We start from the raw sequence: 461,373 nt of genomic DNA, 5'->3' as shown, positions 1-461,373 counted from the left end.
GCTGTGCCTGCTCGGGCCGCGGATGCGCAACCGGCGGATCATCGACGACTGCTTCGCCGCCGACGGGGCCGTGCCGTCCCCGGCGGTCGAGTCCGACAGCGTGGCCGGCCTGTACGCCCATCTGCCCGGCGGCCGCTGGTCCAGCGTGATCTCGCACGCCTGGCTGCACATGTTCGGCGTTCCGCCGGGCATGCGCGTGGTCCCGCTGGCGGGCCCGGCGCACGGCCCCCGGGTGGGCCTCGTGGTGGCGCGCAGCGAGCCCCAGTCGGTGCTCGCCGAGGCGCTGGTGAAGGTCGCCCGCCAGGCGCGGCTGCGGGACGCGCTCGACGGTCTGCTGACCGCCCACCTGGACGGCCACGACTGATAGCCGCGGCCTATGAGCGCATCGCCAGGTTCGCTTTGACCTGCGCGGTCGTCCCGAGGATCGTCGATGGAAGACCATCCGCAACGGATTTGAGGAGCCGCCGCCATGGCCAAGGTGCTCTGCGTCCTTTACGACGACCCGACCGACGGATACCCGAAGAGCTACGCCCGCGACGACGTCCCCGTCATCGACCACTACCCGGGCGGCCAGACCACCCCCACCCCCGAGGGGATCGACTTCACCCCCGGCCACCTCCTCGGCAGTGTCTCCGGCGAACTCGGCCTGCGCACCTTCCTGGAGAAGGCCGGCCACACCCTCGTCGTCACCTCCGACAAGGACGGCGCGGGCTCCGTCTTCGACCGGGAGCTGGTCGACGCGGACGTGGTGATCTCGCAGCCGTTCTGGCCCGCGTACCTCACCGCGGAGCGGATCGCCGCCGCCAGGAACCTCAAGCTGGCGGTCACCGCCGGCATCGGCTCCGACCACGTCGACCTCGACGCCGCGATCGCCCACGGAGTGACGGTCACCGAGGTGACGTACTCCAACAGCATCAGCGTCGCCGAGCACGTGGTGATGATGATCCTCGGCCTCGTCCGCAACTACCTCCCCTCGCACCAGGTGGTGCTCGACGGCGGCTGGAACATCGCCGACTGCGTGCGCCGCAGCTACGACCTGGAGGGCATGCACGTCGGGACCGTCGCCGCCGGCCGGATCGGGCTCGCGGTGCTGCGCCGCCTCGCGCCCTTCGACGTGGTGCTGCACTACACCGACCGCACCCGGCTGCCGGAGTCCGTCGAGCGTGAGCTGAACCTGACGTTCCACGAGAGCGCGGCCGCCATGGTCCCGCACTGCGACGTCGTCACCATCAACGCGCCGCTGCACCCGGAGACCGAGGGCCTGTTCGGCGACGAGCTGCTGGGCACGATGAAGCGCGGCGCGTACCTCATCAACACCGCGCGCGCCAAGATCGCCGACCGGGACGCCGTCGACCGGGCGCTGCGCAGCGGGCAGTTGGCCGGGTACGCGGGCGACGTCTGGTTCCCGCAGCCCGCCCCCGCCGACCACCCCTGGCGCACCATGCCGCACCAGGGGATGACCCCGCACATCTCCGGCTCCAGCCTCTCCGCGCAGGCCCGTTACGCGGCCGGCACCCGGGAGATCCTGGAGTCCTGGCTGGCCGGCCGCCCGATCCGCGACGAGTACCTGATCGTCGACGGCGGCGGACTGGCCGGCACGGGAGCCAAGTCGTACTCCGTCAAGAAGGGTTAGGAGCCGAGCCGCACCGGGAGTTCGAAGAGGTCGTTCTGGGTGACCACCGGCTTGTTGCGCAGCTCCGACGCCGGTACCGCGAGGTCCAGGCCGGGGAAGCGCTCGTACAGGGCGGGCAGCGCGACGCCCGCCTCCAGCCGGGACAGGGCCGCGCCGGGGCAGACGTGCGGGCCGTGACCGAAGGAGATGTGCCGGTTCTTCGACTCCCGCGTGACGTCGAACTCCCCGGCGCTCGGCCCGTGCGCGTCCTCGTCGCGGCCGATCGCGGCGTACGACACGATCAGCGCGTCGCCCGCCGGGAGCACCTTGTCGCCGACCGGCACGTCCTCGGTGGCGAAGCGGATCAGGACGTGCGAGGTCGGGGTGGACCAGCGCAGGGTCTCCTCGACCACCGCCGACCAGTCCACCTCGCCGGAGAGCACCCTGGCCCGCTGGTCGGGGTGGGCGGAGAGGTTGACCACCGCGTTGACGATCAGGGAGATCGTCGTCTCGTGACCGGCCGCCACCATCAGTTGGAGGGTGGAGACGATCTCCTCGTCGGTGAGGTGGTCGCCGTCCTCGGAGGCCAGGATCAGCGCGCTGGTCAGGTCGTCGCCGGGCTCGGCCCGCTTGGCGGCGACCGTCGCCGCCATGATCCCGGCCAGCTCGGTGAGGGTCGCGATGACCTCGGCGGGCGGGGTCTGGGTCGAGAAGAACTTCTCGAACAGCACCTTCAGGCGCGGCAGTTCGGCCTCATCGATGCCCATCAGGTCGGCGACCACGTACATCGGCAGCGGATAGGCGAAGGCCGCCTTGAGGTCCAGGGTCTCCTGGTCCGCCGGGAGGGTGTCCAGCAGGTCCCGGGTGAGCTTCTCGATCCGCTCCCGCATCTGTTCCACCCGGCGCGGGGTGAGCGCCTGGGCGACGAGCCCGCGCATCCGCCGGTGGTCGGCGCCGTCCACGGTCAGCATCGAACGGCCGGGGTTGGCGAGGCCGATCAGCGGCCAGTCCTGCGGTATCTCCCCGCGCTGCCAGGCCCCCCACACGTTGATGTCCTTGACCAGACGCGGGTCGGTGAGCAGCGCCTTCGCCTCGGCGTGCCGGGTGACCGCCCAGACGGGCACCCCGCCGGGCAGCTCCACGGCGGCGAGCGGACCCGCGGCACGCAGCCGCGCGCTCTCGCCGTCCAGGTCGTTGACGAAGGGGTCGAGGGCGATCCGGGCTTGTTCGGTACCGGTCGTCATCGTGACATGCCTCCCAGGGCAGGACAGGGCGGGGCGCGGCACCGATCGGGTGCCGCGCCCCGCCGTCGGTGTCGGACTACAGGGCGGGTACGGGTGTGAACCGGACGGGAAGCTCGGTCAGCCCCCGCAGCCAGGGCGAGGGCCGGCGGGCGAGGGAGTCGGCGGGCACCGCCAGGTCGATGTCCGGCAGCCGGTCGAGGACGACCTCGATGCCGGTCCTGGCGATCACCTCGGCGACCTCCTGAGCCGGGAACGGGCAGCGGTGCTCGCCGTGCCCGAAGGAGAAGTGGGCGCTGTTGCCGCCGGTCAGCGCGGAGGCGTCGGTGCGCACCTGCGGATCGGAGTTGGCGCCCTGCAGACCGAGCAGCAGCAGGTCACCGGCGCGGATCCGGCGCCCGCCCAGCTGGGTGTCCCGGGCGGCCCAGCGGCCTGCCACGTTCTGGGTGGGGGTGTCCTCCCACAGCACCTCGTTCATCGCCTCGGCGACACTGTTGCGGCCGCCGAACAGCGAGGCCGCGAACCGGTCGTCGGTGAGCATCAGACGCAGCGAGTTGCCGATCCAGTCGGCGGTGGGCTGGTGGCCGGCCGCCATCATGACCATCAGGTCCTGGGCGATCTCCTCGTCGCTGAAGCCGCTCTGGTCCTGGAGCATTCGCGACACCACGTCGTCGGCCGGGCCGGCCTTGCGGTCCGCGAGCAACTGCGCCATGGAGGTGGCCAGATGGGTCTGCCCGGCGATCGCGCGCTCACGTCCGTCGATCATGTCGTTGAGCGCGGTGACCAGGCCCGGCCCCTCCTCGTCGGAGAAGCCGTAGAGCTGCGCGAGCACCCGCACCGGCAGCAGCATCGCGTACTGGCCGACCAGGTCCGCCTCCCCGCTGGTGCACAGCCCGTCGATCAGCTCGTCCGCGAACCGCTCGGCGTGGCCACGCAGTTCGAAGGGGTCGACGGCCTCCAGCGCGTCACTGATCATCCCGGCGCGCTCGCCGTGCCGCTTGCCGACGGTGTAGAGGATCGACGGCTGCTTGCGGCCGATCATCGGCAGCAGCGGCCAGTCGTCGGGGATCGTGTCCCACTGGTTCCACAGGTCCGAGTCCCGGCTGAACAGCACCGGATCGCCGGTCACCTGGTGCAGCTCGCGGTAGCCGAGCACCAGCCAGGCAGGTACCTCCCCGTCGAGCACGACAGGGGTCACGGCGCCGTGCTCGCGCCGCATCTCCCGGTAAAGACTCCCGGGTTCGGTCTGGAACCGGGGGCCGCTGAGCGGCACGGCTTCGGGGGTCACACGAACTCCTGTCGGGGCAGGTCCGCCGGTGCCGAGGGGCCGGCGTACCGGTTCTTGACGTGCTGGACCAGCTGGATCAGCACCTGCTTGGCGGACTCCCGGGAGCGGGCGTCGCAGTTGACCAGCGGGATGTGCGGGTCCAGGTCGAGCGCGTGCCGGATGTCCGCGGGTGTGTGCACCGGGCCGCCGAAGTCGTTGCAGGCCACGATGAACGGCGTGCCGTGCTTCTCCAGCCGGTCGATGGCGTACCAGGAGTCGTCGATCCGCCGGGTGTCGAGGAGCACCACCGCGCCCAGGGTGCCGGAGAACAGCCGGTCCCACAGGAACCAGAACCGCTCCTGGCCCGGTGCCCCGAACAGGTACAGCACGTTGCGGGCGTCCAGGGTGATCCGCCCGAAGTCGAAGGCGACGGTGGTGGCGGACTTGCCGCGCACCTCCCGGACGTCGTCGACCTCCTCGCCCGCCCGGGTCATCGTCTCCTCGGTGTTGAGCGGACGGATCTCGCTGACGGAACGGACCAGGGTGGTCTTGCCGACGCCGAAGCCGCCCACGACCACGATCTTGAAACCGTTGTCGGCGGAGGCACCCAGCGGGGTGCGCGCCTCAGAGGTTGCGGAGTCCAACGAGCACCTGCTCCAGGATGTCGGGATCGGTGATGGCGGGCCGGTGCGGGTGGCGGGCGCTGACCCGGCCGGCCGCCTCCAGGTCGCCCAGCAGGATCTTGGCGATGCTCACCGGCAGCCTCAGCTCCGCGGCGATCTCCGCCACCGAGGTCGGGGACTCGGCCAGCCGCAGGATCGCCGCGTGCTCCGACTGCATGCCCGGTGTCGGCTGCGACTCGGCGACGACCAGCGTGACCAGGTCGAACGGACTGTCCGGGCCGCTGCTGCTGCGGCCGCCCGTGATGGTGTACAGGCGGTCGGGCGCGTCGTCCCTGCCGGGCCTGCTCATGCGGTGCGGGGCGGCGCGGTGAGATGCTCGCCGAGCTGCTCGACCAGTTCGCTCATGTTGTGCCCGACCAGTCCGGGGTCCGCGTCCTCGCTGGTCACCACGGCCAGATGGGCACCCTCGCCGGCCTCCACGATGAACAGCACACCGCCGTAGAACTCGGTCATCGCCGACCGCACGCCACCGCTGCCGTCGCCGAACTCGACGGACGCCCCGTGCGACAGCGACTGGATGCCGGCGGAGATGGCCGCGAGCTGGTCGGCCTGGTCGACGGAGAGCTCAGGGGTACGGCAGAGCTTCAGCCCGTCGCGGGAGAGCACGAGGGCGTGCCGCGCACCGGGGGTGCGCTCCAGGAGCCCCTCGATGAGCCAGGTGAGCTTGTCGTCGGCGGTGGTCCTGCCGGTCATGAAGTGGTGTCGCCTTCCGGGTGCGCGTGCGGGTGGGACGTGGGCTCGGAGCCGGACTCCGGGTGCGGCGCGGAGTCCGTGCCGGGCGCCGGGGCCGGGGTGTGCGGGGCTGTGACGGCGTCGGGCGCCCCCGACGGGTGGGTGTGGCCGGCCGCGTCCGGGACGGCGTCGTCGTCGGCGGCCGTCCGCACGGCCTGCCGGAAGCTGTTGAAGCGGGCGGCACGGACCCGGGCGTCCTCGGTGGCGGGCGCCGCCGGGCGCGGCTCCGCCGGCTGGGCCGACCGGCGCTCGGCCTCGGCGAGGGTCCGGCCGCGCCGCCGCCTGGGCAGACCGCCGTGACCCTCCTCGTCCTCGTCGGGCTCCGCGGACTCGTGCACGGGCATCGGGTCCGGCGCGGCCGGCACCGGTTCGGCCTGCTCCGGCTGACCGTGCAGCGTGGGTTCGTCGGCGACCGGGCGGGTCAACAGGTCCTGCGGGACCAGCATCAGCACCCCGGTGCCGCCGCGCGCGGACGGCCGGAACGACACCTTCAGGTCGTGCTTCGCGGCCAGCCTGCCCACGACCGTGAGCCCGAGCCGGGTACCGGTGAGACCGCCCAGCCCGGAGGTGTCGCCGGCCACCGCCCGTTCGGCGCGGCGCAACTGCACGTCGCCCATCACCAGCCCGCTGTCCTCCACGGACACGATGACCCCGGCCGGCACCTCCTCCACGTAGACGTGGACCTCGGCCGTCGGAGGCGAGAAGTTGGCGGCGTTGTCGAGGAGTTCGGCGAGCGCGTGCATCACGCCCTCGGCCGCGTGACCGGTGACGGCCGTCTCGCTCACCGAGTGCACCCGCACCCGGCGGTATCCGCCGATGCGTCCCATCGCACCGCGCAGGATCGACTCCATGCTGATCGGCCGTGCCCAGCGGCGGCCGGAGCGCGCCCCGGTCAGCACGGCGATGGAGTCGGCGACCCGGCCCGCCTGGGCGGTGCGGTGGTCGAGGTGCAGCAGGTCGGCGAGCACCTCCTCGTCGGTGTGCCGCTCCTCCATGGCCCGCAGGTCGGCGAGGGTGGCGGTGGCCAGGGCCTGCATCCGGCCGGCCGCGTTGCCCGCCGCGGCGATCGCCGCGGCCCGCTCCCGGGCGGCCTGCTCCAGGTCGGCGGCGAGCCGGCCGTTCTCCCGCCGGTACCAGTCCAGCTCCTTGCTGCTGTCCTCGTGGACCCGCACCCGCTCCTGCTCCAGGGAGTCCGCGAACTCGCTGCGCTGCTGGGCCAGTTCGTCGATCAGTCGCTGCTGCTCCTGGCGCGCGTCCTCGGTGCTGCGGGCGTGCTGCTGGAGCAGCCGTCCGATGTCCTGGTTCACCGCGTCCAGTCGGCGCCGGGCGCGGCGGGCGGCCCGCGCCGCGTGCACGGCCCAGGTCACGGCGGCGCACAGCAGCAGTCCGGCCGCGCCGGCCCCCAGGGCGAGGGGGACGCGGACCGTGGCCGGTGCGGCGATCACCGCGGCGGCGACCACGAGGGCCGACACCACGGCGGTCAGCCCGAGGGTCGGGACGAGCGTACGGAAGGCAGGTCGGTCGCCGGGTTGCGTGGTCGCGGTCATCGGTCCGGTCTGGTCCTCGGAGCGGTAGGGGCGTGGTTCCGGTGATGCCGGTGAAGCCCGTGAAAGGGGGAGTGGTACTCGGTGCTGAACTGGCCGTCACTATACGAGAGTTCGTGATCGAAACGGAACAGTTCCGGTCCCGTCGGGGAAACCGCTGTCATCCGCGACCACTTGCCGTGTCCCGACTGCGAACGATCCTACGAATCGCCCCGAGTGAGCACGTCCGCCACCACGGCGGCGGCCTCCTTCACCAGCGCGGAGTCGGCCTGGGCGGCGGGATCGGTGTGCGTGGACAGGACGGCGACGACGACCGGAGGGCGGCCCGGGGGCCAGGCGATCGCCACGTCGTCGGCGGTTCCGTAGGAGCCCGTTCCGGTCTTGTCGCCCACGGTCCACCGGGCGGGGAGCCCCGCGCGGATCCGCTCGCCGCCGGTGGTGTTGGCGAGCAGCCAGCCGGTGAGCCGGCGCCGGTCCGCGCGGGTCAGGGCGTCGCCGACGGCCAGTTTCGCGTAATCGGTACCGATGGCCAGGGGGGTGGTGGTGTCCGTGACCCGCCCGGGCTCCGCCGAGTTGAGCTCCGGTTCCCACCGGTCCAGCCTGGTCACCCGGTCCCCGATCGAACGGCACAGCCGTGTCACCGCCACCGGCCCGCCCAGCCGCTCCAGCAACAGGTTGGCCGCGGTGTTGTCGCTGTACGTGATGGCCGCCTCGCACAGTCCGGCGACCGTCATGCCCGCGGCGAGGTTCTCCGGCCGGCCCGTGACGGGCGCGCCGCCCGACCGGTCGATGTCGCCCTGGTCGTAGTGGACGACGACGTCGAGCGCGTCCTCGTCCAGGTCCCGCAGTACCGCCGCGACCGCGAGTGTCTTGAACGTCGAGCACATCGGGAAGAGTTCGCCGGCCCGGTAGCGCACCATGGTTCCCGAGCCGGTGTCCCAGGCGAACACCCCGAGCCGGGCCCCGTGCGCCCGCTCCAGCGCGCGGAATCCGCCCGTGGTGTCCGGGGCCGCGACGGCGGGCAGGGCCGTACCCAGGGCCGCGGTCATTACGACACGGCGCGACAGCTGCTGCATTACCACTCCTTTGCCGGGAATCCGATGAGGGGGACGTGATCGCGTCCCCGGGGGTTCCGCGGTGGACGGGTGACGAACCCGACGCCGTTGTCCGGCCCGACGGTGGTTCCCGCATCGTCGCAAATGATCCGAACGTCTTTACGATGACGCGTGGAACGGCCGGGGAGCGGAGAGCCTCTTGGGGGGCGCGGGGCCGACGGCCCGGGGCTGGTGTCGAGGGGACGATGCCTTTCATGACGGGGAACGGAAGCCGGTGGGCCGTGCGTGCCGCCCGGTTCGTACGGCGCCGCCTGTGCCGCGAATGGCACGGCATCGTGACGGAGCCTGTGCGACAGCTCGTACGGCGCGGTCTGTCCGGGATCGTGCTGGCGTTCGTGGCCGCGACCGGCGTCGTCCTCTTCCACGACGTCGCCCAGCACCCCGCCGGCAGAAGGCTGGTGTGGCACCTCGGTGGGGTCACCGCCGACCTCCCCCTGTGGCTGTCCCTGCTCCGCACCCCGGTCTCGCTGTACGTCCCCGCGCTCGACCTGCCGGTCTGGGCCGGCATCACCCAGCTCTTCCTCGCCTTCGCCCTCGCCGAACTGGTCCTCGGCCGCGCCCGGACCCTCGCCGTCGCCTACCTCACCACGCTGGCCGGCACCCTGACGGCCCGCGTGATGGTCGCGCTGGGCCCCGGCTGGTGGGGTCTCGGCCTGCCCCCGGAGGCCGGCGGGATCCTCGACACCGGACCGTCCGCCGCGGTGGTGGGCCTGTTCACCTACCTGGCAGTGGTCCGCCGGGCGCCCGTCGTCTTCGCGCTGACCGGCGGTTCGATGGTGTGGGAGTCCCTCGCCGTACCCAACCTCGCCGGCCGCGAGCACCTGGTGGCGGTGGCCGTGGCCCTCGTCCTCGGCCTGCTGCACGGCCGCCGGCCGCCGGTGCCCGTCCGGCGGCTCACCCGCCGTCCGGCCGAACGCCTCGGCACCCGGCCGGTCCCGCCCCGGGTCCACGCACCGGATTCCCTGGATCCCGTCACCTCTTTCGGAACTCCTCAACCCCTCCGTATTCCCCGGAATCCCCTAAGTCACGCGGCCGACCCGCCGAACTGCTCAACGACGTCGATGTGATGGTTTTCGCACTTCAGCCGGACCGGGCAACCCCTAATGTTGCGCGGGCTACGGCAGGGCGCGGCTGACACCATGGTGTTCGTCGCCGGCAGGCTGAAGGGATCCAGGGATGTTCCGCAAGGTGCTGGTCGCCAACCGTGGAGAGATCGCCATTCGCGCTTTCCGCGCGGGCTTCGAACTGGGCGCGCGCACGGTCGCCGTGTTCCCCTACGAGGACCGCAACTCGCTGCACAGGCTGAAGGCGGACGAGGCCTACGAGATCGGGGAACCCGGGCACCCGGTGCGCGCCTACCTCTCCGTCGAGGAGATCGTGGCCGCCGCCCGGCGGGCCGGGGCCGACGCCGTCTACCCGGGTTACGGGTTCCTCTCCGAGAACCCCGAACTCGCCCGCGCCTGCGAGGAGGCGGGCATCACCTTCGTCGGACCGAGCGCCCAGACGCTGGAGCTGACCGGCAACAAGGCCCGCGCGGTCGCCGCCGCCCGCGCCGCCGGCGTACCGGTGCTCGGCTCCTCGCAGCCCTCCAACGACATCGACGAACTGGTGCGCGCCGCCGACGAGGTCGGCTTCCCGGTGTTCGTCAAGGCCGTCGCCGGCGGCGGCGGCCGCGGCATGCGCCGGGTCGAGGACCCGGCCGCGCTGCGCGAGTCCATCGAACAGGCCTCACGGGAGGCGGCCTCCGCGTTCGGCGACCCGACCGTCTTCCTGGAGAAGGCCGTCGTCGACCCGCGCCACATCGAGGTGCAGATCCTCGCCGACGGCGAGGGCAACGTCATCCACCTCTTCGAGCGCGACTGCTCGCTCCAGCGCCGCCACCAGAAGGTCATCGAGCTGGCCCCGGCGCCCAACCTCGACCCGGCCCTGCGCGACCGCATCTGCGCCGACGCCGTCCGCTTCGCCCGGGGGATCGGCTACCGCAACGCCGGCACCGTCGAGTTCCTCCTCGACCGCGACGGCAACCACGTCTTCATCGAGATGAACCCGCGCATCCAGGTCGAGCACACGGTCACCGAGGAGGTCACCGACGTCGACCTGGTCCAGGCCCAGATGCGCATCGCCTCCGGCGAGACCCTGGCCGACCTCGGGCTCTCCCAGGAGACGGTGAAGCTGCACGGCGCCGCCCTCCAGTGCCGTATCACCACCGAGGACCCCGCCAACGGCTTCCGCCCCGACACCGGCCGCATCAGCGCCTACCGCTCCCCGGGCGGCTCCGGCATCCGGCTGGACGGCGGAACCACCCACGCCGGTACCGAGATCAGCGCCCACTTCGACTCGATGCTGGTGAAACTCACCTGCCGGGGAAGGGACTTCAAGGCCGCCATCGGGCGCGCCCGGCGCGCCGTCGCCGAGTTCCGCATCCGTGGCGTGGCCACCAACATCCCCTTCCTCCAGGCCGTCCTGGACGACCCGGACTTCCAGGCGGGCCGGATCACCACCTCGTTCATCGAGCAGCGCCCGCACCTGCTCACCGCCCGCACCTCCGCCGACCGCGGCACCAAACTGCTCACCTACCTGGCCGACGTCACCGTCAACAAGCCGCACGGCGAGCGCCCGCACCTGGTCGAGTCGACCACCAAGCTGCCCGCGCTGCCCGCCGGGGAGCCCCCGGCCGGCTCCCGGCAGCGGCTGGTCGAGGCCGGCCCCGAGGGCTTCGCGCGCTGGCTGCGCGAGTCGCCGACCATCGGCATCACCGACACGACGTTCCGCGACGCCCACCAGTCGCTGCTCGCCACCCGTGTGCGCACCAAGGACCTCCTCGCCGTCGCCCCGGTCGTCGCCCGGACCCTGCCCGAACTGCTCTCCCTGGAGTGCTGGGGCGGTGCCACCTACGACGTCGCGCTGCGCTTCCTCGCCGAGGACCCCTGGGAGCGGCTCGCCGCCCTGCGCGAGGCCGTGCCCAACATCTGCCTCCAGATGCTGCTGCGCGGCCGCAACACCGTCGGATACACCCCGTACCCGACGGAGGTGACCGACGCCTTCGTGCAGGAGGCCGCCGCCACCGGCATCGACATCTTCCGCATCTTCGACGCCCTCAACGACGTCAACCAGATGCGCCCCGCCATCGAGGCCGTGCGCGAGACGGGCACCGCGGTCGCCGAGGTCGCGCTCTGCTACACCGCCGACCTGTCCAACCCGGACGAGCGGCTCTACACCCTCGACTACTACCTGCGGCTCGCCGAGCAGATCGTCGAGGCCGGCGCGCACATCCTGGCCGTCAAGGACATGGCGGGCCTGCTGCGCGCCCCCGCCGCCGCCAAGCTCGTCTCCGCGCTGCGCCGGGAGTTCGAACTTCCCGTCCACCTGCACACCCACGACACCGCGGGCGGCCAGCTGGCCACCTACCTGGCCGCGATCCAGGCGGGCGCGGACGCGGTGGACGGCGCGGTGGCCTCCATGGCCGGTACGACCTCACAGCCCTCCCTGTCGGCGATCGTGGCGGCGACCGACTACTCGGACCGCCCCACGGGGCTGGACCTGCGGGCCGTGGAGGACCTGGAGCCGTACTGGGAGAGCGTCCGCAAGGTCTACGCCCCCTTCGAGGCGGGTCTCGCCTCCCCGACCGGCCGCGTCTACCACCACGAGATCCCCGGCGGTCAGCTGTCCAACTTGCGCACCCAGGCCGTCGCCCTCGGGCTCGGCGACCGCTTCGAGGACATCGAGGCGATGTACGAGGCCGCCGACCGCATCCTCGGCCGGCTGGTGAAGGTCACCCCGTCCTCGAAGGTGGTCGGCGACCTGGCCCTGCACCTGGTCGGTGCCGGGGTGAGCCCGGAGGACTTCGAGGCCACGCCCGACCGGTTCGACATCCCCGACTCGGTCATCGGCTTCCTCCGCGGCGAGCTGGGCACCCCGCCCGGCGGCTGGCCCGAGCCGTTCCGCACCAAGGCGCTGCAGGGCCGCGGCGCCGCCAGGCCGGCCCCGGAGCTGGCCACCGAGGACCGCGAGGGCCTCGCCAAGGATCCGCGCGCGACCCTGAACCGGCTGCTCTTCCCGGCCCCGACCCGGGAGTTCGAGACGCACCGCCAGACCTTCGGCGACACCAGCGTCCTCGACAGCAAGGACTTCTTCTACGGTCTGCGCCCGGGCAAGGAGTACGCGGTCGACCTGGAGCCCGGTGTCCGGCTGCTCATCGAGCTCCAGGCGGTCGGCGAGGCCGACGAGCGCGGCATGCGCACGGTGATGTCCAGCCTCAACGGCCAGTTGCGGCCCATCCAGATCCGGGACCGGGCCGCCGCCTCGGACATCCCGGCCACCGAGAAGGCCGACCGTGGCAACCCCGGCCATGTCCCGGCCCCGTTCGCCGGAGTCGTCACCCTCGCCGTCGAGGAGGGCGCGGAGGTCGAGGCGGGCGCCACGGTGGCCACGATCGAGGCCATGAAGATGGAGGCCACCATCACCGCCCCGAAGGCCGGCCGGGTCTCCCGGCTCGCCATCAACCGCATCCAGCAGGTGGAGGGCGGCGACCTGCTGGTCGAGATCGCCTGAGACGGAGCCCGCGGGGCGGCGAGGGTGGGAGGGCCGGTCGGTACCGGGCCTCCCCCCTCGCCGTCAGGAGCGGGCGAAGTGGGTGCTCAGGCGCGCCTTGAGCAGGTTCGGGTCGCGCTGGGTCGAGTAGGCGCCGCCCGCCACGAACACGTCACGGCCGTTCACGGCCAGCGAGGTCGGGTTGGACAGCCCCTCGTGCACCGTGAGGACGGTGCCGCGGGTGCCGTCCGGGCGGACCATGACGACCTCGTTGGACGGGTTCAGCGCGGCGAGCACCATGTCCGAGTGGCCGGGGAAGACGAAGTCGTCGACGCCGGTCAGGCCGGTGGCCCGGGTCTCGGCCGGGCCGGCCGAGCCGTCGGCGCCGACCGGGATGCGCAACAGCGTGCCGCGGTCGGTGTTGGTGACCCAGACCGCGTCCTTGTGCACCTTGATCCCGTTGGCGCCGAAGCCGGTGGCCGGTGCCGGGAGCCCGCGCAGGGCGGTCTCCGTGGACCAGGCCGTCGGCTTGCCCCCGGCCTGCGGGACGCGCCACACCGTGCCCAGCACCGAGTCGGCGGCGTACAGCACGCCGTGACGCTCGTCGAGGGCCAGTCCGTTGGGCAGACCGTTGGACGGCAGCTGGGCGATCCGCTCCGGCCTGCCGCCGCTCGCCGGGATCCGCCAGACACCGGTCCGGGATGTGCCGGTGGCGTAGTTGACGTACAGGGTGCCGTCGTGGGCGCGGGCCAGGCCGAGGGTGACGGCGCCGTCCATCAGTGAGGTGCGGGGGTGTTCCTCGGCGGGCAGGGTCGCCAGTACCCGCACCCGGCGTTCCCGGGTCACCTTGGCGACCTGGCGGGCGAAGGCGAAGGTCACGTCGACCGAGCCGCCCCGTTCGGTCACGACGTTCTCGGGCGTCTGCCCGGCGGCCAGATCGAAGTGCGCGATGGCGTGCGGCCGGGAGAGGACCGGCTCGTCGCCCGCGGCCGGAGCCGCCGCGAGCAGGCCGAGCGCGACCGCGGCCGGGGCGACCGCGGCCGGGCGGAGGAATCGGGGCATGTGACCTCTTTCGACGGGAGCGCGAGGCTCCGGCGTACCGGTCACACCAACATGACGGTTCGTCGCTCCCTGCCCGGCTCAGCCCCGGCCGGGACGTCGCCCGCCCGGCGCACGGCGTGGCCCCTGTTGCCGCGCAGCCGGGTGACGGGCCCCGCCCCGGTTCCTCAGTTCCACAGCGGGTAGTTCATGACCTGCGTGTATCCCGCCGGCTTGGCGCCGGTGTAGTTCACACTCATCCGCGTGAACTGCTGCACGTTCGGGTGCTTCACCCAGGCCGACGGCCGGTCGAGCTTCACCGTCACGGGGTACTTGCGGAAGGTGCCGGCCGCGCAGTACGGCTTGCAGTCGTTGACCACGTTCACGCCCTGGCCGACCGCGGTGTTGTCGTTCCACTGGGTCCAACGCATGCCGGTGAGCTGGCTGTTGCCGTCACCGCAGGCCAGGATGAAGTCGGCCGGCCGGAACCGCTGGTGCCAGAGGCAGTCGACGAGCACCGGGTGCTGGACGGCCGGCGACGCGGTCGGTGTCGGCGGAGTCGCGGAGGCCGTCGTCATGCCCGCCGTGAGCAGCAGGGCCGCCCCGAGTCCGATCGCCGTTCCCACCACTGGTCTGCGCATGGTCGCTCCCACCAGTTCCGCGTGATTCCTTTCCCTTCGACGCTACGACCGTCCCGCCGGATGTACCACTTGCGCCGGGTTCGCGAGTCCGTTGTCGTCGTAGGCCGCGGTGGGGCGGGAGAAGACCTGGGTGAGCAGGCCGAGGACCAGGAAGACCCAGATGAGGGCCTTCGCGCCGGTGTCCAGGAGCAGTGGCCGGGTCGCGGACCTGATCTCCTCCGCCCCGGCGGCCGGGTCGTCGCCGAACAGTCCCTTCGGGTAGACGGGCGTGAGCATGGCGGCGTACGCGCTGAACCGCATCCGGTACCGGGCGACCGCCGCCGTCGCCCCGAAGACCGGTCCGGGCAGTCGTCCCAGGACGATCGCGACGAGCCAGAAGACCCACCCGATCGCGAACCAGCCGGCCACCACGAGGTTGGCGATGATCCCGGCCGGGATCATCAGGATCAGCCGGAACAGCACCGCGAGCCGGTTCAGGGCGGTGGGCCGCAGCTCGATCCGCACCGGGTACTCCGGCGCGGTCAGGTCGAACGGCGGGTACCGGTCGACGAGGAGCATTGAGCTGGCCGTGACCCGGGTCTCGTACGCCAGGTACCGGCCGAGGAAACCCGCGATGCCGTCCGGCAGCCGGCCCAGCACCAGCGCCGTGAACCAGCCGGCCACCGTCACGAAGAACGCGGCGATGCCCAGCAGGAGGACCGCGAGGAACTGCGGGAGCAGCAGCGGCCAGCGCAGCAGCACCGTCCAGCGGCGCTGCGGCCCGGGGGCGGGGACGTCCAGGGCGGGCCGCCACTCGGGGCCGTCCGCCGTGACGGGAGGACGTGGGTCCCGGCTCTGTGTCATGAGTCCTCCCGTCGTCCGGCCCGGATGGCGACTTCATCGTGCTGCGGAACCTCCGCCACCGCCAGGCTGGTGCGGCGACTCAGCCGTGTTTGACGGTCAGGCCGTAGAACGCGACACGGGCGCCGTTGGTCGTGCTGTCGGAGGACGACTGGTTGTAGGAGCCCGCCTTGAAGTACTGCTTGTACGGGTTGAAGGAGGACGGGATCGCGTAGTGGCTCGTGGTGCCGTTGACGGTCAGGTCGATGGTGTTCCCGCCGGAGACGGCGATGGTGTAGGTCCAGGTCTTGCCGATCGACACGTGACCCACGGTGTGCGTGGTCTGCCCGCCGGACGGGGAGTTCTCGGTGCCGAGGACGATGTCGCCGTCGGAGTGGTAGTACAGCTCCAGGAGCGGTTTGGTGGAGGAGCCGCCGGTGCCGAGGTGGATCTGGCCCACGCACACGTTCTTGGTCACCGAGACCACCCGCAGCGTCGCGCTCATCCTGTGGCTGCCGCTCAGCGACCAGTTTGCGGCGCTGCCGTCGCGGTTCATCTCGCGCAGTTCGGAGCGGGCGTAGTTGGAGTTCGGAGTCGTGACGCCCTTCTCGGGCGCCCAGAAGGTCATCGCGCCGTCGCGGGCGTCGGTGTAGAAGTACGCGTCCTGGTAGCCGTTCGCGCCCTGCAGCCGGGACGAGGAGATGGTGGTCGGCGAGCCGGGGGAGCCCACCGGCTCCTGGAGCTGCCATATGGACAGGTCGAAGTTGCCGCCGGGCGCCTTGCCCGGATCCGCCGCGCCCGCGCTGCCGCCGGTCAGCAGGACGAGGGCGAGGGCGAGGGCGAGGCCCGCGGCGGGCGGGGCGGCGAGCAGCCGGGAACGGTTCATGTGGGGGGTCCTTCCGGGGAGGGGCGCGTCCGGAGCCCACGAGTGGAACTCACGTTCCATTCATGTCTGTGAACTCCGGACGCATCCATAACCGTCGCTGACCCGTGAAAGTAAAGGTCCGAACCAACCCCGTCAAGAGGTTCAGCAGGCGCCCTCGTCCTGCCAGGGACCCCAGTCCGAGGCGGTGGGCACCTCGTTCTGGGTCCACCACTTGGCCTTCCAGTTGTGGTGGTTGTAGGAGGCCTCGTTGCCCGCCGTGTACACCGCCGTCGAACTCCACGCGGTCTTGCAGGAGGTGGACGACGGCGTCGGGGTCGGGGTCGGGGTGGGCGTGGGCGTGCCGGTCGGCGGGGTGACCCCGGCGAACTTCACCGAGTACTTGGCGAAGTCCCAGTCGCTCTGGGCCACGCTGGAGCAGGTCCCGGACGTGGTGCCGTTGTTGTCGGGCGGGGAGCACTGTCGGTCGCGGTTCAGGGACCAGAACGTGAAGCGGTCCATGTGGTGGCCGGTGGCGTAGTCGAGCACCGTCTGGAAGTCGGCCTGGGAGAAGTACTCGCCGCTGTCGCTGCGGCCGTTCATCCCGGAGAAGCCCTCGTGGGCGTAGGCGGTCGCCTGGTCCCAGCCGAAGGTGGACTGCAGGATCGAGTTGAAGTTGGTGAGCGCGCTGGTCTGCGCCGCCGCCCCGCTGAAGCCGCCGTCGAACGGCATGATGGAGAAGTTGTTCGGCGTGAACCCCTGGGACTTGGCCTCCAGCAGCATCTGCTTGCCGAACCAGCCGGTGCCGTCGGCCGTGCCGGCCGTGGTGACCGAGACGTACAGGCCCGGGTTGTTCTGCTGGAGGATCTTCGCGGCGCCGATCTCGTTCCTGATCGCCGCGGTGTTCTCGTACTCCGGCTCCTCCAGGTCGAAGTCGATGGCGTGCAGCCCGTACTTGGTGATGACCTGCTGGTAGGCCGCCGCGGTCGAGGCGGCGTCCGCGCAGGTCTGGCCCAGCTTGGTGCCGCCGTAGCCGCCGATCGACACGGAGACGTCGCCGCCCTTGGCGCGGATGGTGCTGATGACGGACTGGACGGCGGTGTCCGAGGAGACCGCGGCCGTACCGCCCCAGGTGGGTGAGCAGCCACCGCCGTTGGGGGCCAGGACGAACGCCAGCTGGAAGGCCTTGAGGCCGGTGGCGTCCATGATGGCGGCCGCGTTCGGCGGGTTGTTGTCCAGCGGCATCAGGTAGGGGGCGGCCGCGTACCACCGGTTGCTCAGCGCGGTGGTCGCGCCGGAGGCGTTGCTCGCGACGAGCGCGGTGGCGCCGGCGGCGGCGACGGTGACGGCGACCGCGGCGCCCAGACATGCGCGAAGGGGTCTCACGGGGACCTCCAGGGGAGTGGGGGAGGTGGGGGTGGTGCCCCAGCTTCCGGAGGTGTCGCGATCACGTCAATAGATTGGACTGGACCAAAAGCCACTTTGGACTAGACCATACGAAGTCTTTACCTGGCGGCCCGGAGCAGTGCCGGCCGCCCGAAGCGCACCCTCACGCCCGGGGACCAGAGCGCGCTGACCGGCGGCCCGGCGGGCGCGGGCAGGCCCGCGGCGGCCACCAGGCCGTCGTCCAGGTCGAGGAGTTCGGCCCGGTGCAGGGGCCAGGGCGGGTGCTCGGCCGGCTGGTGCAGCGTGTGTCCGTGCCAGGCCGTGTGCAGCCCCCAGCGCGCGGTCAGGAAGTGCTCGAGCGGTGACGGCTCGGCGATCGGCGGTCCGATCCGCACGACCGCCCGGCTGGCGGCCGCCTCCCGGCCCCGGCGCCGGCAGGTGTACGTGATCACGTCGCCGTCGCGCCGCAACCGCATCGAGGACCACAGGTACGGCAGGCGGAACCCGAGCCGGCCCGTCAGCGCGGGCAGCAGCCGGGACGCGTCCAGGGATCTGAACACCACCCCGCGCCGCCCCTGCCCGTCCACCGAGTACAGCCGTACGTTCGTTTCGCAGAAGGCCCCCAGGTACGGCAGTCCGGGGCCAGGGCCCAGGCCGACGCCCCGCATCAGGAACGGGACCAGGCCCACGTAGGTGACCCCGTCCAGGGTGTCCGGCCGGGTGCCGGCCGGCAGCAGCCCCGCCACCCGTTCCGGATCGACCGGCCAGTGCAGGAAGGTGAGTTGGTGCCAGCCCTGCACCTGGGTCGGCAGCCCCACGGGCCGCGGGGTGACGGTGGTGACCGGCTCGGGACGCATGGACAGGTCATAGCACACCCGTGCGAGCCGATGCCGCCCTCATGGCGGTCCGGGCCGTCGCGGGGAATCTGACAATCCCCGTGTGCAGACCTCTGGTCGCCGCCCGCGACCCTGGGCTACCGTCGGTAACACCCTGCCGTCCCGGCAGACCCAGACCTGTCTCCCGCACCGCCCGCATCCGTTCGGAAGGCACCCCCGCCCATGGAGAATCCCAGAGCAGTCGCCGGTCCGGTCAACGGGACCGACCAGCCGTCCCGTTTCACCCGCCGTCAGGTGCTGACCGTGGCCGGCGGCACGCTCGCCGGCATGACACTCGGTCAGGCGGGGGCGTTCGCCGCCGAGTCCCAGGACGCGGACGCGATCGTCGTCGGCCACGGTCTGGCCGGCCTGGTCGCGACCGCCGAACTCGCCGCCGCCGGCCGCAAGGTACTGCTGCTCGACCAGGAACCGGAGGCGAGCCTGGGCGGCCAGGCGTTCTGGTCCTTCGGCGGCCTCTTCTTCGTCGACTCCGACGAACAGCGGCTGATGGGCGTCAAGGACTCCCACGATCTCGCCTGGCAGGACTGGCTCGGCGCGGCCGGCTTCGACCGGGGCGTCGGCGACCCCGGGGGCCAGGACTACTGGGCCTACAAGTGGGCCCAGTCCTATGTGGACTTCGCCTCCGGCGAGAAGCGCTCCTGGCTCTCCGGCCTCGGCGTGCAGTGGTTCCCGATCGTGGGCTGGGCCGAACGCGGCGGCGGCCTCGCCGACGGCCACGGCAACTCGGTGCCCCGCTTCCACGTCACGTGGGGCACCGGCCCGGCCGTCGTCGAGCCGTTCGAGAAGAAGGTGCGGGCGGCGGTCGCCGCCGGCAAGGTGACCTTCAGGTTCCGGCACCGGGTGGACGAGCTGGTGACGACCGCGGGTGTCGTGACCGGCGTGCGCGGCGCGGTCCTGGAGCCCAGCAGCGCGGCCCGGGGCACCCCGAGCAGCCGTACCGTCGTCGGCGACTTCGAACTGCGGGCCCCCGTCGTGGTGGTCACCTCGGGGGGCATCGGCGCCAACCACGACCTCGTGCGGCAGAACTGGCCGGCCCGGCTCGGCACCGCGCCCAAGTTCATGGTGACCGGGGTCCCCGCGCACGTGGACGGGCGGATGCTGGCCATCACCCAGCAGGCGGGCGGCCGGATCGTCAACCCCGACCGGATGTGGCACTACACCGAGGGCCTGCGCAACTACGCCCCGATCTGGCCGGGTCACGGCATCCGCATCCTGCCCGGCCCGTCCTCCATGTGGTTCGACGCGAAGGGCCGCCGCTTCAACTCGCCCGACGTGCCCGGCTACGACACCCTGCACACGCTGGGCTCGATCACCGCCTCCGGCTACGACTACTCCTGGTTCGTCACCACCCAGAAGATCATCGCCAAGGAGTTCGCCCTCTCCGGTTCCGAGCAGAACCCCGACCTCACCAACAAGAACGTCTGGCAACTGCTGTCCAGGATCTGGCAGACGCCCGAGCCCATCGAGAAGTTCAAGAACAACGGCGCCGACTTCGTGGTGGCCGACAACCTCACCGACCTCGTCACCGGCATGAACAAGCTGACCGGTGACAACCTCATCGTCCTCGCCGACCTCAAACGGCAGATCGAGGCCCGCGACCGCGAGATCGACAACCCGTACTCCAAGGACGTCCAGGTCCAGGGCATCCGCAACGCCCTGAGCTACATCGGCGACTCCCTCAGCCGTACGGCACCCATCCACCGGATCCTCGACTCCGGCGCCGGACCGCTGATCGCCGTCCGGCTCAACATCCTCACCCGCAAGACCCTGGGCGGCCTGCAGACCGACCTGTCCGGGCGCGTCCTGAACAGCGCCGGAACTCCCGTGCCCGGCCTGTACGCCGCCGGCGAGGTCGCCGGCTTCGGCGGCGGCGGGGTGCACGGTTACCGGTCGCTGGAGGGCACCTTCCTCGGCGGCTGCCTCTTCTCGGGCCGCCAGGCGGGCCGGGCGGCGGCCGCGGCGACGGCCACCTGACAGAAAAGGCCGGGAAAGTCCGAGTCACCCCACCTCCTTCCCCCGACAGTGGCACTCTTGACAGCGTGCGTACTGTTTCGCGACGTTTGAGCGACACCTCCGGACCGGCGACCCCGTCGCCGGTCGCGGACGGCAGGTGTGCGGCGGGGAGCAGGAGCTGTTCGTAGCAACGGCGGAACGCGGAATCCGCGTTATGGGGGGAGCGGTCGCCCATGCGATCCAGAGGTCAGTGCAGAGGTCCGTCCGGGAGCCGGTCCCGGACGGACGCGGGATGCGCCTCGTCAGCCGAGGGGCGGTCGATCTGAGGTGGACATCACGATCCACAGACCCGGCGAGCTGACCCAGTCGCTGCGCCGGGCCTGGCACCAGGCGATGGACGAGTCTCCGGAGTACGCCAACCCCTTCCTGGCGCCGGAGTTCGCGATCGGCGTCGGCAGACACCGCGGAGGCGTACGGGTCGCCGTCCTGCGCGACGCGGGCGAACCCGTCGGCTTCCTCCCCTTCGAACGCAACGCCCTCGGTGTGGGCCGGGCCGTCGGTCTCGGCCTCTCCGACTGCCAGGCGCTCGTACACCGGCCCGGAGTCACCTGGGATCCCCAGGAGTTGCTGAGCGCGTGCGGGATGTCCATCTTCGAGTTCGACCATCTGGCCGCCGAGCAGCGGCCGTTCGCCGGCCATGTCACCGGCACCTTCGCCTCGCCGGTGATCGACGTGAAGCCCGGCGACGGCGGCTACCCCGAGTGGCTGCGCGCCACCTACCCGGGCCTGGCGAAGACCACCCTGAAGAAGGAGCGGCGCCTCGGCCGCGACATCGGGGACCTGCGCTTCGAGTTCGACGAGCGCGACCCGGCGGTCCTGCGCACCCTGATGCGCTGGAAGTCCGCCCAGTACCGGCGCACCGGACGTATGGACCGCTTCGCCCGGACCTGGATCGTCGACCTCGTGAACCACCTCTTCCACGTCCGCGAGGAACACTTCACCGGTGTGCTCTCCGTGCTCTACGCGGGCGACCGCCCGGTCGCCGCGCACTTCGGCCCGCGTTCGGCCACCGTGCTGGCCGCCTGGTTCACCGCCTACGACCCCGAACTGCACTACTACTCGCCGGGGTTGATGATGCACCTGCGCACCGCCGAGGGCGCCGCGCGCGGCGGGGTGACCCTCGTCGACCTCGGGCGCGGGGACAAGGAGTACAAGGACTGGCTCAAGACCCGCGAACTGCGCGTGGGCGAAGGGTTCGTCACCCGCACCCACCCGGTCGCCGCCGCGCACCGGCTGTGGCGCCGCCCGGTACGCGGACTGCGCAACACCGTGCTCGCCCATCCCTCGCTGCGTGAGCCGGCGGACCGGCTGCTCAGGAGGGTCGGCACCCTGCGGGCCTCGCGCCGACCGGACGGGATGCGCGAGGAGTGAACCCACCGTGACGACCACCGGCCGGTCCCGGCCGGTGGTCGTCACGACCGGCGCCGGGCCGGTCCGGTGGTCGTCACGGCCGTTCCCGGCCCGGTCCGGCGGCGCGTTTCGCGGCCGGTCGCCGGTCCGGTATTCGCACTATGATCCTGTAGAGGTAAAAACCTACGGTCTGCCCCGGGAAGGCTGTCGCCCCGGCCGGAGTGATCCATGCCCCGCAAGCGCCCACAGGACGACGACGAGCTGCTGGCCAGACTCAGGTCGCTCACCGCCCAGGCACGCGAGCGGGCCGAGTACCAGCGCTCCCAGGTCGAGCTGGCCGTCGCCCTCCAGCGCGGCATGCTGCCCCGGGACCTGCCCGACACGCCCCGGGTCCACCTGGCCGTCCGGTACGCGCCCGCCACCTACGGGCTGAACGTGGGCGGCGACTGGTACGACGCTTTCACGCTGCCCGACGGCCGGATCGGCCTGTCCATCGGCGATGTCCAGGGGCACAACATCGAGGCGGCCGCCTTCATGGGCCAGGTCAGGGCGGGACTGCGGGCTCTCGCCTCGGTGAGCGGCGAGCCCGGCGAACTGCTCGCCCGGACCAACGACCTCCTGATCTCCCTGGGCAACGACCTCTTCGCCACCTGCACCTTCATGCGCCTGGACCCGGAGACCGGGACGCTGGAGAGCGCGCGGGCCGGCCACATCCCCGTCGTCTGGGCCACCGCGGACGGAAAATCCGGGATCGGGGAGGACGAAGGCGGCCCGCCACTGGGCATCCAGCCCGGAACGGAGTACCCGGTGACCCGGTTCCGGCTCACCGCGGGGGGCATGTTCGTCCTGCTCACGGACGGGGTGGTGGAAGGGCCGTCGATGAGCCTGGAGGAGGGACTGGAGCAGGTGGTGCGGCTGGCCGGCATCGCCGCCGTCGCCGGCCTCCAGGCGCACGCCCTGGCGGCCGCCGTGATCAAGGGCGCGGAACAGGTCGGCCACGAGGACGACGCGGCGGTCCTGGTCGTGGGCCACGACGATCCCGACCGCACGGCCTGACACCCGGGACACCGTCCGGCACGCCGGCCGTCGTCCGTTGCTGTTGCTGTTGCTGTTGCTGTTGCTGTTGCCGTCGCCTCGCCGACCTGCGCCGACCGGTGTCTGATGGCTGCTGTGGCGGGTATCAGGGAACAGCACCGGCCGGTCGTCCGCGCCCTGCGGACACCGGCGGTCGCCACCTGCTACTACGCGGCGGCCCAGCTCGGCCTGCTGCGCCGGCTCACCGTCGAGGGCGCCGTCTTCACGCCCGTCTATCCGCCGACCGGGGTCGCGCTGGCCTGCCTGCTGTCCTTCGGCCTCGGCTGCTGGCCCGGCATCGCGCTCGGCGCCTTCTTCGTCGTGCTGACGCTGGGCGCGCCCGGGCCCGACGTCGTGGGCATCCTCGTGGGCAGCTCGGCCGGGCCGGTGTGCGCCTGGCTGATGCTGCGCCGGGTCGGCTTCCGTACGGATCTCGGGCGGCTCCGTGACGGCCTCGCCCTGGTGTTCCTGGGGGCGCTGGCCGCCATGGTGGTCAGCGCCACCGTCGACGTGGTCACGCTGGTGCTGGCCGGCAAGCTCGACGCGACCCACTTCTGGCCCATCTGGCTGGCGTGGTGGGTCGGCGACGCGATGGGCGTCCTGCTGGTCACCCCGGTCCTGCTGGTCCTGTTCGGCGCCCGCCTGCCCCCGCCGCTCACCCGCTGGAAGGAGGCACTGGCCCTCACGGTCGTCGCGGCGGTCGTGGTCCCGGTGGCCACCCGCAGCGCACTGAGCGCGCTGTTCCTCGTCTACCCGCCGCTGGTCTGGGCCGCGCTCAGGTTCCGGCTGGCGGGGAGCATGCTGTGCGCCCTGTACGCGTCCGTGCTGGCCACCGTCGCGGCGACGGACGGCATCGGCGGATTCGCCGGGCTGTCCCATGTCGAGGTGATGCTGAAGCTCCAGCTGTTCAACGGTTCGCTGGCGCTGACCGCGCTGCTGCTGTCGGCCGTGATCACCGAGCAGCGCAACACCCGGTTCTCCGTCGAGGAGGCCTGCCAGGAGCTGGCCGAGGCCCTGGAACACCTCACCGCGCACGATCACCCGGCCGGGCGCGCCCCGCCGGAGGCGGGGGATCCGCGGCGCGGGGAGGACGAACGGTGACCGGGCGGCCGCCCGGTCACCGTGTCGTGGTGGGTGCCGTCGTCAGACGGTGCCGCTGGCCGTGATCTCGATCTTGGCCTTCGGCGCACCGCTGGAGCTGCCGAAGCCCTCGATCCTGTCCACGATCTCCGAGCCCTCGACGACCTCGCCGAAGACCACGTGCTTGCCGTCGAGCCACGGGGTCAGCACGGTGGTGACGAAGAACTGCGAGCCGTTGGTGTTGGGGCCCGCGTTGGCCATGCTCAGCAGGTACTTGCGGTCGTGCTTGAGCTGGAAGTTCTCGTCCTGGAACTTCTCGCCGTAGATGCTCTTGCCGCCGGTGCCGTCACCGTGGGTGAAGTCACCGCCCTGGAGCATGAACTGGGGGATGACCCGGTGGAAGCCCGAACCGGCGTAGCCGAAACCGTTCTGCCCGGTGGCGAGCTCACGGAAGTTGCGGGCCGTCTTCGGGACCACGTCGTCGAACAGGTTGAACACGATCCGGCCGGCCGGCTCGTTGTTGATCGAGATGTCGAAATAAACGTTGTCGCTCATGCAGGTCAACCTATCGCGAACCGCCCCCCGGTCCCTCCCATGGGTGGGAACGGACCGGGGTGTCGGTCGGCGGGCCGCCTGGACGCCGCTTCCTAGTACCGCCTGCCGAGCCGGTCGAGCACGGCACGGGCCATGGCCGCCTCGCCCTTGGCGTTGGGGTGGGCGGGTGCCGCCGGTGAGGTGGGCTGGAGGGGCTCGATCCAGCGGTCGGCGGGGGCCTTGCACATGTCGTGGCCGACGGTCGGGCCGTAGGTGTCCGCGTACCCGGCGCCGTTCCACGCGGCGACCAGGCGCAGCATGAGGTTCAGGCGCTTGCCGACGTCCCGGAGGTAGGGGAAGTCCTTGGCCGCGAAGGGCACCGTCGGGTAGCAGCCGCTGCCGTCGTCGGGCAGCAGGTCGGGGTAGCCGACGACCAGGATCCGGGCGTGCGGGGCCCGCGCGCGGACGGCCCGCAGCACCTTGTCGACCTTGGGCGCGGTCTGGGCGATCCGCACCGTGAGCTGGTCGACGCCCGAGGCGTTGTAGTACCGCTGGCAGGGGGCGCCGGCCAGGTCCGTGGCGCTGAGCGTCGCGCAGGTGCCGATGATGGAGCTGAACCCGATGTCGTTGCCGCCGATCTGGACCGTCACCAGGCCGGTGTCCCGCCGCACGGCGTCGAGCTGGGGGCCGTTGGTGCCCTGTGCCTTCCACATCTCCGCGGTCGTCGCACCCCCGCAGCTCACGTCCTTGAACGCGCTGACGTGCCGGGCCGCCGCGACCAGCGAGGGGTAGTTGTGATCGGAACGGGCGCAGTTGGCGTCGACCTGTGCCGGGATGCCGGGCCCCGAGGTGTAGGAGTCGCCGAGCGCCACGTAGCCGGTGCCGCGGTCGTGGCCGCCGTGGTGGCCGCCGCCGTGCGCGGCGGCCGGTGTCGTGGCCGCGGCGACCAGGGCGCAGCCGCCCAGCGCCGCCGCCACGGTGGCCTTGCGCCGCTGCCGCCTCGCCGAACCGTCGGACGGGGTGCCGTTCGCCATGGTGATTCCCCCCTGGAACCGGGACGCGCGCCGGAGCGGTCCCGACGGGCGGCCCGCGCGTGTGTGTCGGTGGTCTGTATACCGCCCGGTAGGAGTCCGGAGCCAGAGGTCGGACGCAATGAACTGGATCGAGTAACCGGCCCTGCGCGTAAGGGAGTCGGGGTGGGCGGCGGCCGGATCGGGACAGCCGCGATTGAAGTGGGAAACCGATCGGTTTACGATGGCCTCAGCCGCCGGAAACTGATCGGTTTCCGGCTCTGCCCGGAATATGGAGTGTGAGTGTCATGACCGCGATCAAGGATTCCGTCGTCCTCGTCACCGGCGGCAGCCGCGGTATCGGAAAGGCGCTGGTGGAGGAGTTGTACGCACGCGGCGCCGGCAAGGTCTACGCCACCGCCCGCGACCCGCGCTCCGTCACCCACCCCGACGCGGTGGCGCTGGCGCTGGAGGTCACCGACCCCGACTCGGTGGCCGCCGTCGCCGAGCAGGCGCAGGACGTCACGGTTCTGATCAACAACGCGGGGGTCGCCTCCGGCACCCGCTTCCTGACCTCCTCCATCGAGGACATCCGCCACGAGTTCGAGATCAACTTCTACGGGCCGCTGCTGCTCACCCGCGCCTTCGCCCCGCTGATCGAGCGCAACGGCGGCGGTCACGTGCTGAACGTCCACTCGGTGCTGTCCTGGTTGGCCGAGGGCGGGGCCTACAGCGCCTCCAAGGCCGCGTTCTGGTCGCAGACCAACAGCCTGCGCCAGGCGCTCCAGCCGCAGGGGATCGGCGTCACCGGCCTGCACATGGGCTATGTCGACACCGACATGACGGCCGGCGTCGACGCGCCCAAGACGAATCCGCGGGACATCGCCGCCGCCGCCCTCGACGGCGTCGAGTCGGACGCCTACGAGGTGCTCGCCGACGACCTCACCCGCTGGGTCAAGGGCGCCCTGTCCGGCGATCCCGCCGCCATGTACGAGCGCCTCGCCGCCCGGTGAGCTGGGCCCCCGGCCCGTCCGTCGGCCTCCCTCCGCGTCGCCGCGGAGGGGCGGTCGCCGAAAATTCCGGTGCCGAAGGGTTGTCCCGCAGTTGCCTCACCACTTAAATCAAAACCTGAACTAAGCAGTGGGGCGCACCGGTTGAGTGCTCCCCGTGCCCACTTCAGGGAGCCGCTGATGAGATTGAGATCCCTGGGCGTCGCGCTCGCCGCCATGGCAGCGCTGCTCGCCCTCCCCACCGCGCACGCACCGGCGGCCCAGGCCGCCGACGCCCCGCTGTCGCAGGGGAAGACCGCCACCGCCTCGTCCGCGGAGAACGGCGGGACCGCCGCGGCCAACGCGGTGGACGGCAACACCGGCACCCGCTGGTCGTCGGCCTTCACCGACGACCAGTGGCTCCAGGTCGACCTCGGCGCCACCGCCACGGTCACCCAGGTGGTCCTCAACTGGGAGACCGCCTACGGCAAGGACTACAAGGTCCAGATCTCCGCCAACGGCAGCAGCTGGACCGACCTGAAGTCCGTCACCGGCGGAGACGGCGGCGTGGACACCCTCGACGTGTCCGGACAGGGCCGTTACGTCCGCATGCAGGGCGTGCACCGCGCGACCCAGTACGGCTACTCGCTCTGGGAGTTCCAGGTCTTCGGCAGCACCACCGGCACACCCCCGGTCCAGGGCGGCGGCGACCTCGGCCCGAACGTGATCGTCGTCGACCCGTCCACGGCGAACCTCCAGCAGAAGTTCGACTCCGTCTTCGCCCAGCAGGAGTCGGCCCAGTTCGGCTCCGGCCGCTACCAGTTCCTGCTCAAGCCGGGTACGTACAACGGCATCAACGCGCAGATCGGCTTCTACACGTCCATCTCCGGTCTCGGACTCAACCCCGACGACACGCAGATCAACGGTGACGTCACGGTCGACGCCGGCTGGTTCAACGGCAACGCCACCCAGAACTTCTGGCGTTCGGCGGAGAACCTCGCCATCACGCCGTCGAACGGGACGGACCGGTGGGCCGTGGCTCAGGCGGCCCCCTTCCGTCGAGTCCACGTCAAGGGCGGTCTCAACCTGGCCCCGAACGGCTACGGCTGGGCCTCCGGCGGGTACATCGCCGACTCGAAGATCGACGGCACCGTCGGCCCGTACTCCCAGCAGCAGTGGTACACCCGGGACAGCTCGGTCGGCGGCTGGACCAACGGCGTCTGGAACATGACGTTCACCGGCGTCCAGGGCGCACCGGCGACCAACTTCGACTCCGGCCCGTACACCACGCTGGACACCACCCCCGTCTCCCGCGAGAAGCCCTTCCTCTACCTGGACGGCAGCACCTACAAGGTCTTCGTCCCGGCGAAGCGCACCAACGCCCGGGGCGTCTCCTGGCCGGCCAACGCGGGCACCTCCATCCCGCTGGACCAGTTCTACGTCGTCAAGGCCGGCGCCACCGCGGCCACCATCAACCAGGCGCTCGCCCAGGGCCTCAACCTGCTCTTCACGCCGGGCGTCTACCACCTCAACCAGACGATCAACGTCACCCGCGCCAACACCGTCGTGCTCGGCCTGGGCCTGGCCACCCTGGTCCCGGACAACGGCGTCGACGCCATGCACGTCGCCGACGTCGACGGCGTCAAGCTCGCCGGATTCCTGATCGACGCGGGCTCGGTCAACTCCGACACCCTGCTGCGGATCGGCGACCCCGGCTCCACCGCCGACCACTCCGCCAACCCGACCAGCATGCAGGACGTGTTCGTCCGCATCGGCGGCGCCGGACCCGGCCTCGCCACCAACTCCGTGGTCGTCAACAGCAACAACGTCATCATCGACCACACCTGGCTGTGGCGCGCCGACCACGGCAGCGGCGTCGGCTGGAACACCAACCGCGCCGACTACGGCCTGCGCGTCAACGGCAACGACGTCCTCGCCACCGGCCTGTTCGTCGAACACTTCAACAAGTACGACGTCTACTGGCAGGGCGAGAGAGGCCGCACGATCTTCTTCCAGAACGAGAAGGCCTACGACGCCCCCAACGCCGCCGCCATCACCCACGACGGCGTCGTCGGATACGCGGCCTACAAGGTCGCCGACACCGTGGCCAACCATGAGGCGTGGGGCCTGGGCAGCTACTGCAACTACACGGCCGATCCGTCGATCGTGCAGTCCAACGGCTTCCAGGTGCCGACCGGTTCGGGCATCAAGATGCACGACCTGCTGGTGATCTCACTCGGCGGCATGGGCCAGTACGCCCACGTCGTCAACACCACCGGAGCGCCGACGTCGGGGACCAGCACCACCCCCTCCAAGGTGACGCAGTTCCCGTAGCCGGTCAGGCCGTCGTCCGCCGTACCGGGCGCCGCAGCAGCAGCCGTCGCGCGGGCCGCTCCACGCCCTCGTAGAGGAGCCAGGAAAGGCCCAGCGACACGGCGAACGCGGCGACGGCGGCGGCCGCGCCGGTCAGTGCTCCGAAGCGCGGACGGGTACCGAGCAGATGGGTGCCCGTCCGCAGCACCAGCAGATGCACCATGTAGAACGCGAACGACAGTTCTCCCAGACGCACCAGCCACCTGCGCCGCCACAGCGACGGCAGTCCACGCAGATCCGCGAGGGCCGCCGCCGGGATGAGCAGCGCGAAACCCGCGATGGTGCAGGCGGTGGCCGCGTACTCGTCGGTGAACTGCGGGACCAGGAAGTAGCCGATGACCGCCAGCGCGAGCGAGGCCTCCAGGCCGGGCCCGCGCCAGCGGCCGAGCAGCACCAGGCGCGCGGCGGCCGCGCCGAGCACGAACTCCGGCAGCCGGGCCGCCGGGAACGAGCTGATCGGCTGGCCCCACCCGTGGTGGGCGTCCGTCCAGGCCAGCACCAGGACCGCCAGGACGGCCGACGCGGCCAGCAGCCGGGCGCCCCGGGCGTCCAGCCTGCGCAGCAGCAGGGCGAGCGCCGGGAAGGCGGCGTAGAAGAAGGCCTCGCAGGCCAGCGACCAGCTGACCGGGTCGAGTGTCTGCCACCACGGCCGCCACCAGGAGTGCACCAGGAAGACGTCGGCGAGGCCCTGCGGCAGGGTCGGCATCGGCTGCCGGGGCAGGGTCAGGGCCATCACCAGGGCGATCCCGACGGTCACCAGGTGCACCGGATAGACCCGGGCGACGCGCCGCCACCAGAAGCGCCCGGCCCGGTCCCCCGGCCGCGCGGACCACATCAGCACGAAACCGGAAAGCACGAAGAAGAACGACACCCCTGACGCGCCGGCTTCGAACCCCCACGAGACGAAGCGGCCGCCCGTGCCGCCGAAGTAACGGAAGTTGTGCACGTGCAGTCCGAAGACCAGCACCGCGGCCATCCATCTGAGCCCGGTGAGGGACGGCAGCGAGGGGGCGGGGGCGGAGGGCCGGGTGCGGGAGGGTGGCGCGGCGGCCGGAGCGGTCGGATGGGCCGTGGTCGCCGTCGTCATCAGGTCACCTGCCGGAGGGTTCGCGCGTGGAGCATGGAACGGAGCGTTGCCCGTTACGCACCTTTCATTCCGGCCTCGTACGAAACATCACACCAATGCGGAGCAGGGGCCTCGGCCAAACGGGCCGTGGCGGCCGGACGGGCGGATGCGACCCTACCCGGCCGCCCGGCACGGGCCACCGCCCTCGCGCGGCACCGCGCCCCCCGCCGCGACGCTCCGGCCCGCGCCCTCGCACCACAGGCGGCACGCCGAAACGCGAAGGCACGAACGGGTGATACGGCGCGGGACGGCTTGACGTGGCTATGTCCGGGACGGCGTGGCGTCGGCGATCCGCCGCCGTTCGGAGGGGGCGACACGCGCGGCCGACGGAGCCGTCGACGGGTCCGTCGACGCTCCACGGGTGGGGACCTGGGTGCGGCGGTTCGGCTCGGGCGTGGTGCTCGGACGCGGCGAGGGGTTCCGGGGCGCCGGGGACGACGGGGTGCGGTGCGGGGCCGGGGCCGTGGGGCTGACCGCCGGCGGCGCGAGCGGGACCTGTGGGGCGACCGGAGCCGAGGGTGTCGTCAGCTGTGCCGGCAGCGCGACCAGCAGGGCGACGGCGCAGGTCACGCCGGCCCCGGCGGCCACCCGCACCAGGCGGCGGCGGCCCGCGGCGCGCCGGATCTCCTCGTACCGGCCGGGCGGCGGGCCCAGGAAGGCGGCCGGCGGCCGCAGGACGACGGTGAGGGGGTCGTCGGGGCCGTCGGACCCCGGCTCCTCGTCAAAGCGTGTGGTCAAGGCTTCTCCTCAGATGACCGCGGAGCAGTTCACGGGCCACGTGCAGGTCGGCCTTGACGGTTCCCTCCTTGCGTCCGGTCAGTTCGGACACCTCCCGGATCGGCATGTCAGCGTAGTAGTGCAGCAGGATGGGGACGCGCAGTCGCTCCGGCAGCGACTGCACCAGCAGCCGGACGGAAGGGTCGGCCTGCTCGGGGTGTGGCCGGGTCGCGGCCTCGGAGCCGACGCGGCGCACGGTCCGGCGCTCGCGCTCCAGCTTGCGCCAGTGGTCCCGCACGATGTTGGCCGCGGTGACGTAGAGGAACCCGCGGGGCTCCTCCACCGACGTCCACCGGGCCCACAGCCGGGTGAAGGCCTCCGAGGCGATCTCGTGCGCCGTCTCGTCGTCGTCGACCAGACGGCGGCACCAGCCCGCCAGGCGCGGGTACAGGGCGGCGAACAGCTCGGACGCCGCCTTGTCACGGGACCGTTTCAACGTTCTCCAGGGTCGAGGTGCTCTGCGGGGCCGATGCCGGGGGCGACGTCGGGGTGTTGCCGGTGTGGTGCCGGATCGGTGCCCGGGCGATGCCGGTGTGGTGCCGGATCGGTGCCCGGGCGCTGAGGAGGATGCGGGACCGGTCCACCGCGTTCCACCGGTCCCGCATCCGTCCGCGCCGGGTCAGACCTTCGTGCCGGTCAGCGTGGCGAAGACGATCACGTTGTCGAGGTAGCCGTCGCCGCCCCGCGGGCCGCCGCAGGTGATCAGCCGCAGCTCCGGGCGGTCCACGTCCCCGTACACGTCCTGGGTCGGGAACGCGGACTTGGCGACGGTGCGCACCTCGTCGACGGTGAACACCGCCGACCGGCCGTTCTCCAGACGCGCCACGGCCGGCTCGCCCCGGCGCAGCTCGGCGAGCCGGCGGAAGACGCCGTCGCCGTAGCTGCCGACCGTGACATGGCCGAGGATCACCGACGGGCCGACCTGCCCCGGCGTGGGGGAGTGCCGGTACCAGCCGGCCCGGTCCCGCGCGGTGACCGGCGGTACCTGCACCGTGCCGTCCGCCGCCAGCCCCAGCTCGAGCAGCGGGGTGTCGACGCCGATCGCCGGGATGCTCAGCCGGACCGGCACGGAACGCCCGAGCGCGGCGGGCGTGCCCGTCGTCGCGGACGGCGAGGGCACCGGCGGCCGCTCGCCGCGGACGGTGCCGGCCGTCCCGTGGGCCGCCTGCCCCGCACAGCCCGCCAGCAGCGAGGCCGTGGCGGCGGAGACGAAGGCGCGCCTGGAGATCGAGGTCATGCCCCGGTCGCCCGGCGGCGACGCACGGTGAACATCACGGCGCCGGCGGCGAGCACCGCCGCGGCGCCCCCGCCGATCAGCGCGTTCTCGGTGCCGGAGTCCGAGGACGGCTCCGCCACGCCGGTGTCGGGCGCACCCTGGGGCACGGCCGCGACCTGGCCCCGGTCCCGGGCGGGCGCGGGGGTCGAGGCGCGGGTGGGCTCGGCGGAACGCGCCTCGGAGGGGACCGGGGAGGGCTCCGCGGAGGGGCGGGTGGACGGTGCCGCGGTGCGGGCCGGCCTCGGGCTGCTGCCGTCGGCGAACGCGGGCACGGTGCCGCCGAGGACGGCCGTGCAGGCGAGTGCCGTGGCGGTCAGGACAGTTCGGCGCATGAAGACGCTCTCTTTCGTCGGCCCGCGGTGGTCGGGGCGGGCTGGGAACGGATCGAGCGGAGAGACGACCCAGCACCCGGACGGGTTGTAAAGAGATGGCAAAGCCGATCGGTGGCCACGAGACTGGAGTCGCTTGTTTTCTTGAATCACTCGTGTTTGTGGGGGTAGGTTGGCGCCATGACCGCATCCCAGTCCCCGACCACCGCCGACGAGCTGCGTGGTGCCGGCCTGCGGGTGACGGCCGCCCGTGTCGCGCTGCTGGAGACCGTTCGCGGCGGTGACCATCTCGACGTCGAAGGGGTCGCCTCGGGCGTCCGCGAACGTGTGGGCCACATATCGCTCCAGGCCGTGTACGACGCGCTGCACGCGCTGACCACGGCCGGCCTCGTGCGCCGTATCGAACCGGCGGGCAGCCCGGCCCGGTTCGAGGGACGCGTCGGCGACAACCACCACCACGTCCTGTGCCGGTCGTGCGGTGCCGTCGCCGACGTCGACTGCGCGGTCGGCGAGGCCCCGTGCCTGACCGCCTCCGACGACCACGGCTTCGCCATCGACGAGGCCGAGGTCATCTACTGGGGCCTGTGTCCCGCCTGCTCCACCGTCAGCAACTCCTGAAGACCTCTCCCGAACGCGTTCCCGAACGCGTTGCCGAACACGTCATTCCCCCAGTACGTCGATCCGCCCCATCCGGAAGGATTTCCCCCATGTCCGAGACCCAGGAGAACGCGGGCCAGTGCCCGGTCGCGCACGACCGCGCCCCGCACCCCACCCAGGGCGGCGGCAACCGCCAGTGGTGGCCCGAGGGGCTCAACCTGAAGATCCTCGCCAAGAACCCCGCCGTCGCGAACCCGCTCGGCGAGGGCTTCGACTACGCCGAGGCGTTCCAGGGCCTTGATCTCGCGGCCGTGAAGCGGGACATCGCGGAGGTGCTCACCACCTCTCAGGACTGGTGGCCGGCCGACTTCGGCAACTACGGCCCGCTGATGATCCGGATGGCCTGGCACAGCGCGGGCACCTACCGCATCTCCGACGGCCGCGGCGGCGCCGGCGCCGGCCAGCAGCGCTTCGCCCCGCTCAACAGCTGGCCGGACAACGGCAACCTGGACAAGGCCCGCCGTCTGCTGTGGCCGGTCAAGAAGAAGTACGGCCAGGCCATCTCCTGGGCCGACCTGATGATCCTCACCGGCAACGTCGCCCTGGAGTCGATGGGCTTCGAGACCTTCGGCTTCGCCGGCGGCCGCGAGGACGTCTGGGAGCCGGAGGACGACGTCTACTGGGGTCCCGAGAAGGTCTGGCTGGACGACCAGCGCTACACCGGCGACCGCGACCTGGAGAGCCCGCTCGGCGCCGTCCAGATGGGTCTGATCTACGTCAACCCGGAGGGCCCCAACGGCAACCCGGACCCGATCGCCGCGGCCCGCGACATCCGCGAGACGTTCCGCCGGATGGCGATGAACGACGAGGAGACCGTCGCCCTCATCGCCGGCGGCCACACCTTCGGCAAGACCCACGGCGCCGGCCCCGCCGAGAACGTGGGCGCCGAGCCCGAGGGCGCGCCGATGGAGCAGCAGGGCCTCGGCTGGAAGAGCACCTACGGCACCGGCAAGGGTGCGGACGCCATCACCAGCGGCCTCGAGGTCACCTGGACCACCAGGCCCACCCAGTGGACCAACGACTTCTTCGACATCCTGTTCGGCTACGAGTGGGAGCTGACCGAGTCCCCGGCCGGCGCCAAGCAGTGGGTCGCCAAGGACGCCGAGGCGATCATCCCCGACGCGCACGACGCGTCGAAGAAGCAGCTGCCCCGGATGCTCACCACCGACCTGTCGCTGCGCTTCGACCCGATCTACGAGCCCATCTCCCGCCGGTTCCACGAGAACCCGCAGGAGTTCGCGGACGCCTTCGCCCGCGCCTGGTACAAGCTGACCCACCGTGACATGGGCCCGAAGTCCCTGTACCTGGGCCCGGAGGTCCCGGCGGAGACCCTGCTGTGGCAGGACCCGCTGCCGGCCGCCGAGGGCGAGGTCATCGGTGCCGCCGACGTCACGGCCCTCAAGGCCAGGCTGCTCGACTCGGGCCTGACCGTCTCCCAGCTGGTCTCCACCGCCTGGGCGTCGGCCTCGACGTTCCGCGGCAGCGACAAGCGCGGTGGCGCCAACGGCGCCCGGATCCGCCTCGAGCCGCAGCGCGGCTGGGAGGCCAACGACCCCGACCAGCTCGCCCAGGTGCTGCGCGTCCTGGAGGGCGTACAGCAGGAGTTCAACTCCGGCTCCAAGAAGGTCTCCCTCGCCGACCTGATCGTCCTCGGCGGTGCCGCCGCGGTGGAGAAGGCCGCCAAGGACGCCGGCGTGGACGTCGAGGTGCCCTTCACCCCGGGCCGGGTCGACGCGACCGACGAGCACACGGACGCGGAGTCCTTCGCGGCCCTGGAGCCGGCGGCCGACGGCTTCCGCAACTACCTCGGCAAGGGCAACCGCCTGCCGGCCGAGTACCTGCTCCTGGACCGGGCCAACCTGCTCGGCCTCAGCGCCCCCGAACTGACCGTCCTGGTCGGCGGTCTGCGCGTGCTCGGCGCCAACACCGGCGGCTCCAAGCACGGTGTCCTCACCGAGACCCCGGGCGTGCTGACCAACGACTTCTTCGCCAACCTGCTCGACATGGGCACGGAGTGGAAGTCGACCTCCGCGGACCAGACCACGTTCGAGGGCAGCGACCTGGCCACCGGCGCGGTCAAGTGGACCGGCACCCGTGCCGACCTGGTCTTCGGCGCCAACTCCGAGCTGCGCGCGGTCGCCGAGGTCTACGCGAGCGACGACGCCAAGGAGAAGTTCGTGCGGGACTTCGTCGCCGCCTGGGCGAAGGTCGCCGACGCGGACCGGTTCGACCTGGTCTGATCCCGGCGAAGCCCGGGGCCTGACGCCCGGGCCGGCCAACTCCGGCCGGTCCGGGCGTCGTTGCGTCCGCGCGCATCGCCTTTACGTGTCAACTCCCCATAGTTTGCTGCACATCGGCGGTTCTTTACCGCACCATGACCTCGACTCCCGCTGTTCACGCGACCTTCGCAGACTCTGCACGTCCTGGAGTCACCCCCCAGCCCGACGGCCCGCGGGAGTTCGCGCATGAGCCACGGTCACAGCCACGAGCACGGTCATCACCACCACCATCACCACCACACGGACGCCGACGCCTCGTCGCTGCCGCCCGCCCTCGACCTGTCGGTCCCCGACGAGGAGCTGACGCCCGGTCAGCTCTCCCGCCGGTCGATGCTGCGCCGCACGGGACTGCTCGGCGCCGGCCTCGCGGCCGGCAGCGTCCTCGCCGGCGCGGGCCAGGCCGCCGCCTCGGTCTCCGCCGGGCACTCCCACGGCGGCCACTCGGACGGCCTCCTGTGGCTGGCCGGTGACCACCACATCCACACCCAGTACAGCTCGGACGCCAAGTACCGGGTCGTCGACCACGTCCGGCAGGCCAACGCGCACGGCCTGGACTGGATGGTCATCACCGACCACGGCAGCGAGCAGCACGCCAAGATCGGTGTCGAGAAGGTCAACCCCGACATCGTCGCGGCCCGTGACGAGATCGACGACACCCTGGTCTTCCAGGGCCTGGAGTGGAACATCCCGGCCGCCGAGCACGGCACCGTCTTCGTCCACCCCGGCAAGAACGAGGTCGCCGTCCTCAAGGAGTTCGAGAACTCCTTCGACGGCTCGGTCAAGGGCGCCTCCGCCAACACCCCGGCCAACGAGGCGCTGGCCATCTCCGGCCTGAACTTCCTCGCCGAGCAGGTGCAGCGCCGCAAGGTCAGGGACGCCCTGTTCCTCGCCAACCACCCGGCGCGCAAGGGCATCGACTCCCCGCACGAGATCCGTGCCTGGCGCGACGCCCAGCCGTCGATCGCCGTCGGCATGGAGGGTGCCCCCGGCCACCAGGCGGGCGGCCTGCCCAAGCCGAACGGCCCCGGTTCCGCGCGCGGCATCTACGACAACAGCCCGAGCGCCGACTCCTTCGCCGGCTACCCGCTGGAGAGCTACCGCACCTGGGGCGGCTTCGACTGGATGACCGCCACCGTCGGCGGCCTGTGGGACAGCCTGCTCGCCGAGGGCAAGCCCTGGTGGATCACCGCCAACTCCGACTCCCACAACGTGTACGCGGACAGCGCGGTGCGCGGCCCGAACAGCGACTTCAACGCCAACGGCCGGTACGACGACCCGGTGTACGGCGGCGCCATCAGCCTCACGGACACCGACTTCTGGCCCGGCCAGTACTCCCGCACCCACGTGGGTGCCGCGTCCTTCTCGTACAAGTCGGTCATGGACGGGATCCGGGCGGGCCGGGTCTGGGTGGACCACGGCGGCCTGATCAGCGGCCTGAACGCGCAGCTGCGCTCCGGCTCGCGCGCGGTGACCCTCGGCGGTGTGCTCCAGGTCCGCAGGGGCAGCCAGGTCGACCTGGTCGTCGAGATCAGCCTCGCCAACGGCCCCAACTGGTCCCAGTTCACGCCCTCCCTGGCCCGGGTCGACGTCATCCAGGGCGACGTCACCGGCAAGGTGAGCGAGAAGGACACCTTCGCCACGCCCGCGACCAGGGTCGTGAAGTCCTTCGAGGTCAACAAGGCCACCGGCGCGGTCCGGCTGACCTACTCCCTCGGCCGCGTCGACAAGCCGGTCTACGTCCGGCTGCGCGGAACCGACGGCAACCGCTCGGCGGTCGGCATCCACGGTGCCGCCGTCGACCCGGCGGGTCCGGCCATCGACGTCCTCGGCGACGCCGACCCGTGGAAGGACCTGTGGTTCTACTCCAACCCGATGTGGGTCCTGCCCGCATGACGTCACCGCATCACGCCGCCGGCGTCCGCCCCGTCATCGGGGTGGACGCCGGCACGGCGACCCTGCGCGAGGCGGACCACCTGATCCACGAGCTGCTGGACCGCCCGGCGCTCTCGGAGGACGTCTTCGCCTGCACGCACCTGCACCGCGGCGACGAACGCCGCGGGACGGCGGTCTCGCTCGTCGTCCCGGACCCGGACACGGCGTGGCGGGAGCTGCGGGCGGCCCTGCCGGAGGGGGCCGGCCTCGTCCTGGGCGAGCTCACCCACGGCCCGGACGCCGCGGTGGACTCCGCCCGCCGCGCGGCCGCGGCGCCCCCCGCCTCCGGCCGGGCCGTCGTCTACCCGGGCGTGCGGCACCTCACCGGCACGGTCACCGCGGGCGCGGTCCTCGACGGCACCGCCGTGGAACGCCTGGTGGTCCTCGGTGCGCCCGCCGCCGAACTGCCGCGCGAAGCACGCATTCTGACGCAGGACCATGTCCGCCCGGAGTGGCGCGAGGGCGTCCTCACCCTCGTCCTGGTCCCGGCGGCGGGCGGCCTGCTGGCCCCCTTCGAGGTGCCCAACCCCACCCCGTGCTGCGCGGACCACATCTGACGCGCGGGTAATCCCTTAGTGACATGGCCTGGTCAATTCTGTCAGGCTTCGGACTCGCACCACTCATAGCGCGTGACCCGTGACCGTCCCCGGCGCACCCCAGCCGGCCGGGCGGCCACCGAGCAGACCGGGACCCCGGTCGCCGCAAAGGAGTTTCGTGTGAGATCGACCCCCCACAAGGCCTTCGTCACCAGCGCGTTGGCCGTCGCGGCGCTCGCCGCGGCCCTGCTCCCCGGCAGCACCGCGTCGGCCGCCGAGGCGGCGGCCTGCACCCCGACCCAGGTGCTGGCCAACGGCGGATTCGAGAGCGGTACCTCGCCCTGGACCCAGTCGTCGACCAGCGTCATCACCAGCCGCACCGGGCAGAGCGCCCACGGCGGCACCAGCTTCGCCTGGCTCGACGGCGTCGGCGGCACGCACACCGACACGCTCTCCCAGAGCGTGACCATCCCGTCCGGATGCAGCAGCGCCACCCTCACCTTCTGGCTGCACGTCGACACCGCCGAGACGACATCGTCGACCGCCTACGACAAGCTCACGGCGAAGATCGGCAGTACGACCCTGGCGACGTACTCGAACCTGAACAAGGCCACCGGCTACGTCCAGAAGTCCGTCGACGTGTCGGCGTTCGCCGGCCAGACCGTGAGCCTCGCCTTCACCGGGACCGAGGACTCCAGCCTGCAGACGAGCTTCGTCCTGGACGACATCGCCCTCAACACCTCCGGCGACACCACCCCGCCGGCCGACTCGACGCGCACGCCGGCCGCCCCGGCGTACACCGTCAGCCTCACCAGCAACACCGCCGGTACGGTGTGGACCGGACACGAGAGCGCGACCTTCACCAACGCCTCGGCCACCGCGCTGACCGAGGTGTACCTGCGGCTGTGGGACAACTACCACGGCACCTGCTCCGCGCCGCCGATCACGGTCACCAACGTCACCGGCGGCACCGCGGGCGCCCTGTCGGTGGCCTGCACGGCCCTCCAGATCGCGCTGCCGACCCCGCTGGCCCAGGGCCAGTCGACCACGATCGGCTTCGACCTGGGGATCACCGTCCCGAGCGGTGCCGACCGGTTCGGCCACGACGGCGCCTTCAGCATGATCGGCAACGCGCTGCCGGTCCTCGCGGTCAAGGACGGCTCGGGCTGGCACCTGGACCCGTACACCAACAACGGCGAGTCGTTCTACTCGCTGGCCGCCGACTTCAAGGTGACCCTGGACCACCCCACCAGCCTGCTGGTCCCGGCCACCGGCACCTCCACCGACACCCCGGGCACCAGCGGCCGTACCGTCACCACCGCCACCGCCTCCAAGGTCCGCGACTTCGCCTGGGCGGCCGGGCCCTTCAGCAAGATCTCCGGCACCTCCCCGGGCGGTGTCCCGGTCAACATCTACTCGGTCTCGGGCATCAGTTCCTCCAGCGCCCAGTCCATGCTCAGCACCGCCAGGTCGGCCGTCGACGCCCACGCCGGCCGCTTCGGGGCCTACCCGTACGGCGAGCTGGACGCGGTCATCGACAACAACTTCTGGTTCGGCGGAATGGAGTACCCGGGCTTCGTCCTCGACCTGGTCAGCACCACCGCGCTCACCCACGAGATCGGCCACCAGTGGTGGTACGGCATCGTCGGTGACGACGAGTACAACAGCCCGTGGCTGGACGAGGCGTTCACCGACTACGCCACCGACCTCGCGCAGGGACTGTCCGGCACCAACTGCTGGAACAGCGTGTCCTGGGCCTCGTCGGCCGAGAAGATCACCAACTCGATGGCGTACTGGGACGCGCACTCCTCCCGCTACTCCACCGTCGTCTACGGCTACGGCAAGTGCGCCCTGCACGACCTGCGCCGCCTCATCGGCGACAGCGCCATGACCACGCTGCTGCGGAACTACGCCACCTCGCACTGGTACGGCGTCTCCACCACCGCCGAGTTCAAGGCGGCGGCGCAGGCGGCCACCAGCACGGACCTGACGTCGTTCTGGACCACCCACCGCATCGACGGCTGACCCGCACCGCCCCGTCCGCCCGGGCGTGGCCCGGCCTTCACCCAAGGCCGGTCCACGCCCGTGGCGCCGCCGGCCGGGGAAGCACCCGGGAGCTGAGGGCTCCGTCCCCCGAAGGGCCCAGCAGAACTTGCATCACTCGTACGGCGGGCCCGGCGTGCAGCCGGTCGCGCGACCCGGAAGCCTAGGATCCGTCACCGGATGAAAAGGACATGTCGCTCCGGGTCCGGGAGGGGCGGGCCGTGTCCGACGAGTGAGGGAGACGGGATGCCGCACCGCGCCGGGAGAACCCGCTGGCGGCTCTTCGGAGTGGTCCTGGTGCCCTCCGTCGCCGCGTGCGCGACCCTCGGCGTCGGCATGGCGCAGGGCGTCCTCGCCGCCTCGTTCTTCGTCTCCGGTCAGAAGTTCCAGGTCACAGCGGATTCGCTGACCGCCCGTGGACTCAGCCTCTACAGCATGATCGACGTGACCAGGAAGCGTGAACTCGTCCCGGTCGTGGTCACCGGCTTCCGGCACGCGACGATCAGCGGCCTGTGCGAGGCCATCACGGTGGACGTCCCGGTGCTCGGTACCCAGACCCTGCTGATCACCGGAGGGGACAAGCGGCTGGTCGTGGCGTCGGACCTGTTCCTCGACGCCACCGCCGAAGCCGCCGCGCAGGCCGACTTCACCGGCATCGACATCGGCGTCGCCCAGGGCGCCATCTCCAAGGGCCCGGTCAGGTCCGGCGACCGGGACTCCCGGTTCTTCGACCCGGACGGAGTCGGCCTCCAGTCCACCTCGGTCACCCTGACCGACGTCCGGGTGAACACGGTCGCGGTGTCCGCCGGCACCCTGAACATCCCGGGTCTGCGGATCCGCATCCAGTCGGGGTCCCGTACATGCCCCTGACCCGGCGGCCCGTGACGGCACTGATCAGGACCGGACGGGCGATCGGCGCCGCCCTCCGCCACCCGCGTGAACTGTCGTCCGCGGCACCGGAGTTCCGGCGAAGGTTCCGTGCCTGGCGCGGCGGACGACCCTTCTGGGCCGGGCTGTTCACCTTCGCCGCCGGACTGCCCATCCTGTACTGGCCGTACGCGCGACTGGACCTCGCCGGGATCCCGCTCGCCCTGTCGACCACCTCCGGTGCCGGCGCCCTGGTCATCGGAATCCTGCTCCTGGTCCTGGGCGTCACCCTGTGCTGCCGCCCCCACCTCCGGGTCTTCTCCGGGATCGCCACCCTCCTGCTCGCGATCGTCTCCTTCCCTGTCGCCAACTTCGGCGGCCTCTTCCTGGGCGTGGCCTGCGGACTGGTCGGCGGATCCCTGGCCTGTGCCTGGCTGCCGCCCGAGGCCGAGGCGGCCCCGGCGACCCGGGCCGACCGCACGGCCACGGCCGTCACGGCAACGGAGGGCCCCAGTGGCGACCGCTGACGAATGCGCGAGCGCGTGCGGCGGCGGATCCGGGCGCGCGCACCGTACGGGTGGGACCGCTGCCCGGCTCGCCCGCGTCCGCGCACCGCTCGCCTGCGCCGCGGCCGTGGCCTGCCTGTCGCTGTCCATCCACCCGGCGGCGAGCGGCTCGCAGGCGGCCGCCGACGCACCCCGGTCCGGGCCGCCCGCCGCCGACAGGGGATCCCTGGTGCTGCGCGCGGACCGGCTCGTGCTGCGCGGCGCCAGGTTCCGCGGGACGGCCACCGTGCGCACCGCGACGGGCACCGTCCGGGCGGTCAAGCTCACCGTACGGTCGCTGGACGCCGTCGACCTCGACCTCACCGCCGGCCGGGGCCGCGCCGCGCTGCGCCTGCGGGCCCGGCCCGCGACCACCGCCACGCTCAAGGGCCAGGGTGCCGCGGGCGTGGTCACCCTCTACGTCCGCAAGCTGTCCGGCCGGGTCACGGCCGTCGTGGGCGGTCCGCTCCCGGCGCACCGTGCCGTCGCCGTCACACCGGACGCCGTACCCCGCTGGCTCGCGCACCCCGCGGGCCGCGCCCGCACGATCACCCTCGTCTCGGCGACCGTCACCCAGGTGGTGCAGCGCGGCGGCCGGCTGTCCGTCAAGGGAGCCCAGCTGAAGGCCGCGCCCAGGTGACCTAGTCACCCGGCAGCGGCCGGACCGTCAGGATCTGTGTCGCGTGGCCTACCGGGCCGTCCACGTCGTGCAGGACCGTACTGGTGAGGCCCTGTCCGGTGGGCCCGAAGGTGACCTTCGTGTCCAGCCCGGTCCACCCTGCCCGGGGTTGGCGGTGGAGGTGGATCGTCAGATCGACGTTCGGGAACATCCACTCGGCGGGCGACTGGCGGACGGCGATGCCGTTGGCGGTGTCGACCAGGGTGAGAAACGCGGCGAGCGGACTGACCGGAACGCCGGCGACCAGTTCCACCGGCGAGGAGACCCAGGCGGCGGTACGGCCCGGACGCCGCGGTACCACCGGGCGGATCTCCACGGAGTCGATGTAGCCGCCGGGCCAGAGCTCGCCCGCCGGCCACGGGGCGAGGGAGTCCGGCGGGGCGAGCCGGTCGTCGGGGCCGCCGGCGACCGCGGAGGTGTCCAGCGCGGTCAGGTACCAGGCGCGGGCCCGCAGCACCGCGCGACCGGAGATCCGTACGACCGCCTCGAGCAGTTCGATGGTCCGCCCGGGACGGACGGTCTCCACCTCGATCTCGCACTCGTCCAGGGCGAGGCGGCCGAGGATGTCGTAGCTGATCCGCGAGAGCAGCAGCCCGTCGTCACGGCCCGCGGCCCGGTACCGGTCGAGGGCGTGCACGACGAGCCCCGAAAGGGGGCTGAAATGCTGCTCGTCCGGGGCCCAGGCCCCGCCCGCGCGCGGCGTCGGCTTGTAGCGGTGGCCGCCGACGGCCTCGAAGTAACTGCTGGGGGACACGGTCGGGACGGACAACGTACGTCTCTCCTTCACACCTTCACCGGTGAACTCTTCGGACGGTCGTCAGGGGGTGCGGAAACCGCGGAAGGTCACGTGCCCGCGGCTCTCGAAGCCGAGCCGTTCGTAGAGCGCGATCGCGCCGGTGTTCGACTCCGCCGCGTGCAGGAAGGGGCGCTCGCCCCGGGCCAGGACGCGGGTGGCCAGCTCGTTCACCAGGCGGCCGGCGAGACCCCGTCCACGTGCTTCGGGGGCCGTGCAGACCGCGCTGATCTCGGTCCACCCGGGCGGCCGCAGCCGTTCGCCGGCCATGGCGACCAGCACACCCCGGTCGCGGATGCCGAGGTAGGTACCGAGTTCGCGGGTGCGCGGCCGGAACGGCCCCGGTTCGGTGCGCGCGACGAGCGCGAGCATCTCGGGGACGTCGTCCGCCCCCAGTTCGACCAGGTCGGTGCCGGCCGGGACGGGAGCCGTCCCGGGCGTGCCGGAGCGGGGCCAGACCAGTTGGCGGCCTTCGAGGACGAAGACCGGTTCCCAGTCGGACGGCGGTGGCGCCGGGCAGTTGAACATGTCGGCGAACGCGCCCGGACCGAGCAGCCGGGCCAGGTCGGCCCAGTCCTCGGGTGCGGGATCGGCGGACACCGACGAGAAGGTCGCGACGTCCGGCACGTAACTCGCCGCCCGGCCGATCCGCCGTCCCAGACGCGCGTGCAGGCCGCGCAGGGAGGCGCCCACCGGGTCGTCGAGTGCGGCGGTCTCCTCGCTCGTCATCGTGGACTGCCCCTTCCGCCGTGCCGTGTCCCTGCCGCCGATGATCGTAACCAGCGTGCTCGCGGTGGCAGGCGCGGGGCGGCGGCGACGGCCCGGAGGCCGCGGTGCGGCCCGTACGCGCTTCGGCACGGTCCGGGGAGGGGGACCGTGCCGAAGCGGTGGGGGACGTACCGGGTCAGGCGGTGGTGCGCTGCCTGCGCCGCAGCGTCAGGTACGTGCCGGTGGCGCCCGCGGCCACCAGCGCGCCCACGCCGAGGCTCACCGGCAGGGCCGGGAACGCGCCGGAGCCGGTCGTCGCGGCCGTCTCCACCATCGCCGGGCCCGGCGTGATGTGCGTGCTGACCGGAGCCACGTGGCGGATCGGACCGATGTGCCTGACGGAGCCGTTCGCGTTCAGCAGCACCTGCTTGCCGTTCGGGTGCCGGAAGTCGAACATGCCGGCCAGGGAGCCCGCGGTGGCGTCGAAGGAGTGGTCACCGATGCGGCCGGTGCGCCAGTTGTCCTCGATGAAGCGGATGACGGACGACTGGTCGGTCCGCGTGTGGTCGACCTTGTTCACCTTGCTGTACGGCGAGACGACCAGCAGCGGCTGCCGGGTGCCGGGGCCGCAGCGGTCGGCGTAGCCGCCGGTCGCGGCCGGGCCGGCCTGGCACGCGGCGCTGTCCGTGGCCTTGCCGTTGGAGCCGACCGTGGTGTCCTTGGAGCCGTTGCGGGGCTTGGCGTAGGCGTGGTCGTACCAGCCGTCGGAGTCGTCGTAGGCGATGACGACCGCCGTGGACTTCCACTCCGGCGAGCTCTGCACGGCGTTGATCTCGTTGACGAGGAAGTGCTGCTCGTCGGTCGGGTCCGAGTAGCCGGCGTGGCCGTCCTGGTACTCGCCCGCCTTCAGGAAGCTGACGGCCGGGAGCTTGCCCGCCTTGGCGGCCGCGGTGAAGTCGGTCAGGTCGTAGTTGTGGTTGGCCCGGCCGGCGTGACCGATCTCGTCGACGTTCTTCGGCGCCACGTGGTGCGGGTTGGACGTCGACCGGTAGTACGAGAACGGGTTGTGGTGCGGGCTGTAGTCGACCACGGAGGCGCCGCCGACGTTGGTGTGCGTGGTGTCGCACTTGGCCCAGTCGCCGGACCTGCCGTCCCAGCCGGTCGACGGACGGAAGCCGCCCTGGAACCAACCCCAGCTCACGTGCTTGGAGTTGAGCAGGTCGCCGATGTTCCTGCCCTGCAGCGACGCCAGCGCGCTGGTGCTGGTGTGGTCCTTGTCGGAGCAGTCGTCGAAGGCCGGGTCGGGGTCGTTGATGACCGTGCCGACGCCCTTGGCGTTCGGGGAGGCGATGGCGTACGGGTCGGGCGTCGCCGTCTGCCTGCCGGTCACGGAGTCCACCGAGACCGCGCCGTGCGTCTGACCCGAGATCAGGTTGAGCGCGCCGGGCGTGGACGGGCCGTAGACCGAGCTGTAGGAACGGTCATTCAGGGCGTACTGCTGGGCGTAGTTCCACAGACCGGTGACGGTGTTGCCGTCGTAGTAGTCCATCACCAGGCCCGGCTCGCCGAACAGGCCGCCGCTGCACTTGTCGACCTCGGTGTTCTGCACGAACCGGTCGGCCCTGCCGCCGTCGTAGGCGAGCTGCTCCGGCCCGTAGGAGTGGTTCTGGTCGCAGGTCATCGCCTGCGACGGGGAGAGCCGCCTGGGCGCGTACTGGTTCGGGTTCTTCGTCAGCAGCCCGGCGTGCGCGACGGTGTCGATGTCCTTGGGGGTGTTCCTGGACGCCGTGAACCTCGTGCCGTCGGTGTTGGCGGCCTTCGGATAGGTCGCGAAGTAGTGGTCGAAGGAGATGTTCTCGTCGAAGAGCACGACCACGTGTTTGATCGGGGTCGTGGTCGACGGGCCGCCGCCGTGCCCGGCGGGTACGGCCGCCCAACTGGGCGTGGCGGTGCCGAGGACCGTGAGCGCGGCGGCACCCGCGAGCGCCCCCAGACTCCGGATCGCCGTTCGTCTTCCTGTGCTGGCCATGCTGGTTCACCCTTCGGGCCCGAACGTCTCTGCGTCGTACAGGCAGGCATGCTTCGCCCGCTTCCCGGCGCCGCGGCGGAGCCGTGATGGCGGGTGAATGAATACCGGGTCAGGGATGCTGGGGCAAATCTTGACCGGGTATTGACCGACGTCGCCGGGGAGTTGTCTGAACAAGCCAGGGGTGCGGGCTCAGGTGAGGAGTGCGCGGCCGTACCAGTCGTGGCTGTCCCGCACGCCGGGCAGCGCGAAGAAGTACCCGCCGCCGAAGGGCGATATGTAGTCGACCAGCGGTTCGCCGGCCAGCCGCTTCTGCACGGTCTCGAACTGCCGCGCCAGGTCCTGCTGGTAACAGGTGAACAGCAGGCCCATGTCGAGGTTGCCGTTGGCGTCCATGCCCCGGTCGTAGTTGTGGGCGCGGCGCAGGATCCGCTGTCCGGCGCTGGCCGCGGTACGCGGGTTCGCCAGCCGGATGTGCGCGTCCAGCGGGATGACGTCGCCCTTGGGGTCGGCCGCGTAGTCCGGGGTGTCGTGTTCGGCGTCGCCGTCCAGGGGCGCCCCGGACTGCCGGGAACGGCCGAACATCCGCTCCTGCTCGCCGAGCGAGACCCGGTCCCAGAACTCCACCAGCATCCGGATGAGCCGCACCACCTGGTAACTGCCGCCGACCGCCCACCCGGGTTCCCCCGAGTCCGCGCCGACCCAGACCAGCCGGTCCATCTCCCGGGCGCTGCCGGTCTCCGGGTTGGCGGTGCCGTCCTTGAAGCCCAGCAGGTTGCGCGGGGTGCCGGACGGCCGGGGCGGGCTGCTGAACCCGTCCAGGCGCCAGCGGACCTGCATGCCGCCCCTGGTGTGCCGGGCGATGTCGCGCAGGGCGTGCAGGACCGTGTCGGTGTCGTCCGCGTGCAACTGCAAACTGAGGTCGCCGTGGCACCACTCGGGCCTGAGGTCGTCGTCGGGGAAGGCGGGCATCGCGGTCAGCCGGCGCGGCCTCAGTCCGCCGAGCCCGTACCGGTCGTCGAAGAGCGAGGCGCCCACCCCGACGGTCACCGCCAGCGCCCCCGATGGCAGTTCCTCGCCGAGGACACCGGAGTCGGCGGGCGGCGCGGTGACTCCGACCGGGTCCGGGGTGCCGCCCGAGGTGAGGAAACGGGCGCGCGCGGTGAGCGTGCGCAGCAGATCGGCCAGTTCGGCCCGGCCCTCGGCGGTGACGTCGAGCGAGGCGAAGACGGTCGTCCGCCGGGGTGCCGCGATCACGGACCGCTGACGGGCGCCGTGGAAGGGCGCGACGGCGGGCGTCGCCGCGGCGGTCGCGGTGAGCGGCGCGGCCGCGCCGCCGGCGGTCAGTCCGGCGCCCGCCAGCGCCGCGCCCCGCAGGAAGCCGCGGCGGCCGACCCCGCTCCGGCCGGGCTTCTCCTGGCTGCTCACACCGTCCTCCGCGGATCGCACAGGGTCGCCACCGACGCCAGCCGTTCCACCAGGTCCCCGAGTGCCGCGTCGACCTTCTCGCGCTGCCGGTGGCTCAGCTTCCCGAGGGGCGTCCAGGTGCCGTCGTGCTCGAAGGCGTCCAGCGTCCCCGCGACCCGGGCCAGTTCGCTCTCCAGGGCCGGCAGCCCGGCGTACCGGGTGGCCAGCAGCGGGCGCAGCCGGGTCATGACCTGCGCCGTGCCGTCCAGGTTGGCGCGGGCGGTGGCCAGGTTGCTGCCGCTTCCGTAGTCGGTCCGGCCGGTCAGTTCGAACTGCACCGTGTTCTCCAGGATCTCGTGCGCCCGCAGCCCCAACTGGGCCGGGTCCATCCGGGTCTGCGCCCAGTCGTCCCGGAGCGCGGTGACCGACGTGACCAGGCCGTCCGCCGGGCCGCGCAGCCCGCTCGCCGACTCGCCGTGCCACAGGCCGTACTCGATCCGGTGGAAGCCGGTGAAGTCCTTGTCGTGGACCCCGCCGAGCAGGCCCGCGTCCGTGCCGTCGACGGCGCCGTCCGCGTCCCCGAAGGCGTCGTACGCGGCGCCCAGCCGCTCGTACTCGAGGTGGGCCGGCAGCCAGTCGGCGCGGGCGGCGGCCAGGTCGCCGCCGTCGACGGCGTCCCGGAGCCTCGTCGTCAGCCGTACCACGTCGGACAGGCCGCCGCCGATCCACTTCTGGTAGGCGAGCGCCGGCGGGATCAGGTCGTGCTCGGTGACCGGGGCCGCGGCCGGACCGCTCCTGCCCCGCGTGACGCGGACCGTGGGCCCGGTGACCGCGTCGGAGTCGTCCGGGACGCACATGAACGCGTAACTGCCCCTGCCGAGCCGGACGGTGAGTTCCCGGGTGGTGCCGGGGCCGATGTCCTCGACCTCGCCGTAGACGGCCCGGCTGCGCGGGTCCTCCAGGAAGACCTCGGCGGAACCGTCGGTAGGGTTGCGCAGGTCGAAGACCTGGACACCGGGGGCCGGTGCGCTCCAGCCCCGCCCGCAGCGGCTGGGGGACACCTCGACCGTGGTGTGCGGCAGCGTGTTCGGGCCGGCGTGCGCGGGGCGCGGGCCGCGGGCGAGCGCCAGGACTCCGGCCACCAGGCAGACGACGACGACCGCGACGACCGCCCAGGGACGCGGCGACCTCGCGTCGAGGCCGGACAACACCATCCCAGCTCCCGGGTCCGTACCGTTCGTGATCGCCTCATGCTAGGCAGACGTGTTCACCCGAACGGCCGTCCAGGCGAACCCATGACCAAGTGTTCCCTGCCGGTTCACCGGATCTGCCGGGGGTCCGCCCGGCCGGTGCCGGGCGGTCCCGCCACGAGGACGGCACCCCGTGCGGCCACCCGCGGCCGCGCGGCGCGTACCGTGTCGAGAAGATCATCCGTGACCTGCGGGTCCACCGGATCCCGGAAGGAACCTACGAGATCATGCGTGTCACCACGGCCCGAGGGCGTACGGAGGCCATCCGATGAACGACGTCCTGCTGCACACCGCCGGCCGGGTGGGCCGACTCGTCCTCAACCGCCCCAAGGCCCTCAACGCCCTCTCCCACGCCATGGTCCGCGCCATCGACGAGGCGCTCACCGCCTGGGAGCACGACCCCGCCGTGGCGACCGTCGTCCTCACCGGCGCGGGGGAGCGCGGCCTGTGCGCGGGCGGCGACATCCGCGCCGTCCACGACGACGCCCGCGACGGCGACGGCACCGGCGCCGCCGCGTTCTGGCGCGACGAGTACCGCCTCAACGCCCGCATCGCCCGCTACCCCAAGCCCTACGTCGCGATCATGGACGGCATCGTGATGGGCGGCGGAGTCGGCGTCTCCGCGCACGGCAGCGTCCGGATCGCCACCGAGCGTTCCCGGATCGCCATGCCGGAGACCGGCATCGGCTTCGTCCCGGACGTCGGCGGCACCCGCCTGCTCGCCCTCGCCCCCGGCGAACTCGGCACCCACCTCGCCCTGACGGGAGCCCAGATCGGCGCCGCGGACGCCCTGTTGTGCGGGCTCGCCGACCACTGCGTGCCCTCCGAGCGCGTCGAAGGGCTTATCGCCGACCTCGCCGAGCGGCCCGTCCCCGACGCGCTCGCCCGGCACGTGCGACCGGCGCCGGACGGCGAACTGGCCCGTCACCGGGAGTGGATCGACGCCTGCTACACCGCCGGCACGGTCGAGGAGATCGTCCGGCGGCTGCTCGACCACGGCGACCCGGGGGCCAAGGAGGCGGCACACACCCTGCTGTCGAGGTCGCCGACCGCCCTCAAGGTCACGCTCGCCGCGCTGCGCCGGGCCCGGCGGCTCGGTTCGCTCGAGGAGGTCCTCGACCAGGAGTACCGCGTCTCCTGCCGGGCCCTGACCACGCCCGACCTGGTGGAGGGCATCCGCGCCCAGGTCATCGACAAGGACCGTGCCCCCCGTTGGTCGCCGGCCACCCTCGCCGAGGTCACCGACGCCGACGTGCAGCGGTACTTCGCCCCGCTCGGCGAGCGCGAACTGGGGCTCGCCTGACCCAACGGTTCCGGTCACCGCCGCCCCGGTGGCCCCGAAACGTGCCGGCCGGCGGGAGAGGAAGATCACGCCAGGTGGGCGCGGTCTTGGCCGTGCCCCTGACACGCGGTACGGTCGGTCCGATATCGACGACGCCAGAACGGAAGCCGGTGGAAGTCCGGCACGGTCGCGCCACTGTGTGCGAGAACCCCCGGGGATCTCGCGAGTCAGACCCGTAGCCGTCGTCAAGTGCACCACCGAGATGGGACGCGAACTCCCAGAGGAGGTTCTGCCATGGCGCAGACCGTCGCGCAGCCGACAGCCACCACCCCCGTCGTTCCCGCCAAGCTGCCGCTGAGCGCGATAGCTCCGTGGGCGGTCTTCTTCGGCATCCTCATGATCGTCCTGCTCTACTTCGTCGGCGCCGAGCAGGGCGCCACCTCCGTGTTCAGCGGCACGGACGTCCACGAGTGGGTGCACGACGCCCGCCACCTCCTCGGCTTCCCCTGCCACTGACGTAAGGGACGCCGCACGCCCATGAACTCCGCAACGGTAAGAAACCTCCTGTGGCGGGGCATGCTCGCCGGCCTCGTCGCCGGTGCGCTCGCCCTGGTCGTCGCCTACCTCCTCGGTGAGCCGAACGTCGACAAGGCGATCAGCTTCGAGGACGCCCACTCGCACGAGCACGAGATGGAGGTCGTCTCCCGCTCCCTGCAGTCCACCGCGGGCCTGGCCACCGGTGTGCTGGTCTACGGGGTCGCGTTCGGCGGCATCGCCGCGCTCGCCTACTGCTTCGCCCTCGGCCGCGTCGGCCGCTTCTCGCCCCGGGCGACGGCACTGCTGCTGTCCGGCTGCGCGCTGCTCGCCGTGTACGTCGTGCCGTTCCTGAAGTACCCGGCCAACCCGCCGTCGGTGGGCGACCCGGACACCATCGGCAAGCGGACCACGCTGTACTTCCTGATGATGGTGCTCAGCGTGCTGCTGGCGGTCGCCGCCACCATCCTGGGCAAGCGGCTGGCGCCCAGCCTCGGCACCTGGTGGGCGACCATGGTCGCGGTGGCCGCCTTCGCCGTGGTCATCGCGCTCGCCTACCGGTTCCTGCCCGCCATCAACGAGGTGCCGGCGGACTTCCCGGCCACCCTGCTGTGGCGGTTCCGGGTCTCCGCGCTCGCCATCCAGCTGGTGCTGTGGGGCGGCTTCGGCCTGCTCTTCGGCGAGTTGGCGGAGCGGCAGCTCAACCCGCGGCCCGCGAAGGCCCCGGCCGGACGGACGGTTCCCGCCGCGCACTGAACGACTCACGTCACGCGAGGGCCCCTCGGAACCACCCGGGGGCCCTCTCGCGTCCCCGGGCGGCGGCCCGCCGGGGAAGAGGCCCGGCCCCGGTGCCGTGAACCGGCCGTGAACCCGCCGTGTCCTCGGCGTCCGGACCGGAGCCGCGCTCGCCTCCACCGCCGCCGACAGGGAAGGATGGGCCTCCAGCGATCGATCAACGACTGCGGAGGAAGTGGACTCATGCCACATGAGCGAGCGGGCCGGCCGGCCGCTCCGGAGGACCTCGTCGACGTGGCCCGGCTGGTCACGGCGTACTACGCACGGCACCCCGAGCCGGCCGACCCGGCCCAGCGGGTGGCGTTCGGCACCTCCGGGCACCGCGGTTCGTCACTGGCGACCGCCTTCAACGAGGACCACATCGCGGCCACCAGCCAGGCCATCTGCGAGTACCGCGGCGGTCAGGGCACCGACGGCCCCCTCTTCCTGGGTGCCGACACGCACGCCCTGTCCGAGCCCGCGAAGGTGACCGCCCTGGAGGTGTTCGCGGCCAACGGCGTCACCGTCCTCGTCGACAGCGCCGACGGCTACACGCCGACCCCCGCCGTCTCACACGCCATCCTCACCCACAACCGCGGCCGCACCACCGGCCTCGCGGACGGCGTCGTGGTCACCCCGTCGCACAACCCGCCCGCCGACGGCGGGTTCAAGTACAACCCGCCCAGCGGCGGGCCCGCCGCCTCCGACGCCACGTCCTGGATCCAGGACCGCGCCAACCAGATCATCGCGGGCGGGATGAAGGACGTACAGCGCCTCCCGTACGAGCGCGCCCTCGCCGCGCCGACCACCGGCCGCTACGACTTCATGGGCGTGTACGTCGACGACCTGCCGAGCGTCCTGGACCTCGACGCGGTGCGGGCGTCCGGACTGCGCATCGGGGCCGACCCGCTCGGCGGGGCCTCCGTCGCCTACTGGGGCCGGATCGCCGAACGGCACGGCCTGGACCTCACCGTGGTCAACCCGTACACCGACCCCACCTGGCGGTTCATGACGCTGGACTGGGACGGCAAGATCCGCATGGACTGCTCCTCGCCGTACGCGATGGCCTCGCTGATCGAGAAGCGCGAAGAGTTCCGGGTCGCCACCGGAAACGACGCGGACGCGGACCGGCACGGCATCGTCACCCGCGACGCCGGCCTGATGAACCCCAACCACTACCTGGCCGTCGCCATCTCCTACCTCTACCGGCACCGCGACCGCTGGCCGTCGGGCACCGGCATCGGCAAGACCCTGGTCTCCTCCTCGATGATCGACCGGGTGGCCGCCGACCTCGGGCGCCAACTGGTCGAGGTGCCCGTCGGGTTCAAGTGGTTCGTGGACGGACTGGTCACCGGCGGGATCGGGTTCGGCGGCGAGGAGTCGGCCGGCGCCTCCTTCCTGCGCCGGGACGGCTCGGTGTGGACCACCGACAAGGACGGCATCCTGCTCGCCCTGCTCGCCTCCGAGATCACGGCCGTGACGGACCGGACGCCCTCCGAGCACTACGCCGACCTGACCGCCCGCTTCGGCGAGCCCGCCTACGCCCGTATCGACGCCCCGGCGACCCGCGAGGAGAAGGCCCTCCTCGGCAGGCTCTCCCCGGCCCAGGTCACGGCCGAGACGCTGGCCGGCGAACCGGTCACCGGGGTGCTCACCGAGGCGCCGGGCAACGGCGCGGCGATCGGCGGCATCAAGGTGACCACGGAGAACGCCTGGTTCGCGGCCCGCCCGTCCGGCACGGAGGACGTGTACAAGATCTACGCCGAGTCCTTCCAGGGCCCCGACCACCTGGCCCGGGTGCAGGAGGAGGCCAAGGCGGTCGTGATGGCCGCGCTCGGGGGCTGACGTACGGGCGGAGGCGGCGGACCCGGCCCGCCCGCCGCCTTCGTGCCCCGGCCGGCCCGCCGCCTCCGTGCCCCGGCCGACCCGTGCGCCGGACCGAGCGGGTCGCTGCTCGCTCGTCCTGCTGGGGGCTCCTGCGGGGCGCTACCCGGCCCGGCACTCGGCCAGCCGCCGCTCCAGGAACCTCCGTTCGGCCGCGTTCTCCACCAACTCCAGGGCCCGTTCGTAGGACGCGGCCGCCTGCCGGGTGTGTCCCATGCGGCGCAGCAGGTCCGCCCGGGTCGCCGGCAGCAGGTGGTAGCCGCTCAGGTCGTCCTCGGCCTCCAACTCCGCCACCAGGGCGAGGCCCGCCTCCCCGCCCTCCGCCATGCCCACGGCGACCGCGCGGTTGAGACGGACCACGGCCGAGGGGACGTACCGCTGGAGTTCGCCGTAGAGACCGGCGATGTCCGCCCAGTCCGTGTCGGCGGCGGTGGCCGCGGTGGCATGGCAGGCGGCGACGGCCGCCTGGATCTGGTAGGGGCCGGGGCGGCCGCGGCGCAGCGCGCCCTCCAGGAGCGCGGCGCCCTCGTCGATCTCGGCGCGGTCCCACGCCGTGCGGTCCTGGTCCTCCAGGGTCACGAGGTCACCGGCCGCGTCCACCCGGGTGTCCCGGCGGGCGTCGTGCAGCAGCAGGAGCGCGAGCAGCCCGACGGCCTCCGGCTCGTCCGGCATCAGTCCGGCCAGCAGCCGGGCCAGCCGGACGGCTTCGGCGCACAGCCCGGTCCGCATCAGGTCCTCGCCGGCGGCGGCCGCGTAGCCCTCGTTGAACAGCAGGTAGAGCACGCCGAGGACGCCCGTGACGCGGTCGGGCAGCAGATGCGCGGGCGGCACCCGGTACGGGATGCCGGCGTTGCGGATCTTCCGTTTGGCGCGTACCAGCCGCTGCGCCATCGTCGCCTCGGGGACGAGGAACGCGCGGGCGATCTCCGCCGTGGTCAGCCCGGCGAGGGTGCGCAGGGTCAGCGCGACCCGGGCCTCGACCGGCAGGGCCGGATGGCAGCAGGTGAAGATCAGCCGCAGCCGGTCGTCGGCCACACCACTGTCGTCGCCCTCGTGATCCGGGTCGTACGGTCCGTCGTCCCGGGCCAGCATGGCCACCTCCCGCAGCTTCCGGGCCCCCACCGCCTCCCGGCGCAGCACGTCCAGGGCGCGGTTGCGGGCGGTCGTGGTCAGCCAGGCGCCGGGGCGGCCCGGCACTCCCTCGTGCCGCCACCGCTCCAACGCCCGGGCGAAGGCGTCCTGCGCGCACTCCTCGGCGAGGTCCCAGTCGCCGGTCACCCCGATCAGGGTGGCGACGACCTGGGACCACTCCTCGCGGAAGGCGGCGGCGACCGCCTTCTCGACGTCGTCCGTGACACTCACTCCCAGACCGGCCGCACCTCGACCGAGCCGCCGGCGAGCGCCGCGGGGTGCCGGGAGGCGAGCGCGAGGGCCTCGTCGAGGTCGGCGACCTCGACGATGTCGATGCCCGCGACGTACTCCTTGGTCTCGGCGAACGGCCCGTCGCTCAGCAGCACCTCGTCGCCCCGGACGCGCACGGTGGTGGCGTCGGACGCGGGCCGCAGCCGGGCGCCGCCCTTGACCAGGTCACGGCCGCGGACCTCGTCGATGTACGAGGTGAAGCGCGGGTCGTCGGCGATCTCGGCGGGGCTGAGCTCCTCGCCCCCGACGGGCGTGCAGATGAACAGGACGTACTTCATGACAGGTCCTTCCCGGCTGGCCCGTCCAGGGGTGCCGACACGTGCTCGTGGGCGATCAGCCAGCCGAAGCCGGTGTCCCGGTAGCCGGTGGTGACCCGAACCGTCCGGTCCACGGGCTCCCCGGTCCCGCGGGTGCCGCGGAGCCGGACCAGGGCGTGGCTGAACGCGCTGCCCTCCCCGGGCCGTACCCGCAGGTCGAGCACCTCGCGGCGGACGGGGCCGGCGATCGTCGCGAACCATTCCTCGACCGCCTTGCGCAGCCCGGCGACCCCGGACCGCGCGTCGGCGCCGGCGGGCCCGAAGACCTCCACGTCCGGTGCGTAGCAGGCGGTGAGCCGCTCGACGTCCCGCTCGCGGAGGGCCTCGGTCAGCTCGGCGTCGAGCGCGCGGATCGCCGCCCCGGCGTCCTCGGCGGGCCCCTCGTCCCAGAACGGCCGCACCTCCATGGCGCCGACGGTGGCCACGGGGTGCTCCGCCGCGATCCGTACCGCCTCCTCCAGGCTGTCGCAGTCCACGACGTCGAATCCGGCGACGTACTCCTTCGTCTCCGCGAAGGGACCGTCGGTGCGCAGCACCTCGCCGTCGCGGACGCGGACGGTGACCGCCGAGTCGGGCAGCCGCAGCCGGTGGCCGTAGAGCCGGGCGCCGCGCCGTACGCCGTGCTCCTCCACCCAGGGTTCGACCGGCGCCATCCCCGAGGCGTCCGCGGTGTCGTCGCCGCAGACCAGCAGCATGTACTTCATCGTTCCTCCCAGATCGTCGAAAGCCTCCGTGCACCCCACCGACGAACGGCGCCGCGCCGGATCGACACCCCCGGCGGAGCGACTTGTTCACCATGCCATCCCGTGGCCCCCGCCCAGGACGCCGTGCGGGTCGTGGACGCCCTTGGCCCGTGCCAGCGCGGCCCACCCGATGCCGTAGTGCGCACGCCAGTCCCGCGGGGTCATCGGCAGGGCGTTGACCGGGTAGGCGACGGCTCCCTTCGCCCGCGCCGACTCGTACAACCCGCGGTTGGCGGCCACCATCGGACCGGCCGCGCCCGGGGCCGCGGTGCGCAGCAGGGCCAGCAGGAAGACGACCTCGCCACGCGGCCGGCGGAACATCGGGGCCCGCAGAGCGCCGGTGAGCAGGGGATAGAGCAGCACCACACCGTTCTCGCGCAGATCCCGGAAGCCGGGGTCGCGGAGGACTCCGGTCACCACGGACGCGGTGGCGTCCTCGGGGAGCAGCAGGTTCAGCCACGGATGCGGGTGCAGCCACTCGCCGGTGGCGCGCAGCAGCTCCTCGTCGGCCGCGACCCGCCGCGCGAACTCCGCGTACCCCAGGTCCGTGGCCTCCACCGAGCCGAAGGCGAGGCCCGCCCGCAGGCGCCGGTCGTCGGGCGGGGCCGTGCCCCGGTGGGCGGCGACGGCCTCGACCAGGTAGGTCCAGCCGTCCGGGGTGTCCGCCACCGGGCGGGCCTGGCCCTCGAGGTGGTCGAAGCGCCGGTCGGTGGCGAGCAGGCGCTGGTCGGCCAGGTAGGCGTCGACGCCGGGGTAGTACAGGCAGTAGCGGCGCACCGTCGCGGGCGCGGGGGAGAGCCGGAGGGTGGCCCGGACGATCACGGCCAGCTGCCCCAGGCCGGCGAGGACCGCGTCGAAGAGCGCGCCGTGCCGGTCCGGCGAGCAGAGCAGGTGCTCACCGGCCCCGGTCACCACCTCCAGTTCCAGCACCGAGTCCGCGACCAGACCGTGCCGGTGACTCGCGCCGCCCAGCCCGCCCGCGCTCAGCACTCCGCCGACGCCGGCGCCGAGGTAGTCGGTGAGGACGGGAGGCGTCAGCCCGTGCGGCAGGGTGGCCGCCAGTACGTCCGTCCACCGCGCCCCGGCCTGCACCGTCACCCGGTCGCCGTTGACCGGGCCGACCGCGGCCAGCGCGGACAGGTCGAGGACGATCCCGTCCGGCGCCTGGCCCTGGCCGTACAGGGAGTGGCCGCCGGCCCGCGCGGCCACCGGGATCCCGCGCGGCCCCGCGTACACCAGGGCGTCCCGGACCTCGGCGGCGGAGCGGGGCCGCAGCACGCCGAGCGGCGGCCGGCGCACCAGGTGGCCGAAGTCCTCGGCCGCCGCCCCGAGGATCTCCGGGCGGGTGTCCAGCAACTCCCCGACCGACACGGGGACTCGGTCCGACGGCGTCACGCGGCGCCCTCCCAGGAGACATCGGTCGACACGGGCGTAACCATTCTGGTGCGGGCAGCACTCCGGACGGACGTCGTTCGCCGGTCCGGCGCCGGAGTGTCACTCCGGGTTTACGCCACGGGATTCCGGTGAGCCGCACAACGGAGTACCGCCCCGTGTCCTCCCGGTTCCCCCGGTGTCCCCCCTCGCTCCCCGGAGCGCATGTCGTGTGAGAGGTGTTCGGTCTGTCCGGTTCCCGCGAGACAGCGACCACGGTCCAGGCGCCGCCCGTCCCGGCCCCGCCGCCCCGCCCGGCCCCGGCCACCCGCGGCGGCCCCACCGCCGGTCGGCGCGACGCCTACTTCGACAACGCGAAGTACCTGGCGATCGTGCTCGTCGCCGTGGGGCACGCCTGGGAGCCGCTGCGCTCGGACAGCCGCACCGTCACCGCGCTCTACACGTTCGTCTACGCCTTCCACATGCCGGCCTTCATCATCATCTCCGGCTACTTCTCCCGTACCTTCGACGCCGGCCCGGCCCGGATCAGACGGCTGGTCACCGGGGTCGCCGTGCCCTACGTGGTGTTCGAGGTGGCCTACACCCTCTTCACCCGGTGGAGCGACCACGCCCCGGACCGCGAGATCAGCCTGCTGGACCCGCTGTACCTCACCTGGTTCCTGGCCGCCCTGTTCATCTGGCGGCTGACGACACCGATCTGGCGGCTCGCCCGGTGGCCGCTGCCCCTCGCGCTCGTCATCGCCGCGCTGGCCAGCCTCACCCCGTCCATCGGCAGCGACTTCGATCTCCAGCGGGTCCTGCAGTTCCTGCCGTACTTCGTGCTCGGACTGTGTCTGCGGCCCGAGCACTTCGAGCTGCTGCGCCGGTGGAGCGTGCGCCTGTGGGCGGTGCCCGTGGTGCTGTGCGCGCTCGCGGTGGCGTACTGGTCGGTGCCGCACCTGGCCTACCGCTGGTTCTTCCACCGGGACAGCGCCCAGCAGCTCGGCGCACCCGGCTGGTACGGGCCGGTGACGACCCTCGCGGTCTTCGGCTGCTCGGTGATGCTGGCCGCCTGCTTCCTCGCCTGGGTACCGGGCCGCCGCACCTGGTTCACCGCCCTCGGGGCGGGCACGCTCTACGGCTACCTGCTGCACGGCTTCGTCGCGCAGACCGCGGGGCCCGCCCACTGGTACGACGCGGCCCGTACGCACGGCCCGCTGGGCGCGGTGACGGCCACCCTCGTCGCCGCCGTGGTGGTGACCCTGCTGTGCACCCCGCCGGTGCGCAGGGTCTTCCGGTTCGTCCTCGAACCCAGGATGGAGTGGGCGTTCCGGACGCCGCAGGGGCGAGCCGGCGAAGGCGGCCGGCGAAACGCCGCCGAGGTGCTTTCCGAGCGCCGCTGAAGCGGCGAACATGCCGCACCATGGACATTCTGCTCGTCGCCGCCGGCCTTCCCGGGCGCGGCCGGCGGACCGCCGCCGGGGCCGCGGCACGCGAGACCGGCGGGGCGCGCCGGCCGGTCGCCGCCCACCGCGAGGACGGACCCGGCCGGACCCGGGTGCCGTTCGCCGGCCCGGCCACCGCCCACCGTGGGCCGGATCCGGACTCCGCCCGCCGTGTCCCGGGCGGTGCCCGGTGACCCGGCTGCTGGTGGCGGGCGTCGGCAACATCTTCCTCGGCGACGACTCCTTCGGCCCCGAGGTGATCCGCGCACTGGCCCGGCACCCACTCCCCGCCGAGGTGACAGTCCGGGACTTCGGCATCCGGGGCATGGACCTCGCCTACGCCCTCCTCGACGGCTGGACGGTCGCCGTCCTCGTGGACGCCGCGGCGGCCGGCCGGCCGCCCGGCACGCTCTCCCTCATCGAGGCCGGACCGCCCGAGGACGCCCCGGCGGCCCCGCCCGAGGCACACGGCATGGACCCGGCGAAGGTGCTGGCCCTCGCCGCCCACCTCGGCGACGAGCCGCTGCCGCGCGTGCTGGTGCTCGCCTGCGAGCCCGCGGAACTGCCACGCGGCGACGAGGACATCGCCCCCGGCCTGAGCGAGCCGGTGCGGGCGGCGGTCGGACGGGCCGTCGAGGCGCTGCACACGCTGGTCCCGGCACTGCTCGCCGATCCCCGGGCCACGCCCTCGTTGGCCCGCCCGGAGGAATCCACCGGCCGCGCCCCGGCCGGGCTCCCGCACCCGGAGGCCACCGGCGCTCAGGATCGCTAGTGCTGCGACCGGGAAGGTTCACCGGCTCGCGACGCCCGGTACGGCACCTCGCCGCGTGGCCGCATCACCCGAGTACGTCCCGTACGCGGTCGACGCTCCGCCTCGTGGTGCACCGCACCGGACGCCGCGGGTCTTCGGGCAGACCCTTCCGGTCACAGCACCGGCGGACCGGGACGTCACCCTCCCGATCCGCCGGTTCTTCCGGAACGCAGCGATCGAGGAGCACCCATGTGTGAGTCCGAGGAGGTCACCCGGGCCGTCCTGGCCAGGAACGACGGCCTGGCCGCGAGCCTGCGCGACGACCTGGCCGCACGCGGGGTGAGCGTGGTGAACCTGCTCTCCAGTCCCGGCAGCGGCAAGACCGAACTGCTCGGCAGGGTGCTGGCCCGGGCGCTGGAGCGGGACGTGCCCGTCGCCGCCCTCACCGCCGACCTCGCCACCGAGAACGACGCCAGGCGGCTGTCCCGTTCCGGCGCGCCGGTGAAACAGCTGCTCACCGACGGGCTGTGCCACCTGGAGGCCCGGCAGCTGCGGGGACATCTGGAGGGCTGGCTGCCGCCGGACACCGCGCTGCTGTTCGTGGAGAACGTCGGCAACCTGGTCTGCCCGGCCTCCTACGACCTCGGCGAACAGCTGCGGATCGTGCTGATGGCGGTGACCGAGGGCGAGGACAAGCCCGCGAAGTACCCCACATCCTTCGGCTCCGCGCATCTGGTCGTCCTCACCAAGACCGACCTCGCCGGGCCGGCCGGCTTCGACGAGAGCGCCTTCGCCGACCAGGTACGGCGCGTCAACCCCGGGGTGGAGATCGTCCGCTCCTGCGCCCGCACCGGCGAGGGCGTCGACGCGGTCCTGGACCGGGTGCTGGCGGTACGGGACGGTGCTCCCGCGCACCGGCCGCCGCTCGCCCCGCACCCGCACGGTCACGTGCACGCGCCCAGCGCCTCGTGACGGCCCCCACCGCGGCAGCGGCGGTCCGGCGACGCCTCACCGTGCGCGGCACCGTGCAGGGCGTAGGCTTCCGCCCCTACGTCCACCGCCTGGCCGCCGGTCTCGCCCTCGCCGGGTTCGTCGGCAACACCGCCGACGGCGTGCTCATCGAGGTGGAGGGGGCTGCGGCCGACGTCGAGCGGTTCGGCGAGCTGCTCGCCTCCGAACCGCCGCCGCTGGCCACCGTGACCGCCGTCGCCGTCGAGGAGCTTCCCGCCACCGGGGCGGACCCCGGATTCACCATCCGCGCCACCGAGCAGTCCTCCCCGGGGCGCACCCTGCTGCCGCCCGACACCGCGACCTGCGCCGACTGCCTGCGGGAGCTGGCCGACCCGGCCGACCGCAGGCACCGTCACCCCTTCATCACCTGCACCCACTGCGGCCCCCGCTTCACCATCGCCACCGCCCTGCCCTACGACCGCGCGGTCACCACCATGGCCGGCTTCCCCCTCTGCGCGCGCTGCGACCGGGAGTACCACGCCCCGGCCGACCGCCGCTTCCACGCCCAGCCGGTGGCCTGCCCGGACTGCGGCCCCCGGCTGCGGCTGGTGCCCGCGGCGGGCAGCGGGGTGAGCGCCGCCCGCGACGGTGACGCCCTCTCACAGGCACGAGAACTGCTCACCGCCGGGCGGATCGTCGCCGTGAAGGGCGTCGGCGGCTACCACCTGGCCTGCGACGCCACCGACCCCCGGGCCGTCGAGACCCTGCGCACCCGCAAGGCGCGCGGCGACAAGCCGTTCGCCGTGATGTGCGCGGACCTCGCGGAGGCGGAGCGGATCGCCGTGGTCGGGGCCGCCGAACGCGCCGCGCTCACCGGCCCCCGCCGCCCCATCGTGCTCCTGCGTTCCCGCGCCGGCGCCCGGCTGGCGTCCGGCGTCTGCCCCGGCAGCCCGCACCTCGGGGTGATGCTGCCCTACACCCCCGTCCACACCCTCCTGTTCGGACTCCCGGGCGACCCGCCCGGCCCCCGCGTCCTGGTCATGACCAGCGGCAACCGCTCGGGCGAACCGATCGTCACCGACGACGACGAGGCGCTCACCCGGCTGTTCGGACTGGCCGACGCCTGGCTCGCCCACGACCGGCCCATCGCCTCGCCCTGCGACGACTCCCTGCTGCGGGTGCGTGCCGACGGCACCGAACAGGTCCTGCGCCGCTCCCGCGGATACGTGCCCGGCCCGCTGCGGCTGCCCGTGCCCGTGCGGCCCGCGCTCGCGGTGGGCGGCGACCTGAAGAACGCGCTGTGCGTCGGCGAGGGCGAACTGGCCTGGTTCGGGCCGCACATCGGGGACATGGGCGACCTGGCGACACTGGAGGCGGCCGTCCGGGCGGAACGGCATCTGCGGCACCTCACCGGGGTCCGCCCCGAACTCGTCGCCGCCGACCGCCACCCCGGCTACCACGCCTCCGCGTGGGCCCGCCGCCGCGCCGCCCGACTGCCGCTGGACAAGCCGGTGTTCGTCCAGCACCACCACGCACACGTCGCCGCCGCGATGGCGGAGGCCGGCCTGGACGGCGGCACACCGGTCATCGGTGTCGCCTTCGACGGCACCGGCTACGGCGACGACGGCTCCGTGTGGGGCGGCGAGGTGCTGGTCGCCGACTACCGCGGCTACCGGCGCCTGGCCCACCTCGCCCCGGCCCCGCTCCCCGGCGGTGACGCGGGGGTCGCCAACCCGTGCCGGACGGCGCTGGCCCGGCTGTGGGCGGCCGGGCTGCCCTGGGACCGGGACCTGCCCAGCGTCGCCGCCTGCTCGCGCGAGGAACTCAGGCTGCTGGCACGGCAGTTGCCCAGCCAGGTCGGTTGTGTGGCCACCTCCAGCATGGGCCGGCTCTTCGACGCCGTGTCCTCCCTGGCCGGCGTGTGCCACCGCGCCGGGTACGAGGCGCAGGCCGCCCTTGAACTGGAGGCGCAGGCCTGCCTCGCCTGGCACGAGGACACCGCCGCGTACTCCTTCGGCGACCGCTTCGACCCGGCCCCGGCGCTGCGCGCGATCGTCACCGACCTGCGGCGCGGCACCCCGGTACCGGTGATCGCGGCCCGCTTCCACCGCGGTGTCGCCCGGACGGTCCTCGGCCTGTGCCGCGGCGTACGCCGGGCCACCGGTCTGACCACCGTCGCACTCACCGGCGGTGTCTTCGCCAACGGCCTTCTGGAGCAGGCGGGTTCCGACCTGCTGCACGGCCACGGGTTCACCGTGCTGCGGCACCGTGAAGTCCCCCCGAACGACGGCGGGCTGGCCCTCGGGCAGCTGATGGTCGCGGCTCACGGAGCACCGCCCGACGACCGACGACGTACGGCAGTCAGCGACGAGACGGAGTGACCCATGTGTTTGGCAGTGCCCGGCAGAGTCGTGAGCATCGACGACACGGCCGATCCGCTCACCGGCATGATCGACTTCGGCGGTGTCCGCAAGCAGGCGTGTCTGGAGTACGTGTCCGACGTCCGCGTCGGTGAGTACGTCATCGTCCACGTGGGCTTCGCCCTGCAGCGCCTCGACGAGGAGTCGGCCCTGGCCTCCCTCAAGCTCTTCGAGGAACTGGGGCTCCTGGACGAGGAGTTCGGCGACGCCTGGCAGCAGGCGGCCCGGCAGGCAGAGGGGAACGAGGCCCGGTGAAGTATCTCGACGAGTTCAACGACCCCCAGCTCGCCCGCCGGCTGCTGGACGGGATCCGTTCCGCCGTCACCCGTCCCTGGGCCCTGATGGAGGTGTGCGGCGGCCAGACCCACTCGATCATCCGGCACGGCATCGACCAACTCCTGCCAGAGGAGGTGGAGTTGATCCACGGTCCGGGATGTCCGGTCTGTGTCACACCGCTGGAGTGCATCGACAAGGCGCTGGAGATCGCCGCCCGCCCCGGGGTGATCTTCTGCTCCTTCGGCGACATGCTGCGGGTGCCGGGCACCGACCGCGACCTGTTCCGGGTCAAGGGCGAGGGCGGTGACGTCCGCGTGGTCTACTCGCCGCTCGACGCGCTGCAACTCGCCCGGCAGCACCCCGACCGCCAGGTGGTGTTCTTCGCGATCGGCTTCGAGACCACCGCGCCCGCCAACGCCATGGCCGTCCACCAGGCCAAGCGGCTGGGCCTGGCCAACTTCAGCCTCCTGGTCTCCCACGTGCGGGTCCCCCCGGCCATCGAGGCCATCATGACCGCGCCGGCCTGCCGGGTGCAGGGCTTCCTGGCCGCCGGACACGTGTGCAGCGTGATGGGCATGGCCGAGTACCCGGAGCTGGCCGCCCGCCACCGGGTCCCCGTCGTCGTCACCGGCTTCGAACCGCTCGACATCCTGGAGGGCATCCGCCGTACCGTCCTCCAACTGGAGCGCGGCGAGCACCGGGTGGAGAACGCCTACGCCCGGGCCGTGCGCGAGGACGGCAATCCGGCGGCGATCCGCATGATCGAGGAGGTCTTCGAGGTCACCGACCGCGCCTGGCGCGGCATCGGCCCGATCCCGGCCAGCGGCTGGCGGCTCAGCGCCGCGTACCGGGAGTTCGACGCCGAACACCGCTTCGACGTCACCGGCATCCGCACCGAGGAACCGGCCGAGTGCCGGGCCGGCGAGGTCCTGCAGGGCCTCATCAAGCCCACCGAGTGCGCCGCGTTCGGGACCGACTGCACCCCGCGCACCCCGCTCGGCGCCACCATGGTCTCCAGCGAGGGTGCCTGCGCCGCCTACTACCTGTACCGCCGGATGTCCGAACCGGCCCCCGTGCGCGAGGAGATGAACCCCGTTGGCTGAGCAGACCGTCGTCGACCCGGCGAACTGGAGCTGTCCGGCGCCGATCCGCGACCAGCCGGTCGTGGTGATGGGCCACGGCGGCGGCGGCGCGCTGTCCGCCGAACTGATCGAGCAGGTCTTCGTCCCCGCCTACGGCAACGCCTTCCTGGCCGGCATGACGGACTCGGCCGTCTTCCAGCTCGGCGGCGCCCGGCTGGCGTTCTCCACCGACTCCTACGTCGTACGGCCGCTGTTCTTCCCCGGCGGCTGCGTCGGCGACCTCGCCGTCAACGGCACGGTCAACGACCTGGCGATGAGCGGAGCGCGGCCCGCCCACCTCTCCGCCGCGTTCATCCTGGAGGAGGGCGTGGAACTCGCCGTCGTCGACCGCGTCGCGCGGGCCATGGGCGCGGCGGCCGAGACGGCCGGGGTCACCATCGCCACCGGTGACACCAAGGTCGTCGAGGCCGGGCACGGCGACGGCGTGTACGTCACCACCGCCGGCGTCGGCCTGGTCCCCGAGCGCGTCGACATCCGGCCGCAGCGCGCCCGGCCCGGCGACGCCGTCATCGTCAGCGGGCCGATCGGGCTGCACGGGGTTGCCGTGCTGAGCGTGCGCGAGGGCCTGGAGTTCGGTGTCGAGATCGCCAGCGACACCGCGTCACTGGCCGACCTGGTCGCCACCATGCTGGACGTCACCCCGGACATCCACGTGCTGCGCGACCCCACCCGCGGCGGCCTGGCCGCCTCGCTGAACGAGATCGCCCGCGCCTCGGGCACGGGGGTGCGGCTGTCCGAGCGGGCCGTGCCGGTACCGGAGCCGGTCGCGAACGCCTGCGGGTTCCTCGGGCTCGACCCGCTGTACGTCGCCAACGAGGGGCGGCTGGTGGCCTTCGTGCCGCCGGCCGAGGCCGACGCGGTGCTGGAGGCGATGCGCGCCCACCCGCAGGGGACCGGCGCGACCCGCATCGGCGAGTGCGTGGCCGAGCACCCCGGGATGGTCGTGGTGGCCACCGGCCTTGGCGGCACCCGGGTCGTGGACCTGCCGCTGGGCGAACAGCTGCCCCGCATCTGCTGAGGACGGCCGGTGCCCGCGTGCGGTGCCCCCCCGGCTGGTCCGGGGGGGGCACCGCACGCGGGCACCGGCCCGGCTCATTCCACCGCGGTGATCTCCAGCTCCCGGCCGCTGCGCAGCTCCGGACAGGGCCGGTCGCAGTGCGGGCACCAGAAGAACGGCGGCATGCCCACCGCGAACTCCTCGGCGCACGCCTCGCACCAGGCCCGGGCGGGCACCTGCTCGACCACCAGCCGGGCGGCGGCCAGCGCGGTGCCGTCGCGGGCCACCTCGAAGGCGAAGTCGAGGGCGTCGGGGACGACCCCGGACAGTTCGCCGACCCGGACGGTCACGGCGGAGACGGTCTCCGCCCCGTCCGCCCGGGCCCATGCGCCGGCCTGATCCACGATCGCGGCCGCGATCGACAGTTCGTGCACGGCCGGGTCACGGATACCGGTGACCGGCGCGCGGACCGCCCGCGATCCGCCAGATCTTCATCTCGCGCATGATCGAGGGCAGCTCCGTGACGAACAGCGCCAGGACGAGCGCGCCCACGACGGCGATCTCGGCCGTCAGCACCCGCTGGGCCGCCGTTCCGGTTCTCTTTCGCTGGACCTTCATGGTGGGAACTCCCTGTTCTGTGTCGTCCCGCAGGTTCGGTCTCACCCGGGCGGGATGTTCGGCATGACGTCCAGCAGGGTGTCGTGCCGCTTCCAGTGGATGCCGGTGGAGCGCCGCGCGTCGGCGGTGCCGTCCGGGTGGTGCCCGGTCTGGGTGGTGGTCGGCCCCTCGTTGCCCTGGTGCATACCGCGCACGTGGGACGGCGTGTCGGGCTTCGCCTGGGGCCGGCCGACTCGGATGCTTCCCATGGGTTTCTCCTTCCGGTGTTGCCGTTCCTCAAGGCCGCTCGGTGAGCTCCTCGAAGAAGCGCTCCACGGCCGGCCACATCCGGCCGCCGCCGGACAGGCCGCGCCACTCCCGGCGGACCACCGCGAGCATCCGCAGGCAGTCGTCGACCGGGGCGATCCAGTGGTGGTCGAGCCCGTGCACGGTGTTCACCAGCAGGGCCTCGACATCGGGGGTGAGGCCGGCCAGCGGCGGACACCCCTCGACCGCCCGCCGCCAGGCCGCCGCGTCCACCTCCCAGCGCATGGCACCCGCCGGGCTCGGCCCCTCGGCGGTGACCGAGCCGTCGGCGCGCGGTACGAAGAAGACCAGGCCGACCGGGACGCCGAGGGTCGCGGTGTCCACCTTCGGCAGCCGGACCCGGCGGGTGGGGATCAGCCGGAACCGGACCTCACCGCCCCGCCCCGGCTGTCCGGGGAACAGCAGCGAGCAGGGGCGGCAGGCGCAGCGGACCTCACCCTGCCCGGTGTCGTACAGGTGCGGATGGTCCTCGGCGACCGCAGCGGTGCACAGGTCGCACACCTCCGCCTCCGCGGCCGGCCGGTGGTCGGCGGCGGAGCGGATGAGGCGGGCCAGGGCTCCGTCGGTGCTCACCGGGCCTCCTGCGGCCGGCGCAGCGAGTCGAGGGGGACGAAGGCGGGTGCCGGGGCCTCGGGCAGCGGCTGCACGTCCGTCAGCTCGGGGGCCGCGGCGAGCACCGCCTCGCGGACCGCGTCGGCCACCTCCGTGGTACCTCCGCCGCACCCGGAGCCGCAACCGCCGCCGGTGGTCAGCCGCACCCGGCCCACCCCGTCCTGCACGCCGGCCCATTCCACGTCCCCGCCGCGTTCGCGCACGGCGGGGCGCAGCCGTTCCACGGCACGGGCCGCCCGGCGTTCGGGGGAGTCGGGGTGGATGTCGTGCAGGACCAGGAGGTGGTCGAGGAGCTCGTCGTCGAAGAGCTCGCCGGCCAGTGCGGGTGCCGCCCGGTCCAGGACGCGGGCGAGCGCCTCGCCGTAGACCTCGGTCAGCAGGCGCACCGCCTCGACGGCCGGGCCGGTGGCCGGGCCCGGCGTCGACTCCAGCTGTTCGAGGAGCGTGTCGAGGCGGGCCAGCCGGGCCTCGACCGCCGGGCCGTCCAGCCGCCCGGGGTCAGCCATGGTTCGCCCCGTAGGTGGGCGAGTGCGTGACGCTCAGCGTCTTGCCCTTGCCCGTGTACATGTGGACACCGCACGGCAGACACGGGTCGAAGCTGCGGACCGTACGCATGATGTCGACGCCCTTGAAGTCGTCCGGGCCGTTCTCCTCGAAGATCGGCTGGCCCTGGACGGCGTCCTCGTAGGGGCCGGGGGTGCCGAACTTGTCCCGGGGGCTGGCGTTCCACGGGGTCGGCGGGTACGGGTGGTAGTTGGCGATCTTCTTGTCCTTGATCACCAGGTGGTGGGAGAGGACTCCGCGCACGGCCTCGTGGAAGCCGCAGCCGATCGCCTCGTCCGGCACCTCGAAGTCCTCGAACACCTTGGTGTCGCCGGACCGCACCAGACCCATCGCCTCGTCCAGGAACTGCAGGGCCATGGCCGCCGCGTAGGCGACGAAGTACGGCCGGGCGCGGTCGCGTTCGAGGGTGTTGGACCACTTCGGGATCTTCCACTCCAGCGTGGTCTCCGGCAGGGACTCGCCCTTGGGCAGCGAGATCCGCACGCTGGTGCCGGTGGCCTTGATGTACGGCGTGTCGACGATGCCGCTGAGCGCGGTCGACCAGAGCCGGGCCAGCGGGCCGCCGCCGGTGTCCAGGGCCAGGTGGTCGCCGGTGCGCTGGTCGAACCAGCGCGGGCTCATCACCCAGCTGTAGTTGGCGTCGAAGTCCCGCTTCTGCGGCACCGGGAGGGTCGTCTGGTTCCACGGGTGGCGCATGTCGACGGGGTTGCCGAGCGGGTCGTGGGTGACGAAGGGGTCCTCGTTCACCCAGTCCTCGTAGAACGAGCTGCCCAGCATGATCCTGAGGCCCAGGTTGATGTCGACCAGGTTGTTGGTGACCAGTTCGCCGTCGACCACGATGCCCGGGGTGACGTACATGGCCTTGCCCCAGCGGTCCATGTTCTCGTACTTGTAGTCGACCACCTTCGGGTCCTGCCAGGCGCCCCAGCAGCCGAGCAGGATTCGGCGCCTGCCGACCTCCTCGTAACCGGGCAGCGCCTCGTAGAAGAAGTCGAAGACGTCGTCGTTCATGGCGACTGCCTTCTTCACGAAGTCGATGACGTGCATCAGCCGGCTGAGGTAGTCGGTGAACGCGGTCGGCGACGGCATGGTGCCGACACCGCCCGGATACAGCGTGGAGGGGTGGACGTGCCGCCCCTCCATCAGGCAGAACATCTCGCGGGTGGTCCGGGAGACCTTGAGGGCCTCCTTGTAGACCTCGCCCTCGAAGGGGTTGAAGGCCTTCATGATGTCCGCGATGGTCCGGTACCCGTGGATGTCACCGCGCGGCGCGGCGGTCTTCTGGGCGCGCGCCAGCACACTCGGGTTGGTGGCCTTGACCATCTGCTCACAGAAGTCCACGAAGACCAGGTTGTCCTGGAAGATCGTGTGGTCGAACATGTACTCGGCCGCCTCGCCGAGGTTGACGATGTGCTCGGCCAGCGGCGGCGGCTTCACCCCGTACGCCATCTGCTGGGCGTAGTCGGAGCAGGTGGTGTGGTTGTCGCCGCAGATGCCGCAGATCCGCGAGGTGATGAAGCCCGCGTCGCGCGGGTCCTTCCCCTTCATGAAGACGGAGTAGCCGCGGAAGAGGGAGGAGGTGCTGTGGCACTCCACCACCTCCCGGTTGGCGAAGTCGATCTTCGTGTAGATGCCCAGGTTTCCGATGATCCGGGTGATCGGATCCCAGGACATGTCCACGATCTGCTCGGGCTTGCGCCCTGCTTTCCGGGCCTCGGTTGTCATCGGCGTCGCTGACCTTTGCTGTGGGGGACGTGGGGGGAGGACGCGGGCGCGTCAGGGCCGCCAGCGCGGGGCGTAACCGCTGGTGAGCCTGCGCTTGTTGTGGCGCCACTTGGGCTCGTGGTTGACCAGTTCGTTGGTGAAGCCGCGCAGCCGGCGGATGACCGCGCCGTACGGCTTGATGGCCAGCGAGGAGAGGGTGCCGCCGGGCGGCTCGTCCATGAACGGCATGAACGCGTCCGGGAACCCCGGCATGGTGCAGCCGATGCAGATACCGCCGACGTTGGGGCAGCCGCCGATGCCGGCCATCCAGCCCCGCTTGGGCACGTTGCAGTTCACGACCGGACCCCAGCAGCCGGTCTTCACCAGGCACTTGGGGGAGTTGTAGTCCGTCGCGAAGGTCGCCTGCTCGTAGTAGGCGGCGCGGTCGCAGCCCTCGTGCACCGTCCGGCCGAACAGCCACTGCGGACGGAGCATGTGGTCCAGCGGGGGCGGCGGCGCGGTGCCCGCCGCGTGGTAGAGCAGCCAGACCAGGGCCTCCATGAAGTTCTCCGGCTGCACCGGGCAGCCCGGGATGTTCACCACCGGCAGCCCGCCCTGCGACTTGTAGTCCCAGCCGAGGTAGTCCGCGAGGCCCATCGAACCGGTCGGGTTGCCGGCCATCGCGTGGATGCCGCCGAAGGTGGCGCAGGTGCCGATGGCCACCACCGCCCAGGCCTTGGGCGCCAGTTGGTCGATCCAGGTGTTGATGGTCTGCGGCTGACCGGTCTCCGGGTCGTTGCCGAAGGACGTCCAGAACCCGTCGCCCTCGATGATGTTCTGGTTCGGGACCGACCCCTCGATGACGAGGACGAACGGCTCCAGCTCGCCCCGCGCGGCCTTGCGGTACGGCGCCAGGAAGTCCTCGCCGCCCAGACTCGGCGACAGGACCTTGTTGACCAGGTTGACCTTCGGTATGCCGGGGATCAGGCCGAGGACCAGGTCCTCGATGGAGGGCTGGTCGGCCGCGGTGACGGAGACGGTGTCGCCGTCGCAGCTCATGCCCTCGGAGATCCACAGGATGGTGATCTCGTCGAAGCCACTGTGCTCGCCGGTCCCGCCCGGTTCGCCGCCCACGGCGGTGGTGCCGCTGTTGGTGCTCATACGCTAGGCCTCCGATGGAGTGGGTCCCGTGGACGGCAGGTGCGCCGCCGCTGGGTCCGGGACGTCGGTGCCCCCGAGCGGCTCGACTTCGTCGGGCCGGAAGTAGTGGAACCGGCCGTACCAGCCGTGCAGTTCGGCCGCCGGATCGTCGTCGACGGTGACGGCGAGATGGGTGCTGCCGTCCACGTCGTGGAAGACGGCGGCCACGGTCGCGGTCCGTCCGGCCAGGAACATGTCCTGGGCGTCGGCACCCCGGCCGCGTGGCCGGAGCCGGACGGCGCTGCCGCCGCCCACCCGCACGCCGCCGACCGGGACGGTGTCGGTGGCCGGCGAGAGCCCCTCGTCGGCGCCCTCCTGCCACCAGGCGGTACGCCCGGCGGCCGGCTTCAGCGAACGGATCGCGCCGTGCAGCCGCCCGAGGACCTCCGGCGGCATCGTGTCGACCCGGTCGAGGATCTCGGCGGCCCGCGGGTCGGTGGCGCGCGCCTCCCGCTTCTCCTCGTCCGTCAGCAGCATGGTGCGCAGGGTGAGGATCTCGTCGATCTCGCCGGCGTCGTGCAGGTCGCCGGGGCTCTCCGGCGCCACCTGCGGATGGTCGGGCAGGATGATCGGCGAGGACAGCAGCAGGGCGGAGACCGAGCCGTCCGCGGGGGGTTCGGCGGGGGGCGCGTCGCCGAGCACCGGGAAGGTGAAGTCGTTGCGGCAGCTGCGCGCGGCGTCCTGGCGGTCCGTGCCGGGGTCGATCAGGGAGACGAACTCCGCGCCCTCGGCGGCGAGCAGGGTGTGGGTGGCGATCAGGGCCTGGCGCAGCACCTGGTCGCGCGGGGCGCGAGGATCGGCCGGGTGCCCCTCGTGCGCGGTGCGCACCCGGAGCCGCAGGAGGTCCTCGCCGAGCCGTTCGAGCACGAGCGCGGTGCTCGCCGCGATCTCCTCCCGGCGCCTGACGATCCGCCCCGCGCCGTCGGGCAGCCTCTCCGTCTCCGTACCGGCGGGGGAGCCCACCGGAAAGCCGTGTTCGCCCTCCGTCAGGGGGACCGTGAAGTCGGCCGCGCGCGGCACGGCCTCCTCGAAGGTCAGGTGCACGGTCCCGTCCGCGCACGTCAGCGACTCGACCGGCCGCCGGGCGGCGTCGTGGACCTCCTTGTGCTGCATCTGCAGATACCGCACCCGCACCCGCAGCACCGCGTCCGGCCGGTCCACCCGCACCAGGCACTCCGTCTGCTGGTACCAGGAGTCCGCCGAACCCGAGACGCCCGGCCTGACCGGACCGCCCGCCTCCACCCAGTCCTTCGGGAAGAGGACCCCGAACTGCCAGCGGGCCCGGTTCTTCGGTGAGGACCGCCGATAGGGGTAGAGGAGGTAGCCCTCGTAGAGGACCGCGTCGGCGACGGCGCTCAGCGGCCCGAAGACGTGCCCGGACGGCTCGAGAAGCAGCCGCGAGCCGTCCGCCGGGGCAGTGCGGGGTGCTCTGCCGTCGACCAGTTCCTCGGCCATCCGGCCTCCTCGGATCCGTGCGCGGGACCATACCTTCCACCACGGTCACATCGGTCACGCCCGCCCGCCTCTTCTGGCCGTGCGGGGTTGGGCCGAACGGGGTGTGCGCAGGGGTGCCGGGGCGGTGGGCCGGGCGAAGGGGAGGAGGGCGCGCGGTGGACGTGGGATCCGGACCGGGACCGAGTACGGCGGCGGGGGCGCCGGGGCGGGTCAGGGGGCGACGAAGAGCGCGGGGAAGCGGGGGGCCAGCCAGGGCTTGCGGCCGGTGGCGAGGATCTGTCCGCGGGCCATGGCCGCCCACGGGTTGCGGCGGCCGAGGGCGATGAGGAGGAACGCGACCGGCTCGATGAGGATCGTGCAGTCCGGGCGGTCCAGTGGCTCCGGTGCCACCCGCACGGCGCCGTCGGCCACGTCGACGCCGAAGGCGCCGCCACCGCGCAGCCGGATCGTGTAACGGGCGGTGAGCCCGGCGACGGCCGAGGCGTCCGCGACGGCCGGCATCACCGAGAGCATGAACGGCACGCACAGCGTGGCCCGTCGGGCGTCGACCATGTGCGGGCGCCGCAGCGCGCGGGCGAGATCGTAGCCGTGGCCGAGCATGTGCGTGAGCAGGTAGGAGGCGAGCACGGACCGGTCCATCGGGCCCAGCGGCGTGACCGGCGCCGGTCCGTCCGCCGTCGCGGCCAGCGCGTCGACGCAGCGCGCGGCCTGCTCGGTGATCATGGCCGCGAGGGGCTCGGCGCGCCGCTCCCCGAACACGGCGAGCGACTGCTCGTTGGCCGCCGCCAGACTCTGCGGTGTGCCGTCTCCGTAAGGGCGTCGGGTGCCGAGGGCGAGGTCGGCCATCAGTTCGTTGGCCAGCGCCAGGTGGGCCGCCGCCTCGCCGACCGTCCACCGCGATCCCGGAACGGCGCCCGTGGTGTCCGGCACGCCGTCCAGCACGGCCGCGATGTCGTCGCCGGTCCGCCGTATCGCCTGCCCGAGCCCGTCGGGCAGTGCCCCGTGGACGTCCTGCCGTGCCGTCTGGTCCATGTCGGTCGCTCCCGTTCTACCGGGCGGTACCCAATCAGAGGTACGGGCGCGCCACAAGGCCTGTGACGATCATCGTGCGCCGAGGCCGTTCAGGAAGGAGTCGACCACCACGTCGGCGGCCTGCGCGGCGCTGAGCTCGGGCAACTCCTGCGAGGCCAGGTGCATCAGTTGGGGCAGCAGTGAACTCGCCCACGCGAGCGGCAGATCCGCGCGCAGCAGTCCCTCGTCGATGGCGCGCCGCAGCAAGGCGTCGGTCTCCTCGATCAGCGCGTCGCGCCGCTGCCGGATCGCGTCGTCGGCCTTGAGCCGGCCGAGCTCCACCGGCCAGGTCCGGTTGACGCACGGCGCTGCTCGCCGGACTCGTGGAGCGGGCCGGTCTGCCGGCCGGGGTGGTCAGCGTGCTCCCCGCCGACCGGGAGACCGGCGAGTACCTGGTGTCGCACCCCGGCGTCGACAAGATCTCGTTCACCGGCTCGACCGGGGCCGGGCGCCGGATCGCCGCCATCAGGATCGCCGCCATCGCGGGCCGGCAGCTCAAGCGGGTCAGCCTGGAACTGGGCGGCAAGTCGGCCGCGATCATCCTGCCGGACGCGGACGCGGACGTCGAGCGGGCGGTGGCCGGGCTGAAGTTCGCCTCCCTGCTCAACAACGGCGAGTCGTGCATCGCCCAGACCCGGGTCCTCGCGCCGCGCGCCCGGTACGAGGAGGTCGTCACCGCCCTCAAGGACCTCGTGGAGTCACTCAAGGTCGGCGACCCGGCCGACCCTGACACCTTCATCGGCCCGATGATCCGCCGCGACCAGCAGCAGCGCGTGCGCGACTACATCGAGGTCGGCATCATGCAAGGGGCCCGGCTCGTCACCGGCGGCCCGGACGTCCCGCCGGGGCTGGAGAGCGGCAACTACGTGACCCCGGCCGTGTTCGCCGACGTCGACAACTCCATGCGGATCGCCCGGGAGGAGATCTTCGGCCCGGTCCTCGTGGTCATCCCCTACGACGACGAGGACGAGGCCGCGCGGATCGCCGACGACTCCGAGTACGGCCTCTCCGGCGGGGTGTGGTCCGCCGACGAGGCGCGCGCCCTGGAGGTCGCCCGCCGGCTGCGGACCGGCGCGGTCGGCTTCAACGGCGCGTCCGTCTCCTTCGACGGGCCGTTCGGCGGCTACAAGGCCAGCGGGATCGGCCGCGAGTACGGGGCGGTCGGGCTCGCCCAGTACGTCGAGCACAAGACCGTCACCGTGTGACCCCGCGGCTCCCCTCCGATCCCGCCGGCCGACGGCGGCGGGAAACGGCGTTTGCGAGGAGGGCTTCCCGTGATCGACAGGCGTACCTTCGGCCAGGCCGTCGGAACCGGCACGGCGGCCGTCTCGCTCGGCGGGCTGCGGGGGGTCCCGGCGGCCCCCACGGCGGGCCAGGGCGGTGCGTCACCGTCCGGTCCCGCCGGCTCCTTCCCGAGGCTGAGGCGGATCAGGGCCGGGCTCCTCGACGTTGGCTGCGCGGAGTCGGGCCCGGCGCACGGTCCCGTCGTCGTGTGCCTGCACGGCTGGCCGTACGACATCCACAGCTACGCCGGGGCCGCCCCGCTGCTCGCCGCCCGGGGGTACCGGGTGATCGTCCCCTACCTGCGCGGTCACGGCATCACGCGCTTCCTGTCCGACCGCACGGTCCGCAACGCCCAGCAGTCGGTGGTCGCGCTCGACATCGTCGCGCTGATGGACGCCCTGAAGATCGAGCAGGCCGTGCTGGCCGGCTTCGACTGGGGGTCGCGCACCGCCGACGTCATCGCCGCGCTCTGGCCCGGGCGGTGCCGGGACCTGGTGTCGGTGAGCGGATATCTGGTCACCGATCGCAAGGCCAACCTGGAGCCCCTGCCGGCCAGGACCGAGCACACCTGGTGGTACCAGTTCTACTTCGCCACCGAGCGGGGCCGGAAGGCCATGGAGGACCGGGACAGGCGCCGTGACCTGACCCGGCTGGTGTGGACCCAGGCCTCCCCGACCTGGGACTTCGACGACGCCACCTTCGACCGTACGGCGGCGGCCTTCGACAACCCCGACTACGCGGCCGTCGTCGTCCACAACTACCGCCGGCGGCTCGGTCTCGCCCCCGGTGAGCGCCGCTACGACGGCCTCGAGAAGCAGCTCGCCGCGAGGCCGGTCATCGGCGTGCCCACCGTCACCCTCGATCCCGGCCGCGACCCGTTCACCGCGCCCGGCGGCGGAAGCGCCTACCGGGACAGCCAGGATGCGCCCGAGGCCTTCGCCCAGGCGGTCGTGGACGCCGACCGACCGGCGGCGCCGTCACCTTCTTGACAGGTGACGTGCCGGGTGGGCGACGGGGTATCCGAGCCGCGGTGGGGGCGGTCGCGAGCGGGCCTGGCCGGGGACATGATGGTGGGGAGCCGGGCCGCTCCCCGCTCTGTTCCGCGCGACCCGCGGGGAACCGGACCGCCGAAGCGGACCGGAGTCCGACGGGCGCCGTCGCGTGGGAGAGGGGTGTCCTCCATGAGGATGTTCCGGATCATGAGGGTGTACCAGGTCATGAGGGTGTACCAGGTCATGAGGGTGTACCAGGTCATGAGGGCGTGCCAGGTCATGAGGGTGTACCAGGTCATGAGGGCGTGCCAGGTCATGAGGGTGCCCCGGGCCGGGAAGGTGTTCCGGGCCGGGAAAGTGTTCCGGGCCGAGAAGGTGTTCCGGGCCGGGAGGGGGTTCCGGAGCGGCACCGAGGCAGGCCGGGTCGCGGTCGGACCCGCCCGGGCCGCCGTCGCACCCGCCCGGGTCGCGGTCGGACCCATCCGGACCGCCGCCGGATCCGCCCGGGCCGTCGTCGGATCCGCCCGCCGGGGCGCTCGCGTCCCCGCCGCGGGCGTGGCCCGTCACCGGCCGTCCTGATGTCCCGGACGGCGAGCCGGGGCGGCACGGCGGCGCTCTCCCACGGCGTGGGCGTCCGCACGGAGCCGCGCCTGCGGGCGGCGGGGAGCCGGGCACTGGCACGGATGGGCGAGCACGATCCCGGCCTGTCGGCACTGCGGCGGTCCCTGCGCACCGCGATCATCACGCCCTCGCTGTTCGCCCTGGCCTATCTCGTCATCGGCAACCCGGTGACCGCCGTCTTCGCCGCCTTCAGCCCGATGGTGCTGATGATGTTCGTGGACTTCGGCGGCCCGATCAGGGAGCGGGCGGCCCAGCAACTGGCGCTGGTCCTGGTCTCCACCGCGCTGGTGTGCCTGGGCAGCCTGGCCGGGCAACTGGTGTGGCTCGCCGGGGTCGCCACCTTCGTGGTCGCCTTCGCCGTCCTGTTCTGCGGCGTCGTCAGCTCGGCGCTGGCCGGCGCGGCGACGTCCCTGCTGATCAGCTTCGTGCTCGCCGCCACCCTGACCGGGCCGGTGAGTGCGATCCCGGACCGGGTGGCCGGCTGGTCGATGGGCGGCGCGGCGACCGTCCTCGCGGTCGCCCTCATGTGGCCTCGCCCGGCGGGTCAACCCCTGCGCACCTGCCTCGCCGAGGTCTGCGCCCAGCAGGCCCGGTACCTGCGGGCCGAGGCGGACTGCGTCCGGGCCGCCCTGCCGCACACCGCCGCGCTGGAGGTGGCGGCGCAGGACACGGGGAACGCCGCCGCCGCTCTCCGGAAGGCCTTCTACGCGACCCCGTACCGCCCGACCGGACTCTCCACCACGGCCCGCGCGCTGGTCAGGCTGGTCGACGAGGCCCTCTGGCTCTGCGGCGTCCTGCAGCAGGCCCCGCCGCCCGGACCGGCCCGCTCCGGCCCGCCGGTGGTGTGCGAGGTGCAGCTCGCGGCCGCGGCGGTGCTGGAGCGCGGGGCGGCACTGCTGCGCTCCGGTACGGGCCCGCTGCACGGGCTCGCCTCCGACATCGGACGGCTGGAGGCGGCGGGGGTGCGGCTGGAGGAGGTGATGACCGGGTCCCTCCCCGACAGCCCGGCGGCCCGGTGCGCCCGGGTCCCGGCGGGCACACGGTCCGTGACACCGGCCGAACAGGTCACCGCGCTGGTCGCCGCGCTGGAACCCGGGTTCCGCGCCAGGAGGATCGCCTTCGTCGTTGCGGTGACGGCGGCGGACATCGAACTCGCCCTCGCGGCCCGCCGCCGGGCCTGGTGGCGGAAGTTGCTCGGACAGCGACCCGTGACCACCGCTCCGGCCCTGTCGTCGGCCCGTGACCGCCTCGCGGCGCACCTCGACCGGCACTCCGTGTGGCTCCACAACAGCCTGCGCAGCGCGGCCGCGCTGAGCCTCGCCGTGGTCCTCGCCCAGCTCAGCGGCGTGGGCCACTCCTTCTGGGTGGTCTTCGGCACCCTGGCCGTGCTGCGCTCCAACGCCGTGAACACCGGTCAGACGGTCGGGCGCGCCCTGCTGGGCACCGTCATCGGCTTCGTCGTCGGTGTCGCGGTCATCCTCGCGCTCGGCGCGCATCCGGTCGCCCTGTGGGTGCTGCTGCCGTTCGCGATCGTCCTCATCGGGCTGGAGCCGTCCGTCACCTCGTTCACCGCGGGACAGGCCGGCTTCACCGTGGTGCTGCTGATCCTCTTCAGCATCATCGATCCCGTGGGCTGGGAGGTCGGACTGGTCCGGATCGAGGACATGGCCCTCGGGTGTGCGGTGAGCCTCCTCGTGGGGATCCTCTTCTGGCCCCGGGGCGCGGGCGCCGCGCTGGGGTGTGTGCTGTGCGAGGCCTTCCAGGACGCGGCCCGGTACCTGCGCAGTGCCGTCGCTTCCGGACTGCGCTGCGACGGGGCGGCGGCTCCCTCGGCGGCCTCCGGTGCGGACCGGCGGTCCGCGGCGGCGGCCGCCCGGCGGCTCGACGACGCCTTCCGCGGGTTCCTGGCCGAGCGCGGCACCAAACGGCTCGCGCTGCCCGAGGTGTCCCGGCTGGTCAACTCGGTCGCGGCGGTGCGTCTGACGGGAGACGCGATAGCCGATCTGTGGTCGCGCGAGGGGTACAGGCCCGGAGGTGACCGGGCCGCCGCCCGAGCCGCGGTCCTCGGGGCCTGCGAGCCGATCGCGGCCTGGTTCGAGACGTCCGGCCGCGCGCTTGCGGGGCGCGCACGGGTGCCGGACCGGACGGTGGGCCCGAGGGCGGCGGACCAGGCACTCGATCAGGCACTGAGCCGTGAACTGGCCACGGACACGGACCTGCGCGACGCCTCCGCGGCGGTACGGATGATCTGGACGGCTGACCACCTCGACGCGCTGCGCCTGCTGCAGGCGCAGATCATCGGCCCGCTGCACGAGGCCGCCGACGTCGTCGGACTGCTGAGGCCGCGGAACCGGCAGCCGTGACGCCCTCGGAACCACCGTCGGTCACCAGGCGGAGGCTGTTTATGTTTTTCGCGGGTAGTGGGCGGAAATAAAAAACCCGCGCATGCAATTATTGGGGATGTGCGACACCGCGGCCGGCACTCGACCGGCCCGGTGCTCCGTCCCGACCCGCCCCCAAGGAGTTACGAGTTGAACTCGCTGTTCACCCCCATCGATCTCAAGTCGCTGACGATCCCCAACCGCGTCTGGATGGCGGCGATGTGCCAGTACAGCGCCGAGCCCGGCGGCGAGCAGGCGGGCGTACCCACCGACTGGCACTTCACGCACCTGGCCGCGCGGGCCGCGGGCGGCACGGGGCTGATCATCACCGAGGCCACCGCCGTCAGCCCCGAGGGCCGCATCTCCCCGTACGACCTCGGCATCTGGAACGACGAGCAGGTCGCCGCCTTCCGGCGCATCACCGGGTTCCTGAAGTCGCAGGGCACCGTGCCGGGGATCCAGCTGGCGCACGCCGGGCGCAAGGCGTCGACCGAGCGCACCTGGGTCGACCGCGGGCGCCCGATCACCCCGGACGAGCCCCACGGCTGGACCCCGGTCGGTCCCAGCGCGGTGCCCTTCGACGCCGCCTCGACGGTTCCCGGGGAACTGACCACGGAAGGCATCCGTGAGATCGTCCGGCAGTTCGCCGACGCCGCCGTGCGCGCGCTCGCGGCCGGGTTCCAGGTGGCCGAGATCCACGGCGCCCACGGCTATCTGATCCACCAGTTCCTCTCCCCGCAGAGCAACCGCCGCACCGACGAGTACGGCGGCTCCTTCGAGGGCCGGACGCGCTTCGCCCTGGAGGTCGTCGACGCGGTCCGCGCCGTATGGCCCGAGGACCTGCCGTTGTTCTTCCGGATCTCCGCCACCGACTGGCTCTCGGAGAACCCCGAGGACGGCCGCGAGGGCTGGACCGCCGACGACACCGTCCGCCTCGCCAAGGAACTGCTGGCGCACGGCGTCGACCTGATGGACATCTCCACCGGCGGTGTCGTCCCCGACGCGAGGATCACGACCGGTCCGGGCTACCAGGTGCCCTTCGCCGAACGCGTCCGCAGCGAGACCGGCATGCCGGTCGCCGCCGTGGGCATGATCACCGACCCCGAGCAGGCCCAGGAGATCGTCGGCTCCGGCGAGGCCGACGCGGTCCTGCTGGCCCGGGAACTCCTGCGCAACCCCTTCTGGGCCCGGCACGCCGCCGAGCGGCTCGGCGGCACGGTCGGCACGCCCGTCCAGTACCACCGGGCCTGAGGCCGAACACGGGTGGGCGGGGACGCCCCGCCCCCGCCCACCCGCTCCACGCACCCGGGCACCCGCGAACCCGCGCGCCTCGGCCGTCACCCGCCCACCCGCGCGCCTCGGCCGTCACCCGCCCACCCGCGCGCCTCGGCCGTCACCCGCGCACCCGCGCGCCTCGGCCGTCACCCGCGCACCCGCGCGCCTCGGCCGTCACCCGCGCACCCGCGCGCCTCGGCCGTCACCCGGGCCGGCCGGCGGGCCACCTCCGCAGCCAGCCGCGGCGCGCCGCGGCCCGGGTCCGGACCGCCTCCGCGAGGTCGGGCTGGAGGCGGCGGGCGGCGTCGACGTGGTCGTCGGTCCAGATGACCCGGACCGCCACGGGAGAGGCCCGGCCCTGACCGTCGCTGAGTTCGGTGCGGACGGAGGCCACCAGCCGCGCGGCCTCCTCGGGGCGCAACGGAACCACCTCGGGGAGGGGCGAACGGTCGCCGAGGCTGGCCGCGAGGCCCTGGTACCAGTCGGTGACCAGGGCCGCCGAGCCGAGCACGGCACGGTGGGCGTCGGCCCGCACGGCCTGGACGCGCGCCGGATCCTCGCCCTGCCACAGGGAGACGACGGCGTCGGCGGCCAGGCGCAGCCCGACGACTCCCGAGACGAGGGTGGTGGTGCAGGACAGCGACAGCGGTTTGGCGCCGCGTTCGGCCAGGAAGTTGCGGAACGCGTCGTCGAGGCGGCGGGCGGAGGCCGCGGCCGCGCGGCTCTGCGGATCCGGGTCGGCCGGGAGGGCGTGGCCGAGCGCGTAGTCGACGGCGCCCCTGAGGTAGCGGGCGCTGTCCTCGTACGCCTGCGCGAGTGCCCGGTGGACGGCCGCCTGGGCACCGCGCGGCCAGAAGAACAGGGCGACGAGGACACTCACCAGGCACCCCAGCGCGATGTCCTGGACGCGCAGCAGCGCGACGTGCCAGTTGGGATCGTGGCCGACGTTGAACAGCACCACGAGCGTGACGGTGAACGCGGCCTGCCCGGCGGCGAAGGAGATCACGGACGGCGCGACGCCGGCGCACAGGATGGCCACCGGGAGCACGAACCACAGCGCGGTGCCGTGATGGCCGATCAGGTGCAGCAGCGCGGCACCGACCACGGAGCCGGCCACCGTCCCGAGGACCGCGCGGGCCGCGTTCTGCCCGGTGCTGAGCGCGTTGGAGCGCAGCACGGACAGGGTGCCCAGCAGGACCCAGAAGGAGTGACCCACGCCGGTCACGTCCGCCAGGAACACGGCGATGCCCAGGCCGACGGCGCCACGCAGACTGTTGTGCATCCACACCGAGTCGGCGCGCAGATGAGCCCCGGCCCGCTCCCGGGCGGAGGCCAGCGGCGCCGCCAGCGCTCCCGGCTCACGGCCGAGCAGCCGCTCGTGCCAGCTGCGCTGCCAGGCGGTGGCCGCGGTGTCCACGTTGTCGACGATCTGCAGGACGGCGAAGCCGAGTTCCTGGGCGCGGAAGGAGACGTCGAGGGCGGCGATGAACCCGTAGACCTCCGCCGTGCTGTTCCCGCCCGGGTGCTCGGCGGGCACGTGGACGGTGGAGCTGTGCTCCATCCCGGTCAGCGCCGTCCGCAGTTCCTCGGCCCTGGCCCGCAGCGGGCCGGTGTCGCCGTTCAGGTCGGTGAGCAGGTCGCGGGCCGCCTCCAGGACACGGGCCGCGGTGCGGCGCACGTCGTGCGCGGCCGGATCGCAGCCGGGGGGCTCGTCCGTGTACTCGGACCGGTCCACCAGGATGGCGCAGAGCCAGGTGAGTTCGTCGACCAGCCGGACCAGGGCGCGTGAGGTCGCGGACAGGCCGGTGGGGCGGTAGGGCGCCGCGTCGAAGGCCGCCCGCAGGTCCGCGCCGGCCCGGGCGGTGAGGTCGGCGGCCACCCGGCAGGGATCGGCGAAGGGTGCCGGCCCGCCCGGAGCCGGTACGGTGGCGCGGGCGCGCAGGTATCCGGCCGCCGCACGGCAGACTTCCGCCGCCGGGGCGCTGAGCGGATCCGCCACCGGACGCGGCCACAGCAGCGCGACGGCCGGCAGCGCCACCGCGGCCGCCAGGCCCGCACCGGCGAGCCGGTCCGGCAGCTGGGACAGCGGTACGGGGGCGCTGACCGGCAGCACGAACGCCAGCAGCAGCGCCGTCGAACTTCCGGCCAGGACCGAGCTGACGACGCCGACGAACAGGACCGCGAACCCCACCACGACCGTGGCCAGTACGGCGAGCCTGAGATCGGCGGCGGCCAGCGTCCCGACGCAGATCAGCACCAGCCACGCCACCGCCAGAGCCGCCTGCGCCCGCAGCCGCTCCACCATGGAACCGGAGTAGTCGACCAGCAGCAGCATGGAGAACGTGCCGAACGCGGCGAAGCTCGCCATCGTCGGGTTGTGGAGCACCTCGCCGCACAGGGCGAACAGCGCGGGCATCACCAGCGCCGTACGCCCGGCCCGCCGGGTCGCCGCCAGGTCCGGGTCGCGGTCGCGCAGCCACGTCAGCCAGCGCGGTGCCCGCCCCGACATGCGCACCTCCCGCCGGCCCCGGGCGGCCGGCCCCGCCGCCGCACCGCGCACACCACCCATATGCGGCCACCGCCGGACGGTCCGCAACATTTACCGGGACCCCGCCCCGCCTCGTCCCGCCCGGACCGGAACCCGGACACGGCGGACGTCCGCCCGGTCCGGGTCCCGCGCCCACCGTTCCGCCCGGTCCGGGTCCCCCCCCCCGCGCCCACCGTGCCGCCCGGGCGCCCGGCCGTGCCCACGGCCGGTGCGGGCCGGTTCAGCGCACCGGGAAGCCGAACGTGTAGCCCTGCTCCCTGAGCCAGGGCAGCACCTGGCGCAGGGCGGCCACGGTCTGCGAGCGGTCGCCGCCGGCGTCGTGGAACAGGATGGTCGGTCCGTTGGGCATCTCGTCCTTGACGGTGGCGACCACGGCGGCGGTGCCGGGGCGTTCGAAGTCCTTGGAGTCGACGTTCCAGCCGAGCGGCCGCATGCCGTGCGAGGCGGCGAGCCTGCGGCTGTACGGGGTGAAGGCGCCGCCCGGAGCGCGGTAGTAGAGCGGCCGTACCCCGCCCGAGGCCTCGGTGATCATGCGTTCCGCGTCGAGGATCTGCCGGGACTGGTAGGCCTCGGACTTGGTGTCCATGGTGACGTCGTGCGACACCGTGTGGTCGCACAGCCGGTGCCCGGCCGCCACCACCGCCCTGACCAGGTCGGGATGGGCCCGGGCCTGCGGGCCGATCATGCAGAACGTGGCCTTCACCCCGTACTCGTCGAGCACCCCTAGCACCCGCGGCGTCCACACCGGGTCCGGTCCGTCGTCGACGGTGATGTTGACGCCCCTCGCGCCCCGGTCCGAGGCGTGCGCGATCTCCATCGAGACCGCGGCCGCCTTCCGGTCGGCGTCGGCCGCCGCGGGGTGCGCCGAAGCCGCGGCCCCCCTGGGTCCGTCGACGGGAGCGGACGGTGCGGTCCACAGGGAGGCGGCCACGGCCACCACTGTGACCCCGAGCGCCGCCGCGGCCACCTGGCCGTACCATCCTCGTCCGCCGCGCCGTGCCATCTTCCGCCCCGATCCTCGTCGTTGTCCCGATCTCGTGCACCCGTCCAGACGGAAGGCGGCGGCCTCCGGATCCATCCGTTACCGATCACGGACAATTCCGCGAGAGATCTGGGACAGGCTTCCCGCGTCTCCTTTAACGGCGGGCGGGGCGATCGGTGTTGGCGGTTCGGCGGGCAACCGTCAGCGGGCCCGGATCACACCATTAGTACAACTTGGTTGTGCTAAAATCCCGCTCGTGAGTTCGAACCGCCCTCAGCGCGCCCGCAGCGCCGCCGCCAAGCAGCAGCGTGAGCGGGAGATCCTCGACGCCGCCCGGTCGCTCGGCACCGGGCGCAGCGTGCGTGAGGTCACGCTGACCGACATCGCCGCCGCCGTCGGCATGCACAAGTCCGCGATGCTGCGGTACTTCGAGACCCGGGAGCAGATCTTCCTGCTGCTCACCGGCGAAGGCTGGCAGGAGTGGTCGACGGCGCTGCGCGAACGGCTGGGCGAGCTCGCCGGCGCCGGTCACGAGGAGATCGCGGCCGCCGTCGCCCGGTCACTGGTGGCGCGGCCGTTCTTCTGCGACCTGCTCGCCCAGGCGCCGCTGAACCTGGAACGCAACGTCTCGCTCGACTCCGCCTACGAGTTCAAGACCGTCGCGCTCGCCGAGGTCGCCTCGATCACCGCCGTACTGCGCGCTCTGCTGGGGATCGGCGAGGAGGCGGCCGTGGACGTGATCGCCACCGCCACCGGAATGGCCGGGGCGCTGTGGCAGATGGCCGCGCCCGGCACGGGACTTCGCGAACTCTACGAGAGTCACCCGGAGTTGGCGCACGCGGTGATCGACGTCGAACCCCGGCTGACCCGCATCCTGACCGCCCTCCTGGACGGCCTGCGCCCCGCGTCCGCCCGGGCGGACGGTCCGCGCCCCGCGCCCGCCGAGGCCTGATGCGCCGCTGGCGGGCCCGCCGGATCAGGCGGCCCCGTCGACCTCGTGGACCAGCTCGATCGCCCGTCCGAGCGTGGTGAGACGCTCCTCCAGGGTGGCGCCCGCCGGGTAGAGGCGGACGGTGTCGACACCCGCGTCCCGCCAGACCGCCAGCCGCTCGCGGACCATCGCCTCCGTGCCGATCAGTGTCGTGCCGAGCACCATCTCGTCGGTGACCAGGGCGGCCGCGCCGTCCCGGTCACCGGCCTGCCAGCGCTCCCGGACCTCGGCGGCGACCTCGGCCCAGCCCTGCCGGCTGTAGGCGCCGTTGTAGAAGTTGGTGGACGCGGAGCCCATCCCGCCGAGGCTGAAGGCGAGTTCCTTCCTGCGTCCGGCGACCATCGTGCCGAGCGCGTCCTCGTCGGGCGCGAAGGCGACCTCGGCGCCCTGGCAGACGTCCAGATCGGCGCGGGTACGACCGCTGCGGGCCAGGCCCTCGTCGAGGTGGGCGAAGTAGGCGCCGGCCGCGCCCTCGGGTACGAAGCTGGTGCCCAGCCAGCCGTCGGCGACCTCGCCGGTCAGCCGCAGCATGGCCGGGGAGAGAGCGGCAAGGTAGACCGGGATCCGGTGCTCGGCGCGCGTCGACAGCCGCATCGGGACGGCCTCGCCGCCGGGCAGCGGCACGTTGAACTCGGCTCCGGAGTACGAGAGCCGGCCGCCGTCGAACAGTCGCCGCACGATCTCCACCGTCTCGCGCATGCGCCGCAGCGGCCGGGCGAAGGGCACGCCGTGCAGTCCCTCGATCACCTGCGGCCCGGAGGCGCCCAGGCCGAGCAGGAACCGCCCGCCGGACAGGTTGGAGAGGGTGATGGCCGTCTGGGCCACGGCGGTCGGGGTCCGGGTGCCCAGTTGCATGACACCGGAGCCGAGCAGCAGCCGGTCGGTGAGCGCCGCGTAGTAGCCGAGCGCGGAGGGCGCGTCGGATCCCCAGGCCTCGGCGACCCAGCAGACGTCCAGGCCCAGCTTCTCCGCCTCGACGACGAAGTCGCCCGAGGCGGACCAGTGTTCGCCGCCCGAGGCCTCGATGGTGGTCGCCGTCCGCATCACGCCTCCGCCCGTTGCTTGATCTGCGCGAGCGTGGCGGTGATGCCGGACTCGAACTCCCGCAGCCGTACGAACACGATCTTCTGTTCCTTGTCGGGCATCCGGTCGATCGCCGCCGACAGCCCCGACCGACCCGGGCCCAGCTGCATCCACTGCGACAGTCGCGTCCCGCCGTTCTCGGGGCGCAGCCGGAACCGCCAGACCGCGGAAGGGTCGGCGGGGTCCTGTACGGCCCAGGCGAGCACCGACTCCGGTTCGCACTCGATCACCTGCGAGACGGTCTCCCAGGCGCCGAGCGCCTCGTGCTCGCTGCGGCCGACGAACCTGGCGCCCACCGCCGGTCCGGCGGCGCCGTCCAGCCAGGCGACGGACCGCAGTTCCCGGCTCATGTCCGGCATCAGCTCGATGTCGCTGACCAGGGCCCACACCCTCTCCGGTGGGGCGTCGATCCAGGTCCGCACCTCGACCGTCGGTCTGTCCGCGTAGCGTGCGCCCGTCCACTCCAAGGTCGTCGGCCTCCTCGCCGTCGAAGCACTGACCTTCAGAGTTGCTTCATTGGACTCACCATGTCAAGGGGGGCGCGCCGGGCTCAGTCGGTGCCGAACCGCCGTCGTACGTCCGGCCGCCGGCCGAGCCGTTCGGGATAGCCGGGACCCATCCGCATCGAGGTCTCCTCGGCCCGCAGCGGGGTCCTGCACTGCGCGCAGACCACCTCGGCCGTGGTGTCGTGGCCGCAGGCGTCGTGGTGGAACACCACCGGAACCCCCTGCTCCCCGGCCAGCCAGCGGTCCCCCCACCCGGACATCGCCGCGAGCACCGTGAACAGGTCCCGCCCCTTCTCGGTCAGGACGTAGTCGTAGCGCGGCGGCTCGGACTCGTAGAGCCGCTTCTCCAGGATCCGCTCGTCGACCAGGTGGCGCAGCCGGTCGGTCAACGTGTTGCGGGCGATGCCCAGTTCCTGCTGGAACTCGTCGAAGCGGCGGATCCCGTAGAACGCTTCCCGCACCACCAGCGGTGTCCAGTGGTCACCCAGCAGATCGACGGTGCGTGCGATCGAGCACGGCCACTTGGCGAACGACGTCCGTTTCATGCGGTCACGATACCTATCTCCGGCCGCAGTGAGTCTCGTGACGAAACTCAGCTGACGGCCGTCGATGTGACCGGTACCCCGACGACCGGCCGGGTACCGGCCCGCGTGGACAGCGCCGCCAAGTGCGCTTTGACTGGATCCGACGGCATCGACGGCACGCGTGCGGTGAGGCGAGGTGTCCGACCATGAGGATCGAGGGATCGGTCGCACTGGTGACCGGAGCGAACCGGGGGATCGGCCTGGCGTTCTCACGTGCGCTGCTGGCCCGGGGCGCGTCCAAGGTGTACGCCGGCGTCCGCCGGCCCGAGGACCTCACCGAGCCGGGACTGCACCCCCTGCGCCTCGACGTCACCGACGAGGAACAGGTCGAGGCCGCCGTCCGCGCGGTGCCCGACGCCACCGTGGTGATCAACAACGCGGGCATCCAGGGCGGTCCGCCCCTGCTGGGGAGCGGCTCGCTGGACGGGGCCCGGCGGGAGCTCGAGGTGAACTACCTCGGCACCTGGGCCGTCTCCCGCGCCTTCGCGCCGGTCCTCGCGGCCAACGGCGGCGGAGCCCTGGTGAACATGTTGTCCGTGGCCTCCTGGCGGGCGAACAGCCGGTTCCCGAGCTACGCGGCGTCGAAGTCGGCCCAGTGGTCGCTGACCAACGCGCTGCGCCTGGCCCTGCGCGACCAGGGGACCCTGGTCGTCGGAGTGCACGTGGGCTATGTGGAGACCGACGCGACCACGGAGATCCCGGGCCCGAAGATCGACCCGGCCGACGTGGCGGCCCGCACCATGGACGCCGTCGCGCGGGACGAGCCCGAGGTGCTGGTCGACGAGACGTCCCGGAAGGTGCGGGCCGCCCTGTCCGGTCCCCTGGAGCTCGTCTACGGCGCCCCCTGACCGTGCGACGGTGGAGTCCGCGGAGCGATTCGGCCCAGTGGTGAGGTGGAGCCATGGAAACCGACTTCGATGTCGTCGTTCTGGGTGCCGGGCCGGGCGGCTACGTGGCCGCGATCCGGGCCGCCCAACTGGGCCTGCGCACCGCCGTCGTGGAGGGCCGGTTCTGGGGCGGGGTCTGCCTGAACATCGGCTGCATCCCCGCGAAGGCCCTGCTGCGCAACGCCGAGGTGGCCCAACTGGTCCTGCACGACGCGGAGAAGTTCGGGGTGCGGATCAGCGGCGAGGTGGCCCTGGACTACCGCGCCGCCTACGAGCGCAGCCGGGTGGTGGCCGAAGGACGCGTCAAGGGCGTCGGCTACCTGATGCGCAAGAACGGGATCGCCCAGTTCGACGGCGAGGGCACCTTCCTGGACCCGCACACCCTCCAGGTGCGGATGCGGGACGGCGAGACGGCACTGTCCTTCCGCTCCTGCATCATCGCCACCGGCTCGACGGTGAAGCTGCTGCCGGGCACCACCCTGGGCCGGCGCGTCGTCACCTACGAGGAGCAGATCCTCTCCGAGACCCTCCCCGCCAGCCTGGTCATCGCGGGCGCGGGCGCCATCGGCGTGGAGTTCGCGTACCTGCTGCGCTCCTACGGCGTCGAGGTCACGCTGGTGGAGTTCCTGGACCGGATCGCCCCGCTGGAGGACGAGGAGGTCTCCGCCGAACTGACCCGGCGCTTCAAGCGGCAGGGCATCCAGGTGCTGACCTCGACGGCCGTGCAGGGCATCGAGGAGACGGCGGACGGGGTCCGGGTGACCGTCCGGCGGGGCGGCGCCGAACAGGTCCTCGAGGCGGAGCGGGTCCTGCAGGCCACCGGCTTCCAGCCGCGCACCGCCGGCTACGGACTGGCCGCCACCGGGGTGCGGCTCACCGAACGCGGGGCCGTCGACGTCGACGGGCACTGCCGTACGAGTCAGCCGCACATCTACGCCATCGGAGACGTCACGGCCAAGCTGATGCTGGCACACACGGCCGAGGCGATGGGCGTCGTCGCCGCCGAGAGCATCGCCGGCGCGGAGACCATGGAACTGGACTACCGCATGATCCCGCGCGCCACGTTCTGCCAGCCGCAGATCGCCAGCTTCGGCTGGACCGAGGCGGAGGCCCGCGCCGAGGGCTTCGACGTCCGCGTGGCGAAGTTCCCCTTCACGGCCAACGCCAAGGCCCACGGCTTCGGGGACACCGCCGGGTTCGTGAAGCTGGTGAGCGACGCCCGCTACGGCGAACTCCTCGGCGGCCACCTGATCGGCCCCGACGTGACCGAACTCCTGCCCGAACTGACGCTGGCCCAGAAGTGGGACCTCACGGTGACCGAACTGGCCCGGAACGTCCACGCCCACCCGACGCTCAGCGAAGCGGTCCAGGACGCCCTGCACGGACTCGCCGGACACATGATCAACCTCTGACGGCCGCCGGGGCCGGGGTGCCGGGGCCGCCCCCGGCGACGGCACCGGGCGGCGGGCGCCCACGGGCCGCGGATCCGCTCCGGCTAGATTGGAGGTGACCCGAGGCCACTCCCGCCACCCGCACCTCCGGAGGAAGCATGCCCACCGCGGACGAGCTGATCAGCCCCGACAGCATCCGTCGCCTGGCGGCCGTCCTCCAGGAGGCCGCGCCCGGTGCGTCCCGCTGGCAGGCGGTCTCGGACAGCGTGGCACTGCTCGGCCCGCTCGGCCTGAGCGAGCGGGCCCGGACGGTCGGCGACGCGCTGCTTGCCGACTGCGGCCGCGACTACGAACAGCTGGCCCGGACGGTACGGCGTGCCCTCACCCGGGACGGTCTGACGGGCTGGATGATCTGGCCGGTCACCGAAGCCGTCGCGCTCGCCGCCACGGCCTCCGGCGACGGCGCCCACTTCGACGACGGCCTGGACCTGCTGGCGCTGCTCACCCCCCGCCTGACCGGTGAGTTCGCACTCCGCACCTTCCTGAACGCGGACCTGGACCGTACCCTCGCGGCGGCCCTGACCTGGACCGGCTCCCCGGATCCGGCCGTACGCCGGCTGGCCAGCGAGGGCACCCGGCCGAAGCTGCCCTGGGCCCGCCAGGTCCCCGGAATCAACCGCGACCCCGCGCGCACCCTCCCGGTACTGGACCGGCTGTACGGCGATGCCTCACCGGACGTGCGCCGCTCGGTGGCGAACCACCTCAACGACATCTCGCGACTCGACGCCGGACTGGCCACCGAGGCCGCCGCGCGCTGGACACGACAGCCGGAGACCACCACCGCGGCCCTGGTCAGGCACGCGATGCGGACCCTCGTGAAGCAGGGCGACCCGGCCGCCCTCGAACTGGTGGGGTTCCACGGCGGCGGCGAGGACCTGAAGGTGGTGGGCCCGCTGCTGGCCTCGACCGAGGTGCCCATGGGCGGAAACCTCGTCTTCACCGCACGCATCACCAACGTCTCGGACAGGCGGGTGTCCCTCGCCGTCGACTACGTCGTCCACCACCTCAAGGCGAACGGCAGGCCGGCGCCCAAGGTGTTCAAGCTCGCCAAGCGCGAGCTGGGACCGGGGGAGTCGGCCGAGGTGACGCGGAGCCACTCGTTCCGCCCCATCACCACGCGCGTCTACTACCCGGGCGCGCACGCCGTGCAGCTCCAGGTCAACGGGCATCGCTTCGAGACGGCGGACTTCCGTCTGGTGGCGGATCCGGCAGGGGCGCCGGGGGACTCCGGGGAATGATCTCCGCCCGGCCGGCGGTTCCGACGACGGTCGTACCATGACGGGACCGTCCCGAAGCCGCCCCGAGGAGCCAGCGTGACCCGCCCCCGTACCGCCGCACGCACCGTGGAGCACCCCGAACTCCCGGACGTCTCGCTCCAGCAGGTGCTGGAGGCGCTGGTGGATCCGGTACGGCGCCTGGTGGTCGCGCAGCTCGCCCGCGCGGGCGAGGACCTGAGCTGCGGGACGTTCCGGGCACCGGTCTCGCTCTCGACGCTGACCCATCACTTCAACGTGCTGCGCGAGGCCGGCGTGATCCGGCAGTACTACGTCGGGACGGCCAAGATGAACACCCTGCGCGCCGACGAGATGGAACACCGGTTCCCCGGCCTGCTGACGGCCGTGCTCGCCGCCGCTGCCGCCGAGGAGGGGGCGGGCCCGGCCTGAGGCGAGCGGCCGGGAGACGGCCGCGGACCGGCCGCGCCTGCTTACTTCGATCGCCGTCAAAATTTGACGGCTATCGAAGCTTGGGGCAGTGTGAGTGGAGGCGCCGAGCTCGTCAGGCGTCCTTCCCCCCATTCCTGTCCCGAGGACGGTTTCACCATGGCACGTGTCGTGCAGTTCGATCAGACCGGCGGCCCGGAGGTCCTGACCCTCCGCGACGTCGAGACCGGAGCGCCGGGCGCCGGCGAGGTGCGGATCCGCGTCGACGCGATCGGTCTGAACCGCGCCGAGATCATGTACCGGGAGGGCGCCTACTTCTACGACCCGGTCTTCCCGTCCACGCTCGGCTACGAGGCCGCCGGAGTCGTCGAGGCGGTCGGCCGGGACGTGACCGGACTCGCCGCGGGAGACCCGGTCGCGGTCGTACCGCAGTTCCTCCAGACCGACTACGGCACCTACGGCGACCACGTCGTCGTCCCCGCCTCGGCCGTCGTGCCACGCCCCGCCGAGGTCGACCCCGTCCGGGCCGCGGCCGTCTGGATGGCCTACGTCACCGCGTACGGGCCCCTCGCCGAGAGCGGCCGGGTGCGGCCCGGCGACCACGTCCTGATCTCCGCCGCCTCCAGCAGCGTCGGACTCGCCGCCATCCAGATCACCCGCCACATCGGCGCGATCCCGATCGCCACCACGCGCGGCCCGGGCAAGAAGCAGCGGCTCCTGGACGCGGGCGCGGCCCACGTGATCGTCACCGGCGAGGAGGACCTCCCCGCCCGGATCGACGAGATCACCGCCGGCGAAGGCGTCCGGCTGGCCTTCGACCCGATCGCCGGGCCCGGCGTCGAGACCCTCGCCCGGGGCATCGCCCCCGGTGGGTTCCTGGTGGTCTACGGCGCCCTCGATCCGCGCCCCACCCCGCTCCCCAACGCCCAGTCCTTCCCCGCGCTGACCAGCAGCACGTACACCCTCTTCGAGATCACCACCGACCCCGAGCGCCTGCGCCGCGCGGTCGCCTTCGTCAACGCGGGACTCAGCTCCGGTGCCTTCGTCCCCATGGTGGACCGGACCTTCGACCTCGCGGACATCTCGGAGGCCCACCGGTACATGGCGGCCAACGAGCACGTCGGCAAGATCGTCGTCACCGTCGGCCACGACGACACGCACTGACGCACCGCCCGGTCACGTGCCTATGAAGCGCACCGTCTCCGCCAACTCCGCCCGCTGGGTGCGCGGTTGCGGTGCGCCGGCCTTCTCGAAGCCCACCGCCACACCGCAGAACAGCACCAGCCCGTCCCCGGCCCCGACCACCTCGCCCACGGTCCTGCGGTACATCGTCCACATCACCTGAGGGCAGCTGTGCAGCCCCTCCGCCCTCAGCAGCAGCATGACCGTCTGCAGGTACATCCCGGCGTCCCCCCACTGACCGGGCCCCATCGTCCGGTCGAGGTAGCAGAACAGCACGACCGGCGCCCCGAACGCCTCCGCGTTCAGGGCGGCGATCTTCATGGGCCGGGCGGGGTCACCGCGTTCGATTCCCAGGAACTCGTACCGCTGCGCGGCCGCGGCGGAGAAGCGGTCCAGGTACGGCGGGACGAGTTCCGCCGGGTACATCGGATACTCGCGCTCGTCACCGGGGTCTCCCGCCCGCGCCCGGGCCCTCGCCCGGTCCTTCAGCTCCGCCAGGGGACCGCCGCTCACGACGTAGACGTGCCACGGCTGCAGGTTCCCGCTCGACGGAGCCCGGCCCGCCGCGGCCAGAACCCGTTCGAGCACCTCCCTGGGGACCGGCTCGTCCCCGAAGGCCCGCACGGCCCTGCGACTGCGCACCGCCTCGTACACATCCACGCCCTGATGTCCCGTCTGCCGCTCTCGACCGGTTCTGTCGGGGACCCTACACTCGGGGACGGCAGGGCAAGTCGGATGACGGTTCGGCGGGGGGACTGCCTTGACTTCTCAACTCTCCTTCGTGGAATGGCTGGAGGAGACTCTCCGGCTGATCGGGTCGGACCGGGTCTCCGTCCATGTCCGGCGGCGGACGGAGAGCCTTCTCGAGGCGTCCGTGTCGTCGGTGCTCTCCATCGACGGCGGCCGGCAGGGCGTCCGGCGCGCCGTGATCCTGGCGATCGACGAGGGGGCCGGGGGCGCGGCGGTGGAGCGCTTCTGTCTCGAGCACTCCTCCCAGATCGGTGTGGTCGAGGCCTTCCTGCTCTCCAACGGGCCGCCGGACGAGCCGACCGGGCGGGTACTGGCCCGGTACCGGGTCAGGTCGGTCGTCATCGCGGGCGGGGCGGGGTTCACCATGCCGACGGCCGGGACCACCGGGAACTTCGAGAAGCTGCTCCTCGGCAGGGCGCGGGTGGCCGAGATCAGCGGGCGCCTCGAACGGATCCGGCAGGCGCTGCCGGCGACGGAGGCGGGGGAGGGGGCGGAGGGCCTGCTGCACAGCGCCTACTCGACCCTGCTGGCCCTGTACTTCACGGAACTCGGGATACTCGCCGAGGACCGGGAGAGCCGACTGGTCGTGCACGCCTCGCAGTCGGGCGTGGAAGCGGCCATGTCGGGAGGCTACGCCGTGGAGAGCTGGACCGCCGGCGAATCCGGCCGGAGTGTCTACCTGCCCGACCCGTCCAGCCTCGACCACGGGCTCTCGCTCGCGGTGGGCGCGCACCAGGCGGCGCTGAGTGCGCTGCGCGCCGGTCACGACGGGCCCCTGGCACAGCTGGTCGGCAGGGTCTCGGGAGAGTTCGTCTCCTACTATCTCGCCTGGATGGACGGCCGCTGCCACGAGCTTCCCCTCGACCGGCTGCGCGCCGAGCTGGCCGGGTTCGTCGGCGCGCCCCACATATCCGTCCTCAGCGCCCGGCTGCCCGAACTCATGCCCTCCGAGCAGATTCCCGTGCTGACCCTGCTCGGCCGGCTGGACGCCCGGGACGCGACCGGCGACCTGGTCGCCGCCCTCGACTCCATGGTCCCGAAGGTCCAGGAGACCTGCCTGCGGACGCTGGGCGACCTCGGGACCCTCGACGACCTGTCGGTGCTCACCCCGTTCCTGCTGTCCCGCAGGGAATCCCTGCGGGACGCCGCGGTCGCGGTCATCGGACGGTCGGGCGGCGACGGGGCGGCGAGGTATCTCATCGAACTCCTCAACGCGGACCGGGTGCCGCTGAGCGAGTCCACCCTGAACGCCATCGGCAGCACCCGGTCGGTCCTGGCGCTGGGAAGTCTCATCCGCTTCGGCGCGGGCCGCGGGCAGGTCGAACCGCCGCTGCTCGACGCCGTGGAGCGCTGCCTCGCATCCCTGGACACCGCCGTCCTCAGACGCGACGGCCCGCGGTACGTACCGGCCGACGTGCTCGAAGGCTACGTGGCCTTCCTCTTCGCGACCGGGGAGGATCCGCCCAGGCGGCTGGCGCTCAAGCTGATCGCCGCGTTCGATCTGGCGGCGGGCGTGGCATACGTCGAACAGGCGCTCCTGGACGAGTCGCTGGTGACGCGCCTGCACGCCATCCGCGCTGTCGCGCTCCTCTCCGGCGACCGTCTCGTCCGCGCGATGACCGACTCGGTGGCGAGCCTGCCCGAGGACTACCGGAGCCGGCAGCTGCTGGCCTGGCTCACCGCCAACATCCGCGTCGGCCAACACGGCGACGGTCCCGGCGGCCGGATCGACAGCGTCACGAGACTGGACCTGCGCGCGGCCGTGGCCGAGTCGCTGACCGCGGTGGGCAGCGATCTCGCGTCGGCCTGTCTCGAAGAACTCCCGCCCGCCGGTCCCGATTCCGACGGCGAGGCGCCCCGCCACGACGGACAGCCGGACTGGAGGTCGACACCGCTGATGAACTCCGTCTTCGCGTGCCCCGACGACTTGGTCGTCTGGGTCTCCCACAGCACCGCCGAACGGGCGGCCGACGAGGTCGCGACGGCGACGCTGGTGCACGGCAACCGGTTCGAGGACTCCCAGGGCATGGGCGAGTCGGCGAGCATGCTGAGCGGCGGCCTGAGCTCCACACAGGGCACGGAGACCGAGATCCTCGAGAACGTGGTGTTCCGTTGCCTGCGCGGTGAACAGCCGCGTTTCCCCGTCAGTGTCGGTATGGGGGAGCACGTGACGACAAGGGTCGACAACGGCCGAACGGTCATCGAGGGACGTGGCGAGCTGGACCGCGCCGAGGCGCCGCCGGACGGGGAGTGAGCCGTGCTGACACGGAACGAACTGGCATGCCTCTACTTCCCGTACGCCGACCCGAGCGCCTCCCCGTCCCTGCTGACCGCCGCACTGCTCTTCGACAGGATCTACTTTCTCGAACTGAACTTCTTCCGGCGCCCGGGCACGGCGGGCCCGGACGGCGTGGCGCCGGCCGGCGGCCGGCTTCCCCGGGAACTGCACGACCTGGGCTGCTTCTCGGAGCTGGGCCCGAGTCTGCTGGGCCTCAACCACTCGGTGAGTCCCGGCCGTTCCGTCATCGACGAGAGCGTGCGCGACGAGATCCGGGCCAGCATCAGGGACGACCTGGACAACGACGAACTGGTGCGGTTGGCGCGGGACACGGGAAAGGCGCACTGGTACCTGCCCAACGGCCAGTATCTCTTCTGGTCCGGGCTGGGCATCGTCTTCGACTACGTCCGAGACCGTCAGGGGGAACTGGTCGCCGTGCCGGAAGTCCTGGCGGCGAGGCCGGACGCCTATCGGCGGACCCTCGTCCGCTGGGGGTACCAGGCTCAGGTCCGGTCCTTCGAAGAGGCGCGGCTGCGGGATCCCGGGGGCGAACTGATGGTGCGGCTGCCGTTTCTCGCGGCGGAGTCGCTCATGCTGACGGTCGCCCTGCACGCCTGCCGGGAGATGCGCCTGGCGCCGTTCACGGACAGCATGCTGCACCAACGGTTCCTGGCCGGGAAACTGAGCCGCCTCACCGGTCGGTTCGCCGGCGTCCCGGGCTTCTCGCCGTCCTACTCCGAGGTCGGGACGAGGCTGATCGAGCTGAGCCTGCCGCGCATCGAGAACCTCACCCCGGACCGCGTCCACCAGCTGCGGGAGAAGTGCGGGGACCAGCTGGTGCCGTTCCGGCAGGAGGTGCTCAAGATGGCCTCCGAGATCGAGACGAACCCCTGGGACCCCGAGTTCGAGCGGCACCTGACGAGATACATCGACACCAAGGTGCGTCCCGCGCTGAACGATCTGGAGGAGAGACTGCGTGACCTCAGACGCGGTCTCGGCCTCGTCATGATCGAGAAGGCCACCACCACCGCTCCGCTGCCACTGCTGGTGAGCGTCTTCACGGGCATGCCGGTCGAATGGATCCTGCCGGCCAGCCTGGGAGTCGTCTCCTTGAAGGAAGCACTCTCCTACGCGAACAACCGCTCGAAGCTCAAGCGGAACGGGCTGAGCTTCCTGCTGGAATTCCGGTAGCCGCCGGCGGCCCCCCGGCCGCGTGCGGGAGCCCGCGTGGGCGCGAAGGAGCGGGACCCCTCGGCCGGGATCCCGCTCCGTGGCGCACCGCTTCGTCAGTGCTTGAAGACGTCCTTGGTCTTCTCCTTGGCCTGACGGGCCGCACCCTTGGATTTCTTGGCCTGCCCCTCGGCCGTCATCCGCTCGTTGCCCACGGCGTGGCCGAGTGTCTCCTTGGCCTTCCCGGTGGCTTCCTCCATCTTGCCCTTGGCCTTCTGCCCTCCGGCCATCGTCGATCACCGTCCTAGCCCATTGGAAATCCGTGCACCACTGCGAGTACCCAGTCTCGGAGGGTCAAACGGCACGGCGGTCAGGTCCGCCGCCCGGCGTCGGGGGGCGGCAGCAGCGTCCCCAGCGGGCCGAGGTCCAGGTTGAGGTCCTCCATGGTCAGGCCGTGCTCGGCGCACAGGTCCTCCATGCGGTCGTGCAGGATCATGAGAGTGGAGCCGAGCCGCTCCTCCTGCTCCTCGGTGAGGTCCCCCCGGTCCACCCGGTGCAGCGCCTGGCGCTCCATGAGCTGCCGCAGCAGTTCGACCAGGGTGAGGACGAGCCTGACGAGGTCGCGCTCCACGGTGTCCGGGTCGGTGCGGATGCGGCGGACGGCCTGCGGCGGCCCCGAGTGCCGGGCGGGCGCGACGTCCTCCGGTACGGCGGGCAGCAGCCGGAAGGCCCGGGCGGCCGCGTCGGCGACCTCGGTCAGACGGTCCGGCGGTCCGGGGCGCCGGGCACCGGCCGGGCCCGTCACGGCGCGTCCTCGGCGCGCGCCGGTGCCGCCCACGGTGACGGGTCCCGGGAGCTCACGGAGACGATCAGAGCCCGCAGCGAGATGCGGACCAGGTCGATGTCGGCGATGGACAGCACCAGGTCGCCGGTGACGACGACGCCCCCGCTGAGCAGGCGGTCGAGCAGGTCGACGAGGGCCACCTGGCGCTGCGCCAGCGGCTCGGCACCGGCCGGCCGCGCCACGCCGTTCACGGCGCCCGGTCCGTCACGGGAGGCTGGGCGCCGGGCAGGGCGGCGAACGAGTACGGTGCCCAGGGCCCGGTGACGTCGATCCGCACCCCGGGCAGGTCCCGGACGGCGTCGACGATCCGGGTACGGAAGTCCGCCGCCGAGTCACGGGCGAGCAGGTAGGCGTCGTTGACCACGTTCTCCCCGGTGCCGACGGCGAGTTCGCCCTGCTGGACCCGGTGCCGGGCGTGGTCGGCCGCCATGGCCCGGCCGATCGCCTCGACGCGTTCGGCGGCCTGCCGGGCGGCCTGGTAGGACGCGTCGCGCGTGTGCCGCTGGGACCGGCGGGCGCGCAGGTAGGCCCGGCCAGGACCGAGCCCCTCGGCCGGGGCGTCCACCGCCGCGTCGGAGGTCCGGGTGTCCGGCGGCGGTTCGACGTAGATCTTCACGCCCCATTCGAGATGTCCCGCCAGCCGCCGCAGGGCGTGCGCGAACGCGTCCGCCTCCTCCCGCAGCATCGCCGCCACCCGCCCGTCGTCCAGGTACACCGTGGCGAGCCGCAGCGGCAGCACGGTGGTGCGGGCCGCCAGCGCCTCGATCACCGAGTGGTGGGCGCGGGCGACGGCCTCCAGCCAGTCGAGGTCCTCCAGGTGCCGGCGCAGCGCGTCCTCCCGGAAGTCCTCGGCGGGCACCGAACCGACGGCGGCCGCCGGTGCGGTCCCGGAACCCCCCGGCACCAGGCGGACGGGCGCCCCCGCCACACCGTCCACACCGCGCAGGACGGCGCCGAGATCCTGCGCGGGGCACAGCACGGCGTACGCGTAGGTGACCGACTCACTCATCGGCCACCCTCTTCGCGCGTCGCGGCGCGGCGGGCCGCGACGCACGCCGCCGTCCGCCGTCCGGCCGCGGCTCCTCGGCGTCAGCCGTGCCGCCGGCGGACAGGGCCCGCTCGTCCCGCAGCGCCTCGATCTCCGCCCGGAGCCTTCTGTTCTCGTCGGCCAGGCCCCGCTCGCCGGCCCGTGAGGAGAGCGACGGATCATGTTCCCACCAGTCGATCCCCATCTCCCGGGCCTTGTCGACGGAGGCGACCACGAGCCGGAGTTTGACGGTGAGCAGTTCGATGTCGAGGAGGTTGATCCGGATGTCCCCCGCGATGACGATGCCCTTGTCCAGCACGCGCTCCAGGATGTCGGCGAGGTTCGCGGAGGAGCCCTGTGCGTAGGCGTACGGCGCCGTCGCCCGGGAGGGGTACGTACTCAGACGGTCGGCAGAGGGTTCCGACACCACAAGCACCTCGTTTCCAGCTCAGCGGGCCAGGTCGCCGCGTCGGTAGGCCGCGATCTCCTCCAGACGGTCCAGGAGCCGGTCCTCGCGCTCGTCGAATTCCGCCTGGTCGATGCGGCCCGCCAGCAGTTCTCTCTCCAGCGCGGCCAGTTCACGCTCGACGGGTTCGGGGTCGTAGTACTCCCGCTCGGCGGCCTCGACCACCCGGTCGACGACCCAGCCCACACCGCGCACCGGCGCGAGCGGAAGGGTCAGGAGCTGAGTCAGCAAGCCCATGAGCGGTGCCTCTCACACGAAGCTGTACGGGGGCAGCGGTCCGCGCAGCCGGAGCTCGCAGTCCTCGCCCAGCTGGTTGGCCAGACTGATCCCCGTGGCCAGGAACATCTCCTCCTTGTCCGTCGGGACCAGGAAGGAGACGCTGAGGAAGTCCTCACCGCCGGGGGTGGCGCGGCTCTCGTCGCGCACATACGGGTGCAGTGCCTCGACGATGCCCTGGGCGAGCGCGTCCTGGCGCGCCCCGGCTTCCTGCGAGACCAGTTCGCCGAGCGCCAGCGACATCTCCGGGGTGCCGGAGCCGGCCCGGATGGCGGTGTTGAGTTCGCGGGCCTCGTCGGACTCGAGCAGGATCCGGCGCAGCAGGGCCTCCTCCTCCCAGGAGCACTTCAGGTTGTACTCGGTGGTGCCGTCCAGCGCGCGCAGCCGTTCCCGGTACTCGGCCGCCCTGTTCTCCAGGACCGTGCGCACCGCGCCGTCGTCGTCCGTCGTCATGCCGAACCGCAGCGGCAGCACGGATCCGTCGGCCATCAGCCGCTCCTGTACATCTTGGTGGGCCAGCACGTCGCGCCGCCGGGCACGCAGGTCCTCGGGCATGTCGCTGACGACCGCGCACAGCCCCCCGGCCGTCACCGTGCGCAGCGTGGCGGGCGGGTCGCCGACGCCGTGGACGCCCTCCAGTCTCGTCGGATGGTCCTCCGAGGTGATGGAGTACACGTAGACGGCCATGGTCACTCCCTCCGCCGCCGTGACGACGAGCCGACCGGACGGCGCCGCCGCTGCCGGGGCTCCTCCTCGTACACGGGCTCCTCGTCGTCCTCGTACTCCTCGTCGTCCGCCTCGTCCTCGTCACCGCGGTCACCGGTCAGGGTGTCCTTGACGGCCTCGACCGCGCCGGTCAGGGCCCCCTTGGACTTTCCCCGCGCGCCGCCCTCGGTCATCTCGCCGACCAGATCGGTGAGCTGGGTGGGCTGTTTGCTGCCCGCTTCGAGATCCAGGCGGTTGCACGCCTCGGCGAACCGCAGGTAGGTGTCGACGCTGGCGACGACGATGCGGACGTCGATCTTGAGGATTTCGATGCCGACGAGCGACACACGGACGAAGACGTCGATGACGAGTCCGCGGTCGAGAATCAGATCCAGGACGTCGTACAGACTGCTCGTGCTGCCGCGCGAGGCACCGCCTCCGCCCTGTGGCACCACAGTCATGGGTGCCTCCCTTCACCACCCCCTGGTGCGTGTCAGCGGCGTCTGTCGATCTGCCCGCGGGTGTAGCGGCGGGTCCGTTCGTACGCCAGCAGTTCACCTCTCGCACTCAGCGTCACGTGGTACGTCCCGAGGACGCTGGTGGTCTCGGGGACTCGCTCCAGTTCGAGTACCTCGACATCGGCTTCCCATCCCTCCTCGGTCGGTCTGATCGCCGATACCGACTCCGGGGTCCGCCCGAGGAGTTCCTCCAGCTGCCCCGCGGCGGACCGCATGGCCCAGGCCGCCGAGTGCGCGGCGGGCTTCCGGGTGCCACCACTGTCGGCTTGACGTGCGATGTCGTCACCGCGGGAGCGGCGCCTGCCACTCCCCGTGCCGTTCTTGTCAGACGCGGGCATGTTCCCAACTCCGTCGCTGGAGCGGCACTCTGCCATCACAAAACGTACCATTTCACCATATACGCCTTGAAAGTGTGCTGCGACGGGCCGGTGGCGGCCGCGCGCCGCCGCGCGGCCGTACCGCGGCTCGCCGGAGGGAATGATCGATGAACGATTCGACGAAAATCGCTCTCGCTGCCGCAGTCGCCGGTGGTTACGTCCTCGGCCGCGCCAAGAAGGGAAGGCTCGCCTTCGGTCTGGCCACCTATGTCGCGGGCCGCCGCTTCGGCCTGGAACCCCAGCAACTTCTCACCGAGGGACTGCGCAGGCTTCAGGAGATACCCCAGGTCGCGGACCTCAACGAGCAGGTGCGCGGGGAGTTCAAGGACGCCGGACGCAAGGCCCTCGTCGCGGCCGCGGACCGCAAACTCGCCGACCTGGCGGACGCCTTGCACGAGCGGACCGCACGCGTCGGAAGCGAGAAGGGGGACCGGCAGGAGGGAGAGGACGAGGAAGAGGAGGAGTACGAGGAGGAGTACGAGCCGGAGGAGGAAGAGGAGGAAGAAGAAGAGGGAGAGGACGAGGAGTACGAGGACGAAGGCGCCGGGGAGGAGGACGAAGAGGAGCCGGAGGACGCGGAGTTGGAGGAGGAAGAGGAGGAAGAGGAGCAGCCCAGGGCCAGGAGGTTCAGGCTGGGCCGTCGCGGACACGGCCACGGCGGCAAGGAGGAGACCGAGGAGGAACCGCCCCGCCGCCGCTCGTCGGAGCGCCGCTCCGCGCCGCGCAGGACATCGGCCCCCGCCAAGAAGGCGCAGCCCGCCAGGAAGACGGCCGCCAAGAAGTCGGCGCCGGCCGGCAGGACCGCGGCGAAGCGGACCCCGGCTCCTGCGAAGAAGTCCGCGGCCAAGAAGACGGCCGCACCCGCCAGGAAGAAGGCCGCGCCGGCCAGGAAGACCGCGGCGAAGCGGACCCCGGCTCCTGCGAAGAAGTCCGCGGCCAAGAAGACCGTCCCGCAGAAGACGACGGCCAAGAAGGCGTCAGCGCGACGGAGGTAGGCCATGGCGAGGACGGCACAGCAGACCGACCGGGACGAATCCTCCGGCCTGGACCGGTTGCGCGAGGAGTTCGTCGACTACCTCGGTGCGCAGATGGAGCACCTCGCGGACGTCGCGGGCGGCAAAGTGGAGGATCTGACCGGCCAGTTGATGGACGTGGTCGACAACGGCGGTGTCCTGCCGAAGGTCGGTGCCCGTGTCCTCCAGGGGGACAACCCCGTCAAAGCCCTGATCGGCGAGAAGGCGAAGAGCATCAAGGACAGCGCGACCGAGAAGCTGTCCGGTCTGTTCGGCGGCGGCAAGGGCCGCAAGTCCGGAACCTCCAAGGTGACGACCATCATCGAGCACCTGGACGTGGGTGTTCCCGTCCGGGTCGCCTACGACCACTGGACCCGCTTCGAGAAGTTCAGCTCCTTCACGAAGGGCGTACGCAGCGTGTCCCAGGGGGACGACACCGGCAGCGACTGGAAGGTGAAGGTCGGCCCGTCCACACGTTCCTGGAAGGCCACCGTCCAGGAGCAGATCCCGGACGAGCGCATCATGTGGACCTCGGACGGCGCCAAGGGCAGCACCCGGGGATGCGTGAGCTTCCACGAGGTGACGCCCACCCTCACCCACATCGTGCTCGTCGTCGAGTACTACCCCTCGGGCTTCTTCGAGAAGACCGGCAACCTGTGGCGTGCCCAGGGACGCCGGCTGCGTCTCGACGCCAAGCACTTCCAGCGGTACGTCACCCTCTCCGACGAGTCCGCCGACGGCTGGCGCGGTGAGATCCGCGACGGCGAGGTGGTGCGTACGCACGAGGAGGCGATGGAGGAAGAGGAGGCGGAGTACGAGGACGAGGAGCCGGAGGAGGGAACCGCCGAGGAGGACGAAGAAGAAGGGGAGGAGGCCCCGGAGGGCGAATACCCCGAGGCGGAGGCCGAGTACGAGGACGAGCAGGACGCGGGCGAGGAGGACGAGGACGACGAGGACGAAGAGGACGAAGAGGAGGAGGACGAGGAGAGCGACGAGGACGAGAGCTGAGCCCCCGTCCTCCCGGCCGCCTCGCCTCGCGCGTCACCCGAACGGCGTGGCGTGCGGGAGTCCGGGTCTGGCTCCATGCTGGACGAGAGGGGAGGGAAACCAGGGGGTGCCCCAACGGAGGGAGTGGTGGGGATGCAGGTCGTTGTGGACCTCACACGCTGCCAGGGCTACGCACAGTGCGTCTTCCTCGCACCGCAGGTTTTCGAGCTGCACGGGGACGAGGGGCTGCTGTACGCCACCGCCGTCCCCGACGACCAGGTGGAGCGGACTCGCCAGGCCGTGGCCGCGTGCCCGGTACAGGCGATCCTTCTCGGGGAGGAGGTGAGCCGCGGTGCGCGATGATCTCAAGGACGGCCGGATCGTCATTGTCGGCGCGTCGCTCGCGGGTCTGCGGGCCGCCGAAGGCCTGCGCGACGAGGGTTTCACCGGCTCGGTGACCGTGATCGGCGACGAACCCCACCCGCCCTACGACCGGCCGCCGCTGTCCAAGCAGGTACTGCTCGGGCAGGCGACGGCGGCGACCACCGGACTTCCGATGCGCCGCGACCCGGACGCCGAATGGCGGCTCGGGCAGGGCGCCCGCGGTGTGGACCTGCTCGCGAAGCAGGTGGTGCTGGAGAACGGCGAGCCGATCCCGTACGACCGGCTGCTGATCGCCACCGGCACCCGCGCCCGCCCCTGGCCCGACCCCGACGAAGGCGCCCTGGACGGCGTCTTCACACTCCGTACCAGCGAGGACGCCGGGGGACTGGCCGCGCGGCTGGCCGCCGGACCGGAACGGGTGCTCGTCATCGGGGGCGGCTTCACCGGCTCCGAGATCGCCTCCGCCTGCCGCGAGCGCGGACTGGCCGTCACGGTCGCCGAACGCGGCCCCGCGCCCCTGGTGGGCGCCCTGGGCGGCACCCTGTCCAAGCTCGCGGCCGTCATGCACCGCAACCACGGCGTCGACCTGCGCACCGGAGTGACGGTCACCTCCCTGCTCGGGGACAGCAAGGGCTGCTTCATCGGCGCCCAACTGTCCGACGGCAGCCGCGTCGACGCCGACGTCTGCGTGGTGGCGCTCGGCGCGGTCCGCAACGTCGAGTGGCTGGCCGACTCCGGGCTGGCGGCTGGACCGCGCGGGGTGACCTGCGACGCCGGCTGCCGCGCCTTCACCATGTACGGCATCGTGACCGACGACGTCTTCGTGGCCGGTGACGTCTCCCGGTTCCCGCACCCGCTCTTCGGCTACCAGCTGCTCTCCCTGGAACACTGGGGCAACGCGGTCGAACAGGCCGCGGTCGCGGCCCACAACATGGTCAACCCGGGTCCGCTGCAACGCCCCCACCTGTCCATCCCGACGTTCTGGTCGACCCAGTTCGGGCTCAACATCAAGTCGGTGGGCGTGCCGACCTACTCCGACCACGTGGTCATCGCCCAGGGATCGCTCGAATCGCGCCGCCTGGCCATGGTCTACGGCTACCAGGGGCGGGTCACCGCCGCCGTCACCGTCGACATGGCCAAGTCCCTCGACTACTACCGGCACATGATCGAGACGGCCGCCCCGTTCCCGCCCCCGCCCGGCGCGGCGGACCGCGCGCTCGCGGCCGACGTCCCGGTCCCGTCCGACGTCCCGGATCCCTCCGTGCTCTCGCACGGCCCCACCGTCGCCCTCACCGGATACCTGCCCGACCGTCGGCTGGCCGTGGTGCAGCCGACGCGCTGACCCGCCTCCGTCCACGACTCCCATCACGAGGAGCCACCATGGACTCCGAGACCCTGCTGGCACGGATCACCGACTACGCCAGCCGTCCCGACCCCTACCCGCTCTACGCCGAACTCCGGGAGACCGGCCCCGCGGTGCGGCAGGAGGACGGCACCTACCTGGTCGGCGGCTACCACGACATCGCCGCCCTGCTCCACGACCCGCGGATGAGCGCCGACCCGCGCACCCGCGGACAGGAGACCCGCAAACCGCCGTTCCTGCGGCTCGACGACCCCGAACACCACAGGCTGCGCACGCTGGCCATGCGGCCCTTCGGACCGCCGCACAGCCCCGGTCACGTCGACGCCATGCGCGACGAGGTCGACCGGATCACCGCGGAGCTGCTGGCACCCCTCGAAGCGGGCGGCCGGATCGACATCGTCGACGACTTCGCCTACCCGCTGCCCGTCACCGTGATCTGCCGGCTGCTCGGCGTGCCCCGCGAGGACGAGCCGCTCTTCAGGGCCTGGTCCGACGCGCTGGTCGCGTCCGCCGACCTCACCCCCGAGGACGAGAACTCCGCCGCCGAGCACGAGGCGGGCGAGCGGGCCAGGACCGAGCTGGGCGGGTATCTCGTGCACCTCGCCGAACAGCGCAGGGGCGACCCGGGCGACGACCTGCTCTCCGCCCTGGTGAACGAACCGGACCCGGAGCTGCGGCTCAGCCGGGAGGAACTCGCCGAGACCGCCGTGCTGTTGCTCATCGCGGGACACGAGACGACGGTCAACCTCATCACCAACGGAGTGCTCACCTTCCTGCGCGGACCCGAACACCTGGACCGGCTCCGCCGCGACCCCGGCCTGATGCCCCGGACGGTCGAGGAACTCCTGCGCTACGAACCCCCGGTGCACATGCGCGAGCGCATCCCGCTCGCCGACGTCACCGTCGGCGACACCACCCTTCCCCGGGGGACCTCCGTCGTCCTCGTGCTGGCCTCGGGCAACCGCGACCCCCGGAGGTTCGAGGATCCCGACCGGTTCGATCCCGTCCGCCCCGACAACGAACACCTCGGTTTCGGCAACGGCGTCCACCTCTGCTACGGCGGACCGCTCGCCCGCATCGAGGCCCAGACCGCGCTCACCGCGCTGCTCCCGCTGCTCGGCACCGCGAGCCTGGTCCAGGACCCGCCTCCCTACCGTCAGAACGCCATGCTGCGCGGCCCCCGCCACCTGCGGCTCCAGCTGTGACCGTGCCCCCGGCGGTGCCTACTCCGGGCCGCCGCGGGTGGTGGCGAAACGGGTGCGGTAGTGCGACGGGGTGGTCCCCAGACGGCGTGCGAAGGCACGGCGCAGGGTCTCGTCGCTGCCCAGACCGCTGTACCGCGCCGCCGAGGTGACGCTGTGGCCGTCCAGGAGCAGCTGCTGGGCGCGGTCCAGACGCACCCGCTCCACCCAGCGGGCGGGAGTGGTGCCCAGCTCGGCGCGGAACAGCCGGACGAGATGGCGCGGGCTGACGGCGGCCGACGCGGCCAGGGCGGGCAGGCTGTGGTCAGCGGTCGGATCCGCGAGCACGGACGCGATCAGCGCGCGGAGCAGGTCGCTGCGGGCCGGCGGGGTGCTGATGGCCGTCGAGAACTGGGACTGCCCGCCCGGGCGCTGCATGAAGACGACCAGCTCGCGGGCGATGTCCCGGGCCACGCCGGCGCCGTGGTCGTCCTCCACCAGGGCGAGCGCCAGGTCGATGCCCGCGCTGATGCCCGCCGAGGTGACGAACCGGCCGTCACGGACGTGGATGGCGTCCGGTTCGACCCGCACCCGGGGATAGCGGCCGGCGAACGCGGCCGCGTGCCGCCAGTGGGTCGTCGCCCGGCGGCCGTCGAGCAGACCCGCCTCGCCCAGCAGGAACGCACCCGTGCACACCGAGGCGACGCGGCGCGCTCCCTCCGCGAGCCGGCGCGCCGTGGCCAGCAGCTCGTCCTCGATCGGCCGCTCGGCCAGCCGGTCGCCGCCCGCGACCAGGACCGTGTCGACCGGGCCGGCGTCGGCCGCCCGGACCGTGCCGGCCAGAGCCGGTCCGGCGGACGTGGCGACCGTCCCGCCCTTCGGCGAGACCAGCACCAGCTCGTAGGGGCTCGAGTGCCGGCCCGCCTGGTGCAGCACCTCGCAGGGGCCGCTGACGTCCAGCATCGTCACCCCGTCGAAGACGACGAAGCCCACCCGATGTGCCATGTCCCGATCCGTGGTTTTCCTGGCAGCAGAGACATGGCCCAGCCTACGCCCACCGAAGAATCCTGGACGCACACCACCGATCCGGTATGGAGGCAGAGAACGATGAGCGAAGAGATCGCAGGCGTACGGATCCCGGACACCGCCCTGGTCCGGGAGGCCACCGAGATGGTGCGCGACGTCGCCGTACCGCTGGTGTTCGACCACTCCCGGCGGGTCTACCTGTGGGGCTCGCTGCGCGGCCACGCCCTGGGGCTGGCCTTCGACCCCGAGCTGCTGTACGTGGGGGCGATGTTCCACGACCTGGGGCTGACCAAGAGCCTGCGCCGCACCGACCAGCGCTTCGAGATCGACGGCGCGGACGAGGCCCGACGCTTCCTGAGCGCCCACGGCATCACCGGCGAACCCGCCGACCGGGTCTGGACGGCCATCGCCCTGCACACCACCCCCGAGATCCCGCTGCACATGGCACCCGAGATCGCCCTGGTCACCCGGGGTGTCGAGCTGGACGTCCTGGGCATCGGCTACCACGAGGTCAGCGACGAGGAGCGGGCCGCGGTGGTCGCCGCGCACCCGCGCCCGGACTTCAAGAACCAGATCCTCGCCGCCTTCACCGAGGGCATCAAGGACCGCCCCGACACCACCTTCGGCAACGTCAAGGCGGACGTCCTCGCGCACTACGTCCCCGGATTCCGCCGCGGCGACTTCGTCGAGGTGATCAAGGGCTCCGCCTGGCCCGAGTGACCCGGCGGCGCCGTCAACGCGCCGCCGGGTGCGGCAGGTCCTGCGCCTCCAGGCTGATCAGCTGCTCCGACGTCGGGGCGGACAGCTCGGCCACCCGCTGCGCCTGCCGCTCGGTCATCTCCTGGAAGATCTGGCGGGCGGAGCGGCCGTTGCCGAAGCCCTCACCGCGGGGCATCGCGTCGAACAGGGCGAGGAGTTCGGTGCGGGCCGGGGCCGTCAGCTCGTAGCGGTGCTGACCGGCCTGGAACTCCACGATCGAGACCAGCTCCGCCGACTCGTAGTCCTCGAACAGGAGCGTGCGGCCGAAACGGGAGGCGAGGCCCGGGTTGGAGCCGATGAAGCGGTGCATGTCACCGGGGTAGCCGGCGGCGATGACCACGACGTCGTCGCGGTGGTCCTCCATCAGCTTCACCAGGGTCGCCACGGCCTCGGTGCCGAAGTCGTTCCCCGCCAGCGCCGGGGCCAGCGAGTAGGCCTCGTCGATGAAGAGCACACCGCCCAGCGCCCGGTTGAAGGCCGCGGTGGTCTTCGGACCGGTGTGACCCACGTACTCGCCGACCAGCGCCGTACGGTCGACCTCCACCAGGTGGCCCCGGCGCAGCAGTCCGAGGGCCTTCAGGAGCCGGCCGTAGAGGCGGGCCACGGTGGTCTTGCCGGTGCCGGGGTTGCCCGCGAACACCAGGTGGCGGCTGAGCGGCGGGGCGGGCAGCCCGGCCTCCTCGCGGCGCCGGACCGTCTGCATGAGCTTGACCAGCGAACCGACGTCCTGCTTGACCCGGTCCAGGCCGACCAGTTCGTGGAGTTCGCCGAGCAGGTCCTCCAGGTTCTCCTCCTCCGGCTCCTCCCCGGCGTCCGCGGACTTCGCGGTCCTCGGGGACGACGCCGTCCCGGGGGAGCCGTTCGCCGGGGCCGCCGCCGGGGTGCCGAAGGTCAGCGGGGTGCCGTCGGCCGTGCAGTCCTCCAGGACCGGCTTGGCGCCCTCGTCGGTGCCCAGCGCCTCCGCGCAGTCCCGGATCCGGCAGTGCCGGAACACCGGATCGGCGCCCGCGGCGACGTGCAGGGCGGGGAAGCCGGCCCGGGTGACGTCCAGCCCGGTGAAGGTGCCGCCCGCGCCCTCCGCGAGGAACACCCCGTTCTTGCCCGGCCGGTCGATGCGCAGCCCGCTCATCTCGGGCCTGGCGCCGGTCCACACGACGGCACCGGAGCCCGCGCAGTTCTCGACCCAGCCCCCGTTCACCGTCGCCTCGGCGCCCTCGTCGACCACCAGGCCGGCCGCCCCGGCGCCGCTGATCCTGATCCCGGCGAGGGAGGCGGTGGCGCCCTTGGCCACCTGGACGCCGATCTCCTTCGTGCCGGTCACCGTGGAGTCGGCGACCGTGCTCCCGGTCGGCGAGCCGATCCCGATCCCGGCGCCGGACCCGGCGACCCGGCAGCCGGTGAGGGTGGCCACCGCCCGCTCCAGGACGCTCACCCCGGTCATCGCGACATCCGCGATCCCGCAGTCGGTCAGCTCGATCCGGGCCTCGCCGGTGGCGTGCACCCCGTGCTCGGAGCCGCCGCGCACCCGGCAGTCGGCGAGCCGACCGACGGCCGTACCGGCCAGATGGACCGCGCTGAAGGCGCTGCGGTCGATCCGGCAGTCCGCCAGGTCCGCCTCGCCCGCGCCCGTCACCAGCAGACCGTTGGCGCCCGCGTCGGCCACCGAACAGCCGGACGCGCTGAGCCGGGCGGTCTCCTGGACCACCAGTCCGCTGGCGGCCGCCCCGCGGATCCGGCAGTCGGTCAGCTCGGCCCGCGCCGACCCGGTCAGATGCACCCCCGCCGCCCCGGGCGTCTCGATGCGGGACTCCCCGGCGGTGGCCTCGGTGGCGTCCTCCAGGAGCAGCCCCGCCCGGCCGCTGCCCGCCAGCACCGAGTCGGTCAGCCGCAGCCGGGACCGGCCGCGCAGCCGCACCCCGGACCCGGTGGTGCGCTCCAGCCGCAGCCGTACGGCGTCCAGGCTCGCGGTCCCGGACAGCACCACACCGGTGCCGTCCACGCCGGTGACCGCGGTGTCCTCCACCCGGGCCCGGACCCCGCCCGCCAGATGCAGACCGGCCAGCCGGGCGCCCTCCAGACGGCAGCGGCGCAGCACCAGCGCCGTCGTACCGCCCTCCTCGTCCTCCGGGCCCTTCGCCTGCACCCGGCCGCCCTCCACCGAGCACTCCTCCAGGACCAGACCGGCCCCGGACGACACGCTCACCGCGGGCAGGCCCGCGTCGGAGCCCCACACGGTGATGTTGTGCAGCGCGCAGTCCGGGCCGTCCACGGTCACCGCGGGCGCGTCACCGGGCGGCGGCGCGATCACCACACTGCCCCGGCCGTGCTCCGCCGTGAGCACGACCGCCCGGTCCAGGACCAGGTGCTCGGTCCAGGTGCCCGGGGCGATCACCACCAGGTCGCCGGGCGAGGCGGCGCGTATGGCCTCGCCGATGGTCCGGTACGCGCCCCGGCCGCCCTGACCCTTGGGCGCCACGGTGTGACGGGTGGTCATCTACGTTCCTCAGTGTCCTCGGTGACCGTCGCCGGTCCGATCATGGTGCCTGGTAATAGGTGGGATTGATGCTCGCACGATAGGCACTGGTCAGGTACAGCGACTGGATCGACTTCTCGAAGATCTTGAAGGGTAGCTGGATCCAGAAGTCGGCGAATCCCTGGCGGTGGAAGAGCCGGCCGCCCGCGCTCATCACGAACACGTTCTTGACCAGGCCGGTGGTGGCGGCCGTGGTGACCGAGGCGGCGGCGTTGATCCCGCCCTCCCAGACCGCGTCCCCGCCGTGCAGCTTCACCGTCTGCCCGTCGGCGTTGGTCACACCCCACACGGCCGCGTTCATGCTGCCGTTGACCCAGCCGGACAGCGCGCTGCTGAGCACACCGAACGAGAAGTCGTAGGTGCCGCCCCGCCAGCGCGTCGGCGTCTCGTTGCCCGCCCACTCGTTGACCCAGGTCTTGTCGTGGTTCATCGGACGCCGGGTCCACGGCTTGCCGCCGTCGATGTTGGCGACGCCGGCCTTGAGCGAGCCGAGCTTCTCGAACCCGAATGCCCGGTTCTCGTGCACCGCGGTGGTCAGACCGGTCTTGATGGTCGCGCCGACCGCCGCGTTCGCGAACGACTTGAGCGCGTCCTTGCCCGTGAACTGCTTGTGCTGGACGGCGGCCACGATCCCGTTGACGGCGAGGTTGGCACCGAACTCCAGGATGAACTCCTGCCCGAACTCCAGCGCCGCCTTCTTCGCCACGCTCCGCCAGTACGGCTCGTAACGGGCCTCGCGCAGCGCCGCGTCGCCGTTCGGCAGGACCGTGCCCGACCACGGCATGCGCTGCGCCTCACGGGTGGTACGGCCCCAGCCGCGGATCTCGGTGAGCGGGCCCCGGAAGTCGTACTCGTTACCGGTCAGCCGCATCCGGCCGAAGCTGTCCCGTTCGAAGACCAGCCCGTTGTCGGTGCGCCGGGCGATCAGCTCGCCCCGGTCGCTGTATCGGTTCCACTGGCCGCGCCAGGCGTCGGTCTCCAGGAACCCGTTGCCCTCCGCCTTCCGCTCTCGGACCACAGCGCCGTGGTCGTACTCCTTCCACACCGAACCCGGCGTGTCCGCCGCGGTGTCGTACGTCCGCACCCGCACCGGACCGCCGTTGTGCAGCGGGGTCTCGCGCAGCACGGTGGGCGCGGCACCCTGCCCGGCGCCGGGCAGCTGGTCGCGGAAGTGCCGGGAGCCGGGCGCCCACTGGTCGTGCCAGGCGCCGCCGTGCCACCAGCGGCGGGTCTGGTTCGCCAGGGCCGGGTCCAGGGCCGTGCCGTCACGCCGGAAGGCGTTGGCGCTCCACCGGCCGTCGGCACCGCGCCAGGAGTCCACGTAGCCGCCCGAGTCGAGCATCCGGCGCTCGCGGACCAGCTGACCGCCCGCGTCGAAGTCCCGGTAGGAGTCGTCCCAGGGCAGCCGGGAGTCCGTGGAACCGCGGAAGTGCTCCCGGCGGCCCGTCGCGACCTGTCCGCCGTCGGCGTCCAGCTCACGCCAGGTCCAGCGGCCGGAGTCGGCGCGGCCCGAACCCTGGATCACATGACCCGGCCGGTCCGGCTTGGCGTGGCTCTGGCCGACGAGGTTGCCGTGCGGGTCCCGCTCCACCCAGCGGCGGTCCGCCGGCAGACCGGTGTACTCCCGGACCACCCCGCCCGGCAGCCCCTCGCGGGCGATGTGGGTGGTACCGCCGGCGTCCTGGTGGACGTCCCGCCAGAGCCGGCCCGCCGGGTCGCCCGCGAGCTGCTCGCGGTAGCCCCGGACGGCACCCGCCTGCCAGGGCTGGTCGGCGGGGTTCGCCGGGGCGTGCCCGGGACGTCCGGCGTGGTCGCCGACCTTCAGGGACGTGCCGTCGTGCAGCTTCCCGCTGAACCGGGCGAAACTCCCGTCGGCCGCCAGGTCCAGCGCGCTGCCGTCCATGCCGACGTAGCGCACCCCGGAGGCGGTGACGCCGCCGTCGTTCGCCTCCCTGCTCCAGGTGAACATCTGGTACGTGTCGTCGCCCCGGACGTGCGCGTACGGCGGCCGGGTGTGCTCGGCGCCGGTCAGCCAGCGGGTGCGCACCAGGGTCGGCGGGCGCTGCTCGCGCCAGCGGTCCGTGGTGAGGAAGCCGTCGCCGAACACCTCGTGCTTCCCGACCTCCTTGCCGTGCGGGGAGTGCCGTTCCCAGGTACCGCGCAGGGAGCCGTCCGGGTTCATCGCGTGCTCCTGGTACTGGCCGGCCCGCTCGGGCCACTCGGCCATGCCCCACTGCCGCTGCGCGATCCCACCGCCGGCCGTGCGGTCGGTCCAGCCGGCGCCGAGGTGCTCACGGGTCCGCGGACCGGAGGCGAGCTGCCGGCCCGCGCCGTCGTAACGGTGCCAGGTCCAGCCGCCGTCGCCGTTGTGGACGCCCAGGGTGTGCCCGGGCCGCCCGTCGAACTTCTGCAGCCCGTCCCGGTACTCGCGCACCGTGCGGCCCCAGCGGTCGGTGTCCCGCCAGCCGGTGCCCGCCGTGTCGTAGTGCCGGCTGCCGGTACCGGCCGGGGTGCCGGTCTCGTCCCAGCGCACCCAGTGGGTACGGGGGTTGGTGCGGGCGAAGGCGATCGTGTCGGTGCGGCGGAAGGCGTCCACCGCGTCGCCGGCGGCACCGGGCAGCACCCGCCGCTCGAAGACCGGAACCCGCGTCCTCGTCGAACCGAGCAGCCGGATGTGGCCGTTCGCCGCGCCGGAGGGGTCGACGGTGCCGTGGTGGAAGGCACCGGCGGCGGTCGGGGTCCCGTCCAGGGCGGTCCGCTCCCAGGTGCCCGCGGTGTGGTCGACGACGTAACGGAAGTTCGTGCGCGCCCCGGCGTCGAGCACGTTGAAGCCCTGCCGGACCGGGGTCCCGTCCGCGGCCAGTTCCACGAACTCGCCGTGCCGCGGGCTGGTCCGGTCGTCGAACGAGATCCGGGCGGTGCCGTCGGGGTTCCGGACGGCGTCCCAGTGCGCGAGCCTGCCGCCCGCCCCGTCCTCCACCCAGGTCCCTCCCGGGCGGACGGCGGTCGGCGGCTCCACGACGAGGAGACGGCCGCCGTGGCCCGCGGGCAGCGGCGTGCCGTTCGCCGTGACGGTGCCGTGGCCGTCGTGGCGGGTGAACGAGCCGTCGGCCAGGGTGGTCCGATGGCCGCCGCCGGGCAGCGGGACCGTCTCCTCGACGAACCGGCCGCTCGTGCCGTCGAAGACCTGCCGGCCGCCGCCGGGCAGGGCGACCTCGATCCGGCCGGCCGGATCGACGGTGACCGCGCGCGCCGGGTCCGCGGCGAAGCCGTCGTCCAGCCAGCGCGGGGCCGCGCCGAGCGGCCGGTCCAGCCGCCCGGCGGCCAGGCCGTCCCGTCCGGCCAGCCGCAGCCCGTCGCCGGTGAAGTCCCCGTTGGCGGCGAAACTGTGGTGCCCGGTGCCGTGCACGGTACGGAAACCGCCGCCGTTCGGCAGCGCGGTGACGGTGTCGGGCAGCCGGCCGCCGCCGGCGTCGGTGAGACGGTGACCGCCGGCCCCGTCGGGCTCGGCGAACCGGGTGCCGCGCGGACCGCCCGCCGGGTCGGCCAGCGCGGTCGAGGTGCTCAGCGGGCGGCCCTGGGTGTCGTAGAGCACGGATTCGCCGGTGACGTCGTCGATGGTGCGCGGCCGGTTGCCGCCGACCGCGACGACCCGCTGCGGCAGCGGCTGTCCCGCCGCGTCGGTGAGCCGGTGACCGCCCGCGCCGTCCGGTACGAGGATCCGGTCGCCGCGCGCGTTCACCGCCGGGTCGAACAGCGCGAGGCCGGTCTCCCGGTAGCTGCCGTCGGCCGCGAACCTGCTGGTCGCGCCGCTCGTTCCGTCGGTCACCCGGAATCCGGCGCCGCCGGGAAGCACGGTGACCGGCTGGGTCTGCCGGGCGCCGGCCGCGTCGGTCAGGGTGAAGCCGCCCGTGCCGTCGTCGGCAAGGAACCGCTGCCCGCGCGTGCCCCGGGGATCGGTCAGCGCGATGCCCGTCTCCTGGAGGCGGCCCCGACCGTCGTGGCGTACGGACACCCCGGTGGTCTCGTCGGTGACCCGGATGCCGTTGCCGTCGCCCAGGTCCTGCACCCGCAGGTCCAGCCGGTCGCCCGCGAGATCGGTGACGTGGACGCCGCCGTCGTCGGTGACCCGCACCCGGTCGGCGCCGGTGGGGACGCCGTCGCGGCCGGTGAGCTGGACGCCTTCGTCGAGTTGCAGGCCGAGGGAGTCCACCCGGCGGGTGGCGCCGGTGTCGAGATGGGTGATCCGTGCCGCGTCGCCGGGCAGCGGGAAGGCGGTCAGCCGGTCCGCTCCGGGGCCGTTCACCGTCAGGGCCTGGCGGGTGCCGTGGCCGTTGATGTCCGTGTGCAGACGCAGCCCCGTGGGCCGGCCGTCGGCCCCGAGCAGCGGCATGTCGTAGGCGGTGCGGTCACCGTTGGCGGTGTAGGTGTCGACGGTGTCCGACTGCGTGTGCCGGACGTCGAAACCGCCGTCCTGCCGGGCCACGACCGTACGCGTGGGGTCCGGGTGCGAGTGCTGGTCGAGCACGCGCAGCGTCACCGCGTTGTCCTGGCCGACGCTCCGCTCGATGGTCAGGCCGTTCGGCCCGCTCACACCCGAGTCGTTGAGATCGATGCGGTTGACCGCGGGCGGGGCGGTGTCGGGCAGCGGGTCGAACCTGCCCGCGCCGAGCGTCGCGCCGCGGCGGGTGGCAGCCTTCTCGATCTCGGTGATCCGGGCCTCGATCTCGGTCGGACGGACACCGAGGCCCTCGAGGTTCGTGTAGGCGGTGCGGAACCGTTCGTGGGCGGAGATCAGTTCGTGGTTGAGCTGCACGTCGAATTCGCTGACACCCCGTGAGGCGCCGGCTCCGCCCGGAGCGGCCCGCAGGTCCTCGACGCGGTTCAGTTCGATCCGGGCGGACGACAGCTCGACCCAGGCCTCGTGGAACGGCCGGCCCTCGCCGCCCAGGAGCTCGTCGAACCGTGCCGAGTCCTCGGCCCACGGCACCTGCCCGGGCCGCCGGGAGGGTACGGCCGGGGCCTTGCCGTGGTTCGGCGTGGCCGGTGCGGCGGGGCTGGTGTCGCCGTCGGGCCGGACGGGTGCCGGCGGGGTCGTGTCGCCGTCGGGCCGGGGCGGTGCGGCGAGGGTGGTGTCACCGGTGTTCCGGAGCGGCGGGGTGCCGACCAGCAGACTCAGCGCGTCGTTCTGCCGCTGCGCCCGCGCGGAGTCGTCCATGCCGTCGAGCATCGACTGGAGCCGGGTCCCGGTCTCCGGGGTCGTGCCGCCGGCCGCGAGCGCGGCACGGGTGCGGCCGGCCAGTCCGTCCCCGTCGCCGCCGAGGCGCCGGAATTCGTCGAGCAGCCGATAGGCGTTCGCCTCGGCCCGGACCTGGTCGAGCAGCCGCTGCACGCCGGCGCGGCGAACCGAGTCGGGGCGGTCCCTGAGGAAGTTCCGGGCGGCGTCGGCCAGGTTGTCGAGAGCCTGGGCGCGCTGCGCCAGCCGGTCGGCGGGGACGCGGTGGAACGTCTCGAGAGCACGGTCGACGTAGCGGATCTGCGAGCGGGCGCGGATGCCGTTCTCGCGATAGGTGTCGCGGCGGAAGGCGTCCCGGTCCAGGCGGTCGGTGGCGGCCGGGCGAGCGGTGCCGGGCGCCGCCGTCGTGGTGGTGTCGCCGGTCCGCCGGGGCGGCCCGAGGATGTCGTCCAGTGCGGTGCCGCCGGGCCGCGCGCCGTCCCTCGGAGGCGGCGGGACGAGATCGTCGCCGCCGTGCCGGGGCGGGGCCGCGTGGACGTCGTCGAGGTGCGTCGCGGTGGTGTCGGTCTCGGCGGGGTGGGGCGGGGTGGTGTCGGTGCCGGTGAGGTGGGGCGTGCGCGTCTCGGTGTCGGAGAGGTGGGCCGTCGTCGTGTCCGCCTTCGCGAGCGGTGACGACGGAGGCGTGCCGGTGTCGAGGGGGTGCGGCTGGAAGCCCTCCATCTCGGTTTCGGCGGTGTGGTGCGGCGCGGTGGCGTCGGAGAGGTGGCGCGGCGGGTTCTGCGCGTCGAGCGGGTGCGTGACGGCGTCGTGGTCCGTGGCGTGCGAGACGGTGGTGTCGCCCTCCTTTACCAGCGGCGTGGCCGTCTCGGAGTCGACACGGATCGGCGCCGGCGCCTGCGTGCCGGTGCGGCTCGGCACCGGGGACGACGTGTCCGTGTCGGCGTGGTGGGGGGCGGGGGACTTGGTGTCGAGGGCGTGGGGTGCGGGGGACTTGGTGTCCAGGTCGTGGGGTGCCGGGGAGTGGGTGTCGAGGGCGTGGGGCGTGGGGGAGCCGGTGTCGAGGGGGTGCGGTGACGTGCCGTCCGTGGCCGACGGGGCCGGCTTGGTCTCCGGGCCCGGCGGGGTGTGGGTGAGCGAGGACTCGGCGTGGGCGGGGGGCAGGTGGACGTCGGCCGTCGTGGACGGCGGAGCCACCAGGGTCCCGGTGTCGGCCTTCGCAGGCAGCAGCAGTTTCCGGCCGTCGTCGGTCAGATGCAGGCCGAGCTTGTCGCCCCGCACCAGACCGGCGCTCCTCAGACCCTCGAACGCCGATCCGAAGGCGTCCTTCCCGAGACCGACCGCCTTCTGGGTCTGGGCCTCCCTGCGGGAGTCCCTCAGGGCACGCGTGCCGTCCGAGTTGGCGAGTGCCCGGGCCATCTTCCGCATGTCGTCGGTGAGGACCGGAACCGAGTCGCCGAGCGCCTTCTCCACATGCTGCGGGAGCTCCTTGAACAGCGCCGCGTCCGGCCCCGTCGAGACCGCGGGCTTCGGCACCCTGACCGTCTTGGACGACGAGGCCTGAGCCGTCCCCGTGGACGAACCGGGCTGCGCCTTCACCGCGTCGGTGTCGGGCCGGCCCCTGAGGTCGCCGATACGACCGTTGATGTCATCGAGGAGTTTCGTCCGCTCGTCGAGCAGCCCCTTCGCCATCTCCTTGCGGGCGCCCTGGGCGAGGCCGTGGAACTCCTGCGTCAGCTTGACCGCCTGCTCGGCCAGGGGCTGCGCCTTGTTGAGGTTGTAGCGCTGCGCCTTCCTGTTGTTGCCGACGACGGCGTTGTCGGCCTGGCGCACCTTGTCGGACGCCTCGTCGAACGCCTTGCCCGCGGCCCGCGCGGCCGGGTCGACCGTGCCGTCGGCGAGATAGCGTCCGTCGCCCTCCATGTCGTGGACCGCGAGCGGCTTCGGCCACCGGGACTCGACCTGGCTGGAGAACGGGTTGATCGGCAGCCCGGAGCCGAACTTGGCCTCGGGCCGGTACAGCTTGGAGACGACGGCGCCCATCTGCTCCACGTCGACCGGACCCTGGACGAGCCTGAGGACGTCGTCCTTGAAGCCGCCGCCGATCAGGTGCACCTCGCGCACCACGGACAGGGCGAGCGCCTCCTGGACGTGCGCGCCGTGGAAGACCTCCTGGTCGAAGGAGACCGTGCGGGAGCCACCGCCGACCGGGTACTCGTACGTCCAGCGGGCCCGCTTGCCCATCTCCTCGAAGCCCTTGTCGTACGCGGCGCTGCGGACGGTCTGGTCGCCGGACTTCAGGTCACGCATGGTCTCGCGGTCCAGCGGGTGCAGCTGGTCGTGGAGCGAGACCCAACCGCCGCGCTCCTCCAGGACCTTGGCGTCGAAGACGAGCGTGGTCGGTCCGTACCGGGTCGCCATCGGCTTGTCGCCGGCCTCCATGCGGAAGAACACGAAGTCGTCGTTGCCGAGGTTGGAGGTGTTCTTACCCGAACTCTTGCCGGACGCGAGGAACCTGATGCCCCGTCGGGTCAGGTCGCCCTGGGAGGACATCACACCGCTGTTGGCGATGGCGTGGTAGGCGGGAGTCGCGTGCTTGATGCGGTAGGGCAGGTCCTGCAGGCTCGTCAGCAGCTTCTCGAACTGTGCGCGCTCCGCAGGCGGCAGGCTGTTCAGCAGCTCGTCGACGTCCTGGCGCAGCTGCGTGACGTTGCGTTCGGACAACTCGTGCACGAAACGCGTCTTCTGCGCGTCCGACAGCTTCTCGAATTCCTCGAACTCGGGGAAGATCTTCTCCCATTGCTCCTGGGAGCCGGGCAGTTCCGCCTTCCACTGGTTTCCGGTGTGCACCTCCGCGTACGCCTTGTTGCTGCGCAGGTGGCGGGCGATCTCCGGCATGTCGCGCTGGAGGCGGGAGATCGAGAAGTCCGTGCCGTGGAAGCCCCTCAGGACGATGGAGTCCTCGGGCCCCGCCGCCTTGACGGCGTCGTCGACCTTCCTGGCGAGCTCGTGGGCCACGGTGGAGACGGGGGCGTGCTCGTTGCGGAGGGTGTAGACACCGCCCAGCTCGGCCGCGTCCCTGACGAAGCCCTTGAGGGAGGCGTCGAGGTCGTGGGCCGCCTTGTCGAGGGACCGGGCGAGGCCCTGGAGTTCCAGCGGGGTCTTCTTGCCCGACCCGACCAGTTTCTCCAGCCGCCGGGTGAGCCCGCGCAGTTCGAGCGACTGCTGCTCGATCTCCTTGCCGGTCCTGATGAAATGGTCCGCGCCTGCGCCCTCGGGCGTGTGCCGGGCCCGGGCGTCCAGGTCGAGGGCGTGCTCCTGGAACCGCAGGGCCCGCGTAATGTCACCGGCGCCGGCGAACTGGTCGACCAGCAGGTTGAGGTCGCGCTGGGAGAGCCGGCCGTCGGTCAGCGCCTGCGTCATCTCCTCGTCCAGGCGGACCGCGATCCGGGACGCCTCGTCGTTCGCCTTGTCCAGGGCGGCCTGCACGGCCGGGCGCTGGTTGGGGGTGGCGTTGGCGAGGTTGCTCTCGGCCTGCTGCACGCCGCGCTGGGCGTCGGTGTGCTCGCCGAGGGACTTGGCCAGCTGTTGCGGAGGCGTCAGCGGGGCGGCCGCCTCCGTCTCACTGTGGGGCGTCGGAGCGGAGTGGACGGGCGGGGGAGTCGCGGAGTCGGCGGGCAGCGACGTGCCGCCGAGCACGCGGGGCCGCTCCTTGAGGCTGAGCTGACGCAGGTTCGCCAGGTCGGCCTCCATCCGCACCGGGTCGACACCGAGGTCGGCCAGCCGGCCGTGGGTGGCTTCGTACCGCCGGCCGGCGGCGTCGACGTTCTGGCGGGCCCGGATCTCGGCGACGGTGGGGCCGTTGGAGTTGCCCGCGTGGCCGTTGTGCGGCAGGAGGTCCTCGGCCCTGCCCAGGTCGTAGCGCGCCTGGACATGGTCCCGCCAGGCCTCGCGGCGGGCCTGGCGCAGCGGGTCGTCGGCGTGGCCGAAGAGCGCGTCGACGCGTTGGCCGTCCCGGAACCAGGCCTCCTCGATCTGCGCCGGGGTGAGTCGTTCCGCCCGTCCCGGCAACTCCTGGCCACCGGCGTGCGGGGTCTGCGGATGCGGCGCCGGTGCCGGGTCGGGGGTGCGGCGGGCCGGGCCCGGGACATGGGAGGTGGCGTCGAGGTCGTGCGGTGCCGGTGAGCTGGTGTTCAGGTCGTGCGGTGCCGGTGAGCTGGTGTTCAGGTCGTGCGGGGCGGGGGAGTTGGTGTTCAGGTCGTGCGGGGCGGGGGAGTTGGTGTTCAGGTCGTGCGGGGCGGGGGAGTTGGTGTTCAGGTCGTGCGGGGCGGCGGAACGGCCGCTGAGGTCGTGCGGTGCCGGTGAGCTGGTGTCCAGGGTGTGCGGTGCCGGGGAGTGGGTGTCCGGAGTGTGGGACGGGAGGCCGTCGGCGGCGAGTGCGGGGGTCCTCGTCTCGGAGCCCGGAGGCAGGAACAGCCGACGGCCCTCCGGGGTGAAGTGGAGACCCTTGGCGTCGCCCACCACCAGCCCCGCCCGGTTCAGGTGCTTGTACGCCTTGTCGAAGCCGGTCCTGCCCAGGTCGACGGCCGCCGTGGTGTGTACGCCGTCCCTGGAGTTCTCCAGGGCCCGGAAGCCGTCCGAGTTGCCCAGCGCCCGGACCATCTTCTTCATCTGGTCGGTGACCCCCGTCACCTTCCCCAGCGCGTCCTCGGCCGTCCCCCGGAGTGGACTGAGGTCGGGGCCGTTCGCCACGGCCGACGACGAGGAGGCCCCGGCGCCCTGGTTCCTGCCCGGCCGGGGCTGCGCGCCGCCGGTCTCGGGCCTGTTCTGCGACTTCAACGCGTCCAGGCGGCCGTTGATGTCCTTCAGGAGCTGCTCACGCTGGTCGAGCAGGGTCTGCGCCATGGCCTTGCGTTCGCCGACGGAGGCCGCGTGGAACTCCTGGGTCAGCTTGACCGCCTGCTCGGCGTGCGGCTGCGCCTTGTTGAGGTTGTAGCGCTGTGCCTTGGCGTTGCCGCTCTTGAAGGCGTTGTCGGCCTGGCGCACCTTGTCGGACGCCTCGTCGAAGGCCTTGCCCGCGGCCCGTGCGGCCGGATCGACCGAGCCGTCGGCGAGATAGCGTCCGTCACCGTCCGCGTCATGGACCTTCAGCGGCGACGGCCACTCGCTCGTGACGTGGCTCCCGTGCGGGTTGATCGGCAGCCCGGAGCCGAACTTGGCCTCGGGCCGGTACAGCTTGGAGACGACCGAGCCCAGTTCCTCCGGGGTCGTGGTGTCGGCGAGCAGCCTGAGGACGTCGTCCTTGAAGCCGCCGCCGATGAGATGGACCTCGCGCACCACGGACAGGGCGAGCGCCTCCTGCACGTGGGCGCCGTGGAAGACCTCCTGCTCGAAGGAGACCTGCCGGGTCCGGCCGCCGGGGTACTCGTAGGTCCAGCGGCCCCGCTTGCCCACCTCGTCGAAGCCCTCGTCGTACTTCGCGCCGCGGACGGTCTCGTCACCGAACTTCAACTGGTTCATCGTGTCCCGGTCCAGCGGGTGCAGCTGGTCGTGGAGCGAGACCCAACCGCCGCGCTCCTCCAGGACCTTGGCGTCGAAGACGAGCGTGGTCGGCCCGTACCGGGTCGCCATCGGCTTGTCGCCGGCCTCCATGCGGAAGAACACGAAGTCGTCGTTGCCGAGGTTGGAGGTGTTCTTCGCCGAACTCTTGCCGGAGGCCAGGAATCTGACGCCCCGTCGGGCCAGGTCGCCCTGCGAGGACATCACACCGCTGTTGGCGATGGCGTGGTACGCGGGAGTCGCGTGCTTGATGCGGTAGGGCAGGTCCTGCAGGCTCGTCAGCAGCTTCTCGAACTGTGCGCGCTCCGCAGGCGGCAGGCTGTTCAGCAGGTTGCCGACATCCGTACGCAGGTCCGTGATGTTCTTCTCGGACAGGTTGCGCACGAAGTCGTGCTGCTGGGACCTGGACAGCTTGTCGAAGCCGTCGAAGTCGTCGAACACCTTCTGCCACTGGGCCTCGGTGCCGGGCAGCACTGCCTTCCACTGCTCGCCGGTGTGCACGTCGCCGAACGCCTGGTTCTCGCGGTAGCGGCGCAGCAGGTCCGGTATGCCGCGCTGGACCCGTTCCACGGAGGCGTCGGTGCCGAGGAACCCCTTGAGGACGAGGCTGTCGCCCGGCTTCGCCGCCTTGACGGCGTCGTCGACCAGCTCCGCGAGATGGTGGGCCACCGCGGCGACGGGAGTGTGCTGGTTGCGCAGCGTGTAGGTGCCCCCGAAGCGGGCGGCGTCGGTGACGTGCCCCTGGAGGGCCGCGTCCAGGTCCTTGGCGGCCTGCTCGAGTCCCTCGGCCAGGCCCTTGAGTTCACCGTGGGGAGTCGCGCCCGCCGTGACCAGGCTCTCCAGTTCGTTGGCGAGCCGCCGGACGGTCACCGACTGGGACTGGATCTCCTCGCCGGTCCTGATGAACTGGTCCGAACGGACGGGGCCGTCGCCCGTGCCGCGGGCCGCGGTGTTCAGGTCCTGCGCGTGGGCCTGCAGCTTCCGGGCCCGGCCGATGTCGCCGGCGCCCGCGAACTGGTCGACGAGCTGGTTCAGTTCACGCTGGGAGAGCAGGCGGTTGTCGAGTTCGTGCCGGAGCGCGTCGTCGAGTTCGCGGGTGGCGTCCTTGAGCTTCGTGTCCGCCTCGGCCAGGTTGGTCCTGGCCTCGGTGACCTTGGCGGCGTCCTTGCCGGTCTGCGTCTGTTTGATCTCCGCCTGCTGCAGTTCCTGGTGGGCCCTGGTCTGGTCGGCCAGGATGTCGTTGAGCCGCCTGGGCGGCGTCACCGAGGCCGCGCCGCTCTCGCCGTGGGCGGCGGGGACGGCGCTCGCGGGCGGCGGAGTCGCGTCGTCGGACGTGCTGAGGACCGTGCCGCCGAGCAGCCGGGGCCGTTCCCGCAGGCTGATCTGGCGCAGGGCGGCGAGGTCGGTCTCCATCCGCGCCGGGTCGACGCCGAGTTCGGTCAGCCGGTGGTGCGTGGCGTCGTACCGCTGCTGGGCGGCGTCGACGTTCTCGCGGGCGCGGATCTCGTCGGGCGTCGGGCCGCGGGAACTGCCCGCGTGGCCGTTGTGCGGCACCAGGTCCTCGGCCCTGCCCAGGTCGTAGCGTGCCTGCACATGGTCCCGCCAGGCCTCGCGGCGGGCACCGCGCATCGGGTCGCCCAGGTCGCCGAAGAGCGCGTCGACGCGCTGGCCGTCCCGGAACCACGCCTCCTCGATCTGGGTGGGGGTGAGCCGGGAACCGCGCCCGGGCAGCTCCTGGCCGCCGGTGTGCGCGGAGTCCTGGTGCGGCCTCGGTGTCGTGTCCGGGTTCCCCCGGGTCGGGCTCGGGAGGTTCCCCTCGGCGTGGGTGCCCGGACGGACCGGGCTCGGCAGCTCCTTGCTCCAGGACGTCGGCGTCGGCAGCGAGCTGAGCAGTTCGTTGTTGTGCAGGACGTGGCCGCGCAGGTCGGCGGCGAGATCGTTGAAGCCGGTGCCGCTCCACTCCCTGGAGAAGGTGCGGTCGCCGCCGGTGATCGAGACCGAGACGGCGTCGTCGTCCACCTTGTGGGTGACGGTGATGGTCATCTCGTCCGCGTGGCCGGGCCGGCCGACGGTGAACGTCTTCACGTTCGGCCCGTCACCGCCCTCCCGTACGATCGCGTCGCCGAGGCCCTCCCAGCGGCGGATCGCGTCCTGCCCGAAGGCTCGGCCGAAGTCCTCGAACGCCTCGCCCGAGGGCAGCCCGGACCACTTCGCGTTGATGAGCCCCTCGAGCTGCGCCTCCGGGATCTGCTCGGCGCGCACCGGCACGACCGTGATGCCGTTCTCGACCCGGGCGGGCCCGCTCCGTACCAGCCGGGTCGGCGAGAGGGTGACCTCGCGCTGATCCTGGTTGAGGGCGATGGCGTCGTCGGCGGACCTCTCGTACCCCGGCGGGTAGGCCATGGAGAACTTGCCGTGGTCGGCGGGGACGTCGATCTCGAAGACGACCCGGTTGCTGTTGACGCCGTTCTTCGCCCACTCCGCCTGGAAGGTGAAGTCGTTGGAGGTCGAGGCGGGCAGCCGCTCCACGAACGAGTCGGCCTGGGCGGCCCGCGGGTCCATGGACACGCCCCGCCACACCGTCATGCGCTGGTTGGGGCCCTCGAACATCAGCTCGCCGGCGACCTTGTTGAACTGCTTGACCTTGCCGACCAGGCCGCCCTCCAGGGCGCTCGGGTTGACGAAGCCGCCGTACCCCTTCTTCGAGGTGAAGGCGCCCCCGATGACCCCCTGCATGAACAGCTTGACGTCGTTGTCGGCCGCGGCCCTGCCCATGTGGCCGCGGGTCGCACGGGCGGCGGAGTTCCAGTTGTCCGCGGCCGGCCCGGTGAGCCCTTCCGGGTGCGGGGGCAGCGGGACGTCCTGGGCGGAGTGCAGCAGCTCGCCGGTGGACCGGCTGTACACGTGGCTGCCGGAGGCGGAGGCGACCACGATCTCGTCCTCGCCGCCCAGCTTGGCCGGCCAGGTGCCCGCGCCGTCGGAGACGGAGTCCACGGTCTTGCCCGCGACCTTGACGCTCACCCCGCCGAACGGACCGTCGCCGAACCGCACGGTCTCCTCGGCGAGACGGAGACCGCCGAGCCGCTTGAAGGTCCAGCTGTGCACCACGGTGCCGCCGACCACGTCCAGCTGCCGTACGACGAACCCGGTGCCCATCTTGTCCACGGTGAACAGGCCCGACCCGGCGGCGCCGCCGTGGAGTTCGGGGGTTCCGGTGCGCGGCGCCTTGACCGCGAGTTCGTGGTTCCCCGGGATCCTGACGACGTTCGGGTCCTTGAGGAGGTCGTCGAAGGCGCCGGTGGTGTCGGCGGTGTGGGCGGCCGGCGCGGGGGAGGAGTGGCCCGGCAGCGGGGTGCCGGTCGCGGGCGGGGTGGGCGTCGCGTGCGCCGGCAGCTCGCCGGGGACGTGCGCCCCGGTGCCGTTGGCCGAGCCGGCCAGGCCCTTGTCGGCGTCCGTGTGGGCGGGCGCGCCGGCGAACGCGGGGCTGTCGGTGGGCCGGGCGCTGCGGCCGGTGTCGACGAGGTCGAGGGCCGCGCCGTTGCCGTGTCCGCCCGGGTGTCCGGGGCCGCCGGGGGACAGCGGGGCCGGGTCGTGCGGGCCGCCGTTGCCGGCGAACCGGTCGGGGGTGCCGGCGTTGCCGGGGCCGGTCGTGAGCCGCTCCGGGTGGGTGCCGGCCGTCGGGTTCGCGGTGAGCCGTTCCGGGCCGGCCGGGGGCGTCGCGGGTGTGTTGTGCAGCAGCTGCTGCGGCGAGGTGCCGGGGTGCGGGGAGCCGGGGCTGTGCACCAGTTCGTCCAGGTGCAGCCGGGTCTGGTTGGCCGACAGGGCGCTGGTGGTGCGGTCGGCCAGGGCGTTGCCGGTGCCGGGGGCCACGGGGGTGTTCGGGGTGTTGTGGCGGGTGCCGGCGAGCAGGTCGAAGGCCGAGTTCCCGGTGTCGAGGCTGCCCGGTCCGCCGTGTCCGATCCCGGTCGGGGACGGGTGACTCACCGTGGTGGGGCCGGTGAGCAGGCTGTTGGGCGCGGTCACGTCGTGCGGGGCGCCGGGCGCCGGGGCCGAGTCCAGCGCGGTGTGCGCCACGGTGGTGCCCGGGGTGCCGGTCAGGGCGGTGTGGGCGGCGCCGATGCCGGGCGTGCCCGGCGCGTGCACGGTGCCGACGCCCGGGTTGCCGGTGAAGGCCGAGTGCAGGGCGCCCGCGGTCGGGCTGCCCGCGGAGAGGTCGCCGAGGGTGCCGGCGACCGGCGGCGGGGTGGCGTGGGTGCCGGTGAGGACGGTCGTGCCGGGCACGTGGGTGGCGCTGTGCGCTCCGCCCGGCAGCAGCACCTCCGTGGAGGAGGTCAGGTTCGCCGGCGTCGGGTGCAGCCCGGTGAGCGTGGTGTGGGCGCTGCCCGAGACCCCCGTGACCGGCGTGTTGGTGAGGCCGTGCGTGGCGCCGGGGACACCCGCCGACGCGGGCACGTGGAGGCCGGAGGCGGTGGTGACCGTCGGCGTGGCCGCGCTCACGCCGACCTCCGAACGGCCGCCCAGCGCGCCGAAGTTCTCCACGTGGACGTTGGCGAGCTGTACGTGGGGCATGTCGACCAGCGCGTCCACCGTGCGCGCCGCGTGCACGCCGAAGTTGCCGCGGTGGGCGATGGCGCCGACGTCACCCAGGTTCAGGGACGGCGGACGCAGGGTGGAGGTGACGTCCAGCTGGGTGCTCGGCAGGTGCAGGTCGAGGTTGCGGATGCCGTTCTGGCCGACGCCCGCCCCGAACCGGACCTGGTCCAGCTGGACGCGCGGCATGTCGACCAGGGCGTCCACGCCCCGGGGGTCGATCGGGACCGAGCTGATCGTGCGGCCGATGCCACTGGTGATCGGGGCGCCGAAGACGTGCTGGCCGAGCACACCGCGGTCGAAGAGGCTGATCCGCAGGGCACGCGCGAAGCCGTACTCGCCGATCTCGGCCGCGTCCACGGGCAGGAAGATCCGCAGCCACTTGGTGCCGCCGAACTCCTGGCCCACCCAGGTCTTGGTCGCCTGCCAGCCCCTGGAGAACGTCTCGGGCAGCCCGCGCACGAACCCGGGGATCCCCTTGATGCCCTGGACGACGGTCAGGCCGGCCGAGTTGATGCCGCGGCCGATGATGCCGGGCAGGTTGTGGATGCCGTCCAGCACCCACAGGCCGCCCTTGAAGACCCAGGTGCTGCCCAGCTTCACCAGATCCCTCAGGCCGAGCAGCAGGGTGGTGGGGCGGAAGCCGTTGGTGAAGAGGTTGCGCAGGGCCTGGAAGGTGCCCCGCGCGATGTTGGCGAAGCCCTTGGCGAAGGCGGTCGTGCCGACGCCCTTGATGATCTGGAAGATCGGCAGCGCCTTGGTGGTGGGCGCGAGGATGCCGAGTCCGGCGAGGAAGAGGTCGAGGAAGCTGGCGTCACCGTTGGCGAAGTCGACGATCGTCTTGATGAAGAGCGTCAGGTTCACGCCGAGGGCGAGCAGCGCGATCGGACCGCCGAAGATCAGCGCGGGCACGATCAGGATGATCGCCAGCCACTGGAACGCCTCCCAGAAGATCTGGCACTTGGAGATCGGCAGCTGGATGTTGGAGACGCCCGAGATGCTGCCCGCCGCCGCCGAGGCGCCCTCGCCGTGCTCGGTGCCGGCCTGCCGGGCGGTGGAGGCGTAGGTCTCGCGGTTCGGGTCGTCCTCGGACAGCCCGCGTCCCGAGTTGAGGGCGCCGTCCGCGCGGGACTGGAGTTCGACGAGCTTGTCCGCCCAGGTGGTGAGCGCGGTGGCGGCGGACTCGAAGGACTGCGCCACGTCCTCGATGTGCCCGCGCAGCCGGCCGTTGACCTTGTCGCGCAGGGCGTTGGCGGCCTCGCCGACGAACACGCTGTCCCCGGCGGTGTTCATGACCGCGTCGATGGCCGTGCTGATGCGCCGGGCCTCGGAGCCCAGGTGGTTCAGCTCGGTGGACAGCGTCCGGATCTGGTCCGGGTCACCCGGTGTGGGGTCGCTGTCCAGCCCGATCGCGTTCCAGTCGGTCGGGCGTGGCATACGGGTTCCTCCCGGCAGCTGCGTGGCTCGGGGCGGTCACTCCCCAATGGACCACGCCTCAGTGCCCGCCGTGGTTCACGTGATCTGGGTTACACCCGCCGCCGGCGGTGAACCGGCGGGACGTGTGCGGCGTGGTCCAACTGACCGGAGTCTCGACTGGGAGGCCCACATGGCCGATAGCCTGAAAATCGAATACAACGTCCTCAACGACGCCAAAAGGGACCTGGAGAGCCTGGCCGGAGACATCGGCCCGCTGCTCGACAACAGTCTCTTCTCCCAGGTGGGACAGCGGGACTACGACGGATACACCTCCGGCGACGCCTTCACCATCCTCGGCGACGCGACCCTCGCCGACGCGGTCGCGGGCTTCTACGACAACGCCAGCAGCACCATGAGCCACGCCGACAAGGGCCTCAAGGAGCTGGCCGGCGCGTTCGGATCGGTGGGCGAGGCGTTCCTCTCCTTCGACTCTGAACTGGCCCAGGGCATGGGCATCACGGGCAGCAACCTGGGCCTGCAGAACTACTTCCGGGACAAGGAGCTGTGGGACTACAAGCAGTCCCACCTCGACCAGTGCGTCCCCGGCCCGGACGGCACGATGCCGGACTTCTGCTCCGCCACCGACCCGGGCGACCCGCCGCTGGACCAGACGATCAACACCGAGCGGGGCAGCGTCCACACGCATCTCACGCTCGACGACCAGCATCACGTGATCAAGGAGGAGTCCACCGTCACCTACGACGGCAAGACGTACACCTCGGTCACCAACTACTCCAGCGACGGCAACCACTACACCACGGACACCTCCTACCCGGACGGCTCCACCGTCCATTCGGAGACCAACCTCAACTCCGACGGCAGCGGCACGATGGTCACCACCGGCAGTGACGGCGACCGCACGGAGTACACCCGCGGGCCCAAGGACGCCAACGGCAACCAGCCGGACTGGCAGCAGGTGGGCGGCGACCCGGACGACGACGGCGGTTCGGGCGGCGGCGGTGGTGGCGGTGGTGGCGGCGGCGGGGGCGGCGGTGGCGGCGGCCACCCGGCCATCGCGTAGCCCGACAGACCTCCCTCAGAGAACGACCCCTTCGAGAACGACAGGAACGAAATGGCGAACTACAACGGCATCAACCTCGATTACCACAAGATCGAGGAGGTCGTGAACCTGCTGCACGACGCCCACGAGAACCTCCTGCCGGTCCTCAGCAACCTGCGCAACCGGGTCAACACCCTGGTCGACGACGGCATGGTGTTCCAGCAGTCCAGCGAGGTCATCCGGACCACCTACAACAACTTCGACACCAGCCTGCTGGCCGCCGTGAAGGGCATCAACGACTTCTCGGAGATGTTCAACGGCATCAAGGAGAACGCGATCCAGTTCGACCAGGGCATCAGCAGCAGCCTGCAGAACAACTCGTAACCCCGTACGCGAAGGGCCTCCCCGGAATCTCCGGGGAGGCCCTTCGCGTGTGCGCCGCGCCGGTCAGCCGCGCAGCGGTGTCAGCGGCACCTGTACGGAGAGCAGCGTGCCGCCGGGTCCGGCCGTCCACGCCCGGCCCGCGTGCGTGGCCGCCCGGACCACGCTCGGCAGCAGGCGCAGGCCCACCAGATCACCCTCGGACAGGTTCTTCGGCGCGAGCAGCAGACCGCTCCGGGCCCGCCGGGCGGCCAGCGTCCAGCCGCTCATGCCGCTCTGGAACCCCTCCGCGGAGGCCGCGTAGACCAGGCCGAGACCCTGGTCGCGGCCGGAGACGGCGAGTTCCTTGAGGAGCTTGTCGGCGGCCGAGTTCGTGAGCAGGTCGGCGTCGTCGATCATCACCACCTTCGGTCCGGGCAGCGCGTCCAGCGCCGCCCGCACGGTGTCCGACGAGGGGTCGCTCTCGGTGAGCACGGTGGCGGTGGCGTGCCGGTCCAGGGCCCGCAGCGGCGACTCGCGCGGGGTGAGGACGACCAGCGAGGTGCCGCCGGCCAGCAGCGACACCGCGATCGAGGCGAGCGTGTTGCTGCGCCCCGAGCCGGCCGGGCCGAACACGCCGAACGCCGAGGCGGTGCCGGCCAGGTCGGTGCCGACGGCGCCGCCGTCGTCGCCACCGACACCGAGCAGACCCCACAGCGGGCGCCGCAGGTCCGGCTTCACCTTCTCGTAGGCCTCGGCGAACTCCACCGAGCGCGGCAGCACGGCCACCTGGAACGGCCGCCGGGCGTCGGGCACCTGGGCGTCCCGCCTGCGGGCGTTCTCGCCGATCGAGCGCAGCGCCTCCGCCTGCTCGGTACCGCCGCCCTCGGCGAGCAGCGCCACCTGGGTCTCGGTGCCGCTGAGCACGTGCCAGCCGCGGCCCGGCGGGATGTCGGCCGGGATCTTGTTCGGCATCATGCCGACGGCCTGGTAGTCGCTGCGGTCGCCCTGGCGGAGCAGCAGCTTGTGGTCGTTGTGCGCGGCCATCCGCCCGCCCAGCAGCGACCGTTCCGAGGTGGCGACCACGTGGATGCCGGCCGCGGCCCCCTCGCGCATCAGCCGGATGACCTCCTGGAGCAGCTGGCCGTGGTCGTGCTCGTCGAGCAGGATCTGCAGCGAGTCCCAGCCGTCGATCAGCAGCATGATGTGGGCCGGCCGCTGCGCCTTCGGCAGCAGCCGGCGCAGCTCCGCGATGCCGGTCGCGCTGTGCGTCTGGGCCAGGTCCTGCCGTTCGGTCAGCTCCCGGTTCAGCCGGCGCAGCATCCGTCCGAGCCGCTCCAGGTCGTGCCGGGAGACCACGCCGCCGCAGTGCGGCAGCGCGCCGACCGCGCTGAGGCCGCCGCCGCCCGCGTCGATGCCGTACAGGTGCACGTCGGCCGTGCTCGCCACCCGGGCCGCCGAACCGGCGATGGTGCGTAGCACCTGCGTACGCCCGGAACGCGGCGCTCCGATGATGTACAGGTGCCCGAAGGTGGTGAGGTCGGCGACGGCGACCCGGCGCTGCTGGAGCTGCGGGACGTCCTCCAGGGCGTAGGGGATGACCAGACGTCCGTCACGGGTGGCGCCCAGCTCGTCCAGGTCGTCCAGGACCAGCTGCCGCTGGAGCGGCGGAAGCCAGGGGCTCGGCTGCTGGGTGAAGTCGTCCAGCAGGTCGGCGGCGGAACGGATCTCCTCGACGAGGACCTGGAGGTCGGTCGGCGCCGGGCCCTGCGGGGCCGAGGCCGTCACCGTCCGGGTCTCCGCGGGGAGTCCGGCGGGCCGGCCGAGCGCGTCCCAGCCGACGTCCACGGAACGCACGGGCTTGCGCGGACCGGCCTCCGCCTCGGCCGCCGCGGCCTGGTTCTCCCGCGGGCGTTCGGCGCCCACCCAGGCGGTCTGGAACGGATCCGCCTGCCGCGGTCCGCGCCGCACCAGGGCCCGGCCGGGTGTGGCCGTGGAGATGTCGACGGCGTCCTTGACGTCGATGATGTCCTGGCTCTCGGTCTGGTCGGTGACCCGCAGCGCGATCCGCAGGTTGGTGTTGGCCCGGATGTCACCGGTGACCACACCGGCCGGCCGCTGCGTGGCCAGGATCAGGTGGATGCCGAGGGAACGGCCCCGCTGGGCGATGCTGATCAGCCCGGGCACGAAGTCGGGGACCTCGCGGACCAGGGTCGCGAACTCGTCGATGACCAGCAGCAGCCGGGGCAGCGGTGCCAGCGACGGATCGGCGGCCCGCTTGGCCCGGTACTCCGGGTGGTCCTTGGCGTCGGCCGCGGCCAGCACCTGCTCCCGGCGCCGGAGTTCCGCGGCCAGCGACTCCAGGGCCCGTTCCACCAGGTGGGCGTCGAGGTCGGTGACCATGCCGAGGGTGTGCGGAAGGTTGGCGCACTCCTTGAAGGCGCTGCCGCCCTTGTAGTCGACCAGTACGAAGGTGAGCTCGTCGGGCCGGTTGGCGGCGGCCAGCGAGGCCACGAACGTCTGCAGCAGCTCGGACTTGCCGGAACCCGTCGTACCGGCGACCAGGCCGTGCGGCCCGTCCTGCACCAGGTCCAGGGAGAGCGGCCCGTCGAAGCCGGTGCCGACGAGGAAGGAGGTGCTGGCGGGTTCGCGCCGCCAGCGCTCCAGCAGCCCCTCGGCGTTCGGCGGTTCCTGCTCCAGCAGGTCCAGGAGGCGGACCCGCTGGGGGAGGCCGGCGTCGTGCTCGGGGCTGACGTCCCGGATCGGGGCCAGCGCACGGGCCAGCTGCTCGCACCACTCGGGGGAGACCCGGTCGGCACGGACGGCGGGCAGGTCCGGCGCGCCGGGGCGCCGGACGGTCAGCCGGCCGTCGGCCGCCAGGACCACACCGGTGCTCTCCTCCGGCAGCAGCCGCTCCTGCTCGTCCAGGCAGACACTGAAGATCCGCACCCGCGGGCCCTCGGTGAGCACCTGGACCATGCCGGGCACGTCCCGCAGCCGCCGGGCGCCGTCCGCGATCACCAGGACGTCGGGTCCGGTGAAGACCGCGTCCCGGTCGTTGCCGGCCTGCCGCCGGCGCGCCTGCACCTGGGAGACGAGTTCGCTCATCCGGGCGGCGGTGGACTCGTTGTCGTTGCCGATCAGCACCATCGGTCCGCCGGACGTACCGGGCTTGAGGTGCGGCAGCCAGCGCGTCCACGCCCAGTCCGTCACCCGGTCCGGTTCGGTCAGGATGACGATCCTGAGGTCGCGCGGGCTGTGCAGCACGCCCGCCTGCGCCACCAGCCAGCGGGCCAGCGGCTGCACCTCGGCGGCCGGACCGGCGACGCCGACGACTCCGTGCGCGGGGATGTCGACGCCGATCGGCGTGTCCGGGATGTTCCAGCGGATCGAGCGGTGGTTCTCGTCCCGCGCCGGGTCCTCCAGCTCCCGTACCGAGGGCTGGTCGACCGTGCCGAGACGGAGCACCAGGTGGTCGGGGTCGCGGCGGCGTCGCTCCCACAGCCGGCCGCCGGGCCCGGTCGCGATCAGGGCGACGGCGGCCGGGTCCGGGCCGGTCTTGTCGCGGACCCGGCGCTCGCCGACCACCGCGTCCCGCACCTGCTCCTCGAGGACGTCACGGCGCTGTTCGTAGGCCCGCTCGGACTCCAGGAACTGCTTGCGGGCCGCACGCCGGCCGGTGGCCCAGTTCGACAGCATCATCATCGGGCTGAGGAACAGGAACACCAGGAAGTAGTACGACTTGAAGATGCTGACCATGAACAGGCCGAGGATGATCGGGGAGATCATCATCACGGTCGGGAACGGCCGCTTCTGCGGCGGTGACGGCGGCTGCGGCAGCCGTACCCGCTCGGCGTCCAGGTGCGGGGCGATCCGCGGCGGCCGGTTGTAGTCCACGCCGTACCCGTCGGCGGACGGGGTCACGGCCGCGTCCGCCTCGACGGGCGCGCTCATCCGCAGCAGCACCGGACCGACCGTCAGGTCCTCGCCGGCCGGCCAGGGCACCGGGCCCGGGCCCGCGGGGCGTTCCCGCGGCGGCTGCGGGCGCGGCCTGCGCAGCTGGGTGATGGCGTCGTCGGGCGGCGGGGAGGCCAGCCGGGCCCGAACGGTCGCCTCGGGCTCGTCGTCGGTGCGGTGCCAGGCGGCCGAGCCGTCGGCGCCGACCGTCACCCACAGCCCGGACTCGGGCACCCCGGCGCCGGCGTCGAGGCGCAGGGCGCACAGCGGGTCGGTGCCGATCTCGTGGCTGCCCGGGCCGAGCCGCCAGGTACGGCCGGCACCCGGCCCGGAGACGACGTGCACCTCGGCGAGGACACCGTCGTTCCGGTCGCCGTCGTCGTGCACCCGGACCAGGTCGGCCGGGCGGGCCGGGCCGCCGAGTCCCAGCAGCCCGCCGTCGCGGATGCCGCTGCCGGAGACCCTGGTCGCGGGGTCGAGCCGGTGGCCGTCGGCGTAGAGGTTGCGGGCCTGCGGAGCGCCGGCCGCGGCCCAGTCGGCGCCGCCCGCGGCGGCCTCGTCCTGGGTCAGGGCGGCGGCGAGATCGCCGACGGTCGCGTTCGAGGGCAGCCGGACCTGGTGGTCGCGGCGCTGTCCGTCCGTGGCGTCCACGGTGGTGATGGTGAGGTTCACGGCTCCCAGCCGGGCGATTCGTTCGTACGGGATCGGGTGACGGTTACGGCGGTCACGGCGCCGGCGGCGAACTCGCGGAGACACCGGCCGCACCGGAGGTGCTCGGTTCCGCGAAGTCGTCGTCGCTCTCGACCGGCGCTGCCGGTGCGGGCACCGGCACGACGACAGGCTCGGGCTCCGGGACCGGCCGGGTGGCCGAGACGCCGGTCGGCTCGGCCACCGGTGTCGGGCCGGCGCCGGGGCCGGTGCCGGGTCCGTCCGGCAGCAGGTCGGGGTCGGCGGCGGAGACGACGTCCTGGGGACCCGGGGCCTCGTCGTCCGGGCGGTCGGGGCACGGCGGCAGCGCGGACAGTGTCCGGGCCACCGCCCGGGACAGCGGCAGTACGTCCACCCGCGCGGCGGCGGGCACGCCGTGCACCGTGAGCGTCGAGTCGGGGGCGATCTCCAGCAGCCGGGTCCGGCCGCGGGCCACCCCGAGGCTCAGCAGCCGCACGGCGGAGGGCAGCGCGCGCTCCAAGGGGTCGGCGCAGACCGCGACCTCGATGCCGGGCTGCCCGACGGTGGCGGTGGCCGTGGCCCCCGCGTGCCGGGGATGCACCCCGGCGGCGATGGCCACCCGGCCCTCGGGCAGCCGGGCGTCCACCTGGGCGGCCAGTGCCTGGAGCACGGCGCGGGTGGTGCGGGCGGCGCGCGGCGGGCCGTACAGGGACAGCGTGGGCGGCCCGGAGCGCAGGTCGAGAAGTACGGCGTGCCCCATGTCGTGGCCCACGCAGACCAGGAGCGGCGCGGCCGGGTCCCCGGTGTCGTCGCCCAGGTCGCCGCGGTCGATCCACCACAGCCTCGGATCGGTCTCGTCGGCCGCCCACGGCTCCGGGGGTTCGCGCAGCGCGTCGCCGTCCGCCGCGACCAGGACGGCCATCCACTCGGGCCCGGCCAGCACGCCGTAGGGGCGTACCCCGGGGCGGACGGACGCGGCCATGGCCGTGGCCCGCTCGGCGTCGGCCCACACGGTGGGATCGCGCAGCAGCCGCACCAGCAGGCGCAGGCCGCGCCGGTAGCGCAGTTCGGTGCGGACCGGGCCGGTGAACGCCCGGACGGTCAGGGCGGTCTCCCGGCGGAGGCGGCGCCACAGCGCCTTCCAGCCGCCGCCGCGCCGCACCAGCCAGCTGGTGACGGCGAGGACGAGGACCAGCACGCCGACCAGGCCGAGCAGGGTGGTGATGGTGTCGGAGGTCATCGCGTCTCTCTCCGGAGGTTCTCTGCTCCGGCCTGGTGGCAGCCGTGGGATTCGAGGGTGGTGCGCAGTGCGCGGATGCCGTGATGGGTCCGGGACTTGACCGTGCCCGGGGGCAGCCCGAGCTGGCGGGCGACGTCGTCGCCGGCCTGCCCCAGCAGGTGCACCCTGGCGACGGCCTCGCGGTGCGCGGGGGCCAGCGTGCGCAGGGCGGAGACCAGCATCCGCCGGTCACCGACCTGTTCGGCGTGGTCGGGCGCGGGTGCCGGCCCGGCGCCGCCGAAGTCCGCCGCGTTGATCCCCACCGGGACGGTCCGGTCCCGGCGCCTGCTGTCGACCACCAGGTTGCGGGCGACCCGGAACAGCCACATGCGGATGGGCCGGTCCTGCCAGTCCAGCCGGCCGGCCGACTGCCAGGCCCGCAGCAGGGTCTCCTGGACGACGTCCTCCACGCCGTGGGGATCACGTCCCATCATGCCGGTCACGAAGCGGCGCAGGCTCTCGCGCTCCGCGAGCAGGAGGCCGAGCGTCCGGTCCGCGCCGTCGGCGCAGTCGTGGTCGATGAGGCTCAATGCCTCCGCCTTCCGGTGTCGGATGTTGCTGTCGTGCTGTCGTGCTGTTGTGCGGTGCTGCTCTGTGTCAAGGTGAAACGCTTCAGGTACGAACGCTAGCGCGAAAAACGGAACTCCCCGACGCGGCTGTTGGTGCGGAGTTCAACAACTTCGTCACAGGCAACCCGGCATAGGTGGACGGAAGGTGACGTTCGGCGGGATCTTCGTCGACGGGTGTCCGGAGCCGTGCCCCGCCTTGGTTAGTGTTCCTGTGTCCCGCTCGTTCCGGGCGTTCCGAGAACCTCACGAGACCTTCAGGAGACGACGTGCCGCCCCTTCGCAGACCCCGGCCCCCGGCGGAACGGCCCGGCAGCCCGGCGGGACGATTCAGCGACACCTTCGCCAGCCGTCCCGCGGTGCCCCGCCGTGGGCTGGTGCCGGGGTTCCGGGTGTGGGCCACCGTCGGCGCGGCGGCCGGACTGACCGTCGTCGCGGCCGTGGCCGTACCTCTGCTGAGCCATGTCGACCTCTTCCCGGACCCGGACACCAAGGCGGCCGCGGCGGTGGTGCCGGGGGAGCCGACAACGCTGTCCGGCACGTCGGAGTCGCCGTCCCCGTCCTCGTCGGCGACACAGTCCGGCACGCCCGCCCACCAGCCCGCCAAGACCGGCTCCGGCGGCTCCGGGTCCGGCGGTTCCGGGTCCGCCGGCGGCGCGGGCGTCGGAGGGGCTCCGGTGCACCAGTCCGGCGGCGGGTCCGTCGCCTCCGGTTCGAAGTCGGACTCCGGCTCGGCCTCCGGCTCCGACTCGAAGCCGGGCTCCTCCTCGTCCGGCGGTTCCAAGTCGGGCGGCACCAAGTCGTCGTCCTCGGGCGGGACGTCCACCTCCGGGGGCTCCTCCTCGAGCGGGGGCACCAAGCCCACCACCGTGCCCGGAGTGGCGCTGATCGGCAACGCGTCCGGCCGCTGCGTCGACGTCACCAACGCGGGCGGGGACGGCACCCGGCTGGAGATCCTGGACTGCTCGGGCGCCGCGAAGCAGAAGTGGGTCTTCCAGTCGGACGGCACCATCCGCTCGCTCGGCCTGTGCATGGACCTGGCCTGGGGCAACACCGGCAACGGCACCGCGATCCAGGTCGCCAAGTGCAGCGGCAACCGCGCCCAGCTGTTCTACCTGAGCACGGCGGGCGACCTGGTCAGCGCGCAGGCCGACAAGTGCGTGGACGTCACCGACAAGGGCACCGGCAACGGCACCAAGCTTCAGCTGTGGACCTGCTCCGGCACGTCCAACCAGAAGTGGCACAAGGGCTGACGGTCCGCGCCGCGGCATCCGTCGGCGTCCCCCGGTGAGGGTGCCGAAGCCGAAGTCGAAGTAGAAGCCGACGGCGCCGGCGACCGTCCGCTGCTTCGCGAACCGGAGCGCGGGGGGCCGCCGTGGCCGTCGCACCGCATACAGCGCGGCCCGCCCGGCCCCGGCCGTCGTACCTGCAGCTGCTACCGCCGAGCCCGCCGCGCCTCGCGGCGGGCAGCGAGGACCAGCCGGAGCGTGCCCACCGCGGACGGCGAGGCCGAGCCCCGCAGGACGTCCGTGCCGGGCGCGAGCACGGCCTCGGCGGTGAGCAGTTCGATCCCGATCAGCGTGCCGACCAGCGGGCGGTGGGCGACCGGGATCAGTTCGAGCAGTTCCCGGGCCGACCGCAGATCGGCCCGGGCGGCCTCGACCTCGTGCGTCACCAGCGAGCGCAGACCGGGCGACGAACGGTCCGCCGCGAGGTCCTCCGCCGTGACGGAGAAGCTCTTCAGGGTCTCCGCGGGGATGCCCGGCCGGCCCTCCCGCAGGTCCTCCGCGAGGTCGTTGACGAAGTCGAGCCGCTGACTGCCGTCGATGAGCCGGCGGCAGCCGGCCAGGAACCGTCCGTCCGGGTCGGTCTCCGGGCCCAGCAACGCGCCTATCAGCAGGAAGGCCGGCATCGAGTAGGCGTCGAGGTAGTCCTGGTAGTCGGCCTCGGTCGCGAAACCGGTGAACTCGAGTTCGGTGGTGGCGGTGGCCAGGTAGGCATCCACGACGGCCCGGTGCGCGGGGTGGGCGGTGACCGTGTGCAGGAGGGCGCGGACCAGGGGGTCGTCACTGGTCCCCGTCTCCAGTCCCGCGCGCACCAGGCGCTCCCAGCCGGCCCAGGCCTGCGCGCGGCCCGCCTCGGGACCGCTGTCCAGCAGGTCGTCGCCGTGGTGCATGACGGCCGTCGCGGCCACCACATGGGGCTGCACCGCGGGCGGCAGGAGCATCCGGCAGGCCAGGTAGGCGCTGCGGCGATACCGCCGGACGGTACGCCGTTGGCTGCTGTAGTCCCGCCGCAGCCCCGGATCCCGGACACCGGCCGCGGTCAGGCTCTTATTCCACGCGCTCACGGGGAGATCGTAGAGGCAGCCGCCGGGCCGGCCGCCCGGGAGCGCTCAGGACAGGGACGTGAGGAAGTCGAGGAGCGCCGCGTTCACCTCGTCCGGGCGTTCCTGCTGGGTCCAGTGCCCGCAGCCCGCCAACTCGACCGGGTCGCGCACCAGGTTGGGCATCAGGGCGGGCAGCCGCTCGATGAGTTCGGGGGTGCCGGGGAACGCCGGGACCACGTCACGGTCGCCGTACACGTACAGCGCGGGCGGCGTCACCCGGGCTCCGTGCCAGGGCGCGGTCAGCTCCCAGTTGCGGTCGAGGTTGCGGTACCAGTTCAGCGCCCCGGTGAAGCCCTGGGAGAAGCCCTCGGTGAGGGCGTCCAGGTCGTCCTCGGTGAACCACCGCGGCAGGCGCTCGGGATCCGGCATGTCGGCGAGCCAGCCGCGCTCGGGGTCCACCAGGGGCTGCCCCGCCGCTCCACTGTCGGCGGAGGCCAGGTGGAAGAACTTCCGCAGTGTGGTGCGTGTGTCGCGGGCGAACTCGGCGTCGGCGACACCCGGGCGGTCGAAGTAGTTCCAGTAGAAGCGCCCGCCGAACATCTCGTCCATGGCCCGCAGCGGCGGACGCGTCCCCCGGAACGGCGGCGGCACGCTCAGCCCGGCCACCCCGCGGACCAGGTCCGGCCGGAAGAGCGCGGTGTGCCAGGCCACCGGCGCGCCCCAGTCGTGCCCGACGACGAAGGCCCGCTCCTCGCCCGACTCCCGGATCAGCCCGACGACATCGCCGACCAGGTCGAAGATGCTGTACGCGTCGACGTCCTCGGGGTGGTCGCTGCCGCCGTACCCGCGCTGGTCCGGGGCGACCACGTGGAAGCCGGCGGCGGCCAGCGGGCCGAACTGGTGCCGCCAGGAGTGCCAGGACTCGGGGAAGCCGTGCAGCAGCACGACCAGCGGGCCGGAACCCTCTTCGGCGATGTGCAGCCGGATTCCGTTCACGTCGATCATTCGATGCTGGACCATGGCACGAGCGTACGCGCGACGATCTTCGCCCGGGGGGTCCGGTGCGAGGTCCGGTACGCGGTCAGGCGACGGTGTCCCGCGCGGTGGCGCTGACGTCGAGGGCGTGCGTGACCTCCGGCTCGGTGCCGGGGAGCAGCAGGGCCCGGGAGGCCGCCTCGAAACGGCGGTCGGTCTCGGTCAGCCGGGTGTGGTGCTGGGCGAGGTGCTCGGCCCAGGAGGCGATGAGGTAGTTCTCCATGAACCGGCCCGGTTCGTTCCCGTCCTCGTACAGGCCCCAGGTGAGGGCCCCGGTACGGCGCCGGGAGCGGGCCACGTCCGCCATGGCGGCGGTGAACGCGGCCCGGTCGGCGGAGGCGACCCGGTAGACGACGGAGACGAGCACCGGTCCGTCGGCCGGGCCCGGTTCGTGGACCAGGGGCGGGGTGGGCCAGTGGTCGGACGGGGTCGGGTCGATGCGGCTCGCGTCGTACAGCGGCCACAGCGGGACGCTCGCCGCCGCGAGCAGCAGCAGGGCCGCCGCGATCAGCAGGGCGGCGGTCAGCCCGAGCCACTGGGCGAGCGCTCCCCACAGCGGTGCGGCCAGCGCCTGCCCGCCCTGGAAGACCAGGAGATAGACGGCCAGGCCACGCGCCCGCACCCACCCGGGCAGCCGGGTCTGGGTGGCGGCGCTGAGGGTGGACAGGGCACCGATCCAGGCCAGCCCGGCAGGAAGCAGCGCCAGTACGACGATCCAGGTGACGTGGACGGTGGCCAGGACGACCAGCACCACGGCGAAGACGGCGGCCCCGGCGGCGAGCGTGCCGTTGGCACCGAGCACCCTGCGCATGCGGGGCAGCAGGAAGGCGCCGCTGACCGCGCCGACGCCGACGGCGGCCAGGAGCAGGCCGTAACCACCCGAGCCCAGACCGAGCGCGTCCCCCGCGACCAGCGGCAGCAGCGACCAGACGGCGGCCGCGCCGGGGATGAACAGGGCGGTGCGCAGCAGGACACGGCGGACACCGGGCGCGTTGCGCACGTAACGGCGGGCCGCGTACAGGGCGGTGAGGAACCCTTCACGTTCGGCGGCCGGGACCGGCCTGGCCGGCGGCCGCTTCCACAGCAGCAGGACGACCACGATGCCGAGGAACGAGACCGCGTTGAAGGCGAAGGTCCAGCCCGCGCCGGCCGCCGAGACCAGCACACCGCCCACGGCCGGCCCGATGGCCCGGGCCAGGTTCATGTTCACCGCGCCCAGCGCGGACGCCTCGGCCAGCTCACCGCGCGGGACCAGCTCCGGCTGGATCGCCTGCCAGGCCGGTCCCATCAGGGCGGTGCCGCAGCCGAGCAGGAACGTCAGGGCGAGCAGCGGCCCGGGGGAGAGCGCGCCGGCGAAGGCCAGGACGGCCAGGGCGGTGGCCACCGCGCACATGGCGAGCTGCGCGACCACGAGCAGCCGTCGCCGGTCGAAGCGGTCGGCGAGGACTCCGGAGGGCAGCGCCAGCAGGACCACCGGGAGGCTGGAAGCGGTCTGGACGAGGGTGACCAGGGTGGCTCCGTGGCCGAGGAGCAGCCACTGGGCGCCGACCGTCTGCATCCAGGTTCCGACGTTCGACACGAACTGCGCGATCCACAGGGCCCGGAAGACCGGGAGGGCCAGGGGCGCCCAGGACGATCCCGGGCCGGCGGACCCGCCTTCGGGGGCGGGTTTCGCGCTCACTGCCATGTCACCGCTCCGCGAGAGTTGGGCACCGGCGCCCCGGACCGCCCACACCGGGACCGGGCCGGAACGCCGTCATCCTGTCAGAAGCGCCACCGGAGATCATCCGCCGAACACCGATGTGCCTGTCCCCGCAGGTGAGTTCGCGCCGCGGGGTGGGGGGTTTGCTGCCGCGTGTATCGGCGGGTATCAGCGGGTGTCGGTCGGCATCGGCGGGAACCGGCGGTATATCGGCGGGTGCCGATCGGGATCGGCGGGGTATCCGCGGGTGCCGGCCGGGATCGGCGGGGCGTATGAGTTGTCCTCGATCGACCGGCGGGAGAGATTGGTGTCCATGGAGCTGCGGCATCTGAGGTACTTCCTGGCGGTGGCCGAGACCCGTAACTTCACCCAGGCCGCGGCGCGTTGCTACGTGGCCCAGTCGGCGCTGAGCCAGCAGATCGCCCGGCTGGAGAAGGACGTCGGCGCCACGCTGTTCAGCCGTACCAGCCGGTCGGTGCGGCTCACCGCCGCCGGCGAGCTGCTGCGGCCGCTGGCCCGGCGCATCCTCGCCGACGTCGACAACGCCCAGGCGGCTCTGGACGCGCTGGCGGGGCTGCGAAGGGGCCGGCTGCGGCTGGGCCTGGTGCAGACGATGGCCGTGCCCTTCGACATGGTGGAGGTGCTGGCCGACTACCGCGTCCGCCATCCCGGTGTGGACCTGGGCGTGTCCAACGCACCCAGTTCGGAGATGGCCGACGCCGTCCTCGCGGGCGGTCTCGACCTCGCGGTGGTCGGACTCGCCGGCGACCAGGTCCCCGACGGGCTGGACCACCGCACGCTGGGCAGTGGGCCGCTGGTGGTCGTCGTACCGGGCGAGCACCCGCTCGCGGACCGGGACGCCGTCGGTCTCGCCGACCTCCCGGACAGCCATCCGCTGATCCGGTTCACCCGGGGCAGCGGCCTGGGCCGCCAGGTCGAGGCGGCCTTCGCACGGGCCGGAGTGGATGCGGGCCGGCACTTCGAGGTGGGTCAGATCCGGGACATGATCCGGCTGGCCGCGCGCGGGGTGGGCGTCACGGTCGTGCCCCGCTCCGCGGTCGTCGGCCCCGGTTCCGTGATGGGGCTCGACACCGCCGACGGGCTGCCGCTGGGCGCGCGGATGCTCCGCCTGACGGATCCCGAGGCCGTGCACCACGTCTGCGTGGTGTTCGACGGGACCCGGCTGGCACCCGCCGCCGAGGCCTTTCTCGACGTCCTCGGACAGCACGCCGGTGACCGGTGAGTCGGCCTGAGCGGTCGGCCTGCGCGGTCGTCGGAGGTGCCTGACGAGTGGCGATCGATCGGCATGAGCGATCGCTGCGTCCGGATCCATATGTTGGACAGCGGGGCGGGGGCGGCGGAGCCTTGGAAGCACGCACCGCGCGAGGTGCGGTTCCGCACCAGTCCCGAATGGACCGCCATGTCGATCAAGGATGCCGTCCACCCCGTGATCCGTGAGGCACGGGCGACCGTGCTGCCCGACCCGGCGGACCGCCATGGCCCCCTGCCTCCGCTGATGCTCGCCCTGACGGTCGTGACCGGCCTCGTGGACGCCTTCAGCTACCTGGTGCTGGGCCACGTGTTCGTCGCGAACATGACCGGCAACGTGGTCTTCGCCGGTTTCGCGGTGGCCGGCGCGGCGGGCTTCTCCCTGGCCGCCTCGCTGGCCGCGCTGGCCGCCTTCGGCGTGGGCGCCCTGCTGGGCGGCCGGATCGCGCACCGGGCCCGCGGCCACCGCGGCCGCGTCCTGCATCTGGCGCTCGTCGTGCAGACGGTCCTGTTCCTGGCGGCCTACGCCGTCGCGCGGTACGGGGACCCACTGGACGCCACCGGGACCCGGTACCAGCTGATCGTGCTCCTCGGCCTCGCCATGGGAGTGCAGAACGCCACCGCCCGCGCACTCGCCGTGCCTGACCTCACGACCACCGTGCTGACCCTGACCATCACCGGCATGGCCTCGGACAGCAGGGCCGCGGGCGGGGCCGGGGGCAGGACCGGCCGGCGCGCCCTGTCGGCGCTCGCGATGTTCGCCGGTGCTCTCGTCGGCGCCTTCGCCGTCCGCTTCGGCAGCCCGGACCTGCCGCTGCTGCTCGCCACGGTGCTCCTCGCGGGCTGCGCGCTCGACGCGTTCGCCCTCTCCCGCTCGGAGGCCCGCTGGGCAGCCCCGCTGTGACGTGCTGCGCCGGCGCGGTGAAGGCCGCCCTCCGGGTGGGTGTCCACGGCTCCCCGGTGGGTACCCGGCGGCGATGGACAGGACTCAGGAACAGCTGGCCGCCGCCGGTTCGGCGGTGGGGATGATCGTCATCGTCGTCTGCGGTCTGCTCGTCGTGGCCGCGCTATTGGGCGCCGTCCGGCTCGGGATCGGGGTGCGGCGGCGGGAGTCCGCACCGCCCGGGCGCTCGGACCAACCGACCCTGCCCCGCACCGGACCGGTGCGCGAGGAGCGCGAGATGCGCGAGCCCAACGAGGTGCCACAGGCCGGACGGGAGGGCGAGCGTCTCACCCCGCACCAGCTCGGCAACGCGCCCAGCAGGTCCAGCGAGAACCAGACCCGTCCCCGCTGGTAGCCCGCCCGCGACCTCCCTGTACCGACCCTCCCTGTCCCGACCCTTCCGGGACCGAAACCCACAGGGCCGAGCCCTCCGGGACCCGACCCACCGTGACCGAAGCCCCCTGTGACCCGGGCCCCTGTGACTCAAGGACTCGTGACGCAAGCCCCCTTGACGCAAAGCCCCCGGAACGCAAGCCCCCGGGAGCGAGTCCTCGGTCCCGGGGGCTTGCCGGTCCACTGTTCGTCTCCGGGGTCCTTCCCGGTCCCTCAGAGCGTCGGCCCGGTGTCGCCCGGGCGGATGCGGCCGCGCCATGCGCCGGTCTCGCCTCCGCGCTGCTCGACGTAGTCCTTGAAGCGGCCGAGGTCCCCGTTGACGCGGCGGTCGATGAGGCCGAGCGCGTCGGCACCCCGCTCGGCCATACCGCTGGGCTCGACGTCCATGGTGAGTTCGACCCGGGTGTGCGTCTCGTCCAGCTGCTGGAACCGGACGGATCCCTGCTGCCGGGTGTCGCCCTCGACCGAGCGCCAGGTGATCCGGTCGTCCGGCAGCTGGTCGACGATCTCGGTGTCGAACTCGCGCCGTACCCCGCCGATCTTCGTGGTCCAGTGGTTGTGCCGGTCGTCGACCTGCCTGACCTCCTCCACCCCTTCCATGAAGTTCGGGAAGTCCTCGAACTGGGTCCACTGGTTGTACGCCGTGTGGACCGGGACGGCGACGTCCACGGCTTTCCTGACCGTGCTCATCGGTTCCTCCTCGTCGGAAACGGCTCGTCACCGGAAGGGCCGCCGATGTCCGGCGCCCGCCCTCCCGCGGCCGCCGGGTACCCGGTACCGCCCGGCGCACCCGTCCGGGCGGAACTCGGGTAGCGTGCCGGATCTCGCCACCCAGTGATGGAGTCCTCTGTGAACGTCGTCGTCTTCGGCGCGTCCGGCATGGTCGGCCAGGGCGTCCTGCGCGCCTGCCTCCTCGACCCCGCGGTCGACGGTGTCCTCGCGGTGGTGCGCCGCCCGCTCGGTGTCAGCCACCGCAAACTGACCGAGATCGTCCACGACGACTTCACCGACCTGTCCGCCGTCGGCGACCGGCTGACCGGCCTGGACGCCTGCTTCTACTGCCTCGGTGTCTCCTCCGCGGGCATGAGCGAGGCCGACTACACCCGCGTCACCCACGACTTCGCGCTCGCGGCGGCCCGTGCCCTGGTCACCGCCGGTGCCGGACCGGACTTCACCTTCGTGTACGTCTCGGGTGAGGGCACCGACAGCACCGGACAGGGCCGCACCATGTGGGCACGGGTGAAGGGACGCACCGAGAACGAGCTGCTGGCGCTGCCGGTCAGCGCGTTCATGCTCCGGCCCGGCTACATCCAGCCCCGCCACGGAGCGGTCTCCAGGACCCGCTCGTACCGCGTCCTGTACTCCCTCACGTCCTGGCTCTACCCGCTGCTGCACCGGCTCGCGCCCGCCCACACGACGACCACCGACCATCTCGCCCGGACCATGCTGGCCCTGACCCGCCCCGGCGTGACCAGCAGCCGGATCCTGGACAGCGAGGACATCAACCACCTGGGCGCCTGACGGCCGGGGTCCGGTCCGGCACCCGCGAGGAGGACGCCGGACGCCGACTGCGGCGCGCACATCGCGAATCCCTTTCTTCACGCCTTGACTTAACGTCGATGGCATTGCTTTGATCTCAAGTCGGCGTTTCCTGTGGGCCGTTGGTGACACGACGGTCACGCGCCTCTGGTTCGGCACGGCAACACCCCCCACCCGTCAGAGCCCAGGAGCAGCTGTGAGACGTACGCTCACCACGGTCGCGGCCGTGGCTGTCATGACACTGCCACTCATCGGAGCGGGCCCGACCGCCGGGTCCACGCACGGCCACGCCGTGACCGGTACCTACTCCACCGGGGGCGCGCAGGCCTGGCGCCCCCTGCCGGTCGTCAGAACCGGTACCGACACCGGCGGCCCCGTCGACGCCACCGTGGTCGCCGACCCCGGCGCAACGAGGCAGAAGTACACCGGCGTCGGGTTCTCCCTGGACGAGACGAGCGTGTCCAACCTCTGGAAGCTCACCCCCGGTGAACGTGCCAGAGCCGTCCGGCTCCTCGTCGACCCCGTGCACGGAGCCGGACTCGACCGCTTCCGGCTGACGATCGGCAGCCCCGACCTGATCGAGCACCTGCCCTTCTGGTCGGAGGACGACCTGCCCGCCGGCGCCACCGAGGACTTCGGCCTCAGGCACTTCTCCATCCGGCGCGACCTCGACCTGCACATCGTCGACACCATCAAGCTCATCCAGCGCTACAACCCGCGGGCCACGTTCTTCGCGTCGGCGTGGAGCGCGCCCGCCTGGATGAAGACCGACAACCGGTTCCTGGGGCAGGTCGCGCTCAAGCCCGGGAGCGCCACGGAGTACTACCAGGTCGGCAAGTTGCGGGACGACTGCATCGAGGTGCTCGCCCGGTACTACGTGAAGTTCGTCCAGGCGTACGCCCGGCAGGGCATCCGGGTCGACGCGCTGACCCTGCTGAACGAACCGGGCATGGACGTCGTCTACCCGGCCATGGACATCAGCGTCGCGCAGCAGCAGAAGCTGGCCCTGGCGATCAAGCGTGAACTCCGCGGCGCCCGCCTGGGCACCCGGCTCTACGTGCACGACTTCAACTTCTGGGACTGGCGCGACCCCAACAGCACGGCGACCAAGAACTACCACCGGATCTTCGACGACGCCCCGGACGGCTCGGTCACCGGCGCCCAGGTCCGGGAGGCGGCGGACGCCATCGCCTTCCACCCGTACTGGGGCGACCCGACCGTCATGCGCGACGCCTACGAGGAGACCGGGAAGCCGGTCGAGCTCACGGAGACGAGCGACCTGTCGCCCTCGACGGTGCTCGACGACTTCCGGCTCGACGCCGGTTCCTACATCCTCTGGGCCCAGACCACCGACCAGGACGGCGGCACCCTGCACTGGACGCCCGCGCGGGACAACGACATCGACTGGGACGAGGTCGCGGCCACCACGAAGTGGCCCGACCGGCTGGTCACGGTGCACACCGACACGCGGAAGTTCACCGTCCGCGACGAGCTCTACCCGCTCGGACAGTTCGCGAAGTACCTGTCACCCGGTGACGTCCGCCTGGAGTCCAGTGCCGCTCAGCACGGTGTCGCCAACGTGGTCTACCGGACCCGTGGCGGCGGCTACACGGCCGTCCTCGGCAACGGCGCCGACTCCGACCGCAGGGTCCGGGTGGCCGTCGGCGACCAGACGTTCGTCGTGACCGTGCCCGCGGGCTCCTTTGCCACCTACCGGTGGAAGGGCTAGGCACGCACCGGCGACCAGGCCCCGGCCGCCGGCGAGGACGGCCCGCGGGCCGGCCGGTCGGCGGCCGGTCGCCGACCCTCGTTCGTGAGCGTTCAGAACCGGACGGGGAGCTCGAGCAGACCCCGGGTGCGCATCGACGGCCGCCGGCGCAGCGTCTCGGCAGGGACGTCGAGTTCGAGGCCGGGCAGGCGTGCCAGCAGCGCCGTCAGGGCGACCTCGGTCTCCAGTCGGGCCAGCGGTGCACCGAGGCAGTAGTGGATACCGTGACCGAGAGCCAGGTGCCCCGTGGTGTCACGGCCCAGGTCGAGCCGGTCGGGCTCGGGGAAGCGGCGCGGGTCGCGGTGGGCCGCCGCCAGGGACAGCAGTACGGTCTCGCCCGCCGGGACGGTGACCCCGCCGATCGTGACGTCCTGGGTGGGGAAACGGCGGATGGCGAGCGGGGCGGGTCCGTCGTAGCGGGCCAGCTCCTCGACGGCCGCGCCGATGCGGGCCGGATCGTCGCGCAGGGCGGCCAGTTGGGCGGGGTCGAGGAGCAGGGCGAGCGTGGCGTTGCCGATGAGGTGGACGGTGTTCTCGTACCCGGCGAACAGGATCAGGAAGGCCAGTGACATCAGCTCGTCCTCGCTGAGCCGGTCCTCCTCGTCCCGTACGGCGATCATCGCGGAGAGCAGGTCCTCGGCCGGCTCGGCGCGCTTGCGGGTGAGCAGCGCGGCGAAGAAGGCCAGCAGCGACCTCACCGCCTCCCGCGCCCGCTCGGGCCGCGCGGGGTCCGGGGCGACCAGCGCGTCGGTCCAGCCCCGGAAGTCGGGCCGGTCCTCCTCGGCCACGCCCAGCAGCTCGCAGATCACGGTGATCGGCAGCGGCGCGGCGTACGAGGCGATCAGATCGGTCCGGCCGAGCGGTTCGATGGCGTCGAGCAGCGCGTCGGCGGTCCGCCGGACGGGTTCGCGCAGCAGGGCGGTCCGACGTGGCGTGAACGCCTGCGAGACCAGCCTCCGGACGCGGGTGTGGTCCGGCGGATCCATGTTCAGGAGGTTGGCGTCGAGCGCGGGCGGCAGCGCGAACCCGTGGTAGCCGCCGGGCTTGGCGTGGGCCTTGTCCAGTGAGAGCCGTGGGTCGGCGAGGGCCTGACGCACGTCCTCGTACCGTGTCACCAGCCACGCGGGCAGCCCGTCGGTGCCGGTGAAGCGGTGCACCGGACCGGCCTCGCGCAGACGCGAGTACACGGCGTAGGGGTCGGCGAGCAGCTCCACCGGGTCAACGGCGGCCTGGGCGGGGGGCGTTGTGCTGGCGTCCATGACTCCCACCCTAGACAGCGGCGCGCCGGACACGGATCGCCCCGGCCGCGTGCCGTCACCGCCGTGGGGGGCCCGAGCGCCCGGATCCGTGCCGGGCCCCGCCTCCGCGCTCGGGCGGTCCCCGGGCCGACCGGCCCGCGGGTTCGCCGGTCCACAGGTCCGCCGGTCCACAGGCCGGCCGGTCCGTCGGTCCCCCGGCCTGAAAGTCCGCCGCGGAGAGGGCCCGTCACCCCGGGTGCGGGCGGGTGATCCGCCGCCGGGGGTTGCAGCGCCTGCGGGACCGGCGTTCTCTTGAAGTATCCGATCGTGAAAGACGAGCGCCCAGGGTCACGGCATGGACCGGGGGCACGGTCTCGACATGTTTTTCCTGGCCAGAGCCTCGGTCTGTGCGGTCCGTCGTCGTGTCCCGGCGCTCGACGCGGAGGTGAACCAGTGAAAGCCGTTGTGTACGAGAAGCCCTTCAGCGTCGCTGTCAGGGACGTCGAGGACCCACGCATCGAGCACCCGAACGACGTGCTGGTACGCGTCACGTCGACCGCCATCTGCGGCTCCGACCTGCACATGTACGAGGGCCGCACGGCCGCCGAGTCGGGCATCGTCTTCGGACACGAGAACCTCGGGATAGTCGAGGAGATCGGCTCCGGTGTGACCTCGTTGTCCCAGGGCGACCGCGTGGTCATGCCCTTCAACGTCGCCTGCGGATTCTGCAAGAACTGCCTGGCCGGCAAGACCGGCTTCTGCCTCACGGTCAATCCCGGCTTCGCCGGCGGAGCCTACGGCTATGTGGCCATGGGCCCCTACGAGGGCGGGCAGGCGGAACTGCTGCGGGTGCCGTTCGCCGACTTCAACTGCCTGAAGCTGCCGCCGGGCGAGGAGTTCGAGACCGACTTCGTGCTCCTCGCCGACATCTTCCCGACCGGCTATCACGGCTGCGAACTGGCCCAGGTGACGCCGGGCGAGAGCGTCGCCGTCTTCGGGGCGGGCCCGGTCGGACTGATGGCCGCGTACTCCGCGCTGCTGCGCGGCGCCGCCAAGGTGTTCGTGGTCGACCGGGTGCCCGAGCGGCTCGCCAAGGCCGAGCAGATCGGTGCGATACCGATCGACTTCTCCAAGGGCGAACCGGCCGAGCAGATCAAGGCACAGACCGGCGGTGAGGGCACCGACAAGGGCGTCGACGCCGTCGGCTACCAGGCCCAGTCGCCCGACGCCAGCCACGAGGAACCCGCCGTCGTCCTCAACACCCTCGTGGAGACGGTCCGGCCGACCGGCATGCTCGGCATTCCGGGCCTGTACGTACCGTCCGACCCGGGCGGACCCGACGAGCACGCCAAGCACGGCCAGCTGCTGGTCTCCATCGGCAGGATGTTCGAAAAGGGGCAGCGGATGGGCACCGGCCAGTGCAACGTCAAGCAGTACAACCGCCAGTTGCGCGACCTGATCATCGCGGGGCGGGCCAAGCCGAGCTTCGTGGTCTCCCACGAACTGCCGCTGGAGGACGCACCGGGCGCGTACCAGAAGTTCGACCAGCGGATCGAGGGCTACACCAAGGTGGTCCTGCATCCGGGCCACGCCCTCGCGGCGTAGCGGCACGGCACCACCCGCCCCGCCCGGCGGCGGTCGCGGGCACGGAATGGGGCTGCCGGACCGCACCGGTCCGGCAGCCCCCGGGGATGTCCCGGCGCGGCTAGCCGGGCCGCCCCGCGGCCTGGTACTCGTCGTCCGCGGTGGCGGAGGCGCCGGTGTCGGCACCCGGCTCCGCCCGGTCGGCGTGACCCGGCCACCACGCGGCGTGACCGATGAGCGCGGTCAGGCTCGGGGTGAAGAACATCGCCATGACGAACGCGGCGACCGCGATGCCGAAGGAGACCGCGAAGCCCATCTCCGTGAGGAGCGCGTTGCCCGCCAGCATCATCGTGGCGAAGGTCGCCGCCAGGATGAAGCCGGCCGCGGCCACCGTGGGTCCGGCGTGCCGCAGCGCCATCCCGGCCGCCTCGCGCGGCTCACGGCCCTCGCGGGCCTCCTCGCGGAGCCGGGCGATCATCAGGATGTTGTAGTCCGTGCCGATGGCGACCACGAAGAGGTACATGATCACCGGGAGCATGAACATCAGGCCGGGCTTGTTCTGCGCCTCCTGGAAGATCCAGACCGTGGCACCGAGCGTGGCACCGAAGCCCAGCCCGACGGAGGCGATCAGGTACCAGGGGGCGACCACGCTGCGCAGCAGCAGCCCCAAGATCACCATGATCAGCAGCGCGGCCACGGGGAACACGGTCCGGTAGTCGTGGTTGACCGCGGAGTCGATGTCCTTGTAGATCGAGGACATGCCGCCCACGACGGCCTCGGTCCCGGCGGGGGCGCTCGCGTGCGCGACGTCCCGTACCCGGCCCACGGCGTCGATCGCCTTGTCCGTGGACGCCTCGTACTTGAGCGTGACCGTGAAGTCCGCGGTGGTGCCGGCCTTGTTGACCTGGCTCAACCGGGCGTTCGCGACGCCGTCCACCGCGCCGAGCTCGTCGGCGTAGGCGGTGAACCCGGACCTGTCCAGCGGCTTGCCGTCACCGCTGGAGAGGTAGACGTCGGTGGGCGCGGCGGCACCCGCCGAGTACGCCGTCTGCATCTGGTCCTGGACGACCATGGACTCCTTGGTCTTGGGCATCGAGCCCGACGCCAGGTCGAACGTGGCCTTGAAGTCGAGCATGCCGAGCGACAGCACGACCAGGACCAGTCCGGAGACCGCGGCGGTCAGTGCCGGTCGGCGCTGCACGCCACGGCCCAGCGCCGCGAACCGCGCGTTGGACGGCTCACGCTGCCAGGACTTCGAGGGCCAGAACACCTTCGGGCCGATGAGCGAGACCACCGCCGGGATCAGGGTGAGCCCCGCGATCAGGGTGACCGTGACCGAGATGGCCAGCGCCGGACCCATCTGCTTCAGGAAGCCCAGCGTGGACAGCACCAGCGCGAGGAAGGCGATGATCACCGCGCCGGCCGCCGAGGCGATGGCCTCGCCGACCCGGTCGACCGCGTTGATCATGGCCTGCTTCGGCTCGTCACCCGCGCGCAGCCGTTCGCGGTAACGGAACATCAGGAACAGGAAGTAGTCCGTGCCGACGCCGAAGAGCACCACGATCAGGATCGACGAGACGGAACTGTTGGCCTGCAGGCCGAACAGCTTGGTGGCGTACGCGATCAGCCCGTTGGCGATGGCCGACACCACGCCGATCACCAGCAGGGGCAGGAACGCCAGGATCGGGGCCCGGAAGATGATCAGCAGGGTGACCAGGATGATCACGAAGGTGCCGATGCCGATCAGCGCCTCACCGCGCTTGGACGAGTCCTGCTGGTCCAGGGCCTGCGCCGCCGAGCCGCCCAGCCTGACCTCCAGGTCCGTGCCCTTGGCCAGCTGTTTGACGTCGTCGCGCAGCACCTTGGCCGCGTCCGCCTGCACGGGCTGGCCGGCCTTCTTGCTGTCCATCTGCACCAGGGTCAGGGTGTACCTGCCGTCCTTGGACGGCGGGCCGGGGACGACCTTCTGCACCTGGTCGATGTGCTTGTCGCCCAGTTCGGTGGTGATCCGGGCGACGTCCTTGAGATCGGCCTCGCTCAGCTTGCCGCCGTCGCTGCGCTGGTACAGCGCGATCGCGGACGGCGTGAAGGCGCTGGGGAACGCCTTCTGCTGGAGATCGGCCGCTTGGATCGACTCGTAACTCCTGGGCAGGAAACTGCTCTCGTCGCTGTTCGAGGGCAGGCTCGGGGCGGTGGCGACGATCGCCACCGCCGCGATCAGCCATGCCACGATCGTCCAGACGGGATGTCGTACGACGGCAGTGCCAATACGTCGGAACATGCGGAAGGTCCTCCTGGGTAGGAAGATCACCGCAGCCCGGGGAGCGGACCCTGGCATCGGCGACCCCGACCGGCCCGCATCCGAAGGACCGGTCGCATAGTTGTCTTGCGGTCATATGGTAGGGAGCGCGGGTGGAGGTGAGTCCACCGGGTTTCCGGCACCGCCACGACCACCGCGCGCTGGCGGCGGGGCGCACCCGGTCAGCTCGTGTCCCGGTCGCCGGGTCCCTCGGCGCCCGGCCGGTCGTCACCGTCGCCGTCATCGGTCTCGTCGTCGCCCTCGTCCGGCGTGCCGGCCGCGTCCGCGGGCAGCAGGAAGGCGGTGAGCGCCGCGGTGTCGTCCTGCAACTGGTCGCCGCTGTACGTCTGCAGGTCCTGGTGGAGCCGGTCGAGCAGCTCCGGCGGCGGCATCGGCCCCCACGAACGCAGCCGCTGGAGCAGCGGGTAGAAGGAACCGTCCGGGGCGCGGGTCTCGGTGACCCCGTCGGTGTAGAGCAGCAGTTGGTCGCCGGGGCCGAAGGCATAGGTGTCCACGTGGTACGGGTCCCCGACGAGCATGCCGAGATTCAGCGGCGGTCCCGACCGCCCCCGGTCCAGCTCGCTCACCTCGCCGGGGCGGATCAGCAGCGGCGGCGGATGGCCGCAGTTGAGGACGCGGACCGTGCGCTCGCCGTCGTGGACCTCGGCGAAGACGGCGGTGACGAACCGTTCGGCGGTCTCGCTGCCGCCGAGCTGGTAGGCCCGGCGCGTCATGCTGATGTCCACCCGGTCCACCAGGGCCTTGAGGTCGGGTTCGTCGTGCGCGGCCTCCCGGAACGCGCCCAGCATGGCCGCCGCGGTCTCCACCGCGAGCAGCCCCTTGCCGCGGACGTCACCGATGAGCAGCCGCACCCCGTACGCGGTCGGTACGGCCTCGTAGAGGTCGCCGCCGATCCGCGCCTCCGCGGCGGCGGACAGGTAGAAGCTCTCCAGCAGCAGATTCCCGATCCGGTGCGGAACGGGTCGCAGCAGGACGCGCTGCGCGATCTCGGCGACGAAGCGGACGTCGGCCAGGGTGCGTTCCCGGCGGATCCGGTGCGCGGCCAGAATCGTGCCGAGGGCCCCCACCAGCGCCGTGCACGCGTAGGCGGCGACGTAGTGCCGCTCCCAGACGTAGCCGACGGGGCGGCCCGCGCAGCACGGGGTGCCGGCCAGTAAAAGTTCGAGGCCGATGCCGAAGGCGGTGGCACCGGCGACCACGGCCGGCGGGTGCGCGAACGCGGTCACCACGGGGAGGGCGATCAGCGCGAAGCTCACCGGCCACTGCACGGGGGTGACCGGCTCGATGAGCAGCACGCCGATGACATACAGCAGCGGCAGCCAGCGCATCCACGCGGGGGGCGCGGGCAGTGCTGCAGTGCGACCGTCGTGCCTCACCGGTGGCTCCTGGCATACGAATCTCGACAAGACTCCCAGCCTCGCGGGCGGCCGCCCGCCACACCGGGGATTGCTCCACCCGGCGGCATGTTCCCGTACCGGCGGACCGTGACCCGGGACCGGCGATCACGGAGAACGCCGCGACGGGCGGCGCGACGGGCGCCGAGACGGGCCGTCAACCGCCGCGCCCTGCTCACGAGTTCGGATGAACGGGGATCCGCGCCGCGCCCGCCGCCGCTAGGTTCGTCGGCGTGGACTACTACGACCTGGGCAGTCACAGCCGGCGCGTGACGACCTCGTTCCCCGAGGCGCAGACGTGGTTCGACCGGGGACTGATCTGGACCTACGCCTTCAACCACGAGGAGGCCGTCCGCTGCTTCGAGGCGGCGGGCGCGGCGGACCCGGAGTGCGCAATGGCCGACTGGGGCGTCGCCTACGCCCTCGGCCCCAACTACAACAAGCCCTGGGACTTCTTCGACCCGGAGGAACTGGCGCACACCGTGGAGCGCACGCACGCCGCGGTGGAACGCGCCCACGTCAAGGCCGCCCACGCGACCCCCGTGGAACGCGCCCTGGTCGAGGCCTTGCGCGCCCGCTACCCGCGTGCCACCGCCCCGGACGCGGAGGCCTGCTCGGTGTGGAATACGGCCTACGCGGACAGCATGCGCGACGTGTACGAACTGGCCCCCGACGACCTCGACGTGGCCGCCCTGTACGCCGACGCGATGATGAACCTCACCCCCTGGCAGCTCTGGGACATCCGCGCCGGCCGGCCCGCCGAGGGCGCCCGGACGCCGGAGGCCGCGGCCGTCCTGGAGCGGGCCCTCGGCACCGGGGAGGGCACCCGCCACCCCGGCCTGCTGCACCTCCACATCCACCTGATGGAGATGTCGCCCACGCCCGAGGCGGCCCTGCCCGTCGCCGACCTGCTGCGCGACCTCGTCCCCGACGCCGGGCACCTCCAGCACATGCCCTCGCACCTGGAGGTCCTCTGCGGTGACTACCGCCGGGTGCTCACCGACAACGCCGCGGCCGTCGCCGCCGACGAGAAGTACCACGCCCGCGCCGGCGCGATGAACTTCTACACCCTCTACCGCTGCCACAACCTCCACTTCCGGATCTACGGCGCGATGTTCCTGGGCCGCTTCCAGGACGCCCTGGCCACGGCCGAACGGCTGGAGGCCGCCGTACCGGAGGAGCTGCTCCGGGTGCCGAGTCCGCCGATGGCCGACTGGCTGGAGGGCTTCCTGGCGATGCGGGTGCACGTCCTGGTCCGGTTCGGCCGCTGGGACGACATCCTGCGACTGCCGCCGCCCGCCGATCCCCGGCTGTACTGCGTGACCACAGCGATGCTGCACTACGCGCGCGGTGTCGCCCACTCCGCCACCGGCCGGATCGCCGAGGCCGAGGCGGACCGCGTCCGATTCCGGGAGGCGGCCGCCGCCGTCCCCTCGACCCGGATGCTGTTCAACAACACCTGCGCCGACATCCTGGCCATCGCCGCCGCCATGCTGGACGGTGAACTCGCCTACCGAAAGGGCGACTTCGACACAGCCTTCGCGCACCTGCGCCGTTCGGTCGCCCTGGACGACGGCCTCCCCTACGACGAACCCTGGGGATGGATGCAGCCCACCCGGCACGCCCTGGGCGCCCTGCTCCTGGAACGCGGCCGGGTCGAGGAGGCCGAGGCGGTCTACCGGGCCGACCTCGGCCTGGACGACACCCTGCCCCGGCCGTCGCAGCACCCGGGGAACGTCTGGGCCCTGCACGGCTTCCACGAGTGCCTGCGGCGGCTCGGCAGGGACGGCGAGGCCCGGATCGTCGCCCAGCAGCTGAAGATCGCCGCCGCCACCGCGGACGTACCGGTCAGCGCGTCCTGCTTCTGCCGCACCGACTGCTGCGCGACGCCGTAGCGGCGTCCGCTCACAGCGTCCGCGCGATCAGCAGGGCCACGTCGTCGTGGTCGTCCGGATGGCGCAGGCCGTGCAGGAGCAGGTCGCAGGTCTCCTCCAGGGGCCGGTGCGGCTCGTCCAGGAAGCCGAGCAGCACCGCGAGGCGGTCGTCTATGGGATGGCGGCGGGTCTCCACGAGGCCGTCGGTGTACAGCACCAGCAGGTCGCCCGCGGCGAGATCGACGGTGCTGGTCTCGAAGGGGACACCGCCGACGCCGAGCGGAGCGGCCGGCGGCAGGTCCAGCAGGGTCGCCGCCCGTCCCGAGCACGCCAGCGCCGGCGGCATGTGGCCGGCGTTGGCGATCTCGCAGCGGTGCAGCGCCGGGTCGTACACCGCGTAGAGGCAGGTGACGATGTAGTGCTCCAGATCGCAGGTGATCTTGTCCAGGTGCTGGAGCACCGCGGCCGGGGGCAGCTCCAGGTCCGCGTAGGCGCAGGTGGCGGTGCGCAGCCTGCCCATGGTGGCGGCAGCGTCGATGCCGTTGCCCATCACGTCGCCGACGACCAGCGCGGTCCGGTCCTGCGACAGCGGGATCACGTCGTACCAGTCCCCGCCGACCTCACTGGTGGCCTGCGCGGGCTGGTAGCGGGAGGCCAGCTCCAGGCCCGTGTGGTGCGGCGGGTGGTCGGGGAGCAGACTGCGCTGGAGGGTGAGGGCGGTGTTGCGGACGCTCTGGAACCAGCGGGCGTTGTCGATGGCCACGGCCGCCCGCCCGGCCAGTTCGGCGGCGAGCACGACGTCGTCCTGGTCGAAGGGCACCGGATTGCGGGTGCGCTTGAGGTCGAGGGCGCCGAGCACCTCACCGTGGGCGATCAACGGCACCGCGAGATAGGAGTGCACGCCGGCCTGCGCCAGCAGTTCGCCCGCCTCGGCGTTGCGGGCGATGCGGGGCAGGTCGTGCGCGCCGACGTGCGGGACCAGGACCGGGCGCCCGGTGTGCACACACAGCGTGACCAGCCGGTCGCCCCCGTAGGCCGCGAGGTCGCCCGGCGGGTCGGCGGCCCGCAGCGCGACCGAGGGATGGTCCGCCTTCAGGGCGAGGGCGCGGAACAGCTCCGGCCCGTTCTCCGGCCGGCGGGAGCGCCGCAGGGCCAGTGCCGAGTCCAGCACGTCGACGGCGACCACGTCCGCGAGGACCGGGGTGGCGATCTCGGCCAGCTCGTGCGCCGTGCGCTCCACCTCCAGCGAGGTGCCCACCCGCGCCGAGGCGTCCGCGATCAGGGCGAGCCTCCGCCGGGCCCGGTCGGCCTCGGCGGCCGCCCGGTGCCGCTCGGTGACGTCGACGACCGAGGTCGCCGCGCCCAGGACCCGGCCGCCGGGATCCTCCAGCCGGTAGAACGACAGCGACCAGGCGTGTTCGTGCTCCGGATCGGTCGGCGGCCGGCCCACGTGGTACTGGTCGAGGAGCGGAGTGCCGGTGGTGAGCACCTGGCGCAGCGCCGACTCGACGCTGTCGATGTCGGGCAGCGCCAGGGTGTCCCGCAGCGGGCGGCCGATGTGCTCGCCGGCGGGAACACCGTCGATCCGCTCCAGCGCGGGGTTCACCAGCAGGTAACGCAGCTCCGGGTCGAGCAGGGCCAGCCCGATCGGGGACTGGTTGATCAGCCGCTCGCACAGCGCCAGGTCGGTCTCCACCCGCTGGAGCATGGAGTGATCGGCCACGATGCCGAGCGCGTACACGTCACCGTGGTCGTCCAGCAGCCGCATGGTGCGGAACTCCATCAGGCGGCCGGCGCCGTCCTTGCGCCGGATCGGGAAGGCGCCGGCCCAGCTGCGGCCCGTCTCCAGCACCTCCATGAACATGTTCACCGTGGCCTTGAGATGCTCGGGGTCCACGAGCAGCCGCGCCGCGTTCTGGCCGAGGGCGTCCTCGGCCGTGTAGCCGAAGAGCTCCTCCGCCTGCGGGGTCCAGAACACGATCCGGCCCTGTGAGTCCAGGGCCACCGCCGCCACGCTCAGCACGTCCAGCAGACCGGTCGGACGCGTCCCGCCGGGGATGCACTCGTCACCGCCGGGCCCGTCCGGGCCGCCCGGTGGCAGGAATCCCACAGCCATGCCTCCACCACCTCCACCGGCCGGCGGGCCGACAGCGCTGCTCCGGCACTTCCATGCTGCCCCGGCACGCCCTTCCGTGCCGACCCGGGGCGAGTACCCCGATCCGTGCGGGGCTCCCGGCCGGCGCCCCGGCGAGAGCGGTGCGCGCCTGCCCGTCCGGCGGGGACCACCCGCTGGACAAGCAGGAACATGGGGGTGCGTAGAGGATGTAGCCAATGGATTCTCCGCGAGAAGAACGCGACGCGCCGCCCTTCGTGGGCTCGCGCGATCTCCTCGACGCCTCCAGCGACGCGGCGGCGGTGCTCTCGTCCGAGGGCGTCGTGCTCGGCTGGACACCGGGTGCCGAGGCCCTGCTCGGGCGCCCGGCCGCCGAGGTGGTGGGCCGTCCCGCGACCCGGCTGCTCGCCATGCGCGTCGACCCGGCACGGGCCGCCGGCGTCGCCGAGCGCTGCCGCTCCGGCATGGGCTGGAGCGGACTGGTCCCACTACGGCACCGCGACGGCCGCACCCTCGACGTGGATCTGCGGGTCTCCGCCGCCTTCCACATCGAAGGACACGAGTGCTTCCTGCTCTCCGGCCGGGAACGACGGCCGCAGTGGGCGATGGGGCAGTCCGTCCTCGACGGGTTCCTGACCCGTTCGCCGATCGGCATGGCCGTGATGGACCCGGAGCTGCGCTACGTGTGGATCAACGACACCCTGGAACGCTTCGGCGGAGTGCCCCGCGAACAGCGTCTGGGCCACCGGCTGAGCGAACTGCTGCCCGGGCTGCAGGCGACCACCATCGAGGGACTGATGCGCAAGGTGCTCGCCACCCGCGAGCCGGTCACCGAATACGAGTACCTCGGGTGGAGCTGGGCCGACCCGCGCAGACAACGCGCCTTCTCCACCTCCTTCTTCCCGCTCGTCGACGCCGGCGACTCGGTGACCGGCGTCTGCTACATGGTCGCCGACGTCACCGAACGGTGGAACGCGCGGCAGCGGCTTTCGCTGGTCAACGAGTCCGCCACCAGGATCGGGACCACCCTCGACGTGCTGCGCACCGCCCAGGAACTCGCCGACTTCGCCGTCCCGCGCTTCGCCGACTTCGTCGTCGTCGACCTCCTGGAGCCGGTCCTCAGCACCGAGGACCACGGCACCTGGCTGGGCGACTCCCCTCAGGCACCCGCCGGGCCCGTGATGCGCCGGGCCGCGCTGCGCAGCGTCCGCGACGGCAGCCCCGAGGCCCTGGCGCACATCGGCGACCCGGTGGACTTCCTGCCCCCGGCGCACGGCATCGACCTGCTCATCAACGGGGAGCCGGTCCTCATCCCCGAACTCGACCCGCAGGACGCGCTGTGGCTCGCCGAACAGCCCGAACGAACCGCACGCATAAGCGAGTTCGGACTCCACTCGCTCATCGCGGTGCCGATGCGGGCCCGCAGGACCGCCCTCGGCCTCACCACGTTCGCCCGCTCCATCAACCCGGTCTCCTTCCAGCCCGACGACGTCCTGCTCGCCGAGGAACTGGTCGCGCGCGCCGCAGTCTGCGTCGACAACGCCCGCCGCTACACGAGGGAGCACCGGGCCGCCGTCACCCTCCAGCGGAGTCTGCTGCCCCAGGCCCTGACGGGCGGTACGGCCCTGGAGGTGGCCTCCTCCTACCTGCCGGCGGACGCCGCGGACGGTGTCGGCGGCGACTGGTTCGACGTCATCCCGCTGTCCGGCGCCCGGGTCGGCCTGGTCGTGGGCGACGTGGTCGGTCACGGCCTCGCCGCCGCGGCGAGCATGGGCCGGCTGCGCACCGCGGTCCAGACCCTCGCCGACATGGAACTGCCTCCCGACGAACTCCTGGCACACCTCGACGACCTGGTGCTGCGCCTGGGCGACGAGGAGAGCGGGAGCGCGGTGTCCCGGGACAGCACAGCCACCTTCGTCGGCGCGACCTGCCTGTACGCGGTCTACGATCCGGTGACCCGGCGGTGTTCGATGGCCCGGGCCGGTCACCCGCCGCCGGTCGTCGTGGCCCCCGACGGGCGGGCCTGGTTCGCCGAACTGCCCGCCGGACCGCCGCTCGGGCTCGGCGGCATGGCCTTCGAGGCCACCGAGATCGAACTGGCCGAGAACAGTCTCCTCGGCCTGTACACCGACGGCCTCATCGAAGGCGCGGACCAGGACGTGGAACGCGGCATGGCCAGGCTGCGCGCCGCGCTCGCCGACCCCGGCGCCGACCTCGCCACGCTGTGCACGGCCACCGTGCAGCAACTGGTCCCGGTGCCCCAGTCCGACGACATCGCCCTGCTCCTGACCCGCACCCACGCCCTGGGCGCCGACCACGTGGTGTCCTGGGACGTGCCCGTGGACCCGGCCGCCGTCGCCGACCTCCGGGCCCGGGCGGCCCGGCAGGTGGCCGAGTGGGGCTACGACGAGCTCGCGGTGACCACCGAACTCATCGTCAGCGAACTCGTCACCAACGCCATCCGCTACGCCGAACCACCCATCCGGCTCAAGCTGTTGAGGGACTCCCGGCTGACCTGCGAGGTCGCCGACGCCAGCAGCACCGCCCCGCGCCTGCGGCACGCCCGCAGCACGGACGAGGGCGGCCGCGGCCTCTTCCTGGTGGCCCAGCTCGCCCACCGCTGGGGCGCCCGCCACACCGGCGAGGGAAAGATCATCTGGGCCGAGCAGGAGATCCCGTCGGACCGGTCCGGACGCGGCTGATCACTTGCCGGGGGAGTCCCCGTCGGGAGCGACGATGTCCAGGACCGCCATCATGCCCATGTCCTCGTGGTTGAGGATGTGGCAGTGCAGCACGGTCTTCCCGGTGAAGTCCGTGTAGTGGACCCGGATCACCGCCCGGCCCCGCACGGGCACGTCGATGGTGTCGTACCAGGCGTGCGCGGGGTCGTGCGGCTTCCCGTCGGTGCTCATCAGCTGGAAGTCGTTGGTGTGGATGTGGAAGGAGTGGGTCTCGTCGGTGTCGTTGCGAATGGTCCACTCCTCGACGGTGCCGAGGGTGCCGGTGAAGTCGGTCCGGCCGGGATTGTACTTCCGGTCGTTGATGAAGAACTGCGTGCCCGCCTTGTTCTCCGTGAAGACGACGGTCTTGCGGGCAGTGATCCTGGCGTGGCTCAGGTCCTCGTGGGCGGCGACGGCGGTCGGCAGGGTGGCGCGGCGCACGGGCGTACCGCTGCTGACGACGGTGGCGAGGTCGGCCCGGGGCAGTTTGTTGCCGGCCGGGCCGGTGTCGTACGCGAGGGTCTCCAGCCGGGTGGTGCCGGGCCGGCCGCCCTGGACGAGGACGTCGAAGCGGGCCCCGGCCGCGATCAGCAGGGTGTCCGCGTCGTAGGCCCTGCGGACCGGGATGCCGTCCTGGGCGATCACCCGGAAGCGGGAGCCCGGCAGGTGCAGCTTGTAGTAGATGTTGGCCCCGATGTTGGCGAGCCGCCACAGCTGGGTCTCGCCCGGCCGGATGCCGATCACCGGGTTCTGCTGGCCGTTGACGGTCCGGTTCGTGGGCGCGCCGATGCTGAGCGGGTGCGTCCTGATCGCGTCGCCCTCGATCTGGAAGTCCTTGAGCGCGATCGTGTGCTCGGTGATGCCGCGCAGGGCAGGCGGCAGGTGCCGCTGGAGGCCCTCGACCACGATGACGCCCGACTCGCCCCCGGCGACCTGCGGCGCGGACATCATGTCCGCGTGCGAGTGGTACCAGAAGGTGCCGGTCGGATGGTTGACCGGCACCTGGTACACGTAGTGGTACGACTGGTTGTACCTGATGGCGACGAACACGTCGTCGGAGGGGGAGCGCGGTGAGACGTGCAGGCCGTGCGTGTGCAGGTTGGTGTCGTCCGCGATCCGGTTGGTCATGGTGAGGTCGATGCGGTCGCCGGGACGCACCCGCAACGTGGGCGGCATGTAGGCCCCGTTGTACGTGGTGGCGTACAACCGGTGGTCACCGACCCGGACCTTGCGGCGCTCCACCACGATGGCGGCCCTCAGGACGCCGTCGCGGCTGACCAGCTCCGGGGGGTCCTGCAGCCGGTGACCGTCCGCGTCGCGGCGACCGGCGTCCGCCGCGTCGCGGTGACCGGCGTCCGCCGCGGGGCTGCGGGTGGCGGCGGCGTCCCCCGTCGCGGTCCGGTCCCCGCACCCGGCGAGCCAGCCGGTGGTCAGGAGCAGGCCGGCGACCGGCCAGGCCAGCGTGGCACGGATGCGGGACCGGGTCACATCTCTCCAAGGGGAGCCGGGTGACCGGGCGGCGGTGTCACGCCCGGGGGTGTCGACGTCACGACGGTCCGGCCGGCGGCCCGTCAGCCGGAAATGTACGAGGGCGGCGCCCGGTGGCCCGGCTTGCCACGCGCGGGAGGCGACGGCAACCCCCGGCGGCGGCCGGGCTTTCACACGGATGGCGGTCGGCCGCTGCTCCGGGGCCGCGTCAGGGGTCCGTGACCCTGTCGGGTTCGCACGTTTGGTCGTACGCTGTCAATTCCGAAGGATTCGGCAGCAATTGGGGGAGCCGCCATGTCCGGGGACGCGTACGGCCCGTATCAGGGACCGCCGAACCAGGAACCTTCGCACCACGTGCCGCCGAATCCGGAACCCTTCCGTCAGGCGCCGCCCTTCGGCCAGGGGTTCCCGGCCCCGGAGCCCCTCCTGCCGCCGATGCCGTCGGGTCCGCCGCCCGCGCCGCCGGACGCCCTGCGCGCCGCCGCCGTGGCGCTGCTCAACCTCACCGGGCTCGGCCTCGGCTACCTGCTCGTCCGGCGGTGGATCCCGTTCGCCGTGTGCCTGGCGGTGACCACCGTCCTGCTGCTCGTCGCGCTGCCGGCGGACGCCGACGGCGTACCCGGATCCGTGCCGGCCGGCTACGCCGTGTTCCTGCTGCTCGCGGCCGTCCACGGCGCGTACGTCGGCCTGCGGACCCGGCTGGTGTGGCCGGGGCGGCGGCCCGTCGCGCTGGTCCTGGGCGTCGTCCTGCTCGCCGTCCCGGTGGGCGGCGCCCTCTGGTACGACAGCGCCCGGGACGAAGCCGTCGAGCGGGCGCTCCTCGCCCGCCTGGACGCCGCCGACAAGCGGGTCGACATCGCCGCGGAGAAGGACTTCGCCGTCGCCGAGTCCGACTACCGGGACGCCCTCGCCGTCTACCGCGACCTCGCGGTCCACCATTCCGGCTCCCGGGCCGCCGCCCGCGTTCCGGCCCGCATGAGGACGTACTACAAGACGGTCGCGGCGGCCTACGGCGACCAGGACTACTGCACGGCCGTCGAGCCGCTGAAGTACCTGCGGACGGTGCCGAACTCCATGCCCAGGGACCAGCTCGGCACGCTCACGCACTGGCCCGACGACCGGTTGGCCACCTCGCTCTACGAGTGCGGAGCGGACGGCCTGACCGCGGGCACCGACTGGGTTCCGCAGTTCGGCTACCTCCTCGACACCTTCCCCGGTTCCGAGCAGGCGGCCAAGATCGTCCCGGCCGTCGACGCGGCCGAGAAGCGGACGGCGAAGGCGGTCGCCGGGAAGGATCCCTGCGGCGCCGTCGAGCGGCTGCGCTCGCTGAACACCCAGATCATCCAGCTGTCGAACGGGAGCGCCGCCGAATCCGCGGGCCTGACCGGGGTCGCCGGCCGGGCCGACCGCAGCGGTGACGCGGGCGAGTACGCGTGCGGCGTCAAGCAGTACCGGGACGGCGACTTCGCGAAGGCCCAGCAGACCATGCGGCAGTTCGTCACCGACAACCCGCACGACGGGAACCGCGACCGGGCCCGCAAGATCGCCATCGGCGCCGAGGTCGCCCAGACACTGCCCGCGGCCGGCGGGAAACTGCCCACCACCGCGTCCGGGGGAGGCATCTCGGTGACCGTCAGGAACGACAGTCCCGACGAGATCACCGTCCTCTACACCGGCCCGGTCACCGGCAGCTTCACCCTGGGCCCGTGCGGAAGCTGCAAGGCGTACTCGTTCACGAGCTCGTTGCTCCCCGGCTGGGAGCCGTGCGGCGACAGCGGCAAGAAGTATCCCCAGCACACGATCAGCCTGCCGCCCGGCACCACGTACTTCGTGCACAAGCCGAAGAACGACACCACGGCCACCCCGGGCTCCGACACCGCCAAGCTGCGCTACGGCTACATCTACACGGAGTGCGCGTACACGACACAGTCCCTCGGGTCGACGTACTAGGCGCCGTCGGACGGTCCCGCCCGCGGAGGGTGACCCGGTGGAGGCCGTGACCGGCGGGGCCTCCACTCCCCGGGCGTCTGGTGCAGGGGCAAGGACGGCTTCGTTTCCGGGAGTTCACCCCTCCGCCGCCTGATCTGAGCAGGATCCCCACAGCGAAGGACGCGGGGGAGGAGAACAGGGCGGAATTCACGAAACGGGGTCGCGTCAGGCGCAGAGGCAGGCTGATGGTCGGCTGGGCGCTGGCACTGGAAGCGGCGTGCGGGCTCTGGCTGGTCGCCGGGCACGGGGTCGGCCTGCGGGCACTGGCCCCGTTCCTGTGCTTCTTCGCGCTGATCGGACTCGGCGGACTGCGGTACCTGCGGGAGGTGCGCAAGCCGTTCCGGCTGGAGATCGACGCCTGGGGAGTGCGGCTCCACGACGCGGAACTGAGCTGGGCGCAGATCGAGCAGATCGGACTGGAGTACCCGCCCGGCGGGAGCCCCGAGGGCGGCCCCGGCGACGACCCCGTGCCCGAGCCGAGGCTGGTGCTGTGGCCCGCGCCCGCCGTGGAGCTCCCCCGCGCGGCGGACCGCGCGTACGGCGGGCGGCGCTACACCCTCGTCGACACCGCCGACCTGGACCAGCCGCTGTCCCGACTGACCGACGCCATACGCCGGTTCGGCGGAAGCCGGATGAAACGACTGCCCGCCGGGCTGATGGCCGACCGGCCGTCCGGGACGACGAGAACCGCAGCGGACGCCGACGCACCGACCGGCGCGATCGACGCGGCCGGTTCAGGGCATCCCGTCCGGCCCGGCCTGCCCCGGGAGTTCACCGCGACAGGCGGTAACGCGACCCGGTTCACGGTGGGCCTGGTCGCGGCGCTGACGTTCACCCTGCTCGTGGTGGACTACCTCCGCTCGGGCGACGCGCCGGTGCCGGGACCGTTCATGGCCCTCGCACCCCTCGCCGGTCTCGTCTCCTGGGGGTACACCGGCCGCGCCTACCTGCACTGGACCAGGCCGCGCCGCCTCCTGGTCGGCCCCGAAGGGCTCACCGCACGGGAGGCGGGTGGCACCGGCACCGTGTTCGACTGGCCCGGGATCGCCGCGGTGACCGTGGCCACCCGCCCGGCGGACGAGCATCCGTGGCCGCTCGTATGGGCCGAACCGGGCCGGGTATTCACCCGCGATCGCTCGTACGTGCACGACGGGCAGGAGGTGTACCGCGTGATCCGCCTGGACCGGCTGCCCGGCGGAGCGGAAACCGTCGTCCCCGCCGTACGCGAATGGTCCACCGGCCGCTTCGGCTGGCTTCCGGAGAAGTGAACACCCCGCGGCCCGCCGTGCCCGCACCACCCACGGCGGTCCCCGCGGCCGTCGCGCCGGACCGCTAGCGCGCGAGCAGTTCGAGGGTGTCGATCACCCGGTTCGAGAAGCCCCACTCGTTGTCGTACCAGGCGACCACCTTGACGTGGCGGCCGTCGACGCGGGTGAGGGCCGAGTCGAAGACGGCGGACGCCGGGTTGCCCGTGATGTCCGAGGACACCAGCGCGTCCTCCGAGTACTCGAGGACGCCCGCCAGCGGGCCCTGGGCGGCCGCGCGGTACGCCGCCAGCACGTCCTCGCGCGTCACGTCACGGGCGACCGTGGTGTTGAGCTCGACGATCGAACCCACCGGCACCGGCACCCGGATGGAGTCGCCGGACAGCTTCCCCTCCAGGTTCGGCAGCACCAGGCCGATCGCCTTGGCGGCCCCGGTCGTGGTCGGCACGATGTTGACACCGGCGGCACGGGCGCGACGGGCGTCGCGGTGCGGACCGTCCTGCAGGTTCTGCTCCTGCGTGTAGGCGTGCACGGTGGTCATGAACCCGTGTTCGATGCCCGCCAGTTCGTCCAGGACGGCGGCGAGCGGCGCGAGCGCGTTGGTCGTGCACGAGGCGTTGGAGACGACCGTGTCCGTGTCCGGGTCGTAGGCATCGGTGTTCACGCCGTACGCGAGCGTGACGTCCGCGCCGTCCGAGGGCGCGCTGACCAGGACCTTCCTGGCACCGGCGTCGAGGTGGGCGCGAGCCGCCTTGGCCGACGTGAAGCGGCCGGTCGACTCGAGCACGATGTCCACGCCGAGCGCGGCCCACGGCAGTTGCGCCGGTTCCCGCTCGGCGAGCACCTTGATCCGGCGGCCGTCGACGACGAGGACGTCCTCGTCCACGGTCACCGGGCGCCCCAGACGCCCGGCCGTCGAGTCGAAGGCGAGCAGCCGCGCGAGCGCGGCCGGCTCGGTGAGGTCGTTGACGGCAACGATCTCCAGGTCGCTGTCGCGCTCCAGCAGCGCGCGCAGCACGTTGCGGCCGATGCGGCCGAATCCGTTGATGGCGATACGAGTCATTGTTGGCGTCCCTTCGCTACCCCACCAGGCTCGCGGTCGGCGCCCGGCGACGACAGCGGCGACAACGCCACGGTTCAAAAGGATCCCGCCAGGGCCCTGCCGCGGTGGCCGGCCGCTACTCGCCCCTGGTGAAGGTACGCCGGTAGTCGGTCGGTGTCGTACCGAGAATGCGCTGGAAGTGCAGCCGGAGATTGGCCCCGGTGCCGAGACCGGCGTCGTCGGCGATCTGCTCCACGCTCCGTTCCGAGCGCTCCAGCAGTTCCCGGGCCAGGTCGATCCGGGCGCGCATCACCCACTGCATGGGGGTGTACCCGGTGTCCGCGACGAAGCGCCGCGAGAAGGTCCGCGCCGAGACCCCCGCGTGCCGGGCGAGCGCGTCCAGGGTGAGCGGCTCGCCCAGCCGGTGCAGCGCCCACTCGCGGGTCGCGGCGAACCGCTCACCGAGCGGCTCGGGCACACTGCGCGGTACGTACTGGGCCTGGCCGCCGCTGCGGTAGGGGGCCGCGACCAGCCGCCGGGCCGCGTGGTTCGACGCGGCCACGCCGAGGTCGCCGCGCAGGATGTGCAGGCACAGGTCGATGCCCGAGGCGGCACCTGCCGACGTCAGCACGCTGCCCTCGTCGACGAAGAGGACGTTCTCGTCGACCTGGACGAGCGGATGCTTCTCCGCCAGGGACCGCGTGTAGTGCCAGTGGGTCGTGGCGCGCCGGCCGTCGAGCAGCCCGGTCGCGGCGAGCGCGAAGGCGCCCGTGGAGATGGCGGCCACCCGGGCTCCCCGCCGGTGCGCGGCGAGCAGCGCCTCGACGACGGCCGGCGGCGGGTCGTTGCGGTCGGGGAAGCGGTAGCCGGGCACGAACACGATCTCCGCCCACTCCAGCGCGTCCAGGCCGTGGGCGACGTGGTACGACAGCCCGTCGCCGCCGGCGACCAGGCCGGGCGCCGCCCCGCACACCCGTACCTCGTACGGCATGCTCGCCCGGGTCGTGAACACCTGCGCGGGGATTCCGACGTCGAGCGGCTTCGCCCCCTCGAGGACCAGGACGGCGACATGATGCAGACGGGTGGCAGGCACGTCGGACAGGGTACGAGCCGGTTCCCGGTCGCCGCCGGGGCGGCGCCCACGTGTCGGGTCCGCTCGTGGCCGGTTAGGGCACGACTCTGTCCGAGGTACATCCCTCAACGAGGCACACCCATCTCCGGGGAGCGCCCTTGCCCGGGGAACGCACCCGCCCCGGGCACGCCTCCTCCCCGGCGCCAGGACGGCACCGGGCCGAGGCGGCGGCGGTCCCGAACGGTCCCGCGCGTCACCGGAGCCGTCTCAGATACGTCAGACCGGGCTCGCCGGACAGGCGTGTCTCCCCGGTGAGGGTGAAACCGGTACGGGCCAGCACGGCCCGGGACGCCCTGTTGTCGACCCTGGCCGCGGCCCGCAGCAGGTTCAGTCCGTATCCGGAGGCGGCGAGGGCGCAGACCTCGCGCACGGCCGAGGTGGCGAGCCCGCGCCCCGTGGCCCGCTCGGCGATCCGGTAGCCGAGGTCGGCGGCACCGTCCGCCACGTCCACCAGGTTGACCCGCCCCAGCACCTCGCCCGACTCGCCGAGTATCACGTGGAAGTAGCAGATCCCGTCGTCCTGTTCGGCCAGCAGCGCGCGGAGCCGTTCGCCGAACCGGGCGAAGTAGTCGTCGCCGCGGTCGGGGACGGCCGCCGCGAAGTAGGCCCGGTTCTCCTTCTCGAAGGCGAGGAGCGCCGGGGCGTGGTCCGGACGGAGCAGGTGCAGCTCGGGCATGCCGAGGACGGTAGGCACCCCGGCCGTTCGGCCGCCAGTGCTTTACGCCTTGCGCAGGTCCTTGACCCGGCGGAGCTTGCCGAGCGAACGCTCCAGGGTCTCCGGGTCGACGACGGTCACCTCCACGGTGACACCGACGCCGTCCTTGACGCCCTGCACGATGGCCCTCGCGGCGGCCTCGCGGTCGGCGGCGCCGGCGTCGGGCCTGGCCTCCACACGGACCGTCATGTGGTCCATCCGGCCACGCGTGCTGAGCTGGATCTGGAAGTGCGGGGCCACGCCCGGCGTACGCAGCACGATCTCCTCCACCTGGCTCGGGAAGACGTTGACCCCGCGCAGGATGATCATGTCGTCGCAGCGGCCGGTGATCTTCTCGATCCGGCGCAGTCCGGGACGCGCGGTGCCGGGCAGCAGCCGGGTCAGGTCCCGGGTGCGGTAGCGGACGACGGGCAGCGCCTCCTTGGTCAGCGAGGTGAAGACCAGCTCACCGCTCTCGCCCTCGGCCAGCACCTCGTCGGTCAGCGGGTCCACCACCTCGGGGAGGAAGTGGTCCTCCCAGACGTGCAGTCCGTCCTTGGTTTCGACGCACTCCTGCGCGACTCCCGGGCCGATGACCTCGGACAGCCCGTAGATGTCGACGGCGTGGATGTCCAGGCGCTCCTCGATCTCGCGGCGCATCTCCTCCGTCCAGGGCTCGGCGCCGAAGATGCCGACCTGGAGGGAGGTGGAGCGGGGATCGACGCCCTGCCGCTCGAACTCGTCGAGCAGGGTCAGCATGTAGGAGGGCGTCACCATGATGATCTCGGGACGGAAGTCCTGGATGATCTGCACCTGGCGCGCGGTCATGCCGCCGGAGGCGGGGATCACCGTGCAGCCCGCGCGTTCCGCGCCGTAGTGGGCGCCCAGACCGCCGGTGAACAGGCCGTAGCCGTAGGAGATGTGCACCTTGTGCCCGGGGCGGCCGCCGGCCGCCCGGATGGAGCGGGCGACCACGTCCGCCCACATGGACAGGTCGTTCTCGGTGTAGCCGACCACGGTCGGGCGGCCGGTGGTGCCGCTGGAGGCGTGCACGCGCCGCACCTCGGACATCGGGACGGCGAACATGCCGTAGGGGTAGGTGTCCCGCAGGTCCGCCTTGGTGGTGAAGGGGAAGCGGGCGAGGTCCGCGAGGGTGTGGCAGTCCTCGGGCCGGACGCCCGCCGCGTCGAACTTCTTCCGGTACAGCTCCACGTTGTCGTAGGCGTGCCGCAGGGTCGCGCGCAGCCGGGTCAGCTGAAGTGCCGTCAGCTCCTCGCGGGACATCCGCTCGGCGTCGTCCAGGAGTGCCTCGGGAAGCGGCTCTCCCCGGCGGGTGGCCCTCGGCCCGGGTGCGATCACTTCGCTGCTCATCACGGCTCCTCGATCGGGGTGCGGAGGGTCCGGCTGCGGCCCCGGAACTCCGCGATCACGTCGTCTCCGCGTACCACGCTCACGTCGTAGACACCGCTGCGGCCGAAGCGAACGCGCTCACGCGCCGTGGCCACCAGCACGTCGCCCTCGTACGCGGGCGCCACGAAGTCGATGTCGGCGCCGGCGGCGACGGTCACCGGGCCGTGGCTGTTGCAGGCGCAGGCGAACGCCGAGTCGGCCAGGAGGAAGAGATAGCCGCCGTGGGCGATCCGGTGCCCGTTGACCTGGGAGGACGTCACGGTCATCCGCAGTACGGCGGTTCCCTCACCGTGCTCGACCAGCTCGATGCCGAGCCCCCGTGACGCCTCGTCCGCGGCGAACATCGTCTCGACGGGGCCAGGCGTCGTCTCCGGTACCCGGGTCGTCATTCCCACCACCTTGTGGACCGACCGAACATTCGGTTAGCGTGCGGTGTGGTCAAGTAATCCAGCAAGCCCTCCGCATGTCAAGAGGTGCACCGAGTGCCGCACAGGACCCCCGAGAGGCCCCGCCGTCCCGCCCCCGACCGGGTCCCGGCCGGAGCCGTGAGGGCCGCCCGGGCCGAGGCCGTCCGCCACGCGGCGTCGCTGCCGTCGCGTCCCGTCCCCACCGCCGCCGAGGAGGCCGCCTGATGCCGGACGTCTACCTGATCGACGGTGCCCGCACCCCGCAGGGCCGCTACGGCGGTGCCCTGTCCGGCGTACGCCCCGACGACCTCGCGGCCCTCGTCGTCGGTGAGGCCGTCCGGCGTGCCGGAGTGCCCGGCGAGGCCGTGGACGAGGTCGTCCTCGGTGCCGCCAACCAGGCGGGCGAGGACAACCGGGACGTGGCCCGGATGGCGGTGCTGCTGGCCGGGCTGCCGCACACCGTGCCCGGCTACACCGTCAACCGGCTGTGCGCCTCGGGCCTGACGGCCGTGGCCTCGGCGGCCCAGGCCATCCGGGCCGGCGAGGCCGGTCTCGTGGCCGCCGGGGGAGTGGAGTCCATGACCCGGGCGCCCTGGGTGACGGAGAAGCCGGGCACGCCGTGGGCCAAGCCGGGCCAGACGTACGACACCGCCCTCGGCTGGCGGTTCACCAACCCGAGCTTCACCGCCGCCGACCGGGCCGTCCCGGCGGACGCCGGACCCGAGGCGGTCAGGGTCACGCTGTCCATGGGCGAGACCGCCGAGGAGGTGGCGGCGCTGGACGGCATCACCCGCGCCGAGTCCGACGCCTTCGCCCTGCGCAGCCACCAGCGGGCGGTGGCCGCCCAGGAGGCTGGCCGCTTCGACCGTGAGATCGTCGCCGTCCCGGTGCGGGACGGCGAGGTGACCCGGGACGAGGGGCCCCGTCCCGGCAGCACCCTGGAGAAGCTAGGGGCCCTGCGGACCGTCTTCCGCGCGAACGGCGTGGTCACCGCGGGCTCGTCCTCCCCGCTGTCCGACGGTGCGGCGGCCCTCGTGGTCGCCGGCGCCGAGGCGGTGGAGCGCCACGGCCTCACCCCCCGCGCCCGGATCGTCGCCTCGGCCTCCGCCGGGGTCCAGCCCAACCTGATGGGTCTGGGCCCGGTTCCCGCCACCGAGAAGGCGCTGGCCCGGGCCGGCTGGCGGACCGGCGACCTGGACGCCGTGGAACTCAACGAGGCCTTCGCCGTGCAGGCCCTGGCCGTCTCCCGGCGCCTCGGGCTCGACATGGACAGGGTCAACGCCGACGGCGGCGCCATCGCCCTCGGGCATCCGCTCGGCTGCTCCGGCGCCCGCATCCTGCTCACCCTCCTGGGCCGCCTGGAACGCGAGAACGGCCGCCGCGGCCTGGCCACGCTCTGCGTGGGCGTGGGCCAGGGCGTGGCGCTGCTGGTCGAGCGGGTGTGAGCACTCCCGCCGGCCGGTCGGCTTCGCCGGCCGCCGGTCCGGTGCGGCCCTTGCCAGATCGGGGAGGGCATCCCTTATGATGAACCGAACGAATGGTCGGTAGGGAGTGGGTGAAGATGACCGCAGCGGCCGAGAGGGACGCCGGGCACGACCTGGAGTCCCGTTTCGAGGAGACGATCTCGCGCGACCAGCGGATCGAACCGCGTGACTGGATGCCGGAGGGCTACCGCAGGACGCTGGTGCGCCAGATCGCCCAGCACGCGCACTCGGAGATCATCGGCATGCAGCCGGAAGGCGAGTGGATCACCAGGGCGCCCTCGCTGCGCCGCAAGGCGATCCTGTTCGCCAAGGTCCAGGACGAGGCGGGTCACGGCCTGTACCTCTACTCGGCCGCCGAGACCCTGGGCGTCGACCGGGCGGACCTCACCGAGCGACTGCTCGAAGGCCGCCAGAAGTACTCGTCGATCTTCAACTACCCCACGCCCAGCTTCGCGGACGTCGGGGTCATCGGCTGGTTCGTCGACGGCGCGGCCATCTGCAACCAGGTCCCCCTGTGCCGCAGCTCCTACGGGCCCTACGCGCGCGCCATGGTGCGGATCTGCAAGGAGGAGTCCTTCCACCAACGGCAGGGCTACGAACTGCTGATGACGATGATGCGCGGCACCGACGCCCAGCGGCGGATGGTGCAGGACTCGGTGGACCGCTGGTGGTGGCCGTCCCTGATGATGTTCGGGCCGCCCGACGACGACTCGCCCAACTCCGCGCAGTCGATGGCCTGGAAGATCAAGCGGCACAGCAACGACGAACTGCGCCAGCGCTTCGTCGACATGACCGTGCCCCAGGCGGCCAAGCTGGGTGTCACCCTGCCCGACCCCGACCTGCGCTGGAACGAGGAGCGCGGCCGCCACGACTTCGGCACCCCCGACTTCGCCGAACTCAAGGAAGTCATCAGCGGCAACGGCCCCTGCAACGGGGAACGGATGCGGCGCAGGCGCGACGCCCACGAGGAGGGCGCCTGGGTGCGCGCGGCCGCCGTCGCGCACGCCGCCAAACAGGCCGCCCGGGCAGGCAAGGAGACCGTCGCATGAGCGACTCGCAGAACTGGCCCCTGTACGAGGTGTTCATCCGCGGCAAGCGGGGCCTCAACCACGTCCACGTCGGCTCGCTGCACGCCGCGGACGACGAGATGGCCCTCACCCACGCCCGCGACCTGTACACCCGGCGCAACGAGGGCGTCAGCATCTGGGCCGTGCGCTCGGACCACATCGCCGCCTCCACCCGGGACGAGAAGGACCCCTTCTTCGCCCCCAGCGCCGACAAGGTCTACCGGCACCCGACCTTCTACGACATCCCCGACGATGTCCCGCACATCTAGGAGCCGGTGATGAGCGACGACCACGTCTACCTCTCGCTCGCCGAGGACCACGACGACGGTGACGCCCGATGGGCCTTCGGCACGGGCTTCGAGGACCCCCTGCACGGTGTCGACACCGCCGTGCCCGAGGGCGTCGACACGGCCCGGCTGGCCGCCGACTGCCTGGCCCTCGGGGACGACGCCCTGGTGCTGGCGCAGCGCCTCGCCGAGTGGGTCACCCGGGCGCCCGAGCTGGAGGAGGAGGTGGCGCTCGCCAACATCGGGCTCGACCTGCTCGGCCAGGCCCGGCTGCTGTACGCGCGCCGCGGCCAGGTGGACGGCAGCGGCCGCACCGAGGACGCCTACGCCTACTTCCGCGACGCCGACGACTTCCGCAACGTACGCCTCGCCGAGCTCCCCAACGGCGACTTCGCCTTCTCCGTCCTGCGGCTGCTGGTGTTCGCCAGCGGGCGCCTCGCCCGCTTCACCGAACTGACCGCCGCACCCGACCCGGTGCTCTCGGCGATCGCGGCCAAGGGTGTGAAGGAGCTGACCTACCACCGGCAGTACGCCGCCGAATGGGTGGTACGCCTGGGCGACGGCACGGAGGAGTCCCACGGGCGGATGCTCGCCGCCCTGGAGTCGCAGGCCCCCTACTGGGAGGAGCTGTTCGCCGCCGACGAGGTGCGTGACGCGGTCCTCGCCGACCTCCGGCAGGTCCTCGACGCGGCCGGACTCCCCATGCCGCACACCGCGCCCCTGCCCGGCCACGGCCGGCACGGCGCACACACCGAACACCTCGCCCCGCTCCTGGCCGAGCTGCAGGGCGTCGCGCGCGCCCACCCGGAGGCGACATGGTGACCGTCCTGTCCGACGCCGAGCGGGCGCGGCACCTCGCCGAACAGGTCCCCGACCCGGAACTCCCCATGCTCACCCTGGCCGACCTCGGGGTGCTCAGGGCCGTGACGGTCGAGCCCGACGGCACCGTGGTCGCGGGTCTGACGCCCACCTACTCCGGCTGCCCGGCCATGGCCGAGATGCGGGCCCAGGTCGCCGCCCGGCTGCGCGCGGCCGGCTTCGACCGCGTCGAGATCCGCACGGTCCTCGATCCGCCGTGGACCAGCGACTGGATCACCCCCGAAGGGCGCCGCAAGCTCGCCGAGCACGGCATCGCACCGCCCGCGCCGGCACCCCGCCACCGCGCCGGTCCCCTGCCGCTGGACCTGTCACCGATCCGGCGCACGGTCGCGTGCCCGCACTGCGGATCGGCCGCCACCGAGGAGACCTCGCGCTTCGCGGCCACCTCCTGCAAGGCGCTGTGGCGGTGCCTGGCCTGCCGCGAGCCGTTCGAGTACGTCAAGGAGATCTGATGGCAGAGCTGACGGCACCCCCCGCCGGTGCCCCCGCGACGACGGCTCGGCGCCGCCGCCCGGCCTTCCATCCCCTGCGCGTCGCCGCCGTCCAGCGCCTGTGCGAGGACGCGGTGGCGGTCACCTTCGACATCCCCGCGGGCCTCGCGAAGGAGTTCGCCTTCGGCCCCGGCCAGTCCCTCACCCTGCGCCGTGAGACCGACGGGCGCGACGAGCGGCGTTCCTACTCGATCTGCTCACCGGTGGGGGCACCGCCCCGGATCGGCGTGCGGGAGGTGCCCGGCGGGCTCTTCTCCTCCTGGCTGGTCCACGACGTGCGGCCCGGCGACGTCGTCGAGGTGATGGCACCGACCGGCGCCTTCACCCCCGACCTGACCGTGCCCGGCCACCACGTGCTCGTCGCGGCGGGCTCGGGCATCACACCCATGATGTCCATCGCGGAGTCCGTCCTGGCGGCCGACGACCACTCGGCGGTCACGCTGTTCTACGGCAACCGGCGGACCGACACCGTGATGTTCGCCGACGAACTCGCCGACCTGAAGGACGAGTACCGGACCCGCTTCCACCTCGCCCACGTGCTGTCCCGAGAGCCCCGCGAGGCCGAACTCCTCACCGGCCGGCTCGACGGCGACCGCCTCGCCGCTCTCGTCGCGGGGCTGGTCGACGTCTCCGCCGCCGATCACTGGTGGCTGTGCGGACCGCACGGCATGGTGCTGGACGCCCGGCGGGTCCTGGCCGGGCTCGGCGTCCCCGACGGGCGGATCCACCAGGAGCTGTTCTTCGCCGACGAACCGGTCGAACCCGTGCGCCACGAGGAGCCGGCGGCGACCGGCCCGGCCAGCGAGGTCACGGTCACCCTGGACGGCCGCTCGACCACGGCCCGGCTGCCGCGCGGCACCGCTCTCCTGGACGCGGCGGCCCGCATCCGCCCGGACCTGCCCTTCGCCTGCAAGGGCGGGGTCTGCGGGACCTGCCGGGCCCGGATCACCGAGGGCGAGGCCGACATGCGCCGCAACTACGCCCTCGAACCCGCGGAGGTCGAGGCCGGCTACGTGCTGACCTGCCAGACGTATCCGGTCTCCGAGAAGCTGACGGTCGACTACGACAGCTGACCGGCCCCGCGGCCGACGCCCCGGCATTCCCCCCGCGGCGGCCGTCCCGGCAGCCCCTTCGGACGCTGGCCCGGCAATTCCGGCGGCCGCCGTCCCGGCAGCCCCACGCGTCCCGCCCCGGCGGGGAGTCGGTCTCCGCCCCGCCGGGGCGGAGACCGACTCCCCGCCGGGCGCCGTGTCCACACCCTTGCGGCTTCCCGCGGATGTTGCCACGCTGGTCGTTCACGTTGTCTCTTCCCGCTCTCCGCGCGGCGTTCGCGAGTTCGCCGGCCCGACCAGTCCCGGCCCGACCGTTCGTGCGCGCTGCTCTCCGTCCCGGCACCGACGTGCGTACTCCGTGGCACGCCGGGGTGACCGGCCGGACGGCCGCCGCCTCACCTGGGGGAGCACATCATGGACACCAACGAGGAGGCCTCCCGCGGCCTGACCGACATCCAGGACTTCCTCTACCAGCAGGCTCATCTGCGGGCGGCACGCCGGCGGGTCACGGACTTCACCGCCCGGGAGCCGGGGCTGACGCAGGACCAGAGGACGGACATCGAACGCTGGTACCTCGCGGAACAGACCTATGTGGCCCGCATGGTGACGCAGCACATCGCCGCGAGCATCGACGTGGTGGAACAGCGCCATCGCGCCCGCTTCGGGCACTGGCTGCGCGGCACCCTGACCGCGATGATCCTGATCACCGCGGTGATGGCGCTGTGCGTGACCGTGGTGCTGGTCGGCGCGTCGTAGGCCCCGCCGCCGGCCGTGGCGGCGGCCCGGCCGGGGCAGGTCCGGTCCGCCCCGCCGGTGCCGCAGGGGAACCGGCGGGAGCGCCGGGGAGCGGGCCCCGGCCTCCTTCGCACGGGCCCTCGGCCCGTGGTCCTACCGCTGGCGCATGAGCCATTCGGTGAACCGGACCTCGCCGAGGTCCGCGTCCGGGCCGGGCAGCAGCGTGTCGTCCCGCAGCTCGGCGCCCCAGTACCGGGCGTGCGGGTCCGTGACGACCTTGCGGGGGTCGTGCGCCGCGTCGAAGGCGATCCGGATGAACTCCTCCAGCCGGAACACGTCCGGCCCGGCGACCTCCACCACACCGTGGACCGGCGCGGCGAGGGCGGCGCGGGTCACGGCCGCGGCCACGTCGTCGGAGACCAGCGGCTGGATCTTCGCGTCCGGCAGGCGCACGGTGTCGCCCTCGGTGAGCCCGTCGGCCAGCCCCTTCGCGAACTCGAAGAACTGCGTCGCGTGGACGACGGACCAGGGGGTGCCGGCGGCCTTGATCAGGTCCTCCTGGGCCTTCTTGGCCCGGAAGTACCCGCTGCCCTGGAGCCGGTCGGTGCCCACCACGGACAGCGCCACGTGGTGCCGTACGCCGGCCTCGGCCTCGGCCCGCAGGAGGTTGGCCGTGGAGGTGCGGAAGAACTCGAGGACGGCCTGGTCCTCGAACGACGGGGAGTTGGACACGTCGACCACGACCGAGGCCCCCTGGAGGGCTTCGGCGAGTCCCTCGCCGGTGAGGGTGTTGACGCCGGTGCTGGGCGCGGCCGCGACCGCCTCGTGCCCCTGCCCGACGAGCCCGGCGACGACCTTCGAGCCGATGAGCCCGGTGCCACCGATGACGACGACCTTCATGACGGAATTCCTCTCGGAGGTTCTCTGATGTCTGCACCAGAGAAGACCGGACAGGTGCGCCGTCTGTGACAGGCCCGCGGCATCCGGCCGGTCTCAACCGTCCAGCGAGGCCGCGTAGCGTGCCAGCTTGGCCGGGGTCAGCACCCACATGAGGCGTTCGATGCCGCGTGCCGAGACGTCTGCCGACAGCAGCGCCACCGGGTTCCCGTCGGCCGTGACCAGGATGGCCGGCCTGCCGTTGGCCTCGGTCCAGCGGACCTCCGACCCGGGCCAGAACCTTGGTGCGAAGGCGACGAGGTACCGGGAGACGTGCGCGATCCCGACGACCGGGATCCTGGACGCGCCGCGCATCCCGCCACCGTCGGCGTAGCTGACCACGTCCTCGGTGAGGACCTCCTCGAGCACCGAGAGGCGGCCGTTCTGCGCGGCGGCGAGGAAGACCTCCAGGAAACGCCGGTGTTCGGCGGAGTCCACCGGTTCCCGGCGCTCCGCCGTCAGGTGCCTGCGGGCCCGGCTCACCAGCTGGCGTGCGTTGGCCTCGCTGGTCTCCACGATGTCCGCGATCCGTGCGTAGGCGTAGTCGAACGCCTCCCGCAGCACGTAGGCGGCCCGCTCCACCGGGTTGAGCTTCTCCAGGAGCAGGAGTACCGCGAGGTCGAGCGCTTCCGCGCGTTCCGCGCCCAGCTGGGGGTCCGCGCTCGTGTCGACGGGCTCGGGCAGCCAGGGGCCGACGTAGGCCTCCCGGCGCACCCTGGCGGACTGGGTGACGTTGATCGCCAGCCGGGTGGTGATCGTGGCGAGGAACGCGGCCGGTTCCTGGACATCGGCGCGGTCGGTGTTCTGCCACCGCATCCACGCCTCCTGGACGACGTCCTCCGCTTCGGCGGCGCTGCCGAGCACGCGGTAGGCGATACCGAAGAGCTGGGGGCGCGCCGCGACGAATTCCTTCGTCGCCTGGTCGAGGGAGTCTGGGCTCCCGTTGTCAGCGCCGCGCATCGATGTCCTCCAGAGTCGGATCATCATGCTACAAGCTGGCATCGCACAGAACGGCACAGAGGGGTACGAACCGTCCCTACCGCGCCGCAGATCCATGTCTTCTCGGCCGCCGGCGTCGAAGCGTCGAAGGCCGGTGCCGAGGGACGCCGAATCCACGGAGGTGCCCCATCATGTCGGACAGGAACGCGGCGACCGGCCCCGGCGGACCGTCTCTGCCTGAGGGATGGCATGCGGCGGTGACGGTGTTGCAGGAGGCCGCGCCGATCGCCGTCCCCGAAGGAGCCACGGCGATGACCATCCGCGTCGAGTGGGAGCCGGGCGCTCCCGGAACCCCGCCGCACCGCCACTTCGGACCCGCTTTCGGGTACGTGCTCGAGGGCGCCGTGCGCTTCGAGCTGGAGGGCGAGCCGGAGCGGGTGGTCGAGGCGGGCGGCACGTTCTGGGAGCCGGGCGGTGACGTGATCCACTACCAGGACGGCAACGCCCTCGCGGACGCGCGGACCCGGTTCGTGGTGGTCATGATGTGCGCGCCGGGCAGGCCGATGCTGGAGCTGGTCGACGAGGGCGAACTGGCCGAGCGGGCTCACCTGCGCGCGCCGCGTCCCACCACGACCTGACCTGACCCGACCCGACCCGACCCGATCCGACCCCATCCGATCCGACCCCATCCGATCCGGCCCGGGCCGCCCCGACCCGGGTCGCCCCGACCCGGGCCGCGCGGTGGCCGCGCCTTCCCGCCCGAGGGCCGGGGAGGACGCGGCCGGTGCTGCCGGCGAACCGGGAGGTCAGCCGAACTGGCCGGGCTGGTAGTCCCCGGCGGGCTGCTGGTTGACGACGTTGATGCGGTTGTAGGCGTTGATGACCGCGAGCAGCGAGATCAGGGCGACGAGCTGCTCCTCGTCGAAGTGCTTGGCGGCGGCGGCCCACGCCTCGTCGGAGACGCCCCCGGCCGCGTCGGCGATCCTGGTGCCCTGCTCCGCGACCTCCAGGGCGGCGCGCTCCGCCTCGGTGAACACGGTCGCCTCGCGCCAGACCGCCACCAGGTTCAGGCGCTGCTGGGTCTCCCCGGCCACCGCGGCCTCCTTGGTGTGCATGTCGGTGCAGAAGCCGCAGCCGTTGATCTGGCTCGCGCGGATCTTCACCAGCTCCTGGACCGTGGCCGGCAGCGTCGAGTCCGCGACCGCCATGCCGGCGGAGTTGATGTGCTTGAGCACCTTGCCGGCGAGCGGGTGGCCGAAGTAGTTGAGACGTGATTCCACGATGATCTCCTTGCCGCGTTGCGGCTGCTGTGTGGCGGATACACAGGAATGACCGGAGCGGGCCGGGATGTGTGACAGCGAGCAGGGTGTGACGTGGGCCTCATCCGGCGGCCCGGTGGCGCGCGCCGGTCAAGACCGGGTCGGGCGGCGGTAAAGCCCGGGGCATGGGACCGCGGCCGCGGCCTGATGCCTGACGGGTGCTGGCCCTGTGGCCATGTGGTGTTCACGTGGGGGCAGTTGGGCTGGGCCAGGGTGCGGTCGTTGTCAGCTCAGCTGTTCCTCGGGAGGGCGTCATGACCGCACAGGCAGACTCGACACAGGACAGACCGGCGGAGGGTTCGGACGGGTTCAGCCGCCGTCACGCGCTGGGCCTGCTGGGGACCGCGGGGGCGGGTGTCGCCGCCACCGGACTGCTCGGGGCGGGGACGGCACAGGCCGCCGCGAACGAGGCTCCGGCCTTCCACCTCACCGCCGACTCCTCCGGCGCGCCTCCGGTCCAGGGCCTGCACCTGACCTTCGGGGCCGACCCGCGCACCCAGATGACGGTGTCGTGGATCACGGACCGGCCGGTGAGCCGGCCCGTCGTGCGCTACGGCACCCTGGAGCACGGCTTCGGATCGAGCAAGAAGGCCGAGACGGTCACCTACGTCGACGGCACCTCCAACCGCACCGTGCACGTCCACCACGCCCTGCTGAAGGGGCTGGCCCCGGACACCGACTACCTCTACCTGGCCACGCACGAGGGGGCGACCCCCGACAGCGGCACGTTCCGCACCGCTCCGCAGGGCCGCCGGCCGGTCACCTTCACCAGCTTCGGCGACCAGTCCGCACCGCAGGTCACCTGGGCCGCCGACGGATCCGTGGGCCTCGACGCCAACTCCACGCCCGCCACGAAGGACATCGTCACCGGCATCGAGCAGGTCGCCCCGCTCTTCCACCTCCTCAACGGCGACCTGTGCTACGCCAACCTGGACGTCGACCGGGTGCGGACCTGGAACAACTTCTTCACCAACAACACCCGTTCGGCGCGCTTCCGCCCCTGGATGCCGGCGGCGGGCAACCACGAGATCGAGAAGGCCAACGGCCCGCTCGGCCTCGGCGCCTACCAGGCCTACTTCTCCCTGCCGTCCACCGAGAAGGATCCCGAACTCGCGGGCCTGTGGTACGCGTTCACGGCCGGCTCGGTGCGGGTGATCGTGCTGCAGAACGACGACAACTGCCTCCAGGACGGCGGCGACGTCTACATCAGCGGCTACTCGGGCGGCCGCCAGCTCGCGTTCCTGGAGCGGGAACTGAAGGCGGCGCGCTCCTCGAAGGACGTCGACTGGGTGGTCGTGGCCATGCACCAGGTCATGGTCAGCTCCTCGGACGCCAACGGCGCGGACCTCGGCCTGCGCGAGAAGTACGGTCCGCTCTTCGACCGCTACGGCGTCGACCTGGTGCTCTGCGGCCACGAGCACAACTACGAGCGGTCGCTGGCCGTGCGGGGTGTCGTGGCCGGCAGCGAGACGCTGACGCCCAACCCGGTCTCCCACGCCACCGACGACATCGACGCCGACCTGGGCACCGTGCACATGATCCTGGGCGGCGGGGGCGTCTCGGGCACCACGAACGAGAAGTTCTTCACCGACGGCACCGGCAAGGTGATCACGGCGGTGTCGGCGACCCCCGGTTCCAACGGCAAGCGGACCTCCACCTACGTGAAGGAGCAGGCCGTCTGGGTGGGCGTCCGGGACGTCGAACACCCCTATGGCTTCGCGGCCTTCACCGTCGACCCGGGGCGGCACCCGGGGGACACCACCCGCATGCACGTCACGTACTACAACGTGAACAAGCCGAACGGCGACCTGTCCGTCTTCGAGAACTTCACCCTGCACCGCAAGCGCTCCGACGGCCACGGCCGCTGATCGCCGGCGGGGCCGGGCGGCCTGCGCCCGGCCCCGCCGGACGGCCTTCCGTGATCGTGTGCACACTGGCCGAAAACCGACGAACCCCCGTCGGATCGGCAGGGATTGTAGCGAAGCGCGCACTGGAAATACTTGGTTAAGCAAGTATATGCTCCCCGGTGGGGTGGCCGGCGGTAGAACGCGTGACCGGTGCCCCGGTTCAACAACATGACAAGCTTGTGGAAGGAAGTGCCGTGGCACCGGTGCTGGTCGGACTCGAAGGTCTGCTGGCGGGGGAGCGCATCCCGGTCCTGGACACCCGCGTCACCTTCGGACGCAACTCGGAGAACACCGTCGTCATCTCCAGCCTCAGTGTCTCCCGCTTCCACGCGGAGATCGTCTTCGACGAGGACAAGGGTTACGTCCTGCGCGACCTGGAGAGCAGCAACGGCACCCTGGTCAACGGCGAGGAGGTGGAGTCCCGGCTGCTGCAGCCCGGTGACGAGATCTCCCTGGGCGACCAGGAGTTCCGGTTCGAGGTCGCGGACGCCATGGAGACGCTGATGGCGCTCTCCCTCCCGCGGTCCGTGACGCACGGCGCGGCGGAGAGCGAACGCGGGCCGGTGCTGCGGGTCACCGTGGCCGGCGGCGGTCCGGTCGGCCTGTCCTTCGCCCTGCTCCTGGAGCACTTCCTCGGACCCCAGGCCCAGATCACCGTCTACGACGGCAGGTGGCGCAAGCAGGGCCGTTCCGTCGTCTGGAAGGGCCCGGACGAGGGGAACGTACGACGCCTGCAGGTGGTGACAGTGCAGAGCCGCCAGTACCTCGCCTGGCCGCAGGAGGTCCAGGACCGCCTCTTCGACCCGGAGCACTACACCGAGATGTGGCCCTCCGGCCCCGACTCGGTCGGCGACAACCATCCGCGCAACATGCGCATCGCCTACATCGAGGACCGGCTGCTGGAGCTGGCGAACGAGAAGCGGGACCGGATCCGGCTCATACCCGCCCGGTTCGACGCGGAGGAACAGCAGGAGGCGCTCGCCTCCCAGCACGTGCTCGCCATCTGCGACGGCGGCCGCTCCCGCACCCGGGACCGCTTCGCCGCCCGCTTCGGCAAGGCCGACGAGTCGATCTACTCCCTGGACGGGCGCCACCTCCAGGACGTCGTCCTCGGACTGCGGGTCAAGTCCGGCCTGACCGACCCCATGGCGGTGCTGCTGACCGTCGCCCAGAACCGCTTCCTGCTCAACTCGCTGCGCGGCGAGGGCTTCCTCAACATGCGGCTCACCGACGCCGAGGCCGCCGAGGTCATCGGACTCGACCCGGTCCGCCGCGTCTTCGAGGAGTGCATCGCCTCCCGGCCGTGCCTGATGGACCGCGACCAGTACGGCGACTTCCAGTGCGCGACCCACGGCACGCTGTTCCTGCCCGCCCTGGTCAAGGGCTCACCGCTGTGGCGGCGGGTGAACGAGGGGCTGAAGCTGTTCGGCGTCGAGTCCGACGACCTGTCGGCGGTCACCAGCTTCCGTCTGGACATGGTGCAGCGCCCGCGCTTCTCCGCCGAGTTGCTGCCGCCCACCGCCAACACCCCGGGGACGTACGGCTTCATCCTCGGCGACGCCGCCAACGCCATCCACTTCTGGCCCGGCCGCGGCCTGAACAGCGGTCTGGCGTCCGCGATCTCACTGGCCCGGTCCCTGAACGGGGCATGGAACGGACGGCCGTTCCGGGACGCGGACTTCCTGCGGCACGAGGCGGCCATGTCGATGCTCCAGTACCGGCACAAGAGCCGGGCCTGGAAGGCGATGGTCACCACCGACGACCAGGGTGTCACCTGGGCCATCAAGGACATCATCGGCCACGGCATCGACGGGATCCCCAGCGAGCCCGACCGTGCGGCGGACACCAAGACGCTGCTGGAGCGCATGCAGGCCATCCGGGCGCGGCTGGCGCTCCGCCTGGAGGGAATGCCGGACGACGAGGCGATCCTGGAGCGCCTGGCCACCCTGCAGCCCGCCACGCTGCGGATGCTCGTGCTCAGCGGCGCGTGGGACACCCTGACCATGGGCGGTGAAGAGGTCGACATCGACATCTTCTACGGCGAGGACTCGTCCGCGGCCGCCGCGGCGGTGGGTGCGCTGGAGCCGGCCGCCCAGCCTTAGGACGTACCCCGGCCGGACCGTTCGCCCGGCACCCCGCCGCCGCCCGGTGCGGCGGCGGGGTGCTGTCGCGATCAGGTGCGGGGACGGTGGCCCTTCTCCTGGTGCGGGTAGCTCTGGTCGGCCTGCGGGAGCGTGGGCTTGGGCAGGGTGGCGACCTCCTCCTTCGCCTTCTCCAGCTGCTCGGCCGTGTCGTGGGGGAGACGGGGCGGACGCGGCCTGCCCTCGCGGAACCGGAACGCGCTGGTGAGGTCGCCGAAGGTGGCGCGCCGCCAGTCGGTGACGTTCGGCTCCTCGACGCCGGTGAAGCGCTCGAGGAACTGCAGGGCGGAGGTGTGGTCGAAGGCCTCGGTGGCGACCCACCCGCCCACCGTCCACGGCGAGACGATGATGGCGGGGACCCGGAAGCCGCCGCCGATCGGCAGCCCCTGGATGAACTCGCCCTCGGTGCCCGCGGGCGGGGTCGGCGGCGCCACGTGGTCGAAGAGGCCGTCGTTCTCGTCGTAGTTGAGGATGAACGCGGTCTTGCGCCACACCTTCGGGTTCGAGGCGATCGCCTCGATCTTGGACGCCACGTAGTCGGCACCGGCGGCCGGCAGGTAGTTCGGGTGCTCCGACTGGTAACTCGTGGGGCAGATCCACGACACCGTCGGCAGCCGGTCGTTGCGGGCGTCGTCCTCGAAGGTCCCCTGCGGCTGCGGGCGTACGCCCCGCTCGTACAGGTCGGAGCCGGGCTGCGCGTTCTTGAAGGCCGCGAACTGCTCCAGCATGTTCGTGCCGTAGTCGTCCTCCTCCTGGTACACCTTCCAGCTGACGCCGGCGGCCTGGAGGCGTTCGGCGTAGGTGGTCCAGCGGTACGGAGCCGGCGCGGAGTTGCTGATGACGGGGCCGCCCAGGGTGCCGCCCGGGTCGATGCTCCCGGTCATCCACATCAGCCGGTTGGGCCAGGTGGGACCGAAGACGGAGCAGAAGTAGTTGTCGCAGACGGTGAAGGTCTCCGCGAGGGCGAACTGGAAGGGGATGTCCTTGCGGGTGTAGTAGCCCATCACGTACGGGCCGTTCACGCCGTCGGCCTTGCGGTGGGCCGGCAGCCACTGGTCCATCTTGCCGTTGTTCCACGCCTGGTGCTGCACGGACCAGGCGTGGCTGGTGGAGGGGATGGCCTGGGCGCTGGAGGTGTGGGTGTCGAGGTGGAAGGGCAGCAGGTAGCCCTTGGGGTTGACGGCGTCGGGCTGGTAGAAGACGGACTGCCCGTTGTCCAGCTTCAGCGCGTGCGGGTCGGCGAAGCCGCGGACGCCGGAGAGGGTGCCGAAGTAGTGGTCGAAGGACCGGTTCTCCTGCATCAGCATGACGACGTGTTCGATGTCGCGCAGCGAGCCGTGCTTCGGCGGTCCGGCGGCCACGGCCTGCTGGACGCTGGGCGGCAGCAGGGAGAGGGCCGCGGCGCCGCCGAGGGCGCCTGCTGCGGAGCCCAGGAGTCTGCGACGGGTCAGCTCAGCCATGGATGCTCCTTGTCTCGGGCCCTCGGGGGGAGGACCTTTGCGGGAGTGACGGCAGGCCCGGCCGCGCGGACGGGCCGCCGTTCACTGTGGGCCCCGGGAGGCGGGGTGCATCAGGGGTGGCCGGTGAACTCCGGGCCAACGCAGGGATGGAGTTGGCCCGGAGTTTGCTTTCAACACCGTTACGTCGTGCAGGCGTTGCCGGGCGTTGAGGAACGTTGGCCGTTACACCGGTCTCGTCACTGGCCGGGGGCGAGGACGTAGGTGTTGAGGGTGCCCACGGTGCTGAGCGGGGTGGGCGAGCCGGTGTCGTACCGGTCCACGGCGAGGTAGTTGGGCTTCTTGCGGGCCGCGGGGGTGCAGAAGTTCTGCGTGCGGTTGAGGAGCTTGCCGTTGTCGGTGGCGGCGGTGGAGGCGATCGGGTAGTCCCGGAAGTGGTTCATCACGAAGAGCGGGTGGAACGCGGCCGAGTCGGTGGTGAGGGGTCTGTCGGTGCCCCAGCGGCTGTAGCAGGACCAGTCGGAGCCGCCTATGCCGCCGCCCATGGACCAGTAGTTCTCCACGGTCCATTCGCGCTGGTACATGACGCCGAAGGTGTCCCGGGTGGCCCAGCCGGCCGCGGTGTCGCTCGCCCGGGTGCGGTCGCTGAAGATCAGCAGCTGCTTGCCGCGGGCCGCGAGGTCGGCCATCGTGGGCCAGCCGTTGGCGGCCACGCCCTCCTGGTCCGGCCGGTACAGCACGTCGGAGAGGCCGTTGACCGAGGCCAGGGAGGACTTCAGCACGTCGGACGACGCGTAGTCCTCCAGGAAGACCGTCGCGAACTGGCCGGGGTGGGCCTTGAGGAAGTCGACCATGCGCTGGAGGTCGGTGGCGAGCGGAACCGGGCTGCTCACCCCGTCGCAGCTGTTGTGGCAGAGCACGGCCCGGCCGGAGACCGTGTAGTCGTCGAGCATGAAGCCGCGGACGCCGTCCGACAGCTGCCGGGCGATGCCGTAGTTCTGGTTCGGGAAGAGGTTGACCGGGAACGACGCGAAGTTGCCGTCGGAGCCGTTGGCGAAGGCGTTGTGCGCGGTCAGGAAGGTGACCTGGTCCAGGGTCCTGGTGTCGGCGGACGGCATCGCCGAGGTGGCGTAGGCGGCCGGGGTCAGGTACCAGCGCGCGGGGTCGCCCGCGGCGCCCAGCTGTACCGTGCCGGAGGCGGAGCCGGTGAGGTACTGCGCGGTGCCGGGGACGGCGACCGTGTAGGTGCCGTCGGCGCCCGCCGTGACGCTCCAGGTGGTGCCGTCCGCGCCGCAGCCCGCGGTCACCGCGGCGGTGCCGCCGCGGCCCAGGCAGGTGCCCGACTCGTCGGCGTTGCGCAGCTGGTAGCCGCCGTCGACCGCGACGGCCGACCACTGCTGGTGGTCTTCGTTCCCCTTGGGGTTGTGGGCCGCCACGGTGCCGCCGCTGTCGGCCGCGTTCAGGCCGGTGGCCGCGTTCTGGAGGTAGACCGGGGCGGCGGGGAGGGCCGCCGAGGCGGTGCCCGGCAGCAGGACGGGTGCCGCGAGGGCGAGGACGGCGGAACAGCACAGGACGCGCAGGGGGCGCAGTCGCACGGGATTTCCCTTCACTCTGACACGAGGTACCAACGCTGTCAGAGGGATGAGATATCCGGTGGGACGTGTGCCGCGCCAGTGTTCCCGGCTGAATTGTCTTGCACATGACCGAATGTGACGACCAGTCAGTAGCCGAACCGCCCCGTCGCGGCCGCACTGCCGCGAAATCCTGGAATTGACTCTGTCGAAAGTAGCGGGCCATGTTCGACCGGCGCGGACACCGCGCACCCCACTCCGCGAGCCGGGTGGGCCAGATCTGACCGAGTCAACTCTGGGTTGTATCGTGGGCCGCGCCGGCACCGCGGCCGCACGGCGGCGCCATCCGCGGCCGGGCACCCAGGTGTGGAGGGCGGTGACCATGGAGCAGTCGGTGGGCGACCTCCTCAAGGGCAGGGGGCTGCGCAGCACGGCCCAGCGCCGGGCGGTGCTGACCGCGCTGCGGGGCCACCCGCACTCCACCGCGGCCGACCTGGAGACACGCGTCGCCGAGTCCGGCGGCCTGTCCCGGCAGGGCCTGTACAACGTCCTGGAGGACCTGACGAAGGCGGAGCTCGTCCGCTGCATCGAGCCGGCCGGTTCACCCACGAGGTACGAGCTGCGCGTCGGCGACAACCACCATCACCTCGTCTGCCGTCGGTGCGGTCTGATCGAGGACGTCGACTGCCGCGTGGGCGCGGCCCCGTGCCTCACCCCCGGGAAGGACCTGGGCTTCGCCGTCGACGAGGCCGAGATCACCTGGTGGGGCCTGTGCGCGGAGTGCCAGAGGACCGCCGAGGCCTGACCGGTCGTAGGCGGCACTGGTCGTAGGCGGCACCGGTGGTAGGTGGCACCGGTGGTTGGCGGCACCGGTGGTAGGCGGCACCGGCCGCCGGTGGTGCCCGCCGTCCGAGGTGGTGACGCAGGTCACCCCGCCAATTCGGCCGATCGCGGAATGCGCGCTCGGTCCGGTTGGCTGAAACGTTTCTGGGGGTGTGCTGGGCAAGGACGCTCGGCGCGGCGGACCCCGGAGGACGAAGACACCTCCCGGCTCCGCCCCGCTCCCCGTCCCCGGACAGCCGTCCCCGAAAGGTTCGCTCACCCACCATGCCTCTGGCCCTGCTTGCCCTTGCCGTCGTCACCTTCGGCATAGGCACCACCGAGTTCGCCACCATGGGCCTGCTGCCCCAGATCGCGGACGGGGTGGGTGTCTCCGTGCCGCATGCCGGCAACCTCGTCTCCGCCTACGCGCTCGGCGTCGTCGTCGGCGCTCCCGTACTCACCGGCATCGGGGCGCGGGTACCGCACAAGCGCCTGCTGCTCCTGCTGACCGGTCTGTTCGTGGTGGGCAACACCGCGTCCGCGCTCGCCCCGAACTTCGGTCTCCTCTTCGCCGCGCGCTTCCTGGCCGGTCTGCCGCACGGCGCGCTGTTCGGCGTGGGCGCCGTCGTCGCCTCCCGGCTGGTGGCTCCCGAACGTGCGGCCCGCGCCGTCTCCAGCGTGTTCCTCGGCCTCACCGTCGCGAACATCGTCGGCGTTCCCGCGGGTACCGCCCTCGGCCAGCACCTCGGCTGGCGGTACGCCTACTGCGCGGTCGCCGTCATCGGTCTGGTGGCGCTCGCCGCGCTCGCCCTTCTCGTGCCGCACCAGCCGCGCGGACCGCAGGCGGGCGTCCGGCGGGAGCTGCGGGCCATGGGCAACCGGCAGGTCTTCATCGGCCTCGCCACCGCCGTCGTCGGCTTCGGCGGCTTCTTCGCCGTCTACAGCTACCTCGTCCCCATGCTGACCCACCTCACCGGCATCTCCGACGCCTCCACCACCTGGGTCCTCGCCCTGTACGGCGTCGGCATGACCCTCGGCACCCTGGCCGCGGGCCCCCTCACCGACCGGGCCCTGCGCCCGACGCTGTACGCCGGGATCGTCCTGCTGGCGACCGGGCTCGTGACGTTCTACTTCACCGTCCACAGCACGGTGCCGGCGCTGGTCACGGTCACCTTCATCGGCGCCATGGGCGCGCTCATCACCACGCCCGTCCAGATGCTGCTGATGATCAACGCGAAGGACGCGCCGACCATGGCGGCCGCCTCCAACCACTCCGCCTTCAACCTGGCGAACGCCTCCGGTGCCTGGCTCGGCGGGCTGGTCATCTCGGCGGGCTGGGGGTGGGCGGCCCCCAACCTGGTCGGCGCGGCCCTCGCCCTGGCCGGGCTGGCGCTGGCGGTCACCGGCGGGGTTCTGGACCGCGGCGACCGCCCCTCGAAGGTGGTCACCTCGCAGGACGGCAATCCGGTGGTCGCCGCGGGCGAGGACGCCGGGGTCCGTTCCGTCGGGGAGCACCGGCCGGCCGGCTGAGCTGCCCGACCGAGCCACCGGCCGCCCACGGACGCCGCCGACCGGAACCGAGGGCACCGGCGACCGGAACCGAGGGCACCGGTCGCCGCCCACCCGGCGACGGGCCGGCCTGAGCCCAGGAGCCGGGTCAGGCCGGGGTGTCGCGCAGTTCGTCGAGGGCGGACGCGGTCAGCGGCCGGGGCGCTTCCGCCGGGTCGACGAGTACGACCGTGCAGGTGGCGGCGTGGGCGAGCGCGGTGGTGAGACTGCCGTCCGTGAACTGGGCGAGCGGACCGCGCGGCGACCGCCCTACGGCGACCGCCCGGGCCCGGACCTCGGCGGCGTGCCGGGCCAGCACCCGCCCCGCGGCGGCGTGGTCACCGACGCTGTCCAGGACCTGGCCGGTGGCGGCGACCCCCTGGGCGGCGAGCCGGTCCAGGTGGGCGGTCACGGCGGCCCGGGCCTCCTCGGCGGTCTCCGTGTCCGCGGCCTGCTCCTCGACCACCGCGGTCCGCTGGACGTGCACCACCTCCAGCGGGCTGCCGGTGTCCCGGGCGAGCCGGGCGGCCGCGTCGACGATGGCGGCGGCCCGGTCGTGGTTGCCGACGGCCACCACGACCGGCCCGGCACCGGCAGCGACCCGGCGCCCGACGGGGGTGAGGGCGGGCGCGACCGGCTCCCCGCCCCCGAGGCGGGACTCGGCCTCGCGCAGCAGCCCGTGCCCGCTGGCCAGGACCGGGATCGCCAGCAGGAAGGTGGCGGCGCCCAGATAGAACGGCACGCTCAGGTCGGTGGCGTCGGCGAGCCTCCCGGCGACGTAGGGAGCCAGTCCGCCGCCGATGAACCGCAGGAAGCCGTAGGCGGAGGAGGCCACCGGCCGCTCCACCGGCGAGACCACCATCACCGCCTGGGTGGTCAGGGTGTTGTTGACGCCGATGAAGATCCCGCTGACGACGACGGCGACGATCACCACCGCCGGCGTGTCGACCCCGGCGGCGATGACGGCCATCACCGCGCCCAGGCCGACCAGGTTGGCGTACAGGACGGGCGCGGTGCCGAAGCGGGCCTGCAGACGTGGTGCGAAGAAGACACTGAACGCGGCGACCAGCAGACCCCAGCCGGTGAAGACGAGCCCCAGCCGATGGGCGTCCAGCTCCATCGGGTAGGGCGCGTAGCCGAGCATCGTGAAGAAGCCCCAGTTGTACAGCAGGGCCATGATGCCCATGGTCAGCAGACCGCGGTGCCGCAGCGCGGTGATCGGTGCCAGCGGTGAGGTCCGGCGCTCCGGCCTGGGCAGCGACGGCACGAAGGCCAGTGTCGCGACGAGAGCGATCGCCATCAGCACCGCGACCCCGTAGAAGGGGCCGCGCCAGCTGATGGCTCCCAACTCGCCGCCCAGCAGCGGGCCGACGGCTATGCCGAGGCCCAGGGCGGTCTCGTAGAGGATGATCGCGCCGGCGAATCCGCCGCTCGCCGAGGCGACGATGACGGCCAGCGAGGTGGCGATGAACAGGGCGTTGCCGAGTCCCCACCCGGCGCGGAATCCGACGATCCCGTTGATCGAGCCGGACGTGCCGGCGAGCGCGGCGAACACGACGATGACCGCGAGGCCGGCGACCAGGGTTCGCTTGGCGCCGATCCTGCTGGACACCCAGCCGACGATCAGCATCGCGACCGCGGTCACGATCAGGTAGCTGCTGAACAGCAGCGACACCTGGCTCGGGGAGGCGTGCAGACTCGTGGCCAGGGCGGGCAGGATCGGGTCCACCAGGCCGATGCCCATGAACGAGATCACACACGCGAAGGCCACGGCCCACACGGCCTTCGGCTGCCTGAACGGGCTCGCGGTGCTCGGGTGCGAGGCACTCATCGACGATCCTCTCTCCGGATGCGGACGGACGGGACGGCCCTGAGGGGGCGGCTGCCGAGGGGTCAGTCGCGGGCCCGGCGTTCCTCGATGGCGCGGGCCAGGGCGGGCAGGGCGAGGTGCACGGCCCGCTGCTCGGGGCCGGTCAGCTCCTCGACCAGTTCCTGGAGGGCCAGGGCGCGTTCGGCGCGCCGCTGCCGGAAGACGTCGAGACCGGTCCCGGTGATCTCCACCAGGACGCCCCTGCCGTCGGTGCGGTCGGCGCCGCGCGACACCAGCCCCGCGCGCTCCATCCGGCCCACGAGCTGGGTCATCCCCGGCTGTGAGACGCCCTCGGCTCGCGCCAGTTCGGTCAGCCGCAGGGGACCCTCCCGGCCGAGCCGGGCCAGCGCGGACGAGGCGGCGGTGCTCAGGCCGCCGGCGGTGGCGCTGTGCCGCACATGGCGCACCAGCCGTTCCACGGCGATCATCAACTGCTCCGCCGAACCGGCGGGGCCCCGCGCACCCGCCTGCGCGTCGGCGGTGTCCTTGTCGGCGTCCCGGTTCTCCATAATGCGATTATGCATCTAGATGTAGCGTGAAACAAAGAGTCCTGGGGTATCGGATCGCCACGCGACAGCCACGCGACAGCCGCGGGGGCCCGTGGGACGGTCACGGAACACGCGCGGGGCGGCCGTGGGCCGATTACGGAACACCCGCTGTCGCGACCGGTGTCGGGGGAGGTCCGCCCGTCACAGGTCCACCCGCACGCCCCACCCCTGCTCGACCGCCACGTCGTAGGCCACCCGCACCGCCGCGACGTCGAGAGCCGCGTGGCCGGTGGACTTGAAGACGGTGACCGCCTCGGTGTCACCGCCCCGCCCGGGACGGGTGCCGTCCAGGACCGACCCGAGGAGGGTCACCTGCCTACCGGGGGCGAGGTCCTGGAGTTCATGGGCTCCCGCCGGAGGGGGTGCCCCGGCCGCGCCGGTCCACTCGGCGAACAGGATCGCGTCCCGGACGGTGCCGGCATCCAGTTCGGGCCCCTGGGAGCCCCCGACGGACGAGACGTGCGTGCCGGGAGCGAGCCACTCGCGGCGGATGACGGGCGCGGTGGCACCGGTGCAGCAGAACACCACGTCGGCGGCGCGCACGGCGTCCTCGATACCGGCGGCGACCCGGGCGCCGGGACACAGCGCGGCGGCCGACCGGGCCCGCGGCAGGTCACGGCCGGCCACCGTCACCTCGGCCCCCGGTCGCAGCGCAGCGAGCAGCGCGAGCTGGGCGCGCGCCTGGGCGCCGGTGCCCACCACCGCCACCCGGCCGAGGCCGGGCCGGGCGGCCAGGGCCAGCGCGCCCGTGGTGGCGACCGCCGCCGTGCGGACCTCGGTCAGCGACTCGCCGTCCACGAGGGCCAGCGCCCGCCCGTCGGCCTCGTCGAACAACGCCACCAGCCCCCGGTGGAAGCCCCGTCCGGGGTGCCGGGGATCGGCGGTCACGGTGACCAGCTTCGCGGCCAGTCCCAGTCCCGGTACGTAACCGGGCATCGCGCCCAGCAGGCCGGCCGGGGTCAGGGCCGCGATCCGCGGTGGCACGGAGGCCTCACCGCGGGCGACGGCGACGAGAGCCCGGCCCACCGCGTCGAGGACGGCGCCGGGCCGCAACGCGGCGGCCGTCAGGCGACGGTCGAGCACCAGCATGCCGCTCACCGGCCGGACTGCGCGTCGTCGGCGGTCAGGGCCGTCACCAGTTCGTCCGTGGCCGCGCGCAACTCCCGCTCCACGGAGGCCAGTTTCGGTCCGTCGAACTCGGCCTCCGGCCCGACGACCGTCAGCGCGCACACCGGAGCACCGCGATCGGGCACCACCGCCCGGCTGACGGAGGCCACCAGTTCGTCGTTACGGCCGTGCTCCACGACGACGCCGGTCCGTTCCGCCTCGGCCAACTCCCCGGCCAGCGTGCCGGTGTCGTCCGCGAGCCCGTCCAGCCACCGTGTCCTCGCCTCCGGTTCGAGCGCGGCGACCAGGGCCAGGGGGCCGGCGAACCGCCGTACCGGCAGTAGTTCGCCCCTCAGATGGCTGATCATCGCCAGCCGTTCGGGCCGGACCACGTCGACGACCCGGGCGCCGCCCTCCTCCAGCACCTGGAGGTTGACCATCATCGAGGTCGCGGCGGAAAGCCGTTCCAGCACCGGACGGGCCAGCGCGGTCAGCGAGTTGCCGGCGGCCGTCGCGGACATCCGGAGCACGGCGGCGCCGGGCAGATAGCGGTCGCCTGCCCGCAGCACCCAGCCCCGCCGGACCAGGTCGAGCAGGATCCGGTAGGCGGTGGCACGGTGCAGGCCCACCTCGACGGCGAGGTCGGTCAGCCGCGCCGGGTGCGGTGCCCGGGAGACGGCCTCGATCAGGTCGAGCGCCTTGTCCACTGCCGATCTGGGCGGCGCCGCGGCAGGGGGTGTGACGGGCATGGGGTCCCTCCGTCTCGCTCGTCCACGGCTGTGACCAGGGACCGGGTCCTCGGCTCCTTGCGGTGATCCGCCGTTCGCGGAGTACAGTACTCGCGTTTTCATCACACGATACAGTTGTTACGTAGAGCGTAACAAACTGTTGGCGAGCGGACCGAAGGTGACCATGACCGAACTGCCCCCGGGTGCCCCGACCCCCTGGGCCGCACCGTCCGCCGGATCCGTCACGGTCTACCGCGGCGCCGCCCTGTTCGACGGCACCGGCGACCGGGCCCGGCCGGGCACCACGATCGTCACGGACGGCGCCCGGATCCACACCGTCACGGACGACGGCGACCCGCTGCCCCAGCTCCCGGCCGACGCCCCCCGCGTCGAACTCGACGGGCGGTTCGTGGTCCCGGGCCTGATCGACACCCACCAGCACCTGGCCACCCCACCCGACCGCCCCGCCGCCGAGGCGGTGCTCCGGCGCCTGGTGCACAGCGGGGTCACCGCCGTCCGTGACATGGCGGACGACCTGCGGCAGATCGGCGACCTCGCCCGGGCCACGCTGGTCGGGGAGATCCCCGGCCCCGACATCCGCTACGCGGCGCTCATGGCGGGCCCCTCCTTCTTCGACGACCCCCGCACCCACGAGGTCTCCCGGGGCGCGGTACCCGGCGCCGTCCCGTGGATGCAGGCCGTCACCCCCGAAACCGACCTCCGGATCGCGGTGGCCCTGGCCCGTGGCACGTACGCCGCCGCGATCAAGGTCTACGCGGACCTGGACGCCGAGACCGTGGCCGCCGTCACCGCCGAGGCGCACCGCCAGGGGATCGCCGTCTGGGCGCACGCCGCCGTCTTCCCGGCCGCCCCCGGCGAGGTCGTCGCGGCGGGCGTGGACAGCGTCTCGCACGTCACCCTGCTCGCCTTCGAGGATCCGACCGGCCCGCTGAGCAGCTACAAGGCCAAACCTCCGGTGGATCACGCCCGTTTCAGCACGGGTGACGACCCGCGGCTGGCCGCCCTCTTCGCCGAGATGCGCCGCCGCGGCACCGTCCTGGACGCCACCGCGTCCATGTGGACCAGCGACGAACTCCGCGGGGACACCGCCGAGTCCGCCGAACGGGCCCGCCTCGCCGCGGAGCTGGCCGCCGCCGTCACCGCCCAGGCCCACCGCGCCGGAGTCGGCATCTGTACCGGCACCGACTTCGAGACCGAACCCGACGACCCCTTCCCCGCCCTCTACGGCGAACTCGCCTTCCTCGCCGACCGGTGCGGGATGCCCGCCGCCGAAGTCCTGCGCTCGGCAACCCTGGTCGGCGCCCGGGCCGCCGGGACCGAGGCGGACATGGGCAGCGTCGAAGCCGGAAAGCTCGCCAACTTCGCCGTCCTGGACGAGGACCCGCTCCAGGACATCGCCCACCTGCGCAGCATCAGCCTCACCGTGAAGCGCGGCCGCCGCTTCACCCGCGCCGACTTCGAGAAGGACGCCCAGTGACCGTCGCAGCCACCCACCCGATGATCGTCAACGCGCTGGGACAGCTCGACAACCCCAACGCACCGGCCGCCCTGGCGGCCGCCGCCGGACTCAACCCCGACAGCGGTCAACTCGCCGTCGACGCGCGGGCGATCACCGAGGCCCGCGCCTCCGGCCTGACCGCCGTCAACATCACCCTCGGCTACACCATGGGCGACCTGCCGCCCTACGAGCACACACTCGACGAGATGGCCGTCTGGGACGGGATCCTCGCCGCGCACCCCGCCGACCTGCTCAAGGTCCGCACGGCCGCCGACATCCGGCGCGCCCACCGGGAGCGGCGGATCGGCGTCGTCTACGGCTTCCAGAACGCCGTCGCCGTCGGCGAGGACCCCGACCTCGTGGACGAGCGTGTGGCCGGTTTCGCGGCGGCAGGTGTACGGGTCGTGCAACTCACCTACAACCAGGCCAACCACCTCGGCGACGGCTCCATGGCCACCGCCAACCGCGGCCTGACCCCCTTCGGCCGGAAGGTGGTCGACGCCCTCAACGACCACCACCTGATGGTCGACCTCTCGCACAGCGGTGAGAACACCTGCCTGGACGCGGCCCGGTACTCCCGGCAGCCTGTCTCGATCAACCACACCGGCTGCCGCGCCCTGGTCGACCTGCCGCGCAACAAGACCGACGAGGAACTGCGCCTGGTCGCCGAGCGGGGCGGGTTCGTCGGCATCTACTTCATGCCCTTCCTCAACCCGACCGGGCACGCCACCGCCGCCGACGTCGTCGACCACATCGCGCACGCGGTCGACGTCTGCGGCGAGGACCACGTCGGCATCGGCACCGACGGCGGTGTGACCGCCGTGGACGACCTCGACGCCTACCGCGCGGCCCTCGCCGAGCACGTCGCCGCCCGCCGGGCGGCCGGCGTCGGCGCGGCCGGCGAACGGGCCGACACCTACCCCTTCGTCGTGGACCTGCGGGGCGTGGAGCAGTTCCGCGACCTGGTCCGCCTCCTGGAGCGGCGCGGCTACCGCTCGGCGCGCATCGAGAAGATCCTCGGCCGCAACTTCCTCGCCTACGCCGACCGCGTCTGGACGGCCTGAGGGGCCGGCCGGTGGACGTCGTCCCCGCGCGCGGTCCCGAGGAGGACGCCCCCGCGGGCGGCGGCCCTCACCCGCGCACCGGTTCCGCGTCGCGTACCGCCCGCGGGGACCGGGCCGCCGGCGTGGCGAACGCGGCGGCCACCACCAGGGCGAGCACCAGGATCAGGGCGTGCCGCAGCCCGAAGTGCTGGCCGAGGTAGCCGAGGGTGGGCGGACCCACCAGGAAGGCGACGTAACCGACGGTCGCGGCCAGGGCGACCCGGGCCGCGGAGCCGCTGCCCGATCCGTCGCCGGAGTCGCCCGCCGCGGAGAGCGCGACGGGGAAGCCGAGCGACGCCCCGAGGCCCCACAGGATCGCGGCGGCGGCCGCCACCGCCTGGTCGTCGACGAATATCACCAGGGCCAGTCCGGCGGCCCCGACGAGCGCGCTCCCGCACAGCGCCGCCGCCCGCCCGAACCGGTCGACGAACCGCCCGCCGACGAAACGTCCGACGGTCATCGCGGCGGCGAACACCGCGTACACCGCCGAACCCAGCGCGGCGTCGAAGCCGTGACCGTCCACCATGACCAGCGGCAGCCAGTCGTTCGCGGTGCCCTCGGCCATGGCGAGGGCGAGGATGACGCAGCCGATGAGCAGCAGGGTGGGGTCCTTCCACACCGCCGCGGCCCGTGCCGTGCCCGGGTCCCGGCGCGACGGTGCCGAGACTGAAGAAGCCGTGCATGGCGGGCATCGTGGAACGGCCGAGCAGCCGCTCGACCTCCGCGCCCTCCACGTTGAGCGCCACCTCGCCGCCGCCCATGCCGAGTCCGAACAGCCCCAGGCCCAGGGCGACGCCGAGGTCCGCGCCCGCGGCGGCCCCGGCACCGATCAGCGCGGCTCCGACGGCGATCGCCGTCGTACCTGCGAGGACGACGAGCCGGGCGCCCCAGCGGGCCACCAGGGCGCCGGAGCACAGGATCCCGGCCATCGAGCCGACCGACAGCCCGAACAGGATCAGGCCCATCTGCGCGGTGGAGGCACCGAGCATGTCCCGCACGTCCGGGGTGCGGGTGACCCACGAGGAGATGGTCAGGCCGGGGACGAAGAACAGGACGAAGACGGCGGTACGGCGCCGGGCGAGGTCGGCGGTCATGGCGGTGGCTCCAGAGTGTGCCCGAGGGGTCCGTGCAAAGGTTCGTACGAATGTACGGTGTCCGCGACCACCCGCATCGGGCCCGCCTGCATCCGGGCCGCCCGCGTCCGGGCCGCCCGCCTCCGGCGCTCCCGCGGCCGGGACAGCCTCGCCCCGCACCTCACGTCCAAGGGGTCCCGCGCGCTCGACGCGCTGACCGAGGGCACCGACCGCCGGCGGCAGCCGAACCGGCCGGCGCCCCCGCGAGGCCTCAGTGCACGACGTCCGACAGGTGCGGTACGACGCGCGTCAGCTGGACCACGCCCCACGCGATCAGCCCGGCGCCGGCCACCTCGGGCAGCAGCCACCATCCGGTACGCACCGACTCGTCGAACAGGACGACGCCCAGCAGCAGGCTCACCGCCGCGTCGCCGATCGTCAGCGCGGGCTGGGACGCGACCAGCGGACCGGCCTGCAGCGCGTTCTCCAGGAGCAGCAGCGCCGCGATGCCGGCGAGCGCGAAACCGTAGGTCTGCCAGGTGGTGAGGAAGGCCGGCAGACCCTTGTCGGCGAGCCGGCCGGTGGCCGACTTCATCAGCGCGGCGGTCAGCGCGTTGCCGACCGCCGCCCCCGACGCCAGGGCCGCCGCCCGGAACAGCGGAGACGTCGAGGACCGTTCGAGCAGCACGATGCCGACGATGGCCCCCACGGTGAGGGCCAGCGCCGGGATCCAGCGCTGCATGGACGCCTGCTCCCGGCCGCCGGACGGAGCCGCCGAGCCGAGCAGCAGGGCCAGCCCGGCCACCACCACCGCGATCGCCCGCCAGCCCTGCGGACTCGGCCGCCGGTGCAGCAGCGGCACGGCGATCAGCAGGGCGAACGGCAGCTCCAGCATGAAAAGCGGCTGGACGAGCGCCATCGGGCCGTTCACCAGGGCCAGCGCCTGGAAGACCGCGGCCCCCGCGACACCGGCGATGCCGATCGCCCAGGCGGGCCGCCGGGCCAGCGCACGCAGCAGCCGCACCCCGCCTCCGCCGGGCAGGGTGGAGGCCGCCTTGCGCTGGAAGGCCGTGCCCGTCGCATTGCTGACGGCACCCAGGACGGCGAAGAGCACGGCGAGCACCATCATGTTCCCAGCATGCCGTGAGCGGGCCCGACGCTCTCTTCGAAGGCGTCACGAGGGCGTACGAGGGCGGGCCCGATCCTGACCGTCGGCTGGTCCCGGGGGTGCGCAGGTCAGGCCACCTGTCCGCCGTGCAGCGCGGTGTAGGCGCCACCCCGGCTCAGCAGTTCCTCGTGGGTGCCGATCTCGCGGATCCGGCCGTCGCCCATCACCACGATGCGGTCGGCGCCGCGGACGGTGGACAGCCGGTGGGCGACCACGAAGGTGGTGCGACCACGCAGCAGACGGCTCAGCGCCTGCTGCACCAGCGCCTCGGAGCGGGTGTCCAGCGCCGAGGTGGCCTCGTCGAGCACCAGGACCCGCGGGTCGCGGATCAAGGCCCTGGCGATGGCGAGGCGTTGGCGCTGACCACCGGAGAGCCGGGCGCCCCGCTCGCCGACCACGGTGTCCAGGCCCTGCGGAAGCCCGTCCACGAACTCCAGCGCGTTGGCGTCACGCAGCGCCGCGCGCACCGCGCTCTCGTCGGCCTCGTCCTCCATGCCGTAGGCGACGTTCTCCCGGATCGTGCCGTCGAAGAGGATCGACTCCTGCGGGACGACCGAGACGAACCGCCGGTAGGTGCGCAGGTCGAGCCCGCTCATGTCCGTGCCGTCCAGGAGCAGCCGGCCGGTGGTCGGCCGGATGAACCCGATGACGAGGTTGAGCACGGTGGACTTGCCGGCCCCCGAGGCGCCCACCAGGGCGACGGTCTCGCCCGGGGCCACGTCGAGGGTGAAGTCCGCCACCGCCGCCCGGCCGGTGTTCTCGTAGGCGAACCCGACCCGGTCGAAGGCGACCGCACCGCGGACGGCGGTGACCTCCGCCCGGCCCTCGTTGTCCTCCAGCTCGGGCGCCTCCAGCACCTCGCCCACCGAACGGACCGACTCCAGCCCCTTGGTGACGACGGGAGCCAGACTGGTCAGCGTCGTGGTGGAGTTGGTCAGGGTGGTCAGGAAGGCGCTGAGCATGACGACGTCACCGGCGGAGACGCCCCACACGCCGTAGTACGACACCAGCGCGGCGGCGGCGAGCACGGCGACGCCGATCACGTTGAGGACCACCCAGGCCAGCGACCCGAAACGGCCGTTGACCAGGTCCAGGCGCAGCCCCGAGGTGAGCAGCCGGCTCAGGGTGCCGTCCATGCGGCGCAGCGCCTTGCCCTCCAGCCCGTGGGCGCGGGTGACCGGGATCAGCCGCGTCATCTCGGTCACCCGGGACGACAGGGTCTCCACCTCGTGCCGGAAGTGCTCGTTGTGGGTCCGCAGCCGGGATCGGAGCCGGGCCACGAGCAGGGTCGCGCCCGGCACCACGACCACGAAGACGGGCAGGAACTCCGGTGTGCGGACACCGATGATCACCAGCCCGCCGGCCAGCACGGTCAGCGCGCCCAGCCCCTGTTCGGAGGTCTGCTGGACCATCTGCTCGACGGTCTCGACGTCCCGTACGACCTTGGCCTGGAGGACACCGGCGCTGACCCGGGAGTGATAGCCGATGGACAGCTGCTGCATGCGGGTGCACAGCGCCGAGCGCAGCGTGGTGCCCATCCGGCGCACGCTGCCGTAGAGCAGCCGCACGTAGAGCACGTGCAGCGGGTAGTTGAGGAGCAGGACCGTCATGATGATCCCGACGGCGGTCCAGAGCCGGGATATCTCCCGGTGCTGCACGACCGTGTCCACCACCGAGGCGGTGATCAGCGGCAGGAGCCAGACGGGGCTGTGTTTGACGGTGAACACGACCACCGCGGCCGCGAGGCTGCGCCGATCGGCGCGCAGCAGGTAGAGGAGGGTGCGGACGGGGTGTTCGCCCCGGTAGCGGTGGTCGAGCGGGCGTTCCGACGTCGACGCCATCGGCGGTGGTCCTCCCTGCGCTGCCGGCCTTCGGCAACCGCTTTCCGCCGGTCACCGTACACCCCGGGACCCGGCCACCACGCAGGTACGGCCGAGCGGCCGATGCGGCCGGGGGCGGGGTGGGAGAAGGTGGGGGGAGAGGGGCGGCCGAAACGGCGGAGTGCCGTCGTGGGGGTGATCCGTTCCGTCTTCCGGAAAGAGGCAGCCATGACAGGACCCGAAGCCGAGGCCGAGAAGCGGATACTCGGCCGTATCACGGAGATGATCAGCCAGGAGAAGGACCTGCGGGAGCGGCTGGCGCAGCAGGAGATCGAGGAGACCGCCGAGCACGCCCAGCTCGCGCACCTGGAGACCGAACTCGACCAGTGCTGGGACCTGCTGCGGCAGCGCCGGGCCAGGATCGCGGCGGGACAGGACCCCGCCGAGGCGAACGTCCGCCCGGCGTCGGAGGTGGAGGGCTACCTGTCCTGAGGGCGGGCTGCCCGGTACCCGTCCTGAGGCCGGGCTGCTGCCCGGCGGTCGGCCAGGCCTGCTGATCGCTGAGCGTGTTGACCGCTGAGCGTGTTGATCGCCGAGCGCGCCGCCTGCCGGGCCGCGTGGGCGGGCGGGGACGGCGGCGGGAGACTGGATTTCCTGCGCGGCGGCACCGATCGTGGCGGTATGAACGATCACCGCACAGCACCCGCAGGCTCAGCCGAACCCGCCCCCGTCCAGGGCCACTACGACCGTGACCGTGACCACGGGGACGAGGCGGGTTCGCGTGCGGAAGCAGCCGAGGCCCCCGAGGTCCGCCGGTTCTGGGAACGGCTCGGGCTGCCCGGACTGATCGACGTCCACACCCACTTCATGCCCGAGCGCGTCCTGCACAAGGTCTGGAACTACTTCGACACGACCGGGCCGCTCATCGGCGGACTGGAATGGCCGATCACCTACCGCAAGGAGGAGACGGAACGCACCGCCCTGCTGCGGGAGTTCGGTGTACGAGCCTTCACCGCGATGCTCTACCCGCACAAGCCCGGCATGGCGGCATGGCTGAACTCCTGGGCCGCCGACTTCGCCTCCCGCACCCCCGACTGCCTGCACACCGCGACCCTCTACCCCGAACCGGGCGTGGAGACGTACGTGGCCGAGGCACTGGAGGCGGGCGCCCGGGTCTTCAAGGCGCATGTCCAGGTGGGGGCGTACGACCCGGCCGACGAACTCCTCCACAAGACGTGGGGAATGCTGGCCGACACCGGGACCCCCGTGGTGATCCACTGCGGCTCCGGTCCCGCACCCGGCAGGTACACCGGCCCCGAACCGATCGCGCGGGTGCTGGCACGCCATCCGAGGCTGCGGTTGATCGTCGCGCACATGGGGATGCCCGAGTACGCCGACTTCCTCGGCCTCGCGGAGCGGTTCGAGGAGGTGCGGCTGGACACGACGATGGCGTTCACCGACTTCACCGAGGACTTCATGCCGTTCCCCGAGAGCGCCCTGCCCCAGGTCGCCGACCTGGGCGACCGCATCCTGCTCGGATCCGACTTCCCCAACATCCCCTATCCGTACCTGCATCAGCTCCAGGCACTGGAACGCCTGGACCTGGGGGAGGAGTGGCTGCGCGCGGTGTGCCACGACAACGCGGCGCGGCTGTTCGGGGTGTGAGCCGTCCGAGGTCACCCGCCCGGTCCGGCCGGCGGAGGCAGGGGCGCGGCGGCGAGGATCTTCCGGTTCGCCGGCAGGGAGACGCGCAGCCGGCCCCCGGTTCGCTCGTACCGGGCCGTGGGATCGCCGGGCAGCAGGTGGAACACACCCGTCTCGCCCTCGTGGGCCCGGTTCAGCAGCACGCGGACCATGCGCTCGGCCGGGTCGGTGGACGCGTGGTCGATGTCCAGGACCACTTCCCGGAAGTCCGGGTCGAGCGAGGGAATCGCGCTGATCCACATGCGGGCGGAGCCGTCCATGGCCGGCATTCAAAGACACCGGTCCGGCGGGTTCGCGTCAACCGACGGCGATGCTGTGCGTCCCGGGCACCTGCAACGCCAGCCCCGGGGGGACGACCCGGATGACCTGCCCCGCGCAGCCCGGAACGTTGTGGATGAAGACGGGCTCGTCCGTGAAGTTGACGACGGTCGCCAGCCGAGGTATCTCGAAGCAGCCTCGCGGCGCGTAGTGATGGACTCCGTCGATCTCGAGGAACCCGTTCGCGGCGAATGCCGAGCCCGGGACGGCGAACGCGAGCATTCCGGCGGCGGCGAGCGTGGTGAGTGTCGAGCCGATGAGACGCATGACGAACCTCCGGACTGGACAGGCCAGGCACATCCCGGCCCTGTAACCGACCGTACGGACACGTGCACGCCTCGCATCTGGGCGCCCCCCAAACGGGCGACTGTGACGATCGGCGCGGCCGTGCACCACCGGCGGGACAGCCCGGCACTCCGCCGCCCAGGTGCGGCCCGCCGACGGACCGACCGTCCCGCCCTGAACGGGGTTGGGCGGGAGCGCCGCATCGAGCCGGTCCAGGGCGCTGCTCACCCCCGGTGCCTACGCATGGGCGTCGGTGCCCGCGAGCACCGGAGCGCCCGGGCACCGACTCGCGGTCGAATCGGTCTGTCGATCTGTCGATCCATCGACCAGGCCTTCGGCGGGTGTGGTCTGTGCCAGGAGTGTGAAAGCCGCCCTCACGGACCTCATCGTGAAGCGAGTTGTGAGGGCTGTCCCGAAAACGCCGAGGGAGAAGTAGCCGCTACGGTCGGTGTGCCAGGCCGTGAGCCGGTGACAGTTCTACCAACGCGTGTACGGCCTCAGCCGCGTTCGGCGTGGAGAGTACGAGTACGGGGTCGGGCTTCCGGAGGAGGAGGCCGCTCCAGACCCGGAAAGTGGGACGGCCCTCCGGCTCGTCGGTGTCGAAGGAGATGGACCCCTCCAGCTCCGCCACGTCCTGTGTGCCGGACATCCAGAACGTCGGGCCGTCCACAAACCGGAGAAAGTTGTGGCTGGTGAACGGATACCACCGACTCGACGCGCTCGCCCTGGCGGCCAGCACCAACTCCTCTGCGACGGCGGGAACCCAGGAGCCTGTTCCCCGTGCCGAGGCGTCGGCGTACCGCGCACACTCCTCCGTCCAGTCCCAAGCATCCGCCGGTGACCACGGGGTGTTCGTCTCCATCCACCAAGTCTGGCTCGACGCACGGGCGGTCACGTCGGAATCGGTGGGATGATCTTGGCGTCGCTCGTGTGATCACGGCGTCCGAGCCGTCCTCAGGAATCGCTGAACCAGGAGCCGATCGGGTTCCACTGGAAGGCTTGCTGCCAGGTGACCTCGCCCGCTGTCCAGCCTGTCAGGGCCGCGATGACCTTGTCCGCTGAGAGCGTCCGTGTCTGATAGTGCTCTGCAGGGCTGCGGTCACGGTATTCGAGCTGGTAGGTGCCGTCGGGCCGGAGCCAGACCTGGGCGTAGCAGTCCGGGTCCGCGGCGCACTGCAGAACGAGGTGGCCGTCACGGGGAAGGTTCAGCACAGTTGCTTCCAGCCTGGCGCCGCGTGGACAGTTCCGCTCAGGGCGGTGGCCCGGGTGCGCGGGAGGGTCCGAGACCGCGGGATCTTCCCGGTCAGGGTCGGCCGGCGGCAGTCCGCAGGCGTCGACCAGTTCGAAGAAGAGGTCTTCCGCGAACGGGTCGGCCCTTTTGGTCAGGACCGTGCGCAGTGCTTCCCGATCGGCGGTGAACCCTGCCTCGGCCGCCCAAACCGCGATCTGCTCGGCCGCTTCGGGCACGTCCGCGAGCAGACGACGGACCCTCTCCTCCTTGCCGGTCCTCCCCGGTGGCGCCTCGTCCTCCGAAGGCGACGGCACCGACACCCCGTAGTCGGCAGCCATCACCGGATCAAGGAAGGTCGACCATGCCACCCCGGACGGAGTGAGACCGCGGACGTGGCACACATCGCTGTCCATGACGCTTGCGATCATGACTGGCGAGCCCGTTGCTGTGACGAGCCGGTGCAGCCACCGGTCGTCGTCGTTCTCCGGCAGGTAGTCGTTCACCTGCAGCGTCTGCCAGCCGCCGGGGCGGGGCGGGCATTCGTGGAAGTAGTCGGCCTGCTCCTCGACGCACCACTCAGGGTCGTCGAACACCGGCAGGCCCGGCAACGAAGAATCGCTGCGCGCCAGGACGAAGTCGCCAGAACTGCCCATGCTTCCTCCCCAGAGACTGCCGCGATGCTAGCGACGGGTACTGACACCGGCGGGGGCCGATTCCTCCGTTGCCGGGGTGGCGCAGCAGGTGTCGCCGGTCGCTGCGGGGGCGGCGCTCCTGCCGAGGGTGTCGGCGTCGGCCTTGACGACGTAGACCTCCCACGGCTCCTTGCCGGGGCCGTGCACCCAGACCTTGTCCTGGAGGGCGTAGCAGCAGGAGGTGTCGTTCTCCTCGAAGGTGGCGAGGCCGGCGTCCGCGAGCCGGGCGGTCGCGGCCTGGACCTGGTCGGGGGACTCGACCTCCACGCCGAGATGGTCGAGGCGGGTCTCCTCGCCGGGGTCGCCCTCGATCAGGACGAGCTTGAGCGGGGGCTCGGTGATGGCGAAGTTGGCGTATCCCTCGCGCCGCTTGGCCGGTTCGGTGCCGAACAGCTTCGAGTAGAAGGTGATCGACGCTTCGAGGTCGCTGACACGCAGAGCGAGCTGGGCGCGGGACATGGCGGGTCTCCCATCGACTTGCATTGATGTCTGTCGATTCAACCTTGCCAACCTGTATCGAAGACTGTCAACATAGACACATGTCGAAGCAAGAGCTTGTGGTCCTCGGGCGGAACGACGGGGACGGGACGTGCTGCCCCGGACTCGCGGCCGCTCCGCTGGACGACGACCAGGCCGCCGAGCTGGCCAGGCTGTTCAAGGCGCTGGGCGACCCGGTACGCCTGAGGCTGCTGTCGATGATCGCCTCGCGGGCGGGCGGCGAGGTGTGCGTCTGCGACCTGACCCCGGCCTTCGACCTCTCCCAGCCGACCATTTCGCACCACCTCAAGCTGCTGCGGCAGGCCGGTCTGATCGACTGCGAGCGGCGAGGTACCTGGGTCTACTACTGGGCGCTGCCCGCCACCCTCGACCGGCTCGCCGCCTTCCTGAAGACGTCGCGGACCGCCGAGGCGACCGCGTGAGCATGCCGCTCGGCCGCCGGGTCGCCGCCGAGGCGGTCGGATCGGCGGCCCTGGTCGCGATCGTCGTCGGCTCCGGCATCCAGGCCGCCGAACTGACCCACGACGTGGGCGTGCGACTGCTCGCCAACTCGCTCGCCACGGTCTTCGGCCTCGGTGTGCTGATCGCACTCCTCGGCCCGGTCTCCGGCGCGCACTTCAATCCCGTCGTCACCCTCGCCGCCTGGGCCACCGGCCGCCGCACGGGGGACGGGCCGAGCGGGCGCGAGGCCGCCGCGTACATACCGGCGCAGGTCGCCGGAGCCGTCGCGGGCGCGGTGCTGGCGGACGCGATGTTCGGCAGGCCGCTCGTGCGGTGGTCCACGCACGACCGCTTCGCCGGTCACCTGTGGCTGGGCGAGGTCGTCGCGACCGCCGGTCTCGTCCTGCTCGTCTTCGGCCTGACCCGAACCGGCCAGGGCCGCTACGCGCCCGTGGCCGTGGCCTCGTACATCGGCGCCGCGTACTGGTTCACGTCGTCCACCTCGTTCGCGAACCCCGCGGTCACCATCGGCCGAACCTTCACCGACACGTTCGCCGGAATCGCCCCCGGGTCCGTCGGCCCGTTCGTCGCGGCCCAACTGGTCGGCGCCGCGCTCGGGCTGGGCCTGGTCGCCGCCGTCTTCGGGCGCCGCGCACCCGCACCCACCGCCGTCCCGGCCGGCCTCCCCGGCGAACCCGAACTCCCCGCACCCACCGTCCCGGCCGCCCTCCCGGGTGAACCCGAACCCGCCGCTCCCACCCTCCCCTGCCCCGGCCCTCCGTCAGAAAGCACAGCCGCCATGAACACCCCCGCCGAACAACCGTCCGTGCTCTTCGTGTGCGTCCACAACGCCGGACGTTCCCAGATGGCCGCCGCCTTCCTCACCCACCTCGCGGGCGACCGCGTACAGGTGCGTTCCGCCGGGTCGGCACCCGCCGCGACGGTCAACCCGGCCGTGGTCGAAGCAATGGCGGAGGTCGGCATCGACGTCTCGGCCGAGGTTCCCAAAGTGCTCACCGTCGAAGCCGTGCAAGCCTCCGACGTCGTCATCACGATGGGCTGCGGTGACACCTGCCCGGTCTTCCCCGGCAAGCGCTACCTCGACTGGGCGCTCCAGGACCCGGCGGGCCAGGGCGTCGACGCCGTACGACCCATCCGTGACGAGATCGAGAAGCGCATCCGCGGCCTGATCGGCGAGATCACCTCCACGGTCGGCGCGTAAGCGCCCCGCCCAGCGCGCGCATCACGCCCATGGGCCCCGAACACAGCGCCGGGGGCGGGCTTCGAACGGGGTAGCTCAGCCGACCCGCTTGACTCCGACGCGAGTTCGACCCGACTCCGGTGACCCCGCCGTCCCGGACTCCGGCAAGGCCCGCTTCGCCGCTCAGCGGCACCCGTCCTGCTCCTCCTTGCTCCTCCCTACTCCTCCGGTTCCCACTCGCGGAGCAGGTCGAAGAGGCCCGCGTCTCCCTCGATCCGCAGGGAGTGCGCCGGGATGCGGTCGTACAGGAAGAGAACCAGGTCACTGGCCGTGCCGTGCACGGAGACACCGGCCGCGTCCGGGCCGCTGTCGGCCGTGGTGGCAGGTGTCGTGCCGGGCGTGGGGACACGGGTGGTGCGTGCGCCGTCGCCGTCGACCGTGAGGCGCCAGGAGCGGCCCTCGGCGGCGTGGAAGTCGAAGGCGGTGGGCTTGTGCGGCCAGGGACTCGTCGTCGCGACGCAGGTGAACAGGAACTCCTCGACACCGTCGAGTGCCACCTCGTCCGGCAGCGGTTCCGGCGTACCCACGGTGACCTGCGCGTCGTAGGTGTGCACCGCGATCTGCTGGAGCTGGTGGCGGGCGACGGCGCCACAGTTCCCCGGCGACTGGGACGCACCCCACCAGGTCCAGCAACCCCGGTCCGGGCCGGCCTCACGCAGCGCGTCCAGCAACTCCCCTGTCGACGCGGCCAACCAGGCCGGCAGGGCCTCCCGCTCCCGAGGGGCGGCGGGGGCGTCCTCCGGTACGGACTTGGCCGGAGCGGGCCCTGCGGCGACGGTGGCGGCCCAGGCGCGGCGCCCCTCGCCGATGTGCTGCGCCAGATCGGACAGTGTCCACTCGGGGCAGGTCGGCACCTGTACGTCGAGGCTGGGCGCGGAGGCGACCGTGGCGCGGAAGGCCTTCGACCGTTCGTCGATGAGCCGCAACAGGACGGGGAACGCGAGTGTCGTCGTCACCCGGACTCTCTATCACCGTGTTCCGGCGGCCGGACAGCGATTTTCACAGCCGGGGCGGCGGACGCACCGCCGAGGCGACTGACGCACGGCATGGACCGGTCGCGCGGCACGGGCCGGACGCCCGCCGGTTACGTCCTGCCCGCATTCGGTGACGATCGGCCAAGGTGGCGCCGGACTACGCCAGTTCGACGCTGATGAGGCCGCGCAGCAGCTTGCGCAGGTGGTCCGGCATGTCGATGTCGGTGGGACTGAGCAGCCACTGGATCTGCAGGCCGTCGATGAAGGCGATGAGGTCGGCCGCCAGCCCGGACGCGTCGACGTGCGGACGCAGCAGGTCGCGTCGGACCAGGTCGTCGACGGCCAACTGCATCTGCCGGCGGGTGCGTTCGTAGCGTGCGACGAAGTACGGGTGCGCCGGGTGGTCCGGCGCGGTCGCCTCGCTGGACAGTACCGCGAACAGGCTCACGATCAGCGGGTTGGCCTGGTTGTGCGCGACGAGCCGGATCATGCTGGCGAAGTACTCCAGGCCGTCGCGGTTGACCGCGCCCGACCCGAAGAAGTGCGCGTCGTCCTGCCGTTCGCGTTCCTCCAGGACCGCTTCGAGCAGCGACTCCTTCGTCGGGAAGTGGTGGAGCAGGCCGGCCCGCGAGACGTCGCAGGCCGCGGCGAGCTGGACCATGCTCGCGTTGCGGTAGCCGACCTGCCCGAACGCGGTGAACGCGGCCTCGATGATCTGGGCGCGCCGGCGCTCCCCCTTGGGGTAGTTCCGGGGGGCCGTCCCCTGCCGCGCGGTCGCCTTTGCCATACGGAGATGTTAAACGCCCTCTAGAAACCAGCACCCCTGTCGGTATTCTGTTGTGCGGTCGTACACCCCGAGAGGAGTCCTCATGTCGACACCGCGGTTGTCGGTGCAGCTCTACTCCGTCCGGCATGCTCTGGAAGCCGACGAAGACGCGGCCCTGGGCCGCCTCGCAGCCCTGGGACTGCGCGATGTCGAGGCCTTCGGCTTCGTGCACCGCGCCCCGGAACTCGCCGACGCGCTCGCCCGGCACGGCCTGTCCGCCCCGACCGGACACGCCGGCTTCCTCTCCCCGGAGCGCGCCCCCGCCGAGGGGACCCCCACTCTCGACGAGACCTTCCGGGCCGCCCGGCGCCTGGGCGTGGAGGTCCTCTTCGACCCGTTCGTCCCCGCCGCGCGCTGGGCGGACGAGACGGAGATCGCCCGAACCGCCGGACTGCTCAACGAGGCCGCGAAGCGCGCCGCCGACCACGGGCTGCGCGTCGGCTACCACAACCACTCCCAGGAGTTCGTGCACACCGTCGCCGGCGTCAACGCCTTCGACCGCTTCGCCGAGCTGCTGGCACCCGAAGTCGCCCTGGAGATAGACCTGTTCTGGGCCTCGGCCGGTGGCTACGACGTCGTGTCGCTGCTGCGCCGCCTCGGTTCCCGGGTCACCGCCCTGCACGTGAAGGACGGCCCCGTCATCGACGACCCGTTCACCTCCGGCGCCCCCTTCGACGCCGCCGACACCCACCAGGTCCCCGCGGGCCAGGGGGAGATCGCCCTCGACGCCGCGCTCGCCGCGGCCCCGGACGCCGAGTACGCGATCCTCGAGTTCGACCACTACGACGGCGACATCTTCGAAGGCATCGCCACGGGCGTCGCCTACCTCGCCGGAAAGGGCATCGCCTGATGGCGGCGGACCACCCGGTCGGTGTCGGCCTCATCGGCGCCGGCAACATCAGCGACCAGTACCTGACCAGCCTCACCGCCTTCCCCGACCTGCGCGTGGTCGTCGTCGGCGACCTCGACACCGCGCGCGCCGAGACCCAGGCCCGCAAGTACGGCGTCGAGGAGTGGGGCACCGCGGCGGACGTCCTCGCCCACCCGGACGTCGACATCGTCGTCAACCTGACCGTCCCCGCCGTCCACGCCGAGGTCAGCTCCGCCGTCGTCGACGCGGGCAAGCACGTCTGGTCCGAGAAGCCCGTCGCCGTCGACCGGGCCGACGCCCGCGCCCTGCTCGACCGGGCGGCCGCGGCCGGGCTGCGGGTCGGTGTCGCCCCCGACACCGTGCTCGGCCCCGGACTGCAGACCGCCCTGCGCGCCGTCGCCCGCGGGGACATCGGCACCCCGCTGTCCGCGCAGACCGTCATGCAGTACGCGGGCCCCGACCTGTGGCACCCGGACCCCGAGTTCCTGTTCGCCAGGGGCGCAGGACCGCTCTTCGACATGGGGCCCTACTACCTCACCGCCCTGGTCTGCCTGTTCGGGTCGGTCAGCCGGGTCTCCGCCGCCGGCTCCACCGCGCGCACGGTACGCACCGTCCGCAGCGGCCGGCGCGCGGGCACCGAGTTCGCCGTCGCCGTACCCACCCACGTCTCGGCGCTCATCCGGTTCGAGAACGGCGGGGTCGGCCAGAGCGTGTTCAGCTTCGACTCGCCGCTCACCCGCACCGGGTTCGTCGAGATCACCGGCACCGAGGGCACGCTGGTGCTGCCCGACCCCAACACCTTCGCGGGAGAGGTCCGGATCACCCGGGTCCAGGAACGCGGGCAGGACCCCGTCTGGGAGACGGTCCCGCCGGTCGGCGTGGAGGCCGGACGCGGACTCGGCGTCCTGGACATGGCGCGGGCCATCCGCGCCGGCGTGCCCCACAGCGCCTCCGGCGACCTCGGGTACCACGTCCTGGACACCATGATCTCGATCGACGAGTCCGTCGTCTCCGGCGAGACGGTCCAAGTGGCCAGCTCCGCGGGCGAGACACCCCTCGTCCCCGAGGACCGGGACCCCTACGGAGCCACCCTGTGAACCGGCCCCTGCGCGCCGGATTCATCGGCGGCGGCTTCATGGCGGCCGTGCACACCCGCGCCAGCCGCGCGGCCCGCGGTGTGCCGACCGCCCTCGCGAGCTCGACCCCCGAACGCGGTGAACAGGCCGCCGCCGCCCTCGGCGTCGAACGCTGCGAACCGGACGCCCGCAGCCTCACCGCGGCCGGTGACCTGGACGTCGTCCATGTGTGCAGCCCCAACACGCTGCACGTCGAACACACCCTGGCGGCGCTGGCCGCGGGCGCGCACGTCATCTGCGAGAAGCCCCTGGCCACCACCGCGGCGGACGCCGAACGGCTGGTCGCGGCGGCGCGGGAGGCCGGCCGGGTGGCGGCGGTCCCCTTCGTCTACCGGTACCACCCGATGGCCCGTCAGGCCCGCGCCCTCGTGGCCGAGGGAGAGCTCGGCACCGTCCTCACCCTGGACGCGTGCTACCTCCAGGACTGGCTCCTGGATCCCGACGACACCAACTGGCGCGCCCACCCGGAGGCGGGCGGCGCCTCCCGGGCCTTCGCCGACATCGGCTCCCACCTCTGCGACCTCGTCGAGTTCGTCTCCGGACAGCGCGTCCACCGGCTGGCCGCCCGCACCCGGACCGTCTTCCCCGAACGCGGCGGCACCGCCGTCACCAACGAGGACACCGCAGCCCTCCTCGTGGAACTCGGCAACGGGGCGCTGGGCACCCTGCTCGTCAGTCAGCTCGCCCCCGGCCGCAAGAACAGCCTCACCTTCGAACTGCACGGCACCCGGCAGAGCGTGCGGTTCGAACAGGAACGCCCCGAAGAACTCTGGATCGGCGCGCGCGAGGGCTCCCGGCTCCTGCTGCGCGACCCCGGCACCGCCGCCGCCGACTCGGCCCGCGTGTCGGTCCTGCCTCCCGGCCACGCCCTCGGATACCAGGACGCCTTCACGGCGTTCGTGACCGACGTCTACGACGCCGTACGGGGCGGGCACCCCGAGGGGATGCCGACGTTCGCCGACGGGCTTCGGGCCGCCCGGCTCACCGAGGCCGTCCTGGCCTCGGCCGCCGAAGGCGGCACCTGGATCGAGACCGCACCCGACACCGCATCCAGGACCACACCCGAGACCGCACCCGACACCGCATCCGAGACGGAGGACCGCGCATGACCGCAGCCACCCACCCGGTCACCCTGTTCACCGGCCAGTGGGCCGACCTCCCCTTCGAGGAGGTGGCCCGGCTCGCCGCGCAGTGGGGCTACGACGGCCTCGAGATCGCCGCCTCGGGAGACCACCTGGACCTCGAACGAGCCGACGAGGACGACGCCTACGCGGCCTCCCGCCTGGAGATCCTGGACCGGCACGGCCTCAGGGTGTACGCCATCTCCAACCACCTCGCGGGCCAGGCCGTCTGCGACGCGCCCATCGACTTCCGCCACCAGGCGATCCTGCGCCCGTACGTCTGGGGGGACGGAGACCCCGAAGGGGTACGGCAGCGGGCCGCCGAGGACATGAAGCGGGCCGCCAGGGTCGCCCGCAAGCTGGGCGTGGACACCGTCGTCGGCTTCACCGGCTCCGCCATCTGGCCCTACGTCGCCATGTTCCCGCCGGTGCCCGCGACCGTCATCGACGCCGGCTACGAGGACTTCGCCACCCGCTGGAACCCGATCCTCGACGTCTTCGACGCGGAGGGCGTGCGCTTCGCCCACGAGGTGCACCCGGGCGAGATCGCCTACGACTACTGGACCAGCGTCCGCGCCCTGGAGGCGGTCGGCCACCGCGAGGCCTTCGGCTTCAACTGGGACCCCAGCCACATGATGTGGCAGAACATCGACCCGGTCGGCTTCATCACCGACTTCAAGGACCGCATCTACCACGTCGACTGCAAGGACACCCGGCTGCGTCCGCGCAACGGCCGGGCCGGCGTCCTCGGCTCCCACCAGCCGTGGGGAGATCCGCGCCGGGGCTGGGACTTCGTCTCCACCGGCCACGGCGACGTGCCCTGGGAGGACGCCTTCCGCGCCCTGGAGTCCATCGGCTACGCCGGACCCATCTCCGTCGAATGGGAGGACGCGGGCATGGACCGCCTGCACGGTGCGGCGGAGGCGGTGAACTTCGTGCGCTCGCTGCTGTGGCCGGTCCCGAAGGCGTCCTTCGACGCCGCGTTCAGCAACCAGTAGCCGCCGGGTGAGCGGTGCGCGCCGTCTACCGGGCCGTTCGTCCGCCGGGCGGGGGCGGCCGCCACTCGAGGAGCATGATCGTCGCGTCGTCCCTGAGCCGGCTGGTCTCCGCGTCGAGGATCGAGTGGATCAGCCGCCGCAGGGTCTCCGGAGCCAGTTCGCCCGCCGCGGTGGCCCGGATGAGGTAGTCGGCGAACCGCCGCAGCCCGAACAACTCCCCGTCCGGCATCCGGGACTCGGTGACTCCGTCGGTGTACAGCAGGATGCGGTCGCCGGGCCGCAGCGCTGTCTCGTGGATCGTGCGTTCGCGGTGGGACCGCAGGTGGGACAGCCCCAGCGGAGGCTCCGGGTCACGTTCGAGGGCGTCGGTCAGCAAGCGCTGCTCGCGGATGAGGAGCGGGGCGGGGTGTCCGCAGTTGCACCACCGCAGCACGCCCGTGCCGAGGTCGAGCTCGGTCAGCACGGCCGTGCAGAACTGGTCCGGCAGCCACGCGGCGAGCGTCTCGTCGACCGTCCGTACCAGCTCGGGCAGGTCGGAGCCGACCCGGCGGGCGTTGCGGCAGGCCGCCAGCGAGAGGGCGCTGGTGAGCCCGGAGGCGAGGTCGTGGCCCATGGAGTCGAGGACGCTGGCGTGCAGTGTCGACTGGGTCAGCGCGTGGTCGAAGGCGTCGCCGCCGATCTCGTAGGCGGGTTCGAGGACGGCCGTGGAGACCACGCGGTCGTTGCCGATCGTCCGCGGGGGCAGGAAGGCGCGGAGCAACTCGGACGGCAGTCGCATCCGTTCGGTGCGGGTGAGCCGGACGTAGGAGTCCTTGTAGACGCGCCGGGAGGTCACCATCATCGCGACCAGGGTGGCCAGTGCCTTGCCGCGGGTCACCGAGGCGGCATCGAGGGCGGGTGCGTGCACGGCCAGCACGCCGAGCCGTTCGGCGCCGTCGATCAGTGGGAACCAGGCGGTCACCACCCCGTCGCGGGACGGCTCGACGCGCAGCGACTGCGTGCGGTACGTCCACCCCGCCGGCGAGTCGTCGACGGGCAGCACCGAGGCCACGTCGGTGAGCGGGACCAGGTGCCGTTGCTGGAGATCGACGAGGTAGACGATCGCGTGGTGCAGTCCGAGCGCCTCGGCGCAGCGGGACAGGGCAGGGGCGAGGTCCTCGGTCCTGTTGACCTCGTCGGCGAGGAACTCCTGCAACGGATCGCCGGAATCCGATGTCACCACCTGCCCTCGCCTCCTCGTGTCCCTCGGAGCGACGCCGCGGGCCCCGGCGATCAGCAGTCTCACATCCTGGGGCGGCGCACGCATTCCGTGGGACGGGGAGGACCGCGTGGGGGCGGCCGCGAACGGACGGCCGCCGGACGACCGCGGGGGTTCCGCGAGGGGGCGGCCGCCGCCGCCCGCGCTCGCGTCCCGGCCCTGGGCCGTTCCGTTCAGCCCGAGCTCAGCTCAGCCCGAACTTCTGTGCGGCGGCGCCGTTGCAGTCCCAGATCTGCAGGCGGGTGCCGTTGGCGGTGGCGCCGCTGGGGGAGTCGAGGCAGCGTCCGGACTGGGGGTTGAGGAGGGATCCGTCGGCCTGCTGGACCCATTTCTGGCCGCCGACCCCGTTGCAGTCCCACAGTTCGACCTTGGTGCCGTTGGCCGTACCGTTCCCCACGACGTCCAGGCAGCGCCCCAGCGTGGCCAGCGAGTTGTCGGAGCCGTGGTACCAGTGCTGGTCCACCGCGTAGGTCTGGCAGCCCCACAGCTGTACGGCGGTGCCGTTGGTGCCGGTGTCGTCGGCGGCGACGTCCACGCAGGTGCCGCCCGGTCCCTTGACCGGCCCTCCGCCGTTCACCGAGAACTTCTGCGCGCCGGAGCCGTTGCAGTCCCAGATCTGCAGGCGGGTGCCGTTGGCGGTGGCGCCGCTGGGGGAGTCGAGGCAGCGTCCGGACTGGGGGTTGAGGAGGGATCCGTCGGCCTGCTGGACCCATTTCTGGCCGCCGACCCCGTTGCAGTCCCACAGCTCCAGCTTGGCGCCGCCCGCCGTGCCGTTGTTCTCGATGTCCAGGCACCGTCCGAGCGTGGACAGCGAACCGTCCGGGTTGTGCGTCCAGTGCTGGTCCTCGGCGTACGTCTGGCAGTCCCACAGCTGTACGGCGGCCCCGTTGACGCCGGTGTCGTCGGCGGCGACGTCCACGCACTTGCCGCCGGGGCCGGTGACCGTCCCCTGCGGACCGTTCGGCACGTCCGTCTGTCCGCTGTAGCCGACGGAGACGATGTTGGCCTGGACGGCGTTCTCGGCGGCGTCGGTGGGATAGCCGGAGACCATGACGCCCTCGAAGAAGGTGCCCCGGTTCCAGTTGCTGTTGTCCCCGCCGATCCCCAGGATGATGCCGCCCTCCTGGTGCATGGGCTGGTAGCCGCCCCGGGTCGGCAGCGCCCCGTCCCACCAGGTGCTCAGCCCGCCGGTCTGGGAGTTGCCGCCCTTGAGCGCGTAACGGGTCTGTCCGTTGTTCTTGAGGACGGCGGTGACGAAGGTGCTCTTGTTGCCCTGGTTGGCGGTGTTGGAACCGTTGTCGCCCTGGAACATGCCGTTCTCCAGGTCGGCCTCCACCCACGGTCCGCTCCCGGTACACGGCGCGAAGTAGCAGGTGGTGGCGATGGACACGGCGTCCATGTGGCCGTTTCCGGTGTCGGCCGGGGTGCTCTCGGCGTTGCCGTAGTCGAAGCAGCAGGCCGAGCCGACGTGGGTGCCGCTGGCCACCATGTAGGCGCCCTCGGGCTGGCCGTTCACGGCGACTCCGGAGGCGACCCCGGTGTAGCGGTAGCCGACGCCGGGGGAGATCCAGACGCCGTAGACCTTGTGGCCGCCCGCGGTGACGGCGATCTCCGAGGCGTCGGCGCCCCGGTCGTTGCCCATACCGGCGGTACCGGCGGGGCCCGGCTTGAGGTCGTTGTGCCGCCCGCTCTGGTCGTAGATCTTCGTGATCCGGCAGCCTCCGCTGTTCGCGCAGAACGCGTCCTGGGCCGCCGCGTCGGCGTACCCGCCGACCAGCCCGATGTCGGCGGTGGCTCCGTCCGAGACGCGGGTGACCTGGTAGAGCGGGCCGTTGTAGGAGGAGAGCAGCGCGCGGGTGACGCTGTGCGCGGCGACGCACGGGGTGCCGGCCGCGGCGTAGATGTCACAGGGCAGCGAACCCGCGGCCTGCGACACGGCCGGCAGCCCGAGCAGCAGCCCGAGGGCGAGTCCGAGCGAGGCCAGCACCGCGACGGCCCGCGCCCGCCATGCCCGGGGACCGCTCGCTAAGTTTGGTGAGTTCATGACATTCCAGACGGACAGGGCACCACGCATGGCACGTCCCTTCGGCACCGGAGTGGGGTGGTCGGCTCGGCCCGGAACCTACGACCCCTGTTCGACCACGTCAATATTTGTTTCCTTTTTGGTTCAGACCAAGTTCGGAAGCGTGGACTGCTGTCGGGGTGTGGGGAAACGTCCGCCCGCGGCATTGCGGGAGCACATTTCACGCGTGTCAACCAGACGTTCCGGGGCAGCCGGTTCTCGTGCGAGAAGTTCGCACCTGTCACAGAATTCGCTTCAGCGAAACATCCGATCAAACAGCCCAGGAGGTAGCGTGGCCGGGGCCACCCCCGACATACCGCGAGCGGTCGCCGAACTGCCCCGGCAGGTCCGGGACGAACTCACCCGCAGGCAGCGGCGGAACGAGCGGGCCTTCCGCCGCGACGACGTCCAGGTCGTCGAGCCTCCGCTGCTGCGGCGCGCCGTCGGCGCCTCGGCGCTGGGCAACTGCATGGAGTGGTTCGACTTCGGCGTCTACAGCTATCTGGCCGCCACCATCGGCAAGGTCTTCTTCCCCGGCGCCTCACCCGGCGCCCAGGTGATCTCCTCGTTCGCCACCTTCGCCGCCGCCTTCGTCGTACGGCCCCTCGGCGGACTCTTCTTCGGCCCGCTCGGCGACCGGGTCGGACGGCAGAAGGTGCTCGCCACCACCATGATCATGATGGCGCTGGGCACGTTCGCCATCGGTCTCATTCCCAGCTACGCCACGATCGGCATCGCCGCCCCGGTCCTGCTGCTGCTCGCCCGGATGGTGCAGGGCTTCTCCACCGGCGGTGAGTACGGCGGCGCGACCACCTTCGTCGCGGAGTACTCGCCGGACCGGCGCCGCGGCTTCCTCTCCAGCTGGCTCGACTTCGGCACGTTCGTGGGCTACGCCCTGGGCTCGGCCCTGGTCACCGTGCTGAACCTGCTGCTCACCGACGAGCAGATGCTCACCTGGGGCTGGCGCCTGCCGTTCCTGATCGCCGGCCCGCTGGGCGTGATCGGCCTCTACATGCGGCTCAGGCTGGAGGAGTCGCCGGCCTTCCAGCAGCAACTGGACGATCACGAGAAGAGCCTCGCGCAGGCGTCCGCGGGCAGTGAACTCAAGGGCGTGGTCACCCGGTACTGGCGTCCGCTGCTGATCTGCATGGGCCTGGTGCTGCTGTACAACGTCACCAACTACATGGTCACCGGGTTCCTGCCGACCTACCAGACGGAGACCCTGCACCGGTCCAGCGGTTCCGCCGACGTGCTGGTGCTGATCGGCATGGTCTGGATCGTCCTGCTGATCACGTTCATCGGCCGGCTCAGCGACCGGATCGGACGCCGTCCGGTCTACGGGGTCTCCGCGGCCGCCATGATCCTGCTCGCGGTGCCGTCCTTCCTGCTGATCAAGGCCCACGGCACCTGGCCGCCCGTCCTCGGCGTGCTGATCCTGGCCACCCTGCTGGCCTGCTTCGCCGCGCCGAGCGCCGCCACCCTGCCGGCCCTCTTCCCGACCGCCGTCCGGTACGCCGCCATGGGCATCGGCTTCAACATCGCGGTCGCCGCGTTCGGCGGCACCACACCCCTGGTGACCGAGGCGCTGGTGAACGCCACCGGCGACGATCTCATGCCCGCGTACTACCTGATGCTGGCCGGCGCGATCGGCCTGATCACCGTACGGTTCCTGCCGGAGAGCGCACAGGTCCCGCTCAGCGGATCCCGCCCGATGGTCGGTTCGCGCGCGGAGCAGCGGGAGCTGATCACCACGTCGAGGAAGCTGTACCTCACCTGCCTCCGGGAGCCGGGCAGCGGCCCGCACCCGGTGTCCTCGAAGCGCTCGCCGGTCAGGTGACACGCCGGAGAGCGGACGGGGATCCGGCCGTCTGGCTGCCCTCGTCGCCGAGTACGAGGGTGTCCTCCCCCTTCTTGGTCAGGACGTAGACGTTGCCCGGTGCGCACACCCCGCCGGTCGACGGGTCGGTGGGCGTGCTGGTGACCGCCTAGAAGACCATCGAGGTCGCGTGCGTCTCCTGGAGGCGCAGCGTCTCGGAACATCCGATGTCCCGGCCGCTGCCCGCCTCGGTCACGTGACTGACCTGCCGGCCCACCCGCTCACCCCGTGCGGCCGGGTGCAGGGTGACGGTCACGGACACGGACGTCGTACGAAAGCTGTACACGCCGTCCGCCGAAGGATTCCCGGGGCCGGTGCCACGCCAGGTGCCCACCCAGGAGGCGGGCAGCGCGTTCGCCGCGTTCTTCGACGACGAGGACGACGAGGACGATTCCGGGGACGTGGTGGGTGTCGCGGGTGGTGTCCTGCCCTTCGAAGCCTCCCCGTCCCAGGCCCCGCCCGCCCAGAGGGCCCCGGCGACCACCGCCGCGACGGTGACCACGCCCACGGCGACCACGGCCGCCCGCGTCCTCGCGGATCCGCGCGGGGCGGCGGCCGGAGCGTGCGGCCTCGTCGGCGCGACCGTGCCGGGCGGGACGGCGGGTGCGGGGATGTACGGCGGTCCGTAGCCGGTCGCCGGTGCCGACGGCGCGGGCTGCGCAACGCTGCCGGGCACGACGGCGGGCGCCGGGGTGTACGGCGGCGGTGGTCCGAATCCCGTCGTCGGGACGGGCGCGGGCGCGGGCGCGGCCGGGGCGGCCGACGCGTCCAGCAGTGCCCGCAGCTCGGCCTCCTTCGCGGCGAGGTCCGCGGCCAGCTCCGCCGGGGCGCCGGCGGCCCAGCCCACGGCACCGGCTGCGAGCCGCGCCGACAGGTCCTGGGCGCCGGGCCGGGACTCGGGCGCCTTGCGCAGGCATTCGGCCAGGACCGGCGCCAGCGACTCCGGTACGTCGTCGAGGTGGGGTTCCTCGTGCACGATCCGGTAGAGCAGCTGGGCCGCGGACGGCTCCTCCCCACGACGCAGGAAGGGCCCCCGGCCGGTCGCCGCGTACACCAGCACCGCGGCCAGCGCGAAGACGTCACCGGGTTCCGCCGCGCCCCCGGCGGTGACCTGCTCGGGAGCCATGTAGCCGGGGGAGCCGATGACACCGCCCGTGCGGGTGTGCCGGGTGTCGTCGGCGGCCCGGGCGATGCCGAAGTCGATGAGCAGCGGATGGCGGCCGGCGAGCAGCACGTTGGACGGTTTCACGTCGCGGTGCGCGAGGCCCGCCCGGTGCACCGCCTGAAGCCCCTCCGCGAGCTCCGCCCCCAGGGCCAGGACGGCCGCCTCGGGCAGCGGGCCGTGCCGCACCACCCAGTCGGCGAGACTCGGGGCCGCCACGTACTCCGTGGCGAGCCACTGCGGACGCTGTCCTGGCCCGCTGTAGTCGACGACCGAGACCGTCCACGGTGACCGGACCCGGTCACTGCTGGTGATCTCCCGTGCGAACCGCTCCTCGAACCCCGGGTCCAGGCCGAATTCGCTCCGAACCGTCTTCAGCGCCAGCGGCCGGCCGGAGGCCGTGCGGGAGAGGAAGACCTGCCCCATGCCACCTTCCCCGAGCCTGGCCAGCAGCGGGTAGCCGCCGACGGCCGGCGGATCCGTGGGATCGAGACGTCTCATCAAGGTCTCCGGGCGGTGGGCGCGTCACCGCCGGGGGCCGCCACGTGCTCGCGGAGCCCCCCTCGGCATCCGCGTGGACATGGCCTGCGGAGATTATTCATATCAGTTGGGGCGGTTCGGCCGTACGCGTGCCCGTGCCCCGGGCCGAGCGGATCGCTCGGCCCGGGGCACGGATGTCGCCCCGTTCGGTGGCCTCGGGGTCCTGCTAGCCGGCCTTGGACCGTACGCCGTCGGCGATGCGCTTGCCGATCGTCTCGTCGATGTTCGACCAGTACGTGAACGCGCGCTGCAGGACGGGTTCGGTCACGCCGTCGAGGAGGTGCCCCACGACGTTGTCGACCAGCCGGTCCCGGGCGGCGTCGTCCAGCACCTCCCGCACGAGTGTGCCGGGCTGCCCCCAGTCGTCGTCCTCGGGATGGGAGACGTAGGCGGCGCGGGTGATCTCGCCGTCGGCCTCCCAGGTGGGCGGCGGCCCGAACCGCGCGGGGTCGGCCTTCGGGCCGCCCTTGGAGTTCGGGGCGTACACCGGATCGGACGTCTTCCGGTAGGCCATCGCCCCGTCCTTGGAGTACGTGTGGACGTCGACGACCGGCGCGTTCACCGGAAGCTGCTGGTAGTTGGCGCCGATCCGGTGCCGGTGGGCGTCCGCGTAGGAGAACAGCCGCCCCAGCAGCATGCGGTCCGGGCTGGGCCCGATGCCGGGGACGAAGTTGTTGGGCTGGAAGGCGGCCTGCTCGATCTCGGCGTGGTTGTCGGTCGGGTTGCGGTCCAGCGTCATCCGGCCGACCCGGACCAGCGGGTAGTCGCCGTGCGGCCACACCTTGGTGAGGTCGAACGGGTTGAAGCGGTAGCCCGCCGCCTCCGCGTACGGCATGAGCTGCACGTACAGGGTCCAGCTCGGGAACTCTCCGTCGCGGATGTGCTCGAAGAGATCGCGCATGTGGTAGTCCGAGTCGGTGCCCGCCAGCCGGTCGGCCTCCTCCTGGGTGAGGAAATCGATCCCCTGGTCGGTCTTGAAGTGGTACTTCACCCAGAACCGCTCGCCCTCGGCGTTGATCCACATGTAGGTGTGCGAGGTGTAGCCGTTCATGTGGCGCCAGGTCCGCGGGATGCCGCGGTCGCCCATCAGCCAGGTGACCTGGTGGGCGGACTCCGGGGAGAGCGTCCAGAAGTCCCACTGCATGTCGTGGTCGCGCAGGTTGCTGTCCGCGCGGCGCTTCTGGGACCGGATGAAGTGCTGGAACTTCATCGGGTCCTTGATGAAGAAGACCGGCGTGTTGTTGCCGACCATGTCGTAGTTGCCCTCGCTGGTGTAGAACTTCACCGCGAAGCCGCGAGGGTCGCGCCAGGTGTCGGGGCTGCCCCGCTCACCGGCGACCGTCGAGAAGCGGATGACCAGGTCGGTGCGGGTGCCGGGCTGGAAGAGACCGGCCATGGTGTAGGCGCTGACGTCGTCGGTCACCTCGAAGTGACCGAACGCGCCGCTCCCCTTCGCATGCGGTTGGCGCTCGGGGATGCGCTCCCGGTTGAACTGCGCCATCTGCTCGATCAGATAGGCGTCCTGGAGCAGGACCGGCCCCCCGGGCCCCACGGTCAGCGAGTGCTCGTCACTCTCGACGGGGGCACCGGAGTCGGTGGTGGTGAGGGGTGGTTTCTCCGTCATGGCTCTGCCTTTCTCCGCCTGGGCAGCGAGCTGTGCCGGTCCGTACGTCGTTCCGGGACCGGCCGTCGCATCCGTGGCCACGCCCCGGGAGGGTGCCGTACGGGTGTGCTCGCTTCCTTCGCTTCCGGAGCGTCGGGCTCCTGCCGGGCGGGTGACCCCGCGCGTGCCGGGCAAACACCGTGCGCCCGGTGCCCGACGTGCCGGGCCGGCGCGCCGTGGCCGGGCCGTCCGGCATCCAGCCTGGTCCCACCGGGCCGGTGCCGCCACTCGGGGGACCGCCCGGCCCGGGCGGCCCCCCGATGCCGGAAGGCGTCAGGAGGTGCCGGCCGCTCCGGTGAACATGGCGATCAGGCCGTGCGGCGAGTCGTCGCCGAACATCAGGTCGTGGAGCAGGCCGGCTTCGGCCGCCTCGGCGGCGCTCCGGGAGAACATGGCCTGTTCGTACGCGGTGAGCGCGGCCCCGGTGTCGTCGGGGTGGGCGGCGAGTGCCCTGCCGAGTTCGGCGCCGTCGTACATGGCAAGGTTGGCGCCCTCCCCGTTCGGGATCATGAGGTGGGCGGCGTCGCCGAGCAGGGTCACCCCCGGCACCCGGTCCCAGCGGTGCCCGGCCGGCAGCGTGTGCAGGGGGCGCAGCACCGGCGGGGTCTCGCCGTCGGTGATCAGTGCGGTGAGTTCCGGTGCCCAGCCGCCGAACTCCGCCGCGATCCGCGCGGCCGCCGTGGCGGGGTCGGCGAAGTCGACTGCGGCGAACCAGTCCAGCGGCCTGCGGAGCGCCACGTAGGTGTGCAGGGTTCCGCCGTCCTCCCGGTGGGCCTGGATCCCCTTGCCCGGCGCGAGCGCGAACATCGCGCCGCCGCCGACCGCCTTCGCGGTGGCCGGGTGCCGGTTCTCGGCGTCGTAGAGGTAGGTCTCGACGAACGAGGTGCCGGTGTACTCGGGCACCGCGTCGGACAGCAGCGGCCGCACCCGTGACCAGGCGCCGTCCGCGCCGACCAGCAGGGTCGTGGTGACGGACGAGCCCTCGGCGAAGGCCACCTCGTGGCGGCCGTCGCCGAGGGCACGGACACCGGTGACCTTGTGGCCCCAGCGGACGGTGCCGGGCGGGAGCGAGTCGAGCAGGATCCGGCGCAGTTCTCCGCGCAGTACCTCGGGGCGGCCGCCGGTGCCGTCGTCGGGCTCGTCGTGCAGCACCGTCCCGTCCGGTGCCAGGGCCCGGGTCGCCTGGCGGCCGGGCAGGACGAGAGCGCGGAACTCCTCGGTCAGGCCCGCCGCGTCGAGGGCCGGCCGGCCGTTGTGCTCGTGGATGTCGAGCATCCCGCCCTGCGCCCTGGCAGCCGCGGACGGCTCCGCCTCGTAGACGGTGGCCGGGATGCCGTGCACGTGCAGGACGCGGGCGAGCGTGAGGCCGCCGAGTCCGGCGCCGACGATCGTGACGTGAGTGCTCATGGTGACTCTCCTCCAGCATGGTACGGCGTTCCAGTCTGGAACGCCGTACCATGCTGGAACGTCGCTCCAGATGTGTCAAGATGGCGGCATGGCAACGCGGACACGCCGGTCACAGCGGCGCACGGAGGCGCTCTCCCGGGAGCGCATCGTCGAAACCGCCGTCGAACTCCTCGACACGGCCGGGGAGGGCGGGCTGACCTTCCGGGCGCTCACGCAGCGCCTCGCCACCGGCCCCGGGGCGGTCTACTGGCACGTGGCGAACAAGGAGGAACTGCTCGCCGCCGCCACCGAGGGCGTCGTCACCGCGGCCCTCGAGACCGGTCCCGCCGACCCTGCGAGCGCGACAGGTCCCGCCGACCCTGCGAGGTCACCGCGGGACGGGATCCGCGCCGTCGCCCTGGCCCTGTCCGGCGCGATCGAGGAACACCCCTGGCTGGCCGCGCAGCTGGCCGCGCAGCTCGCCCGCAACCCCTGGGGGACGGTGACCGCGCGGATCTTCGAGAGCATCGGGCGGCAGGTCGCCGCGCTCGGCGTGCCCGAGAGCACCTGGTTCACGGCGGCCTCGGCCCTGCTGCACTACATCCTCGGCGCCACCGGCCAGAACGCCGTGAACGCCGGAGGCCCCGGCCCCGAGCCGGACCGCGCGGAGTTCCTCGGCGCCGTCTCGGCGGCGTGGCGGGAGCTCGACCCCGACGACTACCCGTTCACACGGGCCGTCGCGGACCAGATGCGCGAACACGACGACCGCGAGCAGTTCCTCGCCGGGATCGACTTCGTCCTCACCGGCATCACCACGCTCCACCCGCCGGGCTGAGCCGTCCGCGGAAACGGGGGGGGGGGGGGGGGGGGGCCCCCCCCCCCCCCCGGCGGCCCCCCCCCCCCCGCGGGGGGGGGCCGCCCCCCCCCCCCCCCCGGGGGGGGGCCCCCCCCCGCTCGCTCGCACGGCTCAGACCGCGTGCACGGTCCCCGCGTACCGCTGGGCGAACCGCGCTCCGGTCCCCGCCGTGACCGTGACGTCGTAACGGCCCTCGTCGGTCCGCCAGGTCAGCCGGGAGTGGCCGCCCGCCTTGACCCACTCGGTCCGCTCCTCGCCCGCGAAGTCGTTCGGGGTGACCGTGAAGGCCACTTCGGTGCCGCCGTCGTTGCGCAGTTCCAGCTCGATCCTGGCGTCCTCGGGACGGGTGGCGTGCGTCAGCGTCGCGGTGACCGACGGCACCGCCACGTCGTCCTGGCCGTCGCGCACGACCGTGCCGGCGAACCGGCGGACGAACCCGTCCGCGCCGTGCACCGAGAAGTCGTACCGGCCGTCGGTCGCGGCGGCGTCCCACACGTAGCTGCGCGAGGAGCGCGGCGGGACCGTGAACGGCACACCGGTGAAGGGCAGTTCGACGTTCGGCAGCACGGTGAAGTGGTAGCCGACGGAGCCGTCGTTGACGAGCGTGCAGGTGACCTGGCCGGTGGCGCGGTCGACGGAGACATCGGACCACGGGCGGTACGGCAGCGGGCGGTGCGGGCGCTGCCCCGGCTCCTGCACGGGCATGGACTGCTGCTCGGGTATCTTCACGGCGGGCAGCGCGCTGCCCGCGTCGGCCTTCGCCATCAGCGCGACGGTGTCGGGCAGTTCGGGGATGCTGTAGTCCGGCCGGGTGAAGTCGAAGCAGCTGGTGAGGTCGCCGCAGACGGTACGGCGCCAGTCGGAGATGTTGGGCTCGCGCACCCCGGTGACCTGCTCCAGGAACCGCAGCACCGAAGTGTGGTCGAAGACCTGCGAGTTGACCCAGCCGCCGCGTGACCAGGGGGAGACGGCCCACAGCGGGACCCGGCTGCCCAGCCCGATCGGCTTGCCGTTCGCGAACTCGTCCTTCGTGCCGGGCTCGGGGGACGGCGGGATGACGTGGTCGAAGTACCCGTCGTTCTCGTCGTACATGAGCAGGAAGACGGTGTGCTTCCACACCTCGGGGTTGGCGAACAGCGACTGGAGCGCGGTGTTCACCCAGTGCGCGCCGTAGTCGGGACTGGCCGCCGGGTGCTCGCAGAACAGGTACGGCGCCACCAGCCAGGAGACGGTGGGCAGGGTGCCGTCCTTGCAGTGCCGGTCGAACGCCGTGAGGTCGAACTTCGTCATGGCGTTGACGTAGCGCGGGTCGTCCTTGGGGAAGGCGTGGAACTGCTTGAAGTACGAAAGGGCGTTGTCGTCGTAGTCGCCGTACCGGTCGTCGGAGCCGTCGGGGTTGTGGTAGACGCGCCAGCTCACGCCGGCCTGCTCCAGGCGCTCGGCGTACGTCGTCCAGTCCGCCACCGGGTTGCCCGTGACCGGGGTGTTGTCGGTCCACGGGCCGGTGGTGCCGTCGACGCCGGGGCCCGCTGTACCGGTCCACAGGTAGAGGCGGTTGGGGTCGGTGGGGCCGTTGAGCGAGCAGTGGTAGCCGTCGCAGAGGGTGAAGGCGTCGGCCAGCGCGTACTGGTACGGGATGTCGGCCCGGGTGAAGTAGCCCATGGTGCGTTCGCCCTTGGCGGCCACCCACTTGTCCATCGCGCCGCCGTCGACGGCGGTGTGCCCGGTGTCCCAGTCGTGCGGGAGGCCTCCGGCGTTCTGCGCGTTGTACTTGGTGCTGTCCATGCGGAAGGGCAGCAGATAGCCCTCCTTGCGGCCGCGGTCGGGCTGGCGGAACACGGGGTCGCCGCCCGCCAGCACGCTGGCCTGCCGGTCGCCGAAGCCGCGGACGCCGTTCAGGGTGCCGAAGTAGTGGTCGAAGCTGCGGTTCTCCTGCATCAGGATCACCACGTGCTTGACGTCGTCGATGCTGCCGCGCGACTTCTCGCGCTGCGCCGCCTCCGCGGTGCCGGGCAGTCCGGCGGTGGCGGCGACGGCGGCCGTCGCGGCGGTGGTGCCGATGAAGGTGCGGCGGCTGATCTCGGTCATGGGATGAAGTCCTTCGGGTCGTTCGGGTCAGCCGCGGCGGGACAGGGAGAAGGTGACGACCGCGGCCGCGTGGTCGGAGGGCCAGCCGTTGGCGGCGGTGTCCGGTACCGGCCGGGGCCAGCCGGTGACCAGGCTGTGGGCCTCCAGGACCCGCAGCTTCCCCGCGTACTGGATCTGGTCGATCCGGTCCTGCGGCTCCGTGCCGCCGCCGTCGTGCCGCGGCCTGACGGGGGACCAGGTGATGCCGGGATCCTTCGCCGGGTTGTTGTGGGCCTCGCGGTAGGCGTCGGTCAGACCGGCCGCCTCCAGGGCCTCGGTGACCGGCCAGCGCACCCGGCCGACACCGCCGTGGGCGGAGGCGGTCCGGTCGGTCCAGTCGAGGTGCGAGGGCGAGGCGAGGCCGGCGGCCAGGACGACCGGGGTCCGGGAGGCGAGGTCCGGCCGCATGGCCGCCACCAGAGCCCTGGTCTGCGCGTACCGGGCCGTCTCCCGCTCCGCCGCCTCGACCTGGGCGGCCGTGCTGCCCGCGAGCAGCGCGTACGGGCCGTACCCGGACTCGTCCAGCCTGGCCGCCCACAGGCGCACCGGGCGGTCGCCGGGCAGTCGCAGCGTGGCCGCGGTGGCCGGCAGGGCGGCGGTCGGGGCGACGACGTCGGTGAGCGGATACCGGCTGACGATGCCGAGCCCGTCGGCCTGCTGCACGTGCCAGCCGAGCGCCGCGGCGAGATCGGCCGCGCCCCGGTCGCCGCACTCCTGCAGGGCCACGACGTCCAGGCCCTGGGTGAGCACCAGTCGCACCTGCTTCTCCAGGAACCCGTCGACGTGGCCGCCGCCGTCCCAGAGGTTGAGTGTGGCCACCTTCAGCCGGAGCCGGTCCCGGGAGGCGCGGACCGGCACCTGGACGGTGACGGTGTCAGCGCCCACGGCGCTGTCGGTGACGGAGGCGACCACCCGGCCGGGCGCGCGCTGCCCGAGGGGGACCCTGCCGCTGACCGTGCCGTCCGCCGCCACCGACAGCCATTCGTCGCCGGACGCGCGCCGGAAGGAGGCGCCGCCCGCGGCATTGCCGGCCGGCCTGATCCACAGGCCGCCGAGGGAGAGGGAGAAGGAGGTGCCCGCCGTCTGCGCGGCGGTGGTCACGGCGTCGACCGCCGCGTGCGGACGGGGGATCACCGGCCGGACCGCGAAGCTGAACGGCTTCGTCTCGGCGAGGATGTCGTAGCCGTCCTTCGCGAGCAGGTAGGCGGTGTACCGCCCGGCCTCGAGCCCGGAGGTGTCGAGGGTGACGTCGCCGGTGGCAGCGGGCGTGTACGCCCAGCTGAGGGAGGATCCCTGGCCGGGCTGCCGGTCGCCGTCGTAGACGCCGACCCAGTTCTTCGGGTCGGGTGCCGCGGTCGTCCAGTGGAAGGAGACCTTGTCGCCCTCGTGGGGATCCGGCGTGGTCAGCTCGATCGAGTCGCCGGTCGCCGTCCCCTCGAAGGTGAAGGGCGCCGTACGGGCGAGAACCCCGTAGCCGTCCTTGGCCAACAGGTAGGCGGTGTAGGGCCCGGCGCCGAGTCCGGAGGTGTCGAGGGTGGTCTGCCCGGAGGCGCCGGGGACGTAGGCCCACACGAGCGAGCCGCCGCCGCTGCCGGGCTGCCGGTCACCGTCGTAGACGCCGATCCAGTTCTTCGGGTCGGGTGCGTCGGTGGTCCAGTCGAAGGTCAGTCTGTCGCCGCGGTGCGGGGACGTCGGCGAGCCGACGCGGATGCTGCTGCCGGCCTCGGCGACCTGTGAGAGGGGTTGCACGGTGTTGGGTCCTCTCCGCCCCGGACGCCGTCGCTACGACGCCCGGGTGAGCAAAGTTGTCTATATAACTTCGCTCCTCAGCAAGCCGGTCCGCGGCGACGGCCGCATGAACGACGGATGGCCGGCATCAGGGGAACAGGCGGCGTTCTGAGTGGCCGAGGTTCCCGGTGAACGCCCGATCGCCAATCGGAAAATGGGGGTTGACCTGCTGCATCGCCGAGCTTCCGGGTCGCGAGTGGTCTCGTGCGACCGTACAGGAGCCTGTCTGGACGGGCCGCTCGACGAACCCGTGGCACCGGCGCCCGGGAGCCGACTCCAAGTCAAGACTGTGCACAGATGGCGTCATCGCGACCGACCCCGTGACGCCCGCGCGGAGCTGCCGGCGAGCCCCCGCCGACTCGGGGGGACGGCTGGGGGGGATGACTCGGGCGGGTCCCGGGGTCAGTGCTGTCCGGGCGGCGGGTTGCCGGCGGCGTCCGCCTCCCGGTCCCGCCCCGTGGTGGCGCTCCAGTTGGCGAGGAGGGTGAGGGCGTCCTCGGCGGGTGTGTCCCGGCGGGCGCTGTACACGACGACGCTCAGACCGCTCTCGTCGGCCAACGCCATGGTCTCCTGGTCGAGTTCGAGATCGCCGACCACGGGATGGGTCAGGCGTTTGGTGCTCTGCCGGAAGACGTGCACGTCGTGGGAGGCCCACATGACCCGGAACGGGTCGCTGCGGGTGGACAGTTCACCGATCAGGTCGGTCAGTTCCCGGTCGTAGGGGTCGCGCGCGGCCTCGACGCGCAGCGCGCCGACGGCGAAGCGGGCCATCGGCTCCCAGTCGCGGTAGAAGCGGCCGGCCCCGGAGTTGAGGAACGCGAACCGGGCGACGTTGCCCCGGCAGGCCGGGTCGTCGTACATGGGTGCGTACAGGGCCCGCCCCAACTCGTTGGCGGCCAGGGTGTCGAGGCGGTTGTTCATCACGTACGCCGGCAGGGCCGGCATGCCTTCGACGATCCGCAGGACACTCGCCCGGACCGTCTGCCGGGCGGTTCGCTGCCGGGTCCGCGCGGCGGGTGCCGGTCCGGCGGCGCGGGCGAGGTCGTACAGGTAGGCGCGTTCGGTGTCGTCGAGCCGCAGTGCGTGGGCGAGCGCGTCCAGCACGCTGTCCGAGACGCCTCTCAGGCTGCCGCGTTCGAGGCGCGTGTAGTACTCGACGCTCACCCCGGCGAGCGCGGCGACCTCGCCCCGGCGCAGTCCGGGCACGCGCCGCCGGCCGTAGACCGGCAGTCCCGCCTGCTCGGGGGTGATCTTCTCGCGGCGTGAGCGGAGGAAGGCGCTGACCGCGTCCCGGTTGTCCATGGGGTCAGCGTAGGCAGGCCCGGCGCGGGATGGGGGTCCCTGCCGGTACCCCTCACGGCGGGGGCTCCCCGGCGACGGCGGACGGGCGTTGCATGGGGTGTGCCCCGAGCCCGTCGGGGCGCCGAGGAGACCGAGGGGACACACCATGAGCAGTGACCGTACCGAGACGGCAGCCGGGACCTCCGCCGATGTCGTGAGGGGCCTGTACGAGGCGTTGGCGAAGGGCGATGTGGAAGGTGTCGTGGCGCGGCTGGCCCCCGAGGTGGTCGTCGATGAGCCGGCCCAGCTTCCCTACGGCGGTGTGCACCACGGCCGCGAGGCGTTCGTGGGGTCGGTCCTGGGAGCGATGATGCGGCGTGCGGCGGTCGCCATCACGGGGGCCGAGGTTTTCGAGGGGCCGGCCGGCGTGGTGGGAGTGCTGACCGGCACGCTCACCGCGCACACGACCGGGGAGCGGTTCGCGCTGACCATGGTCGAGATCCACGAGGTCGCGGACGGACTGGTGCGCGGGATCGACGTCTACACCAAGAACCCCCACGAGCTCGCCGCCTTCTTCGCCCGCGCGGAGGCCGGGGCGTCGTTGTAGGCGCGGACGGCAGGTTCGCGCAAAATTTTGCGCTACTTGCGTTCGCTTGCGGCCTGGTGATGCAAGCGCCCGACGAGTATCCGAGTGACAGACCCGTGTGCCGGTCACGTGAAGTACGCCTGGATACTTGCTGTTTGGCTGGCTGCATCACCATGCCGTGAGCGGTTCTGGTGAAACTTGTGTCGTCCTGTCTGTGGACCGGCTCGCAGCTCTCTGCAATATTTCGATGAAACAATGCAATATTCTGCGTACTGATCCATGTGCCTTCACCGCACCTTTCTGCACCACTCCGCCAGGAACGAGCCGCCCTCGCCCGCCCCCTCCGGCGCGCGAGCCTCCGCAGAAAGCGACCTCGCATGACCCGACACAAGCCGAGATCCTGGAGGCGGCGCGCAGCGACCGCTGTACTCGCCTCCACCGTCATGGTCCTGGGCCTGCCCGCCGTCGGCGCGCACGCGGCCGGGGGGCCCAACACCGCCGCGGACGCCAGGACCAGGGCGGGCAGCGCTCGCGCCGCGCACGCGGCCGCCAACGTCACCGACGGCGACACCGACACCTACTGGCAGGCCGGCAAGAAGTCCGCCCAGTGGGTGCAGACCGACCTCGGCCGGACCGAGCGCGTCCGGCAGGTCGTGCTGCGGCTGCCCGAGAAGTGGCAGACCCGCAAGCAGACCCTGGCCCTCCAGGTCAGCGCCGACGGAACGAGCTTCGCCACGCTCAAGTCGTCGGCGCAGTACGTCTTCAGTCCCGGCAACGACAACACGGTGAGGGTCTCGGTCCCCGGGACCCTCGCCCGCTACGTCCGGGCCGACTTCAGCGCCAACTCCGTCGCGGGCACCGCCCAGCTCGCCGAGATGCAGGTCCTCACGGCCGCCGCCTCGACCCCCAACCTCGCCCAGGGCAAGACCTTCAGCGAGAGCGGCCACGCGGACGTCTACGGCGCGGCCAACGCCGGTGACGGCAACCGCAACACCTACTGGGAGAGCACCAACAACTCGTTCCCGCAGTGGCTCCAGGTCGACCTCGGCTCGTCGGTCAAGGTCAACCAGGTGACCCTGCGGCTGCCCAGCGGCTGGCCGAGCCGCAGTCAGACGCTCAAGATCCAGGGATCGACCGACAACCAGAACTTCACGGACCTGACGGCCTCGAAGGCGTACACCTTCGACAGCTCCGACGACCAGTCGGCGGCCATCACCTTCGACACCACCACCACGCGGTACGTGCGCGCACTCTTCACCGCCAACACCGGCTGGCCCGCCGGGCAGGCCTCCGAGCTGGAGGTCTACGGACCCGCGACCGGCGACACCCAGGCGCCCACCGCCCCGTCCAACCTGGCCTACACCGAGCCGGCCAGCGGCCAGATCAAGCTGACCTGGAGCGCGGCCACCGACGACACGGCCGTCACCGGCTACGACGTCTACGCCAACGGCCAGTTGCGGTCGAGCGTCGCCGGGAACGTGCTGACCTACACCGACACCCAGCCGGCCGGCAGCGACATCACCTACTTCGTGCGGGCCAAGGACGCCGCGGGCAACGTCTCCGGCAACAGCAACAGCGTCACCCGCAAGGGAGCGAGCGGCGACACCCAGGCCCCCACGGCGCCCGGCAGCCTCGCCTACACCCAGTCCGGCAGCGACGTGAAGCTCACCTGGCAGGCGTCCAGCGACAACGTCCAGGTCACCGGGTACGACGTCTACGCCAACGACCAGCTCGTCAAGTCCGTGGCGGGGACCGTCACGACGTACACCGACACCCCGTCGGCGACGGCGACGGTCACCTACTACGTGAAGGCGAGGGACGCCGCGGGGAACGTGTCGGTGGCGAGCAACAGCGTCACCCGGCCCGGGTCCGGCGCCGGCTCCGACCTCGCCCAGGGCAAGCCCGTCGACGCCTCCTCGTACACCTTCACCTACGTCGCCGCCAACGCCAACGACGGTCAGATCGGCACCTACTGGGAGAGCGCGGGCGGCGCCTACCCGGCCACCCTCACCACCAAGCTGGGCGCCAACGCCGACCTCGGTCAGGTCGTCGTCAAGCTCAACCCGGACGCCGCCTGGTCCACCCGCACCCAGAACATCCAGGTGCTCGGCCGCGACCAGGACGCCACCGCGTTCACCAGCCTCGCCGCGGCGAAGGACTACACGTTCAACCCGTCGACCGGCAACACCGTGACCATCCCGGTCTCCGGCGCCGCCGCCGACGTCCAGCTGAAGTTCACCTCCAACACCGGCGCCCCGGGTGCGCAGGTCGCCGAGGTACAGGTGATCGGCACCCCGGCGGCCAACCCGGACCTCAAGGTCACCGGGATCACCAACTCGCCCTCCGCCCCGGTCGAGTCGGACGCCATCAGCCTGACCGCGACCGTCACCAACAGCGGCAGCAAGGCGTCCAAGGCCACCGACCTGAACTTCACGCTCGGCGGCACCAAGGCCGCCACGGCGGACGTTCCGGCGCTCGCGGCCGGCGCGTCGACGACGGTCACCGCGAGCATCGGCAGCCGGGACGCGGGCAGTTACCCGGTCGGCGCCGAGGTGGACCCGTCGAACAAGGTCATCGAGCAGAACGAGGCGAACAACGCCTTCACCCGCTCCGACGCCCTGGTCGTCAAGCCGGTCTCCAGCTCCGACCTGGTGGCGGCGCCGGTCGCCTGGTCGCCGTCCAGCGCCTCGGCGGGCGACTCGGTCGCCTTCACCGTCGCCATCAAGAACCAGGGAACGGTGGCCTCGGCCTCCGGCGCCCACGGCGTCACCCTGACGGTCAAGGACGCCAACGGAGCCACGGTCAAGACGCTCAGCGGCTCCTACACCGGCACGATCTCGTCCGGTCAGACGACCGCGCCGGTCTCCCTCGGGTCGTGGACGGCCGTCAACGGCAAGTACACCGTCACGACGGTCATCTCCGACGACGCCAACGAACTGCCGGTCAAGCGCACCAACAACACCACCACGCAGCCCCTGTTCGTCGGCCGCGGCGCGGACATGCCGTACGACATGTACGAGGCCGAGGACGGCACGGTCGGCGGCGGCGCCCAGGTCGTCGGCCCGAACCGGACCGTCGGCGACATCGCGGGCGAGGCGAGCGGCCGCAAGGCGGTGACGCTCAACAGCACCGGCCAGTACGTCGAGTGGACCACCCGCGCGGCGACCAACACCCTGGTCACCCGCTTCTCGATCCCGGACGGCACCAACACCACCCTGGACGTCTACGTCGACGGCCAGTTCCTCAAGGCCATCGACCTCACCTCGAAGTACGCCTGGCTCTACGGCAGCGAGACCGCGCCCGGCAACTCGCCCGGCTCCGGTGCCCAGCGCCACATCTACGACGAGGCCAACCTGCTGCTCGGCAAGACCGTGCCGGCCGGTTCCAAGATCCGCCTCCAGAAGGACGCGGCCAACACCTCCACCTACGCGATCGACTTCGTCAACCTCGAACAGGCCACGCAGATCGCGAACCCGGACCCGGCCGCGTACACGGTCCCGGCCGGCTTCACGCAGCAGGACGTGCAGAACGCCCTGGACAAGGTCCGCATGGACACCACGGGCAAGCTCGTCGGCGTCTACCTGCCGGCCGGCGACTACGAGACCTCCAGCAAGTTCCAGGTCTACGGCAAGGCCGTCAAGGTCGTCGGAGCCGGACCGTGGTTCACCCGCTTCCGTGCGCCCTCCTCGCAGGAGAACACGGACGTCGGCTTCCGCGCCGAGTCCACCGCCAACGGCTCGACCTTCTCCGGCTTCGCCTACTTCGGCAACTACACGTCCCGGATCGACGGCCCGGGCAAGGTGTTCGACTTCTCCAACGTCGCCAACATCACGATCGACAACATCTGGGCCGAGCACATGGTCTGCCTCTACTGGGGCGCCAACACCGACAACATGACCATCTCCAACACCCGCATCCGTGACACGTTCGCCGACGGCATCAACATGACGAACGGCTCCACGGACAACCACGTGGTCAACAACGACGCCCGGGCCACGGGCGACGACAGCTTCGCGCTCTTCTCGGCCATCGACGCCGGCGGCGCCGACGAGAAGAACAACCTCTACGAGAACCTGACGTCCACGCTGACCTGGCGGGCCGCGGGCATCGCCGTGTACGGCGGCTACAACAACACCTTCCGCAACATCCGGGTCGCCGACACGCTCGTCTACTCCGGAATCACGATCTCCTCGCTGGACTTCGGCTACCCGATGAACGGCTTCGGCACCGATCCGACGACGATCGAGAACGTCTCCCTGGACCGCACGGGCGGCCACTTCTGGGGCTCCCAGGTCTTCCCCGCCATCTGGGCGTTCTCCGCCTCGAAGGTCTTCCAGGGCATCAGGGTCAACGACGTCGACATCGACGACTCCACCTACGGAGGCGTGATGTTCCAGACCAACTACGTCGGCGGCCAGGCGCAGTTCCCGGTGAAGGACACCATCTTCACCGACATCTCCATCACCAACTCCAAGAAGAGCGGAGACGCGTTCGACGCCAAGTCCGGCTTCGGCATCTGGGCCAACGAACTGCCCGAGCCCGGCCAGGGCCCGGCCGTCGGCGAGGCCACCTTCCGCAACCTGCGGATGAGCGGCAACGCCCAGGACGTCAAGAACACCACCAGCACATTCAAGATCAACATCCAGTAGGCACCGCGGAGCGGTGAAGGGAAGGGGCGTCCCCGCCGGGGCGCCCCTTCCCGCCGTCCCCGGCGCTACCGCGGCGAGTGGCGTGGCGGCGGCCCGGTGAGGAGATGGTGCTCATGGGCCTCGTAGCGGTTGCGCTCCCGGGCGGTGGCCCGCCGCCCGGACAGGACGGTGGTGAGCCAGCCCGCGAGGAAGCCCGCGGGCACGGAGACGAGAGCGGTCGTGTTGTACGGGAACCAGACGAAGTCGGCCTCAGGGAAGGCCGACAACGGCGTCCCCGAGACCAGGGTGGTGCCGGGAGCCAGCGCCAGCACGCTCAGGGAACCCACGATCAGGGTGGCCAGGAGCGCGGTGCGCGTGTACCGGCGCCAGAACAGGGTGTACAGGAGCGCGGGTGCGATGGCCGAGGCGCCGAGGGTGAAGGAGACGGTGGCCAGCGGCTGGAGACTGCGGTGCTGGGCGAGGACGGCCAGCAGGATGGTGGGGATGCCGACGGCCAGCGCGCATGAGCGGGCGAGGACCAGTTCCCGGGCCGGGGCCAGGGGCCGGGCGCGGGACGCCGTGAGATCGTGCGCGAGGGTGTTGGCGCAGGCCAGCGTCATGCTGGCGACGGAGGCGAGAAGGGTGAGGAAGACGGCGGTGGTGACCGTGGCGAAGAGCAGGCTCTCCGGCCGGGACAGGGTGGTCCCGAACGCGGCCCGGGCGCCCAGCAGATAGGCGGTCGTGCCGTGCGCGTCGGCGGCGGCGATGTGGTCCCGGCCGACCAGGGCGGTGGCGCCGACGCACACCAGCGTGAGCATCAGGATGAACAGGGTCACCGAGGAGACCGCCCAGGACATCGCCCGGCGGACCTGACGCGGGGTGCCGGCGGTGTACATCCGCATGGTGACGTGCGGCAGGCTGGCACCTCCCAGCACGATCGCGCCCTGGGTACTGGCCATGTCCAGGGCGGGATGCGGACTGCTGGAGTACTGCAGGCCCCAGCGCAGATAGGCGGGTCCCGCCCCGCTCCGCCCTTCGGCCGCGTGGAACAACGCCTGCGGCTGCCAGTCGAACAGACGCAGGATCAGGAAGCTCACCACCAGCCCGGAGCCGAGCAGCACCACGGTCTTGATGATCTGGACCAGCGCGGTACCGGGCATACCGCCCAGCGCCGCATACGTGATCATGAGGACTCCGGCCCCGGCCACGCACCCGTTCTTCATGCCGGGATCCGTGAACCCGAGGACGTACGCGAGGAGTTCACCGACCCCGGCGAGCTGGACGACCATCATCGGGACCAGTGCGGCAAGGGTGACCAGACAGGCGGTCACGCGAACCGACCGCGCCGGGTGACGCTGGGCCAGCGCGTCCCCCATCGTGTAGCGGCCGGTGTTGTGGAGGGGTTCGGCCAGCAGGAACATCAGCAGCAAAAGGGACAGCAGGGCGCTCAGGGCCAGGACGATGCCGTCGTAGCCGCACAGGGCGATGATCCCCCCGATGGTGAGGACGGTGGCGGCGGAGATGTAGTCGCCGGCGACGGCCAGGCCGTTGCGTATCGGCGAGAGGGTCCGGTAACCGGTGTAGAACTCGGCGAGGTCGTCCGCCTCCGGACCGGTGAGCACGCACAGCAGCAGGGTGAGGGCGACGACCGTGCAGAACGCGATGAGCGACCAGGACTGGGCGGATCCGCTGAACTCGGTCATGGCGCCTGCTCCCGGTCCGCGACGGCCGCCCGCGTCTGGCGGCGGGCGTGACGTGCCAGGGGATCCACGAACCGGTGCGCCGCGGCTTCGTAGAGGAGGACCGCGAGCCAGGTGACCGGGATCTGGACCAGGGCCAGTAGCAGGCCGGTGGGCAGGCCGCCGGGGCCCGGACGGGCCATCACGGAGGGCGCCTTGACGGTCAGAGTGAGGAAGGCGGCGAAGTAGCCGAGCGCGGTGAAGGTCGCCACGCGCCGCTGCCAGCGGTAGGCGCGGCGCAGCAGACGCAGGGTCCGGTGGGCGCCTGAGTTCGGGTCCGGCGGACGGAGGCCGGAGAGCTCCAGCTCACCGGTCGACCAGGTGGGGGAGGGGCGGTCGTACGGTGTCCGGCCGCCCGGAGCGGGGTCGTCTGCCCGGGGATCGTACGCGGAACGGTCGTAAGGGGGGACGTCCTGCGGGGAGAGGTCGTACACGGACGGGTCGGGCGGGAAGCGGTTGTCGAGGGATTGGTCGTACGGCGGCCGGCCCGGGGGTAACTCGGGCGAATCATGGGACATTTCGGCAACTCCTCGTAGGGGGCCCGGCTCCGCGTGCGGGGGACCGTGAGCGGGGAGAGCGGTTCGGGTGACCGCACAGCGTGCGACCCGAGGTTCGTGCGAAGCCGATGGCGCCGGTCGTCCGGGCGATGTCTGGTACGTCGCGATCGTGTGAACAGGGCGCCATGGTCTCCGGCGTGGGCGTGGTCCGCCAGAGGCGCGGTCGGAGTCGGCAGGGGCACTCGGTGGTGTGCGGAGCTGACCATGGAATCTCTGCCCAGGAGTGAGGAAGCATTAACGGAGCATTAGGTGGCGCGAATGCTCCGCAGAGTGCGCCGTCGCACACCTCACGAGCCCCAGGAAGTCAGCCGGTGCGCCCGGGTCCCGCGCACGGCCGCTCCGACCGGCGAGAAGGTGAAGGACGGCGTCCGGATCCCGCCGGTGCTCCGGCACGGCCCGCGTCACCCTGGACCCATGACTCCCGCTTTCCCACCCCTGCCCATCCCGACCGCGACGCTCGGGGAACTCCGGGTCCGCGACGACGCCGGAAACCCGTCGAAGCCGCACACGGACGACGAGGGCGGCGCGCCCCTGCGCTGCTGTCTGCGGTCCAGTGCCGAGGGCGAGCGGATCGCCCTGGTCTCCTACGCCCCGCTGCGCCGGTGGGCGGCGGCCACGGACATCGACCCCGGGGCCTACGACGAACAGGGTCCGGTCTTCATCCACGCCGAGGACTGCGGCGGCCCGACGGGCGAGAACCCCGGCTATCCGTGGGCGCGCCCCGGCGCCCTGCGGGTCCTGCGCTGCTACGACCGGCGCGGCCACATCACGGGCGGCCGCATGCTGGAACTGCCCGAGGACCCCCGTGCGGCTTTCGAGACCGCCCTGGCCGAGGCCTTCTCCGACCCCGGCACCGCCCAGGTGCACGTCCGCGCCGTCGAATACGGCTGCTACCACTTCCGCGTGGACCGTCCCTGACGGGAACGGGCATCGCGGACGGGGACGCCGGCTCGGGGCCCGTCAGTACGCGTGATGGACCTGCCAGAACGCCCAAGCCTGGCAGGGGCTGCCGTAGGTGGTGTTCATGTAGTTGAGGCCCCACTTGATCTGGGTGGCCGGGTTGGTCTGCCAGTCGGCGGCGACGGTGGCCATCTTGGAGCCGGGCAGGGCCTGGACGAGTCCGTAGGCGCCCGAGGAGGGGTTGACGGCGAGGTAGTTCCAGGTGGACTCGTGGTCCACGATGTTGCTGAAGCACTGGAACTGGCCGCTGCCCACGATCTCCGCGGCCATCGCCTTCAACTGGGCCACGGTGTACGAACTGCGCACCGCGAAGGTGGCGGTGGGATTGCCCGCCGCGGCCTTGGCCTCCGCCCGTTCCTCGGCGGCCTTGTCCGCGGCGGCCTTCTTGGCCTGCGCGGTCCTGGCCGCCGCCGTCCGCGCGGCGTGCTCGGCGTCCTTGCGGGCGCTCGCGTCCGCCTGGACGGCCATCGCGTCCGCCTGCCGGGTCAGGGACGCCGTCTGCACCTGAGCCTGCTGACCGGCGGGCAGGTCCGCGAGGAGCGTGGCGTCGTCCACCGCCGCCCGGGCGTCGTTGTTCTGGGCGCTGCTGCCCGAGGCGACGCCGACGACGCTTCCGACCGCGGTGACCGCGGTGGCCGAGGCCACCGCGAGTCCCCTCAGGGGCATGGGGCTCATGCGCACGCATCCTCTTCGCCGGGGCAGGGTGTGCCGTGCCCGACGACGCAATGATCTCGCTTGCAGGGGTGGGCAGTTGGAACACTGTGGCGCGTGGGACCGGCTGACGCAATCCCGTGGCGAGTGCGGATCCTCACATTGGGGGAAGTGGCTGGTGGGGCGGGTGGGAGGAGCGCAGACGCCGCCCGGACCTGGTAGGGGCGGTGCCGTCCGCGCCCGGCGGAGGCCGTCAACGGCCGTGCGGGGCCAGCGTCCCGCCGAAGTGGGCGCCGGGGCCGGGGGCCCGCAGGGCCGCCCCGTCGAAGGACCAGGAACGGTTCAGGGAGAGTCCGCCGCCGGTGGCGGGGAAGACCCAGACACCGCCGTCACCGCCGTCCTCGCCGGGAGCGCCGGTGATCAGACTCGCCCTGCCGTCCCGGTCGGCGTCGATCAGCCGCACCGCGGCGCCGAACCGGTCGCCCCTCTCGGGGGTGCCGGGGACCGCTCGCGGGCTCTGGCTCAGCACCCGGACGCCCTTGGTGGTCAGGCCGGTGGCGGAGCCGCGCATCACCCAGACGGTGCCGGCGTCGACGGCGCCGCCGATGTCGTTGCCCGGCGCGCCGACGGCCACCTCGTCGTAGCCGTCGCCGTCGACGTCCCGCACGCTCAGCGCGGCACCGAAGCGGTCGCCGGGCCTGTTGACCCCCGGTACGCCCGGCGAGTTCTGCGTCCAGTACTGGCGGTTGTACCCGCCCTCCCGGCTGCCCGGACCGCCCGGCCCGCCGAACTGGACGAAGAACCCGCCGGGTGTGGTCAGGCCGCCCGCGGAGTCGCGGTCGTCGGATGCGCCGACGACGACGTCGGTGTAACCGTCCCCGTTCACGTCCCCCGAGGCCGCGACCTGGCCGCCGCCGGTCAGCTCGTAGTGGTCCGCCCAACCGCCTCGGCCGCCGGAGACGTAGACGGCCCTGCCGAACACGCCGGCCGCGTCGAAGGTCCCGTCGCCGAGGATGACGAGGTCGTCCGCGCGGTTCCTGTCGTAGTCGCCCATGGTGAGTCCGGTGGGGCGGAAGTCGGCGGGCACGAACAGGGACAGGGGGCTGCGGTCGGTGTCCATCCGGCGGCCGGTGGCGGTGACCTCGAAGCCGAAGGACCACAGCGTGTCCGCCGACAGGACGGCCACCGCGGAGTCGTCCACCTTAATCCAGCCGGCGGCCAGCGCCAGCCCGAAGCGGTGGCCCGCCACCGGGGTGGTCTCCTGGAGCACTCTGCTGCCGGCCGCGCGCAGCCCGGTGGGCGAGCCGAACAGGACGGTGGCCGAGCCCGCGTCGACGGCCGAGCCGACGTCCTTCCCGGGCGCGGCGACGATCAGGTCGTCGTACCCGTCCCGGTCCAGGTCCGCGGTGGCCGTGGCCTGACCGAAGCGGTCGCCCGCCCGGGCCAGGCCCGTCACGCCGGGGGTGCTCATGCTGAACGTCGCCCGGTGCGCGGTGGACAGCCCGTGCGCGGAGCCGTAGAGGACGGCGACGTAGCCGGCGTCCCGCTGTCCGCTGACGGTTCCGCCGGGGGCCGAGACCACGAGGTCGCGGTAGCCGTCGTTGTTGAAGTCGTCGTGCGTGATGGGCGCGGGCGCGGCCTGGACGGGCGCGACAGCCGTGATGGTGGCGCCGATCGTCAGCAGCAGCAGCGCCGCGGCGGCCGTGCCGGTGACGTGATTCGGTCTGCGTCTGCCGAAGGGTCTCTTGCGGAGCATGCTGGGTCTCCCGGGATCGCTGCGGGGCCGGACACGGGCGGCCGGGCCGGGCCGCGAAGGTCCGGTGGCCGCCGCCCGCCGCCGAATACAGGACCCGCGGACCGGACGAAGGGTTGTGCGAGGGCGCGTGTGACCGTCGAACCGGGGCCGCGCCCGCCTTCCCGGTGACGGTCAGCGGGCCGGCCCGGTGTCCTCGCCTTCGCCCGATCCGCTCACCGGCTCCCCCGGGAACAGCGCCGCGAGCGCCGTGCGGTACAGGACGTCCTCCGCGCGCTCCCAGGTCCAGCCGCTCTCCACCACGAGGGACCGCCAGCCGGTGGGTCCGAACCACTGCCAGAGCAGGTCGGCCGTCTCCGCCACCGGGTAGACGGGGGGCGGGGGCAGGGTGTGCAGATGGCGGGCCGCCGTACGCAGCGCGTCGCGGTAGTCCGCGGTCGCCCGCTGCCACAGCGCCTCGCCGTCCTCGTGGACCGGCAGCGCCTTGCGGATCGCCTCGTGCACGGTGAACTGGCCCTCGTTGCCCGCCCGGGTGCCACGGGCCAGCGTGCGCAGCACCGCCTCCGGGGTCCGTCCGGCCAGCAGCGCCGCCATCGCCCGCTCGTATCCGGAGGCGTCCACGCCGTGGTCCACGATCCGGTTCAGGATGTCGCTCTTGCTGCCGACGCTCGCGAAGACGGTCTTGGCGGCCACGCCCGCCGCCGTGGCGATGTCGGCCACGGTCACCCGCCCGTAGCCGCGCTCCGCGAACAGTTCCGTCGCCCGGCCGAGGATCAGCTCGCGAGTCCGCGCGGCGGCCTGTTCGCGCAGCGGGGAGACGTAGGGGCGCTTGGGCTGCATGATCGCACTCTATCGCGATGAATTCATTAGGCGTGCTGTAACCTCAATTTCCTGATCACTCCGGTCACCCCGATCACACAGCCGACGAGAGGCAGCCCCGCCATGGGAATGGAACCCGCAGAGCTGGCCCACGGACTCTTCCGGGTCCTCGAGACAGGGGACCGGGCGCTCGCCGCCGACGTGGTCCACGAGGAGTTCCACAACCGCGAAGCCGCCGTGGCCCCGGCGGCGTGCGCGCTGCCGGGCCCGGCCGGTGTCCTCGCCTCGGGCGCGTGGATGCGCTCCGCCTTCAGCGACCTGTGCTTCCCGGTGCTCGCCACCGCGCTTGGTGACGACGAGGTCTGGGTGCGCCTGCGCATGCGGGGCCGCCACACCGGTGCCTTCGTCCGCTACCGCGACGGCAAGCTCGACCAGGCCATACCGCCCACCGGCCGGGAGATCGACTTCGAGCAGATCCACGTGCTCGGCCTGCGCGACGGCAAGGTGGTGCGTCACGAGGCGGTACGGGACGACGTCGCCATGCTCGGACAGCTCGGCGTCTTCCCGCCGGCGCCGCCCACGGCACTCCGCATGGTCGGCTGGCGCGTGTCCGGACGCGCCGCCCGCGCCGCCGCCCGGGTGGCGGCGGAGGCCGCGGAGGCCGCCGCACCGACCCGGTAGCGGGCCAGGTCGAGCCGCGGGCCCCCTCGGGTGTCGCCGAGGGGGCCCGCGTCAGCAGGGGCGCGCGCTGTGGCGCGCGCCCCCGGTCCGTCCGCCGCGCTCAGCGGAAGGCTGCTGCCACCAGCTCCCTCTGCTCGTCGGCGTGCCGCCGGGCGGAGCCCACGGCGGGTGCCGACGCGGCGGGACGGCTGACGTGGCCGAGAGGACGGTCCGCGGACCGCCGCACGGTGGCGTTCACGAAGTGCCAGGCTCCCTGGTTCTCGGCCTCCTCCTGCACCCACCGCACCTCCGCGTCCGCGGGGAAGCGGGCGAGCTCCTCGGCCAGTTCCCGCACCGGGAACGGGTAGAGCCGCTCCACGCGGACGATCGCGGTGTCCGTCGCCCCGGTCTCCCGCCGGTGGGCGTCCAGGTCGTAGAAGACCTTGCCCGAACACACCAGCACACGCCCGACCCGCGCCGTGTCGGCCGTCTCGTCCGGCAGGACCGCGCGGAACCCGCCCCCGGTGAACTCGGAGAGCGGTGAGACGGCCGCCTTCGACCGCAGCATCGACTTCGGGGTGAAGACCACCAGCGGCCTCCTGCGCCGCGGCTCGACGAGCGCCTGCTGCCTGAGCAGGTGGAAGTAGTTGCCGGGCAGGGTCGGTACCGCGACCGTCATGTTGTCCTGCGCGCACAGCTGGAGGAACCGTTCGATCCTGCCGGAGGAGTGGTCCGGTCCCTGCCCCTCCAGTCCGTGCGGCAGCAGCAGGGTCACCCCGGAACGCTGCCCCCACTTCTGCTCCGACGACGCGATGTACTCGTCCACGACGGTCTGCGCGCCGTCGGCGAAGTCGCCGAACTGCGCCTCCCACAGCACCAGCGCCTCGGGCCGCGCCAGCGAGTAGCCGTACTCGAACCCGAGCGCGGCCAGTTCGGACAGCATCGAGTCGTACGGTGTGAAGGACGCGGCCCGCTCGCCGAGCGAGTTGAGCGGCGTGTACTCCGCGCCCGTGTGCCGGTCGGTGAGCACGGCGTGCCGCTGGCCGAACGTGCCGCGGCGGGAGTCCTGTCCGGCCAGCCGCACCGGAACCCCGTCCAGCAGCAGCGACCCGAGGGCCAGGGTCTCCGCGGTGGCCCAGTCGACGGCCCCCGCGTCCGGCATCGCGGCACGTCTGCGCAGCTGGGGAAGGACGCGCGGGTGCGCGGTGAAGCCGGGCGGGAGCTCGATCTGGGACGACACGATGTGCCGGACGGCCGCCTCCGAGATCGCGGTGACCGGTGCGGCGGGGGCGACGGCCCCGGCCTCCTCGTCGCCGACGTGGTCCGCCGGACGACCTGGCGCCCGCACCGGGTGGGTCTCGGCGAAGGCGTGCTCGAGCCGGTCCCGGTAGTCCCGCAGGGCACCCTCGGCCTGCCGCGCGCCGATGTCTCCCCGCCGCACCAGCGTGTCGGCGTACAGCGTGCGCACCGAGGGCAGGGCGTCGATCCGGTCGTACATCTCCGGCTGCGTGATCGACGGGTCGTCGACCTCGCTGTGGCCGTGGCGCCGGTAGCAGATCAGGTCGATCACGACGTCCTTGTGGAACGTCCGGCGGTAGTCGAAGGCGAACCGGGCGACCCGGACGACGGCCTCGGGGTCGTCTCCGTTCACGTGCAGGACCGGGGCCTCGATGGTCCGGGCGACATCGGTGGCGTAGGCGCTCGACCGGCCGTGGGCGGGCGCGGTCGTGAAGCCCAGCTGGTTGTTGATGACGATGTGAACGGTCCCGCCGGTGTGGTAGCCCGGCAGCTGTGACATGTTCAGGGTCTCGCCGACCACGCCCTGGCCCGCGAAGGCGGCGTCGCCGTGGACGGCCACGGGGAGCACCGCGAGCGTGCCGCCGCCGTCCCGGGCGGTCTCCTGCTTGGCCCGGACCACTCCCTGGGCCACCGGACCCACGACCTCCAGGTGCGAGGGGTTGGCGACGACGGACACGGCGACCGTGCCCCCGTCGAGGGTGCGATAGGTCCCCTCCGCGCCCAGGTGGTACTTCACGTCGCCGGATCCCTGGACCGACCGGAGGTCCACGCCGTCCTCGAACTCGTGGAAGATCTCGGCGTACGACTTGCCCACGATGTTGGCCAGCACATTGAGCCGGCCCCGGTGCGCCATGCCGATGACGGCCTCTCCCACACCGTGCGCGACGGCGCGGTGCAGCAGGGCGTCCAGCAGCACGATCGCCGACTCGCCGCCTTCCAGCGAGTACCGCTTCTGTCCCACGTACTTGGTGTGCAGAAAGCGCTCGAAGGCCTCCGCCGCCCCCAGCCGGTACAGGATCTGCAGCTGCTCGGCGCGGTCGGCCGGTCTCCGGGGCGACTCCATCCGCTGCTGCACCCAGCTCCGTTCGTCGGAGCTCTGGATGTGCATGTACTGGACGCCGACGCTCCCGCAGTAGGACTCCCGCAGCACGTCCAGCACGGAGCGGAGGGTCATGGTGGCCCGTCCGGCGAAGTCGTCCACGACGAACGTACGGTCCAGGTCCTCCTCGCGGAGCCCGAACGCCTTCAGGCCCAGCTCCGGGGACGCGTCCTCCTGCGGCGTGGCGAGCGGGTCGGTGCCGGCCATCAGGTGTCCGCGTACGCGGTAGCCGTGGATCAGCCCCGCCACCCGGACGGCCTTGAGGGCGGCCTCCTCGGCGGTGTCGCCCATGGGGGCCCGTTCGTCGGCCCCGGGGCCGCTGGACGTGAAGAGATCCCGCCATACCGGGTCGACCGAGTACGGATCGCGAAGGAAACGCTCGTGCTGTTCGTCGACGACCCATTCGTTCAGGCCGAATTCCTGTTCATCGAATACCGGCTGTCCGGCACGGGATTGCGATTCCACGGTGTGGATCGCCTTCTTTCCTCATCGCACGGTGGCTGTTGTCGGACGCGTTCGGCAATCGGAGGAAAACCTCCGGCGCGCGTCACGTTCTCCACGTTAGGTCCGCACGGCGGCCGCGCAGGACGGGTGAATGCGCCACAACGGCCACACATCAGGACATGCCGACGTGGCCGACGTGGCCGTGGGCCGCCGGTGATCGACGTCACCCGGGCCGGCGGCGCGTGCGGGACGCGTCCGGGGACGCGGTGTGTTGCAGAAGGAGCGGCGGCGGCCACGGGTGCCTGCAACGCTCCCGGTGCGCCGGCCGCGAACGGCCCCTCCGGCCCGGTGCAAGGGACAGCCCCGGACCCGGGGGGCGGCCTTCGTGCCCGGCACCGAGGCCCGTGCCACCAGAGGTGCCTCCGCGCCGTCCGCTCCCGCCCCGGATCCGTTTCCGACGCCGGTGCGGGCGGCGGCGGAGGGGATTTCGGAACGGAAGGAAGGACACCATGAGCTCCAGCAGCGGTGTCATCAGCAGGAGGGTGTCCGCGTTCGTCGTCGCGCCGGACGAGTCGGCCGTGCCGGTGCCCACGGATCTGCGGTACGACGCGGCCGATCCCTTCGCCGTGCATGCCGCCTTCCAGGTCGGGGCGGGCCGGACGGTCGAGTGGTTCTTCGCCCGCGGCCTCCTCGCGGAGGGGCTGCGTGGCCCCGCGGGCATCGGCGACGTCCGGCTGCGCCCCACCCGCCACCTCCACCGGCACATGCTGCGGATCACCCTGGCGTCCCCGGGGGGACGGGCCGATCTGATCGTCCCGAGAGCGGCGCTGGCGGACTTCCTGCGACGTACCGACGCGCTGGTGCCGCCGGGCACCGAACACGTCCATCTCGACCTCGACGCCCAGCTGTCGGAGTTCCTCGCCGGGCACTGAGCCGGACGGCCTCTGTACCGGGCGCGAGGGCGCACGACCGGGGCCGGCGGCACGGCGCGCCCCGCCCCGCGGACCGGTCCGGGGGGTGCCGGACGGTCCCCTCAGGGTGCGGTGCGGTAGAACTCGGCCGCGGTGAAGGCGGCCGGCACGCCGAGCTCGGCGGCGACCGCGGTGATCGCCGCGTCGCCGATCGCCGGGTCGGCCCTGCCGTCGGTGGTGAAGTACGGCGCGATGAACGCGTCGTAGTGGGCTCGCACCTCCTCCTCGGTGTGTCCGCCGAGAAACGTCCGCATGTGCCGCACCGTGGTGCCGGGGTCCTCGTGGATCACGTTCAGGGCGCGCCGGTGCGCCCGCAGGACGGCCTGGACCGCAGGGTCCGCCGGGTCGGTGTACGTGGTGTCGACGGCCAGGCCCACGGTCGGGACCCGGAAGTGGTCGCCCACCCAGCCCGGCACGTGCCAGCCGTGCTCGGCCGCCACCGCCTCCGGTGCCATGGTGCTGCCGACCAGCGCGGCGTCGATCTCGCCGTTCCGCAGCCACCGCAGGTCCATGCCGTAGTCGCCCGGTGGGCGGACGACCGTCCGGACGTCACGGTCCGGATCGAGACCGGCACGGCGCAGCACGATCCGGGTGAAGCACCCGGGCGCGGTGTGCGGGGCGTGCACCGCCAGCCGCCGCCCGGCCAGGTCGGGGAGCGAGGCGAGGCCGCGCCGGGCGAGGAACCAGAACAGCGGGCGGTGGGTGTTCACGAGGAGCCCGACCCAGGGGGTGCCGTCGGTCAGCCGGGACAGCAGGGACCGGCCGAGTCCGATGGTGACGCCCCGGCGCAGTCGCTCGTCGTCCCAGTCGCAGCCGTCGTGCAGCGCGACGTGGACGCCCTCGTCGGCGTAGAACTCCTGCTGGTCGGCGATGTAGGCGGTCAGTTCCTCGTGCAGGCCCCGTCCGACGTAGGCCAGATCGATCGTGTACATGAAGGCGCTTTCCTGATCGTGTCACCGGTGCGGACCGTGACGGCCACGGACACCGCGGCGCCCGCTGCCCGGGTTCGGCGGGGCGTCAGTACATGGCCATGCCGCCGTTGACCGCCGCCGTGGTGCCGGTCATGAAGACGTTGTCCTCGTCGGCCAGGAAGGCGACCGCGCGGGCGACGTCGGCCGGGTGCGCCAGGCGGCCGAGGGGAGTGGCGGCCACCTGCCGCTGCCTCGTCGCGTCGTCGAGCACGTCGGCGGCGACACGGGTCTCCACCGGTCCGGGCGACACGACGTTGACCGTGATGCCCAGGGGGCCCAGCTCCTGGGCGAGGTACCGGGCGAACTGCTCCAGCGCCGCCTTCGACGTACCGAGCGCGATCATCCCCTCCCGGGGCCGGCGGCTGAGGTTGGTGCCCAGGTAGACGATGCGTCCCCAGCCCTGGGCGGTCATGGCCGGGAGCACGGCCTTGGTGACCGCGAACGCCGAACGCATCTCGGCGTCGAGCTTGCCCCCGAGCTCCTCCCACGTCATCTCCTGGAACGGCTTGACGGTGTACGGGATGAGCGCGTTGTGTACCAGCACGTCCACCCCGCCCCACGCGGCCCGTACCCGCCCGACCATGTCCTCGACGGCAGCCGGCTCGCGTACGTCGGCCCGCACGGCCATCGCCCGGCCGCCCGCGGCCTCGATGCCGGCCACGACCGCGTCGGCCGCCTCGGTGTTGCTGAGGTAGTTGACCACCACGCGCATGCCCCGCTCGGCCAGGACGCCCGCGGTGGCCGCGCCGATTCCACTGCCGGCCCCGGTCACCAGCGCGACCCGTGCGCCCTCACCGGTCATCGGGACACCTCCTCGCCGTCGTCACGGACGGCGGGCACGACCGCCACGGGCGGGGCGTCGCCGGTTCACGGTTCGGAATCCTGGATTTCGACTTCCGCATTGTCAAGGAGACGGGCCCGCCCCACCCGGCCTTCACCCGGATGGACATATGGTGAGTGTTTCCATGGGCGTCGGAGATTCCCGGGTCGCGCGGACAGGGAATTCACGCGGTATTGCCCGCCGGATTCCGTGAATTCCGTCGACGTACGTCACGCCGGTTTCCCCTGGAAAAGGCGCGGCAGGACCGAGTGGATCACCGCGAGGAGACCCGGGTGCCGGTGACCGATCGCCGAACTGGTCGTCGGCGGCGGGACGCGTGACGCGGGGACCTTCCCCCCCCCCCGCGCCGAACACCCCTGTCGAGGCACCCGGGGGCGGTCGCGTACGCCGGGACCCCGGGCGCCGACTCCGCAGCGGCCGTCCGGCAGGGCCCGCCTCGCCCGTCACCGGATCGTGCGATGCCCGGTACGCGGTCCGGACCGCCGGCGACCGGGCCGGCAGACGCCGTTCCGGCGGGGCAGCCGGGTGAACTCCGGCGTGCGGGACGGGTTTTCCTCGCATGGTACGCACCGGGGCCGCGGGCCGCACGGCAGTGTTCCGATCGTGTCGGCGCACCTGTCCTCCCGCACCAGGATGGGGTCATGGCGTGGACGAGGCGGGACGAAGAGACTTCTTTCATCGGCCGGGCGGCGGAGCTCGAACGGATCGGCGCGGCGCTGGGCGAGAGCCGGCTGGTGACGCTCAGCGGCCCCGGCGGGGTGGGCAAGACCCGCCTCGCCCGGCGGGCCGTGTCCTCGGGGAAGCCGGTCGAGGAGGGCGCCGCCTGGGCGGACCTGGCTTCCCTGCGTGACGGGACGCTGCTGGCGGCCGTGGTGGCGGAGGCGCTGGGACTGTCCGACCACACCTCCCGGCCGCCGGCGGACGCGATCTGCGCCTGGGTCGGGGACCGCAGGACGCTGCTGGTCCTCGACTCCTGCGAGCACCTGCCGGCCGAGTGCCGTGACCTGGTCGGTGACCTGCTGACGGTCTGCCCGAACCTGCGGGTCCTGGCCACCAGCAGGGAGCCGCTGCGGGTCCGGGCCGAGACGGTCGTCGGGATCGAACCCCTCGGCTCCGTGACGGAGGCGGTCGCCCTGTTCGCCGACCGTGCCGCGGCGGTGGGCCGGCCGCTCGTGGACGACAGTGACCGGCAGCTGGCCGCGGGTCTCTGCGATCAGCTGGAACGACTGCCACTGGCGCTGGAGCTCGCGGCCGCGCAGTTGCGGAGCATGTCGCTGACGGACCTGTGCGCCGGTCCGTACGCGGCGGTGGACCTGCCCCCGGAGGCGCGGGACCTGCGGCCGGGCGGGGTGCGCACCCGGCCGGTCCGGCACGCGGCGCTGCGCACCACCATCGGCTGGAGCCACGAGCTGTGCACCCCGCTGGAACGGCTGCTGTGGGCGAGGCTGTCCTATCTGCCCGCCTCCTTCGACGCCGAGACCGCGCGCCGGCTGGCCGGCGGCGGCCCGCTCGCGGCGAACCGGGTCGGACGGACCCTGGCGGCGTTGTGCGAGAAGTCGGTGGTCGTCCGCGGGGACGGAACGTACCGGATGCTGGACGCCGTGCGTGAGTACGGCCGGATGTGGCTGTCCGAGCTCGGCGCCGAGCCGGAACTGGCCCGCCGGCACGCCGCTCACGTCCTCGCCCGGACCCGGCAGGCCCACCACGAGTGGTTCGGGCCGAACCAGCGGAGCTGGTACCGGCGGATCGGGTTCCTCCACGCGGACATCAGGCTGGCGGCCGACCATCTCCTGGCGACGGACCCGGCGGCCGCGCTGGAGCTGATCGGGAACGTCACCTTCTTCTGGGTCTGCTCCGGCTACCTGTACGAGGCCCGCCGGTACCTGGAGCGGGCGATCGTGCCGGCCGCGGCGGCCCGGAGCGGGACATGGGCCCGGGGACTGTGGAGTCTGGGTCTGACCCTGACCCTGCAGGGCGAGCAGCGAGCGGCCCACGAGACGGCCCTCCGGTGCCGGAACGCCGCCACCGACGCCGGGGACGGCGAGGAGCTGGCGCGGGCCGCCTACCTGGACGGTCTGCTGCACCTGCTGGAGGGACGCCCGCTCGCCGCGGCGACCGGCGTCGAGACGACGGGAACCGGCGCCGAGACGTCGGAAACCGCCCAGGACCCGACCGGCGCGGAGGGACTGAGCGCGCCCGCAGCGCTCTGCCGCCTGGTGCACGTCTTCGGGCTCACCGGCTCCGGCCGGCTGGACCAGGCCCGCCGGGAGGCGCTCGAACTCCGGGACGCCTGCGCGGCGTTGGACGAGCACTGGACGCGTTCCTACGCCGAACACCAACTGGCCCTCATCGCCTTCCTGGAGAGGCGGGCGCACGACGCGGTACGCCACGCGCGGGCCGCCCTCGACGCCAAGCGGCACATCGGGGACGCCTTCGGCATCGCCATGGTCATGGACCTCCTCGCCATCGCCCTGGCGGACGCGGGGGAGGAGGGCGCGGCCGCCTACGGCTTCGGCGCGGCGGCGCGCTTCTGGCAGACGGTGGGTCATCCGCAGCGCGGCACACCGGAGATGGCGTCGCTGCGGGACGAGTGCGAGGACAGGCTCGTACGCTCCATGGGGAGGGCGCGGTACGAGCGGACGTTCCGGCAGGCCGCAACGGGCGACACGCACGCACTGGTGACCTGGGGAGCGGGCGGCGGACCCGTGCCGGAGAAGTGAACGGCCGCCGTCACGGGAACACGACCGCCCCATTGTGTTGAACCTTGTGTACCCCTAGTGTTCGGCTTTGCCTGAGTCTGTTCGATGGTGAGTGCTCGGGCGGATGGAGGCCGCAGTGCGGGGCAGTGGGATCCGTTCAGAGGTCGTGAGACCCGCTCGCCGCCGGTGGTGGCGGGCGCTCCTCGCGGCGGTCGCGACCATCGCCCTGGCGGTGGGCATGACCGGGCCCGCCGCCGCGGCCCGGGACGCGGGCGGTCCCCCGTCCGCCGCCGCACCGGCCGCCGGTCCGCAGCCGCACACGGTGACGCTCGACGGCTACTCGTTCCTCGTGGACGGCAGGCGCACCTACCTGTGGTCCGGCGAGTTCCACTACTTCCGGCTGCCGAGCCCGGACCTGTGGCGCGACATCTTCCAGAAGATGAAGGCGGCCGGCTTCAACTCCACCTCCCTGTACTTCGACTGGGGATACCACTCGCCGAAGCCGGGCGTGTACGACTTCACCGGGGTGCGGGACGTCGACCGGCTCCTCGACATGGCCCAGGAGGCCGGCCTCTACGTCATCGCCCGCCCGGCGCCGTACATCAACGCCGAAGTGGACAGCGGCGGTCTGCCCGGCTGGCTGACCACGAAGGCCGGTAACAACCGCAGCGACGACCCGCGGTTCCTCGCGTACGCCGACGAGTGGCTGACGCAGATCGACGGGATCATCGCCCGCCACCAACTGACCAACGGCACCGGGCCGGTCATCGCCTACCAGGTCGAGAACGAGTACTACAACGGCTCCGCCGCGGGCCGTTCCTACATGCGGCACCTGGAGGACAAGGCCCGCGCCGACGGCATCACCGTCCCGCTGACCGGCAACAACAACGGCACCTTCAACTCCGGCACCGGCGCTCTGGACGTGGACGGGCCGGACTCCTACCCCCAGGGCTTCGACTGCTCCAACCCCTCGAAGTGGAACGGCGTCCCCGACATCAGCTACGACCACCCGGCCGGAAGGCCGCTGTACTCACCGGAGTTCCAGGGCGGCGCCTTCGACCCCTGGGGCGGTCCCGGCTACGACAAGTGCGCCGAGCTGATCAACGACCGGTTCGCCGACGTGTTCTACAAGCAGAACATCGCCGTCGGCGCCACCGCCCAGAGCTTCTACATGACCTACGGCGGCACCAACTGGGGCTGGCTCGGCATGCCCGAGAACTACACGTCGTACGACTACGGGGCGGCGATCCGCGAGACCCGCGAGCTCGATCCGAAGTACTACGAGGACAAGCTGATCGGGTACTTCACGCAGTCCGTCGCCGCGCTGACCAAGACCGAGGCGATCAGGGCCACCCCGCCCGACGACTCCGCGGTCGTGGACACCGCACGGATGAACCCCGACACGAAGACGCAGTTCCACGTCCTGCGGCACGGCGACTCCACCTCCACGGCGGTCGACAGGACCCACATCTCGCTGGATCTCAACGCCCAGCCGGCCGGGGACACCACCTACACCTGGGACGACCCCGACTCCGCGCTCCAGTACGGTGGTTCGTGGTCGCACGTGGCCGACACCAGCTACACCGGCGGCGACTACAAGCACACCGAGTCGTTCTCCGACAAGGCCGGTGACTCGCTCACCGTCCCGTTCGACGGCACCGCGATCCGCTGGATCGGCTCGAAGACCGGCAACCACGGCTACGCCGACGTCTACCTAGACGGCACCAAGGTCGCGACGGTCGACGACTCCGGTGGCCAGTACCAGGCCGTGCTCTTCCAGAAGACCGGCCTCGCGCCGGGTGCGCACACCCTGAGGATCGTGGTCGACGGGACGCACAGCTCGGGGTCGACGGACAACTACGTGGCCGTCGACGCCATCGACGTACCGACGGGCGACACCGCCACCGAGCCGACCTATCCGGTCGTGCCCCAGCAGCCCGGCACCGCGATCACCCTCGACGGCCGCGACTCGCACGTGATCGTCGCGAACTACCGGCTCGGTGACGCGCAGTTGCAGTACTCGACGTCGGAGATCATGACCAGTGCGACGATCGGCGACCGGGACGTCGCCGTGCTCTACGGCGACCAGGGCAGCGACGGCGAGACCGTCCTGCGCTACGCCACCGAGCCCACCGTCACCGCCACCGGCGGCACGGTCACCACCACCTGGGACGCCGCCACCGGCGACCTGCGCCTCGACTACCCGCACAAGGGCCTGATCCGCATCAGCGTCAGCGCCGACGGCAAGCGCCCGCTCCTGCTGCTGGCCGGCGACAAGGCCACCGCCGAGACCTTCTGGCGCCAGGACACGGCGACCGGCCCGGTGCTCGTGCGCGGCACCCACCTGCTGCGCACGGCGACCAGCCTGGACGACGGCCGCACCGTGGCCCTCACCGGCGACAACGCCGACGACGAGAACATCGAGGTGTTCACCGCCGCGGACCGGGTCACCTGGAACGGCAGGACGGTGCGCGACCGGACCACCGGCACGGCGAGCCGCACCGGGACCATCCCGACGGCCGACCCGGTCCGCCTGCCGGAACTGACGAACTGGAAGCACGCCGAGGAGGCGCCCGAAGCGGCCCCCGGCTTCGACGACACCGGCTGGCAGGTGGCCGACAAGGCGACCACCGACAGCGTCTCCGGCAGCGACGCGCAACCGGTGCTCTACGCGGACGACTACGGCTTCCACACCGGCAACACCTGGTACCGCGGCCGCTTCCGCGCCACCGGCAAGGAGACCGGCGTCCACCTGGTCTCCGACTCCGGCGGCGGCGCGCAGGCCTTCTCCGCCTGGCTCAACGGCACCTTCCTGGGCAGCTCCACCACCGGTGGCGCCGACTTCACCTTCCCGCCCGGCGCGGTGAGGTCCACGGGCGACAACGTCATCTCCGTCCTCACCGTGAACATGGGGCACGAGGAGGACTACAATTCCACCAACGGCAACAAGACCGCCCGCGGCCTGACCGGCGCCTCCCTCACCGGAGCGCCGCTGGCCTCCGTCACCTGGCGGGTGCAGGGTGTACGCGGTGGCGAGGACCTCCAGGACACCGTGCGCGGCCCGCTCTCCACGGGCGGCCTGTACGGCGAGCGGGCCGGCTGGTCCCTGCCCGGCTACCCGGACCGGAGCTGGGACCAGGTGTCCCTGCCGACGACCGACACCCGTCCCGGCGTCTCCTGGTACCGCACCGACGCCGACCTCGACCTGCCGCACGGCCAGGACACCTCGATCGGGCTGACGTTCACCGACGACCCGTCCCGCAGGTACCGTGCCACGATCTTCGTGAACGGCTGGCAGGTGGGCAACTACGTCAACTACCTCGGCCCGCAGCACACCTTCCCCGTGCCCGACGGCATCCTCAACCCCAACGGCCACAACAGCATCGCCATCGCCGTCTGGAACCTGGACGGCAGCACCGGCGGCCTCGGCAGGGTCTCCCTCACCGACTACGGCAGCTACGCCTCGTCCCTGCGTGTCGCGCAGAACGACAGTCCCCGCTACGACGCCGGGAAGTACGCGGTGCCGCAGCGCCCGGGTGCGGACGTCGCCCTGGACGTGCCGGACACCGCGCAGTCCGCCCGGGCCTTCACGGCCGAGACGACGGTACGGGTGCCGGAGGACCGGCCGACCGCCTCCCGCCTGAGGGCCTCGCTCTCCGCCCCCGACGGCTGGACCGTGACCGCCACGGGCCCGGGCTCGGTCGAGCGGGTACGGCCGGGCGGATCGGCCACCTTCACCTGGAGGGTGGAGCCGCCGGACGGGACCCTCCCCTCCGCCTCCCCGCTCACCGCCACCGTGGACTACGCGCAGGGCGGACGGCAGGCCACCGGCGGTGACGAGCGGATCGTCCGCGGGATCCCGTCGGCCCCGCCGGCCGGGCGGAGCGCGGTCAGCGACCTGCCGTTCCTGTCGGCCACCAACGGATGGGGCCCGGTGGAGCGCGACACCAGCGTCGGCGAACAGGCGGCCGGGGACGGCCGTCCGATCACCGTCGCCGGAGTCCGGCACGCCAAGGGCCTGGGGACCAACTCCGTCAGTGACGTGCAGCTCTACCTCGCCGGACAGTGCTCACGGCTGACCGCGGCCGTGGGGGTCGACGACGAGACGGGCGGTGCGGGCACGGTCACCTTCTCGGTGATCGCCGACGGCAGGACCCTGGTCACCACGCCGACCGTCCGCGGCGGGCAGGCCGCCGTGCCGATCGACGTCGACGTCAGCGGCGCCCAGGTGATCGACCTGCGGGTCGGCGACGCGGGCGACGGCAACGGCAACGACCACGGGGACTGGGGGACACCCGCGCTGACGTGCGGGTAGTCCGCCGGCGTCACCCGGCCTCGGCGAGCCGAACCGCGTCCGGACAGCGGTCCGCCGGCCGTATCCGCAGGGCCTGCCGGTGATGAGTACGGTCTTCGTGACGGGTCCTCGCGCGGGCACGATCCTCCACAGACCCGCGCTGAACCTAGGGCAGGACGCCCGCCGGGGACCGGGTGCCGTCGCGCAGCCGGGCGGCGTCCCGGCTCGGGGGCGCGCCGAACTGGCGGCGGTACTCCCGGCTGAACTGCGAGGCGTTGTCGTAGCCGACGCGCTGACCGACACCGGTCACGTCGCCGGGACGGGTGGCCAGCAGCAGCCGGGCCTCCTGGAGCCGGATCTGCTTCTGGAACTGGATCGGGCTCATCGCCGTCACCGCCTGGAAGTTGCGGTAGAAGGCGGAGACGCTCATGCCGGACATGCGGGCCACCTCCTCCACGCGGAAGGACTGCGCGTAGTGCTCGCGGATCCAGCGCACGGCCCGTGAGACATGGCTCAGACCGCTGTCCGCCAGGCCGAGTTCGCGTACCGTCGCGCCCTGCTCACCGGTGATCAGACGCCACAGGATCTCGCGTTTGACCAGCGGCGCGAGCACGGCCCGGTCCCGGGGCTCGTCCAGCAGCCGCAGCAGCCGGACCACGGCGTCGAGCAGCGCGGCCGGCGCGTCGCTGACCGCGATCCCGGACGGAACCCCGCCGCCGGCCCGGGGGAGATCGCCGGGGCCGGCCTGCAGCAGGAGTTCGGCGACGGCGGACGGCTCCAGGGTGAGACCGAACCCGAGTGCCGGGTGCTCGGGACCGGCCTGGGTGAACTGCCCGGTGACGGGCAGGTCGACGGAGGCCACCAGGTACTGGCCGGCGCCGTACTCGTAGACCCGTTCGCCCAGGGCGAGGCGTTTGGCGCCCTGGGCGATGACCGCCAGCACCGTGCCGGACATGGCGGGCGCCGGGGGGTCCGGCCGGTCCACCTTCGAGACGAGGACACCGTCGATGGCGGTGGTCCAGTCGGGCCGGGCGTGCCGCTCCAGCAGGCTGCGGAACTCTTCGAGGGGCATGAGCCCATTTCAGCACCTCGCTCTCGGTCCGTTCCCGGGATCGCGAGGATCGTGCAACCACCCGCGACCATCGTTCAAACGTCTCCGCAGGTCAGGGCTCTTCGGTGGAACCGTCGCACTCCACCACCGAGAAGAGGGAACCGTGATCGCCGCCTGCGGCTCCGACGCCGCCCCGACCGCGGCCCCCGGTCCGGGCGACCAGGCCGGCGATCGGGGGTGACGGACCGGGCGGCCGGTGACACGATGCGAGAGGCGAGAAAGGTGGCAGCCGTGGTGCCGGACGTCCGTGCCTCACTGGGCGCGATGCTCTTCCGCCGGGTGGCGGGCCCCGAGGGACCGGCCACCCGTGCCCGCATCCACGGCACACCGGGCCCGCGCTGGTTCGTGCCCGGCAGCCCGATCCGCACCGTCCACGCGGACGCCGCCATGTTCGTCGGCGGCCTCGGCGCCCTTCTGCTGCAGTCCCTGCACCCCCTCGCCATGGCCGCGGTCGCCGCACACTCCGGATTCCGCGGCGACCCGTGGGGACGGCTCCAGCGCACCAGCGCCTTCCTGGCGGTCACCACCTACGGAACCGCGGACGACGCCCAGGCGGCCGTGACCGCGGTGCGCGGCATCCACGAGAAGGTGCGCGGGACGACACCGGACGGCGAGGCGTACCACGCCGCCGACCCGCACCTGCTCGGATGGGTGCACGCGGCCGAGACGGAGTGCTTCCTGCGCGCCCACGAGCGCTACGGCTCCGCCCCGCTGGACCCCGGTGGCTACGACGCCTACGTCGCCGACACCGCCCGGGTCGCCGAGGCGCTCGGGGTGGTCGACCCGCCGCGCGACCGCCGGCAGCTGTCCGCCCGGCTGGCCGGCTACCGGCCCGAGCTGAGGGCCACGCCCGAGGCCCGGTCCGCCGCCCGCTTCCTGCTCCTTGACCCCCCGCTGCCGCTGCCCGTCCGTCCCCTGTACGGCATCCTGGCGGCCAACGCCGTGACCCTGCTGCCCTCGTGGGCCCGTTCCCTGCTGCGGCTGCCCCGCCTCGCGGTCGTCGAGGACGTCACGGTGCGCCCGGCCGGCCGGCTGCTCACCCGCACGATCCGCTGGGCCATGAACACACCCGACGTGGCGTAACGGCTGCCCCGGAAAAGCGGAAACCTGCCGCGCCCCGAAGGGCACGGCAGGTCGGGTGGCCGCTTCGTGTCCTACGAGAGGGACAGTCCGCGGGTCCGCGCCCACTCCGTCGCGGGTGACCAGAGCCCGGCACCACCGGCGGAGCCGGGGCCGCCGTCCGACGTGCCGGAGCCCGCCCAGCCGCCGGGTGCCGCGACGGCACCGCCGACCCGGACCGGCCGGTCGTCGCGGTCCGTGCGCTGGATCCCCACCGTGTAGGTCCGGGTGACCGAACCGTTGGCCGAGGTCACCTTGATGGTGCGGGTGGTGAACAGCGACCCTCTCGGGGAGAGGACCGGGCTGCCCTCGGTGACCTTAACCCGCGCGCCGGACTGGGCCGGTACGGCGGAGACGGCCGGGATCCCGCGGCTCTTCGGCCAGTCGACGACGTAGGTCGACACGTCCGGGTCGAACCCGTCGATCGCGACGCCTCCCACCTTGATCGCCGTGGCGTCGGCGACACTCGCCTTCGTGGCGTCGGAGTAGTTCTTCACCGTGACCGACCCGTCGGCGTTGACGACGACCTTCGCCGCCATCGCGGCCGCCAGGTTGATCCGCTGCCAGCCGGCCCCGCCGTCCGCGGTGAGGTCGAGCGGGTAGCCCGAGTCCGTCGCGGTCTGCTCCAGGACCTGGGTGCGCTGCGCGGTGGTGAGGTCCGGGAACGCGGTGATCAGCAGGGCCGCCGCGTCGGCCGGCGTCCTCAGCGCCTGCCCGCCCTCGCCGACCTGGGAGAACCCGTAGGTAAGGCGCTGGGTGTACAGGTCGACGTCCTGCGTCGTGCTCAGGCCGTCGTAGGGGTCGCCCGCGCAGGCCGCGAGCGTGTCGCCGTACCCTTGCGCCTCGCACTGCGCGAGCAGCACGTTCTCGATCTCGGTGTGGGCCTGCATCAGCAGGTCCTGGAACTCGGGGTCGGCCCACCGGTGCGCCACGGTGGCCTGTCCGGTGATGCGGCCGCCCATCACGTCGAGCGGGTAGTGGAACCCGAGGACGACGCGGTTGTCGCCGTACTCCGAGGTGCGGGCGAGGATCGAAGGCGCCAGCTCCGGCAGCAGCGTGGCGAGGACGGTCCCCGCCTCGTAGCCGCCGTAGGTGTGGCCGCTCGGGTACGAGCCGCTGGTGGTGAGGCTGCCGTAGGAGCCGTCCTGCGACTCGTAGACGTCACCGCCGTCGCCGACGAACCCGAGGCGCACGTAGGGGCGCTGGTAGCCGTAGTGGTTCTTCGCCGCGTCGACCTTGTCGAGGCCCTGCGTGACACGGCCGAACAGCGCGCTGGTCTTGGGCAGTCGGCCGCCGCCGAGGGCGGCGCTGTAGATCTGGCCGAGGCGAGAGCCGAGACCGTCTGCCATCGTGACGGTGGAGCTGTTGGTCGCGTCGACCTCGGCCCGGTCCACCTGCTTCTGGGTCGCCGCGTTGTTGATGCGTACGGCGATCCTGTCGTTCTCGGCGGTGAGCGCGGTGCCCGCGGGCACCTTGGTGTTGGCGGCGAGGATGCCGGTGCCGAGGTCGCCGACGCCGTTGAGCAGGCCGTAGAAGTAGTCGGTCCCGTCGCCGGTGCCCGGCCAGGTGTCGGAGGAGTAGTCCGCCTTCAGCGTCGCGTCCGGGAAGGGCGAGGGCTGGTAGGAGGGGTCGGCGGCGGCCGTGGCCGGGTCCGCCGTGGCCGGGTCGTCGGAGGTGCCGGCCAGGGTGACCGCGGTGACGGTGGCCGTGTGCGCCTTGGCGCGGCCCGTGGTGGTGAGCAGCGCGGTGTGCGCGCCGGCGGGCAGGTGCGCGGTGGTTCCGTCGTTCAGGGCCACCGTGTAGCCGATGACCGGGAATCCGCCGTCACCGGCCGGCCGCCAGGTCACGCGGACCTGCCTGCCGTCGGTGATCACACCGGTCACGTTCGGCTTCTGCGGCTTGCCGCCGCCGGTCACCACGGGAGCCGTCCAGGCGCTCGGGCGAGAGGCGCCGAACTTGTTCACCGCCTGGACCCGCGCGGTGTACGACCGGCCGGCCCGCAGCCAGCTGAACGTGGTGCTGTGGGTGTCCGGGTCGTCGATCCTGATCCGGTGGCCGTCGCTGAGCGCGATCCGGTAGCCGGTGACAGCGGAGCCGCCGTCGTCGCCGGGGGCGGACCAGGCGACCGTCACGCTGGTGCCGGACGAGGTCGCCGACACCGCGTCGGGCGCGGCCGGCGCCGTCCTGGGCCTGGTGGTCAGCCGGGACATGGCGTGGTTGAGGGCGTCGTACCGTGCGGTGAGCGCGCCGTCCGTGGCCGTGTCGTCCGCGAGGGTGGTCCTCGCCGCGGCGAGCGCCCCGGTGAACGCCTGCCAGGAGGCGTCCGTGTAGCGGTCGTCGTCGAGGGCCGACGCGGTGGTGACCAGGTCCTCCAGGGTCAGTCTTGGCAGCGGTACCAGCTGGCCGGCGGCCAGGGTGAGGCTGCGGGTCTGCGTGTCGACCTCCGTCTGCGTCGCGTCGTCCGCGTCCACGAGGGCGCGGGCGGCGGCGAGTTCGCGCAGGTACACCCCGAAGTCGATCGCGTTGTAGCGGTCGGCGTCGGCGGCGAGCCCCGCGTACCGGTCGATGGCCTTGCGCAGGGCGGTCCGGTCCGTGACGGCGGGCGTGTCGACGTGGGCGAAGGTGATCCGGCCCAGGTTCGCCACGTACGGGTGCGAGGAGTCCGGGGTCGTGACCAGCCGCAGGTGGACACCGTGCTTGCCGGTGATCCCCTTGGGCAGCGTCAGGCTGGTCGTCCCGCCGGAGGACCACGCGGCCCCGGTGACCGGCAGCGGCACGGTCGCGTACGGCGTGCCGGGGTTGGCCGTGTCGAAGGAGTCCAGGTAGAGCTGGACGGCCGAACCGGTGCCGCAGCGGGCCGAGTTGTTGACGTAGGTGATCGTCATGGTGCTCTTCGGCGAGGTGCCGAAGTCGATGTCGCCGTAGTCGAGCCAGGCGCCGTTGTAGGTGCCGCCGAGGTCGGTCGCGGAACCCGCGCCGGTCCAGCCGACCGGCTCGCTCTTGAGCCCGCCGCCGCTGTTGGCGTGCCACGCGGTGGCGTCGAAGCCGACGGGCGCGTCGGCCTGCCGGGTCAGGGCCAGCGAGTAGACGTTGCCCACGTAGGGCTGGGAGGACGTCTGGGTGCCGGAGACGAAGTCCGCGTACACGTCCTGGACGCCGGCGAAGACGCTCGGGTCGAGCTGCGCGGACGCGGTGGCGACGGTTCCCCAGCCCGAACCCGTGTAGGCGAGCGGGATGTCGACCTTCTTCGCGCCGTCCTTCGAGCCGAGGTGCAGCTCGATGTGCGAGTCCGACGCCGCCCGCGACTGCGGCTTGTCGTAGCTGACGGTGACGGTGTCGGCGCCGGCCTTGAGGTCGGTGTCCTTCCACTCGGCCCAGGCGCCGTTCGTCACGTTCTCGAAGATGCCGTTGCCGAGGTTGAGCGGAAGCGAACCGCTGCCGGTCGTGGTGCTGTTGACCGCGGTCAGGGTGGCGAGTGTGGTCGTCGGGGACGTGGTGACGCCGTTCGGCGAGAACTGGTACCAGTCGAAGTTCGACACCCACTGCTGGCCGGACGGGGCGTGGAAGACGAACGTCGCGCTCTTGGCGGCGAGCAGGGCGTCCGGGTCGGTGACGGTCGCCTGCACGGTGGTGTAGTACTGCCAGCCACCGGTTCCGGGCAGTGCGACCGTCGCCACCACCGGGCCGTCCGCGGTGCCCGCGTGGATGTCCACACTGCTCGGTTTGGCGTCGGTCGCCTGCGAGTTGGCGTAGCGCACCGACACGCTTCGCGGGGCGACCCCGCCGAAGTCCAGCTTGCCGTAGCGTTCCCAGGCGCCCTCGGTGACGCCGCCGAGGTCGCCGTCCGAGTAGTACGCCTCCTTCACCAGGCTGGGGCCCTCCATCTGGTCGGCGGCCTCGGCCTGGAGGACGGCGTAGCCGCCCTCGTCGATGGTCAGCGCGTCGATGGCCGAGTGCAGCGCGTCGTCCGCGGCCATGATGGTGCCGGTCTCGGACGCGGGGTCGGCGACGACGGTCCGCGCGCGGTCGAGAGCGGACCGGAACACGGTCCACGATCCGTCGGAGTAGTCGCCGGCCCGGACCTGGGACGCCTGGTCGACGAGCGTGCTCAGGGTCTTGCGGTGCACCGCGGCGGCCGAGATGCGCAGCGGGTCGGTCGGGGAGATCCCGGTGCCGGTCACGGAAGAGGCCGCCACCTTGTGGGCGAAGGCCTCGTCGCGGAAGGTGACGCCGAAGCGGACGTCGGTCCGGGTGCTGCCCGACAGGGTGAGCGTCGCCTTGCGTGAGCCGCTGACCCGCAGGTCGGCGGTGACCCCGTCCGGCAGGCCGGTCACGCTCGCCGCGCCGGACCCGGTGAGGCTGGTGCCCTTGCGGGCCTCGAACGAGGCCCGGCCGGACAGCGTGAGCTCCACGCTGTCGTCGACCTTGCCGTCCGCCGAGGTGGCGACGGTGCCGGGGTCGGCCGAGACGACGGTGCCGTCCTTGCCGGTTCCGGCGCCGCCGTCACCCGTGTCGCCGCCGTCGGTGTTCAGCGAGTACGCGGGCTGGGTGCGGGCGCCCCACTGGGAGGGCTTGGAGCCCATGGTGAAGTCCAGGGTGCCGCCCGAGACGATCTGCGAGTAGTCCAGCCACGTGTTGTCGAACCGCTTGCCGTTCAGGGTCGCGCTCTGCACGTAGTAGTCGCTCGGCGAGACGCCGTCGGCCTTCACGGTGAACCTGGAGCCGTTGGCGTAGCTGATCGTGGTGGAGTCGAAGAACGGGCTGCCGATCTGGAACTGGCTGGAGCCGGCGGTGACCGGGAACAGGCCGAGCGCCGCGCCGACGAACATGGTCGACATGGTGCCTGCGTCGTTGTCCATGGTGGGCAGGAAGCCGTTCGGGGACAGCTTGTAGACCTGCGTCTTCACCGGCGGGGTGAACTGGCCGCCGGAGCTGGGCGCCTCGTTCGTGGAGCCGGTCGCGATGTAGCGGTTCCAGGTGGCGCCGGTGTAGATGGCGCGCACCCACTTCTGCGTCAGGCTCGGCTCGCCGACGTAGTTGAAGAGGTAGGGGGCCTGCAGGTCGATCTCGTTGGCGTTGGAGTGGAGCATGGTCGAGCCGTCGTCGGCGGTGGAGTCCTCGCCGAACATGTGCTCCACCGCGGCCCGGCCGGCCTTGTCGCCGCCCATGGCCTTGATCAGGCCGCCCATGTCGTAGGCGTCGTACCAGTGGTACTGCCACAGCGTGCCCTGGTAGAGGCCGGCCGCCTCGAACTTCTCGTAGTCGGCGCTCTGCCAGTCGCCGCCCGTGGCGCGCGGGGTGAGCAGACCGACCTCGGTGCCGTCGGCCGCCGTCCAGGCGCCGGACTTCACCAGGTTGTCGATGGCCATGGTGGACTGGGTGCGCAGCTTCTTCGCGTCGTCCTTCTTGCCGAGCGCGTCGGCGATGACGGACAGCGCCCACTGGTCGTAGCCGCGCTGCACGGTCGTGCCGGGGTCACCGGACACGTAGCCCTGGCGCAGCTGGGCGCCCGTGTAGTAGCCGGAGTACGCCAGCAGCGCCGGGTAGGCCTCGTCGAGCCGGTCGAAGTTCTTGAAGCCCTTCGACAGCGCGTCGGCCACCAGGACGGCCGAGCGCTCCCAGCGCACGGTCGGCACGGAGTGGGTGAGGCTGCCGAGGTTCTTGCCGGAGGCGCGCTGGTCGGCGAAGAGCTCGATCAGCGACTGGATCATGTCCCGGTAGGTGGCCGGGTCGATGTACGCCTCGACGGAGTACTTGCGGAAGTCGTCCCAGGTCGACCAGCCGTCGTAGTACGTGAAGCCGTTCGCCCGGTGCACCGCGCCGTCCGCGCCGCGGTAGGTCCCGCTGGTGCTGGTGGCGTTCACCGGCAGCGCGTACATGCGGTACAGGTGCGTGTAGAACTCCTTGGTCAGCGTCGACCCGGGGTCGGACTTCGCCGAGGAGCGCACGTCGACCGCGCCGAGCGCGCTGTTCCACTCCGCCTTGGTGCGGGCGCGTGCCTGGTCGAAGGTGAGCGCGCCGACCTCGTTGTGCTGGTCGGTCGCGGCCTGCTCGGCGCTGATCGGGGAGAGCGTGATGCGCAGTTCGACGTCGTCGCCGGCCGACTTGTCGAAGCCGAGGACGGCGCCGGTGTCGGTCCCGTCCTGGCTGGTGGCGTCGGTCAGCTTCCCGTCGTTGCCCCAGCTCTTGAGCGAGGTCACCGGGACGTTGGTGGTGGCGTCGTAGTACAGCTTGTACGAGGCGCCGTTGAACGACCCGGCGATGAGCCCGCTGATCGAGGTGGTGCCGTCGGCGAGGGTGGTCGCCTTCATCGTGGCGCGGGTGCGGCTGGTGAAGTTGTTGGCGAGGTCGAGGACGAGCTCGGGGCTGGATCCGGCCGGGAAGCGGTACCGCTGGAGCGACGTGCGCGTGGTCGCGGTCGTCTCGGCGTCGATGGTGCCGGGTCCCTGGGTCACCGAGGAGGCGGTTCCGGAGAGGGCGCCGAGGCCCGCCCGGTAGTAACCGGGCGTCGCGGTCTCGTCGTCGTGGCTGTACGTGTGGGAGTACGTGCTCGGAGCGGGCCGCTTGTCGTACTGCACCGAGGTCGGGACCACGAGCAGGTCCCCGCCGCCGCCGGAGCCGCCGACGCCGTCCAGGTTCGTCGAGGTGAACCCGGCGATGTGGGTCTCGTTGTGGTCGTACCCGGTGTGGTTGCGGTTCGGCGTGGTCAGCGGGTTGACCTTGGCCAGACCGTGCGGTGCCTGCGCGCCCGGCATGTCGTTGCCGTCGTCGCCCGCGGTCGACACGAAGGGGTCGACGAGCTTGGTGTAGTCCGTACCGGACGTGCCCGCGGACGTGCCCGGGCCGGGTGCGGCCACGGCCGTGCCCCCTCCCGCCAGCGCGGCGGCGCCGAGCGCGCCGGCGAGGAGTGCGGCGACGGTGGCGCGCCACGGCCTTCCTCGCCCGCGGGCGGTTCTCGGTGGGATCGAGCGGGGCACGAGGGCATCGGGTCTGACAGGCACGGAACCTCTCCAACGTCGCGATACACCGCACGGTCCGGCCCGTCGGGGGACAACGTTGTCAGCCCGTACGACCCCCGGATCGTGCGGACTCGGGGCGAGAAGGCAGTGGACGCACGGGTTCCCCCGCCGCGTGCACGGCCGCCGTCATAAGACACGGGTAAAACGTGCAATGGGCAAACAGTATTCGTACAGCAGGTGCGTGGACGGACCGTGCGAGAAGAGGGCGACCCCGGCCGACCGCACGTCAGACCGCCCTGGTCGGAGCCGATGTGACACGGCCGGCGGCCGCGTCGGGGCGGACGGCGGACCGTGGGAGGAGCCGGCCGACGCGGCCGCCGGGCGGCTCAGCCCCGCTGGTACTCCGCGACGGCGACCCTGCCCGACCGCAGGGACGAACGGCGTTCGGCGGGGCTGCCGAGGCTCTGCGCGAGCGTGTGGAGGTCGTCGTCCGAGACCACCCGCAGCCCGTGTTCCGCCAGCAGGCCGGCCATCCGCTCCGGGGTCCACAGGGACCGCCACGGCTCGCCCGACGTCATGGAACTCTTGAGCACGCGGGCCAGCAGCCGGCCCGCGGACGCCCGCGCCGACGGCGCCTGGTAGTTGAGGACGAGCGTGCTGCCCGGGGCCGACCTGGCGGCGAGCGCGGCGACGGTCGACCGGACCTCGTCGCGGGTGAGGTAGGGCACCACGCCCTCCCACAGCCAGGTGGTCGGAGCCGACGTGTCGTGACCGGCCCCGTCCAGTGCGGCGCCGAGGTCGTCGACGGCGAAGTCCACCGGCGTGAACCGTACCGAACGCGCGGCGTCCGGCAGTTCGGCGACGGCACGTAGCCGGTCCCGCTTGTCCTGCTGGGAGGCCGGATGGTCGACCTCCCACACATCCGTGCGGGCCAGCTCGGGCAGCCGCCACGCGCGGGTGTCCAGACCCGCGCCGAGGATGACGAGCTGTCCCACCGGCCGGGCGCGCAGGGCGTCGTCGATGGCGCACGTCCGCGGCACGACCACCTCGGCGCACGCCCGTACGCCCTCGAACGCGACCCGCGCCTGCCAGCCCTGGGGTACCGCGCCCGCCCGCACCTCGGCCACGGGCACCCGCTCCGCGTCGGTCAGCAGCCGCAGCGCCACCGGGTCCGTGAACCGGTCCGCGGCGATCCTGCCGTCCGCCGCCGCCCGTCCCTGGCAGACCAGTACCGCCGTCCGGCTCGCCGCGCGTCCGCTCTCGCTCATGGACCCGTATTCAACACCACGCCCCCCGCCCCACTCGGGCGAGCGGCGTCAGATGTTCCCGACGATCCTGCGGGGCGTGACGCGGACGACGACCCGTTGCGCGTCGTCGCCCGCCGCCGGGTTGAAGTCGCGGTAGTCCTTGCCGGTGTACTTGAGGGAAAGCCGGTCGATGAGCTCCTGGCCGCCCTCCGTGGTGACCACGGCCGTGCCGCGGACCTCGGCGTAGGTGTAGGGCGCGTTGGGCGGGTTGATCATGATGTTCACGCGGGGGTCTCGGAGCAGGTTCCGCTCCTTGCGGCGGCCGAGGGTCGTGGAGAACAGCAGGTCGTCGCCGTCGCGCTGGAGCCAGACGACGGACTGCTGGCAGTCGCCGTCGGGTTGTACGGTCGCCACGACCGCGAACACCGGCGTGCTGTCGACGAGCTGCTTGAGATCATCCGAGAACGTGTCGGACAAGGCGGGACGCCCCTTTCCTCGACGGTGGACCGGCGCCGGGCCCGCTCACCGTACGTGATCAGGTCCCCCGGGTACCCGGACCGGGACGGGTACACGCCGGTGACGGCCCGCGTGGTCCAGCGGCGGGTGCGGACGGGCCGCTGCCGTCGGCGCACGGCGCGGACCGCCGTGGACGGCCGCCGCCCGGTCCGACGGCCTGCGCGTCCGCGGCGGTTGCGCGCCGTACGCCCCGGGGTCGGCCTCAGGCCGTGTGGAGCGTCAGCCCGTACCTGCCGAGGATCTCGTTGACCGGCTGGTACCAGGTCTCGCCGCACGAGCCGCAGTTGCCCCAGCCGCCCGAGGTGACGCCCTGTGCCTGGTCGCCGCTGATGAACGAGCCCCCGGAGTCACCGGGTTCGGCGCACACGCTGGTCCTGGTGAGCTGGTGGACGGCTCCCTGGCTGTAGTTGACCGTCTCGTTCCTGGCCAGGACGGTCCCGCAGTGCCAGTGCGAGGCGGAGCCCGAACGGCAGACGGACGCGCCGACGGGCGCCTCGGCGGATCCCCGGACCAGTTGGTCGGAGACCGTGCCCCAGCCCAGGACCACCGGTACGGTCCACCAGCCGCTGCCGACGCTCACCCAGGAGTAGTCGTTGTCGGGGAACGACGAGCCCTGGAAGGTCCCGACGTAGGAGCCGTCCCAGCCGTACACGGCGGCGCCGGGCTGACCGCAGTGCCCGGCGGAGACGAAGCCGCCGTACACGGAGAAGCCGATGGAGCAGCGGACGTCGCCCGTGTAGTAGGGATCGCCGCCCACGTGGCCGGCGGCGAGCGTGCTCGGCGTGCGACCGGTCGTGCGCACCAGGACGGGTGCCGTGCCGCGGGCCCGGGACAGGAAGGAGCGGACATCGTCGTCGTCCCGGTGGCCGCGGACGACGTTCACGACGACCGCGTCCGCCTCGGGATCGGCGTACCAGCTCGCGATCCCGGCCGGGGCAGGCAACTTGTCGATGCGCGCCCTGGCCGCGTCGAGCTGTCGCGCGCTGTGCGCGACCAGGCGTACGGTCGCGCCGGTCGCCCGCACGGCGGCGGTGTCCGCGTCTCGGGTGACGGCGACGGTGAGGGTGCCGCTCGCGGGGTCGAACCAGGAGCCGCCGTACGCGGGCCCGGCGGCCCGCTTCGCCTCGTGTTCCACGGCGGCCGCCGTCCTCTCCGCGGCCAGGCGGGCCTCGGCCTGTGCCCCGGTGAGTCCCAGGTCGTGCCGCATGGCGGAGAGCAGGGAGGCGGAGGCCGGTGGCCTGGCGGTGTGTGCCGGGGTCTCCGCGGCGGAGGCGGGCAGGGTGTCCGCGGCCGCCCAGGTGACGACGAGCGGTAACGCGGACAGGGCGGAGCGCAGGGCTGTGGTGCGTCTCAGGGGAGGACTCCTTCGTCGTTCCGGTGGTGTGGGGGTGGGACATCGGACCGGTGAGAGCGCTCTCAGACGTGCGCGGCAGAGCCTGGCCACGGATCATGGGCAGGTCCATGCCAATCTCGGATCGGCTGGTCACTCCGGACCGCCACGCCCGGTGCGCCCCGTGAACACGGGCGGCGCGAGCGCCCCGGCCGCCGCCGCGAGTGTCCGGTACACCCGGTAAGTGCGACGCTGGGACGGCAGGCATCCGCCGAGGGACCCGGGAGGGCCCGATGGGACGTGACGTGCCGGCCCGGGTGTTCACGCGGGAGGACCGGCGCCGGTACCGCGAGAAGATGTACACCTGCCTCGACGTACTGGCGCAGATGCTGAGCGGGTCGGGCTTCGAGGCCGAGCGCCCCCGGGTCGGCATGGAGATCGAGCTCAACCTGGTGGACGACGACGGGCTCCCGGCGATGCGCAACACCGAGGTGCTGCGGGCGATCGCCGACCCGGCCTGGTCCAGCGAGCTGGGCCGTTTCAACCTGGAGATCGACATCCCGCCCCGGGAGCTGACCTCCGGGGGCCCGGGCGCCTGGGAACAGACGATCCGCGACGCGCTGAACCACGCCGAGGACCGTGCCGCGACGGTGGGCGCCCACCTGATCATGATCGGGATCCTGCCGACCCTGGGCGAGCCGGACGTGGGCGAGACGTCCCTGTCCGGCGATCCCCGGTACCGGCTGCTGAACGAGCAGATCTTCGCGGCACGCGGCGAGGACCTGCGCATCGGCCTGGAGGGCGTGGAGCGCCTGTCGATGTACGCCGACGCCATCACCCCGGAGGCCGCCTGCACCAGCACCCAGTTCCACCTCCAGGTGGCCCCGAAGGACTTCGCGTGCTACTGGAACGCGGCCCAGGCGATCGCCGGCGTGCAGATCGCCCTCGCCGCCAACTCGCCCTTCCTCTTCGGCCGGGAGCTGTGGCGCGAGACCCGCATCCCCCTGTTCGAGCAGGCCACCGACACCCGCCCCGAGGAGATCAAGGCGCAGGGCGTACGGCCCCGGGTGTGGTTCGGCGAGCGGTGGATCACCAGTGTCTTCGACCTGTTCGAGGAGAACGTGCGCTACTTCCCGGCGCTCCTGCCGCTGTGCGACGACGAGGACCCGCGGCAGATCCTGGACGCCGGTGGCGTGCCGCGGCTCGGGGAGCTCACGCTGCACAACGGCACGATCTACCGGTGGAACCGCCCCGTCTACGACGTCACCGCCGGCGGGCCGCACCTGCGCATCGAGAACCGGGTCCTGCCCGCCGGCCCCACCGTGGCCGACATCATCGCCAACGCCGGCTTCTACTACGGCCTGACCCGCGCCCTGGTCGACGAGGACCGTCCGGTGTGGTCCCGGATGTCCTTCGCGGTCGCCGAGGAGAACCTGCACGCCGCGGCCCGGGACGGCATCGACGCCCGGCTGTACTGGCCGGGGGTGGGCGAGGTGCCGGTGACCGAACTGGTGCTCAGGCGCCTGCTGCCGCTGGCGCACCGGGGGCTGGAGCTGGCCGGCCTGGACGCCTCCTGGCGCGAGCCCATGCTGGGCATCGTCGAGCAGCGCTGCGTCAACGCCCGCAACGGCGCCCTGTGGCAGGCCGAGACGGTCCACCACCTGGAGCGCGGCGGGGTCCGCGACCGCCGGGAGGCGCTGCGCCGGATGACCACCACGTACATGGACTACATGCATCTCAACGCGGCGGCGCACACCTGGCCCGTGGAGTGAGCACCGCGGCGGCCCGAGGGCCGGCGCCGACCCGGCCTCGGGAGCCGGCACCCGGCATGTCAGGATGCCGGGTGATCGCCGTGTTCCCGGAGGCTTCCTGACGTGAGTGAGACCGAGGTGGCCGTCGCGCCGCACCCCCTGCTGCTGGCCGACGGCTCTCCCGCCGCCGACGCGTGGTCGCTGGACCCGGCGCTGCTCCACCTGAACCACGGTTCGTTCGGCGCCGTTCCGCTGGTGGCGCAGGAGCGGCAGGCCGAGCTGCGCGCCGAGATGGAGCGCGCGCCGGTGGCGTGGTTCCCGGAGCTGCCGGGGCGCCTCGCCGCCACCCGCGCCGAGCTCGCCGGCTTCCTGCGCGTCGACGCCGGTGACCTCGCCCTGGTGCCGAACGCCAGCGCCGGCGCCAGCGTGGTCTACAACGCCCTCACGCGCCGCCGCGGCGGGGAGATCGTGGTCACCGACCACGGCTACGGGGCCGTGACCATGGGAGCCGAGCGGCTGGCCCGCCGCTGGGGCGGCCGGGTGCGCACGGCGCGGGTGCCGCTCGACGCGGGTGAGGACGAGGCGTACGAGGCCGTCGTCGCCGAGATCGGCGCGGCCACCGACCTCGTGGTGGTCGACCAGATCACCTCGGCGACCGCCCGCCGGCTGCCGGTGGGGCGGATCGGCGCGGAGGCGCGCAGGCAGGGCGTGCCGATGCTCGTGGACGGAGCCCACGCGCCGGGGCTGATCGAGGCGCCGCTCGACGGCGCGACGTACGACTTCTGGACCGGAAACCTGCACAAATGGGGCTGCGCCCCGCGCGGCACCGCGGCTCTGGTCGCCCGCGGGCCGCAGCGGGACCTGCTCCACCCGCTGATCGACTCCTGGGGCGCCGGGGAGCCGTACCCCGACCGCTTCGACCAGCAGGGCACGCTCGACGCCACCTCCTACCTGGCCGCGCCCACGTCCCTCGACTTCGTCGGGCGTACCTGGGGCTGGGCCGCCGCCCGCCGGTACATGGACCTGATGGCGGACCACGCGGCCCGGGTCGTCGGCGCCGCGTTCACCGGTCTCACCGGTGAGGACAGCCGGGTCGACGTCGGGATGCCGGTGCCCGGCATGCGCCTGGTGCGGCTGCCCGAGGGCCTCGGGCGCACCCGCCTCGAGGCCGACGCGCTGCGCGACCGGGCGGCCCGCGAACTCGGCGTCGAGGCGGCCTTCACCAGCTTCGGCGGCATCGGCTATCTGCGTGTGTCGGCGCACGTCTACAACACCGAGGCCGACTACGAACGGTTCGCCGAGAAGTATGTGCCCGTGCTCGCCGACTGGGCCCGCCGGCCGACCTGTTGAGCTGTCAGGTCAAGCGTTCCCGACTCTTGACTCGTCGGCCGGGCGGCCCCATCCTCGTGCGAGGTATTGCGCGGGTCATGACAACCTCAAGGGTTCGCCAACCGCGCCTTCCCGTCGACCGAGGGACGTGGCCGTGACGCTGACCCGACGCTCGTACCGCAGGCGCAGAAACGTCACTGTGCTGTCGTTGCTGCTTCTGGTGGTGGCCGTGGTCCTCGGACCCACCCCGAGTTCGGCAGCCGGCGGCGACTGGTGGAACCCGACCGCACGGCCCGCTCCGGACGTCGGGATCGGTGTCACGGGGGAACCGTTCACCGGCACCACCGCGACCGGCGAGGTGCGCGGGTTCGTCGACGCGCACAACCACCTGTTCGGCAACGAGGCCTTCGGCGGCAGGCTGATCTGCGGCAAGGTCTTCTCCGAGGCCGGGGCCGCCGACGCCCTCAAGGACTGCCCCGAGCACTACCCCGACGGCTCGCTCGCGCTCTTCGACTACATCACCCACGGCGGCGACGGCAAGCACGACCCGGTCGGCTGGCCCACGTTCAAGGACTGGCCGGCGTACGACTCGATGACCCATCAGGCCGACTACTACGCCTGGGTGGAGCGCGCCTGGCGCGGCGGACAGCGGGTGCTCGTCAACGACCTGGTCACCAACGGGATGATCTGCTCGGTCTACCCCTTCAAGGACCGCGGCTGCGACGAGATGACGTCGATCCGGCTGCAGGCGAAGATGACGTACGACCTCCAGGCCTACGTCGACCGGATGTACGGCGGCACCGGAAAGGGCTGGTTCCGGATCGTCACCGACAGCGCACAGGCGCGTGCGGTGATCGAACAGGGCAAGCTGGCCGTCGTCCTGGGCGTCGAGACCTCGGAACCCTTCGGCTGCAAGCAGATCCTCGACGTCCCGCAGTGCGGCAAGGCCGACATCGACAAGGGGCTGGACGAGCTGTACGCGCTCGGCGTGCGCTCCATGTTCCTGTGCCACAAGTTCGACAACGCGCTGTGCGGCGTCCGCTTCGACTCCGGCGGCCTCGGAACGGCCATCAACGTCGGGCAGTTCCTGTCGACCGGCACGTTCTGGCAGACCGAGAAGTGCACCGGCCCGCAGCACGACAACCCCATCGGCAACGCCTCGTCGAAGGCCGAGTCGGACCTCCCGGCGGGCGTGACCGTCCCCGCGTACGACTCGGACGCGCAGTGCAACAAGCGCGGCCTCACCGCGCTCGGCGAGTACGCGGTACGCGGCATGATGAAACGCAAGATGATGCTGGAGATCGACCACATGGGCGTCAAGGCCGTCGGCCAGGCGCTGGACATCCTCGAATCGGAGTCCTACCCCGGCGTGATCTCCTCGCACAGCTGGATGGACCTGGACTGGACCGGCCGGGTCTACGGCCTCGGCGGCTTCGTCGCCCAGTACATGCACGGCTCCGAGGGGTTCGTCGCCGAGGCCGCGCGGACCAGGGCGCTGCGCGACCGGTACGGCGTGGGCTACGGCTTCGGCACCGACTTCAACGGCATCGGCGACCACCCCGCCCCGCGCGGCGCGGACGCGGCGAACAAGGTGACGTACCCCTTCCGGAGCGTCGACGGGGGTTCGGTCATCGACCGGCAGACCTCCGGCGAGCGCACCTTCGACATCAACACCGACGGCGCGGCCCATGTCGGCATGGTCCCCGACTGGATCGAGGACATCCGGCGGGTCGGCGGCCAGGACGTGGTGAACGACCTGTTCCGGGGCGCCGAGTCCTACCTCGGCACCTGGGGGGCCACGGAGCGGCACCAGGCCTCGGTGAACCTCGCCGCGGGACGGCCGGCGAGCGCCGGTTCCTCCGAGTGGAACCCGTTCACCAGCTACCAGCCGGGCAGAGCCGTCGACGGCGACGACACCACGCGCTGGGCCAGCGACTGGAGCGACGACCAGTGGTGGCAGGTCGACCTGGGCTCCACACACCTGGTGTCGCGGGTGACGCTGGACTGGGAGCGGGCCTACGGCAGGTCGTACCGGATCGAGCTCTCCACCGACGGCGCGAACTGGACGACGGCCTGGTCCACCACGTCCGGTGACGGCGGCCTGGACACGGCCCGGTTCGCCGGTGCCCCGGCCCGTTACGTGCGGGTGCACGGCCTGGGCCGTGGCACCGACTGGGGTTACTCGCTGTACGAGGTCGGGGTCCACAGCGCCTGAGCGGCCCGCGCGAGTCTCCAGGAGTGCAGGGTCACGCGGGAGCCCATACCGTCGAAGACAACGACCAGCAGGCCCCCAACGGCCGCCGGGCGGTCGACGGAGGCCCGTCCGATGCGGGAGGAGCCCCTGTGAGACCGCCGGGCCACTCAGGGAGACACGCATGAGTCGCGCCAAGCGCAGGACCCGTAACACCTCCCGCAAGCGGGCGACGACCGGGCTCAAGGGCACCGTCACGACCACGGACGAGCCCCGTTCCACCACCGGCCCGGGGCTCACGGAACACGCCGGGCACGCCGGGGCCGGGGCCGCACGCCGTGCGGCGCGAGTGGCGCCGCCCGAACGCGCGGACGCCTCGCCCCCCTCCGGCCCCACGCCACCGACGACCGCGCCGCCTCGCCCCACCGGCGCCGGGACCGTGCCGGACGGCGCGACCGGCACCGAGCCCACCGCGCCGGGCCACCCCACCGACGGCGAGCCCACGGTCCCGGGCCACCCCACCGACGGCGAGCCGACGGTGCCGATCGAGCCCGTCGACGCCGGGACCGTGACGGATCACCGGGACGGCGACGCGGGCCGGGCCGACGGGGAGGCCTCCGACGCGGTGGGCGGCCCGGTCGCACCCGTCGCCCGCGACGCGGACCCGCGCCGCCCCGCCCGCGGCTCCTCACCCCGGGCACGGACCATGCGCATGCGCATGCGCGTCGCGGAGGCGGAACCCTGGTCCGTGACCGCCATGAGCTTCCTGCTCCTCGGCGGTCTCGGCGTCCTCACCGTCGTGGCCTCGGTCGCCGCCTGGGGCCTGGCCGCGCTCCTCGCGCCGGACTCCCTGCCCCGGCTGGGCACGTTCCTGACCATCGCGTTCACCGTCATCGCCCTCGAAGTGGTGCTCGGCTCGTGCCTGGCGGCCCTGACCACCTTCCTGTACAACCTGACCGCCCCGTACAACGGTGGCGTCGAGATATCCCTCACCGACGACCTGGGTCCCCCCGAGGCAGGCGCCAAGGCCCACCTGGCCATGGACCGTGCCCACATCCGGGCCCGCCGCTACCTCCGCGCGCACACCCCGGCCCGCGTCGCCGACACCGTGCGGCGCGCCACGGCCAACTGTGCGGCGCTGCGCGGCAGACTCACCACCGCTCGACGCGAGGAGCCGCCCGCACCGGGCGAGCAGCCGGTCCCCGTCGCACCGGACGCCGGTCGGGAGTGACCCGTCCGGCCCCGCCCTCCCCTCACCGAACGACGGGCCGGGGCGGCGGCCCGCTGGTACGGGTTCACGCGGATGGGTGAAGATCCGCTCCCGGTTACCCGACACGCGGCGCTGCCGCCCGCCGTGGACGCACTGCCGCCCGCCGTGGACGCGAGGCACGGCGGGCGGCAGCGGGGCTGTCGGGACGGTCCCGTCCCTTCGCGAGAAGGCGCGCAGCGCGGCGCGACCTTCGGGCGGGACCCTCGGCACCCCCTTCAGGAGCCGTCGAGTGACACGACGGTCGCCTCCGTGCTGCCCTGGGGCGTCTCGAAACGGACGGTGTCGCCGACGCGGTGTCCCAGCAGCGCGCGTCCGAGCGGGCTGTCCTCCGTCACCAGGTTCTCGTCGTCCGCCGAGGCGATCTCGCCGATCGCCACACTCTGCACCGCGCCGTCCGCGAACCGCACGGTGACGGTGGAGCCGACACCCACCACGCCCGCGGGCGCCGGCGCGGCGACCGCCGCCTGGTGCAGCCGCAGGGTGATGTCCTCGATGCGCGCGTCCAGGCGCCGCAGGTCGTCGGCGCGCTGCAACTCGTCGGCCTGGTCCGCGTGGTCGCCGGGGGAGTCGTCGCCGGACAGTGTCGCCGCCACGTCCTGCCGCTCGGCGTGCAGATCGGCGAGCTGCTGCTCCAGCGCGCGACGGCCCTCGGCGCTGATCGGTTCGGTCCCACCCATGGCCGCTCCTTCGGTGACGGGACGGTGTTTGTTGCGGTGAGGCCGCTCGGTCAGCGGAGGAAGCCCTCGTAACTGCGCTGCTGGAGCTGGCTCTCGATCTGTTTCACGGTCTCCAGGCCGACACCCACGATGATCAGGATGCTGGTGCCGCCGAACGGGAAGTTCTGGCTCGCCCCGAAGCCGACCAGCGCGATGGTCGGGACGAGGGCGATCACTCCCAGGTACAGCGAACCCGGCCAGGTGATCCGGTTCAGCACGTACGACAGGTACTTCGCGGTCGGCCGCCCGGCCCGGATGCCCGGGATGAAGCCGCCGTACTGCTTCATGTTGTCCGCCACGTCCTCCGGGTTGAAGGAGATGGAGACGTAGAAGAACGCGAAGAACACGATGAGCAGGAAGTACAGGGCGATGTAGATCGGATGGTCGCCCTTGGTGAGGTTCTCGGCGATCCACCGCTTCCAGACGGAGTCCCCGCCGGAGAACTGGGCGACCAGGGCGGGGATGGACAGCAGCGAGGAGGCGAAGATGACCGGGATCACGCCCGCCTGGTTCACCTTCACGGGGATGTAGGTCGAGGTGCCGCCGTACGACTTGCGGCCGATCATGCGCTTGGCGTACTGGACCGGGATCCGGCGCTGGGCCTGTTCCACGAAGACCACCAGGCCGACCATGGCGAGGCCGACGACGATGACGGCGCCGAACTCGATCCAGCCGTCGGCCAGCTTGCCCTGCTTCTTGATGGCCCAGAGCGCGGACGGGAAGGAGGCGGCGATCGAGATGAACATCAGGATCGACATGCCGTTGCCGATGCCGCGGTCGGTGACCAGCTCGCCGAGCCACATGACGAGGGCGGTGCCGGCGGTCATGCAGACGACCATCGTGATGGTCGTGAAGATCGACCGGTCGGGGATGATGCCGGAGGCGACCGAGCAGCCGGAGAAGATGGCACCGCTGCGGGCGGTGGCGACCAGGCCCGTTCCCTGGAGGACGGCGAGGGCCACCGTCAGGTAGCGGGTGTACTGGGTGATCTTCGTCGTGCCCGCCTGGCCCTCCTTCTTCATCGCCTCCAGGCGCGGGATCACGACCGTCAGCAACTGCAGGATGATGCTGGCCGTGATGTACGGCAGGATGCCGAGCGCGAAGATCGTGATCTGCAGGAGCGCGCCCCCGCTGAAGAGGTTGACGAGACCGAACAGGCCCTGGTTTCCGGACGCCTCACTGACACACGTCTGGACCGCCCGGTAGTTGACACCGGGGATCGGGACGTGGGTGCCGACCCGGTAGAGCACGACGATGCCCAGCGTGAAGAGCAGCTTCTTACGCAGGTCGGGCGTCTTGAAGGCATTGATGAACGCGGTGAGCACGGTGCCGCCTGCACCCCTTCGTCCTGATCGGTCCGGGCGACACATGCATCACTCGGCATGCGGCGCCCGACACCTGTTCAGCCGGAATTAGGAACTTTTGGACTCACCTCTCAAAGGTGGCGTAGGCGGCCTCCTGTCGCCACTGGACGGCGGCCTTCGCGCTGGAGCCGAGGAACCGGCGGCACTCCGCGGTTGGGGTCCGGCCGCTGCCGGGCAGCTGACCCGCGCAGGCGGTCGCCGGGTGGTAGCCCTCGCGGGTGGGGTTGCCCCGCCACAGGCTCCGGCCGGGCAGGAAGGCGTACTCGAGGGAGGCGCGGGCCAGGTCCTTGAGTTCCGGGTAGGTCAGGCCGTAGGTCTGGGCGGCGTACTGGTACTCGTGGGTGACGTCGACGCGGGAGACGCCCGGGTCGTCGGTGGCCAGGACGACCGGCACGCCGTAGGAGCGGTAGGTCTCGAAGGGGTGGTCGGCGCCGCGCACGCCGAGGATCTGGGCGTTGCTGGTGAACGGCACCTCGACGGCGATCTCGCGGGCGGCCATCGTCCGCGCCGTCTGCTGCCAGCCGTCCTCGTGGACCAGGTCGACGCCGTGGCCGACGCGCTCGGTGCCGGCGACGTTCACGGCCTCGGCGATGTGGAACTTGAGGTCCTCGGGCTTGACCAGGCCGGGCCACAGCTCACCCGCGTGCAGGGTGACGTGCGCCTCGGGGTAGACGGTGCGCAGATAGTTGATCATGCGCATCTGCAGGCTGTAGTTCTCCAGCGAGCTGTCCCAGTCCTCGGGCTGGACGAGGTTGACGGCGACGAACCGGGGATCGCGCTCGGCGAGCCGCATGCCGAGGGCCAGCTGCGTGAAGACGCGCTCCGGTGAACTGCCGCGGTTGACCTGCGAGATCCAGCGGACGGTCAGGCCGCAGCCGGGACGGGGACGGCTGGTGCCGCAGCGGGCGGCCGTACGGAACTCGGCGTCGCCGTCGTCCGCCTCCTTGCGCGCGTCGGCCACCACCCTGTCGAGCCGGCCGCCCGCCACGAGCTTGGCGTGCAGCGCGGCGAGGTCCGGGTCCCAGCCGACCTCGGCGGCCAGCTGCCGGGCGCCGTCGGAGGCGGGGGTGACCATGGTCTCCAGGTAGAACTGGTTCTGCGCCGCGTCCGTGTCGGCGACCTGGGCCAGCAGCTTGCCGCGATGGCGCCAGGGCACCTCGCCGAACTTGTTGAACGTGTCGAAGAAGTGGTCGTGGCCGCTCTGGTCCGGCGGGAAGTCCTGCATCGACCAGGCGCGCACGATCGCGTCGTGGAAGTCGTCGTCGGTGCGGGCGTCGGCGGCCGGCCGGGTGCCGGGACCGCACGGCGGTACGACGGCGGTCAGCGTGGTCGTGTCGACGCACAGCCCGTCCTCCGCGGCCAGCTCGATCAGGTATTCGGTCCTGACCGCCCCGGAGAGGTGGTTGTGCAGGTCGCCGCCCTTGGGCAGGTGCCGGAAGAAGCCGCGCAGCAGCCGGGGGTCGTTGCGGATCGACTCCAGGTAAGCGGCCGTACGCGCCTCGGCGGCCGTCATCGGCCGCGGCGCGCCCGGGGCCGGCCTCTCGTGCGCGGCGGCGGACGGCGCGGCCGACAGGGACGCGAGGCAGAGCAGGGAGAGGGCGCCGAGTCCGGCGGAGAGCGCCGTGCGGCGTGAGGGGTGCGTGGCGCGGGGGCCGTGAGAGGTCGTCACACCCAGATGATCATCAGGTCCGCCCGGCCGGTCCCGGCTGCCGCGCGGTGGGCACGACGGAGTCACCCGCGCGGGCGCAGGCCCGCCGGCCCCCGGCGGGCGGGCCTCGCGTTGCGGTCCCGGGCACGGACGCGCACCGGCTGGGTTCCGTCGAGTCCGCGGCCGTGAACGCGCACCGGCTGGGTGCCGTCCGGTCGGCGGGCGCCGACGCGTGCCGGCTGGGTGCCGTCGAGTCCGCGGGCGCCGACGCGCGCCGGCGCCGTCCCGTTCAGTCCGCCGGCGGCCCGGTCCGGCCGGTACCCGCGGCGTCGGCCAGCGCGCGCTGCCGGGCGTGGTCGACGGCGGCGGCCAGCGTCTGGATGTCGTAGGCGCCGTGGTGGCGGCGGCCGTTGACGAAGAAGGTGGGCGTGCCGGAGACGCTGCTGAGGTCCGCGGAGTCCACGTCCTCCGCCACCCGGTCGGCGCCTCGGTGCTGTTCGAGGTCCCGCCGGAACCGCTCCACGTCCAGCCCGAGTTCCCGCGCGTAGCGCAGCAGGTCGCGTCCGCCGAGGGCGTCCTGCCGGTCCAGCAGCAGGTCGTGCATCTCCCAGAACCGGTCCTGGCGGGCGGCCGCCTCCGACGCCTCCGCCGCCAGTTGTGCGTTCGGGTGGACGTCGGTCAGCGGCAGGTGCCGCCACACGTAGCGGACGTCCGCGTCCGTGCCCAGCAACTCCCGCACCACCGCCTCGGCCTGGCCGCAGTAGGGGCACTCGAAGTCGCCGTACTCCACGAGGGTGACCGCCGCCCGTTCGGGTCCGCGGATGCGGTCGTGGCGGGCGTCGACGGCGACCGCGAGGTCGGTCAGCGGATCGGTGTCGCCCAGCAGGGCCCGCGCGCGGCGGGCGGCCGGCAGCAGGTTGATCGCACCGGTGACCGCCCAGCTCGCCACGAACGCGCCGACGAGCGTGGCCAGGATGCCGATGCGCGCCTGGTCCAGTTCCCTGCCCCGGAAGGCCAGCGAGGCGATCAGCAGGGAGACCGTGAAGGCGGCTCCGGCGATCGCTCCGCCGGCGGTGACCGAACCCCATCCGACTCCGGGCCGCAGTCTCCCGCCGGAGAGCAGCCGTGCCGCCGCCATGGACCCCACCAGTCCGATCACCTTGCCCGCCACGCAGCCGCACACGATGCCCAGCGTGATCGGCGAGGTGAACGCGCCGGCCAGCTTCGCACCGCTGAGTTCGATCCCGGCGTTGGCGAGCGCGAACAGCGGCACGATGCCGAAGCTCACCCACGGCAGGAACTTCTGCTCCAGCCGCTCGTTGGGGGAGATCGCCGCGGTCAGGCCCTGTACGGCCGAGCGCTGCAACTCGGGTGTGGGCTGTTCCCGGAACAGCCGGAAGAGACGACTGGCCTGCTCCAGGTCCTCGCGCGGCGCCGGGTACGCCACGATGAGGGCGCCGACGGCCAGTCCGGTCACGACCGGGTCCACTCCCGCCTCGTGCAGCGCCACCCACACGACCACCGACAGGATGGCGCAGTAGCGTCCCTTGCGGACGCGTGCCAGCCGCAACAGCATGATCACCAGCAGGGTGCCCACGGCCACCAGCAGCGCGGGCAGGTGGATGTCGTCGCTGTAGAAGACCGCGATCACCAGGAGCGCGACCAGGTCGTCGACGACGGAGATGGACAGGACGAACGCCCGCAGGGAGGCCGGCAGCCGCGATCCGAGCACGGCCAGGATGCCCAGCGCGAAGGCGGTGTCCGTGGACATCGCCGCGCCCCAGCCGTGCGCCGAGTCCCGTCCCGCGTTGAAGGCGAGGTAGACCAGGGCCGGAACGACCATGCTGCCCAGTCCGGCCACCGCGCTCAGCAGCAGCCAGCGCCGGTCGCGCAGTTCCCCCATGTCGAACTCGTGCCGGGCCTCCAGACCGACGACGAAGAAGAACAGGCTCATCAGCCCGGCGTTGATCCACTCGTGCAGGGTCAGCGACAGATGCGCGCTGTCGAAGCCGATCGTGAAGTGCGCCTGCCACACGGCCTCGTACGAGTGCGGGCCGAGGTTGGCCCACAGCAGCGCGACGCACACCGCGCCGAGGAGCAGGACGGCACTGCCGGTCTCGGTCTGCACGAAGGAGCGCCAGCGCGTCGTGCTCCGCGTGGCCGGCCCCTCGGACGCCTCAGTGGACTCATCACCGCTCACGTGCCGATTATCACCGGCGCGCCCGCCGGGGTGGCGTCAGTGGACTGACGGCGCGTCAGACCCGGCCCCGGCGGCGGCCCGGAGCACGTCCGCTCGCGGGGTGTGTGACTTGTCACGCCGACCGAAGTCGGTCTGAGTTGTGTGCATCACAGCGTAAATGTCCCTTTGGCGGTCAAGCTCGGTGCGCCGACCGGCTCCCGAACTGGAGCCCGTCACCGACGTCTTGGGTGCGCGGTCCTGAAGTGACCCACGGCACAGCGTTCGGCGATTCACCTCCCCAATCATCCCGGAAGGATGCGTTATGTCCGCTTTCCTTTGTCCTCCTGCCGTGATCCACGGCGAGCACACCGTGGAAACCAGCCAGATCGTGGCGGAGGTGCGCGACCGGCATCCGCATGCGGCTTGGGCGCCGCGGACCGACGGCATCGCGGCCAGTACGGGCATCGCGACCCGGGGGTGGATGCTGCCGCTGGAGGCCGCCGTGGCGCCGGGCGGGGGCGGCGGGCTGGGGGCCGTCGGCGCGCGCCGGCCCAAGACGCCCTGGCACGCGAGGGGTTCAGCCCGCGGGACGTGGAACGCGCGATCGCCGCGCTGGAGGCGATACCCGCACCGCAGACCGTGCAGGAGCGCACCGCGCCGGCCTGGGAGGCCGTGCAGTCCTACGGCGAGCACGCGGCGCGTGGAGCCCTGCAGATCGCCGCTCTGGACGTCTCGGACGTCGACTGCCTGATCACCAGCAACTCCACCACCCCGGCGCTGCCCGGCCTGGACGTCGCCCTGGCCAACCGGCTCGGGCTCCGCGACGACGTGATGCTGCTGCCGGCCACGCAGTGGGCCTGCGTCGCGGGAACCCGCTCGCTCGCGCTGGCGGCGGATCTGGTGGCCGCCGACCCCGACCGGGTGGTCCTGGTCGTCGTCTCGGAGGCGCTGAGCACGACCTACCAGCCCGCGGACGACACCCTGGAGTCCCTGATCGTCCGGCTGCTGTTCGCGGACACCGCGGTCGCCGCGGTGGTCACCGGCCGCCGGCGGCCCGAGTCGGCGCTGCGGCTGGACGCCGCCTGGCACCACACCCTGCCGGGCACCCAGGACCTGCACCGTCTCGACACCAGGGCGGACGGCACCCACTTCGTGATGGACCGGCGCGGGCCGCGCGCCGTGCAGGAGACGGTCACCGCGATGTGGGAGTGGCTGCGCCTGCGCTACCGGGACGACGCCGGATCCTGGCACCCCGACGTGCTGCTCGCGCACCCCGGCGGGACCCGGGTGCTGGAGTACATGGAGCAGACGATGCCCGACACGTGGCCCGCCGGCCTGCTGGAGTTCAGCCGGGACAGCTACCGCAGCGGCAACCGCGGGGGCGCGGCCGTGTTCGACATCATGCGGCGGGCGTACGACGCCGGGCAGCAGCCGGGGGGCCGCACCGTCCTGTACGCGGCGGCGCCGGGCCTGAGCGCGACCGCCCTGGAGGGCGAGTGGCTGTAGCGCGGGCCCGGGTCACCCGCGCCGCGCACACGCGTCACGTCGCGACCTCCGCCCAGACCACCTTGCCGGTGTCCGTCCAGCGCACGCCCCACCGGGTGGAGAGCCTGTGTACGACGTACAGGCCGCGCCCCCTGTCGTCGTAGGGCCCGCCCCGCCGCAGTCGCGGCCGGCCGTTCCCGGTGTCACCCACCTCGCACAGCAGGCTCGGGCCGGCCCTGATCAGCCGGACCGTGACGGGTCCGGTGGCGAACCGCACCGCGTTGGTGACCAGCTCGCTCGCCAGGAGCAGCACGTTGTCCCTGGTGCCGTCCCGGGTCCGCCACTGCCGCAGCAGCGCGGAGAGCAGCGCTCGGGCACGGGCGGGCGCGTCGTCGCGGGCGGGCAGCCGCCAGGTCGCGGTGTCGCCCTTGCGGTGGCCGATCATCCGCGCCAGCAGCAGCGTGACGTCGTCGCGCTGGTGCGCCGGTGCCAGCGCGGTGACCACGTCCCGTGCGGCCTGCTGGAGGGCGTCCCAGGGGTGCACCTCGGACACCACGTCCGCCAGCCTCGCGATGCCGTCGTCGATCGACACGGCCGGGTCCTCCACCAGGCCGTCGGTGTAGAAGGCGAGCAGCGATCCGGAAGGTGTGTCGAACGTGTGCACGTCGAACGGCTCGCGTAGAGCGAACTCCGCGCCCAGACCCGGATGCGGGCGTATCGCCAGCACGCTCGCGTGTCCGTCCGGGGACACCAGGACCGGGGGGAGGTGCCCGGCGCTGGACAGCGCCAGACTGTGGCCGACCGGGTCGTACAGGGCGATGCAGCAGGTGGACCCCAGGGCGCTGTAGCCGGCCGCGAGCCCGGACTCCGTGTCGTCCAGCAGCGTCACGGTCTCGTCCAGATGCTGGAGGACCTCGTCGGGTCCGAGCCCCGCCGACAGCAGCGCGCGGGCCTCCATGCTCAGCTGGCCCATGGTCGCCGCGGCTCCCAGGCCGTGTCCGACGACGTCCCCCACCACCAGCGCGGTCCGGCCGTCCGGCAGCGGGAAGCTGTTCACCCAGTCACCGCCGACACCCGCGCTGTCCGGCGTCGCGGGCTGGTAGACGCTGGCGATCTCGATGGTGGCGCCGCCCGTACGGGGCAGCAGCCGGCGCTGCAACGCCAGCACCTGCTTGTGCTCGCGCTGGTGCTGACGGGCCAGGTCGACGTGGTGGACGGTCCGGGCGACCAGTTCCTGGAGGTCGAACAGCTCGCTGTCCCGGAAGGGGCTGTCGGCCCGCCGCCAGATCTCCGCCAGGCCGAGTACGACGGGCGGCGCGCCGTCCAGGACCAGCGGGACGCACGCCACCCCCGCCGACCGGTCACCGGGCACCAGGGCGCGGATCAGCCGCGGGCTGCCGAGGACCCGCTCGACGGCCTCCCGGTCGGGGATGACCATGGCCTGCGGGGCGTCGTCCCGCCGCACCGCACGCGCCAGCAGGCGGCTCGCGTCGCCGGGAAGGTCCTCGCCCGGCATGACGTACCCCTCCGGCCAGGCGCGGTCCGGTACCAGGGCCGCCCGCCGCAGCCGGATACGCCCGTGCGCCTGCCCGAGGACCCCCTCGCCCGTCCAGACGGTGAAATCGAGGTCGACGGCGGCCACGTCGCCCCAGGCCAGCAGGGACCTGGCCAGGGACTGGGCGGTCTCGCCGATGTCCAGGGAGGTCCCGATCGCGGTCTCGGCGGCGTACAGGTGCAGCCGCTTGGCCATGGCGATCACGGAGACGGTCAGGCCCTCCTCGGGCACCGCGGCGGGCAGGATGCTCAGCGACACCACCAGTTCCGACCCGTCCCGGCGCCGCAGGCGCTGGATCCGCGCGACATGCGCCTCGCCGGTCTCCAGGACCTGCCGCAACCGCCGGGTGACCGTCGGTACGTCCCCCGGCGGCAGCAGGTCGACGAAGGGGCTCCCCGCCGCGGGGTCCAGACCGGCGAACACCGGGGCGTCCAGATTGGAGCGGATCACCCGCAGACCCCGGTCCAGGTTGAGCACCCCGAGGATCTGGTCCTGCCGGCCCGCGCCGCGCTCAGCCCGGCCGGCGCCGGTTTCCGTCCCCCGACGCGGGACGTAACGCCCCAGGGCGCTGCTGACCATGTCGAACGGCGAGGACGACGAGGAGGATGGTGAGGCGTCCATGTCGCTCTCTCAGCAATCGCCGACGCAGCGCCGGTGCCGTGCTCGGCCCCGGCGACGGGGCCCCGAGATCCCAGACCGCACATCTCATTGAATATCACCGCGGCTCGCTTCGCCCACACCGGCGGATCATGCGGCGGACACGGACACGGACACGGACACGGACGCTCGTCGCCGCGGGCAGTTCCCCGGACCCGCTCGTCGGCCGGGGCCGGGCGACGAGCGGACCCGGGCGACGAGCCGGTCCGGCGTCGGTCAGTCGGTGGTGCCGGTCCGCAGCGGCAGGCCCAGCCGGTCGGTGAGCTCCGGTACGCCGATGCCGAAGGTCTGCCGGACCGTCACCCCCTCCGCCGTGATGTCGAAGACGGCCAGATCCGTGTAGACGCGGTCCACGCACGCCAGACCGGTCAGCGGATACCCGCACTCGGGGACCAGCTTGGGTGTCCCGTCCCGGGTGAAGAGGTTCATCATCACGAAGACCTTCTTGGCGCCGATGGCCAGGTCCATGGCCCCGCCGACCGCCGGAATGGCGTCGGGCGCGCCGGTGTGCCAGTTGGCCAGGTCTCCGCGCGCGGAGACCTGGAAGGCACCCAGGACGCAGATGTCCAGGTGCCCGCCCCGCATCATGGCGAAGGAGTCCGCGTGGTGGAAGTAGGCGGCGCCCGGCAGCTCCGTGACCGGAACCTTGCCCGCGTTGGTCAGGTCCGGGTCCACCTGGTCCGGCGACGCGGCGGGACCCATGTTGAGCATGCCGTTCTCGGTGTGCAGCACCACACCGGAACCGGGGGAGAGGTGGTCGGCCACCAGGGTCGGCTGGCCGATGCCGAGGTTGACGAAGGCGCCCTGCGGGATGTCACGGGCGATCAGGGCGGCGATGTCGTGCTTGCCCAGCGGGCCCTGACCGCCGGGAGCCGGGGAGTTCTGTGTCATGAGGGATCAGCCACCTGTACCACGCGGTCGACGAAGATGCCGGGTGTCACGACGGTCTCGGGATCGATCGCGCCGGTCTCGACGACCTCGCGGACCTGGGCGACGACCGTGGTGGCCGCGGTGGCCATGACCGGACCGAAGTTCCGCGCGGTCTTCCGGTAGACGAGGTTGCCCATGCGGTCCGCGCGATGGGCGCCGATCAGCGCCAGGTCGCCGCGGATGGGGTACTCCAGCACGTGGAGGCGGCCGTCGATCTCGCGCACCTCCTTGCCCTCCGCGAGCAGCGTGCCGACGCCGGTGGGGCAGTAGAAGGCACCGATGCCGGCGCCCGCCGCCCGCAGCCGTTCCGCCAGCGTGCCCTGCGGGACCACCTCCAGCTCGATCTTGCCCGCCCGGTAGAGACCGTCGAACACCCAGGAGTCGGTCTGGCGGGGGAAGGAGCAGATCACCTTGCGCACCCGTCCCGCGGCCAGCAGCGCGGCGAGCCCGGTGTCGCCGTTGCCCGCGTTGTTGGAGACGACCGTGAGGCCGGTGGCGCCCTGCCGGATCAGGGCGTCGATCAACGCCACCGGCATGCCCGCCATGCCGAAGCCCCCGACGAGCACCGTCGCGCCGTCCCGGACCCCGGCGACGGCCTCGTCCGGGTCGGCGCACAGCTGTGTGGTCACCTGTCGCTCCCGGCCACGTTCTCCAGGACCACGGCGAGGGCCTGTCCGACCCCGATGCAGATCGCCGCGACCCCCCACCGCTCGCCGGACTCCTGCAGACGGCGGCTGAGCGTGCCCAGCAGCCGGCCGCCGGACGCGCCGAGCGGGTGGCCGAGCGCGATCGCCCCGCCCTTGGCGTTGACGATCTCCGGGTCGACGTCCCACGCGTCCACGCACGCGAGCGCCTGGACGGCGAACGCCTCGTTGAGTTCGACGGCGTCCACGTCCGACCAGGAGATGCCCGCCCGCTTGAGCGCCCTGTTGACGGCCTCGACGGGCGCGTACCCGAACATCTGCGGATCCACCGCGGCGACCCCGCGGCCCGCCACCCGGGCGAGGGGGGCCACGCCGATGCGGTCGGCGGCGGCGGCCGAGCCGAGCAGCACCGCGGAGGCGCCGTCGTTGAGCGGCGAGGCGTTTCCGGCGGTGATGCGCCCGTCGGGGCGGTAGGCCGGCTTGAGCCTGGCGAGCTTGGCCAGGTCGGAGTCGGCGCGGACGCCCTCGTCACGCTCCAGCAGGGTGCGCCCGCCGTCCGCGACGGGGACCACCAGGCTGTCGTAGAACCCCGCGTTCCACGCCTGGTCGGCGAGGGTGTGCGAGCGCAGCGCGAACTCGTCCTGGCGCTCGCGCGAGACGCCGAAGCGGTCGACGAGCTGTTCGTTCGCCTCGCCCAGGGAGACCGTCCACTCCTTGGGCATGCGCTCGTTGACCAGGCGCCAGCCGAGGGTCGTGGACACGGCGGTGACGTCCCCGGCGGGGAAACCCCGGCCGGGCTTGGGCAGCACCCAGGGCGCACGGGTCATCGACTCGACCCCGCCGGTGAGGACGATGTCCGCGTCGCCGCTCTCGATGGCGCGTGACGCGATCATGGCGGCGTCCAGGGACGATCCGCACAGCCGGTTGACGGTGGTCGCGGGCACCGAGGTGGGCAGGCCCGCGAGCAGGACGGCCATCCGGCCGACGTTGCGGTTGTCCTCGCCGGCGCCGTTCGCGTTGCCCCAGACGACGTCGTCGATGCGTCCGGGATCCAGCTCCGGGGTCTTGGCGAGGACCCCGCCGATGACCTGTGCCGCGAGATCGTCGGGCCGGACCTCGGAGAGGGCGCCCCGGAAGCGGCCGAAGGGGGTTCGCACCGCCGAGTAGAGATAGCTGTCGGTCATGGGGCCACGGTAGGAGCGCGCACTTCACCGCGTCCAAGACCCAATCCGTATGGATTGATAAGCCGGTCTTATAGAATCGGGGCATGGAGCTGCGACAGATCCGGTACTTCCTGGCGCTGGCCGAGGAATGTCACTTCGGGCGGGCGGCCACCCGCCTGCACGTGGCCCAGCCCGCCCTCTCCCAGCAGATCAAACAGCTGGAGAAGGAGCTGAGGACCACCCTGTTCACCCGCTCCACCCGGCATGTCGCCCTGACCGAGTCCGGACACCACCTCCTGGAGCACGCCCGCACCCTGGTCGCGGAGGAGGAACGCACCCGCCGGCACATGTCGGAGCTGGCCGGCGGCCACGCCGGACGGGTCTCGACCGGCTTCATCGGCACCGCCACCTACGACCTGCTGCCGCGGGTCGCCCGCACGGTGCGGGCCCGGCTGCCCGGGATCACCATGGACCTGCGCGGCGAACTCCTCAGCCCCGACCTGGTCGACGGCCTGCTCACCGGCGTCTACGATCTGGCGGTCCTGCGCGGACCGGCCGAGCACGAGGACATCCGCACCACACCCCTGCGCTCCGAGTCCCTGGTCGCCGTGCTCCCCTCGCACCACCCGCTCGCCGACCGGAGCAGCGTTTCGCTCAAGGCGCTCGCCGACGAACCGTTCGTCGTCCACTCCTCGCGGTCCTCCATGTACGGCCGGGTCCTGGCCGCCTGCCGGCGCGCCGGATTCCAGCCCGCCTCCCTGATGGAGGTCGGCGAGACGGCGACCCTGGTCGTCTTCGTGGCGGCAGGACACGGCGTCGCCCTCGTCCCCGCGCCGGTGCAGAGCCTGCGCCTCGCCAGCGTCGCCTACGTACCCCTCAGCCGGACGGAATCCGTCGACCTGGTCCTCGCGAGCCACGCCCGGCGCTCCACCCCCGCCACCGAACAGGTCGCCTCCGTGATCAGGGAATGTGTCGACGACCCCGACCACCGGCCGGGCGCGCCCTCTACGCTGGAGGGATGACGAGCGGCACAGCGAGTGCACCGGTGCGCTTCAGCACGGCCGGACTCCCCGAGGCGGAACGCATCGCCCTGTGGGAGGACCACAACGCCCAGGCCCTGATCGGGCTGCGCTGCCGCTCCCTGCACGACACGGCCCTGGAGGCCACGGAGATCAACCTCCAGCTGCCCAGGGCACACCTCGCCCGGGTCCTCGGCAGCCCGCACGTCGTCGAGCGCCCCGACGCCGAGATCCGCCGCGTGCCCTCGGACGCCGTCGCCTGCTACCTGACCGTGGCCGGTGACGCCTTCTTCTACAGCGACGACGGCGTACGGCTGCTGCGCCCGGGACAGCTGCTGGTCTGCGACGCCGACCGGCCCTTCGTCCGGGGCTTCTCGCACGGCCTCGAGGAACTCGCGGTGAAGATCCCGCACACGGTCTGGCGCGAGCTCGGCGCACCGCCCGCCCTGCCGCAGCCGGTGGTCGTCGACGCCGACGCCGTCCACCTGCGCACCCTCGCCGCCCTCGTCGGCCGGGCCCTGGCCCCGGAGTCCGCCGTCGCCGCGGACGTGGACGAGGACGCCGTGCTCGACCTGCTGGTGTCCGCCGCGAGCGGCCGTGCCCCCGCCCTGTCCGCCGTCCATCTGAGAGTCGCGAAGACCTACATCGACGACCACCTGGCCGATCCGGGACTCACCGCGGCCCGCATCGCCCGCGGCATCGGGATCAGCGAACGGCATCTGTCCCGGGTGTTCGCCGCGGGCGGCACCAGCGTGCCGCGCCACCTGCTGCAGCGCCGCCTGGAGCGGGCCCGCGCCCTGCTCGGCGCCGGGGGAGAGACCACCGTGGCCGAGGTGGCCGAGCGCTGCGGGTTCGCGTCGGCCGCCCACTTCTCCCACCGGTTCAGGGAACGCTACGGCCTGCGCGCCACCGACGTCCGGCGCGAGGCACGCGCCGGATCCTGAGGCCGGAGGGTCACGTGCCGTCGGGTGCCAGAACGATGTCGAAGCGGACCCGGGACCAGGACCGCCCGCCGAGTTCGCGCCCGTCCGGCGTCGGCGTACCCGGGGGCTGCGACACGAAGTCCTTCACGAGCGACTCCTTCACTCCGAACACCGAGTCCCGGTCGAGGAGTTCGTCCCCGCGGACGAAGATGTGCGTCACCAGGGTGCGCAGCGCGGGCGCGCTCACCATGAAGTGCAGGTGGGAGGCGCGCATGGGCGACCGGCCGGTCGCCGCCAGCAGCCCGCCCACCGGGCCGTCGTACGGGATGGGATACGGCGTCGGCGTGAGCCCCCAGAACCGGTAGCGGCCGTCGGCGTCGCTGAACAGGTGGGCCCGCGCCGCCAGCCGCTCGTCCCCGTACTGCGTGTCGTAGAAGCCGTCCTCGTCCGCCTCCCACACCTCGAGCCGCGCCCCGGCCACCGGGTTTCCGGCGTCGTCGGTGACGGTGCCCTCCACCCAGCAGGGTTCCCCGGCGGCCCCGAAGGCGAGATCGCCGCCCTGGGCGATCTCGGGGCTGTTGTCCACGAAGAACGGACCGAAGACGGTGGCCTCGGTGGCGTCGCCGTACGCCTCGTTGTTCACGGCGACCGTCTGCATCGACGCGCCGAGGACGTCCGAGAGCAGGATGAACTCCTGACGGCGCTCGTCGGTGATGTGACCGGTGCGGGTGAGGAACTCGATGCCCCGGGTCCACTCGTCCTCGGTGAGCCGGACGTCCCGGACGAAGGCGTGCAGGTGGTCGACGAGCGACCGCATGATCTCGCGCAGCCGGGGGTCCTCGCAGCCGTCGAAGGAGGCCAGCACCTGGCGGGTGATCCGCTCCTCGCGCTCCCGCTGCTCGGCCGGGACGGGTTTGCGGGCGGCGGGGGTGTCGTTCATCGGCCCTCCCAGGCGTTCCGGACGAGTTCGGTGATCGCGTCGGGGGTGACCGGCCGCGGGTTGTCCGGCGGCGCGGCGGCCACCACGGCCGCGGCCGCGGCCGCCACGCCCTCCCGGGGCATGCCGAGTTCGCGCAGCGAGCGCGGCGCGTCGAGCCGTTCGCGGAGCCCGGCGAGCCCTTCGACGGCGGTCGGGGCATCGAAGGCCGCGGCCAGCCGCCGTTCGGCGTCGGGCGCGAACGGCGCGTTGAAGGCGAGGACATGGGGGAGGACGACCGCGTGGGTCTGGGCGTGCGGAAGGTTGAACATGCCGCCCAGCACATGGCAGACCTTGTGGTGCAGTCCGGATCCGGCGGAGGCGAACGCCACGGCGGACAGGTAGGCGCCGTACAGCGTCTGTTCCCGGCCGTCCAGGCCTGCCGGGTCCTTCACGACCAGCGGCAGTCCCGTGCGCAGCGCCCGTACGCCCTCGGCGGCCAGGGCCTGGTCGATCGGGTCGGTCCGCGGTGCCCACATGGAGTCCACGCAGTGGGCGAGCGCGTTGAGACCCGAGGCGACGCTCAGGCCGGCCGGCAGGGAGAACGTCAGGGAGGCGTCGTAGACGACCGCGCGCGGCAGGACCCGCGCGTCCGTGCCGGTGGTCTTCACGGAGTTCTCGGTCAGCCCCCACACGGCGGTGGCCTCGGAGCCGGCGTACGTCGTCGGGACGGCCACGATCGGCAGTCCGGTGGTCAGCGCGACCGCCTTGGCCAGGCCGGTGGTGGAGCCGCCGCCGACGCTGACCAGCGCGTCGACGTCGTGTTCGGCGGCCGCAGCCCGGGCCCGCCCGGCGACCTCGACGGGCACGTGCATGACGACGTCGTCGTGCCGGTGCGCCACCGGCAGTCCCGCGGTCACGCGGTCGGCCGACTCCCGTTCGGAGGTGCCCGCGATGACCATCACCCGGCGGGCGCCGAGCGCGGCGACCTCCGCGGCCAGCTCCTCCCGCGCCGAGCCGGAGGCGAACCGCACGCGCTGCGGCAGCGTGTCGTGGACGAACCGCATGGACTAGCCCCTTCCCAGGACGGAGAGCAGCGCGGCACGCAGCTGCTCGTCGGGATTCTCCGGCAGTTCCATGGCCCGCCACGCGATGTGCTTGTCGGGCCGCACCAGCAGCACACCGCTCTCGTCGATCTCGCGCAGCTTGGCCCAGTCGTAGTACAGGTCGGTCACCTCACGGCCGGGGCCGATGACCACCGCGGCGAGCGGAACACCGAGTTCCGCGCCGACCTTCTCGGCCGCCCGCTCCCAGGCCTCGCCCGCGATGCCGGTCAGCAGCGTCCAACGGCCGTACGGCGCCAGGTCCATGAGCGCGTGACGGTGCGCGCTGTCCCCGACCCAGGCGTGCGGAAGGTGCGCGCCGGGGACGGTCGACATCTCGTAGTAGAGGTCGGCGTCGCGGGCCGGGGCGGGCCGTTCGCCGCCGGCGGGGACGACGGCCGTCGAGGTGTAGTGCTGGCCCAGTTCGACGCCGTGCGCGTTGAACTCGTAGTTCTTGAGCTCCATCGCGCGCACCAGCGCGGCCCGCTTGGCGGCACCGGCCGGGGTGTTGGCCTTGCGCTCCTCGATGGCCGCCGTCATCGCCGCCTCGTCCGGCGCCCCGAGCACGCCCAGCGCCTCGAAGATGTCGACGAACTCGCGGCTGGACCTGTTGGCGCGCTTGACGATGCGCTCGGCGACGGGCGCCCGTTCGGCCGTGTAGGTCTCCAGCAGGGCCGGTCCGGCGTGCCCCTTGAGCACCGCCGCGATCTTCCACGCCAGGTTGTACGCGTCCTGCACCGAGGTGTTGGAGCCCAGGCCGTTGCTCGGCGGGTGCCGGTGCACTGCGTCGCCCGCGCAGAACACCCGGCCCTGCTGGAGCCGCGTCGCGTACATCTCGTTGTTGCCCCACAGGCTGGTGCCGGTGATCTCCACCTCCAGGTCGGGTGCGCCGAGGAGGTTGCGGACGATCTGCACGGCGGCGGCCTCGTCGACGACCGGGGGTTCCCCGGAGATGTCGTAGCCCCACACGATCAGCCACTCGTTCCACGGGCGCACCATGCGCACGAGCCCGGCGCCGATGCCGCCGACGTTCGAGCCGGGCTGCACCACCCAGTACAGGACGGACGGGCGGTGGGCGACGTAGCGGCTGATGTCCGCCTTGAAGGTGATGTTCATCGAGCCGGCGATGTCCATCGCGCCCTCGAAGGGCAGTCCGATGTCCGCGGCGACCTTGGAGCGGGCGCCGTCCGCGCCGATCAGGTACTTCGCGCGGATGCTGTACTCGTGCCCGGTGAGCCGGTCCAGGACCCGCACGGTGACGCCGTCGGCGTCCTGGGTGTGGGACAGGTACTCGCTGGAGAAGCGCGTCTGCGCCCCGCGCTGCGCCGCGTTGCGGACCAGGATCGGTTCGAGGTACGTCTGCGGGATGTCCACGGTGAGGCAGGGAGAGGCCAGCCGGTAGTCCGCCTCGCGGTCCGGCCGGGTCCCCCAGGTACGGATGCGGCCGATCTCCTCACCGGTGATGCTGGTGCAGAAGACCGTGTCGCCGACCAGCGAGTGGTCGGTGGCGTCGGCCAGCACCTGTTCCTCGATGCCCAGATCGCGGAAGACCTCCATCGAGCGCTGGTTGGTGATGTGCGCGCGGGGGGTGTTCGCCGTCCACCGGTACTTGGTGATCATGATGGTGTCGACGCCCAGCGAGGCCAGCAGCAGCGTGGCGGAGGCGCCCGCGGGACCGGATCCGACCACCACGACGTCGGTGGTGACGGCCGAGTCGGCCGGTGGCTCGGTCTCGGACATCCCGTCGTTGAAGATGGGCATCGTGCTGGCCTTTCGTCGATCCGGCGGCGTTGCGCCAGTGTGGGACCGACTCGGACGGGACGGAACAGCACGGCGGCGAGGTCGGCGGATACGCCAAGACATGGCGGATCCACGAAGTTCCCGGCGGCCGGTTCGGGGCCGTGGCGCCGCACGCGCGGCGGACCGGACCGTTCCGGCGTCGGCTCGGAACGATCCGGTCCCCGGGACCCGGAGAGCAGCGGTCAGACACAGCCCGCCGCGAGGGGCGTGCGCTGGGAGAGCAGGCGGCGCCGGGGTTCCTGGGGCGACACCCCGCCGAACTGGACGTCCCAGCCGCCGCCGCGCCAGGTGAGGAAGACCGCGCGCAGCGGTGGCACGGCCAGGTGCCAGAAGGCCCGAGCGGGGACGGCCAGCGCGTCGATGAGCACGGCCCGCACGACGGCCGCCTCGGTGATGGCCACCGCGTGGCCGGTGTGCGGGGCCACGCTGCCCAGCCACTCGGCCGACCGGCGGCAGAGCTGCCGCACCGATTCCCCGCCGTGCGGGGTGGCGTCCGGGTCCGTGAGCCAGGCGGTGAACCCGGCCGGGTCGGCCGCGGCGACCTCGCGCACGGTGCGACCGGACCACCTGCCGACGTTGAGATCGCGCAGCATGGGTTCCGACGACGCGACCAGGCCGATGGCGTCGGCCGTCTCCGAGCAGCGCATCGAGGGCGCCCGGACGGCCTGCTCGCCGGGGGAGAGCACCGCTCTCGCCGCGTCCGCCATGTGCATGGCGTCCTGGCTCAGGTGGGCGTCGCCGAGCAGCGGGTCCTGGGTGGGGTCACCGCCGGGCGCGCACAGGAGCGTCAGCTGGATCGACATGGGGTTACCCCTTTCCTGGCCGAGCGTGACCGCAGACGGTGGGAACCGCTGCCGGCACCTCGTGTCTCATGTGCTCCACCATCGCTGCGCACCCCCCGGCAGCACCATCCGCCAGGTGTCCGAACCACCCGGCCACCCGGCCGACCCACCCGCTTGACCTGCGAAGACGCCAGAAGGCGATGCGGCGGCCGAGTCACCGGTCGCGTTCGAGAGGCAGCTCCAGGCACAGCTCGTAGCCGCCCTCGGCCGTCGGCCCGGACGTGACGGTGCCGCCCAGGAGCTCCGCCCGCTGGGCCAGGCCGGCCAGGCCGTGGTGGGCGCTCGGCAGGGCGAGCGCGCTCCGCGTGGGTGCCGTGTTGGTGACCGTCGCGCGCAGTACGCCGTCACAGAGCCCGATCCGGACGGTCACGGTGGCGCCCGGGGCGTGTTTGCGCACGTTGGTCAGGGCTTCCTGCACGGTCCGGTAGACGGCCCGCTGAACCGTGGGCGGAGGGTCCTCGGGCAGGTCGATCTCCAGCTTCGCCTCGATGCCGCCGGCCTCCAGCAGATGTTCCAGGTCGGCGAGGGAGGGCTGCGGGGTGAGCTCGGTGGGTCTGCTGCCCGAAGCCCGCAGGACGCCGACCATGTGCCGCAGCTCCTCCAGCGTCTGCACGCTCAGCCGTCGGATGGTCGCCGCGGCCTGTCTCGTCTCGTCGTCCCGGCCGCCGACCTGGAGCGCGCCGGCCTGTACGGCGATCAGGCTGACCTGGTGGGAGACCACGTCGTGCATCTCCCTGGCCAGCTGCGCGCGCTCCTTCGCCAGGACGCTCTGGGCGGTCAGCAGCCGCTCCTGCCTGCGGGCCGCGGAGATGTCGGCCAGCCGCACCGACAGCTCGCGGCGGGCCTGGACGAGCTGCCCGAGGAAGACCGGGGCGGCGGCGGTGGCCAGGGTGTAGCTGAGGTGGAACACGCTGTTCGTCCGGGACAGCTCGGTGGCGTCCAGCGACGACCAGGGCCACGGCAGGAAGTCGATGATCGCGTAGACCAGCGCGCAGCCGCCCAGCAGCAGGCGTTTGCGGTTGAGCGAGGACAGCGTGTACAGCGCGACCATGGGGGCGGCCACCGCGTCGGTGACCAGGCCGGTGGGCAGGGTGAGGGCGAAGGTCAGCAGGGGTGTGCGGTGACGCAGCAGCAGGGAGAGGGCGCCGACCACCGCACAGGCGGTGGTCGTCCGGTCCGCGAGGTCGACGTGCGCCCATCCGTCCGCCAGCGCGATCGCGACGAGGGCGAGTTCGAGGAGCGCGGGCCGCGACGGCCGGCGGATCACCGGACGCCCTCGTCGTCGGCGTGCGCGAGCAGGCCCGCACGCTCGGCGATCAGGGCCGCCTGCACCCGGCTGCCCACCCGCAGTTTGCCGAGCACGCTGGTCACGTGGCCCTTGATGGTGCCGGTACTGAGGTGCAGCCGTTCGCCGATCTCGTTGTTGGCGAGCCCTTCCGCCATGAGGACCAGCACGGCACGCTCACGCTCGGTGAGCCGCGCGGTCAGCCGCATGGCGCCGGGCTCACGGACGCTGTTGTCGAGGAAACCGCCCACCACCAGCCGGGTCACCTTGGACGACAGCACGGTCCCCTGCTCGGCCAGCGAGCGGACCAGATAGGGCAGCTGTTCGGGGTCGGTGTCCTTGAGCAGGAACCCGGCGGCTCCCGAACGCAGGGCGGTCGCCACGTACTCGTCGGTGTCGAACGTGGTGAGCATGGCGACCACCGGGGGTTCCGGCAGGCCGCGCAGGTCGGCCAGGATCGTGAGGCCGTCCACGTCCGGCATCCGGATGTCGAGCAGGACCACGTCAGGGCGCAGCTCCCGCACGGTGTGCACGGCCTGCCCGCCGGGTACCGCGGCGACCACCTCGATGTCGTCCGCCGTCTGGAGGATGTGCGTGAACCCCGTGCGGATCAAAGCCTCGTCGTCGACCACCAGTACCCGGATCATGTGCGCTCCGCTCCTCGCATGTCCCGGTCGATGCGTTCCCCGGGGGAGCGGACGCCTCGGCGGACGGCGGGCAGAACCCGCCGGTTGGCCCCGCGACCTCAGCCGGTCGGCGGGCGGCAGCCGCCCGCCGACCGGCGCACCGGTGGCTCAGCCCATCTGTCCGGTGCGGGCGTCGTGCCACAGGTCGACGCCGCCGTCGATCGCGTACGTGTCGATCTCGGCCAGCTCCTCCGCGGTGAACTCCAGGTTCTCCAGCGCCGCGACGTTCTGCTCCAGCTGTTCGGTGCGCGACGCGCCGATGACCAGCGAGGTGACCCGCGTGTCGCGCAGTGCCCAGGCGAGGGCCATCTGCGCGAGGGTCTGCCCACGGCGCTCCGCGATGCCGTTCAGGGCACGGAGCCTGCCCACCATGTCGTCCGACAGCCAGTCCGTGTCGAACGACGTGCCGGCCGCGGCCCGCGAGCCCTCCGGGATCCCGTCCAGGTAGCGCCCGGTGAGCAGGCCCTGGGCGAGGGCCGTGAACCCGATGACGCCGAAGCCCTCCTCTTGCGCCACGTCCAGCAGCCCGTCCGTCTCGATCCAGCGGTTCACCATGTTGTACGACGGCTGGTGGATGAGGAGCGGAGTGCCGAGGTCCCGCAGGATCGCGGCGGCCTGCCGGGTGCGCTCGGCGTCGTAGGAGGAGATGCCGACGTACAGCGCCTTGCCCTGGCGGACGGCGGTGTCCAGCGCGCCCATCGTCTCCTCCAGGGGCGTGCCCGCGTCCAGGCGGTGGGAGTAGAAGATGTCGACGTAGTCGAGGCCCGTGCGCCGCAGGGACTGGTCCAGGGAGGCCAGCAGGTACTTGCGGGAGCCGCCGCCCTGCCCGTAGGGCCCCGGCCACATGTCCCAGCCCGCCTTGGTCGAGACGACCAGCTCGTCCCGGTACGGCGCGAGGTCCTGCTTCAGCAGCCGCCCGAAGTTGGTCTCCGCGGAGCCGTAGGGCGGCCCGTAGTTGTTGGCCAGGTCGTGGTGGGTGATACCGAGGTCGAAGGCGCGCAGCGCGATGTCCCGCTGGCTCTCGAACGACCGGTCGTCACCGAAGTTGTGCCAGTAGCCCAGCGACAGGACGGGCAGGTCGAGGCCCGAGCGCCCGGTGCGCCGGTAGCGCATCGTGCCGTTGTACCGCTCGGGATCCGCGACGTGGTTCATGGGGGTCTCCGCAGGTGACAGTGGGTTTCGTACCGTTCGAGGGGTGAACGTGCCTACTGTGCCCCGGCTCGATTGCCGAGTCCAACAGCTCACGTACATCGGATTTATCGCTGTCACTTCTCAAACGGGCACCCTTCGGCGGGCCGCCACGGCGGTGCGGGGACGGATCGCGTGTCCGTCCCCGCGTGCGGTGGGGAGGGTCAGACGTCCGCCGTGAAGGAGTAGTGCCCGGACGGCAGATGGTAGGCGGCCGGGCCGGCCGGGACCGCCTCGGCCGGGGCGGCGACCGACTCCGGCCGGGAGGTGGGCACGGTGACGGCGGCGAAGGTGTTGACGGGCACGGTGACGTGCAGCCGCAGCCGGCCGCCGGAGACAGCCCAGTTGCTCGCCGCGCTCCCGTAGGGGGTGTCGTACGTGCTGACCGCGGAGGTCAGGCCGCCGCCGGGCCGCGGCGCGATGCGCAGCGAGGCGTAGCCGGGGCTCGCCGGGCCGAGGCCGCCGACCTGTCGGTAGAGGAAGTCGCCGACCGACCCGAGGCCGTAGTGGTTGAAGGAGTTCATGCCCGGGTCGTTGAACGAGCCGTCGGTGCGGATGCCGTCCCAGCGCTCCCAGATCGTGGTGGCCCCGTGGTCGATCATGTAGCCCCAGCCGGGGAAGGAGCGCTGGAGCAGGATCCGGTACGCCGTGTCGACGTGCCCGTGGTCCGCGAGGACCGGCAGGAGGTTCTCCACTCCGAGGAAACCGACGCTGAGGTGCCCGTCCCGGGCCGCGACCTCGGCGGCGAGCCGGTCGGCGGCCGCCCGGGCCAGGGGATCGGGCAGCAACTCGAAGGCCAGGGCCAGCACGTAGCCGGTCTGGGTGTCGCCGCGGACGGTGCCGTCGTCCGAGACGAAGCGGGCGCGGAAGGCGGCCGCGACCTGGTCGGCGAGCCGCCCGTAGGCGGTGGCCTCGGCGCCGCGGCCGGTGGCGGCCGCCATCCGCGCCACCAGGCGGGCCGACCGGGCGAAGTAGGCCGTGCAGACGAGATCCTGCGCGGTGTTGTCGTCGACGTTGAGCCAGTCGCCGAAGGTCTGCCGGTCGCGGATCAGATCGGCACCGGCGGTGGCACGCAGGTGGTCGACCCACGCGGCCATCGCCGTGAAGTGCCGGTCCGCGACGGTGAGATCGCCGAAGCGCTGCCACAGCGTGTAGGGGACGACCGTGCCCGCGTCGCCCCAGCCGGCCGTGCCGGAACCGCCGATCACCGCGGGCGCGACATCGGTGAAGGCGCCGTCGGACTGCTGCGCGTCCACCAGGTCGTCCACGAACTTCGCGAGGAGGGCGTGCGTGTCCAGGTTGAAGGTGGAGGTCGCGCAGAAGGCGGCTATGTCGCCCGTCCAGCCCAGGCGTTCGTCCCGTTGGGGGCAGTCGGTCGGGATCGACAGCATGTTGCTGCGCTCGCCCCACACGATGTTGTGCTGGAGCTTGTTGAGCAGTGTGTCGGAGGCGCCGAACGTGCCCGGCCGCCGGGCGTCCGTCCACACCGCGCGACCGGTGACGGTGGTGGCGTCGGGCCGGAAACCGGACGGCAGGCCGCTGAGCTCCACGTAGCGGTAGCCGTGCACGGTGAACCGGGGCTCGTACGTCTCCACGCTCCCGGTCCCGGCCAGGGTGAGGCGGTCGGTGGCCTGGGCGGCCCGCAGGTTGGTGGTGTAGAGCGTGCCGTCGGGGTTGAGGACCTCGCCGTGCCGGACGGTGACGGTGGTGCCGGCGTCCCCGCGGACCGCGATGCGGTTCCAGCCCGCGAAGTTCTGCCCCAGGTCGAAGATCCACACCCCCGGCCGGGGCTCGGCCACCGACACCGGGCGGAGTTCCTGCTGAACGGTGACACCGCCGTCGACCTGCGCCACCAGCCGCGGGGCCGGTGCGTCGCGGATGGCGACCGCCGCCCAGCCGGCGTCGTCGAAGCCCGGCGCGTCCCAGCCTTCGACGTGCAGGCGCGCGTCGTAACTCTCGCCCTGGTAGAGGTCGTCAGCGGTGATCGCGCCGGTGGCCGTCCGCCAGCTGTGGTCGGTCACCACCGACTGGGTGGTTCCGTCGGTGTAGGTGAGGAGCAGCTGCGCGCCGTAGTACGGCTGGGTGCCGTAGTGCCGGCTGCCGGCGAAGCCCAGGCTGCCGGAGTACCAGCCGTTGCCGAGCCAGGCGCCGAGCACGTTCGCCCCCCGCCGGATGTGCGCGGTGACGTCGAACACCTTGTACTGGAGGCGCTTCGCGTAGTCCGTCCATCCGGGGGCGAGGACGTCCTCGCCGACCTTCACGCCGTTGAGCCGCGTCTCGTGCAGACCGAGCGCGGTGGTCAGCAGCCGCGCCGAGGCGACCGGACCCCGTACGTCGAAACTCCTGCGCAGCATCGGGGCCGGCCCGACGACCTGGACGCCCGCTCCCCACGGCCCGCCGCCGTAGGGGGCGAGCACCTGGGCGGCGGGCCAGGCGCCGTCGTCGTACCCGGGGTCCGTCCAGTCGGCGGGCGGGTCCTGGTGGGCCCGCCACGCGTCGTCGGTGACCAGGGACGGTCCGCCGCTCACCGTGAGCCTGGCGATGAGCCCGGCCGGGGAGACGGTCGTGTTCCGGCAGGCGACCGCGAGGGTGTTGGCGCCGCTCCTCAGGTGCGGGGTGACGTCGACCGACACGGCGGTCTTCCACGAGTCGGTCACCCGGGGCGAGGCGCTGACCGGGGTCCCGTTGACCCACACGTCGGCGGTGTCGTCGCCGGTGACGATCAGGCTCGCGGCGGCCGGTGTGTCCGTCAGGGTGAAGCCGCGCCGGAAGTACCGGGTCGCGACGGGTGCCTCGGAGGCCGGATCGCCTTCCGGGTACCAGATCCAGTCGGCGCCGGACAGGTCCGGTCCCGGTGGCCGCCCGACGAACGCGGCGGACCACTCCTGCGCGGGCGCCAGCAGCCCGGTCTCGAACCACGCCGGCTCGCTCCACGCGGACGCCCGGCCCTGCGTGTCCCAGACCCGCAGCCGCCAGAAATAGCGGGTCAGGCTCTTCAGGGGCGCGCCTGCGTAGGCGATGTCGAGCTGCCGGTCGGACGCGACCCGGCCGCTGTCCCACAGGTCACCGGAGCCGTCGGCCCCGGCGGAGACCTGGATCCGGTAACCGCCCTGCCGTTGCTGCCGCTCCGCCGAGTCGAGGGTCCAGCCGAAGCGCGGCCGGGCCGCGTCCACGCCCAGGGGGAGTTCGCGACGTTCGACGCTGCGGGCGGCCACCCGCAGCGGGGACGGGGCCGCGAGGTCGGGAGCGGCGACACGGGAGTACCAGGGTGCCGTTCCGTAGGCGCCGAGATCGCGGGCGGCCGGCCAGCCTTCGCCGGTGAAGCCGGACCGCTCCCAGCCGGCGGGCACGTCCTTGCCCGCCGACCAGCGGCCGTCGGTGACGACATCGGTCGTGCCGCCCGTGGCCAGCACGCGGATCCGGCCGATGACGCCGGCCGGGCCGCCCTCGTTCCGGCACGCCAGCGCGAGGGTGTTGGTTCCCGCGGTGAGGGCGGGCCGCAGGTCCACGTACAGGGCGTCGCGCCAGGACTCGGCGACTCTGGGGGAGCCGGCGAGGGGTGTCCCGTTGAGCCACACGTCGACCGAGTCGTCCCCGGTGACGACGAGTTGGGCGTCGCTCACCGCGCCTTCGGCGACGGTGAACTCCGTGCGGAAGTAGCGGTGTCCGGCGGGGGCGCCGGAGCGCGGATCGCCCTCCGGGTACCAGATCCAGCGGGCCGGGGACAGCCCGACGGGCCCGGCGGCCGGTGTGCCGGTGGCCGCCCGCGCGGGCTGGGCGAACGTGCCGACGGCTCCCGCGGTGACGGCGCCCGCCGTCAGCGCCGACGCCGTGGAGAGGAAGCCGCGTCTGCTGACCGGGGACTCCTCGTGGGGCGTGCGCGAGCCGGGGGTGGGGGGTGTGGGCTGACTGTCCAACGGAGCACTCCTTCACACGGGACGGGCGAAGCGGAACGGTGAGTGCGAACGTGATTGCGATGGAAGCAATTGAAACGTTTCAATCTGTTAATGCGGTGGCAATGTACGAAAGTTGCCGAGGAGCGTCAAGAGGAAGCGGCATCGTTTCACCGATGTCCGTGAGCCACTGTGAACGGCGGCCGCGCAGGCCCGCGCATGCCCGCGCGGGCCCGTGGCGCCGGCGAAGAACCAGGTCGGAGCCCGGTTCGAAGACCCCGGAAGCACGCGACCCACGGCCGGCGCGGCCGCTGGCGAGAAATGAGTGCTATTTTCGGTCAAAAGATCTCGATAATCGGTGAGTCGGCTTGCGGGTGAATTGCGGCTGGCAGAGCATTCGGGATGCACCCGGCGGGGAGGCTGGGGGTCAGGGGAGAGGAATGGCCGAGGGCATTCGGTTCGTCGTGCTCGGGGCCGTACAGGTAATCCGCAACGGGACGGCCCTTCCCACCAGGTCTCCGCAGCAGCAGGCGCTGCTGAGCGCCCTGCTGCTCAGGTCGGGCAGGGGCGCCTCCGCGCACGAACTGATCAGCGCCGTCTGGGGCGAGGACCCCCCGGACTCCGCCCTCTCCACACTGCGCACCTACGCGTGGCGGCTGCGCCAGGTCATGGAGGAGGACCGGGCCGCGCCCAAACTCCTGGTGTCGCTGCGCGACGGCTACCAACTCACCGTGCCACCCGCGTCGGTGGACGCGGTGCGCGCCGAGGCGCTCGCCGCCGAGGCCCTGCGGGCACGGGACGCCGGCCGGGAGGCCGAGTGCGGCAGCCTGCTGAACGAGGCGCTCGGGCTCTGGCAGGGCGAACCCCTCGCCGGGGTGCCGGGACCCTTCGCCGAACAGCAGCGCTCCCGGCTCGGCGCGCTGCGGCTCACGCTGATGGAACAGCGCTTCGAGCACCGCCTCCGGGAGGGGCGGCACGGGCTGGTCATCCCCGACCTCATCGCCTTCACGCACGAGCACCCGATGCAGGAGAGACCCTACGGCTTCCTGATGCGGGCGCTCTACGCCGCCGGACGCCAGGCCGAGGCGCTGACGGTGTTCGGCAGGGCGCGTCAGGTCCTCGCCGAGGAACTGGGCATCGACCCCGGCCCGGAACTGACCGGCCTGCACGCCCGGATCCTCGCCGGTGACCCCCAGTTGATGGCCCCGGCGGCGGACCGGGCCACGGACTCCGCCGGACCTGCCGCGACGGCCGCCCGGTCGGCGCCAGCACGGGTCGTCGCCGAGGCGGACGAACCCGCCGGACGCGCCGAATCCGCCGAACGCGCCGAACCGGCCGAAGCAGCCGTCGCGATGCCCCTGCGGCCCGCCCAACTACCCGCCGACGCAGCCGACTTCACCGGACGCATCAGCGAGGTCGAGGCGCTGTGCACCGCGCTCACCGACCCCGCCCGGGTGGCCCTGCCCGTCGTCTCCATCAGCGGCATGGGCGGCATCGGCAAGAGCACCCTCGCCCTCCGCGCCGCCCACCGGGCCAAACCCGACTTCCCCGGCGGTCAGCTCTACGCCGACCTGCACGGCAACGGCCTGGAACCGGCCGACCCGGCGGCCGTCCTCGGCAGCTTCCTCACCGCGCTCGGCACTCCCGGACACAGCCTGCCCGCCGCCGCCGAGGACCGCGCCCGTCTCTTCCGCACCACACTCGACGGCCGCCGCATCCTGCTGATGCTGGACAACGCGCGCGACCCCGCCCAGGTGAGACCGCTGCTGCCGGGCTCGGCCGACTGCGGGGTGATCATCACCAGCCGGGGCCGGCTGAGCGGTCTGCCCACCATCCTGCAGACCGACCTCGACGTCTTCGACACCGAGGAGGCGCTCTCCCTGCTCCGCTCGATCGCGGGTGCGGGGCGCGTCGCGGAGGAACCCGGGGCCGCCGCCGACCTGGTGGCCCTGTGCGGGCACCTGCCCCTCGCCGTGCGGATCGTGGCGTCCCGGCTCGCCGCCCGCCCCCGCTGGCGGATCGAGGCCATGACCGTCCGTCTCGCCGACGAACGGCTGCGCATCGGGGAACTGCGCGCCGGCGACCTGGGCGTGGCGGCGGCCTTCGAACTCGGATACCGCCAGCTGACGGACGACCAGGCCCGCGCCTTCCGGCTGCTCGCACCCCTCGCCCGGCCCGGCATCGGTCTGGAGGCCGCCGCGGTGGTCCTCGAACTCGACGAGTACGACGCCGAGGAACTGCTGGAGTCGGTCGTCGACGCGGCCATGCTGGAGGCGCCGCTGCCCGGCCGCTACCGCTTCCACGACCTGCTCCGGTCCTTCGCGCTCCAGCTGACGGCCCCCGCCGCGGCGCACCGCGCCGACGAGCCGTCCGGCACGGCGGGCGCCGAGGGCACCGCCGCCCTCGGCAGGCTCCTCGACCATCTGCTCGACGTGGCCTGCGCGGCGTTCCAGAGCATGGTGCCCGGCGACCCGGTCGGCGCCATCCTCGGCGGCGGCACCCCGCCCGGGCACCGCTTCGCCACCCTGGCCGAAGCCCGTGCCTGGGTGACCTCGGAGTTCGACTGCACCACCAACGCGGTGGCCGCCGCCGCCCGGCTCGCGCTCGGCGGCGACACCCCCATGCTGCGCACGGCCACCGACCTGCTGGTCGCGCTCACCCCGTTCGGCCGGGACATCCCCTACGCGCAACTGGCCACCGCGGCCCGGGTGGTGGCCGAGGCCGCCGCACTGCGGGGCGACGACCAGGCCGAGGGCCGGGCCAGGTTCGTGTGCGGGAACGCGGCGCTGCAGAACACCCAGCTCACCGAGGCGGAGACGCAGACCCGGCTGGCCACCGAAGCCTGCCGACGGGCCGGTGACACCGTCATCCTGCGGCAGATCCTCAACGACCGTGGCCTGATAGCCCAGTTCCAGCACCGGTACGCCGACGCCGTGGACTCCTACGACCGGGCGATCGAACTCGCCAGGGAACTGGGCCACCGCTCCGGCGAGTTGGTGACCCGGCTGAACGCCGCCCAGGCACGGCTGCGCAGTGGACGCGCCCAGGAGGCCGTGACCATGTGCGAGGAGGTGCTGGCCGAACTGCGGGGGGTGGCGGACCCGCACGGCACCTCGTACGCGTGGTACGTGCACGGCATGGCCCTGCACGAACTGGAGCGCCACCCGGACGCCGTCACCAGCTACACCAGATGTCTGGAGACCTGCACGTCCTACCGGATCCGCGGACGCGAGGCGCAGGTCAGGTCCCGGCTCGCGGCCACCTGGCGGACCATGGGGAAGCCGGACCTGGCGCTGACCGAGGCGGCGGCGGCCCTGGCCCTGTGCGAGGAACTCGGCGCCGACCGCGAACGGGGCAACGCCCTGCTGGTGCTCGGCCGGTCCCTCGCCGACCTCGGCGACCGGCCGACGGCACTGACCCGGGCCCGCGAGGCGGTCGCCGTCTTCACCCGCCTCGGACTGCCCGACGCCGACGAGGCGGAGCGGCTCGCGGTCCGGCTGGCGGATCCGCCGGCGACTCCGTGAACGGCTGAACCCCCCTCTCCGACCGGCCCGCTGAACGCCGGAGCGGCCCAGCCGGAGACCGGCTGGGCCGCTCACCCGTACGGGCGGGGCGTCCCGGGTCAGCCCGTGCTGTTCCACTCGTCCGGGGTCCCGCCGTCGGCGAGCACGGTGGTGGCGTGGGCGGGCTTCGGAGCCTCCGGGTGGGTGCCCGCCGACACCGCCGCGGTCAGCGCGACGGCACAGCCGACGGTGGCGATCAGGAGCGCGGCCTTACGCCGGACCAGGGACTTCGGGAGTGCCTTCATCAGGTGCCGTCCGCCTTCGGGATCGGGCCCAGGAGCTGGGTCTCGGGTACCGGGGGGAGCCCGGTGAGGCCGTGTGCCTCGTTCTGCTTCGAGACTGCCGATGTCCGATCTACACAGGATGGAGGCCCGATCACCGCCGCGCCTCCACGGCCGCGGACCGCTGATGATCCCCCGTATATCCGCTCCCACCACCATCCATTGCAGGCGGAGACCAGAACCGGCCTCGGCTCGATCTCGGTGTGGTGATGTGAAGGGAACTCGGCATGGATGGTGGTCAGCCGGTGTCCGGCTTCGGCGAACTGCTCAGATACCGGCGCGAACGCGCCGGAATGACCCAGCAGTGTCTGGCCGATCACGCGACGCTGAGCGTGCGTGCGGTACGGGACATGGAGGCCGGCCGGGTCAGGCGGCCCCGGCACGAGACCGTACGGCTGGTGGCCGACGCGCTGCGGCTGACCGGCGGCGCACGCTCCGCCTTCGAGGCGGCGGCCCGCCGGCAGGTGCCCGAAGAGGAGCCGCTGGCCCCGCCCGCGGCGCGCACCGCGATCGTCGGACGCGAACGGGAGACCGCGGCGCTCACGCACTGCCTCACCGGGGACGGCGACCGGCTGGTGTCGGTGGTCGGCCTGGGCGGGGTGGGCAAGACCCGGCTGGCCCTGGAGGCGGCCTGGCGCACGCACCGCTCGCAGGGCTGGCCGGTGCACTGGACGACCGGCGGCGACCGGCTGTCCCCGGCCGCGCTCACCGGCGGCGACGGCCCCATGGAGATCGCCGGCGACCGGCCGGCGCTCCTGGTGCTCGACGGGGCCGACGACGGTCTCGACCACAGCCTGCTGGACCGGGTCTTCGACCGCCGGCCGGGCCTGCGGGTGCTGATCACCACCCGGTCACCCCTGTCGCTCGACGGTGAACAGGTCGTCCCACTGGCGCCGTTGGACACACCCGGCCCCGACACGGCACCCGGGGACCTGGCGGAGGTGCCGGCCGTACGGCTGATGCTCGCGCACATGCGCCGGCTCCGCCCCGGCCTCACCCTGGAGCCGTCCGACACCCTGGCCATCGCCGGACTCTGCGCGTTCCTGGACGGGCTGCCCCGGGCACTGGAGTACGCGGCCGGCTGGACGCTGCTGGAGTCCCCGCGGCGGCTGACCGAACGGCTGTCCGCGTCCCCCTTCGGGCTGGCCGCCCCGCCGGTGACGCACTGCGAGCGGGGGGACGTGCGCGAGGCGCTGGACGAGGCCCTGCGCTCGCTGACCGCAGATCAGCTGGCCTTCGTACGACTGCTGTCGGACTCGGCGTCCGACTGGTCCCTGGAGGAGGCCGCCGCGGCGGGCGGCCGGAGCGCGCGGGACTGTCACCAGTCCGTGCACGAGCTCCTCTCCCGCGGTCTGCTCCGGCTGACCCCCGATCCGGACGGGGCCCGGTTCGCCGTGCTCAACCTCGTCCGCACGGTCTGCCGGGAGCAGTACGCCACCCCGGGCCTGGCCCAGGTGTCCGGCGAGCCGCTGCCCCGCACCCCCTTCCCCGCGGCGCTGGTCTCCTGACCCGCGACGCGACCTCACCTCGCCGTTCCGCCGCTCCCCCCACCTCCCCATCCCTCACCTCCCCATCCCTACTGAACCAACGAGGAATCTCCGTGGAACTGGGAAAGGCCGAGCGCGTCGGCCTGGACGTCGTCGTCTCGACCATGGCGTCGGACGCACACACATGGAATCTGGTCTTCCTGCAATTGCTGCTGGAAGAACTCGGCCACCGCGTCACCAATCTGGGCGCCTGCGTCCCGGACGCCGAACTGATCGCCGAGTGCCGGCGGCTGGCCCCCGACCTGATCGTCCTCAGCAGCGTCAACGGACACGGGTTCATCGACGCCCAGCGGGTCATACCCGGCCTCCGCGCCTGCCCCGAACTGCTGCGCACCCAGGTGGTGATCGGCGGCAAGCTGGGCATCACCGGCGCCGACGACGGGTCGGTCGCACGGACGCTGCGCGCCGCCGGCTTCGACAAGGTCTTCGAGGAGAGCGCGTCCCCCGACGAACTGCGCTCGTTCGTCCGCGCGCTGTCCCGGGCGGTACCGGTATGACAGCCCCTCCGGTCCCGCCGGCGGTGCCGTTCGGACGCTTCGTGACCCGGGCGCAGGCCCGCGGCCGCCTGGTGGTGCAGCCCCGGATGGGGATGAGCCGGCCCGACCGGATGCGCGACGGCCTGCGGGCCACCCGCGGCGCCGCGGCCACCACGGTCGGCACCATCACCGTCGACAGCTACACCAGGACCGACGACGCGGTGGCGGCCCGCCGGGCCGTCGCCCAGGGCGCGCCGCTCAACGGGTACCCGATCACCACCTACGACCCCTCAGTGACCCGGCAGGTGCTCCGGGACGTCGCGGACGACACGTTCCCGGTGCAGGTCCGGCACGGCTCGGCCCGCCCGGAGCAGATCGTGACCGCGCTGCTGGCCGCCGGACTCGACGCCACCGAGGGCGGCCCCGTCTCGTACTGCCTGCCCTACAGCCGGGTCCCGCTCAACGTCGCCGTGGCCTCCTGGGAACGGAGCTGCGCACTGCTGACCGAGGCCCAGCAGGCCGGCGCCCACCCCCACCTGGAGACGTTCGGCGGCTGCATGATGGGCCAGCTCTGCCCGCCCGGGCTGCTGATCGCCCTCAGCGTGCTGGAAGCCCTGTTCTTCCGGCAGCACGGGCTGCGCAGCGTCTCCCTCAGCTACGCGCAGCAGGCCAACTCCCGCCAGGACGAGGAGTCGGTCAAGGCGCTGTCCCGGCTCGCCACCGCACTGCTGCCGGACGTCGAATGGCACATCGTCGTCTACGCGCACATGGGGATGTACCCGCTGACACCCGAAGGGGCGCGGCTGCTCCTCCAGGAGGCGGCCCGGCTGGCCGTCCGCACCGGCGCCGCCCGGCTGATCGTGAAGACCACCGCCGAGGCGCACCGCATCCCCACCGTCGCCGAGAACGTGCGGGCGCTGGAGACGGCCGCGGCCGCCGCCGCGGACACGTCGGTGCCCGGCGCGGACGACACCCCGGACACCGGGATCCACGCGGAGGCGAGCGCCCTGGTCCACGCCGTCCTCGACCTCGACCGCGACATCGGCCGCGCCCTGGTCACCGCCTTCGCCCGCGGCTACCTCGACGTGCCGTTCTGCCTGCACCCGGACAACGCCGGGCGCGCCCGCAGCGGCCTGGACGCCGAGGGCCGCCTGTACTGGTCCGCCGCCGGAGCGATGCCGCTGCCCGCCCGGCCCGAGCGGGGCCGGTCCCCGATCCTCGGCTCGGACGGCCTGATGGCCGCCCTGTCCCACGTACAGCGGACCTTCGACCGGCGCGCCCGCGCCGAGACCGTTCACCACGTCCCGCCCGTGCACCGCGAGACGACCGACAGATGGGATCCACGACCATGAGCCACGACCTGCTCCACTCCCTGCCCGACCCGCGGGCCCACCTCACCTCCCCGGCCACCCGCAGCACCCTGCGCATCCAGAACCGGCTGGTCGCGGCAGCCCGCGAGTACCTGACAGCGGCGGGGTTCACCGAGCTGCTGCCGCCGGTCATCGGGCCGGTCACCGACCCGGGCAGCCGCGGCTCCAAGCAGGTGGACATCGACTACTACGGCCACCGGTACAAGCTCATGACCAGCGCCATCCTCTACAAGCAGGCGTCCCTGCTGGCCTTCGGCAAGATCTTCTGCATCGCCCCCAACGTCCGCCTGGAGCCGCTGGAGACCACCGACACGGACCGGCACCTCGCCGAGTTCCACCAGCTGGACGTGGAGGTGGCCGGCGCGGACCGCGAGCGGATCACCGGACTCCTGGAGGACCTCGTCGTCCACATGGTCGGCACCACCCGCGACGCGCTGCCCGCCGACTTCGAAACCCTCGGCAGGGACGTGGACGCCTTCACGGAGCTGCTGCGCGGATCGTTCGGCCGGCTCACCCACACGGAGGCGGTCGCCGAACTGCGGGCCGTGGGACACGACCAGAACCCGGACGCCGAGATCGACTGGGCGGGCGAGGCGATGCTGTCCGCGAAGACCGCCCGCCCGTTCTTCGTCACCGACTACCCGAAGGGCTCCCGCGGCTTCTACGACCGCGAGTCGCGCACCGAACCGGGTGTGCTGCGCAACTTCGACCTCATCGCCCCCGAGGGCTACGGCGAGCTGTGCAGCGGCAGTGAACGGACCAACGACTACGCGCAGATCGTCACCCGGATGCGGGAGACCGGTGAGAACCCGCAGAAGTACCGCTGGTACCTCGACCTGGTGCGCGAGGGTGTCCCCGCCAGCGCGGGATTCGGCATAGGCGTCGAGCGGCTGACCCGGTACGTCGCGGGGCGGGACGCGGTGTGGCAGGCCGCGGCCTTCCCCAAGCTGCCCGGGGTGGTCTCGCCGTGAGCCCCGTCGCCCCCGCCTTCCCCGAGGACGAGGTCCGCCGTCGGGCCCGGACCGGAGCGGCCGCCGCGTTCCCGGCCGCCGAGGACTACGGGCGCGTGCTCTTCGGCGCCGGTACGGCCGCCGGTCCGGAGGACGAACTTGACCGGATGCGTCTGGTCCCGCCCGTGTTCATGGAGGAGCGGCTGAAGAAACTCATCGAGCTGGGCCGCGAGCCGATGTACGACGACGTCGAACTCACCACCGGAATCGGTGGGTTCACCGCCGCACTGCCCGTGTACGTGTCGGCACTCGGTTCCACCCGCGCCGCGGGCGGTGACCCCGGCCTCGCGCTCAGCCGCCAGGCCGGCCGCCTCGGACTGCCCATGGTCATCGGCGAGAACGTCGTCCCGGTGCACGGCTACGGCCGCCTGGCCGGCCCCCGGGACCCCGACGGCCCGGACCACGGCGCCTCCACCACCCTGCTCGGCCGGCTGCGCGCCTACAGCGGCGAACTCCCGGACGGACTCGGCGGGGTGGCCGTGCAGCAGAGCACCGAGGACGCCGACGCCGAGGTCTGGAACCTGGTCTACAGCGACCCCGCCGCCCGGCCCCTGCTGGACTCCGGACGCCTAGCCTTCGAGCTGAAGACGGGGCAGGGCGCCAAGCCCGGGCTCGGCGGGATGACCGTGCTCGACGCGGCGACGGCGGCCCGGCTGGCCGACCGGTACGGCCTGGACACGGCTGCCCTCGGCGAGCGGTACGTGCTCCGCTCCAGCAGCCCCGGCACGTTCACCGCGGAGATCCTGCGCCAGCAGGTCCGGCTGATGCGCAACAACTTCCCCCGCGCCCGGATCTGGGTCAAGCTCCACCCCGGCCGGGACGTCGCCGAGGCGGCTCGGGTGGCCGTGGCCGCGGGTGCGGACGCGGTGACCGTGGACGGCGCGGAGGGCGGCACCGGCTGGGCGCCGATCGCCTTCACCGGCCGGGTCGGACTGCCGCTCGCCGCCTGCCTGCGGCGCCTGGCCGCCGATCCGCCGCCGTGCCTGCTGGTGTCGGGCCGGATGTGGGAGGGCACCCGGGCCGTCAAGAGCCTGGCACTGGGCGCCCGGGCGATCGGCCTGGGCCGGGCCGCGCTGCTGGCGGTGGCGGAGGACCAGGACCGGGGGCTGATCCGGTTCACGGAATGCCTCGCCATGGAACTGCGGCTGCTGATCAGCGCCTTGGGGAAATACGCCCCGGACGCGCTCGACGCGCAGGATGTCTGGCATCCGGACGGCGACTGAGCGGGCCGCCGATATTGCCTTTCTTCTTCCTCTCCATCTGCCCGTCCGCCGGGTGCGCGCGACCTAGCGTTTCTCGCGTCGCCCATTCCGCGGGCTTTTCCATCATCGGGGTGAACCCATGTCCTCACGCGGTATTCCCTTCGCATTCGCGGCGGCCGTACGCCGCCATTCCGGCAGGCCCGCCGTGCGCGCCGCGGGCCGGACCCTCACCTACGCCGAACTCGACGGGCTGACCGCAGCCCTGGCGGCGGACATCGCGCCGGGCGAGGTGGTCGCCGTGTCCGGCCGGGACCGCCTCGACCACGTGGTCGGACTGCTCGCCGTGCTGCGGGCCGGCGGGATCCACCTGGCGGTCGACGCCGACGCACCGGCGGAGCGCGCGGAGTTCATCGTCCGGGACGCCGGGGCGACGGCCTTCCTGACCCACGGTGGACTCACCCGCGCCGCACCCGCCACCGGAGACGCGGGAGGTGACCGGGCCGGCGGCTCCGGCTACCTCGTCCACACCTCCGGCACCACCGGCCGCCCGAAGGGCGTGCACGTCTCCGAGTCGGTGCTGGCCCGGCACGTCGAGGCCGCCACCGCCCGGTTCGGCATCACCGACCAGGACGTCGTCCTGCACATGGCCCGGCCCTCCGTGGACGTGGCGGTCGAGCAGGTCCTGACGGCCCTGACCACCGGCGCCTGCCTGGTGGTACCGGAGCGCGCACTGCTCGCCGCCGGTGAGCTGCTCGACCTGCTGGCGGCCGAGCGGGTCACGGTCGCCAACCTGTCAGCCGGATACTTCCAGGAGGTCGTCACCGCGCTGCGGACCGGCGCAGGAGTCCCCGCCTCCCTGCGCCTGATGATCTCCGGCAGCGACCGGCTCTACCCCGAGACGGCCGCCGCCTGGCACGAACTCACCGGCGTCCCGCTGCTCAACGCGTACGGACCGACCGAGACGACGATCACCGCGACCGTCCATGACGTGCACGTGCCGGCGGACCCGGCCGACGGCGAGCGCCGTGTCCCCATCGGCGAGGCGCTCGGCGACCGCGCCCTGTACGTGCTGGACGACGCGCTGCGTCCGGTGCCCGACGGAACCGTCGGCGAACTCTACGTCGGCGGGCCGCTGTTGGCCTCCGGATACTGGGGCCGTCCGGCGCCCACCGCCGAGCGCTTCGTGGCCGACCCGTTCCCGGCCGCCCCCGGCGCCCGGATGTACCGCACCGGTGACCTGGTACGACGGGTCCTCGGCGCCCTGGAGTTCGTCGGACGCGCCGACCACCAGGTGAAGGTCCGCGGCTTCCGGGTGGAGCCCGGCGAGGTCGAACAGGCCCTGGCCGCCCACCCGTCGGTCGCCGCCTGCGTGGTCACCGCCCACGAGGGCCGGCTCGCCGCGTACGCCACCACCGGCGCGCCGGTGCCGCCGGAGTACCGCGAGATACGCGCCCACCTGGCGGACCGGCTGCCCGAGCACATGATCCCGGGCAGCCTCACCGTCCTGGACGCCTTCCCGCTGACCCCGGGCGGCAAGATCGACCGGGCCGCCCTGCCGGACCCCGGCGCCGGCGAGCGACCGGTCCGGGACGGGTACGTCGCTCCGCGCACCGAGGCCGAGCGGCTGCTCGCCGGGGTCTGGTCGGACGTGCTCGGCGTGCCCGAAGTCGGCGTCCACGACAACTTCTTCCACCTCGGTGGCGACTCCCTCACCGCGGTACGCGTCGTCGGAAGGGTCGCGGACGTCTTCGGCGTGGTCTCCCCGTACGCGATCTTCGAGGCCCCGACGCTCGCCGAGTTCGCCGCGGTGGCCACCGCTCCCGAGGGCGAGCGGCTCCCGGCCCTGACCCGCTCCGGGCGCACCGAGGCGCCCCTGTCGGCGTACCAGCGCGGCCTGTGGTTCCTCGACCAGTGGAACCCGGGCTCCGCCACCTACAACGTGCCCTGGGTGTTCCGCTTCGATACGGCACCCGACCTCGGCCTGCTGCGGCGGGCGCTGGAGACCGTGGTGGCCCGGCACGAGAGCCTGCGCACCTGCTTCGTCCTCGGCGACACCGGCCCGGTACAGGTCGTCCGGGACGGCGTCACCGTGCCGTTCACCGTCGTCGAGGCCCCCGGCGAGCGGACCGCGGAGCTGATCGCGGCGGCCGCCGTGGAGCCGTTCGACCTGGAGACCGGGCCACTGCTGCGCGCCCACGCCCTGTGCGCGCCCGACGGCGGGACCGTGCTCCTGCTGGTCCTGCACCACATCGTGTGGGACGAGGGCTCGCTGCCGGTCCTGGAGACCGAACTCAAGGAGGTCTACGAGGCGTTGCGGGCCGGCCGCCCGCACCGGCTGGCCGAACTAGACGCCCAGTACGCCGACTACAGCGCCTGGCAGTACGACGACGCCGTGGCCTCCGCCACCGACGCCCAACTCGACTACTGGGAACGGCAGCTGGCGGACGCGCCGCAGGCCGCCGCGCTGCCCACCGACCACCCCCGCCCCGAACAGCAGGCGTTCCGGGGCGCTCATCACGGCTTCACCATGCCGGAGCCGGTGGCACGCGCGGTGCGCGAGCTGGCCCGCGAGGAGGACGCCACCCCGTTCATGGTGCTGCTGGCCGCGCTGGCGACCACGCTGCACCGGCGCTCGGGGGAGCGGGACATGGTCCTCGGGTCACCGGTGAACGTACGCGGCCGGGCCGGAGCGTCCGGACTCATCGGCTACTTCGTCAACCTGCTGCCGCTGCGGCTGCGCGTCGACCCCGGCCTGCCCTTCCGTGACCTCGTACGCCATGTCCGGGACGTCTCGGTGGGCGCCTACCGCAACCAGGACGCCCCCTTCGACGCGATCGTCGACCGGGTCGTCACCGAGCCGCCCCGGGACCGCAACCCGCTCTGCCAGGTCCTGCTCGAACTGCATCCGCTGGACACCCGGCCGCTGGAGGTCGACGGCATCTCCGTCACGCGCGAACTCCACATGCAGGGCGTCTCCCGGTTCGACCTGTCGGTCTCCGTGGACGACCTGGGCACCGGATTCACCGGCCGGTTCGAGTACGACAGCGACCTGTTCGACGCGCGCACCATGGCGGAACTCTGCGACGGCTGGCTGGGCACACTGGCCGCGGCCGTCGCCGCACCCGCGCACACCCTGTTCGAGGCGGCCGCCGCCCGGACCCCGCACGCCACCGCGCTGATCGCCGGCGACCGGGAACTCACCTACGGGCAGCTCAACGCGCGGGCCAACCGCCTCGCCCGCCACCTCGCCGAACAGGGTGCCGGGCGCGGCACGGTCGTCGCCGTGCTCGTCGAACGCGGCATCGACCTCGTCGTGGCCCTGCTCGCGGCGCTGAAGACCGGCGCCGGATACACCCTGCTGGACCCCGACTTCCCGGCCGAGCGGCTCGCCGGGGCGGCCGCCGACAGCGGCGCCGCACACCTGATCACCCACCGCGGCCACGAGGTCCCCTTCGCCTGGCCGGGCGCGCACACCGACCTGGACGCCGTGGCGGGGGAGCTGGCCCGCCGGCCGGAGCACGACCTCGGTCTGCCCGTCACCGGCGACGACCTGGCCTGTGTGATGTTCACCTCCGGCTCCACCGGCCGCCCGAAGGGCGTGGCCGTGCCGCACCGCGCCCTGACCGGCACCTACGCCGGCCAGGACTACGCCCGGTTCGGCCCGGACGAGGTCTGGCTGCAGTGCTCCCCGGTCTCCTGGGACGCCTTCGCGCTGGAGCTGTACGGCGCCCTGATGTTCGGCGGGACGTGTGTCCTCCAGCCCGGCCAGCGACCCGACCCGCAGACCGTCGCCGAGCTGACCCGCCGGCACGGGGTCACCCAACTCCAGCTCTCCGCGAGTCTTTTCAACTTCCTCCTGGAGGAGTTCCCGGACACCTTCGCCGGACTGCGCACCGCCTTCACCGCCGGGGAGCGGGCCTCGGTGACCCACGTCGCCAAGGCGCTGGAGATGTTCCCCGGCCTCCGGGTCGCCAACGGCTACGGCCCCGTCGAGAGCCTCGGCCTCACCACCTGCCACACCGTCGTGCCCGCGGACGTCACCACCGCCTCCATCCCCATCGGCCTGCCGCTCCACGGCAAGGACGTCCTCGTCCTCGACGAGACCCTGCGCCCCGCCGGGACCGGTGTCACCGGCGAGCTCTACACCTCCGGATGCGGCCTGGCCCTCGGCTACACAGGCCGTCCCGGTCTCACCGCCACCCGCTTCGTCGCCGATCCCGGCGGCTACGGGGGACGGCTGTACCGGACCGGGGACCTCGGGCGCCGCACGGCGGACGGCACGCTGGAGATCACCGGGCGGGCCGACGACCAGGTCAAGATCAGGGGCTTCCGGGTGGAACCCGGCGAGATCGAGGACGTGCTCACCCGTCACCCGGGGGTACGGGAGGCCGTCGTCACCCTGTACGAGCCCGCCCCCGGGGACCGGCGGCTCGCCGCCTACGTCACGACCGTCTCCGACGGCTCGGCGCCGGCCGGCCCCGACGACCTCCTCCGGTACCTGTCCGGACGGCTGCCGGAGTACATGCTCCCCGCCACCGTCGACGTCCTGGCCGAGCTGCCCCTGAACGCCAACGGCAAGGCCGACCGCCGCGCCCTGCCCGCCCCGGCGGCGGTGACCGCCGCCGGACCGGACCGGGACGGGAGCGAGGGGACGGGCGGGGAACTGGTCGGCCGGGAACGCCTGGTGGCCGACGTGATGCGGGAGATCCTCGGCCTGGACGAGGTGGGCCGTCACGACAGCTTCTTCCGGATCGGCGGCAACTCCCTGTCGGCCGTGCGCGTGGCGATGCGGCTGTCCCGGGAGACCGGCACCCGCGTCCCCCCGCAATGGGTGTTCCGGGCCAGGACGGTGAGCGCGATCGCCGAACTGCTGCCGGCCTGAGCCCGGTGTGCCCGGCGCGCCCCGCGTGCCTGGCGCGTCCAGCACCGGGCACGCGACGGCGCCGGGCCCGCGACGCCGACGCCACGCGCGTTTCCCGCGTCGGCCGCGGGCGTGCACCGCGTCGGCGGGGACGTGTTCCGCGCCGGTGGGGGGACGTGTTCCGCGGGCGTGTGCACGGTGCCGCTGGGGGCGCGTCCTCCGCAGGCCGCGGGCGTGTTCCGCGCCGGGCGGGCAGCTCGCCGCGTCCTGCGCCCCGGCCGCTCACGGCCACCGCTCCGCCGCCGGCCCCACGACGACCGGTACCTCCGCTCCCCGACAAGGAAGGCTGACCGACAGTGAGTTCGCCCACGGACACGGCCCCGCCGCCCGATCCCACTCCGCCCCCGATCCCAACCCCGGCTCCCGCCCACGCCCCCGCATCCGTGCCGGCGTCCGCCTCGGCACCGGCCTCGGCCTCGGCATCCACCCGGGAGCCCACTGCGGCCCCGCCAAGGCCCGCACCCCTGTCCGGACTCCAGCGAGGTCTGTGGTTCCTGGACCGCTGGCACCCCGGGACCGCCACCTACAACACCCCCTGGGTCTTCGAGTTCACCGGCCCCCTGGACACCGCGCTCCTGCGACGCGCCCTCGACTCGGTCGTGGCCCGCCACGAGGCGCTGCGCACCACCTTCACCCTGCGCCCCGAGGGCCCCGTCCAACTCGTGCACCCCGCCGCCGACATCCCGCTGACCGTCGTAGACCTGCGGGACCTGCCCGCGGACGAGCGGGAGCGCCGGGCCGGAGAGCGGCTCGCCGCCGAGGCCGCGGCCCCGTTCGACCTCGCCGCCGGGCCTCTCCTGAGGGCGTCGGCCCTGCTGCGGTCCGACACCGAGACCACCGTCGTCCTCGTCGTCCACCACATCGTCTGGGACGGCTGGTCGGCCGACGTCTTCGAGACGGAACTGGCCGAGACCTACACCGCCCTCACCGAACACCGGGCGCCCAGGCTGCCCGAACTGACCCTCCAATACGCGGACTTCGCCGCCGAGGAGCAGGGCCGCACCTTCGAGGGGCACCTGGCCTACTGGAAGGACCGGCTGGACGGCGCTCCCGGCCTGCTGGAGCTGCCCGCCGACCGGCCGCGCCCGGCCGAGCGCGACCACCTCGGCCGCACCGAGCCGTTCGCCCTGCCGGCCGGCACCGCGGCCCGGGTGCGCGCGCTGGCCGAGAGCGAGGGCGTGACGCCGTTCATCGTGCAGCTGGCCGCCTTCGCACTGCTGGTGAACCGCCACACCGGGGCCGAGGACATGGTGATCGGCACCCCGGTCACCACCCGCGACCGGCCCGAACTGGAGAACCTGGTCGGCTACTTCGTCAACCTCCTGCCGCTGCGGATCCGGCTCGGCGCCCGCACCACCTTCCGCGAGCTGCTCGCCCACGTGTCCGACGTGGCCTTCGAGGCGTACGGCTATCTGGACCTGCCGTTCGACACGATCGTCGACCAGCTCGCCCCGGACCGCTCTTCCGCCCATCCGCCGCTCGTCCAGGTGGTGTTCGGCTCGCACACCGAGAACCGGGCCCCGCTGGCGTTCGGGCCCGCCTCGGCGGACCGGCGGGTGTACTCCAACGGCACCAGCAAGTTCGACCTGACCTGTTCCGTCTACGACGACGGCGAGCTGCGCGGCGAGGTCGAGTTCAGCTCCGCCCTCTTCGACACCGCGACGGTGCGCCGGATGACCGAGGACTGGCGGGCCCTGCTGGCCGCCGCCCTGGACGACACCGGCCGCACCGTACGGGAACTGACGCGCGCGGCCGACCGGCGGCCACCCGCCGCCCCTGTCCGCATACCCGAGGGACGCCTCCTGCACCGGCTGTTCGAGGACGCCGTCGACGCGCACCCCGGCCGTACGGCCCTCACCTTCGGCGACCTGTCCCTGACCTACACGGAACTGGACGAGCGGGCCAACCGGCTGGCGCACGCGCTGATCGCCCGCGGTGTCCGCCCCGGCGACCGGGTCGGCCTGCTGCTCGACCGCACGCAGGAGATCCCCGTCTCGGTGCTCGGTGTACTGAAGGCGGGCGCGGCCTACGTGCCCGTGGACCTGACCGCCCCCGCCGGCCGGGCGGCGATGGTCTTCGGGGACACCGGGGTCCGGGTCGTCGTCACGGACCGGTCCGACCGGGTCCCGGAAGGCCCCTGGGAGCTCGTCGAACCGACCCTGGGGGAGCGCGAGTCGGCGGTCCACCCGGCCACCAGGCCCGCACCGCGAATCCGTTCCTCGGACACCGCGTACATCATCTTCACCTCCGGCTCCACCGGCCGCCCCAAGGGCGTGGCGGTCGCCCACGAACACGTCACCCGGCTGATGGAGGCGGGCGCCGCCCACTTCGCCTTCGGCCCGGACGAGGTGTGGACCCTCTTCCACAGCTACGCCTTCGACTGGACGGTCTGGGAGCTGTGGGGTGCCCTCCTGCACGGCGGACGGCTGGTCGTGGTGCCGTACCTGACCAGTCGCTCGCCCGAGGAGTTCACCGAACTGCTGGCCGGCGAACGCGTCTCGTTCCTGTGCCTCACCCCCTCCGCGCTGCGCCAGCTCGAACTCGCCCTGCGGCAACGGCCGCGCGCCCTGCCCGAGCTGAGGCAGATCATGCTCGGCGGCGAGGCGCTCGACCCCGCCGTGGTACGGCGCTGGAACGCCCTGGACCCGCTGCCCCCGGCCCGGCTGTGCAACCTGTACGGGATCACCGAGACCACCGTCCACGTCACCACCCACGACCTCGGTCCCGGCACCGACGACTTCGACCGCAGCCTGATCGGCACACCGATGCCGCACCTCGCCGCGACGGTCCTCGACGACTGGCTGCGGCCCTGCCCGGTCGGCGTCCCCGGCGAGCTCTACATCGGCGGCGGCAGCCTCGCCCACGGCTACTGGGACCGGCCGGGCCTGACCGCCGGACGGTTCGTCGCCGACCCCCACGCCACCGTCCCCGGCGCCCGGATGTACCGCACCGGAGACGTGGCCAGGCGGCTTCCCGGCGGCGGTCTGGAGTACCTGGGGCGCGCCGACTTCCAGGTGAAGCTGCGCGGCTTCCGCATCGAACTCGGCGAGATCGAGAACGCGTTGGCCGCCCATCCCGACGTGGACACCTGCGTGGTCACCGTCCACGAGCAGCGCCTGGCCGCCTACGTCACCGGCCGCGAGCCCGCCGGGATGCGCGGGTTCCTGGCCCGCTCCCTGCCCGACTACATGATCCCGGCGACGGTCACCGTCCTGGACACCCTGCCGCTGACCGTCAACGGCAAGGTCGACCGCCGAGCCCTGCCCGACCCGAGCCCGCACGGCACCGCGCCCACCGGCTCCACGGGCGGGCACGTGGCTCCCCGAGACGACACCGAACGGGACTTCGAGGCCGTCTGGTCACGGGTCCTCGGCGTCACCGGCATCGGGGTGCACGACGACTTCTTCCACCTCGGCGGCGACTCGATCCGCGCCGTGCAGCTCTCCGGAGAACTGCACGAGGCCGGCTGGGCGGTCACCCTGCGGGACGTCTTCAACGCGCCGACCATCGCGGCGCTCGCGCCACTGGCCCGCCCGGTGGCCGGTGCGGACACCGCCGACGGACCCTTCTCACTGGTGGACGCCGAGACCCGGGCCGAACTCCCGGTCACCGTCGTGGACGCCTACCCGATGGTGTCGATGCAGCTCAGCATGGTCTTCCACATGGAGATCGCCGGATCCACCGACAGCTACCACAACGTCAACAGCTACCGGATCAAGGCACCGCTCGACGAGACGGCGTTCCGCCGGGCCGTGACCGAGGCGATGACCCGCCACCCCGTGCTCCGCACCGGCCTGGACATCTCCGGCTACACCGAACCCCTCCAGCTCGTGCACGGCGAGCTGGCCCCGCCCGTCACCTTCGACGACCTGAGGCGACTGGACGACGGCGAGCGGGACGCGGCGATCACGGACGTCTTCGAGCACCACCGCCGTACCCCCTTCGACCTGCTGGAACCGCCGCTGTTCCGGATCACCGTGCAGCGGCTGGCCGACACCGCCTTCCAGCTCACCGTCTCCGAGCACCACGCGATCCTCGACGGCTGGAGCTTCACCTCGTTCCTGGCCGAACTCCTGGAGCGGCACTCGGAGTTGTCGGCCGACAAGGACAGTGCCCCGGCCGCCGCGCCCGGCTCCCGCTACCGGGACTTCGTGGCCGTCGAACGGGAGGCTGCGGCCGACCCCGCGTCCCTCGCGTACTGGCGCGACAAGCTCGACGGCGTCAGCGGCGAGCTGTGGGACGCGGCCGGCGAGACCCATGAACTGGCCCGCACCGTCGAACGGGTGCTGCCCGAGGCACCCGGCCGGCTGCGCCGCGTCGCCGACGCCACCGGCGTCCCCGTCAAGTCCGTGGCCCTCGCCGCCCATGTGCACGCGCTCCGCGCGATCACCGGGCGCCGGCGGATCACCACGGGTCTGGCGGTGAACGGCCGCCTGGAGCGGCGCGGCGGCACGGAGGTGTACGGGCTGTTCCTCAACACCGTTCCCCTGGTCGCCGGAACCGGCACCGACGACGGCGATCCGCTGGCGCTGGTGCGCGAGGTGCACCGCGAGGAACTCGACATGATGCCGCACCGGCGGGTCCCGGTCGCCCGCCTGGCCCGGCTGATGACCGGCACCCGGCTGGACAGCCAGTTCGGCTTCCTGCGCTTCCACGCCCTCGGACATCTCGGCGGCGCGCGGATCGAGGACGACCGGATCGGCTGCGAGCCCACCATGCGCCACGAACCCAACAGCTTCGCCTTCGGCGCCTCCCTGATCCAGGACCCCGTCTCCGACCGCGTCCTGCTGGCCGTCGACCACCAGCGGTCCGTGGTGCCCGACGCACTCGCCGAGGCCTTCCTCGACGCCTACGAGACGGCGCTGCGGGAGATGGACGCGGCCCTATGACCAACGTCGCAGACCGACAAGAGAGCGAGACGAACCCCATGAACGACACCCACCACCTCCGTCCGGTCGACCCGCTGGCCCGGTTCCTGGCCGCCGTCGACGCCACCCCCGACCGCACCGCGGTCGTGGCCGCCGACGGCCGGCTCGACTACGCGGGACTCGCCCGCCGCACCGCCGAGCTGGCCGGCGCGCTGCGCGCCCACGGCATCCGGCGCGGCGACCGGGTCGGCATCCACCTGCCCCGCACCACCGACCTGCCGGTGGCGCTGCTCGCCGTGTGGCGGGCCGGAGCTGCCTACGTACCCCTCGACCCCGCCTACCCCCGGGAGCGGCTGGCGTTCATGGCCGAGGACGCGGGCCTGTCCCTGCTGCTCACCACCGAGCCGGGCGCGGTCCCGCTGCCCGGCGGTGTCCCGGTCCTCGGCCCGGACGCGACGGGCGAACCCGGCCCGGACACCCCGGTCACCGCGCGGGACGCCGCCTACGTCATCCACACCTCGGGCTCCACCGGCCGCCCCAAGGGCGTCGAGGCCACCCGCGGCGGAGTCGCCGCCCTGCTGGCAGGCCTGGAGGAACGCGGCATGTACCGGTCCGGGCCGGGCGTGGTCGGCTGGAGCGCGAGCGTCTCCTTCGACGCCTCGGTCCAGCAGTGGGCGCGCGTGTGCCGGGGCGACACCGTCGTCGTGGTGGACGACAGGACCCGTACCGATCCGGCCCGGCTGGCCGCCCTGCTCGACGAGCACGGCGTCACCGACCTGGACCTCACCCCGTCCCACTGGGAGCTGCTCCGCGAGCCGCTGACCGCCCGCCGGGTCCGGCTGTTCATGGGCGGCGAACCCGTACCGCAGGCGACCTGGGACGAGATCACCGCCGCCGGAACCGACGCCCTCAACCTGTACGGCCCCACCGAGTGCACCGTCGACTCCACCGCCACCCGGATCGCCGGGCCCCGCCCGCACATCGGCGACGCGCTGCCCGCCGTCACCGTGCACCTGCTGGACCGGGCACTGCGGCCGGTGGCCCCCGGTGACACCGGCGAACTCTACGTCTCCGGTCCGGCCGTCGCCCACGGCTACGTCGGGCGCCCGGGCCTGACCGCCGAGCGCTTCGTGGCCTGCCCCACCGTCCCGGGCGCGCGCATGTACCGCACCGGCGACCTGGCCCGCCGCGGCCCCGACGGCGCCCTGGAGTTCGCGGGCCGGGCCGACCGGCAGCTCAAACTGCGCGGCTTCCGCATCGAACCCGGCGAGATCGAGGACGCCCTGACGCGCCATCCGCACATCCGCGAGGCCGCCGTCAAGGTCCACGAGGCCGCCCCCGGTGACCAGCGGCTCATCGCCTACGTCACCACCGGCACCCCGGGCCCGGCCGGCGACGAGATCCTGGCCCACGCCCGCACCCTGCTGCCCGCCCACATGGTCCCGGCCGCGGCCGTCGTCCTCGACGCGCTGCCGCTCACCCCCAACGGCAAGCTCGACCACGCCGCGCTGCCCGCCCCGGCGCCGGCCGCCCCGAGCCGGCCGCGGTCCGCCGACCCGGCGGCGACCGACCTCGCGGAACAGGTCGCCGACGTCTGGCGGACCGTACTCGGCCGCGACGACATCCGCCCCGACGACGACTTCCTCACCCTCGGCGGACACTCCCTGGCCGCGCTGCGGGTCATCCACATCCTCCGCCGAACCCTGAGCGTCGAACTCCAGCTGCGCCACCTCCTCGACGCCCGCGACCTCGCCGACTTCACCGAGGCGGTGCGCACGGCCCGGCAGGCCCCGGCGGTCCGGCGGCCGGCCCTCGTCGGCGGCGCGGCGGGTGCCCGGTGAGCACCGGCCGGCCGCGCACCGAGGGGGACTGGCTGCTGGTCCCCGCCCCCCAGGAGCACCGGCCCTACCGGCTGTTCTGCTTCCCGCACGCCGGCGGTGACGCCACCGCCTTCACCCCGCTGGCCCAGGCGATCGCCCCGGCCGCCGAGGTGTGGGCACTGCGCATGCCGGCCCGGGGCGGCCGCAGCCGCCACCCGATGCCCGCCACCTTCGACCTGCTGGTGCGGACCGTGGCGGACGCCCTGCTCCCGCACCTGACGGGCCGGTTCGGGTTCTACGGACAGAGCTTCGGATCCCTGCTCGCCTACGAGGTGGCGCGCGCCCTGCCCGCCGGGCACCGCCCGGAGGTGGTGATCGCCGCCTCGGCCACCGCCCCCGGCACCTGGGCGGACCCGACCCCTCCGCAGTACGGCGCCGAGGACCTGCTGCGGACCTGCGGCATGGGTGAACTCGTCGCCTCGGAGCCGGAGTTGCGGGAGCTGGCGCTGCGGGCCATCCGCAGCGACCTCGCGGTGCGCGACACCTACCGCCACCGGCCCGCCCCGCTGCTCGACACCGCCCTGCACGCCGTGGCGGGCGACGCCGACCCGATGCTCGACGCCGCCCTGCTCGCGGGCTGGGCGGAGCACACCTCGGGTGCCTTCGGCCTGACGGTGGTCCCCGGCGGACACCTGCTGGCGACCGTACAACGGCCCGGACCGGTGGGCCTGCTGACCTCGATCGTCGGGCACCGGCCCGAACCGACCACCAGGGAGCCCCGATGGCCACGAGCACAGCCCCTCGTCCACTGACCCCCGCCGCCGCACAGGCCGCGCCCGTCGACCTGAGCGACCCCGGCCTGTGGACCCGCCCCGACCTGCCCGCGGTCGTCGACCGGCTGCGGGAGGCCGGCCCCGTCCAGCGCACCGAGACCGCCGACGACGGGCCGGTGTGGTCGGTGCTCTCCTACGACCTGGCCGTCGAGGTCCTCAAGGACGCGGCCACCTACAGCTCGGAGGGCGGCTCGCTGCTCGGGGCCGGAGCCGGGAACACACCCGTCGGCGCGGGCCGCATGATGGCCCTGACCGACCCGCCCCGGCACCGCGAACTCCGCGCCCCCGCCAACCCGTTCCTCTCACCGGGCGGGGCCCGCGGCGCGGCCGACGGCATCACCGCGCTGTCCCGCCGGATCGTCGCCGCGGCCGTGGAGCGCGGCGAGGTCGACCTCGTCGACGTCGTCTCCCCGCTGCCGCTGACCGTGATGTGCGACCTGCTCGACGTCCCGGACCAGGACCGCGAGATGGTCGTACAGGTCTGCGACGACGCCTTCCTCGGACGCACCGCGCAGGAGCGCAGAGCCGGTCACCAACGGCTCATCCCGTATCTCATGCACCAGGTCATGAAACGGCGGGCCGACCCCCGCGACGACCTCATCAGCACGATGGCCACCTACCGGATCGCCGGACGGCCGCTGCCCGTCGAGGACGTGGTCCTCAACCTGGACAACATCGTCGTCGGCGGCGTCCAGACCGTCCGGCACACCGCCGTCATGGGGCTGCTCGCACTGGTACGGCACCCGGAGCTGTGGCACCGCCTGCAGAGCGGCGAGGCCGCCATGGGGCCGGCCCTGGACGAACTGCTGCGCTGGACCTCGGTCGGACTGCACACCCTGCGCACCGTCACCAAGGACACCGTGCTGGGCGGTCACCACATCCGGCGGGGCGAGCGGGTCGTCGTGTGGACCTGGGCGGCCAACCACGACCCGGCCGCCTTCGACCGACCGCACGACATCGTGCTCGACCGCAGCCCCAACCGGCATGTCGCCCTCGGGCTCGGCGCGCACTACTGCATCGGCGCGCCGCTGGCCAAGACCGAGCTGTCCGCGCTCTTCACGGCCTTGCTGGACCGCGTCGAGCGGATCGAGCCGGCCGGTCCCGTCGAGTTCAACCGGTCGATCATCAACTTCGGCCTGGACCACTTCCCGGTGCGGCTGATCGCCCGCTGAACTTCCGCTCTCCTGCCGGAACTCCTGCCTGTCGGCGGTGACCGTCGCCGATAACTTCGAAAAGCCCGGACGGAACGCGACCCGGGCGGAATTCCGGGAAGTCCGGGAATTCCCAGACCGCGAATTCCCGCCCCGCTCACGACGGAGGAAAGACCATCATGACGAATCCCTTCGAGGACGAGAACGGCACCTACAAGGTCCTCGTCAACGACGAGAACCAGCACTCCCTGTGGCCCGCGTGGATCGACGTCCCGGCCGGCTGGACGGTCGCCTTCGGCGAGGCCGACCGGCAGGCCTGCCTCGCCTGGATCGAGGAGAACTGGACCGACATCCGCCCGGCGAGCCTGCTCGCCGCCCTCGGCCGGTAGGGAGGCTCCGCCATGTCGACCGCACCGACCGCACCGACCGCCCCGCGCTGGGAGACGACTCCCGGCCACCCGGCCCTGACCCGCGTGACCGGCGTCCACGACATGGACGCGGCCGTCCGGTGGCTCCGGGACAACGGCCCGCAGCTGGCGGCGGCCCTCGCCGAGCACGGCACGATCTTCCTGCGCGGCCTGCCGGTCGCCGGCAGCGAGGACGTCGCCCGGGTGAGGGACGTGCTCCTGCCCGAGCCCACCCCCTACCGGGAGAAGGCCACCCCGCGCAGCGACTACGGCCACGGGGTCTTCTCCTCGACCGACCTGCCGTCCCACCAGTCGATCCGCATGCACAACGAGAACAGCTACACGCTGACCTTCCCCGGCAAGCTGCTCTTCGCCTGCCTGACCGCGCCCGCGGAGGGCGGCGCCACCCCCGTCGCCGACTGCCGCAAGGTCCTGGCCGGCCTGCCCGCCGACCTCGTGGACCGGGTGCGTGCCACCGGCTGGACGCTCACCCGGAACTACTCGGAGTACGTGTCCCTGGACTGGCGCACCGCCTTCGCGACCGACGACCCGCACCAGGTCGAGGAGTACTGCGCGGAGAACCTCGTCTCCTGGGAGTGGCGGGAGGACGGCCGGCTGCGCACCCGCCAGCTGCGTCCCGGCACGATCACCCACCCGGAGACCGGCGAGGAGGTCTGGTTCAACCATCTCGCCTTCTGGAACGAGTGGTCCCTGGACCCGATGATCCGCGAGGCCCTGACCGACGAGTTCGGCCCCGACGGCCTGCCCTTCAACACCGGTGTCGGCGACGGAACCCCCCTCACCCAGGAGGACGTGGACACCCTCAACGCCGCCTACGAGGCCGCCACCGTCCGCGAGCCCTGGGAGCGGGGCGACGTGATGCTCGTCGACAACATCCTCGCCGCCCACGGCCGCGACCCGTTCGCCGGCGACCGGAAGATCGCCGTCGCCATGGGATCGCCCGTCGACGTCCTGGACTGCCGGCCCGGCGTGGCCCCCGCCGCGTCCGGCGCCGTACCCCTGCCCGCCGCCTGACCAGGCCCCCGTGACCCGTGACGTAAGGACAGATCCGTGATCCCGGTTTCCTTCGCACAGCAGCGTCTGTGGCTGACCGACCAGATCGAAGGGCCTGGCCCGCTCTACAACCTGCCGTTCGCGGTCCGCCTGCGCGGCGCGCCGGACCCGGTGGCCCTGCGGGCCGCGGTCGTGGACGTCATCACCCGCCACGAGGCGCTGCGCACGGTCTTCCCGGCCGTGGCCGGCGTCCCCGTGCAACGGGTGGTGCCCGCCGGGCAGGCGGCGGCGGATCTCTCCTTCACGGTGGTCGACTGCACGGCCGACCCCGACGGGTACCCCGCCCGGCGCGACGCCGCGGCGGCCGAACCCTTCGATCTGCGCGGCGAACTCCCGATCCGCATATGGATGTTCGTCGTGGCACCCGACGAGTACGTGCTGTTGACGGTGATGCACCACATCGCCGGCGACGGCTGGTCCAAGGGGCCGTTCCTGCGCGACCTGGCCACCGCCCACAAGGCCAGGCGCGCGGGCCGGGCCCCCGACTGGGAGCCGCTGCCCGTCCAGTACGCCGACTACGCGCTCTGGCAGCGCGAGTTACTCGGCAGCGACAACGACCCCGACAGCCTGATGTCCCGTCAACTCGACTACTGGCGGGTGAAACTGGCCGGACTCCCCGAGGAGCTGACCCTTCCCGCGGACAGGCCGCGCCCCCGGGCCCTGGGCGCCGGCGCCGACGCGCTTCCCCTGCGCTTCGACGCGGACCTGCACGCCCGGCTGCTGGAGCTGGCGCGCACCCACCGCGTGACCCTGTTCATGGTGCTCCAGGCGGCCCTGGCCGCGCTGATCTCCCGGCTGGGCGGCGGCACCGACGTGCCGGTCGGCTCGGTCGTGGCGGGCCGTTCCGAGGAGGCGCTCGACGACCTGGTCGGCTTCTTCGTCAACACGCTGGTGCTGCGCACCGACGTCTCCGGCGACCCGTCCTTCACCGAACTCCTCGCCCGGGTCCGCGAGACCCACCTGGAGGCCCACGCCCACCAGGACGTCCCCTTCGAGCGGCTGGTCGAGGAACTCAACCCGGTCCGCTCCACCGCCCGGCACCCGCTGTTCCAGGTCCTGGCCGTGCTCCAGAACGACGAGCACGCCGCACCCGCCCCGCCGGACCCGGACCCGGACGGCCTCGACCACGTGCCCGAGCCGCTGGGCATCCGGGTCGCGAAGTTCGACCTCAACATCGGGACGGAGGAGCACCACGCCCCGGACGGCAGCCCGGCCGGCATCACCGGCTCCATCGAGTTCGCCGCCGACCTGTTCGACACCTCGACGGTCGCGGCGCTGGCCGCCCGCTGGGAGCGACTGCTCAGGGCGGCCGCCGCGGACCCGGGCGCGCCGCTCGGCCGGCACGACCTGCTGGACGAGGCGGAGCGCGCCCGGATCCTCGGGGAGTGGAACGACACCGCCCGCCCGCTGCCCGGCGACGGCACCCTGACGGAGGCGTTCGCCCGCCAGGCCGCGCGCACCCCGCACGCCGTCGCCGTGGTGTCCGACGAAGTCACCTACACGTACGCACAGTTGAAGGCCCGCGCGGAGAGCCTCGCGGCCCGCCTCACGGCGCTGGACGTGGGACCCGAGACACCCGTCGCCATCCTGCTGGAGCGCTCCGCCGAGGTGGTCGTCGCCACCCTGGCCGTCGTGCTCGCGGGCGGGGCCTACGTTCCCCTGCACGCCTCGCTGCCGCCGGACCGGCTGGCATGGGTGCTGGCCCGATCAGGCGCCCCGGTGCTGCTCACGGACCGCGACGACCTCGGCTTCGTCCCGGACGCCCTGGTGATCGGCCCGGACGGCGAGCCCGTGCCCGGCTTCGAGGCGCCGACGGTCCATCCCGACCAACTCGCGTACGTGATGTACACCTCGGGCTCCACCGGCACGCCCAAGGGCGTCGCGGTCCGCCACCGCGACGTCGTCGCCCTGGCCACCGACCACCGCTGGCAGGACGGCGACCACCGCCGCGTCCTGCTGCACTCGCCGCACGCCTTCGACGCCGCGACCTACGAACTGTGGGTGCCCCTGCTGTCCGGCGGCACGGTCGTCGTCGCCCCGCCGGGCCACCTCGACCCGGCCGTCCTGCGCGCCACGGCCGAACGCCACGCGGTGACCGCGGCCTGGCTCACCAAGGGCCTGTTCGACGTCGTCGCCGAGGAGGACCCGCGGGCCCTCGCCGGGCTGCGCGCCGTCACCACCGGCGGCGACGCGGCCGCGCCCGCCATGCTGCGCCGGGTCCTCGACGCCTGCCCCGGCCTGGTCCTGGGCAACGGCTACGGCCCCACCGAGACCACCACCTTCGCCACCTTCCGCCGGGTGACCGAGGACGACCTGACCGGAGCGCGGGTGCCGATCGGCACGCCGCTCGACAACATGCGCGCCTACGTCCTGGACGGTGGCCTGCGCCCGGTGCCGCCCGGCGTGAACGGCGAGCTGTACGTGGCGGGCGCGGGACTGGCCCGCGGCTACGCGGACCGCGCCGCCCTGACCGCCGAGCGGTTCGTGGCCTGCCCGTTCGAGGCGGGCGAGCGGATGTACCGTACCGGCGACCTGGCGCGGCACCGCGCCGACGGCACCATCGAGTTCCTCGGCCGTACCGACCACCAGGTCAAGATCCGCGGCTTCCGCATCGAACCCGGCGAGATCGAGGCCGTACTCGCCCGGCACGAGGGCGTCGGCCAGGTCGCCGTGGTGGTGCGCGAGGACGACGGGGAGAAGCGCCTGGTCGCCTACTGCACCCCCGCGGACGGCAGGCCCGGCCTCGCGGACGCACTGCGCCGGCACGCCGCCGACACCCTGCCCGGCTACATGGTGCCGCTCGTGATGGTCCTCGACCGGCTCCCGCAGACCGCCAACGACAAACTCGACCGGGCCGCCCTGCCCGCCCCCGACCTGGGCGGTCCGGCCGGCGGACGGGCCCCCCGCACGCCCCGCGAGGAGATCCTGTGCGGCCTGTTCGCCGAACTGCTCGGCCTGGCCGCCGTCGGCGTCGACGACGACTTCTTCGCGCTCGGCGGCCACTCCCTGACCGCCACCCGGCTGATCAGCCGCATCCGCACGGTCCTGGGCGCCGAGATCCCGCTGGCCGAGCTGTTCCAGGCACCTACCCCCGCCGGCCTCGCCGACCGCCTCACCGACACCGCCTCCGGTGTCCCGGCGCGCCCGCCGCTGCGGCCCGCCGACCGGCCGGAGCGGCTGCCGCTCTCGTTCGCCCAGCAGCGGCTCTGGTTCATCGGCCAGGCCGAGGGTCCCAGCGCCACCTACAACGTCTCCCTCGCCCTGCGCTTGCGCGGGACCGTCGACACAACCGCCCTGGAGGCCGCCCTCAGGGACGTGGTCGGCCGCCACGAGGCCCTGCGCACCGTCTACCGCACCGTCGACGGCGTCCCCCACCAGCACGTCCTGGACGAGCCGCCCGCCCCGCTGCTGACCGTCGCGGACCTGCCCGTCGCCACCGCCGCGGGCCATGTCTTCGACCTCGCCACGGACGTCCCCCTGCACGCCCACCTCGTCCCCGACGGCCCGGGCGAACAGATCCTGGTCCTGGTCGTCCACCACATCGCCGCCGACGGCGCCTCTCTGCGCCCTCTCTTCGACGACCTCGTCACCGCCTACGGCGCCCGGCGCGCGGGCACCGCCCCCGACTGGCGTCCGCTGCCGGTCCAGTACGCGGACTACGCGCTCTGGCAGCGCGACCTCCTCGGCGCCGAGGACGACCCGGACAGCCTGCTCGTCCGGCAGCTCGGCCACTGGAAGCAGGCCCTCGCCGGCCTCCCGGACGAACTCGGCCTGCCCGTCGACCGGCCCCGCCCGGCGGTACCCGGCCACCGCGGCGACACCGTCCCGTTCACCGTCGACCCCGCCCTCCACACCCGGCTCACCGAACTGGCACGCGCCCACGGCACCACCCTTTTCATGGTCCTCCAGGCCGCGTTCGCCACCCTCCTGCACCGCTTCGGCGCCGGCGACGACATTCCGATCGGCACCCCCGTCGCCGGGCGCGCGGACGGCGCCCTGGACGACCTGGTCGGCTTCTTCGTGAACACCCTCGTGCTCCGCACCGACCTGTCGGGCCGCCCGAGCTTCACCGAACTGCTGGACCGCGTCCGCACCGCCGACCTCGCCGCCCACGCCCACCAGGACGTGCCCTTCGAACGGCTGGTGGAGGAGCTCAACCCGGTCCGCTCCCCGGCCCGCAACCCGCTGTTCCAGGTGATGCTGGCCTTCGACAACACCGCCGAGGCGGACATCGCCTTCCCCGGCGTGCACGCCGAGCACGAGACCACCGACTTCACCACCTCCCCGTTCGACCTGTGCCTCAACGTGACCGAACGGCGCGGCCCCGACGGGACCACGACCGCTCTGGGCGGCGCCCTGGAGTACGCCACCGACCTGTTCGACCGGGGCACCGCCGAGCGTCTCACCACCGCCCTCACCGCCGTGCTGAGCCAGGTCGCCGACGATCCCGGCCGCCCCGTCGGCAGCCTGGACGTCCTCACGGCGGACGACAGGGCGGCGCTGGAGCGCTGGAACGACACCGCCCTCCCCGCCGCACCCGAGCTGCTTCCCGAGGCCTTCGCGGCCCAGGCCGCCCTGACCCCCGACGCCGTGGCCCTGGTCAGCGGTGACGTCCGGCTGACCTACCGCGAACTGGACGCCCGCTCCGACGCGTTGGCCCGGCGGCTGGCCGCCGCCGGGGTCGGACCCGAGCGGGTCGTCGCCCTCGCCCTGGACCGCTCGGCCGACTCGGTCGTCGCGATCCTGGCCGTGCTCAAGGCGGGCGGCGCCCATCTCCCGCTGGACGCCGACCATCCGGCCGACCGCCTGACCCACATGCTCCGTGACGCCGACCCGCATCTCGCCCTGACCCACGCGGCCTGGCCCCTGCCGGGGATCCTGGACGGCCTGCCCCGGCTGTCGGTCGTCGAGGACGGCTCCCCGACCGGGCACCCCGGCCCCGACCCGTTGCGGGCGGGTGCCCGCAACGCCGCGTACCTCATCTACACCTCCGGCTCCACGGGCCGTCCCAAGGGCGTGGTGATCGAGCACCGGGGCGTCGCCAACCTGTACGCCTTCCACCGGGCCACCACCATCGCGGAGGCCGAACGCGCCCGCCCGGGACGGCGGTTCAAGTTCGCGCTGACCGCCTCGCTCTCCTTCGACACCTCCTGGGAGGGAATCCTCTGGATGGTCGCCGGACACGAGCTGCACGTCCTCGACGACGACTGCCGGCGGGACGCCGCTGCCGTGGTGCGCTACGTGGCCGACGCGCGGATCGACGCCATGGACGTCACCCCCACCTACGCCGAACAGCTGCTGGAGGAAGGCCTGCTGGAGCGGCGCCGGCTCCCGGTGCTGATGCTCGGCGGCGAGGCCGCGGGACCGGCCCTGTGGACCGCCGTGCGCGAGACACCCGGGGTGACCGGGCACAACCTCTACGGCCCGACCGAGTACAGCGTCGACGCCCTCCACGCCCGGCTGGCCGACCACGCGGTCCCGCTGATCGGCAGGGCGCTGACCGACACCCGGGCCCATGTCCTGGACGAGGGGCTGTGCCCTGTACCGGCCGGAGTGGCGGGCGAGCTGTACCTCGCCGGCGCGGGCGTCGCCCGCGGCTACCTGAACCGCCCCGGCCTGAGCGCCGAGCGGTTCGTGGCCGATCCGTTCGCGGCGGGGGAGCGGATGTACCGCACCGGCGACCTGGTGCGCCGCCGCCCGGACGGCGAGGTGGAGTACCTGGGGCGCACCGACCACCAGGTCAAGATCCGCGGCTTCCGCATCGAACTGGGCGAGGTGGAGGCGGTGCTGACCCGCTGCCCCGCCGTGACACAGGCCGTGGTCGTGGCCCGCGAGGGCCGGCTCGCCGGATACGTGACCGGCGACGTGGACGCCCTCGCCGTACGGGAGTTCGCGGCCGGTGTACTGCCCGGGTACATGGTCCCGGCGGTGGTCACGGTGCTGGACGCGCTGCCCCTGAACGCGAACGGGAAGCTGGACCGCGCGGCGCTGCCCGCGCCGCGCTTCGCCGGATCGGCCGCCGGACGGGCGCCCGCGAGCCCGCGCGAGGAGACCCTGTGCGCGCTCTTCGCCGAGGTGCTGGAACCGGCCTCGGTCTCGGTCGACGACGACTTCTTCGCCCTGGGCGGCCACTCGCTGCTGGCGACCCGGCTGCTGAGCCGGATCCGGGCCGTCCTGGCGGAGGACATCGGCATCCGCACCCTGTTCGAACACCCCACCCCGGCCGGTCTCGCCCGCCGTCTCGACACCGCGCACGGACCCCAGGACTCCCTCGGGACCCTGCTGCCGCTGCGCACCGGGGGCACCGCGACCCCGCTGTTCTGCGTACACCCCGGCGCCGGCATCAGCTGGGTCTACTCCGGCCTGCTGCGCCACCTCGACGCCGCCCACCCGGTCTACGGCCTGCAGGCCCCCGGCCTGCGGGGTGTCACCCCCGACAGCGTCGGCGCGCTCGCCGCGACCTACCTGCGGCACATCCGCTCCGTCCAGCCGCAGGGCCCCTACCACCTGCTCGGCTGGTCCTTCGGAGCCGTGGTCGCCCACGAGATGGCCGTACGGCTCCAGGCGGACGGCGCGGAACCGGGCTCCCTGATCCTGCTGGACGGCTACCCGCCCGCCACCGGCGGCGACGGCGAGGCGGTGCCCGGGGAGTCGCCGGATCCGCTCACGGCCCTGCTGGCCTCACTCGGGTACCCCGCCGAGGACCGGGGCGACGGCGAGGACGGCATACCGGAGGCCCTGCGGGCCATGCTCGGCGACGCCGCCGCCACCCTGCCCCAGGTCTTCGCCGACCACGACCGGCTGCTGGCCGCCCACCTGCCCGGCGTGTACCGCGGCGACGCGCTGTTCATCGGCGCCGCGCTCGACAAGCCCGCCGACTGGCCCTACGAGAACGCCTGGCGGCCGTACGTCACCGGCCTGATCGAACACGACCTGCTCGCCTGCGAGCACGGCGCGATGACCGGTCCCGGCCCGATCGCCCTGATCGCCGAGGCGGTCGCCAAGAAGATCCGCACCACACAGCCGGGAGTACACCGATGAGCCACGCCTACGCCGATCCCGCCTCCCCCGGACGGGAGGACGAGCGGCCCGCCCGCGGCCGCCTCGGCCTGTGGTCCGAACGCAACTTCCGCCGGCTCTGGCTCGGCGAGACCACGAGCGGCCTGGGCACCGCGGTCGGCCATGTGTCCCTGTCCCTGGTGGCCGTGGTCACGCTGCACGCCTCCCCGTTCATGATGGGCGTGCTGACCGCCGCGGCCTGGGCGCCCTGGCTGCTCATCGGGCTCCCGGCCGGCGCCTGGGTGGACCGCTGGCCGCGCCGCAGGACCATGCTGGTCAGCGACCTGACGCTGCTGGTCCTGTTCGGCAGCGTTCCGGTGGCCGCCTGGCTGGGCGTGCTCACCCTCGCCCAGATCGTGCTCGTCGCCCTGCTCTCGGGCGCGGCCAAGGTGTTCTTCAGCACCGCCTACTCGGCGCTGCTGCCCGCGCTGGTGGCCGCCGACGACATGCTGGAGGCGAACGCCAAGCTGCACGGTGCCGAATCGGCGGCGGACGTCGCGGGCCCCGGTGTGGCGGGGCTGGTCACCCAGGCCTTCGGCGCGGTCACCGGGGTCCTCATGGACGCCGCGACCTACCTGGTCTCCGCGCTCTGCCTCGGCGGGATCGACGTACGCGAGAGTCCGCCGGAGCGGTCCGAACGAAGGCCGCTCCGGCGGGAGATCGCCGAGGGCGTCCGGTTCCTGGCCCGCGACCGGTACCTGCGGACGCTGGCGGGCTTCGGCGCCCTCGCCAACCTCGCCCTCAACGGCATCCAGGCCGTGCAGACCGTGTTCCTCGTCCGGGACGTCGGCCTGCAACCGGGCGCCGTCGGCACCGTGTTCGCCGTCGTCAGCGTCGGCGGGCTGGCCGGCGCGGCCGTCGCCGGCCGGATCGCCCGGTGGTTCGGGACCGCCCGCGGACTGCTGCTGTGCATGCTGGTCGTGGCGCCCTTCATCTTCCTTCTGCCGTTCGCCGGACGGCAGTTGCCGGTCATGGTGAGCGCCCTGGCCTGGAGCGTCGCGGTGTGCGGTGTGGTCGCCGGCAATGTCATCGCGGCCGGCTTCTACCAGACGTACTGCCCCTCGCACCTGCTCGGCCGGGTCCGGGCGAGCGCGTCGACCGTCAACTACGGGGCGATCCCGGTCGGCGCCCTGCTCGGCGGCTGGCTGGGCGGCGCGGTGGGCACCGGACCCACCATCTGGATCATGTCGGCCGTGCTGCTGACCGCCGCCCTCGTCCTGCTCGCAAGCCCCCTCCGCACTCTCCGCAACCTTCCCCGGATGTCGTAAGGACTGGTGATCACCATGGAACCCCGCACCCAGCGTTCGGCCCGTGCCCGGCACTACCTCATGTGCCGCCCGACCCACTTCGAGGTCACGTACTCGATCAACCCCTGGATGGATCCCGCCAAGCCGGTCGACACCGAACTCGCCGTCACCCAGTGGGAACAGCTCGTCGCGCTGCACCGCCGGCTCGGCCACCGCGTCGAGTTCATCGAGCCGCTGCCCGGCTACCCCGACATGGTGTACGCGGCGAACGGCGCGACCGTGGTGGACGGCAGGGTCCTCGGGGTCAGGTTCCGCGACGTCGAACGGGCGGCCGAGGGACCGGCCTACCTCGGCTGGTTCCGCGACCGCGGCTACCAGGTGCACGACCCGGTCCACGTCAACGAGGGCGAGGGCGACTTCCTGCTCGTCGGCGACCGGCTGCTGTGCGGTACGGGTTTCCGCAGCACCCCCGAGAGCCACGTCGAGGCAGAGGAGTTCCTCGGCCGCCCGGTCGTCGGCCTGCAGCTGGTGGACCCGCGCTTCTACCACCTCGACACGGCCCTGACCGTTCTCGACGACGACGAGATCATGTACTACCCGGGCGCCTTCGCCCCGCACAGCCTGGCTGTCCTGGAGAGCCTGTACCCCGACGCGATCCGCGTCGACGAGGCCGACGCCGAACACTTCGGCCTCAACGCGGTGAGCGACGGCCGTCACGTGATCCTGCCCGAGTCGGCGTCCGGCGTGGCACGGCGCCTGCGTGAACGCGGCTTCGAACCCCTCGGCCTCGACCTGTCCGAACTGCTCAAGGGCGGCGGCAGCGTGAAGTGCTGCACGCTCCTGATCCGCGACCGCACCCGCACGTGAGCGGTGCGCGGATCGGACCCGGCCACCGCACCGATGGCGGGATCGAGCGTCCATCCGCTGTAGATCGCCCCCCGGTTACATCGACCGACGAGGGTCTCCGACGGGGGAGCCCGGAGAGGAACGGCCACGCATGACTACCGAAGAGTTCACCCACCCTCCCACCGAGGAGGAGGCCCGGGCCGCCTTCGTGTCCCGGGCGGCCGGGGCGGCGACGGACGCCGGGGAACTGTTCGACCGGGCGGCGGCGCTGCTGCCGTCCGCCCGCACCGGGGGCCGGGACCGGGCCCTGACCGTCGGCGACGAGGAGGATCTGACCTCGCTGCTGGCCGCGCTGGCAGGGCACCTGAGCGGCCCCGCCCGCCTCGGCGCGGTCCCCCCGCAGTCCGCCGTGTGGGGCCTGGACCTGGACGCGGGCACCCAGCGCAGGGTGCCCGCCGACCGGCTGACCGGCCCGGCCGGCCCGTCCGGACACGCCCCGACGGGGGTGGCGGCAGGTCTCACCTGGGTGGGCGCGCTGGAGGCCGGGATGACCGCGCACTGCGAGGCGCTGCTGGCCCGGCGACTCGCCGAGCCCGGCACCCGGGTACCGCGACTGTGCCCGGCGGACCGGTGCGACGGCCCGTGTGTCACGGACGCCTGTGAGAAGGGGGCCACGGGCGCGGCCCGGCACCTCTACGCGGCGGGCGGACCCGTCGCCCACGACCTGTCCGCGCTGCTCTCGCTGCCCGCCTGCGCGATCCGGCTGGACCCGGGTCCGGACACCGTCCTCGCCACGGGCACCACCCGCGCGGAGGCCCTCCGGCGTGCCACCGCACGCGCCCTGCGTGCCCTGACCGTCACCGCCGGCCCCGGCCCGCGCGTTCTGCCCCCGATCACCCGGGACCGGGAACTACCGCCGGCGGCACCCGGACCGTCCGCCCCCGTGCACTGGTCCCGTCCCCTCGACGCCCTGCGCGCCCAGGGCTTCACCCCGGTCGCGGTGCTCCTGGACCAGGACCCCCGCGTCAACGAGGTCCTCCCGTACCTGGTGCAGATCGTGCTGCTGGACGGGCCCCGGTGACCCGGCACCGGCGCCGGGCCCCGTGATCCCGGAGGGCCACCCGTGCCCTCGAAGCGGAGGGCGAGGAAAGCGAAGGAACTCGTTACAGGAGGAGTTGAGAAGGAAGCCCCTTCATGGCCTCGCCGCGGGTCACGCTAGCACCCGGTCCGGGATCAGGTCGCGCAGGTTTTCGAGGGTGACGACCTGTGAGTCCGGATGCAGTCCCTCGGGACGTTCCAGGCCGATGTACAGCACCGGCTCGTCCGGGACCGGACCGCCGTTCCACAGCTGCACGGCGGTGCGGTCCGCGGACATCAGCCCGGTCAGGTAGCGCACCGTCAGCTGTTCGCGTTCCACCAGCGCGCGTACCGCCTTCGACACGGACACCTGGTTCTCCTCGACCCGGTTGGCCGAGGAGATGCCCCTGAGGTGGAGATGCAGCCACTTCGCGTGCCACCGGCCGTCGTCCCCGCGCCGGAACGCCAACGGCAGTGCCACCCGGCCCGCCCCGCGCAGCTCCGACTTCATCCGCACCGTACGCGGCTCGAACGGCCGGCCCCGCTGCGCGGCGTCGCGCACCATGAAGCCGAAGAACGATTCCTCGACCTCCTCGAATCCTTCGCCGGCGTAGATGTTGACCTGCGGAACGACGAACGTGCCGGGCAAGCGGTCCAGGGCCAGGTCGATGAACTCCGAGGCCCCGTCCGGCGCTTCGGTGACGTCACCCGAGTGCGTGCCCCCGACGGTCGTGAGGGAGGTGTAGGAGAGCCAGGATTCGGTGCTGTAGTCGGCGTCGAGCAGCAGCGCCGACAGGTCGAAGTCGGTGGTGACCTGGGTCTGCTTCCAGTACACGAAGAAGCGCAGGTGTTCCCCGTCGACCGGGGAGACCGACCCCCGCGGCAGCACCCCGAGTCCGGCCGCGGTCGCCCGGCCGCTGAGCGGAAGGGCCACGTCGAGGACGTCGGGGTCGAGCAGCAGCCGGGCCGGAACCGGCAGCCGCCGGCACATCTCGGCGTCGAGGGCCGCGATCAGACGGTCACGGTCGGCGGCCGGCAGCGGCGGCCGGTGGTCGGGGGTCACCCAGGCACGGCCCCGGCGGTTGACGAAGATGCGGGGCTCGTCGCTCTCCCGTTCCCGGTTGTGGAGGTGCTCCCGTACCGAGAGCACGACCCGGCCGGACACGTCAGGGGCGACCCGCACCGCGGCGGCCACCACCGCGTCCCGTTCCTCCTGGCCGGCGGAGACGCGCAGCAGCAGGTCCAGGGTGCGGAACAGCTTGCCGGGCGCGGACTCCAGCAGCTTCACCGCCCCGCGGACGTCGGACCGGTCGAGCAGCTGATCCACCCGGCTGTCGAAGGATCGTGCCCGCTTCTCGCCCCGCGCCACCGCGAACACGTCGGCGGCGTGCGGCCAGCGCGGGTACTCGTGCGGGTGGAGGCGCTCCCCGAGCCGCTTGAAGGGCTCGCGGTACGCGCTCACGTCGGCGAGCTTCGCGGGGTTCGCCGCCACCACGGCGTCGAGGCCCGCGAGCAGTGCCCGGCGCAGCGGCCGCGACAGCTTCCGGAACCGGGTCGGCTCCCGCAGGGTCACGTCGCCGCCCGACAACGCGCAGGCCAGCCGCAGCACATCGGTGACGGTGTCGAGGAGGAGATCCGCGCCCGCCCTGATCCGGGCCTCGTTGACGACCGCCCGGATCTCCCGGACCGGGACCGACTCCGGCTGGGGGCCGAGCGCGCAGCGCTCGGCGAGGACCGACAGGTCGCGCAGGTCGTCCTCGCCCAGCGGGGTCGTGCTGCCCGCCAGTGCCAGGTACAGGTCGGTGAGTTCGGTGTCGAGGTCCCGGCCGAGATGCAGGACGGTGACCCGGTCGCCCGCCGCGGCGATCAACTCGTCCTGTGCCGCCAGCAGATCCTCGTACGTGTGCCGGTACCGCCCGTACGCGGGGAGGTCGAGCAGGTTCAGCACTCCGTGCCGCAGCTGCCCGCGGATCTTCGCCCGCGACCTGTCGTCGCCGAGTGCCTCCATCACGCACCGCATCCAGAACTCGGCGGTGTCCGGCACGTTGGCCGGAAAGTCGATGAAGTACGTGTTGTGCCGGACGTGGTCGCCCGTCATCTCGCTCACGGTGCGCAGCGTGCGCCTGGCGGTGTGCAGGACAGCGGCCTCCGACAGCCCCGACAGGCGCGCCAGCAACTCCGCCGAGAGCTTGAACCCCACGGTCGCCAGTGCCGCGTCGAACTGCCGCGCTGCGACCGTCCCCTGCCCGGCGGAGCCCGAGGGGCAGGGAAGGCGGTGGGTGTGCCGGAGGACCAGCGATTCGAGACTCTGCGCCATCCCGGGATGATCGCAGAGGCGCGCGAGCAGGCGCACGGGAGTTTCGCGGGCACCACACACCCCGGTCCGGGTGCGCCGGCCCCTCCCGCTCCGCGACCGTGACAGCCGCGCGAGCCGCCCCCGGCTCCCCGTCCCCCCGGGCGCCGGCACCGATGAGTCCGAGGCGGACGGGCGGTCGTACAGCCGTAGCCGTAGCCGTAGCCGTAGCCGTAGCCGTAGCCGTAGCCGCCGACGAGAGGCCGAGTCCGATGAGCACACTGACCGCACTGCTGGAGAAGCACGTTGCCGAGGGCGCCTTTCCCGGAGCGGTGGCTCTGGTGGACCGCGCGGGCGAGGTGGAGGTCGCGGCCGTCGGATCGACGGAGCCCGCCGGCTCGGCGCCGATGAGGACCGACGCCCTGTTCCGGCTCTCCTCGGTGACCAAGCCGGTGACCGCCGCCGCCGTGCTGGCGCTGGTCGACGACGGCGTGCTCGCCCTGGACGCACCGATCGCGCGCTGGCTGCCCGAACTGGCGTCCCCGGTGGTCGTCCGCACCCCCACCAGCGAAGTGGACGACGTGGTGCCCGCCGTCCGCCCCATCACCGTGGAGGACGTGCTGTCCTCGCGCTCGGGGTGGGGCATGGGGGCGGACTTCACCGCACCGGCCCTCCAGCCGCTCTTCGCGGACGTGGCGGTATACAACGGCGGTCCGCGGCGGGCGGTGAGCCCGGACGAGTGGGTCGCCGCGCTCGCCGGGGTCCCGCTGCTGCGCCAGCCCGGCGAGGCGTTCCTGTACAACGCCGCCTCCGACCTCCAGGGGGTGCTCGTGGCACGGGCGGCGGGGCGCCCGTTGCCGGAGTTCCTGGCCGAGCGGATCCTCGCGCCCCTCGGGATGACGGACACCGGCTTCTTCGCACCGGCCGCCGCGCGGCACCGTCTCACGCCCTACTACCGGACGGGCGACGGCGGCCGACCGGTCCTCGCCGACGCTTCCGACGGCGCGTGGGCCACCCCGCCCGAGTTCCCCTCGGGCGCGGGCGGCCTGGTCTCCACCGCCGCGGACTGGCTGGCCTTCGGGCGGATGCTCCTGGCCGGCGGCGGCACCGTGCTCTCCCCTGAGTCCGTACGCCTCATGACGGCCGATCACCTCACCGCGGACCAGCGTGCCGAGGGCTCCCTCTTCCTGCAGGGCCAGGGATGGGGATACGGCGGTTCGGTCGACGTCGACTCCACTGAGCCGTGGAACGTCCCCGGCCGCTACGGCTGGGTGGGCGGCACCGGCACCGCCGCCCACATCGTCCCGGCCACCGGCACGGTCACCGTCATCCTCACCCCCTGCGGCCTGTCCGGCCCCGCCTTCACCGCGTGGATGCGGGACTTCTGGACCTATGCCGTGACCGCGTGACCGCGTGACCGCGTGACCGTGTCACCGCCCGACCGTACGGCCGCCTGACCGCAGGGCCGAGTGGGCGCGCGCCCCACCCGGCCCTGCTGCCACGTCCAACTTCCGCGCCTCATCCGGTGATTGACGCGCCGGTGCGGAGCCTGCTTCACTGAGGCAGTGGCTGAGCCACTAGACCAACAAGTAGCTGAACCGGTGGGCCACTGGACCAGTGAGCCGCCGAACCACCGACCGAAGCCTGGGAGATCCTCCGTGGCCGTCGAAAGCATCCCGCGCCAGACCGTGGTCGACCTGCTTGAAGCACGGCTGCGTGACGACATCCTGAGCGGCACGCACCGGCCCGGAACCCTGCTGCCCCCCGAGCGGGAGCTGGCGGCCGGGTACGGCGTCACCCGTACCACCCTCAAGCACGCGCTGACCCGGTTGGAACAGGCGGGACTCCTGAGCACCCGGCACGGCATCGGCACGCGCATCCTGGACTACCTGCGGGTCGGCGGCGCCGACCTGCTTCCGATGCTGGCCGCTCAGGACCCCACGTGGCTGCGGGAGGTCTTCGAGGTGCGGCGGCAGGTCGGCACCCTGATCGCCGGACGCGCGGCATGCCGGCGCACGGAACGGCAGGCCCGTCGGCTCGAACACCTGCTGCGTCAGGTCGCCGAGGGCGCGGACGCCGACGGCGTCCAGCTGGCCGACGTGGAAGTCCACCGAGAGCTGGCCCGGGCCACGGGGAACCGGGTCTATCTGCTCCTCACGAACACGCTGTTCAACGCCTACCTGCCGGTACGGACCTCGCTGCGGGCGCCGTTCGAGGACGCCGCGCGGGCCGCGGACCGCCTCGCACCGGTGGTGCGGGCCGTGGTCGACCGCGACGGCGAGGCCGCCAGGCGTGCCGCCGAGACGTATCTGGCCGGCACCGAGAAGATCATGCTCGACTCGCTGAGCAGCCCCCGCGGCCGGCCGGCCGCCGACGGCCGCCGGTAGCCGCGCCTGCGGCCACTGCCCGGGCCCACCGCCGGACGGCGAGGCGGGACGGGCCGGGCCGGCCGCCTGTTCCGCATGTCCCGACAGTGAGCGGACTCCCGTTCACTCCACGTTCTCCCTTCTGTCATGCCCAGCTCAATGCGGGCATGCCCTGATGTGCGCCCGGCTCAAGCCGGGCCCACTACCCCCGGACAGCCGCCCGTTCACCGTGGGCGCGGCGGCGAACACCAACACGAGGAGCATGGTGAGCAGATCCAGCAAGAGACGCGGCGTCCTCATCGGCGTGATGCTGTGCGCGGTCGTCGTCGGCGCCGTCCAGCCGGCGATCGCGGCGCCGGTGCGGGACGCGGGGGACCAGGCCGCGCCGTCCCGGAAGTCTCCGGTGGGTGCGACCGAGCAGGAGATCGCGAGGGCGCTGTCCACCTCGCTGCGCGACCCGCGGTGGCGCGAGCAGGTCCGTGCCGCCGCTCTGGGCACCGGGGACGTGGACCTCCAGGCGCTGGCGCGCGGCACCGCCGCTCCGCGGGGCAGGGACCTGCTCGCCACCGTCTCCGCCGCGGACCGTCGCATCGTGGGCCTGAAGGGACTGCCCGCGTCGACCGGTTCGCTGCTGCGCCTGCGGCTCGGCGCGCCGTCCATGCGGGCCGGCCTCGGCGCCGACGTCACTCCGTGGATCGCCGTCGCCGCGGCGGCCGACGACGCCAGGACCATCACGGCGTACGACAGCCAGGGCCGTGCCCACGCCGTGGACACCGCCCGCGTCCCCGACCGCCCGATGTACATCCTGGACATCGACGTCACCAAGGCGCACCGGGCCGGTCTGAAGGTGCTGCAGAAGGCCTTCGCCGACAAGGGCCTGACCTCCCTGCCGAAGGCCGCGGACAGCGCCGCCACCGCGAACAGGGCCGCCACCACGAGCGCGGCGGGCTGGTGGGCGACCAAGGTCACGGCCGTCGAGGTGAACGACGACGAGGAGCCGTGGTTCAAGGGCGCCGCCGAGATGTTCTCGCTGGTGACCGGTTTCGGGCAGGACGGCGCGGCACGCGTCGACTCGGTGGACATGCCGTACCTGGACTACGACGGCACCGTCTACTACCCGAACCAGATCCTGGTCAACTGGTCGAACTACAAGTACAACCTGGCCGACGTCGTCATGATGGAGGACGACGACGGCACCAACTACCGTGCGCTGGCGCAGGCGATCACCACGGCGCTGCTCACCGTGACCGATCAGGGCACCTACATCCCGCTGGTCAACGCGGTCCTGAGCGCGATCCCCGACGGCTGGTTCACCGACGACCCCGACTACGTCGAGTCCTGGTACACCCTGGCCCAGAACTCCACGGGCCGACTGAACGGCGCCTCGGGCAACGGCTGGATGACCGTCGAGCCCTACTTCGTCGAGCAGTTCTAGCCCTCGCGACAGGGGCGCCCACCGGACGACGCTCCGGTCGGGCGCCCCACCCGTCGTGGACGCCGGCCCTTGACGGGGCCGCCGTCGATGGCGACGCGCTGCCCGCAGCGGGCGCGCAGGGGTGGTAGTCGTACGTCGCGTGGTGCTGGACGCACCGGTTGTCCCAGAAGACCGGCGTGCCCGGGGTCCAGTGGACGCGGCAGTGCAGCACGGGCCCGCGGGCACGGCCCGGCTCTCGTCGGCGGCCGGCTGCGGCGTGTGGCTGGTGCAGGTCTTGTCGACGTACAGCAGGCGGCGGTCGGTCTCGGGGCGCGGAGCGATCAACGGGTCCAGCGCGGTTCGGGTGTCTCGGTGATGTGGAGCATCGACCTGACGGTTCGGCGTCGGCGGGACCGCTTATCGAGTCGCCGCGCGGTGGCCGATTTCCGATGATGCCAAATGTGTTCCGACCAGGGCGTGTTGCGAAAGTCCGGCCTGTCGGCGCTTCGGGCGAACGACGGCGCTTTCGCCACGCCCCCTAAGGGCTGTCCCGTAATCCCCGGCGGGCGCACGACGACGGCTACGGCACCTCGCAGCGTTGTCGGGGTCGCCCGGATACGCCCAGTATGAGGGCGACCCTCCGCCTTGCGATGCACCGCATCCGACGCCGTGCGCCGACCCACCGGGGACTACGGGACAGCCCTTAGCCGCGCGCGGCGGCTCGGCGGGCGACCTCGGCCCGGACCGTCTCGCGCAGCTCGTCCGGCGTGAAGCCGAGCTCGTTGAGGATCCCTGCGGCCGGACTCCCCTCGACCCGGATCAGACCGAGGAGCGAGTGTTCCGTGCCGACCCAGTCGTGGCCGAGGCCGGCGGCGGCGCGGAGCGCCTGCTCGATGGCCTGCTTGCTCTCCGGGCGGAACGGGATGTGGCCCCGCGGCGTCTTCTGGCCGCCCGGCGGCATCGCTTCCCGGACCGCGTCGCGGATGCGCTGCTCCGGGCCGGCATGCGCGACCAGCACCTCGTACGCGAGGCCCCGGGGTTCGCCGAGCAGGCCGAGCAGGAGGTGTTCGGTGCCGATCGAGTCGTGCCGGTGGGTCCGGGCGGCTTCCTGGGCGAGCACGATGCTGTGCCGGTTCAGGTTGGTGAACCGCTCGAACGCGTTGGACGTGTGACGTTGCTGGGCCGCCTGTTTGGTCACGCCGATGGCGTCGCCGATCTCGGTCCACGACGCGCCGTTCCGCTTGGCCCTGCTCACGTAGTGGTCGATGAGCTGGTCGCCGAGGTCGGACAGGGTCTGGGAGCGCAGTCGGGCCTCGCTGACACGGGCCAGTGCGTCGGCTTCGGGAAGTTCCTCGTCGAGCCGGGCGATCAGGTCGGCGAGGCTGATGTCGAGTGGACTCATGCGTCAATTCTAAATTGACGACCCCCGGGCGTCAATCCGTACTTGACGCTCGGTCCGGGGTAACCCGCTTACCCGGAGCGGGCGTTGGGAATCACGTGGGGAACGTGTGCCGATGCGCACCTAGGTGGCCGGCGTTCACGCCCGGCATGCGACATTCAGGGTCTGCCGAAGATCCTGAAGACAACGGACCACACGAGGTCAATGGTTCACTTCGGTCGTGACGCACCGTCGCCGTCGGGCACCGCGTACCCGGAGACGGAAGGCCAGCGCACGGTCATGACCACGGAGTCGTCCTCGGCGAGCCAGGAGTGATCCACCCCCCTGCCCCAGACGGCGTAGTCGCCCTGCCGTTCCAGCAGCACGCTGCGGCCGGGGAACTCCATCCGGAAGCGTCCGGTGACGAGAACCAGCAGAGCCGTCCGCACCTCGCCCTCCACCCACCGCGCCCGTCGCTCGCCGCGCGGATGGACACCCCACTTCACCTCGACGGCCTCACTGTGGCGCGGATCGTCCGGCTCCTTGAAGTGCCCGAGCAGCCATCCCCGGTCCGCCGCCGCGTCCTTGCCCGCGTTGCCCACGTACACGCCGTCGTCCATGCACCCGAACGCTAGCAACCGGCGGGTCGCGCGGCAGCTGCGGCCGGTCCGTGGGTCCGGGCCCGCCCGGCCGTCCCCGCCCGCCTCGTGGCGACGACGGGACGGGCCGGATCGGCCCTGCGATGCCGCCTCGTCCACCGTGCCGCGTCGGCCAACCGGCGCGCGGCCACCTCAGCCCCGTCGGTACGCGGCCGGCCGCCCAGCGACTCGGCACGCTCCCGGGTCTCGGGTGCCGGCACGTTCTTCAGCGCGACGTCCAGGTACGTCCGCCCAGCCGCGGGACACGGGCACCCGGTGACCCTGGGCGCGGATCGCCTCGGCCGCGTGCCGTCGATCCCCTGGGCCGGCGGCAGGCTGCCGAAGCCCACGTAGACCGGCGGACTGCCCGCGTCCTGGAACCTCACCAGGTCCGCCGGCAGGGCACGTTCGTCCGGGAGGGGCCATGCCCCGGGCCGCACGACGTCGAGGCCGGGCGCCCCGGGCCACGCCCCCAGCACCGGGTCCGCCGCGGAGGGCCGGCCTTCCCCGGGCGTGCGGCCACGTCACGGGTTCTCCGCCGCGTCGCCGGTGTGCTGGTCGCGGGCCAGGGCGTGGGTGACCGCGATGGTGTTCTCGTACAGGGCGCGGTACTGGCCGAACCGGCGCGCGTACACGCCGGCGGTGGCGGGGTCGGGCCGGACCACGGACTCCGCCGGGTTCCAGGCCGTGATGTCCGGCCGGCCGATCAGCCCGGCGGCGAGGAAGGCCGCACCGTAGGCGGCGCCGATGGTGGTGCGGGGGACGATCTGTTCGAGACCGGTGACGTCGCTGACGATCCGCGGCCACAGACCGCCCCGGGTGCCGCCGCCGACCGCGACGATCCGGCGGATGTCGGCGCCCGCGGCGAGCATCGTGTCGACGTTGTGCCGGACCCCGTACGCGGTGGCCTCCAGCGCCGCCCGCATCAGGTCCCCGCGGGTGTGACTAAGCGTCAGGCCCGCGATCACGCCCCGGGCTTCGGGGTCCATGACGGGAGTGCGCTCCCCGGCGAAGTACGGCAGCATCACCAGGCCGTTCGCGCCCGGGGGTGAGGCGGCCGCCTCGCCGAACAGCACGGCCGGGGCGACGTCGCCGACGAGGTGCCCCAGCCAGTCGGTGACGGCTCCCGAGGTGGCCATGCCGCCGGCCAGGCAGCGGGTGCCGGGCAGGGCGCCGACGGTGGACCACATCGACGGGCTGGTCACGAGCCGGTCGACGGTGTTGACCAGGAACATCGTGGTGCCGTACATCAGCATCAGGTCGCCGGCGCCGTGGCCGCCGACGCTGACGGCCTCGCTCCAGGCGTCGATCGTCCCGACGATGACCGGTGTCCCGGCCGGGATGCCCGGCACGGGCGTGCCCACCCGGCCGGCCTCCTCACCCGGCCAGCGCAGCGGGGGCAGTTCGAGGCCGGGTGCGATCCGCTCGGCCCACTCGGGGATCCAGCACTGCTCCCGGATGTCGAACAGCGGGGTGCACTGGCTGGCCGAGTGCAGGTCCAGCACATAGGCGCCGGTCAGCCGGTGGGCGAGCCAGGAGGCGGGCATGAGGAGGCGGCGGGCGCGGGCCCACGCCTCGGGCTCCCGCTCGCGGATCCAGGCGAGCTTCGGCCCGACGGCCTGCGACGACAGCGCCGACCCGCACCTGCGGAAGATCTCCTCCGGCCCCAACTCCCGGTTCAGGCGCATGATCTGGTCCCCGGCACGCGTGTCCACGCCGTACAGCACCGCCGGACGCACCGGGTCGCCCGCGTCGTCGACCAGGAGGGCGCACGGACCCATGCCACTGACTCCGACGGCGCGGACGGTGAGGTCGTCGCGGTCGAGCAACTCGCCCGCCAGGGACCGGAACTCGTCCCACCACACCCGCGCGTCCATCTCGACGTGTCCGGGCCGGGGACGGTCGACCGCGTGAGCGCGCACGGCCTCGCCCAGGATGCGGCCGGCGGTGTCGACCACCACCCCCTTGGTGCTGGAGGTGCCCACGTCCACACCGAACACGACGTGGATCATGTCCTGCCTCCCTCGGCTCCTGTCTCCCGCGGCGCCCGGTGCGCCACCGTAGCCTGTCGCCCGCTCCGCCCGGGGGACGCGGGGCGACGCGACCGGGTGCCGGGGGAGGGCTTGCCACAGTCGTTGACATGCTCCTGCCTTGTGGCTAGCTTCACGAGGAGTTCCCGCTCCGCCTCCCGGGTGCGAGCCGCCCCGGGGACCCCTCGAAGCACTCGCACCTCAGGCACCTCATCTCCACGGTTGGACAACGTTGTCAGCCTCTGGGAGCAGTATCTCGGCACGCCGTTCATCACCCGGGGCCGCGATCGCGACGCGCAGACAACGTTGTCGGACCTCCACTCCCGAGTAGAGGAGCACACCCCGTGATCACACGACTGTCGAGACCGCCCGGCACCATGGCGATCGGTCTCCTCGCCGCCGCGGCGCTGGCCGCCGCCGGCCTGTGCACGCCCGCGTGGGCGGCCGGGAAGGCCGCGCTCGTCACGGCGCCGGCGACACTCGTCAACCCGTTCATCGGAACGTCGAACCAGGCCGACGACTTCCCGGGGGCCGACGTCCCGTTCGGCATGGTGCAGTGGAGCCCGGACACGCCGTCGCGTCCCGACGGCGGGGGCTACGAGTACAACGACTCGTCGATCACCGGCTTCAGCCTGACCCACATCGCCGGACCCGGCTGCGGCGCGGCCGGTGACGTACCGGTGCTGCCCACGGTGGGAGCCGTCAACACCAATGCCACGGACGCCTTCTCGCACGCCAACGAGTCGGCTTCCGCGGGGTCGTACAAGGTCACGCTCAACAACCAGGTGACCACCGAGCTGACCACCACGACCCGCAGCGGCATGGCCCGGTTCACCTTCCCCTCGACCAGCCAGGCCAACCTGGTCTTCAAGCTGACCGGCAGCCAGAACGGCGCCAGTTCGACCCAGTTCACCAAGGTGTCGAACACCGAGGTGAGCGGTCAGGTCACCAGCGGCCGGTTCTGCGGCGCGGGGAACACCTACACCGTCTACTTCGACATGGTCTTCGACCAGCCGTTCGCCGCCCAGGGCAGCTCGCTCGCCAAGGCGACGGCCGACACCTCCTCGGGACCGGCCAAGGCGTCGAAGAACGCCGCCGAGAAGCCCAACAAGCCCGTCCTGCACGGAAGTTCGCCCGCCAAGGCCACGAAGTCCACGAAGCCCGCGAAGTCCGCGGAATCCGCCATGGAGGGCGCGGCCCCGGCCGCGGCCGCCTCCAACGGCTACGTCACCTTCAACACCACGAGCAACCCCGTCGTGCAGGCCAAGGTCGGCGTCTCCTACGTTTCCGTCGCCAACGCGGTCGCCAACCGGAACGCGGAGAACTCCGGCTGGGACTTCAACGCGACCCGGACCGCCGCGCAGAACGCATGGAACAGCACGCTCGGCAAGGTGCAGATCGCGGGCGGGACGGCCGCGCAGCAGCAGATGTTCTACACCGCGCTCTACCACTCGCTGCTGCACCCGAACGTGATCAGCGACAGCAACGGCCAGTACTACGGCTTCGACGGCAGGACGCACACCGTGGACTCCGGTCACGGCGCGGTGTACGCGAACTACTCCGGCTGGGACATCTACCGTTCGCAGGCCCAGCTCGAAGCCCTGGTCGCGCCCCAGGTCGCCTCGGACACCGCGCAGTCCATGGTCGACGACTACGCCCAGACCGGGATCTTCCCGAAGTGGTCGGAGAACAACGGCGAGTCGTACGTCATGGTGGGTGACCCGGCGGACGCCATCCTCGCCGACTACTACGCCTTCGGCGCCCGGAACTTCGACACCGGCACCGCGCTGGCCGACATGGTCAGGCAGGCGAGCACCGCCAACAACGACCGGCCCGGCCTCGGTTACCTGAACTCGCCGGGGTACATGCCGCACGACGGCAGCTACGGCTGCTGCAACTTCTACGGCCCGGTCGCCACCACCCTGGAGTACGACACCGCCGACTTCGCTATCTCCGCGATGGCCGGCGCGCTCGGGGACACCGCGAACCAGAAGACCTACGCCAACCGCGCACAGGACTGGCGCAACGTGCTCAACCCCGCCTCCGGCTTCGTGGAGCCCCGCAACGCCAACGGCTCGTGGACCGGCGGCTTCGACCCCACCAGCGGCACCGACATGGTCGAGGCCGACTCGTGGATCTACACCGGGATGGTCCCCTTCAACATCGGCGGCCTGGCGAAGGCCAAGGGCGGCAACACCGCCATGAACCACTACCTGGACACCGTGCTGCGCAGCTACACCGGCGCCAACGGCTACGCCTGGGTGGGCAACGAGCCGAGCATCGAACTCCCCTGGGAGTACGACTACACGGGCCAGCCCTGGAAGACGCAGGGCACCGTGCGGGCCATCCAGGACCAGATCTGGTCGAACACCCCCGGCGGCCTGGCCGACGGCAACGACGACCTCGGCGCGATGAGCGCCTGGTACGTGTGGTCGGCGCTCGGCATGTTCCCCGAGACGCCCGGAACCGCCGACCTCGCCCTCGGCTCACCGCTGTTCACCCAGGCCGTGGTCACGCTGCCCTCGGGCAGGACGCTCACGGTCAACGGCAACGGCGCCGCCGACAACGCCCCCTACGTCCAGTCCGCGGCGTGGAACGGCACGGCGTGGAACAACGCCTACGCCCCGACCTCGGCCATCACGGCCGGCGGCACCATGGACTTCACGCTGGGCACCAGCGCCAACACTTCCTGGGCGACGGCGGCCTCGGCGGCCCCGCCCTCGTACGCGGGGGACACCTCGGCACCGGCTTCACCGCGCATCGGTCCGCTGACCTCGGCGGTGGCCGGGAACCTGTGCGTGGACGTCGCCGGCTCCGGCACCGCCGACGGCACCCACGCCCAGATCTACGGCTGCAACAGCAGCTACGCGCAGGACTGGATCGTCGCCGGTGACGGGACGGTCCGGGCTCTCGGCAAGTGCCTGGACGCCGATCACAGCGGGACCACCAACGGCACGCTGATCCAGCTGTGGAACTGCAACGGCAGCGGTGCCCAGCAGTGGACCGCCGGCAGCAACGGGTCGCTGGTCAACCCCGAGTCGAAGCTCTGCCTGGACGACCCCAACTCCTCGACGGCGAACGGCACCCAGCTCCAGCTGTACACCTGCAACGGCACGGCGGCCCAGAACTGGAGGCTTCCGGCCTGAGCCCTACGCGGCACCCTCCCGTGGGTCGGGGCCGACGGCCCCGACCCACGGGAACGGGTTCGCCGGAGCGGCCGGCCGGGCCGCCCGCTCCGGCGACGATCAGCAGTACAGGTTGGCGCCTGCGGGGACCCCGAGGATCGAGGTGAAGCGCTGGTAGGCGTCGACGCGGCTCTGCACCTGTGCCGGGTTGCGGCCGTCGCACTCCAGGGAGCCGTTGATGGACCGGATGGTCTGGCCGAACCCGGCGCCGTTGACCATGGCGTTGTGCGGGGTCATCGATCCGGGGCCGCTCTGCGTGTTCCAGTACCACAGGCCGGTCTTCCAGGCGACGGCCGAGTCGTTCTGCACCAGCCAGGGGTTGTTGAGCAGGTCGATGCCGAGTGCGTCACCGGCCGCCTTGTAGTTGAAGTTCCAGCTGAGCTGGATGGGGCCGCGCCCGTAGTAGGCGGCCTGGCCCGCCGGGCAGCCGTAGGACTGGCTCCGGTCGCAGTACGTCGGGTAGTTGGCGGTGTTCTGCTCCACGACGTACACCAGTCCGCCGGTCTCGTGGTTCACGTTGGCCAGGAAGGCGGCGGCCTCCTGCTTCTTGACGGTGTCGCTGCCGGTGTTGGCGAAGCCGGGGTAGGCGCCGAGCGCGGCGGTCAGACCCTGGTAGGTGTAGAAGCCGTTCCGGTTCGGGAACATCTGGTTGAACTGAGCCTCGCTGACCACGAACCCGGACGGGTTGCCGCCGCCGCCACCGGCGGCCGGCGCGTTCCACTTCTGGTTCGCACCGCCGGTGCAGGTCCATATCTGCAGGCGGGCGCCGTTGGCGCTGCTGTTGTCCCGTACGTCGAGACACTTGTTGGCGGCCGGGTTGACGATGTCGTGGGCGGCGGTGACCACCCACTGCTGGTTCGCTCCGCCGGCGCAGTCCCAGAGCTGGACGGCGGCCCCGTCGGCGGTGCCGCGGTCGACCACGTCGAGGCACTTGCCGAGGGCGCGCAGCGTGCCGTCTCCGCTGTTCGACCAGTTCTGCGCGCCGGTGCCGTTGCAGTCGTAGAGCTGGACGGCGGTGCCGTTGGCGCTGTTCGCGCCGGCCACGTCGACGCACTTGCCGGCCAGCCCGGTGATCTGGCCGGTCGCCGCCTGCGCCGGGGCGACCGTGAACAGGGCGGTGAGGACGGCGGCGAGGAGGACGCCCAGCGTCAGCCGGCCGAGGCCGGTACGTCCGCGGGGGCGGGACATGAGAGGGGGAAAGCGCATGGGGGCTGCTCCTGAGGTGTCACGAGGGGGTGAGTGCGGGTGACCGGACCGCGGATGCGGACGGCTCAGCCGAGGACCTGCTGGGTGACGACGATGTGTCCGGCGTCGGGGTCGAGGACGCCGCCGAGCCGGCCGAACGCGCCGTCGGTCAGGTCGAGGCACTTGGGTTCCTGCGGAGTCTGGGCGAACGTGCCGCGGTCGTTGACCCGAACGGTCAGGGACCGGCCGTTGGCGACGTTGGTGACCTGGACGCGGGTTCCGAAGGGCAGTTGGGGCTGGCGGGAGAGGGAGGTGGCGGCCGTGTCCGCGTTGTTGTCGAAGACCTCGCCGCTGGCGGTCAGGGCGCCCGGCGGCTGGGGGCCGTAGTGCGTGGCCCAGCACTGTTCGCCGGTCTGTGTCACCGGGGCGCTCCACTTCTGGTTGGCACCGCCGGTGCAGGTCCAGATCTGGATCCGCGCCCCGTTCGCGGAGGAGCGGTCGGTGACGTCGAGGCACTTGTCCGCGGCGGGGTTGACGATGTCGTGGGCGGCGGTGACGGTCCACTTCTGGTTCGCGCCGCCGGTGCAGGTCCACAGCTGGACCTTGGCGCCGTCGGCGGTGGAGTTCGCGGTGACGTCGAGGCACTTTCCGAGCGCGCGCAGGGTGCCGTCGGCGCCCGTGGTCCACTGCTGGGCGCCGGTGCCGTTGCAGTCGTAGAGCTGTACCGGGGTGCCGTCCGCGGTGCCGGCGCCCGCGACGTCGAGGCACTTGCCGGCGAGACCCGTGACCGTGCCGGTGGCGGCGGCCGCCGGTGCGGCGGTCAGCGGAGTGAGCGACAGGGCCAGCAGGGCTAGGAGGGGAGTTCCGCGTAACGCGGTGGTGAGGAGCGAGGAGCGAGCGGCCATGGGGGGTGAGGAAGCCTTTCCGGGGCGGCACAGGGGGTGCGGCGGACACCGGCAGGAGGTGTGCCGGGACGACCTGACATCGGGAAGGTAAAAGGTCTATACCAACACCGTCAAGATGTGAACATGACAGATGTGGGGCGGTTCCGCGTGCCGGGGTCAAACCGGCGCCCGGGGGCGTCGGCCCGGCTGGTGGAGTCGTCGGCCCGTGGTCCGGTGCGCGTGTGCGCCGTTGGGGGAGCCGTGCCCGCGGACAGCATCTCCTCGGTACCGCATGAGGAGGCGTGTGATGGCCAGTGAGTTCCAGCGGGACAAGCTCCGGGCGATGTTCGACGCGTTCGACGCCGACGGCAACGGCTATCTGGAGGAGGCGGACTTCGTGGCGCTGGCGGTCCGCTGGGGCCGACTGCCGCGCGTGAGGGCCGAGTCGGAGCTGGCGCTGCGGGTGGAGAGCGTGATGAGGGGCTGGTGGCGGCATCTGTCGGAGACCGTCGACGCGGACGGGGACGGCCGGATCGACCTGGACGATCTCCTCGACATGGTCGACGTGCTGCCTTCCATCCCGGAGGCCGTCACCGCCACGGCCGACACCGTCTTCGACGCGGTGGACGAGAACGGCGACGGGCGGATCGGCCGCGACGAGCACAAGCGCCTGATCGACACCTGGCACGGTCGGCCCGTCGAGACAGGGGACGTGTTCGACCGCCTCGACCAGGACGGCGACGGCTACCTGGGCCGCCCCGAGTTCGCGGACCTGTGGACCCAGTTCTGGACCAGCGACGATCCCCGCGAGCCCGGCAACCTCATGTGCGGCGAACCGCCCCGGGCTCGGTAGCGGTGGGCCGTTCCGGGTGCGGAGGTATGGACCTGGGATCACGGGGCAAACGGAGATTCACCCGGCGCGGTCCCGCGCCGGACAGTGGCGCCGGGCGCCAACTGTGCAACCTGTGACTCGCGGTGGCGCCGACGCGCCCGCGAGCCGAGCTTGGGGGAGTGGGAATCAGCATGATTCTTCCGGCGGAGAAGGAACTGCGGGCCGCGCTGGCCCGGTTCGCCGACGCGCGCATCGAGCACGACGTATGCCCCGACGGTCGCACCAGCCGCCGCCTGGAGGACGCCACCTACACGCTGTGCGTGATGACCGGGGCCACCGGCACCGAGGAGGCGCTGCGCACGGCGGACGGACTGCTGCAGGACTACCTCGCCGGCCGCGGTGACGTCACCCGGCAGGACGAGACCCTGGCGGCCTAGGTGTACTGACCCGCACGGAGACCGACGCGGTTCCGGACCCGGCCCGCGGGCCGGGTCCGGAACATCTCCACACGACCACCGCGAATGGCGAACGGTCCTCGGGGCACTCGTGCCTTCCGCGGCGCGTGGAGCGAAGACTTGGGACACGCTTTACGCGCGAGAGGCAACCATTGGCCATGCCGTCACAGTCTGAACAGTGAGTCGGCAGTCGGGCCCGTCGGGGCCGAAGAACGAGAGAGCGGGGCAGACCGTGGGGCGGCGCAAGGGCGGCATAGGTATCGCACTCGTCACGGGCGTACTGGTGATGGCGGCGAGTGCCTGCGGCGGGGGCGGCAGTGACAAGGCGAGCGGTGGCGACGACGCGAAGCCGTCGGCGAAGCCGACCGCGAGCGCCTCGCCCAAGCCGACGAAGCCCGCGGGTCCGCCGATGCTGCTGGACACGATCACTCCGCAGACGGGGACCACGGTCGGTGTCGCCATGCCGATTTCGGTGATCTTCACCGACCCGGTGGCGTCCAAGGCACGGGCCACGGTGGAGAAGCACATGACGGTCAGTGCCTCCCAGCCGGTGGCCGGCGCCTGGCACTGGTTCGGCGACAGGCGCGCCGACTGGCGGCCCAAGACCTACTGGCCCTCCGGTACGACGGTGAAGATCGACGCCGACATGAAGGGCGTCAGCAACGGCAACGGCCGCTACGGCGTGCACGGTTACACGCACACCTTCAAGATCGGCGACGACGTGCGCGCGGACGTCTCGGTGACCGCCCACACCATGAAGGTGACCAGGAACGGCCAGGCGGTACGCACCCTGTCGATCAACGCGGGCAGCCCCCAGTACCCGACGTGGAACGGCACGATGGCCGTCATCGACAAGCAGGAGAAGGTCCACATGACCTCCTGCAGCGTCGGCATCAGCTGCGACAAGGGCAGCCCCAACTTCTACGACCTGACGCTGCCCTGGGACGTGCACCTGACCCAGTCCGGCACGTACGTGCACTACTCGACCGGCGACCCGAACCCGGGCAGCGGCAGTGCCCGCGGCTCGCACGGCTGCGTCCACCTGTCCATGTCCGACGCCAAGTGGTTCTACGGCCAGGTCAAGCAGGGCGACCCCGTCACCATCACCGGTTCGCCCCGGGCCAAGGCTCCCGCCGACAACGGCTACGCCGCCTTCAACCTGGGGTGGGACGAGTGGCTCGCGGGCAGCGCGTCGGGCGAGCAGACGACCGCGACTCTCTGACCCGGCGTCATCTCAAGAACGAAATCAGGCCCGTTCTGAACTGACGGTTCACCAAAAGACGGTGTTCCGTTCACCACGGGCCTACAAGTTCATGACATGACCTCAAGACCTCGCCTGCGCAGGCGTACCCGGATCGGCATAGCGATCGTCGTCACCGCCGCCGTGGCGGGCACCGGCACCGTGGTGGCCCAGGCCCACGGCTGGCTGTCCGCCCCGACGCACGACTTCGACGCGGCCGCCGACTCCTTCTCCGGCCACGACAAGGTGACCGGCAACGTCCTGCGCAACGACAACGGCGCGACCGCCGTCGTGCGGCACACCGATCCGTCCCACGGCACGGCGACGGTCAACGCGGACGGCACGTTCACGTACACCCCGAGCTCCGGCTTCAAGGGCACGGACACCTTCACGTACACGGCGACCGACGCCGTGGAGCTGTTCAGGGACACCCAGCCGAACGGCGACCCGCTGCCCTCGCTCGCGACGGTGGCCGGACCGGGCGGCACCACCACCCGGATCTCCGGTGAGGGCTACGGGTCCTCGCTGGCCCCGGTGCCGGGCAGGCCGGACCGCTTCTACGGGCTCACCGACCGCGGCCCCAACGCCGACGCCCCGGACGGGAACAAGTCCGAGATGCTCACCGACTTCACCCCGCAGATCGGCGAGTTCAAGCTCCGCAAGGGCAGGGCCGAACTGGTCAAGAGGATCACCCTCAAGGGCCCGAAGAGCCTGGGCGCCGTGCCGTACAGCGGCCGCCCGCCGCACGACACCGCCGAGGTGATCGACGACGTCGACGCGACCAACGCGGCCGGCGGCACCCCCGTGCCCGTGACCCGGGACCCCTACGGCTACGACTCCGAGGGCCTGGTCGCGCTCCCCGACGGCACCTTCTGGGTCTCGGACGAATACGGCCCGTACCTCACGCACTTCGACGCCAAGGGCTACGAGCTGGGCCGGCTCACCCCGTACAAGGACAGCGCCGACAACCAGTACCACAAGATCCTCGGGTACCTGCCGGCCGAGCTGGCCGACCGCCTGAAGAACAAGGGCATGGAGGGCCTGACGGTCACGCCCGACGGCTCGACCCTGGTGGGCGTCATGCAGGCCGCGCTGCAGCAGCCGGATCTCGGCGGCACCAAGGCGTCCAACCTCGTGCCGACCCGTATCGTCACCGTCGACCTGCGCACGCTGAAGACCAAGCAGTACCTGTACCTGCTGGACGACCCGGCCACCACGGGCGACGCCGGCAGCGAGATCACGGCGCTGTCCGACACGAAGTTCGTCATCGACGAACGGGACGGCAACTTCGAGCCGTTCGCCAGGAAGACCCTGTACGAGGTCGACGTCAACGGCGCGACCGACGTCAGCGGGCTGACCATCGGCGGCAAGTCGCCCGAGGCGTTCGTCGGCAAGGTCGGCACCAACGCCGCGCTCACGGCGCTCACCGGTGCAGGCGTCCAGGTCGCGCAGAAGCAGCCGTACCTCGACCTCGGCACGCTGGTCAGCCAGCTCGACCCGAGCGGGAAGTTCTTCGCCCACGACAAGGTCGAGGGCGTCGCCACCACGGACGCGGGCAAGACGCTGTACCTGTCCAACGACGACGACTTCGGCATCGACACCATCGCGGTTGACCCCGACGGGAAGTGGACCGTCCACCAGAAGGTGCTGCCCTCCACGGGCGGCACCGACAGCGGTGAGATCCTGAAGGTCGACACCACCAAGCTGCCGGCCGTGCTCAAGACCGTCACGGTGACGGTCCGCGTGAACTGACGTCCGCGGCGCCCGGCGCCGGGCCCGTCCGAGGCAGTGGACGGGCCCGGCGCCGGACCGTGTCAGTCCGCGCGGGGAGCGGATCCGTGGAGCGCGGCCTCGGTGCCGCGGTCGCGCAGGACGGTCCTGGGGGTCCGGTCGATCTGCAGGCTGAGGATCTCGGGCCGGCTGTAGTGCCCGATCGTGTCGGCCATGCGCTTGCGCCGGTCGATCATCGTGAGGTCCAGGTCCGCGATCACCTCGCCTTCGCCCGAGGTGAGCGGCTCACCGGCCAGTTGGCCCTCGGGATCGACGATGGCGGTGAAGAAGCCTCCGGAGAAGGCCGCGACGGGGCCGCCGGTGTCCTCGGCGAGCTTGGCCCGCTGGCCTTCGTCGAGCCACGCGGTGGCGTTGACCACGAAGGAGGCCGCCTCCAGGGCGTGCTGGCGGATGGCGGTCTGCATCTGGTCGGCGAACTTCTGGGCGCCGAGGCCGCCGGGGAACATCGCGGCGTGGATCTGCTCGCCGTCGGCGATCAGCGCGTAGCGGGCGAGCGGCTGGTAGTGCTCCCAGCAGGCGAGCTGGCCGACGCGGCCGACGGCACTGTCCACGGCACGCAGGCCGGAGCCGTCGCCCTGGCCCCACACCATCTTCTCGTGGTAGGTCGGGGTGATCTTGCGGCGGCGCTGGATCAGGGCGCCGTCGGCGTCGAACAGCAGCTGCGTGTTGTAGATCGTGCCGCCGTCACGTTCGTTGACGCCGATCGACACCACCATGTTGTTCTGGCGTGCCGCCTCGCCTATCGCGTCGGTCTCGGCGGACGGCACGGTCACCGCCTCCGCCAGCAGGAGCAGCTGGTCGGCATCCATCGAGTAGGGCGGCTTCACCCAGGAGAAGTAGGGGTAGTAGGGCACGAGCGTCTCGGGGAAGACCGCGAACTGGACCTGCCGCGTTCCCAGTTCGTGGATCTTGGCGACGACGCGCTCGACGGTTCCGGCCCGGCTGTAGAGCACGGGACTGATCTGGACGGCTGCGGCTCGGACGATGGTCATGGTGTGGCTTCCTGTTGTGTTCGGGCAGTGGCGACGCGCATCCGCGTCGATTACGAGCATATGCTCTTATTTGGTGGAAGGGGGGCCGGGGAGTCGCAGGTCACTGACCGGTCCGCGGGCTCCCGGCGGCGTGCGGTGCTCAGGACGTGCGGATGCCCCGGCAGCCGGCGGTTCGTCGTGGGCGGCTCAGTGCGTGTGGTCCTCGTGGCCGCGGTGGTCGTGGCCCGCGGGGCGAAGTGCCAGGGCGCGGGCGCGGGCCGAGACCTCGTCGGCGGACACGGCGCGCAGGCCGCCGAGTACGTCCTCCAGGGCGGCCAGCCACAGGCGGTAGTAGTGGTACTCCTCGTCCGGTGCCGCGGTGGCCTCCCAGGACGCGATGCGGGCGACCAGCGCGGACCGGAAGTCCGGCCACGTCAAGGCGCCCGCCTCGCACAGGCTCACGGCCATGCCGAAGGCGCGGCTCTCCCAGGGCTCGGTGAAGACCAGTTCGCCGTTGGCGCGGGGCGGCGCCGCCGGCCCCTCGATGTCGAGCGGGGCGCTCACGGGGCCGCCACCCTGGCCACGCCGACCATCGCGTCCCTGGTGACGAGCGGCACCAGTTCCGCCTCGGTGAGGTGCTCGGTGCCCGCCGGCCGCTCGGGCAGGACCAGCCAGCGCACCTCGCTCGTCGAGTCGCGGACGGTGATCTCCACGTCGTCGTCGAGATCCAGCCCCATCTCCGACAGGACGGCACGCGGCTCCCGTACCACCCGGGCTCGGTAGGCCGGGTCCTTGTACCAGCTCGGCGGCAGCCCCAGGACCGGCCAGGGATAGCACGAACACAGCGTGCAGACCACGACGTTGTGGGTGCTCGGAGTGTTCTCCACGACGACGATGTGCTCGCCCTGGGGCCCGGAGAAGCCCAGTTCCGCGATGGCGGCGGTGCCGTCCGCGAGCAGGCGTCGCCGGTAGCCGGGATCGCTCCACGCCCTGGCGACGACCCTGGCGCCGTTCAGGGGGCCCACGTTGGTCTCGTAGGTGGTGATGATCGCGTTCATCGCCTCGGGGTCGATCAGGCCGCGCTCGGTGAGGAGTTGCTCCAGGGCCTCCGTGCGCAGCGCCACGGGAACGGTCTCGTCAGGGCCGCCGGGGGTGGTCATGAGACGGTCTCCAGGTAGCTCTCGTACATCTCGACGACGAGGGTGAAGGACTCGGCCCCGGTGCCCCAGAGTTCGTGCGAGTCGAACCGCACCGAGTAGACGTACTGCGGGTTCTCGCCCTTGAAGTGCGCGTTGGTGTCGGGCAGCACGTGCGCGGGCTGGACGATGTCCACGACTCCCGCGTGGCCGCGTACGTAGCCGGGCAGCCGGGTGTGTCCGGGCACGCTGACGTTCCTGGCGCGCACGTGGTCGCGGCGGCCGGGACGAGGGAACGGAGGATGGTCCTGCGCATGGGTGTCGCTCCTGACTGGTGTGTCGGCCGGGTCCTGTCGCCGGCCGTTCGGGTGTGGGTGCGGGGACTACTTCAGGATGCCGAGCTTCGTGCCCCAGAGCTGGCCGTCGGGTACGTGGCCCGGATCGCCCGCCAGCCTGCGCACCTGGATCTGCGCGCGCGGGTGGTGGTGGGCACGCGTGTGGTGGCGGGCGTGGGTGCCGTCGAGGCGGCCGTGCTCCGGCACGGTCATCGCGAACGGGTGGACGAAGTCCCTGGTGGATCCGTTGACCAGCGGGAAGAGGCCCTGGGCCGCGGTGGAGGGCGAGTCCGTGGTGTCGACGATCCACACGGTCCTGCCGGGCAGGTCGCACGGCTGAAGGGTGAGCCCCTCGCCCTCGTACGCGGTCGTGGCCAGGGCGGCGCACAGTCCGCTGGGCCTGCCGGAGGGCGCGTACTGGATCTGGGCCGCGTGCAGGTTCCCGTAGTGCCGGTTCACCGCGGCCGAGACCAGGCCGGCCCGGTGGAAGTCGGACACCTTGGCGAGGTGCGGCAGGAAGTCCTCCGCCGGGTCGGTGCCGCCGGCGCGGTGCAGGACGGTCGGCTGACCGGCCCGTGCCACCCCGTGAAGAACGGTCTCCACGAACCGCGGGTCGTCCGCGGTACCGAGCTTCTTGCTGTAGATGTCGATGCAGTGCCCGCCGCACCGAGGCGTCGCCGCGCTCGCGGAGAGGGTGCTCACACCGGTGACACCACCGGCCAGAGCCACGGTCAACGCGGCGGCGAGCGCCGATTTCCTGAAGATCATGTGAAGCCGTTCACTTTCCCGATGCCGATGCCGATGCCGATGCCGATGCCGATGCCGATGCCGAGGCCGAGGCCGCGCGCGACCGCGGGTGTGTTGCCGGACGGGCTGTGGGGGGTCCGGGAGGACGCGTCCCCGGTTCGCCGAGAGGCGGCGAAACCAAAAGGAGCATATGCGCGTTTTTTGCGGACGGTCAAGGGGTGCCCGAGTGGTGTGCGGCCCCCGGGTTCCCCCGGGCCGTCGGTTCGCGGACGGCGGCGGGCCGCGCGCGGAGCGCACCGGCCCCCGCCGCGCGGCCGTGCCGAAGGCCGTTCAGGCGGTGAGGCGGACCGACAGGTCCCAGAGCCTGCGCGCGCTGTCGGGGTCGACGGCGTGGGCGGCGACACCGCGCCGTACGCCGGGGGTGTGCGGCCCCGCCTCCCGGCAGTCCTCGAAGTACCGGCCGGTGACTCCTTCGACCAGGGGTGACGCGGCCAGCAGGGTGGAGGTCGCCGCGCCCTGGGCGATGTTCTTCTCGGAGACGCCCGATGCGCCCGACGGGTCGAAGGACGCGGGCGGTGCGTCCATGTGACGGCCGAGGCCGGTCTCCCAGATGCGTCCCGGGTTGAGTGCGTTGACGGCGATGCCGTCGGCCGCCCAGCGCTTCGCGGCCTCCACCGCGAAGAGAACGTTCGCCGTCTTGGACTGGGCGTACGCCAGCCACGGATCGTAGGGCTCCGCGGTGAAGTCGGGGTCGTGGAAGCGGACCGGGCCGTTGACGTGCCCGACCGAGCTGACGACGACCACGCGGGCGCCGCCCGCCGCCGCGAGGGCGTCGTGGAGACCGACGGTGAGGGCGAAATGGCCGAGGTGGTTGGTGGCGAACTGCAGTTCCCGGCCCGCGGGGGTGCGCAGTTCGGGCGTGGCCATGATGCCGGCGTTGTTCACCAGGATGTGGAGCGGGCCGTGCCGGCCGGCGACGAAGGCGGCGACCGAGGCGGGGTCCGCGAGGTCCAGCCGCGCGGCCCGGACGCGGTCGTTGCCGGTCTCGGCGGCGATCTCCGCTGCCACGGCGGTGGCGGTGCGCAGGGTGCGGCCCGCGACGGTCACCTCGGCACCTGCGGAGGCCAGGGCTCGGGCGGTCTCCCGGCCGAGGCCTCCGGTGGCGCCGGTGACGACGGCCCGGCGGCCGCTGAGATCGATGCCGGCGACGACCTCGGAGGCGGTCGACAGCGCGCCGAAGGCGGGGGTGGGGATCTGAGTCATCTTCGTTCCTGTGGTGGGTGCGGGCGCGTGGCCGGGTGGATGCCGGGCGCCCGTTCTGTGGTGGGTGCCGGGCGCGGCGCGCCTGAGGGAGTGGGCGGATGCGGAACGACCGCCTACGATGAAGGGGTAAGCGGAGCCGAGTCCGCTTACCTGAGGACTATAAGCGGAGCCGACTCCGCTTGCAAGGAGGGGTGATGCGGCGTTCGCTGCGGGCCGATGCCCAGGCCAACCACGACCGGCTGCTGGAGGCCGCCGCCCGCGCCTTCGCCCAGCAGGGCGCCGACGCCTCGCTGAAGGCGATCGCCGCCGAGGCGGGCGTCGGGATCGGAACGCTCTACCGCCGCTTCCCCGCCCGGGAGGACCTCATCGAGGCCACCTACCGCAACGAGACCGACCGGCTGTGCGCCTCGGCGCGGGACCTGATCGCCGAGCGTCCGCCCCTGGCCGCGCTGAGCGCGTGGGCCGAGGCGTTCGTCGACTACATGCTCACCAAGCGCGGCATGGCCGACGCCCTGCCCGCGATCCTCGCCGCGCGGGAGGGCCTGCGCCGGCACAGCCGCGACGCGCTGGGCGAGGCGGTGTCGGCGCTGCTGGGGGCCGGTATCGCGGCCGGGCGGGTGCGCGGGGACGCGGACCCGAACGACGTCCTCATGGCACTCGGCGGCATCACGCTCATCAGCGGGCACGAAGGGCAGCGCGACCTGGCGTCCCGGCTGATCGTCCTGCTCCTGGACGGCCTCGCCACCGGTCACGCGACCCCGGCGGACGGGACCGGGACCTGAGGCGAACGGGACTTGAGGCGGACGGGAACTGACGCGAACGCCCGCGGGCCCCTCAGTCGATCCCCGACCGCTCCACGCCTGCCACGATCCACCGCTGGAAGCACAGGAACACCAGCAGCAGCGGCAGGATCGACACCGCCGCCGCGACGAACAGTTCGTGGACCCTGACCACCTGCGACGTGATGAAGGACGACAGGACCACCTGCACCGTCCAGGCGTCGCGGTCCTGCCCGATCACCAGCGGCCACAGGAAGGAGTTCCACGCGCCGACGAACACGATCGTCCCGACGGCGGCGAAGACGGGCCGCGCGTTCGGTACGACGATCAGCCAGTACGTCCGCCAGTACCCCAGCCCGTCGACCTGCGCGGCGTCCTCCAGCTCCGCGGGGAAGCCCAGGAAGTACTGTCGGAAGACGAAACAGGCGAAGGCCGGGAACAGCGTCGGGACGATCAGCCCCCGGTAGGTGGAGACCCAGCCCAGCGACGACACGAGCACGAAGGCCGGGACGAAGGCGACGGCCGCGGGGACCATCAGGGTGCCGAGGACGGCGTAGAAGACCCCGTTCGCGTAGCGGCAGGGGATGCGGGCCAGACCGTATCCGGCGAGTGACGCGAGCAGCAGCGTGCCGAGCGTCGTCGCGACCGCGATCACCGCGGAGTTGAGCAGGGAACGGGCGAAGGGGACGGAGCTGTCGGCGAACAGTTCGGCCACGTTTCCCCACCTCGACTCCGCCGGGAAGAAGGTCCATCCGGGCGCCGTGATGTCCTGCTCGCTCGACAGCCCGTTGCGTACCAGCAGATAGAACGGGATGAGGAAGAGCAGAGCCAGCGCGCTCAGCGCCACCAGCCGCAGGGCGCGTCCGGCCCGGACCCGCGTGTCCCGCACGGTCACACCTCCCTCCTGCCCAGCCCGAACCAGCGCGCCTGCCCCACCGTCGCCACCACGACGATCAGCGAGAGGATCACCGCGCCCGCGCTGCCGAGCCCGAGGTTCTGCCCCTGCCCGAGGGCGACGTAGTAGAGGTAGACGAGCGGCGGACGGGCGTACGGCGGGTAACCGCGGGCGTCCGAGAGGAGGTTGTAGAACTCGTCGAAGGCCTGGAAGGCGTTGACGACGAGGAGCAGGACGACCGCCACCGACGTGGCCCGCAGCTGGGGCAGCGTGATGTGCCGCAGCACCTGCACACCCGGCCGCGCGCCGTCGACGGCGGCGGCCTCGTACAGCGCGGGGTCGATCCGCTGCAGACCGGCCAGGAAGAGGATCATGTAGAAGCCGGCCTGCAGCCACAGCCGCACGGTCACGACCACCAGCCAGTACCAGGGCGGATCGGCGGCCGACAGCCAGGCGACGGAGTCGCCGCCGAACCAGCCGAGCACGGTGTTGGCGAGCCCGAACCGCACCCCGTTGAAGAGGGAGGTCTTCCAGACGAGGGCGGCGACGACGTAACTGCACGCGGCCGGCAGGAAGAACACCGAACGGAAGAACGCCCGGGCCCGCCGCACCCGGTTGACCATCAGGGCGAGAGCGAGCGAGAAGGCGTACGTCGTGGGCACGATGAACGCGGTGAAGACCACGAAGGTGCGCAGGCTGTCGACGAAGGCGCCGTCCGACAGCATGGCCGTGTAGTTGTCCAGGCCGACGAAGCGGGTGGGGGTGACCGTGTTGTGGGCGTCGAAGAAGCTGAGGGCGATGCTCCACAGGAGCGGGACGTACGTGAACACGACCAGCCCGGCGACGAACGGGCCCACGAAGAGCCAGAACCAGAGAGTGCGGTTGCGCCCGCGGTGCCGGGCTGCCGCGGCCGCGGCCGTCACGGATTCCTCCGCACACGGTCGAGTTCGGCCGACACCGTGCGGATCACCGTCCGCAGTTCGCTCTCCGGGTCGGCCCCACCCCTGATGATCCGGCTCAGCGCGTCCTGGTAGGCGGTCTGGCTCGCCGGAGTCCACAACAGCGGCTGCGCGTAGCCGTGTTCGGTGGTGAGACGGACCGCCTCGGCGGCCGCGCCGGTCCTCAGCCGGGCGGCCTTCCTGGCGAGAGAGACACGGGCCGGGAGGTGGAAGCCGTAGGTCAGCGCGAAGTCCTGCTGGTAGTCGGTGCGTTCGACCCACAGCCACCTCACGAAGTCCTTCGCCGCGGCCTGGTGTCGGCTGCGGGCGCTGACCACCGCCCCGTACGCGCCGACCGGGACCGAGGGAGCGCCCGATCCGTCCTCGGGGAACGGCAGCACTCCGAAGTCGTCGCCGAGCTCCCTCTGCACCTGCGGCAACGCCCACAGGCCCGACCACTGCATGGCGGTCAGGCCCTGGATCAGGGCGGACGGGTCCGACCAGTCGGCGGGCGCGCCGAGCAGCAGGGTCCTGTCGGCGTACAACCGGTGGAGTGCGGCGAGGGCCCGGGCGGCCGCCGGGTCGTCGAAGCCGACCTTGCCGTCCGCGGTGACGAGCTGAAGGCCCGCCGCGTACAGCGGGGTTCCGCCGAGGACGCCGGCACCGCCGTCGTTGCCCAGGAAGAGTCCCTTGACCTTCTTCGTGGTCAGCTTCCCGGCGGCGTCGACCAGGGCGTCGAGGGTGGCCGGGGGCTGCACCCCGGCGGCGGCGAGCAGGCTCTTGCGGTAGTAGAGCAGTTGCGTGTCGATGACCTGCGGCACGCCCCAGATCCTTCCGCCGTACGTCTTCGGGGCGAGGACGGCGGGGTTGAAGTCGTCCTCGACTCCCTGGAGCAGGTCGCTGAGGTCGACGACCTGGCCGCCCCGGATCTGGTCGAGGGTCGGACTGCCCTCGAAGACGTCGGGACCGGAGTCGGTGAGCAGCGCGGCGGCGGTCTGCTGGTCGTAGTTGCCGGGCCGCCACTCGACCGCGACCCTGGCCTTCCGGTACGCGTCCGCGTACCGTTCCACCGCCTGCTCGGTGCCCGCCTCGCCGTACTGGTGGTACCACTGCGAGAGCTCCGGGCCGGCGCCGGAGCCGCGTCCGGTGTCGGACCCGCAGGCGGTGAGCAGTGCGGCCCCCGCTCCCGCGGCGAGCAGGGCCCTGCGGCTGATGGTCATGGTGCGCGCTCCCTGACGATCGTCGTTGCAGGGCCCAACGATCAACCGGGCCGCGGGATTACGACGGGAGTGTCACGGCTTCTGTCCGAATCCGGCCGACGGCCCCCGGCCACCGCCGTGGGCGACCGTCACCGGGGCCGGACCACCCGATCCGGGACATCCCGCGGGCCGCGGGGGTGGCGAACCCGCCGTGGTGGCCGTGCCGGTCGACAATGCCCCCATGTACGCGGACCTGCTGCCGGAATCAACGCTGCGCGATCTCGTCGACCTGGGCGTGCGGCTGGTCGAGTTCGTCGGAGCCCTGATCATCTTCGCGGGGACCGTATGGGCGTTCGTCCAGTTCGTGGGGTACGGCACGGGCCGGGTGCGCAACTGGCGGGGCCCGGCGGGCGCGGCCTTCGGCTTCAACCGGATCCGGCTGGACCTCGGCCGATTCCTGGCCCTGGGCCTGGAGTTCCAGCTCGCCGGAGACATCCTGCGCACGGCCATCGCGCCCTCCTTCACGGAGATCGGGCAGCTGGCCGCTATCGCCGCGATCCGGACCGCCCTGAACTACATCCTGGGCCGGGAGATCGAGCAGGAGCGCCGTGAGATCGAGGGGAGCACCCCCGCGGCGGGTGCCGGCTCGCCGGGAGCGGCCCGATGACCTGGCTGATGACCCAGGCCGCCGTGCTGGTCACGGCGTTCGGACTGGTCGGCGCCGGGTGTGTCGGCCTCCGGCTGCGCCGGGTGCGGGTGAGCGTCGCGGTACTCACGGACTTCCTGGTGGCGGCGGGCCTCGTCCGGCTCGCCGGACACCCGTCCTGGACCTCGCTCGCCACCGCCACCGCCGTCCTCGTGGTGCGGCTGAGGGTCGGCTCGGGCCTGCGGGCGGGCCCGGAGCGGCGAGGCCCGTCGTGAGGGACCCCGGGTCCCGCCGACGGCGGCGCGGAACGGCCCGGCCGGTGTCACCGTGAGGGGGCGGAACCCGTCCGACCGCACCATGACGACCGGCGGTTCGGTCCCGTCACGCCTGGAACTCGGTGAGATCGATGGCATGTACTCGCAGCGGGTGGCCGTACACCGGATGCACCGTCTCCCGCTCGGGCACCATGCCGAGCTTGCGGATCACGTTCTCGGACGCGGTGTCCCCCGCGCGGCTGATGCTGACGACACGGTCCAGACCGCGGTCCTGGAGCGCGAACTCCAGCGTGGCGTGCGCCGCTTCGGACGCGTAGCCCTGCCCCCAGAACTGTGCGCCGAGCCGCCAGCTGATCGCCACGGCGGGCATCACCTCCGGCAGGAACGCGGGTACGGACAGCCCCGTGCAGCCGATCAGCTCACCCGACCCGAGCAGTTCGACGGCGAAGAGGCCGAAGCCCTCCTCGTCCCACTCCTCCTGCCACCCCTCGATGGCTTCGGCCGTCTGTTCCAGGTCGCGCACCGCGCCGTCGTCGACCCAGCGCATGACGCGCGGGTCGGAGTCGATGTCCGCCATGGGCGCGAGGTCGTCGTCGTGCCAGTCGCGGAGGAGGAGACGGGGTGTGCGGATCTCGGTCATGCGCCCATCCTGCCGAAGACACCTGCCTCACCGGTAATCCTGGGCGCCCGCGGGCGGGCCGTCCCCGTGCGTGTCGCGGCGGCGGCCGCGGGGGAGCGCTCGTATCGGGGCCGGGGTCCGGCTTCGCGCTCCCGGCCGGGTATCGGTCTTACCGGCCGGGTCTTCACCGATCGACGGCGGTCGGACGTGATACGCCTGCCGTACCGGGCCCCCGCCGTTCCCCCGGCATGACCGGGGAGCCCGGGGCAGACGTCCTGTCGTACGGGAGGTACACGTGAACGTTCTCACCGCCCCGTTGTGGGACGTGAACAACGGACAGGGGCTGCGGCAACTGTCCGAACTGGGACTGGCGTTGCTGTTGTCGAGCCTCATCGGATGGGAGCGGGCCAGACAGCAGAAGAGCGCGGGCCTGCGCACCCACACGCTGGTGGGCATCGCCAGCGCGCTGATGATGGAGGTCTCCCAGCACGGCTTCACCAACGTGCTCGGTCTGGAGAACGTCTCCTTCGACCCGTCCCGGGTCGCCGCGCAGATCGTCTCCGGCATCGGGTTCATCGGCGGGGGGCTCATCTTCGTACGACGTGACGCGGTGCGCGGTCTCACCACCGCCGCGACCATCTGGCTGACGTGTGCGGTCGGCATGGCCTGCGGCGGCGGGCTGCCCGTGCTGGCCATCGCCGTCACCGCGCTGCACTTCCTCGTCGTACGCGGATACCCGCTGCTCGCCGACCGTCTCGTACCCGGCGCGGCGGCCACCGCGTTCGAGCTGCGGATGACGTACCGGACCGGCTCGGCGCTGTTGCCACAGCTCATGGAGACGTGTACGCGACGCGGCTTTCGCATCCTCCAGGTCAGGGTCGACCGGCTGCCGGGACGTACGGACCCGGCGGCTCAGGTCCTCCTCGAACTGGAAGGCGAGTCCGATCCGGCGCCGCTGACCGCCGACCTGTTCCAGAGCGACGGCGTGATCGACATCGAACTGACCGCCGCCACGGACGAATGACACGCGTGGGGCGTCGGCCGGACCGCCCTGAGCGCGCACCCCGTCAGGTCGCCCGGTCGCGGTGCCCGGACGCGGCAGGCCACGCGCCCCGTTCGGAGAGGTGGAGTACGAGGCCCGCGATGTTCCAGGCGTCGTCCTCCCCCCGGTGGTGACGGCCTTCGAGCGGCCGGCCCGCGATCTCCAGGGCCTGCGCCATGCCGGGGCGCTTGCGCAGGCCGTACGCCTCGGTGAAGACCGCCTTGGCATTGGTGTGGTGACGGCCGAAGGGGTAGGGCGTCCCGGTGGCCAGACACTGCCGGGTGAACTGGCTGCGGTCGTAGTCGCCCCAGCTCACCCATGGCCGGGCGCCCGCGTGGTGACCGGCCGAGAGCAGCCGGCACGCCTCGGCGAAGCCGACTCCCTGACCGACCTCGTGCGCGGTGAGGCCGGTCAACTCCGTGCAGAACGCGCTGACCGTGGACCGGGCCGGCCGCACCAGGACGCGGTGCCGGGAGACGCGCCGGCCGGCCTGCAGGTCGATGACGGTCAGTCCGATCTCGATGATCTCGCTGACCTCGCCCGGTGGCGGGGAACCGGTCCAACAGGTCGCTTCGACGTCCACGACGTTGACGAGTCCGTCGCCCCATGTTCCTTCCATGGCGGCGAGCCTAGACAGGCACCGCTTGCCGCGCCACGCGATACCGGGACCGGGAAGGACAGCCGGCCGCCCTGGCCACGGGCGGCCGGCTCCGCGTCCGACTCACTCCGCGGTGGCGAGGGCGGCCAGCTCGCGGTTGACGGCAGCCTCGTGTTCCTCGGCGTCCTCGCGTGCCTTCCTCGGGCTCCAGCGTCCCGCCATCACGAAGACGAAGGGCAGGAAGAGGACCTGTCCGCCGACGCAGATCCACCACCAGGTCCGCCACTCGCCGGGCCCGTCCTTCGAGGCCTTCTGGACCTTGGCGCCGTACTCGTTCAGCACCGTCAGCTGTGGGGCCGCCTTCTGCACGACGGCGAGGTTCTCCGCGCCGACCTCCCTGGCGGCGCGGGCGCCCAGCTCGGGCGGCACGGTGGCCGGGGTGTACTTGTTCAGCTCGGCGAAGATCTCCGGGTGCGCGTCGACGATGGCCAGCGCGGGCGCCGCCTGCGCCGAGGCCGCCTTGACCTCCGCGCCGTGCTCCACGAGCGGGGTCACGGAGGTGACCAGTACCGGGATGAAGGCGGCGGAGACCGCGACCACGATGCGCACCGTCCAGCCCCACACCGCCAGGCCCGCCGCGGTCGCGGCCGGGTTGTGCTTCTCCACGGTCTCGGTGAAGCTCGCCATCCAGGGTGCGTAGGCGATGCCGCTGAAGACGCCGATGCCGACGAACAGCCAGGCGAACGTGTAGTAGTCGGTCGTCAGGTGGGTGGCGCGGGTGGCGAAGACCGCGGTCATCACGATCGACCCGACCGCGCCGACGATCATGAAGGGTTTGCGCACCTTCAGCCGGTCCGAGAGCAGGCCGACCAGGACCAGGGCGATGGCGTTCGCCGCCCAGTACCAGTTGGCCAGCGCGTTGGTGCGCTGTTCGCTGTAGCCGAAGATGGTCGCGAAGTAGACGACGAAGTTGCCGACCGCCGCGTAGTACAGCAGCAGGAACACGGCGATGGCGAAGGCCGAGCCCAGTACGTCCAGGCGCATCATCTGCCGCCACTCGCCGCGCCGCAGGGCCTCGGTGTCCAGCCCCTTGGCGCGCGCCTCGATCAGCGCCCGGTCCCGCAGCGTCACCATGATCTGGTCGCGCAGCGCCGGGGACAGCTCGCGCAGCGCGATGATCGCGACGACGAGGACGACGAACCCGGCGATCGCCGAGTAGCGCAGCTCGTCCTGCCAGGTGGAGCCGTCGAGGGTGTTGCTGGTGACGGTGGTGACCACCAGGGAGCCGATGACCGGCCCCATCGTCCAGTACCCCATCGCGGTGGCCCGGCCCAGCTGCGGGGAGAAGTCCCTGATCAGCGCCGGGGTGGCGACCAGCACGATGCCTTCGATGAAGCTGACGAGCGCGAAGAGCACCAGATAGGTGGTCTTGTTCGCCGCGTTCGGCAGTCCGAAGAAGACCAGCAGCGCGGCGATCAGCAGTCCGTAGACCACCAGGTTCGCGCGGCCCCAGCGGTCCGCGAGGCCGGCCACGAGGGAGGCGAAGGCCCCGACCGCGTTGCCGATCACCGAGACCCAGATGAAGTAGCGGTACGTCATGCCGAAGTGCGTGATGATCGAGGTCGCGACCGCGTACTGGATGTACAGCATGTAGTACAGGACGACCGTGGTGACGACCACGATCGCGAGGTACCCCATACGGCGGCCGGTGGACGGGTAGTCCGCCAGTTCGCGGCGGTACAGCCAGGCCAGCGGGGTGCGGGCGTCGGCGGAAGGCACATCTGGCGCGGGTCTGTCGGCGTCGAACGGCGTCGTAGAGGCGGACATACGGCTCCTCCCGGGGATACCCGGAAGCCGGGAGCGTGCGTCGGTACGACGAAGGTGCGGGGCTGCCCGGCTCCGAGAGTGTGGCCAGAGGCTAGTACCGACTAGTCGGTACGCCTAGGGGGCTGCACGAGGTCGTTCACCGGGTCCGCCTTCCGGCCGTCGGCGGTACGGGTGCCGGGCAACCGGGCGCCGGAGCGCGGCCGTTGACCGGCGACGGCCCCGGCGCGGACGGCGGCTCCCGACCCGGAGACCCTCTTCCCCGACGTGGGCGAGGTGCGGCGGGGCGGTGGTGTCAGCCCCGCCAGATGAGGAATTCGTGGGCCATCGCGACCAGGGCGCGTGCCGCGGCGCCGGGCGTGCGCCCGGACGGGGCGGCCAGGGAGAACGGCCAGCCGAGGTCGGTGGCGGAGACGGTCAGCGTGGCGACGCCGTGCGCCTCGGCGAGTGCGGGCCGTGGCAGGAGGGCCACGCCCAGGCCGTTGCGGACGTAGGCCACGCCGGTGGGGAGATCGGTGATCTCCAGGGCTACCCGTCGGGTCACGGAGGCGGCGGCGAAAGCCTGGTCGGCGACGGTCCGGATGCCGTAACTCACGGGGAAGTCCACGAAGTCGAGGCCGGCCAGTTCGGTGATCGGCACGCTGCGGCGGTCCGCGAGCCGATGGCCGGCCGGCACGACGAGGTCGAGCACCGACGTGGCGAGGTCGGTCAGCGTGACGCCCGCCGGGGGCGGCCCGGGCAGGGAGACGAAGGCGAGGTCGAGCCGTCGTTCGAGGAGGGCCTCGACCAGGCCCTGGGAACCCGAGGCGGTGGCGCTGGTCTGCAGGAGCACGCCCGGATGGCGCCGGTGGAACTCGCCGAGCAGCGCGGGGAAGTCGATCAGCCCGACCGTGGTCATCGTGCCCAGTCGCAGGGTGCCGCGCAGCCCTCCGCGGACCTCGGCCACCGCGTCGACGGCTTCACGGGCGGCGTCGAGAGCGGCGAGGGCGCGCGGGAGGAGGGCGGCGCCGGCGTCGGTGAGCTGGACGCGCTTGGTGGTCCGCTCCAGCAGCGGCGTGCCCAGTTCCCGCTCGAGGTTCTTGATCGTGGCGGAGACCGCGGACTGGACCACGTGCAACCGTGCGGCGGCGCGGGTGAAGTTCGCTTCCTCGGCGACGGTGACGAAGTGTTCGAGTTGGCGCAGTTCCACCGTCCCAGTATCTCCCGGGCCCCGCGATCCATCTCCGGGGGAGATGGGTTCTCTCGCTGACTTTCGTTGGACAGCGGCGGCCGCGGTCAATGATCCTGTTTATCAGAGGAACCGCTCGAAGGGGGCCGGTGCAGGGATCGCACTTCCTCGCCCCTTTCCTTTCCGGCGGAATACTCGAAATTACCGGTACGACGAATCTTCCCAGGTCCGAGGAGAAAGCTGCCATGACCACATCGAACGAGCGCACCAGCGGGTCGGAGAACCAGGCCCCCCACCTGGACTACTACCCGGAGTGGCTCGACAATCTCGCCGACGACGTCATTCTCCAGGGTAATTTCGCCAATGGTGAGATCCTCGGCAAGGAAAAGGTGGGGAAGCTGCTCGGCTTCGCCCGGAGCAACTACGCTTTTCAGGACTTCCGCTTCTTCGGAAAGCGCGGTGAGCTGTTCCTCGAGGACTACCGTTCCACCATCCGCGGCACCGAGAACCGCCGCCCGGGTGGGATCGAGATCTACAACTTCGTCGTCGTGTACTTCAACGAGGCGGGCGAGACCAGCCAGCTCGTCATGAACCACCGGCCGCAGTCGGCCGCACTGCTGTTCTCCTCCCTGCTCGCCGACCACTTCGGTGACGAGTTCGGCGCGGACCTCTTCTACGACGGGGATGTCGGCGACCGGCTGCTCGACCACGACCTGTCCCGCGGCCGGTGGCCGTCGCCGCCCCGCTGACGCACCGGCCCACCGGGGTGGGCGTGCGATGACGTCATGCCGACGCGCGAGGCCACCGCGACCGCGACCCTCCTCGCGCGTGCGGCGTCGGCTACGCGGACTCCGCCCGTCGGCCGTCCGTCTCCCGCGCCCGGTCACGAGCCTGCGCGCCCTGCGACGCGGCGATCGGTTCCAGGTGCTGCGCGGCGCTGTCCAGCAGCCCGAGATCGGCCTTGGTGTGCGCGATGGCGGCGTCGATCAGGACGGCGACCAGTGGCTCGTCCGCGTGGGCCCGGCGCTGCCGTGCCAGGCCCGCGAGTTCGGACAGGTACGTCTGCCGCTGCGCCTCGATCAGCGTGGTCAGCGCCCGCGTGCCCAGCGCGGCGGCGCCGAGGAGCTTCAGGAACAACTCGTCGCGAAAGCCGCCCACGCGCACCCACGACGTGGTCGCCCACGAACGCAACTCGGCCTCGCCGGCCGCGGTGAGCGTGTAGAGGTTCTTGTCGGGCCGGTCGGTCTGCGCGACCTGTGATCGCGAGACGTAGCCGTCACGGACCAGTCGTTCGAGGATCTGGTACAGGTGACCGATGTTGAGACCACCCCACTGAGGGCCGATGGTCTCCTCGAACCGGGCCTTGAGCTCGTACCCGTGGTTCGGCCGCTGGGTCAGCAGCGCGAGCACGGCGTGGTGGAGCGGCATGTACGTCCCTTCTACGTTGTGACAACATACCTCTGCATTGTGACAATGTATGAGGGCGAGGCTGCATCTATGGCTGTGAGCGTGGCGCTGCGCGGGGTCAGTCGCCGATACCCCGGGCTGACGGCTCTGGACGGGGTCGACCTGGAGGTCGCGGCGGGCGAGGTGGTGGCGCTGACCGGGTCCTCCGGTGCCGGCAAGTCCACCGTGCTGCACGTGACGGGCGGCATGGACCGGCCCGACGAGGGACACGTCGAGATCGACGGGACCGAACTGACGGCCCGGGACCTGGACGCCCACCGGCGGCGCATCGGCTTCGTGTTCCAGCGGTTCCACCTGCTGCCCGCCCTGACCGTGCTGGACAACGTGCTCGCTCCCGTGCTGCCGCGCCGGGTGGACTTCGACCGGCGCGAGCGCGGCCGCGAACTGCTCGACGCGGTCGGTCTCGGAAACCGTTCCGACGCCCTGCCCTCGCAGTTGTCGGGCGGTCAGCAGCAACGCGTCGCCGTCGCCCGTGCGTTGATCAACCGGCCGGGGCTGCTGCTGGCCGACGAACCGACGGGCAACCTGGACAGCGTCATCGGACGGGAGATCGTCGACCTGCTGATGACACTGCGCGAGCGCTACGGGATGACGATGCTGATCGCCACCCACGACGCGGAGGTCGCCGCCTGCGGCGACCGTGTCGTACGGCTGCAGGACGGCAGGGTCACCTCCGACCAGCGCCTCACACCGTCCGCCGACGTACTGGACCGGCTGGGGGGCCTGCGCCCGTGATGACGATCATCCTCGACCAACTGCGGCGGCGGCGCGGGCGCGCGCTGGCCCTGGCGGCCGGGATCCTGGTGGCGGCGACCAGCTTCACCCTGCTGACCGCGACGGTGAGCACGAGCCGGGCGACCACGGTGGGCACGGTACGCAAGAACGCCCGGTCCGCCTACGACGTACTGGTGCGCCCGCCCCAGGCGCAGACGGACGTGGAGCGGCGGAGCGGCATGGTCGTGCCCAACTTCCTGTCCGGCACGTTCGGCGGGATCACCATGGCCGAGTACCGGCGCATCCGCACCATGGCCGGGGTGGACGTGGCCGCACCGGTCGCCAACATCGGCTACCTCATGGTCGCGAGCACCGTCACCGTCGACGTGTCCCGCTTCCTGGACAGCCGGGCGTCCCGGCAGATCCTGCGGATCAGCCCGACGCTCACCGCGGGACTGGGCAGTTACCGCACGTCCGACCAGTACGTCTACCTCACCCGTTCCCCCCTGGCCTCGGGCTCCTCCTCGGACGACCTCTTCGAGTCCGACACCCTGGAGGCGGGAGCGGCCGACAAGCGCACCCGGCGGTACCGGCTCGACGGCAAGTACGACGTCTGCTTCTACTTCAACGACGACAAGTCCGAGCAGACCGAGTTCAACCTGGAACTGCCCATGAAACCCAACATCATCGCCGAGGACCTCCGCGACAAGTCGCCGTTCGACCCGGAGCTCAACTCGCTGATGAACTGTCAGTCCGGGCGGGACAAGGCCACCGTCGACGTTCCGGTCGCCTACCCCGTGCTGCTGTCCGCTGTCGACCCCGCGGCCGAGGACCGGCTGGTGGGTCTCGGCCGCACCGTCACCTCGGGCCGCATGCTCACCGAGCGGGACAAGCCGTGGACGCTCTCCTCCGCCAAGAGCGTCCACGGCCGGCACGACACGTACATCCCGGCGATGCTCAGCAGCAAGCCGCTCACCTCCGGAAGGCTGAGCGCCACCGTCGAACAGCTCGACGTCGGCGACCCGGCCGCGTTGCCCTCCGAACTGGGCAACCCGAAAGCCGGTGACTTCGTCCGGGCCCTGCACGGCACCCGGGTGGGCCGGATCGGCGTCGACCTGGACCCGGGCTACCGCAAGGCGCTCGACGAGGACTCCTTCGACACCGACGCCTACTGGACGGTCGGCCCGGTCACCTACCGCCGCACCCCGGGCGGCGACCTCACCGTCGAGCCCCGGCGGCCGCAGAAACCCGGCCTGTGGGTGACCGAGGCGGACCGGCAGCCGTTCCCCTTCGTCCCCGAGGAGAACCAGGGCAGGCAGTACCGGAAGGTGACCGCCCACAGCTCCACGAACTGCGTGGGCCTCGGAACCTGCGACGGCGTCGACTCCGGGCGCCTGCCCAACCCGTTCGTCCGCCTCGTCGGCCGCTACGACACCGGCAGGCTGCCCGGTTTCTCGCCCCTGTCCGACGTACCGCTGGAGACCTACCAGGCCCCGCAGGTCACCGGCGCGGACCAGGCCACCCGCGAGGCCCTGCACGGCCGGCCGCTGCGGCCCGACCGCAACCTCGGCGGCTACGTCAGCCAGCCACCCACCATGCTGACCACGATGAAGTCCGTCACCGCGCTCACCGGGAGCCGCCGGACACCGAGCCTCCAGGACAAGGCGCCGGTCAGCGCGATCAGGATCCGGGTGGCCGGGGTGACCGGCGTGGACACCGCCTCCCGGGCCCGGGTCAACGCCGTGGCCGGGGCGATCCGGACGGCCTACCCGCGGCTCCAGGTCGACGTCACCGTGGGCAGCTCGCCCGCCCCGCAGACGGTGGTGCTGGACGCCTCGGCGCGGGTGACGGAACGCTGGGTCGCCAAGGGCGTGGCACTGCGCGTCCTGCGGGCGGTGGACGCGAAGAGCGCCGTCCTGTTCGTCCTCGTGCTCGTCGTGTGCGCGCTCTTCCTCGGGCAGGCGGCGCTGGCGTCGGTACGCGCCCGCCGCACGGAGATAGGCACCCTGCGCTGCCTCGGCTGGAGCGGCGGCGAGGTGCTCCGCCTGGTCCTCGGCGAACTCCTGGTGATCGGCCTCGCCGCCGGATCCGTCGGCGCCGTGCTCGCCTACGTACTGGGCCGGACACTGGGGCAGCCCGACGCCGGCGGCAAGTCGCTGCTCGTGCTGCCGGTGGCACTGCTCCTGGCCACGGCCGCCGGCCTGATCCCCGCCTGGCTCGCCACCCGCCTCGGGCCGATGGAAGCCGTCCGGCCGCCGGTGAAGGCGGTCCGCGGTGCCCGCCCGGTGCGTTCGGTGGCCGGACTGGCGGTGCTCAACCTGCTGCGGATACCGGGCCGCACGCTGCTGGGCGCGGCAGGCCTGGCGCTGGGTGTGGCCGCCTTCACCGTACTGCTCGCCCTGACCCTGGCCTTCCGCGGCGAGGTGGCCGGGTCGCTGCTCGGCAGTGCGGTCGTCGCGCAGGCGCGCGAGGCCGACTACCTCAGCGTGGCCCTGTCCCTGCTGCTGGGAGCCGCCGGCGCCATCGACGTCCTGGTCCTCTCACAGCGTGAACGCGCCGCCGACCTGGCGGTGCTGCGGGCGACCGGCTGGACCCGTCGCGAACTGGCGCTGCTGACCCTCTGGGAGGGAATCGGACTGGCGCTGCTGGGCGGCCTCTCCGGCGCGGTGTTCGGCCTGGTCACGGTGGTCGCGCTCGGTCAGGGCGTGCTGCACGGCCACCTCCTCGCGGTCGCGGGCGCCGCACTGCTGGCCACGCTGGCCGCGACGGCCCTCGTGTGCGCGGCGCTGACGGTGCCGATCCGAGGACTGGCCCGGATCGCCCCCGCCCGCCTCCTCGCCGCCGACTGAACCGCCCACCACCGGCCCACAGGCCACGCCGGTCAGACATATGACGGTGCGTCAGAAAAAAGGTCGACCTTCCACCGAACTCTTCGCCGCCGGCATGGATCCCACGTGCGTGACGCGTCGCGACGCGATCACACCCAACAGGGTTTACGCAGAAGGGATTCGTGCATCCGTGGATCGAAGAAGAGGAAGAACCACCGCCCTGCGCAAGGCCGTCCGCCTGGCCGGCGGGACCCGGCGGGCGACCGGGGGGCTGGCCGTCCTGACCGCGGTCTCCGCCCTGCTGGTCGGAGTCCTGACGTCACCCCACGCCCTTGCCGCGGCGCCGACGGGCGACGAGACCGGCCGGACGGCTGCCGCCGGTGGCGGTGACCCGGTCGTACGGCTGCGCCAGGAGGTGCGGACCGGGTCCCTGCTGGCCGCGCACGGCGTACGCAGCGTCTGCCCGCGATGTGCGGCCCAGGTCGTCACGGAGAAGACCGGCAGCACCACTCCGCTGCGCGCGTCGGCGCCCGCCGGTTACGGTCCGGCGGACCTCGCCAAGGCCTACGGCCTGCCCGCGAAGTCGAAGAGCACCGCGACCATCGCGATCATCGACGCGGGTGTCGACGCCAACCTGGCCTCCGACCTGGCCACCTACCGCGCCGCGTTCGGGCTGCCCAAGTGCGACACCAAGTCGGGCTGCCTGACGCTGAAGAACTACACCGGCGGCAAGCAGCCGGCACCACAGAAGAGCGGCCCGGGCGCGGCGCTGGAGGAGGCGGTGGCCCTGGAGACCGCGCTCGACCTCGACGCGGCCTCCGCCGCCTGCCCCACCTGCCACCTGCTGGAGATCTCCGTGCCCTGGCAGGACGGCGAGGACGACAACGACGTCTCCACCGGCGACTTCGCCAAGGCGGTGGACACCGCGGTGGCCTCGGGAGCGTCGGCGGTCAGCATCAGCTACGGCTACACCGCGGACGTGACCAACACGAGCGGCGCCCACCTGAAGTCGCTCAAGCACAAGGGCGTCGCGATCACCGCGTCCACCGGGGACTCCGGCTTCAACGGCGGCATCCACCAGTCCTGGCCGTCCAACCTCCCCTCGGTGACCGCGGTCGGCGGGGTCACCCTGCCCGCCGACGCTCCGGCGACGGGCTGGTGGGCCGCCGGCAGCGGCTGCGAGACCGCCTTCCCCGCGGCCACCGGGCAGCCCGCCTCCGCCACCGCCGCGTGCGGACACCACCGGGCGGCCGCCGATGTGTCCGCGGACGCCGACCCGGCCACCGGCCTGGCCGTGTACGACACCTACGCGCCGAGCAGCGGCGAGCCCAACAAGTGGACGATCGTGGGCGGTACGAGCGCCTCCGCCCCGTACATAGCGGGCCTGTACGCCCGGGCCGGGCACCTCGCCGCCGTCCAGGGGCCCAACACCCTCTACCAGGCCCCGTCGTCGGACTTCTCCGACGTCACCGGCGGCAACAACGAGGACTTCCGGCAGTGCGCCGACTATCCCGGGACCAAGGCGTCGCTGTGCAACGCCGGCACGGGCTGGGACGGGCTGACCGGCATCGGCATGCCCCACGGGCTCGGCGCGTTCTGAACCGGCTCCGCAGCCACCGATCCCACTTCCCCCGAAGAGAAACGAGAGGACCCGTCCCCATGCGTCGAAGGACCCGGGCCACCGCCGTCGCGGCGGCGCTCGCCGCCATGATCCTGACCGGCACCGCGATGGCGAGCGCCAGCCCCGCCAAGCCGTCCGTCCGGCCCTGTTCCACCAGCAACGTCTCGTTCTACTTCGGCGGCTACTCCTACGGGCTGAGCCACCGCAGCTTCGACGTGACGCTCCTCGCGCACGACGGCATCACCTGCACGCTCAGCGACACCCCGCTGATCACCTTCAGTTCTCCGCCGGACCAGACCGGGAAGATACCGGTGACCGTCAACGGCCGCGGCGGCACCCTCGTGCTGCGCTCCGACTCGCCGTTGCACACGACGATCGCCTACTCGGTCCCCGACGCACCGGAGAACAAGGCGCAGATCAGCGGGCTCAAGCTCGCGATGCCGGACGGCAGCAGCCGCGCGACGAGCTTCCTCTTCCCGGGTACGACCGACATCTACAAGGGCGGGGTGTACATCACGTCCTGGACGACGGGTCTCGGCCTGGGCCAGGAAGAGCAGCGCTGACCGTCGACGGCGGTCGGTCGACGTCGGACGGTCACGAGTGACCCCGGGTCGTACGGTTCGCACCGCCGGACCGTACGACCCGCCGAACGGACCGGTCGTGTGCGCGCTCCGGGGCACGGGCCACAGGCCGGAGCCGCGACAGCCACGTTCTGGCGTCCACGCGTCCGGCCGTGATCCGGGCCCCCGACCCTTCCCGCCCCCTTCGGAACCGGTCGGTCTAGGCTGGCGCGGTGACTGATGAGCAGGAGCGGGTGCGGCCGTCGGGAGTGTGGGCCACCGCGGTCGGGGTGGCCAGAGTGCGGGCGCTGGAGACCGGGCGGGAGAACGCGCTGTTCCGGGACCCGCTGGCACAGGCTTTCGCGACGGCCGGCGGCCTGGGGCCATCCTTGCCGCACCTGCCCGGTGACGAGGCCGCGCGACGCCGTCGGCTGGGCATCGCGTTCTCCATCGTCATCAGGACGAAGTTCCTCGACGACCTTTTGCGGGACGCCTCCGCGGCCGGAGTCCGCCAGGTGGTGCTGCTCGGCGCCGGCATGGACAGCAGGGCGTTCCGGATGGACTGGCCGCAGGGCACCCGGCTGTTCGAGGTCGACACCGCCGCGCCACTGGACTTCAAGGCATCGGTGCTGCGCCAGGAGCGGGCCGTCGCGCGCTGCGAGCGGATCACCGTCCCGGTGGACCTGCGCGAGGACTGGCCGGGCGCCCTGGCGGCGGCGGGGCACGACCCGGCGGCGCCGACCGTGTGGATCGCCGAAGGACTGCTGATCTATCTCCCCGAGGACGCGGTGGAGTTGCTGCTGACCCGGATCGGCGAGCGGTCGGCCGCCGGCAGCCGGATGGGACTGACGCTGGGCTCGCGCGGCGTGATCGAGCGCTTCGGCGCGGACGCCGTGCCGGGGTCCGCGGCGTCCATGTGGGTCTCCGAGATGCCCGACGACCCGGTCGGCTGGCTGGCCGGACACGGCTGGGAGGCCGACAGCCACACCCTGCGCGAGCGGGCCGCCGCCTACGGCCGCCCGATCAGTACCCCGCCCGAGCGCGAGGAGCGGCCGGGCGGGCTGATCTCGGCGGTGCGCCGGTAGAACGTCGCCCGGTTTCCCGGGCGGTGGGCCGCCGGCTCACCAGGCGGGACGGATCGGCCCCGGCGGCGCGAGCCGTGTCAGGTCGGCGACGAGTTCGCCGAAGCGCGCCTCGCCCAGTGCCTCTCGCCACGGTGCGACGGCGGTGCGGGCCGCGTGGTCGGCGGCGCGCGTGGCGGCCCGGCCGGTCTCGGTGAGGGCCAGGAGGCGGGCGCGGGCGTCGTGCGGGTGCGGATGCCGCTCGACGTACCCCTTCCGCACCAGCTCCTGGACGAGTTGGGCGGCGGCCTGCTTGGTGACCCCCAGGTGCTCGGCCAGGTCGGCCGTGGTGGCGCCGCCCGCCGAAATGCGGGCGAAGGCGAAGCCGTGGGCCGGCCGCAGGTCCTCGAAACCCTGCCGGGAGACGCTGGTGTGGATCTCCTGGACCAACTGTCCGGAGAGTGCCAGCACGAGTACGGAGAAGGCGAGGGCGTCGTCCATGGGGTTGACTATAACTCGTCAAGTTGCTTGTCTATCTGGACAAGCAACTTGTCCATATGGGGGTAGGCATGCCATTCGTCCGCAGCAACGAGGCCGTCGTGCACGAGATCCACGGTGGTCGTTTCGTCTCCTACATACGTCCCGGCTCCGGCAGCCGGGACCTTGCCTCCTGGCGCGTCGAGATCCCGGCCGCGAGCGTGGGGCCGACCCACACGATCAGCGACGAGGAGACGTTCTACGTCCTCTCCGGCGGCCTCCGGCTCACCATCGACGGTGAGAGCGCCGAACTTGGCGCGGGTGACGCGGCGGTGGCACCCGCGGGCGCCGAACTGGCGGTTGCCAACACCTCCGACCGGCCCGCCCACATGTGGGTCACCACATCCGTGGGACTCACCGCGGTGCTGGCCGACGGCACCACCATCGCGCCGCCCTGGGCCCGCTAGCGCGCGGTCGACCGGCCGGGGCCGCAGGGCAGGACCCGTCGCGCTACTGGATGCTCCACCGGTGCGGGTGACCGGGGTCCTCGGGGCAGGCGAACACGTTCAGCTCGCCCCAGCGGCCCACGGTGACCTCGGTGGGTCTGGCGTACTGGTGAGCGGGCGGGTTCCGGTCCTCCAGCGGTGTCCAACTGTCGCTGCCGCCGTCCCATTCCGTGCTGTCGACGGTCAGCAGCAGGTGCATCGGCGTCGCGCAGGCGGGGCAGTCCATGGGGTACGGGTCGGTCACGTGCCAGGAGGCGAAGCCGCCCGCACGCCGGCCGGGCGGGATGGACAGGTCGTACTGGTAACCCGGCGGTTCCGGCGTGCCGTCGCCCACCGCCCGCCCGGTCTCCTCCTCGAGGGCCTGTTCTCCGAGCGCCTCCTCCCAGGCGTCGATCCGGGTGCGCAGTGCCTCGGGCAGGAGACCGGCGAACGGGTAGGTGGTCACCTGCTCGGGGTGCAGGACGCAGGGTTCGGGCACGAAACCGTCGAACCCGACGACCAGTGGCCGCGGCGGGTCGGTCAGCACCTCGGTGACCTCCCACGACCGCCGCCAGCGCAGGTGCAGCCCCAGGTCGTACCCGCTGGGGCCGTGCGCGTCGAAGGGACACCAGAAGACCTGGAGCAGATCGCTGTCGCCCGGCCCGGCCGGCAGGTCGGGCACATCCCGGCGGTGGAGCTGCGCGAGGCCGATCATCGGCACCGGGTCGGTCGCGCGGGACCCGGGGATCCGGTGCTCCCGGTCCAGCCGGTCGAGGAGATCGCGTTCCGCCTCCGTCGGGCCGCTCGCGTCCGGCCGGCCCCATGCGGAGGCCAGCACCTCCCGATACCGGTGGATGTCGGCGGGGCGGCGGCCGTGCCCGCGACCGTGTGCCTCTTCGCACACCGGCCACGGCTCGTCCGCAGGCCACAGCATGGGCCCGCCCACGGAACTGGCGGACCGGTCCGGCCTGCCCGGCCGCGGGTGGAGCCGGGTCGTCGTCCCCCGGAAGCCGGCGAGTCCGGGGAAGAGCGCCTCGACGTCGAGGGGGCGCGGGGGAGTCGTCCTCGTCATTGACGTGACCGTCGTTCTGTCGTGCGCGGCGGAACACGCCCCGGCGGCACCGGGATCCCGCGGAAGACGTCGTCGCCACCGAACATCGCTGCCCCCGCTCCCCAGTTCGAGCCGACAGCATATCCGGACCTGGCTCACGGCCTGCGGTGCGATCACTTCCGGGTGGTCTCCGAAACACAAGATCCGAATATGGAGCAAAACCGCTCTTACCGGCGTGTTCCCGTCGGGACAGTGCAATCGTGGTCAATCCACGGCCGAGCAGAGGGAGTCGACCATGTCCCAGCCGCGCCCCACCCACGTCAGCGCCCCGCTGCCCGACCGAGGCACCCGTCCCGCACCGCTCCGGGCCGCCCGGACGACGGAAGGCGGTGCCTGATGGTCCTGTCCACGTGCCGCGGCATCGACGTCTCCGAGCACCAGGTCCCGCAGGACTGGGCGGCCCACAAGCGGGACGGCGTGGCCTTCGGTTTCGCCAAGGCCAGCGAGGGCGAGCGCAGTCACGACAGCCGCTTCGGTCAGCACATCTCCGGCATCATCGCCGCGCAACTCCTGCCCGGCAGCTACCACTTCGCATGGCCCAACCAGGACCCGAGGACCGAGGCGGCGAACTACGTCAGCGCCGCCCGGCCGTACGCGGCGGCGCAGCCGCGGTACACCCACTGGCTCGACCTGGAGGCCTACCCCGACCGCCGCAACTACGCGGGCCGCACGGCCGCACAGATCCACGCCTGGGTGACGACCTGGATGGCGGCCGTCGGGGCGGCGTTCCCGAAACAGCGGGTCGGGATCTACACCTCGGGCGACGACCTCGCCGCCGGCCACGTGCCCAGGGGCCTGCCCCTGTGGTACCCGGCCTACCCCTGGGGCGCCGCCGACTACTCGCGCGCGGAGGCCGCCGCACAGCCCGCGCCGTCCGGCTGGACGCCGTTGCTGTGGCAGTTCACCAGCACCCCGCTGGACCGATCCATCGCCTACCGCTCCGAGGCCGCCCTGCGCGCGTGGGCCTCGGGCGGCACGGCGAGCACGACAGAGGAGGATCCCGTGCCCGACGAAGTGAACCTCGGCATCGCCGAGCCCTACGATCTCGCCCCCGGCGCCTGGGACTCGATCGAGTTCACCACCGAGTGGAACGACTCGGGGAACGAACACGCCCCGGGCGGTTCGGTGTTCGCCCGCGGCGCCTGCCGTTTCACCGGATCCGTCAGCCTGCACATCACGGGCCTGCCCGTGGGTGAGACCGTCCAGGTCCGCATGTCCGAGTACGACGGTGACCAGCACGTGGCCGACCACCCGGTCGACGAGGCCATCGGCACCCGCGGCGACACCTACCACGTCACCCCGCTCACCAAGCACCTGACGTCCGGCCGCGGCATGCGTGTGCGGCTCTTCAACAGCGGCGGCACACCGGTCACCGTGCAGTCCGCGGTCCTCACCGCGCTCTCCTGGCCGACGAGCTGACCCGTCCGTCCGCGGACGCTCCCACCGGCCCCGGAGACCACCGGGGCCGTCGTCACACCCGGTCAGGCGAGACCGATGGCGGTCCTCGTGTCACCGTCGGCCGCTTCGAGGCGCCGGGCCGCCTCCTCCGCCGTGGTGCCTGCGAGGAGCATCACGATGGCGGTCTTGGCGTGACCGCCCGCCTCCCGCAGTGCGACCGCGGCACGCTCGGGGTCGGCGCCGGTGGCCTGGACGACCATGCGGCGGGCGCGGTCGACGAGCTTGTCGTTGCTCGCCTTCACGTCGACCATCAGGTTCCCGTAGACCTTGCCCAGGCGGACCATCGACGCGGTCGAGAGCATGTTGCAGACCATCTTCTCGGCGGTGCCGCCCTTCAGACGGGTCGACCCCGTGAGGATCTCGGGTCCGGTGGGGACCTCGATCGGGATGTCGGCACAGCCGCTGATGACGGCGTCGCGGTTGCAGGCGATCGACACCGTCCTCGCGCCCTTGGCGGCCGCGTGCCTCAGGCCGCCGACCACGTACGGCGTCCGACCGCTGGCGGCGAGTCCGACGACGGTGTCGCGGTCGTTCACGCCGATCTCGTCGAGGTCGGTGACCGCCCTCGCGGGTTCGTCCTCGGCTCCCTCGACCGCCACGATGAAGGCGCCGGGGCCGCCCGAGAGCAGGCCCACGACCTGCTCGGGGGAGGTCCCGAAGGTGGGCGGGCACTCGACGGCGTCGAGCAGGCCGATACGCCCGCTGGTGCCGGCGCCGAGGTAGATCAGGCGTCCGCCCCGCCGCAGGGAGTCGGTGATGGCCTCGACGGCCTCCCCGATCTCCTTGAGGGCGTCACGCACCGCGAGGGCGACGGTCTGGTCCTCGGCGTTCATGACGGCGAGCAGTTCGGTGACCGGCATGCGGTCCAGGTCGGCGGTCCGCTCGTTGCGGGTCTCGGTGCCGAGTGTGCCGAGTGTGCTGAGGTCCACGGCGCGGTCGTCCTTTCAGGGCGGTGCTCAGGGTGGTGCGGGTGCGGGTGCGGGTGCTGGTGCGGGATGGGGGTCGGTGGTCGGTGTCGGGGCCGGCGGGGACCGGGGGTCAGTCGCCGGACTGTGCCGGGCGCGGCGGCTGCCGGCGCTTGCGGCGCTGGACGGCCCCGTAGGTCTCCTTGAGGGCCACGGTCGTGGCGTCGAAGGAGCGCTGGGCGACGCCCACGAACAGGCAGTCGATGACGGCGAGCTGGGCGATGCGGCTGACGGTCGCCCCGGACCGGAAGGGGGTCTCCCGGGCGCAGGTCGTCAGCACGAGGTCCGCGTTGGCCGCGAGGGTGGAGCGCGGGACGTTGGTGAGGGCGATCGTGGTGGCGCCGCGCTCGGCGGCGGCCTGGAGGGGTTCGACGGTGTCCTCGGTCTCCCCGGAGTGCGAGATGGCCACGGCCACGTCGCCGGGTCCGAGGAGGGCGGCCGCGGTGAGGGCCGCGTGCCGGTCGGTCCAGATGAACGCGATGTGGCCGATGCGGTGCAGTTTCTGGTGGAGGTCCTGGCCGACGAACGCGCTGGCGCCGACGCCGAATATGTCGATCCGCCGTGCTCCGGCCACGGCGTCCACCGCGCGGCCGAGCACCTCGATGTCCAGGTCGGCTCCGGAGTCCTCCAGGGCGCGTACCTCGTTGTAGATGATCTTGCCGACGATGTCGCCGAGGGTGTCGGTGGCGCTGATGTCGGTGCCCGGTGCCGGGCGCTCGCCGCCCACGGCGTGTTCATGTGCGGCCGCCGCCGCGAGTGCGAGGCGCAGCTGGGGGTAGTTGCCGAGCCCGATGGCACGGCAGAAGCGCATCACCGTCGCGACCGAGGTCTCGGCCTGCTTGCCGAGCGCGCTGATGGACAGCTCCGACGCCTGCGCGGGGTCGGCGAGGACGGCCTCGGCCACCCGCCGTTCCGACGGCGCGAGGGACGGCAGGGCCGCACGGATCCGCGCCAGGGTCGCGGCGGGCGAGGTGTCCTCGGCGGACTGGGTGGTTCTCGGTGGTTCCCGGCGGGCCATGGGCCGTCCCTCCTGAGTGGTGGCGACACAGTAACCAGGGCGTACGTGGTGCGTCAAAAATTTACGTACTGAATTGCTTGAGGTTACTTATTGACATACGGATGTCGACCTTCCGATACTCGCTGCACCGCGATCCGCGCCGGTCACCGTGCCCACGGGTGCCACGACCGTTCGACGCGACGGATCCGTGAAGATACGAAGGCGTGCCGAAATGACAGCAGCAGTGGCGGTGGACCTGGGCAAGACCGGCTGCCGTGCCGTGCTGTGGCACGACGGCGCCGGTTCCGCCCCGGACGCCCACGAGGTGCCCGGGGCCCCGGGGCTCGCCGCCGACCAGGGGGTGGAACTGGCCCGTGCCGCCGTCCGGGCCGCCGTCCTGCCGCTTCTGGAGGGGCAGCCGGAACTCCGGCTCGCCGCGGTCTGCGTCGGAGCCGCGGGAGCGGCCGCCGCGCCGGAGGCCGCCCGGGAACTGGCGGGCCTCCTCCTGGAGGATCTGCCCGCCGACGAGGTGGCCGTCACGAGCGACGCCGTCACCGCTCACGCCGGCGCCCTCGGCGGCCGTACGGGTGTGGTCCTCGCGATCGGCACCGGATCCGTCGCCGTCGGCATCGGCGAGGACGGCTCCTACGCCCGCGTGGACGGGTGGGGTCCCTGGCTCGGCGACGAGGGCAGTGGTGCCTGGATCGGCGCCGCCGGACTGCGTGCGGCGCTTCGCGCCCACGACGGCCGCGGGCCGGACACCTCGCTGCTGGCCGCCGCCGGGGCACGTTTCGGCGACCCCGACCGGCTGCCCTCGGCCCTCGGCCGGGACGGGAACCCCGCCCGTACCGCCGCCGCCTTCGCCCCGGACGTGGCCCGCGCCGCCGCCGCGGGTGACGCGGTGGCCGCCAAGATCGTCCAGGAGGCCGCCGCCGCGCTCGGCGAGGCCGTGCTCGCCGCCGCCCACCGGCTCGGCGGTGACGACGCCCTTCCGGTGACGATCACCGGTGGGCTCACCGGCCTCGGCGAACCGCTCGTCGGTCCGCTCCTGGCGGTGCTCGCCGGTTCCGCGCGCCCGCTCGAGACGAAGCCCCCACTGGGGGACCCGCTGGACGGCGCACGCCTGCTGGCGCTGGACGCGTCCGCACCGCACGAACCCCACATCGCCCGCGTACGGCGGACGGTGTCCCAACCCCCTGTCCCCTCCGCGCCGGTGACTCCGCCGGCCGTTGCTTAGGAGTGAGCGTGCGCCAACTCGACCTCGTGGTGATCGTCGTCTACCTGGTGGCGATCGCCTGGATCGGACTGCGCCTGGCCGGCCGGCAGAAGACCGCGAAGGACTACTTCGTCGGTGAGGGCCACATGCCGTGGTGGACCGTCTCGTTCTCCGTGGTGGCCACCGAGACCAGCGTGCTCACCGTCATCAGCGTGCCCGGCGGCGCGTACAGCGGGCAGGGCTTCGGCAACGTCGAACTGGCCCTCGGCTACGTGATCGGCCGCGTCGTCGTGGCCACCGTGCTGATCCCCCTGTACAAGCGCGGCGGCTTCGTCAGCGCCTACCAGTACCTGGGAAGCAGGTTCGGGCTCAGACTGCAGGGCCTGGCCTCGGTGACGTTCGTCTTCACCCGGCTCCTCGCCGAGGGCGTCCGGCTCTTCGCCTCCGCCATCCCGATCAAGCTGCTGCTCGACGAGTTCGGCGTGCACGCCGGATACCGCGTCATCATCATCGTGCTCACGGTGATCACCGTCGTCTACACCTACCTCGGCGGCATCAAGGCGGTCATCTGGACCGACGCCATCCAGATGGGTCTGTACCTGGGCGGCGCGCTCCTCGCCATCGCGGTGCTCTCCGGCCACGTCGGCGGCGACGGCTACTCCAGCGCCCTGCACTCGGGCCACTTCAAGCTCTTCGACACCAACTTCGATCTGGCGCACATCCTCACCAGCCCGTTCGCCCTGCCTACGGCGATCATCGGCGGCGCGATCTTCGCCATGGCCAGCCACGGCTCCGACCAGCTGATCGTCCAGCGCGTCCTGGCGACCCGTTCGCTGCGCGACGGCCAGAAGGCCATCATCGCCTCCGGTGTCTTCGTCACCCTCCAGTTCGCCGCCTTCTCCCTCGTCGGCGCCCTGCTGTGGTCGTACAACAACGGCAAGGACTTCAAGTCGCTGGGCCTGGCCAGTTCGGACAACCTCTACCCGAACTTCATCCTGCACGGCCTGCCCGTGGTGATCTCGGGCCTGCTCGTGGCCGGCATACTCGGCGCCGCGATGGGATCGCTGTCCTCGGCGCTGAACTCCATGTCCAACTCGACGGTCGCCGACATCATCCACAGCTTCTTCCGCAGCACACCCTCCGAGGAGTCGCTGCTGAAGCTCGCCCGGGTGATGACCCTGGTGTGGGCGGTCCTGATGGCGATCTTCGCCTGCGCCTTCAGCGCCAGCACCGGCAACGTCTACCTCACCGGCCTGACCATCGCGGGCTACACCTACGGCGCCCTGCTCGGTGCGTTCCTGCTCGGCAGGCTGGTCCGGCGGGCCAACGAGATCGACTCCGTCGTGGCCTTCCTGGTGACCGTCGGCGTCATGACCTACATCGTGCGCAGTGTGAAGATCGACGTCACCGTGGCCGGTGCCACCGTGCCCACGGCGATCGCCGCCCAGTGGCTCGTACCGATCGGCGTGCTGATCACACTCGTCGTAGGCGGCGTGATGAGCCTGTTCCACCGCGCCCCCGAGCCGGCCGAGCTCCCGGCAGCCGACGACGAGCCGGGCCCCGACCGGGTCGCCGTCACCGTCGGCCAGGACTGACGCCGGGCCCACCCCACCGGGTGCGGGGCCGCCACGACGGTCCCGCACCCTCCCCGCCGCGACGTTCTCGTTCCGAGCGGCCCCGGGCCTCAGCTCCGGCGACGCCTGCTCCCACGATTCCTGCTCCCACGACTTCTGCTCCCAAGACACCCCGTTCCGACCTACCCGGTTCCGGCCGCCCCGGTTCCGGCGTTCCAGGGAGAAGCCATGCCACAGCCGACCCCGCCCGCGCGGCGGAACGTACGCCGGGAGGCACCGTGCGCGTGATCGGCCTGATGTCGGGCACCTCGTACGACGCCATCGAGGCCGCCGCGGCGGACCTCACCCTGGACGGCGACACGTTGCTGCTGCGGACGCTCGGACACCTCTCCGTCCCCTACCCGGACGACCTGCGGGCCCTGATCGAGGCCGCGCTGCCGCCGGCCGCGACGACCATGCGGGCCGTCTGCGAGCTGGACACCGGTGTCGGCCGGGCGTTCGCCGAGGCGGCCGGCCGTGCTCTGCGCGAGCTCTGCGACGGCGACGCCGACCTCGTCGTCTCGCACGGGCAGACCATGTACCACTGGGTCGAGGACGGCAGCGTCCACGGCACCCTCCAGCTCGGCCAGCCCGCCTGGATCGCGGAGTCCACCGGCCTTCCGGTCGTCTCCGACCTGCGCGGCCGGGACGTCGCCGCGGGCGGGCAGGGTGCTCCGCTGGTCGGCATGACCGACACCCTGCTGCTGCGCGGCCTGCCCGGCACGCCCGCCGCGCTGAACCTCGGCGGGATCGCCAACGTCACGGTCCTCGTCCCGGACGCGGAGCCGCTCGCCTTCGACACCGGCCCCGCGAACGCCCTGCTGGACGCGGCGGTTCGGCACTTCACCGACGGGGCCGCCGGCTACGACGAGGACGGCCGGCGGGCCGCCGCCGGCCGCACCAGCCCCGAACTCCTGCGTGTCCTGCTGGACGACCCCTACTACCGAAGGCCCGCCCCCAAGAGCACCGGCAAGGAGCTCTTCCACCTGCCGTATCTCCTGCGCGCGCTGGAGGCCGCCCCCACACCCGCTCCCGACGACGTGCTGGCCACCCTGACCCGGCTCACCGCCGTCACCGTGGCCGACGCCTGCCGTGCCCAGCGGGTGACCGAGCTCGTCGTCTCCGGCGGCGGCACCCGCAACCCCGTGCTGATGCGCATGATCGGCGAGGAGCTTCCCGGCGCACGCATGCGCGCCAGCGACGAGCTGGGCCTGCCCTCGGACGCCAAGGAGGCGCTCGCCTTCGCGGTGCTGGGCTTCCTGACGGTCCACGGACTTCCCGGCACCCTGCCGTCCGGCACCGGGGCGCGCCGGGCGACGGTGCTCGGCAGCATCACCCCGGGCGCGGCGCCTCTTCGTCTGCCCGACCCCGCGTCGCGGCCGCCGCGCCTGATGCGGATCACCGCATCCGCCCCCGCGGCCCGCTGAGACCGCCGATCCGCCCCCTGCGCCCCCTGGCGCCGCCGATACCCCCGCGCCCACTGACTCCGCAGCCAGCGAGGACCCATGAGCTCCACCGCCGTCACACCCCCCGCCGCGGACGGTTCCGCAGGCCTGGCCGAACTGCTGGCCGCGTGCGTCGGCGACCCGGCCCGCGTGAGCACCGACGTGCCGCGCCGGGTCGCCGCCGCCCACGACGCGTCGCCGTACCTGTTCACGCCGCAGGCGGTGGTGCGCGCCGCGTCCGCCGCCGAGGTCGGCGCCCTGATGGCGGGGGCCCGCACGGCGGGACTGCCGCTGACGCTGCGCTCGGGCGGCACCAGCCTGGCGGGGCAGGCGGGCGGCGACGGCATCCTCGTGGACGTCCGCAGCCACTGGCGCACCGCGACCGTCCTCGACGACGGTCTGCGGATCCGGCTGCAACCAGGCCTGACGGTCCGTCAGGCCAACGCCCGGCTCGCCCGGTACGGCCGACGGCTCGGCCCCGACCCGGCGAGCGAGTCCGCCTGCACCATCGGCGGCCTGGTCGCCAACAACTCCAGCGGCATGAACTGCGGCACCCAGGACAACGCCTACCGGACCATGGAGTCCCTGCAGTTCGTGCTGCCCTCGGGCACCGTGGTCGACACCGCGGCACCCGACGCGGACGCGGCGCTGCGCGCCCGGGAGCCGGAACTCCACGCGGGACTTGTGCGGTTGCGCGACCGGGTGCGCGACTCCGCCGCCTCACGGGCCACCGTGGAGCGGCTGTTCGCGATGAAGAACACCATGGGCTACGGCCTCAACTCCTTCCTGGACCACGGCGATCCGGCCGACATGCTCGCCCACCTGATGGTCGGCAGCGAGGGCACGCTCGGCTTCGTCGGCGAGGCCGTCTTCCGTACCGTTCCGCTCCTTCCGCACACCGCGACCGGGCTGCTGGTGCTGCCCGGCCTCGCCGAGGCCACCGACGCGCTGCCCGCGCTCCTGGCCGCGGGTGCCCGGACCGCCGAACTCCTCGACGCCGCCTCACTGCGGGTGGCCCAGCAGTCCCCGGACCCGGTGGACGAGGTGCGCGGGCTGCGTGTGGAGCGGCACGCCGCCCTCCTGGTCGAGTTCGCGGAGGACAGCGAGGAGGCGCTGGCGGAGCGGGTGGCCGCCGCGCGGCCGGTCCTCGACCGGCTGCCCGCGGTGACCGGGACCTCGCTGGTCCGCGACGCAGGCGTCAGGGCCAGGCTCTGGCATCTGCGCAAGGGCCTCTACACGGCCGTCGCCGGCGCCCGCCGACCCGGCACGACCGCGTTGCTGGAGGACATCGCGGTCCCGATGGAACGACTGACCCGTACCTGCGAAAGACTCATCGGCCTCTTCGACCGGCACGGCTACCAGGACGCGGTGATCTTCGGTCACGCCCGCGACGGCAACCTGCACTTCATGCTGACCCAGGACTTCGACTCCGCCCCGGAGGTCGAGCGCTACGCCCGCTTCACCGACGCCATGGTCGACCTGGTCCTGGACGCCGGCGGCACGCTCAAGGCCGAGCACGGCACCGGCCGCGCCATGGCCCCCTTCGTCCGCCGCCAGTACGGCGACGAACTGTACGACGTCATGCGCGAGTTGAAGCAGTTGTGCGACCCGCACGGCGTGCTCAACCCGGGCGTGCTGCTGGCCGACGACCCCGCCGCGCACCTGCACAGCCTCAAGAGCGTTCCCGAGGTCGACCCCGCCGTGGACGCCTGCGTCGAATGCGGCTACTGCGAGCCCGTCTGCCCCACCGCCGACGCCACCACGACGCCGCGCCAACGCATCGCCCTGCAACGCGAGATCGCACTGGCCACCGCCGCCGGAGACGACGAACGCCGCCGCGCGCTGGAAGCCGACTACGCCTACGCGGCCGTCGACAGCTGTGCCGCAGACAGCCTGTGCGTCACCGCCTGTCCGGTCACCATCGACACCGGCGCCGTCATGAAGCGACTGCGCGCCGAACGGCACAGCGCCACCGCGCAGCGTGCCGGTAACGCGACCGCCCGCCACTGGGGGACCGCCGTCAAGGGCGTGCGGGCGGCGCTCAACACCGCCCACGTGCTGCCCGTCCCGGTTCTGCGCGCGGCGACCGGCGCGGTCCGCCGGCTCGGCGCGGGGGAGTTGGTACCCACGTGGGCCGACGACATCCCGCGCGGCGGTCCGGCGCGCCCCGCGCCCCGGCGGCCCGCCGAGCCGAAGGCGGTGTTCTTCGCGGCCTGCATCGGCAGCGTCTTCGCCCCCGAGGGCACCACCGGAGGCGCGTCCGCCGCGTTCCTGCGGCTGTGCGAACGGGCCGGCGTCCAGGTCACCGTGCCCGACGACCTGGCCGGACTGTGCTGCGGCACGCCCTGGCAGTCCAAGGGCTACACCGACGGACACCGCACCATGGCCACCCGCACCCTGGAGGCGCTGTGGAGGGCCAGCGACCGGGGCCGGCTGCCCGTGGTCTGCGACGCCTCCTCCTGCACGCACGGCCTGGAGCAACTCCCCGACACCCTCCCGGAGTCCGACCGCGCCCGGTACGCCGCCCTGCGCTTCGTCGACAGTGTGGTCTTCACCGCCGAGCACCTGCTGCCCGCCCTGCCCGAGCCCCGCCGCCTGAACAGCCTCGCCCTGCACCCCACCTGCTCCACCGTGCACCTGGGCGTCGACGGCGCCCTGCGCACGGTGGCCGCAGCCGTGAGCGACACCGTCACCGTGCCCGACAACTGGGGCTGCTGCGCCTTCGCCGGGGACCGCGGCCTGCTGCACCCGGAGATCACCGCGAGCGCCACCGCCGCGCAGGCCGCCGAGATCAACGGGAGCAGCTACGACGCGTACGCCTCCTGCAACCGGACCTGCGAGATGGGCATGAGCCGTGCCACCGGCCGTCCCTACCGGCACGTGCTGGAACTGCTGGACGAGGCCACCGCCTGAGCCGCGGGGCCGTGCGAGGTCGATGGCGTCCACAGACAACTTCGCGCTCCGGCACGGGAGTTGATGTAATGCGCGATGACGGGAAGCCCTGTGCCCGTCCGGACTGCGCGCGGTGTACCGACCGCCGCGCGATCGGCAACGTCATCACCTGGAGCTCGCGGATGATTGTGAACTGGGCCAGGCACGCCGTGCGGCGGGCCCTGCGCGTGAACGTCGTGGTGGCCGGGCTGTGCGCGCTCGTCCTGGGCAGCGGCCTGGTGAGCCCGGCGCCCGCCGCCGCCGGCGTGCCCTCGATCGACGGGAGTTACGCCTTCGACGGCAACGGCTGGAAGGGCACGCTCTCCGTCTCCGGCGCCGCATCCGGCTCGCCGAGCGTCACGATGCGGTACGACGAACTCGGCCGCAGCGAGTACCTCACCGGCACCTGGTCTCCGGGCAGCGGGACGCTGAGCGTCGTCCGGCCGCTGCCATGGGGCAACTCGCAGACGTACACGCTCTTCCTCGGCGACCACATCGCCTCCAGCCCGGTCTTCGGCGGCTACTTCACCCAGTCCGACATCCCCGGGATGCGCTACGGCGCGTACGCCGACGCCTATGTGCGGCCGGGCCTCGCCCGTCCGGCGGCGAAGGCGGCCTCCCGGGCGGCCGAGGCCGCCGGCACGCGGGCGACGGTCGTCCAACGGCGCACGGCGGCCGCCGCCTCGCTGCCGACCGGGATCCTCGGCGCCTACGACTTCAACGGCAACGGCTGGCAGGGAAGGCTGCTGCTGCAGTTCGCCGAGTGCCTGAACCCGGACACGCAGATGTACTACTACGAGCGCGGCTTCTGGGAGGGGATCGCCAACCGCACCTGGGACGCCTCCACCGGCACGCTCACCCTCGTGAGGCCGCTGTCCGGCGGGGTGACCCAGACCTACACCCTCTACATCGGCACGCACCGGGCGGACGACCCGATGTTCGGCGGCTACTTCACCGAATCAGACGTCCCGGGGCGGCAGTTCGCCGCCTTCGCCGACCGCAGCCCCGGCGGGGTCGGCTGCTGACGGCGCGCCCGTCATGAGCCGCGGAGCCCCGGACGGGACGTGCGCCGGGGCCCCGCGCACATCCCGTCCGCCGGGACCGCTCACGCTGGGGTGCCGTGTCTCTCACCGTCCGTGCCGGAGGTGATCTGGTAGGACAGCAACTGCTGGAACAGGCCCGGCTGTCGGGAGAGCTGGGCGTAGGTGCCCTGCTGGACGATCCTGCCCTCGTCGAGGACCACGATGTGGTCGGCGACGGCCACGTTGCCGATGCGGTGGGTCACCAGCAGCACGGCCCGGTCCCGGGCGAGGGTCCGCAGCCGCTGGAAGATGCGGTACTCGGCGCGCGGATCCAGGTTGGCCGTGGGCTCGTCGAGGACCAGCAGACCGGCCGGGCGGAAGAACGCCCGTGCCAGGGCGATGCGTTGCCACTGACCGCCGCTGAGCTCCTCCCCGTTGAGCCACTCGCGGGCCAGAAGGGTGTCCAGCCCGGCCCCGAGCCCCTCGACGACCTCGTCGGCGTCCGAGGCCGCACAGGCCTCGCGGACCGCCGCGTCGCCGCGCGCCGTGGGCTGTCCCTGGGTCACGTTCTCGCGCACCGTCAACGGCCAGCGGGCGTAGTCCTGCGGCACGAGGGCCACCTGCCGCCACAGCGCCTGCGGGTCGGCCTCGCCGGTGGGCACGCCGTCCCACAGCACCTGACCGTCCGTGGGCAGGTAGAGGCCGCTGACCAGCTTCGACAGTGTCGACTTGCCGGAACCGTTGAAGCCCACGAGAGCGGTGACCTCGCCGCGGCGCAGGGTGAGCGACACGTCGGACAGCGCGGCACGGTCCTTGCCGGCGTAGCGGTGGGTGACCGACCTGACCTCGATCGTCGTGGGCGGCCCGGGGTGGTGCGGACCCCGGCGCATCCGGAAGCCGCCCGCCTTGTCGAGGAAGCCGCTCCAGTCGTCCATGTACAGCCCGGTCCGCACGGCCCGCGCCCCGACGGACACCAGACCGCGGATCGACGTGCCCACCGTCTGCAGGGCGAAGACGGCCGTCCCGGCATGCCCGACGGTGATACGGCCGGTCGCGAGCAGCCATACGACCGCCGCCCAGACCACCGCCGACCCCACTCCGCCGCACACCGCGCCGACCAGGGACATCCGGGCTCCCTTGTCCGCCGCGGCCCGGTCCTCGCGGTTGATCCGGGCGACCGTCTGCCGGTACCTGCCGGACAGGAAGCCGGACATGGTGCCGGCCCGGATCTGGTCGGCCGCGTCCTTGGTGTAGATGTGCCAGCGCAGCACCGACAGCATCCGGTTGTCGCCGTTGCTGCGCAGGTTCGCCAGGTAGCGCACCCGTGCCGCGCTGACCTGCGCCAGGGCCTGGGGCAGGCTGGCGGCGACGAGAAGGGGGAGGAGAACCCAGCGCACACTGGCCAGGACCAGCGCTCCCGCCAGGAAACCGGCGCCCGAGGCGATCAGGTCCTGACCCTCGTTGATCAGGTCGCCGGTGACCTGGGCACCGCGGTCCGCGGCTTCCCGGTCCCGGTTGAAGCCGGGGTCGTCGTACGCGCACAGCTCGACCTCGACGCAGCCGGTGAGCAGCATCTGTTCGGCCTCGCGTGACATCAGCGGGCCGAGCCGTGAGGACAGCCAGTTCACGGTGATGCCGAGGAGCGCGCGTACCCCGGCGGCGCCGACGAGCAGGGCGACGGAAGGCCAGGCGCCGAGGAGCCGGTGGTAGACGTCTCCGCTGCGCAGCAGGGCGGTCAGCGTGCCGGAGACGGCGATCAGTCCCAGCGCCTGCGTCACGCCGGTGACGGTCTGGCACAGCAGGAGGCCCGCGGTCGCGCGTCGGTCGACGCGCCAGGCGAGCCCCAGCGAGCGGCGCACCAGCTGCGGCAGGCGACGGGCCATGTCACGCATCCGGATCGAGCGGCCGGCCGCCTCGCGGCTGCCGGTGAGGTCGACGTACCGCATCTGCGGCTCGGGGTCGGGCGCGGACGCCGTGCCGCCCGGTGCGGCCGGTCCACCCGGCGAAACGGACGGGGCCGCCCCGGGGGTGGTGCGCGGCCCCGGGACGCCGCCGGCCGGCGCGTCGGTGGGCTCGCTCATGCCGCCCACCCCGTCCTCGGACGTGCCGACAGGAGCCTGTCGTCTCCGCCTCGCGTACCCGGCCCGCGGCGCCGTTCGATTCTGGGCCGCCGCGCGGGAGCAGGGGTGGGGCGCATGGCATGTCCTCCGTCTGGGCGTCGGTGTGGCACTGATGCTCGGAGAACGTGCCGGAACCGGTCCCGTCACGGCCCGGCCGGAAGGCGGGCGGCGAACGCGAGTTCCCATGCCCGCGACGAGCGTGCGGGCGCTGGGCGGTCGCGGCTCAAACTCGTTCGATCCGGGCGGTTCACTCTCGCAGGGGTTGCGGACCGGGCGGAAGCGGGTGTGTCGGCCGCGGCCCGGACTCAGGACTCAGGTCTCAGGGCGCGGGACGTCCAAGCCCGGGCCGCGGCGCCGCACTTCACTGGGAACCGCGGCCGGTCCGCGCCCCGCCCCCGGTTTGCGGGCGGGTGAGGAGCAGCCGATGCTGAGAGGGAGGCATGTCATCAGGTCGTGTCGACCGAGCGCAAGGGCCGCGGAGCCTGCGGCATACCGGTTCGTCCAGCCGCACGCCTGGTCAGGGCCCGGTGCGGCCCGAGCCCCTCAGGAGACACCATGACGCCCGGCACCCTCTCCGCCCAGATCACCGACTACGCCAACCGGGCCGATCCCTACCCGCTGTACGCGGAGTTGCGCAGGACCCCGGTCCTGCGGGAGGACGACGGTACGTACCTGGTCAGCAACTACTACGACGTGCGGCGCCTGGCCAACGACCCACGGCTGAGCAACGACACCCGTAACCGTTCGTCCGGCCGCACCCAGACGGCCGAGGCGTCGGACACCGGTCTGCCACCGAGCTTCATCTTCACCGACCCACCGGTCCACGACCGCCTGCGCAGCACCATCAACCGGCCGTTCGGCCCGCCGCACAGCCCCGGATTCCTGGACAGTCTGCGCGGGGAGCTGAGCCAGGTCGTCACCGAACTCCTCGACGGCCTCGAGGGCAAGGACCAGATCGACATCGTCGAGGACTTCGCCTACCCCCTGCCGGTCACCGCCATCTGCAAGGTGCTCGGCGTCCCCCGTGAGGACGAGACGCGCTTCCACGTCTGGGCCGATGCCCTGGCGGCGTCACTCGATCCGCAGACCGGCGACGAGGGCCGGGAGAAGGGACAGCAGGCGCGCCGGGACCTCGGTGCCTACCTGTCCGACCTGATCGAGACCAAACGTCGCCACCCCGGGCCGGGAATCCTCAGCGCGCTGGCCCCCGAGATGACACCGGAGGACCTGGAGTCCACCGCGGTGCTGCTTCTGGTCGCCGGCCACGAGACCACGGTCAACGCCATCACCAACACGACACTCACGCTGCTGCGCAACCCGGACGTGCTCGACCGGTTCCGTGAGGATCCCGCGCTCGGCGTACCGCTCATCGAGGAGGTGCTGCGGTACGAGCCCCCGGTCCAGTTCGTCCCGTGGACCACCGCCCTGGTCGACATCGAGGTGGCCGGCACCACGATTCCCAAGGGCTCTCCGATCTGGCTGATGCTGGCCGCGGCCAACCGGGATCCCGTGCGCTTCGACGATCCCGACCGGTTCGACCCGGCCCGCGCGGACAACGAGCACCTGGGTTTCTACACCGGCATCCACTACTGCTTCGGCGCGCCGCTCGCGCGCATCGAACTCCACCTGGCGGTACCCGAACTGTTCCGCCGGGTCAGCTTCTCCAGGCTGCTGGAGGACCCGCCGCCGTACCGCGCCAACGCCGTGCTGCGCGGTCCCCGCCATCTTCCGGTGGCCATCGACGGCGTCACCGCCTGAACCGCGGGTCCGCCGGAGACGGGTGTGGGGGTGCCCGGTGGCCGGACACCCCCACGAGGTCAGCGCGTCACTGCACGACGACCTGGGTGCTGCCCGTGACGCCGCCGGAGGTCACCGAGACGGTGACGGTGCCGTGGCGGTGGGCGGTGAGGGCTCCGGTGGACGGGTCCACCGAGGCGATCTTCGAGTCGGCCGAGGACCACACGTGCGAGGCGGGGTCCGCCACCGGGAGGGTCAGCGGCGCGATGTTGTCGCCGGCCACCTGGGTGCCGGTCGCGGTCAGGGTGACGTGGTCGCCCTTGGCGATCGGGTCCTTCGGGCCCTGGACGGCGATCGAGGCCAGCGCGGGCTCGACGGAGTACTGGAGGTCGCCGTCGTCACCGATGCGGATCAGCCCGAAGTGGTAGAAGCCGCCCTGGTCCGCGGGAGCGTACGCGGGCATGCCGAGGTCGGCGAAGGTGAACTGCGGGATGCCGCCCTTCTCCACCGTGGTGCCGTGGCCCTCGGGGTCGAGGATCTGCTCGGCGAAGCCGCGGGCGTGACCGTACATCATGATCACGTGCTGCTTGGGGTGCGTCTGCTGGAAGCGCTGCACCAGCCGCAGGTACATGCGCGCCTCCCAACGGTCCGTGAACTGGCTGTTCGCGGCCGGGTGCGGGTCGTAGGCGGGCATGTGCGTGACGACCAGCACGTCCTTGGCGGTGGTGTCCGTCAACTGCTGGACCAGCCAGGGGTACTGGGCGCCCTCGGGGTCCTGGAACGGGTCCGAGGACTGCAGGCTGCCGTGCGAGTTGTCGGTGACGATCAGCCGCGCCGCACCCTCGCTGTAGGCGTAGTGCGTGTCGCCGAAGGTGGCGCTGTAGTTGCCGTTCTCGGCGTCGGCGCCCTGGGTGATCTCGTGGTTGCCGACGATGTCCCGCTCGGGCACACCGAGCGCGTCCATCTTGGACTTGGCGAACTGGAGGTCGGGGAGCTTGCCGTCGTCGGCCATGTCACCGAGGAACTGCGCGGCGTCCGGCCGGGCCTGAGGGCTCAGGGAGGGCAGCCGCTTCGCGATGGAGTCCATCACGTTGCTGCTGACCGACCCGGGGTCGGAGGCCAGCATGTGGGCGTCGTCACCGGCGAGCAGGGTGTTGCCGTTCCGGGCGAAGTCCGCCGAGTCCTCCTCGTAGGAGAGCCACTTCGGGTTCTTCGGTACGGCGTGGTACTCGGGCACGGTCACCGGGCGGGGCGAGTAGAGCGCCTGGAGGCCGGCCACGTTGAGCGAGCCGCTGTAGGCGGTGCTCGGGCTGATGGCCAGGAAGTCCACGAAGCTGATGGTCAGCGGGAACTGCATGCCCGCCGGCAGCTGCGCGATGGCGAGGTGCCAGTCCTTCCAGGTGACGTACGTCGGGTACAGCGTGGTCGCCGACCCGTTGACGCCGATGTAGCGCTCGGCCAGCTCGATGCCGTTGCCGTCGCCCTTGATCCACATGCCGATCGCGGTGGGGACGTGGCCGCCCGCGGTGTCGGTCTTGAGGGTGACGTTCGGGGTGAGCACCAGCTGCTTGACGCCGGAACCGGCCGGCATCGAGTAGTCGAGCTTCAGCGAACCGGACTCGGTGGAACCGGGCGGTACGACCCCGGCGTCGGCGGTCAGCGTGGCCGGCTTGCCGGAGGTGTTGTTGCTGAGGCGCCAGTGGTCGAGGCTGTTCATCGGGTCGATGACCTTGCTGACACTGCCGACCGCGATGGACGTGGTGGCGGTGGCGCCCGCGACGCTCGCGGTCACCTCGGCGAGTCCGCCGTCGTCGGCGCTTGCGGTGAACAGGCCGTGCGCGTCCACGCTGCCGAGGTCCGCCGGGTCCGTCTTCCAGGTGGCCGCTTCCGCGGGGATCTGGACCTCGTCGTTGTCCTCGTCCTTGGCGGACAGGGTCAGCTGCTGGGTGGCGCCGTTGTCCAGGTCGACCTGGTCCGGGGAGACGCTGAGGGACTTCAGCTTGCTGACGACCTCCAGCTTCTCGGAGGTGGTGGCGCTGCCGTTCCAGGCGATGATCCGGCCGGTGCCCGAGCGGTGCGGGGTGAGCTTGCCGTCCTCGTAGGTGGCGAGGCTCGCGGGCTCGATCCGGACGTGGGTCTCGCCGGCCGCCGGGTTGTCGAAGTGGTCGACGGAGTACACCGGCAGCGGGATGGAGCCGCCGGTGACGGTGGTGACCGTGTCGCCGCCGTTCACGACCACCTTGGTGGCGGGCCCGGCCTGCTTGGCCGTCGAGTAGAAGAAGATGCCGTTCGCGACCGGGCGTTCGGTGTTGCCGGGCAGGTCGGACGGCGTGTTGACGACCTCGGCCTGGTCGGCGCCGGGAGCGCGGCTCACCATGCCGGTGGAGCCGCCGCCGTCGAACAGCATGGCGGTGTACGCGCCCTGCTCGACCAGGTAGCCGGCGGCCTGCTCCGGGGTCACGCCGAAGGCGGTGTCGGAGCCGCCGTGGCCGTCGATGGCCACGACGATGGCGTGCTTGCCGTCCTTGGTGATGCCGACGGCGGTCTCCGGGTTGGCGCCGCTCGGCGGGGTGCCGGTCGGGTCCTTGTAGACCTTGCCGTCCTTGACGAGCGTGTCGACACCGCTGACCAGCTGGGTGACATCGTTATCGGGGGACAGCCGGGTGGCGATGCCGACCGTGTCGCCGGTGTGCAGGGTGTCGGAGAGCCACTGCCCGCCGTCGCCCGCGCCCAGCAGGCCGGTCTCGTCCGACGCCAGGCGCGGCACGGTGGTGATGCCGGTCTGCACCCGGTCGACGACGAAGCCGCCGTCGGTGCCGTGCCCGACCACCAGCGTGGACGCCTTGGTCAGACCCGGGGTCTCGCCGAGGTCGGAGGTGACCTTCGTGATGCCGCCGCCGGCCACGTCGTTGACCGTGTTCACAGAGGTGAGCGCACGGGTCGCGGTCCCGGCGGTGATGGTCCCGGAGAACGTCTCCGGACCCATGACCATGGTGCCGTCGGCCTTGACGGCCAGCTGGGAGGCGAAGCCCGGCTTGGGGCTCTTCAGCAGACGGCCGTCGGTCATGACGCCGCCGACGGGACGACCGCTGGCGTGGATCTCGAAGTAGTCGCCGTTCACCCCCGCCACCGCGTGGGTGCGGTGGGCCATCGACGACGGGGTCTCGTCCGCCGGGTTGGTCAGGGTGTCGCCCGCCTCGACCATGCCGACCCGAAGGTTGCGGTTGGAGAGGTCGGCCTGGAGCACCTGGACGTGCTGGCGGCCGCCGACGGTGTCCCAGGTCTCGCTGTGGTGCTTGAGGCCGCGGGTAACGGTCTCGGACCGCGTGCTGGTCCGGTCCACCACCAGGGGCCAGTTCTCCGGGGTGTCCGGGAGCCAGTTCTGCGGTGCGGTCCGGTCGTGGCCGTGTGCGGCCGTGGCGTCGGAGCCGAAGGCGGTGCCCGTCGCGGTCACGGCGCCGATGAGAGCCAGTGTCGCGGCGGCTGCCGCCGCGCGGCGCACGCCGACGGCCGCGGGTCTCTTCTCTCGAAGTGTCATGTGCGTTTCTGTCCTTGCAGTCGTGCGCGTCGGTCGACCCGACGCGCAACGACCACCGCACACCCGCTCGGCGGACCCCAGGTTTCCGTTCAGAGTGCACCGGATGACCATCGTGGTGGACGTTCCCCCCGCTTCATGAACATCCCGCCAATTCTCGGATCCGTCCGAACTTTCCCGCGTCCACGCGCATCTCAGGCCCGGCGCTCCGGCGCCGGTGCCCGGCCGGCCGCGCGGGCTCGGGACCGGCCGGCTACCCGCGTGTTCGGCACGGCGGAAGCTCCGGACCGGCGCCCGGCATCGCGGGCCGCCCCGTAATGCGGAGCGGGCGCGCGCGAGCCACAATTACTGTGATGCGTGGAAGGATTCTCCGGAATTCTGCATTCCGGCGGAATCGAGCCGAATTCTCGCGCAGTTTATTCACTCACTGGCCGCAAGGCGTCGCAAATCAACTCCGTCAGGATGAGGAAAATGGAACTCAAGCTCGAGGCCGTGGTGCTCCCCGTCTCCGACGTCGACCGTGCGAAGGACTTCTACGAGGCGGCGGGATTCCGCACGGACGTCGACAACACGTTCAGTGAGGACTACCGGTTGGTGCACCTCACGCCCCCCGGCTCCGCGTGTTCGATCCTTTTCGGGAAGGGGATGACCGCCGGTGATCCGGGCTCGGCCCAGGGCCTCTACCTCATCGTCTCCGATGTCGAGAAGGCGCGTGCCGAACTCGTCGGCAGGGGGATAGAGGTCAGTGAGGTTTTCCATGACGCCGGTGGGATCCTCCACCACGGCCACGAGGCCGGCGACGCCGTGCACCGGGGTGCCGGCCAGGAACGGCTCGCGGGCCTCGACCCGGACCGGACCTCGTACGCCTCCTACGCCACCTTCAGCGATCCGGACGGGAACGGATGGGTGCTGCAGGAGATCACGCAGCGGCAGCCCGGCCGATGACATCCGCCGTCGTGGCGACGGCACGGCCGCCGACACCCCGGGCGCGACCGACGTCCTCAGGCGGGACCGGCGGCTGACTCCGCGCGGTAGCACGGGTCGCACGTGATGCGCCTGGCCTCCGGCGCTCCGGCGGCCCCGGAAAGCGATTCGCAGGTGGCGTGCGCGTGCCTTCCGCAGACACCGGCCCCGCAACGCGCGCAGGCCGCCGCCGCCACGACCGGGCTCGCCGGAACGGTCGAGGCGCGACTCTCGAGAAAGCAGTCGTAGCAGTGCATGGTGACTGGCCTTTCTGGCGTCCTAAGCTCGCTACCCCCCATATAGTAGGCTCGCCCCGTATACCGCGCACCCGTAGGTTTTCATCGATGAATTACGGTCGATATTCTCCTGGGCCGGACCGAATGGAATAGCGCTCTGAGGGGACGGCCCTCAGGGCCGGTCCTCCGCCCGGCGCGGAACCCGGTCCTGCCCGGTCGACGCGGTGAGCGCGTCCACCAACTCGTCCAGATCCGCCCCGAGTGGCGTGTCGCAGTCCCAGACGGCCTCGTAGGCCATCTCGACGGGCGAGCCGGCCAGGAGGAGCGGGCGGCAGTCGGTGTGCTCGTAGGTGACTTTGGAGCGGGGCAGGAGGGCCGCGCCCAGGCCCAGAGCCGCCCACTCGTCCACGGCCCGGAAACTGGCGGCCTCACCCGGATACGTGCGCATCGCCAGGTTGTTGTCCTCGAAGAGACCTGTGGTGAAGGTGGTCAGGCCGCAGGTGCGGGGGCCGAGGATGTAGGCCGCGTCCGCCACTTCCTTCAACTCGACCGGGCCGTCCCCTCCCGGGGCCGAGGTGTCGACCACCACCATCGGTTCGCTGGCGATCACGCGGTGCCGAAAGCGCGGCATCCCGGGCACCGCGGGGACGAGGATGATGTCCAGACGGCCCGCCCGGAGGTCGTCGGCGAGGGGCTCCTGGTCCGCTTCCCGCAGGACCAGGTCGCTCGGACGCTTCAGCGTGCGGGCCGCCTGGTACGCCCGGCCCACCAGTTCACCGCTGATCAGGGGTGACACGCCCATGCGGATCGGCTCGGCGGCTGGCCTGGCCAACCGCCGGGTCTCGGCGAGGAGCGTGTCCAGGTCGTCGAGGACGCGGTCGATCAGCGGCAGGATCCGCGCGCCGTGCTCTGTGGGCCTGACCCCGCGGGGCGAGCGGTCGAAGAGCTTGACGCCGAACTCCTCCTCCAGCCGGGCTATGCCGTTCGACAGGGACGGCTGGGTCACGCCGTAGGCCCGCGCGGCGGCGCTGAACGAGTTCGTGCGGGACACGGCCTGTGCGTAGCGCAACGTCTCGATGTTCACGGCGGCCGTTCTCTCCTCATAGGCACTCGCTATGCCCGCATTCGCCCTGATCCTCTACCGCCCGCACGGTGGGCCTCCTACAGTCGAGGCATCGCCCGCGACCGTGCGGACGGGCCGGACGGCGGGTTCCCGACCGCGGCGCCCGGCGGACGTCCCACCGTTGACCGGAGGCGTCGGCCGGCCGGGCCGAGTTCCCGCTCGCAATCGGCAACCACACATTTTACCCGCGCGGGCGGGAGCGGCGCTCGCCATCCGGCGCGTCCGCGGACACCCCTTTCCCCGCATGCCCGGAAATTCGCGATTCTGTATTCGCAGTGCACCTGAGGAGCACCAGCATGTCCACCAACGCTTTCGACTTCACCGGACGCAAGGTCGTCGTCATCGGCGGCACCAGCGGCATGGGGCTGGCCTCCGCCCGCCGGGTGCTCGAAGGAGGCGGCACCGCCGTCGTCACCGGCCGGAGCCGGAACAGCGCCGACAAGGCCGTCGCCCAGCTGGCCGACCACGGGAAGGCCGTCGGCCTGGCCTGCGACCTGTTCGACCGTGGCGCCGTGGATCGTCTGCGCGCGGAGCTGACGGAACACCACTCCGACGCGACCCTGCTCGTCAACGCGGCAGGTGTCTTCGAGCCCAAGTCGTTCCTGGAACACAGCCAGGAGGACTACGACCGCTACCAGGCCATCACCCGGGCCTTCTACTTCGTCACCCAGACCGTCACCGGCAACATGATCGCCCGCGGGGCCAGGGGAGCCGTGGTCAACATCGGCGGCATGCTGGCGCACCAGGCCATGGCCGCCACCCCGTCGTCGGCCTACTCGGTGGCCAAGGCGGGCCTGCACTCCCTCACACAGCACCTCGCCATGGAGCTGGCGCCGTACGGGATCCGGGTCAACACCGTGGCCCCCGCGGTGGTGCGCACTCCCATCTACGAGGCGTTCATCCCGAAGGACGAGATCGACTCCACGCTCGACGGGTTCAACAGCTTTCACCCGCTCGGCCGGGTCGGAACCCCCGACGACGTGGCTCCCACGGTGGCCTTCCTGCTGTCCGACCAGACGGACTGGATCACCGGGGCCACCTGGGACGTGGACGGTGGCGTGCGGGCCGGCCGCAACATCTACTGATCCGCCGCCCGGCCCGTCGGCATCCCTCGCACACCCGGCACCGTTCACAGGCCCCCATGGGCCCCGCGACCGAGACCACAGGAGCGTCGTGTCCTATCACGAGCACACCGACCACCAGTACGCCAAGCACATCCGTGCCGGCGCTCCGGACGCCTTCAAGGCGTTCGTGGCCTGGGACAACCAGGTCCTGCGCGGCAGCGGCAACGCCATCCCGCCCAAGTACACCGAGCTCATGGCCGTGGCCGTGGCCCTGACCACGCAATGCGCGTACTGCATCGAGGCGCACACCAAGGCGGCGCGTTCCGCCGGCGCGACCCGGCAGGAACTCGCGGAGACCGTCATGACGGCCGCCGCGCTGCGCGCAGGGGGCGCCTACGCACACGGATTCATGGCCATGAAGTTCTTCGAACAGGACGGTGACACCACGGCCGCCTGACCTCCCCCGGAAGCCGGCGCGGCCGTCGGCCGCGCCGGTCTCCGAGCGGAGGGGGAGCGCCGCGCGACAGGCCGAGCCGGTCGGCCGACCGCTGGAGCGGGCCGTCCTCACTCGTGGGCCGCGCTCTGCCGGGACCCGGAGTCACCCGGTCGTCGGAGAGGCGCCGGTGACGATGGCGCGGATCGTCTCCATCGGCAGTTTCGGCGAACCGCTCGCGTCCAGGAGGCCGTTGGTCTCCTGGGCGGTGTCCATGAACTGTGTGTAGCAGAAGCCCGCGACGACCGGGCTCGTGCGCAGCACCCCGAAGATGTCACCGAGCAGGGCCGCGTACTGGTCGGCGGTGCCGGTCCGGGTGTAGGAGAACTCGTCGTCGTCGGCGCCCACGGAGAGCCCGCCGAACTCGGTGACCATCAGCGGTGCTTCACCGGAGTGGTACCGCCCGGTCTGCCGCGGGTCGAGCGAGAGGGTCCGCCCGGCCGGGCCCGGCGAGGAGAGCAGGGCCTCGAACCCGGCGGCGTCGCCGTAACGGCGGGTGAGCAGTTCGGGGTCGGAGGAGTAGTCGTGCACGCCCATGATGTCGCTGTCGGTGTGCTCCCACCCCTCGTTGGACATGACCGGGCGGGTCGGGTCCAGCGCCCTGGTGAGGTTGGCGAGCGCGACCGTGTAGGCCTGCTGGGCCCGGTCGTTCGCGATGTCGGAGCAGCCCCAGCTCTCGTTGACCGGCACCCAGGTGACGATCGAGGGGTGGCTGCGGTCGCGACGCACCAGGTCCAGCCACTCGCGGGTCAGCAGTTCCACGGCCTCGGTGCCGTACTCGTAGGCGGCGCCCGTCTCGCCCCACACCAGCAGTCCGAGCCGGTCGGCCCAGTACAGGAAGCGGGGGTCCTCGGCCTTCTGGTGGATCCGGACCGCGTTGAAGCCCATGGCCTTGATCAGCTCGACCTCGCGGCGCAGTTCGGCGGTGCCGGAGTTCGCGATGAGGGTGTCCGGACGGTAGCCCTGGTTGAGGACCGAACGCACGTAGTAGGGGCGGTCGTTGAGGAGGAAGGCGCCCCGGCCGACACCGGCGCTGCGCAGGCCGACATAGCTGTCGACGGTGTCGAGCACAGCCGAGGTGCCGGCGTCGCGGACGGTCACCCGCGCGTCGATGAGGGTGGGCCGCTCGGGGCTCCACAGCAGGTCCTCGCGGTCGATGCCGTTGCGCAGGGCCGGGACGACGAGTTCGACGCGGCCGCGCGGGGTGCGCACCACGGAGGTGGACTCGGCGAGCGGCTCGCCGTCATGGCTCAGTACGATCTCCACCGCCACGGGGGCGGACGGCGCCGCGGCCAGGGTGATCTCGGCCTCGACGCCGCGCGCCGGGTCGGGGATCCAGGCCAGGTCGGTGATGTGCAGTCCCGGCACGGTCTCGGTCCACACGGTCTGCCAGATGCCGGTGGTCCGCTCGTACCAGACCGCGTGCGGCCGGTCCTGCCAGTCCTGCTTGCCCCGCGGCTGCGCCAGGTCGGCCGGGTCGTCCTCGGCGCGGACGACGAGCACGTGCTCGTCCGCCCCGGGGAGCAGGGCGTCGGTCACGTCGGCGGTGAAAGGGGTCTGGCCGCCCACGTGCTCGGCCACCTGCCGTCCGTCCAGCCAGACCTTGGCGCGGTGGTCGACGGCCCCGAAGTGCACCAGCGACCGGTGGCCGTCGCCGACGGCGAGTACGTCGTGGGGTATGCGGCGGCGGTACCAGACCACCGGGTGCGGGGCCGTCTCGCCGATGCCGGACGCGGGTGCCTCGGGCGGGAACGGAACGGTGATCTCCCGGTCGAAGGGCTCCCGGTCGGACCCACCCCCGCCCGGCTCGGAGAACCAGGCCTCCCGTTCGCCCTCGCGGGCGTCGTCGTACCCGAACTCCCAGGTGCCGTCGAGGCTGTGCCACCGCTCCCGCCGCAGGATCGGCCTCGGATACGTCCCGTCCTGCTCGCTCGCCTTCACGGACCCTCCTCCTGCCTTTTCCGGAATTCCCGGCATAGGCGTTTCTACGATCGAAGCCCTGTCATCATGAGTGATCGTTTGCATCGATGCAAGGCCCAGTCGGGATGCGACGATGAGCCGGGGCTCCACTGTGCGGCAGACTCTGTGGAGCCCGCCGGGCGCCCGATCGGGGGCCTTCCGGCGGGACCGAGTGCCGGCGCGGCGGGAAGGAGGCCCCAGTGGCCAAGGTGCGGATGCGGGACGTGGCCGAGCACGCCGGGGTGTCGGTGCGGACGGTGTCGAACGTGGTCAGCGGCTACTCGCACGTCAGCCCCGGCACCCGCGCCAAGGTGCAGCGTTCGCTGGACGAGCTGGGCTACCGCATGGACTACCTGGCCCGCGGCCTGCGCTCGGGCCGTACCGGGTTCATCGCCCTGGCGGTGCCGTTCCTCGCCGAGCCCTACTTCGCCGAGCTGGCGCAGGCCGTCATCCGGGCCGCGGGCCGCCGGGGGATCACCGTGCTGGTGGAGTCGACCGCCGGCGACAGCGACGTGGAGCGGCGGATCATCGAGGGCGGGCTGACCAACGTCGCCGACGGCGTGCTGCTGAGCGCCCTGACCCTGCCGGCCGGCGACATCGGCGCGAAGAAGCCGGATTTCCCGCTGGTCATGCTGGGTGAACACAGCGTCGGCGACCAGTTCCCACGGGTCGGCATCGACAACGTGGCGGCCGCGCGGACCGCCGTCGAGCACCTGCTGGAACAGGGCTGCCGATGGATCGTCGCGCTCGGCCGCAACGGCAGCGAGAACGGCCGCCAGCGCACCGAGGGGTACGAGCAGGCGATGTCGGCGGCCCGGGTGCGCCGGGTGAACTGGCTGGTCGTACCGGTCGAGGACTGGACCAGGGACCAGGGCTACGCGGCCGTGCGCGAACTGCTGGAGGGCGACGGTCCGCTGCCCGACGCCATCTTCGCGTTCAACGACGCGCTCGCCGTGGGTGCGCTGCGCGCTCTGGACGCCTCCGGGGTCCGGGTGCCCGAGGAGGTGGCCGTCGTCGGCATCGACGCCGTCCAGGAGTCCGCCTACACCCACCCGCCGCTCACCTCCGTCGCCCCCGACCTCGACGCCATCGCCGAGCGTTCGCTGGTCCTGCTGGAGGAGCAGATGCAGGCTCCCGGCGAGGCCGGGGAGGCCGCGCCCGACGAGGAGGAGCATGCGGGAGTGGCGGTGGCGGCCCCCCAGGAGGCCACGCCGTACCGGCTGATCGTGCGGGAGTCCTCGCTCCGGCAGGGCTCGAAGGGCTGAACCGGGGGCCGCCGCACGCGAGGCGGCCTCGCCGCGGCGGCTCCGACGGGCCTCGGACAGGCTTCGGACCGGCACGGACGGGTTCTTCACGGCGATCTATTGCATCGTTGCAAAACGTGTGCGAGGGTCTGCGCCATCGAGTTCACATCGAATTAACGAGGTGAATACCCCCATGAGCGGAGCGATGACGCGCCGACGGTTCCTTGCCCTCGGTGGTGGCCTTGCCCTGACCGGAGGGCTCGCGGCGTGCTCCTCCCCGCTCGCGGCCGGCCTGACGGGCTCGCAGCCGAACACGGCGGATGTCGTCTTCTGGAACCTCTTCACCGGCGGTGACGGCGCCAACATGGTGCGGATGGAGGAGGCGTTCCGGAAGGCCGACCCGGGAACGACGGTCGAGGCGACCATCCTGGGCTGGGGCAATCCGTACTACACGAAGCTGGCCCTGGCGACCGCGAGCGGTACGCCGCCGGACGTCGGCATCACCCACCTCTCACGGCTTCCGCTGCTGGCCGCCTCCGGTCTGCTGGAGCCGATCGACCGGACCCCGCTCGGGGAACTGGGTGTCACCCGGGACAAGTTCACCCCGGCGGCCTGGGAGAAGGCCACCGTGGACGGCACCGCGTACGCGGTACCGCTGGACACACATCCCTTCGTCCTCTTCTACAACGTGGAAATCGCCCGCAAGGCGGGCCTGCTCGACTCGGCCGGTGACGGTCTCGTGCCCCTCAAGGGCAAGGAGGACTTCGTCGACGCGGTGAAGGCGATGCGGGACGCGGGCGGCGCCCAGTACGGCGCGGTCATGTCGATCACCGCGGACCCGTCCACGGCCTGGCGGTTCTTCAGCATGGTCTACTCCGGTCTGGCCGGCCCCATCGTCACCGACTCCGGCACGAAGATCGCCATCGACGACGAGGCGATGCGGGAGACCGTCGCCTTCATGCAGAGCCTGACCGGTCCGGACCTCATGCCGAAGAACCTCACCGGAGCCGGCGCCAACGCCCTCTTCAGCACCGGCAAGGCCGGTTTCCTCTTCGACGGCGAGTGGCAGATCCCGACGTACCGGCAGGTCGAGAACCTGAAGTTCAACGTGGTGCCGTTCCCGGCGCTGCTCGGCCGAAAGCCGGTGGCGTACGCCGACTCGCACGCGCTCGTCCTGCCGCGCAACGACCGGGGTGACGCCACCCGCACCCGCAACGCGGCGAAGTTCGTCAAGAGCCTGCTCGACAACAGCGCGGTGTGGGCCGAGGGCGGCCACATCCCGGCCTGGCTGCCGACCCAGCAGAGCAAGGCGTTCCTCGGCCTGTCGCCACAACGCAACTACGTCCGGGCCGCGTTCGACGCCCAGTACGACCCGGTGGCCTGGTACACCGGCGCCGGCTCCGACTTCCAGGGCGTGATCGGCGGGACCGTCATCGAGGCGCTCGCCGGGCGGATCACGCCCCAGGGCATGGCCGCCGCGATGCGTTCCGCCCTGAAGCGGTACACCACGTCCCGACCGCCGGTCACGATGAAGTAGGAGGCAGTCACCATGACGACCGTCGTCTCGGCGCGACCGGCATCCGCCGGGACCGCCACGGGCCTCGCCGCCGACCGGCCCGCCCCCTCGGAACGGCGGGCGGGCAGGCTGCTCACCGCTCCGTTCCTCGTGATCTACCTGCTGTTCCTGGTCGGCCCGCTGCTCGTCGGCGTGGTGCTGAGCTTCTTCAACACCACCACCGTCAAGAGCGGCCTCGGGGACTTCGTCGGCCTCTCCAACTACCGCGAGGTGCTCACCGACTCCCTGTTCTGGGAGAGCATGTGGCACTCGGTGCTCTTCACGCTGCTGACCACGCCCCCGCTGGTGATCCTCGCCCTCGGCGTCGCCGTGCTGGCCTCGCGGGTACGGCGCGGCCGCCTCTTCTACCGCATCGCCTTCTTCGTCCCCTACGTCGTGCCGTCCTCCGTGGTCACCCTGGTCTTCCTGTGGATGTACACCCCGCAGATCGGCCTCATCCCGAAGGTCTTCGACGCCGTCGGACTGCCGGTGCCGGACTTCATCGGCAGCACCTCGGGCGGCTGGACCGCCGTCGTGCTGATGACCGTGTGGTGGACGTTCGGCTTCAACTTCGTCCTCTACACCGCGGCGATCCAGGACGTCCCCGCGGACGTCTACGAGGCGGCGGCCATCGACGGCGCGAGCCCCTGGCAGCAGATCCGCCACATCACCGTGCCGCTGCTCGGCCGGACCACCAGCCTGGTGCTGATCCTCCAGATCCTCGCCTCGCTCAAGGTGTTCGACCAGATCTACCAGCTGCTCGGCGGCGGACCCAACCAGTCCACCCGGCCGGTCATCGAGTACATCTACGACACCGGCTTCACCGCCTACCGAGGTGGCTACGGCGCTGCCGCCACCATGGTCTATTTCGTCATCATCGTCGCCGTCTCGGCGGCCTGGTACGGGCTGCGGCGCCGTCGTGCGGCCGGCAGCGCGGCCTGAGCGGAGGACCCATGACCACCATCACCCAGCCGCGGCCCGCCGAACCGAAGGACGCGCCCGACGGCGCCAGGCTCTTCAACCGGCTCTGCGCCACCTGCCTGACCCTGTTCGCCCTGATCTGGCTGGTTCCCTTCGTCTGGGCACTGATCACCTCGCTGCGCGACGACGCGGCCATCACCCGCAGCCCGACGTCGATCTTCGACGGCGGCTGGTCGCTGGACGCGTACTCGACCGCCTGGGACAACCACCCGATCGGCACCTGGTACCTCAACAGCCTTGTCATCTCGGTACTCGCCGTGATCTTCACGGTGGCCTTCTGCTCGATGGCCGGATTCGCGCTGGCGTTCCTGCGCTTCCGCGGGCGGGCCCTGGTGATGGCCGTCGTCACGGCAGGCCTGATGCTGCCCACCGAGGCGCTGGTGCTGCCCCAGTTCATCGAGTACCGGTCCTTCCACCTGCTCGGCACCTTCTGGGCGCTGGTACTGCCGTCGGTCGCGGCACCGATCTCGGTGTTCGTCTTCCACTCCTTCTTCCGCGGCATCCCCGTCGCGCTGATCGAAGCGGCCCGTATCGACGGTGCGAGCTGGTGGCGGGTCTACGCCGCCGTCTGCATGCCGATGTGCCGCCCGGCGGTGTCCACGGTCGCGATCCTCACCTTCATCGGCTCCTGGAACTCGTTCCTGTGGCCGCTGCTGGTCCTCAGCCAGACCAGGTCCCAGACCATCCCGGTCGGCCTCGCCTCGCTGGTGGACCCCACCAGCCCGCAGTACGCCGAGATCATGGCCTCCTCGGTCCTCGGCTTCATCCCGCTCGTCGCCGTCTTCCTGGTCTTCCAGCGCCAGATCGTCCAGGGGATCGCCACGACGGGCATCAAGTGACCGGTGGGGCCCGGCCGTTCACGGCCGTTCAGGGAACCGGGCTCGCCGGGCCTACTTTCCCGCGGTCTTCTGCGGGCGCAGGGACGAGAACGCGGCCCGGAGCTCCTCGCTGAAGATGCCCGGTACCTCCCAGGCCGCGAAGTGGCCGCCGCTGCGGGCCCGGTGGTAGTAGATGAGATCGTGGTAGGCGCGTGCCGCCCAACTGCGCGGAGCCTGGTATATCTCGCCGGGGAACACCGAGACGGCGGCCGGGACGGACACCGAGACGGCGTTGAAGTTGTTGGCGTTGTTCTCCCAGTAGAGCCGGGACGAGGAGACCGCGGTGTTCGTCACCCAGTAGAGCGTGATGTCGTTCAGCATCTCGTCCTTGGTCAGGACGCGCTCCGGGTGGCCGCCGCTGTACGTCCACGCCGCGAACTTGTCGTACATCCAGGCGGCGAGTCCGGCGGGCGAGTCCGTCAGCCCGTACCCCTCGGTCTGGGGCCGGGTGACCATCATGGCCGAGTAGCCGGAGCCGGTCTTGTAGAAGGTGGCGAGCTTGTCGTACGCCGCCCTCTCGTCGGTGTCGAGACCGGCCGGCGCCGGATAGCCGCACTGGAGGCGCTGCGCGATGTCCGGAGGAACGGTGGCCGGGAAGTTCACGTGGATGCCGAGCAGTCCCGGGGGCTTCTGCACGGCCATCTTGTCCGAGATCACGGCGCCCCAGTCGCCGCCCTGGGACACGAAGTGCCGGTACCCCAGGCGGTCCATGAGCACCGCCCAGGCGCGTGCGATGCGGTCGGGATTCCAGCCGGTGGTCGTCGGCCGCTCCGAGAACCCGTAACCGGGCATCGAGGGGATGACGAGGTGGAAGGCGTCCTCGGCGCGGCCGCCGTGCGCCGTGGGGTCGCTGAGCGGTCCGATGACCTTGAGGAACTCCAGGACGGAGCCGGGCCAGCCGTGGGTGAGGATGATCGGCAGGGCGTTCGCGTGCCGGGAGCGGACGTGGATGAAATGGATGTCCAGTCCGTCGATCTCGGTGAGGTACTGCGGCAGGGAGTTGAGGGTCTCCTCGACGTTCCGCCAGTTGTACTTCGTCCCCCAGTACTCGGTGAGTTCCTTCATCGTCGCCAACTGGACGCCCTGGGACTGGTCGTGGACCGTCTCCCGGTCGGGCCAGCGGGTCGCCCGTATCCGGCGGCGCAGCTCGGACAGGTCCTGCTCCGGGACGTGCACCCGGAACGGACGGATGCTCTGTCTCTCGCTCACCGAGGCCGGCTTGGCCGGTCTCTCCCAGGGCCGCATGCCGACGGCCCCGGTCGCGGCCCCGGTCGCCGCCACGGTCACGGCCGTGGCGGACGTGGAGAGGAACGTCCGACGTGAGTACGAGCGCAGGAACTCGGGCATCACGGATCTCCTTGCGGTCGGTCCGGGGACCGTAGGGGGAGCGCGGAGGAGGCGCTTCAGCAGCGTGGAACGAACGCGTCTCACGCACCGCCGCGTCGTCGCGGAGGATGAGAATGGCGTGGGGTGACGACCCTTTTCGACGCAGCATGCTCATTACATAGGGTAACGATATCTCGCCCTGTGTGAGCGCGCGACCGGAGCGCCGTGGCAGCCGCGGGCGCGGGTGCCGTGTGCGGGGCGTGACGGACGGGGTGTCACCGCGATGCGGGCGGTGCCGCCCGTGGCGCCCCCGGTCCGTCCGGCCCCTCGTCCATCACGCGTCTCAATGGTCGAGACGGGTGTTTGACATTAGGCGATCTTATGGCGGATAAAGTACTTGCTTTGGCCACGTTATGACTTTCCGTGGCGATCCAGCCCTGCTAGCCGAATGAGTACCGACGTGTCCCACCCCTCCGCCTCCCCGGCCCCCGTCGACCCCCGGCAGGAGTGGGACGCCTGGTGTGCCGGGCGTCTCCGCGCCCTCACCTCGCCGACCGGCAACCTCGCCCTCGTCGAGACCCGCTGGCTCCCGGCGGGGGAGGAGGGCGACGCCGACGCGGCGCGCGCCGGGCAGCCCGAGGGTGTGACGGTCACCACGCTGAGCCGCACCGACCTCGTCACCGGCGAGCCCGAGCACGGCCTGCGCTTCTGGGACGCCGACGCGCCCGCCATCCGCCACTTCGCGGGCGTCGGCACCTTCCCGTACGACCCGGCCTGGGTCCTTGAAGCCGCCTACACCCCGGTCCCGGGCGCCCGCCGGATCGCCTTCGAGCACATCCGGGACAACGGCGGCAGCCGTGACCTCGTCGTCCCCGGCGACATCACGCTCACCGTGGACGGCCGCGACTACACCCTCAGCGCCTTCGACGACGACGGCACCCTGCTGCTCGTCTTCGGCGACCCGACCAACGGGGACATCACCTACGGCGCCGGCCGCTTCCTGTTCGTCGAGCGCACCGCCGACGAGAGCCGGGTCGTCCTCGACTTCAACCGGGCCTTCGTGCCGCCCTGCGGCTTCTCCGATCAGTACAACTGTCCGATGCCGCCGCGGCAGAACCGCTTCCACCTGCCCGTCGAGGCCGGCGAGAAGCTCCCCGTCTTCCGCGACGGCTTCGCCGCACAGCACTGATCGTCCGCAGCCCCTCTCCCCGTACCGCAGCACGAAAGCGCACGCACGCCATGAGACTGAACAAGCCCGCCCTGTACGCCGCCGCGACCACCGCCACCCTCGCGCTCGTCCTCACCGCCTGCGGCGGCTCGGCGACCAGCGCCTCCGGCGGCACCTGGGACAAGAACGCCACCGTCAACATCGGGTCCCTGTACGAGCCGCAGAACCTCGACAACACCGCGGGCGGCGGCCAGGGCGTCACCGAGGCCCTCAACGGCAACGTCTACGAGGGCCTCTTCCGGCTCACCGACGACGGCAAGGTCGACAAGCTCCTCGCGAAGGACTACAAGGCCAGCGCCGACGGCCTGACCTACACCTTCACCCTGCGCGACGGCGTGAAGTTCCACAGCGGAAAGGAACTCACCAGCGCCGACGTCAAGTACAGCCTGGAGAAGGTCCTCGCCGACGACTCGCAGTCCGCCCGCAAGAGCAACCTCGAGGTCGTCAAGGACATCGCCACCCCCGACGCGCACACCGTCAAGGTCACGCTGTCCCAGCGGTCGATCTCCTTCGTCTACAACCTCTCCTACGTCTGGATCATCAACTCCGAGGCGAAGAACCTGAAGACCGGCGAGGACGGCACCGGACCGTACACGCTGGGCAAGTGGACCCGCGGCTCGGCGCTGAGCCTGAACCGCTTCGCCGGCTACTGGGGCGACGCGGCCGCCAACAAGCAGGTCGTCCTCCACTACTTCAAGGACGCCACCGCCCTCAACAACGCCCTGCTGACCAACGCCGTCGACGTGGTCACCAGCGAGCAGTCCCCGGACGCCCTCGACCAGTTCAAGAGCAACCAGAACTACAAGGTCAACGACGGCAACTCCACCACCAAGCTGCTGCTCGCCTTCAACGACAAGGCCAAGCCCTTCACCGACGTCAAGGTGCGCCAGGCCGTCTCCGCCGCCATCGACGACAAGAAGCTCCTGGAGTCGGTCTGGGGCGACTACGGCAAGCTCATCGGCTCGATGGTGCCGCCCACCGACCCCTGGTACGAGGACCTCACCAAGGTGAACGCCTACGACGTCACCAAGGCCAAGCAGCTGCTCGCCGAGGCCGGTTACGCCAAGGGCTTCTCCTTCACCCTCGACACGCCCAACTACGACCCGCACCCCACGGCCGCGACCTTCATCAAGTCACAGCTCGCCAAGGTCGGCATCGACGTCAAGATCAACACGATCACGCCCGACGAGTGGTACACCAAGGTCTACAAGAACCACGACTTCACGGCGACGCTCCAGGAGCACGTCAACGACCGGGACCTGGTCTGGTACGGCAACCCCGACTTCTACTGGGGCTACGACAACAAGCAGGTCACCCAGTGGGTCGCGCAGGCCGAGGAGGCCACCACGACCGCGCAGCAGACCGAACTGCTCAAGAAGGTCAACCGGCAGACCGCCGAGGACGCGGCCAGTGACTGGCTCTACCTCTACCCGCAGATCGTCGTCGCGAGCACCAAGGTCTCCGGGTACCCGCTCAACGGCCTGAACTCCCAGTTCTACGCGTTCGACATCAAGAAGAAGGACTGATGGGGCGCTACCTCCTCAGACGCCTCGCCTTCCTCGCGGTGTCACTGGTGCTGGCGAGCGTGGTGCTGTTCGTCCTGCTGCGGCTGCTGCCCGGCGACCCGGCCAACGCGCTCACCTCGGTGGGCGCGAGCCCGGAGCAGATCGCCGCGGCCCGCCACTCCATCGGCTCCGACCGGCCGCTGCCCGAGCAGTTCACCCACTGGCTCGGGCAGCTGGCGAGCGGCGACCTCGGCACCTCTTTCGTCAGCTCCCTGCCGGTCGGCCCCGAGGTGAGCGCCCGCCTGAACGTCACCGTCCCGCTGACGCTGGCCGCGTTCGTGCTGGCCGTCCTCGTCGCCGTACCCGTCGGCTTCGTCGCCGCCCACAGGCGGCACACCTGGTACGGCGCCCTGCTCAGCGGGGTCTCCCAACTGGGCATGGCGGTACCGGTGTTCTGGCTCGGCATGATCCTCATCGCGGTGTTCGCGCTGAACGCGGGGTGGCTGCCCTCCGGCGGCTTCCCGCAGGACGGCTGGGCGGCGCCCGCCGACGCCGTCCGCTCCCTGGTCCTGCCGGTGGTGACCATCGCCCTCGTGATGAGCGCCTCCCTGATCCGGTACGTCCGCTCGGCCACCCTCGACGTCCTCGGCAGCGACCACCTGCGCACCGCCCGTGCGCTCGGCGCGTCCTTCCCGGCCGCCATGTGGCGGCACGGGCTGCGCAACGCCTCCGTGCCGGTGATCTCCGTGCTCGGCATCGAGCTCGCCTCCACCCTGCTCGGCGCGGTCGTCGTGGAGTCCGTGTACGCGCTGCCCGGCCTCGGTTCGCTGCTCGCCACCGGTATCGCCCAGCACGACTACCCGGTGATCCAGGGCGTCCTGTTCGTCTCCACCCTCGCCGTCCTGCTGATCGGGTTCGTCGCCGACCTCGTGCAGCGGATCATCGACCCGCGGCTGCGCGGCCGGCTGTCGGGAGGCGCCCGATGACCACGACCGACACGACCGACGTCCTGGACAAGGCCCCGGCCGCCGCACCCGCCCGCGGCCGCCGCCGCTCCGCGACCCTGCTGGCCGGCTGCACCCTCACCGGTCTGATCGCGCTGCTCGCGCTCGTCTCGCTGGTCTGGCTGCCCTACGCCACCGACGACACCTCCGGCGGCCGGCTCGCCGGTCCCGGCGACGGACACCTGCTCGGCACCGACAAGCTGGGCCGGGACCTGTTCACCCAGCTGATGACGGGCTCCCGGATAGCCGTCGAGGCCGGCCTCGGCTCGGTGCTGATCGCCGCGCTGATCGGCGTCACCCTCGGGGTGCTCGCCGCCTTCGCGCAAGGATGGCTCGACGACACCCTCGCCGCGTTCCTCGACATCCTGATCGCGTTCCCGACCCTGCTGCTCGCGATGCTCGTCGTCGCCGCCCGCTCGGCGACCCTCTCCTCCGCCCTACTGGCCATCGGCCTGGCCCAGAGCGCCGTCGTCGCCCGGCTGGTGCGGATACTGGTCAAGCGCGTCCTCGCGCAGGACTACGTCACGGCCGCCCGCACCTCGGGCACCTCCTGGCCGCGCACCGTCGCCGGGCACGTGCTGCCCAACATCTGGCCCACCCTCGTGGTCAACCTCGCCCTCCAGTTCGGCCTCGCCGTGCTGGCCGAGGCCGGCCTGTCCTACCTCGGTCTCGGCGCGCCGCCGCCCAACGCCTCCTGGGGCCGCATGCTCCAGGAGGCCCAGGCCACCTTCACCACCGCCCCGGCCGGCGCGCTGGCCCCCGGCATCCTGCTGGTCCTGCTGGTCGTCGGCGTCAACCTGATCGCCGACGGACTGCGCGACACCCTCGACCCGGCGACCCGACGGAGGCGGTCATGACCCTCCTCGACGTGGACGGCCTGACCGTGCGCACCGCCGACGGGCGCACCCTGGTCGACGACCTCTCCTTCCGGATCGACGCGGGCGAACGGCTCGGCCTGATCGGCGAGTCCGGCTCCGGCAAGTCCCTGACCACCCTCGCCCTGCTGGGCCTGCTGCCCGACGGGATGCGCGCCGAGGGCAGCGTGACACTGGCCGGCACACAGGTCGTGGGCGCCACCGAGAAGCAGCTCACCGCGGTCCGCGGACGCCGCGCGGCCGTGGTCTTCCAGGAACCGCTGACCGCGCTCGACCCGCTGATGCGGGTCGGCCGACAGATCGCCGAGCCGCTGGCCCGCCGCACCGGCCTCAGGGGCGGGCGGCTGCGGGACGCCGTGGGGGAGGCCCTGGACCGGGTCCGGCTGCCCGAACCCGGCCGGATCGCCCGTGCCTTCCCGCACGAGATCTCCGGCGGCCAGCGCCAGCGCGTCGCCCTCGCCATGGCCCTCGCCTGCGAGCCGGACCTGCTGATCGCCGACGAACCCACCACCGCCCTCGACGTGTCCGTGCAGGCCGAGGTGCTCGACCTGCTCGACACCCTGGTGCGCGAGCGGGGGATGGCCGTGCTGTTCGTCAGCCACGACCTCGCCGTCGTCGCGAAGATCGCCGACCGCGCCCTCGTCCTCAAGGACGGCCGGGCCGTCGAGGAGGGGCCGGTCCTCGACGTGATCGGCACGCCGACCGCCGAGTACACCCGAACGCTCGTCGCCGGTGCCCGCAAGCTGGAGGCCGCGCTGGACCTGAGGAGCGCCCGATGACCCCCGTACTCGAACTCGACGACGTGGCCGTCCGCTACCGGGGCGCCGCCGCCGACACCGTCCAGGGCGTGTCCCTCGCCGTCGAACCGGGACAGTCGCTGGCGCTGGTCGGCGAGTCCGGCGCCGGCAAGACCACCCTGCTGCGACTCCTGCTCGGCCTCGCCCGCCCCACGAGCGGCACGGTCCGCTTCGACGGCGAGCCCCTCGCCCCGCGCGACCGGCGGCAGCAGCGCCGGTTCCGCCGTGCTGTGCAGTGCGTCTTCCAGGACCCGTACTCCTCCCTGGACCCGCGCCGCCGCGTGGCGGCCATCGTCGCCGAACCGCTGCGTTCCCTGGGCCTCGACAGCCGTACGACCGCCGCGCCCAAGGTGGCCGCCGCCCTGGAGCGGGTCGGGCTGCCCGCCGACGCGGCCGACCGCTACCCGCACGAGTTCTCCGGCGGCCAGAGGCAGCGCATCGCCATCGCCCGGGCCATCGTCTGCGACCCGCGCGTGCTGCTCGCGGACGAACCGGTGAGCGCGCTCGACCTCACGACCCGGGTGAAGGTCGTCGACCTGCTCGCCGAACTCAAGCAGGAGCGCGACCTCACCCTGGTCATGGTCAGTCACGACCTGTCGGTGGTCGCCTCGCTGTGCGAGCGCACGGCGGTGCTGGAGCGGGGCCGGCTGGTCGAACAGGGCGCCACCGGCCGGGTGCTGGGCGCTCCGGAGCACCCGTACACCCGGCGGCTGATCGACAGCGTGCCCCGGCTGCCCGTCTGAGTCAGACGGCCGGGCCGAAGTAGTGGCCCTTGTCCAGGTCCTCCAGCAGGCCCGGGTGGGAGGGCCGCCAGTCCAGCAACTCGCGGGTGGCGATGCTGGAGGCCGGGTTGTCCAGGCCGATGAAGCCGCCCAGCCAGGTGAAGTGCGCGGCCGCGTCGGAGGGCGCCACCGATACCACCGGCACCCCCAGGTGACGGCCGATCACCTCGGCGACGTCGCGGATCGCCACGCCCTCCTCGCCCGCGCCGTGCAGTACGGAACCGGCCGGCGCCTTCTCCACGGCCAGCCGGAACAGCCGCCCGATGTCGAGCCGGTGCGCGGCGGGCCACCGGTTGGAGCCGTCGCCGACGTAGCCGGAGACGCCCCGCTCCCGGGCGATGGCGACCAGCGCCGCCATGAACCCGTTGTCGCCCTCGCCGTGGCAGGTGGGCGCGAGCCGGACCACCGAGGCACGCACACCACGTGAGGCCAGTTCCAGCGCCGCCAGGGCGGTGGCCTGTCGCTCGTGGACCGGAGAGCCGTCGACGTCCGGCATGTCCAGCTCGGTGACCGGTCGGCCCGTGGCGAAGCCGAGCAGACCGGAGGCGAGCACGAAGGGCCGGTCGGAGCCCGCCAGCACCTCGCCGAACGCGTCCACGGCCCGGCGGTCCGCCTCGGCCGCGCCCCGGAAGTCGCCGCTGAAGGCGATGTCGTGCTTGAAGGCGAGATGGATCACGCCGTCCGAGGCGGCGGCCCCGCGCAGCACGTCCAGATCGTCGACGGTGCCGCGCACGACCTCCGCGCCGGCCTCGGTGAGCTTCGCGGCGGACGCGTCCGAGCGGGCCAGCCCGACCACCTGGTGCCCGGCGTCGAGCAGTTCGGGAACGACGGCGGAGCCGAGCCAGCCCGACGCGCCGGTGACGAAAACACGCATGGGAGAACCCCTGACTATCGATGACAGTGACTGACATCGACAGTAGCACTCGATGTCAGTCACTGTCATCGCGTAGGATTCGGCCATGGGCAGATGGGAGCCGAACGCGCGCGAGCGCCTGGCGGCAGCGGCGTTGCAGCTCTACGGCGAGCAGGGGTACGAGCAGACGACCGTGGCGCAGATCGCCCGGCAGGCGGGCCTGACCGAGCGGACCTTCTTCCGGCACTACGCCGACAAGCGCGAGGTCCTCTTCGCGGGCTCCCCGCTCCAGGATCTCTTCGTGGGCGCCGTCGCCGGGGCGCCGCCGTCCGCGCCGCTGCTCGACGTGCTCGGCGCCGGATTCGACGCGGCGTCGGAGATGTTCGCCGGCCGGCACGAGTACGCCCTGCGCCGGCAGGCCGTGGTGAACGCCCACTCCGAACTCCGGGAACGTGAGCTGATCAAGCTCGCCGCACTGGCCGCCGCCCTGGCCGACGCCCTGCGCGGGCGAGGGATCCCGGAACCCACCGCGGCCCTCGCCGCGGAGACCGGGGTGGCCGTGTTCAAGGTCGGCTTCGAGAGGTGGATCACGACGCCGGAGGAGACCGACATGGCGCCGCTGATGCGGGAACTGCTGGACGAACTCGGCAGAATGACGGCCACCGCCTGAGAGCCGGCCCCGGCGTGCGGCGGGAGACCGGCGGGCGCGGGGGCGCAGGCCTTGGGGACCGCGTCCCGCACGGGCGGGACGCGGTCCGCGACGACGCCGAAGCGCAGCCGTACGGCACCGCCGATCACCCTGGCGCACGCCGATCGCTCATGGGGCGTGCTCAGGCTCCGGAATGCAGGTGCGTGGTCCGGGGACCCCGGCCCAGGTCCGCGTCGTCCGCGCGGACAGTGCCCACCAGAGCGGTCGGGGTGACCTCCAGCGCGGTCACCAGTACCGGACCCGGGTCGGGCTGCCGTGTCGCCTGGTCGTGCAGGGCCTTCTCGATCGCGGCGGTGATCGCGGGCGGTGCGGGCCGGCCCAGGACGCGGGCGGCCACCAGCTCGAACGCGGTCCGGCCGTCCTGGAGCAGCGGCCGGACCGTGACGGTGGCCAGTCCGCCGCGTACCGACAGCACCAGGGTGCCGTGCGCCGGATCGGTGCTCACCGCGGAGACGGCCAGTCCGGGCGCGTTCCGCTGCAGGGACCGCGCGACCGCGTCGGCCGGCACCGTGACCCGGCCGCGCAGCCGTCCGACGCGCGGTGTGCCCCGCAGTTCCACGTCCGTCAGCCGGAGTTCCACCGAGGCCCCGGTGAGCCGGCCGAGCCGCGCGTCGTCGCCGGTGACCGTCACCCGGTCGAACCGTCCCCGGGCCAGGCCCAGCAGCGCGGACCCGCCCAACCGCACCCGGTTGTCGCCGATCCGGGTCCGCAGCCGGCCGGAGAGCCGTCCGTCGACGAGCTCGCGCGCGACGACTTCGCCGGTCCCCGCGAGCAGCACCAGCAGGGCCAGTGCGACCGCCGCCGGCCGTCGGACCCGGCGGAGCCGCCGCCGCACCGGACTTGGGGCGGGCTTCGCCGAGGTGCCGCGCGCAACCGGCGCGGACGTCGCGCCCGTCCGGGCCGTCACCGGGTCACCGCTCCCGACGCCGACGGTTCCGCCGGAGCGTCCGGATTCCCGGAGCCCTCCGGATCGAGGCGCGGCAGGATCCGGTCCAGCCACCGGGGTATCCACCAGTTGGCCTCGCCCAGCAGGTACATGGCGGCCGGCACCAGCAACAGGCGTACCACCGTGGCGTCCAGGACCACGCTGACACCCAGTCCCAGCGCGAGCATCTTGATGACGACGCTGGTCGACAGCAGGAACGCGAGGAACACACTGGTCATGATCAGTGCGGCGCAGGTGATGACCCGCGCGGTGCCGGCCAGTCCGACGGCCACGCCGCGGTGGTTGTCCCGGGTCTCCAGCCAGGTCTCGCGCACCCGCGACAGCAGGAAGATCTCGTAGTCCATGGAGAGCCCGAAGACGATCGCGAACATCATCATCGGGACGTACGACTCCACCGACACCTTCTCGTCGACGCCCAGCAGGGCCGCACCCCAGCCCCACTGGAAGACCGCCACCACCACCCCGAACGACGCGGTGATCGACAGCAGGTTCAGCACCGCCGCCTTGAGCGCCACCACAGGGCTGCGGAACACCGCGAGCAGCAGCACGAAGGCCGCCGCGACCACGACCCCGACGACCACCGGCAGCCGGTCGGCGAGGATGTCCCGGAAGTCCTGCTGGGCGGCGGTGGTGCCGGTCAGGTAGCCCCTCGCGCCCTTGCCGGACAGGACGCCCGGCAGCACGTCGTCGGACAGCCGGTGCACCAGGTCGGTGGTGGCCCGGTCCTGGGGCCCGGTGTCCGGCGTGACCGTCGAGACCAGCAGCGCGCCGTCCGCCGTGGGCACCGGCCGGGTGGCGGAGGCGACCCCGGGCGTGCCGGTGAGCGCGTCCCGCAGCGCGCCGGCCAGCGCGTCGCGCTCCGCGCCGGTCGTCGCGTGGTCCTTGTCCAGGGTGACGACGACGGTCAGCGGCCCGTTGGTGCCCGGCCCGAATCCCCTCGCGACCAGGTCGTGGGCGCGGCGCTCGGTGTACGACGCCGGTGAGGCACCGGCGTCGACGTGCCCGAGCCGCAGTGCCGCGGCCGGTGCCCCGAGCACGCCCAGTACCACGAGGCCCAGCAGCAGGAACGTCCACGGGCGCCGGCGGACCGTCGCGGCCCACCGGTGCCAGACGTCACCACTGTCGTCGGGCTCGTCCACCGGGGTGCGCACACGCCAGCGGTCGATCCGCCGCCCGGCCAGCCCCAGCAGCGCGGGGGTGAGGGTGAGCGCGGCGACCGCGCCGACCAGGACGGTGGTGCCGGCCGCGACCCCCAGCATGCCGATGAAATCGACGCCGGAGGCGAACAGCCCGGCGAGCGCCGCGGTCACGGTGAGAGCGGCCACCAGCACGGCCCGCCCGCTGGTGGCGACGGTCCGCGCGGCCGCCTCCACCGGCCCGTCCGCGGAGTGCAGCAGCTTGCGGTGGCGGGTGACGAGGAACAGCGAGTAGTCCAGGCCGACACCCAGCCCCATCATCGTGGCCAGCGTCGGCGAGGCCGCCGCGAACGAGTACCGGGCCGCGAGCAGCCCGAGCGTGCTCAGCCCCGCGAGCAGCCCGATGATCGCCGTGAGCAGCGGGAAACCGGCCGCCGCCACACTGCCGAAGCCCAGGAGCAGCACCAGCACGGCCGTGCCGATGCCGATGGCCTCCGACGCGCGGTCGGCAGCCGCCGGACGGGCCAGCTGGCCGAGCGGCCCGCCGTACTCCACGGTGACGTCGTCGGCGCGCAACGCGTGCACGGCGCCGTCGACCCGCTCGACGTACGACTTCTCGAACTGCGCGGGATTCCTCCGGAACCTGACCGTGTAGTAGCCGGTACGGCCGTCGTCCGCGACCGCGCCGGCCGTGTCGAGCGGTGCCGCGACCGAGACCACCTCGGGCAGGGCGGCGAGCCGTTTCCCGGCCGTCACGAGCGTGTCGCGGTGCCCGGAGAGCGGCCCGTCGTCCGAGCGGACGACGATCTGCGCGGCGACTCCCCGTGAACCCGTCGCGCCATGGGCGTCGAGCAGGTCGGATCCGGTGCGGGACGGGGTGCCGGACAGGTCGAAGTCGTCGGCGTAGGCGCCGCCCCAGGCACGGTCGGCGGCCACGGCGGCCAGCAGCACGAGGAGCCACACGCCGATCACCCGCCAGGGGTGGCGCGCGCACGCACGCCCCACGCGGTGCAGCAGCCCGCGCCCGGGCGAACCGCTGTCCTCCACCGGTGTCGTGCCGGTGAGGCCGGAGAGTCGCATGCCTTGCTCCCTGGGTCGTGGAGGGGACGGCGCGCCGCGACCGGGAGACAGGGTACGGACGGCGCCCCGCCCCCGGCCGACGGCAGACCGCCATGGAGTCGGCCCCGATCATCACCCGGGGACCACGAGGAGATCATTGGCGCAGTGTTAGGGGACTGTTAGGCCGCCCCCGCGGACCGGGCCGGGACGGGAGCACGCCGCCGGTGCTGCTTAGGATCACCGCAGGCCCACCGGGACGCGGGGGCGGACACCCGAGCGGCGGAAGGAGGCGGGCATGAACCCCGGGAACGGACTCGTGCTGATCGTCGAGGACGACCCGAACATCGCCTCCCTGCAGGAGCTCTACCTCGCCCGCAACGGCTTCGACACCCACGTCGAGACCGACGGCCTGCGGGGACTGGACGCCGTCGTACGCCTGCGCCCGGTGGCGATCGTGCTGGACGTGGCGCTGCCCAAACTCGACGGCGTGACCTTCTGCCGGCGGCTTCGGGAACGCGACGACTGGACGCCCGTCCTGATGGTCACCGCCCGCGCGGACGAGTCCGACCGCATCCTCGGCCTGGAACTCGGCGCCGACGACTACATCACCAAACCCTTCTCGCCGGGCGAACTCGTCGCCAGGGTCAACACCGTGCTGCGCCGCACCCGGGGCCGGCCCGCCGGCCGTACCCACGTGGTCGGCGGCCTGCGCGTCGACACGGACCGGCGCACCGTGCACCGGGACGGCTCGGAGGTCGAGCTGACCGCGACCGAGTTCAACCTCCTCGTCCACCTCCTGGACAGACGCGGCCGCGTCTTCACCCGGCGGGAACTGCTGGCGCAGGTGTGGGGCGAGGAGTCGTCGTACCGCGATCCACGTGTGGTCGACGTCTACGTTTCCCAGCTGCGCGGCAAACTCGGCGAGGCGAGCCCCATCCGCACGGTCCGCGGGGTGGGCTACGGAACCACGGACCCGGCCGCGTGACCCGGCGCAGAACAGGACTCGCCGGCGAACTCGTCCTGCTGGCCGCCGCCGTGACCACGGTGGCCGTCCTGCTGACCGGACTCGTCGCCTGGCACACCCTGCGGGGCGCCGCCGAGGCCCAGGAACGCGACCAGCTCGCCCGGCAGGCGAAGGTACTCGGCCGGGTACCCGCCCTGTCGGCGCTCCTGTACGAAGGGGAGCAGCGGATCGCCGGGGCGAACGGCGTCGAGATCGCCGTCGTCGACCCGGCGGGTGTGGTGACCGGGCCGGCCGCCCCGGCTCTGGACACCGCGCGCCGGGACGTACTCCTGTCCGGCAGGGCCCTGTCCTCGACCGGCGAACTCCGGGGCGCGGAAGTGCTCGTCGAAGGTGTGCCGGCGCGCACGGGCGGCGCCGTCGTCCTCACCAGACCGCTCACCGACGTCGACTCGGCGGCCGCCCGCATGCGCCGGGACCTGCTGCTCCCGCTCGGCGTGGGCCTGGCGGGCGCGGTCGCGGCCGGCGTGGCGCTGGCCCGGCGGTTCGCCCGTCCGCTCGGCCGCGCCGTGGACGTCGCCGCCCGCCTCGCCGCGGGTGAACGGGGCGTCACCGCGTCCGACCCGTCCGCCACGCCCGGCCCGGCCGAGGCGGTCGAACTGGGGCGGGCCCTGGGCGTCCTCGACGCCGCGCTGGTGAGCGGGGAACGCCGGCAGCGGGACTTCCTGCTGTCCGTCTCCCACGAGATCCGCACTCCGCTGACCAGCGTCCTCGGCTATGCGGAAGCCCTCGCCGACGATGTCGTACCGGCCGGGCGGCTGCCCGAGGTGGGCCGCATCCTGCACGCCGAGGCCCGGCGCCTCGACCGGTTCCTCGCCGACCTCCTCGACCTTGCGGCCCTGGAGACCGACGACTTCCGGCTCGACGTCGCCGACACCGACCTCGACGCGCTCGTGCGCGAGGCCGCGACGACCTGGCGGGAGCGGTGCGCGCGGCACGACGTCGAGTTCCGGCTGGAGCACCCCGGGCGGCCCGTGGCGGTGCGCACCGACGGCTTCCGGGTCCGCCAGCTGACGGACTGCCTGCTCGCCAACGCCCTGCGGATCACCCCGGCGGGCGCCCCCGTCGTGCTCGCTACGCGCGTGGGGGACGAGGGCGCGGAGATCGAGGTGCGCGACGGGGGCCCCGGGCTGACGGAGGGGGACCTCGCTGTCGCCTTCGAACGCGGCGCCCTCCACGAGCGGTACCGCGGGCTGCGCCCGGTCGGCACCGGGCTCGGACTCGCCATCGCGCACCGCCTGGCGACCCGGCTCGGCGGCACCCTGACCGCCCGGGCCCGCGGCCCGGAGGGCGGTGCCGTCTTCACCCTCCGCCTGCCGACGGCCGGGGACCCGGCGCGGGACCGCCCCTCGCACCGGCCGGACCACCACTGAGCCCCCGGGAGGCGGCGACCCCACCCGCCTCCTCGCCGGCCTCGGAGCCCGATCAGGTTTCAGCGCCCCGGCGCTGCCCGAAAGGATGAAGGTCCCGGTCGGACGGCGTGTCGCGGCCCCGTGCCCGGCACCCTTCACATCGCCGAGGCACATGCCGGGGATCAAGGGGGGCTGACATGGCACGCGAGCGGGAACGCAATCCGTTACGGCACCGGGCGCGGTACCTGTTCGACACAACGCTCGCCCGCAGCACCGCAACGCTGCTCGGCTGGCTCGCGATGTGCTGTCTGGCGGTCGTGGTACCCGTCAGCACCCTGCTGGTGTGGACGGATCCCGACGCGCCGCACTCGGTGTCCGGCAGGCTCACCCAGGTGTGGCGCACCAGCGCGGAGACGCTCCGGCTCGGCGCCGTGGCGGGTACTCCCACGCGGATGCTGCTGTCCGTACTGCTCGGCCTCGTCGCCCTGCTGTGCGTGTCGACGGTCGTCGGCGTCGTCACCACGGGCCTGGGCGACCGGCTCACCGATCTGCGGCGCGGCCGGTCGCGGGTGCTGGAGCGCGATCACGACGTGGTGCTCGGCTGGACCGACCAGATCTTCACGGTGGTACGCGAACTGGCCGCGGGCCGGGCGGGAAGCGGCCGGGGAGGAGGCAGGCGGGCCGCCGGAGCCCGGCGCGTGATCACCGTGCTCGCCGACCGGGATCCGGCCCACATGGAGAGCGTGCTCATGGCCGCGCCGGGCGTCACCGGCGCCGTCCGCCTGGTCTGCCGGACCGGCTCGCCCACCGACCCCGACGCCCTGGCCCTGGTCAGCCCGGGAGCGGCCAGAGCGGTGGTGGTACTGCCCGCCGACGACACCGACGGCGACCTCACGGTCGTGCGGACGCTGCTGGCGCTGCGTGCCCTGCTCGACGGCGATCACCGGGCGGGCACGCCGCGCGTGGTCGCCGCCGTGCACGACAGCCGGTACGTGCCCGCCGCGCGACTGGCCGCCGGGCCGCGCGGGACGGTCCTGGAGACCGACCGGACCGCGGCACGGCTGCTCGTGCAGGCGGCGCGCAGCCCCGGAATGCCCGCGGCACTGCGCGACCTGCTCGACTTCTCCGGGGCCGAGTTCCACGTGGTCGACCTCCCGGAGGCGGTGGGAGTGTCCTTCGAGGAGGTGGCGCTGCGGCTGGAGACGTCCTGTGCCGTCGGACTGCTGCGGGCCGGCCGTCCGTTGCTGACACCCGCGCCGCACACCGTCGTGGAACCGGGGGACCGGCTGGTCACCGTCGCCCACGACGACCGGGTCACGCCGCTCACCGACCGTTGGGCCCGCATCGACACCACGGCCATCGTCCCGGCCGGTCCCCCTGCCGAACTCCCGCCCGTACGACTGCTGTTGCTGGGGTGGAACCGCAGGGCGCCCATGATCGTGGACGCCCTGCGCGCAACGGCACGGCCGGGCTCGGTCCTCGACGTGGTGGACGCCACGCCGACCGGTCCCGTCTCCTTCAGTACCGCTGGTCCATCGGACGCGCCGTTGGTCCTGGCCCATCACCCCCGCGACCTGGCGGCTCCCGAGGCCCTGCACGGGCTCGATCTCGCCGCCTACGACAGCGTCGTCGCCCTGGGTTCCGACCAGGAGACGGGGCCCGAACGAGCCGACGAGCGAACCCTGCTGGCGCTGCTGACCCTGCGGTCCTGGGAGGAACGGACGGACCGGGTGCTGCCGGTGGTGGCCGAGCTGCGCGACCACCGCAGCCGCAGGGTCGCGCCGCTCGGGCCGGCCTCCGACGTCGTACTGCGGGGCGAACTCACCGCCCTGCTCATGGCGCAGATCGTGCACAACCCGGAACTGGCCGCCGTGTTCGAGGAGATCTTCGCCGCGCGTGGCGGCGCGCTCGCCCTGAGGCCCGCCGCCCGCTACGTGGTCCCCGGCCGTGAGGCCACGTTCGGCACCGTGGTCGCGGCCGCGCTGGAACACGGTGAGTGCGCGATCGGCCATCTCGCGCACGACCCGCGGGCGGCCCGCCCCTACGACGGTGTGGTGCTCAGCCCCGCCAAGTCCGAACGCCGGGTGTGGAGTACGGATGACCAGGTCCTGGTGGTGACCGCGGGACCGGCCGTCCCCGGCCCCGCCGACGGCCCGCCCGTCGTCGTGGCCGCCCGGCGACCGGAACCGCCGCGTCTCCCTTGTCCCGAGTGCCGTGACGGGCGGCGGCCGCCGTCGGGGGGCGGGGGGCGGGAGTGAACGGGCGTGCGGATGCGCTACGATTCATCACGAGCTGGCCGCCGTGAAGTCCCGGTGTCCGGTGTCGCGTTGGTGGTCCAAGGAAAGACGCCCCGCTTCCTGCGGGGAAATGCAGGTGCAAGGCCTGCCCGGCGCTCGATGAAGGGGCCCGTCCGTGATGCGGACGGGCCCCTCGGCGTCGTACGCCCGACCGCTCCCGGACGCTCCGGGCCCGTGCGGTCGGCGCCCGACAGGGCGGGCAACGGGTCAGAGCCCCGCCAGCCAGGCGGCGGTCTCGTCGGGGTGCGCGAAGCGGAGGCAGTCGAGCGGGGCGAAGCGCGGATCGCTCGTACGCCGGCGGACCTCCTCCTGGCGGGCGGTGTGCTGGGACCAGGACCACCACACCGGGTGCTCCCGGCTCAGCCAGCCGCCCCAGGTCTCCCTGTTGCCGCCGAACAGCACCTCACGCCTGGCTGAACGGCGGAAGGACCTGCGCACCACCCTGGGCATGACGACGTGCCGTGGATAGTCCAGCCACACCACCGTGTCGGCCCGCTCCCACAACAGGTCGCGGACCTCCGGGTACCCGAGGGAGTCCACGATCCAGCGCGGTGCCGCGCTGAACCCGGACACGTCCTCGGCGAAGGAGCCGTTCACCGCCCAGTCGGGGCCGTTGAAGTACAGGGCGTCCATCTCGTGGTACGGCAGCCCGAGCCGGCCGCCGAGGGCGCGGGCGAGCGTCGACTTGCCCGCGCCCGTGACACCCACCACCAAGATCCGTTCCACGACGGCACCCTATCCCGGCAACTCCGGCCGGTCCGGGGCGCGGTCGTCCGGACGGCATTCCGGCGGCGCGCGAGCGGGAGGTCAGCCGCGTCCGGCGCGCGGCAGGACCTGGACCGTGTCGCCGACGGCGCGTTCGCCGGTGGCGTCGGAGGTGACGTTGACGAGGCTGCCGGCGACGGCCATGGCGGTGGAGCCGCCGCCGTCCAGGTTGAGTGCCTGCACCGCGCCGAGCGAGCGCATGAACCGGGCGGCCTCGGCGAGCGTGAAGCCCTCGCTGACACCGGGCTGCCGGCCGTCGACGGTCGCCAGGAGCAGCCGTCCGCGACCGTCGACGCCCGCCATGGTGCGCGGCTGGCGCACGTTGGACCAGGCGAACCCGAAGGAGAGGTCGAGCGGGTCGAGCGTGCCCTCCGCGGTGGCGTCGATGTGGACCCGGCCGTCCTCGACCAGGGTCGGGGCCGCGCTGACGACGCTGTCGTCGGAACCGAGCCGGACCCGCCTGCCCGAGGCGTCCCGGACGGTCTCGCGCAGCTTCAGCCGGCTGCCCGTTCCGGCGTGCTCGGCGAGCCAGGCGGCCGCGGACCCGGTGCCCTGGAGAACCGAGCCGCCCGTGGGCACGGAGCCGCCCCGTTCGCCGCGGGCGACGACGACACCGTGCCGGTCGAGAGCCACCTGGACACCGGCGCCGGTCGGCAGCGGCGCCCCGAACTCGGAGGTGAACTTCACCAGGTCGTCCGCGAGCGAGCAGGTCACGTCCTGACGGGGAAGCGCGGTGGGTACCGCGCCGGGGCGGCCGCAGTCGCGCACCTTGCCCGGCACCCGGTTGATGCCCTCCACCGCGCGGACGGCGGAGCCGGAACGGACGGTCACGGTGGTGGACAGGTCCGCGACCCGGACGTGCCGTCCGCCGTCGGCGAGGATCAGCGCGGCACGGGAACCCACCGCCATGGACTGCAACTCGCCGTGCACCGCGGACAGTCCGGACGAGGTGCCCTGGACGCCGTCCGCGTCGGAGGTGACGAAGAACCCGCCGTTGACACCGACCAGGGAGCCCAGCCGGGCGGCCACCGTCGACGTCTTCTCGCGGTCGGCGGCGTTGCCTCCGTCCGTCACCTCGACGGTGCCGCGCAGCCGGGCCGGGTCGACGACGGCGACGTGGACGCGTTCCGCGTCGGCGCGCTCGCGCCCGTCGTAGCCTGTCCACTCCACGGAGGTACGGAAGCCGGCGGCCGACACCGCCGAGCCCAGCGTGGCCGCGTCGGCCTGCGTCGCGGAGCCGCCGACCCTGACCTGCCAGCCCATCGTGCCGTGCGGGGTGTCGGCGTACCGGTCCCATGTCACCCGCTCGACGCGCGGCGCGAACCCGGCGGCCCGCAGCCGTCCGGCGGTGCCGTCCGCCCAGTCGCGGTCGCCCAGCTGGGCCCAGGTGGCCGCGCCGGTGAGGCGGTTGACGGCAGGAGCCTGGACGGTGACCGTCCACACGCCGCCGGTCCGTCCGCTGTCGAGGATGCCGGTACGGACCTCGACCCCGGGCGCGAGCTGCCGTGTGGTCCATGTGACGGCGTCGGCGGCGGGACTGCCGGTCCGCGTGCTCACGTCGACCCGCGTGCTCGCGTCGGCCTGCGGTACGCAGGCGACCAGGGCCAGCGCGGTCCCCAGCACCCAGCCCCGTGCTGCCCCGCGGCGCACACCCCGCGCCGCGCACCCGAACGTCCCGGTTCCGACAGACATGCCTCTCCCGACGTACGACTCGACGCGTGCGGCGCCACCCGTCGTGTCCGCACCGCCCCGCCATCACAGGCCGACGTGAAGGCTCCCGGGTGAAGTGCCGGACACCTGGTGGAAAAGCCTGTCTGACATCCGGCACACCCTCATGTCCCGCCCGGACGACGGACATCCGCCGGACCCGGGGGCTCCCGGGAGCGGGATCAGGCGACCGGGGCCGGGCCCTCGGCCACGAGGGACGGATCACCGCCGAGGAGCCGTCCCCGGTTGCCCTCGTTGGACTCGTGCGGGACGCCGAGGGGCACGGCGCTGACGTCGGTCAGGCGCCTGTACTGCCCCTCGGTGAGCGTCACTTCGAGGGAGCCGAGGTACTCGTCGAGCTGGTGGGTGGTGCGCGGACCGATGATCGGGACGTACGGTGCGGCGGAGCGCGCGCCGCGCTCCCGGATCCAGGCCACGGAGACCTGGGCGGGGGTGGCGCCGGTCTCGTCGGCGACGGCGAGGACGGTGTCGACGATCGCGGTCTTCCGCTCGTCGGACTCGGTGTGGATGAGGACCTTCAGGTCCTGGAGACGGCCCTCGGTCCCCTTGCGGTACTTGCCGGTCAGGAGGCCTCCGCCGAGCGGTGACCACAGGGCGGATGCCAGTCCGAGGCTCTCCGCCATCGGCAGGAGCTCCCGGTCCGCCGTCCGCTCCACCAGGCTGTACTCCATCTGGACACCCGTGACGGGCGCCCAGTTCCGCAGCTCGGCGAGGGTGGCGGCCCGGGCGACGCGCCACGCGGGGAAGTTGGACAGTCCGATGTGCAGGATCTTTCCCGAACTGACCAGGTCGTCGAGGCCACGCAGCAGTTCCTCGGCCGGGGTCAGCCCGTCCGGGAAGTGCACCCAGTACAGGTCGATGTGGTCGGTGGCCAGGCGCTTCAGGCTGTCGTCCACCGAACGGACCATGTTCTTGCGGCTGTTGCCGGTCCTGGAGACGTCCGCCCGCTGCTCCGCCCCGACGCTGAACTTGCTCGCGAGGACGAAGTGGTCGCGGTCGGCCGCGACGAGCTTGGCGAGGATGCGCTCCGACTCGCCGAACTGGTAGTTGTCGGCGGTGTCGATGAAGTTGCCGCCGGCCTCGGCGAACCTGTCGAACATACGGCGCGACTCGTCCTCGTCCGCGCCGGCGCCCCAGGCGGTGCCGAAGTTGCCGGTTCCGAGGGCGAACTCGGAGACGCGAAGTCCGGTGTGGCGGCCGAAAGTTGTGTAACGCATGGCATTCCCCTTGATGGTTGGGACATGGATGTGCGGAAGGATTCCGGTCGTGACTCGTGCGCGGAGTGCGCGGAGTGCGCGGAGTGCGCCGGGATCGTCGGGAGGGCCGAGAGGGCCGGGAGGCTCGGGATGTGCCGTCACGGCCGGCGGGTGGTGGCGGCGCCGGTGCGGCGGGGTGTGATCCCGAGGGCGGCGACCCCGCTCAGGGCCATGACACCGACCGAGACCCACCACGCGACGGCGAAGGCGTGCACGGGGCCGCCGGATCCGACCGCCGACAGGATGATGACCAGGAGGCTCACGCCGAACACCGTGCCGATCTGGCCCGCCATGGTCACGATGGCGCTGCCGGTGGCGCCCTGGTCCTGTGGCAGACCGGAGGTGGCGGAGGAGATCAGGGTGGGGAGGGCGAGGCCGACACCTATGCCGGCGGTCATCCATCCGGGCAGGACGCCGGTGGCGTAGTTCGGGCCGCCGCCGAGGTGCAGCGCGATCCAGGCGATGCCGAGGGCGACCAGCGCGGAGCCCGTCGCGGCCACGACGCCGACCGGCAGCCGGCGGGCGAGTCGCTGGGCGGACAGAGCCCCCGCGAACACCATGGCGGGGCCGGGGGCGACGCCGAGTCCCGTCTCGATCGCCGACCAGTGCCAGGTCTGCTGGAACCACAGGGTGAGTCCGAGGAGTTGCCCGGCGAACGCCGTGTAGAACAACAGGGTGGCGATGCCCGCCCAGCCGAACACGCGGTCGCGCAGCAGGCCGGGATCCACCACGGGCACCGGGTGGCGGGCCGACCGGACGGCGCAGAGCGCCAGGGCCGCGGCGGCGGCCACGAAGCTCGTGACGGTGGGTACCGCGCCCCAGCCCCACTCAGGAGCCTGCACCAGTCCGAGGGCGAGCGCACCGACCCCGGTGACCAGGAGCGCGCCGCCCGCCAGATCGGGCAGCCGGGTGTCCGCGCTCCGGCGTCCGGCGGGCAGCAGCCGAGTCGCCGTCAGGAGGGCGAGGACGCCGACCGGCAGATTGAGCAGGAAGATCCACTGCCAGGAGACCTGGACGAGCAGCCCGCCGACCACGGGCCCGGCCGCCGCGGCCAGCGAGCCGCTGGCCGCCCAGATCTGCACGTATTTCCCGGTCTTGCCGGGTGGGGCGGTGGTGAGCACGAGGCCGAGGCTGGCGGGTGTCAGGACCGCCGCGCCGACCGCCTGGAGCAGGCGGAAGGCGACGAGGACCCACAGGTTGCCGCTCGCCGCCGCCCCCAGGCTGGCCGCGGTGAAGACGCCGAGGCCGAGCAGGAAGCCGTTCTTGTGGCCGAAACGGTCGGCCAGCCGGCCGGCCGGGACCAGCAGCGCCGCGTAGACGATCGCGTAGGCGTTGAGGATCCAGCTCAGGTGGGACAGCGAGGTCTCGCCCAGACCCCGGCCGATCGGGGTGAGGGCGACGTTGACGACGAACGAGTCCAGCGCGGACACGAACATCGCCGTGGCCAGCACGGCCAGCACGAGTGCCGGATGCGGCTTCCGGCGCCGGGCGAGGTCCTGCCCGGACGCCCGTGGCCGCACCCCGGCCCTACTGCCGGGAGGCGAATCGACGGAGGGCTGCGACATGGGACTCCTTCGGAGCGGGGGTGTGCGGGGGAGGTCCGACGGCGGGGCCGGGAGTGGCCGCGGCGGCGACATGGGTGGCCGGGCCGTTCCGGACCCTTAAGTACACCGATCGGTTTACTTATGCCTGTCACCGTAACAGCGGTTTCCCGTTAAGTAAAACGATCGGTGTACCATCGGGGTGTGACCGACGAAGCCCGCCCTGTGCGCCGACGCCGAGGCCGTGGCGCCCGGGAGCGGATCCTCAAGGCGGCGACCGAGCTGTTCACCGCCCAGGGGGTCAACGCGACCGGCATGGAGCAGTTGACTGCCGCCAGTCACGTGTCCAGGCGCACGCTGTACGCCCACTTCGCCGGCAAGGACGACCTGGTCCACGCCTATCTGAGTGAGCTCCAGGACGCCCTGATGCCCGCCGAGCCGTCGGCGGACGCCGATCCCCGTCAGCAACTGCTGGCGATCTTCGACTGGGACTGCCACGCCGCGGGCGGGCCGCTGCGCGGCTGCCCCTTCCTCAACGCCGTGGTCGAGGTTCCCGCCCCCGACCATCCCGTGCACCTGCTCGCGGCGTCGTACAAGGCCGAGTTCGCCCGCCGTCTCGCCGCTCTCGCGCGCCAGTTGGGTGCGCGCGACCCGGAGGAGCTGGGTGAACAGCTCGCTCTCCTCTACGACGGCGCGGTGGCCCGCAACATGGTCTTCGACAGCACCGGCCCGACCGTGCGTGCCCGCGCCGTAGCGGTGAGACTCATCGACGAGGCCACCGCGCCCGCGCGGGACTGACCCGGCCTGCGCCGGTCCCTGCGTCTGAGGCGTTGTCGCGCCCTCCCGCCGTACGTCCCGGGGAAGGCTTCACCCAAAGATATGGACGGCGCGTTCATTTCCTGCTTATATGAACGTGTCGTTCATTTGAGTGCGTCCGAAGAGGAGACCCCCATGAGCAACCCCGCCATCGACCGTGTCGCCCTGGTCACCGGAGGCTCGGGCGGCATCGGCCGCGCCGTGTCCGAGCGGCTCGCCGAGGACGGGTTCGCGGTCGCCGTGCAGTACGCGGGCAACAGGACCAGGGCCGAGGAGACCGTTGCCGCGATCACCGCGGCGGGCGGCAGGGCGCTGGCGGTGGGCGGCGACGTCGCCGACGAGGGTGCGATGAGCGCCGCGTTCGACGCCGTCGAGTCGGCCTTCGGCGGCATCGACGTGGTCGTGAACACCGCCGGCAGCATGATCCTGGCGCCCGTCGCGACCTTCGACCTCGCCGACCTGGACCGCATGCACCGCACCAACATCCGCGGCACCTTCGTCGTCTCCCAGCAGGCCGCACGACGCGTCCGCGCGGGAGGCGCGATCGTCAACTTCTCGACCTCGGTGACCCGCACCCAGCTCCCCGGCTACGGCGCCTACGTCGCCAGCAAGGCCGCGGTCGAGGGCATGACCCTCATCCTCGCGCGTGAGCTGCGCGGCCGTGACATCACCGTCAACGCCGTCGCGCCCGGCCCCACCGCCACGCCGCTCTTCCTGGACGGCAAGGACGAGGCGGCCATCGCGAACTTCGCCAAGGTGCCCCCGCTGGAGCGGCTGGGGCAGCCCGAGGACATCGCGGAGGCCGTCTCGTTCCTGGCCGGCCCCGCACGCTGGGTCAACGGACAGGTCCTCTACGCCAACGGCGGACTCGCCTGACCCGGCCCGAGTCACCCCACTCCACGCCACCCCACCCCCGTACCGCCCTGCGGAAAGGAACCACGTCCATGTCCACCACCGGCGACATCATTGTCATCACCGGCGCCTCCAGCGGTTTCGGGGCGCTCACCGCCCGCGCACTGGCCGACGCCGGTCACACCGTCTACGCCGGCATGCGCCGGACCACCGGCCGCAACGCGCCCCAGGTCGAGGCAGCCGCCGACTACGCCGTCGAGCACGGGGTCGACCTGCGGGCCATCGAACTCGACGTGAACTCCCAGCCCTCGGTCGACGCCGCCGTCGCGCGGATCGAGGCCGAGCACGGCCGCGTCGACGTACTGATCCACAACGCCGGGCACATGGTGACCGGACCGGCCGAGGCCTTCACCCCCGAACAGCTCGCCGAGCTCTACGACGTGAACGTCCTGTCCACCCAGCGCGTCAACCGCGCCGTGCTGCCGGGCATGCGCCGGCGCCGGCGGGGACTGGTGATCTGGGTGTCCAGCACCAGCGTCAAGGGCGGCACCCCGCCCTACCTCGCGCCCTACTTCGCGGCCAAGGCCGCCATGGACTCGCTGGCGGTGTCCTACGCCGGGGAACTCGCCCGTTGGGGCGTGGAGACCTCGATCGTCGTCCCCGGCTCGTTCACCAGCGGCACCAACCACTTCGCGCACTCGGGCCGGCCCGACGACACCGCCGTCGACGCCGAGTACGAGACCCGCTACCCCGGCCTGATGGACCAGGTGGCTACCAAGCTCGCCGCCCTGGCCCCCGAGGACGCGCCCGCGTCACTGGTCTCCGACGAGATCGCCCGCATCGTCGCCCTGCCCGCCGGGCAGCGCCCCCACCGGGTGCACGTCGACCCCGCCGAGGACGGATCCGAGGAGGTCTCCGAGACCGCCGACCGCGTCCGCCGCGACTTCCTCACCCGCATCGGCCTGGCCGACCTGCTCACCGTCCACAGCTGAGCCCGCATCGCGGAGGCCCCCACCATGAACGACATCGAGACACCCGCCGCCGTCCGGACCTTCGTCGAGGCGACCAACCGGGGTGACGCCGAGGCCTTCGCCGCCGCGTTCACCCACGACGCCGAACTCGACGACTGGGGTCGCCGGTACCACGGCCGTGAAGGCGTGCGAGCCTGGGACCGGACCGACAACGTCGGCGTACAGGCACACTTCGCACTGGAGGCGATCGAGCCCGGCGCGACGCCCGACACCTACGTCGTGACCCTCACCGTCACCGGCAACGGCCACAACGGCACCGGTCCGATGACCTTCCAGCTGCGCGACGGGCTCATCGCGAGCCTGCGGATCGCACCGTGACCACCCGCGGGACATGAGACAGGGCACCGCCCCCGGCAACCGAGCAGGAGCACCCATGGCGAAGGACGCGAACCCACCCGCCGCCGCGGAGGGCGGTGGCCGCGGGCGGGGACGCCGGCCCGCTGACGAGGTCCGGGCGGACGTCCTGCGCACCGTCGGGGAACTGCTGCTCAGTGAAGGCATGGGCGACCTCACCTTCGAACGCGTCGCCCGGGCGGCGGGCGTCAGCAAGACCACCCTGTACAAGTGGTGGCCCTCCCGGGGCGCGCTAGCCCTGGACGGCTACTTCCACGCGGTCGAGGACACCCTCGCCTTCCCCGACACCGGAGACGTCCGCGCCGACCTGCTCGCCCAGCTCCGTGCCTTCGCCCAGGTCATGACCCGGACCCCGGGGGGCCGCGTACTGACCGAGCTGATCGGCGAGTCACAGACCGACCGGGACCTGGCCACCGCGTACCGGAAGCTGTACTCGGCGGAGCGGCGGCGGCTGGCCGGAGAACGCCTCCGGAGGGCGCAGGAACTCGGCCAGATCCGCGCCGACACCGACGTACAGATCCTCGTCGACCAGCTCTGGGGGGCCGTCTACCACCGGCTGCTCATCCCCGACGAACCCGTCACCGACGACTTCGTCGCCGGGCTCGTGGGCAACGTGCTGGACGGGGTCCGCCCGAGATAGCCCGGCCGGGGCCCCGTACGGCACGCGCCCCGCCCGCCGCCCCACCGCGGACTCCCCGCGGAGCCGGGGCGGCGCCGGGGCGCCGACGGTTCAGCCGGCCGCGGCGGCCGGGTCGGGCGAGAGGTGCTCGTGGACGGCGCGCCAGTCCCCGTCGTCCCCGGTGCGGTGGAAGACGATGGTCTCGCGTTCGCGCACCGTCTCCTCCCCGGCCCTGGTGGAGACGCGCGTGGTCACCGAGTGGGTGAACACGGCGGTGTCGCCGAAGAGCTGGAGCCGGCGGTCCGCCGACTCGCAGGCGAGGACCCGGAAGCCGTCCTCCTCACTCCAGGTGCGCCACAGGGCGCGGTACTCCTCGGTGGACTCCAGCCGCCGTTCGGTGGTGTGGAAGACGAAGCAGGCGTCCGCCGAGAAGGCGTCGAAGTAGTCGTCGGTGCGCCCCTCGGCGAAGGCGGCGACGAGTGCGTCGGCCGCCGCGAGGACGGCGTCGTGGTCGTTCGTCATGGCTGCGGCTCCGTGATCCGGGCCACCGCGCGGACGGGTGCGCCGTCCGCGCCGGGCAGATGAAGGGGGAAGAGGCTGACGTGCACCTCGTGGCCCGCGAGCTGCGCTTCCAGGACCTCGGCGAGGTTGGTGAGGTTCTCGGCGATCACGGCGTCGGCGCCGCACAGGACGCGGTGGGCGGGAAGCGTCTCGCCGGGGGTGGGATCGACGCTGAGCGCGTCGATGCCGACGGTGCGCACGCCACGGGCGACGAGCAGCGCGGCCGCCTCCTCCGTGAGGTAGGGGTGGTCGTGGTAGGCGTCGCTGCCCCAGTGGGCGGACCAGCCGGTGGCCAGCAGCACGATCCGGCCCGCGGGGACACCGGCGAGCACGTCCGGCCCGATGGCCGAACGGGGCGCCAGGCCCCGGGCGTCGACGACGTGGGCGGGCCCGTCGAAACGGTCCAGCGGCAGCTCGTCCAGCGCGGACAGCCCGTCCTCGATGTGCGAGGGGGCGTCCACGTGGGTGCCGGACTGCGAGCCCATCCGCACGTGGAGGACGTTGACGCCGTCCGCGGCGGCGGTGAGCGCGGGCCGGACGTCCACCTCGGGATCCCCGGGGTAGACCGGCATGCCGGTGCGCAGGGGCACGGAGAGGTCGATCAGGCGCACCGGCTCACACCTCCGCCGGTTCGGGGGTGCCGACGGGCGCGCCGTCGGCGGCCGTGATCGGCGGCACCGGGGTGTCGACGGCGCGCACCAGCCGCGGGCCCTCGGGACCGAAGACGGCGCGGGGCTCGGGGAAGAGCCACAGCAGGGCGAGGTAGCTCACCGCGGCCAGGCCCAGGCCGACCGGCAGGGAGATGTCCACGCCGCCGGCGAGGTCGCCCAGGGAGCCGACGAACTGGCCGGGCAGGTTCACGAACTGCACCGCGAGCAGGGCGGAGGCCAGCCAGGCGGCCATCCCGCGCCAGTTCCAGCCGTGCGAGAACCAGTACCGTCCGCCCCGCTGACGGCGGTTGAAGACCTGGAGCGAGTCGGGGTCGTACCAGCCGCGGCGGGTGAGGAAGCCCAGGGTCATGATGACCATCCACGGCGCGGTGCAGACGATGATCAGCGTCGCGAAGGTGGAGATGGACTGGGTGAGGTTGGCTGCGAAACGGCCGACGAAGATGAAGGAGATCGACAGGACACCGATGAACACGGTGGCCTGCACCCGGCTGAACCGGGGGAACACGCTGGCGAAGTCGAGTCCGGTGCCGTAGAGCGAGGTGGTGCCGGTGGACATGCCGCCGATCAGCGCCAGCAGGCAGACGGGCAGGAAGTACCAGGAAGGCGAGACGGCCAGCAGCCCGCCCACGTAGTCCGGGGCGCTCGGGTCGAGGAAGTTCCCCGCCTTCGCGGCGATGATCGAGGCGGTCGCCAGACCGAAGAAGAACGGCAGGATCGTCGCGATCTGGGAGAGGAAGGCCGCCCCCATGACCCGGCGGCGCGGCGTGTCGGCCGGGATGTAACGCGCCCAGTCGCCGAGGAAGGCGCCGAAGGAGACCGGGTTGGACAGCACGATCAGGGCCGAGCCGATGAACGCCGGCCAGAAGCCGGGCGTGCTCAGCGAGTGGAAGCTGCCCTGGTAGCCGGCGTCGAAGTCGCCGCCGAACGCGAAGAGGCCGAGGACGAAGAGCAGCGAGGCCGCGGCGACCGCGATCTTGTTCACGAAGAGCATGAACCGGAAGCCGTAGACGCACACCGTCAGCACGAGCGCCGCGAACAGCCCGTACGCGAGTGCGTAGACGCCCTCGTTGGTCGGCAGGTGGAACATCCGGTGCGCGCCGCCGACGAGGGCGTCGCCGGAGGACCACACGGAGATGGAGAAGAACGCGACCGCGGTCAGCAGGGAGAGGAAGGAGCCGACCACCCGGCCGTGCACGCCGAGGTGCGCGGAGGAGGACACCGAGTTGTTGGTGCCGTTGAGCGGTCCGAAGACGGCCAGCGGCGCGAGGATCAGGGCGCCCACGGCGAGCCCGAGGCCGGTGGCCGCCAGGCCCTGCCAGAAGGACAGCCCGAAGAGGATGGGGAAGGCCCCCAGTACACAGGTGGCGAAGGTGTTCGCACCGCCGAAGGCGACCCGGAACAGGTCCAGCGGCCGGGCGGTGCGGTCGGCGTCGGGGATGCGCTCGACGCCGTACGTCTCTATCTCGGTCAGCGCCGGGGCGTCGTGCTGCTCGCCGTGCGGGCTGGTGGTCATCTCTGCTCCTCGCGGGGGACGGCGGAGTCCAGGGTCAGCAGGCTGATCAGGTCGTAGGCGACATGGGACGCGGCGAAGGAGGTGATGTCCGCGTGGTCGTAGGCGGGAGCCACCTCGACGATGTCGCCGCCGACCAGATTGAGTCCCGCCAGGCCGCGAAGGATCTCCAGCAGCTCGCGCGAGGTCATGCCGCCGGCCTCGGGGGTGCCCGTGCCGGGAGCGTGTGCGGGGTCCAGGACGTCGATGTCCACGGACACGTACAGGGGTCGGTCGCCGATGCGCTGCCGCAGCGCGTCCACGGTCTCGTCGACACCGCGGCGCAGCACGTCGGACGAGGAGACGATGCCGAAGCCGAGGCGACGGTCCTCCTCGAGGTCCCGCTTTCCGTACAGAGGTCCGCGGGTGCCGACGTGGCTGAGCGCCTCGGTGTCGACGATCCCCTCCTCGACGGCCCGGCGGAACGGGGTGCCGTGGGTGTACTCGGCCCCGAAGTAGGTGTCCCAGGTGTCGAGGTGCGCGTCGAAGTGGAGCACCGCGACCGGCCCGTGCCGCTCGGCGACCGCGCGCAGCAGCGGCAGCGCGATGGTGTGGTCGCCGCCGATGGTGACCAGCTTCGTGCCGTCCGCCTGGAGGCGCGAGGCCTCCGCCTGGACGGTCTCGATCGCCTCATGGATGTCGAAGGGGTTCACCGGGATGTCACCGGCGTCGGCGACCTGCGCCGTCGCGAACGGTGACACGTCCAGGGCCGGGTTGTACGGGCGCAGCAGCCGGGACGCCTCGCGCACCGCGGCCGGGGCGAAACGGGCGCCGGGCCGGTAGGAGACGCCGGTGTCGAAGGGGACGCCGACGACGGCGATGTCCGCCCGCCCGACCTCGTCCAGCCGCGGCAGCCGGGCGAAGGTGGCGGGTCCCGCGTAGCGGGGGACGCGGGAGGAATCCACGGGTCCACGGGGCTCGGTCGTCATCGGGCACCTTCCTGTCGAGTCCACCGCCCCGAGAGAACGGACGCCGGACTCGGAGTGAACAACTCCGGTAGCGGGATGCCTCAGTCTGCGAATCGGCCACCCGGACGGTCAATTGTCGAGAACACGAAGAACTACAGTGGCTTTGTGACAGACCACAAAGCCGACGTCGGGGCCGATGCCCGGGGAGCCGCCGGAGCCGGTCCTGAGGCCGATCCCGGAGGCGCGGTCGGTGCCGATCGTGCGGCCGATGCCCGTGCCCGTGCCGCGGCCGGTCTCGAGGACGACGGCCGAGCCGTCCGCCCTGTCGTCGGCGGAGCCGATCCGCGGGCCGGCCGGGAGACGGGTGACCGTGCCGCCGCCTCGCCCTCCGCCCTTACCGTGCGCGACCTGCTGTCCTTCCCGGCCCTGCAGATGCGCCTGCTCGCGGGCTCCGGAGGCCTGGGCCGCACGGTCTCCTGGGCGCACGTCAGCGAACTGGAGGACCCCACCCCCTGGCTGGCCGGCTCCGAGGTCCTCATGACCGTCGGCCTCGCCGTGCCCCGCGCCGGCGAGGCCCAGAAGCGCTACCTTGAGCGGCTCGACGACGCCGGTGTCGCGGCTCTGGTGCTCAGCACCCAGCTGCGCACCCCTCCGCTGCGCCAGGCCTTCCTCACCGCCGCCGAGGAACGCGGCTTCCCGGTACTGGAGGTCCCGCTCACGGTTCCCTTCGTCACCATCGCGCAGGAGGTCGCCGCCGCCGTCAGCGAGAAGTCCGCCGACCGGCTCGGCGCCCAGTTGCAGGTCTTCGGCGCGCTGCGCTGGATGGCCGAGGAGAACCTGGACATCCCCGCGCTCTTCGGCCGCCTGGAGCAGCTCAGCGGGTACCGGATCTTGCTGTGCACGCCTCAGGGACGCCCCCTGCTGCCCGGTGTCGCGGCGCCGGAGGACCTCTCTGTCCTCCCGGCGGACCCTGACGCCCCGCCGACCGTGCCGGGCGGCTTCGTGCTGCCCGTCCTCGGTCCGGGCGGAGCCGCCGGCTATCTGGTAGCCCTCGAACAGGCGGGTGCCAGGCCCGCCGGTCTGGCCGTCGTCCAGCACCTGGCCACGGTCGCCGCCCTGCGGCTCGCGATGGTCCGCCAGGAGCGCGAGGTGCTCCGCCGGGAGGGGGCGGAGACCCTCGCCGAGATGCTCCAGGACACCTTCGACCCGGCGAGCGCCCAGCGCCGGCTGGCCCACCACGGGCTGGACGCCCAGCGGCCGGTCGTCCTCGCGGTGGTGCGGAGCACCGCGGAAGAGCAACTGGCCGTCGCGCTCTCCGACCACCCCCACCTGACCCTGCGCCGCGGCGACGACCGGCTGGTCCTGGCCGACCCCGGGTTCACCCAGGCCCTGGCCGACCTGCCCGGCGCGGTGTGCGGGGTGAGCCGGCCCTTCGCCGTCGGCGAGCCGCTGCGGGTCGCCCGGCAGGAGGCGGAGTGGGCGGCCGGACGCGCGGAGGAGGCGGGCAAGCCCCTCGTCCACTACGGCGAGGACGCCACCGGCCGCTGGCTGCCCGAGGACCGGCGCCTGCTGGCCGCGCTGGTCGAGCAGGTCCTCGGCGAGGCCCTGCGCTACGACCGTACGCACGGGTCACAGCTGCTGGTGTCCGTACGTACGTGGATGGAACGCGACCGGCGCACCGAGGACGCCGCCACGGCTCTGCACATCCACCCCAACACCCTCGCCTACCGGCTGCGCCGTTTCGGCGAGGTGACCGGCCGGGACCTGACCACGACCGCCGCCTTCACCGAGGTCTGGTTCGCCGTCCGCGCGGCGACCGAACTGGGCGTGACGGCCGAAGGGCCGTAGACCGGCGGCGGTGGCGCGACCCCACGCGTCCCGGGGCCAGCCCTCCGCGCCCCCGGTCCGGTCCACCGCCCTGCGCGTCCGCTCCGCGTCACCTCCGCCAGAACAGGTGGTGCGCCACCCCGCTCGCGCTGGGCACGACCTCCAGGTGGAAGCGGTCGAGCAGTTCGTCGGGGGACTCCCAGAGCCGGATCCCGTCACCGAGTTCCAGCGGCGAGACCGCCACGTGCAGGGTGTCGACGAGGCCGGCGTCGAGGAACTGCCGGACGGTGGTGACGCCGCCGCCGAGCCGGACGTCCCTGCCCTGCGCCGCCTCGCGCGCCCGCTTGAGGACCGTGGCCGGGTCGCCGTCCACGAAGTGGAAGGTGGTGTCGGAGAGGGTGATCGAGGGACGTTCGTGGTGGGTCATGACGAACACCGGGGTGCGGAACGGGGGCTCGTCGCCCCACCAGCCGCGCCACTCGTGGTCCGACCAGGGCCCGCGCTGGGGGCCGAACTTGTTGCGGCCCATGATCTCGGCGCCGATGTTGTGGGCGAAATCCCGGGTGAAGTAGTCGTCCAGGCCGCGGCTCCCGCCGGGCTCGGTGCGCATCGGCCAGCTCGCCGTGGCACCGGCCCAGGAGAACAGTCTCTCGGGGTGGGGAAGGCCGAACGGGTTCTCCAGACTCTGGTGCTCACCCGCACCGATCCCGTCGCGCGAGACGTTGAAGTTCATGACTCGTAGCAGCTGATCCATGGTTTCCCTCGGTAGGTCGGGTCCTGTCGCATCCTGCGGGGCGGGACGCCTCGCACCAGGACGTCGAACGCGGGCCCGCCGGATCGACATCGGCCGCCGGATTTCTTCGAAACGGCGGGCCGGCACCAATGGGCGCTGTTCGCGGCACTTTGGTGCACACCTGCGGGGGCCACCCCGTCGTAGCCTTCCCAGGGGTGCCGAAAGCCGGGTGAGGAGCCGACGGCCCGCGCCACCGGAGACCACGGGAGCGACGCCCGCAGACGCCTCCCGACGGACCGGCAGCCGATCGGTGTCCGGCCTTCCGGCGGCACCCGAAATCCGCACGGGCCGAGGAGCACCATGACCACACATACACACGCGACCGCGCCCACCCGGTACCTCGAGGCGGACGGTGTCCGTTACGCCTACCGGCGATTCGGGGCCGAGACCGGTGTTCCGCTGCTGATGCTGCCGCACTTCCGGGCCGGAATGGACCACTGGGACCCGCTCGTCACGGACGGACTGGCGGCGAACCGTCCCGTCGTACTCTTCGACAACGCCGGCGTAGGAGCGTCCGGCGGCGACACGGCGACGAGCGCCGAGGGATTCGCCGAGAACACCGCGCGCTTTCTGGCGGCCCTGGGTCTGGAGGAGATCGACCTGCTCGGCTTCTCGGTGGGCGGCTACGTCAGCCAGGCGCTGGTGCTCGCCCACCCCGATCTGGTGCGGCGTCTGATCCTGGTCGGCACCAAGCCGCGTGCGGGTGAGACGGAAGGGCTGGGGGAGCGGGTCCCGGAGGTCGCCGGCCACGAGGTCCTGACCGAGGACGACTACCTCTACCTCTTCTTCGGCCCCTCGGCGGCCAGCCGGGCCGCGGGCAGAGCGTTCTGGAAACGCCGGCACGCCCGCACGCACGACGCCGACCCCGAGTCGGGCCCGGACAGCGTCAGGGCCCAGGACGCCCTGCGCGCGGACTGGGGCACCGCCCGCGGCGAGCGGTTCGAGGAGCTCCGCGGGATCCGTCAGCCGACCCTGGTCGTCAACGGGGACAACGACGTCATGGTGCCCACCGTCAATTCGTGGATTCTCTTCCGGCACATCCCGGACGCACAGCTCTTGATCTTCCCCGACGCCGGTCACGGCTCACTGTTCCAGTACCCGGAGCTCTTCTGTTCCCACGTGACGCGGTTCCTCGACGGCGAGGTGACACCGGGCGGCTGAGCGACGGCAGGACGAGGACGGCATCAGCGGTGGTCACGGTGGCCGGCCCCCGCCTCCGTGAAGCCTCCGTGGGGCCGCCACGGCCCCGCAGCCCTGGAGCAGACCCGTGGGAAGCATCCGGCACACCCTCCGAGAGACCCTGACGGGTCTGCCGGGCGCCTACTGGTGGCTGTGGACGAGCACGCTGGTCAACCGCCTGGGCGGTTTCGTGGTCGGCTTCCTCACCCTGTACCTGACCCTGGAACGCGGCCGTTCCGCCACCTACGCGGGCCTGGTGGCGTCCCTCTACGGGCTCGGGGGCGCGATCGGCGCGCTGGCGGGCGGGGCCCTCGCGGACCGGGTGGGGCGGCGCCGGACCATGCTGTGGGCGCAGCTGTGTGCGGCGGCGGCCACCGTCGCCCTGGCACTGGTGAGCGGGTCGGTGCCCATGGCCGTACTGGCCGCGTCGCTGGGCGCGGCCTCCGGTGCCCCGCGCCCTGCGGCACAGGCCGCCATGGCGGATCTCGTCGACGACGAGGACCGGGTGCGTGCCTTCTCCCTGAACTACTGGGCGGTGAACATAGGCTTCGCGGTGTCGTCCGCGGTCGCCGGACTGATCGCCACGCACGGCTATGTGTGGCTCTTCCTGGGCGACGCCGGCACAACCCTGCTCTGCGCCCTGGTGGTACGGCTCCGCGTTCCCGAGACGCTGCCCGCGGCAACGGGCTCCGGCTCCGGCGAGCGGCCCGGGACGGAGCGGCCGGCGGGCGTCGGGATCGTCCTGCGGGACGCGAAGTTCATGACGCTCGTCGGGCTGACGTTCCTGCTGGGCCTGGTCGTCCAGCAGGGATCCACCATGCTGCCGGTGGACATGGGCAGGCACGGACTCACGGCCCGCGACTACGGAACGGTCATCGCCCTCAACGGCGTCCTCGTCGTGGTCCTGCAGATTCCGCTCACCCGCCTGACCGCGCGACGCGGCCAGGCCGTGGTCCTGGCCGTGGGAACTCTCCTGATGGGCTGGGGGTTCGGCCTGACGGCCCTCGCGGGTTCGGTCCTCGCCTACGCGGGCACCGTGGCCGTCTGGACCGTCGGTGAGATCCTGTACGCGCCCGCCTCCATGTCGTTCGTCGCCGATCTCGCACCGTCGCACGCCCGTGGACGCTACGACGGTGTGCACACCGTCGCCTGGGCGGCGGCGTCCTTTGTGGGGCCGGTCCTCGGAGGCAGCGCGCTCGACCACTGGGGGAGTGCCGCCACCTGGGGGACCTGTGCGGTGATCGGCACCCTCACCGCGGCCGGATCCCGGGTACTGCTCGGATTCCGGCGGCCGGCCGGGGCGGCCACCGGCGGGCGGGTGTGAACGACGGTCCTGTCCGGGCTATCCGCCGTCCCCGGAGGGTGCGTCCACGAGGGTGTACCGGACGGAGTGGCCGTCTCGTGAGCGCTCCGCGGCTCCCTTGGCCACCAGGGCCTCCAGCGTGTTGCGGACGACGACCTTGCCCGAGAGCTGCACCTTGCCGGGAAGGGCCGTGAAGATGTCGTTGACGGACACCGGGCGCGCGGACGCCCGCAGATGGCCGAGGACGGCGTCCCGGACGGAGCCCCACTGGGCGGCGGGAGACCGGCGTCCGGCGTCGGCGGCCGAGGGCCGCGGGTGCGGGGTCGCGGCCACGGCGTCCGGCGGGGTGTTGACGGGGCCGCCGAGGTTCTCCCGAAGGCGGCTGAGGAGAGCGTGGTCCGCGCGGAGTTCCGCGAGCCGTGCTTCGGTCCGGGCGATCTCCGCCTCGACCCGCTCCAGGTCGGCCGTGACCCGGTTCATGTACACGTTGTTCAGGGATTCCTGCGCGACTGCCTCAGCGGACATCGAAAGCCCTCCCTTTCGGGAAGTGTAACGGACGGTCAGACACATCCTGTGGGGTCGACGTGCGCCGATCGGTGCGGCACCGACCGTGGCCGCCGGAAGTGTGTGACGGGACAACACACCATGTTCGCAGACATGGTGGACGGGCCTGCGCGCGTCGACGGGTGCCCGGCCGCGGTGTGCGCGAAAGCCGCCCTCGCTGCCCGTCGGGGCAGTCGGGGCACGGGTAACCCGCCGGTGGGTTCGGCCTGTTGCGTTACGTTTTCGCGGACCGCCGCGCGGTTCGACCGCCGGATCCGGCATCGCCGCGGCTCTTCGGCGAGACATCCGCTCAACCCCGAGGCAGGACACTCATGCCCATGATCGATGTGTACGCCGCCGTAGGCACCTTCAGCGACAAGAAGGCCCTGGCGACGGAACTCGCCCGGATCGTCATGCGCTGGGAGAAGGTGCCGGACATCCCGTTCTTCGGTGACAACACCGCCGCGTTCGTCCACGAACTGCCCGCGGACGCGCTGTCCACGGCCAGTGGCAGGAGCGACTGCGTACGCGTGCAGGTGACCACCAACGCGGGTGCCCTGGACCGTGGGCAGCAACTGGGCGTGGTCGGTGACATCACCGCGGCGGTGGCGACGGCCGCCGCCGACCCGGACCTGGCGAGCCGGACCTGGGTCGCGCTGACGGAGGCCGTGCCCGGTGGCTGGGGCATCGCGGGCCGTTCCTTCACCAACGAGGAGATCGTGCGACACGTGCGCGAACTGCTGGGCAGGCCGTAACAGGCGCGGGAGAAACCCGCCCGGACGGAGGCCGCCCGGACGGGGCCGTCCGGACGGGGCCGCCCGGGCCGGGGGCCGCCGGACCACGACGGGTGCTTCAGGCCGGGGACTCGATATGTGCCCGTGCCGCATCGAGGATCGTCTCGGACAGTCCGGGGTCGGCCTTGGCCACCGCTCGTGAGAGAGCCAGTGCGCCGATCATGGTGGACAGCGTGGCGAAGTCGGGCCCGGCCCCCGCCGCCCGGTCCTGAGCGTCCAGCGCCCGCAGACGGCTCAGCGACTGGGCCATGCCCGTGATGCCGGTGGCGAAGATGCGCTGGAGCTCCGCGGAGTTACGTCCGGCGTCCTGGGCCAGTGCGGCGACGCTGCAGCCGTCGTCCGGGCTGTCCCGGTGCCGGGCGGACACATAGTCCTCCACGAACTGGTGCAGCAGGGGCTCGGCGACCGGTCCGCCGTCCTGCGCCGTCTGTGCCGCCACGGCGTCGACGGCCGCGACGCTCTCCGCGATGCCCCGCTCGCACACCGCCGCGGCCAGTGCCTCCTTGGAGTCGAAGTAGCCGTAGAAGCCGCCGTGGGTCAGCCCGGCGGCCTTCATCACATCGGCGATGGTCACGTCGTCGAAGCCGCGCTTCCTGAACTGCTGACCTGCGCTGACGATGATGGCCTCACGGTTTGCAGCCACTTGCTCACGAGAAGCACGCATGTCCACCTCCTGGACCGTATCCCTGCTTGACAATTTACATGACGGTCATCATGATGGAGTTATTCATGATGGTCATCATATAAATGGGATGACCGTCCCGACCGCCGAGCAGCGGACTCCTGGCGCCGGCGGCGCGCGACCAGACAGAAAAGAACCCCATGAACGCTCACACCTACCCTGCCGACCGGACCGCCGTGGTCCTGATCGACCCCCTCAACGACTTCCTGGCCGAGAACGGGAAGCTGAGCGGCCAGATCGGCCCCATGCTGGAAAGCACCGGCCTGCGCGCGCAGTTGGCCCGGCTGTCGGCGGGCGCCCGGGAGGCGGGCGTCACCGTCTTCTACGCACCCCACGGACTCCACGAGGGCGTCTTCGACGACATCAGGCACGTGCTGCCGCGCTTCAGTTTCGCGGTGGACAACCAGGTCTTCTGGGAGGGCACCGAAGGCGCTGACTTCTACCAGCCACTGCGCCCCCAGGAGGGAGACGTCGTGGTCGGCCGCCACCACATGTTCGACTCCTTCGCCGGTACGGACCTGCACGAGCAGCTCACCGCCCGGGGCGTCGAGCACGTGGTCCTGGCCGGACTGACCTCCCAGACCTGTGTCGAGGGGACCGGCAGGCACGCGCTGGAAGCCGGGTACCACGTCACGTTCCTCACGGACGCCGTGGCCGACTTCACGGAGGAGGCCCATCGGGCCGCCCTGGAGATCTCCTACCCCACCTACGGCCACGAGGTCACGACGGTCGACGGCTTCCTGGCCGCCGTCGTCCCCTCCCCGGCCGCCTGACGAACACCACGCAAGCAGAGAGAGGTTCCCCCACATGGCTACTGTCACCGTCGTCTACCACTCCCCGAACGGCCACACCCGCGCACTCGCCGAGAGCGTCGCCCGCGGAGCGAGGAGCGTGCCCGGTATCGAGGTGCGGCTGGCGGAGATCGCGGGGCACCAGGTCCACGAAGGACGCTGGTCCGACGCGGCGACCATGGAACTTCTGAAGGAGTCGGACGCGATCGTCTTCGGCGCGCCGACCTACATGGGCAGTGTCTCCGCCGTGTTCAAGGCCTTCCTGGAGGCCGGCTTCTACCCGTACCTCGGGCAGGAGTGGAAGGACAAGCTGGCCGGCGGGTTCACCCACTCCGCCTCCCAGAACGGCGACAAGCTCTTCTCCCTGCAGCAACTCGCGGTGTTCGCCGCGCAGATGAACATGCAGTGGATCTCGGTCGGTGACGCCTCCGGCAACAACTGGACGGGCGGTTCCGTGTACGACGTGAACCGGCTGGGTTCCTGGCTCGGTGTCATGGGCCAGACCAACGTGGACGAGGAGCCCGGAGCCGTCGGCGCGCACGGCGACCTGGTCACCGCCGAGCGGTACGGGGCCCGGCTGGCCGAGCTGACCGCCCGGTGGACCCACGGCCGCGGCTACGACGTCGAACGTCACACGCTGGAGGACTTCCGGGAGATCTCCGCCCGCAGCGCGGCGGACGCGAAGGCCCGTACCGAGCAGGGCGCGAGCGCCGCCTGACCGTGGTCCCCGAACCCCGGGCACCACTCGGCAACACCCGTGAACGAGGACCCCACATGTACCTGCACGTGACTGGCACCGTCACCGCCGAGCGCGAACAACTGGCACCACACGCGGAAGAAGAGGCCCGCGTCCTGCGGAGACTGAAGGCGGACGGCGTCGTGCTCTCCTCCTTCCGCCGCACCGACAGGCCCGGAGCCTTCCTGATCGTGGAAGCCGAGAGTCTCGACAGCGCGCGTGAGCAACTGGGCCAACTGCCGTACGCGGCCAACGGCCTGCTGACCTTCGAGTTCATCGAGGTCGGCCGGCTCTGACACCGGGCCCGGCCGTCGGCCACCGTGACGCGCGGCCCAGGAGTGCCCCAAAGGCGGCGGATCGCCGCGCGAACGGCCTTGACTTCGGCCCGTTCGCCGGACATCGGGCGCTCGGGACGGTGTGTCCCGCACATGGACGTCCATACTCACTCCATGGTCGATACCGGGACTCCCGGACGAGCACCTTCATGTGTGGGTTCATGTGCGGCACCGGGCCGACGGCCCGTCAGAAAGGAGGCGACGCGGGGTTGAACGCGGACGATCCCACAGCTGCGGGTCATCAGGCGGCCGACGGGCGGAGCGGCACCGCCGAGACCGGTACTCCGCTCGCCGTCGCCGTCGTCTCCGTTGACCAGATCACCTACGAGGGCGGTGTCGCCGCTCTCGCCGGCTTTCCCGGCCTGCGGGTGCTGCCGCGCGGGGACGAGCGGGAGGCGGACGTCCTGGTGGCCTTCGACGACGCGGCGTCGGACCAGGTGCTCAAGCACGTGGAGCGGATATCGGCCGACCGGCCGCACACGCGTGCCGTGCTGGTCACCGGCTCCATCACCGAGCCGAGACTCGTCCGGGCCATCAGCCTCGGGGTCGTCAGCGTGGTGCTCCGCCCGACCGCCACCTTCTCGGAGATCGCCGACGCCGCCGTCGCCGCGAGCATCGGGCACGCCGATGTGCCTCCCCACATACTGGGCCCCCTGATCCAGCACATGAGGCGCATGGAACGCCATGGACCCGGTCCCGGACCGGGCCTCAGCACCCGGGACATGACCGTTCTCCGGCTGCTCTCGGACGGTCTGGACACCGCCCAGATCGCCGGTCGCCTCAGTTACTCCGAAAGGACGATCAAGAGCATCGTCCACGCCATCATCAACACGCTCGGAGTGAACAACAGAACGCACGCGGTGGCGTACATGATTCGCGCCGGCCTCCTCTAGCTGCGGCCGGCGGCCGGCGACCGGCGACGGTATCGCGAAGGCCCCGCACACCGACACATCAGCGACACACCGGAGACACCCATGAACGACCTCCTCGACCATGTCATCTCAGCCCACGGCGGTCGTGAACGCTGGTCGCGCATCGACGGCCTGCAGGTCGAAGCGAAGCTCCACGGTCCCTTCTGGGCCGTGCGGGGCTTCTCCGACCGACCACTGAACGAGACCGTGACGATCGACACCCGGCGTCAACTGGTCCGGTTCAGTCCCTGGGGCCGGCCCGGTCAGGACTTCGTGTTCCGCGCCTACGACGACGTGACCGAACTGCGGGCCGCGGCCGACGGCACCGTACTGGAGTCGCGGTCCGGCATCAGATCGACGTACCGGGGATACGACCTCACCTCGCCCTGGGAGCCGCTCCAGGTCGGCTACTTCATCGGTTACGCCATGTGGAACTACCTCACCACCCCCTTCCTCCTCGACCGTCCCGACGTCACCTCGCGCGAAGGAGAACCCTGGACGGAGAACGGAGAGGTCTGGCGGCGGCTGCACGTGGAGTTTCCCGAGTCCATCGCCACCCACACGGCCAGGCAGACCTTCTACTTCGGCGACGACGGCCTGCTGCGCCGACTCGACTACGAAGTCGACGTCAACGTCGGCGTGGCCGTCGCGCACTACGTCAGCGACTACCGGACGTTCGAGGGGATCAGGTTCCCGACCCGGCGGCGGGTGCACCGGCGCAACGCCGACAACTCGGCCGGCGAGAACTGGTCGATCGGTATCGACATCGACCGTGTGGTGGCCGGCGGCCGGGTCTGACCTCGCGACCCGCGAGGCGTCAGGACCGCGCGGGACCGGACCCGGCCCGCGTCCGCCGGTGTCCGCCCGGTCCGGACGGGAGGCGAGGACGGCGGCCCGGACGTAGCAGGGCCGACCGGCTCCACCCACGTTCCCGGGCGGCGCGCTCCGCGAGGTGCTCAGACGCGGGTACCGGCGCCGTACGGCGCGTACAGGTCCGGCAGCCGGATCCGGGCGGAGCACAGACGGTGGGCCACTAGGCACCGGCCGGGCGCCCGCCCGCCCCGTCACCCGCCCGGGCGCCGCCGGGCCTCGGGGCCGGACCGTCGCCGCCGCGGTCGGCGACGGGCCGCCCGGTCCCCTCACCGGGACCACCGGCCCATGCCCGCGGCCTTTCCGGAGGCTCGGGGTGGAAGCGGTCCCCGCGCGGGGACCGCTCGCCTGGGGGACCCTCACCGTAGGAGGTGAGGATCATGCTCCGAACCGTGACCGCGGGCGCCGACGGCCCGTCCGGGAGCTGTGCCGCCGCCGAACGGGCCGTCCACGGGACCGGGCCGCGCGACCGCTCCCCGAAGTCCCCGCTCCCCTTCGACGCGGGGCGGTGAGGGCGATGCGCCGTGTCCTGCCGATCGTGGTCGGTGTCGACGGCTCCGAGCCGAGCCTGCGGGCGGTCGACTGGGCGGCGGACGAGGCCGTGCTGCGCGGCGTGCCGTTGCGCCTGGTCCACGCCTCACTGTGGGAGCGGTACGAGGGCACCCACCCCGTCAGGGACCCCCACCGGCCGTCCGAGGAGGTCATGGCCGACGACGTCGTCGGTGTCGCGGCCCGGCGGGTCCGGCGCAGGCAGCCCGACGCGGCGGTGTCCACCGACGTTCTCGCCGAGGAGCCCGAGTACGCGCTGGTCCGGGAGAGCCGGGACGCCACTCTGCTGGTCACGGGCACCCGGGGCCGCAGCGGCCTCGCGGAGGCACTGCTCGGCTCGGTGAGCCTGACCCTCGCCGGCCACGCGCACTGCCCGACCGTCGTCGTGCGCGGCGCGCCGGGCGACCGGGGCGCCGCCCCGTCGCGCGGCCGGGTCGTCCTGTGCGTCGGGACGGACGGCAAGAGGTCCCCTGTGGTGCGCTTCGCCTACGAGGAGGCACGCCGCCGAGGAGTACCCCTGGACGCCGTACGGGCCTGGCGGATGCCCGCGTACGAGACCACCGATCTCCCCCGGACCTCCGCCGAGCTCGCCCGGCTCCACCAGCAGCAGGCGCTGGAGGCGCTGGAGACCGCACTCGCCGACATCCCCGCCGACATCGAGACACACCGCCGAACCGTCGAGGGCCACGCGCGGTCCGTACTCGCCGCCGCCTCGCAGGACGCGGCCCTCCTGGTCGTCGGAGCCCGGCGCCGCCCACGGGCCTTCGGGCTCCAGCTCGGCCGGGTCGCGCACGGCGTGCTGCACCGGTCCGCCTGCCCGGTCGCCGTCGTACCGGAGCCGGTGTGACCGCGACGGGCGACCGCTCAGAGAGTCGCCGAGTGGTCGGGGACGTAGGTCTGCAGATCGCGCGGCGTGCGCTGGTACCCGGTCGACGGCGGCCGCTCGGGCAGCTCCAGCACCTGCGGCGGCACCTCGTCGTACGGAACCGACGACAGCAGATGGGCGATCATGTTCAGCCGGGCCCGGCGCTTGTCGTCGCTCTCCACGGTGTACCACGGGGCGTCGGAGACGTCGGTGTGCACCAGCATCTCGTCCTTGGCCCGGGAGTACGCCTCCCAGTGGGTGATCGACTCCAGGTCCATCGGCGACAGCTTCCAGCGCCGCAGCGGGTCCTCCAGCCGTTTGCGGAACCGCTCCTGCTGCTCGGTGTCGCTCACCGAGAACCAGTACTTGCGCAGCAGGATCCCCGCCTCGATCAGCATCCGCTCGAAGATCGGGCACTGCCGCAGGAACAGCTGGTACTCCTCCTTGGTGCAGAACCCCATCACGTGCTCGACCCCGGCCCGGTTGTACCAGGACCTGTCGAACAGCACGATCTCCCCGGCGGCCGGCAGATGCTCCACGTACCGCTGGAAATACCACTGGGTGCGCTGACGCTCGGTCGGCTTCGGCAGCGCCGCGATCCGTGCGATGCGCGGATTGAGGTGCTCCGTCACCCGTTTGATGGTGCCGCCCTTGCCGGCCGCGTCGCGCCCCTCGAAGACCACCACGAGCCGGGCACCCGTCGCCCGCACCCACTCCTGCATCTTCACCAACTCGGTCTGCAGACGCAGCAGTTCCTTCTCGTACGCCTTGCGCGGCAGCTCCGCCGCCCGTTCGCCGGCCATGCCGCCTCCACCGCCCAGTGACCGCCAAGACATCCGGAGTCGACCTCATGTCCAAGGCCGAGCACCAGGACGCCACCGTACTTTCCGACGACGAACTGCGCACCGTGGACGCGCACTGGCGGGCCGCGAACTACCTGGCCGCCGCCCAGATCTACCTGATGGCCAACCCCCTGCTCGCCGAGCCGCTGCGACCGGAGCACATCAAGCCGAGGCTGCTGGGCCACTGGGGTACCGCGCCCGGCCTGAACCTCGTGTACACCCACCTGAACCGGGTGATCAGGACACGCGGGCTGGACGCGCTGTGCGTCTGGGGGCCCGGGCACGGCGGCCCCTCCGTGCTGGCCAACTCCTGGCTGGAGGGCAGCTACAGCGAGACCTACCCGGACGTCCCGCGGGACGGGGCGGGGATGGCACGGCTCTTCCGGCAGTTCTCCTTCCCCGGCGGAGTGCCCAGCCATGTGGCCCCGGAGACCCCGGGCTCGATCCACGAGGGCGGCGAGCTGGGATATTCGCTGTCCCACGCCTACGGCGCGGCCCTGGACAACCCGGACCTGCTGGTCGCCTGCGTCATCGGCGACGGCGAGGCGGAGACCGGACCGCTCGCCGCCGCCTGGCACTCGAACAAGTTCCTCGACCCGGTCCACGACGGTGCCGTCCTGCCCATCCTGCACCTCAACGGGTACAAGATCGCCAACCCGACGGTGGCGGCCCGCATCCCCGAGGCCGAACTCGACTCGCTGCTGCGCGGCTACGGCCACGAGCCGATCCACGTCGGCGGCGACGATCCCGCCCGGGTCCACCACGCGATGGCCGCCGCCCTGGACGAGGCTCTGGACCGGATCGCCGAGGCGCAGCGCGCCGCGCGCGAGGACGGGGCCACCGGGAGAGTGCGCTGGCCGGTGATCGTGCTGCGCACCCCGAAGGGCTGGACCGGCCCGGCGGAGGTGGACGGCGAGCCGGTGGAGGGCACCTGGCGCGCCCACCAGGTCCCGCTGCCCGGCGTCCGGGAGAATCCCGGGCACCTGCGGCAGCTGGAGGAGTGGCTGCGTTCCTACCGGCCCGAGGAACTGTTCGCCGCGGACGGCCGGCCCGTCCCCGACGTCCTCGCCTGCGTCCCCGACGGCGCCCGCCGGCTCGGCGCCACCGCGCACGCCAACGGCGGCCTGCTCGTACGCGAACTGCCCATCGCCGGCCTCGACGCGTTCGCGGTCCCGGTGGAGAAGCCCGGCACGACCCTGCACGAGCCGACCCGGATCCTCGGCGACCTGCTCGCACAGATCATGGAGGACACGCGGCTCCGCAGGGACTTCCGGCTGGTCGGCCCGGACGAGACCGCCTCCAACCGGCTCCAGGCCGTGTTGGACGCCGGCGGCAAGGCCTGGCAGGCGGAGCTGCTCCCGGTCGACGAACACCTCGACCGGCACGGCCGGGTGATGGAGATCCTCTCCGAACACACCTGCCAGGGCTGGCTGGAGGGCTACCTCCTCACGGGCCGGCACGGACTGTTCTCCTGCTACGAGGCGTTCGTGCACATCGTCGACTCGATGGTCAACCAGCACATCAAATGGCTCAAGACGTCACGGCAGTTGGCCTGGCGGGCACCCATCGCCTCGCTCAACTACCTGCTCACCTCGCACGTCTGGCGCCAGGACCACAACGGCTTCTCCCACCAGGACCCCGGCTTCGTCGACCACGTACTCAACAAGAGCCCCGAGGTCGTCCGCGTCTACCTGCCGCCGGACGCCAACACCCTCCTCTCGGTCGCCGACCACGTCCTGCGCAGCCGGGACTACGTCAACGTCATCGTCGCCGGCAAACAACCCTGCTTCGACTGGCTCTCCATGGACCAGGCCCGCGCCCACTGCGCGCGCGGCGCCGGCATCTGGGACTGGGCAGGCACCGAGAACGGCGCCGAACCCGACGTCGTCCTCGCCTGCGCCGGCGACGTGCCCACCCAGGAGATCCTGGCCGCCGCCCAGCTGCTGCGCCGGCACCTGCCACGGCTCGCCGTGCGCGTCGTCAACGTCGTCGACATGACCCGGCTGATGCCGCGCGACGAACACCCGCACGGGATGACCGACTTCGAGTACGACGGCCTGTTCACGGCCGACAAGCCGGTGATCTTCGCGTATCACGGGTATCCCTGGCTGGTGCACCGGCTCGCCTACCGGCGCACCGGCCACCGCCACCTGCACGTGCGCGGCTACAAGGAGTCGGGGACCACGACCACCCCGTTCGACATGGTCGTCCGCAACGACCTGGACCGCTACCGCCTGGTGATGGACGTCATCGACCGCGTCCCCGGCCTCCCGGTCCGGGCGGCCGCCCTGCGCCAGCAGATGGCCGACGTCCGCACCCGCCACCAGGCCTGGATCCGGGACCACGGCACCGACCTGCCGGAGGTCGTCGACTGGAGCTGGAACGCCTGACCGCCCCCGACCGGCGGCCCGTAGAACCCGCAGGAACCGGCCGTCACCGGTGACCGGCCGGAGCCGGCCGTGACGGGCCCGGGCCCGGACCCGGTGCAGGGTGCGGCACAGTACTCCGAGCCCGGCGCAGTCGATGAACGTCACCGGACGCAGGTGCCCTACGGAGCAGGGTCCTCCGCCCGCGGACCGCACATGGCCGGGGCCGCACCGCCTCAGCCGACGCGCGTGCCCTCGACGCGGTTCTGGTGCACGCGCAGATGTGTGGTGGCCAGGCCGAGCAACGGAACGGCGATCCCGAACTCGTCCGCGCGGCGGACCAGATCGCCGAAGACCTGTTCCACTTCCGCGCTGAAGCCCTGTGTCACATCCCGGTACAGGGACGAGGTGAGCGGCGAGCCTTCCTGGGTGACGCTCGCCAGCGTCTGCCGCAGGGCCGGGTCGGGTGCCGGGTGGCCGGCGGCAGCCGCCACGGACGCGCACTCCTCGACCACCGCCCCGGCGAACTCCGCTCCACCCGGTACGGCCACGACCTCGCCGACCGACCCCCGCATCAGGCAGGTCACGGCACCGACCGAGGCGATGAAGATCCACTTGGACCACATCTCGGTGTCGATGTCCGCCGACAGGCCGGTCGGGAAGCCCGCGTCGCTCAACACCCGGTGCACCTCGGCGAGTCGGGCCGGAGCGGTGCCCCGACGTGCCCCGTAGCGCAGATCCTGCGCGTCGGCCAGGCGGACGATGTCTCCCTGGGCGTCCAGGGCGGTCGCGACTTTCGCCACACCACCGAGGAGCGCTCCGTCGCCGAATCGCGCGGCCAGCGTGTCGATGTGCCGGAGGCCGTTGAGGAAGGGGACGATCAGCGTGTCCGGACCGACCGCGCGCGCCACGTCGGCGACGGCCTGATCGAGCCCGGTGGCCTTGACCGCGAGCAGGACCAAGTCGTACGGACCGTCGATGTCCTCGACGCCGATCACGCGGGGCCGGAGGACCGTCCGTTCCCCGAGGCCGGTGACGCGCAGCCCGCGCTCCGCCATGCGGTCCGCGCGCCGCGGCCGTACCAGGAAGGTCACGTCCCGGCCGGCCTGGACCAGTCGCGCCCCGAAGTATCCGCCCGTCGCGCCGGCACCCACCACGAGGATCCTCATGGGCTCCCACTCCTCTCCACGCCGCCATCCAGTCGACATAATCAAAAATCATACGGCTATGTCGCTCGTGTCGGCCGCCGATGCTCGCGGAGTCCGCCCGGACGTACGAGGGCGTCCGGCACTCCTTCGGGGGAGGTGCCGGGCAAGGCGGTCGTGCGTCGTGGCCGGGAGTCAGGCTCGGGTGATTCGGCCGCGACCGGGGGCGGCGCGGCGGCGATCCGTCACCGGACCTGCGGGGGCGACTGCCAGGAGACGGGTGTTCCGCCCCGGGTGCGGTGTCGTTCCGTGGCGCCGCCGGTGTCTCACTCGGCCCAGGGTGTGAAGCCGGTCTGGAGGACGGCCTGGAGGAACGTGCGCATCCGGGCCGCGTCCTCGGATCCGAAACGGTCCTCGAACTGGGCCTGCACCTCCCGCCACAGCGGCAGCGCCGCCTTCATCCGGGAGACGCCGTCGGGCGTGATCGACACTATCCGCGCGCGGCGGTCCGTCGCCGACGGTTCGACCACCAGCAGGCCCTCGCGCGCCAGCGGCTTGAGGTTCGAGGCCATCGTCGTACGGTCCATGGCGATCATGTCGGCCAGGGTGGAGATCGTCATTTCCCCCTGCGCGCTGAGTTTCTGCAGAATGCTGAGCTGCGTCGCGCGAAGGCCGACCGGGGACAGGGCCCTGTCGTAGGTGGCACTCAGATAGCGGGCCGCCTTGCGCAGGGCCAGGTTGTTGCACGCGTCGGAGGGGTCGGCGGGTGTAGCGGTCATGATCTCCTCCTGGGTGCTGTAAGCCCATGATAAGAGCATATGCGCCCACCGTAAAGTCGCGACAAAGAAATCCGGATGCCGGTCGAGGGGGAGTGCGGGCATCGCCGTGCGCCCCGCTCCGTCCCGGCGTCGGTCAGTGGCAGACCGTCCTGCCGTGGCGCCCCTTCCACAGCAGGTCGACGTGTTCCACGGCCGTGCCGTGAGCGCGGACGACGGTCACGGTCACGGATCCGCCGGTCTCACCCGGGAGGTCGAAGGCGTAGAGCGCACGCCTGCGGTCGAGAACGCCGTCGAGCCTCCGAAGGGCCAGGGGCGCGCCGTCGCACGTCACCGACCGCACGGTCTCCCGGTCCGCGCCGAGCACGAGGGTCTGGCTCGTGCCGATCGCCACGGTGGTGGCGAGGCGGATGAGCGTGGGGCGGGCGGAGAAGGCCGTGTCGCGGGCGGACGCGGTGCAGGTGGACGAGGTGAACCCGCCGTCCGACGCGGCGTCGCCGAAGCAGAAACGGTCGTCGGCGGTCGCCCAGAGGAACAACGCACTGCCCCGGCCGACGGCGGCGGTGGCCGTCCCCGCGTGGCCGGGGAGGTCTTCGGTGGACAACCCCGCCAGCAGGGCTGACCTCGCCGCCTCGGTCACCGCACCCCGGTCGACGGCCGTGGCCCGCGGCGAGGCCTTGCGTCCCGCGGTGGCGAGCGTGGTCGGGCCGTGTGTCGGCGCCCGGGGCGGCCGGTCCCCACCGTCGCACGCGGCCACCGACACCAGCGCGACGCCCGAAACGGCCGCCGCCAGAAGCCTGTTCATGATCCCCCCGATACCCCAGGCAATGCCTTCAGGGTATCGCCGCCCCCGGGGACACGTCCGCCGCTGCGCACGGCGGACGTGCGGCCGGACCGCCGTCGGCGCCACCTGCGCGTGGGTTCCGGCGGGGCGCCCGCTCGCTCCGGACCGTCGAGGCCCGGCAGGTCCGGATCCGGCGCCGGATGCCCCGCTTCCCGGAAGCGGGGCATCCGCCGGGCACCGGCCGTCAGCCGGGCTGGTCCAGGCCGGCGAGGTCCTGGCCGGAGGCGAGCCGGGCCCGAACCGCGACGTGGGGTCGCCCGGGCGCGGGCAGGGCCAGCGTTCGGCCGTCCCGGGCGCCGGAGACGTCGCCGGTCACGCGCAGTTCCGTCACGGCCCGGCTCCCCGCCGCCAGCACGAACCAGTTGCCCTTGGGCGACCGCCAGCCGGTGGCGGCCACGACGTGCTGCCCGAACCGGCTGCACGCGGCCGTGGACCGGGCGCGCCCGGCCGTGCGCACCGGTTCGGCCTGGCCGTCCCGGCTCGTGCGCAGGCCCACCGTGACGTCCCCGGGCCCGCGCCAGGAGTCGGCGCGCGCGCACGTCCATACCGCCTGCCCGCCGCCGTCGGGCAGGTCCTGCTCGGCGAAGTCCCAGGCGTTCACCGCCCGTACGCCCGCCCCGCGCAGCGACGTCAGCCCGCAGGCCTGGTGCGCCCAGGCCAGCAGGGCGGCGCTGCCGGTGGCCTCCCGGGGCTGCCGGGGCGGGTTCCCCTGTCCTGGCAGGGGGGTGTAGGTCAGGTGTACGGGGGACAGGTCCCCGAGTCCGGCGAGCAGGAAGGCGTGGTGCTCGGCGATGCGCTCCGACGACCGCAGCTGGAGCACCGGACGGCTCGCGCAGCCGCCGCCGGCCGGCACCGCGGGGACCGGGGCGGTTACCCCGTCCCCGCCCACCCGGAGCGGCCGGGCGAGCACGTCCGGACGCAGCAGGTCACGGGTCTGCGCCTCGGCGACCCACGGAGCCAGCAGGTACCGCTCGGATCCCCGCGACGCGGTCAGGGCCACGGCCGCCGCGGTCGTCACGTCCGCCTCGTCGACCCGGGCCACGCTCAGTCGGGCCGGGCCCGCCGCGGGCTCGGTGTAGCGGGCGATGCGTTCACCGTCGTACAGCACCACCACGGCGGTGTCGTCGACGTCTCCCGCGTACAGCAGCCGGGGAGCGGCGACCGGGGCACCGGCGCTCGTTCCGGGTGCGAGGGCCGGCCGGATGCCGGTGCGAGCCGGACGGAGCCACGCGGCCAGTGCTCTGCCGAGCAGCGCCTCGTCGCGCACCCGGGATCCCCGGGCCGGCCATGCCGTGAAGTCGACACGTGAGGTGTTGTCCCAGACGGTGGCCCCGGTGCGCGCCAGGTCCGCCGGACCGTACGCGGCCCGTACCGCGGACGTCGGCGTGCCGTCGGAGGGCGCCGGGCCGTCGGCCAGGGTCGCGGCCAGCGTCACTCCGGTCGCGGCGCAGACGGCCCCGGCGGCCAGGCCCAGCCGAACCCGGCGCCTGCGCCGCAGCAGATCGGTGGGGCTCGCCTGGAGTGCGCAGGCGTTGAACTCCGGTGACGTCAGCAGCCCGGCGGCCGAGGGGCCCGCGCTCTCGGCGAGCCCGTCCGCCGCGCGCAGGGCGTCGTCGGGGCGTGACACCCCCGCCCCGGCCAGGACTTCGCGCACGGCGTCGTCGGACAGGCTGTGCAGCACGCGCAGCAGGAACGCGGCACGGCCGGCCGCGGTGACCTCCGAAAGCCGCTGGGCGAGGGCGAGTTCGTCCGCGCCGCCGGAGCGGGGGAACAGGCTGAGGCCCACCACGAGCGGCAGCCGGGGCAGCAGCGGTATCAGGCGTCGGCGAGGGCCGCGGTCGTACGAGAGCGCGCCGCGCACGACGGTCACCAGCAAGGCCTGTTCGACCGGTACGGCGGCCGGCCGCTCCGTGCGCGGCGGCGGGACCGTCGTACCGGGAACCGTGCGGGCTCCGGTCAGCGCTCGCTGCACGAGGGAGTGGGCGACGACCACCCGGCGGTGTCTGCCCAGGGCGGCGGGCAGGACGAGGTGCGCCAGGCGGACCAGATCCCCGTACTGCTCGACGAGGACGGACTCGACCTCCAGGACCCGCGGCCTGGCACCGCGTGCGGAACTTCTGAGCGAACGAAGGTGCATGGAGCGGAACGCTTTCGGATGAGGGGACACGCTGGGACACGCTGGTGTGCCGCTCCGTCAAACGAGTGAATCCGGTCGGAGTCACCGCCGACGCGGGGCGGAGGGCCGCCGGTGTGCGCGACGGCCCTGCGCCCCGCCTTCGGCGGTGAACTCCTGCCGGTGGGTTCGTTGGTCAGCCGGTGAAGGTGTAGTGGGCGGTGGTGTTCTGGTAGGTCTGGGTGGTGGGCTGGTAGTCGAAGTAGTACGTGAGGGTGGCGCCCGCGGGCACAGTGACGGGGAGTTCCCAGCGGGCGGTCGAACTGTTGTAGGTGGACATGTAGTTGAGCTGGCCGGTGCCCGGCAGGGAGTAGTGGACGGCGACGAAGGTCTCGGCCGCGCCGTTCGGCTTGAACCAGATGGTGTCGTGGCCGCCGCTGCCGGTGGCCACTCCCTGTGTGAAGTCACCACTCGGCGGCGGGGTCGTGCCGCCCGTCGGATCGCCGGTCGGGCCGCCGCCCGCGCAGGTACCGGTCGTGCCGCCCACGAAGACGCACTTGCGGAGTTCGCCGAGGAAGGCGTCCCGGACGGCCGGGTCGGCCTGGACGCGGGCGTCCCCCCAGTAGCCGTTGGCGCAGCCGGTGCCGCCGGCGGGAGCGCCGTTCGCGCACTGCCACTGGGTCTGGGCGTCCCAGTCGGTGTTGATGTACGCGGCGACACGGATGACGTCGCTGTTCTGCTCGATCCAGGACCAGTAGCCCGCGTACCACTCGCTGAGCAGCGTGCCGGCATCGGCGGCCTGCGGGTTCTTCCTCATGATGCAGCTCTTGGTGTGGCCCGATGTGCTGTAGCCCTGCGGGGAGGCCTCCGCGATCATCACCGGCTTGCCGTGCGAGCGGGCGAAGTCCAGTACCCGGTTCTGCAGGGTGACGGGGTTGGCGTCATAGCTGCTGCAGCCCCATTGGGTGGCCAGCGAACCGGAGTTGTAGAAGGCGGACAGGCCGACGTAGTCCACGTACTGGTCACCCGGGTACCAGGGGTTGAGGTGGTTGGCGTCGGTGACCGTGTAGTTGTACTCGGGGTGGTCCGGGGAGGCGTTCAGCGGCCACGCGGCGGACTGCCACACGGTGGCGACCTTCGTGGCGCCGAGCGCGTCGATACGGCCCTTGATGTACTGGAAGGCCTGCTTGTAGAAGTCGGCGTTGTAGCAGTTCCAGGGGCCGTCGAACTCGTATCCGATGCGCAGGAAGACCTGCCGGTTCCAGGTCTTGAACTGGCTGACCATACGGTCGATGTCGCCGCGGTACCGCTGGGTGAGCTGCGGGCTGATGTCGGCGTCGGAGCGGCCGATGATGGCGCGCAGCGGCTGGTTGCCGCAGCCCGCGGTGGCGTCGGACAGGTAGAGGCCCACGGCGAGGGCCGCGCCCGGGTACTGGGCGAGCGTCCTGTTGAAGTCGACGGTGCCGCTGCCCCAGTCGGCGGGCGAGAACATCCCGGCGAGCGGCGCCGGGCTGCCCCCCTCGACGAGGTTGGTGTAGAGGGTGACGCCGCCGGGTTCCGGGGCGTTGAGCGCGCCGTTGTCCAGGACCTGCGTCCTGTAGTCGGACAGGGTGTCGGAGTCCTGACCCATGACGGGCAGGATCTTGCCGTCGGCGGGCAGGTTGCGGGCGGTGAGCGCGGCGCTCTGCGCCGTGCCGGGCGCGGTAGTGCTCGCGGCCGTGCTGGACGCCGTCCCGGCGGCGAGCAGGGCGAGAGCGGCGGCCACCGCGGTGGCGGACGCCGTCAGGGCGGTGCGAAGTCTCAAGGCGGACTCCCTGGCAGTGAGTACGGAAAGGACGCGGAGGGTGTGAAGGACGCGGAGACCCCGTGCGGTGACGCTCAGGAGATGGCTCCGAAAGAACGACATTTGAAGTCGGAAACTGTCGCTGTGTTTTCGATCCGGAACCGTAGAACCCCGCGGGGTGCGCGTCAATGGATCGCACCGGATCCCCCTGGACCGCCCTGTCCGGCCTCGTTCCGGCGCATGCCGAGAAGGGGCCCCGCAGTGCGGGGCCCCTTCGGGCGGGAGGCGCTGCTACCGGACCGGCGGCCGCCCGGTGCTCTCGCGTTCGACCAGGGCGGTCGCCAGCTCCAGACGCTGCATGCCGCCGGTGAGCACGTTGTCCACGCCCTGCAGGACGATGCGGGCGGCCATGGCGGCCATGTCGCTGAGCGGCTGCCGCACGGTGGTCAGCGGCGGGGAGGCCCAGGCGGCGACGGGCAGATCGTCGAAGCCGACGATGCTGATGTCCCGCCCGACCTGGAGCCCGGCCCGGCGCACCGCGTCGTAGGCGCCGAGGGCCTGCAGGTCGCTGCTGGCGAAGATCGCCGTGGGCGGCTCCGGCAGCGCGAGCAGTTGCCGGGCGCCGGTGAAGCCGGTCTCGTGGTGGAAGTCGCCGCGGATCTCCAGCCGTGGGTCGACGCCGATCCCGGCGCTCTCCAGCGCGGCGCGGTAGCCGTCGAGGCGGGCGCGGGCGCTGAGCACGTCGTCGGGTCCGGTGATGATGCCGATTCCGCGGTGGCCCAGTTCCAACAGGTGCTGGGTGGCGGCGAGACCGCCGTGCCAGTTGGTGGCGCCGACCGAGGGGATGGTGGGGTCCGGGTTGCCCACGGGGTCCACGACGACCAGCGGGACGCCGAGGTCCTGCACCTTGCGGCGCTGCCCCTTGGCCAGGGCGGTGACGGCGAGGATGACGCCGTCGCTCCCGCGCCTGGTGAGGTTGTCCAGCCAGCGCAGGGTGTCGGCGGGCCGGCCGTGCACGGCCGTGACGACCAGGCCGCTGCCGTGCTGCGCGGTGGTCTCCTCCACGCCGCGTACGACCTCCACCGACCAGGGGCTGTCCAGTTCGTTGATGACCAGGTCGATCAGACCCACGGAGTGGGTGGGGCGGCTGCGGCGGCGTACGTAGTTGTGGCCCTCCAGCAGTGCCTCGATCTTCTCGCGGGTGGCGTCGGCGACGTGCGAGTGGCCGTTGAGGACCTTGGAGACCGTGGCGACCGACACCCCGGCCTCGCGCGCGATCTCCGCGATCGTCACGCGGGCAGGGGGGGCTGCCTGCTCGGACACTGTGGAGCGGTCGGTGTCGACCACGGTCACCTCGCTGCTGTCGGACGGTCGCGGCCAGCGTAGAGGACACCGATCGGGACGCCTCCGGTCTCCGAGGGGCTCACTCCCGGCCGGTGCCCGTGACCGCACTGTTACCCACCGCCGCGTTGACGCTGACGGTCGGAAACCTTACGTTCCTCCACGCAGAAACTATCGTAACTTTCGGTCGAGTGGAGCCGCAATCTTCCGGCTCCCGGAGGAGCGTGTTCCCTCGATGAAGCGTGCCCTGACCCTCAGAACGGCCACCACCCTGGCCACCGCCGCGGTCCTGGCGGCCACCGCGACGGCGTGCGGCAGCAGCGGACCCGGAACCGGCGCCGGCGGCGCCGGCGAGGTGAGCGTCTGGTCCCTGCAGGACACGGCGCTCAACCCGGTGCAGAGGAAATCCGTCACGACGTACAACGCCTCGGCGAAGGACACCGGGGCGAGCATCGAGTTCTTCGTCAACGATCCCTACAAGCAGAAGCTCCAGACCGCCCTCGGCTCGCCCAACGCCCCCGACGTCTTCCTCAACTGGGGCGGCGGCAATCTGTCCACCTACGTGAAGTCCGGCGAGGTCGCCGACCTGAGCGGCGACCTCGCCCCCGCCTTCAGGGCGAAGTTCCTGCCGAGCGTCCTGGCCGGCGGCACGATCGACGGCAAGATCTACGGCGTGCCGATGGAAGGTGTGCAGCCGGTCGCGCTCTTCTACAACAAGGACGTCTTCGCGAAGGCGGGCATCGACGCGCCGCCCGCGACCTGGCAGGACCTCCTCGACGACATCGACAGGATGAAGGCCGAGGGCGTCACCCCGATCGCGCTCGCCGGTTCCCAGGCCTGGACCGAGCTGATGTGGATCGAGTACCTCCTGGACCGCGTGGGCGGCCCCCAGGTGTTCGCCGACATCCAGGCCGGCAAGCCCGGCGCCTGGAAGAACCCGGCGGTCACCACCGCCCTCACGATGATCCGCGACCTGGTCGACCGCGGCGCCTTCGGCACCAACTACGGTTCGGTCGGCCAGGATTCGGGCGGCGCCGACGCACTGCTGTCCAAGGGCCGGGCCGGGATGGAGCTGATGGGCTCCTGGGAGTACGCCGGCCAGCTCGCCACCGCGCCCGACTTCGTCAAGCGGGGCAAGCTCGGCTGGACCACCTTCCCGACCGTCCCGCACGGCAAGGGCGACCCGAAGGACATCGTCGGCAACCCCTCCAACTTCTTCTCCGTAACCGCCAGGTCGAAGAACCGGGCCGCCGCCGTCGACTTCGTCACCAGGACCGTCGCCGAACCCTCGTACGTCGAGGACCTCATCGGCATCGGCCAGGTCCCCGCCATCGCGGGCATCGAGGACCAGCTCGAGTCCGGCCCGCACGCCGACTACACCACCTTCGTCTACGGCCTGGTCGAGCAGGCCCCGTCGTACACCCAGTCCTGGGACCAGGCCCTCGACCCGGCCACCGCGCAGAAGCTGCTGACCGAACTCCAGAAGGTCTTCAACAAGCAGTCCACGCCGAAGCAGTTCGTCACCGCCATGGACACCGAGTGAGCTGCACCGCCACCCGCCGGCACGACGGACGGCCCGGCGCCCTCTGGGCCGTCCCCGCTCTGCTGTACTTCGCCCTGTTCGCCGTCGTCCCCATGGCCCTGGTCGTCGGCCTGAGCTTCTGCCGGTGGAGCGGCCTGGGCAGCCCGCACTGGGCCGGCACGGCCAACTGGTCCCGCCTGTTGCACGATCCCCGACTCGGCCAGTCGCTGCGGCTGTCCCTGCTGCTGACCGCCGTCACCTGGGCCGTGCAGACCCTCATCTGCCTTCCCCTCGGCGTCTGGTGCGCCGGCCACCAGCGCGGCCGAGCCGTTCTGAGCACGCTGTTCTTCGTCCCCCTGCTGATGTCCAGCGCCGCGGTCGCCCTGCTGTTCTCCGCGCTGCTCGACCCCAACTTCGGCCTCGCACACACCATCGGACCCTGGCTCGGAGTCGACGACGGCAACTTCATCGGCGACCCGAACCTCGCGCTGTGGACCGTCATGGCCGTCATCACCTGGCAGTTCGTGCCGTTCCACACCCTGCTCTACCAGGCCGCCGCCCGCCAGGTGCCCGCCCAGCTCTACGAGGCGGCCACCATCGACGGCGCCGAGCGGTGGCGGCAGTTCTTCTCCATCACCCTGCCCCAGCTGCGCAACACCGTCGTCACCTCCTCGGTACTGATCCTGGTCGGCTCCCTCACCTACTTCGACATCGTGTTGATCCTCACCAACGGCGGCCCCGGAACCTCCACCCGCATCCTGCCGCTGCACATGTACCTGACCGGCTTCAGCAGCTTCGACATGGGTTACGCCAGTGTGCTCGCCGTACTCCTGCTCGTCGCCGGCACCACCCTGTCCCTGCTGGTGGTCCGCGTCACCGGCTTCCGGCGCATGGCCAGCCAGCGGGAAGGACTGTGATGAGCGCCAAGACCCTCACCCCCGACGGACGGTCCACCGCGCCCGGCGCGCCGGGCGGTGTCCGCGTGGCGGCGCCGGGCCCGCGGACGGCACGCGCGCCCCGCCCCGGCCGTCGCCGTCCGCGCCGGCGCCCGGACCGGCTCGGCGGCCTCGGCGCCGCCGTATGGCTGGTGATCGTGGCGGTGCCGCTGTACTACGTGCTCGCGTCCAGCCTGCGCGAGAAGAGCGACTACCTGGACGCCGGACCGCTGTCGGTGCCGCACCACGTCGTGCTGTCCAACTACCGAACGGTCCTGGACTCCGGCTTCGCCACCTACCTGTGGAACAGCGTCCTCGTGACGGTGTCCACCGTGGCCCTGGTGCTGGCCCTCTCCCTGCCCGCCGCGTACGCCGTCGTCCGCAGCCGCAGCCGTCTCGTCTCCGCCGGGTTCTCCGTGATGCTGATGGGCCTCGCGATCCCCGCGCAGGCCACCATCGTGCCGGTCTACCTGCTGATCACCCGGCTGCACACGTACGACACGCTGACCGCGATCGTGCTGCCGACGGCCGCGTTCTCCCTGCCCATGGCGATCCTCGTGCTCACCTCCACCATGCGCGACATCCCCGGCGAGCTGTACGAGGCGATGACCGTGGACGGCGCGAACTCCACCCAGGTCCTGCGCTCCCTGGTGCTGCCCCTGACCCGGCCCGGCCTGGTCACCGTCGGCGTCTACACCGCGCTCGGCGCCTGGAACGGCTTCATCTTCCCCCTCGTCCTCACCCAGAGCGACGCCCGCCGCACCGTGACCCTGGGCCTGTGGAACTACCAGGGCCAGCAGGGCGGCATCAACGTCCCCGCGACCATGGCCGCGGTCGTGCTGTCCCTGCTGCCGCTGCTCGCCGCGTACCTCTTCGGACGCCGCCACCTGCTCAGCGGACTGACCGCCGGCTTCGGCAAGTGACCGCCCGACGCCCCCTCGGAAAGGCATACATGACCACCGGAGCCACCAAGGCCGCCGCCCCGGACGCGACGTCCGCGCACCAGCCCGGCATGCTCACCAACCCCGTCCTGCCGGGCTTCCACCCCGACCCCTCGATCCTGCGCGTCGGCGACGACTACTACCTCGCCACCTCCACCTTCGAATGGCACCCGGGCGTCCGCATCCACCACTCCCGCGACCTCGTCCACTGGCGCCCACTGCCCGGCGCCCTCGACGACCTCCGGCTGCTGGACCTGTCCGGTGTCCCCGACTCGGGCGGGGTGTGGGCACCCTGCCTGTCGTACGCCCACGGACTGTTCCACCTGGTCTTCACCCGGGTCGACAACCACCACGGCGGCTGGTGGGACGCCCAGAACTACGTCACCACCGCTCCCTCCGCCTCCGGCCCCTGGTCGGACCCGCTGCCGGTGCACGCCCGCGGCTTCGACCCCTCGCTGTTCCACGACCCGGACGGCACCTGCTGGATGCTGTCGCTGACCGGCGACTGGCGCCCGCGCCGCGACCCCTTCGCCGGTATCCAGGCGCAGCGCTGGGACTGCGCCACCGGCCGCCTCACCGGCGAGGTCCACATGCTGTTCCACGGCACCGCCGCGGGCGTCACCGAGGGTCCCCACCTGTACCGGCACGGCGGCCGCTACTACCTGATGACCGCCGAGGGCGGCACCTCCTGGGACCACCAGGTCACCGTCGCCCGTTCCCGCACCCTGCTCGGCCCCTACGAGCCGGACCCCGCCGGGCCCACCCTCACCTCCCGCGGCCGCCCCGAACTGCCTCTGCAGAAGGCGGGCCACGGCAGCCTGGTCCGGACCCAGACCGGCGAGTGGTACCTCGCCCACCTCACCGGCCGCCCCGACGGCCCGCTCGGCCGTTGTGTACTCGGCCGGGAGACGGCCCTGCAGCGGGTGGAGTGGTCCGAGGACGGCTGGCCCCGGGTCGCCGACGGCGTCCCCGCCCGGCAGGTCCCCGCTCCCCGGCTCCCCGCCCACCCGTTCCCGCACCCGCCCGCGCGCGACGACTTCGAAGGCGACCGGCTCGGCCCGCACTGGGCCACCCTGCGCCGGCCGGCCACCCCCGACTGGGCCGACCTGACCGCCCGCCCCTCCCACCTCCGCCTCCACGGCGGCCAGTCACCGCGTGGGCTGCGCACGCCGAGCCTGGTCGCCCGCCGCGCGGGTTCGTTCCACTGCTCGCTCGAGACGTCCGTCGACTTCGACCCGGCCGACGTACGCCAACTCGCCGGCGTCACCGCGTACTACGACAGCCGCACCTGGCACTACGCCTACGTCAGCCGCGACGACGACGGGCGCCGGGTGCTGGCGGTCCTCACCTGCGACGACGGCCGGCGGCTGGAGGGGCCCACGGTGGTGCTGCCGGACACCGGACCCGTCGAACTGCGGGTGAGGCTCGACCTGCCGCAGGTCCGCTTCGACCACCGTCCGCCCGGCAAGGACTGGACACCGCTCGGGCCGCCCCTGGACGCGACGATCCTGTCCGACGAGTACGCCGGGGAGAAACAGGCGCCCGACGGCCGCGCCGCCAGCCCCGCCTTCACCGGCGCCTTCCTCGGCCTGTGGGTCCAGGACATCGGAGCCGACGGCGCCGTCGCGGACTTCGACCACGCCACGTACCGCGAGCACTGACCCACCCCCGGACAACCGGCCGCCGGCCCCCCGCATCCGGCGTCCGGTCTCCACTCCGTCCGGTCACACCCCACCGGGCGGGCCGATCCGGCCTCGCCCGCGCTCGGCGATGGCGTGATTCCGCGTGATGGGCGTCACTGTTCTGATAGGTGATCAGGAAGTGCCGGTCGCTCCGCGGCGGTACACGGCGCGCCTGAGTCCCGGGCACTCCGGGAGCCAGGCATGTGCGATAGGCCATCGTCGACCCTCGTTGACAGGTCTCGAAGCGCCATGCCGAGATCGTCACCGCTTGAACCGGTTACGTGAACTCCTCGTGCCGGTTCGAGGTGAGGACGCCGCCGACCGGGAGCCGCCCCGGCCCGACTGAGCCGCGCGGGGTGTGCCGGAGGCCTGCCGGTGGCTACAGGCCAAGCAGCGCCTGCTCGACGGCCTCGGTCAGCGCCGGGTGGATGTACATCACGTCGCGCCCGATCCGGTCCACCGTCAGTCCCAGGGACATGGCCTGGATCAGTGGCTGGATGAGCGTCGCGGCCTGGGGTCCGATGATGTGCGCGCCGAGGAGCATGCGGTCGGCCCGGCTCGCGAGGAGTTTGACGAAACTGGTGGTGTCCTCAAGGGCCCACCCGTAGGCGGTGTCCGCGTAGTCGCGCAC

361 protein-coding genes, 6 pseudogenes and 1 riboswitch (2 of these 368 cut by a window edge) are annotated in these 461,373 nt (G+C 72.5%); of the genes and pseudogenes, 184 read left to right on the top strand and 183 right to left on the bottom strand.

The genetic code is table 11. From position 1 onward, the window contains the following. Positions 1 to 364, top strand: partial view of a LysR family transcriptional regulator gene (locus ACFY3I_RS08185; protein WP_390859901.1) — the end only. 569 nt of this gene lie to the left of the window's left edge; only the last 364 of its 933 coding nucleotides appear in the window; its start codon lies off the left edge, out of view; it ends in the stop codon at positions 362 to 364. A gap of 105 nt (positions 365 to 469) precedes the next feature. Then, positions 470 to 1,633: an NAD-dependent formate dehydrogenase gene (locus tag ACFY3I_RS08180; protein ID WP_390859900.1), complete on the top strand. Its 1,164-nt coding sequence runs from the start codon at positions 470 to 472 to the stop codon at positions 1,631 to 1,633. Here ACFY3I_RS08180 and ACFY3I_RS08175 read toward each other — a convergent pair. From ACFY3I_RS08175 to bla, 7 genes are all read right to left on the bottom strand, one after another. Beyond that, positions 1,630 to 2,856 (bottom strand): cytochrome P450, encoded by a 1,227-nt coding sequence (locus ACFY3I_RS08175; RefSeq protein ID WP_390859899.1) that lies wholly within the window; start codon positions 2,854 to 2,856, stop codon positions 1,630 to 1,632. The genes ACFY3I_RS08180 and ACFY3I_RS08175 overlap by 4 nt on opposite strands. 76 nt (positions 2,857 to 2,932) lie before the next feature. Beyond that, positions 2,933 to 4,141, bottom strand: a complete 1,209-nt coding sequence (locus tag ACFY3I_RS08170) for a cytochrome P450 (RefSeq protein WP_390859898.1) — start codon at positions 4,139 to 4,141, stop codon at positions 2,933 to 2,935. Beyond that, on the bottom strand, positions 4,138 to 4,764 hold the full coding sequence (locus tag ACFY3I_RS08165; protein ID WP_390859897.1) for an ATP/GTP-binding protein: 627 nt from the start codon (positions 4,762 to 4,764) through the stop codon (positions 4,138 to 4,140). The genes ACFY3I_RS08170 and ACFY3I_RS08165 overlap by 4 nt, the downstream gene beginning before the upstream one ends. Then, complete coding sequence (locus ACFY3I_RS08160; RefSeq protein ID WP_365286882.1) at positions 4,745 to 5,092, bottom strand: DUF742 domain-containing protein; 348 nt, start codon at positions 5,090 to 5,092, stop codon at positions 4,745 to 4,747. The genes ACFY3I_RS08165 and ACFY3I_RS08160 overlap by 20 nt, the downstream gene beginning before the upstream one ends. Continuing rightward, positions 5,089 to 5,496, bottom strand: coding sequence for a roadblock/LC7 domain-containing protein (locus tag ACFY3I_RS08155; RefSeq protein ID WP_365286884.1), 408 nt, complete (start codon positions 5,494 to 5,496; stop codon positions 5,089 to 5,091). The genes ACFY3I_RS08160 and ACFY3I_RS08155 overlap by 4 nt, the downstream gene beginning before the upstream one ends. Next, positions 5,493 to 7,082 carry an ATP-binding protein gene (locus tag ACFY3I_RS08150; protein WP_390859896.1) on the bottom strand — a complete coding sequence of 530 codons (1,590 nt, stop codon included), beginning with the start codon at positions 7,080 to 7,082 and terminating at the stop codon, positions 5,493 to 5,495. Before ACFY3I_RS08150 ends, ACFY3I_RS08155 begins: the two co-directional genes overlap by 4 nt. A gap of 197 nt (positions 7,083 to 7,279) precedes the next feature. Continuing rightward, positions 7,280 to 8,155 carry a class A beta-lactamase gene (bla, locus tag ACFY3I_RS08145; protein ID WP_390859895.1) on the bottom strand — a complete coding sequence of 292 codons (876 nt, stop codon included), beginning with the start codon at positions 8,153 to 8,155 and terminating at the stop codon, positions 7,280 to 7,282. A gap of 233 nt (positions 8,156 to 8,388) precedes the next feature. Here bla and ACFY3I_RS08140 point away from each other — a divergent pair, with 233 nt between their 5' ends. Both ACFY3I_RS08140 and ACFY3I_RS08135 read left to right on the top strand, forming a co-directional pair. Continuing rightward, positions 8,389 to 9,261 carry a hypothetical protein gene (locus tag ACFY3I_RS08140; RefSeq protein ID WP_390859894.1) on the top strand — a complete coding sequence of 291 codons (873 nt, stop codon included), beginning with the start codon at positions 8,389 to 8,391 and terminating at the stop codon, positions 9,259 to 9,261. A 109-nt stretch (positions 9,262 to 9,370) separates the two neighbouring features. Beyond that, positions 9,371 to 12,745 (top strand): pyruvate carboxylase, encoded by a 3,375-nt coding sequence (locus tag ACFY3I_RS08135; protein ID WP_390859893.1) that lies wholly within the window; start codon positions 9,371 to 9,373, stop codon positions 12,743 to 12,745. A 63-nt stretch (positions 12,746 to 12,808) separates the two neighbouring features. Here ACFY3I_RS08135 and ACFY3I_RS08130 read toward each other — a convergent pair whose 3' ends face one another. The 6 genes from ACFY3I_RS08130 to ACFY3I_RS08105 form a co-directional block, all read right to left on the bottom strand. Continuing rightward, the gene (locus ACFY3I_RS08130; RefSeq protein ID WP_390859892.1) at positions 12,809 to 13,786 is read right to left on the bottom strand and encodes an SMP-30/gluconolactonase/LRE family protein; all 978 of its coding nucleotides are present in this window, start codon (positions 13,784 to 13,786) and stop codon (positions 12,809 to 12,811) included. Positions 13,787 to 13,950: 164 nt separating this feature from the next. Next, positions 13,951 to 14,403, bottom strand: coding sequence for a hypothetical protein (locus ACFY3I_RS08125; protein ID WP_390859891.1), 453 nt, complete (start codon positions 14,401 to 14,403; stop codon positions 13,951 to 13,953). A gap of 42 nt (positions 14,404 to 14,445) precedes the next feature. Next, complete coding sequence (locus ACFY3I_RS08120; RefSeq protein WP_390859890.1) at positions 14,446 to 15,246, bottom strand: DUF4389 domain-containing protein; 801 nt, start codon at positions 15,244 to 15,246, stop codon at positions 14,446 to 14,448. A 79-nt stretch (positions 15,247 to 15,325) separates the two neighbouring features. Continuing rightward, a complete protein-coding gene (locus tag ACFY3I_RS08115; RefSeq protein WP_390859889.1) occupies positions 15,326 to 16,108 on the bottom strand; it encodes a polysaccharide lyase family 7 protein in 783 nt (260 codons plus the stop codon). 141 nt (positions 16,109 to 16,249) lie between these two features. Next, a complete protein-coding gene (locus tag ACFY3I_RS08110) occupies positions 16,250 to 17,470 on the bottom strand; it encodes a carbohydrate-binding protein (protein WP_390859888.1) in 1,221 nt (406 codons plus the stop codon). 119 nt (positions 17,471 to 17,589) lie between these two features. Further along, positions 17,590 to 18,327 carry a YqjF family protein gene (locus tag ACFY3I_RS08105; RefSeq protein ID WP_390859887.1) on the bottom strand — a complete coding sequence of 246 codons (738 nt, stop codon included), beginning with the start codon at positions 18,325 to 18,327 and terminating at the stop codon, positions 17,590 to 17,592. 201 nt (positions 18,328 to 18,528) lie between these two features. Here ACFY3I_RS08105 and ACFY3I_RS08100 point away from each other — a divergent pair, with 201 nt between their 5' ends. The 4 genes from ACFY3I_RS08100 to ACFY3I_RS08085 all read left to right on the top strand — a co-directional run bounded on the left by ACFY3I_RS08100 (position 18,529) and on the right by ACFY3I_RS08085 (position 23,904). Further along, a complete protein-coding gene (locus ACFY3I_RS08100) occupies positions 18,529 to 20,340 on the top strand; it encodes an FAD-binding dehydrogenase (protein ID WP_390859886.1) in 1,812 nt (603 codons plus the stop codon). 306 nt (positions 20,341 to 20,646) lie between these two features. Beyond that, a complete protein-coding gene (locus tag ACFY3I_RS08095) occupies positions 20,647 to 21,750 on the top strand; it encodes a GNAT family N-acetyltransferase (protein WP_390859885.1) in 1,104 nt (367 codons plus the stop codon). A gap of 207 nt (positions 21,751 to 21,957) precedes the next feature. Continuing rightward, complete coding sequence (locus ACFY3I_RS08090; protein ID WP_390859884.1) at positions 21,958 to 22,785, top strand: PP2C family protein-serine/threonine phosphatase; 828 nt, start codon at positions 21,958 to 21,960, stop codon at positions 22,783 to 22,785. A gap of 105 nt (positions 22,786 to 22,890) precedes the next feature. Next, positions 22,891 to 23,904 carry an MASE1 domain-containing protein gene (locus ACFY3I_RS08085; protein WP_390859883.1) on the top strand — a complete coding sequence of 338 codons (1,014 nt, stop codon included), beginning with the start codon at positions 22,891 to 22,893 and terminating at the stop codon, positions 23,902 to 23,904. A 42-nt stretch (positions 23,905 to 23,946) separates the two neighbouring features. Here the strand turns inward: ACFY3I_RS08085 and ACFY3I_RS08080 are convergent, their stop codons facing one another. Both ACFY3I_RS08080 and ACFY3I_RS08075 read right to left on the bottom strand, forming a co-directional pair. Continuing rightward, positions 23,947 to 24,438, bottom strand: coding sequence for a peptidylprolyl isomerase (locus ACFY3I_RS08080; RefSeq protein ID WP_390859882.1), 492 nt, complete (start codon positions 24,436 to 24,438; stop codon positions 23,947 to 23,949). Positions 24,439 to 24,530: 92 nt separating this feature from the next. Continuing rightward, positions 24,531 to 25,451 carry an SGNH/GDSL hydrolase family protein gene (locus tag ACFY3I_RS08075; protein WP_390859881.1) on the bottom strand — a complete coding sequence of 307 codons (921 nt, stop codon included), beginning with the start codon at positions 25,449 to 25,451 and terminating at the stop codon, positions 24,531 to 24,533. A 284-nt stretch (positions 25,452 to 25,735) separates the two neighbouring features. Here ACFY3I_RS08075 and ACFY3I_RS08070 point away from each other — a divergent pair, with 284 nt between their 5' ends. Continuing rightward, on the top strand, positions 25,736 to 26,440 hold the full coding sequence (locus ACFY3I_RS08070) for an SDR family oxidoreductase (RefSeq protein WP_390859880.1): 705 nt from the start codon (positions 25,736 to 25,738) through the stop codon (positions 26,438 to 26,440). A gap of 177 nt (positions 26,441 to 26,617) precedes the next feature. Continuing rightward, positions 26,618 to 28,750, top strand: a complete 2,133-nt coding sequence (locus ACFY3I_RS08065; protein ID WP_390859879.1) for a discoidin domain-containing protein — start codon at positions 26,618 to 26,620, stop codon at positions 28,748 to 28,750. 4 nt (positions 28,751 to 28,754) lie between these two features. On the opposite strand, the gene ACFY3I_RS08060 is transcribed toward ACFY3I_RS08065, so the two are convergent. From ACFY3I_RS08060 to ACFY3I_RS08040, 5 genes are all read right to left on the bottom strand, one after another. Further along, entirely contained in the window at positions 28,755 to 29,876 is a 1,122-nt protein-coding gene (locus ACFY3I_RS08060; protein WP_390859878.1) for an acyltransferase family protein, read from the bottom strand. 300 nt (positions 29,877 to 30,176) lie between these two features. Continuing rightward, complete coding sequence (locus ACFY3I_RS08055; protein WP_390859877.1) at positions 30,177 to 30,653, bottom strand: hypothetical protein; 477 nt, start codon at positions 30,651 to 30,653, stop codon at positions 30,177 to 30,179. Then, positions 30,637 to 31,128: an RNA polymerase sigma factor gene (locus ACFY3I_RS08050; RefSeq protein WP_390859876.1), complete on the bottom strand. Its 492-nt coding sequence runs from the start codon at positions 31,126 to 31,128 to the stop codon at positions 30,637 to 30,639. The genes ACFY3I_RS08055 and ACFY3I_RS08050 overlap by 17 nt, the downstream gene beginning before the upstream one ends. A 183-nt stretch (positions 31,129 to 31,311) precedes the next feature. Next, positions 31,312 to 31,929: a class F sortase gene (locus ACFY3I_RS08045; RefSeq protein WP_390859875.1), complete on the bottom strand. Its 618-nt coding sequence runs from the start codon at positions 31,927 to 31,929 to the stop codon at positions 31,312 to 31,314. Then, positions 31,926 to 32,300, bottom strand: coding sequence for a sortase-dependent protein (locus tag ACFY3I_RS08040; RefSeq protein ID WP_365286928.1), 375 nt, complete (start codon positions 32,298 to 32,300; stop codon positions 31,926 to 31,928). The genes ACFY3I_RS08045 and ACFY3I_RS08040 overlap by 4 nt, the downstream gene beginning before the upstream one ends. Before the next feature lie 177 nt (positions 32,301 to 32,477). Between ACFY3I_RS08040 and ACFY3I_RS08035 the strand changes: the two genes are divergently transcribed. From ACFY3I_RS08035 to ACFY3I_RS08000, 8 genes are all read left to right on the top strand, one after another. Further along, positions 32,478 to 32,915, top strand: a complete 438-nt coding sequence (locus tag ACFY3I_RS08035) for a Fur family transcriptional regulator (RefSeq protein WP_390859874.1) — start codon at positions 32,478 to 32,480, stop codon at positions 32,913 to 32,915. An 89-nt stretch (positions 32,916 to 33,004) separates the two neighbouring features. Continuing rightward, complete coding sequence (gene katG, locus ACFY3I_RS08030; protein ID WP_390859873.1) at positions 33,005 to 35,194, top strand: catalase/peroxidase HPI; 2,190 nt, start codon at positions 33,005 to 33,007, stop codon at positions 35,192 to 35,194. A gap of 225 nt (positions 35,195 to 35,419) precedes the next feature. Next, positions 35,420 to 37,126, top strand: coding sequence for a PHP domain-containing protein (locus ACFY3I_RS08025; RefSeq protein ID WP_390859872.1), 1,707 nt, complete (start codon positions 35,420 to 35,422; stop codon positions 37,124 to 37,126). After that, the gene (locus ACFY3I_RS08020; protein WP_390859871.1) at positions 37,123 to 37,722 is read left to right on the top strand and encodes a hypothetical protein; all 600 of its coding nucleotides are present in this window, start codon (positions 37,123 to 37,125) and stop codon (positions 37,720 to 37,722) included. Before ACFY3I_RS08025 ends, ACFY3I_RS08020 begins: the two co-directional genes overlap by 4 nt. A gap of 159 nt (positions 37,723 to 37,881) precedes the next feature. Beyond that, on the top strand, positions 37,882 to 39,726 hold the full coding sequence (locus ACFY3I_RS08015) for a M1 family aminopeptidase (protein WP_390859870.1): 1,845 nt from the start codon (positions 37,882 to 37,884) through the stop codon (positions 39,724 to 39,726). Between the two features lie 264 nt (positions 39,727 to 39,990). Beyond that, on the top strand, positions 39,991 to 40,614 hold the full coding sequence (locus ACFY3I_RS08010) for a DUF6230 family protein (protein WP_365286940.1): 624 nt from the start codon (positions 39,991 to 39,993) through the stop codon (positions 40,612 to 40,614). 11 nt (positions 40,615 to 40,625) lie between these two features. After that, entirely contained in the window at positions 40,626 to 41,138 is a 513-nt protein-coding gene (locus ACFY3I_RS08005; RefSeq protein WP_390859869.1) for a DUF6114 domain-containing protein, read from the top strand. Further along, positions 41,125 to 41,796: a hypothetical protein gene (locus ACFY3I_RS08000; RefSeq protein WP_390859868.1), complete on the top strand. Its 672-nt coding sequence runs from the start codon at positions 41,125 to 41,127 to the stop codon at positions 41,794 to 41,796. The genes ACFY3I_RS08005 and ACFY3I_RS08000 overlap by 14 nt, the downstream gene beginning before the upstream one ends. 1 nt (position 41,797) lies before the next feature. Here the strand turns inward: ACFY3I_RS08000 and ACFY3I_RS07995 are convergent, their stop codons facing one another. The 5 genes from ACFY3I_RS07995 to ACFY3I_RS07975 form a co-directional block, all read right to left on the bottom strand. Further along, positions 41,798 to 42,604 (bottom strand): thioesterase family protein, encoded by an 807-nt coding sequence (locus ACFY3I_RS07995; protein ID WP_390859867.1) that lies wholly within the window; start codon positions 42,602 to 42,604, stop codon positions 41,798 to 41,800. Positions 42,605 to 42,652: 48 nt separating this feature from the next. Next, the gene (locus ACFY3I_RS07990; RefSeq protein WP_390859866.1) at positions 42,653 to 43,357 is read right to left on the bottom strand and encodes a GNAT family N-acetyltransferase; all 705 of its coding nucleotides are present in this window, start codon (positions 43,355 to 43,357) and stop codon (positions 42,653 to 42,655) included. 175 nt (positions 43,358 to 43,532) lie between these two features. Then, on the bottom strand, positions 43,533 to 45,365 hold the full coding sequence (locus tag ACFY3I_RS07985; RefSeq protein ID WP_390859865.1) for a phospholipase C: 1,833 nt from the start codon (positions 45,363 to 45,365) through the stop codon (positions 43,533 to 43,535). A 189-nt stretch (positions 45,366 to 45,554) separates the two neighbouring features. Beyond that, positions 45,555 to 46,790 (bottom strand): iron uptake transporter deferrochelatase/peroxidase subunit, encoded by a 1,236-nt coding sequence (gene efeB, locus ACFY3I_RS07980; RefSeq protein WP_390859864.1) that lies wholly within the window; start codon positions 46,788 to 46,790, stop codon positions 45,555 to 45,557. After that, entirely contained in the window at positions 46,787 to 47,983 is a 1,197-nt protein-coding gene (locus ACFY3I_RS07975; protein ID WP_390859863.1) for an EfeM/EfeO family lipoprotein, read from the bottom strand. Before ACFY3I_RS07975 ends, efeB begins: the two co-directional genes overlap by 4 nt. A gap of 197 nt (positions 47,984 to 48,180) precedes the next feature. On the opposite strand from ACFY3I_RS07975, the pseudogene ACFY3I_RS07970 reads away from it, so the two are divergent. From ACFY3I_RS07970 to pgm, 5 genes and pseudogenes are all read left to right on the top strand, one after another. Then, positions 48,181 to 48,291: pseudogene (locus tag ACFY3I_RS07970) on the top strand (acyl-CoA dehydrogenase family protein); the annotation flags it as partial. Next, positions 48,288 to 49,322 (top strand): enoyl-CoA hydratase/isomerase family protein, encoded by a 1,035-nt coding sequence (locus ACFY3I_RS07965; protein ID WP_390859862.1) that lies wholly within the window; start codon positions 48,288 to 48,290, stop codon positions 49,320 to 49,322. The pseudogene ACFY3I_RS07970 and the gene ACFY3I_RS07965, both read left to right, overlap by 4 nt. A gap of 98 nt (positions 49,323 to 49,420) precedes the next feature. After that, a riboswitch (cobalamin riboswitch) is annotated at positions 49,421 to 49,560 on the top strand. A gap of 35 nt (positions 49,561 to 49,595) precedes the next feature. After that, complete coding sequence (locus tag ACFY3I_RS07960; protein WP_365286958.1) at positions 49,596 to 49,817, top strand: CbtB-domain containing protein; 222 nt, start codon at positions 49,596 to 49,598, stop codon at positions 49,815 to 49,817. A gap of 21 nt (positions 49,818 to 49,838) precedes the next feature. Next, a complete protein-coding gene (locus ACFY3I_RS07955) occupies positions 49,839 to 50,591 on the top strand; it encodes a CbtA family protein (protein ID WP_390859861.1) in 753 nt (250 codons plus the stop codon). Between the two features lie 222 nt (positions 50,592 to 50,813). Continuing rightward, positions 50,814 to 52,454, top strand: coding sequence for a phosphoglucomutase (alpha-D-glucose-1,6-bisphosphate-dependent) (gene pgm, locus ACFY3I_RS07950; RefSeq protein ID WP_390859860.1), 1,641 nt, complete (start codon positions 50,814 to 50,816; stop codon positions 52,452 to 52,454). A gap of 141 nt (positions 52,455 to 52,595) precedes the next feature. Here pgm and ACFY3I_RS07945 read toward each other — a convergent pair whose 3' ends face one another. The 4 genes from ACFY3I_RS07945 to ACFY3I_RS07930 form a co-directional block, all read right to left on the bottom strand. Beyond that, on the bottom strand, positions 52,596 to 53,855 hold the full coding sequence (locus ACFY3I_RS07945) for an RNA polymerase sigma factor (RefSeq protein ID WP_390859859.1): 1,260 nt from the start codon (positions 53,853 to 53,855) through the stop codon (positions 52,596 to 52,598). Further along, positions 53,852 to 54,193 (bottom strand): YciI family protein, encoded by a 342-nt coding sequence (locus ACFY3I_RS07940; RefSeq protein ID WP_390859858.1) that lies wholly within the window; start codon positions 54,191 to 54,193, stop codon positions 53,852 to 53,854. Before ACFY3I_RS07940 ends, ACFY3I_RS07945 begins: the two co-directional genes overlap by 4 nt. Next, positions 54,190 to 54,936 carry a nuclear transport factor 2 family protein gene (locus ACFY3I_RS07935; protein ID WP_390859857.1) on the bottom strand — a complete coding sequence of 249 codons (747 nt, stop codon included), beginning with the start codon at positions 54,934 to 54,936 and terminating at the stop codon, positions 54,190 to 54,192. Before ACFY3I_RS07935 ends, ACFY3I_RS07940 begins: the two co-directional genes overlap by 4 nt. A gap of 87 nt (positions 54,937 to 55,023) precedes the next feature. After that, positions 55,024 to 56,370 (bottom strand): FAD-binding protein, encoded by a 1,347-nt coding sequence (locus tag ACFY3I_RS07930; RefSeq protein WP_390859856.1) that lies wholly within the window; start codon positions 56,368 to 56,370, stop codon positions 55,024 to 55,026. A gap of 224 nt (positions 56,371 to 56,594) precedes the next feature. On the opposite strand from ACFY3I_RS07930, the gene ACFY3I_RS07925 reads away from it, so the two are divergent. The 8 genes from ACFY3I_RS07925 to hypE all read left to right on the top strand — a co-directional run bounded on the left by ACFY3I_RS07925 (position 56,595) and on the right by hypE (position 64,349). After that, positions 56,595 to 57,749: an acyltransferase family protein gene (locus ACFY3I_RS07925; protein ID WP_390860107.1), complete on the top strand. Its 1,155-nt coding sequence runs from the start codon at positions 56,595 to 56,597 to the stop codon at positions 57,747 to 57,749. A gap of 20 nt (positions 57,750 to 57,769) precedes the next feature. Next, positions 57,770 to 57,985, top strand: a complete 216-nt coding sequence (locus ACFY3I_RS07920; protein ID WP_390859855.1) for a hypothetical protein — start codon at positions 57,770 to 57,772, stop codon at positions 57,983 to 57,985. Then, positions 57,982 to 58,563: a hydrogenase maturation protease gene (locus ACFY3I_RS07915; protein WP_390859854.1), complete on the top strand. Its 582-nt coding sequence runs from the start codon at positions 57,982 to 57,984 to the stop codon at positions 58,561 to 58,563. Before ACFY3I_RS07920 ends, ACFY3I_RS07915 begins: the two co-directional genes overlap by 4 nt. Before the next feature lie 228 nt (positions 58,564 to 58,791). Further along, positions 58,792 to 59,514, top strand: coding sequence for a hydrogenase nickel incorporation protein HypB (gene hypB, locus ACFY3I_RS07910; RefSeq protein ID WP_365286978.1), 723 nt, complete (start codon positions 58,792 to 58,794; stop codon positions 59,512 to 59,514). Next, positions 59,511 to 61,874, top strand: a complete 2,364-nt coding sequence (gene hypF / locus ACFY3I_RS07905) for a carbamoyltransferase HypF (protein WP_390859853.1) — start codon at positions 59,511 to 59,513, stop codon at positions 61,872 to 61,874. Before hypB ends, hypF begins: the two co-directional genes overlap by 4 nt. A gap of 3 nt (positions 61,875 to 61,877) precedes the next feature. Next, positions 61,878 to 62,168 (top strand): HypC/HybG/HupF family hydrogenase formation chaperone, encoded by a 291-nt coding sequence (locus ACFY3I_RS07900; protein WP_365286982.1) that lies wholly within the window; start codon positions 61,878 to 61,880, stop codon positions 62,166 to 62,168. Then, on the top strand, positions 62,165 to 63,292 hold the full coding sequence (gene hypD, locus ACFY3I_RS07895) for a hydrogenase formation protein HypD (protein WP_390859852.1): 1,128 nt from the start codon (positions 62,165 to 62,167) through the stop codon (positions 63,290 to 63,292). Before ACFY3I_RS07900 ends, hypD begins: the two co-directional genes overlap by 4 nt. Positions 63,293 to 63,359: 67 nt before the next feature. Beyond that, positions 63,360 to 64,349 (top strand): hydrogenase expression/formation protein HypE, encoded by a 990-nt coding sequence (hypE, locus tag ACFY3I_RS07890; protein ID WP_390860106.1) that lies wholly within the window; start codon positions 63,360 to 63,362, stop codon positions 64,347 to 64,349. Between the two features lie 74 nt (positions 64,350 to 64,423). Here hypE and hypA read toward each other — a convergent pair whose 3' ends face one another. The 10 genes and pseudogenes from hypA to ACFY3I_RS07840 all read right to left on the bottom strand — a co-directional run. Beyond that, a complete protein-coding gene (gene hypA, locus ACFY3I_RS07885; protein WP_390859851.1) occupies positions 64,424 to 64,762 on the bottom strand; it encodes a hydrogenase maturation nickel metallochaperone HypA in 339 nt (112 codons plus the stop codon). A gap of 7 nt (positions 64,763 to 64,769) precedes the next feature. Further along, positions 64,770 to 64,946 (bottom strand): hypothetical protein, encoded by a 177-nt coding sequence (locus ACFY3I_RS07880; RefSeq protein WP_390859850.1) that lies wholly within the window; start codon positions 64,944 to 64,946, stop codon positions 64,770 to 64,772. A 41-nt stretch (positions 64,947 to 64,987) separates the two neighbouring features. Next, positions 64,988 to 65,194 carry a hypothetical protein gene (locus ACFY3I_RS07875; RefSeq protein ID WP_365286990.1) on the bottom strand — a complete coding sequence of 69 codons (207 nt, stop codon included), beginning with the start codon at positions 65,192 to 65,194 and terminating at the stop codon, positions 64,988 to 64,990. Positions 65,195 to 65,222: 28 nt separating this feature from the next. After that, positions 65,223 to 65,825 (bottom strand): DUF5947 family protein, encoded by a 603-nt coding sequence (locus ACFY3I_RS07870; protein ID WP_390859849.1) that lies wholly within the window; start codon positions 65,823 to 65,825, stop codon positions 65,223 to 65,225. Continuing rightward, positions 65,822 to 66,370 carry a NifU family protein gene (locus tag ACFY3I_RS07865; RefSeq protein WP_390859848.1) on the bottom strand — a complete coding sequence of 183 codons (549 nt, stop codon included), beginning with the start codon at positions 66,368 to 66,370 and terminating at the stop codon, positions 65,822 to 65,824. Before ACFY3I_RS07865 ends, ACFY3I_RS07870 begins: the two co-directional genes overlap by 4 nt. Next, entirely contained in the window at positions 66,363 to 68,153 is a 1,791-nt protein-coding gene (locus tag ACFY3I_RS07860) for a nickel-dependent hydrogenase large subunit (RefSeq protein ID WP_390859847.1), read from the bottom strand. Before ACFY3I_RS07860 ends, ACFY3I_RS07865 begins: the two co-directional genes overlap by 8 nt. A gap of 51 nt (positions 68,154 to 68,204) precedes the next feature. Next, entirely contained in the window at positions 68,205 to 69,293 is a 1,089-nt protein-coding gene (locus tag ACFY3I_RS07855; protein ID WP_365286998.1) for a hydrogenase expression protein HypE, read from the bottom strand. Positions 69,294 to 69,296: 3 nt separating this feature from the next. Beyond that, on the bottom strand, positions 69,297 to 70,787 hold the full coding sequence (locus ACFY3I_RS07850) for a hypothetical protein (protein WP_390859846.1): 1,491 nt from the start codon (positions 70,785 to 70,787) through the stop codon (positions 69,297 to 69,299). Positions 70,788 to 70,997: 210 nt separating this feature from the next. Beyond that, positions 70,998 to 71,819 (bottom strand): maleylpyruvate isomerase family mycothiol-dependent enzyme, encoded by an 822-nt coding sequence (locus ACFY3I_RS07845; protein ID WP_390859845.1) that lies wholly within the window; start codon positions 71,817 to 71,819, stop codon positions 70,998 to 71,000. 69 nt (positions 71,820 to 71,888) lie between these two features. Further along, positions 71,889 to 72,158: pseudogene (locus tag ACFY3I_RS07840) on the bottom strand (TetR family transcriptional regulator); the annotation flags it as partial. Between the two features lie 11 nt (positions 72,159 to 72,169). Here ACFY3I_RS07840 and ACFY3I_RS07835 point away from each other — a divergent pair. The 4 genes and pseudogenes from ACFY3I_RS07835 to ACFY3I_RS07820 all read left to right on the top strand — a co-directional run. Then, a pseudogene (locus ACFY3I_RS07835) lies at positions 72,170 to 73,063 on the top strand (aldehyde dehydrogenase family protein); the annotation flags it as partial. Positions 73,064 to 73,132: 69 nt separating this feature from the next. Continuing rightward, positions 73,133 to 74,131, top strand: coding sequence for an alpha/beta fold hydrolase (locus tag ACFY3I_RS07830; RefSeq protein WP_390859844.1), 999 nt, complete (start codon positions 73,133 to 73,135; stop codon positions 74,129 to 74,131). A 581-nt stretch (positions 74,132 to 74,712) separates the two neighbouring features. Further along, positions 74,713 to 77,118: an FUSC family protein gene (locus ACFY3I_RS07825; RefSeq protein WP_390859843.1), complete on the top strand. Its 2,406-nt coding sequence runs from the start codon at positions 74,713 to 74,715 to the stop codon at positions 77,116 to 77,118. A 168-nt stretch (positions 77,119 to 77,286) separates the two neighbouring features. Then, positions 77,287 to 78,387 (top strand): NADH:flavin oxidoreductase/NADH oxidase, encoded by a 1,101-nt coding sequence (locus tag ACFY3I_RS07820; RefSeq protein ID WP_390859842.1) that lies wholly within the window; start codon positions 77,287 to 77,289, stop codon positions 78,385 to 78,387. Between the two features lie 226 nt (positions 78,388 to 78,613). On the opposite strand, the gene ACFY3I_RS07815 is transcribed toward ACFY3I_RS07820, so the two are convergent. Together ACFY3I_RS07815 and ACFY3I_RS07810 are read right to left on the bottom strand one after the other, a co-directional pair. Next, positions 78,614 to 80,920: an FUSC family protein gene (locus tag ACFY3I_RS07815; RefSeq protein ID WP_390859841.1), complete on the bottom strand. Its 2,307-nt coding sequence runs from the start codon at positions 80,918 to 80,920 to the stop codon at positions 78,614 to 78,616. 259 nt (positions 80,921 to 81,179) lie between these two features. After that, a complete protein-coding gene (locus tag ACFY3I_RS07810) occupies positions 81,180 to 81,962 on the bottom strand; it encodes a polysaccharide deacetylase family protein (RefSeq protein ID WP_390859840.1) in 783 nt (260 codons plus the stop codon). Positions 81,963 to 82,197: 235 nt separating this feature from the next. Between ACFY3I_RS07810 and ACFY3I_RS07805 the strand changes: the two genes are divergently transcribed. Beyond that, positions 82,198 to 82,893, top strand: coding sequence for a TetR family transcriptional regulator (locus tag ACFY3I_RS07805; protein ID WP_390859839.1), 696 nt, complete (start codon positions 82,198 to 82,200; stop codon positions 82,891 to 82,893). A gap of 24 nt (positions 82,894 to 82,917) precedes the next feature. On the opposite strand, the gene ACFY3I_RS07800 is transcribed toward ACFY3I_RS07805, so the two are convergent. From ACFY3I_RS07800 to ACFY3I_RS07790, 3 genes are all read right to left on the bottom strand, one after another. Next, positions 82,918 to 83,976 (bottom strand): LLM class flavin-dependent oxidoreductase, encoded by a 1,059-nt coding sequence (locus ACFY3I_RS07800; RefSeq protein ID WP_390859838.1) that lies wholly within the window; start codon positions 83,974 to 83,976, stop codon positions 82,918 to 82,920. After that, positions 83,976 to 84,482 carry an SRPBCC family protein gene (locus ACFY3I_RS07795; RefSeq protein WP_390859837.1) on the bottom strand — a complete coding sequence of 169 codons (507 nt, stop codon included), beginning with the start codon at positions 84,480 to 84,482 and terminating at the stop codon, positions 83,976 to 83,978. The genes ACFY3I_RS07800 and ACFY3I_RS07795 overlap by 1 nt, the downstream gene beginning before the upstream one ends. 83 nt (positions 84,483 to 84,565) lie before the next feature. Further along, the gene (locus tag ACFY3I_RS07790; RefSeq protein ID WP_365287023.1) at positions 84,566 to 85,066 is read right to left on the bottom strand and encodes a helix-turn-helix domain-containing protein; all 501 of its coding nucleotides are present in this window, start codon (positions 85,064 to 85,066) and stop codon (positions 84,566 to 84,568) included. A 185-nt stretch (positions 85,067 to 85,251) separates the two neighbouring features. Here ACFY3I_RS07790 and ACFY3I_RS07785 point away from each other — a divergent pair, with 185 nt between their 5' ends. The 5 genes from ACFY3I_RS07785 (at position 85,252) to ACFY3I_RS07765 (ending at position 90,268) form a co-directional block, all read left to right on the top strand. Further along, positions 85,252 to 85,953 carry an SDR family oxidoreductase gene (locus ACFY3I_RS07785; protein WP_390859836.1) on the top strand — a complete coding sequence of 234 codons (702 nt, stop codon included), beginning with the start codon at positions 85,252 to 85,254 and terminating at the stop codon, positions 85,951 to 85,953. A gap of 53 nt (positions 85,954 to 86,006) precedes the next feature. Then, positions 86,007 to 87,404 carry a dihydrolipoyl dehydrogenase gene (lpdA, locus tag ACFY3I_RS07780; protein ID WP_365287027.1) on the top strand — a complete coding sequence of 466 codons (1,398 nt, stop codon included), beginning with the start codon at positions 86,007 to 86,009 and terminating at the stop codon, positions 87,402 to 87,404. Positions 87,405 to 87,541: 137 nt separating this feature from the next. Next, the gene (locus tag ACFY3I_RS07775) at positions 87,542 to 88,681 is read left to right on the top strand and encodes a DNA alkylation repair protein (protein ID WP_390859835.1); all 1,140 of its coding nucleotides are present in this window, start codon (positions 87,542 to 87,544) and stop codon (positions 88,679 to 88,681) included. 75 nt (positions 88,682 to 88,756) lie between these two features. Then, on the top strand, positions 88,757 to 89,107 hold the full coding sequence (locus ACFY3I_RS07770; RefSeq protein ID WP_390859834.1) for an ArsR/SmtB family transcription factor: 351 nt from the start codon (positions 88,757 to 88,759) through the stop codon (positions 89,105 to 89,107). A gap of 156 nt (positions 89,108 to 89,263) precedes the next feature. Continuing rightward, complete coding sequence (locus ACFY3I_RS07765; RefSeq protein ID WP_390859832.1) at positions 89,264 to 90,268, top strand: zinc-dependent alcohol dehydrogenase family protein; 1,005 nt, start codon at positions 89,264 to 89,266, stop codon at positions 90,266 to 90,268. A gap of 12 nt (positions 90,269 to 90,280) precedes the next feature. On the opposite strand, the gene ACFY3I_RS07760 is transcribed toward ACFY3I_RS07765, so the two are convergent. Further along, on the bottom strand, positions 90,281 to 90,946 hold the full coding sequence (locus ACFY3I_RS07760) for a nitroreductase (RefSeq protein WP_390859831.1): 666 nt from the start codon (positions 90,944 to 90,946) through the stop codon (positions 90,281 to 90,283). Positions 90,947 to 91,046: 100 nt separating this feature from the next. Here ACFY3I_RS07760 and ACFY3I_RS07755 point away from each other — a divergent pair, with 100 nt between their 5' ends. Both ACFY3I_RS07755 and ACFY3I_RS07750 read left to right on the top strand, forming a co-directional pair. After that, a complete protein-coding gene (locus tag ACFY3I_RS07755) occupies positions 91,047 to 93,290 on the top strand; it encodes a HEAT repeat domain-containing protein (RefSeq protein ID WP_390859830.1) in 2,244 nt (747 codons plus the stop codon). 3 nt (positions 93,291 to 93,293) lie between these two features. Further along, positions 93,294 to 94,505 carry a hypothetical protein gene (locus ACFY3I_RS07750; protein WP_390859829.1) on the top strand — a complete coding sequence of 404 codons (1,212 nt, stop codon included), beginning with the start codon at positions 93,294 to 93,296 and terminating at the stop codon, positions 94,503 to 94,505. A gap of 95 nt (positions 94,506 to 94,600) precedes the next feature. On the opposite strand, the gene ACFY3I_RS07745 is transcribed toward ACFY3I_RS07750, so the two are convergent. The 9 genes from ACFY3I_RS07745 to ACFY3I_RS07705 all read right to left on the bottom strand — a co-directional run bounded on the left by ACFY3I_RS07745 (position 94,601) and on the right by ACFY3I_RS07705 (position 98,658). After that, positions 94,601 to 94,774 (bottom strand): CsbD family protein, encoded by a 174-nt coding sequence (locus ACFY3I_RS07745; protein ID WP_365287039.1) that lies wholly within the window; start codon positions 94,772 to 94,774, stop codon positions 94,601 to 94,603. Positions 94,775 to 94,854: 80 nt separating this feature from the next. Beyond that, positions 94,855 to 95,289: a gas vesicle protein K gene (locus ACFY3I_RS07740; protein ID WP_365287040.1), complete on the bottom strand. Its 435-nt coding sequence runs from the start codon at positions 95,287 to 95,289 to the stop codon at positions 94,855 to 94,857. Beyond that, entirely contained in the window at positions 95,286 to 95,519 is a 234-nt protein-coding gene (locus ACFY3I_RS07735; RefSeq protein ID WP_390859828.1) for a gas vesicle protein, read from the bottom strand. Before ACFY3I_RS07735 ends, ACFY3I_RS07740 begins: the two co-directional genes overlap by 4 nt. Further along, positions 95,516 to 96,337: a GvpL/GvpF family gas vesicle protein gene (locus ACFY3I_RS07730; protein WP_390859827.1), complete on the bottom strand. Its 822-nt coding sequence runs from the start codon at positions 96,335 to 96,337 to the stop codon at positions 95,516 to 95,518. Before ACFY3I_RS07730 ends, ACFY3I_RS07735 begins: the two co-directional genes overlap by 4 nt. Beyond that, positions 96,330 to 96,782, bottom strand: a complete 453-nt coding sequence (locus ACFY3I_RS07725; RefSeq protein ID WP_390859826.1) for a gas vesicle protein — start codon at positions 96,780 to 96,782, stop codon at positions 96,330 to 96,332. The genes ACFY3I_RS07730 and ACFY3I_RS07725 overlap by 8 nt, the downstream gene beginning before the upstream one ends. 21 nt (positions 96,783 to 96,803) lie before the next feature. Continuing rightward, a complete protein-coding gene (locus ACFY3I_RS07720; protein ID WP_365287046.1) occupies positions 96,804 to 97,058 on the bottom strand; it encodes a gas vesicle protein GvpG in 255 nt (84 codons plus the stop codon). A 12-nt stretch (positions 97,059 to 97,070) separates the two neighbouring features. Further along, positions 97,071 to 97,784 carry a GvpL/GvpF family gas vesicle protein gene (locus tag ACFY3I_RS07715; RefSeq protein ID WP_390859825.1) on the bottom strand — a complete coding sequence of 238 codons (714 nt, stop codon included), beginning with the start codon at positions 97,782 to 97,784 and terminating at the stop codon, positions 97,071 to 97,073. Between the two features lie 2 nt (positions 97,785 to 97,786). Beyond that, positions 97,787 to 98,263, bottom strand: a complete 477-nt coding sequence (locus ACFY3I_RS07710) for a gas vesicle structural protein GvpA (RefSeq protein WP_390859824.1) — start codon at positions 98,261 to 98,263, stop codon at positions 97,787 to 97,789. Between the two features lie 32 nt (positions 98,264 to 98,295). Then, positions 98,296 to 98,658: a gas vesicle protein gene (locus ACFY3I_RS07705; RefSeq protein WP_390859823.1), complete on the bottom strand. Its 363-nt coding sequence runs from the start codon at positions 98,656 to 98,658 to the stop codon at positions 98,296 to 98,298. Between the two features lie 146 nt (positions 98,659 to 98,804). On the opposite strand from ACFY3I_RS07705, the gene ACFY3I_RS07700 reads away from it, so the two are divergent. The 5 genes from ACFY3I_RS07700 to ACFY3I_RS07680 all read left to right on the top strand — a co-directional run bounded on the left by ACFY3I_RS07700 (position 98,805) and on the right by ACFY3I_RS07680 (position 103,649). Next, entirely contained in the window at positions 98,805 to 99,692 is an 888-nt protein-coding gene (locus ACFY3I_RS07700; RefSeq protein ID WP_390859822.1) for a histone protein, read from the top strand. A 3-nt stretch (positions 99,693 to 99,695) separates the two neighbouring features. Continuing rightward, complete coding sequence (locus ACFY3I_RS07695; protein WP_390859821.1) at positions 99,696 to 100,718, top strand: SRPBCC family protein; 1,023 nt, start codon at positions 99,696 to 99,698, stop codon at positions 100,716 to 100,718. A 132-nt stretch (positions 100,719 to 100,850) separates the two neighbouring features. Next, positions 100,851 to 101,060, top strand: coding sequence for a ferredoxin (locus ACFY3I_RS07690; protein ID WP_365287058.1), 210 nt, complete (start codon positions 100,851 to 100,853; stop codon positions 101,058 to 101,060). Further along, positions 101,050 to 102,423 carry an NAD(P)/FAD-dependent oxidoreductase gene (locus ACFY3I_RS07685; protein ID WP_390859820.1) on the top strand — a complete coding sequence of 458 codons (1,374 nt, stop codon included), beginning with the start codon at positions 101,050 to 101,052 and terminating at the stop codon, positions 102,421 to 102,423. The genes ACFY3I_RS07690 and ACFY3I_RS07685 overlap by 11 nt, the downstream gene beginning before the upstream one ends. Positions 102,424 to 102,461: 38 nt before the next feature. Further along, positions 102,462 to 103,649: a cytochrome P450 gene (locus ACFY3I_RS07680; RefSeq protein WP_390859819.1), complete on the top strand. Its 1,188-nt coding sequence runs from the start codon at positions 102,462 to 102,464 to the stop codon at positions 103,647 to 103,649. Between the two features lie 18 nt (positions 103,650 to 103,667). Here ACFY3I_RS07680 and ACFY3I_RS07675 read toward each other — a convergent pair whose 3' ends face one another. Next, complete coding sequence (locus ACFY3I_RS07675) at positions 103,668 to 104,630, bottom strand: DJ-1/PfpI family protein (RefSeq protein ID WP_365287064.1); 963 nt, start codon at positions 104,628 to 104,630, stop codon at positions 103,668 to 103,670. A 102-nt stretch (positions 104,631 to 104,732) separates the two neighbouring features. Between ACFY3I_RS07675 and ACFY3I_RS07670 the strand changes: the two genes are divergently transcribed. Continuing rightward, positions 104,733 to 105,371, top strand: a complete 639-nt coding sequence (locus ACFY3I_RS07670) for an HD domain-containing protein (protein ID WP_390859818.1) — start codon at positions 104,733 to 104,735, stop codon at positions 105,369 to 105,371. A 13-nt stretch (positions 105,372 to 105,384) separates the two neighbouring features. Here the strand turns inward: ACFY3I_RS07670 and ACFY3I_RS07665 are convergent, their stop codons facing one another. Next, complete coding sequence (locus ACFY3I_RS07665) at positions 105,385 to 107,904, bottom strand: right-handed parallel beta-helix repeat-containing protein (protein ID WP_390859817.1); 2,520 nt, start codon at positions 107,902 to 107,904, stop codon at positions 105,385 to 105,387. 40 nt (positions 107,905 to 107,944) lie between these two features. Continuing rightward, entirely contained in the window at positions 107,945 to 124,762 is a 16,818-nt protein-coding gene (locus tag ACFY3I_RS07660) for a hypothetical protein (protein WP_390859816.1), read from the bottom strand. A 169-nt stretch (positions 124,763 to 124,931) separates the two neighbouring features. On the opposite strand from ACFY3I_RS07660, the gene ACFY3I_RS07655 reads away from it, so the two are divergent. Beyond that, positions 124,932 to 125,822 carry a hypothetical protein gene (locus ACFY3I_RS07655; protein ID WP_390859815.1) on the top strand — a complete coding sequence of 297 codons (891 nt, stop codon included), beginning with the start codon at positions 124,932 to 124,934 and terminating at the stop codon, positions 125,820 to 125,822. A gap of 51 nt (positions 125,823 to 125,873) precedes the next feature. Next, positions 125,874 to 126,185 (top strand): hypothetical protein, encoded by a 312-nt coding sequence (locus ACFY3I_RS07650; protein ID WP_351323681.1) that lies wholly within the window; start codon positions 125,874 to 125,876, stop codon positions 126,183 to 126,185. Between the two features lie 63 nt (positions 126,186 to 126,248). On the opposite strand, the gene ACFY3I_RS07645 is transcribed toward ACFY3I_RS07650, so the two are convergent. From ACFY3I_RS07645 to ACFY3I_RS07635, 3 genes are read right to left on the bottom strand one after another with little or no spacing between them, the layout of a single operon-like run. After that, on the bottom strand, positions 126,249 to 130,790 hold the full coding sequence (locus ACFY3I_RS07645; protein ID WP_365287074.1) for an FtsK/SpoIIIE domain-containing protein: 4,542 nt from the start codon (positions 130,788 to 130,790) through the stop codon (positions 126,249 to 126,251). 52 nt (positions 130,791 to 130,842) lie between these two features. Beyond that, positions 130,843 to 132,027, bottom strand: coding sequence for a hypothetical protein (locus tag ACFY3I_RS07640; protein ID WP_390859814.1), 1,185 nt, complete (start codon positions 132,025 to 132,027; stop codon positions 130,843 to 130,845). After that, a complete protein-coding gene (locus ACFY3I_RS07635; protein ID WP_365287077.1) occupies positions 132,024 to 132,596 on the bottom strand; it encodes a sigma-70 family RNA polymerase sigma factor in 573 nt (190 codons plus the stop codon). The genes ACFY3I_RS07640 and ACFY3I_RS07635 overlap by 4 nt, the downstream gene beginning before the upstream one ends. 395 nt (positions 132,597 to 132,991) lie before the next feature. Here ACFY3I_RS07635 and ACFY3I_RS07630 point away from each other — a divergent pair, with 395 nt between their 5' ends. Further along, on the top strand, positions 132,992 to 133,885 hold the full coding sequence (locus tag ACFY3I_RS07630) for a ricin-type beta-trefoil lectin domain protein (RefSeq protein ID WP_390859813.1): 894 nt from the start codon (positions 132,992 to 132,994) through the stop codon (positions 133,883 to 133,885). Positions 133,886 to 134,067: 182 nt separating this feature from the next. Here ACFY3I_RS07630 and ACFY3I_RS07625 read toward each other — a convergent pair whose 3' ends face one another. From ACFY3I_RS07625 to ACFY3I_RS07615, 3 genes are all read right to left on the bottom strand, one after another. Beyond that, positions 134,068 to 134,982, bottom strand: coding sequence for a phytoene/squalene synthase family protein (locus ACFY3I_RS07625; protein ID WP_390859812.1), 915 nt, complete (start codon positions 134,980 to 134,982; stop codon positions 134,068 to 134,070). Between the two features lie 45 nt (positions 134,983 to 135,027). Beyond that, positions 135,028 to 135,981, bottom strand: a complete 954-nt coding sequence (locus tag ACFY3I_RS07620) for an alpha/beta fold hydrolase (protein ID WP_390859811.1) — start codon at positions 135,979 to 135,981, stop codon at positions 135,028 to 135,030. Between the two features lie 61 nt (positions 135,982 to 136,042). Beyond that, positions 136,043 to 137,683: an MFS transporter gene (locus ACFY3I_RS07615; protein ID WP_390859810.1), complete on the bottom strand. Its 1,641-nt coding sequence runs from the start codon at positions 137,681 to 137,683 to the stop codon at positions 136,043 to 136,045. Positions 137,684 to 138,011: 328 nt separating this feature from the next. Between ACFY3I_RS07615 and ACFY3I_RS07610 the strand changes: the two genes are divergently transcribed. The 3 genes from ACFY3I_RS07610 to ACFY3I_RS07600 all read left to right on the top strand — a co-directional run bounded on the left by ACFY3I_RS07610 (position 138,012) and on the right by ACFY3I_RS07600 (position 140,265). Next, positions 138,012 to 138,941 (top strand): LysR family transcriptional regulator, encoded by a 930-nt coding sequence (locus tag ACFY3I_RS07610; protein WP_390859809.1) that lies wholly within the window; start codon positions 138,012 to 138,014, stop codon positions 138,939 to 138,941. Between the two features lie 177 nt (positions 138,942 to 139,118). Then, positions 139,119 to 139,871, top strand: a complete 753-nt coding sequence (locus ACFY3I_RS07605) for a YoaK family protein (protein ID WP_390859808.1) — start codon at positions 139,119 to 139,121, stop codon at positions 139,869 to 139,871. A gap of 73 nt (positions 139,872 to 139,944) precedes the next feature. Beyond that, entirely contained in the window at positions 139,945 to 140,265 is a 321-nt protein-coding gene (locus ACFY3I_RS07600; RefSeq protein ID WP_390859807.1) for a DUF6479 family protein, read from the top strand. Between the two features lie 251 nt (positions 140,266 to 140,516). On the opposite strand, the gene ACFY3I_RS07595 is transcribed toward ACFY3I_RS07600, so the two are convergent. Then, on the bottom strand, positions 140,517 to 140,993 hold the full coding sequence (locus ACFY3I_RS07595; protein ID WP_390859806.1) for an SRPBCC family protein: 477 nt from the start codon (positions 140,991 to 140,993) through the stop codon (positions 140,517 to 140,519). Positions 140,994 to 141,152: 159 nt separating this feature from the next. Between ACFY3I_RS07595 and ACFY3I_RS07590 the strand changes: the two genes are divergently transcribed. Together ACFY3I_RS07590 and ACFY3I_RS07585 are read left to right on the top strand one after the other, a co-directional pair. After that, positions 141,153 to 141,824, top strand: coding sequence for an epimerase (locus ACFY3I_RS07590; protein ID WP_390859805.1), 672 nt, complete (start codon positions 141,153 to 141,155; stop codon positions 141,822 to 141,824). Positions 141,825 to 142,038: 214 nt separating this feature from the next. Next, a complete protein-coding gene (locus tag ACFY3I_RS07585) occupies positions 142,039 to 143,571 on the top strand; it encodes a glucosidase (RefSeq protein ID WP_390859804.1) in 1,533 nt (510 codons plus the stop codon). Positions 143,572 to 143,663: 92 nt separating this feature from the next. Here ACFY3I_RS07585 and ACFY3I_RS07580 read toward each other — a convergent pair whose 3' ends face one another. Continuing rightward, positions 143,664 to 144,869: a cytochrome P450 gene (locus tag ACFY3I_RS07580; protein WP_390859803.1), complete on the bottom strand. Its 1,206-nt coding sequence runs from the start codon at positions 144,867 to 144,869 to the stop codon at positions 143,664 to 143,666. Positions 144,870 to 145,301: 432 nt separating this feature from the next. Here ACFY3I_RS07580 and ACFY3I_RS07575 point away from each other — a divergent pair, with 432 nt between their 5' ends. Then, entirely contained in the window at positions 145,302 to 146,453 is a 1,152-nt protein-coding gene (locus tag ACFY3I_RS07575; protein ID WP_365287099.1) for a glutathione-independent formaldehyde dehydrogenase, read from the top strand. A gap of 100 nt (positions 146,454 to 146,553) precedes the next feature. Here the strand turns inward: ACFY3I_RS07575 and ACFY3I_RS07570 are convergent, their stop codons facing one another. Next, positions 146,554 to 148,713 (bottom strand): MMPL family transporter, encoded by a 2,160-nt coding sequence (locus ACFY3I_RS07570; RefSeq protein WP_390859802.1) that lies wholly within the window; start codon positions 148,711 to 148,713, stop codon positions 146,554 to 146,556. Between the two features lie 200 nt (positions 148,714 to 148,913). Further along, positions 148,914 to 150,128, bottom strand: a complete 1,215-nt coding sequence (locus ACFY3I_RS07565) for a PP2C family protein-serine/threonine phosphatase (RefSeq protein WP_390859801.1) — start codon at positions 150,126 to 150,128, stop codon at positions 148,914 to 148,916. 251 nt (positions 150,129 to 150,379) lie between these two features. Here ACFY3I_RS07565 and ACFY3I_RS07560 point away from each other — a divergent pair, with 251 nt between their 5' ends. After that, a complete protein-coding gene (locus ACFY3I_RS07560) occupies positions 150,380 to 152,041 on the top strand; it encodes a tetratricopeptide repeat protein (protein ID WP_390859800.1) in 1,662 nt (553 codons plus the stop codon). A gap of 10 nt (positions 152,042 to 152,051) precedes the next feature. On the opposite strand, the gene ACFY3I_RS07555 is transcribed toward ACFY3I_RS07560, so the two are convergent. After that, a complete protein-coding gene (locus ACFY3I_RS07555) occupies positions 152,052 to 154,136 on the bottom strand; it encodes a SpoIIE family protein phosphatase (protein ID WP_390859799.1) in 2,085 nt (694 codons plus the stop codon). A 215-nt stretch (positions 154,137 to 154,351) separates the two neighbouring features. On the opposite strand from ACFY3I_RS07555, the gene ACFY3I_RS07550 reads away from it, so the two are divergent. Further along, complete coding sequence (locus tag ACFY3I_RS07550) at positions 154,352 to 156,835, top strand: SpoIIE family protein phosphatase (protein WP_390859798.1); 2,484 nt, start codon at positions 154,352 to 154,354, stop codon at positions 156,833 to 156,835. Here ACFY3I_RS07550 and ACFY3I_RS07545 read toward each other — a convergent pair whose 3' ends face one another. After that, positions 156,836 to 158,341 (bottom strand): multicopper oxidase family protein, encoded by a 1,506-nt coding sequence (locus tag ACFY3I_RS07545; RefSeq protein WP_390859797.1) that lies wholly within the window; start codon positions 158,339 to 158,341, stop codon positions 156,836 to 156,838. Between the two features lie 435 nt (positions 158,342 to 158,776). On the opposite strand from ACFY3I_RS07545, the gene ACFY3I_RS07540 reads away from it, so the two are divergent. Together ACFY3I_RS07540 and ACFY3I_RS07535 are read left to right on the top strand one after the other, a co-directional pair. Then, positions 158,777 to 160,291, top strand: a complete 1,515-nt coding sequence (locus ACFY3I_RS07540) for a hypothetical protein (protein ID WP_390859796.1) — start codon at positions 158,777 to 158,779, stop codon at positions 160,289 to 160,291. 224 nt (positions 160,292 to 160,515) lie between these two features. Next, the gene (locus ACFY3I_RS07535) at positions 160,516 to 161,598 is read left to right on the top strand and encodes a hypothetical protein (protein ID WP_390859795.1); all 1,083 of its coding nucleotides are present in this window, start codon (positions 160,516 to 160,518) and stop codon (positions 161,596 to 161,598) included. A gap of 64 nt (positions 161,599 to 161,662) precedes the next feature. Here the strand turns inward: ACFY3I_RS07535 and gap are convergent, their stop codons facing one another. The 5 genes from gap to paaI form a co-directional block, all read right to left on the bottom strand. Continuing rightward, a complete protein-coding gene (gap, locus tag ACFY3I_RS07530) occupies positions 161,663 to 162,658 on the bottom strand; it encodes a type I glyceraldehyde-3-phosphate dehydrogenase (RefSeq protein WP_390859794.1) in 996 nt (331 codons plus the stop codon). A gap of 115 nt (positions 162,659 to 162,773) precedes the next feature. Continuing rightward, entirely contained in the window at positions 162,774 to 163,730 is a 957-nt protein-coding gene (locus tag ACFY3I_RS07525; protein WP_390859793.1) for a GlxA family transcriptional regulator, read from the bottom strand. Between the two features lie 232 nt (positions 163,731 to 163,962). Then, positions 163,963 to 164,445 (bottom strand): GNAT family N-acetyltransferase, encoded by a 483-nt coding sequence (locus ACFY3I_RS07520; RefSeq protein WP_390859792.1) that lies wholly within the window; start codon positions 164,443 to 164,445, stop codon positions 163,963 to 163,965. A 42-nt stretch (positions 164,446 to 164,487) separates the two neighbouring features. After that, positions 164,488 to 165,834, bottom strand: a complete 1,347-nt coding sequence (gene paaK / locus ACFY3I_RS07515; RefSeq protein WP_390859791.1) for a phenylacetate--CoA ligase PaaK — start codon at positions 165,832 to 165,834, stop codon at positions 164,488 to 164,490. Continuing rightward, positions 165,834 to 166,262 carry a hydroxyphenylacetyl-CoA thioesterase PaaI gene (gene paaI / locus ACFY3I_RS07510; protein WP_365287125.1) on the bottom strand — a complete coding sequence of 143 codons (429 nt, stop codon included), beginning with the start codon at positions 166,260 to 166,262 and terminating at the stop codon, positions 165,834 to 165,836. The genes paaK and paaI overlap by 1 nt, the downstream gene beginning before the upstream one ends. A gap of 93 nt (positions 166,263 to 166,355) precedes the next feature. Between paaI and ACFY3I_RS07505 the strand changes: the two genes are divergently transcribed. From ACFY3I_RS07505 to ACFY3I_RS07470, 8 genes are all read left to right on the top strand, one after another. Beyond that, entirely contained in the window at positions 166,356 to 166,505 is a 150-nt protein-coding gene (locus tag ACFY3I_RS07505) for a hypothetical protein (RefSeq protein WP_390859790.1), read from the top strand. Continuing rightward, positions 166,505 to 167,725, top strand: coding sequence for a thiolase family protein (locus tag ACFY3I_RS07500; RefSeq protein WP_390859789.1), 1,221 nt, complete (start codon positions 166,505 to 166,507; stop codon positions 167,723 to 167,725). Before ACFY3I_RS07505 ends, ACFY3I_RS07500 begins: the two co-directional genes overlap by 1 nt. Positions 167,726 to 167,841: 116 nt before the next feature. Beyond that, positions 167,842 to 168,813 carry a 1,2-phenylacetyl-CoA epoxidase subunit PaaA gene (gene paaA / locus ACFY3I_RS07495; protein WP_390859788.1) on the top strand — a complete coding sequence of 324 codons (972 nt, stop codon included), beginning with the start codon at positions 167,842 to 167,844 and terminating at the stop codon, positions 168,811 to 168,813. Beyond that, positions 168,810 to 169,100 carry a 1,2-phenylacetyl-CoA epoxidase subunit PaaB gene (gene paaB, locus ACFY3I_RS07490; RefSeq protein ID WP_365287133.1) on the top strand — a complete coding sequence of 97 codons (291 nt, stop codon included), beginning with the start codon at positions 168,810 to 168,812 and terminating at the stop codon, positions 169,098 to 169,100. The genes paaA and paaB overlap by 4 nt, the downstream gene beginning before the upstream one ends. Positions 169,101 to 169,109: 9 nt before the next feature. Next, complete coding sequence (gene paaC, locus ACFY3I_RS07485) at positions 169,110 to 169,940, top strand: 1,2-phenylacetyl-CoA epoxidase subunit PaaC (RefSeq protein WP_390859787.1); 831 nt, start codon at positions 169,110 to 169,112, stop codon at positions 169,938 to 169,940. Beyond that, entirely contained in the window at positions 169,934 to 170,449 is a 516-nt protein-coding gene (paaD, locus tag ACFY3I_RS07480; RefSeq protein ID WP_390859786.1) for a 1,2-phenylacetyl-CoA epoxidase subunit PaaD, read from the top strand. The genes paaC and paaD overlap by 7 nt, the downstream gene beginning before the upstream one ends. After that, on the top strand, positions 170,449 to 171,561 hold the full coding sequence (gene paaE, locus ACFY3I_RS07475; RefSeq protein ID WP_390859785.1) for a 1,2-phenylacetyl-CoA epoxidase subunit PaaE: 1,113 nt from the start codon (positions 170,449 to 170,451) through the stop codon (positions 171,559 to 171,561). The genes paaD and paaE overlap by 1 nt, the downstream gene beginning before the upstream one ends. 393 nt (positions 171,562 to 171,954) lie before the next feature. Further along, positions 171,955 to 172,296: a hypothetical protein gene (locus tag ACFY3I_RS07470; protein WP_365287141.1), complete on the top strand. Its 342-nt coding sequence runs from the start codon at positions 171,955 to 171,957 to the stop codon at positions 172,294 to 172,296. Positions 172,297 to 172,428: 132 nt separating this feature from the next. Here the strand turns inward: ACFY3I_RS07470 and ACFY3I_RS07465 are convergent, their stop codons facing one another. Continuing rightward, the gene (locus ACFY3I_RS07465) at positions 172,429 to 173,175 is read right to left on the bottom strand and encodes an SDR family oxidoreductase (RefSeq protein WP_390859784.1); all 747 of its coding nucleotides are present in this window, start codon (positions 173,173 to 173,175) and stop codon (positions 172,429 to 172,431) included. Between the two features lie 93 nt (positions 173,176 to 173,268). After that, positions 173,269 to 174,171 carry an RNA polymerase sigma-70 factor gene (locus tag ACFY3I_RS07460; protein ID WP_390859783.1) on the bottom strand — a complete coding sequence of 301 codons (903 nt, stop codon included), beginning with the start codon at positions 174,169 to 174,171 and terminating at the stop codon, positions 173,269 to 173,271. A 170-nt stretch (positions 174,172 to 174,341) separates the two neighbouring features. Here ACFY3I_RS07460 and ACFY3I_RS07455 point away from each other — a divergent pair, with 170 nt between their 5' ends. Beyond that, positions 174,342 to 174,788, top strand: coding sequence for a cupin domain-containing protein (locus ACFY3I_RS07455; protein WP_390859782.1), 447 nt, complete (start codon positions 174,342 to 174,344; stop codon positions 174,786 to 174,788). 168 nt (positions 174,789 to 174,956) lie between these two features. Here ACFY3I_RS07455 and ACFY3I_RS07450 read toward each other — a convergent pair whose 3' ends face one another. Continuing rightward, positions 174,957 to 175,430 (bottom strand): carboxymuconolactone decarboxylase family protein, encoded by a 474-nt coding sequence (locus tag ACFY3I_RS07450; RefSeq protein ID WP_390859781.1) that lies wholly within the window; start codon positions 175,428 to 175,430, stop codon positions 174,957 to 174,959. Positions 175,431 to 175,723: 293 nt separating this feature from the next. Here ACFY3I_RS07450 and ACFY3I_RS07445 point away from each other — a divergent pair, with 293 nt between their 5' ends. Then, positions 175,724 to 177,337: a metallophosphoesterase family protein gene (locus ACFY3I_RS07445; RefSeq protein WP_365287149.1), complete on the top strand. Its 1,614-nt coding sequence runs from the start codon at positions 175,724 to 175,726 to the stop codon at positions 177,335 to 177,337. A 233-nt stretch (positions 177,338 to 177,570) separates the two neighbouring features. Beyond that, positions 177,571 to 179,478 carry an FHA domain-containing protein gene (locus ACFY3I_RS07440; protein ID WP_390859780.1) on the top strand — a complete coding sequence of 636 codons (1,908 nt, stop codon included), beginning with the start codon at positions 177,571 to 177,573 and terminating at the stop codon, positions 179,476 to 179,478. 71 nt (positions 179,479 to 179,549) lie between these two features. Here ACFY3I_RS07440 and ACFY3I_RS07435 read toward each other — a convergent pair whose 3' ends face one another. Beyond that, complete coding sequence (locus ACFY3I_RS07435; RefSeq protein WP_390859779.1) at positions 179,550 to 180,977, bottom strand: alkaline phosphatase family protein; 1,428 nt, start codon at positions 180,975 to 180,977, stop codon at positions 179,550 to 179,552. A 236-nt stretch (positions 180,978 to 181,213) separates the two neighbouring features. Further along, entirely contained in the window at positions 181,214 to 182,569 is a 1,356-nt protein-coding gene (locus ACFY3I_RS07430; protein ID WP_390859778.1) for an RICIN domain-containing protein, read from the bottom strand. 358 nt (positions 182,570 to 182,927) lie between these two features. Between ACFY3I_RS07430 and ACFY3I_RS07425 the strand changes: the two genes are divergently transcribed. After that, on the top strand, positions 182,928 to 183,350 hold the full coding sequence (locus ACFY3I_RS07425; protein WP_390860105.1) for a Fur family transcriptional regulator: 423 nt from the start codon (positions 182,928 to 182,930) through the stop codon (positions 183,348 to 183,350). A gap of 302 nt (positions 183,351 to 183,652) precedes the next feature. Beyond that, on the top strand, positions 183,653 to 184,897 hold the full coding sequence (locus ACFY3I_RS07420; RefSeq protein ID WP_390859777.1) for an MFS transporter: 1,245 nt from the start codon (positions 183,653 to 183,655) through the stop codon (positions 184,895 to 184,897). A gap of 127 nt (positions 184,898 to 185,024) precedes the next feature. Here the strand turns inward: ACFY3I_RS07420 and ACFY3I_RS07415 are convergent, their stop codons facing one another. The 4 genes from ACFY3I_RS07415 to ACFY3I_RS07400 form a co-directional block, all read right to left on the bottom strand. Then, on the bottom strand, positions 185,025 to 186,746 hold the full coding sequence (locus tag ACFY3I_RS07415) for an MFS transporter (protein ID WP_390859776.1): 1,722 nt from the start codon (positions 186,744 to 186,746) through the stop codon (positions 185,025 to 185,027). A 62-nt stretch (positions 186,747 to 186,808) separates the two neighbouring features. Then, positions 186,809 to 187,213, bottom strand: a complete 405-nt coding sequence (locus tag ACFY3I_RS07410) for a MarR family transcriptional regulator (RefSeq protein ID WP_365287286.1) — start codon at positions 187,211 to 187,213, stop codon at positions 186,809 to 186,811. 261 nt (positions 187,214 to 187,474) lie between these two features. Further along, positions 187,475 to 188,422, bottom strand: a complete 948-nt coding sequence (locus ACFY3I_RS07405; RefSeq protein WP_390860104.1) for an ornithine cyclodeaminase family protein — start codon at positions 188,420 to 188,422, stop codon at positions 187,475 to 187,477. Between the two features lie 5 nt (positions 188,423 to 188,427). Beyond that, positions 188,428 to 189,189 carry an IclR family transcriptional regulator gene (locus ACFY3I_RS07400; RefSeq protein WP_390859775.1) on the bottom strand — a complete coding sequence of 254 codons (762 nt, stop codon included), beginning with the start codon at positions 189,187 to 189,189 and terminating at the stop codon, positions 188,428 to 188,430. 163 nt (positions 189,190 to 189,352) lie between these two features. Between ACFY3I_RS07400 and ACFY3I_RS07395 the strand changes: the two genes are divergently transcribed. Next, positions 189,353 to 190,666, top strand: a complete 1,314-nt coding sequence (locus tag ACFY3I_RS07395) for an amidohydrolase family protein (RefSeq protein ID WP_390859774.1) — start codon at positions 189,353 to 189,355, stop codon at positions 190,664 to 190,666. Next, positions 190,663 to 191,751, top strand: coding sequence for a dipeptidase (locus tag ACFY3I_RS07390; RefSeq protein WP_390859773.1), 1,089 nt, complete (start codon positions 190,663 to 190,665; stop codon positions 191,749 to 191,751). Before ACFY3I_RS07395 ends, ACFY3I_RS07390 begins: the two co-directional genes overlap by 4 nt. A 67-nt stretch (positions 191,752 to 191,818) precedes the next feature. Here ACFY3I_RS07390 and ACFY3I_RS07385 read toward each other — a convergent pair. The 3 genes and pseudogenes from ACFY3I_RS07385 to ACFY3I_RS07375 form a co-directional block, all read right to left on the bottom strand. Beyond that, a pseudogene (locus ACFY3I_RS07385) lies at positions 191,819 to 192,884 on the bottom strand (MFS transporter). 250 nt (positions 192,885 to 193,134) lie between these two features. Beyond that, positions 193,135 to 193,992, bottom strand: a complete 858-nt coding sequence (locus ACFY3I_RS07380; protein WP_390859772.1) for a DMT family transporter — start codon at positions 193,990 to 193,992, stop codon at positions 193,135 to 193,137. Positions 193,993 to 194,099: 107 nt separating this feature from the next. Beyond that, positions 194,100 to 195,872, bottom strand: a complete 1,773-nt coding sequence (locus ACFY3I_RS07375) for an ABC transporter ATP-binding protein (RefSeq protein ID WP_390859771.1) — start codon at positions 195,870 to 195,872, stop codon at positions 194,100 to 194,102. A 207-nt stretch (positions 195,873 to 196,079) separates the two neighbouring features. Between ACFY3I_RS07375 and ACFY3I_RS07370 the strand changes: the two genes are divergently transcribed. Both ACFY3I_RS07370 and ACFY3I_RS07365 read left to right on the top strand, forming a co-directional pair. Then, entirely contained in the window at positions 196,080 to 196,343 is a 264-nt protein-coding gene (locus tag ACFY3I_RS07370) for a DUF2630 family protein (protein ID WP_365287173.1), read from the top strand. Between the two features lie 189 nt (positions 196,344 to 196,532). Continuing rightward, positions 196,533 to 197,516, top strand: a complete 984-nt coding sequence (locus tag ACFY3I_RS07365; RefSeq protein WP_390859770.1) for an amidohydrolase family protein — start codon at positions 196,533 to 196,535, stop codon at positions 197,514 to 197,516. An 11-nt stretch (positions 197,517 to 197,527) separates the two neighbouring features. Here the strand turns inward: ACFY3I_RS07365 and ACFY3I_RS07360 are convergent, their stop codons facing one another. The 5 genes from ACFY3I_RS07360 to ACFY3I_RS07340 all read right to left on the bottom strand — a co-directional run bounded on the left by ACFY3I_RS07360 (position 197,528) and on the right by ACFY3I_RS07340 (position 200,540). Further along, on the bottom strand, positions 197,528 to 197,815 hold the full coding sequence (locus tag ACFY3I_RS07360) for a hypothetical protein (protein WP_390859769.1): 288 nt from the start codon (positions 197,813 to 197,815) through the stop codon (positions 197,528 to 197,530). Positions 197,816 to 197,852: 37 nt separating this feature from the next. Further along, a complete protein-coding gene (locus ACFY3I_RS07355; protein WP_365287179.1) occupies positions 197,853 to 198,140 on the bottom strand; it encodes a hypothetical protein in 288 nt (95 codons plus the stop codon). A 457-nt stretch (positions 198,141 to 198,597) separates the two neighbouring features. After that, on the bottom strand, positions 198,598 to 199,020 hold the full coding sequence (locus tag ACFY3I_RS07350; RefSeq protein ID WP_390859768.1) for a hypothetical protein: 423 nt from the start codon (positions 199,018 to 199,020) through the stop codon (positions 198,598 to 198,600). Between the two features lie 92 nt (positions 199,021 to 199,112). Next, positions 199,113 to 200,042, bottom strand: a complete 930-nt coding sequence (locus tag ACFY3I_RS07345) for a hypothetical protein (protein WP_390859767.1) — start codon at positions 200,040 to 200,042, stop codon at positions 199,113 to 199,115. A gap of 27 nt (positions 200,043 to 200,069) precedes the next feature. After that, the gene (locus tag ACFY3I_RS07340) at positions 200,070 to 200,540 is read right to left on the bottom strand and encodes an ArsI/CadI family heavy metal resistance metalloenzyme (protein WP_365287185.1); all 471 of its coding nucleotides are present in this window, start codon (positions 200,538 to 200,540) and stop codon (positions 200,070 to 200,072) included. 80 nt (positions 200,541 to 200,620) lie between these two features. Between ACFY3I_RS07340 and ACFY3I_RS07335 the strand changes: the two genes are divergently transcribed. The 3 genes and pseudogenes from ACFY3I_RS07335 (at position 200,621) to ACFY3I_RS07325 (ending at position 202,242) form a co-directional block, all read left to right on the top strand. After that, entirely contained in the window at positions 200,621 to 201,001 is a 381-nt protein-coding gene (locus ACFY3I_RS07335) for an ArsR/SmtB family transcription factor (protein WP_390859766.1), read from the top strand. A 2-nt stretch (positions 201,002 to 201,003) separates the two neighbouring features. Continuing rightward, positions 201,004 to 201,690, top strand: a pseudogene (locus tag ACFY3I_RS07330) (aquaporin); the annotation flags it as partial. Positions 201,691 to 201,819: 129 nt separating this feature from the next. Further along, on the top strand, positions 201,820 to 202,242 hold the full coding sequence (locus ACFY3I_RS07325) for an arsenate reductase ArsC (protein ID WP_390860103.1): 423 nt from the start codon (positions 201,820 to 201,822) through the stop codon (positions 202,240 to 202,242). A 197-nt stretch (positions 202,243 to 202,439) separates the two neighbouring features. Here ACFY3I_RS07325 and ACFY3I_RS07320 read toward each other — a convergent pair whose 3' ends face one another. Continuing rightward, entirely contained in the window at positions 202,440 to 203,237 is a 798-nt protein-coding gene (locus ACFY3I_RS07320; protein WP_390859765.1) for a maleylpyruvate isomerase family mycothiol-dependent enzyme, read from the bottom strand. A gap of 175 nt (positions 203,238 to 203,412) precedes the next feature. Next, positions 203,413 to 204,042: a TetR/AcrR family transcriptional regulator gene (locus ACFY3I_RS07315; protein WP_365287193.1), complete on the bottom strand. Its 630-nt coding sequence runs from the start codon at positions 204,040 to 204,042 to the stop codon at positions 203,413 to 203,415. Between the two features lie 82 nt (positions 204,043 to 204,124). On the opposite strand from ACFY3I_RS07315, the gene ACFY3I_RS07310 reads away from it, so the two are divergent. The 4 genes from ACFY3I_RS07310 to ACFY3I_RS07295 are packed head-to-tail and all read left to right on the top strand — an operon-like array spanning position 204,125 to position 208,207. Further along, positions 204,125 to 204,931, top strand: a complete 807-nt coding sequence (locus ACFY3I_RS07310; protein WP_390859764.1) for a sugar phosphate isomerase/epimerase family protein — start codon at positions 204,125 to 204,127, stop codon at positions 204,929 to 204,931. Then, positions 204,931 to 206,049, top strand: a complete 1,119-nt coding sequence (locus ACFY3I_RS07305) for a Gfo/Idh/MocA family oxidoreductase (protein ID WP_365287197.1) — start codon at positions 204,931 to 204,933, stop codon at positions 206,047 to 206,049. Before ACFY3I_RS07310 ends, ACFY3I_RS07305 begins: the two co-directional genes overlap by 1 nt. Continuing rightward, complete coding sequence (locus tag ACFY3I_RS07300; protein ID WP_390859763.1) at positions 206,046 to 207,197, top strand: Gfo/Idh/MocA family protein; 1,152 nt, start codon at positions 206,046 to 206,048, stop codon at positions 207,195 to 207,197. The genes ACFY3I_RS07305 and ACFY3I_RS07300 overlap by 4 nt, the downstream gene beginning before the upstream one ends. Next, on the top strand, positions 207,194 to 208,207 hold the full coding sequence (locus ACFY3I_RS07295) for a sugar phosphate isomerase/epimerase (RefSeq protein ID WP_365287201.1): 1,014 nt from the start codon (positions 207,194 to 207,196) through the stop codon (positions 208,205 to 208,207). Before ACFY3I_RS07300 ends, ACFY3I_RS07295 begins: the two co-directional genes overlap by 4 nt. Before the next feature lie 25 nt (positions 208,208 to 208,232). Here ACFY3I_RS07295 and ACFY3I_RS07290 read toward each other — a convergent pair whose 3' ends face one another. Both ACFY3I_RS07290 and ACFY3I_RS07285 read right to left on the bottom strand, forming a co-directional pair. Next, on the bottom strand, positions 208,233 to 209,429 hold the full coding sequence (locus ACFY3I_RS07290) for a PP2C family protein-serine/threonine phosphatase (protein ID WP_390859762.1): 1,197 nt from the start codon (positions 209,427 to 209,429) through the stop codon (positions 208,233 to 208,235). A gap of 220 nt (positions 209,430 to 209,649) precedes the next feature. Further along, the gene (locus ACFY3I_RS07285; protein ID WP_390859761.1) at positions 209,650 to 211,509 is read right to left on the bottom strand and encodes an arabinofuranosidase catalytic domain-containing protein; all 1,860 of its coding nucleotides are present in this window, start codon (positions 211,507 to 211,509) and stop codon (positions 209,650 to 209,652) included. 310 nt (positions 211,510 to 211,819) lie between these two features. Between ACFY3I_RS07285 and ACFY3I_RS07280 the strand changes: the two genes are divergently transcribed. Continuing rightward, the gene (locus ACFY3I_RS07280) at positions 211,820 to 213,364 is read left to right on the top strand and encodes an MFS transporter (RefSeq protein WP_390859760.1); all 1,545 of its coding nucleotides are present in this window, start codon (positions 211,820 to 211,822) and stop codon (positions 213,362 to 213,364) included. A gap of 148 nt (positions 213,365 to 213,512) precedes the next feature. Here ACFY3I_RS07280 and ACFY3I_RS07275 read toward each other — a convergent pair whose 3' ends face one another. From ACFY3I_RS07275 to ACFY3I_RS07265, 3 genes are all read right to left on the bottom strand, one after another. Beyond that, positions 213,513 to 215,066 carry a serine/threonine-protein kinase gene (locus tag ACFY3I_RS07275; RefSeq protein ID WP_390859759.1) on the bottom strand — a complete coding sequence of 518 codons (1,554 nt, stop codon included), beginning with the start codon at positions 215,064 to 215,066 and terminating at the stop codon, positions 213,513 to 213,515. Positions 215,067 to 215,271: 205 nt separating this feature from the next. Further along, positions 215,272 to 216,729, bottom strand: a complete 1,458-nt coding sequence (locus ACFY3I_RS07270) for a catalase (protein ID WP_390859758.1) — start codon at positions 216,727 to 216,729, stop codon at positions 215,272 to 215,274. A 312-nt stretch (positions 216,730 to 217,041) separates the two neighbouring features. Continuing rightward, complete coding sequence (locus ACFY3I_RS07265) at positions 217,042 to 218,175, bottom strand: FAD-dependent oxidoreductase (RefSeq protein ID WP_390859757.1); 1,134 nt, start codon at positions 218,173 to 218,175, stop codon at positions 217,042 to 217,044. Positions 218,176 to 218,263: 88 nt separating this feature from the next. Here ACFY3I_RS07265 and ACFY3I_RS07260 point away from each other — a divergent pair, with 88 nt between their 5' ends. Beyond that, the gene (locus tag ACFY3I_RS07260; RefSeq protein WP_390859756.1) at positions 218,264 to 218,989 is read left to right on the top strand and encodes a TetR/AcrR family transcriptional regulator; all 726 of its coding nucleotides are present in this window, start codon (positions 218,264 to 218,266) and stop codon (positions 218,987 to 218,989) included. 132 nt (positions 218,990 to 219,121) lie between these two features. Here the strand turns inward: ACFY3I_RS07260 and ACFY3I_RS07255 are convergent, their stop codons facing one another. The 3 genes from ACFY3I_RS07255 to ACFY3I_RS07245 form a co-directional block, all read right to left on the bottom strand. Further along, on the bottom strand, positions 219,122 to 221,098 hold the full coding sequence (locus ACFY3I_RS07255; protein ID WP_390859755.1) for a phosphocholine-specific phospholipase C: 1,977 nt from the start codon (positions 221,096 to 221,098) through the stop codon (positions 219,122 to 219,124). A 27-nt stretch (positions 221,099 to 221,125) separates the two neighbouring features. Next, a complete protein-coding gene (locus tag ACFY3I_RS07250; protein ID WP_390859754.1) occupies positions 221,126 to 222,886 on the bottom strand; it encodes a hypothetical protein in 1,761 nt (586 codons plus the stop codon). Between the two features lie 441 nt (positions 222,887 to 223,327). Further along, on the bottom strand, positions 223,328 to 224,227 hold the full coding sequence (locus ACFY3I_RS07245; RefSeq protein WP_390859753.1) for a helix-turn-helix transcriptional regulator: 900 nt from the start codon (positions 224,225 to 224,227) through the stop codon (positions 223,328 to 223,330). Between the two features lie 145 nt (positions 224,228 to 224,372). On the opposite strand from ACFY3I_RS07245, the gene ACFY3I_RS07240 reads away from it, so the two are divergent. Then, complete coding sequence (locus tag ACFY3I_RS07240; protein WP_390859752.1) at positions 224,373 to 224,813, top strand: nuclear transport factor 2 family protein; 441 nt, start codon at positions 224,373 to 224,375, stop codon at positions 224,811 to 224,813. A gap of 356 nt (positions 224,814 to 225,169) precedes the next feature. Beyond that, entirely contained in the window at positions 225,170 to 229,441 is a 4,272-nt protein-coding gene (locus ACFY3I_RS07235; protein ID WP_390859751.1) for a discoidin domain-containing protein, read from the top strand. Between the two features lie 65 nt (positions 229,442 to 229,506). On the opposite strand, the gene ACFY3I_RS07230 is transcribed toward ACFY3I_RS07235, so the two are convergent. Both ACFY3I_RS07230 and ACFY3I_RS07225 read right to left on the bottom strand, forming a co-directional pair. Beyond that, a complete protein-coding gene (locus tag ACFY3I_RS07230) occupies positions 229,507 to 231,123 on the bottom strand; it encodes a cation acetate symporter (RefSeq protein ID WP_390859750.1) in 1,617 nt (538 codons plus the stop codon). Then, on the bottom strand, positions 231,120 to 231,677 hold the full coding sequence (locus tag ACFY3I_RS07225) for a DUF485 domain-containing protein (protein WP_390859749.1): 558 nt from the start codon (positions 231,675 to 231,677) through the stop codon (positions 231,120 to 231,122). The genes ACFY3I_RS07230 and ACFY3I_RS07225 overlap by 4 nt, the downstream gene beginning before the upstream one ends. Before the next feature lie 453 nt (positions 231,678 to 232,130). Between ACFY3I_RS07225 and ACFY3I_RS07220 the strand changes: the two genes are divergently transcribed. Beyond that, positions 232,131 to 232,634, top strand: coding sequence for a DUF1203 domain-containing protein (locus ACFY3I_RS07220; protein WP_390859748.1), 504 nt, complete (start codon positions 232,131 to 232,133; stop codon positions 232,632 to 232,634). A 42-nt stretch (positions 232,635 to 232,676) separates the two neighbouring features. On the opposite strand, the gene ACFY3I_RS07215 is transcribed toward ACFY3I_RS07220, so the two are convergent. The 3 genes from ACFY3I_RS07215 to ACFY3I_RS07205 all read right to left on the bottom strand — a co-directional run bounded on the left by ACFY3I_RS07215 (position 232,677) and on the right by ACFY3I_RS07205 (position 235,920). Next, a complete protein-coding gene (locus ACFY3I_RS07215) occupies positions 232,677 to 233,351 on the bottom strand; it encodes a lytic transglycosylase domain-containing protein (RefSeq protein ID WP_390859747.1) in 675 nt (224 codons plus the stop codon). Positions 233,352 to 233,580: 229 nt separating this feature from the next. Next, positions 233,581 to 235,083, bottom strand: coding sequence for an FG-GAP repeat protein (locus tag ACFY3I_RS07210; protein ID WP_390859746.1), 1,503 nt, complete (start codon positions 235,081 to 235,083; stop codon positions 233,581 to 233,583). A gap of 171 nt (positions 235,084 to 235,254) precedes the next feature. Continuing rightward, complete coding sequence (locus ACFY3I_RS07205; RefSeq protein ID WP_390859745.1) at positions 235,255 to 235,920, bottom strand: TetR/AcrR family transcriptional regulator; 666 nt, start codon at positions 235,918 to 235,920, stop codon at positions 235,255 to 235,257. Positions 235,921 to 236,022: 102 nt separating this feature from the next. Between ACFY3I_RS07205 and ACFY3I_RS07200 the strand changes: the two genes are divergently transcribed. Next, the gene (locus ACFY3I_RS07200; protein ID WP_390859744.1) at positions 236,023 to 236,580 is read left to right on the top strand and encodes an ester cyclase; all 558 of its coding nucleotides are present in this window, start codon (positions 236,023 to 236,025) and stop codon (positions 236,578 to 236,580) included. A gap of 100 nt (positions 236,581 to 236,680) precedes the next feature. On the opposite strand, the gene ACFY3I_RS07195 is transcribed toward ACFY3I_RS07200, so the two are convergent. Further along, positions 236,681 to 239,422 (bottom strand): multifunctional oxoglutarate decarboxylase/oxoglutarate dehydrogenase thiamine pyrophosphate-binding subunit/dihydrolipoyllysine-residue succinyltransferase subunit, encoded by a 2,742-nt coding sequence (locus ACFY3I_RS07195; protein WP_390859743.1) that lies wholly within the window; start codon positions 239,420 to 239,422, stop codon positions 236,681 to 236,683. Between the two features lie 488 nt (positions 239,423 to 239,910). Here ACFY3I_RS07195 and ACFY3I_RS07190 point away from each other — a divergent pair, with 488 nt between their 5' ends. After that, positions 239,911 to 240,333, top strand: a complete 423-nt coding sequence (locus ACFY3I_RS07190) for an SsgA family sporulation/cell division regulator (RefSeq protein WP_365287239.1) — start codon at positions 239,911 to 239,913, stop codon at positions 240,331 to 240,333. A gap of 101 nt (positions 240,334 to 240,434) precedes the next feature. Here the strand turns inward: ACFY3I_RS07190 and ACFY3I_RS07185 are convergent, their stop codons facing one another. Next, entirely contained in the window at positions 240,435 to 241,304 is an 870-nt protein-coding gene (locus tag ACFY3I_RS07185; RefSeq protein WP_390859742.1) for an ABC transporter substrate-binding protein, read from the bottom strand. An 85-nt stretch (positions 241,305 to 241,389) separates the two neighbouring features. Further along, the gene (locus ACFY3I_RS07180; protein WP_390859741.1) at positions 241,390 to 242,145 is read right to left on the bottom strand and encodes an SDR family NAD(P)-dependent oxidoreductase; all 756 of its coding nucleotides are present in this window, start codon (positions 242,143 to 242,145) and stop codon (positions 241,390 to 241,392) included. A 680-nt stretch (positions 242,146 to 242,825) separates the two neighbouring features. Here ACFY3I_RS07180 and ACFY3I_RS07175 point away from each other — a divergent pair. Both ACFY3I_RS07175 and ACFY3I_RS07170 read left to right on the top strand, forming a co-directional pair. Continuing rightward, complete coding sequence (locus tag ACFY3I_RS07175; RefSeq protein WP_390859740.1) at positions 242,826 to 244,904, top strand: ATP-binding protein; 2,079 nt, start codon at positions 242,826 to 242,828, stop codon at positions 244,902 to 244,904. A 217-nt stretch (positions 244,905 to 245,121) separates the two neighbouring features. Next, positions 245,122 to 249,198: a beta-galactosidase gene (locus ACFY3I_RS07170; protein ID WP_390860102.1), complete on the top strand. Its 4,077-nt coding sequence runs from the start codon at positions 245,122 to 245,124 to the stop codon at positions 249,196 to 249,198. 145 nt (positions 249,199 to 249,343) lie between these two features. Here ACFY3I_RS07170 and ACFY3I_RS07165 read toward each other — a convergent pair whose 3' ends face one another. Beyond that, on the bottom strand, positions 249,344 to 250,249 hold the full coding sequence (locus ACFY3I_RS07165) for an AraC family transcriptional regulator N-terminal domain-containing protein (protein WP_390859739.1): 906 nt from the start codon (positions 250,247 to 250,249) through the stop codon (positions 249,344 to 249,346). Positions 250,250 to 250,552: 303 nt separating this feature from the next. Here ACFY3I_RS07165 and ACFY3I_RS07160 point away from each other — a divergent pair, with 303 nt between their 5' ends. Next, positions 250,553 to 251,371, top strand: a complete 819-nt coding sequence (locus ACFY3I_RS07160) for an oxygenase MpaB family protein (RefSeq protein WP_390860101.1) — start codon at positions 250,553 to 250,555, stop codon at positions 251,369 to 251,371. Between the two features lie 71 nt (positions 251,372 to 251,442). Here ACFY3I_RS07160 and ACFY3I_RS07155 read toward each other — a convergent pair whose 3' ends face one another. The 4 genes from ACFY3I_RS07155 to ACFY3I_RS07140 form a co-directional block, all read right to left on the bottom strand. Continuing rightward, on the bottom strand, positions 251,443 to 258,408 hold the full coding sequence (locus tag ACFY3I_RS07155) for a glycoside hydrolase domain-containing protein (protein ID WP_390859738.1): 6,966 nt from the start codon (positions 258,406 to 258,408) through the stop codon (positions 251,443 to 251,445). A 344-nt stretch (positions 258,409 to 258,752) separates the two neighbouring features. Then, positions 258,753 to 259,634, bottom strand: coding sequence for a class I SAM-dependent methyltransferase (locus tag ACFY3I_RS07150; protein ID WP_390859737.1), 882 nt, complete (start codon positions 259,632 to 259,634; stop codon positions 258,753 to 258,755). 48 nt (positions 259,635 to 259,682) lie between these two features. Continuing rightward, positions 259,683 to 260,090 carry a PPOX class F420-dependent oxidoreductase gene (locus ACFY3I_RS07145; RefSeq protein ID WP_390859735.1) on the bottom strand — a complete coding sequence of 136 codons (408 nt, stop codon included), beginning with the start codon at positions 260,088 to 260,090 and terminating at the stop codon, positions 259,683 to 259,685. 241 nt (positions 260,091 to 260,331) lie between these two features. Next, positions 260,332 to 261,483: an alpha-lytic protease prodomain-containing protein gene (locus tag ACFY3I_RS07140; RefSeq protein ID WP_390860100.1), complete on the bottom strand. Its 1,152-nt coding sequence runs from the start codon at positions 261,481 to 261,483 to the stop codon at positions 260,332 to 260,334. A 269-nt stretch (positions 261,484 to 261,752) separates the two neighbouring features. Between ACFY3I_RS07140 and ACFY3I_RS07135 the strand changes: the two genes are divergently transcribed. The 4 genes from ACFY3I_RS07135 to ACFY3I_RS07120 all read left to right on the top strand — a co-directional run bounded on the left by ACFY3I_RS07135 (position 261,753) and on the right by ACFY3I_RS07120 (position 267,961). Then, entirely contained in the window at positions 261,753 to 263,231 is a 1,479-nt protein-coding gene (locus tag ACFY3I_RS07135; protein ID WP_390859734.1) for a glutamate--cysteine ligase, read from the top strand. A gap of 102 nt (positions 263,232 to 263,333) precedes the next feature. Further along, positions 263,334 to 264,560, top strand: coding sequence for an aminotransferase class V-fold PLP-dependent enzyme (locus ACFY3I_RS07130; protein ID WP_390859733.1), 1,227 nt, complete (start codon positions 263,334 to 263,336; stop codon positions 264,558 to 264,560). A 133-nt stretch (positions 264,561 to 264,693) separates the two neighbouring features. Then, positions 264,694 to 266,754, top strand: a complete 2,061-nt coding sequence (locus tag ACFY3I_RS07125; RefSeq protein ID WP_390859732.1) for a discoidin domain-containing protein — start codon at positions 264,694 to 264,696, stop codon at positions 266,752 to 266,754. 160 nt (positions 266,755 to 266,914) lie between these two features. Continuing rightward, entirely contained in the window at positions 266,915 to 267,961 is a 1,047-nt protein-coding gene (locus tag ACFY3I_RS07120; protein WP_390859731.1) for a DUF3566 domain-containing protein, read from the top strand. Positions 267,962 to 268,215: 254 nt separating this feature from the next. Here ACFY3I_RS07120 and ACFY3I_RS07115 read toward each other — a convergent pair whose 3' ends face one another. The 4 genes from ACFY3I_RS07115 to nhaA all read right to left on the bottom strand — a co-directional run bounded on the left by ACFY3I_RS07115 (position 268,216) and on the right by nhaA (position 273,928). Further along, positions 268,216 to 268,677, bottom strand: coding sequence for a GreA/GreB family elongation factor (locus tag ACFY3I_RS07115; protein ID WP_390859730.1), 462 nt, complete (start codon positions 268,675 to 268,677; stop codon positions 268,216 to 268,218). Positions 268,678 to 268,727: 50 nt separating this feature from the next. Continuing rightward, positions 268,728 to 270,041, bottom strand: a complete 1,314-nt coding sequence (gene secY / locus ACFY3I_RS07110; protein WP_365287268.1) for a preprotein translocase subunit SecY — start codon at positions 270,039 to 270,041, stop codon at positions 268,728 to 268,730. 103 nt (positions 270,042 to 270,144) lie between these two features. Further along, positions 270,145 to 271,749, bottom strand: coding sequence for an adenosine deaminase (locus tag ACFY3I_RS07105; RefSeq protein ID WP_390859729.1), 1,605 nt, complete (start codon positions 271,747 to 271,749; stop codon positions 270,145 to 270,147). Between the two features lie 268 nt (positions 271,750 to 272,017). Next, positions 272,018 to 273,928 carry a Na+/H+ antiporter NhaA gene (gene nhaA / locus ACFY3I_RS07100; RefSeq protein ID WP_390859728.1) on the bottom strand — a complete coding sequence of 637 codons (1,911 nt, stop codon included), beginning with the start codon at positions 273,926 to 273,928 and terminating at the stop codon, positions 272,018 to 272,020. Positions 273,929 to 274,229: 301 nt separating this feature from the next. On the opposite strand from nhaA, the pseudogene ACFY3I_RS07095 reads away from it, so the two are divergent. Beyond that, a pseudogene (locus ACFY3I_RS07095) lies at positions 274,230 to 275,413 on the top strand (type III polyketide synthase). A gap of 34 nt (positions 275,414 to 275,447) precedes the next feature. Here the strand turns inward: ACFY3I_RS07095 and ACFY3I_RS07090 are convergent. The 4 genes from ACFY3I_RS07090 to ACFY3I_RS07075 form a co-directional block, all read right to left on the bottom strand. Beyond that, the gene (locus ACFY3I_RS07090; protein WP_390859727.1) at positions 275,448 to 277,568 is read right to left on the bottom strand and encodes a SpoIIE family protein phosphatase; all 2,121 of its coding nucleotides are present in this window, start codon (positions 277,566 to 277,568) and stop codon (positions 275,448 to 275,450) included. A 252-nt stretch (positions 277,569 to 277,820) separates the two neighbouring features. Further along, positions 277,821 to 278,495: a 3-oxoacid CoA-transferase subunit B gene (locus ACFY3I_RS07085; protein ID WP_390859726.1), complete on the bottom strand. Its 675-nt coding sequence runs from the start codon at positions 278,493 to 278,495 to the stop codon at positions 277,821 to 277,823. Beyond that, entirely contained in the window at positions 278,492 to 279,163 is a 672-nt protein-coding gene (locus ACFY3I_RS07080) for a 3-oxoacid CoA-transferase subunit A (protein ID WP_390859725.1), read from the bottom strand. The genes ACFY3I_RS07085 and ACFY3I_RS07080 overlap by 4 nt, the downstream gene beginning before the upstream one ends. After that, positions 279,160 to 280,362 (bottom strand): thiolase family protein, encoded by a 1,203-nt coding sequence (locus ACFY3I_RS07075; RefSeq protein WP_390859724.1) that lies wholly within the window; start codon positions 280,360 to 280,362, stop codon positions 279,160 to 279,162. The genes ACFY3I_RS07080 and ACFY3I_RS07075 overlap by 4 nt, the downstream gene beginning before the upstream one ends. Positions 280,363 to 280,445: 83 nt before the next feature. On the opposite strand from ACFY3I_RS07075, the gene ACFY3I_RS07070 reads away from it, so the two are divergent. Both ACFY3I_RS07070 and ACFY3I_RS07065 read left to right on the top strand, forming a co-directional pair. Then, positions 280,446 to 281,363 carry a LysR substrate-binding domain-containing protein gene (locus tag ACFY3I_RS07070; RefSeq protein WP_390859723.1) on the top strand — a complete coding sequence of 306 codons (918 nt, stop codon included), beginning with the start codon at positions 280,446 to 280,448 and terminating at the stop codon, positions 281,361 to 281,363. After that, complete coding sequence (locus ACFY3I_RS07065) at positions 281,360 to 282,304, top strand: AraC family transcriptional regulator (RefSeq protein ID WP_390859722.1); 945 nt, start codon at positions 281,360 to 281,362, stop codon at positions 282,302 to 282,304. The genes ACFY3I_RS07070 and ACFY3I_RS07065 overlap by 4 nt, the downstream gene beginning before the upstream one ends. A gap of 10 nt (positions 282,305 to 282,314) precedes the next feature. Here the strand turns inward: ACFY3I_RS07065 and ACFY3I_RS07060 are convergent, their stop codons facing one another. From ACFY3I_RS07060 to ACFY3I_RS07025, 8 genes are all read right to left on the bottom strand, one after another. Further along, a complete protein-coding gene (locus tag ACFY3I_RS07060; RefSeq protein ID WP_390859721.1) occupies positions 282,315 to 283,223 on the bottom strand; it encodes an intradiol ring-cleavage dioxygenase in 909 nt (302 codons plus the stop codon). Then, complete coding sequence (locus tag ACFY3I_RS07055; protein WP_390859720.1) at positions 283,220 to 284,266, bottom strand: maleylacetate reductase; 1,047 nt, start codon at positions 284,264 to 284,266, stop codon at positions 283,220 to 283,222. The genes ACFY3I_RS07060 and ACFY3I_RS07055 overlap by 4 nt, the downstream gene beginning before the upstream one ends. A 3-nt stretch (positions 284,267 to 284,269) precedes the next feature. Next, on the bottom strand, positions 284,270 to 286,063 hold the full coding sequence (locus tag ACFY3I_RS07050; protein WP_390859719.1) for an FAD-dependent oxidoreductase: 1,794 nt from the start codon (positions 286,061 to 286,063) through the stop codon (positions 284,270 to 284,272). A 221-nt stretch (positions 286,064 to 286,284) separates the two neighbouring features. Next, positions 286,285 to 286,905 (bottom strand): histidine phosphatase family protein, encoded by a 621-nt coding sequence (locus ACFY3I_RS07045; protein WP_390859718.1) that lies wholly within the window; start codon positions 286,903 to 286,905, stop codon positions 286,285 to 286,287. Positions 286,906 to 287,098: 193 nt separating this feature from the next. Next, the gene (locus tag ACFY3I_RS07040) at positions 287,099 to 288,211 is read right to left on the bottom strand and encodes a sensor histidine kinase (RefSeq protein ID WP_390859717.1); all 1,113 of its coding nucleotides are present in this window, start codon (positions 288,209 to 288,211) and stop codon (positions 287,099 to 287,101) included. After that, on the bottom strand, positions 288,208 to 288,876 hold the full coding sequence (locus ACFY3I_RS07035) for a response regulator transcription factor (protein ID WP_365295684.1): 669 nt from the start codon (positions 288,874 to 288,876) through the stop codon (positions 288,208 to 288,210). Before ACFY3I_RS07035 ends, ACFY3I_RS07040 begins: the two co-directional genes overlap by 4 nt. Before the next feature lie 147 nt (positions 288,877 to 289,023). After that, positions 289,024 to 290,067 (bottom strand): L-glyceraldehyde 3-phosphate reductase, encoded by a 1,044-nt coding sequence (gene mgrA / locus ACFY3I_RS07030; protein WP_390859716.1) that lies wholly within the window; start codon positions 290,065 to 290,067, stop codon positions 289,024 to 289,026. 200 nt (positions 290,068 to 290,267) lie between these two features. Continuing rightward, positions 290,268 to 294,020: a family 78 glycoside hydrolase catalytic domain gene (locus tag ACFY3I_RS07025; RefSeq protein WP_390859715.1), complete on the bottom strand. Its 3,753-nt coding sequence runs from the start codon at positions 294,018 to 294,020 to the stop codon at positions 290,268 to 290,270. A 416-nt stretch (positions 294,021 to 294,436) separates the two neighbouring features. Between ACFY3I_RS07025 and ACFY3I_RS07020 the strand changes: the two genes are divergently transcribed. After that, entirely contained in the window at positions 294,437 to 297,520 is a 3,084-nt protein-coding gene (locus ACFY3I_RS07020) for a BTAD domain-containing putative transcriptional regulator (RefSeq protein WP_390859714.1), read from the top strand. Positions 297,521 to 297,618: 98 nt separating this feature from the next. Here ACFY3I_RS07020 and ACFY3I_RS07015 read toward each other — a convergent pair whose 3' ends face one another. Further along, positions 297,619 to 297,804: a hypothetical protein gene (locus ACFY3I_RS07015; RefSeq protein ID WP_365295692.1), complete on the bottom strand. Its 186-nt coding sequence runs from the start codon at positions 297,802 to 297,804 to the stop codon at positions 297,619 to 297,621. Between the two features lie 263 nt (positions 297,805 to 298,067). On the opposite strand from ACFY3I_RS07015, the gene ACFY3I_RS07010 reads away from it, so the two are divergent. From ACFY3I_RS07010 to ACFY3I_RS06935, 16 genes are all read left to right on the top strand, one after another. After that, positions 298,068 to 299,348, top strand: a complete 1,281-nt coding sequence (locus tag ACFY3I_RS07010) for a helix-turn-helix domain-containing protein (RefSeq protein WP_390859713.1) — start codon at positions 298,068 to 298,070, stop codon at positions 299,346 to 299,348. Positions 299,349 to 299,440: 92 nt separating this feature from the next. Further along, positions 299,441 to 299,884 (top strand): cobalamin-dependent protein, encoded by a 444-nt coding sequence (locus ACFY3I_RS07005; protein ID WP_365295695.1) that lies wholly within the window; start codon positions 299,441 to 299,443, stop codon positions 299,882 to 299,884. Further along, positions 299,881 to 301,215 carry a methylaspartate mutase gene (locus ACFY3I_RS07000; RefSeq protein ID WP_390859712.1) on the top strand — a complete coding sequence of 445 codons (1,335 nt, stop codon included), beginning with the start codon at positions 299,881 to 299,883 and terminating at the stop codon, positions 301,213 to 301,215. The genes ACFY3I_RS07005 and ACFY3I_RS07000 overlap by 4 nt, the downstream gene beginning before the upstream one ends. Next, positions 301,197 to 302,204 (top strand): asparagine synthetase A, encoded by a 1,008-nt coding sequence (locus tag ACFY3I_RS06995; RefSeq protein WP_390859711.1) that lies wholly within the window; start codon positions 301,197 to 301,199, stop codon positions 302,202 to 302,204. Before ACFY3I_RS07000 ends, ACFY3I_RS06995 begins: the two co-directional genes overlap by 19 nt. Continuing rightward, on the top strand, positions 302,201 to 303,466 hold the full coding sequence (locus ACFY3I_RS06990; protein WP_390859710.1) for a glutamate synthase-related protein: 1,266 nt from the start codon (positions 302,201 to 302,203) through the stop codon (positions 303,464 to 303,466). Before ACFY3I_RS06995 ends, ACFY3I_RS06990 begins: the two co-directional genes overlap by 4 nt. Before the next feature lie 118 nt (positions 303,467 to 303,584). Then, complete coding sequence (locus ACFY3I_RS06985; protein ID WP_390859709.1) at positions 303,585 to 308,327, top strand: amino acid adenylation domain-containing protein; 4,743 nt, start codon at positions 303,585 to 303,587, stop codon at positions 308,325 to 308,327. A gap of 335 nt (positions 308,328 to 308,662) precedes the next feature. After that, positions 308,663 to 313,255: an amino acid adenylation domain-containing protein gene (locus ACFY3I_RS06980; protein ID WP_390859708.1), complete on the top strand. Its 4,593-nt coding sequence runs from the start codon at positions 308,663 to 308,665 to the stop codon at positions 313,253 to 313,255. Continuing rightward, entirely contained in the window at positions 313,252 to 315,075 is a 1,824-nt protein-coding gene (locus ACFY3I_RS06975) for a non-ribosomal peptide synthetase (RefSeq protein ID WP_390859707.1), read from the top strand. Before ACFY3I_RS06980 ends, ACFY3I_RS06975 begins: the two co-directional genes overlap by 4 nt. Next, positions 315,072 to 315,866 carry a thioesterase domain-containing protein gene (locus tag ACFY3I_RS06970; RefSeq protein ID WP_365295709.1) on the top strand — a complete coding sequence of 265 codons (795 nt, stop codon included), beginning with the start codon at positions 315,072 to 315,074 and terminating at the stop codon, positions 315,864 to 315,866. Before ACFY3I_RS06975 ends, ACFY3I_RS06970 begins: the two co-directional genes overlap by 4 nt. Then, on the top strand, positions 315,836 to 317,059 hold the full coding sequence (locus ACFY3I_RS06965; protein ID WP_390859706.1) for a cytochrome P450: 1,224 nt from the start codon (positions 315,836 to 315,838) through the stop codon (positions 317,057 to 317,059). Before ACFY3I_RS06970 ends, ACFY3I_RS06965 begins: the two co-directional genes overlap by 31 nt. Before the next feature lie 158 nt (positions 317,060 to 317,217). Continuing rightward, on the top strand, positions 317,218 to 317,427 hold the full coding sequence (locus tag ACFY3I_RS06960) for an MbtH family protein (RefSeq protein WP_361300713.1): 210 nt from the start codon (positions 317,218 to 317,220) through the stop codon (positions 317,425 to 317,427). A gap of 12 nt (positions 317,428 to 317,439) precedes the next feature. Further along, positions 317,440 to 318,480: a TauD/TfdA family dioxygenase gene (locus ACFY3I_RS06955; RefSeq protein WP_390859705.1), complete on the top strand. Its 1,041-nt coding sequence runs from the start codon at positions 317,440 to 317,442 to the stop codon at positions 318,478 to 318,480. Positions 318,481 to 318,516: 36 nt separating this feature from the next. Beyond that, positions 318,517 to 325,560 (top strand): amino acid adenylation domain-containing protein, encoded by a 7,044-nt coding sequence (locus tag ACFY3I_RS06950; RefSeq protein ID WP_390859704.1) that lies wholly within the window; start codon positions 318,517 to 318,519, stop codon positions 325,558 to 325,560. After that, positions 325,557 to 326,846: an MFS transporter gene (locus tag ACFY3I_RS06945; protein ID WP_390859703.1), complete on the top strand. Its 1,290-nt coding sequence runs from the start codon at positions 325,557 to 325,559 to the stop codon at positions 326,844 to 326,846. Before ACFY3I_RS06950 ends, ACFY3I_RS06945 begins: the two co-directional genes overlap by 4 nt. Before the next feature lie 15 nt (positions 326,847 to 326,861). Beyond that, positions 326,862 to 327,692 carry a dimethylargininase gene (gene ddaH, locus ACFY3I_RS06940; RefSeq protein ID WP_390859702.1) on the top strand — a complete coding sequence of 277 codons (831 nt, stop codon included), beginning with the start codon at positions 326,862 to 326,864 and terminating at the stop codon, positions 327,690 to 327,692. Between the two features lie 130 nt (positions 327,693 to 327,822). After that, positions 327,823 to 328,752: a hypothetical protein gene (locus ACFY3I_RS06935; RefSeq protein WP_390859701.1), complete on the top strand. Its 930-nt coding sequence runs from the start codon at positions 327,823 to 327,825 to the stop codon at positions 328,750 to 328,752. Between the two features lie 129 nt (positions 328,753 to 328,881). Here the strand turns inward: ACFY3I_RS06935 and ACFY3I_RS06930 are convergent, their stop codons facing one another. After that, positions 328,882 to 331,065, bottom strand: coding sequence for a hypothetical protein (locus ACFY3I_RS06930; protein WP_390859700.1), 2,184 nt, complete (start codon positions 331,063 to 331,065; stop codon positions 328,882 to 328,884). Positions 331,066 to 331,313: 248 nt separating this feature from the next. On the opposite strand from ACFY3I_RS06930, the gene ACFY3I_RS06925 reads away from it, so the two are divergent. The 3 genes from ACFY3I_RS06925 (at position 331,314) to ACFY3I_RS06915 (ending at position 334,842) form a co-directional block, all read left to right on the top strand. Next, positions 331,314 to 332,450 (top strand): serine hydrolase domain-containing protein, encoded by a 1,137-nt coding sequence (locus tag ACFY3I_RS06925; protein WP_390859699.1) that lies wholly within the window; start codon positions 331,314 to 331,316, stop codon positions 332,448 to 332,450. Positions 332,451 to 332,699: 249 nt separating this feature from the next. Further along, positions 332,700 to 333,428: a FadR/GntR family transcriptional regulator gene (locus ACFY3I_RS06920; protein WP_390859698.1), complete on the top strand. Its 729-nt coding sequence runs from the start codon at positions 332,700 to 332,702 to the stop codon at positions 333,426 to 333,428. Between the two features lie 241 nt (positions 333,429 to 333,669). After that, positions 333,670 to 334,842: a DUF3103 family protein gene (locus ACFY3I_RS06915; protein WP_390859697.1), complete on the top strand. Its 1,173-nt coding sequence runs from the start codon at positions 333,670 to 333,672 to the stop codon at positions 334,840 to 334,842. Positions 334,843 to 335,524: 682 nt separating this feature from the next. Here the strand turns inward: ACFY3I_RS06915 and ACFY3I_RS06910 are convergent. The 3 genes from ACFY3I_RS06910 to ACFY3I_RS06900 form a co-directional block, all read right to left on the bottom strand. Further along, positions 335,525 to 336,223 (bottom strand): Clp protease N-terminal domain-containing protein, encoded by a 699-nt coding sequence (locus ACFY3I_RS06910; protein ID WP_390859696.1) that lies wholly within the window; start codon positions 336,221 to 336,223, stop codon positions 335,525 to 335,527. Between the two features lie 206 nt (positions 336,224 to 336,429). After that, positions 336,430 to 336,819 (bottom strand): signal peptidase I, encoded by a 390-nt coding sequence (locus tag ACFY3I_RS06905; protein ID WP_390859695.1) that lies wholly within the window; start codon positions 336,817 to 336,819, stop codon positions 336,430 to 336,432. Between the two features lie 542 nt (positions 336,820 to 337,361). Next, complete coding sequence (locus ACFY3I_RS06900; protein WP_390859694.1) at positions 337,362 to 338,849, bottom strand: FGGY-family carbohydrate kinase; 1,488 nt, start codon at positions 338,847 to 338,849, stop codon at positions 337,362 to 337,364. A 362-nt stretch (positions 338,850 to 339,211) separates the two neighbouring features. On the opposite strand from ACFY3I_RS06900, the gene ACFY3I_RS06895 reads away from it, so the two are divergent. Further along, a complete protein-coding gene (locus ACFY3I_RS06895) occupies positions 339,212 to 342,013 on the top strand; it encodes a lectin (RefSeq protein ID WP_390859693.1) in 2,802 nt (933 codons plus the stop codon). Between the two features lie 99 nt (positions 342,014 to 342,112). Here ACFY3I_RS06895 and ACFY3I_RS06890 read toward each other — a convergent pair whose 3' ends face one another. Together ACFY3I_RS06890 and ACFY3I_RS06885 are read right to left on the bottom strand one after the other, a co-directional pair. Beyond that, positions 342,113 to 343,240: a glycoside hydrolase family 19 protein gene (locus ACFY3I_RS06890; RefSeq protein ID WP_390860099.1), complete on the bottom strand. Its 1,128-nt coding sequence runs from the start codon at positions 343,238 to 343,240 to the stop codon at positions 342,113 to 342,115. Positions 343,241 to 343,323: 83 nt separating this feature from the next. Next, positions 343,324 to 344,142: a lectin gene (locus tag ACFY3I_RS06885; RefSeq protein ID WP_390859692.1), complete on the bottom strand. Its 819-nt coding sequence runs from the start codon at positions 344,140 to 344,142 to the stop codon at positions 343,324 to 343,326. A 286-nt stretch (positions 344,143 to 344,428) separates the two neighbouring features. Between ACFY3I_RS06885 and ACFY3I_RS06880 the strand changes: the two genes are divergently transcribed. The 4 genes from ACFY3I_RS06880 to ACFY3I_RS06865 all read left to right on the top strand — a co-directional run bounded on the left by ACFY3I_RS06880 (position 344,429) and on the right by ACFY3I_RS06865 (position 348,400). Continuing rightward, positions 344,429 to 344,974 carry an EF-hand domain-containing protein gene (locus tag ACFY3I_RS06880; protein WP_365292445.1) on the top strand — a complete coding sequence of 182 codons (546 nt, stop codon included), beginning with the start codon at positions 344,429 to 344,431 and terminating at the stop codon, positions 344,972 to 344,974. 170 nt (positions 344,975 to 345,144) lie between these two features. Further along, positions 345,145 to 345,390, top strand: coding sequence for a DUF5133 domain-containing protein (locus tag ACFY3I_RS06875; protein ID WP_365292447.1), 246 nt, complete (start codon positions 345,145 to 345,147; stop codon positions 345,388 to 345,390). A gap of 250 nt (positions 345,391 to 345,640) precedes the next feature. After that, positions 345,641 to 346,630, top strand: coding sequence for an Ig-like domain-containing protein (locus ACFY3I_RS06870; RefSeq protein WP_390860098.1), 990 nt, complete (start codon positions 345,641 to 345,643; stop codon positions 346,628 to 346,630). A 96-nt stretch (positions 346,631 to 346,726) separates the two neighbouring features. Continuing rightward, a complete protein-coding gene (locus tag ACFY3I_RS06865) occupies positions 346,727 to 348,400 on the top strand; it encodes an esterase-like activity of phytase family protein (RefSeq protein ID WP_390859691.1) in 1,674 nt (557 codons plus the stop codon). A gap of 62 nt (positions 348,401 to 348,462) precedes the next feature. On the opposite strand, the gene ACFY3I_RS06860 is transcribed toward ACFY3I_RS06865, so the two are convergent. The 7 genes from ACFY3I_RS06860 to ACFY3I_RS06830 form a co-directional block, all read right to left on the bottom strand. After that, complete coding sequence (locus tag ACFY3I_RS06860) at positions 348,463 to 349,431, bottom strand: nitrilase-related carbon-nitrogen hydrolase (RefSeq protein WP_390859690.1); 969 nt, start codon at positions 349,429 to 349,431, stop codon at positions 348,463 to 348,465. A gap of 186 nt (positions 349,432 to 349,617) precedes the next feature. Beyond that, the gene (locus ACFY3I_RS06855; RefSeq protein ID WP_390859689.1) at positions 349,618 to 349,974 is read right to left on the bottom strand and encodes a nitrile hydratase accessory protein; all 357 of its coding nucleotides are present in this window, start codon (positions 349,972 to 349,974) and stop codon (positions 349,618 to 349,620) included. Beyond that, positions 349,971 to 350,570: a nitrile hydratase subunit alpha gene (nthA, locus tag ACFY3I_RS06850; RefSeq protein WP_390859688.1), complete on the bottom strand. Its 600-nt coding sequence runs from the start codon at positions 350,568 to 350,570 to the stop codon at positions 349,971 to 349,973. Before nthA ends, ACFY3I_RS06855 begins: the two co-directional genes overlap by 4 nt. Further along, positions 350,567 to 350,794, bottom strand: a complete 228-nt coding sequence (locus ACFY3I_RS06845; protein WP_390859687.1) for an SH3-like domain-containing protein — start codon at positions 350,792 to 350,794, stop codon at positions 350,567 to 350,569. Before ACFY3I_RS06845 ends, nthA begins: the two co-directional genes overlap by 4 nt. 135 nt (positions 350,795 to 350,929) lie before the next feature. After that, positions 350,930 to 351,649 (bottom strand): hypothetical protein, encoded by a 720-nt coding sequence (locus ACFY3I_RS06840; protein ID WP_390859686.1) that lies wholly within the window; start codon positions 351,647 to 351,649, stop codon positions 350,930 to 350,932. Next, on the bottom strand, positions 351,646 to 351,843 hold the full coding sequence (locus ACFY3I_RS06835; RefSeq protein WP_390859685.1) for a hypothetical protein: 198 nt from the start codon (positions 351,841 to 351,843) through the stop codon (positions 351,646 to 351,648). The genes ACFY3I_RS06840 and ACFY3I_RS06835 overlap by 4 nt, the downstream gene beginning before the upstream one ends. Before the next feature lie 115 nt (positions 351,844 to 351,958). Then, on the bottom strand, positions 351,959 to 352,891 hold the full coding sequence (locus tag ACFY3I_RS06830; protein ID WP_390859684.1) for an SDR family NAD(P)-dependent oxidoreductase: 933 nt from the start codon (positions 352,889 to 352,891) through the stop codon (positions 351,959 to 351,961). 194 nt (positions 352,892 to 353,085) lie between these two features. On the opposite strand from ACFY3I_RS06830, the gene ACFY3I_RS06825 reads away from it, so the two are divergent. Beyond that, positions 353,086 to 353,673 carry a TetR/AcrR family transcriptional regulator gene (locus tag ACFY3I_RS06825; RefSeq protein ID WP_390859683.1) on the top strand — a complete coding sequence of 196 codons (588 nt, stop codon included), beginning with the start codon at positions 353,086 to 353,088 and terminating at the stop codon, positions 353,671 to 353,673. A gap of 52 nt (positions 353,674 to 353,725) precedes the next feature. Here the strand turns inward: ACFY3I_RS06825 and ACFY3I_RS06820 are convergent, their stop codons facing one another. From ACFY3I_RS06820 to ACFY3I_RS06810, 3 genes are read right to left on the bottom strand one after another with little or no spacing between them, the layout of a single operon-like run. Continuing rightward, positions 353,726 to 354,559 (bottom strand): carbohydrate ABC transporter permease, encoded by an 834-nt coding sequence (locus ACFY3I_RS06820; RefSeq protein ID WP_390860097.1) that lies wholly within the window; start codon positions 354,557 to 354,559, stop codon positions 353,726 to 353,728. Between the two features lie 2 nt (positions 354,560 to 354,561). After that, positions 354,562 to 355,488, bottom strand: coding sequence for a carbohydrate ABC transporter permease (locus tag ACFY3I_RS06815; RefSeq protein ID WP_390859682.1), 927 nt, complete (start codon positions 355,486 to 355,488; stop codon positions 354,562 to 354,564). Next, positions 355,485 to 356,723, bottom strand: coding sequence for an ABC transporter substrate-binding protein (locus ACFY3I_RS06810; protein WP_390859681.1), 1,239 nt, complete (start codon positions 356,721 to 356,723; stop codon positions 355,485 to 355,487). The genes ACFY3I_RS06815 and ACFY3I_RS06810 overlap by 4 nt, the downstream gene beginning before the upstream one ends. 220 nt (positions 356,724 to 356,943) lie before the next feature. On the opposite strand from ACFY3I_RS06810, the gene ACFY3I_RS06805 reads away from it, so the two are divergent. Beyond that, positions 356,944 to 357,369 carry a DUF1622 domain-containing protein gene (locus ACFY3I_RS06805; RefSeq protein ID WP_390859680.1) on the top strand — a complete coding sequence of 142 codons (426 nt, stop codon included), beginning with the start codon at positions 356,944 to 356,946 and terminating at the stop codon, positions 357,367 to 357,369. Beyond that, positions 357,366 to 357,623 (top strand): hypothetical protein, encoded by a 258-nt coding sequence (locus tag ACFY3I_RS06800; protein ID WP_390859679.1) that lies wholly within the window; start codon positions 357,366 to 357,368, stop codon positions 357,621 to 357,623. The genes ACFY3I_RS06805 and ACFY3I_RS06800 overlap by 4 nt, the downstream gene beginning before the upstream one ends. 106 nt (positions 357,624 to 357,729) lie before the next feature. On the opposite strand, the gene ACFY3I_RS06795 is transcribed toward ACFY3I_RS06800, so the two are convergent. Next, the gene (locus ACFY3I_RS06795; protein WP_365292475.1) at positions 357,730 to 358,263 is read right to left on the bottom strand and encodes a GNAT family N-acetyltransferase; all 534 of its coding nucleotides are present in this window, start codon (positions 358,261 to 358,263) and stop codon (positions 357,730 to 357,732) included. Between the two features lie 274 nt (positions 358,264 to 358,537). Here ACFY3I_RS06795 and ACFY3I_RS06790 point away from each other — a divergent pair, with 274 nt between their 5' ends. Continuing rightward, positions 358,538 to 359,266 carry an MgtC/SapB family protein gene (locus ACFY3I_RS06790; RefSeq protein WP_390859678.1) on the top strand — a complete coding sequence of 243 codons (729 nt, stop codon included), beginning with the start codon at positions 358,538 to 358,540 and terminating at the stop codon, positions 359,264 to 359,266. A gap of 43 nt (positions 359,267 to 359,309) precedes the next feature. Here ACFY3I_RS06790 and ACFY3I_RS06785 read toward each other — a convergent pair whose 3' ends face one another. The 3 genes from ACFY3I_RS06785 to ACFY3I_RS06775 all read right to left on the bottom strand — a co-directional run bounded on the left by ACFY3I_RS06785 (position 359,310) and on the right by ACFY3I_RS06775 (position 362,895). Continuing rightward, positions 359,310 to 359,903, bottom strand: a complete 594-nt coding sequence (locus tag ACFY3I_RS06785; protein WP_390859677.1) for an exonuclease domain-containing protein — start codon at positions 359,901 to 359,903, stop codon at positions 359,310 to 359,312. Positions 359,904 to 360,005: 102 nt separating this feature from the next. Beyond that, positions 360,006 to 361,709: an MFS transporter gene (locus tag ACFY3I_RS06780; RefSeq protein WP_390859676.1), complete on the bottom strand. Its 1,704-nt coding sequence runs from the start codon at positions 361,707 to 361,709 to the stop codon at positions 360,006 to 360,008. Positions 361,710 to 362,001: 292 nt separating this feature from the next. Next, positions 362,002 to 362,895, bottom strand: a complete 894-nt coding sequence (locus ACFY3I_RS06775; protein WP_390859675.1) for a LysR family transcriptional regulator — start codon at positions 362,893 to 362,895, stop codon at positions 362,002 to 362,004. A gap of 224 nt (positions 362,896 to 363,119) precedes the next feature. Here ACFY3I_RS06775 and ACFY3I_RS06770 point away from each other — a divergent pair, with 224 nt between their 5' ends. Continuing rightward, entirely contained in the window at positions 363,120 to 363,623 is a 504-nt protein-coding gene (locus ACFY3I_RS06770) for a hypothetical protein (RefSeq protein WP_390859674.1), read from the top strand. A gap of 91 nt (positions 363,624 to 363,714) precedes the next feature. Here the strand turns inward: ACFY3I_RS06770 and ACFY3I_RS06765 are convergent, their stop codons facing one another. After that, positions 363,715 to 364,302 carry a PadR family transcriptional regulator gene (locus ACFY3I_RS06765; protein WP_390859673.1) on the bottom strand — a complete coding sequence of 196 codons (588 nt, stop codon included), beginning with the start codon at positions 364,300 to 364,302 and terminating at the stop codon, positions 363,715 to 363,717. Positions 364,303 to 364,371: 69 nt separating this feature from the next. Here ACFY3I_RS06765 and ACFY3I_RS06760 point away from each other — a divergent pair, with 69 nt between their 5' ends. The 5 genes from ACFY3I_RS06760 to ACFY3I_RS06740 all read left to right on the top strand — a co-directional run bounded on the left by ACFY3I_RS06760 (position 364,372) and on the right by ACFY3I_RS06740 (position 371,149). Further along, complete coding sequence (locus ACFY3I_RS06760) at positions 364,372 to 365,076, top strand: ABC transporter ATP-binding protein (RefSeq protein ID WP_390859672.1); 705 nt, start codon at positions 364,372 to 364,374, stop codon at positions 365,074 to 365,076. Beyond that, positions 365,076 to 367,904, top strand: a complete 2,829-nt coding sequence (locus ACFY3I_RS06755) for an FtsX-like permease family protein (protein WP_390860096.1) — start codon at positions 365,076 to 365,078, stop codon at positions 367,902 to 367,904. The genes ACFY3I_RS06760 and ACFY3I_RS06755 overlap by 1 nt, the downstream gene beginning before the upstream one ends. Positions 367,905 to 368,073: 169 nt before the next feature. Continuing rightward, positions 368,074 to 369,483, top strand: coding sequence for a peptidase S8 (locus tag ACFY3I_RS06750; protein WP_390859671.1), 1,410 nt, complete (start codon positions 368,074 to 368,076; stop codon positions 369,481 to 369,483). Positions 369,484 to 369,542: 59 nt separating this feature from the next. Beyond that, the gene (locus ACFY3I_RS06745) at positions 369,543 to 370,067 is read left to right on the top strand and encodes a hypothetical protein (RefSeq protein WP_390859670.1); all 525 of its coding nucleotides are present in this window, start codon (positions 369,543 to 369,545) and stop codon (positions 370,065 to 370,067) included. Positions 370,068 to 370,333: 266 nt separating this feature from the next. Next, positions 370,334 to 371,149, top strand: coding sequence for a class I SAM-dependent methyltransferase (locus tag ACFY3I_RS06740; protein WP_390860095.1), 816 nt, complete (start codon positions 370,334 to 370,336; stop codon positions 371,147 to 371,149). Between the two features lie 36 nt (positions 371,150 to 371,185). On the opposite strand, the gene ACFY3I_RS06735 is transcribed toward ACFY3I_RS06740, so the two are convergent. Further along, the gene (locus ACFY3I_RS06735) at positions 371,186 to 371,626 is read right to left on the bottom strand and encodes a MarR family winged helix-turn-helix transcriptional regulator (RefSeq protein ID WP_390859669.1); all 441 of its coding nucleotides are present in this window, start codon (positions 371,624 to 371,626) and stop codon (positions 371,186 to 371,188) included. Positions 371,627 to 371,694: 68 nt separating this feature from the next. Between ACFY3I_RS06735 and ACFY3I_RS06730 the strand changes: the two genes are divergently transcribed. Beyond that, positions 371,695 to 372,069 (top strand): cupin domain-containing protein, encoded by a 375-nt coding sequence (locus ACFY3I_RS06730; RefSeq protein WP_390859668.1) that lies wholly within the window; start codon positions 371,695 to 371,697, stop codon positions 372,067 to 372,069. A gap of 43 nt (positions 372,070 to 372,112) precedes the next feature. Here the strand turns inward: ACFY3I_RS06730 and ACFY3I_RS06725 are convergent, their stop codons facing one another. Further along, the gene (locus ACFY3I_RS06725; protein ID WP_390859667.1) at positions 372,113 to 373,159 is read right to left on the bottom strand and encodes a hypothetical protein; all 1,047 of its coding nucleotides are present in this window, start codon (positions 373,157 to 373,159) and stop codon (positions 372,113 to 372,115) included. Positions 373,160 to 373,534: 375 nt separating this feature from the next. Between ACFY3I_RS06725 and ACFY3I_RS06720 the strand changes: the two genes are divergently transcribed. Beyond that, positions 373,535 to 374,617: a glycoside hydrolase family 25 protein gene (locus tag ACFY3I_RS06720; protein WP_390859666.1), complete on the top strand. Its 1,083-nt coding sequence runs from the start codon at positions 373,535 to 373,537 to the stop codon at positions 374,615 to 374,617. Positions 374,618 to 374,679: 62 nt separating this feature from the next. Here the strand turns inward: ACFY3I_RS06720 and murQ are convergent, their stop codons facing one another. Continuing rightward, positions 374,680 to 375,585 (bottom strand): N-acetylmuramic acid 6-phosphate etherase, encoded by a 906-nt coding sequence (gene murQ, locus ACFY3I_RS06715; RefSeq protein ID WP_390859665.1) that lies wholly within the window; start codon positions 375,583 to 375,585, stop codon positions 374,680 to 374,682. Between the two features lie 109 nt (positions 375,586 to 375,694). Further along, positions 375,695 to 376,639, bottom strand: coding sequence for a MurR/RpiR family transcriptional regulator (locus ACFY3I_RS06710; protein WP_390859664.1), 945 nt, complete (start codon positions 376,637 to 376,639; stop codon positions 375,695 to 375,697). 211 nt (positions 376,640 to 376,850) lie between these two features. Between ACFY3I_RS06710 and ACFY3I_RS06705 the strand changes: the two genes are divergently transcribed. From ACFY3I_RS06705 to ACFY3I_RS06685, 5 genes are all read left to right on the top strand, one after another. Continuing rightward, complete coding sequence (locus tag ACFY3I_RS06705) at positions 376,851 to 377,855, top strand: N-acetylglucosamine kinase (protein ID WP_390859663.1); 1,005 nt, start codon at positions 376,851 to 376,853, stop codon at positions 377,853 to 377,855. 8 nt (positions 377,856 to 377,863) lie between these two features. Beyond that, positions 377,864 to 379,429, top strand: coding sequence for a sodium:solute symporter (locus ACFY3I_RS06700; protein ID WP_390859662.1), 1,566 nt, complete (start codon positions 377,864 to 377,866; stop codon positions 379,427 to 379,429). A 257-nt stretch (positions 379,430 to 379,686) separates the two neighbouring features. Next, positions 379,687 to 380,874 carry an anhydro-N-acetylmuramic acid kinase gene (locus tag ACFY3I_RS06695; protein ID WP_390859661.1) on the top strand — a complete coding sequence of 396 codons (1,188 nt, stop codon included), beginning with the start codon at positions 379,687 to 379,689 and terminating at the stop codon, positions 380,872 to 380,874. 78 nt (positions 380,875 to 380,952) lie between these two features. Further along, the gene (locus ACFY3I_RS06690; RefSeq protein ID WP_390859660.1) at positions 380,953 to 383,805 is read left to right on the top strand and encodes an FAD-binding and (Fe-S)-binding domain-containing protein; all 2,853 of its coding nucleotides are present in this window, start codon (positions 380,953 to 380,955) and stop codon (positions 383,803 to 383,805) included. A gap of 161 nt (positions 383,806 to 383,966) precedes the next feature. Beyond that, a complete protein-coding gene (locus tag ACFY3I_RS06685) occupies positions 383,967 to 384,848 on the top strand; it encodes a hypothetical protein (protein WP_390859659.1) in 882 nt (293 codons plus the stop codon). An 80-nt stretch (positions 384,849 to 384,928) separates the two neighbouring features. Here ACFY3I_RS06685 and ACFY3I_RS06680 read toward each other — a convergent pair whose 3' ends face one another. Continuing rightward, positions 384,929 to 386,791, bottom strand: a complete 1,863-nt coding sequence (locus tag ACFY3I_RS06680; RefSeq protein ID WP_390860094.1) for an ABC transporter ATP-binding protein — start codon at positions 386,789 to 386,791, stop codon at positions 384,929 to 384,931. A gap of 729 nt (positions 386,792 to 387,520) precedes the next feature. Between ACFY3I_RS06680 and ACFY3I_RS06675 the strand changes: the two genes are divergently transcribed. Further along, positions 387,521 to 388,723, top strand: a complete 1,203-nt coding sequence (locus tag ACFY3I_RS06675; RefSeq protein ID WP_390859658.1) for a cytochrome P450 — start codon at positions 387,521 to 387,523, stop codon at positions 388,721 to 388,723. A 67-nt stretch (positions 388,724 to 388,790) separates the two neighbouring features. Here ACFY3I_RS06675 and ACFY3I_RS06670 read toward each other — a convergent pair whose 3' ends face one another. Next, complete coding sequence (locus tag ACFY3I_RS06670; protein ID WP_390859657.1) at positions 388,791 to 392,240, bottom strand: phosphodiester glycosidase family protein; 3,450 nt, start codon at positions 392,238 to 392,240, stop codon at positions 388,791 to 388,793. 468 nt (positions 392,241 to 392,708) lie between these two features. Here ACFY3I_RS06670 and ACFY3I_RS06665 point away from each other — a divergent pair, with 468 nt between their 5' ends. Next, positions 392,709 to 393,182, top strand: coding sequence for a VOC family protein (locus tag ACFY3I_RS06665; RefSeq protein ID WP_390859656.1), 474 nt, complete (start codon positions 392,709 to 392,711; stop codon positions 393,180 to 393,182). A gap of 426 nt (positions 393,183 to 393,608) precedes the next feature. Here the strand turns inward: ACFY3I_RS06665 and ACFY3I_RS06660 are convergent, their stop codons facing one another. Beyond that, positions 393,609 to 394,520, bottom strand: a complete 912-nt coding sequence (locus ACFY3I_RS06660) for a LysR family transcriptional regulator (RefSeq protein WP_365292517.1) — start codon at positions 394,518 to 394,520, stop codon at positions 393,609 to 393,611. Between the two features lie 335 nt (positions 394,521 to 394,855). Here ACFY3I_RS06660 and ACFY3I_RS06655 point away from each other — a divergent pair, with 335 nt between their 5' ends. Continuing rightward, on the top strand, positions 394,856 to 395,644 hold the full coding sequence (locus tag ACFY3I_RS06655) for an SDR family NAD(P)-dependent oxidoreductase (RefSeq protein ID WP_390859655.1): 789 nt from the start codon (positions 394,856 to 394,858) through the stop codon (positions 395,642 to 395,644). 88 nt (positions 395,645 to 395,732) lie between these two features. Then, a complete protein-coding gene (locus ACFY3I_RS06650) occupies positions 395,733 to 396,080 on the top strand; it encodes a carboxymuconolactone decarboxylase family protein (RefSeq protein WP_390859654.1) in 348 nt (115 codons plus the stop codon). A gap of 141 nt (positions 396,081 to 396,221) precedes the next feature. On the opposite strand, the gene ACFY3I_RS06645 is transcribed toward ACFY3I_RS06650, so the two are convergent. After that, complete coding sequence (locus ACFY3I_RS06645) at positions 396,222 to 398,057, bottom strand: glycoside hydrolase family 2 protein (protein ID WP_390859653.1); 1,836 nt, start codon at positions 398,055 to 398,057, stop codon at positions 396,222 to 396,224. 218 nt (positions 398,058 to 398,275) lie between these two features. Between ACFY3I_RS06645 and ACFY3I_RS06640 the strand changes: the two genes are divergently transcribed. The 4 genes from ACFY3I_RS06640 to ACFY3I_RS06625 all read left to right on the top strand — a co-directional run bounded on the left by ACFY3I_RS06640 (position 398,276) and on the right by ACFY3I_RS06625 (position 402,694). After that, positions 398,276 to 399,340, top strand: coding sequence for a LacI family DNA-binding transcriptional regulator (locus tag ACFY3I_RS06640; protein WP_390859652.1), 1,065 nt, complete (start codon positions 398,276 to 398,278; stop codon positions 399,338 to 399,340). A gap of 172 nt (positions 399,341 to 399,512) precedes the next feature. After that, on the top strand, positions 399,513 to 400,856 hold the full coding sequence (locus ACFY3I_RS06635; RefSeq protein ID WP_390859651.1) for an extracellular solute-binding protein: 1,344 nt from the start codon (positions 399,513 to 399,515) through the stop codon (positions 400,854 to 400,856). A gap of 12 nt (positions 400,857 to 400,868) precedes the next feature. Next, positions 400,869 to 401,816 (top strand): carbohydrate ABC transporter permease, encoded by a 948-nt coding sequence (locus tag ACFY3I_RS06630; RefSeq protein WP_390859650.1) that lies wholly within the window; start codon positions 400,869 to 400,871, stop codon positions 401,814 to 401,816. Positions 401,817 to 401,827: 11 nt separating this feature from the next. Further along, positions 401,828 to 402,694 (top strand): carbohydrate ABC transporter permease, encoded by an 867-nt coding sequence (locus ACFY3I_RS06625; RefSeq protein ID WP_390859649.1) that lies wholly within the window; start codon positions 401,828 to 401,830, stop codon positions 402,692 to 402,694. A 51-nt stretch (positions 402,695 to 402,745) separates the two neighbouring features. Here the strand turns inward: ACFY3I_RS06625 and ACFY3I_RS06620 are convergent, their stop codons facing one another. Beyond that, positions 402,746 to 404,080, bottom strand: coding sequence for an epoxide hydrolase family protein (locus ACFY3I_RS06620; RefSeq protein ID WP_390859648.1), 1,335 nt, complete (start codon positions 404,078 to 404,080; stop codon positions 402,746 to 402,748). A gap of 427 nt (positions 404,081 to 404,507) precedes the next feature. Between ACFY3I_RS06620 and ACFY3I_RS06615 the strand changes: the two genes are divergently transcribed. Genes ACFY3I_RS06615 through ACFY3I_RS06590 form a run of 6 tightly spaced genes read left to right on the top strand, consistent with a single transcriptional unit; the run spans position 404,508 to position 410,211 of the window. Next, entirely contained in the window at positions 404,508 to 405,248 is a 741-nt protein-coding gene (locus ACFY3I_RS06615; protein ID WP_390859647.1) for a DUF1684 domain-containing protein, read from the top strand. 50 nt (positions 405,249 to 405,298) lie between these two features. Further along, positions 405,299 to 406,813 carry an ABC transporter substrate-binding protein gene (locus ACFY3I_RS06610; RefSeq protein WP_390859646.1) on the top strand — a complete coding sequence of 505 codons (1,515 nt, stop codon included), beginning with the start codon at positions 405,299 to 405,301 and terminating at the stop codon, positions 406,811 to 406,813. After that, entirely contained in the window at positions 406,813 to 407,778 is a 966-nt protein-coding gene (locus ACFY3I_RS06605; protein WP_390859645.1) for an ABC transporter permease, read from the top strand. Before ACFY3I_RS06610 ends, ACFY3I_RS06605 begins: the two co-directional genes overlap by 1 nt. Further along, positions 407,775 to 408,653 (top strand): ABC transporter permease, encoded by an 879-nt coding sequence (locus ACFY3I_RS06600; protein ID WP_390859644.1) that lies wholly within the window; start codon positions 407,775 to 407,777, stop codon positions 408,651 to 408,653. Before ACFY3I_RS06605 ends, ACFY3I_RS06600 begins: the two co-directional genes overlap by 4 nt. Beyond that, complete coding sequence (locus ACFY3I_RS06595) at positions 408,650 to 409,450, top strand: ATP-binding cassette domain-containing protein (protein ID WP_390859643.1); 801 nt, start codon at positions 408,650 to 408,652, stop codon at positions 409,448 to 409,450. Before ACFY3I_RS06600 ends, ACFY3I_RS06595 begins: the two co-directional genes overlap by 4 nt. Continuing rightward, positions 409,447 to 410,211, top strand: coding sequence for an ABC transporter ATP-binding protein (locus ACFY3I_RS06590; RefSeq protein WP_390859642.1), 765 nt, complete (start codon positions 409,447 to 409,449; stop codon positions 410,209 to 410,211). Before ACFY3I_RS06595 ends, ACFY3I_RS06590 begins: the two co-directional genes overlap by 4 nt. A 1-nt stretch (position 410,212) precedes the next feature. Here ACFY3I_RS06590 and ACFY3I_RS06585 read toward each other — a convergent pair whose 3' ends face one another. Then, positions 410,213 to 411,124 (bottom strand): SDR family oxidoreductase, encoded by a 912-nt coding sequence (locus ACFY3I_RS06585; RefSeq protein ID WP_390859641.1) that lies wholly within the window; start codon positions 411,122 to 411,124, stop codon positions 410,213 to 410,215. 85 nt (positions 411,125 to 411,209) lie between these two features. On the opposite strand from ACFY3I_RS06585, the gene ACFY3I_RS06580 reads away from it, so the two are divergent. Beyond that, positions 411,210 to 411,773, top strand: coding sequence for a TetR/AcrR family transcriptional regulator (locus ACFY3I_RS06580; RefSeq protein WP_390859640.1), 564 nt, complete (start codon positions 411,210 to 411,212; stop codon positions 411,771 to 411,773). 160 nt (positions 411,774 to 411,933) lie between these two features. On the opposite strand, the gene ACFY3I_RS06575 is transcribed toward ACFY3I_RS06580, so the two are convergent. Both ACFY3I_RS06575 and ACFY3I_RS06570 read right to left on the bottom strand, forming a co-directional pair. Beyond that, positions 411,934 to 412,719, bottom strand: a complete 786-nt coding sequence (locus tag ACFY3I_RS06575) for a DUF2993 domain-containing protein (RefSeq protein WP_390859639.1) — start codon at positions 412,717 to 412,719, stop codon at positions 411,934 to 411,936. Then, entirely contained in the window at positions 412,716 to 414,974 is a 2,259-nt protein-coding gene (locus ACFY3I_RS06570) for an MMPL family transporter (protein WP_390859638.1), read from the bottom strand. Before ACFY3I_RS06570 ends, ACFY3I_RS06575 begins: the two co-directional genes overlap by 4 nt. A 274-nt stretch (positions 414,975 to 415,248) precedes the next feature. Here ACFY3I_RS06570 and ACFY3I_RS06565 point away from each other — a divergent pair, with 274 nt between their 5' ends. The 3 genes from ACFY3I_RS06565 (at position 415,249) to ACFY3I_RS06555 (ending at position 419,584) form a co-directional block, all read left to right on the top strand. After that, on the top strand, positions 415,249 to 415,938 hold the full coding sequence (locus ACFY3I_RS06565) for a response regulator transcription factor (protein WP_390859637.1): 690 nt from the start codon (positions 415,249 to 415,251) through the stop codon (positions 415,936 to 415,938). Beyond that, positions 415,935 to 417,347: a sensor histidine kinase gene (locus ACFY3I_RS06560; protein ID WP_390859636.1), complete on the top strand. Its 1,413-nt coding sequence runs from the start codon at positions 415,935 to 415,937 to the stop codon at positions 417,345 to 417,347. Before ACFY3I_RS06565 ends, ACFY3I_RS06560 begins: the two co-directional genes overlap by 4 nt. 176 nt (positions 417,348 to 417,523) lie before the next feature. Next, complete coding sequence (locus ACFY3I_RS06555; protein ID WP_390859635.1) at positions 417,524 to 419,584, top strand: NAD-binding lipoprotein; 2,061 nt, start codon at positions 417,524 to 417,526, stop codon at positions 419,582 to 419,584. A gap of 246 nt (positions 419,585 to 419,830) precedes the next feature. On the opposite strand, the gene ACFY3I_RS06550 is transcribed toward ACFY3I_RS06555, so the two are convergent. The 4 genes from ACFY3I_RS06550 to ACFY3I_RS06535 form a co-directional block, all read right to left on the bottom strand. Beyond that, positions 419,831 to 420,349, bottom strand: coding sequence for an adenylate kinase (locus ACFY3I_RS06550; RefSeq protein ID WP_390859634.1), 519 nt, complete (start codon positions 420,347 to 420,349; stop codon positions 419,831 to 419,833). 81 nt (positions 420,350 to 420,430) lie between these two features. Next, positions 420,431 to 422,080, bottom strand: a complete 1,650-nt coding sequence (locus ACFY3I_RS06545) for a phosphodiester glycosidase family protein (RefSeq protein WP_390859633.1) — start codon at positions 422,078 to 422,080, stop codon at positions 420,431 to 420,433. A 197-nt stretch (positions 422,081 to 422,277) separates the two neighbouring features. Next, complete coding sequence (locus tag ACFY3I_RS06540; RefSeq protein WP_390859632.1) at positions 422,278 to 423,333, bottom strand: aldo/keto reductase; 1,056 nt, start codon at positions 423,331 to 423,333, stop codon at positions 422,278 to 422,280. Positions 423,334 to 423,470: 137 nt separating this feature from the next. Then, positions 423,471 to 424,937: an MFS transporter gene (locus ACFY3I_RS06535; protein WP_390859631.1), complete on the bottom strand. Its 1,467-nt coding sequence runs from the start codon at positions 424,935 to 424,937 to the stop codon at positions 423,471 to 423,473. Positions 424,938 to 425,117: 180 nt separating this feature from the next. Between ACFY3I_RS06535 and ACFY3I_RS06530 the strand changes: the two genes are divergently transcribed. The 5 genes from ACFY3I_RS06530 (at position 425,118) to ACFY3I_RS06510 (ending at position 428,606) form a co-directional block, all read left to right on the top strand. Further along, complete coding sequence (locus ACFY3I_RS06530; protein ID WP_390859630.1) at positions 425,118 to 425,711, top strand: TetR/AcrR family transcriptional regulator; 594 nt, start codon at positions 425,118 to 425,120, stop codon at positions 425,709 to 425,711. Positions 425,712 to 425,864: 153 nt separating this feature from the next. After that, on the top strand, positions 425,865 to 426,605 hold the full coding sequence (locus ACFY3I_RS06525; RefSeq protein WP_365292569.1) for an SDR family oxidoreductase: 741 nt from the start codon (positions 425,865 to 425,867) through the stop codon (positions 426,603 to 426,605). Positions 426,606 to 426,673: 68 nt separating this feature from the next. Further along, positions 426,674 to 427,573: an SDR family oxidoreductase gene (locus ACFY3I_RS06520; protein WP_390859629.1), complete on the top strand. Its 900-nt coding sequence runs from the start codon at positions 426,674 to 426,676 to the stop codon at positions 427,571 to 427,573. 24 nt (positions 427,574 to 427,597) lie between these two features. Continuing rightward, positions 427,598 to 427,930 (top strand): nuclear transport factor 2 family protein, encoded by a 333-nt coding sequence (locus tag ACFY3I_RS06515; RefSeq protein WP_390859628.1) that lies wholly within the window; start codon positions 427,598 to 427,600, stop codon positions 427,928 to 427,930. Between the two features lie 55 nt (positions 427,931 to 427,985). Continuing rightward, complete coding sequence (locus ACFY3I_RS06510) at positions 427,986 to 428,606, top strand: TetR/AcrR family transcriptional regulator (RefSeq protein WP_390859627.1); 621 nt, start codon at positions 427,986 to 427,988, stop codon at positions 428,604 to 428,606. Positions 428,607 to 428,696: 90 nt separating this feature from the next. Here ACFY3I_RS06510 and ACFY3I_RS06505 read toward each other — a convergent pair whose 3' ends face one another. Genes ACFY3I_RS06505 through speB form a run of 4 tightly spaced genes read right to left on the bottom strand, consistent with a single transcriptional unit; the run spans position 428,697 to position 432,295 of the window. Beyond that, positions 428,697 to 429,107, bottom strand: coding sequence for a nuclear transport factor 2 family protein (locus ACFY3I_RS06505; RefSeq protein ID WP_365292576.1), 411 nt, complete (start codon positions 429,105 to 429,107; stop codon positions 428,697 to 428,699). Beyond that, positions 429,104 to 429,757: a cyclase family protein gene (locus ACFY3I_RS06500; RefSeq protein ID WP_390859626.1), complete on the bottom strand. Its 654-nt coding sequence runs from the start codon at positions 429,755 to 429,757 to the stop codon at positions 429,104 to 429,106. Before ACFY3I_RS06500 ends, ACFY3I_RS06505 begins: the two co-directional genes overlap by 4 nt. A 4-nt stretch (positions 429,758 to 429,761) precedes the next feature. Then, on the bottom strand, positions 429,762 to 431,330 hold the full coding sequence (locus ACFY3I_RS06495; protein WP_390859625.1) for a purine-cytosine permease family protein: 1,569 nt from the start codon (positions 431,328 to 431,330) through the stop codon (positions 429,762 to 429,764). Then, the gene (gene speB / locus ACFY3I_RS06490) at positions 431,327 to 432,295 is read right to left on the bottom strand and encodes an agmatinase (protein ID WP_365292581.1); all 969 of its coding nucleotides are present in this window, start codon (positions 432,293 to 432,295) and stop codon (positions 431,327 to 431,329) included. Before speB ends, ACFY3I_RS06495 begins: the two co-directional genes overlap by 4 nt. 144 nt (positions 432,296 to 432,439) lie before the next feature. Between speB and ACFY3I_RS06485 the strand changes: the two genes are divergently transcribed. Beyond that, the gene (locus ACFY3I_RS06485) at positions 432,440 to 434,122 is read left to right on the top strand and encodes a PucR family transcriptional regulator (protein WP_390859624.1); all 1,683 of its coding nucleotides are present in this window, start codon (positions 432,440 to 432,442) and stop codon (positions 434,120 to 434,122) included. Between the two features lie 88 nt (positions 434,123 to 434,210). Here ACFY3I_RS06485 and ACFY3I_RS06480 read toward each other — a convergent pair whose 3' ends face one another. Continuing rightward, positions 434,211 to 434,855 carry a dihydrofolate reductase family protein gene (locus tag ACFY3I_RS06480; protein WP_390859623.1) on the bottom strand — a complete coding sequence of 215 codons (645 nt, stop codon included), beginning with the start codon at positions 434,853 to 434,855 and terminating at the stop codon, positions 434,211 to 434,213. Positions 434,856 to 435,194: 339 nt separating this feature from the next. Between ACFY3I_RS06480 and ACFY3I_RS06475 the strand changes: the two genes are divergently transcribed. Both ACFY3I_RS06475 and ACFY3I_RS06470 read left to right on the top strand, forming a co-directional pair. Next, positions 435,195 to 436,055 (top strand): alpha/beta fold hydrolase, encoded by an 861-nt coding sequence (locus ACFY3I_RS06475; RefSeq protein WP_390859622.1) that lies wholly within the window; start codon positions 435,195 to 435,197, stop codon positions 436,053 to 436,055. 106 nt (positions 436,056 to 436,161) lie between these two features. Further along, positions 436,162 to 437,397, top strand: a complete 1,236-nt coding sequence (locus ACFY3I_RS06470; RefSeq protein WP_390859621.1) for an MDR family MFS transporter — start codon at positions 436,162 to 436,164, stop codon at positions 437,395 to 437,397. A gap of 18 nt (positions 437,398 to 437,415) precedes the next feature. On the opposite strand, the gene ACFY3I_RS06465 is transcribed toward ACFY3I_RS06470, so the two are convergent. Then, a complete protein-coding gene (locus tag ACFY3I_RS06465; RefSeq protein ID WP_390859620.1) occupies positions 437,416 to 437,901 on the bottom strand; it encodes a hypothetical protein in 486 nt (161 codons plus the stop codon). A 356-nt stretch (positions 437,902 to 438,257) separates the two neighbouring features. On the opposite strand from ACFY3I_RS06465, the gene ACFY3I_RS06460 reads away from it, so the two are divergent. Next, a complete protein-coding gene (locus ACFY3I_RS06460; protein ID WP_390859619.1) occupies positions 438,258 to 438,674 on the top strand; it encodes a hypothetical protein in 417 nt (138 codons plus the stop codon). Positions 438,675 to 438,771: 97 nt separating this feature from the next. Here the strand turns inward: ACFY3I_RS06460 and ACFY3I_RS06455 are convergent, their stop codons facing one another. Continuing rightward, a complete protein-coding gene (locus tag ACFY3I_RS06455; RefSeq protein WP_390859618.1) occupies positions 438,772 to 439,356 on the bottom strand; it encodes a TetR/AcrR family transcriptional regulator in 585 nt (194 codons plus the stop codon). 179 nt (positions 439,357 to 439,535) lie between these two features. On the opposite strand from ACFY3I_RS06455, the gene ACFY3I_RS06450 reads away from it, so the two are divergent. From ACFY3I_RS06450 to ACFY3I_RS06420, 7 genes are all read left to right on the top strand, one after another. Further along, complete coding sequence (locus tag ACFY3I_RS06450) at positions 439,536 to 440,168, top strand: cysteine hydrolase family protein (RefSeq protein ID WP_390859617.1); 633 nt, start codon at positions 439,536 to 439,538, stop codon at positions 440,166 to 440,168. Between the two features lie 34 nt (positions 440,169 to 440,202). Next, positions 440,203 to 440,904, top strand: coding sequence for a flavodoxin family protein (locus ACFY3I_RS06445; RefSeq protein WP_390859616.1), 702 nt, complete (start codon positions 440,203 to 440,205; stop codon positions 440,902 to 440,904). Positions 440,905 to 440,960: 56 nt separating this feature from the next. Then, positions 440,961 to 441,218 (top strand): YciI family protein, encoded by a 258-nt coding sequence (locus tag ACFY3I_RS06440; RefSeq protein ID WP_365292601.1) that lies wholly within the window; start codon positions 440,961 to 440,963, stop codon positions 441,216 to 441,218. A gap of 248 nt (positions 441,219 to 441,466) precedes the next feature. After that, complete coding sequence (locus ACFY3I_RS06435; RefSeq protein ID WP_390859615.1) at positions 441,467 to 442,150, top strand: LuxR C-terminal-related transcriptional regulator; 684 nt, start codon at positions 441,467 to 441,469, stop codon at positions 442,148 to 442,150. 81 nt (positions 442,151 to 442,231) lie between these two features. Further along, complete coding sequence (locus ACFY3I_RS06430) at positions 442,232 to 442,966, top strand: hypothetical protein (RefSeq protein ID WP_390859614.1); 735 nt, start codon at positions 442,232 to 442,234, stop codon at positions 442,964 to 442,966. Positions 442,967 to 443,418: 452 nt separating this feature from the next. Beyond that, positions 443,419 to 443,550, top strand: a complete 132-nt coding sequence (locus ACFY3I_RS06425) for a hypothetical protein (RefSeq protein WP_390859613.1) — start codon at positions 443,419 to 443,421, stop codon at positions 443,548 to 443,550. Positions 443,551 to 443,555: 5 nt separating this feature from the next. Further along, complete coding sequence (locus ACFY3I_RS06420; protein ID WP_390859612.1) at positions 443,556 to 444,434, top strand: universal stress protein; 879 nt, start codon at positions 443,556 to 443,558, stop codon at positions 444,432 to 444,434. A 17-nt stretch (positions 444,435 to 444,451) separates the two neighbouring features. Here the strand turns inward: ACFY3I_RS06420 and ppk2 are convergent, their stop codons facing one another. Further along, entirely contained in the window at positions 444,452 to 445,255 is an 804-nt protein-coding gene (gene ppk2 / locus ACFY3I_RS06415; RefSeq protein WP_365292609.1) for a polyphosphate kinase 2, read from the bottom strand. Between the two features lie 47 nt (positions 445,256 to 445,302). Here ppk2 and ACFY3I_RS06410 point away from each other — a divergent pair, with 47 nt between their 5' ends. Further along, positions 445,303 to 447,684: a phosphoketolase gene (locus tag ACFY3I_RS06410; protein ID WP_390859611.1), complete on the top strand. Its 2,382-nt coding sequence runs from the start codon at positions 445,303 to 445,305 to the stop codon at positions 447,682 to 447,684. Positions 447,685 to 447,896: 212 nt separating this feature from the next. Here the strand turns inward: ACFY3I_RS06410 and ACFY3I_RS06405 are convergent, their stop codons facing one another. From ACFY3I_RS06405 to ACFY3I_RS06380, 6 genes are all read right to left on the bottom strand, one after another. Then, positions 447,897 to 448,829 (bottom strand): ketopantoate reductase family protein, encoded by a 933-nt coding sequence (locus ACFY3I_RS06405; RefSeq protein ID WP_390859610.1) that lies wholly within the window; start codon positions 448,827 to 448,829, stop codon positions 447,897 to 447,899. A 302-nt stretch (positions 448,830 to 449,131) separates the two neighbouring features. Then, positions 449,132 to 449,584 carry a MarR family winged helix-turn-helix transcriptional regulator gene (locus ACFY3I_RS06400; protein WP_365292615.1) on the bottom strand — a complete coding sequence of 151 codons (453 nt, stop codon included), beginning with the start codon at positions 449,582 to 449,584 and terminating at the stop codon, positions 449,132 to 449,134. 133 nt (positions 449,585 to 449,717) lie between these two features. Continuing rightward, positions 449,718 to 450,386 (bottom strand): hypothetical protein, encoded by a 669-nt coding sequence (locus ACFY3I_RS06395; protein WP_390859609.1) that lies wholly within the window; start codon positions 450,384 to 450,386, stop codon positions 449,718 to 449,720. A 223-nt stretch (positions 450,387 to 450,609) separates the two neighbouring features. Beyond that, complete coding sequence (locus tag ACFY3I_RS06390; RefSeq protein ID WP_390859608.1) at positions 450,610 to 452,562, bottom strand: hypothetical protein; 1,953 nt, start codon at positions 452,560 to 452,562, stop codon at positions 450,610 to 450,612. 172 nt (positions 452,563 to 452,734) lie between these two features. Continuing rightward, positions 452,735 to 454,342 (bottom strand): endo-1,3-beta-xylanase, encoded by a 1,608-nt coding sequence (locus ACFY3I_RS06385; protein ID WP_390859607.1) that lies wholly within the window; start codon positions 454,340 to 454,342, stop codon positions 452,735 to 452,737. A gap of 270 nt (positions 454,343 to 454,612) precedes the next feature. Then, the gene (locus tag ACFY3I_RS06380) at positions 454,613 to 455,614 is read right to left on the bottom strand and encodes a LacI family DNA-binding transcriptional regulator (RefSeq protein ID WP_365292622.1); all 1,002 of its coding nucleotides are present in this window, start codon (positions 455,612 to 455,614) and stop codon (positions 454,613 to 454,615) included. Positions 455,615 to 455,897: 283 nt separating this feature from the next. On the opposite strand from ACFY3I_RS06380, the gene ACFY3I_RS06375 reads away from it, so the two are divergent. The 4 genes from ACFY3I_RS06375 to ACFY3I_RS06360 are packed head-to-tail and all read left to right on the top strand — an operon-like array spanning position 455,898 to position 460,721. After that, positions 455,898 to 457,205, top strand: a complete 1,308-nt coding sequence (locus ACFY3I_RS06375) for an extracellular solute-binding protein (protein WP_390859606.1) — start codon at positions 455,898 to 455,900, stop codon at positions 457,203 to 457,205. Continuing rightward, entirely contained in the window at positions 457,202 to 458,101 is a 900-nt protein-coding gene (locus ACFY3I_RS06370) for a carbohydrate ABC transporter permease (RefSeq protein ID WP_390859605.1), read from the top strand. Before ACFY3I_RS06375 ends, ACFY3I_RS06370 begins: the two co-directional genes overlap by 4 nt. Further along, entirely contained in the window at positions 458,101 to 459,042 is a 942-nt protein-coding gene (locus ACFY3I_RS06365; RefSeq protein WP_390859604.1) for a carbohydrate ABC transporter permease, read from the top strand. The genes ACFY3I_RS06370 and ACFY3I_RS06365 overlap by 1 nt, the downstream gene beginning before the upstream one ends. A gap of 29 nt (positions 459,043 to 459,071) precedes the next feature. Further along, the gene (locus tag ACFY3I_RS06360) at positions 459,072 to 460,721 is read left to right on the top strand and encodes a glycoside hydrolase family 43 protein (RefSeq protein ID WP_390859603.1); all 1,650 of its coding nucleotides are present in this window, start codon (positions 459,072 to 459,074) and stop codon (positions 460,719 to 460,721) included. Between the two features lie 400 nt (positions 460,722 to 461,121). Here the strand turns inward: ACFY3I_RS06360 and ACFY3I_RS06355 are convergent, their stop codons facing one another. Next, on the bottom strand, positions 461,122 to 461,373 hold the 3' end of the coding sequence (locus ACFY3I_RS06355) for a mycothione reductase (protein ID WP_390859602.1). Its footprint extends 1,104 nt past the window's final position; only the last 252 of its 1,356 coding nucleotides appear in the window; its start codon lies off the right edge, out of view — the gene reads right to left on this strand; the stop codon is at positions 461,122 to 461,124.

This window comes from Streptomyces sp. NPDC001068 (assembly GCF_042897315.1).
In the GTDB taxonomy this organism is placed as follows: Bacteria; Actinomycetota; Actinomycetes; order Streptomycetales; family Streptomycetaceae; genus Streptomyces.
Note: the sequence above shows the minus strand (reverse complement) of the source record. Positions and strands in the feature narration are given on the sequence as shown.

What these genes read in the sequence shown, in the direction of transcription:
- ACFY3I_RS08180 (WP_390859900.1), top strand. Translation starts at nt 470, where the DNA reads ATGGCCAAGGTGCTCTGCGTCCTTTACGACGACCCGACCGACGGATAC.
- ACFY3I_RS08175 (WP_390859899.1), bottom strand. Translation starts at nt 2,856, where the DNA reads ATGACGACCGGTACCGAACAAGCCCGGATCGCCCTCGACCCCTTCGTC.
- ACFY3I_RS08160 (WP_365286882.1), bottom strand. Translation starts at nt 5,092, where the DNA reads ATGAGCAGGCCCGGCAGGGACGACGCGCCCGACCGCCTGTACACCATC.
- ACFY3I_RS08155 (WP_365286884.1), bottom strand. Translation starts at nt 5,496, where the DNA reads ATGACCGGCAGGACCACCGCCGACGACAAGCTCACCTGGCTCATCGAG.
- ACFY3I_RS08150 (WP_390859896.1), bottom strand. Translation starts at nt 7,082, where the DNA reads ATGACCGCGACCACGCAACCCGGCGACCGACCTGCCTTCCGTACGCTC.
- bla (WP_390859895.1), bottom strand. Translation starts at nt 8,155, where the DNA reads ATGCAGCAGCTGTCGCGCCGTGTCGTAATGACCGCGGCCCTGGGTACG.
- ACFY3I_RS08140 (WP_390859894.1), top strand. Translation starts at nt 8,389, where the DNA reads ATGACGGGGAACGGAAGCCGGTGGGCCGTGCGTGCCGCCCGGTTCGTA.
- ACFY3I_RS08135 (WP_390859893.1), top strand. Translation starts at nt 9,371, where the DNA reads ATGTTCCGCAAGGTGCTGGTCGCCAACCGTGGAGAGATCGCCATTCGC.
- ACFY3I_RS08130 (WP_390859892.1), bottom strand. Translation starts at nt 13,786, where the DNA reads ATGCCCCGATTCCTCCGCCCGGCCGCGGTCGCCCCGGCCGCGGTCGCG.
- ACFY3I_RS08125 (WP_390859891.1), bottom strand. Translation starts at nt 14,403, where the DNA reads ATGCGCAGACCAGTGGTGGGAACGGCGATCGGACTCGGGGCGGCCCTG.
- ACFY3I_RS08120 (WP_390859890.1), bottom strand. Translation starts at nt 15,246, where the DNA reads ATGACACAGAGCCGGGACCCACGTCCTCCCGTCACGGCGGACGGCCCC.
- ACFY3I_RS08115 (WP_390859889.1), bottom strand. Translation starts at nt 16,108, where the DNA reads ATGAACCGTTCCCGGCTGCTCGCCGCCCCGCCCGCCGCGGGCCTCGCC.
- ACFY3I_RS08105 (WP_390859887.1), bottom strand. Translation starts at nt 18,327, where the DNA reads ATGCGTCCCGAGCCGGTCACCACCGTCACCCCGCGGCCCGTGGGGCTG.
- ACFY3I_RS08100 (WP_390859886.1), top strand. Translation starts at nt 18,529, where the DNA reads ATGGAGAATCCCAGAGCAGTCGCCGGTCCGGTCAACGGGACCGACCAG.
- ACFY3I_RS08090 (WP_390859884.1), top strand. Translation starts at nt 21,958, where the DNA reads ATGCCCCGCAAGCGCCCACAGGACGACGACGAGCTGCTGGCCAGACTC.
- ACFY3I_RS08085 (WP_390859883.1), top strand. Translation starts at nt 22,891, where the DNA reads ATGGCTGCTGTGGCGGGTATCAGGGAACAGCACCGGCCGGTCGTCCGC.
- ACFY3I_RS08080 (WP_390859882.1), bottom strand. Translation starts at nt 24,438, where the DNA reads ATGAGCGACAACGTTTATTTCGACATCTCGATCAACAACGAGCCGGCC.
- ACFY3I_RS08075 (WP_390859881.1), bottom strand. Translation starts at nt 25,451, where the DNA reads ATGGCGAACGGCACCCCGTCCGACGGTTCGGCGAGGCGGCAGCGGCGC.
- ACFY3I_RS08070 (WP_390859880.1), top strand. Translation starts at nt 25,736, where the DNA reads ATGACCGCGATCAAGGATTCCGTCGTCCTCGTCACCGGCGGCAGCCGC.
- ACFY3I_RS08065 (WP_390859879.1), top strand. Translation starts at nt 26,618, where the DNA reads ATGAGATTGAGATCCCTGGGCGTCGCGCTCGCCGCCATGGCAGCGCTG.
- ACFY3I_RS08060 (WP_390859878.1), bottom strand. Translation starts at nt 29,876, where the DNA reads ATGACGACGGCGACCACGGCCCATCCGACCGCTCCGGCCGCCGCGCCA.
- ACFY3I_RS08045 (WP_390859875.1), bottom strand. Translation starts at nt 31,929, where the DNA reads ATGACCTCGATCTCCAGGCGCGCCTTCGTCTCCGCCGCCACGGCCTCG.
- ACFY3I_RS08040 (WP_365286928.1), bottom strand. Translation starts at nt 32,300, where the DNA reads ATGCGCCGAACTGTCCTGACCGCCACGGCACTCGCCTGCACGGCCGTC.
- ACFY3I_RS08035 (WP_390859874.1), top strand. Translation starts at nt 32,478, where the DNA reads ATGACCGCATCCCAGTCCCCGACCACCGCCGACGAGCTGCGTGGTGCC.
- katG (WP_390859873.1), top strand. Translation starts at nt 33,005, where the DNA reads ATGTCCGAGACCCAGGAGAACGCGGGCCAGTGCCCGGTCGCGCACGAC.
- ACFY3I_RS08025 (WP_390859872.1), top strand. Translation starts at nt 35,420, where the DNA reads ATGAGCCACGGTCACAGCCACGAGCACGGTCATCACCACCACCATCAC.
- ACFY3I_RS08020 (WP_390859871.1), top strand. Translation starts at nt 37,123, where the DNA reads ATGACGTCACCGCATCACGCCGCCGGCGTCCGCCCCGTCATCGGGGTG.
- ACFY3I_RS08010 (WP_365286940.1), top strand. Translation starts at nt 39,991, where the DNA reads ATGCCGCACCGCGCCGGGAGAACCCGCTGGCGGCTCTTCGGAGTGGTC.
- ACFY3I_RS07990 (WP_390859866.1), bottom strand. Translation starts at nt 43,357, where the DNA reads ATGACGAGCGAGGAGACCGCCGCACTCGACGACCCGGTGGGCGCCTCC.
- ACFY3I_RS07985 (WP_390859865.1), bottom strand. Translation starts at nt 45,365, where the DNA reads ATGGCCAGCACAGGAAGACGAACGGCGATCCGGAGTCTGGGGGCGCTC.
- ACFY3I_RS07975 (WP_390859863.1), bottom strand. Translation starts at nt 47,983, where the DNA reads ATGGTGTTGTCCGGCCTCGACGCGAGGTCGCCGCGTCCCTGGGCGGTC.
- ACFY3I_RS07965 (WP_390859862.1), top strand. Translation starts at nt 48,288, where the DNA reads ATGAACGACGTCCTGCTGCACACCGCCGGCCGGGTGGGCCGACTCGTC.
- ACFY3I_RS07960 (WP_365286958.1), top strand. Translation starts at nt 49,596, where the DNA reads ATGGCGCAGACCGTCGCGCAGCCGACAGCCACCACCCCCGTCGTTCCC.
- ACFY3I_RS07955 (WP_390859861.1), top strand. Translation starts at nt 49,839, where the DNA reads ATGAACTCCGCAACGGTAAGAAACCTCCTGTGGCGGGGCATGCTCGCC.
- pgm (WP_390859860.1), top strand. Translation starts at nt 50,814, where the DNA reads ATGCCACATGAGCGAGCGGGCCGGCCGGCCGCTCCGGAGGACCTCGTC.
- ACFY3I_RS07940 (WP_390859858.1), bottom strand. Translation starts at nt 54,193, where the DNA reads ATGAAGTACGTCCTGTTCATCTGCACGCCCGTCGGGGGCGAGGAGCTC.
- ACFY3I_RS07935 (WP_390859857.1), bottom strand. Translation starts at nt 54,936, where the DNA reads ATGAAGTACATGCTGCTGGTCTGCGGCGACGACACCGCGGACGCCTCG.
- ACFY3I_RS07920 (WP_390859855.1), top strand. Translation starts at nt 57,770, where the DNA reads ATGGACATTCTGCTCGTCGCCGCCGGCCTTCCCGGGCGCGGCCGGCGG.
- hypB (WP_365286978.1), top strand. Translation starts at nt 58,792, where the DNA reads ATGTGTGAGTCCGAGGAGGTCACCCGGGCCGTCCTGGCCAGGAACGAC.
- ACFY3I_RS07900 (WP_365286982.1), top strand. Translation starts at nt 61,878, where the DNA reads ATGTGTTTGGCAGTGCCCGGCAGAGTCGTGAGCATCGACGACACGGCC.
- hypE (WP_390860106.1), top strand. Translation starts at nt 63,360, where the DNA reads ATGGGCCACGGCGGCGGCGGCGCGCTGTCCGCCGAACTGATCGAGCAG.
- ACFY3I_RS07880 (WP_390859850.1), bottom strand. Translation starts at nt 64,946, where the DNA reads ATGAAGGTCCAGCGAAAGAGAACCGGAACGGCGGCCCAGCGGGTGCTG.
- ACFY3I_RS07875 (WP_365286990.1), bottom strand. Translation starts at nt 65,194, where the DNA reads ATGGGAAGCATCCGAGTCGGCCGGCCCCAGGCGAAGCCCGACACGCCG.
- ACFY3I_RS07865 (WP_390859848.1), bottom strand. Translation starts at nt 66,370, where the DNA reads ATGGCTGACCCCGGGCGGCTGGACGGCCCGGCGGTCGAGGCCCGGCTG.
- ACFY3I_RS07860 (WP_390859847.1), bottom strand. Translation starts at nt 68,153, where the DNA reads ATGACAACCGAGGCCCGGAAAGCAGGGCGCAAGCCCGAGCAGATCGTG.
- ACFY3I_RS07855 (WP_365286998.1), bottom strand. Translation starts at nt 69,293, where the DNA reads ATGAGCACCAACAGCGGCACCACCGCCGTGGGCGGCGAACCGGGCGGG.
- ACFY3I_RS07850 (WP_390859846.1), bottom strand. Translation starts at nt 70,787, where the DNA reads ATGGCCGAGGAACTGGTCGACGGCAGAGCACCCCGCACTGCCCCGGCG.
- ACFY3I_RS07845 (WP_390859845.1), bottom strand. Translation starts at nt 71,819, where the DNA reads ATGGACCAGACGGCACGGCAGGACGTCCACGGGGCACTGCCCGACGGG.
- ACFY3I_RS07825 (WP_390859843.1), top strand. Translation starts at nt 74,713, where the DNA reads ATGTCCCGGACGGCGAGCCGGGGCGGCACGGCGGCGCTCTCCCACGGC.
- ACFY3I_RS07815 (WP_390859841.1), bottom strand. Translation starts at nt 80,920, where the DNA reads ATGTCGGGGCGGGCACCGCGCTGGCTGACGTGGCTGCGCGACCGCGAC.
- ACFY3I_RS07810 (WP_390859840.1), bottom strand. Translation starts at nt 81,962, where the DNA reads ATGGCACGGCGCGGCGGACGAGGATGGTACGGCCAGGTGGCCGCGGCG.
- ACFY3I_RS07800 (WP_390859838.1), bottom strand. Translation starts at nt 83,976, where the DNA reads ATGCGGACGGCGACCACCATCGAGGCCTCGGGCGGCGAACACTGGTCC.
- ACFY3I_RS07790 (WP_365287023.1), bottom strand. Translation starts at nt 85,066, where the DNA reads ATGAAACGGACGTCGTTCGCCAAGTGGCCGTGCTCGATCGCACGCACC.
- ACFY3I_RS07785 (WP_390859836.1), top strand. Translation starts at nt 85,252, where the DNA reads ATGAGGATCGAGGGATCGGTCGCACTGGTGACCGGAGCGAACCGGGGG.
- lpdA (WP_365287027.1), top strand. Translation starts at nt 86,007, where the DNA reads ATGGAAACCGACTTCGATGTCGTCGTTCTGGGTGCCGGGCCGGGCGGC.
- ACFY3I_RS07775 (WP_390859835.1), top strand. Translation starts at nt 87,542, where the DNA reads ATGCCCACCGCGGACGAGCTGATCAGCCCCGACAGCATCCGTCGCCTG.
- ACFY3I_RS07765 (WP_390859832.1), top strand. Translation starts at nt 89,264, where the DNA reads ATGGCACGTGTCGTGCAGTTCGATCAGACCGGCGGCCCGGAGGTCCTG.
- ACFY3I_RS07745 (WP_365287039.1), bottom strand. Translation starts at nt 94,774, where the DNA reads ATGGCCGGAGGGCAGAAGGCCAAGGGCAAGATGGAGGAAGCCACCGGG.
- ACFY3I_RS07730 (WP_390859827.1), bottom strand. Translation starts at nt 96,337, where the DNA reads ATGAGTGAGTCGGTCACCTACGCGTACGCCGTGCTGTGCCCCGCGCAG.
- ACFY3I_RS07720 (WP_365287046.1), bottom strand. Translation starts at nt 97,058, where the DNA reads ATGGGCTTGCTGACTCAGCTCCTGACCCTTCCGCTCGCGCCGGTGCGC.
- ACFY3I_RS07715 (WP_390859825.1), bottom strand. Translation starts at nt 97,784, where the DNA reads ATGGCCGTCTACGTGTACTCCATCACCTCGGAGGACCATCCGACGAGA.
- ACFY3I_RS07710 (WP_390859824.1), bottom strand. Translation starts at nt 98,263, where the DNA reads ATGACTGTGGTGCCACAGGGCGGAGGCGGTGCCTCGCGCGGCAGCACG.
- ACFY3I_RS07705 (WP_390859823.1), bottom strand. Translation starts at nt 98,658, where the DNA reads ATGCCCGCGTCTGACAAGAACGGCACGGGGAGTGGCAGGCGCCGCTCC.
- ACFY3I_RS07700 (WP_390859822.1), top strand. Translation starts at nt 98,805, where the DNA reads ATGAACGATTCGACGAAAATCGCTCTCGCTGCCGCAGTCGCCGGTGGT.
- ACFY3I_RS07695 (WP_390859821.1), top strand. Translation starts at nt 99,696, where the DNA reads ATGGCGAGGACGGCACAGCAGACCGACCGGGACGAATCCTCCGGCCTG.
- ACFY3I_RS07690 (WP_365287058.1), top strand. Translation starts at nt 100,851, where the DNA reads ATGCAGGTCGTTGTGGACCTCACACGCTGCCAGGGCTACGCACAGTGC.
- ACFY3I_RS07680 (WP_390859819.1), top strand. Translation starts at nt 102,462, where the DNA reads ATGGACTCCGAGACCCTGCTGGCACGGATCACCGACTACGCCAGCCGT.
- ACFY3I_RS07675 (WP_365287064.1), bottom strand. Translation starts at nt 104,630, where the DNA reads ATGGCACATCGGGTGGGCTTCGTCGTCTTCGACGGGGTGACGATGCTG.
- ACFY3I_RS07670 (WP_390859818.1), top strand. Translation starts at nt 104,733, where the DNA reads ATGAGCGAAGAGATCGCAGGCGTACGGATCCCGGACACCGCCCTGGTC.
- ACFY3I_RS07665 (WP_390859817.1), bottom strand. Translation starts at nt 107,904, where the DNA reads ATGACCACCCGTCACACCGTGGCGCCCAAGGGTCAGGGCGGCCGGGGC.
- ACFY3I_RS07660 (WP_390859816.1), bottom strand. Translation starts at nt 124,762, where the DNA reads ATGCCACGCCCGACCGACTGGAACGCGATCGGGCTGGACAGCGACCCC.
- ACFY3I_RS07655 (WP_390859815.1), top strand. Translation starts at nt 124,932, where the DNA reads ATGGCCGATAGCCTGAAAATCGAATACAACGTCCTCAACGACGCCAAA.
- ACFY3I_RS07650 (WP_351323681.1), top strand. Translation starts at nt 125,874, where the DNA reads ATGGCGAACTACAACGGCATCAACCTCGATTACCACAAGATCGAGGAG.
- ACFY3I_RS07640 (WP_390859814.1), bottom strand. Translation starts at nt 132,027, where the DNA reads ATGACCTCCGACACCATCACCACCCTGCTCGGCCTGGTCGGCGTGCTG.
- ACFY3I_RS07620 (WP_390859811.1), bottom strand. Translation starts at nt 135,981, where the DNA reads ATGGTCCAGCATCGAATGATCGACGTGAACGGAATCCGGCTGCACATC.
- ACFY3I_RS07615 (WP_390859810.1), bottom strand. Translation starts at nt 137,683, where the DNA reads ATGGCAGTGAGCGCGAAACCCGCCCCCGAAGGCGGGTCCGCCGGCCCG.
- ACFY3I_RS07610 (WP_390859809.1), top strand. Translation starts at nt 138,012, where the DNA reads ATGGAGCTGCGGCATCTGAGGTACTTCCTGGCGGTGGCCGAGACCCGT.
- ACFY3I_RS07605 (WP_390859808.1), top strand. Translation starts at nt 139,119, where the DNA reads ATGTCGATCAAGGATGCCGTCCACCCCGTGATCCGTGAGGCACGGGCG.
- ACFY3I_RS07600 (WP_390859807.1), top strand. Translation starts at nt 139,945, where the DNA reads ATGGACAGGACTCAGGAACAGCTGGCCGCCGCCGGTTCGGCGGTGGGG.
- ACFY3I_RS07595 (WP_390859806.1), bottom strand. Translation starts at nt 140,993, where the DNA reads ATGAGCACGGTCAGGAAAGCCGTGGACGTCGCCGTCCCGGTCCACACG.
- ACFY3I_RS07580 (WP_390859803.1), bottom strand. Translation starts at nt 144,869, where the DNA reads ATGGACGCCAGCACAACGCCCCCCGCCCAGGCCGCCGTTGACCCGGTG.
- ACFY3I_RS07570 (WP_390859802.1), bottom strand. Translation starts at nt 148,713, where the DNA reads ATGTTCCGACGTATTGGCACTGCCGTCGTACGACATCCCGTCTGGACG.
- ACFY3I_RS07555 (WP_390859799.1), bottom strand. Translation starts at nt 154,136, where the DNA reads ATGGCTGTGGGATTCCTGCCACCGGGCGGCCCGGACGGGCCCGGCGGT.
- ACFY3I_RS07550 (WP_390859798.1), top strand. Translation starts at nt 154,352, where the DNA reads ATGGATTCTCCGCGAGAAGAACGCGACGCGCCGCCCTTCGTGGGCTCG.
- ACFY3I_RS07540 (WP_390859796.1), top strand. Translation starts at nt 158,777, where the DNA reads ATGCCGTCGGGTCCGCCGCCCGCGCCGCCGGACGCCCTGCGCGCCGCC.
- ACFY3I_RS07535 (WP_390859795.1), top strand. Translation starts at nt 160,516, where the DNA reads ATGGTCGGCTGGGCGCTGGCACTGGAAGCGGCGTGCGGGCTCTGGCTG.
- gap (WP_390859794.1), bottom strand. Translation starts at nt 162,658, where the DNA reads ATGACTCGTATCGCCATCAACGGATTCGGCCGCATCGGCCGCAACGTG.
- ACFY3I_RS07520 (WP_390859792.1), bottom strand. Translation starts at nt 164,445, where the DNA reads ATGCCCGAGCTGCACCTGCTCCGTCCGGACCACGCCCCGGCGCTCCTC.
- paaK (WP_390859791.1), bottom strand. Translation starts at nt 165,834, where the DNA reads ATGAGCAGCGAAGTGATCGCACCCGGGCCGAGGGCCACCCGCCGGGGA.
- paaI (WP_365287125.1), bottom strand. Translation starts at nt 166,262, where the DNA reads ATGACGACCCGGGTACCGGAGACGACGCCTGGCCCCGTCGAGACGATG.
- ACFY3I_RS07500 (WP_390859789.1), top strand. Translation starts at nt 166,505, where the DNA reads ATGCCGGACGTCTACCTGATCGACGGTGCCCGCACCCCGCAGGGCCGC.
- paaA (WP_390859788.1), top strand. Translation starts at nt 167,842, where the DNA reads ATGACCGCAGCGGCCGAGAGGGACGCCGGGCACGACCTGGAGTCCCGT.
- paaB (WP_365287133.1), top strand. Translation starts at nt 168,810, where the DNA reads ATGAGCGACTCGCAGAACTGGCCCCTGTACGAGGTGTTCATCCGCGGC.
- paaC (WP_390859787.1), top strand. Translation starts at nt 169,110, where the DNA reads ATGAGCGACGACCACGTCTACCTCTCGCTCGCCGAGGACCACGACGAC.
- paaD (WP_390859786.1), top strand. Translation starts at nt 169,934, where the DNA reads ATGGTGACCGTCCTGTCCGACGCCGAGCGGGCGCGGCACCTCGCCGAA.
- paaE (WP_390859785.1), top strand. Translation starts at nt 170,449, where the DNA reads ATGGCAGAGCTGACGGCACCCCCCGCCGGTGCCCCCGCGACGACGGCT.
- ACFY3I_RS07470 (WP_365287141.1), top strand. Translation starts at nt 171,955, where the DNA reads ATGGACACCAACGAGGAGGCCTCCCGCGGCCTGACCGACATCCAGGAC.
- ACFY3I_RS07465 (WP_390859784.1), bottom strand. Translation starts at nt 173,175, where the DNA reads ATGAAGGTCGTCGTCATCGGTGGCACCGGGCTCATCGGCTCGAAGGTC.
- ACFY3I_RS07460 (WP_390859783.1), bottom strand. Translation starts at nt 174,171, where the DNA reads ATGCGCGGCGCTGACAACGGGAGCCCAGACTCCCTCGACCAGGCGACG.
- ACFY3I_RS07455 (WP_390859782.1), top strand. Translation starts at nt 174,342, where the DNA reads ATGTCGGACAGGAACGCGGCGACCGGCCCCGGCGGACCGTCTCTGCCT.
- ACFY3I_RS07445 (WP_365287149.1), top strand. Translation starts at nt 175,724, where the DNA reads ATGACCGCACAGGCAGACTCGACACAGGACAGACCGGCGGAGGGTTCG.
- ACFY3I_RS07435 (WP_390859779.1), bottom strand. Translation starts at nt 180,977, where the DNA reads ATGGCTGAGCTGACCCGTCGCAGACTCCTGGGCTCCGCAGCAGGCGCC.
- ACFY3I_RS07425 (WP_390860105.1), top strand. Translation starts at nt 182,928, where the DNA reads ATGGAGCAGTCGGTGGGCGACCTCCTCAAGGGCAGGGGGCTGCGCAGC.
- ACFY3I_RS07420 (WP_390859777.1), top strand. Translation starts at nt 183,653, where the DNA reads ATGCCTCTGGCCCTGCTTGCCCTTGCCGTCGTCACCTTCGGCATAGGC.
- ACFY3I_RS07415 (WP_390859776.1), bottom strand. Translation starts at nt 186,746, where the DNA reads ATGAGTGCCTCGCACCCGAGCACCGCGAGCCCGTTCAGGCAGCCGAAG.
- ACFY3I_RS07410 (WP_365287286.1), bottom strand. Translation starts at nt 187,213, where the DNA reads ATGATCGCCGTGGAACGGCTGGTGCGCCATGTGCGGCACAGCGCCACC.
- ACFY3I_RS07405 (WP_390860104.1), bottom strand. Translation starts at nt 188,422, where the DNA reads ATGCTGGTGCTCGACCGTCGCCTGACGGCCGCCGCGTTGCGGCCCGGC.
- ACFY3I_RS07400 (WP_390859775.1), bottom strand. Translation starts at nt 189,189, where the DNA reads ATGCCCGTCACACCCCCTGCCGCGGCGCCGCCCAGATCGGCAGTGGAC.
- ACFY3I_RS07395 (WP_390859774.1), top strand. Translation starts at nt 189,353, where the DNA reads ATGACCGAACTGCCCCCGGGTGCCCCGACCCCCTGGGCCGCACCGTCC.
- ACFY3I_RS07380 (WP_390859772.1), bottom strand. Translation starts at nt 193,992, where the DNA reads ATGATGGTGCTCGCCGTGCTCTTCGCCGTCCTGGGTGCCGTCAGCAAT.
- ACFY3I_RS07375 (WP_390859771.1), bottom strand. Translation starts at nt 195,872, where the DNA reads ATGGCGTCGACGTCGGAACGCCCGCTCGACCACCGCTACCGGGGCGAA.
- ACFY3I_RS07370 (WP_365287173.1), top strand. Translation starts at nt 196,080, where the DNA reads ATGACAGGACCCGAAGCCGAGGCCGAGAAGCGGATACTCGGCCGTATC.
- ACFY3I_RS07365 (WP_390859770.1), top strand. Translation starts at nt 196,533, where the DNA reads ATGAACGATCACCGCACAGCACCCGCAGGCTCAGCCGAACCCGCCCCC.
- ACFY3I_RS07360 (WP_390859769.1), bottom strand. Translation starts at nt 197,815, where the DNA reads ATGGACGGCTCCGCCCGCATGTGGATCAGCGCGATTCCCTCGCTCGAC.
- ACFY3I_RS07355 (WP_365287179.1), bottom strand. Translation starts at nt 198,140, where the DNA reads ATGCGTCTCATCGGCTCGACACTCACCACGCTCGCCGCCGCCGGAATG.
- ACFY3I_RS07350 (WP_390859768.1), bottom strand. Translation starts at nt 199,020, where the DNA reads ATGGAGACGAACACCCCGTGGTCACCGGCGGATGCTTGGGACTGGACG.
- ACFY3I_RS07345 (WP_390859767.1), bottom strand. Translation starts at nt 200,042, where the DNA reads ATGGGCAGTTCTGGCGACTTCGTCCTGGCGCGCAGCGATTCTTCGTTG.
- ACFY3I_RS07340 (WP_365287185.1), bottom strand. Translation starts at nt 200,540, where the DNA reads ATGTCCCGCGCCCAGCTCGCTCTGCGTGTCAGCGACCTCGAAGCGTCG.
- ACFY3I_RS07335 (WP_390859766.1), top strand. Translation starts at nt 200,621, where the DNA reads ATGTCGAAGCAAGAGCTTGTGGTCCTCGGGCGGAACGACGGGGACGGG.
- ACFY3I_RS07325 (WP_390860103.1), top strand. Translation starts at nt 201,820, where the DNA reads ATGAACACCCCCGCCGAACAACCGTCCGTGCTCTTCGTGTGCGTCCAC.
- ACFY3I_RS07315 (WP_365287193.1), bottom strand. Translation starts at nt 204,042, where the DNA reads ATGGCAAAGGCGACCGCGCGGCAGGGGACGGCCCCCCGGAACTACCCC.
- ACFY3I_RS07310 (WP_390859764.1), top strand. Translation starts at nt 204,125, where the DNA reads ATGTCGACACCGCGGTTGTCGGTGCAGCTCTACTCCGTCCGGCATGCT.
- ACFY3I_RS07305 (WP_365287197.1), top strand. Translation starts at nt 204,931, where the DNA reads ATGGCGGCGGACCACCCGGTCGGTGTCGGCCTCATCGGCGCCGGCAAC.
- ACFY3I_RS07295 (WP_365287201.1), top strand. Translation starts at nt 207,194, where the DNA reads ATGACCGCAGCCACCCACCCGGTCACCCTGTTCACCGGCCAGTGGGCC.
- ACFY3I_RS07285 (WP_390859761.1), bottom strand. Translation starts at nt 211,509, where the DNA reads ATGAACTCACCAAACTTAGCGAGCGGTCCCCGGGCATGGCGGGCGCGG.
- ACFY3I_RS07275 (WP_390859759.1), bottom strand. Translation starts at nt 215,066, where the DNA reads ATGAGACGTCTCGATCCCACGGATCCGCCGGCCGTCGGCGGCTACCCG.
- ACFY3I_RS07270 (WP_390859758.1), bottom strand. Translation starts at nt 216,729, where the DNA reads ATGACGGAGAAACCACCCCTCACCACCACCGACTCCGGTGCCCCCGTC.
- ACFY3I_RS07265 (WP_390859757.1), bottom strand. Translation starts at nt 218,175, where the DNA reads ATGAGCACTCACGTCACGATCGTCGGCGCCGGACTCGGCGGCCTCACG.
- ACFY3I_RS07260 (WP_390859756.1), top strand. Translation starts at nt 218,264, where the DNA reads ATGGCAACGCGGACACGCCGGTCACAGCGGCGCACGGAGGCGCTCTCC.
- ACFY3I_RS07255 (WP_390859755.1), bottom strand. Translation starts at nt 221,098, where the DNA reads ATGACCGAGATCAGCCGCCGCACCTTCATCGGCACCACCGCCGCGACG.
- ACFY3I_RS07245 (WP_390859753.1), bottom strand. Translation starts at nt 224,227, where the DNA reads ATGGACAACCGGGACGCGGTCAGCGCCTTCCTCCGCTCACGCCGCGAG.
- ACFY3I_RS07240 (WP_390859752.1), top strand. Translation starts at nt 224,373, where the DNA reads ATGAGCAGTGACCGTACCGAGACGGCAGCCGGGACCTCCGCCGATGTC.
- ACFY3I_RS07235 (WP_390859751.1), top strand. Translation starts at nt 225,170, where the DNA reads ATGACCCGACACAAGCCGAGATCCTGGAGGCGGCGCGCAGCGACCGCT.
- ACFY3I_RS07230 (WP_390859750.1), bottom strand. Translation starts at nt 231,123, where the DNA reads ATGACCGAGTTCAGCGGATCCGCCCAGTCCTGGTCGCTCATCGCGTTC.
- ACFY3I_RS07225 (WP_390859749.1), bottom strand. Translation starts at nt 231,677, where the DNA reads ATGTCCCATGATTCGCCCGAGTTACCCCCGGGCCGGCCGCCGTACGAC.
- ACFY3I_RS07220 (WP_390859748.1), top strand. Translation starts at nt 232,131, where the DNA reads ATGACTCCCGCTTTCCCACCCCTGCCCATCCCGACCGCGACGCTCGGG.
- ACFY3I_RS07215 (WP_390859747.1), bottom strand. Translation starts at nt 233,351, where the DNA reads ATGAGCCCCATGCCCCTGAGGGGACTCGCGGTGGCCTCGGCCACCGCG.
- ACFY3I_RS07210 (WP_390859746.1), bottom strand. Translation starts at nt 235,083, where the DNA reads ATGCTCCGCAAGAGACCCTTCGGCAGACGCAGACCGAATCACGTCACC.
- ACFY3I_RS07205 (WP_390859745.1), bottom strand. Translation starts at nt 235,920, where the DNA reads ATGCAGCCCAAGCGCCCCTACGTCTCCCCGCTGCGCGAACAGGCCGCC.
- ACFY3I_RS07200 (WP_390859744.1), top strand. Translation starts at nt 236,023, where the DNA reads ATGGGAATGGAACCCGCAGAGCTGGCCCACGGACTCTTCCGGGTCCTC.
- ACFY3I_RS07190 (WP_365287239.1), top strand. Translation starts at nt 239,911, where the DNA reads ATGAGCTCCAGCAGCGGTGTCATCAGCAGGAGGGTGTCCGCGTTCGTC.
- ACFY3I_RS07185 (WP_390859742.1), bottom strand. Translation starts at nt 241,304, where the DNA reads ATGTACACGATCGATCTGGCCTACGTCGGACGGGGCCTGCACGAGGAA.
- ACFY3I_RS07180 (WP_390859741.1), bottom strand. Translation starts at nt 242,145, where the DNA reads ATGACCGGTGAGGGCGCACGGGTCGCGCTGGTGACCGGGGCCGGCAGT.
- ACFY3I_RS07175 (WP_390859740.1), top strand. Translation starts at nt 242,826, where the DNA reads ATGGCGTGGACGAGGCGGGACGAAGAGACTTCTTTCATCGGCCGGGCG.
- ACFY3I_RS07170 (WP_390860102.1), top strand. Translation starts at nt 245,122, where the DNA reads ATGACCGGGCCCGCCGCCGCGGCCCGGGACGCGGGCGGTCCCCCGTCC.
- ACFY3I_RS07165 (WP_390859739.1), bottom strand. Translation starts at nt 250,249, where the DNA reads ATGCCCCTCGAAGAGTTCCGCAGCCTGCTGGAGCGGCACGCCCGGCCC.
- ACFY3I_RS07160 (WP_390860101.1), top strand. Translation starts at nt 250,553, where the DNA reads ATGCTCTTCCGCCGGGTGGCGGGCCCCGAGGGACCGGCCACCCGTGCC.
- ACFY3I_RS07150 (WP_390859737.1), bottom strand. Translation starts at nt 259,634, where the DNA reads ATGAGCGAGAGCGGACGCGCGGCGAGCCGGACGGCGGTACTGGTCTGC.
- ACFY3I_RS07135 (WP_390859734.1), top strand. Translation starts at nt 261,753, where the DNA reads ATGGGACGTGACGTGCCGGCCCGGGTGTTCACGCGGGAGGACCGGCGC.
- ACFY3I_RS07120 (WP_390859731.1), top strand. Translation starts at nt 266,915, where the DNA reads ATGAGTCGCGCCAAGCGCAGGACCCGTAACACCTCCCGCAAGCGGGCG.
- ACFY3I_RS07115 (WP_390859730.1), bottom strand. Translation starts at nt 268,677, where the DNA reads ATGGGTGGGACCGAACCGATCAGCGCCGAGGGCCGTCGCGCGCTGGAG.
- ACFY3I_RS07090 (WP_390859727.1), bottom strand. Translation starts at nt 277,568, where the DNA reads ATGGACGCCTCACCATCCTCCTCGTCGTCCTCGCCGTTCGACATGGTC.
- ACFY3I_RS07085 (WP_390859726.1), bottom strand. Translation starts at nt 278,495, where the DNA reads ATGACACAGAACTCCCCGGCTCCCGGCGGTCAGGGCCCGCTGGGCAAG.
- ACFY3I_RS07075 (WP_390859724.1), bottom strand. Translation starts at nt 280,362, where the DNA reads ATGACCGACAGCTATCTCTACTCGGCGGTGCGAACCCCCTTCGGCCGC.
- ACFY3I_RS07070 (WP_390859723.1), top strand. Translation starts at nt 280,446, where the DNA reads ATGGAGCTGCGACAGATCCGGTACTTCCTGGCGCTGGCCGAGGAATGT.
- ACFY3I_RS07065 (WP_390859722.1), top strand. Translation starts at nt 281,360, where the DNA reads ATGACGAGCGGCACAGCGAGTGCACCGGTGCGCTTCAGCACGGCCGGA.
- ACFY3I_RS07060 (WP_390859721.1), bottom strand. Translation starts at nt 283,223, where the DNA reads ATGAACGACACCCCCGCCGCCCGCAAACCCGTCCCGGCCGAGCAGCGG.
- ACFY3I_RS07055 (WP_390859720.1), bottom strand. Translation starts at nt 284,266, where the DNA reads ATGCGGTTCGTCCACGACACGCTGCCGCAGCGCGTGCGGTTCGCCTCC.
- ACFY3I_RS07050 (WP_390859719.1), bottom strand. Translation starts at nt 286,063, where the DNA reads ATGCCCATCTTCAACGACGGGATGTCCGAGACCGAGCCACCGGCCGAC.
- ACFY3I_RS07045 (WP_390859718.1), bottom strand. Translation starts at nt 286,905, where the DNA reads ATGTCGATCCAGCTGACGCTCCTGTGCGCGCCCGGCGGTGACCCCACC.
- ACFY3I_RS07035 (WP_365295684.1), bottom strand. Translation starts at nt 288,876, where the DNA reads ATGATCCGGGTACTGGTGGTCGACGACGAGGCTTTGATCCGCACGGGG.
- mgrA (WP_390859716.1), bottom strand. Translation starts at nt 290,067, where the DNA reads ATGAACCACGTCGCGGATCCCGAGCGGTACAACGGCACGATGCGCTAC.
- ACFY3I_RS07020 (WP_390859714.1), top strand. Translation starts at nt 294,437, where the DNA reads ATGGCCGAGGGCATTCGGTTCGTCGTGCTCGGGGCCGTACAGGTAATC.
- ACFY3I_RS07015 (WP_365295692.1), bottom strand. Translation starts at nt 297,804, where the DNA reads ATGAAGGCACTCCCGAAGTCCCTGGTCCGGCGTAAGGCCGCGCTCCTG.
- ACFY3I_RS07010 (WP_390859713.1), top strand. Translation starts at nt 298,068, where the DNA reads ATGGATGGTGGTCAGCCGGTGTCCGGCTTCGGCGAACTGCTCAGATAC.
- ACFY3I_RS07000 (WP_390859712.1), top strand. Translation starts at nt 299,881, where the DNA reads ATGACAGCCCCTCCGGTCCCGCCGGCGGTGCCGTTCGGACGCTTCGTG.
- ACFY3I_RS06995 (WP_390859711.1), top strand. Translation starts at nt 301,197, where the DNA reads ATGGGATCCACGACCATGAGCCACGACCTGCTCCACTCCCTGCCCGAC.
- ACFY3I_RS06985 (WP_390859709.1), top strand. Translation starts at nt 303,585, where the DNA reads ATGTCCTCACGCGGTATTCCCTTCGCATTCGCGGCGGCCGTACGCCGC.
- ACFY3I_RS06975 (WP_390859707.1), top strand. Translation starts at nt 313,252, where the DNA reads ATGACCAACGTCGCAGACCGACAAGAGAGCGAGACGAACCCCATGAAC.
- ACFY3I_RS06965 (WP_390859706.1), top strand. Translation starts at nt 315,836, where the DNA reads ATGGCCACGAGCACAGCCCCTCGTCCACTGACCCCCGCCGCCGCACAG.
- ACFY3I_RS06960 (WP_361300713.1), top strand. Translation starts at nt 317,218, where the DNA reads ATGACGAATCCCTTCGAGGACGAGAACGGCACCTACAAGGTCCTCGTC.
- ACFY3I_RS06955 (WP_390859705.1), top strand. Translation starts at nt 317,440, where the DNA reads ATGTCGACCGCACCGACCGCACCGACCGCCCCGCGCTGGGAGACGACT.
- ACFY3I_RS06945 (WP_390859703.1), top strand. Translation starts at nt 325,557, where the DNA reads ATGAGCCACGCCTACGCCGATCCCGCCTCCCCCGGACGGGAGGACGAG.
- ddaH (WP_390859702.1), top strand. Translation starts at nt 326,862, where the DNA reads ATGGAACCCCGCACCCAGCGTTCGGCCCGTGCCCGGCACTACCTCATG.
- ACFY3I_RS06935 (WP_390859701.1), top strand. Translation starts at nt 327,823, where the DNA reads ATGACTACCGAAGAGTTCACCCACCCTCCCACCGAGGAGGAGGCCCGG.
- ACFY3I_RS06930 (WP_390859700.1), bottom strand. Translation starts at nt 331,065, where the DNA reads ATGGCGCAGAGTCTCGAATCGCTGGTCCTCCGGCACACCCACCGCCTT.
- ACFY3I_RS06925 (WP_390859699.1), top strand. Translation starts at nt 331,314, where the DNA reads ATGAGCACACTGACCGCACTGCTGGAGAAGCACGTTGCCGAGGGCGCC.
- ACFY3I_RS06915 (WP_390859697.1), top strand. Translation starts at nt 333,670, where the DNA reads ATGGTGAGCAGATCCAGCAAGAGACGCGGCGTCCTCATCGGCGTGATG.
- ACFY3I_RS06910 (WP_390859696.1), bottom strand. Translation starts at nt 336,223, where the DNA reads ATGAGTCCACTCGACATCAGCCTCGCCGACCTGATCGCCCGGCTCGAC.
- ACFY3I_RS06905 (WP_390859695.1), bottom strand. Translation starts at nt 336,819, where the DNA reads ATGGACGACGGCGTGTACGTGGGCAACGCGGGCAAGGACGCGGCGGCG.
- ACFY3I_RS06900 (WP_390859694.1), bottom strand. Translation starts at nt 338,849, where the DNA reads ATGATCCACGTCGTGTTCGGTGTGGACGTGGGCACCTCCAGCACCAAG.
- ACFY3I_RS06890 (WP_390860099.1), bottom strand. Translation starts at nt 343,240, where the DNA reads ATGTCCCGCCCCCGCGGACGTACCGGCCTCGGCCGGCTGACGCTGGGC.
- ACFY3I_RS06885 (WP_390859692.1), bottom strand. Translation starts at nt 344,142, where the DNA reads ATGGCCGCTCGCTCCTCGCTCCTCACCACCGCGTTACGCGGAACTCCC.
- ACFY3I_RS06880 (WP_365292445.1), top strand. Translation starts at nt 344,429, where the DNA reads ATGGCCAGTGAGTTCCAGCGGGACAAGCTCCGGGCGATGTTCGACGCG.
- ACFY3I_RS06875 (WP_365292447.1), top strand. Translation starts at nt 345,145, where the DNA reads ATGATTCTTCCGGCGGAGAAGGAACTGCGGGCCGCGCTGGCCCGGTTC.
- ACFY3I_RS06865 (WP_390859691.1), top strand. Translation starts at nt 346,727, where the DNA reads ATGACCTCAAGACCTCGCCTGCGCAGGCGTACCCGGATCGGCATAGCG.
- ACFY3I_RS06860 (WP_390859690.1), bottom strand. Translation starts at nt 349,431, where the DNA reads ATGACCATCGTCCGAGCCGCAGCCGTCCAGATCAGTCCCGTGCTCTAC.
- nthA (WP_390859688.1), bottom strand. Translation starts at nt 350,570, where the DNA reads ATGACCACCCCCGGCGGCCCTGACGAGACCGTTCCCGTGGCGCTGCGC.
- ACFY3I_RS06840 (WP_390859686.1), bottom strand. Translation starts at nt 351,649, where the DNA reads ATGATCTTCAGGAAATCGGCGCTCGCCGCCGCGTTGACCGTGGCTCTG.
- ACFY3I_RS06830 (WP_390859684.1), bottom strand. Translation starts at nt 352,891, where the DNA reads ATGACTCAGATCCCCACCCCCGCCTTCGGCGCGCTGTCGACCGCCTCC.
- ACFY3I_RS06825 (WP_390859683.1), top strand. Translation starts at nt 353,086, where the DNA reads ATGCGGCGTTCGCTGCGGGCCGATGCCCAGGCCAACCACGACCGGCTG.
- ACFY3I_RS06810 (WP_390859681.1), bottom strand. Translation starts at nt 356,723, where the DNA reads ATGACCATCAGCCGCAGGGCCCTGCTCGCCGCGGGAGCGGGGGCCGCA.
- ACFY3I_RS06805 (WP_390859680.1), top strand. Translation starts at nt 356,944, where the DNA reads ATGTACGCGGACCTGCTGCCGGAATCAACGCTGCGCGATCTCGTCGAC.
- ACFY3I_RS06800 (WP_390859679.1), top strand. Translation starts at nt 357,366, where the DNA reads ATGACCTGGCTGATGACCCAGGCCGCCGTGCTGGTCACGGCGTTCGGA.
- ACFY3I_RS06795 (WP_365292475.1), bottom strand. Translation starts at nt 358,263, where the DNA reads ATGACCGAGATCCGCACACCCCGTCTCCTCCTCCGCGACTGGCACGAC.
- ACFY3I_RS06785 (WP_390859677.1), bottom strand. Translation starts at nt 359,903, where the DNA reads ATGGAAGGAACATGGGGCGACGGACTCGTCAACGTCGTGGACGTCGAA.
- ACFY3I_RS06780 (WP_390859676.1), bottom strand. Translation starts at nt 361,709, where the DNA reads ATGTCCGCCTCTACGACGCCGTTCGACGCCGACAGACCCGCGCCAGAT.
- ACFY3I_RS06770 (WP_390859674.1), top strand. Translation starts at nt 363,120, where the DNA reads ATGACCACATCGAACGAGCGCACCAGCGGGTCGGAGAACCAGGCCCCC.
- ACFY3I_RS06765 (WP_390859673.1), bottom strand. Translation starts at nt 364,302, where the DNA reads ATGCCGCTCCACCACGCCGTGCTCGCGCTGCTGACCCAGCGGCCGAAC.
- ACFY3I_RS06760 (WP_390859672.1), top strand. Translation starts at nt 364,372, where the DNA reads ATGGCTGTGAGCGTGGCGCTGCGCGGGGTCAGTCGCCGATACCCCGGG.
- ACFY3I_RS06755 (WP_390860096.1), top strand. Translation starts at nt 365,076, where the DNA reads ATGACGATCATCCTCGACCAACTGCGGCGGCGGCGCGGGCGCGCGCTG.
- ACFY3I_RS06745 (WP_390859670.1), top strand. Translation starts at nt 369,543, where the DNA reads ATGCGTCGAAGGACCCGGGCCACCGCCGTCGCGGCGGCGCTCGCCGCC.
- ACFY3I_RS06735 (WP_390859669.1), bottom strand. Translation starts at nt 371,626, where the DNA reads ATGGACGACGCCCTCGCCTTCTCCGTACTCGTGCTGGCACTCTCCGGA.
- ACFY3I_RS06730 (WP_390859668.1), top strand. Translation starts at nt 371,695, where the DNA reads ATGCCATTCGTCCGCAGCAACGAGGCCGTCGTGCACGAGATCCACGGT.
- ACFY3I_RS06725 (WP_390859667.1), bottom strand. Translation starts at nt 373,159, where the DNA reads ATGACGAGGACGACTCCCCCGCGCCCCCTCGACGTCGAGGCGCTCTTC.
- ACFY3I_RS06720 (WP_390859666.1), top strand. Translation starts at nt 373,535, where the DNA reads ATGGTCCTGTCCACGTGCCGCGGCATCGACGTCTCCGAGCACCAGGTC.
- ACFY3I_RS06710 (WP_390859664.1), bottom strand. Translation starts at nt 376,639, where the DNA reads ATGGCCCGCCGGGAACCACCGAGAACCACCCAGTCCGCCGAGGACACC.
- ACFY3I_RS06705 (WP_390859663.1), top strand. Translation starts at nt 376,851, where the DNA reads ATGACAGCAGCAGTGGCGGTGGACCTGGGCAAGACCGGCTGCCGTGCC.
- ACFY3I_RS06690 (WP_390859660.1), top strand. Translation starts at nt 380,953, where the DNA reads ATGAGCTCCACCGCCGTCACACCCCCCGCCGCGGACGGTTCCGCAGGC.
- ACFY3I_RS06685 (WP_390859659.1), top strand. Translation starts at nt 383,967, where the DNA reads ATGATTGTGAACTGGGCCAGGCACGCCGTGCGGCGGGCCCTGCGCGTG.
- ACFY3I_RS06680 (WP_390860094.1), bottom strand. Translation starts at nt 386,791, where the DNA reads ATGCGGTACGTCGACCTCACCGGCAGCCGCGAGGCGGCCGGCCGCTCG.
- ACFY3I_RS06675 (WP_390859658.1), top strand. Translation starts at nt 387,521, where the DNA reads ATGACGCCCGGCACCCTCTCCGCCCAGATCACCGACTACGCCAACCGG.
- ACFY3I_RS06670 (WP_390859657.1), bottom strand. Translation starts at nt 392,240, where the DNA reads ATGACACTTCGAGAGAAGAGACCCGCGGCCGTCGGCGTGCGCCGCGCG.
- ACFY3I_RS06665 (WP_390859656.1), top strand. Translation starts at nt 392,709, where the DNA reads ATGGAACTCAAGCTCGAGGCCGTGGTGCTCCCCGTCTCCGACGTCGAC.
- ACFY3I_RS06655 (WP_390859655.1), top strand. Translation starts at nt 394,856, where the DNA reads ATGTCCACCAACGCTTTCGACTTCACCGGACGCAAGGTCGTCGTCATC.
- ACFY3I_RS06635 (WP_390859651.1), top strand. Translation starts at nt 399,513, where the DNA reads ATGAGCGGAGCGATGACGCGCCGACGGTTCCTTGCCCTCGGTGGTGGC.
- ACFY3I_RS06630 (WP_390859650.1), top strand. Translation starts at nt 400,869, where the DNA reads ATGACGACCGTCGTCTCGGCGCGACCGGCATCCGCCGGGACCGCCACG.
- ACFY3I_RS06625 (WP_390859649.1), top strand. Translation starts at nt 401,828, where the DNA reads ATGACCACCATCACCCAGCCGCGGCCCGCCGAACCGAAGGACGCGCCC.
- ACFY3I_RS06620 (WP_390859648.1), bottom strand. Translation starts at nt 404,080, where the DNA reads ATGCCCGAGTTCCTGCGCTCGTACTCACGTCGGACGTTCCTCTCCACG.
- ACFY3I_RS06615 (WP_390859647.1), top strand. Translation starts at nt 404,508, where the DNA reads ATGAGTACCGACGTGTCCCACCCCTCCGCCTCCCCGGCCCCCGTCGAC.
- ACFY3I_RS06610 (WP_390859646.1), top strand. Translation starts at nt 405,299, where the DNA reads ATGAGACTGAACAAGCCCGCCCTGTACGCCGCCGCGACCACCGCCACC.
- ACFY3I_RS06605 (WP_390859645.1), top strand. Translation starts at nt 406,813, where the DNA reads ATGGGGCGCTACCTCCTCAGACGCCTCGCCTTCCTCGCGGTGTCACTG.
- ACFY3I_RS06600 (WP_390859644.1), top strand. Translation starts at nt 407,775, where the DNA reads ATGACCACGACCGACACGACCGACGTCCTGGACAAGGCCCCGGCCGCC.
- ACFY3I_RS06595 (WP_390859643.1), top strand. Translation starts at nt 408,650, where the DNA reads ATGACCCTCCTCGACGTGGACGGCCTGACCGTGCGCACCGCCGACGGG.
- ACFY3I_RS06590 (WP_390859642.1), top strand. Translation starts at nt 409,447, where the DNA reads ATGACCCCCGTACTCGAACTCGACGACGTGGCCGTCCGCTACCGGGGC.
- ACFY3I_RS06585 (WP_390859641.1), bottom strand. Translation starts at nt 411,124, where the DNA reads ATGCGTGTTTTCGTCACCGGCGCGTCGGGCTGGCTCGGCTCCGCCGTC.
- ACFY3I_RS06580 (WP_390859640.1), top strand. Translation starts at nt 411,210, where the DNA reads ATGGGCAGATGGGAGCCGAACGCGCGCGAGCGCCTGGCGGCAGCGGCG.
- ACFY3I_RS06570 (WP_390859638.1), bottom strand. Translation starts at nt 414,974, where the DNA reads ATGCGACTCTCCGGCCTCACCGGCACGACACCGGTGGAGGACAGCGGT.
- ACFY3I_RS06565 (WP_390859637.1), top strand. Translation starts at nt 415,249, where the DNA reads ATGAACCCCGGGAACGGACTCGTGCTGATCGTCGAGGACGACCCGAAC.
- ACFY3I_RS06555 (WP_390859635.1), top strand. Translation starts at nt 417,524, where the DNA reads ATGGCACGCGAGCGGGAACGCAATCCGTTACGGCACCGGGCGCGGTAC.
- ACFY3I_RS06545 (WP_390859633.1), bottom strand. Translation starts at nt 422,080, where the DNA reads ATGTCTGTCGGAACCGGGACGTTCGGGTGCGCGGCGCGGGGTGTGCGC.
- ACFY3I_RS06540 (WP_390859632.1), bottom strand. Translation starts at nt 423,333, where the DNA reads ATGCGTTACACAACTTTCGGCCGCCACACCGGACTTCGCGTCTCCGAG.
- ACFY3I_RS06535 (WP_390859631.1), bottom strand. Translation starts at nt 424,937, where the DNA reads ATGTCGCAGCCCTCCGTCGATTCGCCTCCCGGCAGTAGGGCCGGGGTG.
- ACFY3I_RS06525 (WP_365292569.1), top strand. Translation starts at nt 425,865, where the DNA reads ATGAGCAACCCCGCCATCGACCGTGTCGCCCTGGTCACCGGAGGCTCG.
- ACFY3I_RS06520 (WP_390859629.1), top strand. Translation starts at nt 426,674, where the DNA reads ATGTCCACCACCGGCGACATCATTGTCATCACCGGCGCCTCCAGCGGT.
- ACFY3I_RS06515 (WP_390859628.1), top strand. Translation starts at nt 427,598, where the DNA reads ATGAACGACATCGAGACACCCGCCGCCGTCCGGACCTTCGTCGAGGCG.
- ACFY3I_RS06510 (WP_390859627.1), top strand. Translation starts at nt 427,986, where the DNA reads ATGGCGAAGGACGCGAACCCACCCGCCGCCGCGGAGGGCGGTGGCCGC.
- ACFY3I_RS06505 (WP_365292576.1), bottom strand. Translation starts at nt 429,107, where the DNA reads ATGACGAACGACCACGACGCCGTCCTCGCGGCGGCCGACGCACTCGTC.
- ACFY3I_RS06495 (WP_390859625.1), bottom strand. Translation starts at nt 431,330, where the DNA reads ATGACCACCAGCCCGCACGGCGAGCAGCACGACGCCCCGGCGCTGACC.
- speB (WP_365292581.1), bottom strand. Translation starts at nt 432,295, where the DNA reads ATGACGACCGAGCCCCGTGGACCCGTGGATTCCTCCCGCGTCCCCCGC.
- ACFY3I_RS06480 (WP_390859623.1), bottom strand. Translation starts at nt 434,855, where the DNA reads ATGGATCAGCTGCTACGAGTCATGAACTTCAACGTCTCGCGCGACGGG.
- ACFY3I_RS06475 (WP_390859622.1), top strand. Translation starts at nt 435,195, where the DNA reads ATGACCACACATACACACGCGACCGCGCCCACCCGGTACCTCGAGGCG.
- ACFY3I_RS06465 (WP_390859620.1), bottom strand. Translation starts at nt 437,901, where the DNA reads ATGTCCGCTGAGGCAGTCGCGCAGGAATCCCTGAACAACGTGTACATG.
- ACFY3I_RS06460 (WP_390859619.1), top strand. Translation starts at nt 438,258, where the DNA reads ATGATCGATGTGTACGCCGCCGTAGGCACCTTCAGCGACAAGAAGGCC.
- ACFY3I_RS06450 (WP_390859617.1), top strand. Translation starts at nt 439,536, where the DNA reads ATGAACGCTCACACCTACCCTGCCGACCGGACCGCCGTGGTCCTGATC.
- ACFY3I_RS06445 (WP_390859616.1), top strand. Translation starts at nt 440,203, where the DNA reads ATGGCTACTGTCACCGTCGTCTACCACTCCCCGAACGGCCACACCCGC.
- ACFY3I_RS06440 (WP_365292601.1), top strand. Translation starts at nt 440,961, where the DNA reads ATGTACCTGCACGTGACTGGCACCGTCACCGCCGAGCGCGAACAACTG.
- ACFY3I_RS06430 (WP_390859614.1), top strand. Translation starts at nt 442,232, where the DNA reads ATGAACGACCTCCTCGACCATGTCATCTCAGCCCACGGCGGTCGTGAA.
- ACFY3I_RS06425 (WP_390859613.1), top strand. Translation starts at nt 443,419, where the DNA reads ATGCTCCGAACCGTGACCGCGGGCGCCGACGGCCCGTCCGGGAGCTGT.
- ACFY3I_RS06420 (WP_390859612.1), top strand. Translation starts at nt 443,556, where the DNA reads ATGCGCCGTGTCCTGCCGATCGTGGTCGGTGTCGACGGCTCCGAGCCG.
- ppk2 (WP_365292609.1), bottom strand. Translation starts at nt 445,255, where the DNA reads ATGGCCGGCGAACGGGCGGCGGAGCTGCCGCGCAAGGCGTACGAGAAG.
- ACFY3I_RS06410 (WP_390859611.1), top strand. Translation starts at nt 445,303, where the DNA reads ATGTCCAAGGCCGAGCACCAGGACGCCACCGTACTTTCCGACGACGAA.
- ACFY3I_RS06405 (WP_390859610.1), bottom strand. Translation starts at nt 448,829, where the DNA reads ATGAGGATCCTCGTGGTGGGTGCCGGCGCGACGGGCGGATACTTCGGG.
- ACFY3I_RS06400 (WP_365292615.1), bottom strand. Translation starts at nt 449,584, where the DNA reads ATGACCGCTACACCCGCCGACCCCTCCGACGCGTGCAACAACCTGGCC.
- ACFY3I_RS06395 (WP_390859609.1), bottom strand. Translation starts at nt 450,386, where the DNA reads ATGAACAGGCTTCTGGCGGCGGCCGTTTCGGGCGTCGCGCTGGTGTCG.
- ACFY3I_RS06390 (WP_390859608.1), bottom strand. Translation starts at nt 452,562, where the DNA reads ATGCACCTTCGTTCGCTCAGAAGTTCCGCACGCGGTGCCAGGCCGCGG.
- ACFY3I_RS06375 (WP_390859606.1), top strand. Translation starts at nt 455,898, where the DNA reads ATGAAGCGTGCCCTGACCCTCAGAACGGCCACCACCCTGGCCACCGCC.
- ACFY3I_RS06365 (WP_390859604.1), top strand. Translation starts at nt 458,101, where the DNA reads ATGAGCGCCAAGACCCTCACCCCCGACGGACGGTCCACCGCGCCCGGC.
- ACFY3I_RS06360 (WP_390859603.1), top strand. Translation starts at nt 459,072, where the DNA reads ATGACCACCGGAGCCACCAAGGCCGCCGCCCCGGACGCGACGTCCGCG.